Origin of the sequence: Methylotuvimicrobium alcaliphilum 20Z, assembly GCF_000968535.2 — a bacterium.
In the GTDB taxonomy this organism is placed as follows: Bacteria; Pseudomonadota; Gammaproteobacteria; order Methylococcales; family Methylomonadaceae; genus Methylotuvimicrobium; species Methylotuvimicrobium alcaliphilum.
The window spans coordinates 1-461,373 of sequence record NC_016112.1; the positions used below are offsets into that span (position 1 = coordinate 1).

A 461,373-nucleotide genomic window follows, 5' to 3' on the forward strand; every position below is an offset into this window, starting at 1 on the left:
TTCAGGTGATTGTTAACAAAAACGGATAAAAAAGATCCGGGATGATAGAATAAACGCCGGTTTATGTCAATTATGTCGGCACTGATTTGATTGCTGTATAGTGGCATATTTTTTTTATAATATCATCTATTTACTCTTCGCTATCTTCTTAAATAATGAGTGCACTCTGGAACAACTGTCTCGCTAAACTTGAAAATGAAATTTCTTCCTCGGAATTCAGCACCTGGATTAGACCCTTGCAGGCAATCGAAACCGACGGAAAACTCAAGTTATTAGCGCCGAACCGGTTTGTGCTGGATTGGGTAAAAGAACATCATTTCGCCAAACTGGAAGAGGCAATACAGCAATTTTCCAATGGTTCTTTAAGCTTGCAACTAGACATCGGCTCGAAAAAAGCCATTCCGGCTCCTACACCGCAGCCTACCAAAGCCCCCGATACCAAAAAATCACGTCCTAACTTTCTTAATAAAGCATTTATTTTCGATAACTTTGTCGAAGGTAAATCCAACCAATTGGCAAAAGCGGCTTCTATTCAGGTCTCCGAAAATATAGGCAAGGCATACAACCCGTTATTAATTTACGGAGCCTCCGGTTTAGGTAAAACGCATCTGATGCATGCAATCGGTAATGCGATTCTGCAACATAATCCGTCGGCGAAAATTGTTTATCTGCACTCCGAAAAATTCGTGCAAGATATGGTCAAGGCTTTACAACAAAATGCGATCGATACTTTCAAGGAATATTATCGAGGAGTCGATACCCTGCTAATTGACGATATTCAATTTTTTGCCGGCAAGGAACGCTCTCAAGAAGAGTTTTTTCATACCTTCAACACGTTGTTGGAAAAAAAGCACCAGGTCGTTTTAACCTGCGATAAATACCCGAAAGAAATCGTCGGTTTGGAAGACCGTTTGAAATCGCGCTTCGGCTGGGGATTACCGGTTGCAATCGAACCCCCGGACCTTGAAACTCGTGCCGCTATTTTAATGAAAAAAGCAATGATGGCGGGTGTCGATCTACCTCAGGAAGTCGCGTTTTTCATCGGTAAAAGAATTCCTTCGAATGTAAGAGATCTCGAAGGCGCATTACGACGAGTCATTGCCAATGCGCAATTTACCGGACGCGAAATCACCACCGAATTTACCAAAGAAGCATTGCACGATCTGATTTCCTTACAAGATAAGCTCGTCAATATCGATAACATCCAAAAAACCGTAGCCGAATATTTTAAGATTAGGGTTGCGGATTTATCGTCGAAAAATCGCCGGCAATCTATTACCCGACCACGGCAAATTGCTATGTGTCTAGCTCGTGAATTAACTTCGCACAGTTTTCCGGAAATCGGCGAAGCATTCGGTGGGCGCGATCACACCACGGTAATTAATGCTTGTAAACGCATTGCCTCCTTACGCGACTCGGATGTAAAGCTTGAGGAAGATTATTTAAACCTGTTGAGAACATTGTCGCATTAACGGTGTTTAACTTGTGGATAAGTACAGTCTTTAGCAGAAGAGAGTCGTTATCCCCTTTTTATCAAGCGCTTATCCACAGCTTTAAACTCCGGTTCTAAACAAGATAAGTTATTGATAAGTATGAAATTAAATGACTTATCACGCTTTTTTAATAGGCTAATAGTAAATATAAATAAATATCTTATATGAAATATATTATTAATAGAGAACAGCTATTGGTTCCATTGCAGCAAATTGTCAGTGTGATTGAAAAAAGGCAAACCATGCCGATTTTGTCGAATGTACTGATGGTTTTTCGTCAAAACAGCCTGTTAATGACCGGTACCGATCTTGAAGTACAAATCGTCACCGAAATTGCGATAGAAAATACGACTTTTGCCGAAATTACTTTACCCGCTCGAAAGTTTCTCGACATCTGTCGCTTGTTGCCGACCGGTGCCGATATCAAATTAGAAGTCGCCGACGATAAAGTTAAGGTGCTCTCCGGACGTAGCCGCTTTATTTTAAGTACACTGCCTGCCGAAAATTATCCGGAATTTTCAGAAACCGAGTTAGATCATCGGTTTACCATCAATGCAGGACTTTTTAAAAAAGCGCTCGAAAAAACCGTTTTTTGTATGGCGTCTCAGGATGTACGCTATTATCTCAACGGTTTATTGCTCAACATTTCCAATTCGCGTATTAAACTCGTTGCATCCGATGGCCATCGTTTATCGGTTTTTGAAGACAACTTAGAAAATCCAGCCGGATATGAAGCGCGTATCATCCTGCCCAGAAAAGGGGTCATGGAATTGGTGCGTTTATTGGATGATCCTGAAATTGAACTTGCCGTTGAATTTTCCAGTAATAACATAAGGGTTACGATCAATAATACGATCTTTTCAGCTAAATTGGTCGATGCCAAATACCCCGATTTTAACCGTGTCTTTCATCAAGATTTTCTAACGCCGATTCATATTCAACGTCAGTTATTAAAAGATGCATTGACTCGAGTGGCGATTTTATCGAATGAAAAATACAAAGGTGTGACTTTCGACCTTTCTTCGGATTCGCTGAAAATCAGTGCGCACAATCCTGAACACGAAGAAGCCGAAGAAGAAATTGTTACCGATTATGTCGGCGAACCGCTTTCGATTGCGTTTAATGTGCAATATGTGCTTGATGCCATTTCTAATATCGATTCGGAAATTTCAGAGTTGACGATTGCAAGTAATTCCAGTTGCTGCATTATTGACGAACCGGAAACTAGGTCTTATCGATTCATCGTGATGCCGATGCGTCTATGATCTTTGCTTTATGCAATTTTGGGGAGCTTTATCAATGGAAAAATGAAGCCTTTGAAGTCAACTGAATCAGTTATTGCCTCGACATGCTTTTTTTACTGTGAAAGTTCGTAGATTGAGACTCTTTATCTAATTTTTCGATATGAAAAACAATGCCGGTTCCGAAGAGGGGCGGTTGCTCGTCCGACAGGCGTCGGCGGCAAGGATAGCCGCCGTCGAGCCTACACTGACGTATTCACAGCGTCCTGTCGGGCGAGTGACCGCACCCTTAGCTAACCTAAGCTTTCATTTTCCGGGGCGATGACCTGGCTTTCATGAACGTTAAGGTCAACTTTTCACTAACTTCCTGAAATTTCTAAATCGCAGTCATTATTAAATGTGGAAGCAACAAAAAAACGAGCTTGTTGTTCATCTAACCGGTGTTAACCGCGTGCTTTTTTTGACTAGCAACTAATAAACGATGAGTTTACAAAAGCTCGACATTTTTAATGTTAGAAATATTCGGCAAGCCAGTCTGCAACCATCGCCCGGACTCAATTTAATTTACGGGGCTAATACCAGCGGTAAGAGTTCTGTCCTTGAAGCCATATTCATTCTTGGCCGGGCACGTTCTTTTAGAACCACACATATCAAACAAGTCGTAAATTTTGATCGAAACGACTTAATCGTATCGGGTAAAGTGTTGCAACAGGGCGGGCGCAGCAGTTGCCAACTAGGCGTACAATTCGATGGGAAGGTTTCTGAAATCAGAATTCAGCAATTACCTAATCAACCCCGGCATTTGCTTGCTTATGCCTTACCTATTCAATTGATTGAGCCTAAATCTTATCGTCTATTGGATACCGGGCCTCAAATCAGAAGAGAATTTATCGATTGGGGGACTTTCAATGAAAACGAACAATTCCTCTTGGCTTGGCGGCAGTACAAAACCGCATTGAACCAACGTAATGCCTTAATCAAACAAAAGCAAACGCATTCCATCCAAGTCTGGAATAATGAATTGGTTAATTACGGTACAATAGTCGATCAATATAGACGAGCCTATTTACAAAGGCTTGAGCCGGTTTTTCAAGAATTTGTCAGTCGATTTCTCGGTACTGAAACTGTTCAATTCGATTATTTATCGGGTTGGGATAGCGGTAAAGGCTTTCGCCAATCCTTGGATGATGACCTCGATCGTGATCTGCGCTATAAAGTGACGCATAGTGGACCGCATCGTGCCGACCTCATTGTTTCAGTTAACAATCGACTCGCCAAGGACTTTGTATCGCGCGGGCAATTAAAATTGTTAGTCTTATGTTTAAAGCTTGCGCAAGTACAATTATTGTCGACCCATCAGAGTAACAATGTCTGTGTTTTAATCGATGATTTTACTGCTGAATTGGATACAACTAAAAGAGCGCTGTTAATCGAATATTTACAAGCAATGGATGTTCAGGTTTTTATGACGGCCACTGAGCTGTCTGAATATGGCGATTTGAGTAAACTTAAAAACTATAAAATGTTCCACGTGGAACATGGTGAAATTAAACAAGCGTAATGTTTCACGTGAAACATTGGTACATTGAGAAGGTAGTAAACACACATGAGCGAAAATATTAAGCAGTACGATAGTACGAATATTCAGGTACTGAAAGGATTAGATGCGGTCAGAAAAAGGCCTGGCATGTATATCGGCGATACCGATGACGGAACCGGCTTACATCATATGGTTTTCGAAGTGGTGGATAACTCGATCGATGAAGCCTTAGCCGGGTACTGTAAAGAAGTTAAGGTTATTATTCATAATGATGGTTCAGTGACGGTATCTGACGACGGAAGAGGGATTCCAGTCGATATTCATAAAGAGGAAGGGCGATCAGCTGCGGAAGTCATCATGACAGTGCTGCATGCCGGCGGTAAATTCGATGACAACGCCTACAAGGTCTCGGGCGGATTACATGGCGTAGGTGTTTCTGTGGTAAACGCTTTGTCCGAGGAGTTGAATCTGGAAATCAGGAAAAACGGAAAGCTCTATAAACAAAAGTATCAAATGGGTGAACCGCAAGCACCATTGACGGAAATCGGTCCGACCGAGGGTAGCGGAACTAAAATTAATTTTAAACCGAGCGATCAGACCTTCGGCGATGTCGAGTTTCACTACGATATCTTGGCGAAAAGACTCAGAGAATTATCGTTTTTAAATTCCGGAGTCAGAATTTGCATGGAAGACGAACGCACCAATAAACAAGATGTCTATGAATTCGAAGGCGGCATTAGCGCTTTCGTGGAACATTTAAATAAAAATAAAACGCCGTTATTTCCCGAAGTATTTCACTTTAGCGCCGAAAAAGAAGGTGTGACTGTCGAAGTCGCGATGCAGTGGAACGACTCATACCAGGAAAATATTTTTTGTTATACCAATAATATTCCTCAACGAGACGGCGGCACGCATTTAGCCGGATTTAGAGGGGCGTTAACCCGTACCATCAATCAATACATCGAAAATAACGGTTTAGCGAAAAAAGAGAAAGTCTCGACGACCGGTGATGATGCAAGAGAAGGCTTGACGGCAGTGCTTTCAGTCAAAGTCCCTGACCCTAAGTTTTCCTCACAGACCAAAGACAAATTAGTTTCATCGGAGGTAAAACCTTTGGTCGAATCGACGATGAATGAGAAATTACAGGAATTTTTACTAGAAAAACCGCAAATCGCCAAAGCGATCGTCAATAAAATCATCGATGCGGCCCGAGCCAGAGAAGCGGCTCGAAAAGCCAGAGAAATGACGCGCCGTAAAACCACGCTAGATATCGCTGGGTTACCCGGAAAACTGGCTGATTGTCAGGAAAAAGATCCGGCCCTGTCCGAATTGTTCATTGTCGAGGGTGACTCGGCGGGCGGTTCGGCGAAACAAGGCCGCGATCGTCGCACGCAAGCGATATTGCCGCTTAAGGGTAAAATCTTGAATGTCGAAAAAGCCCGCTTCGACAAAATGATCTCGTCAGAAGAAGTAGGCACCTTGATTACCGCGCTTGGTTGCGGTATAGGTAAGGACGAATATAACCTTGCCAAACTCCGTTATCACCGCATCATCATCATGACCGACGCCGATGTCGACGGATCGCACATCCGCACCTTGCTGTTGACGTTCTTCTACCGGCAACTGCCGGAAATCATCGAAAAGGGCTATATCTATATTGCCCAACCGCCGTTGTATAAAGTCAAGAAGGGCAAGCAGGAGCATTATGTAAAAGACGATGCGCAATTGAACGATTACTTGATCCAACTGGCGCTCGACAAAGCGGTGCTGCACACCGACGAAACCGCACCGCCGATACAAGGCCAAGGTTTGGAGAAATTGGCGAAGGAATACACAGAGGTACTAACCATTATCAATCGCTTAACCAGCCGTTACGACGATGTGTTTCTCGAACAACTGGTCTATATGGAGCGTGTGACCGACGAAATTAAACAAGACAAGGAACGCTTGGCGGCATGGGTGAGCCAATTAGCTGAACGTCTGTACAATCCGCAAAGCAAAATGGTATTTACGCTGGAGCTCGATTATATGTCGGCTGGAGACTACACGCTAACGGTAAACAAGCGCCATCACGGCAACACCAAAACCTTCGTGCTCCAAGCGGGATTCTTCGACAGCAAAGATTATCAGAAAATCGCGCAATACGCCGAAGACACCGCCGGAATGTTCGGCGAACAGTCTAATATCCGGATGGGCGAACGCCAACAGCCGGTCGAAAGTTTCAAACAAGCTTTCGAGTGGATGATGAAAGAAGTTAAAAAAGGCCAGCACATCCAGCGTTACAAAGGACTAGGTGAAATGAACCCGGAACAGCTCTGGGAAACCACGCTCGACGCCAACAGCCGCCGCATGTTGCAAGTCCGCATCGAAGACGCAATCGCCGCCGACGAAATCTTCACAACGCTAATGGGCGACATAGTCGAACCGCGCCGCGACTTCATCGTCAAGAATGCGCTGGATGTGACGAATTTGGATGTGTAGGTTTTTGGTCTAAAAAGGGGATTGTATACCCTTTGTTAGTCAAATTTCGGCGTCGGGGTGCCCGTCAAAGGACGCCGTGAATACGTCCATGTAGGCTCTGTGACAGCATCCCTGCTGTCAAAGCCTTTGCCGAACACCCCGCACCTCCACGCGTCAACAACGAAATTTGAGGTGCGTGGGTATAGTTCAGCATAATCAAACATACAGAGCTGAAAAAGAAGAGCAGTGAAGACAACAAAATACTTCCTGACAACCCGTATGAGACCGGATCGAGAGATTATCAAGGACGAATGGATTCAATACGTTGTCCGGTTTCCTGAAAATGAGCACATACAGTTCGATGGCAGAATAAGGCGATGGGCAAGAATTGAAGAAATGGGAGGCCGGTATCTGCGGGTAATCCTGTTGCCGGATGGGGAAACCGTACATAACGTATTTTTCGATAGAGGGTATAAACCATGAAAGTCAGCTATTTCGAAGATACCGACACCCTATACATCGAGTTCCGCAGCAGCGGGATAGTGGAATCCAAGGATTTGGATAAAAACACCATCATTGACGTTGATGCACAAGGCAACGTCTGTGCAATGACCTTTGAGCATGCAAGCCAGCGCACTGACGTTAATCATCTGATTGTTGAGGGTATTGCAGCATAATCACGGTAGGACGCGGTTAGGAACGAACCGCATTGATTGATACACGCCTGTTTTTTATTGCCACCAATCACTATTTGGCATAGCATAAGCCCCATGTCGACGCCCTTCAAAACAGCCTTAGTCATTTTTCTCGTGATCCTGCAATCGATCGCGCCGTTGGTGCATGCGCATCCGATGGTCGACGAGTTGTCGGACGGCGTGCACATGCCCGGCTTTGAGCAATTCAACGCCGCGAACGACGACGATGCATTGGCATTGTTCGACGCGTCCGTGATCGATTTGGATCAAGGCATTGAAACCGAAACGACGCTGCTGTCCGATTGGCTCCCTTTTGCCGTAGTGTTCGTTGCTTTCGTGTTTCCCGAACCGGATGAATGTCTCGGTTTCGAAGTTGCGTTTTCTCCACCGCCGAATGTGCTTTCCGGCCGAACCTCTTCCTCACCTCAAGCGCCCCGCGCACCACCCGTGCAACTGTAAACAGTTTATAGACCGTCGGATTCGCTGAATATCCGACTCGTTGTTTCAGTTGCGGCCCTGCTGCCGCATATTGCGGAGCTCAATATGATTCCCCTCAAGCCTTTAAAAGGCGCTTTGCTGTGTTGCTGCCTGCTGTCGACATTCGTTGTATGGGCAGACAGCGAAATGATCGTCGATCATTTCGATCCAATAGAGATCGAGCCGACCATGACTTTGGCCGGTTTGATCGATACCACTGCCGAACATTATCCCGATGCCGCATGGCTCAAAGCATTGGAAGACGAAGCGAAAGCGCTTGCTGAGCGCGGGCAAAGTTGGATAGCAGGACCTGCTACTGCAGATTTGTTTTTTTTGGAAGCGACCAGCGGTACCTTGCATATTCTCGATGCAGTAGTAAGCGTGCCTTTGTGGAACTTCGGGCAACGCGATGCCGAACAAAATATTGCTCAACGTGCCGATGACAGCAGGCAATCGCAAAGCCGGGCGTTCAAATTGCGTGTCGCTGGATTAGTTAGGTCGGCCTTATGGGATATCGCATTGACCGAAGTGCGTCAAGACCAGGCAAAAACCGATTATGAATTAACCGAAAAATTGGTCGGCAAGGTCAAGCGGCTTTATGAATTGGGTGACTTGGCCCGGGCCGATTTATTGCTTGCGCAAAGCGAATTGTTGCAGAAACGGTCGGTGTTGACCCTGGCGGAATCGGAAGTCATGCATGCCCGAAAGCGCTATACGAATTTGACGCGGACCGAAAAAATTCCGGCCGAATTCCATGAACCCTTGGTTGCGCTGAAAACAATCGAACAGCAACATCCCGCCTTGGCCGCGCTCAACAGTCAAATAGCCCGTAAACAAGCCGAACTCGAAGCGATACGTTTGACCGGCTCGGGTCAAACTCAGGTTTCTGTCGGCATCAACAGCGATCGGGGCAACAACGACCCGCGCAGTAACTATACCGAAAGTTTCGGTGTCGGTATTTCGGTACCGTTCGGCGGCAGCGCGCATCAGGCGCCGAAAATTGCCGCAGTCAATGTCGAGTTAAATCGTCTGATCGCCGAACGTGAGCAACTGTTTAGAGATTTGAAACTCGCCTATCACGAAGCCGAGCATGCGTTGGAAGTCAACCGCGCCGAACAGGCAACCGCCGATGAAATGAAGAAACTGGCGGAAGAACATTTGGATATGACCGAATTAAGTTTCTCGGTCGGTGAAATCAATCTGATCGAATTATTAAGAATCCGTGCCAGAACTCAACAAGCCATCCTAAATGCCAAAGAGCGTTCGGTGATCTTGCAGAGGGATATCGCACTATACAATCAGGCTGTTGGAGTGTTGCCATGAAACGAATCGTTTATTTAGTGTTAGCCGGCTTGATTTCGATTCAGGCCCCGGTTGCTGTTTTTGCAAAAGACGGTTGCGGCGAAGCCGATCTAAATTCGGCTATCGATAGCGGCTGTAAATTGCAGATTTTATCACCGGATACCGTTGAACTCAGTGCGGATCAGATCGCCAATCTAGGTATTAAACTCGGAGCGATGACTAAGGTAGACGAAATACCGGTCTTGTCTGCGTCGGCTCGAGTGATTGTTCCGCCGGATCAGGAGCGTATTATTAGCACCGCTGTATCGGGTTTGGTAAGCCGTATTCTTGTCGCCGAAGGCGATACCGTTAAACAGGGCCAATTATTGGCGCAGCTCAATAGTCCGGAATTATTGGCCTTGCAGCGCGACTATCTAAAACAAGTCAGCGAATGGCACTTGGCCGAAGCGGTTTACCGGCGAGACCGGACCTTGCAGCAAGAAGGCATTATTCCACAGAGCCGCTGGGAAGAAACCCGTAGCCGCTATCAAGTTGCCAAATCGCAAGCTCAGGAAGCCAAGCAATTATTGTTAAGTGCCGGGATGAGTGAATCGGAATTAACGCAGTTATTAGCGACTAGGCGATTGAACAGTCAATTGGCTGTATCGGCGCCGATTGCCGGTATCGTGTTAGAACGAAGATCCGTACCTGGTGAGCGACTCGCGGCAAGCGAGCTGTTGTTTCGAATTGCCGACCTCAAACAATTATGGTTACAGCTGGCGATTCCTCAGGATCGTGTCGACGAAATAAAACAGGGCGATAAAGTAAAGGTGGACGATACCGGGTTGATGGCCGAAATTGTCTTGCTCGGTCAACAGGTTGATCAACAATCCCAAAGCGTAATGGTACGCGCGCTCATACAAGGACCGCAAAGCGAATTGCGCCCGGGGCAGACCGTGAATACACAGGTCGTCAAAACAGCTGGTGCAAACATATTCAAAGTACCGCAGCCGGCGGTGGTAAACAGCGAAGGCCATGATTTTATTTTTATCCGTGTCGAATCCGGCTTTAAGGTACAAACTATCGAAGTGCAGGGAAGGCAAGATGGAGTAGTCTACATCGGAGGCGATCATCTCAACGGCAGCGAAACGATTGCGTTACAAGGCGCCGCGGCATTGAAAGCGCTTTGGCTGGAGTCCGGGAGCGCTGAGTGATGGGTCACTTGATTCGATTTGCACTGGCTCAGCGGATATTGATTGTTTTGTTTGTGCTGTTGCTGGCAGGCGGCGGCTGGTATGCATGGCAACGGATACCGATCGATGCGTTTCCGGAAGTCTCGCCGACTCAAGTCAAGGTGATCGTCAAAGCGCCGGGTATGACGCCGGAAGAAGTCGAGACACGGATTACCGCACCGATCGAAGTCGAGCTGCTGGGTATTCCCAATCAAACGATGCTGCGCTCGATCGCTAAGTATGCGCTAACCGATATCACGATCGATTTCGAGGAAGGTACCGATATTTATTGGGCGCGCCAGCAAATCGCCGAACGCTTGAATACGTTGTGGGCAGACTTGCCGGAGGGCATTGAAGGGGGGATTGCGCCGATGACGACGCCTTTGGGCGAGATGTTCATGTTTACCGTATCGGGAGGAGGCTTGGATCAGATGGAGCTACGTACCCTATTGGATTGGGTGATTCGACCGGCACTACGAACCGTGCCGGGCGTCGCCGATGTCAATTCGCTGGGCGGTACGGTGCGGAGTTTCGAAGTCGTGCCCGATTCGCTCAAAATGGCTGCCCGAAATATTACGACCGACCGTTTGATCGATGCCTTGAAGACCAACAATCGCAACGACGGAGCGGGACGTCTGCAAGAAGGCGAGGAAACCTTGATCGTTCGCGCGGAAGGGCGCATTCAGAAATTATCGGATGTGCGGGCGATAGTGGTCGATACCGTTTCCGGCATGCCGATTACGATTGGGGATGTTGCAGAGGTTCGTATCGGCGCACTGACCCGGTACGGTGCAGTTAGCCGTAACGGAGAAGGCGAGGTGGTTACCGGTTTGGTATTAAGTCTACGCGGAGCGAATGCCCGGCAAACCATCGATCTGGTCGAACAAAAACTGAACGGCATCAAAAAAACCTTGCCTGACGGCGTGAAAATCGGCGTTTTTTATAACCGAGGGGTATTAGTTGGACAAGCTGTCGATACAGTGATTACTGCCTTGACTCAGGCAATCGTATTGGTGCTGTTGATGCTGGTGTTGTTTCTCGGTAACTGGCGCGCCGCGTTAACCGTGGCATTGGTGTTGCCTTTGGCGGCACTGTTTACATTCATCATGATGAAAACGATGAATATGTCCGCTAATTTGATGAGTCTCGGCGGATTGGTCATTGCGATCGGTATGTTGGTCGATGCGGCGGTGGTCGTCGTCGAAAATATCATCACACAATTGGCGCACAAAGAAAAAGCCGAGCGTCTCCCGCGATTGCATGTGATTTACCGGGCGACCTGTGAAGTGGCAGTGTCGGTTACCTCGGGCGCATTGATTATCATCATCGTCTTTGTGCCGCTGTTAACCTTACAAGGTTTAGAGGGGAAATTATTCGCGCCTGTCGCACTCACGATCGTATTTGCTTTGGCCGCTTCCTTGATATTATCGCTGACCGTGATTCCGGTACTGTCTTCATATTTGTTGAAACAGGTATCACAAGATGAGCCCTGGCTGCCTCGGCAAATGCTTAAAGCCTATCGGCCGGCATTGCTATGGTGCTTGGATAACGGTAAATCGGTGTTTCTTGGCGCGGGCGGATTATTGCTGCTGGCTTTATTGTTGTTTAACCGAATCGGCAGTACTTTCATGCCGAGTATGGATGAAGGCGATATTATCGTGCAGTTGGAAAAGCTGCCGTCAATCACGTTGGAACAATCGGTAACGCTCGACGGACGCGTGCAAAAAGCGTTGCTGGAAAAAGTACCGGAAATTGCCGAAGCGATATCGAGGGTCGGATCCGACGAACTCGGTCTCGATCCGATGGGCTTGAACGAGACCGATACGTTTCTGATTTTAAAACCCAAGGATCAATGGCGGATGGCAAGTAAGGAACTGTTGATCGACGAGATTCGCAAGGTGCTCGATCAACTTCCGGGCATTTCTTACGGCTTTACGCAGCCGATCGAGATGCGCGTGTCGGAAATGCTGACCGGGACCCGAGGCGATGTTGCGGTCAAATTATTCGGTCCGGATTCGACCGTTTTGAATCGAAAAGCGGAGGAAATCGCAGCGGTGTTGAGGGGGTTAAAAGGTTCTAGCGACGTCTTTCTGAAACAAAACGAAGGCATGCAGTTTTTACAATTAAAGCTAGATCGTGCGGCGATCGGACGCTTTGGGTTGGATATCGATGCGGTCGAGAATCTGTTGAGAGCGCAGATCGAAGGTTTGAAGCTGGGTATCGTTCAGGAAGGTCAAGTAAGGACGCCGCTACTGTTGCGCGGCGCCGGCAGTTCGGCGAATTTCGCTAGTTTACCGATTGCGTTGCCGGGAGGCGGCTATGTCGCGCTGTCGGCATTGGCAAAACTCGATCGCAGCGAAGGTCTGGTGTCGATAGAGCGTGAGAAAACTCAGCGCTTCGCAGTCATTCGCAGCAATGTCGAAAACAGAGATTTAGTCGGTTTCGTCGACGAAGCGCGAATACAGGTTGCGCAACAAGTCGAACTGCCGCCCGGTTATTCGGTCGAGTTCGGCGGACAATTTGAAAATCAGCAACGGGCCGCTGCAAGATTGGCGATTGTCGTACCGATTGCGTTGAGCCTAATTTTTTTGCTGTTATTCGCGACCTTCGGCTCGGTTCGTCAAGCGACTTTGGTATTGTCGAATATTCCGCTAGCGATGATCGGCGGCGTCATTGCGTTGTGGTTGTCCGGCGAATATTTATCGGTACCGGCTTCTGTGGGGTTTATTACATTGTTGGGTATCGCGGTCTTGAACGGCGTGGTGATGGTGACCCATTTCAATCAATTATGCATAGCCGGCATGCCGGTCGGGAAGGCTGTCGTAGTCGGGTCGATGCGACGTTTGCGGCCGGTCTTGATGACTGCAGCAACGACGGCATTCGGTTTGTTGCCGATGTTGTACGCAACTGGACCGGGTTCGGAAATTCAGCGGCCGTTGTCGATCGTTGTGATCGGCGGCTTGTTGTCATCGACCTTTTTGACGCTGTTTTTATTGCCGATATTGTTTCAACGTTTTGGTATGGCAAAGGAGCTTAGCGATGAGTAGCCCTGAGTTTTTAGTCACATTGAATGTCGCGCCGGATCTTGAGGAGGCAGTCGTCGATTGCTTGTTGACGCTGGAATCCGAACACGGTTTCAGCAGTCTGCCGGTCTATTCTCATGACCACCGAAACGTCGGTTTGTCTTTGGCCGAGCAGGTGACCGGCCGTCAACGCAAAATCCGTTTTCAAATGTATCTGCCTGAGCAGGGCTTGGCCGAGCTGCTCGATAAATTGCGCGGCGAATTTTCGGGTTCGGGCATCAGCTACCGGGTATCGCCGGTACTCGATAGCGGCGTGATTTGATTTCTCCCGGCGCCTCCATACGCGAATACAGAAATTTGAAGTGCGAGGGTATCGCATAAGTCGGGCTTAAACCCATATAGGGACATTTAATAACTATTTCGTACCGAAACTATTGTCTTATCTTTCCGGTATTCTTCGCTTAGAATGGCGTATTAATAAACCTTAATAACCGTAATAAAATAAATTGCCGATCATGTTGTTTCTAAGATTCGGTAAATCAATAAACGGATAGCCATTATGCAAGAACTGATGAAATTTTTATTCGGCAGCGCAGATTTAATGCCGCACGGTAATTGCTTCCTGTGGCAACCCGGCTTGCTTTGGTTAACTGTAACGGCGAACATCGTGATCGCCTTGGCGTATTTTTCAATTCCGGTAGCGTTGCTTTATTTCGTTTATAAGCGTAAGCAAGTCGAATTCAAAGGTATACTCTTGTTATTCAGCTTGTTCATTTTTTCCTGTGGCACGACGCATGTCATGCATGTCGTAACGATCTGGAGACCCGTTTACGGATTGTCAGGCATCATTGATGCACTGACTGCAGGTGTCTCGGTGGTAGCGGCCGTAATGCTTTGGCCTTTAATACCGAAAGCGCTATTGATTCCGAGCCCATCGGAATTATTGAAAGCTAATTCTCTGTTACAGGACGAAATTCGATATAACTTAAAAATACAAAATGAACTCAAGCGGCTCAATCAAGATTTAGATAAAACGGTTGAGTTGCTGCAACAGAGTAACCAAGCTTTTCAGGAAAGCGAACAACGTTTCAAGCATGTCGTCAACGTCACGCCGGCCGCGATATACACATTGCTATTTACCGGCCATGACCGATATCCCTATAGAACGACATTTATAAGCGATGCCTTTTTAAGCATTACCGGCTTCGCACCTTCCGATTGGTACAGCAATGATAGTTTATGGATCGATCGCCTGCATCCGGACGACCGTGAGCAGACTATCGAATTAATGGAACAGCTAAAAGAAACCGGACAGTTAAATCATCAATACCGGTTTCTGCATAAAGACGGCACCTATCGTTGGATACATGACAAATCGATTATGACCCGAACGTCGACCGGGCAAATCGATGAAGTGTTCGGCGCATGGATGGATGTGACCGAACATAAAGAAGCCGAAGAAGAACTGCACCTGGCTGCGATTACTTTCGAAAGCTTGCAAGGGATCATGATTACCGACCCTGACGCGACAATTTTACGTGTCAATCAAGCATTCACGACAGTGACCGGCTATGCTGCCGAAGAAGTGATCGGCAAAAATCCGAATATTCTGCACTCCGATCAACACGATCAATTATTTTATGAGGACTTATGGCGGCAATTGCAAATCGACGGTCGATTCGAAGGCGAGATTTGGGATCGCCGTAAGGATGGTTCGATTTTTCCGATTTGGCAATGCATTACCGCGGTTAAAAATAACCGGGGCGAAACCACGCATTATGTTGCGGTGTTTACCGATCTGAGTGAGAAGAAAAAATTCGAGGAATATATTTCGCAATTGGCTTTTTACGATCCGTTGACTGATTTACCGAATCGCAGACTGTTACTCGAAAGAATCGAACAGGTATTGATACAAGCCAAACGAAAAAATACTTATGCGGCGATTCTGTATATGGATTTGGATCGATTCAAGGTGTTGAATGACTCGATGGGGCATCAAACCGGCGACGAGTTGTTGGTCCAAGTAGCCAAACGTTTGAAACAATCGATACGACAAGAGGATACGCCGACTCGACTCGGCGGTGACGAGTTTGTTATCTTGGTGCATACCGATACCAATCATCAAGATGAGGCGACTCAAAAAATTTTAAATCTTGCCGAAAAAATTATGCGTAAGTTGAACGAGCCCTATTTAATCAAAGGTAACGAGCATTATTTCAGTTCCAGCATGGGCGTTACCTTATTTTCCGGGCAGTGCCAATTGGTAGCGACCGATTTACTGCAACAGGCCGACACTGCGATGTACCGGTCGAAAGAGAAAGGCCGTAATACCATCAGTTTTTTCGACCGAAGCATGCAAGAAGCTGCCGATAAACGTTTGCAGATCGAAAATGCGCTACGAATGGCGATAGAGCAACAGCAATTTATGCTTTATTTTCAACCTCAGGTCGATAGAACCGGCCGGATAATCAGCGCCGAAGCGTTAATTCGTTGGAATCATCCGGATAAGGGGTTGATTGCGCCGAACGAGTTTATTCCCATCGCCGAGGAAACGGGGATGATACAGCAAATAGGCGCTTGGGTTATCGAGGCGGCGTGTAGCCAGATTAAACTATGGCAACAAGCCGGTAGGGACTATGCATATCTTTCGATTAATGTGAGTTCGCAACAATTTCGACAAAAAGATTTCGTGACTAATGTGAGGCGAGCCATTGTGCAAGCCGATATCGAATCAAGTCGGTTAATGATTGAAATAACCGAAAGTGTGTTGATGCAGGATATCAACGACACTGTTGAAAAAATGCAGGCATTGACGAAATTGGGTATCGCGATTTCGATTGACGATTTCGGTACCGGCTATTCGTCTCTGGCCTACTTGACGCAATTTCCGCTCAGTCAATTAAAGATCGATCAGCGTTTTGTCAAAAATATTGATGCTGACAAGAACAGTGCCGTCATTGTCGAAACCATCATTGCCATGGCAGGCAACCTAGGTCTGAAAGTCGTAGCCGAAGGGGTTGAAACCGAACGGCAGTTGATGTTTTTGGTTGATAAAGGATGCGTGGTATTTCAAGGTTATTTTTTCGGTAAGCCGGTTCGGTATATGTCAATGATTTTGAGACACCCATAATAAAAAATTAGTGTAGATTGTGAGTTTAGTTTTCCTGGTCGAGAGCCTCATTTGCCGTCCGTGAAGGGGGCGGGTTAATCCAAGCGGCTTCAGGTACGGCTTGGGCATGGGGTTGGCGGTTTTTGAAGCGTTCCGGATTGCGCTCGAATGCGGCATGCAGGACTTGCGTGCGCTGCGTAACTATCTCGACGGCTTGGCCGCTGTGAACGCTGGCCGGGGTTAACAGTGCAATGCCGGAGTGATAGTGGTCATGGTTGTACCAGTCGAAGAACGTTCCGCAAAAGCTTCTGGCATCTTCGATAGCGCCGAATTGAGCCGGAAAGCCCGGTCGGTATTTCAAGGTCTTGAACTGCGCCTCGGAATACGGGTTGTCGTTGGAGACATGGGGCCGTGAATGGGTTTTGGTCACGCCCAGGTCAGCCAGCAGTTGCTCGACGCCTTTGGAGGTCATACTGCTGCCGCGGTCGGCGTGAATAGTCAATTGGCCTTCACGGATAGTTTGCCGAGTACAGCTTTCGCCAATCAGTCGCTTAGCCAGCTCGGTGGATTCGCGGTGCGCTACCATCCAGCCGACCACGCAGCGGCTGAAAATGTCGATAATGACGTAGAGGTAGAAATACGTCCATTTGGCCGGGCCTTTGAGTTTGGTGATATCCCATGACCATACTTGGTTGGGCGCAGTGGCGAGTAACTCGGGCTTGGTGTAGTTGGGACGACGAAGCTGGTTGCGGCGCTCGCGCACTTCCTGGTGGCGCACCAGGATGCGATAGAGGGTGCTGATGGAGCACAGGTAAACGCCCTCGTCGAGCAGCGCCGCATAGACCTGATAAGGCGAGCAATCCATGAAACGCTCGCTGTGCAGATGCGCCAGGACGTGTAGCTCTTCGTCCGTACTCAGTGCCAGCGGCGGGCGCGGACGTTCGACCGGCCACGAAGAGCGATCTTGTTGTGCGCGATAAAACGAGGCACGGTTGAAGTTGAGCGCCTCGCAGGCGGCCTTAACGCCAACCTCACGGCTGAGTTCAAGCGTGGCCTTCATGATGCTCTCCCGGTGTGGGCTGGAATCTCGCACAAGCCCAGCAGTTGCGAAAGTTTTTTTTGGACATCGATGATAGCCTCCGCCTGTGTTAGGCATGCCTGCAAACGCTGAATTTCGGCTTGCAGACGAGCATTTTCAGCGGCTAACGGATTCTTGTCCGAAGGTTTGCGGCCACGCGGCTTGGATAGACCGGCGCGGATGGCCTGCTCACGTTCGCTGCGCCATTTGCTGAGATGTGAGGAATATAATCCCTCTGTGCGCAGCAACTTGCCGATGCAGCCCGGTTCGCTACACGCATCAGCCTGGGTCAAGATGCGCTCTTTGTATTCGGCGGTAAACGTCCGGCGGGCGGCCGTTTTCAAGCACTTCGCTGGTGATGCGGGAAGGTTCCGCGGCGAACGCGGAGGACACTTCAGCCGCCCTACGGGCGTCTTGCGTGTCCTCCGCGTTCGCCGCGGCATGAGGAATAGCTTGTACGGTTGTGTCAGTCATGAGATTTTCTCCGAAAATGTTCCCTAATTAATGCATGGGGCGGTGTCTCAGGTATATTGACACAGAGGGGTTCCGGTCGATCAATTTGGGATGAACATTGAGTGAATGGGAATCAAAAGTAATAGCCTATTGAAAATGTATAAGTCTACTCCCTTTTGATCGAAAAACCGTCTAAGAATAAAAGGTATGGGATGTGTCTATCGAGGACCGCCGTAAACCCATCCACGGGGGCTTGACGGCAGCGATCCCTGCTGCCGACATCCTCGCTAGCCACACCCCATACCTTCATAAAGTTAGGCATTTTTTGAGTATAAAGGGAGTAATAGGAAAGTTCAATACAAAACAAAGTTAACCCTATGAGCCACTAAGTTAATTCATTGATCCTTGTCAATTATCGATTAAGTCTTGCATGGTAACGCTTTCGTCATTTTACAGTCACTAAATCTTCATCATTTTTTCACATGTCCTCACTATAGTGACCGCTCAACTTAACCTTGATTAAGCGAAGAGAGAGGCATTACATGAGCGATAATAAACAAACGATGATTGAGATCGATAATGGCGACGAGCCGATGAGCAATCATTCGGATAACCCGCATTTCGCAACGATTTTGGAAAAAAGACTGTCGCGCCGCCAAGTGCTGAGCGGCAGTTTAACTGCAGCAGTAGCCGGCGTTTTCGGCGCTTCCGGTATGGGTAATATGGCCGAAGCGGCTAACCCAAAAAAACTGCCACCAGCCGCATTGTCAAATGGCAAACCGCCGTTTGCATTGAAGCCGACATTGGGATTCGACGCGATTCCTATCACGCGTTCCGATACCGCAACCCTCCCGCACGGTTATAAAGCGCAAGCGCTGGTCCCTTGGGGTACGCCAATCACTGGCAGCTATCCGGAATTCAAATCGGTTGAAGGCAATACCGGCGAAGAGCAAGAACAACAAGTCGGCTCGCATCACGACGGCATGCATTATTTCCCGATGCAAGACGATCCAAACGGTCACGGCCTCTTGTGTGTAAACCATGAATATGTCGATCAACGCGTATTTCATGCAGCCGGCCCAACTTTCGTTGCCGGTCAACGGCCGACCGACGAAGTCAGAAAAGAGATCGCCGCGCACGGCGTCAGTGTGGTCGAGATCCAAAAAAATGCGCTCAGTGGCGAGTGGGGCGTGGTCAACGGTTCGTACAACCGCCGTGTCACGGCCGGCACGCCTGCCGAAATTCGCGGCCCGGTACGCGGCAGCGATTTGGTCAAAACCAAATACAGCCCGGATGGTACGATGGCGCGCGGCACGATCAATAACTGTGCGCACGGTTACACGCCTTGGGGTACTTATTTGACCTGCGAAGAAAACTGGGCGGGTTATTTTGTCAGCCGCGTACAGTTGGCGCGTGCCGAAGCCTTGTTGAACTGGTTTGAAGACACGCAACCTGCTCTTTATCCGGGCCGGAAAACGTCTTTCGTACAAGGCCGCTACTTTGCGCGTTTCTATCCGGAAACCGACCGTATCATCGGTATTTTCGACGAGTTCTTCGATCAAAAAGTTACCAACTTGGTCTACTCGCAAATCGGCGATACTTTTAACGATACGGATCGCGAGTTGGTAGGCGAGTTCGGCGCGTTATTGACACAAGCCGGTATTGCCGAAGACTTGTCGTTGAGTCGGCCGAGAGAACAAAGCCGTTATGGCGTGCGTACCGCCAGCAGCCGTTACGCTTGGGAAACCGCGCAAAGCGGCGAAGATCAATACATCCGCTTCGATGCCACGCCTAAAGGTGCAGATGCGACTGAAGATTACCGTAACGAGCCGAACACGCAAGGCTGGGTGCTGGAAATCGATCCGTTCGATCCGAACAGTACGCCGATCAAACGCACTACGATGGGCCGTTTCGCGCACGAAGGCGCGTGGTTGTCTCCGCCGCAGTTGGGTCAGCCGGTTACTTTCTATATGGGCGACGATGCACGTAACGAATATATCTATAAATTCGTGACAAAAGCGCGTTACAGCAAAAATGCCAACGGCGACATGCTGGACGAAGGCATTTTGTACACCGCACGCTTCAACGACGACGGAACCGGCGAATGGTTGGCCTTGGACATCAACGATCCGAAATTCCAAGCTGCGGCTGCCGCTGCCGGCGTGGAATTCGCGGATCAAGCCGATGTCTTGGTCAACACGCGTCTGGCCGCCGATGTAGTCGGCGCGACGAAAATGGATAGACCTGAGTGGGGTACGGTACATCCGCAAACACGCGAAGTCTATATGACGCTGACCAATAACAGTTCACGTACGGATGAGAATGGTAATAATCCCATCGACGCAGCCAATCCGCGCGGACCGAATCCCTACGGCCATATCATCCGCTGGCGCGAACAAGGCAACCGTTCTTGGGCGACCAAATTCGAATGGGATATCTTTGTCCTGGCGGGTATTGAAAGCGACAGCCAGGTATTGCCGGAACAAGGCGGCCCTGCATTGACGCAAGACAACATCTTCGCCAGCCCGGACGGTGTGTGGATCGACCAATTCGGAACGCTGTGGATTCAGACCGACATGAGCGGCTCGCAACAAGCGTCCGGCCCATTCGGCGCCAACGCGATGCTGGCTGCCAACCCGGTCACCGGCGAAATCAAGCGTTTCCTGCAGGGGCCGAACGAACAGGAGACCACCGGCGTGGTGTCGACACCGGACGGCAAAACCCTGTTCGTCAACTTCCAGCATCCGGGCGACCGTTCGCAGCCGGGCGTATTCAACAGTAACTGGCCTGACAGCGGCGCGGTTTTCAGACATCCTGGCGATGAGGTGGTAACCAACAATCCGGACGGTCCTCGTCCGCGCTCGGCGACATTGGTCGTTACGCGTGAAGACGGCGGCGTGGTCGGTTTATAAAGAGCTCGTGAGTTAGTCATTTTCTAAAGGAAAGACTCGTGGGCAAGGACGCCCATTTTTTTAAAATGCTTTTAGTCGAGAGATACAATGGGCATCAGCGTTACGCAATTAGTCATCATCATGGTTATCGTGATTCTTTTATTCGGCACCAAACGCGTTAGAAATTTGGGTTCCGATTTGGGCGTTGCGATCAAGAGTTTTCGCAATTCGGTCAAGGAAGGCGAAGACGATAAACAATTAAGCAAAGACGAGTCCGAAAAAGTGGAAGATTCGGTCGAATTGCAACATCAAAGCAAAGTCTAAATCCCATTATGTTCGATATCGGTTTTACCGAACTGTGCATGATCGGTTTGGTCGCATTGTTGGTCATAGGGCCTGAGAAACTGCCGAAAGTGGCCCGCGTTGCGGGCTTTTGGGTAGGCAAGGCGAAAAATACTGTGGCCAAAGTCAAGGCCGAAATCAAGGAAGAATTGGACGCAGAAGAACTGCGTCAAGCGGTTCGGGAGCAAAACGTCTTTGAGGAGATAGATCAATTCAAAGCAGAGGCCGATGAACTCAGGCAAAATATTAACAAGCCGATGCCTTCGATCGTCCCATCACCGAAGCGCGCCAAGAAACTTTGATCCTAAAAAAAGTTGGGCATTCTAAATTCCGTTCGCTCTGAGCCGAGTCGAAGGGTGGACGGAATTTAGAATGCTCAACTAGTGACCGGCATGTGGAATCCGCTCATGCTTCGCTTTGGATCAGCACGAACGGGTCTTCAACACATGTCAACTGCTTTTTAGTGTGAAAGTTCGTAGATTTGGACTCGTTATCTAATTTTTCGATATGAAAAACAATGCCGATTCCGAAGAGGGTGCGGTTGCTCGACCGACAGGTGTCGGCGGCAGGACAGATTTTTCTGCCCTGCATCGCCTAAAGCGCCTTCTGTTGGTGCCCTACTACACGCCATCCCATCCTTGGCGTTCGAGCCGCCGTCAAGCCTACAAGGACTTATTCACGGCGTACTGTCAAGCGAGTCACCGCACACTAACCCACTCCTCGCACTTTGATTTGCCGGGTTGATGACGGCTTCCTCATGATCGTTAGGTTAAACGATCAATCATGAAAGAAGTTTTGGAATTTGACAGATGCATGATTACCGTTACAATTTTCTAACCGCTAACCGCTAACCGCTAACCGCTAACCGCTAACCGCTAACCGCTAACCGCTAACCGCTAACCGCTAACCGCTAACCGCTAACCGCTAACATCATCCCCCCACATAAACGTCAACAATACATAACGTTTACCGGCAGTCACATCGGTAGCGGCATGTAATAAGGTGCCGGAAAAAACCAACGCGCCACCTGCCGGTGGGCGGTATCGTTTGGCACCGAATTCCGGAAACACGATTTCTCCACCTGAATAATCGTCGTTCAAATTTAATGACAATGCGAAACGACGATGTTGGGCATCCGGTGTCACGTTATCTCGATGCAGACGAAAATAACCGCCGGTTGCAGCATCGTAAGCCACCACTTTATAACCCTCCAGTCTGGACACTGAATAATGAAAGGCGCGGGCAATAACCGGTAATAATCGCTCGACTAATGCGTCGTTTACTGCCTGAGCCAAATCCGGATCGCTTAAGCGATGATCACGTCTAATTTTAGTTTTCGCATCGGGGATCAGTGTCGGTTCCCCTGCGACCATACGCACCATGCCGCTATCGAAGTTATCTGCTTCATGAGCAGCAATCAATTGTGTACACAACGAAGAGGGCAACACTTCGGGAACGATTAAGACCGGGGCGGTTTCATTGCAAACTATGGAGTTATGCGACGGTACCGCATCGAGGATGTGATCTATTTCGTTGAGAGTGGGATTTTCAAGACAGGCAAAAACGGTCAAGGTAGGGCGCAATATCAATACCAGCGGTTCGCTTACCTGTGAGGCGTTTAAAAAAGCCTGTGTCAAGCGCCCGTCATCCTGAAGTATTGGAAATGGGGAATCGATCTGATGATTTTGCTTTCTGGAAAATACTCCGAGTAGGTTGGTATGATCAGCTATTGGCGCATATCGTAAGAGTTCTACTTGAATGGCGGAAAATACGATAACAACCGGACCTTGTCCACAGTAGTGTTCATAAAAAGTTACCGGCATTCCGTCTATTTCCGGCAATAAAAAATCCGGAGCGATTTTACCGGGCCGGATTTTTTGACATAGTTCGTTTATGGTTGGCAATTTAATCTCCATTTAATGTCTTGAATTACCGTTGAAAGTCCATATTTCGGCTCACCCCAAACTTAAAAATGAGGTCGCGCGAATTTTCAGTATCAAAGGAGTTGTTTGAGCACAATTTGGCAAAATAACAGCGGAATATGACAAATCGGTGAAAGTTTATTGAATATTTAATGACAATAGAGAGTTACTTGTGCTTATCGGGATGCGGCGGAAGACATGTATAATGGAAGGCCGTTAATCATTACCTATCGAGAAAAATGCTGACTTATCCTAATATCGATCCTGTTGCGTTCAGTCTGGGTCCCGTAAAAGTCCATTGGTATGGCTTGATGTACTTGATCGGATTTGCCGCCGTTTGGGTGTTGGGCAAAAAAAGAGCCGAACAACCCTGGTCGCCGGTCAAACCGGAAGCGATCGAAGACCTCGTTACTTATGGCGCACTAGGGGTCATACTGGGTGGACGATTGGGTTATATTTTGTTTTATAACTTCAGCGAGTTTTTGAACGATCCGAGCATCATTTACAAAATTTGGCAGGGCGGCATGTCCTTTCATGGCGGTATGCTCGGCGTGTTTGTTGCGATGTGGATTTTCGGGCGGAAACATAATTGCACCATGTTGCAATTAACCGACATCATCGCACCACTGGCGCCGATCGGATTGGGTGCGGGTCGTATCGGCAATTTTATTAATGCCGAATTGTGGGGACGAACGACCGATGTGCCTTGGGGGATGGTGTTTCCGAATGCCGGGCCATTGCCGCGACATCCCTCGCAGCTTTACGAAGCGTTTCTCGAAGGGTTGGTGTTGTTTGTCGTGCTTTGGATTTATAGCAGTAAACCGAGGCCGACAATGGCCGCGACCGGCTTAGCGGTGATGCTTTATGGCTGCTTTAGGTTTTTTGTCGAATTTTATCGCATGCCCGATGCGCATCTGGGTTATTTGATGTTGGATTGGGTCACGATGGGGCAGATTCTATCGATGCCAATGATACTAATCGGCGGATTTATGTTCTACTGGGCTTACAGAAAAACCGCATGAAGCCATATCTGGATTTATTGGAAAAAATCTTAACCGAAGGGACGTTGAAAGGCGATAGAACCGGTAGCGGTACTTTATCGATTTTCGGTCATCAAATGCGATTTTCGTTGGCGGACGGATTTCCGTTGGTGACGACCAAAAAAGTTCATTTGAAATCGATCATTCATGAGCTACTTTGGTTTTTGCGCGGCGATACCCGTTTGGATTATTTGCATCGGCACGGGGTGTCGATTTGGGACGAATGGGCCGATGCCGACGGTGGTTTGGGGCCGGTGTACGGTTATCAATGGCGTTCATGGCCGTCTCCGGATAAAACGTATATCGATCAGATCGCTACAGTAATCGACCAAATAAAAAGCAACCCTAATAGCCGGCGCATGATCGTTTCGGCTTGGAATGTTGCCGATTTGCCCGATGAGAAACTCAGTCCGCAGCAAAACGTCGCCAACGGAAAAATGGCATTGGCGCCTTGTCATGCCTTGTTTCAGTTTTATGTTGCCGACGGCAAATTATCTTGTCAATTGTATCAGCGCAGCTGCGATACTTTTTTGGGGTTGCCGTTCAATATCGCCAGCTATGCGTTGTTGACGCATATGGCCGCGCAGCAGAGCGGTTTAGAGGTTGGCGATTTTATTTGGACCGGCGGCGATGTCCATCTGTATTTGAATCATCTGGAGCAGGCCAAATTACAATTGACACGCGAGCCTTATCCCTTGCCGCGCTTAGCGATCAAACGCAAGCCCGAATCGATATTCGATTATCGCTACGAAGACTTTGAGATGCTCGATTACCAGGCTCACGCGCATATCAAGGCGGCAATTTCGATTTAGGAATGAGCACGAAATAACGTAGGCCTTTTTGATTCCTTCTTTCCAGAAGGTAGGAACGTACCGCGTTCCCACCGCTCCAGCGTGGGAATGCTTAGCGATCTTGCCTCGGCAACTAAGGTATGGGTTCCCAGGAGGGCCGTCACTCCCATTAATTTAAGGATTTTTCCGTTCGCCCTGAGCCTGTCGAAGGGTGAATGGAAAAGCCTGGGTCGATAAGTTAAGCCGTCCATGGTTCGACAGGCTCACCACGAACGGCTTAACTTAATGGCAGTGAGGAGGACTGTGGGAACCAGAAAGCAGTTGTCGAAGTTTATTTCATGTTCGTTATTCGTACATGAATTCGCTCAAGTCCGGCGCTTTCGGTAATTGCAATTGAGTTAGCCTATCCGCGTTTTTTATCGCATTCAGTCTGGCCATGTTATTGGCGTGAACGCACTGGAAAGCGCCGTTAAAGTCGGCATTCAAAAAGGCTTTAGTTAGGTGAACACATAAGCAATAGAGTGCAGAATAGTTTTTCGGATCGCCGTCTTTACATCGATCGATTTCCTCCGACAGCAAGGTCATGACCGATAGCACGAAGCCGTCGTGCTGCCAATCCACCGGTTCATCGCTGACTTCATTCCCCGAAAGCGCAATAGCGCTCAACGAGTAATAGGCGAGATCGGTCAACCCGGCTAGGATAGCCGCCATTTCGCCGGATTTGATTGCCTTAAAGGTTTCACTGCCGCCGTCCATCAGTAAAGCTTGACGTAGAATGATATCCATATCGGAAATATCAACGGGCGCTCCGTGCTCGGCTTGCGGAATCGATAATGCGTCGTGGTAAGCTCTGATTGCTGCTAAATGCTGATTCATTGCTGCCCCCTTTTATGATGGATGTCGAAATGAGACTGAATGAGGCGAAAAAAGTTGCGTTAATTTTGTCCGCAGCAGCGTTTGAATTTTTTTCCGCTGCCGCAGGGGCAGGGGGCATTTTTGCCTTGGCCGCTTTCCGTTTTCGGTTGGCCGATCGATTTGACTAAGCCGTCCAGATAATACCAGCGTCCGCCGGATTTTTTGAAACGGCTGAGTTCGTGCATGATGCGTTCTTCGTTATCGAGGCTAAAAAAGGCTTTAAATTCCACTAAGCCTTTAGCGTCGTTTTTACCGCCTTTTTTGACGTTGACGATTTCGAGCTTGGTCCAAACCGTTTTATCTTTAGAAAAATCGATAGACTGAGGTTTTTTAGCATTGTCCCAGGTCGCTAAAAGATAAGCCGCGTTATGATAGGCATAGGCGGTAAACCGCGAACGCATTAAGATTTCCGCGGTTTCGGAAAATCGGCTACCGTCATGGTAAGTCCGGCAGCATTGTTCGTACGGTAACCCCGAACCGCATAGACAACTGTCGATCATAAATAATGATTAGGTCAACGTGTGCCGAAAACGACGATGGTTTTGCCGTGGGCGGTAATCAGGCCTTTATCTTCAAGCTCCTTGAGTACGCGTCCCGCCATTTCCCGAGAACAACCGACAATCCGGCCGATTTCTTGACGGGTGATGCGCAGTTGCATGCCGTCCGGGTGAGTAACGGCATCCGGTTCTTTTGCTAGGTCGAGAAGGGTACGAGCGATACGGCCTTCCACATCCATGAAGGCGAGGTCGCGGAATTTGCGGCTGGTGATTAAAAGGCGAGAGGCTAATTGTTCGCCGAGCATGGATAGGATTTCGGGAGCATATTCCAACAATTCTTTTTTTAATGCTTGTTTTAGCCTTTCATAACCGATTTCCGCCAATTTACAGGGCGTTCGTGTATTAACACTGACTTCTCGAGTGTCGGTCGGCTTAAATACACCGATTTCGCCGATAAAGTCGTGTTTGTTTAAATAAGCGAGGATCAATTCACGGCCGTCTTCGTCTTCGACACCGATACTGACAGAGCCTTCGATAATAAAATAGAGGCGGTCACCGGTATCGCCGGGACGAATGATAGTAGTTTTAGCCGGGTAGGACTTGGTATGGCACAAGTGTAAAAAAGGCTCCAATGCATCTCTATATGCCGGGTTTAGCTTACTAGGGGTCATAACAACTAATCATCCTCTAACTATGTTGTAAAAAAAATTCTGCTAACAGTGCCGCATTTTTATAAAAAAATCAACAATGATGATCTTTTAAATTTAGCCTGGTGTGGTAATCTATGCGACTTTTATTGAGTCGGTATAGACAGATGGAAGCGAAAGTTAAATGGGTTGACGGTGTTATGTTTGTTGGCGAAACCGGTAGCGGACATGCAGTCGTCATGGACGGTTCGCCAGACCATGGCGGACGTAACATGGGGGCGAGGCCGATGGAAATGATTTTACTCGGACTAGGCGGTTGCTCGTCTTTCGATGTCGTAGAAATTTTGCGCAAAGGCAGAAACGACATCGTCGATTGTCGTGTAGAAATAACGGCTGAACGAGCGGAATCCATACCCAGCGTATTCACCAAAATTCATTTACATTTTGTCGTAACCGGACGTGAACTTAAAGCGAATGCTGTAGAACGCGCGATAAAATTATCGGCGGAAAAATATTGTTCCGCATCCATCATGCTGGGTAAGACGGCAGAAGTTACCCACGACTTTGAAGTAATCGAGGTTTAATAAATTTTGAAAAAATTAAAATTACACGGCTTTAACAACTTAACAAAGTCGCTCAGCTTTAATATTTACGATGTTTGTTATACACCGGCCGATCAAAAACAGGCTTATATAGACTATATCGATGAGGCTTACAATGCCGACCGCCTCACACAAATATTAAAGGATGTCGCCGAAATTATCGGCGCCAATATTCTGAACATTGCGCATCAAGATTACGATCCGCAAGGTGCTAGTGTGACCATGTTAATTGCCGAGGGCATGGATACTGAAGTCGATGCCGAGCAACTCAACAGCGAGTCGCCGGGACCGCTGCCTGAAACTGTGCTCGCCCATTTGGACAAAAGCCATATCACCGTTCATACATACCCGGAAAGCCATCCCGATACCGAGATCAGCACATTCCGTGCGGATATCGATGTATCGACTTGCGGTCAGATATCGCCGTTAAAAGCATTAAATTATCTGATCCATAGTTTTGAATCCGATATTGTGATCATGGATTATAAAATACGTGGTTTTACACGAGATGTATCGGGGCAAAAGCATTATATCGATCATAATATTACGTCGATTCAAAAATATATCTCGGAAGATACGAGCGAAAAATATCAAATGATCGACGTTAATGTCTATCAAGAACACCTTTTCCATACCAAAATGCTGTTGAAAGAAACCGAGTTGGAAAATTATTTGTTCGAAAAAGAAAGCGCGTTTAGCGAAGAAGAAAAGAAAGCCATACAAGAACAACTACAACAGGAAATGGCGGAAATATTTTATGGTAGAAACTATGCTTAATTTTAGTTAGCAGTTAGCAGTTAGCAGTTAGCAGTTAGCAGTGAATAGTGAATAAATTTTTGCGCGGATAGGTTGTATTTGAGCTATCCATTCTCTTATTGCTTTTGAGATTATGACCAGGGAAGGTCTCAATTCCCTGTTTTCCCATTTCGACAACTTTAGGAAAAAACGCGTCATTCCCCGCCCGGGATTGGCGTAATCCAGTGCCAGGGATGGCCGTAGCTTCATATCCATGGACTAGAATATCGTCAATTCAGCCGAGATGACGAATAAAGCCGCATATACACCATAAAATAAGCGCTAATTTGGCGCTTATGTCTTTTTCCCTTCTCTCTCCAATAAGATTTCGGCATCGATTGCCGAATTTTCCCTAAAAAATTTCCCAAATTTTGAAACTTACCGCTTTGCCGTTTTAAGTCGAGCGTACTAATACCGTTGAGTGGACTGATTTTATATGAGGTTTGTCTGAACTGATCGGCTATTTTGTTTCTAGCATGATTTAAAAATTAGTACTAATATTATTTTTTGTGAAAATGCGCGCAAAATCCCAATATTTATAATGAATATTTGTCGGTAATGTGTTTTGTCTTAACATCGCTTTGTGGTTAGCCCGGTTTTCATAGTTCTCTGTAGGAACCCAAGCTGAACTTAATAGCCATGACTATTAGGTATGGCTAAAGATAATCTAAAGAACCCTGAGAAGATCTGAATTTTATGTTCACGTTATATTGATAATTTTGATTCGGCTTAAACTATGAAACCGTTTCCCTTATTAGCTTCAATGACAATCGTAGTGTTGGCCGCTTGTACGGCAGATTCCGCCGGGGTCAAGGAGCGCGCGGCGGATTTTGCGAAAGTGGAACAGATGCGCGATGCCGATAAACTTTATATCGTCGATTGTCTCCTGCCCGGGCAAATTAGAAGAATGGGCCGGATGATGACCTTTTTAACGGCCAAGATTCCGATCAAGACCACCGCGCTGGACTGCGAAATTCGGGGCGGCGATTATGTCGCATTCGATCGTTCGAATTATGCGACCGCTTTGAACTTATGGCTCCCTGCCGCTCAAGAGGGAGATGCCGAAGCTCAGGCCTATGTCGGGGAAATTTTTCAAAAAGGGCTTGGAACGCAGCCGGATTATCAAAGCGCGGCGTTATGGTTTAAAAGGGCGGCCGAGCAGAGCAACAAGCGAGCGCAATTAAGTCTCGGTTATCTCTATGAAAAGGGGCTTGGTGTCGAGCAGGACTCCGCCGCTGCTATGGAATGGTACCAGAAAGCCTCGGGACTCGACGATAAAGATCTTCCCTATGCGGCAACTCTACAGACCTCGCCGGATGAAGGCTTGTTGGAGGAAATCAAATGGCTCAAAGCCGAGCTCAACAACAGCCGCAATGAGGCAAGACGCTTATCGGGCGAACTCGCGAAAACGCAGCGCCAATTACAGGAAAGCCAACAAAAACTGCAACGCTACTTAGACGAGCGCAACAATACCCAGTCGAAATTAGATGCGGCTATCGGCCGAGGCGACAATGCGGCCATCGCCGATTTAAAAAGGAAATTGCAAGATGCGGAACGGGAATTATCGTCTTACGCGGCTCAGGTCGGCAATCTTGAAAAGCAGTATCGTCAAGAAGTCGACCAACTCAACAGTAAATTGCAGGAAACCGAAAACCGGGCCAATCAAATCTATAGCCAACTCAAAAGACAGAAGACCGAAGCCGGCGAAATCCAGCTTAAATTAGTTAACGCCGAGGCGCAATTAGCAAAAACCGAGCAAGAATTGTTGTCGGCCAAGAGTCCCGTGTCTGCCACTCCGACGGCCGGCGATACGCAGCAATTGGACACAATCGAACGAAAACACCAGGATGCCCTGAAGAAAATTCAAAAGGACTTACAAGAAAAAGAAAACCGTGAACGGCTCATGGCCGATCAGATTGCAAGCCTCGAAGCCGAAAAGAAAAGATACGAACAAGAAATCCAACAATTACAGAAGTTTTCGGTAACCGTGGCAGCGGCGCAAAAACCCGTGATCGAAATTATCGATCCGCCTTTCGTCCGGGTGCGCGGAGTGCCGACCGTAACGTTGCGCTCTGCAGTCAAAGAACGGGAAATCATCGGTAAGGCTAGTTCGCCGGCGGGTATGTTGTCGGTATTGATCAACGATGTAAAAAGCCGTCTCGACGAACGGGGCCTTTTTAACAGCAGCATCGCCATTACTGCTCAGGAAACGCCGGTTAGAATTGTCGCGGTCGATAACAACGGCGCACGCGAAAGCCTCGAATTCAAAATGACCTTGGAAGGCCCGATAAGCGATAGTCAACGCGGTAAAGAAGACATTACCCGCTTGCAGACTGTCAGCCCATGGAAGGATTTGGATTTCGGCCATTATCATGCACTAATCATCGGAAACAATCGTTATCAGAAAATTCCGTCTCTCGATACGCCGGTCAACGATGCGCGAGCGGTCGACCGGGTTCTTCGCGAAAAATACGGTTTCAAGACCAAGGTATTGATCGACGCAAACCGTTATCAAATTTTGTCGGCGATGAATGAAATGCGGGCCAAGCTGACCGAAAAAGATAATTTACTGATCTACTATGCCGGCCATGGCGAGTTGGATCAAGTCAACATGCGCGGGCATTGGTTGCCGGTCGATGCCGAAGCCGACAATAACGCAAATTGGATTTCGACCATTTCGATCACCGATATTTTAAATGCAATGTCCGCAAAACACGTTATGGTCGTTGCCGATTCTTGTTACTCCGGTGCGATGACTCGTTCTTCACTGGCGCGTTTAGATGTCGGCATGAGTCCCGAAAAGAAATCCGAATGGCTGAAAGCGATGCTCAAAGCCCGGTCCCGGACCGTAATGACTTCGGGCGGATTGAAACCGGTGATGGATGGCGGCGGAGGCGAGCATTCGGTATTCGCAGCCTCCTTCATCAAGGCATTGGATCGCAACGATTCTTTGCTCGAAGGCCAGGAATTGTACCGGAATGTATCGGCCAATATCGTAGCGATAGCAGCCCGTTACGGTATCGAGCAAGTTCCGCAATACGCGCCGGTTAATCATGCGGGGCATGAGTCAGGGGAGTTTTTCTTTGTGCCGAAATAGTTTTTGATTTTTTAGTAATCAAGGATTAAAAGTAGGTGTATTGCTTAATCGAAACGAGCCTTGATGCATGGCATAAGCATTAAATTTCCACTAAATAATAAAAAAATAACCTTAAATATAATAGTTAAGCCTCTGTTAAATAACATTAAAAATATAATAATTCAGGCTTTTTTAGCAATTAAATCGTAGGGGGAGTAATGAAAAAAAGTAAAAATCTAATACGAGACTCTAAAGGGTTGGCGTTATGTACGGCGCCTTTATTAGTTGGAATAATGAGTCACGATACATATGCGACCGAAGATAATCGGGATTTTGTCAGGAACACAATTATTGCAATTTGCCCTCCGAATGATGGTCGTCTCGGAAGCGAATTGCAGGTTCGGTGTAATAACGTCGCACAAGTGGGTTTTCCCAGCGGAATCATGACACGAGTAACGTCCGAGCAAACCGCGGCACAAAAGTCGATGTCGCTGGAAATGAACAGCACTCAGTTCGGTTTTCTCAGTAACCGCATCAGTGCGATACGAAGTGGGAGGCAAGGCGGCGGTTTGAACATTAGCGGCCTGATGCTCGACAGTAACGGCAATCCGGCGTCGTCCAACCAATTGGCCAATTGGGGAGATTATCAGAACAAAGGAGCAGCCGGCGGCGATAGCTATGAGCGGCTCGGAGTGTTCGTTAACGGCAATATCGGTTTTGGCGACCGTCGCACTACGGCGAACGAAGCCGGCTATAATCTCGATACGCATGGAGGAACCGTCGGTATGGACTACCGGTTTACCGATAACTTCCTGATGGGTATGGCGTTTGGTTATAACAATGCGACGTCGAGATATAGGAATAATCTTGGCGAAATGGAGGCCGATAACTATACCGGCGCGGTATACGCCTCGTTTTATACCGAAGACGGTTTTTTCATCGACGGCATATTCAGCGGTAGCCACATCGATTACGCGACCAGAAGGCGCATTCAATATTCGGTTCCCGCTGAGACTATTAATACCAATGCTCTAGGCGATAACTCCGGCCGCGAGTTTAACGTGTCGATGAATACCGGTTATAATTTCAACGTCAGCGGTCTAACGATTACTCCACAAGTTCGTGTCGACTACACGAGCAGCCAAGTGGATGCGCTGAATGAACGGGGCGGTGCTGGTTGGGCGTTGCATGTCGACGAACAGGATTTCGATTCAATGCAGACTGCAGCCGGTTTACAGCTCAATTATGCGATAAGCCTGCCTTGGGCCATAATCGTGCCGATGGCCAGAGCCGAATATATTCACGAATTCAAAAACGATCAACGAAATATTCAAGCATTTTTTATCCAAGACTCGACGCAAACACGGTTCAATATCCGCACCGATAGACCGGACCGAGACTACATTGTGATGAGTGCGGGAGTTTCCGCTCAGTTCATGCACGGTATTTCGGCATTCGTCAATTACGATACGGTACAAGCACATTCCTTCGTCAACAACCATAACTTTTCGGGGGGAGTGAGAGTACAAGTTCCGTTTTAATCAGACAGAGAAGATCGAAGCCACGTCTTTCCCGCATTCCAATTCCACTCTGCTGCATACGGGTTACGCGCTAGGCGACAATAAACGGTATCAAGGTCGCATTAGCTATATGCCCCCGTAGGGTACGCTATGCGTACCATGGTAACCATAAGCGCCAACTTAGTGCCTATTCTATGGTGTGTTTATGGCTTTATTCGTCATATCGGTATGGGTTGTCGATACCCATGTTGCATGGAAGTGGTGCTACGCATTGCCATCCGAAGCCCTGGATTCCGCCAATCCCTGGCGGAATGACGCGTTCCTTCCTTAAGTATGCCATGGTAACCCCGTCAATGCTAAGACAAGCCCTTATGGTTTGATCTGGGTAAGGATTATTCGGTGCTTAACGGTATCAAGATTCCAGTTTGAGAAAGTTCGCCTTTTATTCAGGGGCGGAGTATGCCTGTCGAGGAACGCCTAAACCCATCTATGGGGGCTTGACGGCGGTTCGAATGCCAAGGATGGTGTGAATGCAGATTTTGCATGGAGCAAAAATCTACCCTGCCGCCGATATCCTCGCCAAATATACCCTCGCACCTTTTTTATCTTCAAAGTGGGAGTTGCTGTTAACGGCATGAAGGTACGCGTAGCGAAGGAAAGTTGAATAATCGGGAAGTTTTTGTTACGAAATTCTTAGAGAGGTCGTAGGAAAAATTAAAGAATATCAATGCAAAATAAATGATTATACCCTTTGCTGGTCAAATTTCGGCGCCTGGGTGTCCGTCAAAGGATCCAGCCCCTAAATTAGTAAGACTATTAACCATGACCGATGGGCTATGGAATTTAGGGGCTGGGTGAATACGTCCATGTAGGCTCTGTGACAGCATCCCTGCTGTCAAAGCCTTTGCCGAACACCCCGGCGCCTCCATGCGTCAATGCCGAAATTTGAAGTGCGATGGGTATAAATCTAAGGATACAGAATAATATTCAACAGCTTGTTGGATTGATCGTACACCTGTAAATTTCGGTTGAACCATTCGCCGTAAATGTATTTTTTGTTGCCTTTGCCGTCGAATAAATAGCCGGTGACGTCTCTAGCTCCGGTTTTTTTCACTATCAAAAAAACATACCGGTTATTCAAACTACCGTGCAACTCATGCCATTGATCTTTTTTAGTCTTGAGTTCCGGCTTAGTCATCGCTTTTGGTTTGATTGTCGGCGATTCCGATTCGTTGAATGTGATCCCCGCCAATTGATTGGTTTGTGCAGAACCGTTCGCGAGTATCAGGAGGGAACCGGCAAGAATGATCCAAGCGCCGCGCCATGTGAGTTTCATTTAATCTCCCGGTTGCAGATCGCCGCTGCCGATTATGCGTTTTTCGATGAGTGCCGGACGTCCGTAGTAAGTAATGTCGCCGCTACCGATCAGATAGGCTTTTAATGTTTCCCGTGCAGTAACTGTAATATCGCCGGAACCCGATAATTTGATATCGGCCTGTTGACTGATCAGTTTTTGTGCATTGATATCGCCGGCGCCATTGACGGTCACGCTGAAACGGTCGATCTGTCCGTCGGCGATCACATTGCCGCTTCCGTTGAGAGTCAGAGCCAACGACTCTTGCCTGAGAGCGGTTAGACGAATATCGCCGGCGCCATGCAGAGCAAGGGTGTCCAGACGGGGGCTCGTAATTTCGACAGTCAGCGGTAAATGTTGTTGATAACTTTTACGTCCGGCGATCGTTAATAGGCCGCCGCTAACCGATGTTTCGATAATAGGAATCAAGTTTCGGTCGCCGATGATCTCGATACTTTGCGCCGGGCCGTTACGATAGTTAATATCGATCCCGGCGGCAACATGGATAGCCCGGAACGGACCGAGGTCGCGGCGTTCCTTGCCTAAAACTCCGGAGCCTTGTTCTATACGCGCATCGCTGCCGCCGTAAACGACACCGTCGATGATGATTTTGCCGGTCGTCGCTTGGCCTGCAATAGCATCGGTCGGTGAGGGTAATAAAACGGATAGGCTTAAGCTCAGACCGATAGTGAGAGATCGGCGGCCGGCCCGTTTTCCGGGCCGGAAATCGGGTGTTTGTATTCCTTGCGTTGTCATAGCGTGTTTCCTGATGACGAATCGTATAAAAAAGCCGCGTTGTTAATTCGCGCTATAAAACTGAACTCTGCGATTGACCGCATCGAAGGGGTCTCGGCCCGGCAGAGGTTTGGATTTTCCGAGCCCTTTAGTGGTCAGCCGGTTCGAGGAAACGCCGTAGTTACGCGCTAGATAATTTCTTACGGCTTGAGCTCTGCGTCTGGATAAATCCAGATTATAAGAGGCCGACCCGACCGCATCGGTATGGCCTTCGATGATCAAGCGCTTGTCGGCAAAATCGGACATCGTCATCATTTTTCCGACTTCTTCCAAGAATGGAAGCGATTCGGGCAAAATTTCATCCGAGTTATAGGCGAATTTAATCGGCAAACCGATACTGGTTTTTTCCGCTTCGACACGTTCGGCGGTGGCGAAATCGTCGGCCCGCTCATTCTTTTTGGGTTGGAAATTGATAGAACGCATTTTCATGGTTCCCGGAGTGTCGTTCGTTTGTCCTCCGAACAGAACTTTGCCCATTTCCTCGGCGCTTGGCGGAGCATCGTACATGCGTACTTGTTCGGCTTGAGCATTAAGGGTGTATAAAGCCAGCAAAAGGGCACCGCTGGCGGCGGTGATAGAGTGATGTAGTTTCATGTTAGTAACCTCATAAATTTCAATAGTCTTAGTTTCATCTCATTGAAACGGTTGGTTTATTTTTGTTCCCAACGGGTAACTTTGCCGTTTTTGTCGAAAAATACCACTTGCGTGGAATATTCCCAGGCTTCGCCCCAATCTCCGGAAGTGGTGCCTGTACAGCTCCAGCAAGGCCTTCCCCAAGCCGCTTTGACTTGGTCTTGATCCATGCCTTTAACCAAATAGCCGGCTTTGATGACTTCGACCATTTCCTTGTCCCACTCCGGATGTTCGGAAATCATTTCCTCGCGTCTGACCGGAGCATTTTCGCAGGCTTGTAAAATCAGGCCGGTAAGTAAGATTAATGTTAATTTTTTCATAATACTCACCTTATCGAATGACATAGTCGAGTGCGGCTTTAACCGAATTGGCCGCTATTCTGGATTCGTCGAATTGACCGTCGTTGGTGAAATACAATGCTTCGGCCGGAATCGGATTTTTAGAGGCTATAGCCCTGAGTTTATCGGTGCCGGTCGGGCCCGAGACATCGATAGTGAAATCAGCGCCGGGTGAGGGGATGCTGTAGGTTTTTCCCGGTAAGCAATAATTATCGGGTTGATAGATATTCGGGAAAACCGTGTCGATCTTGCCTTCCGAATTGATCAGAACGATGCGGACGTACATCGGTTCGCTGACCGTGAAATCGATTTGCATCGGTTCGCCGATACGGTATTCGGATTTGTTGGTTCTAAGCGATAACGAGCCGGGAGTAGGCGAAGCGTCGATAAAAGTTTGCGGAGCCGGGGCGGGCGCCGGCGGGCTATAAGTCATCGGCTCATGAGCGGCATAATGGAAGCTTCCCTGTCCTTTCAGATTTTTTCGCAGTTGCCGGGTGGCATGATTCAAAGGAACGTTTTCATACAAGGCAAGATAAAGCTCTTGATTCAAATCGGTTCCCGGTAGGTTGTGTTTTTGAACAAAATTTTGTAATGCACTTTGAGTCGCGCCGTCCATCTGACCGGTAGGTTGCACGCTGAAGCCATGCAGATAGAGTAATTCCTGAACCTTGGCTATTTGTTCCGAACGGGTAAACGAATAATAATCGGCTAGGACTTGATCTATCACGACATCGTCGGGTTCGACGCCGGGTATCAAACGCCAATAGGGTAATTTTTGATAGCGTCCGATCAATTGAATCATATTCAATTGAACCAGCAAACGGACGGCCGCGTGCCTGCCTTGTACTTTTTTGATTTCGCCTTTTGCGCCGAACGTGACGCTTTTGATCGTAAAACCGATGCTGTCCTCTTTGGTCGCCTTATGTAGTTTGATGCCGTTGATCGCCTGTATTCTGGGAATGCCGGTAAACGTTTTGAAATCGATCATATTGAAATCCAACGTGACGCTGGCCAGTGAGGACTTATTTTGATCGGTAAAATTGAGCCCGTATTCCTTCACCTCGATATCGACATCGAAGGAGTCGCCTTGGGTCACGAGGCCGCGGTCGAATTCGGTAATACCTCCCGACAAAATAACCTGGGGCAGGATCTTGTCTTCATAGCCGCTATAACCGGTTTGTGCGGTATTGAGCATGAATTCGGGTTCGTAAGGTATGTAAAGTACGTTTCCGCCAATTCCGTTCAAGGTACTCTTGACCATTTCAGTGATGTCACGCGGAATTTCACCGCTCGTTGCTACTGAAGTCCCGGTATTGTCGAACACTTCTTTGGCCATGATTTTGACGGGCTCGTTGCTGTAAATTTCGGTCATCAAGCCCAATTTATTGATTGCGCGTTGATAAATCGTGGTCTTGGCTTCAGGCAGTGTTTCATTGAGCCCAATATCGGCACTCTGCGGATTTAAACCGCAGCCGACGAGCAAGAGCGGCAAGCCAATGATTCGAAAACCGCTAGTGAGTTTATAGTTGTTCATAACACGACCTCGTTTCTAAAAATTTGGCATCCGGACGCTTATCGTCTTCGCTCGATGCAGACCGAATTGGCGCGTCTATTATCTGAAAGATTAATAATGGTGGCATTTTGCAAATTAGCGCCAGGACCGAAGGTTTGATTGCCTGCTCCGCCGCAACCGGAATTTTGATCGGTATTGCGTCGCGCTTTTGCCAAAGCATTGCGTTTTATAAAATCGATATTGGGATTGAGCTGTATGTTATCGTTGATGGGTTCATCGATGCCGATACCGTCGTCTAAATCGTTGGCTAGAAGCGGCGTTACGGGCAAGCCGATGAAGAGTAACAAAGTACACAATCGAATAAATGACATAGCCGTCTTCCTCGTAATGAGGGAAACCGGACGGATAGAATAATCGGACCGGTTTCCCGTAAGGGTTAAGGTTTACTTGATATCGATAGAACCGGTGTTGGCCGAGCTATCTCTGCCGATTGCCTGAGTATTGGTCAGAGTATTTTTCGATGCGTTGATTACTGTGGATTTTTCGACCTTAGAACCTTCGACGCTGATCGATCCGGTATTGGCTGAAGAATTGCGGCCGATAGCTTGGGTATTGGTCAGCGTGTTTTTAGACGCATTGATCAACGTGGATTTTTCGATTTTCGAACCTTCGGCGAATGCGGAAGATGAAACGGCGGCAGTCAAAGCCAATGCAAGCAGTGAAGTCGATAATGTTTTCATGTGGTTTCTCCTGGGTGGTTTTAAAGTTCGAGGTCAGTGTAACCGGGCCTCGGGTTTATCGGCGTGAAGCAATCACGGAATAAATGTGATCTATTCACATCCGAAGCTTGAATTCGTTACTTGATATCGACCGAACCGGTGTTGGCCGAGCTGTCTCTGCCGATCGCCTGAGTATTGGCCAGTGTATTTTTCGATGCATTGATCACAGTCGATTTTTCGACCTTAGAACCTTCGATACTGATTGAACCGGTATTGGCCGAAGAATTGCGGCCGATGGCTTGGGTATTGGTCAAGGTATTTTTAGACGCATTGATCAACGTGGATTTTTCGATTTTCGAACCTTCGGCGAATGCGGAAGACGAAGCGGCGGCAGTCAAAGCCAATGCAAGCAGTGAAATAGATAATGTTTTCATGGGGTTTCTCCGAGTGGTTTTAAAGTTCGAGGTCAGTGTAACCATCCCTGAGAAATTACGATGTGAAGCATGCACATTCGATTTGTGATTTAGTGACCAGCGGGAAATTGCCGGCAATCTCTCTTCTTTTTCCGTCTGGATACGGTACTGCCATTAAGTTAACGGAAACCCGTCATTCCGCCATGGACTGGCGGAATCCAGTGCCATGGATGGCAAGCTTTTGAGGCGCATAGAGCCTTAATGCAAGCGTTACTTATTTTTGTGACGTCTCATTACTGGTACAAAGACAGTATGACGTGTCGAGTTAAAAAATAAGGATGGCCACGATGATTTTCTCCCCCTTTGAAAAAGGGGGATTTATTTAAATAATCTCCCCTAACCCCTCGGCAACTGCTGAGTGACAAGGATGTCAAGAATGCAGAAAATGCAGGAGCTTTTTTCTGCCCAGCGTCGCCTAAAGCGCCTCCCTGTTGGTGCCCTACCTCCTGCATCCATTCAGTCGTCTTTTTCAAAGAGGGGGACTAAATATTTACGTATGGCCTTAAGAATAAAAAGAGAAGTATTAAAACCATCAAATTGCATGCAACAATAATTGAGCGGGTTTGTCAAGAATAGGCGTCATTTTTGTTGTTGTCACGATTTATTACTGTGAAAGTTCGTAGATTTGGACACTTTATCTAATTTTTCGATATACAAAACTCTGTTCTGGCAATACCGGTTCCAGAGAGGGGGCGGTTGCTCGATCGACAGGCGTCGGCGGCAGGGAGCCGCCGTCGAGCCTACATGGACGTATTCACGGCGTCCTGTCGGGCGAGTGACCGCACCCTCCGCCACCAGAGAACTTTCATTTGCCGGGGCGATGGCTAGGCCTTCATGAACGTTACGGTATAAACAAAAAGTTGCCGGTAAACGACGATTCCATCCAGGGTATTTGCTGGCCGCCGGTTTCTTGATTGACGCCTTGCAAGACGCGTTTGAAAACTTCTTCTATCGTGAGTCCGGGGACTTGCATAGTGTTGAGCAAATGCTTGGTGTAGATTCCGTTGTCGTCTTCGCCGTCGGCGGCAACCGAACCGGGACTGGTCGCAAAGCCGATAATGGTGCCTTTCGGACCGTCGATTTTGGCGAGGCCCCGGCCGGCACTCCGGAAACTGCGCGGCAACGGATTGTCCCGGCAGGCATCCAAAATCAGGATTTGTAAATTATCTTCGCCTTCCATGGCGCCCAATACTTGTCCGATATTGACCGCTTTATAACGGACATCGGACTGCCTTTTAATGACCGCATCGGTAGGAATCAAGTAATTCGATCCGTCGACCTGGACGCCGTGCCCGGCGAAATAGAATAAACCGACTAATTTACCCGCACTCATTAGCCGGCCGAATTTATCGATCGCCGCTTCCATTTGTTCCTGATTACCATCGAGCAATAACGTGACTTCAAACCCTAAACGGCTCAGGGAGTCGGCCATGGCTTTGGCATCGTTGACCGGGTTCTTTAACGGGCTGAAGGCATATTCGCTATTACCGATGACTAAAGCGGCTCGGCGCAGCGGTATCGTGCCGATAGCATCAATGGCGGCGTTCGACATGGGTTGCACTGTGGGCGATGACGCCGACAATTGTTGGGTGCCGGGGGGCAGGGTGATCATTGCGGGATTTGGTGATGCGATTGCAGGATTAGAATCGGCAAAGGCAATTTCGACATCGACATAACCTTCGTTGTCGTGGTTGCCGTTGATTACGTCGTTAGTTCTGAACATTAAGGGGCCGTTTTCGGATGCCGTAAACGTGACGTCCGAACCGACTACGAAAGGCTTTCCCTGTTCGCCGATTTTGGCGATTAGAGTCGAATGACTGTAACCATCGATAATCGGAGGGAATAGCGGCGAATTATCGCACCACGCCTTGTATAAACCGATGCCGTCGGGGCCGGTAAAATTGCAGGTCGGATAAGTCCGCCATTGTCCTTTGGCAGAAACCCGATAATTCTGTCCGGCGGAAACCTTGACGCCGCTATTTCGCCATTCCTCAACCGCTGCCGATACGCGGGTTTGGGTACTTGTTCCTGAAGCGAGGGGGCGGGTCGTTATGTTGTTGTCGGTATAGTGACGTTTCGGCGCGCATGCCGATAACGATAAGAACGACGCAATGACGATTGAGTTATAAATAATATTTTTCATAGTGTTACGTTATCAAGGTCGACTAGAAAAAGCTCATGTTCTTACAGGATTATAGCGGCGATTTTTATTTATGGTTCATGGGGTCATTTGAAAGGCCGCTTGACTTCAAGTGATAAATTCATGATGCGTTGTAAGTTTGCCGAAACAAGTTCGGATGACAAATTGTAATGACGCGATAGGCAAATCGACCGTGTTTATTACCCGAATACCCGGTGAATACCGCACAGAGTTCCTAAGTTAAACCACATACGATGGAGTTGCGCAAAATCGTAATTAAATCATTAACTTAGGGTGTGTGCCATGAAAACAAGAAAAAAACCGATGGTAAAGCTATTTATGACCGCTTTACTGCAAATTCCGTTGATGTCGACCGCGTTCGGTGCGGAAGGCGTCAGTTGCGATGCTTATCGTTGTTCGATCTCGATACATGAAAGTTTGGCGATCGAGTCCGGCGTTGCCGATTTTTACGGAGACGGCGACCGCTATGAAATGATCGGCGATCTGACAGTCAAAACCCCGGCCGGCAATGTGCCGTTACTGGATGCGCAGTTGTATTTTTCCAGAAACACCGACAATACCGATATCGGTTTCGAAGTCTACGGTGTTGCCGAGGCGCCCTTTCCGTCGGTACCTCTGTTGGCTGGTGCGAGCTTTACCGCCAAACCATTGGCTGCAGTCGGGCTGGCCGGCAGAAAAATGTTGAAATCGCTGCTTGAATCGGACGGTTACACCTTGCCGTTAGCGGAAAACCCGAAAGATCCGGAAAGCGATCCTAACGATATCAAGCAGCCTGCTTATTTGTTTTTTCATTTCCAAAGCGGATTGGCGTTCGATATGCCGCTCGATGCATTATTGGGAATGAATCAGGAGGGCGATAATCCGTTCAATTTTTCGGTGCCCGGCGATAAAAGCGTGACCTTTATTCTCGACCTCGAAGAGCCTTATTTTTTCATTTCGCAAAATGCACGCGAATTAGTTGTGGAAAAAGCGGAAGCCGCAATCGATTTGGCTAAGCAGGCCAACGAAGAAAGGAAAAAGGAACGGGAGCAGCAAAACGGCGGGGGTACTAAAGAAAACAACGATGCAGTCAAAGACGCCGCCTCCGAAACCGCCAAATCGGTTTTACCCGATTTAGGCGATCTGGCCTTTTCGTTCGAGGGCGGTATTCCGTTCAGACCGGAAACGATTTGGGGCATACCGGAAGGCGCGGGCGAATTCAAAGGACATCTTTATATCGAAACCGAATTACCGCTCTATAAATTCGTCAAACTCAACGGCGAAATCGTCACGTATATCGGCAAAGAAGGATATATGCAAGGCGGTAACGGTAAAGTCGAGGTTTCGTTTGATCTGATTCCGAATTTCCTGAACTTTTCGTTTCCGCTAGGCAATGCCACTGCAGGCGTTACGATAACCAAAGACGAACAGGCCACCTATTTCAGCGGCATCAACGATCCGAATTATTCGTTTCTACCGTCTTTCGTACCGTTCACTCCGGCCAACAAAACACTGGTTTCGGGTTATATCAGCAGCGCCAATCCAGTGCTGACGCAATTGCGGGCCAAGGGCCAGTTCGGCTACGATACCGCCGGACTGAGCAAACTGGTCGGCGTCAATCTGAATAATCTAGCGGTCAACAGCGCCGATTTGACGGTAACGGTCGAGGGTATCCGGTTGAGGGGACGGACATCTTCAAGCATCCATCCATCAATACAATTGGGCGGTTCGGTCGATGTCGACATTTTCTTTCCGTTTACCCGTCCCGAATTGAGCTATGTCCGGATGTCGGGACAAATGCAGGTTGCAGGCGTCGGATTGTCGCCGGTTGCTTTGGATATCAGCGCCAAAGGCTTTTTTATCAACGGAAAATTCGTCACGCCGCTGAGCGAGATCGGCATGGGCGGTCAAATTACCAACCAGGGGCCTTTATTGACCGGTAATGCAGGTATCTATTTACCGATTGGCGATATTACCGCCGCGTTGAACAAAGCGAGGGAAAGCGTTCTTAAGGCCGAGCAAAAAGTCCAAGAAGCCGGATATTTAGTCGATCAAGCGCGGAAACAAGTTCAGGCCGATCGGGAACGCGATGCGGCCAATCTGGAAAAAGCCCGGGCCGATGTCGCCAGTGCGCAAAACGGCGTTAATAAATTGCAATCGCAGATCGATTATCAAAACGGTTTGATCAAAAAATACAACGGCGAAATTGCAGCCAAATACCGATGGTATCAAAATCGGCCGTGGTACGAAAAACCGGCCGCTTGGATCGCCTATACCGGGTATCGTACTTATAAATTGGGTCAGATCGGGGTTGCCAAAACGGCGATTGCCGGACTGAATATTGCTATGGCGGCCGCCAAAGGGGTATTGTGGACTGCCGAACAGGTTCTGTACGGTATTCAACAAGGCATCTCGACACTGCCGATCGATTTGGATCCGCGCGTTTCCGGATTGATTATCAGCTTGGAAAGCGCTAAAGCCGCTTTGAAACTTGCGCAATTAGCCCTACCCGATTTACCGGTGATCGATCTCGATGTCGGCGGTAAAATCGATCTGACACTCGATATCAAAGGAATTAACGGTAATCTCAGCGCTCAAATGAACGGGAAATCGCTTGCCGACGGTAAAGTGGCTTTCGATCCGATACCTAAAGCCTGTGTGGTTATCAGTAAACTCGGCGAATTCTGTACGCCTTTCTGACAAAAAAGCATTGCTCGTGCTTGATAATTAGCCCTGCTCACGGATGTGGCGGGGCTTTTTTATGGCTCTGTATGTGGTAAAAGTTGAAAACTCCCACCAGTACCAGAAACAGTTAACAAATCAATGTGAATTGTAGGGTACGCTACGCGTACCAAATGTTGGCGCAAGGCAACAGATGAAGGCACATTAAGCAGCGGGTGGGTTTCCTGCGGTACGAACAGCGTACCCTTATGTTTCGACATTGGCATAGTATTATTTTCAACTATTAATGCGAACATGGTTTTTTTATTCGCTCTTTGCAGTATGGCCCGGCGCAAGGAAGTCCAAAAATCGAGAGGGAAGGGAAGCGCGCAGCTTAGCCAAGCTTGCGTCCGAATTGAATGTTAAGAACCGGCGATCTCAATGGGCAATCGAGCCGGCAACTCAGCGACCGACGGAATGATCAAATCCGGCATCACGCGGCTGGCGTTCGCATAGGCTTTGCGGTATTTGCCGGTCTTCACCAGAATACCGATTAGGCCGGTATTTTGACCGCCGCCGATGTCGGAATCGATGTCGTCGCCGACGATCGTCGCACGCTGACCGCTGGCGTATTCGAGCTGCCGCCAAGCCCCCATGGATGGGTTTACGGCGTTCCTCGACAGGCATACCCCACACCCAAAATCGGCGAAACGGCTCAAACTGGGAATTGCTGTGGTAACGTTTAACAAATCAAAACAGCCTACTGCTAACGCGTCGGTTGATTGAAGCGTTGAGTTTGGTAAGCAAGGTGGTGGTATCATTATGCAAACAACTTAATTGAGCAATTCGGAGTATCATTCATATTATGCAAGTTGCTACCGGAACCGTTGTCAACGGAAAAATCGTGCTGGAAGGGGTCTCTCTTACCGAGGGTGCCGTGGTAACCGTCGTTACGCGCGGTTCTGACGAAAGCTTTTTACTTACTGAGGCCCAAGAAAACGAACTACTTGCGGCCATGGCTGAAATTGAACGTGGTGAATATGTAAGCTTGGAAGAACTATTGCAGTCTCTTCCCGCGCATAATTGAGCATGGCGCTTCGGATAAGAATCGCCGCACGAGCAGCAAACCAGATTCGCAAGGCATCTGAGTGGTGGTCGGTAAACCGCCCCAGCGTTCCAAACGCTATCGCCACAGACTTTGGCGAGGCAGTGGCTTTGTTGGCCGAACAACCAGGCATCGGCGCTAAATATAAAGGTTCTCGCACCGTTGGCGTTCGCCGCCTTTTTCTCTGTCGCGTAGGGTACTTCAGTTACTACAAAGCTGAGGGCAGTTTCCTTCATGTACTTGCGTTTTGGCACGCAAGCCGAGAGCACCAGCCATCTCTATAATTTGGCCTAACACAACGGTCTAAGGGACACGCCGCCCGTTGGCGGCTTCTCTTGGCTTTCTTCAGCGGCACGCCCCTTACCTTTACTTTATATTTTCAGCACAGTCAGCAAGTAGGGGCAAAATGACACCAGAATATTGGATTGATGCTGAGCAGAGGATTGCATCTTACTTGGCGGGTAATGATGTCGAGGACATCAAATACATGCAGGTCGAGCAGACCTTTGATGATCTAAGAGGTGAAGTTCATGTATGGTATTTACTACACTCCTTGCCTAATGCTGCCACGAAGCCGCATCTTCTATCGGTTCCAGGTGTGTTTCTATATCGATATGGTCGAATTTAGCTTTGATCCGATGTTCTATGGTTTCCAGCAAATCATGGCCTTGCTGTACAGACCATTGCCCCGGCACTAACACATGCACCGACATGAAACGGCGCGCGCCGGCATATCGAGTGCGCAAAGCATGATAGGCAATTTGATCCGAAGCGATAAATTGTTCCAATACCTCTACAATTTCCGTTAGTTCTTCCTCCGGCAGCGTAGCATCCATCAATCCGGAAATAGTGCGGCGCAATAGATGCAATCCTGCCCATAGAATGTTGATTGCCACTAAAATCGCAATCACCGGATCGAGAATCTCCCAACCCGGCATCCCTATTTGCTCGGCAAAATCCAGCGTCAACTGAAACCGATTACCCAACGCGATCAAGCCAATACCTAGGACAATTCCGACTGTGGTCCACACGTCGGTCATCAAATGCTTACCGTCCGCTTCTAAAGTAATTGAATGCCGGCTACGACCGACCGTAATCAGAATTTTAGCCACAACCAGATTGATTAACGACGCAAACACGGAAATGGCGATACCGACATCCAGTTGCTGCAAAGGCTCCGGATGCAGCAGGCGTTCCCAAGCGGTGTATGCGATACTGACGGCCGCTAGCAAAATCATCATGCCCTCGGCGCCACTGGAAAAATACTCGATCTTATCGTGGCCGTATGAGTGGGATTCATCCGGTGGTCGAGCAGCAATGTTCAATGAAATCAACACAATCACCGCAGCGACCAGATTAATCAACGACTCTAGCGCATCGGACAACAAGCCCACCGAACCGGTTGGCCAATAAGCATAACTCTTCAGTACGATGGTCAATATAGCCGCAATGAATGACAACCACCCGTAGCGGGCCAATGATTTCTTTTCGGCAGCCATTCTCTCAATCCTGAAAAAATGCGCAGTTTAGCAACTCCAAATTACGACTTGTACTCAAAAAAACATTGGTTCAATTAAATCACAACCTGGGTCGAGTAACGGCGCACCTGAATTTGAAAGATCTGTGATCAGAATAAATTTACTTTTTCTATGATTCGTCAATCCGATCGATTAAACACAACGACCAATGATTCATTGGAATCCGGTTCGTGAATAAATCACAGAACCGGCGTTACTCGATCACCGCGTTTTCTTCTCCAAATCGGGATACTGTACCCAAGTTCAACAGCACGGTTGAACCCAACATCATCCATTAATAATCAGAGGAAAACGTCATGAAAAAATATACATTAGCAGCAGTCGCATTGGTCGCAGTCTTCAGCGGATCGGCAATGGCCGAAGGTTCCAAAATCGAAAAATCAACCTTGATCAACGCATCGAAAAACACACTGACCAATACGCAAGCCATCGGCCGCAATAGCGCCGCGAGCACCGGTTCGATCAACGTGGTCGGGTCGAAAGTCGAAAAATCGACCGTGATCAACGCGTCCAAAAACACGTTGACCAACACCCAAGCGATCGGCAGGGACAGCGTCGCGAACACCGGTTCGATCGACATTCGCTAAAGCAGAAGCGGTGAATAGTTCACAATTTTAGAGTGAACGGTTCACCGCAAAGCAAACAGTCAAACGGTACATTAAAACCGTGGCAAACAAATCCAATACTTAAAACTCAAGAGGAAAACGTCATGAAAAAATTCACATTAGCAGCAGTCGCATTGGTCGCAGTCTTCAGCGGATCGGCAATGGCCGAAGGTTCCAAAATCGAAAAATCAACCTTGATCAACGCATCGAAAAACACACTGACCAATACGCAAGCGATCGGCCGCAACAGTGCCGCGAGCACAGGCTCTATCAACGTAGTCGGGTCGAAAGTCGAAAAATCGACCGTAATCAACGCGTCTAAAAACACCTTGACCAATACCCAGGCGATCGGCAGGGATTCGGTAGCGAATACCGGTTCGATCGATATTCGCTAAAGGCTCGATTCTTAAGTGTTCAGGCTTCTTTCTATTACCTGTTTTCTCCTGGATTTTCCGGCAAGACAAGAGGTTTTAAGGAAGAGCCCTAAACAACAAGATCTGAATTAACGTCGCCAAAGACACATTTACTGTAAGGGAAAACCTAATGGATTACTGCATAACACAGGGACGTGTTTTTTTGGCTATTCGCGCCTCCATTCGTCAATCATCGCAGCCACTAAATTCGTCCAAGTTTGATGAGATGCACCCAGACCCTTACCGGTTTCGGCATGAAAATATTCGTGAAACAGCAACAGATTACGCCAATGCGGGTCGTCATGAAAACGGCTGTCTTTCCCGAACGCGGGAATGCGTCCATCGGAGTCCGGCTGAAAAAGTTTGATCATGCGGTCCGCCAATTCTTTGGCCAGTAGGCCTAGAGTCAGCGAAGCAGGTTTATCGTCCAACATGACACCGATCTTAAATTCGGGGCCCAAGGCTTTATCCAGTTTGCGTAGCGATTCGACCATTAAGAAACCGACCGGAAACCAGATCGGACCGCGCCAGTTCGAATTGCCGCCTTTCAATTTGGACTCGGCTTCTCCCGGCTCATACCGGACGCTGTTCGCCCCGAACTCGAAGGGGGTTTCGTCATGGAATTTCGATAGACTGCGCATACCGAACGGCGATAAGAATTCGTTACAGTCGAAGACGCGTTCCAGCATGCGTTTAATTTGTGCTTGATTCGGAATGCTCAATAAATAATTGGTTTGGCCGTTCCGTTCGACGGGATGACAACTGAACTGCGCGAATTGATTGCGGTTCGTCAGGAACCATTGCAAATTGGCCCGGAACGACGGAAATGGGGCGATCCAATCGGCTTCGAGGCGTTCGACGGCAAATAACGGGATCAGCCCGACCAAGGAGCGGACCCGGAACTGATCGAAATGCCCGTCGTGATGCCGGAGCACGTCATAAAAAAAGCCGTCGTCTTCGTCCCAAAGTTGGTAGTGGCGTCCGCCCATGTTTTTCATTGCAGCGCCGATGTAAATGTAATGCTCCAAAAATTTGGTCGCGAGGCTTTCGTAGGTGCGGTTGGTCAAAGCGAGTTCCAATGCGATGCGCATCATGTTCAAACAGAACATCGCCATCCACCCGGTTGCATCGGATTGTTCGAGGGTTTGGCCGCCGTTCAACGGTTGGCTGCGGTCGACGACCGAAATGTTGTCGAGGCCCAGGAATCCGCCTTCGAAGATATTATTGCCTTGGCTGTCGACTTTGTTGACCCACCAAGTGAAATTGAGCATTAATTTATGAAAGCAACGCTCCAGAAAGTCGCGGTCGGCATGGCCGTGCAAGCGCTTTTCCATGTTGTAAACGCGCCAGACCGCCAATGCGTGTACCGGCGGATTCAAATCGGAAAAGTCCCATTCGTAGGCCGGGATCTGACCGTTCGGATGCTGAAATTGTTCGAATAACATCAGCCATAGCTGTTCTTTGGCAAACTGAGGATCGATCAATGCCATCGGGATGCTGGCAAGCGCTAAATCCCAAGCGGCAAACCAGGGGTATTCCCATTTGTCAGGCATTAGCAGCACGCGCATCGAATTGAGATGCCGCCAGTGCCGGTTACGAATGGTTTGCCGCGATTCCGGCGGCGGTGCGCTCGGCAAATCGCCGTCGAGCCATTTGCGCACGTCGAATAAATAGGTCTGCTTGCTCCACAGCAAGCCGGCCAATGCTTGCCGCTGCACCAAGCGTTCTTGTTCGGTCGCAAGCTCGGGATGAAGCGTTCGATAAAATGCATCGGCTTCCGATTTGCGTTGTTCGATTAAGCTTTCCGCGTCCCGGAACGGCTCGTCGACGAGTTGCTCGCTTAGACGCAGATGAATTACGGCCGTTTTGCCCGCCTCGATATCGAACGCATAGTGCAAACAGGCTTTGGATCCGGAATTGTCGGGTTTAAGGCACGGTTCCCGATCGATAAGGTAGCGGTGAAACGCGTCTTTGGTGTAAAGCTGCGTATTGTCGGTACCGTAGACTCTAAGGGTATTGGTTTCGTTATCGGTAAACAGCGGCGTGCAGTCGCCTTCGGCATATAGATGGTAATTGGGTAAGCGGTATGGGAAAAGTAGGCCGGGTAGCGCACCTAGCTTGGCGGTATCGGCCAATAGGCAGCGATAGGGTGAATTCGGGGAATCGATTGATTTAATTTCCGGCGCCTGTTTGCGCGGTTCGCTCCAGGCCCAAGTATTTCTAAACCACAGATGAGGGAGTATGTGCAGCGGTGCGTTGTCGGGTCCCCGGTTGGTTGCGGTTATTTTGATGCAAATATCGCTGGGAGATGCCTTGGCGTATTCGATTTCGATATCGAAGTAGCGGTTTTCGTCGAATAGTCCGGTATCGAGCAGCTCGTATTCGGGGCCTTGTCCGCCCCGGGCTTGATTTTCCCGAACTAATGCTTCGTAGGGATAGGCGCGCTGCGGATATTTGTATAGATAACGCATGTAACTGTGTGTCGGCGTGTTGTCGAGATAGAAATAATATTCCTTGACGTCCTCGCCGTGATTGCCTTCCCACATGTTGAGGCCGAACGCGCGCTCTTTTAAAATCGGGTCTTGTCCGTTCCATAAGGCGACGGCGAAAACCAATAGTTGATAGCGGTCGCAGATGCCGGCCAAGCCGTCTTCGCCCCAGCGATAAGCTTTGCTACGCGCCAAATCGTGGGGCAAATAACGCCAGGCATCGCCATCCGGACTGTAATCTTCGCGGACGGTTCCCCAGGATCTTTCGCCGACATAGGGACCCCATAACCACCAGGGAGGCAGATCGCCTCGGTTTTCTTCGATTCGGTTGCGCTCGTTAGAATCAGCCATGATCGGCTCCTTGGAAGTGACCGGTAAGTGGTCTCGTTTGTGCGTTGATGTATAGCCTTCTCAGATCAAAATTTTGGCAGGACAAGGTTTGCAAACCCCGTTCGAAACGTTTAAACCGTGGCCGAAGCAAGCTCAAACACTTAGGCCAAACCGAAACGTTGGGGACGGGTTAAATAACCCGTCCCGCAAGAGTATCGGAGCCATTCTTGGCACTGGATTCCGCCAATTCCTGGCGGAATGACGCGTTTTTTAAATTATACTCATCGCAGATCAAAATTCGGCGCCGGGGTGCCCGTCAAAGGACGCCGTGAATACGTCCCTGTAGGCTCTATGCCAGCTCCATGCTGGCAAAGCCTTTGTCGAGCACCCGGTGCCTCCTTAGTCTCCCGCCGAATTTTGAAGTACGAAAGGTATATTCAATGTCTTATACCGTAGGTGCTACATTTGTTAAGGCTGGGTATCGGTAAGCCGTCACCAAGCCGACGGTAATTTTTTGTTGATTTTGATGTGTTTGTTTTCGCATGAGACGTATCCGCCTTTTTCCAATTCGCTCAGGATTCGGCTGATCATCTCCCGCGACGAGCCGACCCGCATTGCGATATCTTTGTGGGTCAACGGTATCGCGACGACTAATTGGCCCTCTTGATTCGGTTCGGCCAGGCTTTGTATCAGTTTAACGAGCCGTCCGTAGACGTCCAATAATGCCAAGCCATGGGCTAGGCTCGTCAAAAATCTTACCCGCTCGCATAGATAACGTATGATCGCCAATGCGATTGCAGAGTTTTGAGTCAGTAGTTGTACGAATTCGGCTTTGTGCAAAACGATCAATTCACATTTTTCGAGGGCGACGGCATTTGCGGACCGAGGGGCTTCGTCAAGTAGGGACAATTCTCCGAAATTATCTCCCGCTTGCAATGTGGAAAGAATCATTTCTTTTCCGTCTTCATTGGTTACGGTAATGTTGACTTTGCCTTTTTGTATGATGTACATGGCATTTGAAGTATCGCCTTCGCATAAGATCAACGAGTTTTTCAGAAATGTCCGGGTTTGGGTCAGTTTTGCCAGAGCGGTAAGCTCTTCGTCGTTCAATTCGCTGAATAAATCGTTGTTTCTTAAAATGTCAATATCGGTGGCCATGGCGACTCGGCTTTGATTGGTTATCAAGTAATGATTTCGGCGATTTATACCCGTCGTAGATCAAAATTCGGCGCCTGGGTGTCCGTTAAAGGACGCCGTGAATACGTCCATGTAGGCTCTATGCCAGCTCCATGCTGGCAAAGCCTTTATGAGCGCCATGGATGGCGTGAATGTCGATTTTGCAGGAGCAAAAATCGACCGAACACCCAGGCGCCTCCTCTGGCACTGCCGAAATTTGAAGTGCGAAAGGTATACATTGGCAAAAATCGCTTTTCCTTATATTGATTTACAAAGCTAGCACATTAAAGAATTAATTGCTTACCATAATAAATGAAAGCAGCAATTTCCAGTTTGAGCATTTTCGCCGATCTTAGGGTGTGGGGTATGCCTGTCGAGGAACGCCGTAAACCCATCCATGGGGGCTTGGCGGCAGCTCGAACGCCAAGGATGGCGTGAATGCAGATTTTGCAGGAGCAAAAATCTGCAAGCGCCAAGGATGGCGTGAATGCAGATTTTGCAGGAGCAAAAATCTGCAAGCGCCAAGGATGGCGTGAATGCAGATTTTGCAGGAGCAAAAATCTGCCCTGCTGCCGACATCCTCGCCAAGCACACCCCACACCCTTTTTGATCCCCAAATTGGGAATTGCTGGAATCGTTTAATGTAAGTTGACGAATATTGTTCTTTTATCAATAGAGTAGTCAAAATAAGTTGTAACTCAACAGAGTTTTGCCGGGGGGCATTTGTTATGAAAACCATAGTCGTTGCGTTTTTAGTACTGACGGGGCTCGAAGTGCCTGCCTCGGAGTGCAGTAACATCCAATATCTGGATGCCAAGAGTCAAGGCATCGAAGTCGTAAACGATCGTTGCGCCAAGGGAAACGAAGTCGGCCTGGGGACCGTCTTTAAATTAAGCCCGGACGCAAGATTATGGATCAAATCGTTACCTAAGCCCGAAACCGATGCGGATTTTCAACTCGTTTGTCAAAACGGTTCGTCCGCACCGCTCGAAGTCACTGTATCGAGCTTGTTTTTGCCGTGGATTACGCCGACCGATTTGAAAAACTGCACCGGATGGGTGGACCATAAACTCAAATGCGACGGCGTTCATGGCGGCAGTAATGCATTCTTTTGCGCTATCGCGGCGATCAAGCGTTCCGAGACCGCAGGCAGCGGGCAACTTGCGATGTCGACTTCGGTCAAGATGCGTAACTATTCGGATCATGAGCGGCAGGCCGGCATCGACGAAATCTTCGAGGCCATCGAGCCTGAAGTCGGACTGTGCCGGAATCTTTTTCAAGTCGACGGCAAAATTACGGTTCATTGGACCGTCGATTCGATGGGGCGCGCCGAGTCTGTAATGCTATCGTCCATAGAATCTGAAGACGGCCGGTTTTCGAATTGTGTCGAGGCAGTCATCAAGGACTACCGTTATCCGGCGACAAGAACCGGCCAAAAGTTTACCCGCACTTTTTGATGCTTGATTTACCGATCAACCGATGGATTGTGTTGATACCGCTAATCGCAGCGGCATTTTTGGCCGGCTTGATTTTGGACCGCTTGGCCGGTACCGCTATCGACGACTGGATACACGATTCCGCGTTGGTCTTTCAAGCCCGAGAAGAATGGCGATACACTGCGGTTGTGGTTTTGGATCACGGCGTCCCGATCGATGTCGGCCGTAAACAGGCTTTACCGCTTTTTGCCAAAGCTACGGAACGAATTATTGCCGCTGGCGGTAAGGGCGTTTTTCTCGACGCGGTCGTTTCGAAAGAAATGGAAGGCAGAATGCCTTATGCCGCTTGTATCGAACCTATCGGCGCCGTGCAATGGTCGCAGCCTCGATGTGCTGCTTCCCCTACCGGCGAATGCCGAATGAGTAATAGCGAATTAGGCAACGCGCCTTTGCAAATGCCGGCCTTTGCTATCGAACATTTCAAAATTGCTCCCTATTTTAGCGGTCAAGAAGCGCTTCCCGATTTCTTGCTGTATGGCTTGGAGGCCGCTTTCGCAGTACCCGAAAACGGTTTGGTAGCAAGCGACCGATTGGTCTCTAAAAAAAACAGCCCCATCGCACGATGGTTGGATTTGAGCCCGGATCATGCCGTCGTTGCACTGACTCGATTTATTCTTCCGCAAAATACCGGCGACGATTATTTGCACGGACCCGATGATGAGCTATGCGACGGCCGCCGTCCATGCCGCCGAATACGGTTGAGCAAGCCGCAGTTCGTCATATCCGAAGAAGGCAATAGGCCGATGATACCGGTCAGTCGCTTGGCGTCTTGCGATAGCGAAATTGCAGAGCGGACTGCCGCGTTATTGAGGGATAAAGTTGCCGTGTTTCAGTTGACTGCACCCGACGAAGCTACCGACGTGTTGGTAACGCCGATGACGACGGGTTTGTTAGGCCCTCATTTGCCGACTCACGGAGCGCAGTTTTTGGCCGATGCGGTCGAGACGCTATTGAATCGAGATCATCCGAGAGCGCCCGCGTTACCGGTAAAAGCGGCATTGTTTTTGATAGCGGCCTTGATCGGCGTCCTATCGGGCGCTTATTTGAAGCAGAGCTTTGTTTGGCTTATCGGCGGCTTGTTTATTACTGCTGTCGGATCCTTGTGCTATTTGAACGATTTGGTTCAACTTTGGCCGGTAACGACAAGTATGATCGTTTTTATCGCCGGTGTCGGCCAAACGATAGGGATGCATTTGATCATCGGTTCGCGGGAAGGCAAGCTGATTATCAATTATATGCCGAGGCAAATTCATAATTTATTGATAAGCTTGAAACCTAACGAAACCTTTCAAAACCGGCGTCGATTCGCGCTGGTATTGATGAGCGATTTGGCCGGGTATACGACCGTGACCGGTTTCATTAAGGATCCGGCCGAAGTGCTGAATCTAATGAACGATTATTTGAGCGAAACCTCATTGATTCTTCAGGATAAATACAATGGCTGGCTGGAAGATTATGTCGGCGATATGGTTTGTTATTATTGGCCCTATCAATGCAATGAAGGGGAAAATATAGCAGCATGCGCCAATGCATTGCAGGCCGCGTTGGAATTGGTCACATTGCAAAAACGTTTTTTTGCGACGCTCGAAGAGCGCTATGATCGAAAAATTGAAGCCGATGTGATCAAACGGATTCATGCGATTATCGACGCCGGTGTCGGCTTGACTGCCGGCTCGGTGGTGATGGGCGATCTGGGGCCGAAAAAAGGCGTCAGAAAATTCGGCATTTTGGGCGATCCAATGAATCTGGCCGCACGAGTGGAAAGCCTGACCCGCTTGTTCAATACCGAGATCATCGTCACCGAAGACTTTATCGGCGCGGCGCGGCAATTGAATTATCCGGTTCGGCGCTTAGGGCGCCTGCAAGTCAAGGGCAGGAACGAACCGGCAACCTTATATGCCGTGGGCCATGCCGGCGACTCGCGTTTTTCGCCGGATGCGATTGCCGCTTGGGAAAACTGGTTGGCAGGCATCGAAACGCACAGTTCGGCGACATCGGAATGCCCCGAAGTTTACCGAAAGGACCGAAGCACAATAACGAAATGGCTGGAAAGACGCTTATTGGGCGCCGACGGCGTCTGGCATTTGGACGAAAAATGATTCCGGCGCATTCCCCGACTCATTGACATCAAACACATACCGAACCATGGATCGAGATCCTAAAGAATCAGCCGTCAACCGAACTAAAGAGTCGGATGAAACCATCATTCAACAAAAGCCGCGCCGAGAAACGGGCAATTCGGATTTATATTCGGCTCGAACGCAGCACGAACTCTTCGGAACGACCGGCGGAATCGGTAAAACAGCGACCGGTTTTGACGATAGCAGTCCTTATGCCGACGGCTCAGTGACTCCGGGTTCGGGCTCGGTATTGAAAAATCGCTATGACCTTTTGGAGAAAATCGGAACGGGGGGCATGGGTAGTGTTTATAAAGCCTTGGACCGGCGCGATATCGAAGCCGGCAATTCAGCCTTTATTGCGGTCAAGGTGCTGAATGACGAGTTCAGGGCCAATCCCGAATTATTGAAGGCCATGCATAGCGAAGCCAGAAAAACCCAATCGCTGGCGCATCCGAATATTTTGACCGTTTACGATTTCGACAGAGACGGTCCGATCGTATTCATGACGATGGAATATCTGGAAGGCGTTACGCTGGACAAAATCGTCAAAAACCATCCGGCGGGACTCGAACAGTCCGAAGCATTGGCGATTATTAGGCAAATTTGCGCTGCATTGAGCCATGCGCATGCAAAAGGGATTATCCATTCGGATTTTAAGCCCTCCAACGTATTCATCGATATTCATAATCGAGTCAAGATATTGGATTTCGGTATCGCACGGCTACAGAATTTTTCCCGGGTGGGAAGTTTCGATGCCGGCGTGCTTGGCGGCATGACGCCGGCTTATGCAACGCTGGAAATGTTGCATGGGGAAAAGCCGGACCCTCGGGACGATATTTATGCGTTGGCTTGCGTGGCTTATGAATTGTTCGCCGGCTTTCATCCGTTCAACCGGCAGCGTGCCGACGATTGTTTGCAAAAAAAGGTCCGCCCCAAAGCGATACGATCGCTCAATGCCCGGCAATGGAATGCATTGAAGAAGGGGCTGCAGTTCAAGCGCGAAGATCGAATCGATAGTGTTGAAGCGTTTTTAAAAGGTTTGGAATCGCGGAACAAGCCTTACCAAGCTCTATATTATGTCTTGTCGGTAGCAATATTGCTGGGGGCGGCGATGATGATTCGGCCCTATTGGGAGCGGTATTCGATCGAAAAACCGGAAAACGAAGCTCTAACCGAAGCGCCGATCGATAAAACCGCTGCGCAGCTTGACGCAGAGGAGACGGTCGCCGATGGGCAAACTTCCGAAGTGTCAACACCGCCAAGCGGTCAAATAGAACAAAATTCATTACCCGAACATATTTTCACTATTTCGATCAACAAAACCGACTTTAAAATCGGAGAAAGTTTAATAGTCGATTTTCAGGTCGAGCAAGCCTTGTATGTCTACATCGCCGTAATCGATGCGGCGGGTGCCGTGGGTTGGGTATATCCCAATCCTTATCAGGAAGAGAATTACAGTCTTCCCGGCAAGCGCTACCGCATCCCGCCGGAAGAGGGCGATTTTACAATCGATATCGGAGAGCCGAAAGGTACCGATCAAGTGATCGCGATAGCAAGCCCCGATGCTTTGCCGATGGATCTCATTGACGTATTTAACCCGGAAAAACTCAAAGAAACCTACCAAGTCGTCATCAAAACACTGGAATTTACCATTCGCTGAGCGTATTAATCGTCATCGTCTTCCCTGCTTGCCAGCGCGACCATTATTTCCCGATATTCATCGGCTTTCGGGCGGTACAGGAACACGGCCAAAACCGACAACGCGGTAAAAATATAAAGGGTGTTGTAATCGTCTCCCAGCAGGAATATCACTAAGCCCATCAAAGCGACAGTTTCGGCCAGTCCCATCGATACGATCACGGTAAGCAAATAGCGCTGTTTGGCCGGCTTTGGCCCGGGCATGGTTTGGTTTAGACGCAATTGAATATGGCGGAGCAGATTGGTCACCGGAAAACCGATAATGGCCAACACATAAAAGAGGGTACGAATCAGGACGCGTTGATCTTCCGGAAGACTAATCCGCCATTGTTCGCCGGCTACATGGCAAAAAATCAAATAGGCCGCTACGGTGGTAAGAGTCAGCCCGGCGATGGTCCAATGAAGTTTAAGATCGTTATTGCTGTGTTGTAAAGAATGGTGACTCGACATGAGGCTTCCTGTAAGTTTGTGATAACCATGTAGATTACGAAAAATTCCGGTTGAGCGGGTAGCTATCTGTTTTAGGCTTGAGAGCTCTATGATACCAAAGTCGCAGCAATTCCCAGTTTGAGCGGTTTCGCCGATTTTAGGGTGTGGGGTATGCCTGTCGAGGAACGCCGTAAACCCATCCATGGGGGCTTGGCGGCAGCTCGAACGCCAAGGATGGCGTGTATTAGGGCAATGCAGGGCAGAAAAATGCTCCTGCATTTTCTGCATTCATTACATCCATGTAACTCAGCAATTGCCGAGGAGCAAAAATCTGCCCTGCTGCCGACATTCTCGCCAAGCATACCCCACACCCTTTTTGATCTCCAAATTGGGAATTGCTGCCAAAGTCGATAAAACCCTGACATTGTTCAGGAAAATGCTATAGTCGTTATGCCCTAGGTATTTTTTCTAACCCGCAATGATTCCCCTAATGGCATGACCCAAATTTTAAATCACAGTATCCTCGAAAAGCTCGGCGAAAGTATGCACGCAAATGTTTTTAAAGCGCAGCATGTAAGCACTTCGCAGTTAGTCGTTTTAAAGGATATCAAGCTACGTTTTTGCGTGAAGGGTATTGGCGATTATGTTCGGCAACAAATCGACTTGCTCAGTCAGTTGGCCTTGCCGCATAGCATAATTCCGGAAATCCTCAGCAGGGAAAACGGCAGGCTTGTTTTGCGTCAGCTTTATCTCGATGCTAAACCGTTATCCGAATGTTTGTCGGTAGGTTCGGAACCGGATATCGAACGTGTGCTGACGATCGCCGTAGCGCTGGCCGAACGGCTCGAAGAAATCCATAAAGCCGGGCATATTCACAAAAGTATCAAGCCGACTAATATTTTGATACGGTCGGATAATTTATCCGTCCAAATAATCGACGACATTCGTATCCTCGATATCAATCAGGTCAGTCATTTTATCTACGATCCGCATTTTCGGACACAGACCCTGCCTTATCTTTCGCCGGAACAGACCGGGCGCATCAAATACACGGTGAATTATGCAACCGATTTGTATTCTTTGGGCATGGTGCTTTATGCCTGTCTAACCGGTAAGGCACCGTTTTCATTTAACGATCCGATCGCAATCGTTCATTCGCATCTTGCCGAAACGCCGGAGCCCTTACATCAAATCGACCCGCTAATTCCGACAGCCTTAAGCAATATTATTGCATTGCTTTTGGAAAAAGCACCCGAAAAACGCTATCAAACCGCATCCGGGCTCGCCAACGATCTGCGCATTTGTTTGACGCAATGGCAGATGGAACGGCGTATCGACGATTTCGTATTAAAGCAGCGCGATTTCAGCAACCGGATTACGATCCCTTCGGTAATGGTTGGTCGAGACAAGGAAAAGAAGCAATTATTGGGCGAATTCAACAAAGTCTGCTCGGGCGTCTTTCGCGCTGCATTAATTTCCGGTTGGTCGGGTATCGGGAAGACCCGGCTGATTCAAGAACTGCAACTACCGATCGTCGCGCATTCCGGCTATTTCACATCGGGTAAGTTCGACCAGTTTAAAAAACACATACCTTACAGCACCTTGATACAAGCCTTCACGAGCTTGATCAAAACCTTTTTGTCCGAAGATAAGGATAGGATCGACTACTGGCGAAAACGTATTGGCGAGCAATTGGGCGATAACGGCCGCTTGATGATCGACTTGGTGCCGGAATTGGAATTGATCATTGGCCCGCAGCCGAACGTCGCCGATTTGCCGCCGGTCGAAGCGCGCAATCGTTTCAACGATACCATCGGACGTTTTATCGCTGCCTTGGCCAGCGCTGAAAATCCGTTGACCTTATTCATCGACGATTTGCAATGGTGCGACGGTGCAACCTTCGATGTCCTGGAAAGTCTATTCGACAATTCGGCGGAATATCCTTGGCTGTTTTGGGTGGGCGCATACCGGCATAACGAAGTCGATACCGGCCATCGATTGAATCGCTTGATCGAACGCATCAAGCGTGATGACCGGCCGTTGTTGGAGATTCGTCTAAATGCCTTGGGCTTGCATGAGGTCAATTTGATGACGGCCTACATTCTCAATACCTATCCGGTTCGGACCGAAGCATTGGCCGAGATCATATTTCAGACCTCTGCGGGTAATCCGTTGTTCGTCAATGAAAGTTTACGCTGGCTGCATAGTTACCGGCATTTGCATTTGGGCGATGACGGTATTTGGACTTGGGATGACCAACAATTGCGGCATACCGAAATTCCCGATACGGCATTGGATTTGTTTAAGGACAAAATCACGAAATTGACTCGTCAGACGCTTGACAAGTTGATGATCGGCGCCTGTTTGGGTGCGCGCTTTCAAGCCGAAGATTTAGCGCGCGCCGCCGGTATTGAAATGTCGGTGTTATATCAATTACTGTCGGAAGCCTTTGTCGATAACATTTTGCTGCGCGAAAAAAATCAACTCTATTTTTTTCACGACCAAGTTCAAGCGGCGGTCGAGAGTTTCATGGATGAAACGAAAAAGCGCGACGTTCATGAACGTATTGCACAAGCCTATATTGAAGCGATTCCCGAAAACGCCGACCTCGAAACACAGTCGAACTTATTCGCGATCGTCGAACATTTGGAGGGCGGTCGACCGCAAAACCCCAGCGAGGAGCGGCTCAAACAAGAGGCCATATTTAATTATCATGCCGGAATTGCCGCGATGAAGGCGCTGGCGATGGATAACGCCAATTTTTTCTTTGCGCAGGCCAAAGCCTTGTATCCCAATCCGGACTGGGACAGCGATTATGAATTTTTATTCGATTTGCATAAATATCTGGCACGAACCGAAATGGCGCTCGGCAATCAGCCTGCTTCGGAGGCGATACTCAATACCTTGATTGAAAAAGCGAAAAGCGATCTGGACCGGGTCGACTGTTTGTACGAGCAGACCACGGGACTGTCGTCGATGGGCAAGTTCAAAGAGGCGATTGAATTGGGTAATCGCGGTTTGAGCTATTTTGGGCGCGCGATTCCGGACGATGATAATGAGGCCTTGCGGCGTGCAGGAAGCATTCTGGAACAAATTCATCAAGGGCATGACGATGTTTGGCAGCAAATTCTCGATATTACGCCCAGCGGCGATCGCGCGACGCGGATCGAAACCGGCATCTATAGCGAATTGATTCCGGATTATTACTTGGCCGGCATGGTGCCGCAATTGTATCTTTCCGCGATTCAGTCGACGCAAAACTGTTTGGCCGGCGGTGTCGATGAAACGGTGATTTACGGCTTTTCGATGGTCGGCTTGTATTTGCAACGCCAGGATAAATACGACATGTCGTTTCGTTACGAAGATCTCGGTCTCGCGTTATCCGAGCGCTATCCCGATACCTTCGGCGCGACCAAGGGGATCAACGGCATATTATGGACCAATATGCATAATCGAAGGTCTTCCGAGCATATCATTCAGCAATGTCAGCAAAATATTCACCGCGGCAAAAATTGCGGCGATTTATACAACGCAGGCTTGTCCTACGGGCCTTATCTATGGCATTTGATCCATCGAGGCAATGATTTACACCAGGTGATAAGTGTGGCCGACGAGTGCCGGCGCTTTTCGAAAAAATTTAATCTGTCGCTATCGCTCGGGCTTGCCGAAAGCGTATTGGCCGGTTGGGTCGACGAAATGAATGCCGGCCGAAATAAGCTAACCGAGGCGAAAATCGATGCCAAGTTAAAACGTTGGGAGCAAGACAAGCATGTCGTGTCGATCGGCGGATATTACACTTTAAAAGGAATAAGCAGTCATTATCTCGGCGATTATCGGCAGGCGGCCGGTTATCTGGCAAAGGCCGAGCCGTATTTACGCGGCCTAAGCGACAATATTCTCAATCGACTCTGGTATGTTTTCCGCTACGTCAACGGTTTAAGACTGTATAGAACAGTGGACGGAGACGAACAAGATCTGCTGTCGAAATGCTTGGAACGGGTCGAGGTTTGGTCTTCGTTAGGGCCGATTCTCAAGCCCTATTTGCTGTTCATGATGATGGAACGGGCTTGTCACTCCGACGACTTCAGTCAGGCCAGGCGATATGGCTTGGATGCGATCGATTCGGCCAAGTCGCGGCAATTTCTATTTTTGGAGGCATTTTTACACGAGCGGCTGGGGCGGATGTTGCTCGATAGGCAACACGATCATGCTTCGTATCATTTGAATCGGGCCGTTAAAATTTATCGTCAATGCGGCGCCGAAATTAAAACGGCGCAATTGGCGAAGCAATATTCGTTCACGGTTACCGAAAGGCGTAAACAGACCGAGCAATCATTGGTGCAATTGCTCGATGTCGACTATTTGGTTCGAGCGACTCGAACGATCACGCAACAACTCGATTTCAAACCCTTACTGGTGACGATCATGGAATCGGTAATGGCGCGCTTGGGGGCTAAAACCGGTTATTTGCTGATTGCCGAAAATCAGCAATTAAAAATATTGGCGAAAGGCGTCAAGCATGATCGGGTCGAAGTCCAGATCCGCGACGGTAGCGAATTGCCGGCCGAGACCCTTAGCCTTGCGATTGTCAATTATGTTTACCGAACCGCCGAACTGGTGGTTTTGAACAATGCCGCGGCCGAAGGCGATTTTAAAACCGATGATACGGTACAGGGTAGGCAACTTAAATCGGTATTGTGTTTGCCGTTGCAAATGCAACAACAAGTCCTGGGCGTTTTGTATCTGGAAAACAGTTTGATCAAATCGGTTTTTTCGCTCGAAGATATTGAAATGACCCGGCTATTGACCGCACAAGCGGCGATTGCGCTGCAAAATACTTTGTTGATCGAAGAAATGAAACAAAGCCAGCTGCAAATCAATTTGCTCAATAAAGAGCTCGAGCAACGGGTTGCCGCGCGGACCTCGGCATTAAATAAAGCCAATGAAGAACTGAAAAGTTTTGCTTATGTCGTCTCGCATGATTTAAAAGCGCCTTTACGCGCGATCAATCAATTGTCCGGCTGGATTGCCGAAGATTACCGAGAGGTTTTCGACGATGACGGCAAGGAGCAAATGGCCTTATTGCAAAGCCGGGCAAAACGCATGCATGAGATGATCGACGGTATTTTGCAATACTCGCGGGTTGGGCGCATCAAAGAACCCGACGAACAAGTCGACATCAATGTGTTATTAATGGAAATGGTTAAGCATATCGCACCGCCGCCGCATATCGAAATCAAGCTACAAACCGGCTTACCGACGATCGTAGGAGAAAAGCTTAAAATATTTCAGGTTTTTCAAAATTTACTGGATAATGCGATCAAATATAACGATAAAAGCCATGGGGTTATTGAAATAAGTTGCCGCGAACACGAGTCCAGCTGGGAATTCAGCGTCAAAGACAACGGTCCGGGCATTCCAAGACACTATCAGGAGAAAATCTTCCAGCTGTTTCAAACACTCGCGCCAAAGGATCAATCCGATAGCACCGGTATCGGATTAAGCCTAATCGAAAAAATAGTCGACAACTGGGGCGGCCGCATCCGGATCGAGTCCGAACCGGGCTGCGGTTGCAATTTTTTGTTTACGATACCGAGAGCCGCATAACATGAATAACATACAACCCATTCTCTTGGTCGAGGATGATCAGGTCGATGTGATGACCGTTCAGCGGAGTTTCAAAAAACTTGGCGTACTCAATGAATTGTTGGTCGTGCACGACGGCGAACAAGCGCTCGAGTATTTACGCAATCCTAAACACGGCTTGCCGGCCATCATTTTGCTCGATATCAACATGCCTAAGATGAATGGCCACGAATGCCTGAAACATCTCAAAGAGCATCCGGTATTCAGAAATATTCCGGTCATGATGCTGACGTCATCAAAAGAAAGGCATGATGTCGACCGTTGTTTCGACTTAGGAATTTCCGGGTATATTCTCAAGCCGGTCGATTACGAACAGTTTTTAGACGCGATTCAGGTGCTTAAGCCTTATTGGACGCAACGTTCATGAACCGGAAAAAGCCGGTAAACTTGCTGTTAGTCGAAGACGATTTGGCCGATCAGATGAGTTTCAAGCGCTTTGTCAAGCAAGAGCAATTACCTTACGACTATACGATTGCAGGATCGGTGGCTGAAGCGGTTGATCTGTTGAAAAAACAGACTTTCGAGATCGTGTTGGCCGACCATGCGCTCGGCGACGGTACCGCATTCGATATCGTCGATTATATTCCGATGGCAACGCCGATTATTTTCGTGACCGGCAGCGGCAATGAAGCCGTCGCCGTGAAGGCTCTGAAGCTGGGTGCCGCCGATTATTTGACCAAGGATCTCAACGGCGAATATCTGCATCTCATCCCTATTACAATCGACAATGTTTTAAAAGCGAAAGCGGTCGAGGCGGAACTGGAATCTTACCGCCGGCATCTCGAAAAATTAGTTGAAGAACGTACCGCCGAATTGCGTTTGGAAATCGATTACCGCAAGCGGGCCGAGGAAAGGCTGATGCAGGAAAAAGAGCGCGCACAAGTAACCCTCAAATCGATCGGCGATGCGGTGATCGTCACCGGCGATACGGGCCTGATCGAGTTCATCAATCCCGCCGCCGAAAAACTGACCGAATGGCGGCATGCCGAAGCACTCGGCCGCCCTATCGATGAAGTTTTCCATATTATCGACGAAAAAACCCGAAAGCCATTGCCGAATCCGGTCGCGCAATGTTTATCCGAGGGTGAGGCGAAAATTCTGATGAGCGGCACAGTTTTAATCGATCGATTGGGCCGCGAATATGCGATACAGGATTCGGCGGCTCCGATTCGCGGGGAAGGTAACGAAATTCAAGGCGTAGTTTTGGTATTCAGCGATGTCAGTCATGCCCGACGTTTATCGAGAGAGCTGGCCTATCAAGCGTCGCACGATCCATTGACGGGCTTGGTCAATCGCCGCGAATTCGAGACGCGGCTGAACCGCGTATTGCAGACTCGTAAAGTATGCGAAGATCAATTTGCGTTTTGCTATCTCGATCTCGATCAATTCAAAGTGATTAACGATACTTGCGGACATACCGCCGGCGATGAATTACTCAAGCAGGTTACTTCATTGCTGCAGCGTAAGGTACGCAAACGGGATACGTTGGCGCGCTTGGGCGGCGACGAATTCGGGGTGCTGATGGAGCATTGCGGAATCGAGCAGGCTGAACGATTGGCCGATGAGCTGCGCGAAATCATTGCCGATTATCGATTCAACTGGAACAACCAAAGCTTTCATATCGGAGTCAGCATTGGCTTGATGGCGATCACCGAGGAGTTTAACTGCTTGAACGATTTGTTAATGGTTGCCGATGCCTCTTGTTATGCCGCGAAAGATGCCGGACGTAATCGAGTTTTTGTCTATCAAAAAAACGACGAGGAAATTCGCCGGCTATCCGGGCAAATGCAATGGGTCGCCAAACTCAACGACGCGCTCGACCATAAACGCTTTCAATTATACCGTCAACCTATCTGCACGACCGGAACGCAAAATGGCGAGCATTATGAAATTTTGGTCAGGATTTTGAGTGCCGACCGGGAGGTCATTTTGCCCGGCGCATTTATTCCGGCCGCCGAGCGCTACGGCCTAATGAGCCGAATCGACGAATATATCATCGAAAATACGCTGCTTTGGTTTGCCGAACATTCGGGCGCATTGGCCGATTTGTCGATGTGTTCGATCAATTTATCGGGACAAACGCTCGGTTCAGATTCCGCTCAGCATTGTATTCAGGCGGCGCTAAAAAAATTCAATTTACCGGCGGATCGCTTTTGTTTTGAAGTCACCGAAACCGCCGCGATTGCCAATTTGAACCAAGCGACTCGATTTATGGGGGCTTTGAAGACGCTCGGGTGCCGTTTTGCGTTGGACGATTTCGGCAGCGGCTTGTCGTCGTTCGCCTATCTGAAAAATCTGCCGGTGGATTTTCTAAAAATCGACGGAATGTTTGTCAAGGATATTTGTTGCGATCCGGTCGATTTGGCGATGGTCAAATCGATCAATGAAATTGGGCATTTGCTTGGCAAACAAACGATTGCCGAATTCGTCGAAACCGAAGAGATCTATTTGCATTTATTGGAATTAGGCGTCGACTATGCGCAAGGCTTTTGGTTGGGTCGTCCCGAGCCGTTGGGCGAATAAGAGAAATAAAGAAAAAGACACCACTATTCGCTACCGCGACGGAACGATTTCATAATCATCAAAAACGCCAGAAAATCGTAGAGTCCGTGAATGATCATCGGCGTCATCAGGTTTCTTTCGCCGCCGAAGTCCATTGCCAAGCCGAGATAAATACCGATTAAGGTTGCCAGTAGCGCATAAAGCGGTGTCACGGCATGGACCAATCCAAAAATGATATTACTGCCGATAAGCCCCGCCGCTATACCCCAAGACGCTTCGATCCACGGTTGAATCAATCCTCTAAATAATAACTCCTCTGAAAATCCGGCGATCGCGGCGAGAAAAAAAATATCGGTCCAATGGCACGTTTTCAGCCCGGAACCCAAAGTGTCGACCAGTAAGCTGCGAATTTTACGAATCGACGGGATATTGATTTGCTCTAGCGCGAAAAAAAATATAAATAACGGCACCGTGCCGACAATACCGTAAAAAAGCGCTTGTTCGGAAAAATAAAGATCGGCAAAAGGGTTAATACCGGCGAACCAGCCCAACAAAGCGGCGACTAGAATCAGCGAGCCTTCGAAATTGCAGGCGGTGGTAAAAAAGCGGGAAGAGTCGAATGAGGATTTGGCCATGAGGGAATCGTAAATTAATCGGCATAGGGATTCTAAACAAAAACAGCTAAAATGCTCAATCCGTTGTTGTTTAAAAGAATCCGATTATGCAGTGTTTTATTTATAAAAGTCTAAAAAAAGAAGAGCTTTATTTGTACATCGATAAAAAAGACGACTTTACCGAAGTGCCGGATACTTTGTTCAAGTCAATGAGTCCGATGCAATTCGTGATGGAACTCGAGTTGACGTCGGATAGAAAATTGGCCCGCGAAGATTCAGGGAAAGTGATCGAGAGCCTTAAAGCCAAGGGCTTTTTCGTGCAAATGCCGCCAATATTGCTTTCGGGAGGTGGTAAAATTCAATGAGGGAAAGGTTATTCGCATTGGGTATTTTTTGTAGTCGTACCTTTCTTGAGGCAAAAATCCAACGAACATTTCGGTAAATATTCAGCCCATCTCTTTGATATAGCGATCGTAGATCAAAATTCGGCACCGGAGTGTCTGTCAAAGGGTGCTGTGTGATACGTCTCTGTAGGCTCTATGCCGGTTCCATGCTGGCATAGAGCGTTTGCGAGCGCCATGGATAGTGTGTGTAGTTTTAGGGTTCCATCCATGGCTCTTTAGGCGACCCAGGGCAGATTTTTGGTCCATCCAAATCCGCATTCACCCAGTACCTAAATTCCATAACCCATTGGCTATGATTAACTATCTTAGATAATTTAGGTGCTGGATCTTCGATAGACACATCCCGCATTTGATAAAGTCGAACGATTTTTCACTATGAATAACGTAAATGTAATTATACCCATCGTAGATCAAAATTCGGCACCGGGATGTACGTCAAAGGACGCCGTGAATGGCTCTATACTGGCAAAGCCTTTGCCGAGCACCTCGGCGCCTCCTCAGGCACTGCCGAAATTTGAAGTGCGAAAGGTATATTCACTTCCCCTATCGTTTCCACGCAAAGCGTGGGAACGATAATTGCCAGGGAGCTGAATATTCACAAGTAAATTATTGATATGGGCAATTCTGGAATAGCATGATGTTAAAAAATAGGTATTATTGAATGTTGAATAATATCCCTAATAGGATTAGATCGATTATCAAAAAGCGAGGGTTTATACGTTATTTGAATAATATCCTATGGCTAATGAGCGAGAAGGTCTTACGCATAGTCGCCGGGTTGCTTGTTGGAATATGGGTGGCTCGATTTCTGGGGCCGGAACAATTTGGTGTGTTGAGTTATGTGCTTTCGTTTACCGCTATTTTTGGGTGTGTGGCAAAATTAGGTTTTGACGGGATATTGATAAGGGACTTAGTAAACGAGCCGAATGAACGTGACAAGTATTTGGGAACGGCATTTTGGTTGAAAATTATAGGCGCAATTCTAGCCTTGACATTCATCGCTATTATTCTTCCTTTCACATCAAACGATGCGACGACTAATCTATATATTTTTATTATAGGGGCGGGAATAATTTTCCAAGGTTTTGAGGTTATTGATTTTTATTTTCAATCTAAAGTACAAGGAAAAGTCGTTTCTATTTGCAAGACTATTCAGCTAGCATTGTCGTCGCTTATCAAAATATATTTGGTTTTGGTTAAAGCGGAGCTTTTATGGTTTGTACTCGTTGTGCTTGTCGATAGTCTTAGTCTTGCCATCAGTTATATTGTCGCCTATCGATTACAAAAAAAACCAACATTTTACCGAATATTCGATTTAGCTATTGCCAGAAAGCTACTTAAAGAATCCTGGCCGATGATAATATCCGGTGTTGCTATATCGGTTTATATGAAAATCGATCAAGTAATGATTAAGGAGATTATGGGGCCTGTATCGGTGGGTTATTATGCCGTTGCAGTAAGGTTAACAGAAGTATGGTTATTTATTACTGCTGCGGTGACTACCTCATTATTTCCAGCCGTATTGAATGCAAAAAAAGTCGACGAAAAGTTGTATTATCAAAGGCTCTTAAACTTATATAGGCTTCTGATACTTATTTCGGTTGTAATATCGATAGCAATTACTTTGTTTTCGGAAGAAATTGTCGAAACTGCTTTTGGTTCCGAATACTTGCCGTCAGTCGGTATTTTAATTATTTATATATGGTCTAATATATTTATTTTTATGAATAATGGTTCCAGGATGTGGTATACGGCTGAGAATAAGCAAAAGCTGATATCGTTTAATTTAGTTGTCGGAGCGGTGATTAATGTTGTGCTTAATTTAATACTCATTAACCATTATGGTCTTATTGGCGCTGCTTTTGCGACTTTAATTTCTTATTTTTTGGCTATATATTTAGGCAATGCCATTTTTAAAGGAACTAGAATAAACTTCAAGCTTCAAACTAAGGCGTTGTTGACATTTTATTGGATCAGTTGGGATAAAAATGGAAAATAAAAAAACAATATTTATTCATATTGGTTACCCAAAAACAGGGACGACTACCTTGCAAAACCATTTTTTTTCAAATATTGAAGATATACAATATTTAGGTAAATTTTATGATAAGGAAAATAAATTTGTATTCGAAGATGAACTGATAGCTAAAATCATTTTCAATGATGAAGTCAGATCGCAAATAAGCAGCACTCTTGATGATAGCGTAATAAAAAATAAAGCTATTCTTTCAGAAGAAGCATTTTTATTCGATTGCTTGCGGATATCAAGGGTAAAAGGGAAAGATTATTTACCTAGTTGTAATAATATTGCCATGGCTTTAAGAAGAGCATTTGATGAGAATCGATATGACGTAAAAATTCTAATTTCAATAAGAAAGCATGATGACATGATAGCATCTCTTTATGCGCAATCGTATACGCATTATTATTCTAAATATAATGAGACGGATACTTTTTTAAAATTTTTAAGTTTATTTTTAGAAGATAAAAGTGAGCATGCATTTAAAAAAGCTCTGGATTATAATGATGTTGTTTCTCAATATAAAAAAATATTCGGCGACAGAAATATCCATGTAATCGTATTCGAACAACTCCAACATGATCCTAAAGAATTTTATAATAATTTATGTGATTTTTTGGGTGTCGATGGCAATTGCATACAAAAAGAATTCATAGATAAGCAAGAGAATATTCGAAGCACTAGTCACGGTTATAAGAGAATAAGAAAAACGACGCTTTTGGATAAGTTATATTTTTTCAAAGAAAAATATTTGCCTATTGCTAAAATCAAGCTTACAAAAAGACAAAAAGAATGGTTGCGTTCGATTGTGCTTTCAAAAAATGATCATATTAGCAAGTCCATATCTATGAGTTTTGAGCAAAGGAAGGCGATTTTGGATATCTATGAAGACGCTAACAAAAAATTATCCCAGAGTTTTAAGCTAAGTCTGGGGAAGTATGGCTATTACAAGGACTGATAATATGATTGCTTTTGCAAAAGAAAAACTGATTGAATATAAATATTATAAATATTTGCCGCAAAAAACAAAGAATAGCGATATTTATATAGTCGAGTTTCCTAAAAGTGGAGTGACTTGGTTTTCCAGTATCATCGCCAATATTAATTTGATCGAGTCTGGGTCTATTCATAGAGCAACATATTATAATATTTCTCAGATTATTCCGGACGTTCAAGTTTCCCGATCAATCATTGACGAGCCAATGTGGGATATGCCAAAGTTTAGATTTATAAAAAGCCATTACGGATATTGCCCATTTTACAATCATGTTATTTACTTGGTTAGAAATCCTGTAAGTGTCATGAGTAGCTACTATGGGTTTATGGCACAAAGGCAACAATTCTCAGGTTCGCTCATAGATTTTGTTACAAATAAAAAATATGGTATTCAGGCTTGGAAAAGTCATGTCGAAGGATGGTTAAACAAGCCCAAGTCACAACGAATGCATGTGCTCAAGTTCGAAGATTTAAGAAAAAATACACTCGATGCAATCATTGAGTTATACACTAATTTGGGAGTCGGTATTTCTTCCGATACTGCAAATGAGGCGATTAAGCTTGTGAGTCTTGAAAGCATGAAACAGAATGAATCTCTCTATAATAAATACGATCCATTAAGAAAGTTACAATTTGTCGGTACGGGTAAAGCTGCTGCCGATATGGATGCAAGTGTTCGGCAATACATAATATCGGAAACAAAAGAACTTCTCGACATTCTTGGGTACTCGGTCGATGAAATATGAGTAGGCCTAACTTTTTGATTGTCGGTGCCGCAAAGTCCGGAACTACATCGCTAGATGGCTATTTAAAGCAACATCCTGACGTTTTTTTGCCAGAGATAAAAGAATGTAGATACTTTTCAAATATCTCGGACAAGAATATAAATCCATTCACAAAAAAGAAATGGACTAAGATAATATCGAATAATAAAGAATATTATAATTTATTCGTCGATAAGCATAATAAGGCGATTGGCGATATTTCTCCTGATTATCTATATTATTATGAAGAATCAATAAAAAAAATCAAATCGGAGTTAGGGGAATCGGTCAAAATTATTTTAATTCTTAGAAACCCGATAGATAGAGCTTATTCAAATTACTTACATATTGTAAGAGATGGATTCGACCAGCTCAGTATTGAGGATGTTTTGAGAAAAGAAGATGACTGGGTTAAGGAAAATATATGGTATGGTTTTTTTATCACAAAACCCGGCTTTTACTATCAGTCAGTCAAGTCTTATCTGGAAAACTTTGACGATGTAAAAATTATAATATTCGATGATTTTTTAAAAGATAAAGAAAAATGTTTAAAAGAATTATGCATTTTTCTTGGTATCGATGAAACTTTTCAATTTCGTGATCCGTCATTTAAAAATAAAACAGGGGTTCCAAAGTACAAGTGTCTCGATTCAATTATAAAAAGCAAATATCCATTTAAGCCAACCTTAAAAAAGCTTCTCACTTGGTTTTTTGGAACTGAAAAATTGAATCAAAAATTAGAGAAAATACAAGAGTCGAATTTAGTTAAGCCAACACTAGATAAAGCGACTAAAGAAAGGCTTTTCTATTTATATAAAAACGATATCGAAAGACTTGAAAAATTAATAGACAGAGACTTATCTCATTGGAAAATTATGTGATTGTTTTTCGAGCTCGGCTTGTCTAGATAGCTATCTTGGGCCGAGTCTTCACTTTATATGGTAAATATTATGAGTATGCTTGTTAATATCGGATGCGGAGATGTTTATGTCGAAGGCTGGAAGAATTATGATTATATGCCGCACTCTTCTCATGTCAGTCAAGCCGATTTATTAGGTCGGCTTCCATTATCGGACGCGCAAGCGGATGTTGTGTATTCCTCGCACTTTATTGAGCATATACCGTGTGAATTAGTTAGCGGCTTCATATCGGAATGTTTTCGTATCACCAAAAGCGGCGGCGTTTTACGTTTGGTCTTGCCGGATTGGGAGGAATTGTGCGATACCTATCTGTCTCTGCGGCGTTCAGGAGGTGAGCAACACGAAAAGGCCGATTTTTTGATGTTGGAAATGCTAGACCAATGTGTGCGTCGAGTTTCTGGCGGTGAATTGGCTGCCTATTATGCGAGGCTAAACTCCGAGCCTAGTGAACAACGAGAGATGATTGAGTTCGTCCGGCAGCGCACTGGGTATGATCTGCATGCGCCGGTTCGGACTTTGCCGGGGAATCGTTGGTCAAGACTCATCAAAAACCCCAAAAAGATTATTAATAAGCTGGAGCAATTTTATATAAAAGGAATTGTGTCGCTATTACCTTCAACCTTTCGGCAACAAAATGTCAGTTTAACCGGAGTTGGGGAAAAACATGCATGGATGTATGATTTTCATACGATTGAATGTTTACTTTTGCAAGCCGGCTTTAAGGATGTGCGGCGAATGTCCGCAACAACATCGGCTATTTCCGATTTTCCATTCGAGCCCTTGGATGTCAATGCGAATGGTCTTCCGCGAAAGGGCGCGGAATCGATGTACCTAGAGGCGATAAAACCTTGAAAGTTACCCATCTTAATTGTTCCGATATCAGCGGTGGTGCTGCCCGAGCGGCTTATCGCATCCATCATGCCTTACGACAGCAAGGTATTGATTCGCGTATGTGTGTTGCCAATGCGCAGGCGGGTGATTGGACGGTAATGGGACCCCAATCAAAATGGTCTAAAGCCCTTAGTAAATTGCGTCCATTATTGGGCGCTTTGTGCTCAAAGTCTTTGAGTTCGGGCAATTCGACATTCAATTCCCTCGCGATATTGCCTTCAAATCGCTCAAAAAATTTGAATGCATCGGATAGTGGTGTCATTCATCTGCATTGGGTCAATGATGAAATGATGTCGATCTCCGACATTGCTCGTCTCAACAAGCCTATCGTTTGGACATTGCACGACATGTGGGCATTTAGCGGCGCAGAACATTATCCTGAGCATCAACGATGGCAAGAGGGCTATACAAAAGAAAATAGGCCGGATTCCGAACGAGGACTGGATGTCAACCGCTGGGTTTGGCAGCGCAAGCGCAAACATTGGCAGCGGCCGTTCCATATTGTGACTCCAAGTCACTGGTTGGCCGACTGCGTTCGAAAAAGCGTATTGATGGGCGATTGGCCGTTAACGGTGATACCGAACGCAATCGATACCGAAAAATGGTCCCCGGTCGACAAAGCGTTGGCACGGCAATTATTGCATTTACCCGAAGATGTGCCTTTGTTGTTATTCGGTGCAATAGGGGGCGTAAGCGATTTTCGTAAAGGCTTCGATTTATTGCAAGCGTCTTTGTTGCATTTACAGGGTTTGATGCCGGATTTAGAGCTATTGGTACTTGGACAATTGGCTCCGAAACACCCCCAGGGATTCGGGTTTCCAATGCATTACACAGGTCATTTGCACGACGATGTGAGTTTGCGTCTTTTTTATAGTGCGGCGGACGCAATTGTCGTGCCGTCGCGCCAGGACAACTTACCTAATGCCGGTGTTGAGTCGCTCGCTTGCGGGACTCCGGTGATTGCCTTCGATACTTGCGGCTTGCCCGATATTGTTCGACATAAACACTCCGGTTATTTAGCCCGTGCCTTTGATATTGAAGATTTGGCATGGGGTATTCAATGGGTAATGCAAGACGAAAAGCGTAACGATGAGTTGAGTCAAAATGCACGGACGGATGCGGTCGCGCGTTTTTCCTATTCGATCGTGGCTGATCAATATAGCCGGCTTTATCAATCATTAGTCTCGTCAGTCTAATAATGATTCTATCTTTCGTACTTCCAATTTTGCCCATTAATTTAGGTAGGCTGCCCGGTTTCGAAATTTAGCCGGCAAAAGTTATATTTATCAAATAATCGAAAATTCCAGTGACAAGTGACATTAATCGAAATAAGCCAACGCTGAGTATTATAACGGCGACTTATAATGCCGCATCTGTATTGCCAAGATTAATAGAAAGTCTCAGGCTTCAGACCGATCAAGATTTTGAATGGGTCGTTGCCGATGGGGCTTCCTCTGATAATACATTAGAGCTATTGGCTCAAGTTAAAGACCTAAATTTAGCAGTGGATTCAAGACCGGATTTTGGGATTTATGATGCGTTGAATCGTGCTGTTACGATGGCAAGCGGAAAATACTATCTGGTTTTAGGTGCCGACGACAGACTGTTTCCGGAAGCAGTGGCGGCGTTTCGCTCGGCTGTAGACGATTCCGATGTCGATATAATCACCGCAAAGGTTTTCGCCGATGGTATTGTTCATAGTGTAAGGCGGCCTTGGCCCTGGTTGTACGGGCAGTTTGCCTATGTCAGTAGCCATGCCGTCGGAACCGCCATTCGTAAAGGCTTGCATGAAAAATTCGGTTTATATTCTCACCGATTTCCGATGGCGGCGGATCAATACTTTTTAAAGAAAGTGGGTGATAGCGGCGCTAATATTGTCAAAGCCGATTTTGTTGCCGGGGAGTTTTCTACCGAGGGAACCAGCGGCAACGACATCCTGGGTGCGTTAACCGAATGTTTTCGTGTGCAACTGGCGACAGGGGAGCATCGGTTCTTTCAACTAGTAATTTTTTTGGCAAGACTATTTAAGAATTATCGGAGACTTTAACGTGCTGCCAACGATATCCACAGTCATTCCGCTTTATAACAAAGCCCCGCATATCGCTCATACGTTAGCTAGTGTCCTTTCGCAAAAAGTGTTGCCGTTAGAAATTATCGTGGTCGATGATGGTTCGACAGACAACGGTGCGGATATCGTAGAAAGCCTTCAAAATCCTTTGATCAAATTAATACGACAAACGAACCAGGGGGAAAGTAGTGCGCGAAATGCTGGGCTTAGGGAGGCAAAAGGTTGTTATGTCGCCTTTCTAGATGCTGACGATTATTGGTATGACAATCATATTGAGAGATTGCAGCATTTGATCAAATCTTATCCTAACGCGGCTTTGTTTAGTACGATGCACGAAATCTTTCATGATGGAACAACGATAGTTCCGGGAATGCCATATCCGCAGAATTTTAATGGTTATGTCGATGATTTTTTTTGCCGCTTTGCGAATGGCCTGTCCTTAATTAATTCAACGACGGCATGTGTTAGAAAAGATGCGATGTTGTCTGTTGGTGGTTTTCCGGTCGGTGTAAAAAAGGGGCCCGATTTAATTGCTTGGACAAGATTAGCGCTAGATTATGAGGTAGCTCATGCTGCCGTCATCACCGCGGTGTACAATCGAGATGCGGTCAATCGAAGCGTGCGGATGCGCGAGAGCGAGGCCCCCGGGTCTTTGCTTTATCTCAGTCAGTTACTGTCGGAAGTAGAGGGCACGCATCGGCGGGAGTCAATTTCGTTACTTTTTTCACGGATTGCTTTTTATACATGCGCGGGAATGTGCGAGACAGGGGATTACGGTAGTGCCATAAGCATTCTAAAATTGGTAAAAGATTTAGGGTTGTGGGGTTTGTACATCAAAATCGCATTGCTGTTGTCAATACCGCCTAAGCTTCTGACTTTTGCGCGGCGCTGGAGGCATCGTTTTTAAGCGTATAATAGCGAAAATAACCTATTTAGGAATATGCACAAAATAACTTATACAAGTAGTAGGCTTTGCGGAGGTTCGGTGACTCGCTTGACAGGACGCCGTGAATACGTCCCTGTAGGCTTGACGGCGGAATCTGATTGCCATGGATGGCATGAATGCAGATTGTGCAGGAGCAAAAATCTGCAAACGCCATGGATGGCGTGAATGCAGATTTTGCAGGAGCAAAAATCTGCCCTGCCGCCGACACCTGTCAATCGAGCCACCGAACCCCCTTCCAACAGTTGTCTAAGTTATCTCATGCTCGTTCCTTAGGATTGCCGGGGCGGTTTTCATTCTCGAGGCTTTGAGGAATTATTTTGAAAATTGTTTATGTCATTACTCGTTCCGATGTCATGGGGGGAGCGAGTGTGCACTTGCTTGATCTGGTTCGAGGGGTTCAAGAGGCGGGGCATGAGGTCTATATTTTGGTTGGCGGACATGGTGTTTTTCAAGCGCGCGCGAAAGCCAATCACTTGTCTTGTATTTCATTGCGTCACATGGTCCGCCAAATTAGCCCCGCTAATGATTGGCGTGGATTCTTTGAACTTAAAGAGATCATTTCAAAAATTAAGCCGGATATACTGCATCTTCATTCGTCGAAAGCCGGTATTTTGGGGCGTTTGGTCGCAAAACGGTTGAATATTCCAGTTGTGTTCACGGTTCATGGTTGGTCTTTTACCGAGGGCGTTTCCAATAAGAGGCGTTTAGTTTATAAGCTTATCGAACGGTTCATGGCGAATTTTGCGGATAAAATCATTACGGTCTCGAATTATGATAGAAAATTGGCGCTTGATTTGGGTGTTGGAAATGAAAAACTTTTAACGACCATTCATAATGGCATACCCGATTCCCATCGAAAAATAAAAAGAGACCTGCCGTTCGGTCATGTTATCAAGCTGATTATGGTCGCGCGTTTCGAGGCGCCCAAAAACCATAACGCCCTATTAACGGCACTGGCTCGGCTTAAACATCTTCCATGGATCATTGAGTTCGTGGGCGATGGGCCGACCATGTGCAATATGACTGACTTAGCAAGGGATTATGGATTGGCGGAACGCGTTAAATTCTTAGGAGCCCGTAATGATGTGGATACTCTGTTGGAGAAGGCGGATATCTTTTGTCTAATTTCTAATTGGGAAGGTCTGCCGTTGACGATTTTAGAAGCCATGCGTGCCGGGCTACCGGTTATTGCGTCAAGGGTAGGCGGTGTGCCCGAGGCGGTTCAAGACGGTAAGACAGGAATATTGGTCGACCGTGATGATGAAGGCGCATTGGCTCAAGCCATTACAAGCCTTGTCGAGTCGGAATCTTTGCGGATACAGATGGGGCAAAATGGGAGGCAACGGTTTGAGAAAGAATTTACTTTCCAAACAATGCTCCAAAAAACCATGCAGATTTATGATGCAGTCGTTCAGGGTAATCGATGAAACTTCTTGTAACGGGGGTAAACGGGTTCATTGGGCAAGGTCTTGTCAAGCGACTAACGGATGCGGGAAAGTACGAGGTTACGGGTATCGTTAGAAATAAGAGCGCTTCTATTCATTCGAATATAGAGACGGTAACGGTTAGCGAAATTACCGCCGCTACGGATTGGCAAGTGGTTCTGAAGAATGTTGACGGTATCGTCCATTTGGCGGCAAGAGCACACGTTTTGAATGATTCTTCCGCCGATCCCTTGGCCGAATTTCGGAAAGTCAATGTTGAAGGAACCTTGAATTTAGCCAGGCAGGCGGCGAGAGCAGGCGTCAAACGCTTTGTCTTTATCAGTTCCATTGGCGTCAACGGCAACAGTAATGAACAACCTTTTACCGAAATGGATAGACCTAGCCCCGTTGAAGCTTATGCCGTGTCGAAGTATGAGGCGGAGTGCGGTCTACAAGCAATAGCGAGTGAAACGGGAATGGAAGTCGTAATTATTCGTCCGCCGCTGGTCTATGGGCCCAATGCTCCCGGTAATTTCAGAAGGCTTATGGATTTTGCGGCGAAAAGCATACCGCTTCCGTTCGGTGCGGTCGATAACAAACGCTCGCTGATAGCTCTGGACAATTTAGTGGAGTTTATCGTGATATGTATCGATCATCCCAATGCAGCCAATGAAATTTTTTTGATTGCCGATGGCGAAGATGTGTCGACGATAGACTTATTGAAAATGACCGCTAGGGCGTTCGGAAGAAAACTATTGTTGATTCCGGTGCCGGTAAGTTGGTTGTATTTTGCGGCTAAGCTTATCGGGAAACCAGGGGTTGCGAATAGCTTATTGGGTTCATTACGGGTTGACAGTACAAAGGCTAAAAGGCTATTGGGATGGAGCCCAGTCATTACGATGGAAGCACAATTGCAAAAAGCTGCCGAGGCGTATTTTAAGTAGCAAAAAGGGGTGTTATTCCCTTCTTAGGATTTGGTCGAAAATGACTTCCCTATTTTATGGAGGTTTCGGTAGCTCGATTGGCAGGTGTCGGCGGCAGGGCAGATTTTTGCTCCTGCAAAATCTGCATTCACGCTATCCATGGCGTTTGTAGATTTTTGCTCCTCGGCAATTGCTGAGTTACATGGATGTAATGAATGCAGAAAATGCAGGAGCATTTTTCTGCCCTGCATCGCCTAAAGCGCCTACTGTTGGTGCCCTAATACACGCCATCCATGGCAATCAGTCGCCGCCGTCAAGCCTACATGGACGTATTCGCCCAGCACCTAAATTCTATCCATTGGCTATGGTTAACTATCTTGAATAATTTAGGTGCTGGGTTCACTGCGTCCTGTCAAACGAGTTACCGAAACCTCAACAAAGCTCATAGTTTCAGGGCGTTATTTATCACGAAATTCTAAATGCAATGAGGCTGCGCTAGGGGAAACCCGTCGTTGTAGATTTAACTCATTGATGAGACTTATCAATCAAAATAAGTCGAATGCAGATTGTTGTTGCCGGTTTTTGGCAAACAGCTATTCATTAAGAGCTTGCCTCAATGATAGGCAGTCATAGGTTGATTATGGTTTTAACGATAGCATTATGTTTATATGTTTTTACGGCAAGTTATCTGTTAACTGGGCTAATTAGGCGATACGCACTAAAAAAAAGATTGATAGATATTCCAAATTTACGAAGTTCGCATGATGTTCCGACGCCTAGAGGAGGTGGTTTCGCTGTTGTTATTGTCTTTTTATCCACCATTATAGGGTTAACGGTTATTTATGAACTGGAGGTAGACCCTCATTCCATAGCTGTGTTGATTCTGTCAAGTGCTTTGATTGCCGGAATTGGTTTTTGGGATGATCATCAACCGTTGGCGGCTAAATGGCGTTTTTTGGTGCATTTTATCGCGGCAACCGGCGCATTGTTCTTGCTGCCGGAATTGCCGGGGATACAATTGTTTTCCTGGGTCTTGGATAGTTCGATAATTTTGTTTTTTTTCTATAGCTTGATGCTCGTTTGGTTATTGAACCTTTATAACTTCATGGATGGTATCGATGGGCTCGCGGGTGTTGAGGCAATGACGACGGCAGGTGCGGCCGTTTTGCTGCTGGGGCTGCAAGGTCAAATGTATTGGGCATTGATTTCATTATTATTGGCCGCTTGCGTAGGCGGTTTTTTAGTATGGAATTGGCCGCCGGCGAAGATTTTCATGGGTGATGCTTGTAGCGGATTTTTGGGATTTATCTTAGGTTTGATGGCCCTAATGACCTCAATAAGTGGGGGGCTGAATATGTGGTGTTGGTGGATTTTAATGTCGGTATTCATCGTCGATGCCACGACAACATTATGTCGACGAATAATGAGAGGGGAAATTTGGTATCAGGCTCACCGGAGTCATGCCTATCAGATATTATCGAGGCGCTTAAATTCGCATAAAAAGGTAACGCAAAGCGTGCTGGCGATAAATGTGTTTTGGTTACTGCCTTGGGCTTATGTGTCGGTGGTGTACGAAGCTTGGGCACCGTTGATCTGTATCGTTGCGATGGCGCCTTTGTGTGTTGCAGTTCTGAAGCTTGGCGCCGGCACGACTAATGATTGAATCATGTTTGCGTATGACGCCTTGCTAATCCGGTCTACCGTTTTATTAAATAGTGATTAACAAAATGACGCGAAAAAAGCTTCCGATCGGTATACAAACCTTCTGCGAAATACGCGAAGACGATTGTTACTATGTCGACAAGACAGCTTATGCGTTGAAGCTTGCGGTCGAGGGTAAATATTATTTTCTGTCGCGACCGAGGCGCTTTGGTAAATCTTTGTTTCTCGACACGCTGGCCGAATTATTTGCCGGCAACGAAGCATTGTTTCAAGGGCTTTATTGTCATGATAAATGGGATTGGGCTAAGCAGTATCCGGTGATTCGGATTAGTTTTGCCGAAGGTGTGCTGCAGAGCCGAGCCGATTTGGATGAGAAAATCGGAGAAGTTCTGGATTTCAATAGAAAACAATTGGGTATCGATCCTCAACAGCCGAGTATTTCCGGTAATTTTTCAGAAATGATCAGGTTGGCGCATCAAAAATATGGTCAACGCGCGGTTGTATTAATCGACGAATACGACAAACCGATACTCGACAACATTACTAACCCGGACATCGCCCGGCAGATGTGCGATGGCTTGCGCAATCTATACTCGGTGATCAAGGGGCAAGATGCGCATATCCGCTTTGCGTTTTTGACCGGCGTATCCAAATTCAGCAAGGTTAGCTTGTTTTCGGGCTTGAATAATCTACAGGATATCACCGTCGACAAACGCTATTCGGCGGTATGCGGTTATACCGAAGCCGATCTCGATAGGGTATTCGCGCCGGAATTGCAAGGCCTTGAACGGGGCAAAATCAGGGATTGGTACAATGGTTACAATTGGCTGGGCGAGGCGGTTTATAATCCTTTTGATCTATTGCTTCTGTTCGATACGCGTGAATTCAAACCTTACTGGTTCGAGACCGGCACGCCGACGTTTTTGGTGGATCTGCTGATGCAACGGGGTTTTTTCACGCCGGATTTCGAAAAACTGTTGGCGACCGAAACCTTACTGTCGACTTTCGATGTCGATCATATCGCCAGCGAAGCTTTATTGTTCCAAACCGGTTATTTGACAATCGTATCGTCGCGGAATTTACCCGGGATGACGCAAGTGACATTGGGGTATCCGAATCTGGAAGTGAAGGCGAGTCTGAACGGCGTTCTGCTGCAAGCCTTGACCGTCGATCCGGTACGTTACGGCAGGCAGGCCGGTCAATTATACGATTTATTGCTGGTTAACGATTTCGAAGGTCTTCAAAACTTATTCACGGCCTTTTACACCGGCATTCCGCACGATTGGTACCGCAACAACTCGATCGCGCAATACGAAGGATACTATGCGAGCGTGTTCTATAGCTACTTCGCGGCGTTGGGCTTGACCGTCACGCTCGAAGACGCGACCAATCATGGCCGTATCGACATGACAGTGCATTTCAACGGGCAAATCTATCTATTCGAATTCAAAGTCGTGGAACTGGTGCCGGAAGGCAAGGCTTTTAAGCAATTGAAGGATAAGAACTATGCCGAAAAATACAAAGCCGAATGCGTGCCGATCCATTTGATTGGCGTCGAATTCAGTAAGGAAAGTCGTTCGGTAGTCGGATTCGATTTCGAAGCGCTCGGAGCCGGTGTATGACAAAACTGCCGATCGGCATACAAGCCTTCCTATCGGAAATCCTTGATGTTAGCAGCTTCGATTCGGATCAGGTATAACCGGCACGTTGAGCAATACGGTGAGTTTCATTTTGGAAGGGTTAAAGAGCATGGAAAATTTAGCGGACTGGTTTTTAAGATTATCGCGGCCTAAAAAGGCGGCGATAACGATGAGTGCGGACGTGTTTTTTGCGGTTTTCGCACTGTGGCTGGCGTTTTCTTTGCGGTTTGGTGAGTTTTATGTTCCCGAAGACCGCGTTTGGATCTTGTTCGTATTGGCTCCTTGTATTGTCATTCCGATTTTTATCAGAATGGGTTTGTACCGGGCGATTATTCGTTATATCGGCGTCAGAGCGTTAGCCACGATTGTTCAAGCGGTCACTTTGTATGCGTTGATATTTGCCGCCTTAGTATTTCAATTGAGAGTAGGCTTGGTGCCGAGGACGGTTCCGCCGCTGAATTGGTTGATTATGTTGTTATTTGCCGGTGGAAGCCGGTATATGGCTCGGTGGTGGTTTGGCGAGCAGTATGCTCGCATGGCCCGTAGTGCCGATCCTGAGTTGTGTGGTCGTAAAAATGTCATAATTTATGGCGCAGGAAGCGCAGGTGTGCAGTTGTCTTCGGCATTGGCACAGGGTCATGATTTTCGGCCGATTGCATTTATCGACGACAATGCCTTGTTGCATGGGCAAAAAGTTAACGGCGTTAAGATTCATCCGTTTACCGCGCTAAGTTATTTGATCGATAAATTTGCCGTTACTGATATATTGTTGGCGATGCCGTCGGTAGCTAGAAGCAGGAGGAGCGAGATAATTCGCCTATTGGAGCCTTTTCCGGTCCATGTTCGGTCAATGCCGGGAATGTCCGATATCGCGCAAGGCAAAGTGACGTTCGATGAATTGCAAGAGGTGGATATCGCCGATTTGCTGGGTCGGGATGCCGTGGACCCGGATCAAGCATTATTGACCGCCAATACGGCCGGCAAAAAGGTAATGGTTACCGGTGCCGGCGGTTCGATCGGCTCGGAGTTGTGTCGGCAAATTATTCAATTGCAACCTAAGGTATTGATTTTATACGAGCAATGCGAGTTTGCGCTCTATGAGATCGAGAGGGAGTTAAATCTTTATTTGGCAAAATCAGATGTTGTCGATACGCAAATCATCGCTGTTCTCGGGTCGGTGGTTAACGGTAGCCGAGTAGAAAAAATTTGCCGGGCATTCGGCGTGCAAACGATTTATCACGCCGCTGCTTATAAGCATGTGCCGATGGTTGAGAAAAACCCGGGCGAAGCCGTTCGGAATAATATATTCGGCACTTTACATACCGCTCGCGCCGCTATCAACGCGAATGTAGAGACTTTCGTATTAATTTCGACCGATAAGGCGGTACGGCCAACTAACACGATGGGGGCGACCAAGCGCTTTGCCGAGCTGATTTTACAAGCCTTAAGCATTGAAAATCAAAACCCGCGAGCAACGCGGTTTACGATGGTGCGTTTCGGCAATGTGTTGGGCTCGTCGGGTTCTGTGGTGCCGTTATTCCGTGAACAAATTGCCAAGGGTGGGCCGGTGACTGTGACTGATCCGAAAATCATTCGTTATTTCATGACGATACCCGAAGCCGCTCAATTAGTGATACAGGCCGGTGCAATGGGTCAGGGCGGCGATGTTTTTGTTTTGGATATGGGCGAACCCGTCAAGATTTTGGACTTGGCGAAACGTATGATCAAGCTTAGCGGTTTAACGGTCAAGGGTGATGCGCGACCTGACGGCGATATCGAGATTGTATTTACCGGTTTGCGATCGGGAGAAAAGCTCTATGAAGAGTTGTTGATAGGCGATAATGTTTCCGTAACCGACCATCCGCGTATCATGCGGGCCGAAGAAGAGGTTATTGCTTTGAATGAGCTTGAAAAATTGTTGTCGGCAATGGAGCAGGCTGCCTTAGTTGACGATTATCGGCAAGTCCGGATGATTTTGAAACAAGCGGTATCGGGTTTTTCGCCCCAATGCGATATCGACGATTGGCTGTTCATCTGCTCGACGAATAGTTCTGCAGCGAATAATTCATTGCCGAATTATTTGAAAAAAGTAGTAGAGCATGATTAAAGAGACAAAAAAAACCTCCCAATGCTTGAAAGCAGAGGGAGGTGAAAAATCAAGCAGAGTTTTGAGGAGGAACTGCTTGTTGGTACTACACCAGGAGGGTTAGAACATGGTAAACGAATCTGCATAGGAATTTTCTATCAAGTCGATGGTATTCCGGCAAGTTGCAGTTAAATTCAACGAATAAGGGGTCTCCGATGCATAGCTATCGTTGACTATTAGTGGGTCAATGAAGTTTTGCAGCGGGCTTGGGAAATACTATACAGAGTTTATTTCAGCAGACAATAGGCTGATTTGTTGATAAATTGTTTCTTGATTGGAAACAAAAAGGCATGCAAACTAGCAATCTTTTTCTTGAGACTAAATTTATCGAGACGTTTGTTTGGAAGATGGAGTTTTGAAATTTCGCCTATGGCGCTAATACCACCGGGAATATTAAGTAAAAACGAAATAAATGACAAGCGATAGTTGCGTATTGTAGTGGCGGATAGATTCTAAAACAAAATTATCGTGAGCAACGGGTTAAGCTGTTGGCTCGAGCAACTGAAACTCAAAGAGAGATGAATGGACAAATTAACCAGTATGAATGTTTTCGTTCGGGTGGCTAAGGCCGGCAGTTTTGCCGGTGGTGCGCGCGATTTAGATATTTCGAGAGCCATGGCGACCAAGCATATCATGCAATTGGAGGAGCATTTAGGCACTCGGCTGTTTAATAGAACCACGCGAAGTCTGAGTCTGACAGAAATGGGTGCATCGTATCTGGAGCGTTGCCAGCAGGTATTGGATGATATCGAAGAAATGGAAGCTACGGTAACGCAACTGCAAACCGAGCCTCGAGGAACGCTGAAAATCAGTGCGCCGCAAGTCATCGGCGCCACTCAAATTGCGCCGGCGATATCGGAGTTTCTCAAGTTGTATCCCGATCTGGAGGTGACTATCATTTTGCAAGGCAATATGGGCGACCTGATCGATGAGGGCATTGATCTCGCGATAAATTTGGGCGGCGTCGAAGATTCCAGTATGATTGCGCGCAAACTCGCCAGTTCGCCTTTGGTGGTTTGCGGAGCTCCCGGTTATTTCCAACAATATGGAATTCCTAAAACGCCCGAGGACTTAACCGATCATAGCTGTTTGGTCAATTGGTCGATACCGCCGAGGGATCAATGGCGGTTCAAGGGCCCTTATGGTGATTTGATGATCAAGGTGAAAGGGCGCATCGTCGCTAACGTGGCCGATCCGATACGAGTCGGTGCGATAGAAGGTCTAGGAATGGTGATGTTGCCTAGATATATTGTCGGTAGAGATATTGAAAAAGGCAAATTGATGCCGGTTTTGGAAGACTATGAATTGGCGCCCCTGGAGATACACGCCGTTTATCCGCATCGAAAATATCTGTCTACCAAAGTCAGAAAGTTTTTGGATTTTTTGCAGGAGTGGTTGCCTAGGCGAGTCGGTATTGATGGAATCTAACGCAATTAATGAAATTGCGGCAAAATGGGATGCCGTTTATCGTCAAGCCAATATTTCGGAATACAGGCCTGCTGAAGTTTTATCGGAAAATGCATTTTTGTTGCCGCAAAAGGGTAAGGCTTTGGACCTGGCTTGCGGCTTAGGCGCTAATGCTCGATTACTTGCGGCGGCAGGCTTGGCTGTTTTTGCCTGGGATATATCGACCGTAGCGGTAGAAAAATTACAAGCTGATGCCAACAAGCAAGGCTTGGCTATTCAGGCGAAGCAATGGGCCATCGATAAAAAATCTTTCTCCGGCTATCGTTTCGATGTCATTGTTATCAGTCGATTTCTTGACCGGAGTCTGTGTGATGCGATAATAGACGCGTTGAATCCCGGCGGTTTGTTATTTTATCAGACGTATACCCGCGAGAAAGTCGTTGAAAGAGGGCCGAACAATCCCGATTTTTTATTGGCTGAAGGCGAATTATTGGAATTATTTGCCGAATTAAAGCCGATTTATTATCGGGAATACGGATCGATAGGCGACATAGAGTTAGGCCTCAGAAATGAAGCTCAATTCATTGGTAGAAAATAATATACCGTTCACACTTGAAATTTCTGCAGTGCCGAATTTTAATCTACGATAGGTATAATTTTATTCAAATTCTAACGGCTTTAAAAGCAAGAAATTGAATCCGTCGCGATCTGTTTGAAAAGCATCTCTCGAATACCATCCGTTAAATTTAGTCGATCGATTCCATTATGGTAGAAAACTTAGAACCGAAACAAGCATGGCAATTATTGCAAACCGATCCGAGCGCCGTACTAATCGATGTCAGGACTAAAATGGAACATAGCTACGTCGGGCACCCGATCGGCGCGGTTCATATTCCATGGAAAGAAAATCCGGATTGGCAAGTCAATCCTGCGTTTGTCGAGCAGGTAGCCGAAGCGGTTCCCGATAAAAATGCGCCGGTGTTGTTGTTGTGCCGAAGCGGACAGCGATCGTTGGATGCGGCGGCTGCCTTGGCGGCTGCTGGGTATTCTCGCCCTATCAATATATTGGAAGGCTTCGAAGGGCCTCTCGACGACGATAAACATCGCGGCAACCGGGGCGGTTGGCGTTTTCATGATTTACCTTGGGAACAAAGTTAAATATACTTCGCGCGGCCATGTTTGCGGATTTTATGGCAATGCTATTTTGTTCGGTAGCAAGGCGTGAAAACAGGCGCATAGCAAGCTATATAACTGTTTTCGCAACGCAGCTACCGGACAAAAGAGCGCGTCAGAAAGCCGCAAATGTGGCCGTGCGAAGTTATAACCATTCAAATCCTGTCTTTCTCAATGTTCGGTGTCTGGCTTCTCAATCAGAAGTTCAGGTTGCCACATAATTCATTAATCTTCAGAGTTTATTTAAGTGATCGAAAATTTAAGAAATATCGCAATTATTGCGCACGTAGACCACGGCAAAACCACCTTGGTCGATAAGTTGTTACAACAGTCCGGTACGTTCAAAAGCCATGAAAAGGTTTCTGAGCGGATCATGGATTCGAACGACATTGAAAAAGAACGGGGCATTACGATTTTGGCCAAAAATACCGCGTTGGATTGGAACGGTTATCATATCAACATCGTTGATACTCCAGGCCATGCCGATTTCGGCGGAGAAGTGGAGCGCGTACTGTCGATGGTCGATTCGGTGTTGTTGCTAGTCGACGCCGTTGACGGGCCGATGCCGCAAACGCGTTTCGTGACGCAAAAAGCGTTTGCGTTGGGTTTAAAGCCGATTGTCGTGATTAATAAAATCGATCGCCCCGGCGCTCGTCCGGATTGGGTGGTCGATCAAACCTTCGATCTGTTCGACCGTCTTGGCGCAACCGACGAGCAATTGGATTTTCCGATCGTCTATGCGTCGGCGCTAAACGGTTATGCCAGTTTAGATACCGATGCGACCGACGGCGATATGACGCCGTTGTTCGAAACGATCGTCGAAAAAGTCAGTCCGCCGGATGTCGACTTGGACGGGCCGTTCCAAATGCAGGTCAGTAGCCTGGATTACAACTCCTATGTCGGCGTGATCGGGATCGGGCGTATTCAGCGCGGCAAAGTGAAAACCAATATGCCGTTGACGTTGATCAATCGCGAAGGGGCGATCCGCAAAGGCCGTATCTTACAAATTTTCGGTTTCCATGGCTTAGAGCGCGTCGAAGTGCCGGAAGCGCAAGCTGGGGACATTATCGCGTTTACCGGCATCGATAAGCTGGAAATTTCCGAAACCTTATGTCATCCCGATACGGTCGAGGCCTTACCGGCCTTGTCGGTCGACGAACCGACCGTGACCATGACTTTCCAAGTCAATACCTCGCCGTTTGCCGGTCGGGAAGGTAAGTTTCTCACCTCGAGACAAATTCACGATCGCTTGCAAAAAGAATTGCAGCATAATGTCGCATTAAGAGTCGAGGATACCGACGACCCGGATAAGTTCAAGGTTTCCGGGCGCGGCGAACTGCATCTTTCGGTATTGATCGAAAACATGCGCCGCGAAGGCTTCGAATTGGGTGTGTCGCGGCCGGAAGTCATTATCAAAGAAATCGACGGCGAAAAATGCGAGCCTTTCGAATTCGTGACGATCGAAGTCGAGGAAGCGCATCAAGGTGCCATCATGGAAAAACTCGGCGAGCGCAAAGGCGATTTGTTGAACATGGTGCCGGACGGTAAAGGCCGTATTCGGCTGGAGTATATGATCCCGTCACGAGGTTTGATCGGATTCCAAACCGAGTTCATGACATCGACCTCCGGTTCGGGGTTGTTGTATCATGTTTTCGATCATTACGGACCCATTAAGAAGGGCGAATTGGGCGCGCGTAAACGCGGCGTGTTGGTCTCTATGGCTCAAGGCAAAGCATTGGCCTATGCTTTGTTTGCGTTACAGGAGCGCGGCGAGTTGTTTTTGGTACATGCCGATGAAGTTTACGAAGGCATGCTAGTCGGCATTCATTCGCGAAGCAACGATTTAGTAGTGAATCCGACTAAAGCGAAGCAGTTGACTAACATCAGGGCGGCGGGAACCGACGAGAATCTGATATTAACGCCGATTCAGAAAATGTCGCTGGAGCAAGCCTTGGAGTTTATCGATGAAGACGAACTGGTTGAAGTGACGCCGGTATCGATTCGCTTGCGTAAGAAATTGCTGCAGGAGCATGAGCGCAAAAAGGCATCGAGAACCGCGGCGGCCTAAGAAACATAAAAAAAGCCTCGAATCGACTAGCGATTCGAGGCGTTTATCGCCGAGTGGTTGGCTTATGCGATCGTCCCTGCGACACCCTGTCGAAAGCTATCCCTAACTCCCATGTTTTGGCGACGGCTTATTGTGCCGTAAAATGACTAAAAAAGAAGTCAGTCAAAGCTGAAATTTATGTACGTTTAGGCTTACAAAATAAGATTAGCCTTAATTTAGCAGCGAATCGCTGCATAATTGATTTTTTTCATAGTAGAATAAGTCCGCTAATTATTAACAATGCAGTCTTTATGACCTCACGAAGCGCGCGAATCGAGCGCAACACACTCGAAACACAAATAGCAGTCGCAATTAATCTGGATGGAACCGGAGCCGCGGTTTTTTCGACCGGCGTGCCTTTTCTCGAACACATGATGGATCAAATTGCGCGGCATGGTTTGATCGATCTCGATGTTACCGCTCAAGGCGATTTGCATATCGACGATCATCATACTGTCGAAGACATCGGTATTACACTCGGTCAAGCCTTTGCCCAAGCGGTCGGCGATAAAAAGGGTCTGTATCGCTACGGTCATGCTTATGTGCCGCTCGATGAAGCCTTATCTCGCGTCGTAATCGACTTTTCAGGTCGTCCGGGATTGGTGTACGATGTCAAATTTCCTAGAGGCGCAATAGGCCGCTTCGATGTCGATTTATTCCGCGAGTTTTTTCAAGGCTTTGTCAACCACGCTGGCGTAACCTTGCACATCGATAACCTTAAAGGTTCCAATGCGCATCATATTGCCGAAACCATATTCAAAGCGATGGGTCGCGCGCTACGCATGGCGGTCGCGCAAGATCCGCGAATGGCCGGAATGATGCCGTCAACCAAAGGAACTTTGTAACCCTACCCTCACTATGTCATCAGTCGCAGTTATCGATTATGGAATGGGCAATCTGCATTCCATTGCTAAAGCTTTGCAACATGCGGACCCTCGTACCGAAGTCAGGGTCGTATCCGATATCGAATCTGTTTTGCGGGCCGATCGAGTCGTTTTCCCCGGCGTTGGGGCGATCGGCGATTGCATGCAAGCGCTCAATGCTTCAGGTCTTGCTTCGGCGATCAAGACTGCCGCGCAAGAAAAACCGATGCTCGGTATTTGTCTAGGCATGCAGGCCTTATTAACCGATAGTGAGGAAAGCGATGCGACAATGTGTTTGAATATCATTCCGGGCCACGTGCAGCGCTTTTCGGATAATCTTCAGGATAAAAACGGCGAACGGCTGAAAATTCCCCACATGGGTTGGAATCGGGTTAAGCAACAGCCGCATCCGCTTTGGCAAAATATCGAGCCGGGCAGCCGATTTTATTTTGTGCATAGTTATTATGCCGTTCCCGAGGATGAATCAGTCGTATCCGGTACTTCGGATTATCCGAAGCCATTTGCCTGTGCATTGGCAAAGGCAAATATTTTTGCCGTGCAATTTCACCCTGAAAAAAGTCAATCAGCCGGCTTACAGCTGTTGAAAAACTTTTTGCAGTGGGATGGGCAATTTAACGTTAATTGATAGGGCGTCCGGTTAATCCGGCATTAAAATCTTGAGGATGTTGATCTTATGTTGTTGATACCTGCAATCGATTTGAAAGAAGGAAAATGTGTCCGTTTGCGGCAGGGCAATATGGATGATGATACGGTGTTTTCGGACGATCCGGTGAGTGTTGCCGGGAAATGGGTCGAAGCCGGTGCGAAGCGTATTCACTTGGTGGACTTGGATGGTGCGTTTGCAGGTAAACCGAAAAATGCTGCGATTATCCGGAGTATTGTCGAAGCCTATCCGGATATACCGGTACAAATCGGCGGCGGTATTCGCGACGAGGATACGATTCAAGCGTATCTCGAAGCCGGTGTGCAATATGTCATCATCGGGACTAAAGCGGTCAGCGAGCCGCACTTTATCAAAGATGTCGCAATCGAATTTCCGGGGCATATCATCGTCGGACTCGATGCCAAAAACGGTAAAGTGGCCATCGACGGTTGGTCAAAACTTTCCCATCATGATGTCATCGATATGGCGCAGAAATTTGAGGCAGACGGTGTCGAAGCGATCATTTACACCGATATTTCACGCGATGGCATGATGAGCGGCGTCAATGTCGAGGCGACCGCCGAATTGGCCCGTTCGATCCGAATTCCGGTGATCGCCTCGGGCGGTATAACCAACTTGGACGATATCAGAGCGCTCGGCAAGCATGTAGGCGATGGTATTGTCGGTGCGATCACAGGGCGTGCAATCTATGAAGGAACGTTGGATTTTGCCGAAGCTGCGAAATTGGCCGAGTCTTTCGGCGATTGATTTATGAGTCTGGCTAAACGCATCATTCCTTGCTTGGATGTCGATAACGGGCGCGTCGTCAAGGGTGTAAAATTCGTCGATATCCGCGATGCCGGCGATCCGGTCGAAATCGCCAGGCGCTATGACCGAGAAGGCGCGGACGAACTGACTTTTCTTGATATTACTGCGACGCATCATGATCGCGATACGATCGTGCATGTGGTCGAACAAGTGGCCGGTGAGGTTTTTATTCCGTTGACGGTCGGCGGAGGTATCAGAACGCTCGAAGATATCCGGCGCATGTTGAATGCCGGCGCCGATAAAGTCGGTATCAATAGTGCGGCGGTAAGTAACCCCGAGTTTGTTCGCGAAGCGGCTTTGCGATTCGGCTCGCAGTGTATCGTCGTCGCGATCGACGCCAAAAAAGTTAGTGAAGCGGGGCAACCCGATCGCTGGGAAATATTTACTCATGGCGGCCGCAAGCCGACCGGTATCGATGCGGTCGAGTGGGCAAAAAAAATGACCGATTACGGTGCCGGCGAAATATTATTGACCAGCATGGATAGGGACGGAACGCGCGAAGGTTTCGATTTGGCTTTGACTCGCGCGGTCAGCGAGGCTGTGGCCGTGCCGGTGATTGCTTCCGGCGGAGTCGGTAATTTGGATCACTTGGCTGACGGCATTCTCGAAGGCAAGGCCGATGCGGTCTTGGCCGCGAGTATTTTTCATTTTGCCGAATATACCGTGCAGCAGGCCAAGGAGCACATGGCCGGAAAAGGTATCGAGGTGCGCTTGTCATGAGTGAAAGATGGCTTGATGAAATTCGCTGGACCAGTGACGGCTTAGTTCCTGTTATTGCGCAGCAAGCCGATAGCGGCAAGGTGATGATGTTTGCCTGGATGAACCGCGAATCGCTGGCGTTGACGGTCAGCGAAGGCTATGCGGTGTATTGGTCGCGTTCCCGTAACCGATTATGGCGCAAAGGCGAGGAATCGGGTCATCGGCAAAAAGTGCTCGGGGTTTATCTGGATTGCGATGAAGATGTTATTTTGCTGAAAATTGAACAGCAGGGCGGAATCGCTTGTCATACCGGCCGTGAAAGCTGTTTTTATCGAACCTTGAAAGACGAACAATGGCAAGCAGTCGAACCGGTTTTGAAAGACCCTCAAACGATCTATAAAAAATGAATCAAGTATTGCAAGAACTGGCTACAATTCTGGAGCAACGTAAAGAGGAGTCGGCCGACAAGTCTTACGTCGCAAGCCTGTATGCGAAAGGTTTGGATAGTATTTTAAAGAAGATCGGCGAGGAAGCGACCGAGACGGTCATGGCCGCGAAGGATGGCAATAAAGAAAAAATCGTTTACGAAACGGCCGATCTTTGGTTTCACAGCATGGTGATGTTGGCGCATCAAGGATTAGGGCCTGACGATGTGTTGCGCGAACTGCAACGCCGTTTCGGGCTGTCCGGACTCGAGGAAAAAGCGAGCCGGGGGAAATAGAGAAGGGTCAATGGATGGCGGAAAGCCATGTCTATTAGCGGGTTCATTGTGTCCTTCGTTTAAGCTTATGCTGCTGAATAGCCCGATGTATAAACACAAAAGCTAAAGTACGAACTCAATTTACGATTTTCCATTTACTATTCACCATCTATCATTCGCTATTCACTAATACAACCGGAGTTAAAAATGGGCATGAGTGTCACGCAATTGTTGATTATTTTGGTGATCGTGATTGTTTTGTTCGGTACCAAGCGCTTGCGCAATATCGGTTCGGATTTGGGCGGGGCGATCAAAAGTTTTCGTTCGGCGGTAAAAGACGGCGAGGAAAGTAAGCAACTGGCCGAGGACGACACCGAAAAGTCAAAAGAAAAAGCGCCGTCGGAGCAGGACAAAGTTTAAATTATGTTCGATGTCGGTTTTTGGGAATTAATTCTGATCGGCTTGGTCAGCTTATTGGTCATCGGGCCGGAGAGGCTGCCGAAAGCCGCCCGGATTGCCGGGTTTTGGGTGGGTAAATTGCGTAATACCGTTGCCTCGGTGAAAGCAGAAATCAAGCAGGAATTACAAGCCGAGGAAATTCGTCAAGTGCTGAAAGAGCAATCGGCGTTCGATGAGATACATAAAACCTTGGATGAAACCAAGGAAGCGGCACACTCGATTCAATCCAGCATTGAATCGGCTTCGGAAGAACAAAGTAAACCTAAGTAAATCCTATGAGCCGCGATAACTTCGACGAAACGCAAGAACAGCCTTTTATTTCCCATCTAATTGAACTGAGAAATCGTCTATTAAAGGTCGTTTTATCGGTTTTAGTCGTATTCCTCGGTTTAGCTTCTTATGCTAATGAAATCTATAGTTTTCTGGCGGGGCCGTTACTTGCCCACTTGCCGGAAAACAGCACGATGATCGCGATTGATGTCGCATCGCCCTTTTTTACACCCTTCAAGTTAGCTTTGGTACTGTCGGTTTTTATTGCGGTACCGATCATTCTGTATCAATTTTGGGCTTTTGTCGCTCCGGGGCTCTATAGAAACGAGCGTCGCATGATTTTGCCGCTCTTGATTGCAAGTACGTTTCTGTTCTATCTGGGCGTAGTGTTTGCTTATTTCGTTGTGTTTCCTTTGATCTTCGGCTTCCTGACCGCAGCCGCGCCGACCGGCGTCGCGGTAATGACCGATATCGCCAAATATCTGGATTTTGTGTTGACCTTGTTTTTTGCCTTTGGCTTGGCGTTCGAGGTGCCGATTTTTACGATTGTTTTGGTCTGGACCGGCCTGATTACCCCGAAAGCCTTGGCTGAAAAACGCCCTTATGTGATTGTCGGTGCTTTTATCATCGGAATGTTTTTGACGCCCCCGGATGCAATATCTCAGACCTTGTTGGCTATTCCGATGTGGCTTTTGTTCGAACTCGGTTTGCTGTTTTCCCGATTATTTGTGCGTAAGCCCGCTGAGGCGTTATCGGGTCAATTGCAGAGTTTTAACGATAGCGACAAAGATTGATAATTTTCAATTGTTTCGTTCAGTTTTAGGCTGGCGCCAACGCGCCTGTTTTAATCAATAAATCTCGAATTTTTTCAGCGAGCTTTCTGTAGCCGGCAGGATTCAGATGAACCGGGTCCGATTTGAATTCGGTACTGCCGAGTAATTCAGGCAGCGTATTCAGGTCTGCCGGAATGGCATGTTGCTCGGCTATGGTGCGATAAAATTCCGCACTATCCAACAAAAATAAGGCGGGCTTAGGGACGCCCATCATAATCACGCTGATTTTGCGTCGCTGTGCTTCTGCGATCATCGAGTTGAGATGGTCAATGGTTTCCTGGGTAGGAATTTTCCTTAGCATGTCGTTGCCGCCGTGAATCAATATCAACAAATCCGGGCGATATTCGTCGAGTAAGGCCGGCAAGCGTTGTGCCCCCGATTGGCTGGTTTCTCCAGGGAGGCCTTCGTTGATGACTTCGCGGGCTATCAATTTGGATAATACGCGAGGATAGTCGGCACCGTCAGACGCGCCGGTGCCATAAGTCAAGCTATCGCCGAATGCGAGAATGACTGCATTTTCGGGCAGCTCGGGAAGAGTGGGTGGCGATTCGCTACAAGCGTTAATTAATAAGTAAAATCCGATGAGTAGTATGGTTTTATTCATAAGCGAGAAGGGGTGTTCGTGCGCAAAAATGTATTGATTACCGGTGGCGCCAAGCGTATTGGCGCGGCCTGCGCGAAGTTGTTGCATGAAAGCGGGTTTAATATCTTGTTGCATTATAGATCATCGGAGAGTAGTGCTCGGCAGTTGTGCGATTTGTTGAACGACATTCGACTCGACTCGGCACAGACAATTAAGGCGGATTTGGCGGTAAAGGCTGAATTGTTATTGTTGGCCGATTATGCGAAAACGGCCTGGGGCGGTATCGATGCCTTGGTCAATAATGCGTCTTCGTTTTATCCGACCGGAATCGGCCAAGTTTCCGAGCATGACTGGGATGAGTTGATCGGCAGTAATCTCAAAGCGCCGTTTTTTTTAACTCAAGCCTTAATCAAGGAGCTTTCGGCAAGGCGGGGTTGTGTCGTGAATATTACCGATATTCATGCGGAACGGGGACTCAAAGGTTATCCGGTATATAGTATAGCCAAGGCCGGCTTAGTGGCGATGACCCGCGTTATGGCCAAGGAGCTAGGCCCGGACATCAGGGTCAACGCAGTGTCGCCCGGTGCAATTTTATGGCCGGAGCAGGATATGTCGGAAGCGGTTAAACAAGAAATTGTCGAACGGATTGCGCTGAAACGCAACGGCGCGCCCGAGGATATTGCTCGTGCAGTACGGTTTTTAATCAAGGACGCAGATTACATTACTGGCCAAGTCATTGCGGTCGATGGAGGGAGAACATTGTTTTGCTAACCCTTCAGCGAACGCATTTGGGGAATCGTCTTTAGTTGCCGTAGTTTCTTAGGGTTTTGAGGGTTTGGTAAGCGTATTTTGCATCCTTTCCTAAATAACGGTGCAGCAAAGCAAGCAGTCCGTAAATCAGCCAAACTTGTCTTGCGAAGGAAAGGGTATTGCGCCAAGTCGAATTAGGCGCCAGCTGTCGGTAGGATTCGATTGCTTCTAGGATCATGGTTCGATCATCGGCTAGGTATCGATGTAAGCTATGGAAATAAAGCAAGGCATCGCGCATCATGCATTGATCCGGAGTCAGTATGCTGCTCGGATCTTCTTCGAAATCTAAAAAACCGAAGGATTGACCATCGTAAGCCATGTCTCTGAAAGCGGGGCGGCCGTGCCAGAGCCCTTGACTGTGAAGCAAGGCCAATTGTTCGGAGGCCTTTTTGACGATTGTGCATTTTTGTTCCCTAGAAACTTTGGAGTCTCTAATCCAGCCCGTCAATGGGCGGCCGATATCATTAAGCATGAACCAGCCCTTGCCTTCGGCAACGATTTGAGGAACGCTAATGCCTAAAGCAGCAAGCTTTCTCAAGCGGCTAGCCTCGGCTTTCAATGCCTCGGGCCCTCCTGTTGCGACGGTGGACTTTAGCAAGGGGTTGCGGCTCAGTATCGCGACAACGGTTCCTAGCCAATGCCAAATGCTACGGTGAGCAATCTGGCTCTGTTTAATCCAAAAAGCTTGTTGTTGATGATAAATCTTGAAGGTCCTTGCGCCTGCGTGTTCTTGCAATTGTTGTTTCGCCAATCGATGTAAATCTGCGCTAAACGACTCGAGAGATTTATCGAGTTCGCGGTTTGTGGGTGAAGGGGACGAGGACGAGGTCATCGTAAATTTATAGCGATTGATAATGAACTATATTGGGATATTAGGTAGGTATGAAAAAAACTAATCGATTCGATTTTTTATCGCGTAAATTTGAATAGCATATAGAAAAAAAGTATAGCCTAAATTTTAATAAAGAATAACGAAGTTAAAAATATAGGTCCTTAATTAAGGGGCGTGCTTTAATAGATTTGGCACCCCATAGGCCTTCTGCGTTGCACAAACAGTTATACCCATCGCAGATCAAAATTCGGCGCCAGAGAGTGTCCGTCAAAGGACGCCGTGAATACATCCCTGTAGGCTCTATGCCAGTTCTATGCTGGCAAAGCCTTTGCCGCACACCCCTGGCGGCGCCTCAGGCACTGCCGAAATTTGAAGTGCGAAAGGTATAGTACCTAAATTTCATAGTCTATTAGCCTATGGTTAATTGTCTTGGATAATTTAGGTGCTGGGTTCACGGCGTCCTGCCAAGCGAGTTACCGACCCCCAACAAAGCGCATAGATCCAGGACGTTACTTATCATGAAATCCTTAATTTATTCCATCTCTGTTTCTAAGAGGCCAATTAGGCAGAATGCGCGCTTGTTTGAGATTGCTTTTATCTAGATTTTTCCATAATTCTTTATAAGATAATCGGCTAATCGGATGTTTGCTGTCCGGAGCAATTTCTGCGAGCGGTTCAAGGACGAAGGCGTATTGTTCGATTTCCTTACGCGGTATTTGTAATCGACCATCTTCGATAATTAGATCATCGTATAGCAGTAAATCAAGATCTAGTGTTCGCGCGGAAAATTTTTTACTGTCGCGAACCCTGCCATGCTCTAGTTCGATTTGTTTGAGTATCTTGGCTACGTTTTTGACATCGATATCGGTGTCGAACCCCACAACGAGGTTATAAAAATTATCGCCGCTGAAGCCGACCGCTTCCGATTCGTAAGTGCTGGAAATGATCAGTTCGCCGAAATGATTTTTGAGCGCACGTAGGCTTGAAGGAATATTGGTTTCCCGGTCGATATTGCTGCCTATGCTGATGTAGCATCGCGCCATGATTTATTTTTCACCTCGTTCGATGATAATGCCGACATCGCTGGCTCCGCGAATGGCGCCTTTTTTGTTTAATACGATTTTTACCCATGGTACATGAAATTCGCTTTGTATCAGTTTAGCAATTTCTTCGATTAATTTTTCGACTAGAAAAAATTCGCTCGCTTCGACAAACGAGATAATGCGTTTGGAAACGGATTTATAGTCGAGGGCATGCTTGATATCGTCGGTCTCGGCTGCTTTGCTAATATCGAAGGCCATTTGGATATCTAGCACTACGGTTTGTTTTTGGGTTCTTTCCCAGTCATAGATGCCAATGATCGTTTCGATTTCCAGACCACCTAAAAAAATGATGTCCATTGAGTTTTCCGTTTATTATGTCGTTGAGTTATTATCGATATAAGAATGATATAAGGCAAATTTATAGCAATTAACCGTAAATATCATCAAATTTATTGAATATTGGGGGAAATATAGTTCTATGTTGATAGGTGAAATAATGCTTGAAGGGTTGTTTGTGCTGTTCGCGTATTTGGCAGGTTCGGTTTCGAGTGCGATTATTGTTTGTCGAATTATGGGCTTGCCTGATCCTCGTGAGCAGGGGTCCGGAAATCCCGGAGCGACGAATGTGATGAGAATCGGCGGAAAAAAAGCGGCCGGCATTACGTTGTTAGGCGATATGTTGAAGGGCTTATTGCCGGTGTATTTGGCAAAAATACTGGGCATGCCTGTCGATGCGTTGGCCTTGATCGGGTTGGCGGCATTTCTTGGGCATTTGTATCCGGTTTTTTTTGGATTCAAAGGCGGTAAAGGGGTCGCGACATCGGTTGGTGTATTGCTGGGTTTTTCATGGGCATTAGGCTTCGCGGTCATTGCAACTTGGCTATTAATTTATAAAATTTCCAAGATTTCGTCTTTATCGGCTTTGATTGCATCGAGCTTATCGTCCGCGTATGCATGGTATATTGTCGAGAGTCCAGGTCTGGTCGGGTCTTGTGTGTTGATGACCGTATTATTATTGTGGCGTCATAAAAGTAACATACAAAGGCTATTGGCCGGCGAGGAGAGCTAAATTAAGCGGGGATAGTTCGATGGCTTATAATTTTAGTTAGCAGTTAGCAGTTAGCAGTTAGCAGTTAGCAGTTAGCAGTTCGGGGGAGTTTTACGAGGATGTCGGCAGCGGCGGTCCTCGACAGATACGCCCCGCACCTTCAACAAAGTCGAACTATATTTTAAGTATAAAAAGTAGTCAGTTAAACCGGCGGCAGTTCTTCAATCGGCCAGCGTGCGCGTGCCAATATAACGCTTCCCTGGTGTTGATCGGCTATCAAGCGCTGGCAACCGGCATACGCAATCATTGCGCCGTTATCCGTGCAAAATTCAGGTCGTGGAAAATAAATTAGGGCTTGTTCTTTGTCGGCCATTTCCGTCAAAGATTGACGAATAACCGAATTAGCGCTGACGCCGCCGGCCACGACCAGTTTATCCAATCGGGTTTGTTGTAGTGCGCGTTTGCATTTGATGCTTAATGTTTCGGCAACGGCGGTCTGAAATGCCAAAGCGATGTCGGCTTTGTCCTGATCGGATTGCGCTGTGTCGTGCAATGCATTCATTGTGTAAGTTTTTAGGCCGCTGAAACTGAAATCGAGCCCGGGTCGGTCGGTCATCGGCCTTGGGAATTTAAAGCGTGGCGTACCGCGTTTGGCTAGTTCGGATAGTTTGGGGCCTCCGGGATAACCCAGGCCGAGCATTTTGGCGGTTTTGTCGAAGGCTTCGCCGGCAGCGTCGTCGAGCGATTCTCCTAATAAGTGATATCGGCCAATACCTTTAACTTCGACCAGCATCGTATGACCTCCCGAAATCAACAGGGCTAGAAATGGAAATGACGGCGGATTGTTTTCCAGCATTGGCGCGAGTAAGTGCCCTTCCATATGATGAACTGCGATCGCCGGTTTGCGCCAAGCCCAAGCTAAGCTGTTTGCCGTAGCCGCGCCGACTAGCAAGGCGCCCATTAGTCCCGGCCCCGCTGTATAGGCAATACCGCCGATATCTCGGCTCGTTAGTCCGGCTTCGTTCATGCATTGTTTGATCAGCGGGACGAGTTTGCGAATATGATCGCGCGAGGCCAGTTCGGGAACGACGCCGCCGTATTCGCTGTGCATGTCGATTTGACTGTAGAGCAAATGGTTGATGAGACCTTTTTCGGAATGATAAATGGCGACTCCGGTTTCATCGCAGGAAGTTTCTAAGCCTAAAACGTACATGGATTTTTGAAAAAATGCTAAGAGGGCGTATAATAACGAGTTCATTTTTATATAGGGACTATCGTCCCTCGATTTTTAAATATTAACACAGTTGGATCATTAATAATGCCGTCAGTAAAAGTTAAAGAAAACGAACCATTCGATATTGCTATTCGCCGTTTTAAGCGTGCTTGCGAGAAAGCCGGTGTTCTGTCCGAAGTCAGACGTCGTGAATTCTATGAAAAACCCACTGCCGAACGTAAAAGAAAAGGTGCGGCGGCGATCAAGCGTCATTTAAAAAAATTGGCTCGCGAACGTTATGCGTTGAAAAATCTGCGCCGCGGTCGTCCGCAATTATAATTCGACCGGAATTGATATTGGTATGGAATTATTAAAAGACCGTATCAAGGAAGATATGAAAGCCGCCATGAAGGGCGGCGATAAAGCGAGACTTGCCGTGATACGTTTAATCATGGCGGCCATCAAACAGCTCGAGGTCGATGAGCGTATCGAACTCGATAATGATCAGATCATTGCCGTGCTCGATAAAATGGTCAAGCAGCGACGAGAGTCGATTAGGCAGTACTCAGGGGCAAACCGCATGGATTTGGCCGAGGTCGAAGAAGCCGAGATTTTGGTGATTCAGGACTATCTGCCGCAGGCACTAACCGAGCAGGAAATCGATCAAATGGTTGCCGAAGCGGTTGAGCAATCCGGTGCCGAATCGGTTAAAGATATGGGTAAAGTGATGGGGTTGCTGAGGAATAAAATGCAAGGCCGCGCCGATATGTCGATCGTTAGTGCAAAAATTAAAGCCGTTTTAGCAGGGTGATAGTCCGATTCGTCTATTAAAGTTTGAGTTCCGGGTAATCTATGTCCGGTAGAATCCCTCGAGACTTTATTAATGATCTCCTACTGCGAGTTGACATCGTTGATTTAATCGACTCGCACGTTCCTTTAAAAAAAACGGGTAGCAACTTTGTAGCGCGCTGTCCGTTTCACACAGAAAAAACGCCTAGTTTTTCGGTTAATCGTAAAAAACAGTTCTTTTATTGTTTTGGTTGCGGCGCCAGCGGCAATGCCATCAGCTTCTTGATGGATTTTAGCCATTTGGATTTTGTCGAGGCGGTCGAAGATCTGGCTGCATTTGTCGGTGTTTCGGTGCCGCGCGAGTCAATTGTAGTGCCGGTAGGAAGCTCCCGGAGCGATGTCGGCCCGCTCTACGACTTGATGGATCAGGTGGCCGCATTTTATGCTGAACAATTAGTGAGCGGAGACGGCAAGAAGGCGATCGATTATTTAAAGCGTCGTGGTGTTAGCGGTGCAATCGCTAAGGCGTATCAATTGGGTTATGCGCCTGAAGGCTGGAATACATTGGCTTCTCGTTTCAATTTTGAGGCGCTTACTAAAGCCGGTTTGCTGGTTAGCAAGGAGGGCGGGGGCGGATATGATCGCTTCCGCGGTAGAGTCATGTTCCCTATCCGCGATAAGCGTGGGCGCGTCGTGGGTTTCGGTGCAAGAGTGCTGGATGATTCTTTGCCGAAATACTTGAATTCACCGGAAACGCCCATATTTTCTAAAGGTAATGAAGTTTACGGGCTTTATGAATTACTGCAAACCCATTCAAGGCCGGAGCGGATTCTGGTAGTCGAGGGCTATATGGATGTGGTGGCTTTGGCTCAGTTCGGTATTGGCTATGCCGTTGCGACTTTAGGTACGTCAACGTCCAAGGCGCATATGGAATTATTGTTCCGTTTCAGTTCGGAATTAGTGTTTTGTTTCGATGGCGACAAAGCCGGAAAAGAGGCGGCTTGGCGTGCGATGGAGGCAACTTTTCCCTGTCTGAAAGATGGTCGGCAGGTAAAAATTATGCTGTTGCCCGAAGGGCAGGATCCCGATTCGTTGATTAGGGAGGAAGGTGTTGCCGCATTCGAGCGAGGTATTGCTTCGGCTGCAACGCTATCCGAATATTTTTTCGGTCGAGTTCAAGACGAATTGTCGCTGGAGTCGATGGAGGGGCGTGCGCAGTTGATTAGCCGTTCGAAAAAGTATTTAGAGCAATTGCCGGTCGGCGTATTCAGGGAGATGATGTATCAAAGACTTCAGGGTTTATCGGGTTTCAATAAACTGGACGTTTTAGAAAATACGGCTACACTCTCAAGGGTGCCCAAGGCTGCTGTCCATAGGGATAAAAAGCGTTTATCTCCTGCAAGGGTGGCAATCTCATTGCTGTTGCAAAATCCCGAATTAATCGAGGTTGTCGAGCAAAAAGAGCTTGATTGGGAGAGTTTGAACTTTCCCGGCAAAGAGTTGTTTAAGGAGGTTGTCGATCTGATTTCGAGCGAATATCCGAAAAATCTTTCCATGCTTTTAGAATTGTTTCGCGGACGAAACAGCGAGAAAGTCGTGAAGCAACTGGTTTTTTTGGATGTGATGGTTCCCGAGGAAGGGGTTCGTGCCGAATTTTCAGACGCTTTGGAGCGATTGAATGCGCAAGCGAGAGAAAGTCGTATTGAGCAGTTATTAGAAAAAGAGTCGGCGGAAGGCTTAAGTCGAGAGGAGCGAGAAGTATTAGGGAGATTACTGGTAAGCCGATAAAAGGGAATTCGTATTAACATAAAAAAGAATATGTTGTATAATTTCCTGTTCAGCGTAATTGTGCTGATCGTATTCTGTGAGTGAGTGATGAATCAAGAACAACAGCAGTCCCAACTTAAACAATTGATAGCCAAAGGTAAAGCACAAGGTTACTTGACGTATGCCGAGGTTAACGATCATTTGCCCAGCGATATTGCCGATCCGGAACAGATAGAAGATATCATCGGTATGATCAACGACATGGGTATTCAAGTTTATGAGGATGCCCCCGATGAAGACTCGCTCATTACCGACGGCGCAGCGGTTACCGGCGATGAGGATGATGATGACGAAGTAGCGGCATTAGCCTCGGTTGATAGCGAGTTCGGCAGAACTACCGATCCGGTTCGCATGTATATGAGGGAAATGGGATCGGTTGAATTACTGAACCGGGAAGACGAATTAAAAATCGCCAAACGCATAGAAGAAGGGCAGCAACAGGTTGTCAGAGCGATTTCGCGATCCTGTAAAGTCGTTGATGAATTCATTAGAGACTTCGATTCCATATCGGATGAAGAGGGCGGTATTCGTTTGACGGACTTGGTTTCCGGCTTCGTTGATCTTAGTGAGCCGGAGACGGTTTTTAGTAGTCAAGCGGCTAATGACGACTCGGTCGATGAGGACGCCGACGAAGATGAGGTCAAAGGGCTTGACTATAATGATGTCAAGGAAAAAGTCGAAGTGCTGCGTAAGCTGCATAAATCGGCGGCTGCGGCAATCAAGAAACATGGTTATGGCGATCCTAAGGTCAATGAAAAGCTAGATGAGCTTGCAGAAAGTTTTATCGAGTTTAAATGGGCTCCGCAATATTTTAAAAGGTTGACGGCTACCGTTTCAGAGGCGGTCGCCCTTATCCGTGAAAAGGAAAGGTTAATAGCGGATCTGTGTGTCAATGAAGCCAAAATGACACGCAAAGAATTTATTATTGCAATGACCGGTCATGAGACTGATTACGAATGGTTGGTTCAATATCTGCGATCGACAGGTATTGATAATCAGGTCATCGCGGAGAATGAGCAGGAAGTCAAGAAGGCGCAATCGGTATTAGCCGATATCGCCAGTACTTATGGCTTGTCCGTTAGCGACATCAAGGATATTAATCGTCGTATGTCGATTGGCGAAGCAAAAGTCAGGCGCGCTAAGAAGGAGATGATCGAAGCGAACTTGCGCTTGGTGATTTCGATCGCAAAAAAATATACCAACCGCGGCTTGCAATTCCTAGATCTGATTCAAGAAGGCAATATCGGCTTAATGAAAGCGGTCGATAAATTCGAGTACCGACGCGGCTATAAGTTTTCGACTTATGCGACCTGGTGGATCAGGCAGGCGATCACGCGTTCGATTGCCGATCAGGCCAGAACGATTAGAATTCCGGTGCATATGATTGAAACGATCAATAAATTAAACCGGATTTCAAGGCAGATTCTGCAAGAATTGGGTCGCGAGGCGACCCCGGAAGAACTGGCCGAGCGCATGGAAATGCCTGAAGATAAAGTTCGTAAGGTATTGAAAATTGCGAAAGAACCGATTTCTATGGAAACACCGATCGGCGACGATGAAGATTCTCATTTGGGAGATTTCATAGAAGATGCTAAAGTATTGTCCCCCATTGAATCGGCGACGATTGCAGGGCTTAGAGAGTCGACCCAAAGTGTGTTGGCCGGCTTGACCGCTAGAGAAGCAAAAGTCTTGAGAATGCGATTTGGGATTAATATGAATACCGATCACACTTTGGAAGAGGTTGGTAAACAGTTTGATGTGACTCGCGAAAGGATACGGCAAATAGAAGCAAAAGCCTTAAGAAAATTGAGACATCCGTCGAGATCCGAACAATTGCGCTGCTTCTTGGATGGCGAATAAAAATTTAAGGGCCCTTAGCTCAGTTGGTTAGAGCGTCCGACTCATAATCGGCAGGTCGTAGGTTCAAGTCCTACAGGGCCCACCATCATTTGAAAGGCTGCTAATGCAGCCTTTTGTGTATTAGACATTAGATAGTAAAGGCGGTGTCGTGAGCAATAATTTTATTTTTACATCAGAATCGGTTTCGGAAGGTCATCCGGATAAAGTTGCGGATCAAATTTCCGATGCGGTATTGGATGCACTCCTAGAGCAAGATCCGCGCTCGCGGGTGGCCTGCGAAACGATGGTTAAAACCGGTATGGTTATTCTAGCCGGCGAAATCACGACCGATGCATGGGTGGATACCGAAGCGCTGGTCAGAAAAGTCGTCTGCGATATCGGCTACGATCATGGCGACATCGGTTTCGACGGACAAAGTTGCGCGGTCTTAAACGCAATCGGCAAGCAGTCGTCCGATATCGCGATGGGCGTCGACGAGTCCGACAATCATGAACAAGGTGCGGGCGACCAAGGCTTGATGTTCGGTTATGCGACTAATGAAACCGACGTGTTGATGCCGGCTCCGATCACTTATTCTCATTTGTTGGTCAAACGCCAATCCGAAGTTCGTAAAAATAAAACCCTGCCATGGCTTAGACCGGATGCGAAAAGTCAAATTACTTTCCGCTATGAGAACAATAAGCCGGTCGCGATCGACGCAGTCGTATTGTCGACCCAACATTCTCCGGAAATCGGTGCCAAACAAATTCATGAAGCAGTCATGGACGAGATTATTTTGCATGTTTTGCCCAAGGAATGGTTGCACAAAGACACCAAATATTACATCAATCCGACCGGTAATTTCGTGATCGGCGGGCCGGTCGGCGATTGCGGTTTGACCGGTCGTAAAATCATCGTCGATACCTACGGTGGGATGGCAAGACACGGCGGCGGCGCATTTTCCGGCAAGGACCCTTCGAAGGTGGATAGGTCTGCAGCTTACATGGCACGCTACGTCGCAAAAAACATTGTTGCAGCAGGACTTGCCGAGCGCTGTGAAATTCAAGTTTCCTATGCGATCGGTGTTGCCGAGCCGACTTCGATCAGCGTCGAGACTTTCGGGACCGGAAAAGTCGGCGAAGAAAGATTGGTACAGATTATTCGGGATCATTTCGATTTAAGGCCGAAAGGCTTGATTGCTGCGTTGGACTTATTGAGACCGATTTATCAAGCGACAGCGGCATACGGTCATTTCGGTAGAACCGAAGCGTCGTTCAGTTGGGAAAAAACCGATAAAGCCGATGCATTGCGAGATGCGGCCGGACTTTAAGTAAATTTAGGAGATAACAATGACTCAACCGGACTACAAAATCGCGGATATTAACCTGGCCGAGTGGGGCCGTAAGGAAATCAATATCGCCGAAACCGAAATGCCGGGCTTGATGGCTTTGCGCGAAGAATTCGGCGGTGAGCAGCCGCTGAAAGGCGCGCGCATTGCCGGCTGTTTGCATATGACGATTCAGACGGCAGTATTGATCGAAACCTTGATCGCACTGGGGGCCGAAGTTCGCTGGTCGTCCTGCAATATTTTTTCAACACAGGATCATGCGGCTGCGGCGATTGCCGCCAAAGGTATTCCGGTTTTCGCTTGGAAAGGCGAAACCGAGGAAGAAGCCGAATGGTGTATTGTGCAAACGATCGAAGGCCCGAACGGCTGGCGTCCGAATATGATTTTGGATGATGGGGGCGATTTGACGTTGATGATGCATCAACAATATCCTGAACTGATGGCCGATGTCAAAGGGCTTTCCGAGGAAACGACCACGGGCGTGTTGCGGCTAACCGAAATGGTTGCCAAAGGCAAGCTGATGGTCCCGGCCTTCAATGTCAATGATTCGGTCACCAAATCGAAATTCGATAATCTTTACGGCTGTCGCGAATCCTTGGTTGACGGTATCAAGCGCGCGACCGATGTCATGATTGCCGGTAAAATTGCAGTCGTCTGCGGTTATGGCGACGTCGGCAAAGGCTGTGCGCAATCGTTACGTGGCTTGGGTGCGACCGTATGGATTACCGAAATCGATCCGATTTGCGCCTTACAGGCGGCGATGGAAGGTTATCGTGTCGTCACATTGGAAGACGCCGCGCCGATCGCCAATATTTTTGTCACGGCGACCGGTAATTTCAATGTCATTACGCATGACCATATGGCGGCGATGCGGGATCAAGCCATTGTCTGCAATATCGGGCATTTCGATTCCGAGATCGAAATTTCTTCGTTGCGTCAATACCAATGGGAAAACATCAAGCCGCAAGTCGATCATGTTATCTTCCCGGATGGAAAGCGTTTAATCGTATTAGCCGAAGGGCGTTTAGTTAATTTAGGTTGTGCGACAGGTCATCCAAGCTTTGTCATGTCTAACTCGTTCTGCAATCAGGTTTTGGCGCAAATCGAACTATGGAACCATGCGGATAAATACGAGAATAAAGTTTATGTATTGCCTAAAAAATTGGATGAAAAAGTCGCCGCGTTGCATCTAAATCAATTGGGTGTGAAATTGACCCGGTTGACTGAGAAGCAAGCCGAGTACATCAATGTGCCGACGGATGGACCGTTCAAGCCCGAACATTACCGTTATTGATCGATGTAGACACGGACAAGCCATTGATTGGTTTGTCTGTTGTTTCAATACTCTGAAATCATGCAAACACAACAAAAATATCCCAAGCTGTTCAGTTTCGAATTTTATCCGCCCAAGACCGAAGCCGGCGAGGAAAGTTTGCAGGCGGTACATAAAAAATTGAGCCGATTGAATCCCGATTTCTTTTCGGTGACTTTCGGCGCCGGCGGGTCGACGCGGGATAAGACCTTCGATACGGTTGTCAAAATTCAAGAACGCGGCGTTGCTGCGGCGCCTCATCTGTCTTGCGTTGCATCGACGCATGAAAATATCAGAGAGATTTTGCACGGTTATCGTTCGAACGGGATAAAAAAAATCGTCGCGTTGAGAGGCGATTTGCCGTCCGGGATGATGTCGGCCGGGCAATTTCGTTATGCCAATGAATTGGTCGACTTTATTCGTAGCGAAACCGGCGATTATTTTCAGATTCATGTCGCAGCATACCCCGAGACCCATCCTCAGGCGCGAAGTGCTGCCGAAGATTTAAAGAATTTCAAACGCAAAGTCGATGCCGGTGCGAATGCTGCGATTACGCAGTATTTTTATAACGCCGAGTCTTATTTTTATTTTGTCGATGCCTGCGAAAAAATGGGTATCGATATTCCGATTGTTCCCGGCATCATGCCGATTACTAATTATTCGCAATTATTCCGTTTTTCCGATATGTGCGGCGCGGACATTCCACGCTGGTTGAGGAAAAAACTGGAAGGCTTTGGCGACGATAGGGAGCAAATCATCGCGTTCGGTTGCGATGTCGTAACCCGTTTATGTCAACAATTGTTGGATAATGGCGCCCCGGGATTGCATTTTTATACGATGAATCAATCCGCGCCAACGTTGGCGATTTGGAATAATTTGAATTTATCGGATTAATCAAAGAAGGATGGGCGGTTTATCGAGAAAAGGGCGAAAGCCCTTTTTTTGTGACCGCGCGAAGTATAACTCACAGGTCATGGGTGTTTGAGATGAGAGTTTCCCGTTTGTATGTGCAAGAAGACCTTGGTAAAAGTCGAACCGTAGAGCTTGACGACGATGCGGCTCATTATGTCAGAACGGTTTTACGACTAAAAAAAGATTCGGGACTTATCGTTTTCGATGGCAAGGGCGGCGAATATACAGCGGTTGTTGTAGAAGCGAGCAAAAAAAGAGTTGCCTTGGATCTGGGTCAATGGCGCGATCGGACGGTTGAATCTATTTTGACGATTAATCTAGGTCTTGCGATATCGCGAGGCGATAAGATGGATTGGGGCGTACAGAAAGCCGTAGAACTAGGCGTTAACAGGATCACTCCGTTGGTAACCGAGCGTTGTGTCGTGCAATTGAAAGCTGAAAAGCAACAGCAACGGTTGATGCATTGGCAAAAAATTGTGCAGCATGCGGCCGAACAATGCGGTAGAACCGTTTTACCGGCATTGAGTTCGATTGATGATTTGAACGATTGGGTCGATAAACAAGCAGGTTTGAGAATTTTCTTGGATCCTTATGCCGAAACGAGCTTGTCTCAGCTTAAGCCGTTAAATGATCGGGTTACCTTGTTATCCGGTCCGGAAGGCGGGTTTGCCGAACATGAGCGGGATATGGCCAAAGCTGCGGGTTTTATAGCGGTTCGTCTAGGTGCCAGAGTCTTGCGTACCGAAACGGCTGCGTTGGCCTCGATCGCCTCTCTACAGATGCTGTGGGGCGATTTCGGAGGTAGCACACAATCATGAAATATCTTGTTTATATTCTAATGCCACTGGTGGTCTTGTTGGTGGCGGCGTCGCTGGGTTGCGTGGTGGGTTATTTAATATGGCTGGGTTTCGGCGATCAATTTCCTCTGCATAAAATCATCAGCAAGGTCGGTAAGTTATTCTTGGTATTGAGTATTTTTCCGGTCATGGCGATGCTTCATCTCAAGGGCCGGGATCTGGGGTTTGCCGATAAGGCTGCGATGCTGCGGCAGTTCGGTTACGGATTAGGCTTAGGTGTTTTGACTTTGCTACCGGTTTTTATCGTGCTCTACCTCACGGGCGTTCATGTCATCGATGAGACGCGATCCTGGTCTTTTGCTTGGGTTTTGCAAAAATTCATTACTGGGTTTTTATTGGCTTTATTGATATCGCTGGCCGAAGAGCCGATTTTTAGAGGCATTTTGTTCGCCGGCCTCAAACAAAGAATGCCGGTGATCGGAGCGGTACTGATCAGTTCTTTTTATTACGGTATATTACATTTTCTCGATAGTCATAGCCGTTTTGCGAATGAAGAGGTTACCTTTTTTAGCGGATTCATTTTGTTGAAAGAGGCGCTGCTAAATGTCTTGAATCCCGATATTTTGTCCGCTTTTTTGGCGTTGTTCATGGTCGGAGTTTTTCTGGGAGTCGTTAGGTCGAGGGTGCCGAACAGTTTGGCTTTATGTATTGGCTGTCACACCGCTTGGGTTTGGCAGATAAAGTTTAACAAATCCTTATTCAACGTCGATGCTCAATCGCCTAATCTTTATTTGGTGAGCAGTTATGACGGTGTGGTCGGTCCGTTGGTGACAGTTTGGATGTTCCTAGTGCTATTCTGCTATATCGGTTATCGATATTTAAAATTACGTTGATTCGGTGTCATTCTTATTGCCAGTAATTGCCAGTAAAATTTCGGCGCTGGGGTGCTCGGCATAGAGCCTACATGTCACTGCCATTAAGTTAAGCCATCATAAAATAAGTAATTTTTGTATTCAGGCTCTTATGTACCTTAAAAGCTTGCCATTCATGGCACTGGATTTCGCCAGTCCATGGCGGAATGACGGGCTCCCGGTACCGAATTTTGATCTACGATGGGTGGTATGGTTATGATTCGGTTTAATCGCGAAAATTATTGAATTGTAGCGGCATTTCAAAATTTTCCGCCTTGAGCATTTGAATGACTTGTTGTAAGTCGTCTCTTTTATTACCGGTGACCCTCACTTTTTCGCCTTGTATAGCCGCTTGTACTTTAAGTTTCTTGTCTTTGACCAACTTGACGATTTTTTTGGCAAGTAGCGATTCAATGCCTTGTTTGAGTTCTATGATCTGTTGAGCCGTTCTGCCGGTAGTTTTGGGTTCGTTGATTTCCATGCAGCTGATGTCGATGCCGCGTTTGGTCAGTTTCATTTGCAAGATATCGAGCATCTGCTGCAATTGAAATTCCGAACCGGCGCTCATCGTGACTGTGTCGTCCTTGAGTTCGTATGTCGCGCCGGAGCCTTTAAAGTCGAAGCGTGTGGTAACTTCCCTATTAGCCTGGTCGACGGCGTTATTTGCTTCGTGCGAGTCGTATTCGGAAACTATGTCGAAAGATGGCATGGTGCAATGTATGGTTTAAAAGGGCAATATAAGGCGAATGTCTTTTTAATTCAAGACTGGTTTGCATTGGCATTTTTTTGTTGTTTTAGATTTTCGGTAATCGCATGTATCCTTAACCTGCGAATTGCGGCACCGATTTGCGCACCTTCCAGGCCGGATTTGAGTACGCCGGAAATATCGATGGCCGCCGCCGCTTTAGCGGCTTCTAAAATATAATCGGCCTGCGGATAGGCGGTGTTTTCTGTCCCGCCCCTGCCTCTCGCATCCGCCTCGCAAGCTAATAAGAAATCTTTTAGGGTTGAGGTATTTTTAAATGCCCCTAGGTCTAACAACAGGTCGGTTAAGGTAGCCGGGCGCAGTTCAAAAGCTCTATGCGCAAGTGTGTGGTAGCGCATGACACGTTTAGCGAGCATTCTATAATGATTCGGTACTCGTATTCGGTCGGCTAATTGCTCAAGTATAGGTAGGCCGGTTTTTTCATGACCGTAGTGATGGGGAAGTCGGTCTTTCGGAGATATCGCCTTACCGAGATCGTGTACTAAGACGGCAAAACGTATTTCGGGTTTCTCGGATAGGCGAGCCGCTTGTTCGAGACTCAGCATCGTATGAATACCGGTGTCGATTTCAGGGTGATGTTGTCGCGGTTGTGGAATGCCGAATAGGGCGTCTATTTCCGGGAAAATTTTAGCTAACGCTCCGCATTCTCTGAGGGCATAAAAAAATGCCGATGGCGTTCTTTCGATGAGCGCTTTATATAGCTCGGCCCAGACGCGTTCGGGAACGAGATAGTCGATTTCACCGCCGCGTACCATTTGTTGCATGAGTCTCAAGGTTTCATCGGCAATCTGAAAGCCTAAATGCGCATAACGGGCGGCAAAGCGTGCAACGCGCAACACTCTTACCGGGTCTTCGCTGAAAGCTGGGGAGACATGGCGTAAGATCCGATTTTCTAGATCGGCAATACCGTTGTACGGATCGATGACTTCGCCTTCCGAGCTCATTGCGATGGCATTAATAGTCAAGTCGCGGCGTAGAAGGTCTTGTTCCAGGCTGACGTCTGGTGTGCTGTGAATGCTGAATCCTTTGTAACCTGGGCCGGTCTTGCGTTCGGTGCGAGCCAGTGCGTATTCTTCGCTGCTTTCCGGGTGTAAAAATACCGGAAAATCTTTGCCTACGGGTCTAAATCCTTTTTTCAGCATCGATTCCGGCGTTTCCTCTAGCACGACCCAGTCTCTTTCCGTCACGGGGAGGTTGAGCAGCTGGTCGCGTACTGCGCCGCCGACTAAATAGGTTTTCATGATTATGATTTGTCTTCGTCTTTCTATGATAGGGTTAGTATAACGCTTGATTAGAGTCTTAAAAAAATACGCTGTTAACAAAAGGGGGTGGAGTGGTCGAAATTTTTATTTTAAGCATGATTGCCGGCACGGTTAGCGGATTATTTGCGGGATTATTCGGTATCGGCGGCGGACTAATATTGGTGCCGATACTTGTTTTTTTGTTTAAGGCGCAGGGTTTTGCAGCCGATTTTATCATGCATATGGCTGTCGCTACGTCATTGGCGACTATCGTGTTGACTTCAATTTCGGCGACTCTTGCACATCACAGGTTGAAGTCTGTCATATGGGGCAAGGTCTACAGCTTGGTTCCGGGCATCGTAATAGGGTCGGTTTTAGGTGCCGTAATTGCCGATACAATATCGGCGGACTCACTGCGCATTATCTTTGCTATTTTTCTGTTGTACATAGGGTTTCAGATGGCATTCCAAATCAAGCCGGAAGCCGGTGCGATGCAGCAATCGCCGTTCCTGGATGCAGTGGTGTCCATTGTCATCGGAATCCTTTCGTCAATGTTAGGTATCGGGGGAGGGACGATGACGGTGCCTTACTTGGTGCGCGGACAATTTCCGGTACGCAACGCGGTGGGTATTGCCAGTGCGTGCGGATTGCCGATTGCATTTGGCGGGACGCTTAGTTATATGTTGTTAGGCTTTGAAAAAACCGGTTTGCCTGCAGGCAGTTGGGGATATGTTTATTTGCCAGCGTTTGCAGGCATTGTGTTATTGAGTATGGTCACTGCTCCGTTGGGAGCAAAATTGGCTCATAAGCTTCCCGCGCAAACCATGAAGAGTTATTTTTCACTCTTAATTTTTATCATGGCGGCAAAGTTGCTTTCGGAATAATCAGGTTGTTAGCACGATTGTCTAGCGGTTCGGAAACTATATTGAACAAGCTGATTCTAATGTCAAATATTTCATAGTATAATTTTCGGTTATTTTTCTGACTGTAAGGAGTGAGTATGCGAGTTATTCAGGAAGCTCTCACGTTTGATGATGTATTACTGGTTCCGGCCCATTCGACGGTGTTGCCTCGCGATGTGGATTTGAAAACCCGTTTGACGCGCGATATTACGCTTAATATTCCTTTGATTTCCGCGGCGATGGATACGGTAACAGAATCGAGGCTCGCTATCGCAATTGCACAGGAGGGCGGGATTGGTATTATTCATAAAAACATGACTGCGGAGCAACAAGCGCGGGAAGTGTTGCGAGTCAAAAAATACGAAAGCGGGGTGATCAAGGATCCTATTACCGTGTCGCCCAATATTAGTATTCGTGAAGTATTGGCGCTGACACGGGCAAAAAACATTTCCGGCGTTCCGGTGGTTGATGGCGATAATTTAGTCGGTATAGTAACGAGTCGCGATTTGCGCTTTGAAACACGCTTCGATGAGCCGGTTTCGAAAGTGATGACGCCAAAAGAACGCTTGATTACGGTTAATGAAAACGCCGATCACAAGGAAGCTATCGAACTGCTGCACAAATATCGTATCGAGAAAGTATTAGTGGTCAATGATTCATTTCATTTGAAAGGGATGATCACGGTTAAGGATATACAAAAAGCGAAAGACTATCCGCAAGCATGCAAGGATGAGCAAGAACGTCTTCGCGTAGGCGCGGCGGTCGGGACCGGTCAAGGTACCGAAGAGCGCGTTGAGGCATTGGTGATGGCAGGCGTCGATGTGATTATTGTCGATACGGCTCACGGGCATTCTCAAGGCGTATTGGATCGGGTCGGTTGGGTTAAGCGAAATTATCCGGAAGTGCAGGTGGTCGGTGGAAATATCGCCACGGCAGCCGCCGCGAAAGCCTTGGTTGAGGCAGGAGCCGATGCGGTTAAAGTGGGTATCGGGCCGGGCTCGATCTGTACGACTCGTATCGTTGCCGGTGTGGGTGTGCCTCAAATAACTGCAGTCAGTAATGTTGCCGATGCGCTTAAAGGTACCGGAGTTCCGCTAATCGCGGATGGCGGAGTTCGGTATTCGGGGGATGTCGCCAAAGCGTTAGCGGCGGGAGCTCATGCGGTGATGTTAGGTGGTTTATTCGCCGGTACTGAAGAAGCGCCGGGCGAAGTCGAGCTTTATCAAGGGCGCTCTTATAAATCGTATCGAGGCATGGGGTCGCTGGGCGCGATGTCGCAGTCGCAAGGTTCCAGCGACCGATATTTCCAAGAGGAAACCGATAAAGTCGAAAAGCTGGTGCCTGAGGGTATTGAAGGCAGAGTGCCTTACAAAGGTAGCCTATATGCGATCATCCATCAATTATTGGGCGGCATTAGGGCGAGCATGGGCTATACCGGTAGCCGTACGATCGATGATATGCATCAGCGATCCGAATTTGTTCGGGTTACCAATGCCGGCATGCGTGAAAGCCATGTTCATGATGTTACGATTACCAAGGAAGCACCTAATTATCATATGGAATAACGGTTAATCCATCCGAAAAACTCATCAAGGGCTCGTTGGAGCCCTTTTAATTTTTGTCGTTACAATATTCGAGGTTCAACGTGAGCCAGCAAGCATCGACCAACATTCATCTGTATAAAATCCTGATACTGGATTTCGGGTCCCAATACACCCAATTAATCGCCCGGAGGATACGAGAAATCGGTGTGTATTGCGAAATACTTTCTTGTGATTGCGAGATCGATGACATCATCGGATTTGCACCGAATGGCATTATATTGTCGGGTGGTCCGGAAACGGTCACTAGCGATGATACGCCGCGTGCGCCGCAACGGGTTTTTGCATTGGGTGTTCCGGTATTGGGTATTTGCTACGGTATGCAGACCATGACCGAGCAATTAGGCGGTAGAGTCGAGTCGTCCAGTCATCGGGAATTCGGTTATGCGCAAATTCGCGCGCATGCGCATTCTAAGTTATTGAAAGGTATTGAAGATCATACATCGCCGGAAGGCTTCGGTTTGCTGGATGTGTGGATGAGTCATGGCGATAGGGTTGTCGAATTGCCGGAAGGTTTTATTCGTATTGCCAGTTCCGACGGAGCGCCTATTGCCGGTATCGCGCATGAAGAAAAGTTGTTTTATGGTTTGCAATTTCATCCAGAAGTGACGCATACCCGGCAGGGTTCAAGAATACTGTCGCGTTTTGTGCTCGACATTTGCGGTTGCGAGGCGCTGTGGACGGCCGATAATATCATCGAAGACAGTGTACATGCGGTTCGTCGTAAAGTCGGCTCCGATCGAGTGATTTTAGGGCTTTCAGGCGGGGTGGATTCGTCGGTTGTGGCGGCTTTATTGCATGAGGCAATCGGCGATCAATTGACATGTGTGTTTGTCGATACCGGCTTGTTGCGCTTGCACGAAGGCGATCAGGTCATGGCTACATTTGCCGAGCACATGGGCGTTCGGGTAATTAGGGTCGATGCCGAGCAACGTTACCTAGAGGCATTGCAAGGAGTGGCGGATCCGGAGCAGAAACGAAAAATTATCGGTAACTTGTTCGTTGAGATCTTCGATGAGGAAGCCGCTAAACTGGCCGATGCGAAATGGTTGGCGCAAGGCACGATTTATCCGGATGTGATCGAGTCGGCGGGCGCGAAAAGCGGTAAGGCTCATTTAATCAAGTCTCACCATAACGTCGGTGGCTTGCCGGAAAATATGACGCTTAAGTTGCTGGAACCCTTGCGTGAATTGTTCAAGGATGAGGTTAGAAAGCTTGGTTTGGAGCTTGGCTTGCCTTACGAAATGGTATTTCGTCATCCCTTTCCTGGGCCGGGCTTGGGTGTGCGGATTTTAGGTGAAGTCAAAAAAGACTATGCCGATTTGTTGCGACAGGCCGATGCGATATTTATCGAAGAATTATATCGGCACCAACTGTATGAAAAGGTCAGTCAGGCATTTGCGGTGTTTTTGCCGGTCAAGTCGGTCGGCGTAATGGGCGACGGGCGGCGTTACGATTATGTGATTGCCTTGCGCGCGGTTGAAACCATCGATTTCATGACGGCGCGTTGGGCGCATTTACCTTACGATTTTTTGGATTTGGTTTCGCGTCGGATCATTAACGAAGTCTCGGGTATTTCTCGGGTGACTTACGATATTTCCGGCAAACCGCCGGCTACGATTGAGTGGGAATAGCCGATAATCATAATGACGAAGCGTGGATGCGGCATGCCTTTAGATTGGCGCAACGTGCCGAGTCTATGGGTGAGGTGCCGGTCGGGGCGGTTATCGTCAAAGATGATGTCTGCATTGCCGAAGGATGGAATCGGCCGATTGCGAGTCACGATCCGTCGGCACATGCGGAAATGCTTGCGATTCGTGAGGCCGGCAATGTATTGAAAAACTATCGACTGACCGGTACGACGCTCTACGTTACGCTTGAGCCTTGTGTGATGTGTATGGGAGCGATCGTTCACGCAAGAATCGAACGCCTGGTATTTGCCACCGAAGATCCTAAGCGTGGCGCAGTATGCAGTGCAATGAATCTATCCGAATCGCCATTTTTAAATCATCGAGTCGCATGGCGATGCGGTGTTTTAAAAGACGAGTGTTCCGAAATGCTTAAAGGCTTCTTTCGGGCCCGTCGTTAGTTTAGTACTGATTAATCGTCTGCTTTACGTAATTTTTTATAGGCATTAATCAGACCGTTCGTGGAACAGTCATGACTGCCGATGGTTTCGTCATTTAGCAGTTCGGGCAAAATGACTTTGGCCAGTACTTTGCCCAGTTCAACGCCCATTTGGTCGAAAGAATTGATATTCCAAATAGCGCCTTGCACGAAGATTTTATGCTCGTAAAATGCGATCAACGAGCCTAATGTTTTAGGCGTAAGCTTATCGAAAAGAAAAGAATTAGACGGCTTGTTGCCCACAAAGACTTTAGATGCGACTAATATGGCGTTATTTTTGTCTTGTTCGGGTAGCTCGGCAATGACCTCTTCGGCACTTCTGCCATGCATCAAAGCTTCCGGTTGGGCAAGAAAGTTTGAAATTAAAATATCGTGATGTTTCGGTAGGTGATAATGTGAGTTAGCCGCTGCCAGGAAGTCACAAGGTATTAGTTTAGTGCCTTGATGGATCAATTGGTAAAATGCATGCTGTCCATTCGTTCCCGGCTGGCCCCAGATGATCGGGCCGGTACTATAATCTACCGGTTGCCCCTTTCTATCGATGCTTTTACCGTTACTTTCCATGTCGCTTTGTTGTAGGAACTCGCAAAAATAACGCAGTGATTGGTCGTAGGGCAATATTGCATGAGATTCTGCGCCATAAAAATTGTTATACCAAATGCCTAGTAAACCCATGATGACCGGAATATTGCGGTCGAATGGCGTATCTCTAAAATGTAAATCGGCCTCATGGGCGCCTTGCAACAATTGTTCGAAATTATCCATCCCTACTTGTAGCGCAATGGACAGGCCAATTGATGACCATAATGAATAGCGTCCGCCAACCCAGTCCCAAAATTCGAAAATGTTTTCCGGGTCGATGCCAAATTCAATGACATTTTCAGGGTGTGTGGAAATCGCGACAAAATGCTTACCGATGGCTTTTTCGTCATTAATTTGCTCGAGAAACCAATTTCTTGCGGAGTGCGCATTAGTCATGGTTTCCTGAGTGTTGAACATTTTTGATGCAACGATAAACAGAGTCGTTTCGGCGTTGAGCGGTTTGAGTGTTTCGACGAGATCGGTTTGATCGACGTTTGAAACAAAATGAACATTTAATTTATCGGAAGCATAAGGGGTTAGCGCTGTAGCAACCATCTTCGGGCCAAGGTTCGAGCCGCCTATGCCGATATTGACAATGTCCTTAACGGGTTTTCCAGTCTGTCCTAGCCATTGTTCGTTTCTTACCTTATCCGTAAAGACGCGCATTTTGGCCAGAACCTGATTGATGTTTGACATTACATCGACTCCGTCAACCATGACCGGGTGGTTGCTTCTGTTGCGTAATGCGGTATGCAAAACAGCTCTTTGTTCGGTGTGGTTGATCTTTTCGCCGGTAAACATGGCTTCGATTTTTGAACTAAGTGCCGAATGAGTTGCCAAATCGACCAACAATGAACGCGTGTCTTCTGTGATTAAGTTTTTCGAGTAGTCGAATAGAATGTCGTTGAATTGAAGCGAGAATTGTTCAAAACGACGAGGATTTAGATTGAACGCTTCTCTCAGGTCGAAGTCTTGAAGGGCGGCGCAATGACTAACTAAGGATTTCCAGGTGGGGGTCCGGGTCAAAGATGGCATGTGATTAGTTTCCTGTATGGGTCGGTCAGGTTTGCAAAAGTCTACGAAAACACGGCTAATTGCGGATACAAATTAAATAAGCATTATATTACTATGTGCCTTTTTGGGGCAATTTACCCCGCGCCTAAATTCAAAGTGCATTGTTTTATGATGGATTAGGTGGTGTAGTAGCAAAGAAATCTAGTTGTAGTATTACAATATCTGAACGAAATATACCTTTCGCACTTCAAATTTCGGCAGTGCCTGAGGAGGCGCCAGGGTGTGCGACAAAGGCTATGCCAGCATGGAGCTGGCATAGAGCCTACAGGGATGTATTTACCCAGAACCTAAATTCCATAGCCCATTGGCCATGGTTAATTGTCTTGGATAATTTAGGTGCTGGGTTCACGGCGTCCTTTGACGGACACCCTGGTGCCGAATTTTGATCTGCGATGGGTATAACGACTAATAAGCAAAAAGGTGTGCTGTATATTCGGAGAGATGTCGACAGATGGTTAAAGCCGCCAAGCTACAGTGAATGGGTTTATAGCGCTTCTCGACGGACATGCTTCAACCTGAATCGGTTCTTGACTAAGAAGGGAGTGGCTTTATTTGTATTGGGTGATATGTTAGAGTTCATAAGCGCATCAGTGATAATAAAAAAATTAATGCAGTTTTTTGCTTATTCGAAACTTTGGTTTATCGCTGGTTTTAATCTTTAAAAGAGCAACAAGCAATTATAAAAATTATAATTAACCGACAAAACTGGAAGGTATTATGAACAGAAAGAACATCGTAAGAAATAGTCTCCTAGCGCTTATGGGCTTGGTTTTTTCCGCTTCAGTTTGGGCTCATGGCGGTGCGGCTGGTACCGATACCGATCAATGTAAGTTTGAGCTGGAGCCTGGTCACTGGGTTCATTACACGGCTTATCAGCCCACTGCTTTTCCAGCCGAAGAGTTTTGTGCAAATATTCCTAACACTAACACTTTGACTCAATTAGTTTTCGATTATCAAGATCCACGATATAGAAAAATGTCGGTTGAGTTTGAAGTGACAAAAGAGCCTGAAGGCACTCGTGTTTTTCATATGCCTGCGCAAAAACATAAATCCGGGACAGTCACTTTAACTTTGGATAAAGGGGTTCCAGAAGTCGGAAATTATCTTATTCATATCACACTAGTTCCGGACGAAGGCGAAAGGCTTGATGTTCATATGGGTTTTGTCGCGGGTAAAGGACAAGAGACTAGTACAGGTTTAATGGCGCTATATGCCTTTTTTGTATTCGCGGCTCTTTATATCCTCTATCTGTCGCATGCCGGATTTAAGAAAAAAGTCGACGAGTTGTTAGGAAAAGTCAAAGAAGTCTGAGATTTATAGTATGGCGGCAAATACGCTCGAAAGTCGCCAATTTTATCTCCTCGTATACCAGGCTTAGTGCATATATAGAAATGGGCTATGCCTGGTTATGACAGAGGTGCATTATTCCTAAGTTCTGTTTTTCAAAAATTATTTCACATACTTGTTGCCCGGTTACGGAAATGATAGGGGCGTTATCCCGATCTAAAAGCCGCTTTGGACCGCTGCATAGGCAGATTAACGGTACGGAGAAGAGCAAAAGAAAACCGCAGATTTAAATGAGTGGAATATCTCAAACGAACGACTTAAGGATTTGGTCGTAATAAATATACCCGTCGTAGATGAAAATTCGGTACCAGGGTACCCAAAGGACGCCGTAAACCCAGCGCCTAAATTCCAGAGGTCATTGGTAATGATTCAAAATCATGGTTTATTAGGTGCTGAGTGAATACGTCCATGTAGGCCTCTAGCCAGCTCCATGCTGGTCCTTCACCTAGCGTTAGGTGAGGGAGCGAGAGCACCTTGGTGCCTCTTTGGGCACTGTCGGAATTTGAAATGCGAAAGGTATAACTCCCTATTTTGAAAATAGGGTAGTCTGGTTCGGTTGTATAATTGACAGGTGTCGGCGACAGCCGTACTATCCTGTCAAGAGAGTAACAGAGCCCGCTACAAAGCTCATGGTTATAGGATGTTATTTGTCACTAAATCCTAAACGCTCAGCTCAATTAAGAATGTCGACGAAAGTTGTTAAAGAAGACGAATTTTAAAGTTAAGGTGAAAATATGAGGTTTGGATTTTTCTCAATTGTTGCTACAAGTTTTATGTTGGCATCAACGGTGCTTCAGGCAAAGGAGTATGAAGAGCACAACAATATGATGGATCACGGTGGCGGCCATCTGATGGATATGGGCGGTGGAATGGTAATGGGGCAAAATACGGATACCTTGCCCGGTGGCTGCGATAAAATTGTTGCAACTAAGGAGATTACAGTTCGCGCGGGACATCAATATGCCGAAAAATTTCCGGGACGAATGTTTGCATTCGATACGCAGGAGTTTCAGTTCGAGCCCTGCACCAAATTGACGGTTAATTTCATTAACGATGACAATGTTCGACATCAATGGATGATGCATGGCTTGCCCAAATATTTGTATCCGAAAGGCATGTTTCATTTGGAGGTAACCGGTCCCGGAAAAATATCGGGTACATTAATTTTACCGCCTGGAGACAAGACCTATTTAGTACACTGCGATATCGCCCAGCACATGGAGAAAGGAATGAAGGCGCAGTTGAAAGTAGGTAAGGGCGCTGGGGATTTGCCTAGTATCCCAGGCGTGACTCCCTATGTGATTCAGGATAGTTACGAAGTTTCTCCAATTCTTGATAATCCGATTCAGTCCCAAGACGCTGCCTCGGCAACATCAAGCAACACAGCTTCGCAAGAGAGTAGCTCATGGTTTTCCGGGGTTATGGTGATCGGTTTGGCGATTGGTTTGTTGGTTTCGCCTTTATTAGCAAAAAAATTCAAAGGGATGAGTTTTTCCGAAGGTGTTTCTTATGTATTTGAGTTGATCGGCAGTATATTAGGTTTTATATACAGACTTTTTTCCAAGGTGCTACAGTCCGTCCTTTCAGGAAAAAATAAAGTATTGCCTGAGAAATAAATGTAAAAAATGGGTCAAGCCCCTGTAACCTTTGGGTTTCAGGGGCTTTTTTGTGGGTTAAGTATGCTCATCGTAGATGAAAATGCGGCCTCGGGGTGCCCGTTAAAGGACGCCGTAAACCCAGCACCTAAATTCCATAGGTCTTTGGCAATGATTCAAAATCATGGCTTATTTAGGTGCTGGATGAATTATCCAAGACAATTAATCATGACCAATGGGCTGTGGAATTTAGGTGCTGGGTAAATACGTCCATGTAGGCTCTATGCCAGCTCCATGCTGGCATAGCCTTTATCGAGCACCCCGAGGCCTCCTCCGGCACTGCCGAAATTTGAAGTGCGAAAGGTATAAATGCAGGAAGATTTTCTAGGGTTGGCGGGCTTATTTTTTAGTGCCTTTATATCGTCGACGATTGCTCCAGGCGGCTCTGAAGCCGTACTGGCTCTAATGGTGTCGGAACACCAAGATCAAGTGGTACTATTAGTCGGAATTGCGACGATCGGCAATACTTTAGGTGCTTTAACAACGTGGTTTTTAGGATATTTAGCGGCAAAGAAATATCCTATCGAGTCATTGTTAGAGACTAAAAAACAAAAAGCGATAATGTGGGTTAGAAAATGGGGGCAATGGTCGCTTTTATTTTCATGGTTGCCGGTTATCGGAGATGGGTTTTGTTTTGCCGGAGGATGGTTAAAATTATCTTTGTATTCATCTATAGTATTCATTTTTGTTGGAAAATTAGTTCGATATGCGGCGATTTCCTGGATGTTCGCGGGAAATTAACGAGGATTGCTGCTTTTGTTTAAATATGTGATCAACGAGGAAGTTTGATGTTAAGACATTTTCCGGAACCGGGTATTGCTTACGAGCATAGACCGCGCGACTATTTTATTGCAGGATTTACATTTTTTTGTGTAGCGGTTTGTTTGGTCGTAGATGCTAACGCTACCATAGAAAAACAAAATGCACTGGGAGTTTGCGGATGGGTTTTTCTCATAGGTTTGTTGTTAGGCGAGTCGAGTGAAGTAAGGATGCAAGTTATTATTGCCGTAGCTTTTGCGACAGTCGGAGAGCATTTTGCGTCTCCTTATATGGGGGGGTATACCTATCGCTTTGAAAATGTGCCGGCTTATGTTCCCCCGGGTCATGGTATGGTTTACTTGACCGCCGTTGCATTGGCGCGTTCCGGATTTTTTATGCGGTATGCACGAATGATTGCGCTATTCGTCGTGACGGCTTGTGGTCTTTGGTCTATTTGGGGCATCAGTGGCCTAGCTGCGCAGGGCGACTCTGTAGGGGCACTGTTGTTTTGCATATTTTTAGGCTATTTATTTAAAGGGCGTTCTCCGCTGGTGTATCTGGCTGCATTTTTTATAACAACTTGGTTGGAGTTAATTGGGACGGCTGCCGGAACGTGGACGTGGGCGTCCATTGACCCTGTATTGAGTCTTCCCCAAGGAAACCCGCCGAGCGGAGTGGCTGCTTGGTATTGTTTGGTTGATGCGGTTGCAATGGGTGGGGCTGCGCCGGTTATGAAAGGGTTAACAAATATATCCGGTTGGCTGCCTATAGGGCGAAGTCGAGTCGCCGCTTATCAAACGGCGGATGAATAGATAGATTTTCTATGAGTAAATATTTTTCATCGTGAATGTTGCTATATCTTTGATCAAATTTAGGCGCCAAAATTTGGTTGGTAATGGGTAAGCAATAAAATGCTTCATGTCACTTGAGTTAAAGAGCCGGTAGTTAAAAAGCTATATAAATTTCACTTCAGCTAAGGCTAGCAAGGTGCTGCCAAATTCTAATTAACTAAGGGTTCTATGTTTACTCACGGTTCAGTCGCGTGATTTTTTCTATTGTTTGGATTTTAAATCGAGGTTGAAAATGAAAAAGCTAGCATTAATTGTGTTGGTATTGTTTGCGCCAACGGCGTTTGCCGATTGGGTATTAAATCAAAAATTATCGTCATTAAGTTTTCTCACTACCAAAAATGCAAGCGTTACCGAGAAACATACGTTCAATAAAATGTCTGGATCGTTAAGCGATGAAGGTGTGGCGAGACTAGTTATTCAGTTAAATAGTGTCGAAACCGGTGTGCCGATCAGAAATGAACGCATGAAGGAGTTTTTATTTCAAATTGATCGTTTTCCGGAAGCGTTAGTTGAGCTGAAATTTGATAAGACTAAGTTGAATTCGTTAAAGGCCGGACAAATGATGGACCTGCCCGTAACCGCGAATCTTAAATTGCATGGTGTTGAGCGTTCAATGGATGCTAATTTAAGAATTATTAAGTTAACTAATGATCAAGTCTCGGTGACAACTGTCGAGCCGATTATCATGAATACCGAATGGTTCGGTCTGCAGGCGGGAGTTGAAAAGTTACGCGAAATCGTTAATTTGCAGAGCATTACCGGAGCGGTGCCCGTCACCTTGAGTCTTGTTTACAATTTACAATAAAGAAATTTCCCAATAGATTTGTTTGCAGGGCTCTTTTCTTGGTTATTCAGGTTGCCGTAAGTTCCCATGAATGGGTTCGCCCAGCACCTAAATCCATAGCCCATTGGTATGGTTAACGATCTTGGATAATTTAGGTGCTGGGTTAACGGCGTCCTTTGATGGACATCCTGGTGCCGAATTTTGAACGACGATGAGTCTATGAAACCGGGCGGTTTTTAGTGCTCTGATAAACATAAAGGATTGTATGGGGGGGGGCGATATTGTAATGGAAAGGGTGATTTCCTTGGATTTCGGCTTTTCCGATGTGGGGAAGATGTCAATTTTTGAGCGAAAGGGCGACAAAATCAAAACCTAGAGCCTGCTTTCAGTTAAATAATAAAGTAGTGAGCAGGGCTAAATATAAATTAATCAGTTAAGCGGGCGGATCGTTTCGTTACGAATTTGGCTGTGGGATCATGAAAATTTTTAAGTCAAAAAAACAGAACAAAACAAAGACCGGTTATCTAGTTTATAAAAGATTGCTGAGCTATGTTCGCCCCTATAAAAGCTGGTTTTTTTTCAGCATAATCGGTTTCTTGATATATGCGGCGACACAACCTTTATTTGCGGCAATCTTAAAACACATCATCGATTCGTTACAGAGCGGCTCGAGAGAAGATGTCGGTTTAATGCCCTTGCTTTTTATCGGCTTGATATTATTAAGAGGAACCGGATCTTATCTTGGTAATTATTTCATTGCCAAAGTGTCTACTAGTATCGTTCATGCATTGAGGTGTGAAATATTCAATCATTATACGGGGTTGCCTACGAATTATTTTGATTCAAACAACAGCGGTTACATGATGTCTAGGATCACGCATAATGTTGGAGAGGTGACGCAGGCAACGACAGACTCGGTACAAATCGTAATTAAGGAAGGATTGACTGCGCTTGGTCTGGTGCTGTACTTGTTTTATATGAATTGGTTGTTGACACTGGCATTTTTATCAGTCACGCCATTTATTGTGTGGCTTGTTAAATATGTGAGTAAAAGATTACGCTCATTGAGTAAAGATATTCAAAATTCGATTGGTAATTTGACGCACATAACGTCTGAGTTGGTCAGTGGACATCGAATTGTTAGAAGTTATGGGGGCGAAGAATATGAAAAAAATAGATTTAAGGATAGTAGTCAATTTCATCGTCGGCAATCATTAAAGCTTGCGGCAACATCAGCGTTGCATGGGCCATTACTGCAATTAATTATTTCTATTGCCTTGGCTGGTTTAATGTATTTGTCTTTGACTTTAATGCAGGAGGCGACTGCGGGTGAATTTGTAGCGTTTTTAACAGCGGCCTTTCTTTTACCGCGACCCATTAGGCAGTTGAGTGATGCCAATTCAAAAATACAAAAAGGAGTGGTCGCGGCCGAGTCCTTGTTTGCCATATTAGATGAGCCAGTCGAGAATGATTCTGGTGAATATGAGCCAAAAAATTGTAGAGGTAGAATTGAATTTAAAAATGTACGATTTAAATACCAGGGAGCAGAAAGCGAAGCATTAAAAGGAATTAGTTTTACGGTTGAGCCAGGGCAGACTGTAGCTTTAGTTGGTGCCTCGGGAGGAGGCAAGAGTACACTGATTAATTTATTGCCGAGATTTTACGAATATTCTTCGGGTCAAATTCTTCTGGATGGCGTAGACATAACTGCTTATAAGTTGGAAAACTTAAGGCGGCAAATTGCAGTAGTAACCCAACAAATCACATTGTTTAACGATACGGTAGCGAACAATATTGCCTATGGCGCTTTGCAAGGAGTGTCTTTGGAAAGCGTGGAGCAAGCGGCAAAAGATGCTTATGCGATGAAATTCATCCAAAAAATGCCGAAAGGATTGCAAACAGAAATAGGGGAAAATGGCGTCAAGTTGTCTGGAGGACAAAAGCAGCGATTAGCGCTAGCGAGAGCTTTATTGAAAAATGCACCGGTTTTAATCCTAGATGAGGCCACTTCTGCTCTCGATACCGAATCAGAGCGGTATATTCAAAAGGCCTTGCAGAACATTCTTACAAATAGGACCACAATAGTAGTGGCACACCGTTTATCTACTATAGAGAATGCTGATGTAATTCTTGTAATGGATAATGGCCAAATAGTAGAACAGGGCAGCCACAAGGAATTGCTTGCAAAGAATGGGCACTATGCCAGGTTGTATGACATGCAGTTTAATGGCGAGACCAATATGGCTGTATAAAATATACCCATCGTAGATCAAAATTCGGCACCAGGGTGTCCGTCAAAGGACGCCGTGAATACATCCCTGTAGGCTCTATGCCAACTCCATGCTGGCAAAGCCTTTGCCGCACACCCTGGCGCCTCCTCAGGCACTGCCGAAATTTGAAGTGCGAAAGGTATAAATCGATAAAATGAAAAAGGGAAAGAAAAACTGTTGACAGCCGGAAGTTAGGCTGTATAATAGCCGTCTTTCCCGCCGCGAAACAGCGGAACGACGGGAAAAGAGATTGAAAATAAAGTTTGACATTGAGTTTCGCTTCTGTATAATAGGCGGGCTCAACGGGAGAGAAAGTCTTCCAGCTCTTTAACAAGCAGATCAAAATAATTTGTGTGGGTGCTTGTGGCGAATAGCTTAGCGGTTAAAACTATTCGGCGCAAGAACAACACGTTAATTCAAAGCGATTACGTTTAATTCTTAGTCGAGCCAAGATTGGTGACTCATCTTATTGAGTCACAAACCATATTAAACTGAAGAGTTTGATCATGGCTCAGATTGAACGCTGGCGGTATGCTTAACACATGCAAGTCGAACGGTAACGGTCCTTCGGGAGCCGACGAGTGGCGGACGGGTGAGTAACGCGTAGGAATCTGCCTGGTAGTGGGGGACAACTCGGAGAAATCCGAGCTAATACCGCATACGCCCTGAGGGGGAAAGCGGGGGATCTTCGGACCTCGCGCTATCAGATGAGCCTGCGTTGGATTAGCTAGTTGGTGGGGTAAAGGCCTACCAAGGCGACGATCCATAGCTGGTCTGAGAGGACGATCAGCCACACTGGGACTGAGACACGGCCCAGACTCCTACGGGAGGCAGCAGTGGGGAATATTGGACAATGGGCGCAAGCCTGATCCAGCAATACCGCGTGTGTGAAGAAGGCCTGAGGGTTGTAAAGCACTTTCAATAGGGAGGAAAAAGCGTTGGTTAATAGCCGATGCCTTGACATTACCTATAGAAGAAGCACCGGCTAACTCCGTGCCAGCAGCCGCGGTAATACGGAGGGTGCGAGCGTTAATCGGAATTACTGGGCGTAAAGCGTGCGTAGGCGGTTATTTAAGTCAGATGTGAAAGCCCCGGGCTTAACCTGGGAACGGCATTTGATACTGGGTAACTTGAGTTTAGGAGAGGAGAGTGGAATTTCCGGTGTAGCGGTGAAATGCGTAGAGATCGGAAGGAACACCAGTGGCGAAGGCGGCTCTCTGGCCTAAAACTGACGCTGAGGTACGAAAGCGTGGGTAGCAAACAGGATTAGATACCCTGGTAGTCCACGCCGTAAACGATGTCAACTAGCCGTTGGGTCTTTATTAAGACTTAGTGGTGCAGCTAACGCATTAAGTTGACCGCCTGGGGAGTACGGCCGCAAGGTTAAAACTCAAATGAATTGACGGGGGCCCGCACAAGCGGTGGAGCATGTGGTTTAATTCGATGCAACGCGAAGAACCTTACCTACCCTTGACATCCAGAGAATCTGTGAGAGATCGTAGAGTGCCTTCGGGAACTCTGAGACAGGTGCTGCATGGCTGTCGTCAGCTCGTGTCGTGAGATGTTGGGTTAAGTCCCGTAACGAGCGCAACCCTTATCCTTTGTTGCCAACAGGTCAAGCTGGGAACTCTAGGGAGACTGCCGGTGATAAACCGGAGGAAGGTGGGGACGACGTCAAGTCATCATGGCCCTTATGGGTAGGGCTACACACGTGCTACAATGGCCGGTACAGAGGGCAGCGAACTTGCGAAAGTCAGCAAATCCCAGAAAGCCGGTCCTAGTCCGGATTGCAGTCTGCAACTCGACTGCATGAAGTCGGAATCGCTAGTAATCGCGAATCAGAATGTCGCGGTGAATACGTTCCCGGGCCTTGTACACACCGCCCGTCACACCATGGGAGTGGGTTGCAAAAGAAGTAGGTAGTTTAACCTTCGGGAGGGCGCTTACCACTTTGTGATTCATGACTGGGGTGAAGTCGTAACAAGGTAGCCCTAGGGGAACCTGGGGCTGGATCACCTCCTTACAAAGACAGCAAGCGTTCGTCATAAGTACCCACAACAAATTATTTTGATCGAAGACGTCACGAGCCTGGGCCTGTAGCTCAGTTGGTTAGAGCGCACCCCTGATAAGGGTGAGGTCGGAGGTTCAAATCCTCCCAGGCCCACCAACGCGGCGCAAGCCTGGAAGCGGAAGGACCACCCGTCAAACTAGCAGTGTTTAGTTTGCACGAACCCCAAAGGGGCCATAGCTCAGCTGGGAGAGCGCCTGCCTTGCACGCAGGAGGTCGGGAGTTCGATCCTCCCTGGCTCCACCAATGCTATACCGTTTGAATGGCGAAAGCCCTCACAGACGGTATAGCATTGGTGACGGAAACAACGTCACGAATAGCTCTTTAACAATTTGGAAATCTGTACACTGTAACTTCAACGTTTAAAGCGATTTAAACCAAGAAGATACATAAAACAAGTTCACCGAAGCAGACGGTAAAGCAAAGCTTGTTACTGTCCGCGCCGCAAGGCGAAGACAGCGGCAAAGCCAAGACCAACCGAAAGCGACGTGAATGAGTTCTCAAGCAGAAAGCGAAAATGTCAGCTGACAGATAACGCCACAGACCTGAACCGAAACCACGCTACCGAAAGGGAGTGCGAGAGCGGTCAGACTGATTGGGGTTATATGGTCAAGTGAATAAGCGCATACGGTGGATGCCTAGGCGATAAGAGGCGACGAAGGACGTAGTAGCATGCGATAAGCCGCGGGGAGTTTGCAAACTAACTTTGATCCGCGGATTTCCGAATGGGGCAACCCAGTCAGGACAACCTGATTATCCTTAAGTGAATACATAGCTTAAGGAGGCGAACCCGGGGAACTGAAACATCTAAGTACCCGGAGGAAAAGAAATCAACCGAGATTCCCTTAGTAGCGGCGAGCGAACGGGGACCAGCCCTTAAGTCCAGCCCCAGTTAGTGGAATGCCCTGGAAAGAGCAGCCATAGATGGTGATAGCCCAGTACATGAAAACTGGAGCTGGATGAAAACGAGTAGGACGGGGCACGTGAAACCTTGTCTGAACATGGGGGGACCATCCTCCAAGGCTAAATACTCCTTATCGACCGATAGTGAACCAGTACCGTGAGGGAAAGGCGAAAAGAACCGAGGAGATCGGAGTGAAATAGAACCTGAAACCGTATGCGTACAAGCAGTAGGAGTCCCGCCCCTAAATTACTTTAGGAAAAAAATGCATTACTTTTATGTCTTACAAGCAATTGAAGATAAAGAAAAGTTTTACTTTGGCTGTACGAGTAACCTGAAAGAGCGAATCAGCTCGCATAATGCAGGTAAAAATATAGCAACTAAAAGCAATCAGTGGCGAGTGGTTTATTACGAAGCGTTTTTAACATTAAGTGGAGCGAGACAGCGAGAATATCGTATCAAGCATCACGGCAGTGCAAAGCGTAAATTAATGGACCGAATCAAACCCACCTTAGAGTAATTTAGGGGCGGGATGACTGCGTACCTTTTGTATAATGGGTCAGCGACTTAATCTCAGTGGCAAGCTTAACCGAATAGGGGAGGCGTAGCGAAAGCGAGTCTGAATAGGGCGTCATAGTCGCTGGGATTAGACCCGAAACCGGGCGATCTATCCATGACCAGGTTGAAGGTTGGGTAATACCAACTGGAGGACCGAACCGGGATCCGTTGAAAAGGATTCGGATGAGTTGTGGATCGGAGTGAAAGGCTAATCAAGCCCGGAGATAGCTGGTTCTCCTCGAAAGCTATTTAGGTAGCGCCTCGTGTATCACTGTTGGGGGTAGAGCACTGTTTCGGCTAGGGGGTCATCTCGACTTACCAACCCGATGCAAACTCCGAATACCAACAAGTGCGAGCACGGGAGACACACGGCGGGTGATAAGGTCCGTCGTGAAAAGGGAAACAGCCCAGACCGTCAGCTAAGGTCCCCAAATCTATGCTCAGTGGGAAACGATGTGAGAAGGCCCAGACAGCCAGGAGGTTGGCTTAGAAGCAGCCATCCTTAAAGAAAGCGTAATAGCTCACTGGTCGAGTCGGCTTGCGCGGAAGATTCACCGGGGCTAAGCATAGTACCGAAGCTACGGATCATACTTTAGAGTATGGTGGTAGAGGAGCGTTCTGTACGCCTGCGAAGGTCGATTGAGAAGTCGGCTGGAGGTATCAGAAGTGCGAATGCTGACATGAGTAACGATAATGGGGGTGAAAAACCCCCACGCCGAAAACCCAAGGTTTCCTGCGCAACGCTAATCGACGCAGGGTTAGTCGGCACCTAAGGCGAGGCCGAAAGGCGTAGTCGATGGAAAACAGGTTAATATTCCTGTACCGGAGGTAACTGCGATGGGGTGACGGAGAAGGCTAGGTCAGCTGTCTGTTGGAATAGGCAGTTTAAGCGAGTAGGGAGTGGAATTAGGCAAATCCGGTTCCATAATTCTGAGACGTGATGACGAGTATCCCCTAGGGGAGACGAAGTGATTGATGCCCTGCTTCCAAGAAAAACCTCTAAGCATCAGGTTATCTGCGGCCGTACCCTAAACCGACACAGGTGGGTGGGATGAGAATTCTAAGGCGCTTGAGAGAACTCGGGTGAAGGAACTAGGCAAAATGGTACCGTAACTTCGGGAGAAGGTACGCCCTTGGTAGGTGAAGTCCCTTGCGGATGGAGCTGAAGAGGGTAGCATTAAACTGGTGGCTGCGACTGTTTAGCAAAAACATAGCACTCTGCAAACTCGAAAGAGGACGTATAGGGTGTGACGCCTGCCCGGTGCCGGAAGGTTAATTGATGGGGTTATCTTCGGAGAAGCTCTTGATCGAAGCCCCGGTAAACGGCGGCCGTAACTATAACGGTCCTAAGGTAGCGAAATTCCTTGTCGGGTAAGTTCCGACCTGCACGAATGGCGTAACGATGGCCACACTGTCTCCACCCGAGACTCAGTGAAATTGAAATCGCTGTGAAGATGCAGTGTACCCGCGGCTAGACGGAAAGACCCCGTGAACCTTTACTATAGCTTGACACTGGACTTTGAACCTATTTGTGTAGGATAGGTGGGAGGCTGTGAAGCATCAACGCCAGTTGGTGTGGAGCCGACCTTGAAATACCACCCTGGTATGTTTGAAGTTCTAACCTAGGTCCCTTATCGGGATTGGGGACAGTGTCTGGTGGGTAGTTTGACTGGGGCGGTCTCCTCCCAAAGAGTAACGGAGGAGCACGAAGGTGTGCTCAGCATGGTCGGAAATCATGCGATGAGTGTAAAGGCAAAAGCACGCTTGACTGCGAGACGGACAAGTCGAGCAGGTACGAAAGTAGGTCTTAGTGATCCGGTGGTTCTGAATGGAAGGGCCATCGCTCAACGGATAAAAGGTACTCCGGGGATAACAGGCTGATACCGCCCAAGAGTTCATATCGACGGCGGTGTTTGGCACCTCGATGTCGGCTCATCACATCCTAGGGCTGAAGCAGGTCCTAAGGGTATGGCTGTTCGCCATTTAAAGTGGTACGCGAGCTGGGTTCAGAACGTCGTGAGACAGTTCGGTCCCTATCTGCCGTGGGCGTTTGAGATTTGAGGGAAGCTGCTCCTAGTACGAGAGGACCGGAGTGGACGAACCTCTGGTGTTCCGGTTGTCATGCCAATGGCATTGCCGGGTAGCTATGTTCGGACGGGATAACCGCTGAAAGCATCTAAGCGGGAAGCCTCTCCCAAGATGAGATCTCACTGGGACCGTGAGTCCCCTGAAGGGCCCTGAGAGACGATCAGGTTGATAGGTCAGGTGTGGAAGTGCAGTAATGTATGAAGCTAACTGATACTAATTGCCCGTGAGGCTTGACCATATAACACCCAATCGGTTTGAAAACCAAGGTGTTATCCAACAGCCGACAATCGCTAAAGCGAGAGAACGAAAAACGTGTACAGATTTCCAAAAAAACAGGTGAAAGGCAAAAGGTTAAGGTTAAAGGCGCAAGGCTAAAGGCTAAGCGACTGTGATTAAAGACCGAAATAACAAGCGAAAGCACCTGTTAGTAAAGAGTTTTGAGTAGGCGCAAAGCACACAGCCGAATGAGCATTGACGAATACCATCGTTAACCTTACGGCTTAACTTTGAACCTACTGTAACCGGTTTGCCTGGTGACCATAGCGAGCGTGTCCCACCCGATCCCATCCCGAACTCGGAAGTGAAACCGCTTAGCGCCGATGATAGTGTGGCAGTTTGCCATGTGAAAGTAGGGAATTGCCAGGCTCTTATCCCAAAAGCCCGTGTTGATCACTCAACACGGGCTTTTTTTTGCCTTAAGGTTTTGCAAAAGTGAAGGCATCCATTAGGTACGCGCAGCGTACCCTCACAGTCAGGTTTGTAATTGGATGGGCTAGTCAATAAAGCTAATTGATTCATGGGAGAAAACCAAATTACTATAGAATGGTCGAATAATTGTATTTACTTGTAACAATGGAAAAATACGTTGATGGCCTCGTTAAATAATAAGCTTATTGCTAAACCGGTGTTGCAAATAGAGCAGAAAAATAATTTATCCTCTATTAATCTCAAAGGTTCATGGAACTTATTAGCAATCAACGGAAGCTCTTCTATTACTCGAGAGCTTAAAGCACTGCAATATAATTCGGATTGCATATGGCGCCTTGATGAGGTTGAGGCGCTCGATACTGCAGGGGCTTGGCTGATATGGCAAGCTTGGGGAGAGGAATTTCCAAATCAAGTAGAAATGAGGCCGGAGCATAAGCGCTTATTCGATCGATGGAAAACCTTTAACTATGCACGGCCGGAGGAAACACAGAAAAGTTTGGCACAAATTTTCAATGATGGAAATAAAGTCATTTTGGCTTTCTATAGGCATGTTTTTAATGGCATTATTTTACTTGGTCAATTATTGCTCGACACAGTATATCTATTAAGATCACCGAACAAAATACCTTGGCCGGAGATATCAATGACGATATATAGTTCCGGTGTAAAGGCACTTGGCATCACAGCGTTAGTTGGCTTTTTGATTGGTATTGTTCTTAGTTATTTGTCGGCACTTCAGTTGCAAGCCTTCGGTGCGGAAATCTACATTATCAATATTTTGGGGATGAGTGTTATTCGAGAGTTGGGGCCTTTGTTAGCGGCTATTTTAGTGGCAGGCCGATCAGGGTCTGCATTAACCGCCCAAATAGGAATCATGCGCGTTGCAGAAGAGTTAGATGCATTGTCCTCGATGGGAATTTCGCATTCGCTACGAATCATTTTTCCGATAGTAGTGGCGTTAACAGTAACGTTACCGTTATTGACGGTATGGACAAATGCGGCCGCTCTGTTAGGTGGTATGGTGTCGGCTTGGCACACGCTCGATATAAGTATGCAACAGTTTGTGCAGAGACTGCCTGATTCCGTACCTTTGGTTAATGTATTTATTGGAGTGGGCAAGGCCGCAGTATTCGGAATGTTAATAGGATTGATAGCCTGTCACTATGGATTTCATATTAAACCCAATTCGGAAAGTTTGGGGAATGAAACGACCAATTCCGTTGTCGCTTCAATTACTGTAGTGATCATGGTGGATGCGATATTTGCAATTTTATTTATGGGAACGGGAATGCCATGAATGATGTCAATGCAATCCACATGGAAAACATTTGGACCCAATTTGGCGACAACGTAATTCATGAAAATATTAGTTTCAGTTTGTCAAAAACGGAAATTCTCGGCCTGGTCGGGGCATCCGGAAGCGGAAAAACGACATTGATGCGTGAAATGATCGGATTGCAGGCGCCGACCAAAGGACGTGTTATGGTAATGGGGCAGACCTTAGATTATGAGTCCGGGAATATTTCAGGGCAGATGTTAAGTCAGTGTGGTGTATTGTTTCAAAAAGGTGCTTTATTTAGTTCGTTAAATGTTTTCGATAATATTGCGTTTCCGTTGCGGGAAATTGGTGTCAAGGATTTCGAATGGATATCTCATTTGGTTGCTTTAAAATTAGCGATGGTTGGCTTATCTGCGAAGGACGAGATGCTCATGCCAGCGGAGCTTTCTGGGGGTATGATCAAAAGAGTGGCTCTTGCCAGGGCCTTGATTTTAGAGCCCGCGTTATTATTTCTTGATGAGCCGACATCCGGTCTTGACCCCATTGCCAGTCAAGGATTTGTAGATCTATTGTGCGAGCTTCATCATGACTTGGGCTTTACGGTTGTTATGGTCACCCATGATTTAAACGTTTTGAATGATTTGTGTTCAAAAGTGGCTGTGCTGGCGGAAAAAAAATTAATTGCATACGGTCCGTTGGAAGTCGCGCTAAAGTGCAGCCATACTTTTGCGAGACAATTTTTTCATAATAAGCACGCTGAGAAAGTTTTTATGAATAGAGAGCATTGTTTTGGGTAGAGATACGCACGCTTTAGCTACCGGTCTTTTTTTACTAACACTGATAATAGGACTAGTCGGCATAGTGTATTGGATCGGTAGCTTTGAAAAAGCACGTGATCTTTATGTTATCTCGACTAGAGACTCAGTAACCGGTTTAAATCCCGAATCTACCGTGTATTACCGGGGGATTGCGGTCGGTAAGGTTTTGACGGTAAATTTCGATCCGAGCGATCCACTGACGATTTTGGTCGAAATTGAGGTGGATAACAATATACGATTTACACGGGGGGTTTTTGCGACATTACGTTTAAAAGGGGTGACAGGGTTAACGCAAATCGATTTACAAGATACGGGAGACAGCGATGAATGGTTGTTACCTGGTGATAGGCCGGAGCAAAGAATTCCGTTGTTGCCATCGTTGACGGATCGTTTATTGAGTTCAGGTGAAGAAATATTAATGAAAGCCGAACAATTGATGATACGCCTAGACCGTGTGTTGAGCGATGAAAATGAAGAGCATGGACGTGAAATTTTGCGTAATCTAAATGTCGTCACTGCGAAAATGCCAAAACTTGAGGATCAGCTGGGTAAGGTATTGGAAAAAATGCCGAATTTAATAGATAGTACGGAGACTACGCTCGGTCAAATCGGTGATTTGACGGTTGATTTAAAAGCGGCGGCAAATAGCGTAAAAATACTTGGTGACCGAGGAGATGCATTGGTAACATCGGGAGCAAATGTTGGCGATGTGCTGACAGGGACAACTTTACCAAAAGTACATCAAACAATGAATGAATTACAGTCCACAATGGATCAATTAAAACGAGTTGCTAATATGCTAGAAGCTAATCCTCAAGCATTAATATTAGGGCCGGTTAAAACCGAGCCTGCTCCGGGCGAACCGGGATATGAGGAGCCAAAGTGAATGTATCACTGACGAGTTTGTGTTTAATCATGCTGATGCAGATAAGTGGCTGCGGCTATAAAACTAGGCCTGAGGGAGCGTCTTTGCACGACCTTGGGCTTATTGTTCAGCGTAATGCCGAGCAGGCACCATTACATGTCGAAGTAACAGCTCCGGAGTGGTTAAGGGATACGAGAATTCACTACAGACAGCTTTATTTAACCCCCACCATTGTAAAATTTTATAACCTAGACCGATGGATTGCGCAACCGGCCGCTTTATTGGCCAAGCACTTCGCAGCAATTCCAGTAAGCGAGCCGTTAACTGTAAAAGTGCGTTTATTGGATTTTGAACAACGTTTCGATACTCCACAGCAAGCGCGTTCGGTCGTTGCTTTTGAAGTTGAAGTGTATAAGGTGAACGAAAATGCACCAATAGCTCGAAAAGCGTTTCAATTTGAACAGGTCAATATATCGGCCAATGCATTGGGTGCGGTCAATAGCTTTTCTGACTTAATTAGGAAAGCGATTATTGAAATGACTGCTTGGCTTAATTCTTTGCTAGTCTGATTTCGGGGCGAGACAGAGGGCGTCGTAAAAACAGTCTTACTCCCTTTATACTCAAAAATTAGCTAAGGAATATGCACAAAAAACTTCTATAAGTAGTAGGCTTTGCGGCGGTTCGGTGACTCGCTTGACAGGACGCCGTGAATACGTCCCTGTAGGCTTGACGGCGGCTTTCCCTGCCGCCGACACCTGTCAATCGAGCCACCGAACCCCCTTCCAAAGTCGTCGACGTTATTTCATGTTCGTTCCTAACTTTATGAAGGTATGGGGTGTGGCTAGCGAGGATGTCGGCAGCAGGGCAGATTTTTGCTCCACGCAAAATCTGCATTCACGCCATCCTTGGCGTTCGATCGCTGCCGTCAAGCCCCCATGGGTGGGTTTACCCAGCACCTAAATTCCATGAGCCATTAGCTATGATTAACTATCTGGGATAATTTAGGTGCTGGGTTCACGGCGTTCCTCGATAGACACATCCCATACCTTTTATTCTTAGACGGTTTTTCAATCAAAAGAGAGTAGTAACAAACCTTCCGGCGCCTTAACGGGTTAAGTCGAAATAGTAAACGCGTTAGTCGATGTCAAAGCGTGTCTGTGGATAATCGGTCATTTCACCTAATTTAGTTAAATAACATAGTTATTACAGCAATTCCGATGGGTATGTAACCAAATCTTTAGTAGCTGAACGCGACTGATCATGCGGTTTTGTTTGTATATACCTTTCGCACTTCAAATTTCAGCAATGTCCGAGGAGGCGTCGGGGTGTTCGACAAAGGCTTTGCCTAGCATGGAGCTGGCATAGAGCCTACAGGGACGTATTCACCCAGCACCTAAATTCCATAGCCCATTGGCTATGGTTAACTATCTTGGATAATTTAGGTGCTGGGTTCACGGCGTCCTTTGACGGACACCCCGGCGCCGAATTTTGATATACGATGAAGTTTAGAAAGGGCTTATCTGAAGCCCAAACTAATAATACATGGCAAATTAAATGCCAAAGTTAGCGGCCAATTGTCGCGCGGCAAAATGCCACATTTTCCTGATCGCCTTTAGTGGATACACTTTATCCGACTCTTGTATGCACTCTTCACGAGACTAGAGTTGAATCCTTCCTCTTTAATGCGGCCTCCCGGCCGCATCTTTTTTTCGACATCCCGGTTTCAAAAAAGGTAAGTTATGTCAATTTTCAAAAACCCCGATTTTTTCGATCTCAAACCGCTAGATCTCGAACACAAAGTGTTTTTGCCGACGCGAGAGCTTTATAGTAGTTTGAGCCTGCAATTAAACGAGCTGTATCGACAAATCAAAACAGTTTTGCTCGATTGGCACGCTGAAGTAGCGGTTTCCGCGAAACAATTTTATGCGCATCCGGTCGAGACTGGCTCGCAGTGGTATGCTCAAGCCATTGATTACGGGACGCAGATGTATGCTCAGGTTAATGAGGTTTATTTTCCGAAAGTCGAGTCTATGTATGAACAAACAATAGTCGCAGCGACGCAATTGGGTCGGCAAGCCGGCGAACATTGGCAAGCGTTTTACGATCATCCTCAAGCAACGGTTGCGGCAATGGTCGAACCGGTGACGAATTATACGAATCAAGCAATTGACGTCGCGGAAGTCTATTTTGTGAGCGTTTATTCAGCGATTCTGGACTTATTCGATTTAATGCTTGAACAACCGACTGAAACCTTAGAAGCCGTATATCAAAATGCGTTAGCCGCATTGTTGGACATTTATTTTCAAATGATTTCATCGTTATTGGCGATACTGTAAAAGTATCGCGCATGTGATCAGTTTTCTTGATGATCGCCGACTGGAGCCGCAAATGCATCGGCAACCAATTCATCGATATTGTCACCGGTCAAAGACTCCAGAAAAGCAGTCAAATCGTCTATTTCAGCATTGTTTAAATTCAAAGGATTGATCAGCGGGTCTAAGTTTTCATTGCTAATGCCGCCCTGGTTATAGAAGTCGACGACTTCCTTTAGTGTCGAAATCGAACCGTTGTGCATGTATGGTGCGGTCAGCGCAACATTACGCAATGATGGGGTTCTATAATGCCAACGGTCGTCAGGATTCTGGGTAACTTCATAGCGGCCGAGATCGTTGCTCTTGGTTTCCGAAACCGAATCGATTAATTGCGAATCGATATCGACAAAGACGCCGGGAGCGACCTGGACTCGTTGTGTCTTAGCAGTACTGCGCATTGCTTCGCGATAACCGATGCCGGTGTTATGAAACGCATTGTCGGTGAACAGCGCATGCTTCTTACTGATGCTGTGACAAGACGAGCATTGCGCCTTGCCGGAAAATAGCTTGAAACCGCGTTGTGCGGAAATATTCAAGGCTCGTTTGTCGTTGCTGTAATACCAACGGTCGAATGCCGAATTGCCCGAGTTAAGGGTGCGCTCGTAACTTGCGATCGCCATGCCGATTGTTTCGATTGTCGGCCCTTTGCCGAAAGCCTTTTTGAAAAGAGCATTGTATTCGCTATCGTTATGCAATTTTTCGATGACGCTACCGATCGACGGGTTGGCCATTTCATTGTGCGCCAATAGAGGACCCCAAACCTGGTGTTCGAGACTATTTTCGCGTCCATCGTGAAACAATTTGGTGTAATAAGCGACATTGTAAAGTGTCGGACTGTTGCGCTTGACGGTCCGGCCTTCGACGCCGACCGCAGTTTTCATCTCGTTACTGGTAAAGCCTTGTTCGGGAATATGACACATGGCGCATGAAAAGGTATTATTCAGCGACAAGCGGCGGTCGTAAAACAGTTTCCGGCCCAATTGCACTTTCTCCGTCGTCACAGGATTGTTCGCCGGAACCGGCACGGGAGGCAGTCCTTTCGGTGGGTGGTAGACTGTTTTCATCAAGTCAGTCGTTTGACCGGTTCGGTCGTCCAAAGCAATGCTACGAGTCGCATAGTCGCTGCTTTCGTAATTCGATTTATCATCGCCGGGTCGAAAACGTTTGGCGACTTGTTCCGACGTTTTGCCATTGGCGACGACTACCGGTTGCAGTAAGGTCTTCACATCATTGATCAAAGTGTCCGTATGCAAGAACGAAACGCTGTAGATGTTGCGGATTTTTTTGTTTCGGTCGATCAAATAGACGCGCAAAATATGCGAAAAAGTGCCGGTGAAACGTCCGTTTTCGTCGTAGATTTTCTGGATGCTTTGCCGGTAATTATCGAGAATGGGTCGCAGCTCGGTTTCCGAAGTCGTCGTTAGAAAGCGCCACTCGATATTTTCATCCTGCAGGTGCTCGCCATACTGTTTCATTTTGTCTGGCGTGTCTTGTTCCGGGTTAAAGCTTAACGTCAATAAACGCAGTTGTCGGCTCAATTCGGGTTCTTTTTTAAGGCGGTTTTTGATCTTATGAAATACACCGGTTGCTAAAGGGCAGCCGTTGACGTCGCTGCACGTCGAATAAATAAAACTGAGTAGCACGATCTTATCGCCCATCAGTTGATGCAAGGTAATAGTTTGGCCTTGTTCGTCGAGAATTGTACCGTCTGCGGCTTTTCCGAGCGCCGGTAACAGATAGCTGCCGACGGCCGGGAGTTCGTATTGCAGCGCGCCATAACCTGGCGCAAGCGTTTCGTTGCCGGCCTTGACCGAAAAGACCGCTACGCTCGACAGCAAAATGACGATGGTAAACAAATGTTTCATGGCGTCGCTCCGGCGAATCGATGGGAACAGAGGGCGGCGGAAGCCGCTGTCAATAGAAAAAGCGGCCGAAGCCGCTCATTGAGGTTATTGATATTTCGTGAGCAGGTTGGGCTGCTGGCTGTTGCTGCTATAAAGAGAATATGCACCGAACCGCATTTGATGCGCACGGCCTAACTTTTCCTTGATGAAATCGATCGCGAACTGTTCTTTTAGTTGCTTTCCATCCCAGTGATAAAGCTTGAAGAATTGCTCGTTATCGTCGCCTTTTTTATCCCAGTTGGCCAATAGAGAAGACGTATAATAGAGACGTTTGCCGTCCCAGCTTGACGACACCATATTGACTTGGGCGCCGATTTTTTGTTCGTAAACTTGTTTCGGGTTGAACGGATCGCTAATGTCGAAACCTCGAGTCTTCCCGTCCATAAAGGTATTGACCCATAATGTTTTGTCGTCGCTCGAAATAGAGATGTCGACCGGCAACGGGATTTTTGAAGGATCGCCGATATCGGCAACGGCTTTCGCTTGCCATTCGCCTGCTTGGTCTTCGTAAATCAACCAGATTTTCGATGTTAGTGCTGTGCTGGTAAAACAGTAATTATTATTGGCCCCCCATGCGCAACGAAGTTCCAGAGGCGCACCGGGAACGTCGAAGACTTTTTTCGGTTTGCGCGCATGCAGGTCCCATTGCACGACGGTATTGCCGAAGCGTTTCATCGCCTCGGGGTCGTTCAGCATCTTGCCGAAATCCATCATGTAATTGGACCAGCCGGTGAACGACGAGGTGAACATCGCATTGCGTCTAGGCAACACGCGCACGTCGTAGCCATAACCGTCGGCATAGTTTCCAGTCTTGACCGCGCCGCGCAGGTCGCTGTCGGTCGGATGCCAATGAGTCGCGAGATATTCTCCTTCGTTGGTGTATTCGACTAAGGCGGTTCTGCCGCCGTGATCCTTGTTATTCGACAGACCGGTGATCAGCATGCGACCGGGCAAGGCATAGGTCGTATGCGGGCCGACTACGCCACCGCTTTTCGCGACGAAATCGCTGATGACCTTCGTTAATTTGGGTTTAGCCGGGTCGCTGTGAACATCGAAAATAAAAACCTTATTGGTATCGAGGCCGCCAGCCCACAAGTACTGTCGATCATCGGTAAAACCGGAATGATGTGCCTCATTGCGACCGCCGACCGACAGCGAGTTGATGACTTTGCCGTAGTTCTTGGACTTAGGATTTACATCGACCGTGACCAGTTTGTCCTGTTCGTCACCGACACCTTCCATGCCGAGCGTCCAGATATAGACAAAGTCCTCCTGTCCGACGATTTTGGCCATATAAGGCGACATGCAGGTTTCATCGGCTTGAGCAGACTGAATGCCAAGGCTGCTGATCATGATTGTTGAAGCGGTAAACAGGGCTGATTGAGTTAGTTTGCCAAGAAGATTTCGGTTTTTGCTTTGTGATTTCATAGTATGCACTCTCTTATAATTATCTGAGTAATATTGAGCTTTCGTGAAATTGACTGATTGCCTCCTTTGGTTGATGGGTATTTCTGAGATCGGTATTGCGCTTATGTTTCGGCAGTAGTTGGATCAATAATCGTCTTGATTCGACTGACACGATTAGCAGGAAATGATCCTTGTTGGGCATGTTCACGAATAGCTTTTTCGTCCGGTGCGATATAAACACAATAGACTTTATTATCGGTTACATAACTCTCAATCCATTGGATTTTCGGCCCCATATCCTGAAGAATGGAGCATGACTTTTGAGCGATGCCTTGAAGGTCTTCGCTTGTCAACGATCCTGCATTGGGGATTTCTCGTTCGATAATGAATTTAGGCATGTTTTTCTCCAATTAAAAAATGACTGGTCGTCTTTATAGGGATTGAAAAAATTAGGCTTTGAAATAGCCCTCCAACAAACTCCGGCAGCATTGCTTTAAAGGTTCCGAGGATTGTTCGATTTTCATTCGAAGTAACGCGCCTTGCCAGGTGTTTAGTAATAAATCGGCCATTTCCTCTGCCGTTAGATCGGATCGAACGGTTCCTTGTTGCTGCGCTTGGGCAAGTGCAGAGCGTATAATGTTGCGATAACGAGTTACCGCGGATTGCAATGCTTTTTGGCATATTTCGCTGGTGTCGCCGATTTCACCCATTAGATTGCCGAGCAGGCAGCCGCCTTTGAAGTTTTGTTTTTCGGTTTCGGTAATCAACTCTCGGTAATAGCGCGCTAACGCAGATAGGGCATCGCCGTTCGAATGTTCCAAATAGGTGTCAAGTTGTTTAATGAATGGTTCGATGTAGTGTTGAATGACTTCCGCGCCGAAATTTTCTTTACTGCCGAAATAATTGTAAAAAGAACCTTTGGGTATTTTAACGGCATCTAAGATTTCTTTAAGTCCGGTACCATGATACCCCTGCTCCATCAATAGCTTGACGCCTTGATTGAGTAGATTATCTCGGTTGATTTGTTTTTGCGATATTTCGATCATGCAAAAATAATACGACCGGTTGTCTTGATAGTCAATGATAAAAATAAATTTTTTCTTTTGGGATTTTTAGGGGGCTTGTTAATATTTTGCCGAGTACAGACGAAGGACAGAAAATGTACCTTTTGCGCAGCCCAATTTTCGGTTTTTAACTCTATCCCATGTTGGTGGGGAATGTATGATGGCGAAATTTGATGTGCGAAAGATGTGCTTCGTCGTGAAGGTTTCAATTCAAAATAATAGGAAAAATCAATGAGCGAACAGGAGTCAAATGGAGGGTCTGGCAACATAGAGCAGGACGGAAAGAGTATGCATCCATTAATCAAGTTGGGCATACTCTCGGTCGGCTCTAAGGTTGGTGCGGAAATTATTCTCAAGCTCGCGAAGCACCCTGTGTTGTTAATGGCGATGGGTATCGGTAGCGGGCTATATATTAACAAGCACCGCAAAGATATTCTCGAAGCCGCACAGCAGCTAAAAGATCAGGGGTTGGCGATCGTTAAGAAAAAAGATTGATCCTAAAAAGAGCAGTTGACATGTGTTGTAGACCGTTCGTGCTGAGCCGAGTCGAAGCATGAAGGGTCTACAACACTTTCACCGACCTGGTGAAGTCTCAAACTGCTCTTTTTAGGTTGATGCATCTGTGGTGCCGGATTAACTGTATTGCCGGGTTCCGAACAAGGACGTGCCGATTCTGACCATTGTGGATCCTTCGGCAATCGCCGCGTTTAAGTCGTTACTCATCCCGAATGAAAACGTATCGAGATTAGGATGCCTGAGTTCGGAAACCGCTTTATAGAGCAATCGGTAGGGCTCTCGTTGCAAAGAAAAGTCACTTTGCGGTGCAGGTACCGCCATAACCCCTCTTAGACGGAGATTCGGAAGGGCATTAACTGCGTCGATCAATTCCGGAAGATCATTCAGTGCAATGCCTGATTTGCTACTTTCATGGCTGATGTTGACTTGCAAACAAATATTCAATGCCGGTAAATTGGCAGGGCGTTGTTCACTAAGCCGCTGGGCAATTTTGAACCGGTCTACGCTATGAACCCAGGCAAAATGGCGGGCGATGAGCTTGGTTTTATTGGATTGAATCGGGCCGATGAAATGCCAGGTGATATTGTAAGCCCCGAGCTCTTGTTGCTTGGATCGCGCTTCTTGCGCATAGCTTTCCGCGAAATGGCGTTGGCCGGAAAGATAGGCGAGGATAATGTCCGAAGAAGGTTTAGTTTTACTGACGGCAAGTAAGCGAACACTTCCCGGTAAGCGTTCGAAGTCGATCTCGGCTTGTCTAATTTGAGTTCGAACGGATACGATTTGTTGAGCAATTGCGAACATAAGCACAATTTAGATGATAAAAAGCGCCTATTAAACAGCAGCCCTTTCAAAAAGCAAAGACTTAGGCTAAGGTTATTTAGTGTTTCTATTTTTATTAGCCGCTTGAGAATCGTATGGATATTGCTGAATTATTGACTTTTTCCGTTAAAAACAATGCATCGGATTTACATTTATCGGCCGGTTTGCCGCCGATGATTCGAGTGGACGGCGATATCCGGCGTATCAATATTCCTGCCTTGGAGCATAAAGAAGTTCATGCTTTGATTTACGACATCATGAACGATAAACAGCGCCGTGATTATGAAGAATTTCTTGAAACCGACTTTTCTTTTGCATTGCCGGGCGTTGCAAGGTTTCGTGTCAATGCGTTTAATCAGGAACGCGGTGCTGGTGCAGTTTTTAGAACGATTCCTTCGAAGGTGTTGAGTTTAGAGGATCTGAATGCGCCAAAGTTTTTCGAAGAAGTCACGCGCAAACCGAGAGGTTTGATACTGGTAACAGGACCTACCGGGTCGGGTAAATCGACGACGCTCGCGGCGATGATCAACCATATCAACACCAATGATTATGCACATATTTTAACCGTTGAGGACCCGATCGAGTTCGTACATGAAAGCCAAAAATGCTTGATCAACCAACGCGAAGTCCATCGCGATACTTTAGGGTTCACCGAAGCGTTGCGTTCCGCATTGCGGGAAGACCCCGATGTTATTCTAGTGGGCGAAATGCGCGACTTGGAAACGATACGATTGGCACTGACCGCGGCAGAAACCGGTCACTTGGTTTTCGGCACGTTGCACACCACGTCGGCCGCGAAAACGATCGACCGCATTATCGATGTGTTTCCGGCGGCTGAAAAAGACATGATCCGCTCGATGTTGTCGGAATCGTTGCAAGCGGTTATTTCGCAAACCTTGCTGAAAAAAGTCGGAGGAGGACGTATCGCGGCGCATGAAATCATGGTCGGGACTGCTGCCATTAGAAATTTGATTCGCGAAGCGAAAGTTGCGCAAATGTATTCGGCGATACAAACCGGGCGCAAGGAAGGCATGCAGACCTTGGATCAAAATTTGAAAGAGATGGTTGAAAAAGGGTTAGTGGCTTCAAAAGTCGCCATGATGAAAGCCGTTAACAAAGACATGTTCAGATAAAGGTGGCGATATGGATGAATTTAAGCGATTACTTGAGTTAATGGTCCAGCAAAAGGCCTCCGATTTATTTATCACAGCGGGACGCCCGCCCACGATAAAAGTCGACGGTAAGTTGATCGAAGTGTCCAAAACAATACTAAATAGCGATCAATCACGAGCGATTGTCATGAGCGTGATGACGCAACGGCAAATAGACGAATTCGATAATACCAAAGAATGCCAGTTTGCGATTGCCTTTCCTAAGCTCGGCCGATTCCGGGTGAGTGCGTTTACCCAACGAGATGCGGCGGGAATGGTGTTGAGACGTATTGAGACCCATATTCCTGATGCCGAAGATCTGCATTTGCCGCCGGTTTTAAAAGATTTGGTCATGAACAAGCGCGGCCTGGTGTTGTTTGTCGGCGGGACGGGAACCGGTAAGTCGACTTCACTGGCGTCGTTGATCAAATACCGAAACCAAAACAGCAGCGGTCATATCATTACCATTGAAGATCCGCTCGAGTTTTTGCATCCGCACTTGGGGTGTATCGTTACGCAGCGTGAAGTCGGCATGGATACCGAGTCCTATGAAGTCGCGCTTAAGAATACCTTGCGCCAAGCGCCCGATGTCATCCTGATCGGAGAGGTTAGAACCCGTGAAACGATGCAAAATGCGATTACGTTCGCCGAAACCGGACATTTGTGTATAACGACCTTGCATGCGAACAATGCCAATCAGGCATTGGATCGGATTTTGCATTTTTTCCCGGACGAAATGCATAATCAATTATTTATGGACTTGTCGTTGAACTTGCGAGGCATTGTCGCGCAGCAGTTGATTGCCCGTGCCGATGGCAAAGGGCGCTATCCCGCGGTTGAAATTTTGTTGAACACACCCTTGGTTTCCGACTTGATTCGTAAAGGCGAGGTTCACAAACTTAAGGAATTAATGAAGAACTCGCGGGAACATGGGATGCAGACCTTCGATCAAGCGCTTTACGATCTTTATACCGCCGGAAAAATTAGCTATGAGGATGCCTTGAACTCTGCTGATTCAAGAAACGAAGTACGCTTGATGATTAAGCTGGGTGCTGAAGATTTAGGGACTTTAGTCAATGAAAATATGCATTTAAAAGAAGACGAAGACGAACATTCTCGTTTTTGATTCAATCATCTTTTACGCGCTTCACTTATCGTTTCATAAGCCTTGGTAATTTTTTGCGTTTTTTCCTTGGCTAAGGTCATCATTTCTTCGGGGAGACCTTTCGCAACTAGTTTATCCGGATGATGTCGGCTGATTAGGCGGCGATAAGCTTTTTTAATATCGCTATCGCTGGCATTGGGGCGAACGCCGAGGACCTCATAGGCGGTGGCTAAGTTATCCTCTTTTTTAATCGATTGATATTGCTGTCGATGTTGACTGCCATAGAGCCGATATTGCGCTAGAATTTGCAATTTGATGCGCTCGTAATCAAACCGCGATAAACCGAGTATTCCGCAGATCTTGATCAACAGCTTATCCTTGGCCTCGTCCAAATGGCCGTCGGCCATCGCGGCTTGAAGTTGAATCTCTAAAAACATGCGGATTAAGTCGGTTCGTCTCTGGCACTCGTGACGAAATTGACGAAGCGCATCGTCAAGGGGAAAGTCTTTGCTTTTGCCTTGTTGAAACAGTTTGATGGCGGTCGAGCGCAAGTTGGCCGATAAACCCATTTCGTCCATTACGCGTTTAGCCAGATCGATTTCCGCTTGAGAAACGCGCCCGTCCGCTTTGGCGATGTGGCCCATTACCGAAAAAGTCGCGGTAAAAAAAGCGGTTTGTATGCGGTGTTTATCGCCGGGGCTCAAGCTCTCGTCGAAATCGAATGCCTCCAAGCCGGAATCGAAATGATGGCCGACCGATGCCCCTAGTATAGCCCCAAGCGGACCGCCCAATAGAAATCCGAAGGCGCCGCCCAAGAATTTTCCCAACCAACTCATTGCCAGACATCCCGTAATTCGAAAATAAATGCTATTGTATGCGATTTGATATTAACTTCTTAGAACGAGGTATTATGAACGCTCCGGCTGTTCTTTACGAATCATCTTTGTCGCAATTGACGCTGCGTGCTCGCGGAAAAGTCCGTGATATTTACGACATAGACGATAAACACATGTTGATCGTCACGACCGATCGCCTATCGGCTTTCGATGTGATATTGCCGGACCCGATTCCGGAAAAAGGGCGGGTTTTGACATCGGTTTCGAATTTTTGGTTTAGCAAATTGAAACACATCTTGCCGAATCATTTAGCCGGCGTTTCTTTGCCTGAAGTGCTTACCGATCCGCAAGAGCTCGCCCAGCTGGAAGGAAGGGCGGTTGTAGTCAGAAAATTGAAACCGCTACCGGTCGAAGCGATTGTACGTGGATATATCATTGGCTCGGGTTGGAAAGATTATCAACAAACCGGTCATATTTGCGGCATTCGTCTTCCCGAAGGTTTACAGCAGGCACAGCAATTGCCCGAACCGATCTATACCCCGTCCAGCAAAGCCGCTGTCGGCGATCATGATGAAAATATAACGTTTGCGAAAACGGTTGAATTGATGGGGCCAGAACTCGCCGAAAAAGTGCGTGAGGCCAGTTTGGCCCTCTACCAAGAAGCGGCGAATTATGCCAAGGAAAGAGGCATAATTATTGCCGATACCAAATTCGAATTCGGCACCGACGACGCCGGCGTCTTATATTTGATCGATGAAGCGCTAACGCCCGACTCGTCGCGCTTTTGGCCCGCCGATCAATACCAAGTCGGTATTAGCCCGCCCAGTTTCGATAAGCAGTATGTGCGCGACTATTTAGAAACCTTGGACTGGAATAAAAAGCCGCCGGCACCATCATTGCCCGAGGAAGTTATTCGGAAGACGACCGAAAAATACCTGGAAGCGGAGACAAAGTTAATCGGTTCAAAGAGTTAATGCGCAGCCTTAGATGTTTAGCGTTTATGACCGGGGAGACTCTTTCTGGACGATTGATACATCCGTGTATTATAACTCTCTTTGCGAGTCGCCTTTTTTAGTCTACTTTTTAAAAAGTATATAGATAAAAATTATTTGTCATATCAACCCATGCTCAGCAAACGAGTAGGGTAAGCCGTCGCCGATGATAAAATGATCAAGAACCCGAATGTCGAATAAAGCCAAGGCTTGCTTGAGTTTGTCGGTTATGTGGCGGTCGGCTTGGCTGGGTTCGCTGATTCCGGAGGGGTGATTGTGTGCGAATATAACGGCGGCGGCGTTGTGCTGTAAAGCGGCTTTGGCTACTTCTCTAGGATACACAGAGGCGCTGTCTATAGTGCCTCGGAACAATTCTTCGAGCTTTAAAACACGATGTTGGTTATCGAGAAACAAGCAAGCGAATACCTCATAACTGTATCCTCTTAATTGCGCGCTGAGATAAGCTCGGGTAATGTCGGGGCTGGTCAAGGCGTCACCGCGTTGTAGAATTTCACAAAAATGCCTTCTAGCCATTTCTAAAACGGCTTGCAGTTGCGCGTATTTAGCGGGCCCTAAGCCGACACTTTGACAAAAACGTTCCAGGTCGGCATCGAGCAGCGCCTTTAAAGAACCGAAGTCGTTCAGTAAGTCTCTGGCTAAATCGACAGCCGATTTTCCAGGCGTTCCGGTGCGCAGAAATATTGCGAGCAATTCCGCGTCGGTAAGCGCGTTTGAGCCTTTTTGTAATAATTTTTCCCGAGGTCGTTCATCCGCCGGCCAATCTTTGATTGCCATTGATTACCCAAGTTAGGTCAAAAATATCAAGCATAGAAGAAATTTACTATACTTGCCATAATATCCAATTTAATTTTCTATCGGTACAACTATTAATAAGAAGCGAATATTACTAGCAGTTTGCGGCGGAATCGCGGCCTACAAGTCTGCAGAGCTCATCCGGCTCTTGAGAAAACACGGGTGTGAAGTTAGAGTGGTGATGACTCGGTCGGCGATGGCCTTTATCACTCCGTTGACTTTGCAAGCCTTATCCGGAAACCCTGTGCATATTGATTTGTTGGACTGTGATCAAGAACACGCAATGGGGCACATCAGCTTGGCGCGCTGGGCGGATTGCATCGTGATTGCTCCGGCGACCGCAAATATGATCGCTAAATTGAGTCATGGCTTGGCCGACGATTTAGTCTCCACGTTGGTGTTGGCCGCCGGGTGTCCTCTTTATTTGGCGCCGGCAATGAATCGTGTCATGTGGCATAAAGCCGTTACTCAGGAAAATATAGAGCGCTTAGTCGGCCAAGGAGCGCAATTCATCGGGCCGGAAGTCGGCAGTCAAGCTTGCGGCGAAACAGGTTTAGGGCGTATGTCCGAGCCGGAAGCGATCATGCAGTGTTTAATGGCAAATACTGCGCAAGCGGTTTTACAGAGTAAAAAGATTTTGATTACAGCCGGCCCTACACGGGAACCTCTCGACCCGGTTCGCTATATTACCAATCGCAGTTCCGGAAAAATGGCTTATGCGCTTGCCCATGCGGCCTTGGCAATAGGAGCTGAAGTCACTTTGGTTAGTGGGCCAGTCGCATTGTCAGCACCCGATGGCGCGCGTCTGATACAGGTTGAAACTGCCGCGCAAATGCATGAAGCGGTCATGACGAGTGTTCAATCGGCCGATATTTTTATCGCGGCGGCGGCAGTCGCCGATTACAGTCCGGTTAGTGTTAATGATAAAAAAATAAAAAAACAAAATGACGAGGTCGTCATTTTATTACGTAAAACCCGTGATATTTTAGCCGATGTTTCGAAGTTGACGCATAACAGACCTTACACGGTTGGTTTTGCCGCCGAAACGCACGATTTAGAGCGATATGCTCAAGACAAGTTAATTCGAAAGAATTTGGATATGGTTGCGGCCAATTGGGTTGGTAAAGATAAGGGCGGGTTCGAAAGCGATCTAAATGCCCTGTCTGTCTTCTGGCATGGTGGCGGCGTAGATTTGGCCATGACCGATAAAAAACAACTCGCACGGCAGCTAATGAGCTTAATCGCTGAGAAAATCAATGAAAAAAATACAATTAAAAATTCTGGATGAACGATTGGGTAAGGATATTCCTCTGCCTGAATACGCCACTACCGGTTCGGCCGGTTTGGATTTGAGGGCCTGTTTGAGCGAATCGGTCGAATTGAAGCCTGGCGACAGTATCTTGATCCCCACCGGCATTGCGATTCATATTGCCGATAATACTATGGCGGCAGTCATCCTGCCTCGCTCGGGATTAGGGCATAAACACGGAATCGTTTTGGGTAATCTCGTGGGATTGATCGATTCGGATTATCAGGGACAGATTTTCGTATCTTGTTGGAATCGTGGACAGACCGCATTTATCGTTAATGTCGGGGAAAGAATCGCACAATTGATTTTCGTGCCTGTCGTACAGGCGCAATTCGAGTTGGTCGACGCGTTTGATGAAAGTGCTCGAGGTGAAGGTGGTTTCGGACATACCGGGCGACATTAAATTGATAGGGGACATTTGATGGAGCGTATATTCTTACCGCTGTCGATCATTGCGGCATTTGTGGTGCTATTGACAGGAGGAGCGATTTATTGGGCTAATGACTCCAGCATCAAGGAAGCTAAGCATGATTCAGCAATGGCTCTGGCTGCCGGTACCGCATTAGGTATTTCAAAACAAATCGAACAATTGGCTAGCGCAATTGACAAAATGGCTCGAGATCCGACTGTAATAGAGGCAATGGAAAACAGAGACAGGGGCCGGATTCGAGCGTTAGAAGCACAATTGGAAAAATATTTGCCGGGCGCATTAAAGATCAGATTATTGCTGCCAGGCATAAACGATTTGGATACCGAACATGTTCCGCACATGGGCTTTGCCGATTTGGACATGGTTAAGGAAACCTTTAGCGGGAATCCTCAACCCTTGATTCAAGGGGAGGGTGCTAACCGGCATCTTGCGATAACGGCTAGAATTGAAGAAAGCGGCCGCGTGGCGGGTGTCATATTGGCCAGTTTGAGTTATGACTTTATTAATAACAGCATTAAGCCTAGCTCTATCGGCAATCAGTTGATTCAATTGAGGCAGGGTGACTTCGAGTTGGCAGCGGTTGGAAACCGAGCGCTTATCGGCGATGCTGCTAGTGTGCAGATGCCTATTGCTCACACGGCATGGCAAGTTCAGGTTTGGTATCAGATAGGGGGGAGCTCTTCGGATGTAGGGTTGATTGCGGCAATTATGTTAATAGCGGTGCTGTTGGTTTGTCTTGCGTTTTTTGTAGGCTATCGGAAAAGTGCCAATATTTTAAGCCACGACCAAAGTATTGTTTTAAAAGCCGTCAAGGATCTAATGACCGGAAATGCGTATGGTAATTATCCGGTAAATTTGAGTGAGATGAGTGTCATTATTTCCACGCTGGTACAATTCAAGCGAGTATTGGATCATCAAGGAGACGACGTCGTTGCGATTGCTAATGAAAGCGAAGCCGATTTTGACGGATTTTTTGAAGAATCCGATTTTGCGATTGAAGAAATTGTTGAAAACGCTAAAGCAGGCGATGCCGAAACAAGTCCGGTCTCAATGCCGGATGTCGATTGGGATATGCCGATACCAGAAGCGAAACCAACTCCGGTTCCCGAGCAGCCAAAACCCTCCCCTATTTCAAAAGCGACGGCACCGTTGCACGAGGGGAGCGGAGAAGTATTTAGAGCCTATGATATACGGGGCGTGGTCGGCAAAACGCTGACAACCGAACTGGCTTATGATATTGGCCGCGCGTTTGGTACGGAAGTGAGAAAAGCGGATTGTAACATTGTCGTGGTCGGACGTGATGGGCGCCATTCCAGTCCCGAATTGGCGGATGCCGTGATCAATGGCATTGTTTCGACAGGGCGGGATGTCCTCGATTTGGGCATGGTGCCGACACCTATTCTGTATTTCGTTACGCAACATACCGAAGGACGGACCGGGTTAATGATTACCGGGAGTCATAATCCGGCAGAATACAACGGCATGAAAATGGTGATTAAGGGTGAAACCTTGGCAGGGCAGCGTGTCGCGAAGCTTAAAAACATCATCGATAAACAAGATTATGCCGTTGAGGTAGGCGGTACGGTCGACCAGAACAGCATGTTTGTTAATGAATACATCGGTATTGTCGCCGAAGATGTACATTTGGTCAGGCCGATGAAAATCGTGTTGGATTGCGGGAACGGCGTGGCCGGTGATATTGCACCGATACTATTTAAGACGCTGGGTTGCGAAGTCGTCGAATTGTTTTGCGATGTCGATGGCAGTTTTCCTAATCACCATCCGGATCCAAGCGTTCCGGAAAATTTGGAAGACTTAATTGCTGCGGTGCAACATTATGAGGCGGACATCGGCATCGCTTTCGACGGTGATGGCGACCGCCTTGGGGTGGTCGATTCAAACGGTAAAATTATATGGCCGGATCGGCTGATGATGTTGTTTGCTAAGGATGTCTTGGCAAGAAAGCCCGGTGCGCAGATTGTTTACGATGTCAAATGCTCTAGGCATTTGGCCGAGCAGATCGCCAAATACGGCGGTCGAGCCTTAATGTGGAAAACCGGCCACTCTTATATGAAGGCAAAAGTCAAAGAAACCGGTGCTAAATTAGCTGGAGAGATGAGCGGGCATATCTTTTTTAATGACCGATGGTACGGGTTTGATGACGCTTTATATTCAGCGGCGCGTCTAATTGAGATTTTGTCCTCGGATGCCAGAACCAGTGCCGAAATTTTTGCCGAGTTTCCGGAAAGCCTTAATACACCGGAATTGCTCGTTTCAATGAAAGAGGGCGAAAATTTTGACTTTATTGAACGGTTATTTGCCAAGGCCGATTTCAAAGATGGGAAAATCACCAACATCGATGGATTACGGGTCGATTTTTCCGATGGTTGGGGGCTAGTTAGAGCATCGAATACCACGCCTTCATTAGTGGTCCGTTTCGAAGCCGATAGCGAGCAAGCGATGCGCCGAATTCAAAAGGAGTTCAAGACATTGATCGCGAGTATCGAGCCACAGCTAGTTTTACCTTTTTAATCAATGGATAAAGAATACATGAAAAACAAAGCCGCGCATCAGATTGCGCACGTTCTGATCGAAGCCTTACCTTATATTCGCCGTTTTAAAGATAAAACGGTCGTCGTCAAATACGGCGGCAATGCGATGATCGATGAATCGCTAAAAAACAGTTTTGCGCAAGATATTGTCATGATGAAACTGGTCGGTTTAAACCCCATCGTCGTACATGGCGGCGGCCCTCAAATAGGGGACTTACTGAAACGGCTCGGAAAAACCTCAGAGTTTATTGACGGCATGCGTGTGACCGACAGCGAAACGATGGATGTTGTTGAAATGGTATTGGGCGGCTTGGTGAACAAAGAGATCGTTAATCTGATAAACCGGCATGGCGGCAAAGCGGTGGGCTTGACCGGTAAGGACGGCGACTTTATTCGCGCCAACAAGATCAAAATGAAAAAAAATGCGATCGAAGTGCAAGAGCCTGAAATCATCGATTTAGGTCATGTGGGAGAGGTCAGTAGTATCGATCCGGCGGTACTGTCGATGTTGAATCACAGTGATTTTATTCCAGTGATTGCTCCGATCGGCGTGGGCGACGATGGGCATTCCTATAATATCAATGCCGATTTGGTCGCCGGCAAGGTTGCAGAAGTCTTGAAAGCCGAAAAATTGATTTTGTTGACCAATACCGCAGGCATTCTCGATAAGCAACAAAATTTGCTGACCGGTCTCTCGTTAAAGGATGTAGACGACTTGATTGAGGACGGTACGATTTCCGGCGGTATGATACCGAAAACCCGCTGCGCAACCGATGCGCTGAAAGGAGGGGTCTCTAGCGTCCATATCATCGACGGGCGCGTCGAGCATGCAGTATTGTTGGAGCTGTTTACCGACCAGGGAGTGGGGACCTTATTATTCAGTCGACCGAGATAAGGCGTCGTTAATATAAGGTCTAAACGCGGACCGGATATCGCTGACTCGCTGACTCGCGCATAACTCGCGGCCTAATGAAGAGTCTCGGCAACGAATATCGAGAAAAAGTTGATAGTCGACATCGCTAATCGCGATTTTTGATAATGATAAGCTTAAGTCGGAATCTTTAGATGGCGAGCGGGTCATGATCAACTTGTCGGTGTCGATATCCGGGCCGGTCGTTGAATGAAAAGTGACGAAAGTTCGAGCAATTTCCCACGCCTGGTTACATTGATGATCGTTCTCGCAATAAAACAATCCTAATTCGTTGGCTTCCTTAATGCTAGGAATTTTATGTTGTTTCGGTTGCGTATCGGTCCTGGATTGAGTCAAAAATAAATAGCGCTCGACGTCGGCATCGTCTTCTTTTTTTACTTGGTTCAACGTTTCCATTTGTCGACTGATCGCTATTTCGGTTTGTTGAATTTGCTCTTGGGTCGACCGGATATCCTTCAGTAACGACTCGGGGACGCGTTGAGCATTTCTTTCGAATGCTGCGGCTTTTCTTTGTTGTCCGGATAGCTGACTCTTGAGCCGGTTTAAGTTGCCTTCCGTCGCCCTGATTTGTGCTTCCATAGTGCGAGTCTTATTTTTGATCGACAACAATAAATCGTCTATGTTGCGGAAAGTGCTTAGTAAAACCCTATCATAGGTTTGTTGTTTTTGAATGATTTTTTCCTGCGCCTCACGAAGCTCGTTAAGTCTTTGATCCAATTCTAGCTCTTCTTTTGTTTTGGCTTTTTCAATGACATCGATTACCCTGCCTCGCTGATTTAACGCTTCGCGGCGATGCTTTGCGTGTTCCGGCGGGACTTGGTCTGAAAAATAAGTATTGCCTTGGTCGTCAACCCAGCGGTACATTTTTTTTGCATGGATCGAGGGCACATGACATAGAAGTAGTGTGACTGCGGCAATGTTAAGGTATTTTCGTAGTAAGGCAATCGGCATAGGCGGCTACAGCAACAGCTGATCAAAAGGAAAATAAGACAATTTTTATTATATACTCATCGTAGATGAAAATTCGGCCTCGGGGTGCCCATTAAAGGACGCCGTGAACCCAGCACCTAAATTATCCAACGCAATTAATCATGGCCATTGAGTTATGGAATTTAGGTGCTGGGTGAATACGTCCATGTAGGCTCTATGCCAGCTCCATGCTGGCAAAGCCTTTATCGAGCACCCCGAGGCCTCCTCCGGTACTGCCGAAATTTGAAGTGCGAAAGGTATATTTACGACCAAATCCATAACCGTTTGCATTACGATTTATTAATTCCGAACTCGTTGGCCGGAAATTTTCGATCAAAAGGGAGCAGGATCGTCTGTCATGTTGCCAACAAAACCATCTCAACCAATCAGGCCGGCTAATTGATGCAAAGGCGGCAAAATGACCATTTTAGCCAGTTGCAATAACACCAGTGCGGCCAGGGGCGATAAATCGACGCCGCCGATATCGGGGATGAATTTACGGCAAGTATCGAGCAGCGGCTCGGTCAAGCTATGTAATATCGACGAGGCGGCATCGAAAGCGCCGGGGTTGACCCAACTTAGAATCGCCCGGGCAAATATCGCAAAAATGAAGATATTGAACAGCAACGAAACCAGTTGCGTAAACGATAAAACAATCAATGCGCCAACGCTGATCATGATACCTTTCAAAATCAAGATCGAAAAATCGGCCAGCATCTGCAAAACCATGACCAAAACCAACGACGACGTATCGATTTGACCGATCGGCGGAATAAAGCGGCGCATGACTCGAAGCGGCGGATGCGTGATTTTGATCAAAAACTGCGAGATCGGATTATAGTATTCGGCATCACACCACTGCAGTAGGAAGCGCAGCATGACGGCAAGGATATATAACGAAAATACCGTATCGATCAAAAAAATGACAGGATTGGACATATAGTTCGAATCCATTATTGTTCTCCCAATTGTTTGGACATCTCGATCGAGCGGTCATGCGCGGCTTGAATGGCCTTGGCGACCAACTCTCGGAATCCTCCTTGTTCGAAAGCTTTGATTGCTTGTTCGGTGGTGCCGCCCGGCGAAGAGACCCGTTTGCGCAATTGTTCGGGGGACTCGTTCGATTCGAGCGCGATTTTAGCGGCGCCGAGCGCGGTTTGTTGAATCAGCAAGCGTGCCGTATGTTCCTGCATGCCCATTGACAATGCGGCTTGTTCCATCGCTTCCATCAGCAAAAAGTAATAGGCCGGGCCGCTGCCCGATACCGCAGTAACCGCATCGAGTTCCGATTCTTTATCGACCCATAACGCAACGCCGACCGAGCGTAGAATATTTTCAGCCAAGTCGCGCTGTTCGTCGTCGACATTCGCATTGGCATGTAAACCGGTTGCGCCGGTCAACACCAAGGACGGGGTATTTGGCATGCAGCGCACGACAGCGACTTCGGCGCCCAGCCAGCGGCTCAGACTCTCTTGAGCGATGCCGGCGGCGATCGAAACGACCAACGGGCGCTTTTTCCGTATGCTGGCCGCGCAGTTTTCCGCGACTTCACGTAGTACCTGTGGCTTGATTGCCAGCACGACGACGTCGACTTCCTCGATGACGGCTTCATTGGCAACGGAAATATTAATATTTAAATTGTTTGCCAGCGTTTTAAGGACGTCTTGATTGATATCCGAGACCCATATTTGAGATGGCGAGTGACCGCTGGCAATCAAACCCGTGATGAGACTGGAGGCCATATTGCCGCCTCCGATAAATCCGATTTTTTTCGTTTTCATAATGTTGAGATATGGTTTAAAAGGTTACGTTATTTTAATCCGATATGGGGATTGTGTCAGAAATCGCAAGGCCTGGGTAGAGTTTGTTCATATCTTAAGGAGTTGGGTATTTTCATAGAAAAGGGGGGGCGTGTATCGAAGCGCTGACATGACTTTATGGTTTGCGTTAAACTTTATAAATGATACAAACCCTCTATATCGAAGAAGCGATTCGTAATCACCCACGTGTCGAACAAATATGCGCTAGGTTTCCAAAAGCGCAAATAATCGGCTGCGGACGATTCGGCGAAGTATTTAATCCGAAGGCGCAAAACTTCCGCTTACAAAAACAGCAGCCGGCACTGATTTTGGCTGAAAAGTATCGGCGGTTTGTATTAGAGGCTCCGGCCGGCTACGGCATAGGCGCCGGAAAAAATTATTATTTTTCGCACATGCTCAACTGCCTGTATGATTGCCGCTATTGTTTTTTACAGGGCATGTACCAGTCGGCTCACTATGTCTTGTTTGTCAATTACGAGGATTTCCAGAGTGATATCAAGCAAATTTGCGCGGAAAATCCCAATGAGCGGCTCTATTTTTTTTCGGGTTACGATTGCGACAGCTTGGCATTGGAACCGGTTACCGGTTTTGTCGAAGAGTTCCTGCCTGTCTTTGCCGGCCTAGACAATGCCTGGTTAGAGTTGAGAACAAAAAGTACACAGGTTAGGGGCCTATTAGACCGAGAACCTTTAGCGCGCTGCATCGTTGCCTTCAGTTTATCGCCGGAAGCGATTGCGGCCAAGGTTGAGGCAGGCGCTCCGTCCGTGGCAAAACGGATAGAAGCAATGGCCAAACTACAAGCGCAAGGTTGGCCTTTGGGCTTACGTTTCGATCCGTTGATCTATACCGACGATTTTCGGCGGCATTACCGGCAATTGTTCGAACAGGTTTTCAAGCGCATCGATCCGGAGAACTTGCATTCGGTTAGCTTAGGCGTTTTTCGATTGCCGGAGAACAATTACAAAAAAATGCATAAACTGTATCCGGAAGAAAAACTTTTCGCGGGACCATTGAGCAATCAGCAGGGCATGGTGTCTTATCACCAGGATTTAGAGCAGGAGATGATGGACTTTTGTAGCGAGCAGTTGTTGACCTACATATCCGAGGATAAGTTTTTTCCATGCCGTTTGTGAACAGAACGATCCTGGTGACTGGTGCCAGTTCCGGAATCGGACGAGCGGTGGCTAGAAAATTATTAAGCGAAGGTCATCATGTGCTTGGCGTATCGCGCGATGCCGATCGTTTTCAAACGTCGATGCCGAATTTTACGGCGGTGCAAATGGATTTGAGTCATTTGACGGGTTTGGCAGATCAAGCGACCCAGTTGAGCAAGGATCATCCTGAAATCGATGCCGCGGTTTTTTGTGCCGGTGCGGGCCGCTTCGGTTCGTTGGAAGAGTTTTCGTTTGCCGCGATCGAAGCATTGATGACGGTTAATTTTACCGGGCAGGCGTTTGTAACGCGCGCATTATTGCCGGGATTGAAAAAACAAGCGCGGGGCGATTTGATTTTCATCGGCTCGGAAGCGGCGCTCAAGGGGAGCCGCAAAGGCGCGGTATACTGCGCGAGTAAATTCGCCGTGCGCGGATTTACTCAGGCGCTACGCGAAGAATGTTCGAAAAGCCGAGTTAGGATTGCGCTGATCAATCCGGGCATGGTCAATACGCCGTTTTTCGAGACCTTGTCCTTCGAGCCCGGCGGCGAGGCCGGACAAGCTATCGAGCCCGAAGATGTTGCCGATGCGGTGCTGTATATTCTGCATTCGAATGCTAACATCGTCGTCGATGAAATTAACTTAAGCCCGCTGAATAAAGTGGTTAAATTCAAAAAAACGTGAATGATTTGCTATTCAAATAAAAAGCATTTTGACTACGAAGCACACGAAAATTTAGTAATAAACGTAATTATTCAGCATAAGTCATGTATGAGAAGGTGTCTGGGATTGATTTATAAGGCTGTCTGCAACAGGACGTTGCAGTCAGAGCTTACAGGGATGTATTCACGCGTCCTTAGAAATCAATGCCTGACACCAACCTACCGCATGCGCTGAATAGTTACCAATAAACAAGGCATCAAGGCTATGATTCATGACTTATTCTTGCAAGCCGCATCGCGGCCGCGCATTTGGTTTTTTCTCGGCGCTGCCGGCTGTGCGTTTTTATTGGCGATGGGTGTGTATTTTCAGTTCGTCGATGGCCTCGAGCCTTGTCCGTTGTGTATCTCTCAACGCATCGCGATTGCGGCGACCGGCGTTGTGTTCTTGATTGCGGCGACACATAACCCGACCGGAGTCGGCAGAAAAGCTTATGCAGTCATTGGTGCTATTGTGGCATTGGCAGGCGCGTCGATTTCGATGCGTCATGTCTGGATACAAAATTTGCCGCCCGACCAAGTGCCTGAATGCGGGCCTGGCTTGGAGTATGTCTTCGAAAATTTTCCATTGACTGATACTATCAAACTGATGCTCAGCGGAACCGGAGAATGTGCCGAAATCGATTGGAGTCTGTTCGGCATTAGCATGCCAGGCTGGACGTTGGTTGCCTTTTTGATGTTGGCTGCCTGGAGTCTCGTGCAGTTTTGGGAATGGCGGATAATTTCAGTGAGCCGTGAGCGGTAAACGAATGGGCTTCGATTATAGTGATTTTGCGGGCCGACAAGCCTGTGGTGTTGATTTAGATGGGGATAGTGTAATGAAAAAAGTGATTGTATTACTCAGTTTGGTTTTGTGCGCGGCTACGGCGACCGCCGAAACGTCGGCGTTGAGGCAAGCGATCGACGGGGCGCATCGTTCGGCCGAAAACAAAGCCCGTGATGCTTACCGTCATCCCGAACAGACCTTGTCGTTTTTTGATGTCGGCGAGTCGATGACGGTTGTCGAAATCTGGCCGGGCGCAGGTTGGTATACCGAAATTTTGGCGCCTTATCTGAAAAATAAAGGCAAGCTCTATGCCGCACATTTCTCAAAAGATGCAAAAGTTCCCTATTTTCAAATGACATTACAGGCTTTTGTCGAGAAAATGAAGCAACAGCCCGAGGTCTACGGTAAGGTTGAATTGACTGTTTTGCAACCGCCCGAATCTGTCGAGATAGCGCCTGAAGGTTCTGCCGATCGCGTGCTGACCTTCCGGAACGTGCATAACTGGATCAAGGCCGGTCAAGCCGATACGGTATTCGCTGCGATGTTCAAAGCGCTGAAACCGGGGGGAGTTCTCGGTGTGGTGGAACATAGAAGCTTGCCTGGTGCCGCGATCGAAACACAGGTGCAATCGGGCTATGTCGACGAGAGCCATGTTATCGAACTGGCCGAAAAAGCCGGATTCAAGTTGCGGGACCGCTCCGAAATCAATGCCAATCCAAAAGACGCTAAAGATCATCCGGCCGGTGTCTGGACTTTGCCGCCTACACTACGTTTGAATGAGAAGGACAGAGCCAAGTATTTAGCGATCGGCGAAAGCGACCGTATGACGTTGAAGTTTGTCAAGCCATGAAATTAACGGATTTTAATGTTTATACACAATCCAGAAATTTAATTGATCGAGTTCTCGGCGGTATTGCTAATGCTATGCTTTATTAGCAAGCCATTGATATTTTGAGAATTAACAAGCCGATTAATGATTGGTCAAATCTAAAAAATCGAATAAAAATCGTTATTCAGGACAAGTATCAACGGGATATGCACAGAGTTATCCACAGCTTATGTGGATATCTTTAATAAACTCTTAAATCATATTTGTTCTCATCCCCCCTATCATTCCCAGGCTCTGCGTGGGAGCGATAATTGCCGAAAGACTGAATAGTTACCTTAAATCACATGGCAATAACAAACGAAATGGTTCGGTGAGTGCGAAGCCATTTGTACATCCTCAAAGTTGCGATTCCGGTACCGGTTTATCGTTTGTTCGATTATTTGCCGCCGCTGGATCTCGATCCGAAAACCCTAAAACCGGGTATTAGACTAACAGTACCGTTCGGCAAGGGCCAAAAAACCGCTTTTTTGATTGGAATCGATTCAAACAGCGAAGTACTTAGCGCTAAACTCAAGCGGATTGAGGCCGTCTTGGATGAACGGCCTTTGTTGTCGGATCGTGACTTGAGTCTGTTGCATTGGGCCGCGCGTTATTATCATCATCCGTTGGGCGAGGTATTTAGCGCCGCTTTTCCCGTTGCGCTCAGGCAAGGTAAGCCGGCTACGATTAAAGCAGAAAAATTTTATGTATTGACCGAAAAAGGCCGCTTATTAAATCCTGAGCAACTCAGGCGTGCACCGAAACAACAACAGTTGTTATACCAATTGCAAACGGAGCGAGACGCGGTGCCGGCATCGCGCTTGAATGCGATTCTCGAAAATTGGCGACCGGCAGCCAAAGCGCTGCAAGATAAGCAGCTACTCAGGTTAGAAGGGGCCGCCGCCAACGCCACGACTCATTTGACATTTAATTCGCAGCTGCACCCGAATCCATTGCAGCAGGAAGCCATCGAACAAGTCGTTTGTGCTTTGAGCCGCTTCGAAGTCTTTTTATTGGAAGGCGTGACCGGCAGCGGCAAGACCGAAGTCTATATGCAGGTGATCCGCTCGGTACTCGAGCGTGGGCTGCAAGTGTTGGTTTTGTTGCCCGAAATTACGCTGACTCCGCAGTTAGAGCAGCGCTTCCGGCAGCGTTTTGCCGTGCCGATTACGGTGTCGCATTCCAAGTTGACCGATATACAGCGTCAACAAGCCTGGCTCGGTATGCAACGCGGCGATTATGCTATCATGCTCGGTACGCGCTCGGCATTATTCACGCCGCTGGCAAGACCGGGGTTGATCATTCTCGATGAGGAACATGACGCGTCGTTCAAACAGCAGGAGGGGTTCCGGTTTTCGGCGCGCGATGTCGCAGTGGTGCGCGGCAAACTGCTTAATGTTCCCGTCTTGTTAGGTACGGCGACGCCGTCGTTGGAAAGCGTTTATAATGTCGAGCAAGGCCGTTATCGGTTATTACATTTGACCGAAAGGGCCGGGAATGCCGCCCCGCCTAAAATGTTGCTTTTGGATATTCGCAATAAACGCATGCAGGAAGGTTTGTCGGAGTCGTTGATCGCCGAAATGCACAAGACGCTGGCTAAAAATGAGCAGGTATTATTGTTCCTTAATCGGCGAGGGTTTGCCCCAACTTTGATCTGTCACGGTTGCGGTTGGGTGGCGCGTTGCCGGCGCTGCGAAGCGAATATGGTCGTGCATTACGACGAGTCTCTGTTGCGCTGCCACCATTGCGGTAGCGAACAGCGCTTGTTGCCACAATGTCCCGAGTGTGAGACCGGTCAGTTGACACCGCTTGGCCTCGGTACCGAGCGGGTCGAAAAAGCCCTAGCGCAATTGTTCCCGGGACGAAGCGTCATTCGTCTGGATCGTGATACCACTCAACGTAAAGGCGTGTTGGAAGACGCTCTCGATCGTATTAACCGGGGGGAGGTCGATATCGTTCTCGGTACACAGATGCTGGCGAAAGGTCATCATTTTCCGAATGTAACTCTGGTCGTGATGCTCGAGGTCGACAGCGGTTTGTTCAGCATCGATTTCCATGCCTCGGAAAAACTGGCGCAAATGATCGTACAGGTATCGGGCCGCGCCGGACGTGCGGAAAAACCCGGGCGGGTGATATTGCAGACTCGAAAGCCCGATCATCCGTTGTTGACCACATTGATCAAGGAAGGTTATGGCCGCTTCGCCCGTTCCGCACTAGCCGAACGACGATTGGCTGAGTTGCCGCCCTACAGTTTTCAAGCATTGTTGCGTGTCGAAGCCACAGATTCCGCCGCTCCTCTGCAATTTTTCGAGCAACTAATGCAAGCCGTCGAGCCGAATCGAACGGTACGAATGTTGGGCCCGGTGCCGGCGCCAATGTCCCGGCGCGCCGGTCGGTATCGCTATCAATTGTTGCTACAAAGCGCGACTAGGCCCGAATTGCATCGCTTCCTGGATAAACTAATGCCGCTTATAGCGGGACTTAAATTAACCCGAAAAGTGCGTTGGTCGCTCGATGTCGATCCGGTGGATTTGTATTAACGTCGCGGGCATGTCCAAATACAGCGAAAACGCCCAAACCGGGGATTGCTGCAACATAAATCTGCATTGTATAAGCGGTTAACTTTCATGGATAATATCCAGTTGTTTTTCACCTAAATTCGCGGAAGTCATGAAACAAAAATTAGAGGCCCTAATCCTGCAAGCCATTGATGTCTTAAAAAAAGACGGAATCCTGGATGGGGGCGTAAGCCCTAAATTTACGATAGAACATGCCCGTGATGCACAGCATGGCGATTTTGCGACCAACATTGCAATGATGCTGGCAAAGCCCGCCAAGTCTAACCCCAGAGCGTTGGCCGAAAAAATCGTCGCGGCATTACCGGTCGATAGCGCCGTTGCTCGGGTTGAAATCGCAGGCCCCGGTTTCATCAATTTTTTCATTGACCCGAATGCGCAATATAAAATCATTCAAAAAATTCATGATGATGGGTCGCAATTCGGCTTGAGCCGCGCCGGTGCCGGACAAAAGGTTCAAGTCGAATTCGTTTCGGCTAATCCGACCGGGCCCTTGCATGTCGGTCACGGACGCGGGGCGGCCTATGGTTCGGTGGTTGCCGATCTATTAGAAGCGGCCGGTTTTGAAGTACATCGCGAATATTATGTCAACGATGCCGGTCGGCAGATGGATATTTTGGCGACTAGTATCTGGTTGCGATATCTCGAAGAATGCGGCGAAATTATCCCGTTCCCGGTCAATGGTTATCGCGGCGAATATATTCGCGAAATCGCGGCCGAGATTCATAAAGCCTCAGGCAATGAATATCGAAGACCGGCCGAATTGCTGATCGAGAATATTCCGGTCGACGAGCCGCAGGGCGGTGACAAGGAGGCGCATATCGATGCGTTGATCGAAAGATCCAAGACCCTGTTGGGTTCGGGACTTTATCAGGACATCTTTCAAGCCGGGCTGAAAACGATCTTGCAGGATATTAAGGACGATCTCGCCGAGTTCGGCGTGAGTTATCAAGAATGGTTTTCCGAGCGCAAGCTGATGGAGAGCGGGGCGGTCGACGAAGCGTTAAACCGTTTGCAACAAGCCGGTTACCTTTACGAAAAAGACGGGGCGACCTGGTTCGCATCTAGTCGTTTGGGCGATGAAAAAGACCGCGTCGTCGTGCGCGAAAACGGTCAAGGCACTTATTTTGCCTCCGATATCGCTTATCATATGAACAAATGGCACCGGGGTTACGACCGCATTATCAACATTTGGGGGGCCGACCATCACGGTTACATTCCAAGGGTCAAGGCCGCGATGCAGGCGCTCGGCGCCGACGAATCGAAATTGACGGTATTGTTGGTGCAATTTGCGGTGTTGTACCGTGGCGAAGAAAAAGTGCAAATGTCGACCCGTTCCGGCGAATTCGTGACCTTAAGACAGTTGCGTAACGAAGTCGGTAAAGATGCTGCGCGCTTTTTCTATGTCATGCGCCGTTCGGAGCAGCACATGGATTTCGATTTGAAGCTCGCGACATCGCGAACCAACGAAAACCCGGTCTATTATGTGCAATACGCCTATGCGCGAATATGCAGTGTGTTTCGCCAGCTAGATGAAAAAAACTGGGCGCGCGACTTGCTCGACGGCATGAAGCATTTGGCGCTGCTGAGAGAGGAGCACGAGCAAAATCTGATCGGCACCTTGGCGCGTTACCCCGAAGTGCTGGAGCGCTCCGCCCTAAACTACGAGCCGCACCAGTTGATTCATTATCTGCGCGACTTGGCGACCGATTTTCATACTTATTACAATGCCCATCAGTTTCTGGTTGAGGACTCGGCATTGAGGAACGCGCGGCTAAACTTGATCTCCGCCGCAAAACAAGTCATGGCCAATGGCTTGGAGTTGTTGAAGGTCAATGCGCCTGAAGTGATGTAAGATGGCAAGAGACTATAAAAACAGGGGGCAACACCGGACCAAGCCGAAACCGAAAGCCGGTGTACCAGCTACCTGGTGGAATTGGTTGGTGCTCGTTCTCGTGATCGTGGTATTTCCGGTGTTATTGCTTAAATGGTGCGGGCCTACGCCGGAAAACAAGAGCTCGACAAAACAACAAACGCCTCCTAAACAAGTTGCCGGTCAAGTCAAAACATCAACAAAGACGAAATCGCCAAAGCCGGAAGCGATCGACGAGCCGCGCTTCGATTTTTATACGATATTACCGGAAAAAGAAGTCGTCGTGCCCGATTACGAGATCAAAACCCGGGTGCGCGAAGAACGGGTCGGCAAGGCTAAGGCAACTCAATATTTGCTGCAGGCAGGCTCGTTCAGAGAGTTTGCCGATGCTGACCGACTACGTGCTAAGTTAGCGCTAATGGGTATTGAGTCCCGCGTCGAGAAAGCCCAAGTCGGCGATGTGATTTGGAACCGCGTAAAAATGGGGCCGTACGAGCAGATGTCGAGCGTCACGACCATTAAGAACCGGCTTAAGGAAAACGGCATCGATGTGATGGTGACCGAAGTCAGTCATTGATTGGTGTGGGAGTAAATCGGGGATTGTCAGCTCAGTTGGTTTGTTCCCAAAAAATCCGGCATATCTAACAAGCATGCCCTGGGTCATTAGTTTATACCCATCGCAGATCAAAATTCGGCACCAGGGTGTCTGTCAAAGGACCCAGCCCCTAAATTAGTAAGACTATTAACCATGACCGATGGGCTATGGAATTTAGGGGCTGGGTGAATACATCCCTGTAGGCTCTATGCCAGCTCCATGCTGGCAAAGCCTTTGCCGCACACCCTGGCGCCTCCTCAGGCACTGCCGAAATTTGAAGTGCGAAAGGTATATTATAAAACCGACTGGGTTGAAGAAGTGGATTTAGGCCGAACATCTTATTTGATTTAATTTATGGTACCACTCGGCAAAGTGCGTACACTGTTCGCACAAATTATCAATGCCGATATTTTTAATCGCTAAGGAGCCATGCCGTATTTTACGGTATGAAGGTTTTTGCAAAATTCCATTAATCCGAGCCGATGGTTTAGTTTCATAACCGTCATTGATATGCTCAGGGGAACTAAACGAGTCACGGATGGCATTTAATTCTTTGAAGGCTTTTTCCCAAGACGTTTCTAATTCAATTAGCTTTGCTATGTCGGTAAACAGCAACCCTTCAAATTCATAAGGCTGTATATAGGGGGAAAAAACGCTCTGCATAGAGTTCGTTTTCCTTAACGACATCGGCTTTAAAAGCATCCTCAAGCCGGGCGACTCTTTGATGCACATCGCTAATTTTCCGGCCTTCCTCGTAAGATGGAAAGCCGTTATCCAGCGCATATAAATCGAAAAAAGTGGTAATAATGGTATCGGCTTCTTCTTTCAGGCAATTCAAGATAAATTTCTTGACGCGTTGATAATTTAACCCGCCGCCTTTATGGCCTTTTGATGTTGAAATCAAGCGCGCAGTTATATAGATTTGCCTGTGAGCAAAAATCGGGGCGATCACATCGCGAACGAAGGTTTCTTCGGTTTGGCCTTCACAAACTACATACATTCGTTTCATCGCGACGGTCTCCCGCCGATAATGTTTTGTTTCCATAATTCGCCAAGACTATAATCTTCCAGCCAGTCTTTTAGATTCTCTTCGTTTAGGCGTTTGAATGTAGATGCGTCCTTTACTCGGTCTACAACGATGATGTCGTTAGCCGAAAAATGCTCAATCAGCTCGACGGATTGTGTTGAAATGATTAGTTGCTTTTGCTCGGACGCCCTTTTGATTAAATCGGCGAGAATTGCAAGGGCATAGGGGTGTAAACCTAGCTCCGGCTCGTCGATCAATACGGTATCGCTCATCAACCGAAATGGCTGTAGTAACAGCGTGGCTAAACAGATGAACCTCAACGTGCCGTCCGATAAAACATGCGCTTTAAACGGCGTATCGGGATTGCCTAGCTCGAACCATTCAAGTTGAACATTATCGGCATCTTCTCGGTGTACGAAATCGGCGAAAAATGGCGCAACCAACCGAATCGTACTGACAATTTGCTGATAATTTTCAGGATAGACGCGTTTTAAGCGCATTAAAAAAGCGGCCAAGTTTGCGGCATCGGTTTTAAGTTTCAGATTGTCCGTTGCAGAATGAATCTGTTTAACCGTTGCGGTATCGCTGGTATCGTGAAAATGATAAACGCGCCAGCTTGCGATGGCAGGTTTGATATATTGCGCATACTTATCTGAGGAATTTTTAAGCGCTGCCTCGCTCTCTCCGAATTGAATGATTGAATCTGACGGAAAACGGGGAGAGCCGTCATAAGCTAAATAACCAGTGAATCAAAGTTTTTCGAAAGCAAAAATCAATCGATTGTCCAAAGTAGGCTTTAAGCTGAATTCATAGCCGTTTTGCGCAAAATAAAACTCCATATGAATAGACTTGGTTTTTTTTCGCCCGTAATGTAATAACGTATCCGGGCCACCGTTAGTTTGCACATAATCCTGCAAATTCCGGTCATACATATTTGCCAGAAATTTGAATACGGAAATAAAGTTACTTTTCCCCGCGCCATTTGCACCCAATAAAATGTTGAGGTTAGTCAGTTTAAAATTATCTAAATTTTTGATCGACTTGTAACCATTAATGGAAATGCTGTCTAACCTAGGCATGTTTAGGGTCTAATATTTCCAGAATTCGTATGGCCTCGAGCTTGAAAAACAAATCTACGGCAATTCAAACAATTCGCGCATTTTTTGTCCGGGGCTTGGCGCGCGCATGAAGGCTTCGCCGACCAGGAAGGCATAGATAGCGTTGTCGGTCATCAGCTTGACGTCTTCAGGCGTGTGAATGCCGCTTTCGGTAATGATAATGCGGTTCTCAGGGATTTGATCTTTCAAGTCCAGCGTCGTTTGCAGAGAGGTTTCGAAGGTTCTCAAGTTACGGTTGTTGATGCCGATCAGCGGCGTGTCGAGTGTTAGCGCGCGTTGCAATTCATCTGCGTCATGCACTTCGACTAGAACGTCCATGCCCAATTCCTTCGCGGTGTTCGCTAATTCGTGCATTTGTGCATCGTCGAGCGCGGCGACTATCAGCAAAATACAATCGGCGCCTAAGGCGCGCGCTTCGAAGACCTGGTAAGGGTCGATCATGAAATCCTTGCGCAGCACCGGCAGCGGGCAGCGTTCCCTGACCATTTGCAGATACACTTCGCTGCCTTGGAAATATTCCTTATCGGTCAGGACCGACAGGCAGGCGGCGCCGTTCATCGCATAATCTTGGCCGATTGCGACCGGATCGAAGTTTTCGCGGATCACGCCTTTGCTCGGCGAGGCTTTTTTGACTTCGGCGATGATCGCAGTTTTTTTTCCGGCAACCTTGCTCTGTAGCGCGGCGGCGAATCCGCGCGGGCTTTCGACGCCGCCTGCGATTTCACGCAGCATGTCGACCGTCGTGTTCAGCTTGCGGCGTGCGATTTCGTCGGCTTTGGTATCAAGGATTTTTTTTAGAATATCGGGAGTATCGGTCATGATGATTCGCTTGAAGTTAGCGCGTTGGAAAATTCGATGAATGTATTCAATTTCGCTTTTGCCATGCCACTTTCAATGGCTATTTGAGCTTTATGCACGCCGGAATGTAAGTTGTCGGTCAGGCCTGCCGCATAAATTGCCGCGCCGGCATTGAGCGCGACGATGTCTCGGGCAGGTCCCGGTTGATTGTCGAGTGCCGAATAAATCATAGCTAGGCTCTCTGCGGCACTATCGACCGCAAGCTCTTCCAGGTTGCCTCGTTTGAGACCGAATTGGACCGGTGTGATCGTGTAGCAATTGATGTTGCCGTTTTTCAATTCCGCCACCGAAGTCGATGAGGCAATGCTGATTTCATCGAGTCCGTCTTCTGCGCTGACCACGATGACATGCTGGCTGCCGAGTTTTTTTAGTACTTCGGTCATCGGCCGAACCCATTCCTTTGCATAGACGCCGATCAATTGATTCGGTGCCTTAGCCGGATTGGATAATGGACCTAATAGGTTGAATAGTGTCCGTACGCCCATTTCTTGGCGAGGTCCGACCGAATATTTCATTGCGCCGTGATGTTTCGGTGCGAACAAAAAACCGACGCCGACTTCATTGACGCAGCGGATGACTTGTTCGTGGCTTAAGTCCAGGTTGACACCGGCCGCTTCCAGCACGTCGGCACTGCCGGTGCGGCTGGAAACTGAACGATTGCCGTGTTTGGCGACTTTGCCTCCGGCTGCCGCAACGACGAAAGCGCTGGCCGTTGAAATATTGAATGTGTTTGCGCCATCACCGCCTGTGCCGCAGGTGTCCACGACATGCTCGCCGCAGATTTCGATGGTGTCGGCTAATTCTCGCATCACTTCGACAGCAGCGGCGATTTCCTCAATGGTTTCTCCTTTGCAGCGTAACGCAATCAAGAATGCGGCAATTTGTGCATCGGTCGCACCGCCGGTCATAATAATGCGCATCACGTCGCGCATTTGCTCGTGATTGAGATTATGCTTGGTCAGGAGAGCTTGCAGAGCTTGTTTGAGATCCATAGTGTTTGGCTAATATTCTCGTCGGTAGTTGGAAGTCGGATCAATGAATCGCGTATTTTGCGAATTTCACCGTAGGATGGGCTTTGTTTTATCTGTCCAAAAAGTTTCGCAGCAGATCGTGGCCGTGTTCAGTCAAGATCGATTCCGGATGAAACTGCACGCCTTCGATATCAAATATTTTATGGCGGACGCCCATGATTTCTTCGATATTGCCGGTTTCGTCCTGAGTCCACGCCGTGATTTCAAGACACTCCGGCAGCGTGGCTTGATCGATGACCAGAGAATGATAGCGCGTTGCGGTAAACGGGTTGTTCAGTCCTTTGAATACCCCAATATCGTTGTGATAAACCGGCGAGGTTTTGCCATGCATAATGCTTTTGGCATGGATGATGTTGCCTCCGAAAGCATGTCCAATACTTTGATGGCCGAGACACACGCCTAGAATCGGAAAACGGCCTGCGAATTTCAAGATCGCTTCGACCGAAACTCCGGCCTCGTTAGGTGTGCAAGGCCCCGGTGAAATGACGATTTTATCGGGCGCCAGACGTTCGATATCGGTCACGGTGACTTCGTCGTTGCGTACGACCGTTACATCGGCGCCGAGTTCGCCGAAATATTGCACCAGGTTATAAGTGAACGAGTCGTAATTATCGATCATAACCAGTTTGACGGCGCTCATGATTGTTCTCCTTCCAAGCCTGCCTCGGCCATGCTGACGGCTCGGAATACGGCCCGGCCTTTGTTCATCGTCTCTTCCCATTCGTTAATCGGCACCGAATCGTAAACGATGCCGGCACCCGCTTGAATGTGCAAGGTTTTATCCTTGATCACGGCGGTGCGGATCGCAATCGCGGTATCGAGATTGCCCGACCACGCGATATAACCGACCGCGCCCGAATAGACGCCGCGCTTGACCGGTTCCAGTTCATCGATGATTTCCATCGCGCGGATTTTTGGCGCGCCGCTAACCGTGCCGGCCGGGAATGTCGCAGCCAAGACATCGAAGGCGTTTTTGCCTTCTTGTAATTCTCCGGTGACGTTAGAGACGATATGCATGACATGCGAATAACGTTCGACGATCATTTTGTCGGTAAGTTGCACGGTGCCGGTACGCGAGACGCGACCGGCGTCGTTGCGGCCGAGATCGATCAACATCAAATGTTCGGCCAGTTCTTTCGGGTCGGCAAGCAGTTCCCTTTCCAGGTCAAGGTCTTGCTCGTGCGTCGCGCCGCGCGGGCGGGTTCCGGCGATCGGGCGAACCGTAACCGTGCCGTCTTCGAGGCGTACCAGGATCTCGGGCGACGAACCGACGATATGAAAATTCTCGAGATTTAGAAAATACATGTACGGCGAAGGATTCAGACAACGCAACGCGCGGTATAAATTAAGCGGCGAGGCGCTATACGGGATCGACAAGCGTTGCGACAGCACGACTTGCATGATATCGCCGTCGACAATATATTCTTTCGCTTTCAACACGGCCTGCTCGAAACCTTGCTGCGTGAAGCCGGAAACGAAATGCGATTCCTCGACTTGTTTCGGCGCTTTGTGAGTCTCGGAACGTGCTTTTTGTTCGCGTAGCCGGACTGCCAAATCGTCCAGGCGATTTACGGCGTCTTGGTAGGCATTGTCTTGCTCGGGGTCGGCATGAGTCAAGAGCAGCAGTTTTCCGGATAAATTATCGAAGACCAGTATTTCTTCGGACACCATTAGTAATATGTCGGGCGTGCCGAGCGGGTCCGGTTTGTTTGTCGACTTGAGTCGAGGTTCGATATAGCCGATGGTTTCATAGCCGAAATAACCGACTAGTCCGCCGTTAAAGCGTGGCGACCCTTCGATATCGGGGACTTTGTAACGATCTTTGAATGCTTCGATCCAGGCCAGCGGGTTTTCATGAATCAATATTTCAATGGCTTCGCCGTCTCGCTCAACTCGGATTTCATTGCCGATAACTTTAACGACAGTTCGACAAGGCAGGCCGATAATCGAATAGCGGCCCCACTGCTCGCCGCCGTGCACGGATTCGAATAAATACGAATAGGGACCGTCGGCCAGTTTTAGGTAAGCGCTGAGCGGCGTGTCCAAATCTGCGAGAATTTCCCGGCTGATCGGAATTCGGTTAAAGCCTTGCAGGGCATGCTGTTTAAATTGTTCGGGTGTCATTGTGGTTGTCAGCATAAGTTGATGACGCACGGACGGGTCTTAAAACGAAACCGTCCTTTCGCCGGTCGGCACATTATATATAAGAATAGGCGGCGCTTCTAAGGTAAAAGTGACGGTTTAGGATTTCGTGAAAAATAACTTCCTGAAGCTATAAGTTTTGTAGCAGGTTCGGTAACTCGCTTGACAGGACACCGTTAATACGTCCGTGTAGGCTTGACGGCGGCTTTCCCTGCCGCCGACACCTGCCAATCGAGTTACCGAACCTGCTTACCTTGCATTAAAAATAGGGAAGTTATTTATAACAAAATCCTTAGAGAATGCCGGGTTGAATTATGGTATCCGACTCATTTGTGGTTCATTGAATAGCCAAAACTAATGAAACGTATTTTCCTTATACCGGATCATTATAAAATTAATGTTTCATTACATAGTAGGATGAAGCAAGCGATGAAATTAATTACTTTTACGCATAATCGGCAAACGCGAATTGGCGCTGTCGTCGGCGATGAAATTGTCGACGGTTTCGGGGATAGTGCGCTTCCTTCCTTGATGATCGACTTTCTGAGTGCTGGAGAGTCGGCATTGGAGGCGTTGCAAAAACTCATCGATGCAGGCACGCACCGCCTGCCGGTTGCAGAGGTGAAAGTGCATGCACCGGTGCCGAGACCAGGGAAATATTTGGCGATCAGCCTCAATTATGCCGAACACATTGAAGAAACCGGCAAGGAAAAACCCGAATACCCGACATTTTTCAATAAGCAAACAACTTGTGTAATCGGTAGCGGTGAACCGATTCATCGGCCTAAGGTATCGGAAAAACTGGATTATGAGGGCGAGTTGGCTTTTGTAATAGGCCAGCGTTGCCGTCATGTGCCTCTGGAGCAAGCGCATCAAGTCATCGCAGGCTTCACGATTGCCAACGATGTGTCGGTTAGGGATTGGCAGGCCCGTTCGCCGACGATGACGCTGGGTAAGTCGTTCGATACACATGGCCCGCTCGGGCCATGGCTAGTCACGCCGGATGAAATCATCGATCCGCATAATTTGACGATCAAGACCTGGGTTAATGATGAATTACGGCAAAATTCCAATACTCGGCACATGATTTTTAATTGCTATCAAATGATTGCTTATTTGAGTCAAGTTATGACGCTCGAGCCTGGCGATGTCATTGCAACCGGCACGCCGTCAGGCGTCGGCGTTAAAATGAAACCGCGAGGTTATCTGAAGCCCGGGCAAACGGTTCGTATTGAAATCGAAGGTATTGGCGAGTTATGCAATTCAGTCGTCGAAGAGCCTAATGCTATCGAATGTCGATAAGCGATGCCTTATTTTTTTAGTTGGTGCCAAGCATAAGGCGGTTTGTTAAAAAAATCCGGATTGATGTTTGGGGCAACCGGGTATTCGGTTCGTGGGGTTGGAAAGAGTAACGCGATACTCAGGCCGCCAAAGCGGGATTTATTCATCTGTAATTCGGCATGATGCAAGACAGCGATTCTTTTTACCATCGATAAGCCGAGGCCGCTGCCTTGGGTATGGTTGGCGGTTTCAACGCAACGGTAAAAACGTTGATACGCATTTTCGAGTTGTTCGACCGGAATGCCCGGCCCCGAATCTTCGACACATAAACAAGGGCGGTTTCCTTGTGCGGTCAGGCTAATCAATATTTTGCCGCCTCTTGGCGTGTATTTGATTGCGTTATCGACGATATTTCTTATTAAGATATTGATGAGTAAGGAATTGACCATGACTAAACTGTCGGTGTCGTTATCAAAGCCCATGGTAATTTGTTTTTTATGGGCTTCCGGTTCCATTTCGGCAATGATTTGAATAATTTCATTGCTCAATTTGATCGGTTGTTTAGTCAAGTAACTGGGGTCCGATTCGATGCGCGAAAAAGTCAATAGCTGTTGTACTAGGCCGGTCATGCGTTTCACTGCTTGTTCAATACGGCTTAATGCTTGTTGTCTGACGCCATCGTCGGTTGTTTTTATCGCGACTTGGGCTTGAGTCAACAAACCTGCGAGTGGGGTTTTAAGTTCATGCGAAGCGTCGGCCGTAAAGCGCCGTTCGTTTTCGAAAGCCTTCTCAAGCTGAATGAATAAAGTGTTCAAGGCCTCGACTACCGGTATGATTTCAGTTGGAAGCCAGCGGGTCGATAGGGGTTTTAAGTAATTAGCCTCACGCTTCGCTAGTTGCCGTGCCAGGCGATTGACCGGTTTGAGCGAGCGGCCGACAATGATCCAAATGACCAGACCGAATAAAGGCAAGCTAATCAATAACGGTTTGATCAAATGATTGGCGATTTCGTCTTTCAATTCCTGACGGATATCGTCACGTTGACCGACATGAACGATATATTCGTCTTCATCATTGGAAACGCTGAAAACATGCCAGGTATGTCCCGCTACCTCGGTTTTGGTGTAGCCGTTTGTCGAATGCGACATCGGTTGCTTGGGTGCGGTTTGCGACCTTAAAATCAAGCCTTCGGTTTTATCGATCAATTGAAACGATATTTTTTTACGTAATTGCGTGAGTTGCTGGTCGGGTGGCGGCGTTTTTTCAGGGCTGTCCAAATCCCACAATTCATTCAGAGAGCCTTTATAGAGCAATTGTCCGACAAACGAATATAACGCTTGAGCCGATTGTTCGAGTTCGGCATTGAATAGTTTTACTACTTCGTCGCGTGTGACTTTATAACTAATATAAGCCGTAACGGCCCAGATGACTATCGTTGCCGAAAGCAATGCAAACAGCAGCACGCCTTTAAGTGAGTAACGCATTAATTCTCATCGAGTATGTAGCCGACGCCTCTGACTGTGCGGATGTAATCCGAGCCTAGCTTTTTGCGTAGATGGTGGATATGCACTTCGACAGTATTGCTTTCTATTTCAGAACCCCAGGAATATAAGGCTTCCTCGATACGCGCCTTGGAAACGACCTTACCGATATTATTCATTAAAAAATTTAAAATGCCGAATTCCTTTTGCGATAAATTAACCGGGGTGTTATGGATCGTGACGGTATGCGCGGCGGGATCTAGCACGATGCCTTTATGTTCGATTTGAGAGACGCTTCTTCCCGCTTGTCTTCTGGCTAGTGCTCGAAGGCGGGCGCAGACTTCCGATAAATCGAACGGTTTAACGACAAAGTCGTCGGCGCCGCTATCGAGTAAAGTAACTCGATCGTCGATACCGTCCCTTGCTGTTAAGATCAAGACCGGGGTTTCATCTTTTCGTTTTCTGATTTCGGAAAGTAGGTTTAAGCCGTCCATGCCCGGCAGATTAAGATCCATTACAATCAGTTCATAACTGTTGGATTTCAGTGCTTCATCTGCCTGCGTGCCGTTCCTAAGCCAATCGACCGCATAGCCTTCCATCGTTAGGCCGGCTTGTATGCCGTCGCCCAGAATTTCATCGTCTTCGACCAATAATAGCCGCATAGTGTTACCAATAATAATACGTTGATGTTCAATAAATAGTTTTAAATGCCTGAAAAAAAATCAATTCTTTGCCAGGCACCCCGGTGCCTCCTTAAACGCTGCCGAAATTTGAAGTGCGAAAGGTCTATTCTCAGACGATTTTGCGATTAAAAGAGAGTAAGACGTCAACTTTCCAAGCGTTTACCGTATTGCATAACATACTCTTTAAATTTAGCCGCATCAATTCGGAACGCAGTGTCTGTGAACGGTCTTGTTTTTCGCTTAATTATTGCTGCAGAACGTCGGAGTGTTAAACAAGACATGCTTCTCGTCAGGAAAAGGGAAAGCGAGCGTTTACAATGATTTCGGTGTTAAAATACCTCATCTTCAATCATGTGCAAAAAAATCTTGCCGCCGATAAGCTTATACATTCACATACCTTGGTGCATCAAAAAGTGCCCCTATTGCGATTTCAATTCTCATGCGGTCAAGGGCGAGTTACCCGAAATTCGCTATATCGATGCTTTGTTGCAAGATTTGAGCCTAGATTTGGAGCGCTTTGCCGTTCGGCAGCCCACCATTGGGACGATATTCATTGGCGGCGGAACGCCCAGTTTGTTCTCACCCGAAGCGATCGATCGATTGCTTTGCGGTATTAGGTGTCAAACGAAGTTAGCCGATAACGCCGAAATCACGCTCGAAGCCAATCCGGGTACCTTTGAAAGCGGTAAATTCGCTGAATTTCGAGCTATCGGGATTAATCGATTATCGATCGGCGTGCAAAGTTTTAATGATGAGCAATTGAAAAAATTGGGACGGGTTCATTCGTCGGCAGAGGCGATTCACGCGGCGGAAATTGCGCAACGGGTCGGCTTTTCCAATTTTAATTTGGACTTAATGTTCGGTTTGCCGGAAATTTCCGGATATAGCGGCTTGTCCGATATTCGTACCGCCGTCGATATGAACCCGACCCATATCTCTTTTTATCAGTTGACGTTGGAGCCGAATACTTATTTTCATAAGTTTCCGCCGCAATTGCCGGGAGAGGAAAGTATTTTTGCCGGGCAAATGCAATGCCAAGCACTATTGGAAAGCGCGGGCTATTGGCAGTACGAAATTTCCGCCTACAGCAAGCCGGGTGCTCAGTGCCGACATAACCGCAATTATTGGCAATTCGGCGATTATCTGGGGATCGGCGCAGGCGCGCACGGTAAAATAAGTTTGGAGCTACCCTTCGAGGTTTATCGTAGCGTTAAACCTAAAAGCCCCGAGTTATATATGCAAACCCTTGGCGAGGAAAAACCCGTCTTGTGCGAAGCCGATAATCTTCCTATTGAATTCGCGATGAATCATTTCCGGCTTAAAGAGGGTTTTACCGAAGCGCACTATCGCGCCGTTACGGGGTTGAGTCTCGACAGTCTGCAGCCGGGCCTTGAGCAATGTATCGCGCAAGGCTTGGTCGATTTTACGGATGATCATTACCGCTGCTCGGAGCACGGTTGGAATTTTCTCGATACTATCCTTGAAAAATTCATTCGTTGAATGAGGGTTTGGTCATATACCCATCGTAGATCAAAATTCGGCACCGGGGTGTCCTCAGACACTACCGAAATTTGAAGTGTGAAAAAGTATAAATAATTGCCCTATTCCTCGTTTCCACTGCCCCAGCCTGGGAATGCATAGCGATTTAGTTTCGGCAGCCAAGGTGAGAATCCCTCGGAGGAACGTAAGAGATCGTCATAACAGGTATCGAGGGCAAATTAGCCTACTTCCTTTTGATTGAAAAACCGCCTAAGAATAAAAGGTATGGGATATGTCTATCGAGGACCCCGTGATCCCCATACTTAAAGCAATTTATACCTTATCTTTCAAACTATTACATAAAGAAACGCAATGCTTGATTACCAAAAAGATTTTATTCGGTATGCCCTGGACTGCGGCGTACTCAAATTCGGTGAATTTCAATTAAAATCGGGACGCATAAGTCCTTATTTTTTCAATACCGGATTGTTCGATACCGGTGCGAAATTGGGCAAATTGGGCGAGTTTTACGCGCGGGCCTTGCTGGAGTCCAAATTAGATATCGATATGTTGTTTGGCCCGGCATATAAAGGCATTCCGCTGGTTAGTGCGACTTCGATTGCTTATGCTCGAATAACCGGAAGAGATATGCCGTTTGCATTCAATCGCAAGGAAGCCAAGGGTCACGGCGAGGGCGGAGTGATCGTCGGTACGCCTTTGTTCGGGAAGGTTCTGATTTTGGATGATGTGATTACGGCCGGGACGTCGGTGCGCGAGTCCGTCGCCATTATTAACGGAGAGGGTGCTTATCCTGCGGGAGTGCTTATCGCGCTGGATCGGCAGGAAAAAGGCCCAGATGGGCAATCCGCTACACAGGAAGTCAGGAAAACGTATGATATGCCGGTCCAAAGTATCGTTTCACTCGAACAAATTATTGAATATTTGGAAACTGTTCAGGATCTAGGTTATCCAGTTGATGCAATTATCGAATACCGCAAACAATACGGTATTTAAAAATAATTGTGCGTGACTAACAGATTCAACGATATGGTCTACACTTACCCGCATTACATCGTTATACTTCGTTCGCTACGGTTGCGTGAAAGACTCAAGCGACCTTATCATCTTGCAGACTAATGACCGAAAAAAAGGCCAGCCATGAGGAACCCGGAATTTAAAGAACAGCTGCATGAATATTCGCAGTGGCGCAGTCAGTTGATACAAGCGATTGAAATGTATCAAGAATGGCGTATCCGTTATGGGATGAACGATGTTCATAGCACCGGGACAATTTTGAATATCCTTAATGGCTTGGAATCGGACCGCGTTACGCTGGCTTTTGTTGCGGAGTTTTCGCGCGGCAAAACGGAGCTGATCAATGCTTTGTTTTTTGCCGAAACCGGTGTTCGATTGTTGCCTTCAGCTCCTGGTCGGACAACGATGTCGCCTACCGAAGTATTTTATGACGAGGAGGGGGGCAGTTATATTCGTCTGCTGAATATAGAAAGTCGCTTAGAAGATATTTCGCTGGCCGAGTATAAAAACAATCCCGCTCGCTGGACACAAATCGATCTAAATTTCGATTCTCCGACGCAAATGCAAGAAGCATTTAAAGAGTTGATCGCCACAAAGAGCGTGCCAAGGGATGTAGCGGATAAATTGGGATTATGGAACGAACGTGAAGCGGCCGAGCAAGGGGTCGTTAATCCTGAAACCGTTGAAATTCCATGTTGGCGCCATGCATTAATCAGTTTTCCGCATCCGTTATTGAAGGAAGGACTTTGTATTCTCGACACGCCGGGCTTGAATGCATTAGGTACCGAGCCTGAGCTGACGTTGAACATGCTTCCAAGCGCTCAGGCAATCATATTCGTTCTAGCTGCCGATACCGGAGTGACGAAAAGCGACTTGGAAATGTGGCGTAATCATGTTTGTAGCGCTAGGGGCGGGAGAAAGCATGGATTAGCTGTCGTCATGAACAAAATCGATTCGATGTGGGACGATCTAGCCGGTGAGACGGGTTATGACGCAGCCATAGAATCGCAAATTAGCACGTCGGCCGGAATTTTAAATATCGACGAATCATCCATCTTTCCGGTATCGGCAAAGCAGGCGCTGCTGGCGAAGGTAAAATCGGATAATGTCTTGCTCGAAAAAAGTCGGTTATATTCCTTGGAAAAATATTTGTCCGACGACATCCTGAAGCAACGGCGGCAAATATTACTCAATACGATTAAAAAAGATATCGGTTTTTTGGTGGGTGAATCGTCTAATCTTACCGACGGTAAGTTGACCAATGCTACCAAGCAATTGGAGGAGTTCAAGAAGCTGGATTTTGAAAATCATGAAATGACCGAAAAGCTGATGGCCGAAACCCGTGACAGGCAACAGCATTACATGGTTAATGTCGAAAACTTTCAAGCTAGCCGTAAGGTTTTTAGTGTGCAGGCAAAAATCCTGATTGACTCGTTTGCCAAGGAAAAAGTCGATGAGATCATCCGGCAGACTCGGGAAGATATGACCAAGAGTTTAACGACATACGGCATGAAGCAGCAAATCCGTAAGTTGTTCGACGATTTACGGGACTTATTGCAGGATGCAGTCGATACGACTAATGAAACACGCCGTTTGGTTAAAGCGATTCATAAAAAGTTTCAGGACGAATACGGTTTCAAGGAAATCGAACCGCAGCTTTTCTCGATTAAGCAATACCAGTTCGAATTAGAACAGATCTTCGAAGAAGGCGAAGCATTCCGGACCAGCGCAAAAACCACATTGACCGAACAAAGCATTGTAGTTAACAGGCTTTATAGTACGTTAATTAGTAAGGCGCGAAATATTATGAAACATGCCCAAAAAGATGCTGCCGCCTGGAGTAACAGCGTTTTGACACCGTTGATGCATCAAATCAAGGATCATAAAAAACAGATTGAAGGGCGTTTGCAAATGCTGAGGAAGATTAATGAATCCAAAGGTAGCGTTGCCGAAAATATAGCGATTCTGGAACAAGAGCTAGAGCCGTTAAAAAGACAGCGAAGCGAATTGGCAACGATCATCAAGGCGATGCAATTGGATATGTCGGCTGATAGTGAGCAGTAAACAGTGAGAAGTAAATAGTGAACAGAGCACTTCGGTTGTGAGCTCTATTGTATGATTTTCTCGGATACGCCTACACAATGCTTAATGTGTTCTCTTCTTGGTGTTGTCGAATGACGCAATTGTCTTTCGCGCCTATTTTTATTGACACAGATATTTAGTACTCAGTCATTTTTACAATGTCGGGTAAAAATCGTTTAGCTCAGCGTAAATCCGCTCATCCTTCGACAGGCTCAAGACGATGAGCGGATTTACTTTTACCCGGCAAAACAAGACTGACTGAGGACTAGTTTTTTCTAAAAATCAAATCCCAAACACCGTGGCCGAGGCGAAGCCCACGGTTTTCGAATTTAGTTAATGGCCGATAAGAGGGCCGTTCGCTAAATCCTCCGCCGGCTTCGGCATTATCAAGATCCGGTGCATTTGATAATACAGCCAGCATATGCTCGGCATAGTTTTCCCAATCCGTCGCGCAATGAAAATAACCTCCCTGTGCCAATTTTGTCGTGATCAAATTAATGAATGCCGGTTTGACGATGCGCCGTTTATGGTGACGCTTTTTCGGCCACGGGTCGGGAAAAAATAGATGGACACCCGCTAGGCTTTGATCGGGGATGCTTCGGGCCAGAATCTCGACTGCATCATGGCAAAAAATTCGGACATTGCTCAGTTCGCGCGCTTCCAGTTGCATAATCAAATGACCGACGCCCGGTCTGTGTACTTCAATGCCGATGTAATCGCAATCGGGATTCGCCTCGGCCATGTCTGCTAGGCTATCGCCGTTTCCGAAACCGATTTCGACAATAACCGGCGCTTCGCGTCCGAAAATTTCGCTGAAACGGCATTCGATACCGGGCTCCAGGCCGTACTTATCCCAGAAATCGGTGAGTGCTTGCTGCTGGCCAGCGGTGATACGGCCTTGACGCCGCGAAAAGCTTCGGATTTTGCCGGCGTTGGATAAATCAGGGGAATTCATGCTGACGGAGTGCGGTATTTATATTGCAATATTAATGAATACGGCTGAATCGGTTGGGTTAGCGAAGCGTAACCCAATAGTTCAGTGCGAATGCATGTGCTTAGAGTTGAAAAACACAGCCAAGCGAATCCTATTTGGCAGTTTAATCATGAAGCACATGAAGTATTTCAAGAGATTACCTAAAGTTCATGAAAGTCTGGTAATCACCCCAGTAAATGAAAGTGCTAGGCGTTGGGGAGGGTGCGGTCACTCGCCCGACAGGACGCCGTGAACCCAGCACCTAAATTATCCAAGATAGTTAACCATAGCTAATGGGCTATGGAATTTAGGTGCTGGGTGAATACGTCCATGTAGGCTCGACGGCGGCTATTCCTGCCGCCGACGCCTGTCGGTCGAGCAACCGCACTCTCTTCGGAATCAACATTTTTACAGTAGATTTTTGCATATTGAAAAATTAGATAATGCTTTTGAATCTGCGAGCTTTCACAGTAATATTTCCGCTAATCTTTTGGGTGAACGAAAGTTCTATGCAAACGCATAACAAGTTATTGAATTAACTTATACTTCATGATGAAAGTCTTTTCTAGGTTTAAAGAAACAAACCGTCGATCGGCGACGAAGCCGAAGCGAAACGTTTTCTTGGCATGCGGCCGGCTAAAAATGCCAGGCGACCGGCTTCGATCGCTTTTCTCATCGCTTCAGCCATCATGACCGGATGTTGGGCGGCGGCGATCGCGGTATTCATTAGCACGCCATCGCAGCCGAGTTCCATCGCGATAGCGGCATCGGAAGCTGTGCCGACACCGGCGTCGACTAGAATCGGTACGTTGGCGTTCTCGACGATGGTCAAAATGTTGTACGGATTACGAATGCCCAATCCCGAGCCGATCGGCGCAGCCAATGGCATCACCGCAACACAGCCGATATCCTCCAGCCTTTTCGCGGCAATCGGGTCATCATTGGTATAAACCATCACATCGAAGCCGTCCTTGACCAATAATTCTGCCGCGACATACGTTTCGGCAACATCGGGGAATAAAGTTTTTTGGTCGGCTAATACTTCCAGTTTGACCAGCTTATGACCACCCAATAACTCCCTGGCCAAACGGCAGGTCCGCACGGCATCGTCGGCGGTGAAGCAGCCGGCGGTATTCGGCAAGATCGTGTATTTATCAGGCGAAATCACATCGAGTAGGTTAGGCTCGCCTGGGTTTTGGCCGATATTAGTCCGTCGGATCGCGACCGTAACGATTTCAGCACCGCTAGCTTCGATAGCCAGGCGGGTTTCCTCCAAGTCTTTATACTTGCCGGTGCCAACCAATAAGCGCGAATGAAAGCGGGTGCCGGCTACGGTGAAGGTATCGTCTTGGCCGCCGCCGATGGCATGAACGATTTCGAGACGATCATTGTCCTGTAGCGTTTGCTGCTCGTAGCGGTCGAATGGCAGGATTTCTTTATTCAATTCAACCGCGATGCGTTTGTCGCTTAGCCCCATATCGGCCACAATCCGTGCGACTGTCGTCGCTTCCGGATATTCGCGGGGTTCGCCATTTAGCAATATGTTCACGTTTACGCTCCGTATCAATTTTCAGTCTTTCTGCGTGCAACGACTGCCGCGGCAAGATCTTTCAACAACTGTGCCGAGTCTTCCCAGCCCAGGCAGGCATCGGTAATACTTTGTCCAAAAGTCAATGGTTTGCCGGGAATTACGTCCTGGCGTCCGGCTTTTAAATGGCTTTCGATCATGACGCCGATGATGCGTTTGTCGCCACCGGCAATTTGTCCGCCGACATCCTCGCCGACGATCAACTGACGTTGATATTGTTTCAAACTGTTCGCATGGCTGAAATCGATCATAATGCGCGGTCTTAGCCCTGAATTTTCCAGCCCTTCCGCGACTTTTTCAACGTTTACTGCATCGTAGTTGGGCTGGCCGTTGCCGCCGCGCAAAATAATGTGAGCATCTTCATTGCCGCGCGTCGAAAATATCGCTGAACGGCCTTCCTTCGTTAACGAAAGGAAGTGATGGGGGCTCATTGCCGCGCCGATTGCGTCGATTGCGATTTTGATCGAGCCATCGGTCGCGTTTTTGAAACCGACCGCGCAGGATAGGCCGGAAGCCAATTCGCGATGCACCTGACTCTCGGTAGTTCTTGCGCCGATGGCCCCCCACGAAATCAAGTCGGAAACATACTGCGGTGTGATTAAATCGAGATATTCGGTTGCGGCCGGCATGCCCAGTGTGTTTAGATCCAGCAATAGGCGCCGGGCAATACGCAGGCCTTTGTTGATATCGAAGCTGGAATCCAGATCGGGATCGTTGATCAGACCTTTCCAGCCGACCGTCGTTCTGGGCTTTTCGAAATAAACCCGCATTACGATCAGAAGATCTTTGTTCAATTCGTCTTTGATCGTTTTGAGTCTTTTTCCATACTCGATCGCCGCTTCCGGATTATGAATCGAACACGGGCCGATCACGACTAACAAGCGGTCGTCATCTCCGGTTAATATGTCATGAATTTCGGCGCGCGTTTGCAGCACCGTAGTCGCCGCGAGTTCATTCATCGGCAGTTCTTCGTGTACTGCAACAGGCGCGATGACTTCTTTCGTTTCACTGATTCTTAAGTCATCGGTGTTATATTTGCTTAACATAATCGGTTATCCAGCTTGAAAGTGCGCGGAAAGTTAAAAACTGTTTATTTTAACTTTTTTCACGATTGTTTTGTTAGTTTTTGCTTACATAGTCAGTAAAGCGATCAATCACATACCAAATTGATCGGACCGTTGTTTAGTTAAGCAATGATTGTCAGAACAATTTTCTCCTCTTGTTCAACGACAAAGGCGGTTTATACTATTCCGCTAACCGCTAACCGCTAACCGCTAACCGCTAACCGCTAACCGCTAACCGCTAACCGCCTCTTCCGGCAAAAAACCACCTGCCTGCATTGACCAAAGCCGATGATAAAATCCTTTTCGATCCAGTAATTCATTATGGCTGCCGTCCTCGACGATGCGACCGTTGTCGAAGACCAAAATGCGGTCGAGATGGGCGATCGTCGATAAACGATGCGCAACGGCGATGACGGTCTTACGGCCCATGGCTCGGTCGAGATTTTCCTGAATGGTTTTTTCAGTGACCGAATCCAAACTGGATGTGGCTTCGTCAAGAATAAGAATCGGCGCATCCTTCAGCATGACGCGAGCGATGGCGATGCGCTGACGCTGTCCGCCGGACAGCTTAACGCCGCGTTCTCCTACCAGGGCATCGTAACCTTCTTTCATGTCTTTGATAAACTCGTCGGCGTGAGCGAGATCAGCTGCGCCAATGATTTCCGCATCCTCCGCATCCAGTTTGCCGTAACCGATATTTTCTTTGAGGCTGCGGTGGAACAAGCTCGGATCCTGAGGAATCAGGCTGACCTGCTCATGCAAAGAATCTTGAAATACGCCGGCAATATCGACATCATCGATTAGAATCGCTCCGTCTTGAGGCTCGTAATTGCGCAGCATTAGCGCGACAAAGGTCGATTTTCCTGACCCGGAAAAACCAACCAGTCCAACCCGTTGCCCCGGTTCGATGATGACGTTCAAGTCTTCGAAAACCGGTTGCGAGGGATCGTAACCGAAACGAACATGACGGAACTCGATCCGGCCATGTGTCACGATTAGAGGTGTAGCTTCAGGTTTGTCGACAATTTCGTGAGGGCGAACGATGGTATCGATGCCGTTGGCAACGTTGCCGACATATTCGAAAAACTCTAAAAAACGTCGTGTTAGATTACGGGCATCGCTGATAATCAATAACGCCAAGGCAATACTCATTGTAAAATCGCCGACACTGATTATGCCGCCTTCCCAAAGTGTGAGTGCATAGTAGACTGTGCCGATCTTGAGTGCGGCGGCTGCAATGAATTGAAACCAACGGACCCGTTCCATATACCAAAATGTGCGGCGTCCGGCCCGAACTTCGGTTTCCAAATATTCATTCAAATAACGGCGTTCGTAATCGAGCCGGGCAAACAACTTTGCGTTAAGCATGTTGCTGACCGCGTCGACGATTTTGCCGTTGACCTGACTGCGGGTTGCGGCGTAACTTTTTGCGTAATGCTGACAGCGGGTGGCAAGCCAATAAGAAATGGCAATATAGGCCAGTACCCAGCTTGCAACGTATTGCCCCAAACCCTGATGAACCCCTAGCAATAAAAAAATCGACACGCTAAAGGTTATTGTAATTGGCCAAAATTCGCACAAAACTGACCACGTTGTATGATTGACACTGATCGCGGTTTCGCTAATGCGATGCGCCAGTGCTCCGGCAAAGTGGTGGCCGAAGTAGCTAACCGAGTGATACTGCAAATAAGCAAAAAGTTTTTGTGTTGTTCTTTGCCGCAAACGAGGTCCGATAATAATCAGCAATGCACCGCTGGTTCGACTGAAGATAATCTCGGCCAAAGCCAAGCCTGCCAGCAATAGTAATGGTTGTTGCAATGTCTTCAGTACCGGGCCGGTGTCCCCGGTCAATGAAGCGACGCCATCCATAATGGCCTTGACTGCATAAGGTACCAGAATATTACATGCAGCCTGTCCGGTCTCGAGAATTAACATTAACGTCAATAGACCCGGGAAACTGCTAATACAGTACAGGATAAATTTGACCGTACCGGTAGGAAGGTTCGGAGCTTCTCTAGTGCGTTGGAAGGGAGAGAAGTTAGGCATGATAACTGATAATTTAAAAAATTACGGGTGATTATATGCCGAACTAATAATTTTCAATGTGACTTCAATCTTAACCGGTTGATCAAGGAGTTTTTCGATATCGATTCGAAGCGCTTCAACGTCTTCGGCGCTAATGTTTTCGGAGCTGCCCAATACGGCTGAAAGGCAAATGGTGTCGCCGGCCGAAATGACCCTGACGCCATCAAGCTGAATAGTTTTGCCATTGACCATATAAGTCTGGCTTCCGACGGCTGAGGTAATTCGGCCATGGTTAATATCGGTCATTAACGAATCGTAGAGTGGAATGCTCACCAACGCGATTAATAGCAGCGAGAACCCAAGGCCCCAATTAATGCGAATTACGGTGGAAAAGCCCAAAAACAGAAACGTTAGCGCGCCGGTCATGGCGATTCCGGCAAAGTTGGTCAGAAATAATAAACCGGCTCCGCTGACAATTACCCAATCGTGCCAAGCTAAGCCGATACCGATTACGCAAAGTGGTGGAACTAGCGCAACGGCAATCGCCACGCCGGGAAGGCTTTTCAGTATGTTTTCTTTGGCGTGAGCATAGGCGGCGGCCATACCCGATACGATTGCGACACCGAGGTCCAATAAACTCGGTTGCAATCGGGCGTGGATTTCTTCAGTGATCTTTTCGTAAGGCAATATTAGCGTTGTTAAAGCCGATACCGCAATGGCGGCTATAAGGCCAATTAAAAACACCCAAATCGCATTATTAAACAGTTTGCGGTCATTACGCAAAATAGCCATCGATAGCGACACGATCGGCGCCATTAGTGGTGCTAGGATCATTGCACCAATCACGACCGGTGCACTGTTTAAAAATAAACCGAATGTCGCCAGCATGCTGCTCAGCACCATCAATACCAAAAACGGCCCGGAGAGTTGGGCATTTTCCTTGAGCATTAGGAACAGGTCCTTAAAGTCGTCTTCCTGCGCAACCGAAAAAAATGGGACTTTTTTCCGCAAACGCTGCAAACGCACTTCGTTTTGAGGTAGGTTATTGATTTTTAGGGTTTCCTTTTCTGCCTCATGGGTATCATGGACGAATTTGAATTGTTCGCCGACAATGATCTTAATGCTGTCCGGTATGCATTTGAAAAACAATGTTTCTGCTTTACAGGGGCGCCCGTCTATCCAATAATCCAATTTCTTCGAAGTGCTCAGTGTGAGTTCGCGGGTTTTGATATAGCTAACCGCTTTAGGAAGTCTACCGGCCGTCCGGTTTTTATAATAAAAACAATCCAGCAAAAAAAACAGATAATCGACAGTTGAACAAGGCGCGACCAGCATGGCCGATAGCTTATTGTCTTGAGATGATATCGATTCGTTGATCAAGTTAGCCGCAAACGCTTCGATATCGTTTTCAATGATTAATACACCGGTGACCGCAGTTTTGATTTGATCGCGTTTTTCGGTGGCAATGCTCAAATCGAATGGTTTCAGGCGGGTAAGGCTAGCGGCATTTTTGATGAGATGAATTAATCTTCTTAACAAGGATTGCCGTTCGTAATATTGTTGGCGAAAATTAAAAAAAGGTACATAGCCGACCATCACCGATAACAAAACGGCCTCGTCATTACACAGTAACAAGTCGAGATCGATAGCCTTATTTGGCGAGATGGCAAGCGGTAACGCTTTCTCGATTTGGGTCGGAATGTTGAAAAGGCGGCAGACGATTGACGATTTATGTGCGGGCAGCAGTCCTATACTGAAGTGGTATCGATGCGCCTGGTTGAGTAACAAAGAAAGATCTGCGCTTTCCAGCAGGCTCACTAGATGGTGTCTTCCATTAAGTTGTTTTTTGGGATTAAGCAAAAAATCGTTCAATAAAAGAGGTTCGAGTTCGATGCCGTATTGTTGCGCCGATTCTTGTACGGCATGCAGTTGTCTAGGCTTAATATGATGATGGATCAATAAAATTTTTTGCAATGAGTTCATAATAATGCCTCTCTAGAAGTAAAAACGTTTCGGCTAAAACTCCACTGCTTTCATTAGCTAATACCGTAGTTTCATGGGCGAAAGATAAACGCCTCGTTTGCTAAGCCAATAAAATTCGGATAGATTGCACCGATTGTTAGGTCGTATTAGAGGAATCACTCGATCTTTACACTAATACTCAATTTTAGGGTCGACCGATGCAAGTTGAAGTGCTTCTGATTTTTTTATTGATTGTAGTTCTTTTCTGTTGGTCGGATGCTTTGTCGATTAGAGAATATGCTTATCTGGCCGCAAGAAAACACTGTGCGGATATGGATGTGCAAATGTTGGACGATTGTGTCGCATTAAGTCGGATGACGTTTAAAAGAGATGACTTCGGTAAGTTAAGGTTGATGCGTTCTTTCGAATTTGAATTCTCGGCGTCGGGCGATGATCGTTATATCGGGTTGATAACGATGACCGGTCGGTGCATCGAGTCGATTCAGATGCCGCCTTACCGGATGGTATAAAATCAACGGCGGCATGCTGATCTAGTTTTATGCCCGTTTGTAAGCGGCGGGCTTAGGCTTTATATTTAAAAAGGAAAATTAACAATGATATTTACAACAACACCGGATGTGCCGGGACGAGAGATTACTGAAAACTTGGGCGTGGTAGTGGGCAATATTGTGCAATCCAAGCATGTAGGACGCGATTTCATGGCAGCTTTAAAAGGATTGGTTGGCGGTGAAATTAAAGGCTACACTGAAATGTTAGCCGATGCCAGGGATCTTGCCATTGAAAGAATGGTGGCCGAAGCGCAGCGTCGCGGTGCCGATGCTGTCGTTAATATTCGATTTACGACCAGTGCGATCATGGCGAATGCGTCCGAAATCATGGCTTATGGAACTGCGGTAAAACTCAAATGATTCAGCATCAACGCGTCGATTCCCCTTGTGTCGGTAATTGCTGTCTCGACGACGCCGATGTTTGCTTAGGTTGCTATCGCACGCTCGAAGAAATCAAATCTTGGGGGATGGTAGATGATGAGGCGCGTATCAATATTCTTAAAAATGTTTCGCAAAGGGCCAAGCTAAAAGTGTATTCCGATCGGGTAAGTTGTTGACCTAGGAACGGAGCTAGGCGTCGAGTTAAAAGTAGTCGTTTTTGCAAAGCTTGTTCGCGGTTTTTGGCAGTTGATGATTGAGTAGCCTTTTATGCGCAACGCCATGGAATACGTCTAATGGAAGGGTGCCGGGCAGAATCACACCGAAAATATATGTTTTAGCCTTATTAAAACGGTGTTATTTAACACAATTTTAATAAGGTATCTTGCCATAGCCTCTGCCAGGGATCGGCGAGATCCTGTGCAGGGATGGTAGGTTTTAGCTTCACATTCATGTTTCGAGGCGAATGCCCGAATGGCCGCTTAAGGCATTGTAAAGCCGAATTCGAAAATCAGCTTTACAGATGCATAAAGTACCAATGCGATAGCGGCAAGATAAACCAGCAAGCGTATAGAATTATGCTTAAGATTGCCTAAAAGTGTTGGCGCTTTGCCTTCTTTTTTAAGTTGTTCGTATAATGCTCGTTGGGTCAGCGCCCGCTGCTTTTGATATTGATGCAACAGGATTTGTGCTTGTTGGAGTTGAGTTTGATCATTAAGCCATAAAGCCGGCATCGAAATTCCCCAGTTACCTGCCGACGTTTCATAAAAGTCGATCGAATGTTCGCTTAGAAGTTCGCGTACTTCCTCAGCCTCGTCTTCTGGTACCCCTCTGAGGGAAAATAGTAAATGCGGCATAGTTTATGGAAAAAATAATAGATTTATTTCTATTGTATGCGAAAACTGTGCGCTCTTTCATTGCTATGATTCTAATCTTATATAATTCAATGATTTAGTTCATAGGCAGTACATTTTATTAGGCTCTGCATACGGTAAAAAATGCAAGCTCCCATCAATACCGGAAACACTTAAAAATACAAAGTGATTTGTAGGCTACGCTGCGTGTACCTGATGTCGGCGCAGAGTGCTTCTATACCCGTCGTAGATCAAAATTCGGCGCCTGGGTGTCCGCTAAAGGACGCCGTGAACCCAGCACCTAAATTATCCAAGATAGTTAACCATAGCCAATGGACTATGGAATTTAGGTGCTGGGTGAATACGTCCATGTAGATACTCTGTTTAAAATCAAGTTAAAAATAGGCATTTTTCTGCTATTCAGCGATTGACGGAATTGCATAAAAACGCGTGTTATCGAATGGTTTATCATGCTTGAGCATGCCGTGAATCGCATGTAACAATTTACGCATGACCGCACAACAGGCTTGCAACGGTAATTTACCCATATCCAGGAGATGTTGGTAATACGCCTTAATATGGCGATCATGCTGCACAGCGCTCCAGACAGGCATATACAGGGCGGCGCGAATCTGGCTGTTACCGGCCTTGGATATACGCGTTTTTTTGTGGACACTCGTGCCGGAATCAAAAGCTCTTGGATCGAGCCCCGCAAACTTGACCCACTCACGGTGCGACATATCCGCAGGCAAAATCAGTAGTTCTCCCATGAGGGCAATCGCACTGGTATTGGCAATACCCTTAATGCTCGTGAACAAAACTAATGCTCGACTGAGTTCCGGATGTTTTTCGATCAATGCCAAGGCGCCAGCCGTTAACTGATCGATACGCTTATCTAATTGATCGATGGCTGCTTGTGCATCTTTTAGCACGGCTTTGGGTGTTTCAACTGTTGCGCTTAAGGCATGCAATTGATTCTTTGCTGCTGTTTTTTGATCGGTTAGTGCATTAATACGGCGTGAGAAACAACGTAAAGCGATCTTTTCATTCGAAGGACGGGACCAAGGCGCAAAATCCATCCGTTCGGCATACACCGCCAGAGTATTCGCGTCCACATCATCTGTTTTACTATTGTTCATCAACACTTTAGCAAAGTTATGAGAGACCTTGGGATTGATGACCATTACCTTGACGCCGGCATCATGGAGCGCAACGGCTAAATCGAAATGATAACTGCCGGTGGCTTCCATACACACGATAATGCCGGACAATTTGTTCAGTTTCTTGGCCATCCGGGCATGATCAGCTGGGGTATTGGAGAACTTCTGCGGATTGAAAGGTTTGCCATTTTTGCGCACCACCAAAACCAGTTCTTTAGATCCTACATCGACGCCAGCGAAGATACGGGTTTGTGTGTCAAGTGAAGCGCTGTTAATTTGTTGATCTGCCATGTTTAATTGTTATTCTGTGATAAGGAAAGTAAACTAGTCATTGGTTCCCGACCCTGCGTATGCACCTACCATCCTTGTGAATGCAGGCTCTAAGCCTCAGATACTCCGCGGTATAGGTGAATAGGGCGGGGGCCAATCTACATGACAGGCTCTGGTTTAATCCAGTCCTCAGGCTCAAGCGGCCTCCCAATGAACTCGGTAAAGCTTAAAGTATTTCCTGGCTAAAATTCATTTAAATTAATCATACAAGGCTCTATGCCAGCTCCAGCTGGCAAAGCCTTTATGAACGCCATGGATGGCGTGAATGTCGATTTTGCATTACGCCACGGATGGCGTGTATTAGGGCAATGCAGGAGCAATTGCCGAGGAGCGAAAATCGACCGGACACCCAGGCGCCTCCTCTGGCGCTGCCGAAATTTGAAGTGCGAAAGGTATATATCCGCAATACAAAGAGTGGCTTGCCTCGATCGACACATCCCATACCTTTTATTCTTGAACGTTTTTAATCAAAAGAGAGTAGGCCGGAAATGAAACACTCTGTTTCTAAAAATAGGTCAAATGACACAATAAAACAGTGTTATTTAACCTGTTTTTTTATGGCCCCTTTTATGATTGTTTTCTTTATTCTGTAAAATCATGTGGTTATAAGTTGGCATTTATTCTGCATATATTCATAGTACTGAGTTAATTGCCTAATTGTTTACAGAGGTGAAAAAAATGAGTCAAGATTTAACGCGTGTGGAAACTGAAGTCAATGTTGATAACAATGGCGCTCTGTTAGTGGGGGCGGGTTTAGCTGTAGCATCCATGATTGTGTTGCCGGCTTTGGCAATGCGGTTAGGTTTGGGTGCAAGCTTAACCGGGGCATTAAGAATCGCGTTAATGAAAGCATCAAATCGTGCCGCGAGCGGCGCTTATCGATCATCGACAAAAGCGGCCGCTTCGTAATTATTCCCTTTGCTAGTCAAATTTCGGTGCCGGAGCGTTCTTTAACGGACACTCCGGCGCCGAATTTTGTTCTACGATGGGTATTTTATGATTGGTTCTCAGCCCGTTCTATACTTTTCCTATCAAACAACTTTCTTTGTTAAATTAAATTGTCATTAATTCTCATGAGCTTGCTTTAGCTCTTAGAGTAGGCGCTTGTTGTGTAAAATTTATTTTGCTAATATCCGCCGTTAGGAAATGAAATCAAATCAAGAATTCAGAATGAACGATACCAAAAAAGCTTGTGATTTATGTGGTTTAACGGTGGAGACGCCGGGGTTCAAGTTGAAAACCAAAGAAGGTGATAAAGATTTTTGTTGTGAAGGATGTAAAGGAATTTATCAGATGCTGCACGAGGATCAAATTCTACCTGAATCCGAAAAATCCGAGTAAGCCTAACTTCTATCATTAAATTGAATAATTAAGGAAAAGACTATATGAAACATGTGCACGGCAAAACCGCACAACAGGGGATGAATTCCATGTCTAAAGAAATTGTTAAAGGTTCGATGGCTTCTGCAACGGTTCAAGGCGGAAGCAAATTGCTCGGTAAAGCGGCCAAGCATCCGTTATTGGTTTTCGGCTTAGGTGTAGCCGCCGGTTACGTGATCTATAAATATCGTAAGGAAATTATTTCGGGAACCACGAAAGTGGTCGATGCCGGAAAAGATTTTGTTTTGCAACAAAAAGAGAATTTAGAAGATATCGTTGCCGAAACAAAAGAATAATAGCTTATAGGTCGAAGCTGAAGTCGATTCATCCTGGATAGATGAATTATTGTTATACTTCGGTCATATTTTGTTATGGCATGATTATTTTATTCGACGCTGATAAGGATATAAGAGATAGTGACTGCACTAATCAATAAAAGGGTCGAATAGAAATCCGCGAATTTGTTTATGCGGAGTATTTAACGGGTGTTCTGTACTGATTTGTCGGAACGCCCGTTTTTGTTTCTACTAAGGCAATGTTTGAATTATGGCTATCCAAAGAAGTTTTGTGTTGCGTTATCGGGAGAACGGACATGTCAGGTTTCAAATTCCCTCGGAAGCCTGCGATTCCGCTGCGGCTAAAGCGTTGACCGAAAAATTGCTTGAACTCGACGGAGTTTATCGGGTCGTGCTATATCGGCGACAACAAAAATTATCGATACGTTTTCAAGAAACGATTTGCGAGTTCGAATCGCTGGTCAAGCAGTTGTATCAAATCCTAGCCGAGATTAAGAAAACTGGGCTTTTTAATCCGAAGCCTATAGCCAAATCGAGGCTATGGAAAGTACGAGCCATTAGTAATAAAGCTAAACCGGGTCCTCTCGATTGGTTTAAACGAAAATACACCGATGCCAAAGATACGGTACATGCCGCTAAAGTCGTCGGAAAAATCGGTTTAAAAAAACCCAAAGCTTTTTTAAACGATCCTGAAAAAGCCGTTATCGACTTTTTAAACGATATTTTAGTGCTGTTTCTGATCAAGTTGCATTGGCAGCACATTACCCAGCAATGGATCGTGAAGCCATTCAAATATCGTTATGAATGGATGGCGATCTTCTATATGTTTTATTTATTGATACGGTCACGTAAAAAATAAATTCTTTATTTCTATGCCGCCTTGTGCGGCATAATTTTCAAATCGCAGTATTTGTTGTTATTCACTGGCCTGATATTACCGTCTAAATCGATATGGATTCCCAAAGCGTGACTTTTAAAAACTTTCGGCTTGTTCATCAATTATCCCGGCGCATTCGGATCGAATCTCCAATACTAAAAAAAGACCAAGAACGGGGTTACATTTTTGAAATCCTACTAAAAAAGCGACCGGAAATTAAAGCGGTACGTTCAGTTTTCTCGCTAGGTTCGGTCGTGATCGAATTTGACCCGGCTAGCCTTCCGAAAAAGAATTTACTGATTTTGATCGATGCGGTGCTGAGCAACATTGCCCATAAACAAAGCATCGATCAACAAGCAAGAAAGAAAGACTTTGACGGTCCGCTGCAAGAAGTCGATCTTGCCGTCGAAGGCATGACGTGCGCGTCGTGCGCTTTGCTAATCGAAATGGTGCTGAAGCGCGATCCGGCGATCAAACATGCCAGCGTCAATTTCGGCACCGAAACTTTAACCGTCCATGGGCAGCTCGATAAGGACGAAGTCGGTGCAAGAGTGGCGTCGCTCGGTTACAAAACCTATGCGATGGATACCTTATCGCAACGCAAAATTCTGATTGAAAAAGAACAGCAACGTATCGTGGAGGCGCGTCGTCGTTTCGTCTGGTCGGGTATTTTGAGCCTGCCCGTCGTCGCAGTCGGCATGAGCATGCCGTCGTCGCGCTGGCTGCATTGGCTGCAATTCGGTTTGACGACGCCCGTCGTATTTTGGTCCGGCCGGCAGTTTTTCAGTAAGGCTTTTCGTTTGGCGAAACACCGAGCCGCCAACATGGATTCATTGATCGCGTTGGGCGTCGGTTCCGCATACGGTTATAGTTTGCCGGCATTATTTCGAAACAGAGGTCATATTTATTTCGAAGCGGCCGCCGCGATCATTACCTTTGTCTTGTTGGGGCGCTATCTCGAAGAAAATGCAAAGGGCAAGGCCGGAGAGGCGATCCGAAAACTAGTCGATTTGCAGCCACAAACCGCAACGTTGTTGCGCGATGGTGAAGAAATCACGATCGATGTCGACGATATCGCAATCGACGATATTTTGTTGGTGCGTCCGGGGGAAAAAATACCGACCGACGGCCAAGTGATTCATGGCGTTTCGACCGTCGACGAAGCGATGGTGACAGGGGAAAGTTTACCGGTCGTCAAGGAAGTCGGTCAAAAAGTGATAGGCGGCTGCGTCAACGGCAGCGGCGTATTGAAGATACGTGCGACTGCGGTCGGTATGGACACCGTGCTGGCCGGTATCGTACACATGGTCGATCAGGCTCAGGCCGCCAAATTGCCGATTCAGAAACAGGTCGATAAAATCTCGGCGGTGTTCGTGCCGTCGGTCATAGTTTTTTCAGGCTTGACGATGGGCGGCTGGTTGCTGGTTGGTGCGCCGTTCGCTCATGCATTCGGTAATGCGATTACCGTGCTATTGATTGCTTGCCCTTGTGCATTAGGCTTGGCGACTCCGGCAGCAATCATGGTGGGCACAGGGCGTGCTGCGCGCGAAGGTGTTTATATCCGCAATGGCGAAAGTCTGGAACTGGCGGCCAAGCTCAATGCGATCGTGTTCGATAAGACAGGCACGATTACCGAAGGTAAACCGAAAGTCAGCGAGTGGCTCAATATTTCCGGAGTAGACGATGAGGAAGTTCTGATATTGGCTGCGTCGGCAGAAAACAATTCGGAGCATTTTCTCGGTAAAGCGATTGTCGACTATGCCAAAGAACGTTCGATGGTCCTACAGGAATGCAGTCATTTCAAGAGCGAAACCGGACGAGGCATTCTAGCCGAAGTCGGGGGGCAAAATTTATTATTGGGCAATAGAGGGTGGTTGATTGACCAAGGTGTTTCGATCGATGCCTTATCGAAAGCGGCCGGCGAATATGCCGGACAAGGTAAGACGCCCGTTTTTATGGCGATCAACGGAAAGGCATCGGCGGTTTTCGGTATTGCCGATAAGCCTCGACCACAAGCGGCCAAAGCAATCGTGCGCTTGAATAAAATGGGCGTGCATACGCTGATGGTGACCGGCGATACCGAAAAAACGGCTAACTATATAGCTGCAAAAGTCGGTATCGAAACGGTTGTCGCGAACGCCAAGCCCGAAGACAAGCTCGCGATTATTCACGAATTCCAACAACAAGGTCGCCATGTCGGTATGATCGGCGACGGTATCAATGATGCGCCGGCACTGGCGGCGGCCGATGTCGGTTTTGCGATCGGCAGCGGCACCGATATCGCGATCGAGTCGGCCGATATGACGCTGGTCAGCGGCGATATTACCAAAGTGACCGATGCAATCGAGCTGAGCACCGATACGATTCGCATTATCAAGGAAAATTTGTTTTGGGCGTTCGGTTATAACACGATCGCGATTCCGGTCGCGGCCTTGGGTAAGCTTAATCCGATGATCGCCTCGGCGGCGATGGCGCTGAGTTCGGTGTCCGTGATCGTCAATTCGTTGCGCTTGGGTAAAAAATAGGATTTCAAATGGATCATTCGACAATGGATCACGGCATGCATCATATTGCTGCGGCCGGAGGTTTCGACTACAGCCTGGCGTTCATGGCCGGATTGTTGGGCAGCGGACATTGTTTGGGAATGTGCGGCGCATTGGTTTCCGGTTACTTCATGAAATCAGGACCGTCCAGAAGCTATCTCCCATATTTCGCCTATCAAATCGCGCGCATTTTCGTTTATACGATGGTCGGCTTTGCCGCCGCCTCGCTCGGCGTCGTGTTGGTTTCGAGCGGTCTGTTCGGCAAATTGCAAAGCTTGTTGCAAATGGTGATCGGCGCCGTGGTGATTATTTTGGCTTTGGGCATTCTCGGATGGATACCGTTTCAAGGCTCGATTCGATTGATTCCGATGAATGTGTTACGCAAGGGCTATGCATCTGCCAGCACCAAAGGTCCGGTCGTCGGCGCGCTGATTGCCGGGCTGTTGAACGGTTTGATGCCGTGCCCATTGACGTTTGCAATGGCCGTTAAGGCTACATCCGCGACAAGCATTGCCGAGGGCGGATTGTTGATGCTGACTTTCGGTGCCGGAACGCTACCGATGATGTTGTTCATCAGTGTCGCATTCGGTAAGATGAGTGCGCATTTCAGAGGCTTGATGTTGAAAACGGCGGCCTTGATCATGATCGTAATGGGTTCGAATACGATCTATATGGGGCTGTCGTTCTACGTCGAGGAACATCATCATCACCGCGATTTCTTGCATGATTTGAAAGATAGAATCGATGAATTGATTGTGTTTTTAACCGAATTCGTCGACTATCTCGGCACCATGGTTAATAATGTGCCGGGGACATAAGGCCGACTCGCATAAAAAATACCCCACGTATCGTTCTCTCAAGAGGGCCGGATGCCTTGTGGGAGTGATCCCCTGATCGCGATGTCGAAGCGGGGAGCGCCTGGTGACAATTAATTAATGGTATCGGGGCACATTGGCTAAGATGGCAAGATGCTATACCCATCGCAGATCAAAATTCGGCGCCAGGGTGTCCGTCAAAGGACGCCGTGAATACATCCCTGTAGGCTCTAGCCAGCTCCATGCTGGCAAAGCCTTTGCCGCACACCCTGGCGCCTCCTCAGGCACTGCCGAAATTTGAAGTGCGAAAGGTATATCTACGGTTTATGTATAACGATGAGTGCTCCGGCGCGGAAGACAGTAGTGCGTATAAACGGAGAGTGCAATGCATACCTTGCCGGAAACAATTTCTTGCGGATTATACCTAAATCGCCAAATATCACCTCGGACGATGGCTTGTTTCGAAATACGTCTTAACCGAGCCGCCTCTTAGAAGTAGCCTAAACCTCAGGCGCTTCGGCCCTGAACTTTCGGACACAATAAACCCGTTTGATAATGATTCAAAGCGTCAGCCGAACATTAAACCGAATAACGAAAAGCCATCAGCCTCAGATAAAGCGGCTGAATTATTATTGGCGCTTGTTTGGTACCGGGTTCAGTTTTTTTACCTTCGGCGCCGGCGGATTCTTGTTATGGGTGTTGGTTTTTCCGGTGTTGTCGATCATTCCAGGAACCCACGAGAGTAAGATCCGCCGAGGTCAAAAAGTCGTTCACTACAGCTTTTCCCTATTCATTGGTCTCATGCATCGAATCGGCGTGATGACCTACGAGATCGAAGGGCTGGAAAAACTTAATAGGCCCGGACAATTGATCGTCGCCAATCATCCGACATTGGTCGATATCGTCTTTCTGATCAGTCGAATCAGTCAGGCTAGCTGCATCGTCAAGGCCAGTCTGTGGCGCAACCCGTTCATGCGGGGGCCGATCCTCAATGCCGGCTATATCAGCAACGGCGACCCTGAAATCATGATAGACGAATGCGTGCAACGCCTGCAGTCGGGCGGCACGATGATCATCTTTCCGGAAGGCACCCGCTCGGTGCCCGGCAAACCTTACCGGTTTCAACGCGGCGCGGCCAGCATCGCAATACAAGCGCATGCGATCGTGACGCCGGTTACGATGTCCTGTTATCCCAGTACGCTGACCAAGGCCGAAAAATGGTATCAAATTCCCCACCGGCGCTTTCATCTTGCAATGCGCGTCGGCGAGGATATCCCGATGCAAGAGTTTACTTCGTTGCAGCCACGGTCGATTGCAGTGCGTCGCTTCAATAGTTATTTGCAGGAATACTTCACGCGTCAACGAGCGCTCTACGAGCAGCATGGAAAATGATGGTTGATGTTGCAGGCATGAAATGATTCCTTTCGCAGTATTCGCCAGTCGCTCATCCAAATCGGTAACCATGAAAAAGCTATTGATCATCATTTCATTATTGACAAGTGCGACAATTGCCGCAGCCAATCCCGCCCTACAAAAATGGGCCAAGGTCAGCGAACCTGCGCCGGTCCGCGATATTGCGCAAAGCATTGGCGACTATACGGCCGGGTGTATTCGTGGGGCGATATCGTTGCCGTTCAGGGGGGAAGGGTATCAAGTGATGCGTTTGTCGCGCAAACGTTATTACGGCCATCCCGATTTGATTCAATTCATCGAAAACATGGGGAGCGAAGCGATGGCGCAAGGTTGGGGAACTCTATTGATAGGCGATTTGGGGCAGCCTCGCGGCGGCCCGACTTTGACTGGACACCGTAGTCATCAAACCGGTCTCGATGTCGATATCTGGTATTTAATATCGCACAAGGCTACCTTGCGTTCATTGACGATGGAAGAGCGGGAAAAATGGAGCGCTCCGTCAGTGGTAAGGACTGCCATCGACCGCATCGATGATACTCAGTGGACGCAACGCCATGACCGTATACTCGAAACGGCGGCGCGCATGCCGGAAGTCGAACGGATTTTCGTCAATGCCGCGATCAAACGGCATCTGTGCGAAAATTCGGCAGAACGTGATTGGCTCGGAAAGATTCGCCCGTGGTGGGGGCATCACGATCATTTCCATGTGCGCTTGAAATGCCCGGAAAGCAACCCCGATTGCCGAAGCCAAGAGCCAATATCTAAAGGCGACGGCTGCGATGCAACGCTCGACTGGTGGTTTACCGCCGAAGCGAAAACGCCCGCAGCACCGGCGGCTCCGGCCAAAGCGCCGGAGTTGCCCGCCTTATGCGAAGCTGTGTTGAATGATTGAAACCAATGAACGGTTACTCCCATTGTACTCAAAAAATAGCTAACTTTATGAAGGTATGGGGTGTGGTTCACGGCGGTCCTCGATAGACACATCCCATACCTTATATTTCTTCGACGGTTTTTCGATCAAAAGGGAATAAATAGCGTGAGAAACTATGCATCAAGAATTCTGGCTTGAACGCTGGCAACAAAATCAGATCGGTTTTCATAGTGAAAGCATCAATCCGCATTTAGAACAATATTGGCCGGCATTGCATATCGAAGCGGGAAGCCGGGTCTTCGTGCCGTTGTGCGGAAAGAGTAACGATATACTATGGCTGCTCGCGCAAAACTATCGAGTCATCGGCGTCGAATTGAGTCCCTTGGCGGTCAACGCATTTTTCACCGAGAACAAAGTACCGGCAACCGCAGGGCGTAAAGACAAATTCGAAGTGTGGGAAAACGATGATCTGTGCATTTATTGCGGCGATTTTTTTCACCTGAGAGAGGAGGATTTAACAGGTGTTGATGCCGTTTATGATCGGGCCTCGCTCGTTGCGTTGCCGCCGGAGATGCGCGCGAATTATGCGGCGCATATGAAACGCTTGCTTAAAACCGGAACGAAAATATTATTAGTAGCATTCGATTATTCGCAGCAAGAAATGGACGGCCCGCCATTCAGCGTGCAATGCCAAGAAGTAGAAATGCTATATCGAGATTGGTGCCGAATCGATTTACTGCTCACCGAGGACATATTGTCTAAAGAACCTCGTTTTCGGGAAAGAGGCTTAAGTCGTTTACAAGAACAGGTTTATGTCTTGACGGTTTTATAATCCACCGTCAAATGCAAAAGCGCCGATATCGATCGGGTCTCGTTCCCGACGCGCTTCTCGGCTCAGCGGATGGCGATATTGAAATTCCGGACGAAGCGAAACGCCGCTAGAACTCATGCCCGGAGCGGTGCCTCTTCCTATCGCGGGAGAGCCGGGCAAAAGGCGATAATTGAAAGCGTCACGATCGACAAAATCGCCACCCTCAGTCCTCAGGTTATGGCGTTGCCGCCCGGATCCTTGCAGCGGAATAACGTTACCGACCAGTAAATTATTGATCGATACCACTTCGGCGTTTCCGTGATTGTGAATGAACACGCCTCTGCTGCGATCGTTGACGAAAGTATTGTTCACCGCATAGAGGTTTTGATCCGGATTGCTCCGGTTATATTCGCCGGCATAGGCAATGGCCGTCCAATTATCAGAGCCGGGGCTTTGCCGCAGCACATTGCCGATAATGAAAGCATCGCCGCCGTTCGGTAGATCGATCAAATAACTCGACGCGCCGTGCTCGTCGGTAATGCGGTTGTAAAGCAGATAATTTTCCTGCGCCCGCGATTTAACATTATGTCCGGTTTGGGCGTCGTGAACGTAACAATTGCGCAGTGTAAAGCGGCGAATAGCGCCGATATAAATATTGTGTTCCAAGCTTGCCGTGCCGGTGGTAATCGACCGTATTGTCATTGAACTCGGATCCTTCGATCAAGATATCGCTATGCGGATTCGAGCCGGTTAAAATCCCCATTTGATTATCATGAAAATGCGCATTGCGAACCGTCAAATGCGTGCCTTCAAAGCGTATGCCGGCTCCATTTAAACTTGCGACAGCCGCGCCGGAAAATTCGATATTCTCGACAACGACATTATTACCCTTGATGACCCAAATGGCTTTGCCTTCGGCGAATTTGCCAAAGGCCTGGAGATGAGCGCGTCCGCCGAAGCCACGTAATGTTAGCCGATGTTGCCGCCAAACTGCGACATCGCCCGAATAGTCGCCGGCATCAATGACCACCGTGTCTCCGCTCTTGGCGATTCTTGCCGCATCGCTGGGCCGTTTCAAGATTCGTTCGGGGCCGACCGACAACGTGGCGCTTAGGGCGGGGCAACTGAGCAGCAAGGACAAAATGGCCGGAATAGATAAATTCATGAAGCTTCCTGTTTGGTTATGGCTGCTCGGTATGCCTCGTGCTTAGGGAGTTGATTTTACATTTCTCGATTTTACCCAATCACTATAAGAGCTTATCTGTAAAGACAGAGGTATTTGTCATTATGAGGCAAAACAAACGAAATTTGTTATTCCATTATCATAAAATTTCCTATATTTCTTTGATATCGTTCACATAGGGGAACTAATCCGCGCCAAGTATCGTTTAGCATTAGGACTTTAACAATATCAACAAAAAGCTTATTAAGCAGTCCAGGGCGACTAAATTATGACACTATCAAAAAAATTAGGCGCCGAATTCATCGGTACATTTTGGCTGGTTCTCGGCGGTAGAGCATAGGTATCTACACAAGTACTTGCCGCTGCTTTTCCCGAAGTAGGCATCGGCCTTACCGGTGTTTCCTTTCCTTTGCTTTCGGTTTCACAATATTGACCATGGCCTATGCCATCGGTCATATTTCAGGCTGTCACCTAAATCCCGCCGTTTCGATCGGCCTGTGGTCCGGCGGACGCTTCTCGGCCGGAGAACTCGGGCCGTATATCGCCGCGCAAGTGTTAGGCGGAATTTTCGGGGTGGTCGTGCTCTATATTATCGCGACAGGTAAAGCGGGATTCGATGTAAGCGGTGGGTTCGCTTCGAACGGTTATGGGGAGCATTCGCCCGGCGGCTATAGTTTGGCGTCAGCATTGACTACCGAAATAGTCATGACTTTCATGTTTCTGATCATCATTCTCGGCTAAACCGATAGACGGGCGCCGGCCGGCTTTGCTCTAATTGCAATTGGGTTGGGTCTCACGCTCATCCATCTAATCAGCATCCAGGTTACGAATACCTCGGTCAACCCGACTCGCAGCCCAGCAGTCGCAATTTTTGTTGGCGATTGGGCGGTCGCGCAACTATGGTTGTTCTGGGTTGCGCCCATCATTGGCGCGGGCCTTGCCGGATTGGTCTACCGCTGGCTTGGTTGTGAAAAAACCGCCGAATCGGAAGATAATTCATGAGTTGAGTTACTGTAAACAGTGGGCTATCAATGAATAGTACCGAAAACTCCGGTCTTTCTTGCTAAAAACCTAGAATGCCAAGGACGGCAATATTTCTATTGAGAATTTAATGATAAATCAAGAGTTCATAAAAAAGGAAAAAGGGGGTCGGTAAAGGGGGAGGGCAGATCATAAGCGCTAACTTAGTGCCTATTCTATGGTGCGTTTATGGCTTTATTCGTCATATTGGTATGGGTTGTCGATATCCATGTTGCATGGATGCGGTGCTACGCATTGCCATCCTTGGCCCTGGATTCCGCCAATCCCTGGCGGAATGACGCATTCCTTCCTTAAGTTGGCGCTTATGGGGGGCAGATGAATCTAAAATTCAACCTGACCCCTTTTTTCGCGGACCCCTTTTTTCCTTTTTTGCTTTTTTGGGTTTTGCAAAGTTTGCTGGTTAGAAAATTTATGCCAGGACTAAACGTTTTGTGATACGGTTCGCTTAGAGCCTGATGTGATGGCGGTGTTTCAAAATGCGGAAGCGGTGAATGAAGCATTAGGTTATTCAATTGAAGTGGACAAGCGCACTAACAGTCTAACCCAGCGTTCCAGCGGAGAACGCCAATTTCCCGCAGCTGATATCGATGCGACAGATAAACAACAACGATTTTTAGGGTTCAAGCAATGAATAATCAGTTTTTTGGCGCGGCCTTGGTCGCGTTTTCGTTATCAGTGACTGCGTCTGATGATCCAATCGATTGTGATCAGGCGATGACCACTATCGAAGTTAGTTATTGCGCGATGATCGATCTTGAACGTGCTGAAATCGAATTGGCTAAGTACCTAAACGCAAGCAACCAGCATTATGCCGATGACTTCGAACTCATTGATGCGATAGCTTCGTCTCAAGAGCAATGGAAAGCCTACCGGGAAGCGCACTGCAACGCGGTTTTTACGAAATGGCGTGATGGCAGTATTCGGAGCAATATGGCGATTTTGTGTAAAGCCAGGCTTACGCAACAAAGAACCCACGAGCTATGGGAAAGCTTCTTAACCTACATTGATATTACGCCGCCTGTATTGCCGGAACCTCCAAAATGACGAAACAACATTTATAATGCATGACGACGGCTCTGTTTCCTGCGAGCCTCTAGGCTTGAGTGGTTAAGGTTTAATGAATAACGCCGAATGCAGAACATACTTATCAAGAGCCCCTTTAACCGAATTGCGGCTTACTGCGTTGACAGCTTCTATCTTCATTCGACAAGTCGGTTAACCCCCTTTCGGTCCCGCAAACCACCAAAGTATCAGACCGACAACGGGCAGCAGTAAAATCAAAATCACCCATAAAACTTGCGATCCAGTTGAAGCACCACTTTTTACAATGCTAATTATGGCCCAGATGTTCAGTACAAGCACAATAAGACCCAGAAAACCGCCTACTTCAATATCCATAAGTCCCCTAACAGGTTTGTGTTTAATGAATAAACTATTTTGCCTCATCAGCTTCAAACTCTACGCTTAAAAAATGGATGAGTTCTGTACGGTAACGTACATTGCTCAGTTTGCATCAAATTGGATCATGGAAATGTCGGTCACACACGAGATCGGGGTCAGGCCTTACCCCGGTTTTCAGGATGAGTGAAGCTCTAGCTTCGCTGTACAAGCAAAAAGAAGCTAATGTTCCTTCGCTTGTAGCGGTTACAGCTAAGTCAAGTTTAATCAGTCGGGCAGGCAGGTCTCGGGAAGCCAGCGCTTGGGAAGGAGCGAAAAGTTATTTGCCACGAAATCCTTGTTCGTAATCGAGATCACCCGCCTGTCTGACGAAGGTGTATTTTGCCGGCTTAACGATTAAGAACTTCGCCATTTTCGAAAATGCATCATGCGGTTTCGGTATTGTGGCAATGGCCGTAAAAGGACTGGTCGCTATAAAAGATACGGTTCCCGCGATTAAGCCGACAAAGCCGATTGGGCGCAACAAGATAACGTCGAGCAAAACATCATGACCGTCGGGTTCGTCGATACGCTTTTGTGCGAAGCTCGGTGACGCCAAAGACAACATCATAATGATGGTTAATGTTTTAAATGTTCTCATAAAGCAGTCTTTTCCTTGAGCCTATTGATTTTAAAGATAATCTCGGATTATAGACTATAGACTCGGGTATTTACAGGGACGGCTTAGTCAGCAGCAATTCCCAATTTGGAAGCCAACAAGGGTGTGGAGTGTGCTTGGCGTGGTGTCGGCAGCAGGGCAGATTTTTGCTCCATGCAAAATCTGCATTCACGCCTTTCATGGCGATCAGATTGTCGCCAATCCCCTATGGGTTCACGGCGTTCCTCGACAGGCATACTTCACACCCTACATACGCAGCAATTCTCATTTTAAAACTGTACCCGGAACCAGGAATTGTGCCGTTGAGTCCTTTAAGCATAAACCGCTTCAAATGATCCCAGTCGCCGAAAGGAAAATAATGCATTAGAGCGCGAAGATCTTCAAAAAAGTCCGGTGGCGCGAGGGCAGAAAGCCGTGCACGGTCTGGTAATTGATATCCTACAACCTAGAAAAAGCATTTCACCATAAAGATCATGAAGAATAAAAAGTTAATCCATTGGCTTTTTTACCTATGTAAATCATTATTTCTCCCCTAAAAGGATATTCAAAATTTTAGGACAAGCCTTTGAAAAACTTCATGCGCTTCATGGTTAAACTGCCGAATTTAGGTTACAACAACTCCTTATCTTGCGGACCCTCGATGGCTTGTGTTTCCAATCCGGGATAATAATTGGGCGCGATACTGAATAACAAGGTCAGAAGTGTCGCTATATAGGGTACCGTTTGCACCGAGAGTACGGCAACCCAGAGGCGGCCGCTCAAATTATCGAAGTGATCGATTGATGACATCGAATAAATCGCCAAACCGAGTAAGGTCAGCAGAGCTCTTGCCAGATCGTCGCGAGGCCCGCGATGAAAGGGCCTTGCTTTTCGAGTTTCGGCGTACGCATGAACGGTTTGCCGGAGGTAAACAAGCCCTGAAGCGTGCCTTTAGCGACGGTATGCGTCAGGGATAAGCCGGACAGCGCGGCTCCGAGCGATTGCAGAGTCGAACAGTTAACGCGGGCCTTGTATAACCATAGCGTACGGAAAATTTTGAAGCAGAACAAACCGATGGTCGGCAGCAACAAGGCGTTGACCGGTAATTCGCTGCGTAGCGGATCGGCGACCAGCAATGTCGTCATGATTAAGCTGGCAACCGTCAAAAGTAACGCCAACGCATCAGAAAACCAAGGCAGCCAACCGGCGATGAAATAATAGCGTTGCGCGGTGGTCAGTGTGGATTGTTTGCCGGGCAAAAATTGTCGCCAATGATGTTTGATGATTTGCATCACTCCGTACACCCAGCGGAATCGCTGTGTCATGTAACCCGAAAACGTATCCGGCATGAGCCCCTGTCCGAACGAGTCCTTGCAATAGACCGAATCGTACCCGGCTTCGTAAAGGCGTAAGCCTAATTCGCTGTCCTCGCAAATACACCACTCTCCCCAACGGCCCACTTCGAGCAACGCAGATTTGCGAATCATTGTCATGGTGCCGTGCTGTATGATTGCGTTGTATTCGTTGCGTTGTACCATGCCGATATTGAAAAATCCGGCATATTATTCCCAGTAACACATCGACTTGAATGTGCTGAGACCTCGATCGCGATAATCTTGGGGTGACTGGACGAAACCGACTTTTTCGTCCTCGAAATAAGGCACCATCGATTTCAGCCAATCGGGCGAGATGATGTAATCGCTATCGATCACGGCGATAATCTCGGCATCGGAGGCGGTTTGTTCCAGTCCGAAGTTGATCGCGCCTGCCTTGAAGCCGGGCCAGTTTTCTAGATGGAAAAATTTGAATACGCCGCCAAGCCGTTCGCAATCTTTTTGTACCGGCTCCCAAACGGCCGGGTCTTTGGTATTGTTGTCGAGTACCAACACCTCAAGATTCGGATAAGCGACACGCGCCAATGCCTCGAGCGTTTCGCGTACCATTTCCGGCGGTTCGTTGTGAATCGGCAGATGTACCGACACTTTGGGAAATGTGAAGTCGGCCGGTGGTTGTAGCGGTTTAAACGTGCGCTTGCCTTTACGGTGCCACAGGACTTCGGCGATTTCCATGCTTTCGGTCAACAGAATAACGACAGCCATTGCCTGCATTAGCAACAGCAGTGTCCAGAATACCAATGAGACCCCGGTTTGGTATTGCTGGGCCGCTACTGCCGCGGACCATAGAATGACCGAGGCGGCCAGATTTGCGACGATGCCGAAGAAAATCTTGCCGGGCAATTTCAATCTTCGGTGCCGACTGAATAGAAACAAAGCCATCAAAAAGATGCTTAAAACAGCGGCGCCGGTCGCCCAGGCTTGCCAATCCGGCATCGGCGTGACATCGCCTTTCATCGGAAATTTTAATTCTCGATCGGCGTTGAATATTCCCCAATAGGCCCCGGCCGAGCCTTCTAGTTCCACTTTCCAGGGTTGGTCGAAGGCTTCAATGACGTAGTAGGTGATTTTTTGCTCGGTCGCGCGGTTGAGAAATTGTCTTAGGAATTGGGCTTGATTCGCCAGCGATGCGGTGGCGTTTTTAAAAGGTTGTCCGTCGGAAGGCCAGCCGACTTCGGTTATGATAATGGGTTTATTCGGAAATGCTTCGCGCATCGCATTGAAGCGATAGAACACGTAATTGACAGCCGCATCGATCGACAAGCCTTCCCAGTACGGCAATATATGCAGAGCGATGAAATCGACTTCTTCGGCCAGTTCGGGATGCGCCAACCACATGTCCCACGTTTCCGATGTGCTGACCGGGCGCCAAGTACGTGTTTTCACTTCGCGTATATAGTCAATCAATTGATCGGGTATGATGTCTTTACGCAACAACACCTCATTACCGACCAATAAGCGTACGATCGTCGGCGAATTTTGGTTGCTGAGCTCGATCAAGCTTTCAATTTCGCGCCGGTTTTTGTCGAGATCGGCGTCGATCCATGCGCCCATCGTTACGTTCAGGTCGTATTTTTCCGCCAGTTCGGGAACGAATTCCAACCCTTCCAGAGCGCTTATAGGTTCTTACCGCATGAACTTTGCCGGCAAGCAGCTTTAGGTCGTCCTCGATTTGATCTTGAGTGGATAATTCAGATAGTTCCAGATGCTTAAATTGACCCAAACCAATAAAGGTAAAATCAATAAAGTGAGGATTTTAGTTTTCATTCAGTGATAAGCTCCGGGACAAGCAAGAATTGGAAAGTATTGGATAGATACATCGGAATAAAAAAGGGCCCGGTCAAAGACGACCAAACTAGCCTGTCGAAAGACTGATCTAGTCCGTTATTATTTTCCCCGATTTTTGGCTTTTATGTTTAAAAAATTCTTGGCGCTTTTTTCTTACCGTATAAGGGATATTCTTCTCCTCCCAGTGTGCTAGATCTACTTGAAATGCTTTATTTAATGCCTGGTCAATCACCGCTTCTTTTCGACTGCCACATAAAGCAGGAATCAATAGCACGGAGCGATTCATGTCGGCTTGCGGACTGCGTTCAAGCATGTATTTATAATTTCCAAACAGCGTTTCAATAATATCGCTACTGCTTAACAACGGCAGTTCGGTCAGCTCTGCTTGAATCTGCACATGCTTTTTTAACCAAGCTTGTAGGTGTGTTTTGACTTTAGAATTTCGCGGCAATGTTTTTGATAATTGGTAACATTGTTGGTAGGTGACTTTGTTAAGCCCTTTGTTTTTAATGATTTCCATCACCTCTGAGACTATTTTAGTCGTCAACGCGAAGCGCTCAATAAAGGGTTTCATCCGTAAAAAGCCCGGAAACACCGTCCGTAATTTAGCTAACACGCTGCCTTTCTTCGCGCCGCCTTTAACGGCAAAGACATCCAGCATTTTAGCCCCCCATTCACCGAGTTTACTGATGCTTTGAAAACGCCCTTTAGTCCGTAATTTAGGGGGTGTCAAACAGGCAAATTCTGTCTGTCTCAGGCATTTCGCACCTTGACCCAGTGCCGCAGTAAAGGCTTTATAATCCGCTGTTTTTTCAAATTGACTTTTCAGCGCGCTGGCCATGCAGTGACCGATGTCATCAATGACGGGCACCGGTTTTTCTTGTTTGGCCGACCACTGTCGCACACCTTTTGCTAGCGTGTAGTCGCAGTCTTTAACAATCGCTTGAGGTACGCCGGCGATAGCAAAAATGTCCTCTAAGTCCTGGCAAACCGTCTGATGATTAACCGTTTCACGCACCTTAAGACCGATACATTCACAATCTTGCAATTGAATGGCGCTGCCGCGTTGGCATAGAGACTGTGTTTTTACGCGGAGCACGACCAGTGCTTTTTTAGTCCCTATATCAATGGAGTAATCAATAATCGCAATCCAAGGCTCGCACGTTGGGCACACTTGGCGCAGTAACCCTAAACCAACGCGCAAACTCCAGTTAATCACCGAAGTAAAATGTGGCGTCCACGGTAATTCAAGCGATGTTTGTGAATGAAATAATTCAAGAATGCGCGGAACGCTACGAAAAGAAACCACCGCATCAAGCACGATAAGCACGCATAAAAGTCGCGTTTGCTGAGCTTGTGTTATGTCAATAACCGTTGAAGTATTCGCGGGTACAACAGCAATATCCTGGGTTGCTAGGGTTGACTGATGCTCGAAGGTAATGTTTTTTTTGCTTCGACAAGCTGTTCTAACTGGCAATTATTCCGTTTCAGTTCCGCTATTTTTTTCAAATGACGTTTTTGTGTTTTTCTAAGCTCACGAAGCTCAGCTGCGCGCTCAGTCGCTTTGTTTTTCCATTCATCGCGGCTGTTTAGTAGTTTTGACATTTGAAGCATAGTATTTGGGGGATGGGTTAAAATAAGACCTATTTATACCGCATACAGCGATAATTTTAAATCCACAAGCTGAGGAAATAAAATCACTGTAAAGTGAACAATTATAAGCCATTCAGGTGTGCTTCTTTTAGCTAAGTCATTGATTAGTCGCTTTATGAGCAAAATAAAAGCGGCTTAAGCTGTCGTTTTGGTCAAACGATTGCGTCCAGAATGATTTTAAGTTATTGAATATTAATAAGGTATGTGATTTGATGCATGCGTTTCGACAGCCTACGACCAAACCCTTTTTTTAATTGGAGCCAATGGCGGGATTCGAACCCGCGACCTACTGATTACGAATCAGCCCAATAAGGTTTTAATTAGCGTTTTAAAATCCGGTACTTGCAGATATAAGCCTTAAAAATAAATAACTTGCGTCATTTCTTTGGTTTGCGCTAATATTCGTTGATATTCCATAAATCGCGTTTTCAGGTTGACCCGGGGTTTTTGGCCAAACAGTAATCAGGCGTTCCAACATGGAAAAGAGATTTAAATTTACGCAGCAGCGCATCGAAAAATTACCGGTACCGGATAAAGGCCGTTTTGAATATTATGACACCGAAATTTCGAAACTGATATGCCGCGTATCGAGTACAGGAAATAAGTCTTTTGCCGTTTTGAAGAAAACCGACGAAGGCACGACTAAGCGCGTTACTTTGGGCAGGTTTCCTTCCATGCCGGTTGCACTGGCGAAGGAATTGGCACAATCGGCTTTAACCGAAATAGCCAAGGGGGTTAATCCGACAGAAGAAAAACGAAAGCGTCGTTACCGGGCTATATCACTTGAGGGCTTACTTAACCAATATCTAGCCGATAAAAAAACTTACGTCCGAAAACAGTTATCGATTACCGCGAGAAGATCAGAACCGGCTTTAGTGACTGGCTCAAGATGCCGGTCAATAAAATCACTCGCGACATGGTAAAAGCGCGCCGAAATGCGTTAGAGCATGGCGTAGATAACAAAATGCGTGTGTTGCGCCTGCTTATGAAATACGCACACAAAACACTGAAAGCAATCGATGATAACCCGGTTGACGTATTGACCGACGGCAAGTTATGGCAAAAGCCAAAACGCAAAACGCGCACGATACCAAGCGACAAATTGAAGTCTTGGTACGATGCCGTACTGGGACTCGAACACGAAAAAGCCAAGGTTTATTTGCTGCTTTTGCTGCACACAGGGTTAAGGGATAAAGACGTTCGCTCACTCGAATGGCGGGACGTGGATTTTAAGAACGATTGCTTCCTCGTTCGCGACACTAAAAACCATACCGACTTCACCGCCTTCATTGCGCCGCAGATCAAACCGTACTTACGAGGTTTGCAGGCGTCTACCGGCCGTAATCGTTTCGTATTCCCCGGCGACGACCGCGAAGGCATGATGAACCAGCCGCGTAAGCAGATCAAAAAGGTAATCGATCAATCCGGCGTCGAGTTCTCACCGCATGACCTGAAACGAACCTTTCTAACGATTGGCGAAGCGGCCATGATTCCATTCAGCCTACTCAAAGCGCTGGCGAACCACAAAACTGACAACGACGTGACCGGCGGTTATATCCACACCGAAGCCAAGACCCGCAAAGAGGCCACCTTTAAAATTGCCGACTACATTCACGAGATCGTGACACCGGCAGACCACAACATCGTTTCACTACGAGGTGCAAAAAATGACAACGTTAAATCTAAATGACGAGCTAATTAATGCCGTGAGGGTTATAGCCGACCGGCAGCACACCACACCCGAAAAGCTCATTCATGAGGCCCTACAAGGACTCATTGAAGACTATCACGACATACAGTCCGCTGAAGCTGCATTGAAGCGAATCGAAAGCGGAGAAGATCGCACTTACACACTGGATGAGGCTAGGGCGTATCTCAATGAATTGGACAGTTGAATTATCCAAACCGGCGCTTAAGCAGCTTGGCAAGATCAACAAGACCGAGCGTGAATCTATTTGGCGGTTTATCAAGGAAACCTTGCCGAATCAACATAACCCACGGCAAACCGGACGCGCCCTGCAAGGCAGTTTAAAGGGATTGTGGCGTTACCGTGTCGGCAATTATCGATTGGTTTGTCAGATCAAAGACAACGAGGTCTTGATTCTGGTTTTGGAAATAGGACACCGCAAAAACATCTATCAATAACCCAGTTTGCCAAGCCTAGGTCCGTACACCCGAAAGCCGGATTCGTCACCCGGTTAGGCTTGGCTCCCTTCTGACGGCACACTTTGACGAGGTGCAAACAATGGGCATTCCACCCATAGCGGCAGCGATTCTAAGCGATTCAAGCCGCTGGCTAATCCGCGATAGAGCAATTGTTTATCGCTTAAACAGTCCGAAATACAATAAAGACGCTTTATGTTTGGCGTTGTCAAAAGTAGATCAGGCGATTGCTAAAAACACCCTAGCGCCTTGCGAGCGGCAATGGGGGTTATTGCTTGATTACTTGGTGTTTTCGGTTGCAACATACCATGAAGCAAAAAAAGGCTCAGAAGATACCCCACCCACCAAAAGAAGGAGCGACTATCAGACCTTGACCAATCAAATGCGCGACGTTGCAGAGATGGCGGGTAAGCTAGCCGAGAAGATTAAATCTATTGGTGAATTGGCCGAACAATTCGACCCCGCCGATATTGCCGATATCGATGTTCCAGTAAACCCGCTGCAATGGCTAAACGATACCGTTTATCTTAAAACGGTCGATTCAGAAGCCCGTGAGAGGTATAAGGGGTGGATACAAGCCGATGTTGAACGATTGGCTTATTTAGGTTGTAAATACGTGCCGACGATCAGCGACATGCTAACAGAGCTATCTAATCGGTATCAGCACTCTTGGGAAGCGTCCCAAAGCAGCAATACCCCGATCAAATCCCCCAAAAGCCGTTACAACGATTTCCTTTCCCATTTCTTTTCAGAGCTTCACCGCGAAGCGAAACGAAATCAATTACCCGAACAATTGCTATTGAACGGCAAAGGGTTAAGTCTCCCGGAATGGGCCGATATCTTAGGGTGTGCGCTGGATGAGCAGGATTTTAAAGATCAAAATCTCAAGGATTTTATGCGCCGAAAATCGCAATAGTGGAAATTGCCCTTCATTTTTCTTTTAACTTTCCACTGAATTGTGAAACCGTTTTCTTCAAAATCTGCCCATCATCAATAAATACAGGGTTATAGAGATGGGCGCACACACAATTCAAAACATTTCTTTGCTGGACGATGTCCTTATAGACACAGAAACGACATCAAAATTAATCGGAATTCCCGCATCCACAGAAAAGTGATAAACGAACTTGAGGCGTTAGAGTTTTTCAAAAGAATTTCGGAGTTAGGGAAGCGAAATCGATATGTTTTGAACCTGGAAAAGCTACAAGAGTTATCCACAACACAGGGCATTATTTCACCCCTGGCCGAAAACAAGACCCCTGTCATTGAAGGTCAAACCCCTGTCATTGAGGGTCAAAACCCCTGTCATGAGGACACCCAAACAGAAAAACAAAAAGAACAAAAACGCGCACGCGCGAGAAAACACCCCGTCACAAGCTCAGGGGTGAACCCCATAAGCGCCAACTTAAGACGCAAGGCATTGATTCACAGTTGAAAAATCAAGATGTGGCCACAACATAGAGTATTTTTACCGACGAAAGTGAAAATCCCTATGAAGCAGCCACAGCTAACAGATACCCTTTTTGATGACTTTTTGCAAGAGCTTCCAGCAGATTTCCAGGAGCAGGCCTATGAATTACAGGCGTTTGCACGGGCACGGAAAATCCGATCACCGTTGCAATTATTACAGTTAGTCCTGTTGTATTGCGGACTGGACTTGTCGTTGCGCAGCTGTGCCGGCGAAGTTGCCAAGCTTCAAGGCTATTTGAGCGACACGGCGGTGACCAAGCGACTGGCGGCCTGCGTGGCGTGGATCAAGTCGTTACTGAAGCGTGTGTTCGGATTGGATAAACAGATTAACAATGGCTCCTTGAATTTCATTGTGATTGACGGTTCGACCGTGCAAGAACCCGGCGCGAAAGAAACAACGTATCGCTTGCATGTGGCGATCGACTTGATGAGCTTGACACTTCGCGAGGTCAACGTCACGACCGATAAAGTCGGCGAGAGCTTGGATCACTATCAGTTGACTGCAGGTGATGTCGCGTTGCTTGATCGAGGCTACAACCAACCGAAGTCTTTAGTCCCGGTCATTGATCGCGGCGGCCACGTCGTGCTGCGCTACAATCCACACAGCATGACCCTTTACGAACGGTGCAACGAACCGAAAGGTGTTAAAATCGATTGGGAACAGCGCATACGCGATTTGAATGGTCAGCCGGGTGCGATACCCGTTTATCTGTGCCATCAAGACAAACGTATTGAAGGCGTGGTGCATGCGATGCCGTTACCGCCGGAACAGGCGGCGCAAGCACGCCGCAAAGCGAAACAACGCGCGCGTGATAAAGGTCGCACGGCGAGCCAAAAGACCTTGATGCTGAGCGGCTGGGTGTTGATTTTTACTTCGCTCCCCGAAGCGCTGCTCGACACGAAATCAATCGCTGAGCTCTACCGGGTTCGCTGGCAAGTGGAGCTGGTCATAAAGCGGCTAAAGAGCTTGCTTGATATCGACCGGCTACGCGCCCGAAAAGACAGCAAGCTGGCGGATTTATATTTGCATGGCAAGTTACTGTTTGCTGCAGTGACTCAAAAAATAGCGCAGCGCCGATTCGGCCGGGCGGCCACCACAATGGACGGTGATCGTTCGATTACCCATTGGCGTTTATGGCGCACGATCGCCAATGAGATCAAGGCAGGACTTACGGCTTGTTTTCCAATAAATAAGCGATTTATCGATGACTGCACAAAAAGCCTCTATGAGCGTCCGCGCAAGAGAAAGCTTCAGGGTTTGCCGGGGCGTGTTTTGGAGCTCATTATTGAAGGTCGGGGAGGTGGCGTTAGTCTTACTTAATCAAATACTTAGATTCTTAAGTTGGCGCTTATGGGGGTGAACCCTGGACAGTGGAACGACAACGCAAGCTTTCGGCCGTACACACCGGCAGCAATGCCCAAAGCCGAACGCAAAACCGTTACCGGAGAATTGCGGTCGATCAAGTCAATTTTGGGGGCAAGACCATGATTGCTAAAACCATCGGCATTGCAGGAAAACAACCGAAGCTTTCACCTGAGCAATACCAAGACTTCGCCAGTCGATTGAAAAAGGCGGCTGAAGCATTGGACCCGACCGAACGAGAATCGATCATGAGAACGGCGTTATTGTGCGACTTGATCGCATTGGTTGTTCGACTGAACCCAAAGCATAAGCCACCACTGTTCGAATTACTGAAAAACGGCAAGGTAATAGCCTATTGCAATGTTTCGGCGCTGAGCGGCGATGATTTGGGCGTATTCATGGAAGCGGGGTATTCGTTCCGGTCCGGCAAGCTGGAAATCTGAACGATACGGATGTTGGCAAATACGTCACGCGTGACGTATTTGATAAAAACGGATGCAGCAATCGAATCAAGGCCGGGCATTGCCCCGGCTTTTTTTTGCGTTCGCTAGTATTTAATAACTTTCTGTAAACACCGTTTCGAGGTTGACCCGTAAATTACAGGCAATAAAAAAGGGCTTAGATTTTAGTCTAAGCCCTTGATTTATCTGGAGCCAATGGCGGGATTCGAACCCGCGACCTACTGATTACGAATCAGTTGCTCTACCAACTGAGCTACATCGGCAATTCTGCGGCGGATTTTAATCAATTTCATGATCTTCTGACAAGGAACTGAATTTATTTAAAAAATATTCGAATAGATCGACTAAGCATTTGCTTGGAATGCAAACAGATCTTTGAAACTAACGGATAAAAATTTCGGCGTTGTCGCAGTCATCGAATGCAGTTAAGACCTCATCGAGAACCAATTGTTCAGATTTGAAATGCTGACTTCTATCTGATCGAAAAGACGTTTAATAACGGCCTCGACAGACATACTTCGCACCTAGGCTGTCGAAATTAACCGATTTTCAGGTCAGAAAAAATGACATATACCGAGGTGCGTATCGCGCACCTTTCCACTGTGCCGAATCGACGAGATAAAAAAGGGGTGTCGCCAATGCGGTCGAACGATCGACAAATTTCACGGTTACGGCAAAGTCATTACGTTACGGCATTTGCCCATCTTTGATCGTCCGGTTTGGATTCGCATCAGACCGAAGCGTTTTCAATGCTCCTACTGTGACAAAGGGCCGACCACGTCCCAGCGCTGCGAGTGGTATGAGCCCCATACTAAGGCCTATGAAAATTGGATTCCACGCGAGTTGGTTAATAGCACGCTCAGTGACGTCAGCCTGAAACAGAACCTGAGTGTCGAGTGTATTGAGGGCATCCTGGATCGTCATATTCGTCGGCAAGTGGACTGGTCAGCGGTACCCCGCTTGGAATTGCTCGGCATTGACGAAATCGCCTTGAAGAAAGGGCATAAGGATTTTATCGTCATCGTGTCGGGACTGACGGCGCAGCGTGAGAAATATATCTTAGCAGTGTTACCGGATCGCAAAAAAGAGACGGTCAAGACCTTTTTAAAGACGCTGCCGCCTTGTCAATGCCAAAGCATTCGCCAAGTCTGCATCGACATGAACGAAGGCTATGGCAATGCGGTTCTAGAAACCCTGCCCAAGGCTCAGGTCGTGGTCGATCGCTTCCATGTTGCCAAACATTATCGTGACTGCGCCGATAAAGCGCGCAAAACCGAAATGAAGCGTCTGAAAAAGACACTGCCGGAGTGTTAATGGTCAATTAAACTGAGCCAGAAATGGCCAACAATTTTGAGCCACTTTTTCAGACTTTATTTATACCAATAAATCTGACAGAGTCCCTGAATTTTTTCCAGGGAGCGTCATGAAGGAGTGGATTGTGATCCATCAGATTAAAGCGTTATACAACGATGGCAACGGCTTATCCGAGCGTCAGATTGCCAGTCAATTGGGTATTTCCCGTAACACCGTGAGCAAATACCTGAAGCTGTCGGCTGCGGACATTAGTGCCCTGCAGGAAGAGATATCCCGTGGTAAGAAGCTGGACGATTACCGCGACTACATTATTCAGTTGCTGCAAACCTATCCGGGCTTGTCAGCGGTCAAAGTGCTGCGCAAACTGAAGGCCAAAGTGGACGATTTGGCCGTTTCCGACCGTTCGGTACGGCGTTATATACAGGCTCTCAAGCAAGAGATTAGCTTTAAGCAGGCGCGTTATTATGAGCCGGTATTGGACATGGTGCCGGGCGAACAATGCCAGGTCGATGGCGGCGAACTCCGCGATGTGATGATTGGCGGCGTGGCGACGACGGTATATTTCATGGTGTTTGTGCTATCGTATTCGCGTCTGATGCATGTTTCGATCTGTGCCAAGCCGATTGATACCGAGATGCTGATTCGCCAGCACGATGCGGCATTTCGCTATTTCGGCGGCATGCCGCAAGAGTGCGTGTACGATCAGACCAAGCTGGTGGTCATTAGCGAAGTGTTTCGCGAGTTGCGCTTGAACCAGCGCTTCCATCAGTACGCCACGGCAGCGGGCTTCACGATTCGGGCTTGTGAAGGTTATGATCCGGAAAGCAAAGGCAAGGTCGAGGCCGGGGTCAAATACGTCAAACAAAATGCCTTGTATGGCGAGACTTTTACCGACTGGGATGCTTTGAAGGCCCATATGACCGACTGGCTCGACGGGATAGCCAATCAACGGCGACACGGCACCACCGGCCAACAACCGGCGATACATTACGCGGCCAACGAGCAAGGCCATATGCGGGCTTACCTGACGCCGTCTTGTGTTGACGCTACCGCCAGCCAGGCCCGCATCACCCGCAAGGCGGATAAAACCGGCTTGATCGCCTGGCAATCCAATAAATACTCGGTACCGATGGCGTATCAATGCGCCCGTGTCGCCGTGCATGAAGCTAACGGCGTCATCCAGATCAGCGATCTCAGTACTCACAAAGTGATCGCCGAACATGCTGTGTGTCTGGAAAAGGGGCAAATTATCAAGAACCGGCATCATTACCGAGATATGTCGCTACGCATCGAAACGCTTGAAAAGGACTTGCATGAACTGCTGCCGTCTCCGGCGGTCGTGACTCAGCTATGTGCCTTGTTGAAAGCCAGCTCGCCGAAAATCTACAAAGACCAGCTGGCCGGTGCCAAGCAGGTGCTGACCGAGCAGATCAAACAGCAGGGTGCGATTCCCGAAGCGGTGCTGACGCGACTGATCGACACGCCTCGGTTAACGGCCAGCGGCCTGAAAGAACGACTGGAGGCCTGGCGGCAGTCTGTGGGACGCTCGGACGACAGCGATGCCCTATCGATGCCGCCATCAGAGCAGGCCACTGCCGCCATCAAGCAAGAATGTCCGCTGGCCCGTTATCGTGCCCTGAATGGCCACTCGGCTGGCCAAGGAGAGAGCCATGCCATCCATTGATCAGATTGCCAGGCAATACCGCAGCTTGTGCCTGACGGCCATTGCCGAGCACTTGCCGACCTTGCTTGGCCAAGCCGAGACCCATGAAAGTTCCTACCTGCAGTTTGCCGAAAGCTTGGTTGAACATGAACAGCGCCAGCGCAACGCCAAGCGCATCGAGCAAAACCGCAAACGCGCTGGCTTTCCTTTGCTCAAAAGCCTGGAAGAGTTCGATTATCGCTTTCAGACCACCATCAGTAAACGGGAAGTCAACAGTCTGCTCGACTTCGGCTTTATCGACAATCGGGACAATGTGGTCTTCATCGGACCGCCCGGGGTCGGCAAGACCCACCTGGCCATCGGCATCGGCCTGAAAGCCATTGATGCCGGTTATAAGGTCAGCTTCAACACCGCACTAGGCTTGATGGAGGTATTGGAACTGGCCGAACTCAAAGGCGAGTTGAAAAAGAAAATCAACCAACTGCTCAAATTCGATGTGCTGATCATCGACGAACTAGGATACCTGCCGATGAACAAACAAGGCATGCACAACCTGTTTCAGCTCATCAATGCGCTGTACGAATACCGCTCGGTGATCCTGACCACCAACAAGGAATTCACCAACTGGGGCGAGTTTTTTATCGATGACAACGTCGCCGTACCCATCGTCGACCGCATCATCCATCATTCACACATTTTTATGCTGGGAGGGGAAAGTTATCGACTCAAATCAAAGCTAAATCAAGCATCGTAACCCTGGAAAAGTGGCTCAATTTAAATGGCCAAAACTGGCTCAATTCTGTTGGCCATTGACACGGAGTCAGATTATGCGCAATTGAAAGGGGTGATGTGGGCTTTCCGAAAACCTTGGGCAGCACTAACAGAAGAACAACAAGTCATGTTACTGCGGCTGTTTCAGCATGCACCGATCTTGAAAGACGTGTATGTGCAACGGGAAGTGCTGACGGTATTTTTGAGCGGCGGCAGAGTAAAACGCAGGCCGAACAAGCTTTAACGCAATGGCTGGGGCGAATCAAAGCATTAGGCTTAGACTGTTTTGCGCCTTTTATCACCACGTTGGATAACTGGCGAGATAAGATCACAAACTATTTTATTGGACGCGAAACCAGCGGCTTTATCGAAGGACTGAACAATAAAATCAAAGTGATCAAGCGCCGCTGCTATGGCATTTATAACCTGGGTCGATTATTCCAGCATATTTGGCTAGATGTCCAGGGACGCCAAATCTTGTTTGCGAAACACTAGATATTGGGTGCCACCACGGGAAATCCGGAAGAGCCAAAAATATTTCAAAAAAGGCAAAAAAGGCAAAAAAGGCAAAAAATGGGTCAGCTTAAGTTATTAATTCAACCTGACCACTTTTTTCGGAAAGACACTCAGTTAAGCCGATTTGCGAGTCGGGTTAACAGATCCATTCTTTCATGCAAGACCGCGATAATCCGGGGCGGTTTGCTTTCCGGATGAACATAAAAAATATAGTGATGCTCACAGCGGCTTACCTGAATTTGTGGAAAGCGCTCTGAGAGGGGGCGGGAATGGACGGCTCTTTCAGCGATTGCGCAGAATTTCTTTTGCAACGCGTTCTTATAGCAAAGGGCTTGCTTTTCGCCATGCCGCTCTAAGGTATAACGGATAATGTCGCGGATATCGGATTCCGCCTGTAATGTAAGCTCGTAAATCGGCATTCCTTTACCGTGCTTCCTGCAAAACTTCTTCGTAAATTTGATCTATCGATTTATTCGAGAATACCCCATTTTCTGCTTCCGCGAGACGAGGTAGCAAGAACGCCTCTAGTTGACGCAGCGCTTCGTTATCTTCAGCCGGCAATACCCGTTCCAAGACATAATCCTTGATGCTCTGGCCATGCAAGGCGGCGACGGCTTTTAACCGTTGATGTTGTTCGGGGGTGACTTCAATGGACAAACGCATGACCGTATCCTCCAAGTAATGATTTTCAAACTCATCCTAGCACCAAAAACAACATGAGTACAAATGTACATTTGTTGTTTTTATTCATCTCTCAAAAACGGTCATTTTTTAGGTGCACAGGAAAGTACCATTATATTCAGCCCTTCTTATTATCCGCTAAAATCCGGTAAACACTGGCCTCACCGATGTTAAGCTGCTGGGCAATCTGCGTTTTTGTTACGCCATTGGCGACGCCTTCCCGCTGACTCTCCAACATTATTTCCCGCTCGAATTGAGCGACACCGCCCAAGACGGTGAGCATTAGCTTGCCGGTGGGCGTTTTCTTATCCATGCCCAGGTTAAGAATGCGCAGGCCGGCCTGCTTTTTTTCCAGCGCCTGAATAATGGCCATGAGACCCGCAACCGATCGGGCTAAACGGTCCAACTTTGTCACGAACAAGGCCGCTTCTAACTGAGCCCGGACGGAAACCGAGGAAGCCTGTTCCCGGAAGATTTTTTTGCACTGAGCCGCTTCGAGTTCTCGAAGTTGCGCTTCAAGCCCGGCAATTTGTTCAGTCGTCGTTCTGGCGTAACCGATAATCATGTTTCTCTCAATAGAATTTCCAATGCTGTGATAGGGTGTCTTTCATAATGCAAATTAAGGTCTATTGATAGGGTTTTAAGCGGGGGTTCCGACCCTTTTTTCCTCAGAAGCGAGTAGTTTCGCGTCCTTCAGATCGATAAATTGCTCGGTATGATTACAGGAAAATTCAGAGTTCTTGCGGAAATGCGAGCAGCCCCAGAACTGCCCGTAAGGGCCTTTTCTCAAGCTGAGTTTGCCGCCGCACTCAGGACAAACCGGTTCGACATGATCGCAGCGCCGGTTTTCGCAGATCCGAAACCGGCCTTCTTGGCGTAAACCGCCGCCGCATTCGGGGCAGGCCGGTTCGGTATGCGTGCATAGCGGATATTGGTTGCATCCGAAAAAGCTGCCATGCCGGCTATCTTTCGGCACTAGGTAACCGGTTTCGCATTCGCGGCAGGAAATATCGGCCACTTTCTCCTGAAAACCCTCGCCGGTAAATTCGTCAATGCGAATTTCATAGCGTTGATCAACCAGTTCGCGGATAAAATCGGAAGCCTTGTCGGCATCTCCGATCAGGTAAACATGATGCCGAGCGCGGGTCATCGCGACATAAAACAAACGTCTTTCCTCCGCATGGTCGAATGCTTCGGCTTTCGGTAGTAATAGCTCCACTAACGGATGGGTCTTTTTTTCCGACGGAAAACCGTTTTTGCCTTTTTCCAGCCCTAGCACGATCACATAATCGGCTTCCTTGCCTTTCGAGGCATGGACCGTCATGAATTGAATGGCAAGTTTGGGATACTGCCGTTTTAAGCTCGACAAATCCGGTTTTCTAAAATTGAACCGGGCCAAGATCAATACACTAGCCTGAACGGCGGTCTTGGCATTAATTGCCGATAATGCCGCATTCAGGCCGACCGGATCGAGCCGAGTCCGGATGAGCGAGACGGCTGCTTGTGCGATGACGGTATGGCTTTCGATTCGTTTGGCGATTTGCGTTGGGTTTTGCATGACAAACCGGGACGCTACCGCACCGATTTGGTTATTGAAACGAAAGGTTTGATTCAGAATGCTCAAGGCCGTATCGCCGAAATGTTCCTCGAATTCCTGGGTGATCGTGACATCGCTGCCGGTAAAACGGTAAATCGATTGCCAGTCGTCGCCGACGCAAAACAGGCTGTGGTTCGGGTTATGAGTTAGCAAAGCCTTGATCAGTCGGGCGCGGCTGGCCGATATGTCTTGAAATTCATCGACCAGAATATGCGTGTACGGCGACCGGAAGCGTCCGGCTTCGACATAGTCGATCGCTCGCCCGATCATGTCTTCGAAATCAATCGTATCGGTGTCGAGCAAACACTGTTGATAGGCTTCGTAAATGGGCTCAAACAAAAAAGCCGCCGCGTGCATGCGTTCATGATCTTCATGTTGCTGAGTCAGCGCGACCAGGCTTTTGATATTCAAATAGGCGGCTTTAAACAGTGCCAGCATCTGAGCCAGCAATTGACCCAGTTGCGAAATATGGCCGAATTGACGCAATTGCTGAAGTAATTCATTGTTGGGTAGCGGATCGAAAACCACACCGGCTTGTTTCAGTTGCAGTTCCAGCGATTGCGTCAAAACGCCTTGTTGCTTCTGATAACTGTAGGTTTCGATCAGGGTGGTCCGATGTTTTCGATGCAAGGCCCGTTTCCACGCCATTGCCTCCAAATAGCTTTGCCGGTCGATAAACGGCGGCGTTTGCTGATGTTCGTCGACGGCGAAATGTTCGATATAAATACCGTAATCGGGCAAGTAAAAATCGGGCTGATAAACGCGATAATCCGGTCCCGAGGTGTTGATCTGATAATTAGCCTCATAGCGGTAGGCGATACGCTGCCGATAAAGAAAGTTGGCGATTTCGCATTCTTCGTAGCTTTTGACCAATTCGCCCTGCAGCGTGCGGATGTCGTTTTCGAGAATATAACGGTTATATTCGCCGAGACTTTTGAATTTGAAGGCGCTTCGATAGGGATGGCTGAAGTGCAAGAAATAAGTTACCAGTCGAGACTTGTATTGATCGTCTTGCAGCAACCTTTGGATTTGTTCGTCGACAAACCGGGTGCGAAGATGCTCGTCCTCGGCCATTTTGTCGATGGTCGGCGCAACGCCTTCAACCTGGGCGATGATATGTTTGCCCAGGCTGTGAAAGGTTTTTACGGTCAGCGTATCGATGCGAAGTTTTGCTTGTATTCGCTGTTCCATTTCCTCGGCTGCTTTGCGGGCGAATGCCAACATCAGGATTTGTTCCGGCCTTGCTAGTCTTGCGTTGATTAAATATCCGGCACGGCCGATCATCGTACTGGTTTTACCGGTACCGGCACCGGCCAATACTAGATTGTGCTGTTCGTCGATCACGCAGGCGCGGCGCTGATGGGTCGTTAACGGATTGCTCTCCACGTCGTCGAAAAAGGATTTAAATGCCTCGATTTGACGTTCGATATAAGTTTCATTCAAGCGCTCGACCGCGTCGTATCCGTGGTTTAACAAAGGGCGGATGAATTGCAGGGCATGTGCCGTATCGGCCGGTAAAAAGCGTTGTATATTTTTGCGCTGAATGCCTTTGACCAAGTCTCGATGCGTCTTCAGCCATTGCCGTACGGCAATTCGGCAGATATAGCGATCTCCGGAAAACCATGGGCGCGCCTGTTGATAAGCGCTTTCTATTTCCGGAACCAGGCGTTGATAAAAATCGTGGAGATATTGGCGGTTGGCTTGCTGCAAGTCGGTTTGCAAGCGTTTCGATCGTTTTTTAGCGATGCCGCCCATGCGCACGGTCTCGCTGTACTCCAGATGAAATGCCAGTACATCCCAGAAGTAGCCCGGCTCCAAGACGATGCCGCTGCCGATCGCCAGATGAGCAATTCGGAGCTGTATTTCGCCTTTATGCAAGATTATGCCGTCTTCGGCTAAAGACAACTGGTCATGATTGGCATGCGAGGCGAATAATGCGGCCAAGCGGCTGATTCGGTAGAGGAATGATGTTTTCAACGAAGTATTCAAGGACAATCCTTTGCCTGTGCCTTCGTGCTCTTATGCGACGATATGCAAGGCAATATAAGGCACGAGATTAAACAGAATGATGCCGATTTTGTAAAGCGCCATGCCTGCGTAATGTATGGCGTCGAATTGTTCGACCGGCAAGCGAAACCAGTGCCCGTGTAATCGATACATCCAATCGTGAGCGGAGATAAAGAGCAGTCCCCACAAAAGCAGCACGCTGAAGTTGATTATGGAGCACCATAAAAGGACGTCACGTATTAGTTCAATGTTCATGAGCGGGTCTCTTGTGATGGTTAAGGGGAAAATAATATACCTATCGTAGATCAAAATTCGGCACCGGGGTGCCCGTCAAAGGGCGCCGTGAATACGTCCATGCTGGCAAAGCCTTTGAAGAGCACCCCGGCGCCTCCTAGGGTACTGCCGAAATTTGAAGTGCGAAAGGTATAACTAATTAAATATTTTCGTGATTTTCGTGGACAAAATGCTTCCTGATTAGCAAGTTTCTTCAGCTAAAGCCCAAAGATCAGCATATCCCCTAGCAGGACGGGGTTTGCAAGCCATGCGCGTCAAGCTAAAAACGGCCAACCCACATCACGCTATTTCCCAAGCTCCAGCTTGGGAAAGACACCCCGGAAGCTCCAGCTTCCTGAGACCGACACAACCTCCGCACATTCTGAATCAAACCCGACTCGCTCGCTCGTTCAATCTTTCTTGATTTTCGGGAAGCTAGAGCTTCCTGAACAGGTTACCCAAGCTGGAGCTTGGGTAACAGCATATTTTAGTTTTTGCGACTACGACTGGTCCTTGCTCGGATACTTGGCCTCGGCAAGCTGAAGCATCTTGCTAATCAGGAAATGCTTTGTCTAGGATAATCGATGAAAGCATGAAGATGCCCGAATCTTGAGATGATTTTAGAGCTCCATAACTAGCATCGGTATGCCGTAACTGGCAATAAAGTAGGCAATCGCTGAAATAACGCTTGGCGTTGCCGTGTACAAAAAGACTTGACGGAAAATATAACTGATAACTGCAATATACCAAATGACTAAAAACACGCTGATCCCGATTGATATTTCTTCTTGATATTCAACATGCCTCATTACCATAACAACATCCAGCACTTCAGCGGCAATCGCCAGGGTGATGATAAAGTTTTCGCAGACAAAAATGGCAGTGAAGACTTGTTTAAAAAATTGCCATTTCTTCATCGTCAGCAAAAAAACAGTGATAAATGAGAAAGCCATTATGGTCCTCATCAATACTTCCAATGTACCGCTGACCGGATCGGAAATAAGCCCCTCGACGATCATGCCCGAAACAAGATAGAACGCCAAGTTCTTCATTACGAATGATGGTCCGGGGATTAAATTTATAGGGTTTTGTCGGAACAAACAAAGCGAAAGATAGTTGAGTAATAAGTTCATCGAGGGTTTATTAAGGTTAAAAAATAGGGCAGGCCAGCTAAAAATAACCGATTTTTTTTATTTTTGACGTTTTGCTTTTTGTAAGTATTCAGATCCTCCCTGCTGTTTCCGAAATTACGGAGACTGTGAGAATATTCAATATTGCGAAATAACCATGAAGAACATGAATTCATAGTCATATGAATAATTAGATTGTTGATTTTATCGTCTTTTTCTTCATTGTTTTCATGTTCTTCATGGTGAATAAATTGTTTTATGATGTATTCGCCGATAATTTTCACAGTCTCTACGGTTTGGGAACCTCTTTATGTAAGCTCTTGCTTACCGAGCGAAAAAAAAGGTATTTTCCCACGGATTACAGTAAATAAATATGGGTTATGCTTAGCGCGTAAATATTCAGCCCCCTTTTTTCAAAGGGGGCAAAGTTCCATCTTGTTTTAGATGCAAGGCGTGTGAACAATTTGTTTCAGAAAACCGAAAATGTGGCCGCGCGAAGGATATGGATAAGATATAAGCCTAAAAAAGCAGATGAGTACCTCAAGCTACCGTTCGCCCTGAGCCCTTCGGTGCGCTCAGGGGAGCCCAGTCGAAGGGTGTGAGGGGTAATTTGGGCTTCACCAAGCCGGTGAAAGTGTTGTAGACCCTTCATGCTTCGACTTGGCTCAGCACGAACGGTCTACAACACATGCCAACTGCTCTTTTTGGAATGAGCGACAAATGGTTTATTTTAACGATGCGACTTGATTATGGTCATTAAACGAATGCTTTCGATACTGTTGCCTTATTTGTTGTTTCTTCTGGCTTTATTTATATGGCAACGAAACCTGATTTATTTTCCCGTAAAGCAGACATTAGTGAGGCAACAAGAGTTGGTTGAACGGCTAAATCTGGAACTTTGGCCGGCAAAGGAAAACTATCTTGGCTTGATGTCTAAATCGACCAAGAGAGGCGATAAAGGTACGGTTATCGTTTTTCATGGTAATGCGGGAAGCGCGATCAATCGGGTTTATTACTTCAATGCATTGGAAAGGCTGGGATACCGGGTTATTGTTGCGGAATATCCGGGTTACGGCGCAAGATCGGGATCGCCATCGGAATCGGGATTGATCAGCGACGGTATTGCCATCGCAACACAAGCGAGGGACGATTTCGGCGAGCCCATTTTTCTTTGGGGCGAGTCGCTGGGTAGCGGTGTGGTCGGGGGAATCGTGCATTCCGGAAAAGTCCCGATTAAAGGCATTGTAATGATGACGCCGTTCGATAGCATGGCTAATGTTGCGCAACACCATTACTGGTTGTTTTTGGCCAAATGGCTGATTCGCGACCGGTTCGATAATCTCAAATACCTGAACGGCTACAGCGGCAATACTGCCATGGTGACTGCCGAAGAAGATCAAACCATTCCGAATCGCTATAGCCTAAATTTATATGAATCGCTTCAATGTCATAAACGGCTGTGGTCTTTTAAAAATGCCGATCACAACAGTTTGCCGCTGGCTCCGGAATTACCGTGGTGGCAGGAAGTGATGCACTTTATCGATGAAACTGAGCCAGTTATTGGCGAATAAAATTAATAAGGTTTTAAAATAATTTGATTGCTCGCATCATCGAACGTCATTTGGAAACGTCCTAAAAAGCTCATACCCAGCAAGCCGCTCGATTGTAATTTATCGTCCGCAATGAAACTCACATCCACGTTATCGGCTTGAGCTTTGCCGATAACGACCGATTTAAGCTTGCCTTGCATAATTTCGACTCTGCCGTTCGCGGTTTCGCTGAATCCAGGTTGTAAATTTCTGTCGGTAAAACCCAATGCGGATTGAAGCGAGGCGGGTAACACCAGAGTGGTCGCGCCGGTATCGATCAGCATATTGGCTTTCAGTTTGATGCCGTAAGGCCCCGATAATTCGGCTTGGACCAAATGATGCGAACCGCTGCGGGTGGTTTTGATGGCATAACTGGCGTCGGTCTTAGGCTTTTCAACAACTGCAGGAGGCGGCGTGTTGTCATAGCGCTTGATGCTGGTGATGATGATTTTTTCGATATTTCCTTCCTTGTTGGATAATTGAACAAAGTTATAATCGCTTAGCAATCGTTTTAATTGTTGATCCGGTGTGCCGCTAAGACGAAGGGGAGGGCCGTCTTGGACTAAGTGTAAATTCTTTATTGTTATGCTCTGCGCATGAATGATTTGTTCGAGTTGAGTTTTAAGGCTATCGGCTTGTGCGATGCCGAGCGTTAACATCAACGCTAACAGGGTGGCAATGATCGAGTTTTTTCCGGACATAGCGTGCCGCCAGTAAGGTGCTAAAAAAATTTGAGCCTAAAATCCGCGTCCGGGTTTCACAAATAACCAATTTTAATAAGACAAGTGTTGACAGGCGCGGCAAAACAACGTTGGATTGTAAGGGTTCGTCTCAAAAAAATCATTAAGTCGCTTTTTATGCCCTATCAAAAAGCGTCGATGTCATAATCCATTAATAACTAAAACAAGGCAAACATCGATGAATACAGGACAGTTGATTACATATTTCACCCCGGTTTTCGGGTTATTAGCGCTATTTTTTATCATTAAACGTTCGGCATGGGTTAACAAGCAGGATGCCGGGAATGAACGGATGACGCGGATCGCAGGCTTCATCGAAGATGGCGCCATGGCCTTTCTCAAGGCGGAATACCGGGTTTTATCTATTTTTGTCGTTCTAGTCGCTATTTTGTTGGGTTGGATGGGCTCTTTGTCTGACGATTCATCTTGGATGATTGCATTATCATTCATATTAGGCGCGTTTTGTTCCGGATTTGCCGGTTTTTTAGGCATGCGTATTGCCACTAAGGCCAATGTCAGAACGACGCAAGCGGCCAGAACGAATATCGGTAGCGCACTGCGGGTGGCCTTTGCCGGCGGTTCGGTGATGGGCATGTGCGTGGTCGGCCTCGGCGTGTTGGGACTCAGTTTGCTGCTAATCGTGTTTTCTTCGATGGGATGGGAAATTGGCCGCATCGTCACGGTGATTACCGGCTTTTCGTTCGGCGCGTCTTCGATTGCTTTGTTTGCCAGGGTCGGCGGCGGCATATACACCAAAGCGGCCGATGTCGGCGCCGACTTGGTCGGAAAGGTAGAAGCCGGTATTCCCGAGGACCATCCGCTGAATCCGGCGACGATCGCCGATAATGTCGGCGATAATGTCGGCGATGTTGCCGGAATGGGTGCCGACCTTTTCGAATCCTATGTCGGCTCCATTATCGGCACTATGGTGCTGGGCGCGGTATTGATCGGGACAGTCGGATTTGAAGCAGACAACGAATTCGGCGGATTGAATGCCGTGTTGTTGCCTTTGGTGCTAGCCGCTGTAGGTATCGTGACATCGATTATCGGTACATGGTTCGTGCGTATCAAAGAGGGCGGAAATCCGCAAAAAGCTTTGAATCGCGGCGAACTGGTGTCGGCATTATTCATGCTTTTAGCAACTTATGGGATCACTCAATGGATGTTGCCGGAATCCTGGCTAACCGGCTCGGGTGTTTACACGTCAATGGGCGTGTTCATCGCTATTATTATTGGTTTGGCATCAGGGCTGGCAATAGGCGCGATTACCGAATTTTATACCGGAACCGGAACCCGCCCGGTAAGAGGCATCGTCGAGCAATCGCTGACCGGGTCCGCGACCAATATTATTGCCGGGGTCGGAGTAGGCATGCAGTCGACCGCAGTACCGATTATTATTATTGCCGCCGCCATTATCGGAGCTTATGAATTCGCCGGTTTATACGGCATTGCCATAGCGGCGGTGGGGATGTTGTCCAATACCGGCATTCAATTGGCTGTCGATGCTTATGGGCCCATCTCCGATAATGCCGGAGGCATCGCCGAAATGGCGGCCTTACCGAAAGACGTGAGAGAGCGGACCGATAAGCTTGATGCAGTCGGCAATACGACCGCGGCAATCGGTAAGGGATTTGCGATCGGTTCGGCCGCATTGACCGCGCTGGCATTGTTTGCCGCTTTCATGACCACCGCCAACATTTCCAGTATCGATATTTCTAAGCCCTATGTCATGGGCGGTTTATTTTTGGGCGGCATGTTGCCGTTTCTATTTTCATCATTAGCGATGGCGGCTGTCGGAAGAGCGGCGATGGATATGATTCAAGAAGTGAGACGACAGTTTGCCTCTATCCCCGAGTTGAAAGCGGCGCTCGAAGTCATGCGTCGCAACGAAGGGAAGGAATTGGATCAATGGAGCGAGGCCGACCAGCTGGTTTTCAATAATGCGGACGGCAAAGCGGAATACAGTCAATGCGTCGCGATTTCAACACGAGCCTCGCTTCGGGAAATGGTGTTTCCCGGATTACTGGCCGTCGTTTCGCCGGTTGTCGTGGGATTCGGCGGCGGCGCTGAAATGTTGGGCGGCTTACTAGCCGGGGTTACGGTAAGCGGGGTGTTAATGGCGATTTTTCAATCCAATGCCGGCGGCGCTTGGGACAATGCCAAGAAAATGATCGAAGCTGGTGTGGAAATTCAAGGACGCACCTATCGTAAAGGCTCGGAGCCCCATAAAGCGGCGGTAGTCGGCGACACGGTCGGCGATCCGTTCAAAGATACTTCGGGGCCTTCGCTGAATATTCTGTTGAAATTGATGTCCGTGGTGGCATTGGTAATTGCGCCGATGTTGTGATGGGCCTAAGACGATTTCAAGCAAAAAATATTCCGTTCTATACCCATCGCACTTCAAATTTCGGCATTGACACATGGAGGCGCCGGGGTGTTCGGCGAAGGCTTTGACAGCAGGGATGCTGTCACAGAGCCTACATGGACGTATTCACGGCGTCCTTTGACGGACACCCCAGCGCCGAAATTTGACCAGCAAAGGGTATAAGTGTCTTGTTGATGCCGTAAAAGACCGTTCAGCCTACAACAGATCTTAGGCGAACGCGGTCTATTACCACAGCAATTCCCAGTTTGAGCAGTTTCGCCGATTTTAGGGTGTGGGGTATGCCTGTCGAGGAACGCCGTAAACCCATCCATGGCAATTAGTCGCCGCCGTCAAGCCTACAAGGACGTATTCACGGCGTCCTGTCAAGCGAGTTACCGAACCCTCAACAACGCTCATAGTTCCTGGACATTATTTATCACGAAATCCTTAGAGTTAGACTTCTAATTTCAGAACGGCCTGCTTGACCGGCTCGGCTAGGCCGTTTCCGTCTTTTCGGCAATAATCGATGATTTCGCGGCGCATCCGGGGTTCCCAGGCGCGTAGTAGATGATTTTTGATGCTCTCGACGGCGGCCTCCTTATCAGGGTCCGCATTGAAGAATTCGCCGATTGCATTGGCCATTTTGATGAGTTTTTCTATCTGCATGATTGTCTGCCTCTGTACGCGACAAAATTTTCTTAAAGGATATGATTCATAGGATTTATCGGCTACCCGTTTCAACCATGGTGGAGTAAAAAAGCTTTAGCTTTTTTAGGCAAAAGCTGAAGCTTTTGCACTCCTTTCCTCACTGCCATTAAGTTAAGCCGGCATGGATTGCCGACATCCAGACTATACCTTTCGCACTTCAAATTTCGGCAGTGCCTGAGGAGGCGCCGGGGTGCTCGGCAAAGGCTTTGCCAGCATGGAGCTGGCATAGAGCCTACAGGGACGTATTCACGGCGTCCTTTGACTGGCACCCCGGTGCCGAATTTTGATCTACGATGGGTATGGATGTATTCAATACTTGCCATCCGTGGCCTGGATTCATGCCGGGCGCCCTGCCCGGCACCCTAACGGGTCAATGCAAATCTGCTCCCGGCAGATTTGTCCGCCGATCCTTGGCGGAATGACGCGGGTTTTCGTTATCTTAATGGTCATGATTCCTCCTGATTAGCAAGTTTCTTCAGCTAAAGCCCAAAAACCAGCATATCCCTAGCAGGACGGGGTTTGCAACCCCGTTCTAAACGTTTTGACTTTGGCCGAAGTCAGCCGAAATGTTTAGGGCAAACCGAAACGTTGGGGACGGGTTAAATAACCCGTCCCGCAGAAGTGGCTACGACTGGCCACTGCTCGGACAGTTGGCTTCAGCAAGCTGAAGCATCTTGCTAATCAGGTGATTCCTTGCCTACGTTCGATTTTTTCGTGAAACCATTGCAAGGTTAATTTCAAACCAAATCGGCTTCTCGGTGGATCAGCCGATGCGAATGACTGTAAACGACATGCCGGTCTTCTCGGGCGAAGCCGACCAGCGTCAGGCCGGTCTCCTCGGCCAACCGTATCGCAAGTCCGGTCGGCGCGGAAATCGCGGCCAACAAGCCAATGCCGGCGACGGCGGTTTTTTGGACCATTTCGTAACTGGCCCGGCTCGTGACGATCACAAAACCGTCGGCCGGATTTCGTCCTGTCCTCAATAATGCCCCGACCAGCTTATCCAAGGCATTGTGGCGCCCGACATCCTCGCGTATGGTTTGAATGCCCCGGCTAGGCAAGACCCATGCGGCCGCATGCACGGCGCCGGTCAATCGGTTGAGTTGCTGATGCTGCGTCAACTCGTCCAATGCCGATAACAATTCGGCAGACGTTACCGAAGCACCGCCCGATACCGGCGCGGGATGACGAACGGCTTGTTGCAAGGTGCTAGCCCCGCACAAGCCGCAACCGGTCCGCCCGGTCAAATTGCGGCCTTTATCGGCCATACCTTGCCTGCGCTGTTCGGGGATTTTAAGACGTACTTCGATGCCGTCCTTGCGGTTGTAAACCCGCGTGCTCAGAATCTCGGCCGGATGACGGACAATATCTTCGGTGATGCTGAAGCCGAGCGCGAACTCTTCCAAATTAGTCGGCGTCGCCAGCATCACGACATGCGGCACGCCGTTATAGACCAGCGACACCGGCACTTCCTCGGCGATGTAATCCTGTTGCACGCTATGCCGTCCGCCCTGCCAGCGCTCTACCGGGCATTGCCGATAACTCGGCCAGCCCAGTTCCCACGCAGATGATTCGGGCGCCGCAAGATCAAGCATAATGCGTGCCTTGCTCCAACAATTCCAATTGCTGCTTCGAAAAGTCGCTGTACTGTTTTTGCCATTCGGAAGGCTGCGTGACTTTCGATACTTGCACCGCGGTGACTTTGTATTCCGGACAATTGGTCGCCCAGTCGGAATTGTCGGTCGTGATTACGTTCGCGCCCGATTCCGGGAAATGAAAAGTCGTATAGACGACGCCCGGCTGTACGCGTTCGCTGATCAATGCGCGTAATACCGTTTCTCCGGAACGGCTCTTGATGCCCACCCAATCGCCGTCGATGATGCCGCGATCCTCCGCATCGTGCGGATGAATTTCCAGCCTGTCCTCGGCATGCCACGCGACATTTTCGGTTCGGCGTGTTTGCGCGCCGACATTGTATTGAGACAGGATGCGGCCGGTCGTCAAAATCAGCGGGAACATCCGCGTCGTGCGTTCTTCGGTCGCGACATATTCGGTCAGCATGAACAGACCTTTGCCGTTCGGGCGCATGAACTCATGGGCATGCATCGTAGGAGTACCCGCAGGATTTTCTTCGTTGCACGGCCATTGGATGCTGCCGAGGCGATCGATTTTTTCGTAGCTGACGCCGGCGAATGTCGGCGTCAGCCTAGCGATCTCGTCCATGATTTGGGACGGATGGCTGTAATTCATCGGATAGCCCATCGCATTCACGAGCAACTGCGTGACCTGCCAGTCTTCGTAACCGGCCAATGGCTTCATGACCTTGCGCACCGGCGAGATACGTCGTTCGGCGTTCGTGAACGTGCCGTTTTTCTCGAGGAACGACGACCCGGGCAGGAAAACATGCGCGAACTTGGCCGTTTCGTTCAGGAATAGATCCTGTACGATCACGCATTCCATCGATCTCAAAGCATGATGGACGTGTTGGATGTCGGGGTCCGATTGCGCAATATCCTCGCCTTCGACGTAGAGCCCCATGAAAGTGCCGTCGGATGCGGCATCGAACATGTTCGGAATGCGCAGGCCAGGCTCGGATTCGAGAATCACGTTCCAATCTTTTTCGAACAGCTGGCGCGTCTCGGCATCGGAGACATGGCGGTAGCCCGGGAATTCGTGTGGGAACGAGCCCATGTCGCACGAACCTTGCACGTTGTTCTGTCCGCGCAACGGATTGACGCCGACGCCTTCACGTCCGAGGTTGCCGGTCGCCATCGCTAGGTTGGCGATGCCGATGACGGTCGTCGAGCCTTGACTGTGCTCGGTCACGCCCAAGCCGTAATAGATTGCGCCATTGCCGCCGGTCGCGTAAAGGCGCGCCGCAGCGCGAATATCGGCGGCCGGCACGCCGGTGATCCCTTCGGTCTGCTCGGGGGCATGACGCGGATCGGCGATGAAGGTTTTCCATTTTGCGAACGCGGCGGTGTCGCAGCGCTCTTGAATAAAGGCTTCATCGAGCAGATTTTCGGTCACGATGACATGGCCGAGCGCGTTGATCAACGCGACGTTCGTTCCCGGACGCAGCTTCAGATGGTAATCGGCTTTGACATGCGGCGAGTTTCTGACCAGATCGATCTCGCGTGGGTCGACGACGATCAGTTTCGCGCCTTGGCGCAGCCGTTTTTTCATCAACGAACCGAACACCGGATGGCCGTCGGTCGGATTCGCGCCGATGACCATGATCACGTCGGCCTGACGATCTCGAACGGCAAGGCCGATGTCGGCATCGCAGTCGAGTCGGTCGCCCGGCAACTACGCCTCGATTTCATTCCGCTGACGAAAGAACGATTCGATCTGGTGATGCGCCGCTTCGACTATTTCGAGCCGCCGATCCAGAATCTACTGGAACTGACCCGCACGCCCGCGTTCATCGAAAAAGCCGAAGAACTGGGCGGTTACGATTTGTCCGGTGCCGGGCGGGTGGTATTGAATCTCAGGTAAATCCTTACGTCCGAGGTTATGCCGACACTACTCCATCTGCCACAGCCACCCCGTAACAAAGCGATTGTGTTCACTCTTTGCGTGGCTACACTCTAGTTTTTTTGCCGAGCGGGTCGACCATGTACGCAACCAATGTCAGGAATTTAAAACGCAATCCTTCGGAGGCCCTTAGACATGCCGAAAAAGAACCGGTATTGATCTTAAAAGGCAATCAACCGAATGCCCTGCTGTTAAATTTAAAAAGCTCACTAGGGGAGTTGAATGATCAACTCAAGCCCGCTTTGGCAGCCAGTTTATTTAAAGACTGAGTGTTGTCATTGGGAGCAGTCGCGCAAATCAGCGGTTTGAGCCTATCCGAATTTATCGACCATTTGACCCAGTTGGATATCGATGTTGTCGTAGCCGACAAGCAAACCGCCAAGGAACTGGAAACATTGAATTCATGGCTATCGTCATAGCCGATGCCGGATCGCTCATAGCGCTGGCTAAAATAAATCAACTTCAATTGTTGCCCGCACTTTTTGGCAAGGTAGTGATAACTCAAGCCGTTGCCGATGAATGTTTACGGGGGCAATCCGCCGATATCCTCTTGATCGAACAGGCTTTGACTTCGGAGTGGTTGCAATGTGTGGACAATCCGGACTTTAAACACCCTTTATCGAGAAGTTTGGGATTGGGCGAGCAATCCAGCATTAAGTATGCCTTGCAAACAAACGGTAACGCCTTGTTGATCTTGGATGATCCATTGGCGCGAAAACAAGCTTTGCGCAAGCAATTACTGGTAGTCGGTACGGCAGCAGTATTGTTTGCCGCTCAACGAAAAACCTTGATTCCCGATGCCGAGGCTTTAATCGCCGAACTCAGACAGATGGGGTATCGAATTTCAGATGCTGTGATTGCCCAATTGAAGAAGGGTTGAGCTGCCAGGTCCAGCAACTAGAAAATCGATCTCGCCGGTATCTTGCCGGGTTGCGTCGACGCTAAGCCGACTTATTCCGCTTTGCAAGACCCCCGCTTCATCAATTCGGCAATTAGTCCACGAAACACATGAAAGGCATAATCTGCAAAAACTACGATATGACTGCTTCTGATGGAAGTTTTTAGGACGCCATTTGTTATTTCGAAAGTGCACGATTTTAAGCGGTCGCGGTTGCTCGATTGACAAGTGTCTGCGGCGGGTTCTTTCCGGTGATGGCCGGGGGTGGTATCAGCAATTCCCAATTTGGGGATCAAAAAGGTTTTGGGGTGTGCTTGGCGAGGATGTCGGTAGCAGGGCAGATTTTTGCTGCATGCAAAATCTGCATTCACGCCATCCTTGGCGTTCGAGCTGTCGCCAAGCCCCCATGGATGGGTTTACGGCGTTCCTCGACAGGCATACCCCATACCCTAAGATCGTCGAAAATGCTCAAACTGGGAATTGCTGGGGGTATGAGATTTCCTGATTAGCAAGATGCTTCAGCTTGCTGAAGCCAATTGTCCGAGCAGTGGCCAGTCGCAGCCACTTCTGCGGGACGGGTTATTTAACCCGTCCCCAACGTTTCGGTTTGCCCTAAACATTTCGGCTAACTTCGGCCAAAGTTAAAACGTTTAGGACGGGGTTGCAAACCCCGTCCTGCTAGGGTTATGCTGGTTTTTGGGCTTTAGCTGAAGAAACTTGCTAATCAGGTGAGATTTTAGGTTTCGGAGGCATCGCGCACGCTTTCGAACAAATCGATATCCCAAGCAACCAAATCGCGGCGAATCGCATCGGCTCGCGGTCGCGGCAGTATGCGCGCGAGATCCTCTCCGGTTATCACGCCGGATAGTGTCTGCGCTGACTTTGTGCGGAGATAATCCAAGGCATGCCAAGCCAGAATCGCAGCACTAGCCGCGGTTGGATAGGCGATGTAGGTCGCGCCGGCATAGGGCGAGTTCAATAATTCCGGGTAGCGTAAATAGCTCAGACCAACCGTTTCGATGGCGGTTTGACGTTCGTTACGCACCGTTTCGGATACGCGAATTTCAGCCGCCGCAGCAAAATGCGCTCGCCGAATCGTACCGTTGCGCAAATATTCCTCGATACGCCGAGGCTTGTTCATGCCCGGCAGAATTGCGCGGACCATCGCCTCGATCGTCATTTCCGGTCGGTCCGGCAGACTGCGTTTCGACAATAGATTGAGTTGAAACAGCGCTTTGACCAACTCAACTTCCGAGCCGCCAGTGTAGACGCCGATCGATTCGATCTCGGGGAACGAACGGTGCAGGGACAACAACTCTTCCTGATATAGCGGATACTGCCGGCTCGGACTGGCTTCGTGAGGAAAATGATATTCGCGCGCCTCGCTGAACGGATCGAGCACCAACATGCGGCCGTCACGTAAGATTCGCGGGTGTTGCGCCAACTCTTCCAGAGCCACGACCGGCGACCAGGAAAAGACGATCGAATCCGAATCGATATCTTCGAGCAAATAAAGATCGATACTCTCCACTTCGAGATCTTTCCGGTCGGTCGCCAACAGGTCGTGCATCCGGCGGCCGATGAGAAAATTGGTGACGCCCGGCGACACGCCCATGTTGATCAGCGCGGCGATTCCGCGCTCGCGAAGTGCCGTATCGTAAGCATATTGCGCGAAAGTCAGCGTGCGCTCGGTTTTCGCGCCATAAATATCCGAAGCCAGATCCACGGTGTGTGCGCCGATTCGAAGCGCGAGTTCAAGCATGGCCCCGTTGAACTCCGGCAGCGCCGCGTTTACCAACAATGTGGCGCCGGTCAGTTCTTGCTCGTGTGCAGGCTCCAACGCGAAGACCGAGCTGAAATCCGAAAGTTTGATGAAATCGATATATTCAAACAATTGCTCGGCATGAAACAGCGCATCCCGGGCCTCATCCGGATTGCGAACATAAACGACAAAACGGATGGCTACGCCGTCCCGCTCGGCCAATTCCGAAAAACAAATCAGCATTGCCGAACCCACTGCACCGAGTCCGAAGAACACAATTTTAATCGGTATCATAGTATTCTCGTCCGTTATCACGAGCGGGTGATTGATTTCCATGTTTGAAATCCTGTCGACTAGGCGATTTTGGAGAGCTGAAAGTACTGAAAGCGCAGGCGCTTGTCAAATACGAGTGAGGACTTCACGAATTTAATTCAAACGGTGCGCCTTATATGTCAGGGCAGGAAACTAACACGTAGAAGGAGGTAGCGTGTAGGCTGCGCATCGCGCACCCTACGGCGCTCATGATATCCTGGAAACTGTTGATAATCATAGGTTATAAAGCGCCAGGTATTCTCTCAAAATCCATAAACCTAAAAAGAGCAGTTGAGAGCCTCAAACTACCGTTCGCCCTTCGACAGGGCTCTCCTGAGCGCAGCCGAAGGGCTCAGGATGAACGGTAGTTTGAGGCTTCACCAAGCCGGTGAAAGTGTTGTAAATCCTTCATGTATTGACTCGGCTTTCAAGAAAAATCTTTTTTATATTTAAAATCAATAACTTGACAATATGCAAAAATACAAAAAAATACGTAAAACAGCGACTGTTTTATAGTAACGCCATGCGACCGAAGGGTGCTTACTTTGCTCAGCACGAACGGCCTACAACACATGTCAACTGCTCTTTTTAGGATAAAACAGTCATTGGTAAATGTTCGGACATCGTTGGCAAAAAACGGTAATTCAGGCGTAATTGTTGGCTATGTGAATGTGCCTTGTGTTCTATTGTCTTTCTCGTTGATTGACTTTTTGAGACACAGGTTGGAATACATGCAGGCTTGTTGTAGGATTCCATCCATAACTCAAATGCCTCGGGCTTTTTCAATCGCATTGCGGCTACGACTAATAGAAAGTAAGGAATATGCACAAAATAACTGCTACAAGTAGTAGGCTTTGCGGCGATTCGGTGACTCGCTTGACAGGACGCCGTGAATACTTCCATGTAGGCTTGACGGCGGAATCTGATTGCCATGGATGGCATGAATGCAGATTTTGCAGGAGCAAAAATCTGCCCTGCCGCCGACACCTGTCAATCGAGCCACCGAGCCCCCTCCCAGAAGTTGTCGAAGTTATTTCATGCTCGTTCCTAAACGGAAAAATTTTCATTTTATCGTTAGTGAGTCCTCATTCATTGGTAAGCTTTCTCTCTAGCACTATTATGCAAACTGACAATCGTCCAAAATCCAGAAAAACACTACTCATCGGCTTGATCGCTACGTTAGCGGGGATTGGCTTAGCCGTCTATTTTTCGATGGATCGGGAAGCTGTCGGCCCGGAACAAGAAACCGCAACCGAAACGATTCGCCGTTTTTCGAAGCCGGATGCTTACGCTGCATTGCAAGAATTATACGGTAGCGAATTCTCCGGCGAATCGATTAAAACCGAATCTGGGGAATTAGCCGGTTTTTGGTTCGAGCAAGGTTTTTCGATCGGCGATCGCGATTATTATGTGATATTCGGTAAGGCTCAGAAAATCGACCCGGAAACGGGAGCTCCGTTGGATAGTCATGTGCAGGGCGTTAAGGTCGGTGCGGCGACTTACCGGTTGGATTCGGACGGCTGGCGCGCAATCGGCATGCAAACCGGAATCGGCGAAATCGGTTCCTGGGGCGAAGCGCCCGATATTAAGCAGGCGGAAATTTTGACTTTATCGTCCAAGCGGATCGCGTTCATGCTCGACTTCGGCTACGGCATGGGCGGTTATTTCGATGACGGCAAAGTGCTGTTCGGTTTCGACGGCGCGACTTGGGCCGATTTGGGTTTTGTGCAGACCGGCGGCAATAATGCGGGGGGCTGCGATGATGAGCCGCTGCCTTCCGGGATTACGATTCCTTGTTGGTCTTATACCGGCACAATTTCGGTATTAAGCGATATTCATCACGGCTATCCGGATTTATTGGTCGCGCGAACCGGCACCCAAAGCGGGGATGAGCAGCACCCGATTAACTCGGCAGAAAACGCCGTGTATCGTTTCGACGGCGATAAGTATGCGGATACGGGCAGTGACTGATCCGAGATTGGCCGGGCAATTTTCATAAACACGCATTATTTCGTATGCGTTTAACCTAGAAAAAGCATTCCTCCATGAAGATCATGAAGAAGAATAAGAAGTTAATTCAATAACTTGCCCTTCCTTAACAAATGAAGCACCACCCATGACCTGAAGACCGAAAAATGTTAAAGCTGGGCTTGTCATTTGTTTTTGTACAACTTTCGCTCACCCGAAAGATTAGTTGGAATGCTGGGATGTTTAGGTAATTTCTTGAAATACTTTACTAACTTCATGTGCTTCATGATTGAACTGCCGAATTTGGGTTTCAAGCTCCGTCATTTCGAAATCAATCCCGCCAGATCGACTTTGCTGTAACCGAGAAGGGTGCCGGTTGCATAGGCCAGGTCGATCAACCCGACTTGATAATCAGCAATAGCCCTGACTTCCTTCATTTGTGCATCGCCGAGTTTGGTGAGCATTTCCAATACTTCGGTCATCGTCCGCAAGCCTTCTTCAAATTGCTTGAGTTCCGCGTCGTAGTTGGCTCCAACCAGTACGACGTTTTGCCGGGCTGCGATGATGCGCTGCCAATTCTGCGAAACGGTGTCCAGGGCATCATATATTTCTCGGCGCACGGTTAGTTCTTTTAAATCGCGCGTCGTCAAGCGTTGCAATCTTTGCTGCACGGCGCGCGACAGGCGCGATTTGCGCAGTTCGTTGGTCAACGGAATTTCCAGTCTCAAACCGACCGACCAGTCGTCGTAGCGTCCGGTAAATGTATCGCCGTAGGCCCCCCCGAAATCGTTGGTGTCGCGGCCTTGCGTTCCGTAGCTGTAGTCCAACATGAACATCGGCAAGGTTTGATTTTCCAAATAGTCGATCTTGGTCGCGTCGGCAGCGAGTTTTAATTCCAATTCCAACAGTTCCAAGCGGCCGTCTAATGCTTTTCGGGCCAGCGCTTCGCGGTCGAAATCGAAACTGACCAGCATCGGCGAGGTTTCGGGAATCATAATCGTGGATGTATCGATGCCGTAACGCTTGTCGTTGAGAAACTGCAATAATTGGCGTTGGCTAAGTTTGAGGCGGGTATTCGCGACGATCAAAGACTCCATGCGTTCGGCCACGCCGATTTCGGCTCGGTTGATTTCGATCGCGGCGGTCAAGCCTTCTTCGACGCGGCGTTTGACCATCGTTAGATTTTGCTGTGCGATTTCGTATTGTTGACGGCGGATGTCCAATTCCCCCCAGGCGGCATAAAGCGCCCAATAGGCCTTGTCGACTGTGGCCAATACGCGGATCGATTGCAGTCGAGTTTTGAGGTCGACGATTTGTTGTTCGTAGCGTGCGATCCGAATGCCGGCGACATTGGTCGATATACCGGCATCGCGCAATAACGGTTGGCTCATCGAGAAACGCAGCGCGCTTCGGTATTGGTCGGAGGCCACGAAGCGGCTTTTGCTTTTGTTTTCGAGCGGGGTACTGAGTATCACTGTTCCGCCGGTTCGTAGCGGAATCATGATGCCGGCCTCGACATCCCATTGTTCGGCGCTTTGCGGCATGTAGCCTAGTTTGGCGATTTCGTCATTCAACGGCGAGTTTTTGTCGACAGCCTTGAAGTTTACGACATCGCCGTCGAGAAAAGGCGTGTCTTTATTCGAATACTTGGCGCGCGCGAAAATCAGATCGTCAAACCGGGCCTCTTCTTCGCTGACGACCGTGGCGGCGATGCTCGGGTCGATCAGCGCGATTTTTAAGTCGAGATTGTTGGTCAACGCCATTGCGCGCGCATCGGCGATCGTCAGTGCATGGCTTTCTTCCACGGCTTCGGTTGTGCCTTTTTCTTCGAGCACAATGGGAGGTGCTGTCAAATCCAGCTTTTTCGGATCGGCTCTGAATTCGGCAATCGCGGAGTCGAGTGTCTTCGGCTCGGCTCTCGACAGATCCGGCAGGGCAAGGTCTTCGTCACGTTGCATACGCTCTTCGACTTTTTGCACCAGCTCGGGCTTCGGCCCGGTATCGAAATAGAAAGAACAACCCGACAATAAAGCGAATGCACCGGAAACCGTCAAATTCCGGTGAAGGCGTGCAATCGGGAAATGAGTTTTCAACATAAATCGTCTATTCTCGTTAAAACGCGCTATTTATCGGATTTTCTGTGTGTTTGAATACGGTCCAGATCGCGATATGGATGCTCCGGCGTCAACATCGGCGGGAAGCCGTTCAACTGCCGCCATATTTCGAAGCCGATACTGACTTGTTCCAGCAGAATCCAAGCCTTGACAGCGCCGCCTTGGCGTAAAAAGCGCTCGGAAGGCCACAAATGATCGCTTTCGTCGGGTACGATCATTACGCGAAATTTACCTTGGCCATTGTCGCTCGCATCGACGAAGGCGACGGTGCCGCCGAACGTACCGACCGCGACTTCAGGCCAACCGACGAATTGAATCGCGGGCCATCCTTCGAACATCAATCGAGCATGATGCCCAGGTAAAATTAATGGCGCATCGTTGCCGGATACCCAAACTTCGACCGCGCGAGCATCGATATCCGGTATCAGAATCAACAGCGGATCGCCTTGCTTAACCATTTGACCTTGCGGGTTTAACAACAAGCGCAATACGGTGCCGCTCCGTGGAGCGGTAATGCTTTGCGATTGTTGTCGGGCAATACTGACTTCATTACTGACGAGGCTATTGCGGATATCCTCGATCTCGCCGAGAATTTTGTTCTTTGAGGCGGTCGTCGAATCGATTCTAGCTTGCGCATCGGCACGAATTTGATTGATATCGGCCTCTGCGGCATTTTGTTCGGCCTTTGCCGATTGCAGCGCGGCTTTCGCACTGTTTAGCGAGCGAATTCCGACGATTGCATCGCGTTCGGCGACTTCGAAATCGCGCCTTGACACCAGTCCGTCACCTAGGAGGCGCGAAAATCTATTTTGCTGTAAAAGCGCGGTATCGTAAGATGCCTGAGCCGAAACCAACGCTTCGGAAGCCGCTGCCACTTTTTGCTGCGCCATGTTCAGTTTATACTGCGCGGCGGCGACTCTCATGTCGCGCACGGTCAGCAAGCTGTCGATTTGGATTTCGTAAGAGTCGAGCTCTCGTTGCTTGGCGTCCAGTTTGGCGATATTGGCTTCCTGTTGACGTTTCAAGCGTTCCGGCAATAACGGGTCGATATCGACGACTTCAACTAATAAATCGCCTTCTTTCACCTTCGCGCCTTCCTTGGCATGCCATTGCAAGATTCGACCGGAAACCGGCGAATCGACGGTTTGTTGTCGCTCAAGGGGTGCAAAGGCCGAGACATATCCAGTACCGTTGACGTTTTGCTGCCAGGGCAAAAACAGTGCGAATATCGGTATCAGAATGAACAACCAGGCGAATATCGTCACGATCTGTCCCACAAAACGAGGGGTCTGTGAGGCACTCAATACCGATAATAATGGATGATGATCTTGTGTCTGCATAAGGCCAATGAATCTATAAATCGATGGTTCGTTGACAAATTTGTGCGATCGTTTTCGACCCGGTCAGCACCAACAAGGTCCATGGCGCATCGTCCGCGAATAATACATCGCGGGCCGGGCTGTCGGCGAAATGTTTCCAGTCGTCAAGCAGTTCATCGAGAATCAATACGCGTGGGTTCCCAATGATTGCGCGGGCGAGTAACAATTTTCGGGTTTGGCTGGAGGATAACGGAGAACCGGCCGAATTAAGTACGGTATAAAGACCTTCCGGTAATTGTTTTTGCTCGGGAAAGATGCCTAAACGATTCACTACATCCCTAACTTGATGCACACTGATGTCGGGTCGTCCCAGTCGGACATTTTCGATGATCGTATCCTCAATGATTTCAGTGCGCCCGGCCACCGCGACCGATTGCCGGAGACTTTCCAAGCGAATTTCGCGCATATCGATGTGATTGATTTCGACATGGCCGTGACTAGGTAAGCGCAGTCCGGTCAACAATTCGGCGAGCGATGATTTGCCCGTTCCTGGGCCTCCGAATAGCGCAACCTTTTCGCCGGGCATGATTTCGAAGGTCATATTTTTAAACGCTGTATAGCGATTATGATAGGTCAACGTCAAATCATAAACGCCGACATGCGCCGGTTCCGACAGTTTTAACACGTCTCCGGTTTCTCGTTCGACCGTCAGGTCGAGTAAATGTCCCAGTTTGTCGACCCCCGCCATTAAATCGTAATAACTTTCCAATTTCTTTTTTAATTGGGCAAACGAAGCCAGTACGCCGGAAACGATCAGCTCGGCCGCGACCAACTGCCCGAGACTAAGCTGTCCTTCCATGACTAATATCCCTCCAACGGCCAATAATGTCGTACTGGCCACGGCATATAAGGCGTAAAGACTGTATTGTTGGTTCAATAGAATGCGGTAATGGCGTTTACGGGTATTTAAGTATTCATAAGCCAGTTCATCGGTGCGCTCTCGCGCCAGTTCCGGGCCGCCTGAAAACTTAAAAGTTTGGCCGTTGCGCGCCAAAGTTTCCAGCCAGGCGACCACTGCGTATTTGGCATAGGATTCATCTATCGAGGTTTCAACGCCTTTGCGGCCCTGTACAAAAATGACGAATGCAATCCATAAGACAACAATCAAACCGAACAGTAACAACAACGGATGATAGGCGGCCAATACCAGTAAGCCGATCACGCCCTGCATAGCGATGGCAAAGCCGTCCAGCAACAAAAAGGCGCCGGCTTTTTGTACCGTGAGGATATCGAAAAAACGGTTAACCAATTCCTGACCGTTTTTATCGTCGTATTTCGACCATTCGACATTCGGTAGCCGATTGCCGAGATCGGCTGCCATGCGGACAAAGACGCGGCGCTGAATCAATTCGACCAAGTAAGACTGGATTATCGAAATTGCGCCGTAAAACACCAAAAAGATGAACAATAGCGTCGATAATACCGTCAACGGCTGCATCATTCCGCCCAAGGCCACAGTGTTGACGAGCGACTGAACCGCGGCGGGTGTTGCAAGGCTCAACAATCCGGATGCGATGGCCAGCACAATGACATGCCACAGGTCTTTTTTCTCGACTTTAATCATTTCAAACAGCCGTTGCAGGGGCGGCATATGCTCATGGTCGTGCTCATGATGGGACGAAGCATCCATCGGTGCTTTTAACTCGACTAAATACCATTCGAGTAACCGGTCGCAGGGACAGTTGAGCAATTCCATGAGTTCATTGAGTTTGAAAACATGCGCCGTGACTAGGTGACCATCGATCAATGTGCCTTTGATCCGGCCTCGGCTAAAGCCCGACAATACCAACCAGCGTCCGTCATCAAGGGGTTTGAGTAGCTGCGTTAAATGCCCGGAGGCGATCGCGGCTTGATCGATCGTCAGCATCAGCTCATGGCTGATCAATCCAAGCTTGTTGGCTGTTAAATGAAAGTTATCCGAAACGGCGCTGGACGGAACTTCATGTTGATGCAGGCCTTTATCATGTGCCGAACTGCCCATTTCCGACAGCAGGTAATCAAACAATGTCCTGAGTACGGTTTGACTGAATGCTTTTTGCGTCATTACGAAGAGAGTTGAATAAGTAAGCTGAAAATGGAAAGTGTAACGCTAAAACTTCAATAGCTTATTAAAATCTGCTTACAAAATTCTTACTTGATTGATTCGGTTAAGATTCGGGTATGAATTGCATGCACCATTTTAAAGACTCCGGCTGGTCCCCTTATTAAAGTGAAGCCGAATTTTTACAAGTATACCTTTCGCACTTTGAATTTCGGCATTGCTTAAAGAGGGACCGAACACCCCGGTGACGAATTTTGGTCTACGAAGTATATGGACCCGTCTCTAAAATTTTAGCTAAGCTGTACGAGTATGTTGTTAAATAAATAAGGCTTATGCGGGTAGAATTCAATACTGACGACAAAAAACTGGATATCGGCCGGGTTATCGATTGGCTCGATCGGGACGGTATGCTGTCGGCCAAGGACCTCGAAAAATGCCGGCAATACGCTAATGCCTCGGTCAATAAGCACAAACACCCGCTAAAAATACTGACCGAATGCGAAATCGGCGACAAGACCCGGCTCGGCAAATTGTTGACACAGGAAGAACTAACGCAATGGCTTGCCGACAAATTAGGGATGACTTATTACTATTTCGATCCCTTGCGAATCGACGTGCCGAGCGTCACTGCTATCTTTAGTAAGGCCTACGCCACTCATTACAACATACTGCCGATCAAAGTCGCTGATGACGAAGTCTTGATTGCAACGGCTGAACCCGATATCGGTTCTTGGCAAATCGATCTTGCCAAGATGCATAGCGGCAATATTAGCTTGGTATTCGCTAATCCCGATGAAATCAAGCGTTATACCGAAGAATTTTATAATTTCTCGCGCTCGCTCAAAGGCGCCGGGGTCCAAACCAATAGCGATGGCCGTGCCGGAGGCCAAAATTTCGAGCAATTAGTCGAGCTAAGCAAGCAATCCGATTTCGATGTCAATAATCAGCATATCGTCAATTTGGTCAATTGGCTGTTCCAATACGCCTTCGACCAACGCGCCAGCGATATCCACATCGAACCGCGCCGCCTCCAAGGCAACGTCCGCTTTCGCATCGACGGCATTTTGCACCATGTTTATCAGTTGCCGATGCCGATTATGAATGCGGTTTTGAGTCGACTCAAGATTTTGGGGCGAATGAATATAGCCGAAAAGCGACTGCCTCAAGACGGTAGAGTCAAAACTCAAAATGTCAACGGTAAGGAAATTGAACTCAGATTATCGACAATGCCGACTGCGTTCGGCGAAAAGCTGGTGATGCGTATTTTCGATCCCGAAGTCTTGTTGCGCGACTACCGGCAACTGGGTTTCAACAAGCAGGAGTTGGCGATATGGAACCGGATGACCTCGCAAACCCACGGCATCATTTTGGTCACAGGGCCGACCGGTTCCGGAAAAACGACCACTTTGTATTCAACCCTAAAGCGGCTTGCGACACCTGAAATCAATTTATGCACAGTCGAAGACCCGATCGAGCAAATCGAGCCGTTATTCAATCAGATGCAAGTTCAACACAATATCGGACTCGATTTTGCGAGCGGCATACGCACGTTGATGCGACAAGATCCCGATATCATCATGGTCGGCGAGATTCGCGATCTGGAAACCGCCGAAATGGCCGTGCAGGCCGCATTAACCGGGCATTTGGTCATTTCGACGCTGCACACGAACAATGCGCCGGCTGCGGTCATTCGTTTGCTCAACTTAGGTGTGCCGAGCTATCTGATACAACAGACGGTATTGGGTATCATGGCGCAGCGATTGATTCGAGTGTTATGTCGGCATTGCAAAGCGGTCGCGCCGGTCGATAGTCGGCAATGGCAAAACTTGGTCTCACCGTTTAAGGTCGCACCCCCTAAGCAAATCTATCAGGCCGTCGGTTGTAAGGAATGCCACAACACCGGCTATGCCGGGCGCATCGGAATTTATGAGATTTTCGAAAACAGTCTCGGTATCCAGCCGCTCATTACCGAAGGCTGCGATTTAACCGCATTGCAACATCAAGCGATTAAGGAAGGCATGAAGCCGCTTCGGCTTAGCGGTGCGGAAAAAGTCGCGTCGGGCCTGACGACAATAGAGGAAGTGCTGCGTGTGGCGCCGGAGAGAATCGACTATTAAACTCAGGTCGAAGGCGGTTGCATAGTCATTGAGCCCCAAATTAGTGCCTATTCTATGGTGCGTTTATGGCTTTATTCGTCATATCGGTATAGGTTGTCGATATCCATGTTGCATGAATGTGGTGCTGCGCATTGCCATCCGTGGCTCTGGATTCCGCCAATCCCTGGCGGAATGACGAGCCCCTTTTAAGTTGGCGCTTATGGGTTGCATAGTACCCGTAGATCAAAATTCGGCACCGGGTTGTCCGCCAAAGGACGCCGTGAATACGTCCATGTAGGCGCTACGCCAGCATTCATGCTGGCATAGCCTTTGCCGATCACCCCAATGCCTCCTTAGACACTGCCGAAATTTGAAGTGTGAAAGGTATAAAACTCATATTGAAAAACGATTAGGAAAAGCGTTTTTTCCTCGTTTTAGTCGTTCTAAGCAAATTTCAAAGTCATCAAAATGTAACCTTGCTTATTTAGGATTAAAAAGGTCTGGCATCGACTCATTAACCTTATGCGAACTTCCTTTCAACCCGCCAGGCTAGGAGAAAAAGTGAAAAATACTATCCTTGCAAGCAGTGTCTTCGGATTGTGTCTTGTCCTCAATGGTCAGGCTGAAGCCGGTAAACCGTTTAAACTTGAGTTAAGCCCTCTCGGCACTTATGCGACGGGAACTTTCGACAAGTCCTCTGCTGAGATCGTCGCACACGATCCGGAATCGCAACGCCTGTTTGTCGTCAATGCCGAAAGCGGTCAGATCGATGTATTAGATATTAAAGATCCGTCTAAACCGACCTTACTATTCAATATCGATTTATCCGGTTACGGCGCGGTAGTAAATAGTGTTGCCGTTCATAAAGGTTTGGTTGCAGCAGCCGTTGAAGCGGCAGTCAAGACCGATCCGGGCAAGGCCGTTTTCCTCGATATCGAGGGTAATGTTTTGGCTAGCGTGCAAATCGGCGCGTTGCCTGATGCTATAACCTTTACTCCGGACGGCAAACGTGTATTGGTCGCCAACGAAGGCGAACCGAACGACGATTATACAATCGATCCGGAAGGTTCGGTCAGCATCATCGATTTACCCAAGCAAATCGCTAAATTGACGCAAAGCCATGTTCGTACGGCGGGCTTCGAAAGTTTTAAAGAGAGCGATCTCGATGCCTCCGTTCGAATTTTCGGACCTGATGTCAATCCTGGCGACGGCAAACGTGTCGCAAGAAACATGGAGCCCGAATGGATAACCGTTTCCAAAGATTCGAAAACCGCATGGGTGTCGTTACAAGAAAACAACGCGATCGGGACGCTAGACATCAAAGCCGGCAAGTTCACTGCAGTCAATGGCTTGGGATTCAAAGATCACATGCTGCCCGGTAACGAGCTCGACGTCAGCGATCGGGATAACAAGATCAATATCACTAATTGGCCTATCTGGGGCATCTACATGCCGGACACAATCGCCAATTACGAATACCGGGGAAAATCGTTCATCGTAACGGCCAACGAAGGGGATGCGCGTGAATGGTTGGGCAATCCGGGTTATGTCGAAGCCTCCCGGTTTCGCACTCTGTCGGGTAACATTCCCGTGTGTGAAGATTCTCAGCGTTTTCTGGATTTTTACGCCAACAACGAAATGGGCATTACCAATTTGTCGCAATTACGGGATAATGCCAACCTCGGCCGGCTGACCGTGACGACTGCAAACGGTTTACGTGCGGATGGTTCGTGTTACGAAGATATCTATGCCTTCGGTGCCCGCTCGTTTTCGATTTATGCCGCCGACAGTATGAAGCAAGTCTACGACAGTGGTTCGGATTTCGAACGCATCACCGCCAAAGCTTACCCTGAAAATTTCAATTCGAATCATCGCGAAAACAGTTTCGAGACACGGAGTGACGACAAAGGGCCTGAACCTGAAGGCGTCGTAGTCGCTAAATTGTGGGGCAGCACTTACGCCTTTATCGGTTTGGAGCGTATTGGCGGCGTAATGGTTTACGATATCAGCAATCCTTATCGCCCGACATTCGTGCAATACATCAATAACCGCGATTTTGGATTCGAACCAGGAATACCTGAAGCCGGCGATCTGGGGGCGGAAGGCTTAATCGTAATCGAAGCTTCGAAAAGTCCGATTCCGGGCGTACCATTACTGGTCGTTGCAAACGAAGTCAGCGGGACGACGACGGTTTTCCGCATCGATCGGGAGCGTTTGGTCGGTTCGAAGGCAATCAAAGGATTCCGTAAATAATTTAATCGCCTTCTGTTTTAACACGTTGCAAAAATAACTAAACGATTCGTTATACTGTAAATCCAAGCTGCCTCTTTTTTTTACGGCAAAGAGGCAGCTTGTCTATTTGGGCCGAGGCGATTAACCTACATAGAATTTCGACCACGGAATACACGGAAATATTCGATCATAGTCTTCGTTCTTCAAATTTCGGTTTTGATTCCCCTCATCCAACGCAGAGTCTAATTATCATTATGTTAACGAAAACACGTCATTGCGCAATGGATGACAGGCTTTTGAGTTACATGAAAGCCTCAAGTCAGCATTACATATTTGGGTGATGGTCTCTTAATGACAATAACTTAGAGCGTTGTAATCATTTATACTCATCGTAGATCAAAATTCGGCACCGAGGTGTCCGTCAAAAGACGCCGTGAATAAATCCCCGTAGGCTCTATGCCAGCTCCATGCTGGCAAAGCCTTTGCCGCACACCCCGGTGCCTCCTCAGGCACTGCCGAAATTTGAAGTGAGAAAGGTATAAGAAGTTATTTTGCGCTCTTTCTTTAGTGAATTTCGTGTGTTCCGTGGTCAAAATGTTTTTTATAGTGTTATAGAAACAAACCGTTTAAGAAAATTTATAAACAATTCCTCGACGTACTCGACAAGTTCTATTAGATTGATACATTAATAGAAATGGAGCACACAAGCCCTCCCGCAGCGCAGCCTTTTCGTTTTTAATTTTAACTTCAGAACATATTTGTAAATGAATACCAAACATAGAGCACACCCCTGGCACGGCATACACCCGGGCGACGAAGCACCGAATATCGTTACCGCCTTTATCGAAATCGTCCCTTCGGACACAGTCAAGTACGAGATCGATAAAGTGAGCGGATTCCTTAAAATCGATAGGCCGCAAAAATTTTCTAATATGATTCCGACGCTTTACGGATTCATACCACAAACCTTTTGTGCGGAACAAGTAGCCGAATTTGCCGAACAGAAATCGGGTAGAGAGGTAATCGGAGGTGATGGCGACCCACTGGATATTTGTGTGTTGAGTGAGCGCAACGTATCGCATGGCGACATTCTTTTACAAGCGATACCCATCGGAGGATTTCGTATGTTAGACGGCGGAGAAGCTGACGATAAAATTATTGCCGTCATGAAAGGAGACACGTTTTACCGGCAGTGGAATGACGTGTCGGATTGTCCGGTATCCTATATTGATCGCTTGAAGCATTATTTTCTGACCTATAAACATCTCCCTGACGAAGCCAGTATTTGCGAAATCACACAAGTCTACGGTCGAGAGGAAGCTCACGAAGTAATCAGAAGATCATTAGCGGATTATCAAAGCCATTTCGGTTGCGATTCATAAATTTTCCTGATTAGCAAGTTTCTTCAGCTAAAGCCCAAAGATCAGCATATCCCTAGCAGGACGGGGTTCGTAAGCCAGCGAGTCGAGCGAAAAACGGCCAACCCACATCACGCTCTTTCCCAAGCTCCAGCTTGGGAAAGACACTCCGGAAGCTCTAGCTTCCTGAGACCGGCGCAACATTCGCTTATTCATAATCAGCCCCGATTCGCTCGTTCAATCGTCCTTGATTGTCGGGAAGTTATAGCTCACTGTCATTAAGTTAAGGGAAACCCGTCATTCCGCCATGGATTGGCGGAATCCAGTGCCATGGATGGCAGGCTTTTGAGGCACATTCGAGCCTGAATGCCAACATTACTTATTCTGTGACGGCTTAACTTAATGGCAGTGGAAACTAGAGCTTCCTGAACAGGTTACACCCAAGCTGGAGCTCTCATCGTTATACATAAGTCAAAAATTACCCTTTTGCAACCTTAACCAATGAGACCTCGATACCATTTATTGTTACTTAACACTTTCGATTTCGAGATCGCGATCTGGGGATCGCTCCCAGTGCGCCCAGGAGGGCACAAAATCAGCAGGGTGTAAGTCCCTGTCGGCGTAAGCCATAACGTCGTAGCTGAAAGTAACTGCGTCACCGCGAGGTGGGGTGGAGAGCAACTGGAGGCAAAAGAGCAGTCCGCAGTAAAGCGAATCCGATTCGGCGGGGTAAGGCGGCGAGTCCCCTGGGAGTCGACGAAGCCTGAAAACCATCATTTACGTTGTTGTGGCAGATAAAACGATAAATGGGCCTACCTTGTGGTTGGGAGTGGAATGTTCAGAAGGTATTGTGAAGAAACTGGGGAGACCTGTTACGGAGGTGACCGTGGCAGGAGTCAGAACCCTTATATTACCGTAAGTCGAGGAAGCTCAAGGCAAGGCGAGGACAGTGTGGCACCGCTGGGAAACCAGGCGGAAACAGAGAAAACAAACACGAGCCTAAACCGAGAGGGGAAAAGATGGTAAAAGCCGGCTAGCAAAACCGGCCATAGGAAAGAAGGGTAGGAAGGTGGAAACGAGGTAGCGTTCGGTGTCACGGCCATTAAGCCAACCTCAGGTAAAAGGCTTAAAGAGGCTCAGCCGTTGAAGGGAGCCGAAGGTAACGAATCAAACCGAGTTTGCGGGCTGACGTGGTAACGCGGAGTAATGGGGTTCACCAATTAATAACACCATTGCTCACCAGCTTGTCCCGATGAGGAAACCACCGACTGGAGAGCCGTGTGCGGGAGAACCGCATGCACGGTTCGGAGGGAGGGGAGAGAAATCTTCCCTACCCCTATCAGAGCGTCCGCCGCTCTCTGTGGGAGCGACGCCTTCGTCGCGACTATCGAAGCCAGTAACGCTCAAACACCAATAGCCTTTTCGGACAACACAACAAGTTAGCGCTCGGTCGCTACTTTTTGCACAATTAGATATATTTATACTTATGTATAAAGACGAGAGCTGGAGCTTGGGTAACAGCATAATGAAGTTTTTGCGACTACGACCGGCCCCTGCGCGGACACTTGGCTTCCGCAAGCGGAAGCATCTTGTTAATCAGGTAAGTTTTTGCTACCTAATTTGGGCATCGGGTGCCCCGTTCGTTATTAGCGACTGGTAGAACTTTTGATGAATCCGCTTGAATTGGCCAAGGCTCCAATGGTTTCTTACATCGAACCGAGTATCTAAATTATGGCAAAGCGGGAGATTGAGCGTTTGAATCGGGACGGCCCCATTTCTGATTATCCGTTGAGAAGTACAGTCATCAGCAACTATGAACGCATCGAGCTCAACGCAGAGCTTTTGGTTTCGGACGATGCTTAATTTACGATTGTTAGAATGACGTTAGTAATGCCATTACACCCAGGACGACGGGCTTTATGCATTCATCTTTCTCGTCCTGCATTTTTTACGAGCTTTTGTAACGGTATTTCTTGACGATCACCGGAAACAGCGAAATCGCGGCCACTACAGTCAATGACAGGATGATGTCGAATCGGAATATTTCCTGTAGTGAAGTAATCTGTTCGAGCTTGTCGCCGCCGTTCGCATAAATGAACGAAGCCGGCGTAATGCCGGCTAGCGTGCTCGTCGCATATTTCCTGAAGGAAATTCGGGACAGGCCGGCCAAAATATTGATCAGAAAATAGGGTACGACCATAACTAACCGCAACGACAAGAAATAATAAAATCCGTTTGTCTCAATTTCACTCTCAATCGTTTGCAATTTATCGTAATAACGTTTTTCAAATAGATCCTTGAATGTGTAACGGCTGATTCCGAAGCCGACCAGGCAGGCCAAAAGGGTTGCTCCGATGTTGTAAAACGCCCCCCAATAGAATCCGAAAAAGAAGCCGCCCAACACTTTCAGCGGGGCGGCCAGCGGAATCGGCGAGTTGATGAAAAGCGTGCAGGCGACAAAAAACAACAGCACCGACAAACCATAATGGTCTTCGATGAAAACGCGCAGGTAGGCTTCATTGGTCTTGATATTGTCGAGCGTCAGGATACCGGCCATGTAAAAAGACATCAGGATGATCAGGCATATAATGGCCAACCATAACTTAACGTTTTTCATAGGCGAGCCTCAAAAGATTCGCGATATTTTTAGTGTCGAAACCATCAGCAAGCCTTGTATGACAATAATGAACGGCCATATATTCAGGCTTGCCGGAAAATTGTTGTAGATCAAAAAAAGAACCGGAAACAGTACGCCATTGACCGTAATCGGTACGCCTTCGAAACCTTGCGCTTCCGAAATATTGTATCGGGCCAGTCTGAACATGCCGCAGGTGATGAAAAATAACAACAAAACCGATACCCAGGGTGCCGGCGTTTGCAAGGCGTAAAAGAGAAACATCGGCGCGACGCCGAACGATATTAAATCGGACATTGAATCGATTTGTTTACCGAACGAATTCTTCTGATGCATCAAGCCGGCAACTTTGCCGTCCAAGATGTCGAAAATCACCGCGATGAATAACAAAGTCGCACCGAGCACTAAATTTCCTTCGATCGACATGATGATCGAAAGAATGCCGCAGGACAGATTCGCTACCGTGAAAATGTCCGCTAGTTTCAGATATTTGATTAGATACATGACCGCCCCGCTGAAATTAACCCCGATACGCGATCGTAAAAAGATATTGTGACAGGATGATGAAGCGATAACCATTTAGTCATCGCCGGCCGATCCCAGTTAAATCGAGAACAGTCATCGATTTGTCATATTATCGAGCCAATATAAGATTTCGGAATCGCAACACCGATACGAATTTTCCAACTTTAAAATTTGTGCTATGACCAACAATAATCTCGAGCATCATCTAAATTCCCGTCCGCTGGACACAATATTCAAAGAACATCTCGATAATTCCCTCGACTGTGCACAGGCATTGGGCCTGCTGTTTTCGAATTTGGACGAACGCGGTCTCCACATCGCTCAAGCAAAGATTCTGGAGGAAAAGGGAGACAAATTGACCGAGGAAGCGTTTCGCGCGCTCGAGCATTTGACCTACTCGGAGTACATTCGCATCACCGAGGAATTGATCAAACGCCTCGATGATATCGTCGATGGCCTCAACAATACCGCACGCCTGATTGATATCTGTCACCCCAAACAAATCGAAGACGCCGCGCATGTCATGCTCAAGGTAATACTATCGATGATCGACCGGCTCAGAATCGAAATCGGCGAGTATCCTAACAATGAATTGGCTAACGTCAGAGCGTGCTCCAAGGAACTCAAACACCATGAATCTAGCGCCGATGGCATCTATCACGACTGGCGTAAGAAACAACGCAGTCTTCTCGTAATGTCTTTGATCGACGAGAGCAATTGGACCGAAATTCTAGGTGTGCTCGAGGAAACGACTGATGCTGCCTATCATGCAGCGCTGTTATTCGAGCGCATTATCCGTTATCGCCAGAGAGCTTGAGCCGGGTTGGATCGTTGTTCATGAGGAGTTTTACTGACGATATAGAGCTATTCACTATTCGCAGAGAAAAAGATGATTTGATAATAAAACAAGACAAAAAGCCGGAAACCGATCATTCCGGGTTTTGCAAGCCTTCTGCAGTCGAAATTATTGGCTTGTCCCTCAAGTGTGTAAAGTAATTATCGGTATTAGTCTCTCGACGAGTTAGCTTATCTCGAAGTGCCGATCAGACCGAATTAGCAAGCGTTCAAGCGCTTTTTCAAGCACAGCAATCCCATCAGGCCGCTGCCTATCAGCCACACTGGGCTCGGTACAGGCACCTCGGCTACTTGCCCGGGACTGACTGCCCCCAGCGAAGTACTGAGAAGACTTGATGAAGTGGAGCTGAAGGCCGCTGAGGGTATCGAAGTGCCATGCGTTACCAGGAGAGGGTGCGCATTCAGTATCCGACCACTACGTTAAGGCTTGCTCGTTAATGAAGGTATTGGTGTCAAGGATAGGGCTAGATTTTAATCCACCCAGTTCGCTGTAGAACAATTGACCCAGTTCACTGTCGGTTTGGTTAAATCCAGTTTGCGGATTGTTTCCAGTCGAAGGTAAGCGCCATTGGTTGCTGCCGCCGTATGTGATGTTGTTCAAGTAATTGACGAAGGCTTTGGCACCCCGGCAAGTCATTGATGCCGAATTTTGATCTACGATGGGTATACTCCGTGTGACGATGTACGAAAAAGGCGCATCGGCATCAGCGCGATGCGCCTTGTCTTAAGATCGCTGATCTAGCGACCGAAACCGGCGCCTTTGACGATATCGACGCGGATTCGCTGGCCGGTGATACCGAAATCGTCGTCATTGATCAGCATCAATTCTTTTTGGTTGGTCAAGCCCAGTCCTTCCAGCTTCTCGGCGAATTGCGGCTCGGCGCCGTCAAGCGAAGAAGCAATGAAGCGGAGTTTTTTTTCGACCGGTTTAACGCCTACCGCCGACAAATCCGGATATTGTTCAAGCGTTGGAATGGTCAGAGGGTCGTCCCATTCGGAACCCGCAATGTTGGTCGCGTCTTTCAGATCGATCTCGTACAACGCGGTTGCTTGGTCGGTACGCTCGATGATCAAAAACTTTTCTTTATCGAGCCACATCATTTCGCTGATGCGCAGATCGCGTACCCGGTTGGCATCAGTCACACCGACATTTTGTAAGATACTGACCGGATCGAGCTGATAGACCCATTCGCCGATGACCTCGATCTTCGAACCTTTAGGATGTGCTTTCAGGCGCGCTTTATAGAGGCGAATGTTCGGCGTATCACGCACTGATGTATTCGGGTTGTCGAGCGGGCTTTGTACGATGAAATACAGAAACCGGAAATCCGGCGAGACCGCCATTGATTCGATGCCGCGATTGATGCGGCGCTTGGCCAACAACTCCGGCAACGAGCCTTCGACCGGGTAGCCGGCAGGCAAGCCTTCAATCGGATGTGTGTACTCGTTCTCGGTACCGGCCGGCACGAAACGTTTCAGAATGCGTCCGTCCGAGGCGACTTCGACAAAACCGGTAGCGTTCTCTTCGCCGATGAAAAACCGCCCGCCGAAATGAGGCAAGCGAACCAAGCCTTCGGCATCGATTGCGCCTGCATCTTGATCGAGCACGTTACCGGCGCCGTCGCGCGGTATCTCGGTCGTGCCGGTGATTTGCGGGTTCAGCAAACCGCTGATCGGCGTGCCGTCAATATTGCGTAATGGAATGACTTTAAGCACTTTCAACAACCCGCTTTTTTCCATGCGCAGTTGATAGATACTGGGGGCGTAATCCGGACGTGGGTAGATACGCCCGACGCCGGCAGCGACTCCCCGCTGCGGATCGGCTGGACATGCAACTGCTGCGGTCAATCCCAATACCGAAGGCGCGGCATCGCAGGTAAAATTCGGTCCACGGTCCCCGACCGTCCAAATGATGTTGGGTGCATCGCCCGGTCCACGATAACTGCCGCTGCCGGCACCGCCGAACAACGAAAGCGTGTTTCCACCCGCCGGATGGGTGTAGTAACCCAAATCGAGCGATGGATCGTCGATTGCGGGCTCGAAAGAGGCCTTAATTTCAAGGGCCGATACGCCGGCAACCTGAACCAGGAGGCCCGCACCGATTAGTGATCGAATCATTTTTTTCATTTTGTCCTCAATTGTTATGGTTGATTTGATCGGGCTGACTGCAGTCAAACTCAACCGCTCGATTGCAGCCAGACGGACGCTTTCTTTTACTGCAACTGGTTATGTAAGTGCGAAAGTGTTTATACCACTGACGATAATCCGCCAGCGTTACGCAACCGTCATTGTTGTCGATGCTAACGCAAGCAGAGTCTGCTCTCGAATCGTTATAAAATGATGACGGTTCAAAGGCATTTTGATGAAAAGTAATACGCAATAGATACAAGCCATGAAGCATGCCGAAGGTTTTCGAAAAATGTATGGGGATTGCGCGGTTCTGAAGAAGCAGGCTACGATCACGAAAAAAATATACATCCCTGGACATAGGATTCCGGCAGTGAGGATAGAGTGGTTTGCTTGCTTATGGTAATGGTGTGGTGATCGACTGCGTTGAAAATTCGGATGGCGCTGGAAGTTTAACCGGTTCACCGTCTAGCGTTTGTTGTAAGTAGTCGATCAAACCTTGCACGTAATTAATGAAGGTATCGGGGGGGCATTTTAAGGCGGGTAAAAAAACATGAAAAACAGTATAAACGGTATATACTGTTAATGAACTTGTCTTAAGGAGGCATCATGAATACAACCAAGCCAAAATCAAAAAATTCGGCAATAGAATCAATTGAAACCGAAACCCCGCTTCCGGCAAAAAAAGCGCCTAAAAAACAGGCTGCTGCTAAATCAGCCGAATTTGCCGAGCCGGAAATTAACGTTAAAAAAGCTGAAAGCGAAGCTAAAAAGCCGCTCAAAAAGAAAAAAGCCGCCAAGTCCAAAGTGATCCGCGACAGTTTTTCGTTTCCTGAAGAGGATTACCAGAAAATTTCGGAGTTGAAGAAAACCTGCCTAACGGCCGGCGTTCATGTCAAAAAAGGTGAAATTCTTCGTGCCGGACTACATTTATTAACGAAATTGGACATTGATGGTCTAAAACAGGCTGTGGAGCAAGTCGAAAAAGTCAAAACCGGCCGGCCAAACGCTTCTGAATCTTAGCCGATAAGATCTATCGGATGGTTTTGGGCGTCTTCGTTAGCCATACCCCTCATCTTCATATACCTTTCACACTTCAAATTTCGGCAGTGCCAGAGGAGGCGCCTGGGTGCCCGGTCGATTTTCGCTCCTGCAAAATCGACATTCACGCCATCCATGGCGCTGGCATAGAGACTACATGGACGTATTCACGGCGTCCTTTAGCGGACACCCAGGCGCCGAATTTTGATCTACGACGGGTATAAAGTTAGACAATTTTTGAGTATAGAGGGAGTAATTGGTTTTAACTCAATTGTCTTTTTTTCATGCTAGAGTTTTGGGATGCTGAATAAAAAACAATGCCATTGGCTGTCATGACCGGAGTTAAATTTCCTGAACTTGACCAATTAGAACGCATTATCGATCAACTCGGTACACGGGCTCAAACCGAGGTGATTTCGCGGATTCAATGCCGGGAGCTTGAATTTCCGATACATTGCATCAGCATCGGAGCGGCAGGGCCCGATGTGCCCGTTCTGGGTTTTTTCGGCGGTGTGCATGGACTCGAAAAAATCGGTTCCGAGGTGATCTTGTCCTACCTTCAAACCGTCGTTCAATTGCTGGATTGGGATCGTGAGTTGCTGACCCGCCTCGAGCAATTGCGATTGGTATTCGTGCCCATCGTAAATCCGGTCGGAGTTTATCTCGGTACTCGTTGTAATGGCAACGGCGTCGATTTAATGCGCAACTCACCCGTCGAGGGTCCGGGCAAACGCCGATTATATAGCGGGCATCGAATCTCGGCCCGACTGCCTTGGTATCGAGGTAATAAAGTGAAAATGGAGCTGGAAGCGCAAGCTTTGTGTAACGTCGTTGAGCGCCACCTTTTCAACTCGCCCTTATCGATTGCGCTTGATTTGCACTCGGGTTTCGGTGTTCGGGATCGCTTGTGGTTTCCGTACGCATCAAAAAAAACGCCTTTTACTTTTATTGCGGAAACCGTGGCCTTAAAGGAACGCTATGACCGTTGTTATCCGCATCATATCTACACGATTGAGCCGACTTGCAAAGAATACGTTATCAATGGCGATTTGTGGGATTACTTATTCGATGAGTTCATTGAAAGGTTTGGTACCGAGCGGCTATTTCTTCCGTTTACGTTGGAGATGGGGTCTTGGATTTGGTTACGCAAAAACCCGATGCATCTCTTTCAGAAACACGGTTTGTTTCATCCGATCTTACCGCATCGCCGGGAGAGAATTCTAAGGCGGCACTTTATGCTGTTCGACTTTCTACAACGGAGTTTATTGTATCCGGAACATTGGGCAAAGCTCGATCAGCAACAAAAACAACATAATCAAAATAAGGCATTAGGTCTTTGGTATGGATGAGGCGCTCGGAAAACATTGGATTCTGCTTAGAGGCTTGGCTAGGGAGTCCGCGCATTGGGGCGATTTTGTACCGCTATTGCAAGATGCATTTCCGGCATCCCGGATCAGCTTGATCGATTTGCCGGGCACAGGTTGCTATTATCGAAAGGCCAGTCCATGTTCGATACGAGCGATAGTAGAAAGTGTTCGTGGTGATGCACTCGCGAAAGGCTGGCTGGAAAAGCCTGTCTCAATTCTGGGACTTTCATTCGGCGCGATGGTTGCCTGGGAATGGTTGAGTCGTCATCCTGAAGACATTGCGGGCGAGGTTTTGATGAATACCAGCTTTGCCGATCTAAGTCCCTTTTATATGCGCTTACGTCGGCAAAGTTATCGCGATTTTGCAGAATTGGCGATGACGCGCGATATTTTTCGACGAGAATCCCGCATTGTTCGTTTGGTTAGTAATCGTAAAGATCGGTATGAGGCGACAATCGAGGAATGGTCGCGGATACAAAAAGCACGGCCTATATCTACTAAAAATGCTTTACGGCAGATTGTTGCGGCAGCCACTTATAAGCCGAGTCATAGCAAGCCGCAACAGCCGGTTTTGTTATTGAACGGGCAGGGCGATCGTCTGGTATCGCCCGTATGTTCTGAGGCTATTCATAAAAAATGGCGTATTGAACTGCGTGCCCATCCCTGGGCAGGCCATGATTTGACTCTCGATGACGGCGGATGGGTGGCGACGCAAATACAGGATTGGGTGTTTCAAAGAACGTCGTGCATCGACAGAGAGCCCGAGCAACTATAACCCATCGTAGATCAAAATTCGTCACCGGGGTGTTCGTCAAAGGACGCCGTGAATACATTCATGTAGGCTCTATGCCAGCTCCTTGCTGGCAAAGCCTTTGCCGCACACCCCAGTGCCTCCTCAGGCGCTGCCGAAATTTGAAGTACGAAAGGCATAGTTCAATAACTTGCTATGAGCATGTATAGAGCATTCACTCACCCAAGAGGTTAGCGAGAACGCTTAGCTAATGTCTTGAAATTCTTCAGGAACCTTGTTTTCTTCATGGTTAAGCTGCCAAATTTAGGATCATGAGCAATGACTAGGCATAGACATCAATGCCGCCCTTGGCTGCGGACGTCGACTCGATCAACTTTACTACGGCTTCGCCTTCCGCTTCTTGTTGATCTTGAATTTTATTGAGTACCGCGACATTGGCATCGAGTGCGGTTTGCTGTACGGACATTCGGGTGGCTAGACTGGCTAAGCCCGAGACGGAATCTACCATGACATACTCCTCTTTTTTATTTAATCGCAAACGGGTTATCGGCAAGACCTCACGTTACTTGAGATGCGGCGTGTTTCGATTTTATGAGAAGGACTAATTATGGTTATGGCTCTCAGGTATGTATTGAAAACCGGAATGGTAGCGCCGCATTTCTATCGCAAGGAGCATTAAAAGGGGCCCCTATCAAGCGGCGCTGAAAAGGGAGAGAAACGTTGGAATTGTTATCCGATATAACGATGCTACTTAGTTAAAAAGCTATTTTTTTTGGAAATAATAAATGTCGCCGTATTTACCTTTGAGAGTCATGCTTTTTTCATCTTTTTCGATCAGGGAAAAAGTATCGAAGCGATCGGAGCGGCCTAATAGGGCAATTTTGAGTTTGCCGTCCTCTATTTCATACTTTACCGGCAATTGGTCATAGTATGAGCCCTCTCGAGGGATATTCGTTATAGTGACTTTTCCGTCATTAAAAGCCCAAGTATCTTCGCGTTTTATCGTTTCTTTGGTATCGAGTGACTTTTTAGTGTATTCCAATCTCCATTTTCCTTGAACGTCTTGTATCGATTCGAAGGCGGCTTCAGCCCACGCATGGCCTGTAATAGCCATTAAACCTAATAAAGCTGCAAATTTTATAATTTTCATAATTTTACCTCTGTGTTAAATAAGCGGATTCATTGTACGCGCGTGCAGAAGGAAAGTATCTCGAAATATTTCGAATGCGATTTGCTTTCGAATAGGCCTGCCAAAAAAGCAATGGGTGGTTAAATCCGCTAATTCATTTGCAAGCTACCATTTTGAATAAATTTAACTACAATCAATTCCACGCGTGCCTCCTTTTCGATTAAAGAGGCGAAGATGGGGTTTAATGTAAATAGTCTCACGCGCTTTTTTTTCTTATCAGGAGTCGGCATATCTGTGCTCCGATACCGATATAAACCGTTTTAGGAATATGCACAAATTTACTTCTACAAGTTTTAGGCATTGTGATGGTTCGGCGACTCGTTTGACAGGACGCCGTGAATACATCCATGTAAGCTCGGCGGCTATTTCTGCCGCCGACGCCCTTCAATCGAGCCACCGAACCCCCGCTCAGCATTTGTCGAAGTTATTTCATGCTCGTTCCTTATTTTGGATAATCAATGCAGGGATATGAAATTGTAAATATCTGGCTTATCGGCGGCATTATTCTCATGCTGCTGGAAATTTTGTTGCCCGGCGGGATAGTATTTTTTCTAGGTCTCGGCGCCGTTCTGGTTTCCGCTTTGCTATACGCCGGTTTGATAGAAGGCTGGTTACAAGCTTTTACCGTTTGGTTTATCGGCTCCCTAACGTTGGTCTTCGGATTGCGTGGGGTCGCCCAAAAATTCATTCCCGCACAAGTCGAACAGGGCAAGACCGATGAAGATCTGGATGCCTACGATGCAATTGCTAAAGTCTGCGAGGCTATACCCGCAGGCGGCGAGGGGCGCATTGCGTTTCGCGGAAGTACTTGGAAAGCAAGAAGCTATCGTAATGACCAAAATTTGGACGTTGGGGCCGAGGTGCGCATTATTTTTCGCGAAAATCTGGTGTGGGTGGTTGATGCCATCGAAACCAATAAAACCATGAACGAAACCGACTCGAATAATAACTCAATAAAATAGGAGTACGTTATGCTTACTACCCTTACGATATTCGTCATATTGGCCGGTATCATTTTTTGGAAGCTGTTGATTATCGTTCCGATGCGGCAATCTTGTGTCTTGGAGCGATTAGGCAATTTTCGATGCGTTCTGGAGCCCGGTTATCATGTTGTCGTGCCCTTTTTGGACAAGGTAGCCTATCGTCATGAGATTCGCGAGCAAGTGTTCGATATTCCGGCGCAAAGCTGCATCACCCGAGACAATATCCAGGTTGCGGTCGACGGTATCGTCTATTTGAAAGTGATGGATGCCAAACGGGCCAGTTACGGAATCGGCGATTATCAGATGGCCAGCGTTAATTTGGCGCAAACGACGATGCGTTCCGAAATCGGTAAGCTGACGCTCGGCGATACTTTTTATGAGCGCGATAAATTGAATGAAGCGATTGTACGAGAAATCGACAAAGCCTCGGACCCTTGGGGAATCAAGGTTATGCGTTACGAAATCAAAAATATTTCACCTTCTGCACAAGTGGTGCATACCTTGGAAAAGCAAATGGAGGCCGAACGCGAAAAGCGTGCGGAAATCACTTTGGCCATGGCGGAAAAAGAATCGAAAATTCTGATATCGGAAGGTCATCGTCAGGAGGCGATCAATATTTCCGAAGGCCAGAAACAAAAACGCATCAATGAGGCCTTAGGGCGCGCGAGTGAAATTGGGATACTAGCTGAAGCCTCCGCGGAGGGCTTGCAGAAAGTCGCGGCAGCCATCAAGAAGCCGGGCGGCGATATGGCGGTAAAAATGCGTTTGGTCGAGGATTTTATCGATCGAACAGGCGAGGTCATGAAAGGGGCCAACGTATCTGTGTTGCCTACCGATCTTGCTCACATCAAAGGTCTGCTGTCGGCGCTTAATCAAAACCTGCCGGTCGCTAAAATGGGAGCAAACAAATGAATAACGAAGTTAGTCCAATCGATTTGTTTAATTTTGCCGTATGGGGCATCATTTTTCTTGTCATCATTACACAGCTATTTCGCTCCATACGCATTGTTTCCACGCGCACCGCTCTGATTGTAGAGCGTTTAGGCAAGTATAAGGCTACATTGGGGCCCGGTTTTCATGTGTTGATCCCGTTTATCGATGTCGTGACCGCGATACAGGACTTGCGTGAAGAAACCATCGATGTTCCGCCGCAAGAATGTTTTTCCAAGGACGAGGTGCAGGTCGAAGTCGACGGCGTTATCTATATGTCGGTTTCCGACCCTATCAAAGCGACTTATGGCGTGACCGATTATCGGTTTGCCGCGATGCAGTTGGCGCAGACCACAACCCGTTCGGTGATCGGTACGTTGGAGTTGGACAAAACTTTCGAAGAGCGCGACATGATCAGTCAAGCGGTGGTGGATACGCTCAATGCCGCGGGTGAAACCTGGGGCGTGCATGTGCATCGTTACGAAATTAAGAATATCAAACCGCCGAGCACGGTTCAGTGTGCGATGGAAAAACAAGTGACCGCCGAGCGGGAAAAGCGGGCTATTTTGGCCAGAGCCGAAGGCGACAAGCAAAGCCGAATCAACACGTCCGAAGGTACGATGCGCGAACTGATCAATTTGTCGGAAGGCGAACGCCAACGCTTGGTCAACGAAGCCGAAGGTAGGGCGTCCGAAATTTTGGCCTTGGCGACCGCGACGGCCGAATCCATCGAGAAAATCGGTAATGCAGTCGTCCAGCCCGGCGGCGAGGAAGCCATTAAACTCAATTTATCGGAAAAGTTTATCAATAATATCGCGCATTTGGCCGATGCTGAGACTTCGGTGATCTTTCCTGCCGATTTGACTAATTTGAACCAACTGTTGGAAGCGCTCGATTTACATATTGCGCGCAAGGCAAATGCATGATCCTAACGTTCATGAAGGCTTGGCAATCACCCCTGGTGATGAAAGTTCTCGGGGAGGTGAGGATGCGGCCATTCGTCCGACAGGACGCCGTGAATACGTCCATGTAGGCTCGGCGGCGGCGACTGATTGCCATGGATGGTATGAATGCAGATTTTGCAGGAGCAAAAATCTGCCCTGCCGCCGACGCCTGTCGGTCGAGCAACCGCACCCTCTCCGGAACCGGCATTTGCTCTGCCGAGCGCCGTATATCGAAAAATTAGATAACGAGTCTAAATCTACGAACTTTCACAGTAAAGTTCACGAGAGCCTGGCAATCGCCTCAATAAATGAAGGTGCTAGGCGTTTGCACTTTTTAGGATGATGGGTTGACTTCTTTGATGAACTTGTTTCGTGTACTCCCCTCAATCAAGTCGTTGCGAATGCTCGTCGGCGCTTGCCTGTTGTTATCGCTGTTTGTCGGTATAGGCGGCTTGGCGCACGGAAAAAAACCGAATGACTCAGCGGCTCCCGTATACCTGGTAAACATAGATGCCGTAATCAATCCGGGTACGGCCGCCCTGCTCGAGCATGCAATCGAAACAGCAGAAGCTTATTCCGCAGCTGCGTTGATCCTACGAATCAATACTCCGGGAGGCTTACTGAGTAGCACGCGAGACATGGTTCGCGCAATTTCGGAGTCTAAGGTGCCGGTCATCGGTTACGTGGGTCCTGCCGGCGCCAGCGCGACATCGGCCGGTGCATTTATTTTGCTGTCCACGCACCTTGCGGTGATGAATTCCGGTACGAATGTCGGGGCCGCATCGCCGGTTGCGGGCGATGGCGGCGAGATACAAGGTACCATGGCAAAGAAAATCATGAGCGATACCCGGGCTTTCATGCGGGGTATCGCCAAGCATCGCAATCGCAATGCGGATATTGCCGAACGTTTCGTTTCCGAAGCCGAAAGCCTATCCGCCGACGAAGCCTTGGAAGCCAATGTGGTCGATCTGGTGGTGCCGGGATTTTCTGATCTGATAAAAGCCGTTGACGGACGTGAAATTCAATTTCAAGGCCAATTGCTTAAACTGGCTCTCTCGGATAAAGAAATTCGCCAGATTACGCCGCGGTTTATCGATCATATTTTGGGGCTAGTCGCGCATCCGCAGATCGCGCACATGTTGATTTCTGTGGGCCTACTCGCGATTTTTATCGAAATGCTCGCTCCGGGCCTAACTCTTCCCGGTATCCTTGGCACGATCGCGCTAGTTCTGGGCTTGGTCGGCATGCAAGCCTTACCCGTTAATCTTGGTTTTCTAGTGCTGTTATTGTTCGGTATTGCGTTGATGATCGCCGAATATTTCGTTGCCGGCTTCGGCGTGCTGGGTATCGGCGGAGCGATCGCCTTCGTGCTGGGTAGTTTGAATCTATTCGACGGCCCCATCCCGGCCGATCAGAGCAACACGATATTGTCGGTGAGTATCGCTGTGAGTGCAGCAATGCTGCTCGCTACGTTGCTTATTACCGGCAGCTTTATTTTCGGTTCGCGCCAAAAGGGCTTGAAAGGCAAAATCGGGGAAGCAATGGTCGATTTCGATAGCAACGGCTATGTGCTGATCGATCAACAACGATTCTCTGCCGATACGCTCGAACCGCTGCGTCACGGCGATCGGATCGAGGTTGTTAAAATTGATCGGAACGACCGCTTGCTGGTTAAAAAAGCACAGCAAAATTTGCCCCGCACGACAGACGAATCAAACAATGAAGTCAAGCAGACGGTCGCCGAGTCCCGTAGCATGATTCGGCGAATCGAACAGGCCGGCAATCGAATTCATAATCACGAATTCAAAAATCGGATAGAGCGTATCTGTATGATTGCCGACAGTATTTTGAGCGAAATCGAAGCCGACCCGCGAGATATTCGCAAAGCTCGAAAATTTCTTAATGTTTATCTCGATGGAGCGATGCAAGTCACCGAAGGCTATGCCAAAACGCACAGTCATATCCAATCCGGGCAATTGACACAGAATTTTCGTAATGTACTCGAAACAATTGAAGCGACCTTTCTGGAACAGCAACAAAAATTGTTTGAAGATGACCTATTCGATCTTGATGTCAAAATTGAAGTATTAAACGCGCAACTTAAGCGGGAAGGTATTCGTTGATGCCGATCCTATCGTTTCCGCGCTCCAGCGTGGGAACAACAATTGCCGGGGGACTGAATAGTAACAATTTCGACAGCATTCGTTACCCACTGGTTTTCTCTCTAACAGAGTACGTAAAAAGGTTTTCATCATTAATTCCTCTCATCGCCATCCAAGAAAAATATCTTGGTCCTCTCCATCCCAAGCTTGATGGGATAATTGAACGACAACATGTTTCGGTTTATTCTGAAACCAGTAAGAGACCTTGTCGCTATATGTCAAGTATAATAATCCGTCAAGTATAATAATTCCACTGGATACCGCAACGGACGCTCGGCTGGTTATACCTATCGTAATTCAAATTACGGCATTAACGGATGGACCTGCCATAGAGCCGACACGGATATATCATTGTCTTTTGACTATGATGACAACCCTTTCGAACCTTATAAAAAGCACGTAGGAGCAGGCGCACGATGACTGTTGAACTTATGATTAACTTTGCGGTGCAGTTTCTTGGAACCGTGGCAGTAGTATTCCTGGCCTATCGTTCCTTCCAAAAACGTCGGATTCAATTAGGCGCAGAACCGACGCTTCCGCAATATTTTATCCGCAGAAGCACCTATTGGTTAGGGGTTGCGTCGTACTGCGCGTTCATGGCGGCTCTATATTTATTACTGACTTTCCAGTGGTTGCCATTGGAGCCTTTGGTAACACTTATCGTTAAGAACCTTCGTTCTCGAGAATTAGTGGATCTTCTGAATGGCTTGGACGGTACTACGATCGTACCGTTGATTGCCGCTGGGCTATTTCTATTTTTTATCGCTTGGGAAAGCAAAATTAATCCTTTGCTGATTTTGAGAGATAGCATACATGATGCTTTTGCCATCCCAACTAAGGCGGTAGAAGTTTATAACGCTCTAGTCACCTCAAGATTGTCGGCGGTTGACGAGAAACTGAAAGAGCAAATTGCCAATCGATTGTTAGTGTCGAGCATCGACCCCGGGGACTTTGACATGTCCAGTGCCACGGTCGAATATAAATGGGCTCATAATTGCCTGCTGTTTGATCGGATACAATATTATGCGAATCAGTCGTCTTTTCGTCGACTGTTCAACGAACCGTCTCTGAAATGGGGGGAAATTTGTATCTCCTATAACGCCATGTCGGAAAAAGTGGCAGTTTGGAAGGAAGCGGAGCCGCATTACACCAAGACAGTCAATTTGATCAAAGAGTTGGATCAACTCACCGGTTTATTGTGCCGCATGCTTGCCTCCTTGATTGTGTTCGGTAGCGCTAGCGAAAACGATATTTGGACAACCGTGAAGCAACTCGGTGGAAATGTTCACGAAGCCCGCTTGAAACACACCTATAAGTATATTCTGATTTTCATGGCGGCCTCCGCTATCGGAGTCATATTAGGCCGAGAAATTTCGGTTTCGTTACATAATGCTTTCCTGTTTCCGGATAAGCCTTTGGCCCATTTTAGCTATACAACGCTTCGTTGGATGGCTTATGTCATGCCGATGTATGTCCTTCCTTTAGCGTTGATCTTCGTTTTGCGGACGCTTGTCTTCAGCCGCCAGCGAGAGCAATACGATCGCTATTACGGGTTTTATATGACGATGATGATCATGGGCTTCGTTGTTAGTACCACGGTCTCGACACTGGTACTCGAGTTAACCTTCTACCGCAGAGAGTATTTCTTTTTTTGGGAAAGCTTTTTTGATCATATGCGTTGGGGAATCCTGCCGGCGCTGATATGCGGCTTTGTGGCTTATCGCATGGACACTCCGGTGACCGAATCGGAAACGCTAGGTAAATGCCTACTAGACGCGACGTTGCGATTTCTAGGATGGGGGGCGGTCGCCGTTATAATCATGCTTTATGCGACCGACGACTTGGGCATGCAAGAGTCGAATCTGCGTTTTACTGTGGTCGGTACGGCTTTCTTCGTAGTTGGTCTGCTTGGAGCCACGGCCCGTTTTAAAACCGCGCGTATCGACGATTAGGCGATTACCGTAAATAGACCGATAGTACTCAAATTTCAGTATTAGTGAATGGGGTGTCGGGGTGTTAGGCGGATTTTTGCTCCTGCAAAATCTGCCCTGCTGCCGACATCCTCGCTAGCCACTCCCCATACCTTCATAAAGTTATACATTATTTGAGTATAAAGGGAGGGACTGGTTGTCTCAGGCGTTCATTTCTTGGGCGGCATCCAATAGTTCTTCAATAAAATGCCGGCTGTAGGCGGGTAAATAATTCTGCCGCAAGTAAGCAATTTTGGTCATCGAGCTGGGTATGAGTCCGGGCAAATTTCGGACGACCAAATCAGTATCGGCTATCGGATCATAGGCCATACTGGCGATTAAGCCGACACCCAAGCCCAAACGCACATAAGTTTTGATGATATCGGTATCGGCTGCCGCCAGCACCACATCCATTTGCAATTCCCGGTCGTTAAAGGCCTTTTCGATATTGGAACGGCCGGTAAAGCCGAGCGAGTAAGTGAGAATCGGAAAAGAGGCCAAGCGTTCCAAGGTCAAGTCCCCGCTAGCCAGCGGATGTTCTTTCGGGATGACGACGGCATGGTGCCATTCGTAACAGGGATTGATGATCAAGGTTTCATCTTCGGCGACCTTTTCGGTGCAAATGGCCAGATCGGCCTGATCGTTATGCAGAAAGTCGATCAGGTGGTCGGGCGAGGACTGCACGATATAAACCTTGACGCCGGGATATTTGGCGCGGAAGCGTTGTATCGGCTTCGGTAAAAAGTATTTTGCCTGGGTATGCGTCGTCGCGACATGCAAAATTCCGCTGTCGCCATTGCGGTATTCCGAGGCGAGCGATTTGATATTTTTTTTGGCTTGTTGAATGGTTGATGCCTGCGCCAATACCTTTTGTCCCAGTTCGGTCAGACCGGTCAGTTTTTTGCCGTTTCTTGTCAATAAAGGCGAGCCCAATTCCTCCTCGAATAAATGTAATTGCCGGCTAACAGCCGATTGCACGATATGCATGCTGTCGGCGGCCTTGGAGAGGTTGAAACCGTTTTCATGCAAGGTGCGAAGTAATTCAAGCTGGCTGAGATTCATGAGATGCGATGGCCGGAAGCGTTTTTAATATCTAATTTTTAGAAGTATAAATCGAATTATATCGTTTTAATAAGCAATGAAATACCGTTATTCTGAGCCCAACAAATGGCCGGAGCCGTTTCGTTAGCGCGATTGAACGGATTCGTATTGAACTCCTCCTTAAATCATAGGGATATTTGTCAGGCGAAAAACATCTCCGCCTGTTTTTTTCGCTACCTGAACAGAGCAAAGCCTAAGTACAACAAGGAGCAGGATAATGCCATTAGAACAACTCGTCGAACACTTCAATGACCGCCTTGAATGGGAGCATCATACCAATTTCCGTCCCTTCTTTTTAAAAGAAGGAGTCGTGCATGGTTTATTCGGTCCCATTCATATCACTACTGAACTGGCGCCTCTGCGCGAAACGCGGAAACCCTCAACGATAGCAGGCTATATTGCCAAGCTTAATGTCAGCACTTCCGAAATTCCGCATCTGCAAAGCCATGAATTGGATTTGATTATATCGCTGCCTGCACGGCAATCAATTTGTCCCGATTCCATAGTCGATTTTGATCGTTTAGCTCGTACCGTTCATATGCTCAATTTTTTGCCGATTTCCCATGAGCCGTTTTTTTTGCAACTAGAGGTCGATCCTAGGCATATTCTCGGCGTCAAGAAAGATCATGGAGCGTATTTTCAAGAAGTTATCGGGAAATGCGGTTTGGAGCCCAATAACATCGTAATTACTTTGAGTGTAAGCAGCGTCTATGCCAATTATTACGAAGCCTTGCTGAAGGGGCTTGAAAACTACCGGCAGCGCGGTTATCGAGTGGCCCTTAAATTTGATTACAACGGTTTGAGTGGTTCGGCTTTAGAGCTGATTACGGCCTTATCGCCAGATAATGTCGGTCTGTCGGCCAAGGATCTTGGCAGGATTCAAGACAATCAATTACCGCACAAACTGCATCGCTTGCACAAACTGACGGATTCGGTCGGTGGGCAAACAGCGTTGCTTGATATCGAGGATGCCAATATCAAGGCTTTGGCTCGTACGATTGGATTCAATTGGGTGCAAGGCGCTTATTACGAACAATCGGTTGCTTCGATCGAAGACACCGCTTTACATCTGTCGAGGGCTGTCTAATGAAAACGAAAATAATCACCGTACCGGGTTTTCACGGCAGTGATGTCAAACATTGGCAAACCTGGCTGGAGCGGCAATTGCCGGGCAGCGAGCGCGTTACCGGCATCGACTGGGAGAGTCCGCAAATTTTTAGCTGGGCCAACGCGATCGAAAAGCATATCGATGCGACGCCCAACCGAGTGATTCTGGTCGCGCACAGTTTCGGCTGTCTGGCTAGCGCTTTGGTAGCATCACGTCTTCCTGAAAAAGTAGCCGGTTTGATCTTGGTCGCGCCGGCGTCGCCGCAGCGCTTTTCTATGACGGGGCCGATAGCTGTCGACTCGAGACCTCAAAACGATATTTCCGGTTTTTTGCCGAATCGACGACTCGATACATTGGGCTTGTTGGTAGCCAGTCAAAACGATCCCTGGATGCAATTCAGTCAGGCCGAACAATTCAGTCGTCAATGGGGTTTGACGCTTTATGACGCTGGCAATGCGGGCCACATCAACAGCGAGGCCGGCTATGGCGAGTGGCCGTTGATAGTGGAATGGGTCACGTCACTGCAAGTTTTGCTTGAAAGCGCTATGGTCAATTTATCGATTCAACTACCGAAAAAACTGATGTTTTCATCATCGCCCTATTCCGCCTAAGGAAAGGCTGCTTCTTTCTCAATAAAGCTTCCAACCGGAGCAATCCTTTGACAAAGGATTGCGATGCAAACCCTGCCATGCTTACTATCTTAGCCATGTTTCCTCAATGGCGTTTATTCTAAATTCGGCAGTTTAACCATGAAGCGCATGAAGTCTTTCAACGGCTTGTCCTAAAATTTCGAATAACCTTTTAGGGGGCAAAAATGATTTGCATAGGCAGAATAAGCTATTGAGTTAACTTCATATTCTTCATGATCTTCATGGTGAAATGCTTTTTCTAGGATCGAATAGTTGAACTCGCCATCCATTCGTTCAGTTAAACCAATGCGCATGTTTGATATGCAACGACACCCGGTCGCCTTTTTGCAAAGCCAGTTCGCGAAATTGCTCGTTCGGCATTTCCGCAAAGATCGTTGTTGCCTTGCCGTTAGTGCCGTCCTTGTGTAATTCCAGCCGGATGATAGCGCCCAGATGTTGCCAATCTTTTAGGTAAACGGGGGCATTGGCGGGATCTTGCGGTTTTTCGACTTGGATGTTGTGCGGACGCACATGAGCGATGATACCTTTGGGATCGTCGATACTGATTCCGGTGCCGGCAAGCCAGGCGCTGTCACCCTGTTCCAGCTGAAAGACATTGGTATGGCCAATGAAACGCGATACGAAATCGTTGTTTGGACTGTCGTAAATCTCGCTGGGCGAGCCTTTTTGCTCGATCTTGCCGTGATTGAGTACGACGATCTGGCTGGCGACTTCCATCGCTTCTTCCTGATCGTGCGTCACGAAAATGCTGGTGACGTTCAGCTCATGATGCAAATGCCGCAGCCACAGCCGCAAGTCCTTGCGCACACTGGCGTCGAGCGCGCCGAACGGCTCGTCGAGCAACAACACCGACGGCTCGACCGCCAAGGCGCGGGCCAATGCGATGCGTTGGCGTTGGCCGCCGGAAAGTTGATCGGGGAAACGGTCGGCCAACCAGTCCAATTGCACCAGATTGAGAAGCGCATGCACTTTTTCCTGGATTTTGGTTTCGCTAGGACGTTCCTTTCTCGGTTTGACCCTGAGACCGAAGGCGATATTGTCGAATACCGTCATGTGCCGGAATAGCGCGTAATGTTGAAAAACAAAGCCGATTTGCCGGTTTTTTACCGGTTGGTCGGTGACATCGCTGCCATTCAATAAAACCTGTCCTCGATCCGCTTGTTCCAGTCCGGCGATGATGCGTAGTAAGGTGGTCTTGCCACAGCCGGACGGCCCCAGTAAAGCGACCAATTCGCCTTCGGGGATTTCCAGGTTGATGTTTTTCAGGGCAGCGAAATTACCGAAGCGTTTGCTGATATTGTTTAAAGTAATGCTCATAGTGATGCTCTCGTTCAATTTGTTTATGTAGGTGGGGTTGAACAACGTGAAACCCAGCTTAATGGTTTTTCAAATGGTTCCCACGCTCTGCGTCACTGCCATTAAGTTAAGGTAAGTCCGTCATTCCGCCATGGACTGGCGGAATCCAGTGCCATGGATGGCAAGCTTTTGAGGCACAGTAGAGCCTGAATGCAAGCATTACTTCTCTCTGTGACGGCTTCACTTAATGGCAGTGACGCGGAGCTTGGGAATGATGAAAGCAGTTTATACCGCCTTCCTATCCTGCTTTTGCCGCCATTCCAAATAGGTTTTCACAATCAAGGTAACCACCGCCAAGCCTGCCAGCAGCGAGGCGCTGGCGAACGAGCCGACGAAGTCGTATTCGTTGTAGGTAATTTCGACATGCAGCGGCAGAGTATTGGTCAGCCCTCGAATATGGCCGGAAACCACCGACACCGCGCCGAACTCGCCCATCGCCCGGGCATTACAAAGTAGTACGCCGTACAGCAGCCCCCATTTGATATTGGGAAGGGTAACTTTAAAAAAAGTTTGCCAACCGCTGGCGCCCAGCGATAAAGCGGCTTCTTCCTCTTCATGCCCCATTTCCTGCATCAATGGGATCAACTCGCGGGCGACGAACGGAAAGGTCACGAACAAAGTCGCTAGAATGATGCCGGGCACCGCGAAGATGACCTTGATATCGTATTCGGACAGCCATGGGCCTAGCCAGCCTTGAGCGCCGAATACCAGCACGAAGATCAAACCGGCGATGACCGGCGACACCGAGAACGGCAGGTCGATCAGCGTGATCAATAAACTTTTACCGCGAAACTCGAAACGGGCGATGGCCCACGCCGCGCAAATGCCGAAAAAAGTTGTTAGCGGCACGGTCACTGCGGCGGTCAACAGCGTCAGCCGTATTGCCGCTAGGGTGTCGGGGTGAGACAGGCTGTCGCTGTATGCCGTCCAGCCTTTGCTGAAGGCTTCGATCAGTACGGTCGCCAGCGGCAGGATCAAGAACAGCCCGATAATCGCCAAGGTTACGCCTATCAGTCCAAAGCGAACCCAGCCCGGATCGTTTAGCGCGATCGGTTTAGGTTGGTATGCATGAGTTGCAGTCACTGTATTCATTTGAGCGTCTCTCAGAGTTGGCCGCTGCGGCGGCGTACCCACCATTGCAGCGCATTGACCAGTAATAACAATAAAAACGAAATGACCAGCATGGTCAGTCCGATCGCGGTCGCGCCGGCATAGTCGTATTGCTCCAGCTTCGTGATGATCAGCAGCGGCACGATTTCGGACACATAAGGCATGTTGCCGGCGATGAAAATGACCGAGCCGTACTCGCCGACTCCGCGCGCGAAGGCCAGTGCGAAACCGGTCAGTGTTGCCGGCAGGATATTGGGCAGAATGATTCGGATAAAAGTCTGCAGACGATTGGCGCCGAGGCTCGCGGCCGCTTCCTCCATTGCCGTGTCGAATTCCTGCAGCACCGGTTCGACTGTACGCACGACAAACGGTAGTCCGATAAAAATCAGCGCAAACACGATACCAAGGGGCTTATAGGCGATTTGCACGCCCAGCGTGTCCATGACGATACGACCGATCCAGCCATTAGGCTCGTAGATCGCCGCCAACACGATGCCGGCAACGGCGGTGGGCAGCGCGAACGGCAGATCGATCAGCGCGTCGAATAGTTTTTTGCCGGGAAACGGATAGCGCACCAGGGTCCAGGCGATGATAAAGCCGAACAGCGCGGCGATACCGGCCGCGATCAACGCTGAAACAAAACTGACGCGGAACGAAGCTTGAACCCGGGCATTGGTCAGTATGTCCCAGTATTGATCCAGGCTGAGCTGCATACTTTTGAACACCAGTGCACTCAAGGGAATCAGCACGATCAACGCCAGATAAAACAGCGTAAAACCCAGTGTGGGACGAAACCCCGGCATAATATGGCTTTGTGGCATTTCGGTAGCCTTTAATAAATTGCAAAAAACAGCGGTTTGATAGCTCTCATCCGTTCTTTGTGACGATAAAGCGGCCGGGTATTCCTGTTACCCAAACTCCGGTTTGGGTAACCATTCCCGCAAGCTCTAGCATTCCCACGCAGAACACTCATCGTTAGACATAAATCGTGTATTACCGTCATGCCATCATAGCTAATGTGGGCTCGATACCATTTATAGTCTCCTAACTTTCCCGGCTTCGAAATCGCGATCAGGGGATCGCTCCCACAGAACATTCGGAACCCTTGTGGGAGCGACGCCTTCGTCGCGATTATCGAAGCCACTGACTTTCAATATCCGCAGATTTATCAAACAGCACTATCCCCAGATATTCGATAATCTTTGTTCAGCACGTTTGTTTCTGGTTCCCACGGTCTCCCCGTGGGAATCCATAATTTGGTTGTCGAGGTAATAGCGGTATGCATTCCCAGGCTGGAGCGGAGGGGATGAGGAAAAACTCTGCGCCTCCGTGCGAGAACTTTCTGGTCTCCAAGGTCCTCCGTGTGAGCGATGCGGATATTACGGTGCATAGATTTGATCGAAGGTGCCGCCGTCATCGAAGTGCTCGGCCTGTGCCTTATGCCAGCTGCCGAAGAATTCATCCACGGAAAGCCGTTCCAATTTCGGGAAGCGCTCCAAATCTTTTGGGTCGGCGTGTTCCGGTTGGAATGGGCGGTAATAATATCGGGCCGCCAGTTTTTGCCCGACCGGCGAGTACAAATATTTCAAATAAGCTTCAGCCAAGTCACGGGTACCGCGTTTCTCGACGGTCTTGTCCACGACCGTGACCGGTGTTTCAGCCAAAATGCTGATCGGCGGCACGACGATTTCGAATTGATCGGTGCCGTATTGATCGATAGCCAGAAAGGCTTCGTTTTCCCAGGCCAGCAAGACATCGCCGATGCGGCGTTGGACGAAGGTGGTTGTTGAGCCGCGCGCGCCGGAATCCAGAATCGGTACGTTTTTAAACAGTTTGTTGACGAAATCCTTGGCGGCTTCGGGACTGCCGTATTTTTTCTCGGCGAAGGCCCAGGCGGCCAGATAATTGTAACGGGCGCCGCCGGAGGTTTTCGGGTTCGGCGTGATGACCGCCACGCCGTCCTTGATCAGATCGTCCCAATCCTTGATGCCTTTCGGGTTGCCCTTACGCACCAGAAACACGATGGTCGAAGTATAGGGGGCACTGTTGTTCGGCAGGCGCTTTTGCCAGTCTTTATCGAGCTTCCCGGAAATTTCGGCAATCTGGTCGATGTCATACGACAAGGCCAGCGTCAACACATCGCCTTCCAAACCGTCGATGACCGCGCGCGCCTGCTTGCCGGCGCCGCCGTGCGATTGTTGTATCGTGACCGTCTCGCCGGTCTTGGTTTTCCAATCGGCGATGAATGCTTTATTGAACGCCTGATACAGCTCTCGGGTCGGGTCGTAGGAGATGTTCAGCAACGTTCGGTCGGCAAACGCGCCGGTAGCGCTTAATAATCCTGCCGCGAGCAGGGCGGTTTTGAGCCATTTTTGAGGTTTCATAAGTGTTCCTGGTTTCGAGGGTTATTTGAAAATATCGAGTGCGTTGAACGACAATTCCACATAGATAAAGTCCGATTGGTTCGATTTCGTGCCATTGGCGGCCACTTGTCGGTTGTTGGTAAATTCGCCATTGGTGAAATGGGTATAACCGACATTGGCGGCAATATAAGGCGTTATGTTGTAGCGGGCGCGAAAATCGAGACCGTGACCCAAAAAGTCGCCGCTATTGCCGGTCGGGTCGCGATTGAAACTACTCCCGTCTAACAGGTTGTTAAAACGGTCGGTATTACTCTCCAGCCAGAAGGCGCTGTAACCGCCGTCGAGTTTTAGCCCCTTGATCGGTTCGAATTCGATTTTGACCTTGGGCGCGATCACGTTTTCAGGGATCATGTAATCATCCGATGACCAAGGCCTGGCGAAGCCGAAGAAGCGTTCGAAGCGATTGTTTTTGTAGTCGTTGGGGTCTTTATCCCCGGTGACATGACCGTAAAATGCGCTGATCCGAGGTTTCCATGGGTGCTCCAAGAAGGTGTAACCGACTTCGGCGGTGACCATATAGGCATCATGTTGCCGTCCGTCGTCGCGGCCGAATTGATAGGTGCCGGTCAGATCGTAATTGATGCCGGTATCGCTTACCCAGCCGGACAAGCGCAACCCTGTGGCGTGAATATCCCTCGCTCGGTTGCGATTGCCGGGACTCGCATCTTGTCTAAGCGCCATGTAATAAGGCTCGATAGTCACGATATCGGACCATTTGCGCCAGTGACCGATGATCGATGAAAACCATTGGTCTTGATTCGGTTTGTCGAAATCGGTCATCAGTCGGGTCAACGGTTGCAGGGCCAGTAAATCGAGTGCCCAATCGTTGGCGTCTTCTCCCAGACTGGCGCGAAAACCTTGAAAAGTATTGGTGGTGTTGCGCCATTTGTTCAAGCCGATCAAGCGCCTGTCCAAAAATTCGAACGCCATGCGCCCCGCACGAATGAAGGCAGGCCGGGCATTGCCGCGATCGTCGTAACCCAGTGCATCCTTGAAATGCAGCTCCATATAGCCTTGAATCAGTTCGAATTCGTTGATGTCGCGGTTATCGCGGTCAAACTGGCTGTTATAGCGGCGCGCATCTTCGAATTCGGCGACGGCGCGCAACGGGTCCAGAATTTCTTTGATCCCGAGATAGGCGCGGGTTCGGAGTAAAATAGGCTCGTCCAAACTGCGGCTAGGACGGCGGCGCACGTCGTTTTCACGGCGTTCATAGCGCATCCGGTAATCGAGACCGACATCCAGCCACGTGATATCTTCCGTACCTTTTATTCCAGTTTTACTGAGATTGCGGACATAGTCGGGCGGGTCGGTTTCGCGTTTGGTTCCGTAGCTCCCCGGTTCTATATAATAGCTGCTTGGCTGCTCGTCCGTTTTGGCCACAGCATGCTGAGCCGGATGAATCAATAAACTGCCGGCCACGAGCCATCCGGCAGTCTTTCTATAAATCGACATGGTTTATTCCCCCTTGAAAATACAGCCACTTCCGGTGTTCCGGTCAGGCAACCGCTAAATTTTATGATCTATCGCCGATGGCTCGGTGGATTAAGCGTTTATTTTATCTAGTTTTGATCCGAAATTTTTCGTGCCGGTCGATTTGCACGATGCGGCCGTCGTGCACCACAATCTCAATCGAGCCGAAACGAATCGTCTGCAAAATCGATATGATGTGTGCAGCGATTTCCTGATGGTTATCCAGTTTTAATAAATCAAGATCTAATGGTTTATTCATACAATTTCCGCGCTTCACTTAATTCTGTGTTGATGTGCTGAATTGGTGTTGTGCGAATGTTAATGAAATAGCAGAAACAAATGAAACGATATAATTAGATTTTTATATCTAATTATTAGATATTTGAATATAGAGGCGACGCCATTATTCGGCAAGTTGATACAAGGCTAACGAAGGAGGAGAGATAGTTGGAAATGAGTCATCGATAAACCTAAATTCGGTAGTTTAACCATGAAGCATATGAAGTTCCTGAAGATTTTCAAGATATTACCTAGGCGTTCTCGTTAACCTCTTGGGCGAGTGAAAGTTCTATGCAAACACATAACAAGTTGTTGAATTAACTATATATTCTTCATAGTGAAATGTTTTTTTGGATAAATGGAGTTCATAGGCTTCCCACTTAAGGTGGGGCAAAAGCACTACTCCCTTTATATTCAAAAGTTAGCAAATTTTAATGAAGGCATGGGGTGTGGCTAGCGAGGATGTCGGCAGCAGGGGGCGCTGCCGAAGGGCTCAACACGAACGGATTAACCTTAAACTGTCCCGCGTTAATGAGTAGCCGAGCTAACATATGACCCTTGGGATCTGCGGAATGACAGATTTATTGATAACCGTCGCCCGTACCTAATAAAGCAGCGATGATGTTTTTCTGAATTTCGGACGAGCCGGAGAATAGCCGGCTAGCAAGGGCATCCTGGATTCGTTCGAGCTGTTGACCGCCTTCGAGCAAGCCGCTTGCGCCGAAAATATGCGCCGCGTCCAGGCTCGATTGCAGAAAGGCTTCGGCGGCGAATAACTTGGTCTGCGCGCTGGCCAGCGTGATGCGTTGCTTTCGATCTTTCAGGCGCGCGCACTCGTTTACCCAAAGCCGAATCGTATCCAGTCGGGTTTTCATATCTGCGATTTTATGACCGATCGCCTGGTTTTTGCCTAGATGCGCGCCGTTGACTCTGCGTTCCCGGCTGAACCGAATCACGCCTTCCAATTGCCGCTCCATCACGCCGCGGATGCCGGCAAAAATGAAGGCCCGTTCCAACTCCAGCGCTTGCTGAATCATCATGTTGCCGGCACCGGTCTTGCCCAGTTGCCGGTCGAGAGGAATCCGGCAATCGTCAAGACGAACATCGCCCATCGTGGCGTTTTTGCAGCCGGAGACTTGCGGCGTGTCGAGAAAGGCGGCGCCGGGGTCGTCGGCGTGCACGATGAAGGCGGACAATCGCGTGCCGGATCTCGCATAAACGACCAGTAAGTCTGCGATCGGCGTATTGGTGATGAAGCGTTTATGTCCGTTCAATGTGAATCCGGCATCGGTCTGCTCCGCAGTCATTGTCAACGCAGTGAGGTCGGAGCCGGCCTGGGGTTCTGTAATCGCATGACCGCCGATGCGTTTGCCTTCGAGCAGGTCATTTAGATAAGTCGCCTGTTGCTCGGCATTGCCGTAGTTCAACAGCGGAAAAACCGTGCCCCACAGATGGGCGTTGATCGATAACAACAAGCCAGGGTCCTGGCAGGCTTTGCCGAGTTGTTCATGGGCCTGCACGAGATCGGCGAAATGGTTGCCGTGACCGCCGCGGTTTTGCGGCACGGCATGTTTCAATAGGCCGAAACCGGCGCAATGACGAAAACGCGCCCGTGCGGCTTGGCTTCCGCCGGCGGCGGGTAGATTGCCGATATCCATTCAGTTTCGCTCCAGTTGGCGTTGCAAGGTTTGATAATCGGTCTTGCCGTTGTCCAGTAGAGGCAAGGCATCCATCACGCTGAACCGGCACGGCTGCATGTAGGCCGGCAGCGCCTGCTTGACTGTTTTGACAATACCGTTCAATTGGCCGCCGGGATGCAGTACCAGCGCGGCGGCGGGGCGTTGGCCGCTAGTGCTGTCTTCGATGCCGACTACGGCGCAACCGGCGACTTCCGGACATTGCAGGATCAGCGCTTCGATTTCGGCAGGTTCCACCCGGTAACCGGAACATTTGAGCATGCGGTCGAGGCGGCCGTGATAGCAGTATTCGCCGCGCTCGTTCAACGAGACTTTGTCGCCGGTCCGGTAATAGCCGCCGTCTTCCATGGCTTCGGTCAGGCGCCCTTGGCGCCAATATCCGGACAGATTGTTCGCGCTATTTACCAGCAATTCGCAGGTTTCCGTGTCGATCTTCAATTCCGAAGCGCAAGCAGGATGGCCGATCGGTATTGGTTGATCGCCGTCGAGCCGAGCCCGATCGACCGGCCAATAACAACAGACATTGGTTTCGGTCGGGCCGTAGAGATTGTAAAAATCGGTTTCGGGCAAAAGTTCGCAGAGTTTTTTCAATTGCGGCGTCGGAAATACTTCTCCGGCGAACAGTAGTGTAGTTAAATCCGGCAACGGCTGTTCGGTCAATCCGCCCTTTAGCGCGATGAAGCCGAGCAAAGAGGGCACCGTGTAAAACACGGTGATGCGCTGCTCAAGCAGCCAGGCCGTCAGGCGGCTGGGCGACAAGGTCAGGCCGGCCGGCACGAAATTAACGCTAGCGCCGGCGCTCAGACTGCTGAATATATCGAATACGGACAAATCGAAATAAAAAGGCGCCAGCGAAGCGATACGGTCGTCGGCTTTGAGCTTGAACGTGCGCGCCGCCCAATCGGCGAAATTGTGCAATGCGCGATGACTCAACGCGACGCCCTTCGGCGTGCCGGTCGAACCCGAAGTGTACAGAATTGCCGCCAAGGCTTCGGGGTCGATGGCAACGGGAGGCTTGACCAATTTGGCAGGCTTGGGCAGTTGCTCGATATCGAGCCAAAGCGCCGGTGTGTCGAGCCAATCGGGACAGCTTCCTTGGCCGATGATGCAGTGAACGTTGGCGTCGTTGACGATGAAGCGCAAGCGTTGAGCCGGATTTTTGATATCCAGCGGGATGTAACACGCGCCGCAACGCAGGATCGACAGAATCGCTATGACCGCATCGATACCGCGGTCCAATGCCAGCGCGATGCGAGCGCCGGGCTCGATCCGTGTGGCCAAATGGGCGGCAAGGTGTTCAGTGTTAACCCTGACTTCGCGGTAACTCAGTCGACGTTCGCTTTCAATCAGCGCCGGGCGGTCCGGTGCGTTTCGGCATTGCCGGTCGAATGCTGTCAGTAAGGGCATGATCGAGAATTAGGATTTCGTAATAAATAACGTCCTGGAACTATGAGCTTTGTTGAGGGTACGCTAACTCGCATGGTAGGACGCCGTGAATACGTCCGTGTAGGCTTGACGGCGGCGACTAATTGCCATGGATGGCATGAATGCAGATTTTGCATTACGCCATGGATGGCGTGTATTAGGGCAATGCAGGAGCAATTGCCGAGGAGCAAAAATCTGCCCTGCCGCCGACACCTGCCAATCGAGCAACCGAACCCTCCGTAAAATAGGGGAGTTATTTACGACCAAATCCTTAAAACGATTCAATCCGTCTCTCCCAGCAGTTCCGCCAGCATCAGCCGGTGCAATGCATCAATGGCTTCGGCATCGGCTATCGGTTCGATATAGTTATAGCTCAAGGTCAAACGATTGCGGAAAATACAGTTCAGAAAAGCCAGCGACGGCGGTGACGTGACTTGGCAGGCATGGAACACGTCGGTGATTTCGGCGCCGGGGAAACTGTCCGCTGGAAGATCCAGACGGCCGATATCGGAAAACCAGAATGAACTGCGCTCCCGACCGGAACCGTAAGAAAGGCGCAAGACCTTGCCGTATTCGGCCAGCGACAGCCAACTGCCGGCCCACATCAGCGGCAGAAAGGCATAGTCTTCTTGTTGACGAATCACTTGGGCGTTTTGTTGTTTCAGATGTTCGAACAGTTTTTGCCGGTCCTTGACGACTTCCCGAGGCGCCTGTGCGAACAACGCGCTGAGATGATTACCGTTGACCGGCGATAAGGCGCGCTGTTTGCGCAAATTGAATGCATAAGGCACGCAATAAGCCTCGCCCGGACTGTCGGGACGCCATTTTTCGAGGGCGCGCATCAGACAGCCGATGTAATAAAGACTGGTGCCGGTTAAGCCGACCTGTTGCCTGGCCAGTTTGACGATCCGTTCGGTTTGTTCCTCGCTGAGCCTGCGAACCGCGAACTCGAGGCGTTGCGGCGGTTGTTCGTGGCGCAACGGTTGAATGCTGCTCAGTCTATCCAGCCTGTCGATATAGCGTTTGCCTTTCAGCAATAGCGAAATTTTTTGCCACCAGCGGTATTTACGTAACTGTTCGAATACAAGCGGACCGGTTTCGGGATGGCCGAAGCGTTGACGTTGTTCGGCATCGGCGGTACACAGATATTTGATGATCAGATCCGCGCCGCGCGCATCGCAAAAAGGATGCAGCCAACGCATCAGAAAAACGTTTTCGGACGGGCCGGTCAGCAGATGAAACTCGAGCGGAGCGACGCTCTCCCGAGGCTGCTTTTCGTTCATGATCCGGTCGAGCGTGGCGTGCCGGAATTCTGCTTCATCCGCGCCGGTCGGGCAATGATGCTGAAAAAACAAGTCGGGCGGATCGGAGCGCTTGCACCAATAGAAACGTTTGCCGATTTGACTCAGGCTGGCGCGGGCTACCGGAAAACGCCGACCGAATTCGTCGATTCGCTGTTGTAATGCGTCGATATCCGGAATATTGGCGAGTTCCAATCCGTAACACGCCAAACTGCCGGCCAAGCCGTCTCGGCGGATTTCCTCGTCCATTGCCAGCGTGAAACTGTCGGCCGGGTTCAGCCTTTCCAAAATGGCGGACTTATCGGTGCTCATCCGTTTTTATACCTTAATATCCAACGTTCCAATGCGTTAAAGGATTGCACATTGTCCGGTTCGATTTCGGTATCGGGCAGGGTGACGCCGAATTCGTTTTCGATGTACATAATCAAGCGCATGATGCCCATGCTGTCCAGGCCCGCTTCGAGCAAATCGTCGTCGTCGCCGAATTGATTCGGCTCGGCGACGAAAACGAGCTCTTGAAAGATAAAGTCGCGCAGTTTCTTTTTCATGACTCAGGTAAGGTATAATTTGTCGGTTAAATGATAGCCGATTAAGGCAAGTAGAGTCACGGAAAAGGGCGATTCCCTTTGGGATTAGGTACTGAACATCACGCAGGGCGGGTTATTTAACCATGCGCATCAAGCCAGGGATGTCGCTAAAATTATCTTCCTGATTCGCTTCGAGTTTCGTGTAGAGTCAAATTCATTGAATTCAGGACGCTGAGGACTTCGAAATAAACCGTGGAAGTTGAGCGTCGGTGGCTTTCCCTCACCTAGCGTTAGGTGAGGGACGACGAAGGCGTCGCTCCCACAGCGGGTGATTCATGCACCGTGGCAGCGATCCCCTGATCGCGATTTCGATGCCGAAAATGTCAAGCTACAATAAATGGCATCGATGTCACAAAGACTAAAATATGCGGTTACCCAAGCTGGGGCTTGGGAAAGAGCGGGGTACGGATTGGCCGTTTTTAGCTTGACGCGTATGGATTACAACCTTCGTCCTGCTTAGGCACAAATTATTTATAAACATCCACATAGGTTAGCAATGGCAAAACAGGCGGGTTCGCATGAGAGCTGAAAAAGGCAATATCGTTATTATCGGAGCGGGGCCTGCGGGCAGTATTGCCGCGGCATTGCTCAATAACAAAGGATACCGGGCCGTGATCTTGGAGCGGGATGCTTTTCCGCGCTTCAGCATCGGCGAAAGCCTACTGCCGCAATGCATGGAGTTCATCGAACAGGCCGGCATGCTCGATGCCGTGCGCAATGCCGGTTTTCAATTGAAGGACGGTGCGGCGTTTTTATTTCAAGGCAAGCACTGCGAATTCTGGTTCGCCGACAAATTCACGGCCGGCTTCGATTCGACCTATCAAGTTCAGCGCGACCGCTTCGATGCGCTGCTAGCCGCCGAGGCGCAACGTATGGGCGTGGACATCCGCTGGCGTCAGGAAGTCGTCGAGGCCGACTTCAGCGGCGAGCAGCCGGTGTTGACGGTCAAGGATAGGGACAGCGAAGACCGCTACCGCATGACCGCCGATTTCGTGCTCGATGCCAGCGGTTTCGGGCGGGTGTTGCCGCGTTTGTTGGATTTGGAAAAACCGTCCGGTTTTCCGGTGCGACAGGCCGTGTTCACGCATATCGAAGACAGAATCGACGATCCGCGCTACGATCGCAACAAAATTCGCATCATCGTGCATCCCGAATTGACCGATGTCTGGTATTGGCTGATTCCGTTCAGCAATGGGCGTTGCAGTCTCGGCGTGGTCGGCGAAGCGAAGATTCTTAAGGTTTCGGAGCGCGACCCGCAAGCGGTGCTGAAGCAATTCGTCGACGCCGAGCCGGGCTTGTCGGCGCTGCTGCATAATGCCGTGTTCGATACGCCGGTCAATAGCATCGGCGGTTACAGTGCCAACGTCAAGCGGCTGCACGGCAAAGGCTACGCGCTATTGGGTAATGCCGGCGAGTTTCTCGATCCGGTCTTTTCCTCGGGCGTCACGATCGCGATGAAATCGGCAAGCCTCGCCGCCGAGGTAGTGGACCGGCAGCTCCGCGGCATGGCAGTCGATTGGCAAAAGGAATTTGCCGAACCCTTGCAAAAAGGCGTCGATACCTTCCGCACTTTCGTCAGCTCATGGTATGACGGCGGCTTGCAGGATGTGGTGCTTTATCAACAGCAGCAGCCCAATATCAAAGCGATGATTTGTTCGATTCTGGCCGGCTATGTTTGGGATGAAAACAATCCGTATGTCAAAAACTCCGAACCTCGGTTGAAGACCCTGGTCGAATTGTGTCGCGAGCCTTGAGAAAATGACGCTGTATCTCAATGATCTCGGCATCCTATCGGTGGCCGGCGGCAATGGCGTCGAAATGTTGTCGAGACTGCTGGCGGGAAACCGTTCCGGCTTGATCGAGACCGATGAATATTCGCCGGGCAAGCCGTTTTATGTTGGCGAGATTCGTGCCGAACTACCTGAAATCGAAAAACGATACAGCGTTTACGATTGCAAAAACAATCGATTGTTACTCGCGGCCTTGAATCAAATTCAAGCGGGCGTCGACCGCATTAAACGGAAATACCGCACGGATCGAATCGGCGTGGTGATCGGCACCAGCACTTCCGGCGTCAGAAATACCGAGCTGGCGATTGCCGCGGTTGCAGGCGGTCTCGAAAAGCCGTCCGGATTTCATTACAAGCAACAACAATTGGCCGGCGGAGCCGATTTTTTGGCGCATCGGCTCGATTTGAAAGGCCCGGCCTATTCGGTATCGACGGCCTGTTCCTCGAGTGGCCGGGCTTTTGTTTCGGCCCGAAGGTTGATCGAGCTGGATATTTGCGATGCCGTCATCGTCGGCGGCGCGGATAGTCTGTGCCGCTTCACCGTGAACGGTTTCGCTGCATTGGAGTCGGTATCGGCGGGTTTGTGCAAGCCTTTCGGACGGCACCGGGACGGCATCAATTTATCGGAAGCCGCAGCCTTGTTCATCTTGAGCCGGGACGAAGGCCCCGTGCGACTCGGCGGAATCGGTGCCAGCAGCGATGCGTATCATTTTTCCGCGCCCGACCCCGGCGGCGCGGCCGTGGTTAAGGCGATGCAAACGGCATTGATCGAAGCCCGGATGACCGCCGAGCAAATAGACTATATTAATCTACATGGCACGGCCACGCCGTTGAACGATGCGATGGAAAGCGCGGCGGTCGTCGAAGTTTTCGACCGTTCGGTCGCGGCCAGTTCGACCAAAGGCATGACCGGGCACGCCTTAGGCGCGGCCGGCGCACTCGAGCTGGGTCTGTGTTGGCTGCTGCTGAATAGCGATGATGAAGAGGGCGCATTGCCGCCGAACGTCAACGGCGATGCGTTGGACGACTCGTTGCCGTCCTTGAATTTAGTGCAGGCGGGGCAAGTTTTAGGCAGGCGTATCGAACATTGCCAGAGCAATTCTTTCGCTTTCGGCGGCAATAATATTTCGATTGTCGTGTCGCGTGTATGATCGCTTATTCGATAGAGCAATTATTGCCGCATGCCGGCAAGTTGATGTTGTTGGATCATGTGTTGACCTACGACGACGAGTCGATGAGTGCGCAAGTAACCGTGCGCGGCGACGGTCTGTTCGGCGACAACACCGGCGTTCCGGCTTGGTTGGGTATCGAATACATGGCGCAAACGGTGGCGGCGCATGGCGGCTTGATGTGCCGTTTGGCCGGAAAACCGCTCAATCCCGGCTTTTTATTGGGTACGCGGCGTTATCATTGCAATGTGAGCCGGCTTAACGCCGGGGCGGTGCTGGTCGTGACGGTCAAGCGCCTTATACAGGATCAAGGCTTGGGCGTGTTCGATTGCCGAGTGACCGGCGATAGCGTGGAAATTTCGGCTAAACTGAGTGTTTATCAACCCGATACGGCAATCAATCGGGTCATCACAAACTAAGTAATTGTTTCAAAATAATTACCCGGTTTTATCGGCCAGTATCAGGTAACGCTTCCAGAAGACGCCGTGAATATATCCCTATAGGCTTGGGCGCGGCGTCCATGCCGCGCACACTTCTTCCAGCGTTACCTGATACTAGCCAAATCGGGAAATAAATTTTGGACCCTAGCAGGACGGGGTTTGCAACCCCGTCCTAAACGTTTTGACTTTGGCCGAAGTCAGCCGAAATGTTTAGGGCAAACCGAAACGTTGGGGACGGGTTAAATAACCCGTCCCGCAGAAGGTGTTCGATTGCCGAGTGACCGGCGACGGCGTGGAAATTTCGGCCAAACTGAGTGTTTATCAACCCGATACGGCAATCAATCGGGTCATCACGAAATAAAGAAACAGCATGAATGAAACAGTATTAGTGACGGGCTCCAGCCGGGGCATCGGCAAGGCGATCGCTTTGTATCTGGCGCGCAAGGGTTACGATGTAGTCGTGCATTGCCGCAGCCGCCGAAGCGAGGCCGAGCAAGTTGCGCAGGAAATTAAGGCCATCGGCCGGGCAGCCCGCATTTTGCAATTCGATTTGGCGGACCGCAAGCAATGCAGTGCGGCGATCGAGCAAGATATCGACGAATACGGCGCTTATTACGGCGTGGTCTGTAATGCCGGCGTGACTTGCGACAATGCCTTTCCGGCTTTGACCGGCGAGGAATGGGACAGCGTCATACATACTAATCTGGACGGTTTTTATAACGTACTGAATCCTCTGATTATGCCGATGATCCGGCGGCGCAAACCCGGCCGTATCGTCACGCTGTCGTCGGTTTCGGGCCTGATCGGCAATCGCGGCCAGGTCAACTACAGCGCCGCGAAGGCCGGCATCATCGGCGCGACCAAGGCGTTGGCGTTGGAACTGGCTAAACGCAATATCACGGTCAATTGCGTCGCGCCGGGCTTGATCGATACCGAAATGCTCGACGAGTTGCCGCTTGAGGAAATCAAAAAAATGATTCCGATGCGTCGGGTCGGTTCGGCCGATGAAGTCGCGGCCACGGTCGGTTTTTTAATGTCAGAGGAAGCCGCATATATCACCAGGCAGGTGATTTCGGTCAACGGAGGGTTGTGCTGATGAAACGCGTCGTGGTAACGGGCATGGCCGCGATCACGCCTATCGGCAACGATTGGGCGACGGTCGCGGATAATCTGAAAGCGCAAAACACCGGCATTCGCCGGATGGACGATTGGGATAAATACAACGGCTTGAATACCCGGCTCGGCGGGCCGGTCGATTTCACGCGGCCCGCGCATTATTCGCGCAAGCAAGTACGGGGCATGGGCCGGGTCGCGATGCTGGCGACCTATGCCACCGAATTGGCCTTGCAGGATGCCGGATTGCTGAATGACCCGGTTTTGAAAAGCGGCCGTACCGGGGTCTCTTACGGCAGTTCGTCCGGTAGTTTCGACGGCTTGATCGACTTTACCAAGATGCTGCTGAATTTCGACAAGGGCGGCTTGAACGCGACATCCTATATCCGCATGATGGGGCATACCTGCCCGGTCAATATCAGTCTGCATTTCGGCGTCAACGGCCGCATTATTCCGACCTCGAGCGCTTGTACATCGAGCAGTCAGGGCATCGGTTATGCCTACGAAGCGATCAAACACGGCCAACAAACCGTGATGATCGCAGGCGGCAGCGACGAATTGTCCGCCTCGCAAGCGGCGGTGTTCGACACCTTGTTCGCGACCAGTCTGCGCAACGACGAACCGGATAAATCGCCGCGTCCGTTCGACCGGGACCGCGACGGCCTGGTCATCGGCGAAGGCGGCGGCACCTTCATTCTGGAAGAGCGCGAACATGCCTTGAGCCGCGGGGCGACGATTCATGCCGAGATCGTCGGTTTCGGCACCAATTGCGACGGTCTGCATGTCACGCAACCGGACAGCACGAGCATGCAGGTCGCAATGCAATTGGCGCTGCAAGACTCGGGTCTGGATCCTGCGGCAATCGGTTATGTCAGCGCACACGGCACCGCGACCGAGTTGGGTGACATCGCCGAAAGTCATGCTACGGCAGCCGTATTGGGCAGCAAGATTCCGATCAGCTCAATGAAAAGTTATACCGGCCATACGCTCGGCGCTTGCGGCTCGATCGAAGCCTGGGCGGCGGTCCGGATGATGAACGAAGGTTGGTTCCATCCGACCGCGAATCTGGATGCTGTCGACCCCAAATGCGCGGAGCTCGATTATATTCAAGGAGCTGTGCGTAAGCTGGAATGCGATTATTTGATGAGTAATAATTTCGCCTTCGGCGGCATCAATACCTCATTAATTTTCAAGCGGGTTTGAGTGGCAGGCCATGGCGAAACTCATGACCGTGACCGCCAATACGGCGATCGATTTATTGCTCGAAGTCGAAAGTTTTGCGTTTGGCGAAACGCTGTCGGCCAGTCGTAGCGCCGAATTCGCCTGCGGAAAAGGCATCAATGTCGCGAAGGCTATCGAGTCGCAGGGTAGTGAGGTTTTATGTCTGGGCTTTGCGGGAGCCCGGTCGGTCGACGCGTTTCATGCCTTGCAAACCGAGCGGCTCACAACCGATTTGACAGTGGTCTCCGGCAAGACGCGCACCAACATTACGCTGCATGATTCGGCGAGCGGCCGGGAAACCCATATACGAACCGCAGGGTTTAGCGTTACGGAAGACGATTGCCGCCGCTTATGCGAAAGCGTCGAATCTCATGCCGAGCCCGGCGCTATCGTGATCATTTCCGGCAGTCTGCCGCCCGGAGCGCCAAACGATTTCTATCGTAGCCTCATCAAGGTCTGTCGCGAGCGCGGGGTGACGACGTTTTTGGATGCCAGCGACTCCGGCTTGAGTCTCGGCATCGAAGCCAAGCCTGATGCGATCAAACCGAATCAACAAGAGCTCGAAGCCTTGCTCGGTAAGTCCTTGCCGGACGAACGCAGTATCGCCGAAGCTGCCAAGGAACTGGTCGGTCAAGGCATTCAACGGGTCTATGTCTCAAGGGGCGAGCACGGCTGCATTGCCGCCTACGAGAACATGGCGGTATCGGCTTATCTGAATACAGCGCCGGAACGAATCGTCAGTCGCGTCGGCTGCGGCGATGCGCTGGTGGCAGGTCTAGCGGTCGCGGCGCGGCAAGGTCTGGATGCTAAGACCGCGTTGAGACTGGGCGTGGCTTGCGGTTCGGCGAATCTGTTTTCGCCGGAGCCGGGCCGGTTTGAACCGACCCGTGTCAATGAGATTATTTCACGTATCGTGGTTGAGGATATCCTGACTTCTGTCTGATCGAAAAAGGGTCTAATTTCCCGTACATTCCAAGCTTGAACGACTTTTCAGTATGAAAAGTATCCATAATCACCTCACTGAAGGCGAGGCTAACAGAGAATCGATATGAGCAACAAAAACCAACATTTATCGCCCGAAGATGCCGAGATCATAAAAAATCAGGCGTTCAGTGATACCCTGCCGGGTACTTTGCTGAAAGATTTTCAGGCGCTGCTGGATTTCATTGGGAGCGATGGCATCGAAGTGACCAAAACAACCCAGCATATCGGCATGAAATACTTGTTTGAACTCAATGAGCGGATGACTCGGCCTGTTGAAACCGAACTGAAGCGGCCTCAACAAAAGGCGTTTCCCAATCTTCACGGGCTTTATTTGTTGCTGCGAGTGTCCGGTCTGGCGCGTTTGGTCAAGGATAAGAACAAAACACTGTTAAAACTCGATCCGGATGTATTGGCTTCCTGGCAGCAGCTCAATGCCGTGGAGCGTTATTTTTCGTTGTTGTTTTGTTGGATCGTACGCGGCGATGAGGAAATTCTTGGTGAGTCAAGAAGCTGGAACAATCAGAGTTTTCGCCGATGTTTGGAGGTTTATCAAAGCACGAAGCCTTCCGGCTCCAAGGAGCATGGCAGCCGGGGGTATATGATGGCTTTGTATTTCGTCAGCTTGCATAATGTCGCGCTGATGGCGTTATTCGGTTTCTTGATCCGCACGAAATTCAATCCCGGCGGATCGCTCGAGGGTGTCGAGTTATCGGATTTCGGCCGCGCCTTGCTAGCCTATTTTGACACGGCTACTGAGCTGTATATGGATGAAAACGATTATGAGTTGTCGGATGGTTTCTACGATTTTTGCGCGAAGGATTTGATGCCGCTGTTTCCGGATTGGCAAAACCGTTTATTGATAAAGGAGAGAGAGGTTTTGACGGAAGGTTATTCGGTGATCGCCGTTAAAGTGCGTGACGCGGTGCGAAAACTGGCGGTCCCTCACGATGCGGTTCTCCACGATTTTGCGATGAGCATTCTGGATGCATTCAACTTCGATGACGATCATTTGTACGAGTTCGTTTATAAAAACGAACTTGGGAAAAACGAGACGGTGATGCATCCTTTTTCCGATGACGGCGATTATTGGGCCGATGATATGACACTCGGAGAAATGCCGATACACGAAGGCATGACCTTTGTTTTTCATTACGACTTCGGCGACGACTGGCGGTTTGAGTGTCAAATCGAGTCGCTTATCAAGGAGGCAGGAAAATATAAGGAACCGAAAGTCATCGAAAAAAAGGGTAGAGCGCCGAAGCAGTATTACTATTAAAAAATTTGGCTGAATCAGCCAGTTACTCCAGCCGAAATTTTATCCTAGAAAAAGCATTCACCATGAAGATCATGAAGAATAAGAAGTTAACTCAATAGCTTCTTATGTGTTTTCCTGATTATCAAGATACTTCAGCTTGCCGAAGCCAAGTGTCCGAGCAGGGGCCAGTCGTAGTCGCAAAAACTAAAATATGCTGTTACCCAAGCTCCATGTTCAGGAAGCTCTAGCTTCCCGACAATCAAGAAAGATTAAACGAGCGAGTCGGGGTTGATTGAGAATGTGCGGAGGTTGTGTCGGTCTCAGGAAGCTGGAGCTTCCGGGGTGTCTTTCCCAAGCTGGAGCTTGGGAAAGAGCGTGATGTGGGTTGGCCGTTTCCCGCTTTAGCCTAGATTTCGGCAATCGTTGCCATTTCCGCATCGTCGATTTGTTTCTGATCGAATTGTTCAACGCGATTTCTGCCGTTTTGTTTAGCTAGATATAACGCCTTGTCGGCAAAATCGAGCAAACGGGCTGCGCTTAGAGTGTTGTTTGGAACGACCGTGGCAACTCCCAGACTCAATGTCACATAATGAGACACGGGCGAATTCGGGTGCCTTAATCGTCTTTTTTCGACGGCGTCTCTCAGCTTCTCGGCCAACGATTGGCTTTGCTCTGCATTACAAGCCGTAACCACGCAAAACTCTTCACCTCCGTAACGGCAAACGAAATCGTCCGAGCGCTTTGAAAATAATTTAAGTACTTTGGCTAACTCAATCAGACATTGGTCGCCGGCAGGATGGCCCTCGGCATCGTTGTAATTCTTGAAATAATCGATATCGAGCATGATTATCGATAAGGGATATTGATGACGCAATGCGCGTTGCCATTCTTTTTGCACATACTGATCGTAATAACGCCGGTTCGGCAAGCGGGTCAACGAATCGATGTAAGCCAGGTGTAATTTGGACTTTGCTCGACTAAGTTGTTTTTGGGTGAGTCGCTCGGTGTAGTGAAAAACGATTAACAACATCACGCCGAGTGAAGCGATTACGGTATGTAGCAAATAGATATGGCTTAACTGGTTTTCGACATAAGGGATAATCTTGGTCTTGGGGATGCTAACGCTGATGCCGCCCCGGATGTCGCCGATTTGATAATTTTGATGGCAACGCAGACAGTCTTCGGTAATTTTAAGAGGTTCCATGTAGCGGTAAAACGGTTCGTCATGCAAGGTTGCGATATCCATAAAAACGGAGTCGCCTTCTTCAAATGCCAATAGCGCATTCGTTTCCCAGTCGTCTGCTTTATTTTCCGGGCGTTTCGGATGAAGGCTGGTTATATGGAATTGAATCCCGGATTTGTCGTGTTCCAGTTCAGCCAGTTGACGCGTCATATAAGCCGGGTTGATCAACGTTAGCCGACGCCCGTCGAGAGTAACGATATCGCGTCCGGGAATATCCAAGTAAGGATTGGGTGGAGTATCTTCGGTAACCGTTACGTAGACGCCGCCGTGTCGGGCATTCCAATGCCGCATCGTGACGATGTGTTGAAAAAACAGCTTGCCTTGCGAGAAAGCGATTTTTTTGGCGGTATCTTGAGCATTATAGACTTGAAGCAATAGCGAAATACCGTTAAGTCCCAACCACAGCAACACAAAAAAAATAAAAAACCTCGTTTTCATGCAAAACCAACATCAACAACAATGGCGGAATATGATAACCGAGCGAACAGTTTTCGGTTGAAAAAATAGAGCGCGGAGTTATTGAATTGAGTTATACCCCGTAGATCAAAATTCGGCGCCGAGGTGACCGTCAAAGGACGCCGTGAACCCAGCACCTAAATTATCCAAGATAGTTAACCATAACCAATGGGCTATGGAATTTAGGTGCTGGGTGAATACGTCCATGTAGACTCTATGCCAGCAACCGTGCTGGCAAAGCCATTGTCGATCACCCCGGTGCCTCTTTAAGCATCGCCGAAATTTTAAGTGCGAAAGGTATAAATCCAGGACCGATGCTGCAATAGAGCTTGCAGAGTCAATGCATTGAATGGCGCGGCGCACTCGGCATCATTGTTGAAACAAACGTGTACGGTTCGGCCTTGTTGTAAGTATTCGGCAATCGTTTTCGCCGATTGTTTCGATGCCTCAACAAAACCGTACAATTGGTCGAGGTCTTTTTTAACGGCTGAGGCAATTGCCAAAGTATGGCCGACAGTTTTTCGGCCAGCGGCAAGGCATACCATTTTTCGAATGTCGACGTTTTTTGCAGCCGATAGAAGGTGCCGTTGATTTCGATGGCGTTGAATCGTTCGGAATAAAACTTGAGCCAAGCTTTTTGTGTTGTCTTTTGATAGAAACAGTCGCGCCAGTGTCTGTAGCACCAATCGCTGGTGCCGATATAAAGCTTGGTCAGCCCTTGATGCAAATGACAGGCTCGAGGCGCGCGACTTTTTTCGCAAGACCAGCCTTATCGGCGGAGTCGACGACCGCACTGACGTCTTTGTAAGCGGCCGGCGCCTCTTCGGCGACGCCTCGTAATGATGGGCTGCGAATCAGAATGCCTTGTTCGGCCAATTGATCGACCAACGCCCGTCCGTGCCACTGTTTTGTGGCCTGGCGTCGACTCATTGCCCGCCCCGCGCCGTGGCAAGCAGAACTGAACGAGCGTTGCTCTGCCTGTTTGGTGCCGCACAAAATATAGGAACTCGTGCCCATCGAGCCGCCTATCAAGACCGGTTGGCCGACAGATTGGTATTCGGTAGGCAAGTCGGCATGGCCGGGGCCGAAGGCTCGCGTCGCGCCTTTGCGATGGACGAAGACTGTCTGTGCCGAACCGGCAACGATATGGCGTTCTTCTTTGCAGGTATTATGCGAGACGTCGTAGAGCAGGTCGATTGAAATGCCCGGAAAAATTTCGTTCATCGCTTGGCGCGTCAAATGCGTGATGATTTGTCGGTTCGCGAGCGCGCAATTGATGCCGGCACGCATCGCGCCGAGATAGCGCTTGCCCAGCGGCGAATTCAGCGGCGCGCAGGCCAGTTCGCGGTCGGGCAGGGTAATATGATATTGAGACGCCGCGAGCGCCATATCTTTCAAGAACTCGGTGCCGATTTGATGCCCCAGTCCCCGGGAACCGCAATGAATGCTGATCACGATCGCATCAAGCTTGAGCCGGTAGGCTTCGGCGACCTCCTGATCGAAAATTTCGACGACACGCTGTACTTCAAGATAATGATTGCCGGAGCCGAGTGTGCCCATTTCGTCTTTTTGCCGCTCGCGAGCGCGCGGCGATACATCGCGCGGTTCGGCGCCGTCGACGCGGCCGCGTTCCTCGGTGAATTCGAGATCGCGTGCTTCGCCGAAGCCCTGATCGACGGCCCATTGCGCGCCGCCGGTCAGCATCGCGCGCATTTCGTCGTGATTCAAATGAATGAGGCCTCGGCTGCCGACCCCGGCCGGCACGGAGCGGTAGAGTTCGTCGGCTAGGTCTTTTTTGACGCCTTGCAAGTCGTTCATCGTCAGGCCTGTATGCAATGTGCGAACGCCGCAGGAGATGTCGAAGCCGACGCCGCCGGCAGAAATCACGCCGCCTTGGTCCGCATCGAACGCCCCGACGCCGCCGATAGGAAAACCGTAGCCCCAATGCGCGTCGGGCATCGCATAGGCCGCCTCGACGATGCCCGGTAGCGCCGCGACATTGCAAATCTGTTCATGGACTTTCTGGTCCATCGCTTGCAACAGCGAGGCATCGGCATAAATAATTGCCGGCACTCGCATCGCGCCTTTCGCCGGGATTTTCCAGCAAGTTTCATCGCGTTGAATGAATTGTTTGAGGTCCATCGATTTTACCCTTTATGCAGAATGTGGAAGTATATTGCCGTATTCATACATCCACCACGCACTGAGCCAGCCAAAGCCCGTCTTCGGTTTGGCGCACGGCAAGTTCGGTCAAGGTCGCGCCCTTGATTTCGACGGCGGGTTGGTGTTTGGCGGGATCGGCCGGTTCGCCGGAAGCCGTCGCAATTAAAAAGTTGCCATTGATCTCGACCTGAAACCGCTTGAACAAAAAGCCTTTGACAGCCATCAGATAAATCAATTCATTGATCCAATCCAGAAATAAGAATTCGATATCGTCCGCTTGACAGGATACTTCGACCGATTGATGTTCTAGAATCAAGTCGGGATCGCAGATGACCGAGGTCATCGCCAGCGCGGCCTGCTCGAAAGCTGCGGCGAGCGTAGGCGCAATACCGCGAATACCGATATCGGCTTTATGTTCGAAGTGTTCCCAATGAGGAATCTGAGCGTTATCGTTCACGATAAGTCTCCCGGGTGAGGATTACTTTGTGAGCAATGTCGCAAAATTATGGACATTACGTCAAGATAGTATTCAAATTAAGTTGCCGAATAAATTTATATGCTTGTTACGATGCTAAAGTGAAGTATTTTTTGGGAAGGGAGCTGAGAAGTATACCTTTCGCACTTCAAATTTTGGCAGTGCCAGAGGAGGTGCCTGGGTGTCCGACAAAGGCTTTGCCAGCATGGAGCTGGCATAGAGCCTACATGGACGTATTCACGGCGTCCTTTGGCGGACACCAGGCGCCGAATTTTGATCTACGACGGGTATATGTAAAATATATTAGACTTCTCTAATATACGAATCTATAATCCGAATCCAACAGGATCGGAAATTCAGGATGGTGACCGATCCGTCGGCTAATCATGCAAGTTAATCAAAGGCTTGCGCTATTTTACTCGCTGCAGTCATGTTTTGTCGGGAGCGACGCGGACATCTTGCGATTTTTTACAGCAGGTGAGGGCTTATGAGCACAACAACGCAACATCACCGTATTGTCGTTGCCGGAAGCGGCCCCGGCGGATTGTCGATCGCGGCGCGGGTGGCTGCGCAAGGCCTTGAGGTCGCATTGATCGAGCCGTCCTCTAGGCACGTTTATCAACCCTTCTGGACCTTAGCAGGGGCCGGCATCGTCGATCACGAATTATCGGTTAGGCCAATGGCGGATATGATTCCATCCGCGGTCAAATGGCTAAAGACCTCTGTCACGGGATTTCAGCCGGAACTTAATCAATTACAAACCGAAGACGGGCAGACGCTCTCTTACGATTTCCTGGTTGTCGCGCTGGGACTTCAGATCGATTGGCATAAAATTCCGGGGTTGCCCGAACGCCTGGGGCAACAGGGCGTCTGCAGCATCTACGATTTTTCAGGCTCCGAGCAGACCTGGGAGTTGATCCGAAATTTCAAGGGCGGCCACGCCATATTCACGTTTCCACCGCCGCCGATCAAATGCGCCGGCGCACCTCAGAAGATCCTGTATTTGGCCGAGGAATATTTCCGCAAGGCCAATGTTCGAGATAAAACCCGAGTCAGTTATTTTTGCGCGACACCGACGATCTTCAGCGTCAAAAAATATGCCGATGCGTTGATTCGTCAATGCGTCAAGCCCCGTGATATCGCCACCCATTTCAATATGCGCCTGAAATCGGTCGATGCCGAAAATCGCCAGGCGCTGTTCGAAAATAGCGAAAGCGGCGAGGAACAGCGGATCGATTACGATTTGTTGCATGTCGTACCGCCGATGAGCGCACCCGATGTGATCGAGAACAGCTCGTTGGCGAATGCCGAGGGCTGGGTCGACGTCGATAAAGCCACGTTGCGGCACAAGCATTTCGATAATGTATTTGCGATCGGCGATTGCGCGGGGCTGCCGACTTCAAAAACCGCCGCGGCGATTCGCGCGCAATCGCCGGTGCTGGCCGCGAACTTGCTGGCAGCCGTTAACGGACAAGCGCCGGTGGCGACTTACGACGGCTACACGGCTTGTCCGTTGGTGACCGGCTACGGCAAGGCAATTCTGGCCGAATTCGATTATGAATTACAACCTCAGGAAACCTTTCCGTTCGATCAAAGTAAGGAAAGCCTACTGCTGTATTTGTTGAAACGCTTCGTGTTGCCGCAGTTGTATTGGCGGGCTTTGATCAAGGGGCGCAAGTGGCCCTGGTCGAAAGTCGGCACTTAGGAGGTCCTTATGAAAGTCTCGTTGACGCGTCAATTGGCGGGCGTGCTTGCCGTCAAGTTTTTGTTACTGTGGGGACTGTGGTTCGCATTTTTCCGCCCCGAACCCCGCCCGCAAGACCGCTCCGATTTGGCGGCTCGTCTGTATGGCGAGCGCCCATCGTCCGATTTTTCTAGTTCCGTAGGGGAGAAATGAACCATGTTTACCGGTGAAGAGGTTGTCAATCTGTCGCGGCTGCAATTCGGATTGACGGCCATGTATCATTTTCTGTTCGTGCCGCTGACCTTGGGTTTGAGTTTCATCATCGCGATCATGGAGTCGGTCTATGTGATGACGCACAAGGAAGTCTACAAGGACATGGCGAAATTTTGGGGCAAGTTGTTCGGCATCAATTTCGCGATGGGTGTGACGACGGGGCTGACGCTGGAGTTCCAGTTCGGCACCAACTGGGCCTATTACTCGCACTATGTAGGCGATATCTTCGGCGCGATTCTTGCGAGCGAAGGGCTGATGGCATTTTTCCTCGAATCGACGCTGGTCGGCCTGTTCTTCTTCGGCTGGAACCGCCTGACCAAAGTTCAGCATTTGACCGTGACTTGGCTAATGGCGTTCGGCACCAACTTGTCGGCGCTGTGGATCTTGATAGCGAACGGCTGGATGCAATACCCAGTGGGGGCCGAATTCAATTATGAAACTCTGCGCATGGAGCTGACCAGTTTCGCCGACGTGTTTTTTAACCCGGTTGCGCAGGTCAAATTCGTGCATACCGTGGCGGCGGGCTATGTGACCGGCTCGATGTTCGTGCTCGGCATCAGCGCCTGGTACATGCGCAAACGCCAGGATCTGGGATTTGCACGGCGCTCGTTCGCGGTTGCGACTTCGTTTGGTTTGGCATCGATTTTGTCGGTGATCGTGCTAGGCGATGAAAGCGGCTACAGCGCCGGCGAGACGCAAAAAGTCAAGTTGGCCGCGATCGAGTCGGAATGGGAAACGCACGAGGCGCCGGCCGGATTTACCGTGATCGGTTTTCCGGATCAGGAAGCGGAAACCACGCATTTCGCGGTCAAAATCCCTTACGTGCTCGGATTGATCGCGACGCGTTCGGTCGATGAAGAAGTGAAGGGCCTGACCGAGCTGCGTACCGAAAACATCGATAAGATTCGCAACGGCATGATTGCCTATCGCGAATTGGAAAAAATGCGCGGCGGCGATCAACGCCCGGAAACGCGAGCATTGTTTGAAGAGCACAAAAACAATCTCGGCCATGCATTATTGCTGAAACGCTATATCGACGACGTCAGTCAGGCCGACGAGGCGATGATTCAACAGGCCTCGAAAGACAGTCTACCGAGAGTCGCGCCGTTGTTTTGGGCGTTCCGCGTGATGGTCGCGAGCGGCTTTTTGATGTTGTTCATTTTTGCCGCATCCTTTTATTACTGTGCGACGCGCCGTGCGGGGCAGCAGCAGTGGTTGATGCGCCTTGCGACCTGGAGCATTCCGCTGCCGTGGATCGCCTCGGAAATGGGATGGTTCGTAGCCGAAAACGGCCGTCAACCTTGGACGATCAGCGGCGTGTTGCCGACATTTCTGAGCGTTTCGGAAATCAGTCCTAGCGATGTTTATTTAAGTTTGATCGGGTTCGCGGTGTTCTATACTGCGTTGCTCGTCGTCGAATTGTTTTTGATGTTCAAATTCATTCGACTGGGACCGAGCAGCCTGCATACAGGTAAATATCATTTCGAAACGGCCGAAACCCCGGCAATCGCGCACTGAGGAGACGACGATGTTCGATTATGAAACTTTACGCGTGATTTGGTGGCTGTTCATGGGAGTGCTTATCTCGGGATTCATCCTCAGCAGCGGCTTCGACCTTGGGGTTGGTATCTTGCTGCCCTTTTTCGGCCGCGACGACATGCAGCGCCGCGTACTGCTCAATTCGATCGGCCCGACCTGGGAGGGCAATCAGGTTTGGCTGGTCACGCTGGGTGGTGCGATGTTCGCGGTTTGGCCGTTGGTCTACGCGACGCTGTTCTCGGGGTTGTATCTGGCGATGATTCTGGTGTTGTTCACGCTGTTTCTGAGGCCGCCGGCATTCGATTACCGCGGCAAGCTGGAGTCGCCCAAATGGCGATCGACCTGGGATTGGGTGTTGTTCACCGGCAGCGCGGTGCCGACCCTGTTGCTCGGCGTGCTGGTCGGCAACCTGATACGCGGCGTGCCGTTTCATCTGAACCATGAATTACGCTCTTTTTACGACGGCAGCTTTTTCGATTTGCTCAATCCGTTCTCGCTGCTGTGCGGCGTGATGGCGGTGTTGCTGCTGATGCTGCATGGCGCGATTTATCTGCAATGGCGCACCGAAGGCGAGTTGTATTTCCGTGCCCGAGCGTTCGTGTCCAGATTCGGCCTGATCATCTTAGGCCTGTTGACGCTGCTGGCCGTTTGGGTGTTGCTGAGCATGGACGTCTACCGCCTGCCGGATGACGCGCTCTTCAACGCCGCTTCGAACCCGCTCGCGAAAACGGTCGAAAAACAAAGCGGCGGTTGGCTCGCGCATTTCTTCCTACATCCGTGGATGCTGTTCGCGCCGATTACCGCCTATGCAGGCTTGTGGGCAGCCTATTTGCTTGCGCGCGAGCATACCTGCAAGGCGGCGTTTATCGCGAGTTGTTTCGGCTTGCTCGGCGTATTGTTCACGGTCGGTTTCGGCCTGTTTCCGTTCTTGCTGATTTCGAGCACCGATCCCGGCAGCAGTCTGACTATCTGGGACGGCAGCGCGAGTCATTTGACGCTCAGCATCACGTTCTGGATTACCGTCGTGTTTTTGCCGATCGTGCTCATGTACACGCGCTGGGCTTACAAAGTGATGTGGGGGCCGGTGACTGAGAAAATGATCAGCGAAGATAAGCATGGGTGGTATTAAAAAGGGGCAAGGTGAAAGATGAAAGCTTAGTAGGGTACGCTGCGCGTACCATGGCAACCCCATCTATGTTACGTGTAAGTAGGTGCGCTTAGATACCTACAACTGACAAACTCCCTCAGGCTCAAAGTCATGGGAAGCCCGAGGATCGATAAAATGATCTACGAAGATAAGCGCGATGGGTATTGAAAGATACAAGGTGCAAGGTGCAAGATGCAAGATGCAAGATGAAAGCCTTGTAGGGTATGTATTGCGTACCTTTTGCGGGGCGCATCGGATGTGACAGACAAACGGTGCTTGCTTTAAAACCGAATCGAGGAATTTATTATGTGGTATTTCAGTTGGATATTGGGCGTTGGCTTTGCCTGCGCGTTCGGCATCATCAACGCAATGTGGCTTGAGGCCGAATGCGATTTCGATCACTGCGACATGGATAAAGCGATGCCGGGCGAAAAGTGTGACGAGAGTTAGGCGTAGGTCGGGTTAGGCAATAGATATAATGCGACACAACCACGCAAAAATCGGGTGATGCTATCCTGAAAAAGGGGGATATGGGGGCACGCAAGTGGCTCATGAAGGGATCAATGAAAATATCGCAGAAGAACAAGCAAATTAAGCTTTCCATCAAGATCACTGTTGTCAGCCTGTTTTTATTGATTACGTCGCTGACTGTGATTGTCGCCATTAGTTTGCAATTTTATTTTACGAGCTCATTGGCGGTCGAATCGACTCTGATTACCTATCGCCAATCCGCTGCGAGTACCAGTGACTATTTGACGGCCATGGATCGAAGCGCGGTTGATGCCACGCGCATTCTGGCCGGTAATCCCGATATTTTGAGCGAAGGCCGAGTGACAGAGCGAACACGCGACATCTTTGCCGAAGTGCTCGATGAAAACCCTTTGTTCTATGCCGCTTATATCGGTTTTGGCGATGGCGACTTTTACGAGCTGATCAATCTGAATACGAGCGAAGCCGTGCGCATGCAATTACGGGCATTGCCGCAGGACAGGTGGGTCGTTATCACGGTCTTGGGCAAAGGCGATCGGCGAATTCGGGCATTTCACTATTATGACGAACAATTTAATCTCCGAACCAGCCGAACAGAGCGGAGCGACTATTTAGCCAGCAAGCGACCGTGGTATATACAAGCCAAATTGGGCAAAGTCCATAAAACCGCTCCCTATCAATTTCAACATCTTCAAGCGCCAGGCCAGACTTATTCGATGCGGATTGCCGGTCAGGATGCGGTTCTGGCGGTCGATATTGCGTTGTCTGCTATGTCCGATAAGCTCAATGAACAAATGTTGAGCAAAGATAGCCGCATTTATCTCTATCAAGGCAGTGGCGAAATCATTGCCTCTAGTGAAAGTCGAATGCCGCCGACTGTGATGCCGAAAGTCGAGCCCCTCGTACTTAACGATGAACAGCGGCAATTGGTAGAGAAAAATCCCATATTGACGGTATCGAACGAGCTCGATTGGCCGCCGTTCGATTTTGTCATCGCCGGCGAACCATTCGGCTATGCTATCGACGTATTATCGATGATCGAGCAAATGACCGGCTTGCAGTTCGACTATGTCAACGGTTATAGCTGGCCTCAGCTGGTCGCGATGTATCGTACCGGTCAGATCGATATTTTGCAGCCGGTGGTCGGTACCGAACAAAACGCCGCTTTAGGTATATTGAGCAAGGCCTTTGCCGAGCCATCGGATGGTATTCTGATGCGCAAGGATCAAACGCCTGTTACATCAATCCGACAATTGCAGGGAAAACGGCTTGCAATACCGGCCGGGTGGTCCATCATCGCTTCTTTCAAGCAAATGTTTCCGGACATCGACATTGTCGAAGTCGATGGCGTTCGGGGATTATTCGATGCGGTGCGGCGAGGCGAGGTCGATGCCGGGCTCGATACTGCCGCAATCCTGCATTATACGACACGGCAATTTTTCTTCGATGATGTCGCGATCTATGAGGAGTTGGATTGGGGGGAATCAAGCATTCCCAACAGTCTGCACTTTGTAGTGCGGCCGCAACTAAAAGAAGTTATCGAGTTGATTAACTTGGCTCTGGATAATTTAGGCGAACAGCAGCACAGTTGGTTAAATGCGCGCTGGCTGGTCGATGCGGAAAGGGACATTGCTCAGGATGCCATGGTCCCATTCCAAGAACTCATCAGTTTGGCTTCGGAATCGGCCGAACATAATCGGCTGCATAAAATGGAGTTTGATGGCGAGCCGCACTTCGTCTATGTGCAGGCCATTGGCCAAAATCATCGGGCGGCCGACTTTTTTGCCGTGATTACGCCGGAATCCGCCGTGCTAGCCCCTGCCGTTGCTCAAGTCAATGCCGTGTTATTGATTACCGGCGGCTGCCTTTTGTTATTGTTGCCGCTTGCATTTTGGCTGGCCTCGTTGATTGTTAAGCCGATCAAGCATCTCGCTCTGGAAAACGAAAAGATTCAACGGCGCCGATATGGCGAACTCGATCCGATGGACAGCCATATTATCGAAATCGATGAGCTATCGGGTTCGATGATGACTATGGCGCATTCGATACAGCGGCATGCCAAAGAACGGGAAGAATTGATGGAATCATTCATCCAGTTGATCGCCCAAGCCATCGATGACAAATCAGCCTATACGGCTGAGCACTGTGCGAGGGTTCCGGAGCTGGCCATCTTGTTGGCGCAAAAAGCCGAAGAGAGTCGTCGACCGCCATTCGATACATTCGGTTTCGGTAACGAAGATGCCTGGCGCGAATTCCGTATCGGGGCTTGGCTGCACGACTGCGGCAAGATTACGACGCCTGAGCACATCATCGATAAAAGCACCAAGCTTGAGACGATTTATAACCGCATTCACGAAATCCGAATGCGCTTCGAAGTGTTGTGGCGCGATGCCGAAATCGACTATTGGAAGCAGTACTTGACCGCGCCGAGTGATGAGGAACGAAATCGTCATGAATTAGAGCAACGCCAACGACAATTACAAGAGGATTTTGCCTTCGTTGCCAACTGCAATTTGGGCGGTGAAAGCATGAGCGAGGCCGATATCGATAGGCTGAATCAATTGGCTCGCATTACTTGGCGGCGGCATTTCGACGACCGATTAGGTTTATCTCCGATCGAACTTGCACGCTATCCCGAGGAGCAAACACCGCTGCCGGCCACGGAGCCACTGTTGGCGGATAAGTCTTGGCATATCATCAAGCGCCTGCGAAACAACATTCATGATGAGCGCTTGGGCATCAAAATGGCGATACCGGAACATCTTTACAATCTGGGCGAATTGCACAATCTCACTGTATCACGAGGTACCTTGACCGAAGAAGATCGCTTCAAGATTAACGAGCACATGATCAGCACGATCAAAATGCTCGATAAATTGCCGTTGCCCGAAGATTTGCTCCAGGTGCCGCGCTATGCTTCTACTCATCATGAAACGCTAGATGGGCGCGGTTATCCGCGCATGCTGACCGCCAAAGACCTTTCGATTCCGGAACGCATCATGGTGTTGGCCGACATTTTCGAAGCATTGACAGCGGCCGATCGACCGTATAAAGATGCAAAGCCGATCAGCGCCGCGCTCGATATACTACATCGAATGGTGCAAGAACAGCATGTGGACTGTGATGTCTTCGAGCTTTTCTTGCGTAGCGGCGCCTATTTGGAGTACGCAAAACGTTACCTGCGCACTGATCAGATCGATGCAGTGGATATTCGGCGCTATCTCGGCCAATGAGCGAGTTGACATTCCGGCCATTGCCCGCTTATGGCTGATTCAGCGCGTGTGGTAGCATGACCGCAACTTGAGTCGGTTAAGGAGTTTACAATGAAAACAGTGTTGATCGGAGGAACGGCCAACGGCCAACTCTTGATGGATGCCGCGATGGCGAATCGTCACGGCGTCATTTCCGGGGCAACTGGGACGGGCAAGACCGTAACCCTGCAAGTTTTGGCGGAAGGTTTTTCGAGATTGGGCGTTCCGGTATTCTTGGCCGATATCAAAGGAGACTTGTCGGGAATCGCGACGGCAGGGCAATCGCACGAAAAAATTTCCGAACGCGTGACGGGAATCGGTATCGCCGACTTCCAATTTCGTGGAAATCCTTCGGTCTTTTGGGATTTGTTCGGCCGAAACGGGCATCCGGTGCGCACGACGATGTCCGATTTAGGCCCTTTGCTGCTCAGTAATCTGTTGGAATTGAACGACACGCAAACCGGCGTGATTTATAGCGGCTTTAAAATCGCCGACGACGAAGGGTTGTTATTGCTGGACCTTAAAGATTTGCGCGCGATGTTGAATTGGATGGGCGAAAACTCAGCGGCACTGTCCAAACAATACGGGAACATCACATCGGCAAGCATCGGTGCGATACAGCGACGGCTGTTGGTGCTCGAGGAACAAGGCGCAGAACATTTCTTTGCCGAACCTGCGGTCGAGCTCGATGATTTTCGCAGGACCGATTTTTCCGGCAACGGTGTGATTAGCATTCTCGACGCGACCGAGTTGACGGCGAAATCGCCGCGGCTGTATGCGACCTTTCTGCTGTGGATGTTGTCGGAATTGTTCGAAACCTTGCCCGAAGTGGGCGATAGCGATAGGCCGAAGCTGGTGCTCTTTTTCGACGAAGCGCATCTGTTGTTCAATCAGGCACCGAAGGTCTTGCTCGACAAGATCGAACAAATCGTTCGCTTAATCCGTTCGAAAGGCGTCGGCGTCTATTTCATTAGTCAAAGTCCCTTGGATGTTCCTGCGCCGATACTCGGTCAGATGGGGCTGAAAATCCAGCATGCGCTACGAGCATTTACGCCGGCCGATCGCAAGGTACTGAAAAGCGTCGCGCAAACGTTCAGAGCCAATCCTGGCTTCGATACCGAAACCGTGTTGCAAGAGCTGAAGACCGGCGAAGCGCTGGTTTCGGTGCTGAACAAGGACGGCAGCCCGACTCCGGTCGAGCGTACGTTGATCCGGCCGCCCGAGTCGAAAATAGGACCGCTGTCTCAGGAACAGCGCGATGAATTGATCGGCCGTTCCCCTTTCAAGGGGCGCTATGATCAGATGGTCGACCGCGAATCGGCCTACGAAATGCTGAAGCACAAAGCCGAACAGCAGGCATTTCAGGCGCAGGCCGCGCGCGATCTCAAGGCGTCGGCAACGAGACGGACCGGCACATCGAATCGGCAAAGCGTCGGCGAGGCGCTGATCAAGAGCACCGCGAGAACCATCGGCTCGCAGCTCGGCCGCCAGATCGTGCGCGGCATCATGGGCTCGTTGCTCGGCGGGAAGCGCTGAACGCGGACGCACAAGGCGTCGCTCTCACAAGGGAACTGGATGCTCCTTGGGAGAGCGCGATACCCAGATCCCGATTTCGAAGCCACTGATGTGCAATATTCGCAGATTTATCAAACAGTACCGTTTCCAGGTATACGACGACCTCTGTTTAGCAAGTTTGCCGATATTTGTGGATAACGATGAGCGCAGAGCGTAGGAACGAAGATTCATGGCGGTCCTCGATGGACACATCCCATACCTTTTATTCTTAGACGGTTTTTCGATCAAAAGGGAGTAGAATCTGCGAACTTTCACAGTAACGTCCATGAAGGTCTAGCCATCGCCCCGGCAAATGAAAGTTCTCTGGTGGGGAGGGTACGGTCACTCGCCCGACAGGACGCCGTGAATACATCCATGTAGGCTCGACGGCGGCTTTCCCTGCCGCCGACGCCTGTCGGTCGAGCAACCGCACCCTCTCCGGAACCGGCATTTGCTCTGTCGAGCGCCGTATATCGAAAAATTAGATAAAGGGTCTATATCTACGAACTTTCACAGTAATTACGGATTAATCGATCTCGTCGATCGCTATTTTTAATTTCACGGCATGTATCGGCCGCATTCTTCGTCTGCATCGTGTACCTTTATCAAAAATTACCGGCAACAGATGCGCGCTCTTTCGGGATTCTTTATCAATACTCTCATTTACGAACTGTTAGCAAGCTTTTCGAATCGAGGTAACCATTCGGCAAACTTCATCACAGAGTCATAGCTGCAGACCGTTTCTAACTTTCTGGTTTCGACGACTTCAAAAATACGGCGCGCGCGCTTTAGAGTTTCCTGCTCGGGCCCGAACGGATTGAAACGCATCCCCGCATCTGTCAAAAAGACATAGTCGCAGATGAACAGTACGTCACGGTAAATATAAAAAGTGAATCCGGGCGTGTGTCCGCCGGTATGGAAGGCTTCGATGCCGTAGGCGATAGAGTCGCCGGTAAAGCGCAGATCGACATCGAACGAGGCCGCCAACGGATGCCGCGCGTCCAAGTCGTGCATGCGCACTTCGGCATTCCAGAGCTTTCGGTATTGATTCGACGCGCCCATGAAATGATGATGCGTGAACAAGATGGCGCGCACCGGCGACAAATCCCGGTTGAAAGCCGAGGGTGCGTCGATCCAGACCGCGCCTTGGTCGGTTTCGATTCGATAGGCCGCATGTTCCAATCCCAATTTCGGCACCGAAAGTAGTTGACCGACATATTCGTTGACCGGTCGTGCGGTCACGCGATAAGTTTTTTCGGCCTCAACCCATGATAAAAAGCGATCATGCCGGGCTCCGCAGAACGGACAAACCTCGGGCATTTCGCCGATCATGTTATAACCGCATTCGAGGCAAACCCATTGCGGCGTGTCGTCGAAGAGTTTGGGTTCGTTAGGCATGGAATTGTCTGCCTTTACTTTTTTATAATTGATGCGTTTCAGGTTCGCCAGGGATGCGACGGTAAATCGGCGAGGCCGATCACATCGACGCCGGCTTTGGCAACTTGATGATCGTTCTCCACCGAACTGCCGCTGACGCCGATCGCGCCGATCAAAACACCATCTTCATCGACAATCGGGACGCCGCCGGGAAAGGTGATTAAGCCGTCGTTGGAGTGTTCGATTCCGTAAAGCGGTCCGCCCGGTTGCGATAGCTGACCGATTTGTCCGGTGTTCATGCCGAAGAAACAGGCGGTCTTGGCTTTTTTGAGGGCAATGTCGATGCTGCCGACCCACGCGCCGTTCATTCTGGTGAACGCTTTCAAATCGGCGCCTGAATCGACCACGGCGATACACATTTGCGTGCCGATTTTGTTGGCCTCTGCGATGGCTGCCGCAATCGCTTTCTCTGCTTGTTCATAGCTTACGTGCATGGTTTTTCTCCCGCTTGTTGTCGTTATTAAACCGGATGGCTCATTTCGGCATGATCATCCGTTCCGGCCGGACGATCGCATCGAACTGTTCGGCGCTCACCAGGCCGACGGCAATGGCCTCTTCGCGAAGCGTCGTGCCGTTTTGCATGGCCGTTTTGGCAATTTGTGCGGCCTTGTCGTAGCCGATCTGCGGAACCAGAGCGGTGACCAGCATCAGCGATTGCTCCATTAACTCCGCTATCCGCTCGGCATTCGGTTGTATGCCTGCCACACAATGTTCGGTAAAACTATGCGCCGCGTCGCCGAGAAGGCGTATCGATTGCAACACGTTATAAATCATCACCGGCTTGAAGGTATTGAGTTCCAGATGACCTTGCGCGCCGGCCAGGGTCACCGTCGTATGATTGCCGATGACTTGTGTGCAAACCATCGTTAATGCCTCGCATTGGGTCGGATTGATTTTGCCCGGCATGATCGATGAGCCGGGTTCGTTTGCCGGCAAAATCAGTTCACCGAGTCCCGAGCGCGGACCGGAACTCAAGAGGCGAATGTCGTTAGCGATTTTATTAAGGCTGACCGCGCTGCAGTTCAACACGCCGGATAGTTCCACCAGTGCGTCGTGCGCGGCCATCGCTTCGAATTTGTTGGCGGCGGATGTGAAAGGATGCCCGGTGAATTTAGCGACTTCGTCGGCGAATAGTTCGGCAAAACCCTGGCTCGAATTCAAGCCCGTTCCGACTGCGGTACCGCCTTGCGCGAGAGGATACAGGCGTTTGAGACTGTCCTGTAGCCGTTCGATGCTGAGTTGAACTTGGGTCGCGTAACCGGAAAACTCCTGGCCCAATGACAGTGGCGTCGCATCTTGCAGATGCGTGCGTCCGATCTTAATGATGTCGGCCCATGCCTGAGATTTATCGGACAGCGTTTTTTGCAAGCGCTGCAATGACGGGATCAGTAGACATTGGAGTTGTTCGACCGCTGCGATATGCATCGCGCTTGGAAACACATCGTTCGAAGACTGGCTGAGGTTGCAGTGATCGTTGGGGTGAACCGGCGATTTCGAACCGAGCGCGCCGCCCAGGCGTTCGTTGACCCGGTTGGCGATCACTTCGTTGGCATTCATATTGGATTGCGTGCCGGAGCCGGTTTGCCAGATCACCAGCGGAAAGTGTTCATCCAGTGCGCCGTCGATGACTTCCTGCGCCGCATCGACGATTGCGCGGCCGAGTTTTTCATCGAGCTTGTTTTGGGCGATATTGCTTAAGGCCGCACAGCGTTTGACGATCCCGAGCGCGCGGATCAGCGGGCGAGGTAGGCGTTCGTCGCCGATCGCGAAATAGTGCAGGGAACGCTGCGTTTGAGCGCCCCAATATTTGTCGGCGGGGACTTCAATGGAGCCCAGTGCGTCGCTTTCAATTCGCCCGGCCGAACTTCCGATTGTCATGGTTATTATGCAAATGCGCTAACAGCGATGGATTATTCGCTTGGTTTACTCAGCATTTTTCGCACCTCGCCCACATGAATTTCTTCCTGGGCGATCATTCGGCGCGCATATTCCTCGAGCAGAACGCTACGGCCGTCGACCAACTCCAATAAACGATGATATTCGGCCAGTGCCGATGCTTCATGATCCAACGATTCCCGGAGAATGGCGCCGATATCGTGGCGATGCGTTTCCAGTAACGGGCCGATTCCCAAAGAGGGATGACCGTCCAAATGGGTAATCATTTCTCCGGCTTCGTTGGCATGGAGTAACGATTCATTCGCTTGGCCGCGCATCCAGGAAACGATGGGGATTCGATTGTAGCCGACAACCATCAAGGCATAATGCGTATAACGAACCACGCCCGCCAGTTCCGCTTCCAGAATGTTATTCAGCACTTTGATCACGGCGTCGTTATCGATTTCGGTGTTTGTCATGAGTGTCTCCTGAAGTCAGAATGGGGAGAGTCTGACTATAGCGCTTTTTTGATCGTTGAGATAGTAAACTTTAACCTGATTAGCAAGATGCTTCAGCTTGCTGAGGCCAACTGTCCAAGCAGTGGCCAGTCTTAGCCACTTCTGCGGGACGGGTTATTTAACCCGTCCCCAACTTTTCGGTTTGCCCTAAACATTTCGGCTGACTTCGGCCAAAGTCAAAACGTTTAGGACGGGGTTGCAAACCCCGTCCTGCTAGGGATATGCTGGTTTTTGGGCTTTAGCTGAAGAAACTTGCTAATCAGGAACTTTAATCCTAGAAAAAGCATTTCACCATGAAGGTCGTGAAGGATAAGAAGTTAATTCAATAACTTGTTAAGCGCTTGTATAGAGCTTTCGTCCACTTCGGCGCCTAATTTTGATCTATACCTTTCGCACTTCAATTTTCGGCAGTTTCTTAGGAGGCGCCGGGGTGCTCGGCTAAGGCTTTGCCAGCATGGAGCTGGCATAGAGCCTACATGGATGTATTCACGGCGTCCTTTGACGGGCACCCCGGTGCCGAATTTTGATCTACGATAGGTATACGATGGGTTTATTGATGCCCAAATCCTTAATAGCGTGACGGTAAACGAGCGACCGAATTTAATTTCCAGGGTTTCGGATTAATGGCTGCCTCTAACTTATCTTCCAATGGGTCGTCTAACTCATGAAAAAAGTCCAAGCCGGTTAATTCTTCGATAGTGTCCACGGAGACGATAAAGTCGGTCAGAGGCTCATTGCCTCGCACCGTTTGCGGGACCAGGAACGCCAACATTTTGATTCCGGAACTTGTTTCCGCGGCATAAATTTTATAAAAAGCATCCGGTATTTCCACTTTCCAGCTGCTCTTCAATCGATTCAGCGGATTCGAAAATACGGGGCCGGTTATTACCCAGACGCGTCGATGCAATTTGGTAAAGTAGTCGACTTCAACGGCTTCCAATCGCTGCCACACTTTTTGATTTAGATTCGATTTTTGAGGGGTAATGTTGGTCATTAAAAACGTATCCAATTGCGCTTGTTTGCCATAGAGTCGGCTGATGGCATAGTTAGGCGCCATATGGCCTCGGTCGAAACCGCTGCGGGTATAGTCTTGATGGCTGATACGCGTCAGGCTGCGCCAATCTGTGCTGAATGTTTGCGGCCGTTTATGAGGCGTCGCATTGTCCTTAATCGCTGTGACTTGATAGATTACCCAAAGTGGATTGCCACGAATGTCTGAGTATCCGACCATGAATCCATCATTGCGAAATACTCTCGACCAGGTCAGCGGCTGATACCAGACTTGAGTTTGCGGGACGCCTTGAAATGCCATGTCGGGCCTAGCCAGCATGACTTCATAACTGTAGCCGCCAATTAGAGGGAGTAGGGTCAGTACGCTAATGCGCGGATATTTTTTACCAACTCTAAAAAACGTGATGAATGTAGCGAGTAAAAAGCGATGTTTTTTCTGTCTTCTTCTTGCCATGTCGATTAGCTAACGATGTTCAAAAATGCCGCATCAAATAGGGTGCTGCGGATTTTTATTAAGTGACTTAAGTGATTATTGTAACTGTATGATTATACGGTAATTAATCGGGTATTGTTGGCCGGAGTGGATTAAAAGCCGATGGGTAACTATAGCTTTTAGATTATTAGACGCTTTTTCGCTCGCAAATAGGAGTAAGAGCGTGCTCCCAATAGTTGAAACCAAGGTTGAATTGAAGGCTGAGGTGAGTGCTTTATAATCGAACCTCAATGATGACGTATTTTTTCGAAATGATAACTTTTTCCGGCTCAAGATTTTACTATGCGCAAGATTGACGAATTGATTACCAAATTAAGCTTCGGCTTTTCCATACCCGGCTTATTGTTGGCGACACTTTTTTTCGCATTTTCGCTTACACCAAGTCTAGTGCCTCGTTCTTTTTTGTTTCAAGGGGTGATTTCCGGTTTGTCTTTTACGGCGGGATACGCGCTTGGTGTTTTCGGTCGATGGTTTTGGGATTATGTCGAGTTGCCGTTGCCTGGTCGCGATGCAATCAGAATTTTTAGGATCGTTGCATCGGGCGTCTGTTCGATCGTTGCAATCGCCTTTCTTTGGCAGGCTTCGCAATGGCAAGACGATTTGCGCTCCATGATGGGGATGATGCCGGAGGGTGCGATGCCTTCTTATGGTATTGCCTTGATGACCTTATTCGTTTTTGGCGTATTAATACAGTTTGCTCGATTGTTTCGGAGGACGTTTCAATTTTTGTCTCTAAGGCTAGCGCGCTACATATCCGATCATGTCGCGCATGCGATAAGCATACTGGCAGCTGGGATGTTGTTTTGGTCGGTTATCGATGGCGTGGTTGTTTCTTTGTTTTTACGCGCGACGAACAATTCTTATCAACAATTAGACGCGCTGATTCAGGATGATTTGGAGCGTCCCGACGATCCGATGAAGACCGGTAGCGAAGCCTCTTTGATCGCTTGGTCGGACTTGGGAAGGCAAGGGCGTAACTTTATGTCTTCAGGCCCGACAGCTCAAGCGTTGAGCGATTTTTTCGGTGAGCCGGTGCCTGAGCCCGTGCGCATCTATGTCGGGTTGAATGCGGCGAATACGCCGGAAGAAAGAGCCGAATTGGCTTTGCAAGAGCTGAAACGCGTCAATGCTTTCGACTGTTCGGTTTTGTTGTTGGTGACGCCCACGGGTACCGGTTGGATAGACCCGGCCGCACTGGATACCGTCGAATATTTACATCGAGGCGACATCGCGACGGTCACCGCGCAATATTCGTATTTGCCCAGCGCCTTGTCGTTGATAACCGAAGGGGAGTACGGTGCGGAAATGGCTAGAGCGCTGTTCGAAAAAGTTTATGTCTATTGGACGAACTTGCCTAGCGACCATCGACCGAAATTGTATTTACACGGACTGAGCTTGGGCGCGCTGAATTCCGATCGTTCTTTCGATGTGTACGACATCATTCAAGACCCATTCGACGGAGCATTATGGAGCGGTCCGCCATTTCGTAGCGAAACCTGGCGCAAAGTGACGCAAGAAAGGGAACCCGGCTCTCCGGTATGGCTCCCTCGTTTTCGCGATGGCGCGGTGGTTAGATTCATGAATCAATATACGGGATTAAATGACGATAGTACGCCGTGGGGACCTTTTAGAATCGCTTATCTGCAATATGCCAGCGACCCGATAACGTTTTTCGATAGCCATGCGTTCTTTCGTGAGCCGGAATGGATGCAAGCTCCCAGAGGGCCGGACGTCTCGCCGCATCTAAGGTGGTATCCGGTTGTCACGATGCTGCAATTGGCGGCCGACATGGCGGTCGGGTCTACTCCGCCGGGGTTCGGTCATGTTTTTGCCGCTAAACATTACATCGATGCATGGCTGGCCTTGACCGAACCTAAAGGTTGGAGCGAAGAGCAATTGAATCGTCTGCGGGCCTTGTTCGAAGGACGATAAGGCATCGAATAATTTTACAAATGTGAAAGCCTATCGATTTTTCATTCAATGGTTCGAGTTATGACTATCGCATTGCCAGTTTCGGTAGTACCCGAGGAGGGATTAGGCCAGCATGGATTTGGCATAGAGCCTACATGGACGTATTCCCGGCATCTTTTAGCGGACACCCAGGCGCCGAATTTTGATCTACGATGATAGGTATACATGGAGGGGCGGGTTTTTGAGGAAAAATCCGCCAAATACTTCGCGACTTTTATTTGTTGCTGAAAGATGGGGCGTGATAGGTAGATGGTCAAGAGAAATAATTCGCATCCGAGTTGACAGTTCCACGTTATTAGCTAGTTTTTATTTGATAACAGTAGATTGATTTTTCTTTTCTGGGCGTCATCGGAAGTCATGGGGCATTAAAGGACTCACATAACATCGTAGGCGCGAGCCTATTTGATTGTCGAAGGTGTAAATTTATGAGCATATATTTGAGAAATGATAGCGATAACATTGTTCATCAGGTCATGGCGCAACAGCAAGCGAGTTCATGCGCCGTTGCCAGTATTTGGATGGCGCGAAATCAAACCAAACAGATGACGATCGATGAATCGGAATGGGCGTTGGCATGGAATATGTATCACCGAGTGGTTCAGGATGCGGATTTTATCCCGGAAGCGCCTGCACCTATGTCTTTAGATCCAAGCGCGCATAGCAACGACCAAGATACTTTTGGAAACATGTTTTCAAGAATGGGGACATTCATGGATCAAGTCGCCCAGGCGCTTAGAAATGATGGCCTGAAGGTGACCTTCAAAACTAGGTTTTCACCCGGAATAACTGTTGATGCTTGGCGGCTTTCGGATACTACTCCCGCGATTATTTTACTCGGTTGGTACAATGGAGCACGCCGAAATGGCGGTCATTTCATTGTCGCATCGCGCAGAACATCACGTGGTCGCGTCGTATATCTCGACCCTTGGGAAGGGCAATTGCGCGAATTAGGTATCGGTCCTCAATATCTGTCTACAGGCCGATTTGAGCAGGTTATTTATATTTCGACTTGAGCTAATAGAAAGCAGCATAATCGAACGATATAGGTATAGTGTGTGGAGTCTGTTAAATTCGATGAACATGCTCAGGCTTGTATTAGGCAATCAGTTTAGCCGTTCAATCAGCGCACTGATCGATTGTTTTCGAATGGGTCGAATTGCCTAAGGATTTCGTGATAAATAACGTCCTGGAGCTATGGGCTTTGTTGAGGGTTCGGTAAAATAGGGAAGTTATTTACGACCAAGCCCTTAGAAAGGTTGTGCTTCTGCGATAAAAGTAACTTGCCCCTCCTTTTTTTCGATCGCGACTAAAGCATACTTGATTGTTGGGCCTAACAATGCTTTCCTACCCCCAGGGATAACACATTAAAATAATTAATATATCAATATGTTATCCTGTCGCTTAGAACGCTTAATCAATTTGATTTAACTTATGGTACCCTCCCTGGGCCCCGTCAGCGCGCAGGATGCAGCGGCCAATGCAGATTTTGCATGGAGCAAAAATCTGCCCTGTTGCCGACATCCTCGCTAGCCACACCCCATACCTTCATAAAGTTAGCTAATTTTTGAGTATAAAGGGAGTAGATAATTGATTGACTTTTTATCCCTTGCTTTGTAGTATCGATTCGCTATTAGGATGGCGCTTAAGTTTTCCCATAAAAGGTGAATCGCTTAATTGCGTTATAGAAGCGGATGTTTAGTAATCAAATATAACGACAAATACGAGGCAATCAACAATGAACGGAACTCCTGTAAAAGATAGATTTTGGTTATATACCGGTTTTATTTCTTTGGCATTAGTTGCAACTTTGATACTAGTGAAGTTCAATGATGACGGCTTGTGCGGGACATGCCAGTACTTTACGATTTTAGTCGATGATCTTTTTTATCAAGCAGAAGAATGATGATGAGAAAACTGTTCGGAAACTTCTATACAATTTGAAGGGTTGAGAGCTGATGTCATACTCATCGTATATCAAAATTCGGCGCCGAGGTGTCCGTCGGCGGACGCCGTGAATCCAGCCCTAAATTATCCAAGATAGTTAAACATAGCCAATCAACTAAGGAATTAGGTGCTGGATGAATAAGTCTCTGTAGGCTCCATGCCGATCCCTCACCTAGCGTTAGGTGAGGGATCGAGCACCCCAACGCCTCCTCGGACATTGCCGAAATTTGAAGTGCGAAAGGTATAGTAGTAAGCGAAAATTTAACTATAGATGCTTGATTGGAAGACTTTATACTGTTTTTCCTCTCGCTCGGGTTATGTCTTTCGCTGATCTTTGGGGGTGGGAGTTGCCAGTCTCATAACCCTTGGCAGGAAAAGCGAGGCCGGCTCGTCATAGTCGTCTTTCCAGCATCACTGCCTGAAGAAGAAGGTTCAGAAGCCTTCTGCAGACTCATGCGGGTACCTCGAAGTCGGACGCGATCTCCGCCAGGCCGCGAGGCGCGGCGGTATCGGGCTGAAAGCAGGGCCGTGGAGCACGATAAAGAATCCCGGTACCGATGCCGTCGTCGTCAAGTAACCTGAGGTAGGCCTCGCGCTTGTCGGCGGTCGGCGTAAAAGCCTCGTGTACCTGTTTCTTCCAGTTGAGCTGCTCCGGACGGAAAGTAACGCACGGACTCAATATCTGCACAAAAGCGAAACCGGGAAACTTGATGGCCTCGCTGATGATCTGCGCCAGTTCGTTGGGGGCATTCGAGAAGGCCCTCGCGATGAACGGCGCTCCCGCAGCCAGCGCCATTTCCAGCGGCTGGAAGGGGGGTTGATGCGTGCCTTGTGGCGCCAGTTTCGAACCGGTCCAGTCACTCTCAGTGGTCGGCGAAGCCTGTCCCTTCGTCATACCGTAGACCGCGTTGTCCATCACCAGGTAACTGAAATTGGCGTTGCGCCGGCAGGCATGGATGAAGTGGTTGCCGCCGATCGAGAAACCGTCTCCGTCGCCGCCTACGGCGATGACCGTGAGCTCCGGCCGGCTTATGGCTAACCCTGCGGCCACCGGCAATGCACGGCCGTGTACGCCGTGGAAACCGTAGGCCCGGGTGTAGGCCGGAAGCCGCGATGAGCAACCGATGCCGGCAATCAGGGCAACCTGTTCAGTGGGAATTTCCAGTGCTGCGAGCGACTTCGTGAGCGCGTTGAGCACGCCGTAATCACCGCAGCCTGCGCACCACACGGGCTTGTAGCTCGACTTGTAGTCCTTGTGCGCGTGGGTACGGATCTTGACTTGAGGTTCGCTGCTCATTTGACCTCCTCCATTTCTAGTACGCGAAGCGCGGCGGCGATCCGACCCGGCCGGAACAGCAGGGGGCCGGGCTCGGCAAGGCTACGAGTGTGCGGCGGCAGCTCGCAGCTGGCCCGCAGATACTGAAAGAACTGAGCTCCGTGGCTTTGTTCGACCACCAACAGTCGCTTGATCCCGTCTAAAGCTGTAGTTAGTCGCACAGGATCAAGCGGTGCGATAAGCCTTAGCGACACGAGGCGTACCGCCAATCCATCGGCACGAACCCGCGCAACGGCCTCGCGAGCCGCTTGGGTGGAGGAACCCCAGGTCAGTAACCCAAGAGATCCATCGCCCTCGATATCGGCCCAGTCATCACCGTAATCGAATTGCTCGAGCTTGCGGCGGCGCTTGTCCAACTGTAGGCGATGGTCGGCGGGCATGGCCGAGGGACGCGCCGACGGCTTGTGGCTTAACCCCGTGGCTGTGTATTCGCTGCCCGGCGTGCCGGGAATGCCCATCATCGAGATGCCGTCGCTGCAATCCCTGAAACGTTGAAAATCCGCGATGTTCGCCGGCGCCCTGCGCCGCTTGGCGCGCCACTCGCGATCTTTCGGCGGCATAATGGCAGCGCGTGACTGGCCCAGAAACTGGTCGCTTAACACCACTGCCGGACATTGCAACGCCTCGGCCAGATATACGGCCCACTGGGTGGTCGTCATGCAGTCGCCAATGCCGTTGGGCGCCAACACCAACCGAGGCGCATCGCCGTGGGCGCCATAAACGGCAATGGCGAGATCAGCCTGCTCGGACTTGGTGGGAATGCCAGTAGCCGGCCCGCCACGCATAACATCAACCACAACCAGTGGCGTCTCGGTCGCCACCGCAAGCCCAAGCGCTTCGACCATCAGGGAAAAACCGGGGCCCGAAGTGGCAGTCATGGCCGGCACCCCGCCAAACGAGGCGCCAATGCACATGTTTATCGAGGCGAGTTCGTCTTCGGCCTGCACCAGGCAGCCGCCTACCTCGGGGAGCCGTTCTGCCAACCACTCCTGAATCTCGGTAGAGGGCGTGATCGGATAGGTAGCACAGAACCGCACCCCGCCGCGCAGCGCCCCCATGCCGACGGCTTCGTTGCCGGTCAACAGCCAACGCGGTTGCGCTTGAGGCGGCGCGAGCTTGCAGGCACATTGAAGCGACTCGGCCGCGGAAATACCCGCCTGTAGTCCAGCCTGTATGACATCGGCAAACAGGTTTTCTTTTCCGATTAGCCGGCGTTTAATAGTATTCTTCATGCTGTCGAAATCGAGACCGACGAGTGCCCCGACGATGCCCACGGCAATGATATTGGCGCGTAAGCCGGAATGTTCGCGCGCAAGTTCGCTAAGCCTTACCGCGTAGTGGCGAGCACCCGAATCCGTCACCCAGACGGGCGGCTCGCCTTCAGCAGAGTCAGCAATAACCACGCTATCGGCATCCAGCACCAGTTCGTCGGAAAAGTGCTCGGCTTTGCCCCAGTCCAGCGCGACTAAGAGATCGATGCGATCATCCTGGCAGCCGATAGACGTCACGCCGAGCCGAAGCACCGCTGCGGCTTCGCCTCCCCGGATCTGTGGACCGGTGGAACGCGTCATCAAGCCGAAATAACCTGCCTCGGCAGCAACATCCAGAAGAATCTGCCCGGCGGTCATTACGCCGGCACCGCCGCTGCCGAGCAGAGTCAACGAGCAACTGTCCACGGGCGGTTTTTCTTGTGCCTCGTTCATCGCCGGTTGGCCCCGTCAGGCTTATCCATTCTTAAAATGTTCATGATTTATTCTCTGCACGGCGCGTCCCGACAGCTTGCAGGGGGGGCCGGCACTGCTGTGTGGGATTAAGCATAAGAAGTCCAATGGGCTGAATCGCGCATTTCAACCGGATTATGATCCGGGGAGGAAATGCCGTCAAGCGGGAGAAGAAGGCTAGAAAAATGGGTTGGGTTGAATTACAAAATAAACCCGGCGTCATTTATTTCACATTTTCAAAAAAGGCTATGAATCTCGATCTGACCCCGTCCATGTGCGCAAACGAAACGTTGCGTAAATTTGTCCGAGTGAATGTGCATTGTTAGCTACATCTAATACTCGAACATTTCTTTTAAGCACGAACACAGTTCTTTTTGTGTCTTTGCGCTCACCGCCCCAAGTTTTGTAACAAGCCTTGATTTATCAACTGCCCTAATTTTATCCAGCAGGATCAGACCGCTTTTTCCTTTTAACTTACATGGAACACGACAAGGAAACTCAAAACCCTTAGTCGTCATTGGAGCCATAAGAAACGTAGACAGAGCCGACACTTCATTGGGAGAAATGACAACGCAAGGGCGTTTTTTATTGATCTCTCTTTCTTTTGTGGGATTGAGGTCAACGAGCCAAACTTCAAATCGCTTTATCATTACCAGTCAAGCCCATCATCCGAGTCGAGAGGGAAATCCAACCATTCATCATCTAGCGACTCTTGCCCCTGAGCCGAAATTGTTTGTTCTATAGCTTCTTTCCATCCTTCTCTAACTCCATTCTCCGGAATTATGAGGGGACCACCGTTAACCAATTGTAATTTAAGCTCTTTTACTTCCAAATGAGCCTGTTCAATCAAAGGCTTAGGTATTCTTATGCCTTGCGAATTCCCTATTCGTACTAGCTGAGTCATTTGACTGCACTCCCATTATTTACCGAATTTAGCGTAACCATAATGTAATTAAAACTTGAGAGAATGATTGTTTTTGAGCAGCTAACGCCAAGCTTCAAGCTGAACGCGCCAAAGGCGCGTCGGCTGAAAAGAAGTCGGAAGAATTTATATGGAGAATGGAAGTCGGTAATATCAATTGTAAGACCTGACCTCAAGAACCAAGCAAAAAATTTAGGGTTATGTATTATTCGTAGTGGCTCCAGAGCCGAAGAACTTTAACTACTCGTTCATCTTCAAGTACTTGGTACACTAGGCGATGCTGAATATTGATCCGGCGGGAATAGGCTCCCGTAAGATCGCCGATGAGCTTCTCAAACGGAGGCGGCTTACGATACGGATCTTTTGCTATCAGCTCCACCAATTTCTGTGCTTTTAGCTTCAGGCCGCTGGAGGCCAACTTCTTTGCATTCCTCTGAGCTTGCTTGGTGTAAACCAACTTCCATGCGGTAAATGTCACCAGTCGAGCTCTTCATTGCATTCATCCACAGGAGTATCCATACCCTTCCGAATAGACTCACGCATGCCTGGTACGGATAGCAGGTAAAGCGTTTCCTGAATTGCAGACCAATCTTCTTCGGAAACCAGAACAGCTTTATTCCGTTTACCCGTGATGACGATTGGTTGGTGAGATTCGGCGGTTTCATCAATCAACCGATAAAGGTTGCTGCGCGCCTCAGTTGCAGTTATTCCGGTCATGACATACCTCTGCTGTGTTCAAATTATCTTAAGTGTACGCCTTTTAGTACGTACGTCAAGACGAACGCTATGTAGAAAAAAGGGAGAAGGTTAAATTATTAATTAAACCTGACCCCTTTTTTGGACAGTGAAACAGACGGAAAAGAGGGATAATGTCAAATGTAAGGCCTGACTCCGTCTTTTTGGGTCGATTATTCCAGCATATTTGGCTGGATGTCCAGGGTTGCCGGACCTTGTTGGCGAATCACTAGATATTGGGGGCTACCACGGGAAATCCGGAAGAGCCAAAAGGTGACTAAAAAAAGGGTCGGGTTAAAACATTAATTTAACCCGCCCCCTTTTTTACCGAATATATTTTCTTGGATTCTCTTCAAAAAGATCTCCTAGAATTGTGGAGTCATACAAGCCCTCTTCTGGATCGCTTTGTGAAATCGCCGGACCGAAGTACAGTCCTCTATCAGCCACAAGCCACTCCAGCTTTTCTTTTGTTAAGTAGCGCCAAACTTTACTCATAGGATAATTCCGGTACCTTGTGGGCACACATGGCTAACGCCTTAATAACCGGCGCGCTTTTGTGTGTCCGGCGCCGAAGGCGCGTAGTTCATTGAACTGTTATATGGTTTCTTGGCTAAGCTACGCATGGGAGGAGCGACCCCAGACATCGACGGAAGAAGAGTCATAAAACTCGAAAACCTTACCACGATAAGACTTCCTCCATTTCTCGACCTTACTAATAATCACTTGATTGTGCGGCTCTCCTATATCCCCGAAGAGCCCAATGAAGACTCTAAGGCTTTTGTTATTCTGATTGATAAAGTCAAATACATGATCATCCTCGTCACGAATAGAATGACCAAATATAAATAGATTTCCAGTGATGCTTTTTAATGAAGAAAATGTTCTCGATAAATAACCATTTTTTTTGATTCGTGCCAATTTATGATCGGTAGATCCCTCTGATATAAATACAGGAAATCTATCCTCATCTATCGCCTGCCTGACCTGTTCGGCTAGAGGGACACCTAGGTTCGTATAAGACAACTTTTCTATATCAGAGCCATCGCTAAATATGTGCATTGCGCCATGTATGTAGTAGATACTTTGCCCCCTTTCTCGACCGATCTCCCAGTGCAGTGACAAGTCCCTTTCTTCTTCAGGAACATATTCGTCCGAATACGGATAACGAAAACCATCATCACAAGGTAACTTAAGCTCGGGATGGTCATGAAAGTGCATCAAAACCCAGTAAAGAATAAGATCATAGTTGAAGGTATAGGTGTTTCCCTTTTCAAAATTCAATAGAAATTTACGACAGCTAGAGTATTGATGCTCAGTTATTTCGGATGGTTTATGTGGGTGACACTTTGATATAACATGGATAAGCGTACGCTTTAGCTCTTCAATATCATTATGGATATGATTTGTAATTCCATCAGATGAATCATAATGTTTTACGATTTCTTCAGCTTCCAGCAATCGACGCATGACGAATTCAAAGTCAGGGGTGTCTATAGCTTCGAATAGCAGCTTTATCCGATCAGATTCGATATTTTCAGCAAGCCTTTTATAGTTAAATATCTGTGGAAATAAAGCGATGCTGAAACCATTTCCAAGCATCAAATGCTTTTTCCCATTTCCGGCCATATCTATACAGTCATCGAATGATTTGATCTGAGTCAACTTTCTATCCTTATGAAACTGATTCGGGTTAAGCTTGCCACTATGGAGACATATAACGTCCGGCTCACGCGCCGGTTTGGAGCCGCGGAGCGGCGGAAAATCGGTCGCTGTGCAGCCGATTGTTAAGCACTACTCCCCGTCATCCCAAGAATTGAGGAAGTCTGCCAACACATCACCGTGACAAGCCTCTGGCTTGCAATAGCAACCTAGTCTTTTTCCAGCCAGCTTGTATGCTTCAGACTTATCTTTATTAGGAAATTTCTCAAAATCAAAATCGTACTTGAACTTCCTTATAACCTCGTCCCTATCATCACCATCTTCATACATTGAGTAAGGGTTGCCCCAATATGAGCCCCTCCCAATATACTCGTACTTTTCATTCGAAGTGAGTCCTTTATACTCCGTATCTTTTTTGATATTTATAACTCTAGTGATCTTAATTTTTATCCTTCTAACTACCACGCCCCTGAGCTTAAGGTCAGCTAATTCTTCTACGAATTCTTCTCCGTCATCAAATATAACAGCATGAGTAACCTGCTCAAAGCCAAACTCGGAAATGCCTTCTTTAGTCACACCCAGAAAAGGGGTCAGGTTACTTTTTATGGATAATGGAAGACGATACTAAAAGCAACCCGCCGTCTTTTTGAAGCAGTCGCCGAGCGGGTTGAAAATCGATAGCATCAAGCCGCATCCAATTCTCTCAACGGCAAATGCAGCAACGACAGATTCTGAATATCCGCCTTTTGACTCGCATGCTGGACATCGATACCTACCAAAGCGCCGGTTTCATCGAAGTCCAAAACAACGCCGTCGGCCACTTCGTCTGAATCGACCGATGGCCGGTCGGCTAAATGTATGTAAAGAGAGTCCGTGTTTTGGTCGTAACTCAGTTTCATGGTTTTAATCTTCGATCAGAAAAAGCGTTATGGACTGTTTTACCATCTTCCTGTGTGACGACCCGTAAGGGCATGAGGTTATCTTTGTGGGTTGTACCGTTTAGTCTCGTCGGATGAGCCGCTTAATCGGCGATATTCGAGTCAATCTTGATCGTAATTGGAACGAAATCCAAATATAGAGCCCCCCAGGGGCCGCGTGCTGTCATTTCAGCTAATCGTTCCCTGATAACGCCGATAAGCAGTTGAGCGCCGGATGTTTCTATATGGGGTTCGGCCACTACGGGATCAACTCCATCTTTTATAACGAGAATGCCGAAGGCGGTAATCGTTATAAAGTAAGGTGCATTGCCGCTCTTTTCCTGATTAAGCTCAACTTTAGCGCTAATGCCATACTTACCGGGCTGTCCTTCAATGCGGTTTGCGCTGGCATCCACCAAAAAGTCGATATGTTTAACATCGGCTACTTGGTGCTCCGGGTTGGCGATAACTTGTTGCTCTGTAAAAAAATAGCGTTCAAGCCGCAGTGGAAATTCTGTCATTTGTTTTCTTTCCGGCTATTTTCCATTCATTGCCAATTTCTTCCGGCTGTTCTTGTGTTTGTAAAACATCGAACCAGTGACTTTTCAGCTGCTTTGGCGCGATATGTATATGCAATTGCCCGTCTACTGCCCGTGTCAATTTGGTCATCGTTTCGATAGTAAAATTAACATCGCCGCGAAATACTTTGGTGATATAGGCTGGACTGGTACCCAGTTTTTCGGCAAGCGCTTTTTGGGACATGCCGCTTTTTTCAAATAGTCGATTCAATGCAACGGAAAAATCCAGCTTTGCTTTTTCCACCCAATAGCTATCGCGTTGTTTGGCATCGGCCAACAATTTTTTAAAGGATTTTAGCGCCATTTATTCCTCCCGATCTTCTATTAGATCGATGTTTTCTGCATCATGTGCTTGTTGATATTGTTTCTTATATCGAACCGCCTTGTTTTTTTCGTTATCCGGTGTTTTCTGCGACTTTTTTAAAAAACCATGCGAGGTAATGATTAAGATGTCGCAATGTCCTTTAAAAAACAACAGGCGCAGATCGCCTTTTATCAGCTCGTAGATTTTATTTTCTTTATCGACCAGGTGGCATAGCTTGGTCGATAAGCCATCCAAACCATGTTCAGCAATGCGTTCGATCAAATGTATCAGACCTTCGGCACTGGCTTGGTATTTCGTCGAAATGTCATTCAAGAAAGTTTCCGTTTCACACTCATCGCCGTTCATTGCGGCAGCGATTGTATAACGAGTGCGGTGTAGTACTTTCAATTTCATATATTAACTTATAGGTTAATTTTTGCAATACAGGCAACAAACTTTCCTAAACATTTATCGATAGCAACGTGCTCTTTGGTAATGAGCTGTCCCACAAAAAATTCCTCTCACAACCTCCATCACCCACACTTCGACTCCCCACAATTCAAGCAAGTCATACACCCGTCCATCAGCACCATAGCTTTGGTGCTGCATTTGGTGCAGAGTACGGCTTGTTCCGGGAAGGCGTCGCCGTTATTTGCCGCGCCGTGGTGGGCTTCGAATTCGCGGCGTTTTTCGGCGAGAAACTGTTTCTGGTGATCGCTCATTTCTTCGGGCTGGATCATGCCGATGTGTTTTAAATGCGATTCGATCGCGTGGCCGATTTCGGCGACCAGCGAGGGCATGAAGACGCCGCCTTTTTTGAAGTAGCCGCCGCGCGGGTCGAATACCGCTTTCAGCTCTTCGACCAGGAAGCAGGCGTCGCCGCCTTTGCGGAATACCGCCGAGATGACGCGCGTCAGCGCCAGCACCCATTGGAAATGCTCCATGTTCTTTGAGTTGATGAAGACTTCGTAAGGTCGGCGTTCTTCGTGCTCGGAGCCTTGGTTTAGGATGATGTCGTTGACCGTGATGTACAGCGCATGTTCGGATTGCGGCGTTTTGATCTTGTAGGTCGAGCCGACCAGAACTTCGGGCCGTTCGATGTTTTCGTGCATCGATTCCGGGGACGGTTTTTCCGCTTCCGGTTGTGCCGTTTCGGCGCTGTCTTTGGTCAGCACTTTGTAGCTGACGATTTTTTTATTGATTTTGTGCAAGGTCATGATGATTACCTTAAAAAGTTTGGGATTCGCCGGTTTAACGAATCGTCGATGTTTTTAACTATCCTGGTTTTTACGCCCCGGCTGATGAATGCGGCTTCAGTGTGGGAGTGACGCTCTTGTCGCGACGTAGGCGTCGCTCCCACAGATCGCATTAACTACGTTGCGTTTTCCAGTTTTACGGAGTCCAGATATAAAGTATCCGGGCAAATATCTTGTTCGTGAGGCCACACCACCGTGCCGTGTTCGACCGCCGCGCGCTTGAAATAGGGCTTATCGCGCAGCTCTTTGAAAACGCCGAAGTCCAATAGCGGCTTGCAGTCGTATACGCCTCGGCTGCCGTCGGTAAATTGCAGTATCAACGAATAATCGTCGGTAACCTGAACTGTTTTGACGCATGGGTTCATAGAACTGTCTCCGGATTAATTCCGTAGGTTGAGTTTACTCTGCAGGACATAAGAGCGAAGCCTAACCCAGCCTAAGATTACTTTCCCGGAAATCAAAACTTTCCGTAATATCCTTCCTTCAGCGCATCGAACAAATTCGCGGCGGAATGGATTTCGCCGTCGTACTCGACTTCTTCGTTGCCTTTCAATTCGATGACATGGCCGTCTTCGAGCGTGAACTGGTAGGTCGTGTTTTCAAGGTCTTTTTCCTTGACCAACACGCCCTGGAACACTTCCGGATTAAAGCGGAATGTCGTGCAGCCTTTTAAACCTTGGTCGTAGGCGTATTCGTAGATCGACTTGAAGTCTTCGTACGGATAGTCGGTCGGCACGTTTGCGGTTTTCGAGATCGACGAATCGATCCATTTTTGCGCGGCGGCCTGGATATCGACATGTTGTATCGGCGTGACATCGTCGGCGGCGATGAAGTAATTCGGCAATTGCGCGTTCGGGTCGTCGCTGTACGGCATCGCGTTTGGGTTGACCATGTGGCGATAGGCCAGCAGTTCGAACGAGAACACGTCGATCTTTTCCTTGGACTTTTTGCCTTCGCGGATCACGTTGCGCGAATAATGGTGGGCAAAGCTCGGTTCGATGCCGTTGCTGGCGTTGTTCGCGAGCGACAAAGAAATCGTGCCGGTCGGCGCGATCGAGCTGTGATGCGTGAAGCGGCAGCCGACTTTGGCCAGTTCGTCGACCAGTTTGGGCTCTTCTTGGGCCAGTTGCTGCATGTAGCGGCTGTATTTCGCGTGCAACACTTTGCCTGGCACTTTGTCGCCGATTTTATAGCCGTCTTGCTGCATTTCCGGGCGTTTGTACAGCATTTCGCCGGTGACCGTGAACACTTGCTCCATTATCGGTGCCGGACCTTTTTCTTTCGCGAGTTCCAGTCCGACCTTCCAGCCTTCAATAGCCAGCGCTTTGGTGACTTCTTCGGTAAAGGCCAAAGACTCTTCCTCGCCGTATTTCAAACCAAGCATCGTCAAGGTCGAGCCCAAGCCGAGATAGCCCATGCCGTGGCGGCGCTTGCCGAAGATTTCGTCGCGCTGTTGTTGTAGCGGCAGTCCGTTGATTTCGACGACATTGTCGAGCATGCGTGTAAAGATGCGCACGGTCTTGCGGAAACCTTCCCAATCGAAACCGGCCTCTTTACTGAACGGTTTTTCGACGAATCGGGTCAGGTTGATCGAGCCGAGCAGACACGAACCGTAAGGTGGCAATGGTTGTTCGCCACATGGGTTAGTCGCCCGAATATTTTCACAGAACCAGTTGTTGTTCATCTCGTTGACCTTGTCGATCAGGATGAAGCCCGGTTCGGCGTAGTCGTAGGTCGACGACATGATGATGTCCCACAGGCGGCGGGCCGGCATGGTTTTGGTTATGCGGCACGCGACTAGGCCGGCTTCGTTGACGACATAGCTTTTTTTGTTCGGCAGATCGCGCCAGACGATTTTGTCGGAATCGGTCAAATCGATAGCATCGGCCTTGACTTCGCGCTCGGTGACAGGAAACGACAACGGCCATTGCGCATCGTTTTTGACCGCTTCGACGAACTCGCGGGTGATCAGCAGCGACAGATTGAACTGACGCAAACGGCCGTCTTCGCGTTTGGCGCGGATGAAATCGACGACGTCCGGGTGCGCGACGTCGAAGGTCGCCATTTGCGCACCGCGGCGGCCGCCGGCAGACGAAACCGTAAAACACATCTTGTCATAGATATCCATGAACGACAGCGGTCCGGAGGTGTAGGCGCCGGCGCCGGACACGTAGGCATTTTTCGGACGTAGCGTCGAAAATTCATAGCCGATGCCGCAGTTATGGATCACCATTAAGCCATTGTTGCCGGCCAAATAGTTGTTGTGCCGATCGACGTTAAAATCATAAAACGTTTCGCCGAGAGGTAGATTTCGTCGAATACTTTTCACCGGGCGCAACTGACGGACGGCGTCGATCATCGTTTTCAACTGAGGAAAAAGACACTGCCAGCGGTCGAGATAGATTCTGCTCACAGTCGGCTGCAAATGTTTACCGTGATAGATACCCAAATGCTGCTTTTCAACATGCGTCAAATCGGCGGAGACTTCTTTCAAAGCGTTTTTCAATGCCGAAGTCATCGCATAATGATCGTATTGGCCCGATTGGCTTCGGTGCTCAATAATTCTACGTTTTTTGCCGCTGTCCGCCATATAGGCGGACACTTCGGCTAAAAAGTCGGAATCCGAAATCTTGACCGAACAACCGCCCGAATCCTTGATCAGATTACCGTTATAAACATGCTCGCGCGGCTTACGTTCGGTTACCGAGGCATGAATGCCGAATAAAGCTAGCAAAGATTGAATCTCCCGTGCGAATTCAGCATTCCGGCAGCTTAAGCTGGCGCTGCCGTGTTCAGTATTAACCGTACCGTCGGTATCCAATAGGCCGGCTAAAAAAGGCAGAAAATAGTTTTCCGGTGCTTGCTTGATCCATTGCGGTACGGAAAGATGGTGTGATTTTTTACCGATTTGATCGTCGATGATTTCGCTCGCCAAGCTAGCTCTGAAACTGGCAACGGTAAAATCCCAAGCCGGCGTGTCATTCGCAGTAATTGCCGCAACGACTTTGGCGTTGCATTGGCAAAACTCTCTGAAAAACAGCGCATAACGCTCCACGACTTCGCGTTCTGCCGCGCGAATCTTGAAAATCAGGCGCGATCCGACCGCGTCGGCCTTTTCGCGCCATTTTTGCCGTAGCGGGGAATATGTCATTTTTTTCGGATAAGCGGAACCGTCGCCTAAGTGTGCACCGGCGAACCAGGCTTTCAATGCGGCGGAATCATCCGCTTGCCAAGGCAATTGATGATGAATGAGCGCATCGCTTGGCTGAACCTCATCGGCGCGGACATACTGCATTTTTTCGTCACGATAAATCAGCACAGGATGCTTGATTGACGTCGTCAATGTGCCCAAATGCGATGAAATCTCGATGTTTTCATCGATAGGCACCGATGTGGTCATGTGCTTTAAAATCGGTTGCATTTCAAAAAGCCGCGATTTTTTGTCGTAGCTCAGAATGAATCGATGCTTTTCTTCGACCGCACACTTGGCGGTGACATAACCTTGTTCGGTATAAACCAAAGTATTGGGAGCGACACATCCGGCTTTTAGCGTAAGCCCCGCCTCATGCACTTTCGCCAGAATATCGTCCATCGAATCTTCGATGATGCCCGAGACGGTGCAGTTGATCGTCGAGGTTGCCGGCTTGTGTTCCAGCGCGCCGGCGTTCGATGTGATACGGCCTGCGGGAATCGCGCCTTTACGCAATGCCCAAAGAAATTCCTTGTGCCAATGCTCCTGCAAAGACTTGTTGGTCTCGACCTCGGCCAAGGCTTTTGCGACGCGTTTGTATGTGTCGTCTATCGTGCCGTCGACGGCCTTGCCGTCTTTGGTTTTCAGGCGGTATTTGCTGTCCCAGATGTCCAGCGATGCGCTTTGCAGTGGAATTTCGGTCGCGTGTTGCGTAACGACTTGGAGTTTTGCGGTCATTCTTTGATTCCCTTGTCTGGTTGAACGTTTTGGCTTTATCGCATCCGGGAAAGGTCCGGATCATTGATGTTTCGTGCGCTTGAGCGAGAAAATCCGCAAGCAACGCGAATCCCTCATATAGTGTTTATGGATATATCTTAAATCAATATGTTGTGTTTTTCGCGGTTTTTTTGCGCGCCAAAAGGAGCGATTGAGAGGTAGTTTTTTAAGTTCAATGAGTTAGCTTTAAAAAAAATTTTAGGCGACTCGAACATGGGAAAATCTTATTTTTTCAGCAAATCGATAGGCAAATTCGAAATTTGTGACATCGCGCGGCCAATGGCTTAACGATTGCAATGATATAGACCGATCATGTCTATCAGTGTTGTATAATCACCATTTTTTCAACGCTCCTCGTCATGTTCAACGAACAACGCTCCCTGTTACTCGAGAAATATCAAAATCTGACTGATAGCGACAAAGCTGTCATGCAGTTTTTAGCCGTTTGCCATAATTACGAAACGGCCTCGTTTATCGCTCAAAATCTTTCGAAGCTTGGCATTCGCAGCGATCAAGGAAAGCCGTTTACCGCCGTTTCGATAAAGCCGGTTTTGGTAGCTTTAAAAAACAATCGATTGCTGGAAGTCCAAGCCGGTAAAAGCGGCTACCGATGCAATCGCTTGCTTGCCGAACCGATCGCCCGGCAATTAGTCGAGGATAAGCAATTCGAGCGTTATGCATCGTTATTCGACCAACCGACTCCGATCGCTAAGAAAACCTCCTATGTCAATCAGCATCAATGCCTGCGCGATGCGCGTATTTCATTTCATCGCGGCGATTATGCTTTGGTTAATCAATGTCTTAGTATCGGTAACCGCTATTATTACCAATACCAATTGCCCGACCAAATCGATGTGTATTTATCGTGGATACTGAATCCGCTGGATATCGCATGGCTCAAGCGGCGGCACCCGCAGATGATCGACGACTTGACCGGCTTTATCGGGCTGCATCAACTCGTTTATCTCTATCACGACCCCGATATCTTCAATTTTTTAGCGAAATACGCTTCGGGAGACCCGGACGCTTTACTTTTAAAAATGGCGCCCCGAATTTATGCCGAATTATTGCTGTTACGAGGCGATTGGGACATTCTGTCGCTAGGAATTGCCGGCAGTGAAGATCCGGAGTTACAGGCGTTAAACGCCGCATTGGCGTTTTTAAAAGGCGATTTTGCCGGAGCCATCGCGCAATATGAAACTGCGCTAAAGTTAATCAGAAAAATAACCGGAAAAAAGACTGTTTATTTTTACGGATTGGCCGGCATATTTTATCCTTTGGCGATTCTGAAATGCCGCGATGCGCATGATAAAAAATTGACGACGCTGTTGGGTCAGGCCATCAAGCTCAACGGCTTCTGGGTCAATTGCTATCGTTATTTGGAAATTTTCCAGAAGTTTTTGCAAGGCGACTTGAGCCAGCGCGACAATGCGGTTTTCTATAACAATATCGACCCGATTTCGAAGGGTTATGACGACAATGGCGAACCGCATTCCGCAATTGAATTTCCGAAGTTGATTCTATTATTTCGCTTACTGGTGCGCTCCTGGATGACCGATGCGCCATTATCGGGATATCCGGTAGTCTCATTGGAGATCGTTAAAAATTTGTACCGGCGTTTAGCCGATAACGGTTACCGCTGGCCCGCCGCCGAACTGGCGAAATTATCAGGGCGCGCCGAAACCCTGTCGTCCAAATCCTGGGATGACGGCTTTTTGGATAGCCGGCCGATTAGTCTGGCCGATTTGTTCGCGAGCCGACCCGACTGGGATTTAGCGCTCGATGCTTTGCTGGGCCTCGGCAATAGCGGATTCCAGAGCGGTGCTGTACAAACGGAGAAGCCGACCCGCATGGCCTGGTTGGTCAGCTTTCAGGAAATATATAACATGGTATTGATCGAACCGCGCGAGCAAAAACAGCAAGCCAAGGGCGGCTGGAGTAAAGGGCGTGCGGTGTCGCTGAAAAGGCTGCATACCGAGCGCGACAGTTTCGATTATTTGAGCGAGCATGACTCAAGGATTTGTTCTACGATCAAACCCTATACTGAAACTAGCGGTTGGTATGGCAGCAGCATTTATTATGAATTCAGCGAAAAAATGCCGCTTGCTCTGGTCGGGCATCCGCTGCTGTTTTGGTCCGACTCGCCGAATGTGCGGGTCGAAGTGGTCAAAGGCGAGCCGGAACTTCGCGTCAGCAAGGCCAAAGGCGGCAAAATCAAAATTACATTTACACCTGCGCCTAGTCATCAGCAAAACATAATCATCAGTAAGGAAACGCCGACCCGATTGAAAATGATCGAATTGACCGCCGATCATCATAAAATCTATCAACTTCTGGGCCCGAAAGGCCTGGAAGTACCGGTAACGGCTCAAGATCGCGTGCTGCAAACACTAACAGGCATCTCCGGTTTGTTGACCGTGCAATCGGATATCGGCGGCAGTTCCAGCACGGCCGAACAGGTCGAATCCGATGCCACGCCTCGCCTTCATTTATTGCCGCTCGGCGAAGGGCTCAAGGCCGCGCTGCTGATTCGCCCTTTTTCGACAAGCGGCGCTTATTATCAGCCAGGCCAAGGCGGCGCGAGCGTTTTTACCGAAATCGACGGCAAACCGCTGCAAGCGCAACGCGATCTCAAACTGGAAAAAATACGTTGCGAAGAGGTCTTCTCCGCATGCCCTGCAATAGCCGAAGCCGATCGCGACGACGGCGGCGAATATCTGCTCGAAGATCCGGAACAATGTCTCGAATTGTTGTTACAACTACAATCCTTGCCGCCGGATCGCGTGTTATTGGAATGGCCTGAAGGCGTCAAATTCCGTTTGCTCGGGCACAGTACCGGCAGCGGTTTCAATATGCAGATCAAACGCGATAACGATTGGTTCGCGCTGCAAGGCGAGCTGCAGGTTAACGAAGATACCGTCATCGATATCCGCCAATTGCTGGGCTTATTGGGTAACCGCCAAGGCCGATTTTTACAATTGCAGGACGGCCAGTTTATTGCGTTGACCGACGAATTTCGCCGCCGTCTCGACGATTTGAAAGCCTATGCCGATTTGACCGGCAAAAAAGTCCGCATCAATCCGCTCGCGGCATTGACGCTCGAAGACTGGCAGGACGAAGCCGGCTTCAAGGCCGACAAACATTGGCAAGCGCATATGCAGCGGCTTAAGGCGGCGCGCGAATTTCAACCGGTCGTGCCGTCTACTTTTCAAGCGGAACTGCGCGATTATCAAACGGACGGTTACAACTGGCTGGCGCGCTTGGCGCAATGGGGCGTCGGCGCCTGTTTGGCCGACGACATGGGTCTCGGCAAAACCATACAAGCGCTGGCGCTGCTGGTCGACAAAGCGCCGAACGGCCCGAGCTTGATCATCGCGCCGACTTCGGTGTGCATGAACTGGGAAAGCGAAGCGCGCCGTTTCGCGCCGACGCTTAATCCCATTCTGTTCGGTAGCGGAGATCGTCAGCGTAAGCTCGACAGCCTGGGGTCTTTCGACTTGTTGATTTGCAGTTACGGATTGCTGCAACAAGAACAAGCCGCCGAGATGCTCTCGAAAATCCCTTTTCAAATCGCGATACTCGACGAGGCGCAGGCGATCAAAAACATCGCAACGCGGCGCTCGCAAGGCGCGATGAATTTACAGGCTGAATTCCGGGTGATCATGACCGGCACACCGCTGGAAAATCATCTCGGCGAATTATGGAATCTGTTTCGCTTTATCAATCCGGGGCTACTCGGTTCGCTGGAACAATTCAATAAACGCTTCGCGGGACCTATCGAGCGCGACCGCAGTCAAGAGGCGCGTCAGCAATTAAAGAAATTGATTCAGCCGTTCATTCTGCGCCGCACTAAAACCCAAGTTCTACAGGAGCTTCCGCCAAAGACCGAAATTCCGGTCTACGTTGAAATGAGCGGCGAGGAAATGGCGTTTTATGAGGCCTTGCGCCGCGAAAGTCTCGAAATTTTGAACAGCACCGGCAGTCAGGCCGGCGCCAAGCATTTGCAGATACTCGCCGCGATCACCAAATTGCGCCGCAGTTGTTGCAACACGCGGCTAGCCAATGCGGATATCGCACTGCCCAGTAGCAAATTGGCGGCATTCGGCGAAATCGTCGATGAATTGCTCGACAACAAACACAAAGCTCTGGTGTTCAGTCAATTCGTCGACCATTTGCAATTGATCAAGGACTATATTGAACAGCGCGGTATCGGCTATCAATATCTGGACGGCAGCACGCAGGCCAAGGAGCGTAAAAAATGCGTCGATGCATTTCAGCGCGGCGATGGCGAATTGTTCTTAATCAGTCTAAAAGCCGGTGGCGTCGGTTTAAATCTGACCGCGGCCGATTATGTGATTCACATGGACCCGTGGTGGAACCCGGCGGTCGAGGATCAAGCCTCGGACCGCGCGCACCGCATGGGCCAACAGCGGCCCGTAACGATTTACCGAATGATCGCGAAGAACACGATCGAGGAAAAAATCGTTGCACTGCACAGCCACAAGCGCGACTTGGCAGACAGTCTATTGGAAGGCGCGGACATCAGCGGAAAAATGTCGGCCGACGATTTGCTTGATTTGATGCGCGGGGAGGAGTAGGGATTGCCGGAATCCGGTTGCCATTTTGCAAAAACGAATCATCAACTCTTTACCTCTTTCGCTTGTTCGGTTTCAACTTCGTGCCCGCAGGCGTGGCAGAATTTTTGATCTTCCTGTAATGCTTCGCCGCAGGCCGAACAGCTGAACTCCTTGTGCTTAGGATGACCGCAGTGACAGCAAAATTTGGCGCTTCGTGACGATAACTGCCCGCATTCGGGGCAAGCGCTGGTGCGCAGGCTCGGCAGCGCCGGCAAGGTTTCTTTTGCTTCCTCGATCGAGTCGATCAAATAGGGGGCATTCTGAAAGGCAACCCATACCAACCAAATGCCTATCAGTACGATCAATAGAATCGCGATGCCGAAATAGAACGATTTACCTGATGCGCCGACGAAAAGCCCCAAGACCTTCCAAATGACGCCTTGTCCGATAATGACGATGACCAACAAAGCCGCCGGGACGCTGATCGCTTTGACAAAAAATAGCGCGCCGCCGGTTTTCGGGAGTGCCGCGATCGCATTCACGGCAAAAAGATAAAACAAAATCAGTGCAGTCATTTGCGTGACGAACAGCACCAAATCCGTCGCCGCCAATCGATCAGCGATGACCAACCGTGACATGATCGGCAATAGGCTTATTAAATAACCGACTAGCAGCACGATCAGAGTCGTTATCAGATATTGCGCGGCACGATAACCGCCGCTGCTTTTGAATGAGGGCATGATTTCCACGGTAAACCTCCCGGTCGATTGAAAACTCAAAGTATTAACCTATAAAAGCGTTTTGTCCACGAAACACACGAAAATTACGTAAATATTCAATTAGTTATACTTTCCAAGTTGCTTACCCAATGGGTGGGTCAGGGGAGTTTCTGTAACCGTATGATTACTTTCGTGTCTTCCATGATTTTCTGGACTAACTGCCGAATTTAGGATAATCGAAAATTAACCCGCCGGCGCCCGCTTTTCGCGAATGCACATAAGAATGTTATAATACTGTTCATATATGACTAATTTAGGAGAATTTCTATGAGTTTTTTAATTCGCTCTCTTTTTCCTATTGCTTTTGCTTCTGCAATTGCCCTTTCGGGTTGCGCTAGCGAACCGACGGTTGCCGATTTGATGCGGGAGCATGCCGAGACAGCTAAGTCCGAATCCGAATTAAAAACGCGTTTATCCGGCGAATGGGAAAGAGGGTCGAAATTGTTGTCTTCAGGGGAAAAGAAAGTGTCTAAGGGCAACGAAGTGATCGAAGATGCCCAAAAAGACCTGAAAAAAGGGCAAGACATGGTTAGCGAAGGCTATAAAGAAATCGAAGAAGGCCGTTCGCTGATGCGCATGAGCGAACAGCTATTTCGCGAGAAATACCCTACGCTAAAGCTTGAAACAGGCAAGTAATGTCATCAGTCAATAGCCAAATAAGGTGCGCGTCGCGCACCTTTTCACAGCGTCAAGCCCAGTAAGTCGTCTTCCCGGTGCACTTGCGCACCCTACATTAAAGCCGCATCAGTCGGTTTTCCTATCCAATCTGCGGTAACCGATCGCCTCGCTCAAATGAACAATTTCTATCGTGTCGGAACCGGCTAGGTCGGCAATCGTTCTTGCGACCTTGAGAATACGGTGATAGGCGCGATGCGACAACCCAAACTTATCCATGGCTTGTTCGAGCAGTTCATGGCCTTGATCGGATAATCGGCAATGCTGTTTGACTTCGCGTGCGCTGAGTGCCGCATTGGTTTTTCCTTGACGCGACAACGCGATATTTCGTGCCGTAACTACACGTGCTCTGATTTGCGCGCTGTTTTCTTCGCCTTCCTCCGAACCTTTTCGCAGCACCTCGCGAGACACTCTCGGCACCTCCAGGTGCATATCGATACGATCGAGCAACGGCCCTGAAATGCGGGCACGGTATCGTGCAACTTGTTCTATCGAACAATGGCAACGTCCGGACGGATCTCCCAGATAACCGCATGGACATGGATTCATCGCGGCAATCAATTGAAATCGTGCCGGAAATTCGGCTTGCCGAGCTGCACGCGAAATACTGATATGACCGGTTTCGAGCGGTTCACGTAAGACTTCCAGAACCCTACGGTCGAATTCGGGCAATTCGTCCAAAAACAAAGTGCCGTTATGAGCCAACGAAATTTCTCCCGGCTTCGGATTGCCGCCGCCACCGACCAACGCCGCAGCCGATGCGGTATGATGCGGCGCTCGAAACGGCGGTTTCAACCAATTGGCAACATCGAGACCTTTGTCGCTAATCGATGCAATCGCGGCGGTTTCTTGAGCCTGCTGTTCGGTCAGCGGCGGCAGAATCGTCGGCAAGCGCGCGGCCAGCATCGATTTACCGGTGCCGGGCGGTCCGAGCATGATCAAATTATGCGCACCGGATGCGGCGATTTCGAAGGCACGCTTGACATGATATTGACCGTGTACATCGGAAAAGTCGACCGATTCCGTTTCCGCCGGTAATACGAGGGTTTCTTCGTCGATGACGATCGATTTCTGTCCGTTCAGGTGCGCGCACACTTCAAGCAAATGATTGGCCGGCAACAGATCGATGTCTTTGATCAAGGCCGCTTCGGCGCAATTTTCTTTAGGCAGAATTAGCGGTTTTCCGCTGTTCCGGGTTTGTATCGCTATCGGTAAAACTCCGCTGACCGGACGCAACTCGCCGCCAAGCGACAGTTCGCCGACACATTCGACTTCCGCTAGGCGGCCGACTGGAATTTGCCCTGATGCCGCAAGAATTCCCAAAGCGATTGCCAAATCGAAACGCCCGCCTTCCTTCGGTAAATCGGCCGGAGCCAGATTGATCGTGACGCGCTGCATCGGAAATTCGAAATATGAATTGATGATCGCGCCGCGCACACGATCCCGGCTTTCCTTGACCGCCGTTTCGGGTAAACCGACGATATTGAGCGCGGGTAGTCCGCTCGTAACATGGACTTCCACCGTCACCAACGGCGCATCGATTCCGGAACGGCCGCGGCTATAGGCTACGGCTAATGTCATAAATAATTTGAAGAAAAAAGCCGAATTTTTAGCGAAAAACCGGCTTGAAAGGATCGCTGTTAATTATCCTAGAAAAAGCATTCACCATGAAGATCGCGAAGAATAAGAAGTTTTAAGGCAAGCCCTTGAAAGACTTAATTAACTTTATATTCCTCATGGTTAAGCTGCGGAATTTTGTATTATGAATTAACTTGATCGGATGGATTTTGATTAAGCTGTTTTTCCAGCGCGGCAACACGAATCTCCAAATCTTCGAGTTTCGTTCGTGTTTTAGTTAATACGGCTTTTTGAACTTCAAACTCTTCGCGGGTGACTAGGTCCAGTTTGCCGAGAGTGCCTTGTAAAACAGCATGGAAGTTTTTTTCCATATCTTCTTTCAAATGGGACAAACCGGGCGGCATGGCATTCGCCAGGCGGTTAGCGATATCGTCAATGGCTTTGGGATCGAACATAGTAATACCTCATAAATAATTAAGTGATAACTACTCAGCAAGAGCGTTATCATAGATTTGACCATAAATTAAGCAGGATGCAAATTCTTTCACCGATACTATCGTAAAAAATGGTAATAAATATACCCATCGTAAATCAAAATTTGGCGCCGGGGTGCCCGTCAAAGGACGCTGTGAACCCAGCACCTAAATTCCATAGGTCTTTGGCAATAATTCAAAATCATGGCTTATTTAGGTGCTGGGTGAATACGTCCATATAGGCTCTATGCCTGCCCTCTACCCGGATCGAATTATTCGGCATGTAGTTAAGATCGGAGTGGTTACCAGGGCATACGCATCAAGCTAAAAACGGCCAACCCACATCCACTCTTTCTCAAGTTGCTATAAAGCATGTAGCCCGTATGCAGCGTAGCGCAACGGGAATGGCGTGGCTCCGAGCTTCCCAAGCAAAGAATGGCTGTGAAAATATCGGTGAATACACCATAAAAAATTTATTCACCATGAAAAACATGAATGCAATGAATAAAAAGACTATAAAATCAACAATCTAATTCTTCATGTGACTTCATGCTCTTCATGGTTATTTAGCAATATTGAATACTTTCACAGTCTCAAAGAGCTTAGGAAACAGCGGACTCTTACTCAATCACCTATTATTACCTTCAAACAGAACATGCTCACGGCAAATCTTCAAGGCTTCCTGCTGATTCAGCGGCTGTTGCATTAAATCGCAGTGATAATGTTGGTCGAGCTCTGAAAAATAATAGCATGTGTAACAGACGCCAAAACTTTTTAAATTGTTGCTTTTTTGCAATGCCAACAGTGTCGACAGCAATGCCTGGTTTAGCGCATCAAACTGTTCCTTAGGAATCGCTTGCTCGGCAGCAGGATAAATGTCATAAGATTGCATTTCCTTTAAAACAGACTCACCGGCTGCTGAAAGACGCAAATGCAAGATACGCCGGTCTTGATCGTTCGGTTTTTTTTCGATATAACCTTTTCGCTCGAGCACTTGTAACGATTGCGAAACCGTGCCTTTGGTCAGGCCGAAATATTCGGCGACAGCGGCAGGCGTGTCGCTCATGTTATTGCATTGAGCTAAATAATCAATAATTTGTCCTTGTATCGGTTGCAAACCCAGCGAGGTGTATTTTTTTCGTTCTTCCGAACGCACCAGCGTGCTGATCCTGTCGATCAATTTAAACGTGTTTAATTCCTGCATGGTTAGTATTTGGTAAGTTGCCGCGAGAGCGATTTTATTTGTTTACGGCATTATATACTTCGCGCGGTCACATTTGCTGTTAAGTTGACGCGCTCTGTTGCCCGATGGTTGTGTTGCCTACATGGATGTAGGTACGGGGCGTGAGCAGGAGCAGATGCTTTGCGAAAAAAATTACATATACCCGTCGTAGATCAAAATTCGGCGCAAACATGACCGAACGAATTATACCGATTACAAAGGGGGTTTCGGTATTCGCTCTACGATGAGGGCAGGAGGGGCGAGGTGAAACCTGCTTATTTCATGTTTCACTCACCTAGTGAGATGTCATTCACATAGCTGAACAATAAGCCTTCCTTGCCTCGTCATTTGAATTATCATGTTCGATAAAGAAACGAAATCACCGGTATATACCTTTCGCACTTCAAATTTCGGCAGTGCCAGAGGAGGCGCCTGGGTGTCCGATAAAGGCTTTGCCAGCATGGATCTGGCATAGAGCCTACATGGAGGTATTCACGGCGTCCTTTAGCGGATACCCAGGCGCCGAATTTTGAGCTACGACGGATAAAGACATGCGTCGAGTTAAGGATCCGAAACGGTCTCATTACTGGGCAAAATCTTCATGGAGAACAGACTATGCGCCTTATACTAGTCAGAATACCTGCCGAGACAAATCAGCAGGATATCAAGCGTTTTTTTGAACCTCTACTTAAACGAAGTTTTTTTGTCAAAAAAAAGAGCCTCAGAAATATTGAAATATTGAAACTGCATGATTCCAGCACTAATTCCACCGAATATCACGCACTAGTGACTATAGAGCCCGATTCGTTTGCTAAACGGGCGATATTGAAATTGAATCGAAAACCGATCAACGGTAAGCATATTGCTGTCAGGGAATATCACAATCGCTATTGGCATAACGACCTACGGCAACAAAATAACACTTTAAATCCTAATACGCCCAATAGACGCATTATGGATAGGCGGCGCAAAAATTTACGCGTATTAGAGAGCGATGATATTCGTATTACCGGACATAAAAATTTTCACCGTACTTTTTAATGTAAAAAAATTTCGGCATAAGCCATGTCCCCTTAGAAATCAATGTCTGACACTATACCTTTCGCACTTCAAATTTCGGCAATGTCCGAGGAGGCGTCGGGGGTTTTCGATCCCTCACCTAACGCTAGGTGAGGGATCGGCATGGAGCTGGCATAGAGCCTACAGGATGTATTCACCCAGCGCCTAAATTCCATAGCCCATTGGCCATGGTTAATAGCCTTAGATAATTTATCCAGCACCTAAATAAGCCATGATTTTGAATCATTGCCAAAGACCTATGGAATTTAGGTGCTGGGTTCACGGCGTCCTTTGACGGGCACACCAAGGCCGAATTTTAATATACGATGGGTATATAACGATAAAGCGGTGTCATATCCGATAGAAGTGTGGTATACAAAAAATTAAATTCCCGACTTCGAAGGAGGGTATCCGCCATGAATTCAAAAGATCCTTTCGGCGCACGGCAGTTATTAAATCCTGATCGTGCTAGTCCGTTGTCCTACTATCGTCTTGCGTGTTTAGAGTCCGCCGGCGCTGCCGACCTTGCCCGTTTGCCGCATACGATAAAAATTCTGCTCGAAAGCTTGCTGCGCAACTGCGACGGCTATTCGATCACCGAAGACCATGTGCTCGGCCTCGCCGCTTGGCAGGCGCAAGGTTCCAGGCGGGAAATTCCCTACAAACCGGCTAGGGTCATCCTGCAGGACTTTACCGGCGTGCCGGCCTTGGTCGATCTGGCCGCGATGCGTGATGCGATGAACGAATTGGGCGGCGATCCGAAAAAAATCAATCCGTTTATCCCTTGCGATCTGGTGATAGACCATTCGGTGCAGGTCGATTATTTCGGCAAAGCCAATGCCTTGCCGATGAACGAAGCGGTCGAGTTTCAACGCAATCAAGAACGCTATGAATTCCTGAAATGGGGTCAATCGGCCTTTCAGAATCTGCGAGTGGTGCCGCCGTCTACCGGAATCGTTCATCAAGTCAATCTCGAATATTTGGCTCAAGTCGTCTTTCACAACAAGAACAGCGACCTGTGCTATCCCGACAGTTGCGTCGGCACCGATTCGCATACGCCGATGGTCAACGGCCTGGGCGTGTTGGCCTGGGGCGTCGGCGGCATCGAAGCCGAGGCGGTCATTCTGGATCAGCCCATTTACATGCTGGAACCGGATGTGGTCGGCATTAAATTGACCGGAAAGCTGCCGCCTGGCGTGACCGCGACCGATCTGGTGCTGCGTATCACCGAGTTGTGCAGGCAGTTCGGCGTTGTCGGTCAATTCGTCGAGTTTTACGGCTCCGGTTTGTCCCAACTCAGTATTCCGGATCGTGCGACCATCAGCAACATGGCCCCGGAGCAAGGTTCGACCGTGAGTTTTTTCCCGGTCGATAAGGCGGCTTTGAACTATATGCGCCTCACCGGGCGCAGTCCCGAACAAATCGAGCTCACCGAGCGCTATGCCAAGCTACAAGGATTATTCCGCACCGACGATGCGCCGGAGCCCGAATTTACCCGCACGCTGGAAGTCGATCTCGGCGAAATCGAGCCGGCGCTGGCCGGCCCAAAACGTCCGCAGGACCGAATTCCGCTGAGTCAAGTCGGACCGACTTATCGGCAGACACTGATCGCGCCGGTCGGCATTCGCGGCATGGGCCTTGCCGAAAGCGATCTCGATCGCTGCGGCGTGGTATCGAACAAAGGCGCCTGCGAAACGATCACGCACGGCGCCGTCGTAATCGCCGCGATTACGTCCTGCACGAACACCAGCAATCCCTCCGTGATGCTCGGCGCCGGCCTGGTCGCGAAGAAAGCCGTCGAGAAAGGGCTCAAGGTCAAAAATTATGTCAAAACCTCGCTGGCGCCCGGCTCGCAGGTGGTGACCGAATATTTGAAGCAATCCGGGCTGCTGCCCTATCTGGAAGCGCTGGGTTTTTATCTGGTCGGCTACGGCTGCACGACCTGCATCGGCAATTCCGGCCCGCTCGATGTGGCGGTGGAAGAGGCCATCGTCGACAATGACTTGGTCGTTTCTGCGGTGTTGTCCGGCAACCGGAATTTCGAAGGCCGCGTGCATCCGCTCACCAAAACCAATTATCTCGCCTCGCCGCCGCTGGTGGTGGCCTATGCGTTGGCGGGCTCGACCGTTGTCGATATGACCAGGGAAGCTATCGGTCAAGGTTCCGACGGCGATCCGGTGTTCCTGAGAGATATTTGGCCGACGACCGAGGAAATCGATGATGTCGTCCAAAAATTTGTCACGCCGGAAATGTTCCGGGAGCGTTATGCCGATGTCTTTACCGGTACCCAGGCCTGGCAGGCGATTGCAGTCGCCGGCTCAGAGCGCTATCAATGGAACGAACAGTCCACTTATATCAGAAAGCCGCCGTTCTTCGAAGGGCTGGGCGGCGGACCGGAAACCATCGGCCGTCTCGCCGACATGCGGGTGTTGGCGCTGTTCGGCGATTCGGTCACGACCGATCATATTTCGCCGGCCGGTCAAATAGCGCCTGATTCGCCGGCGGCATTATATCTGCTCGAAAAAGGCGTCGAGCGCAAGGACTGGAATAGTTATGGTTCGCGCCGGGGTAACGATCAGGTGATGTGCAGAGGCACATTTGCGAATGTGCGTATTCATAACCTGTTGGTTCCGGGGGCCGAAGGCAATGTTACGATTCATCATCCCAGCGGCGAACGAATGACCTTTTTCGATGCCGCGATGAAGTACAAAGAATCCGGTATGCCGCTCTGTATTCTGGCGGGCAAGGAATACGGTTCAGGATCGTCACGCGATTGGGCGGCGAAAGGGCCGTTCATGCAGGGTGTCAAGGCCGTCATTGCGGAAAGTTACGAAAGAATCCATCGCAGCAATTTGATCGGCATGGGGATTTTGCCGTTGCAGTTTATGTCCGGCGAATCGGCGCAAAGTCTCGGGCTGAAGGGCGACGAAACTGTTACGGTGGACATTGCCGACGACACGGTTCCGCAACAAGTCGTCGACGTGACCGCCAGCGCTCCGGACGGGAGCGTTACGGCCTTCAAGGCCGTCAGCCGCATCGATACGCCGATCGAAATTCAATATTACAGGGACGGCGGTATTTTGCGCACGGTTCTAAAGAAGTTGAGGGCAGGTTAACGAAAAGAAAAGCGGAGCTCGCGCAGAGGGGCAGGGGCGCGGAGATCAAGGGTCGAAAAGCCGGTGCTACGCTCGTCAAGTCGTTCGCGCTGAATACTTCGACTGACTCGGAGCGAAGAATCCGTATCTAACACTTTTATAACAAAGACACTCTGCGCCCCTGCGCGATAATAAAAATCATCCAATTAAGCGATGCTTAGCTGGACCGATGACTCATAAACAAAAACGGAGAAGGGGCCCAATCATGAAACATCCGCACGAGCATAGTAAACATCAGTCGCCTCATGCCGAGGCCTCGAAGTCCGATAAAACCGACGACCATTCGCATTCGGCCCACAAAAACCATGCCGGCCATGACAAGCACGCAGGCCATAGCGTGGAGATGTTTCGGGATAAATTTTGGCTGACGTTGGTGCTGGCCGTCCCAACGCTGATTTGGAGCGAGGAACTGCAACGCTGGTTGTCGTATACGGCGCCGGCATTTCCAGGGTCGAGCTACATCTCGGCCGTTTTCGGCACGCTGGTTTATTTTTACGGCGGTTGGGTATTTTTGCAAGGCGGTTGGCGCGAATTGCAAAGCCGCCTGCCTGGCATGATGACCTTGATCTCGCTGGCGATCAGCGTCGCTTTTCTGTACAGCCTGGCCGTCACGTTCGGTTTCAAAGGTCATGCGCTGTGGTGGGAGCTGGCATCTTTGGTGGCGATCATGCTGCTGGGACATTGGATAGAGATGCGTTCGATCTTCCAGGCCCAGGGTGCTTTGAAGGAATTGGCGAAGTTGCTGCCGGATACGGCACTAAGGCTGGTCGATGAAGATAAAACCGAAGAGGTCACGGTCGACCGCTTGCAAGACGGCGATTTGTTGTTGATCCGCCCCGGCGCGGCGGTTCCGGCCGACGGCATCGTCAAGAGGGGTAAAAGTTCGGTGAATGAGGCATTGATTACCGGCGAATCGAAGCCTGTGCCGAAAGGCGAGGGCGATGAAGTAATTGCCGGCACGGTCAACGGCGAAGGCTCCTTGCGCATCGAAGTCACCGGCACCGGAGACAAGACCGCTTTGGCCGGTATAATGCGCTTGGTCGATCAGGCCCAGACTTCACGCTCCCGTGCTCAGGCCTTGGCGGACCGCGCGGCGTTTTATCTGACGCTGGTCGCGATCGTTTCGGGCGCTTTGACTTTTATTGCGTGGTCTCTGGCCGGCGCGACGATGGATTTCACCGTGACGCGGGTTGTGACGGTGCTGGTCATTGCCTGTCCTCATGCCTTGGGGCTTGCCGTGCCGCTCGTGATTGCGATTTCGACGACGTTGGGTGCGCGCGGCGGATTGTTGGTGCGCGATCGCCGGGGATTGGAAGAGGCGCGTAATCTGGATATCGTGGTGTTCGACAAGACCGGGACGCTGACCTTGGGCGAGCACCGCGTCGTCGAAACGATGACGGCCGAAGGCGTCGAGTCCAACGAAGCGCTCCGGCTTGCGGCGGCAGTCGAACGCGATTCGGAGCATCCGATTGCGAGAGCCTTGCTCAAGAGCGCCGAAGAAGTCGAAATTGAATGGCCCTCGGCCCAGGATTTTCAAGCAATCCCCGGCCGAGGCGTAGCGGCTGTTGTCGAAGGGCGCAAACTCCAGGTGGGCGGGCCGGCCTTGCTAAACACGTTCGACAGTGAAATTCCGCAAGCCCTGGCGGACGCCGCCGACCGCTTCGGCGAATCCGGCCGGGCGGCGATTTATCTCGCCGAGGACGACAGGGTTTTGGCGGTCTTTGCGATCGCCGATGCGATTCGTCCCGTTTCCGGCGAAGCGGTGCGCCTGTTGCATGATGCCGGCATCGAAGTCGCGATGCTGACTGGCGATTCGCAAGCGGTTGCTAGAGCCGTGGCTAAGGAATTGAACATCGACACGGTGTTTGCTCAAGTGTTGCCCGAAGACAAGGTAAAGCGTATCGAAGAGTTGCAGGCTCAAGGCAAACGTGTTGCGATGGTCGGCGACGGCGTCAACGATGCGCCGGCCTTGTTGACCGCCGATGTCGGTATTGCGATCGGCGCCGGCACCGATGTCGCGGTCGAGGCCGGCGATGTGGTTTTAGTGCGTTCGGATCCGCGTGACGTGTCGAGGATCGTCAACCTGAGCAAGGCGACCTATCGTAAGATGGTGCAGAATTTGTGGTGGGCCGCGGGCTACAACATCGTCGCAATTCCGCTCGCGGCGGGCGTACTGGCATGGGCCGGAATCTTACTCGCGCCGGCGGTCGGCGCGGTGCTGATGTCGGCCAGCACGGTGATTGTGGGGCTGAATGCCCAATTACTGCGTCGGGTGGAATTATAAGCATAGGCGCAAACTTAAGGAAATAACGCGTCATTCCGCCAGGGATTGGCGGAATTCAGTGCCATGGACGGCAATGCGTAGCTTCACCCCCATGTAACTTGAATATCCGCAATCCATGCTGCTATGACGAATAATGCAGTAAATGCGCCATAGAATGAACGCTAAATTGGCGCCTATGCGGGGCAGACCCGGAATAAAGAACTCTTATTCTTGTGAACAATAACCCCAAACGGCGTTTTTTTTGATTTGCGACTTATCCCCGTCTGTGCGGGGCCCGAATTGACCTAATTATTTTGTCCGCCTACAATGCATGTACTTATTAATGTACAGGTAACGTCATTTAGAGGTTTTTATGGATGCCATCAGTTATACAGCAGCCCGCGCTAATCTTGCGAAAACAATGGAAAAGGTTTGCAATGATCATGAGCCGGTGATTATTACTCGAAAAAGAGAATCTCCCGTCGTTATGATTTCCTTGGAAGACTTTCAGTCCATGGAAGAGACGGCATATTTGCTACGCTCGCCTGCAAACGCTCGTCACCTCCTTGAATCGATAGCGGAACTCGAAGCAGGAAAAGGTACCGAGCGAGAATTGTTGGAATGAAACTCACTTTCTCAAGCAACGCGTGGGAAAACTACTTATATTGGCAAAAAACCGATAAAGCCATGCTTAAACGAGTCAATATGCTGATTAAAGATATTCAGCGTTCGCCATTTGAAGGAATAGGGAAGCCGGAGCCTTTGAAGCATGGCCTGTCCGGTTACTGGTCCAGGCGAATCAACGATGAGCATAGGCTGGTATACAAAGTAGTCGAAGTTGACATTTTTATTGCCCAGCTTCGCTACCACTACGAATATTGACGTATTACGTAGGTCAGGAAACGCTTTTTTGCCTGGCATTACTGGTGCCGGATGCGTAGAAACGTCGGGCACGAAACAGCGCGTGCCCGACCTATTCAGCTACTTCATTAATGACCGCTGTGTATTATTCATATGCCTATTGATTCTCAAGCACGTAGGGCGCAAAAGCTTTATCGTATTGCGCCGTACGAAAACAAAAAAAGCAAAAAAGGGGCGGGTTAATTTTATAATTCAACCAGCCCCCTTTCCCAGCCTGTCTCCCCTATTGCTCGGGTTCAGTCCGATTCTTCCGGATGCAGGCATTTACTCCCGCCAAGGCATGATCGGCACGGTGGACACGCTGTTGGCCGGAGCACCGTCGATCAATTTGCGGCTGACGGCTACATACACAAGCGTGTTACGTTTGGCGTCGAACAGCCGCGTGACGCGCGTTTCCTTGAACAAGATTGACGTATCCTCACTGAATGCGGTTTCTTGATCCGGTAATGTGCCTTTGATCACGATCGGCCCGACTTGACGGCAGGCGATCGAAAACTGGGACGGGTCTTCGGCCAAGCCAAATGCGCCAGCCACTCCGCCGGTCTTCGCTTGGCTGATATGACAGCTAACGCCCTGGACCTTGGGGTCGTCGAACGCCTGGACGCAGACCTTATGGTTGGCGCCGATTAGTTTCCAAGCGGTGGTGACGCAGCCGACTTCTTCGGCGGCGGCGTTGAGGGCGAACAAAGCGGCAGGTAGTACGGCCAGTAATAACGGGTATTTCATAAGATTCCGAACAAATGAGCGAAAAAATTGAGATTCTATAGGAGAAGCTTAGCAAAGGAGTTGGGTGAGATTGAAAAAAGCTCTCTAGGATTTCCCGTGGTAATACATAATGATAATTATTCGCAAAATTAGAATAGACTTAAGTTGCTGATAAAAAAGTTATTTTTCATTGCCGTTGTCATGTCAAAACACTTTTATGCCTTCTACCAAGGGGGATCCGGAAGAGCCTGAAAAAAAGGGGAGAGTTTATTTTATAATTAAACTCTCCCTCTTTTTCTTTACTGTCAGGTATATAACGTAGAGTTTTTTTAGATTCCATTGGTTTCGGATTCACGATCTACGAGTATAAAGCACGCTAAGGCTAAATTATTTGGTTCTATATTCGCCGGCATCGATTCGATATTTTTTAAGTTTTTGATGGATGGCGCGTGGGGTAATCCCCATTTCTCTTGCAACTGCGCTCACATTTCCAGAGCATCTTGCCAAAGCGTCATGTAGCAGTTTTATTTCAACTTCGCTAGCAATTTCCCCCTTTTTCGCCTTGAGAAGGCTGTAGTGTCCTTTGCCTGTCTCTGAGTCAGAAACTTCTACAGTGACGTTCTCAATGACTTCCGTTTTAGCAAACAGAAAGGCGCTCTCCAGGACGTTTTCCAATTCCCGAATATTTCCCGGCCAATCGTAACGCATTATTTTGAGCAACACCTGTTCGCCAAGTTTTTTGGGCGGTTTTTGGTATTTGACCGACAATTGTTTTAGGAAATGATCGACTAACACGCAAATATCATCACGCCGTTCTCGTAACGACGGGACAGCTATAGTAACGATATTTAACCTATAAAACAGATCCTTACGAAACTCGCCTGCAGATACGAGGTCTTTTAGATTGCGATTGGACGCGACGATAATACGGACGTCGGTTTTAATGAGTTGCCTGCCGCCAACTCTTTCAACTTCACCTTCTTGGAGCACCCGCAACAATTTCGCCTGGCTAGATAGGCTTAAACCGTCAATTTCATCCAAAAACAGCGTTCCCGTGCAGGCCCTTTCGAAAAAACCCTTGTGAACATTGTAGGCGCCAGTAAATGCCCCCTTTTCATGGCCGAAAAAAGCGCTTTCTATCAAAGGCTCCGCGATTGCTGCACAATTTACCGCGATAAATTTTTCTGGGTTTCGTTCGCTTTGGGCATGGATGGCTCGCGCGATGATTTCTTTTCCTACCCCGGTTTCACCGCCTAATAACACGTTAGCCATGGTCGGGGCGACGATCTCGATTGCTTCTGTGACATCGCGTATCGCTTTAGAATGCCCGATGACTAGAGGTTGTTTTTTTTGCACGACAGCCGATTCAGTAGTTCTACAACTGCACCAGTCCTGTTTTGTTTTGTCGGAAACTTGGACTATTGCATCGGTATCATCCAATTTGGAGATGAGCTCACCATCCTGGAAAAAATATTCGTCCCCATGTCTATGTTGATGGTTTTCCCTGTTTAGATAAATTACCACGTCGCAGGCCGAATCGCCGACAGCGATTCGCTTTCGTAATTCGACTTGGGCGTAACCGAAGTTTCGGGCTGCGATTCCGCCAAAAACCGACGAGGTCATCTGGCACAACTCAGGTGTTTCTTTTACCAAAGCCCCAAAAGGGCAGCGTGAGTTTTCAACGCGAATGACACCTTTACCGCCCGATGCCCTGGTGAATTCTCCTCCAATCTGGTTCTTAATTTCGATGATTACATCCGCATATTGATCATGCGTCAAAGCATCTTGAAACTCCAGTTGTTTTCTGACGGTATCCTCAAAACAACTGCTCGCAGACAAGCCGAGATATTGAATTGAGTTATCTTGGTTCGAGAGTTTCAAATTTTGCTTTTTCCACAAATTAACACTGTGGATTACAAAAGCCTGTAGAAAGGATACGGGCGTCAAACGAGACATTAGCCGGTTATTCATTATTCATCTGGATATGTCATGACGGTCGTTTGTTTCTTGCGAAGTTTACAGAAGACTTTAATGATGGCAACAGCTACAATTCGGTCCATGACGATACGCATCATTCTTCGGTTGCGGTTGTAACGAACGTATCGCCTGTTCGCGGCCTACGGCCATAGCGCCATGCGCTGCCGGGGCGGTCAGTATCAGTTTGGTGCAGGTTCCTCCGCATGTAGGGCAGCACGGTTGAGGGTCGTTGATGCGATGCTTGGTTTCGAACGTATGCTGGCATTGCCTGCATTGATAATCGTATGTTGGCATAGTGTTCGCCTGCTCTGGTTAAGTTGATAGGGAAGGAGAGCGCCTCCATGACGGAATGGCACTCTCGATATTTGGATTGACCGTGCAGTCGTTAACTCCAGCGATCAGGCTGTTTGTTGGTCACGCCGAATGCTGACGAAACAACATCGGTGCGTAGCCGTTTTTCCGGATCGAGTGTCGGTGCCCTTAAGCGTCGTGTTTCGACCTCCCAAATCCAGCCGCTTACGATGACATCTTTCGGAATTAGCGGATGGTTTCTAAATGCTTCGACGGTTTTCATGCAAGTGACATCGACATCGTCCATCATGCCAATCCATTTCGCAAAGGAACCATTATTCAGTTTCAATTCGGGTAAGGTTGGATCGAGGGCAATGTTATCAGTGTCGATACCTTTTTCTCTAAGAACCTTTTCCAGATCGTTAGCATTTGCTGAGAGCATGCCGCACTGGGTGTGTTGAACAATGACAATTTCCTTGGTACCAAAAAAGTTACAGGTTAACATCGCAGAACGGATTGCATCGTCCGTCACGATGCCGCCTGCATTGCGGAAGCAGTGTGCATCTCCTCCTCCGACAGGGGTGTCAACATGGATGCCAAGTGCTTCGTCCACCGGCAAACGCTCGTCCATACAGGCAAGTACCCATAAGTTGGCGTTGTTATGTCCTTCAGCGCCGTAACGTCGACGTGTCGCCCAGAAATCGTAATCACTGATCCGCTGTTCAAGCTTGTTTTTCAATGTAGTCATGTTTTTCTCCATCATAAAATGAATGTTTAGGTAAAACCTAATGTGATTGAGTGGCGCCACTGCATTTGAATATTAAGCTAAATACATGCCAAATAAATAATCACTATAATTCAATGTCTTATGGTTTGTTTCAGTGATAACGTTAGTATTGCTATTTGTCAAATAACATCAAAATGAGAAAGTTTTATTATAATATCAATAATTTATAGCTATTGATATAAAATATTCGCACTGCGAAGTTTTTGTTCGTAGTGTGCCCGTCGTAGATCAAAATCCAGCACCTGGGGGGGCGGTCAAAGGGCGCCGTGAACCCAGCACCTAAATTATCCATGATAGTTAACTTAGCCAACAGGCTATGGAATTTAGGTTCTGGGTGAATCCGTTCATGTAGGCTCTATGTCAGCATCCATGCTGGAAAAGCCTTTGCCGAAAACTCCGGCACCACTTAAGCAATGCCGAAATTTGAAGTGCGAAAGGTATAAGAAAGGGTGGGTTAATTTTAGAATTAAACTTGCCTCCCGTTTTTGTATGCTAAGGAATACGCACAAAATAACTTATACAAGTAGTAGGCTTTGTGGCGGTTTGGTGACTCGCTTGACAGGACGCCGTGAATATATCCATGTAGGCTTGGCGGCGGCTATCCCTGCCGCCGACACCTGTCAATCGAGCCACCACCCCCCCTTCCAACAGTTGTCTAAGTTATTTCATGCTCGTTCCTAAGTGTGACCAAACCAATCAAGCCTTTCAAAAAAAACAATGCCGGGTGATAAATGCAGCGAGAGATGCAGCTTAAGCGGTCTTATCTTCATATTCCGAGCGCCCGAAATTCGGTGCAGGGGCGGCAGCGTTGCCAGATGCGGTCGAATTCTTCGTAGAGTTGTCTTTTTCGGGCGGGATGGTTGGGGCTCCATTCGCCTTGGTAACGTTCTGCACTTAGTCGAAACAAGTAACCGTCTCGGTCGTTTAATAGAAATGTCGACGAGTATTGCAGGTCTTCCCGTTCGACCGGTGTTCGGAATTGAAACGTTGAAGGCAGTCTTTGTGCCAAGTCGATTAACGGATGGGGTTTGCCGCGCGCGGCAAAGGTATCTTGTACGATGATTTGCACGCAACTGTCTCGGCTGTTGATCGCGAATTGTCTAAACGCTTCGACGATGTCGTTGTGTCCGTATAAAGCATGTTCCAGATCGCGGGTATAAATGCAGATTTGGCGTCGCGCTTCGGCTATGAGTCGAATGGCCGACTCGAGGTGGGCTTCCAGGGTGTCGAGTTTTTCTGTCGGTACCGATGGCTCGCGCGGCTTGGCGGACGGCCGCGTTTTCACGGCAAGCGGCGTAAGCGTTATGCTCATGCGTTGAAATTCGTTGCCGGCTACGGTAAATACTTTACCTTCGCCGACAAATCCGAACTTTTGAAAGAATCCGCTAGCGCTTGTCGGCGTTTCTAGGGTTATTTGATCGAGTCCTTGTTTTTTCGCTCTTTCGATGAGAGCTCTCAATAGCGATTGTCCAACGCCTTGATTACGCCACTGATGTAACACGGCGATTCGGCCGATTTGCCCTTCCTGCGTCAGTCTACCTGTGCCGACCGGATCATGGCGATTGTCGCGGGCGATGACATGATGGCTATGCGGGTCTTTGTCGTCTTGTTCGAGGTCGGCGGGGATGTGTTGTTCGATGATAAAAACCGAGTCGCGCACGGCGCGAAGATCCTTGAAATCGGCTTTATAGTCGGCGGGTTCGATGCGGTAGTCGGACAGTTTCATAAATCACCGGAGCTTGTTGGGTCATTTAATTGTTGAGTCATTTAAACAGATGATCTGCTTGAATGGGCTATGCTGCCAAAATCGGTGGCTTTGGGCTATTGTTTTTTTCCAAACGGGCTAAATCGATTAAGCTGTTAAAGATAAGAACCCGATGAATCGCTTTTGTTTCAGGAGAGAACGGTATGAGATATGTTTATATTGGCTTGATTGTGTTGGTGAGTTTGACTGTTTTGTTGTTCAAGATACAAAACCTGGAAGTCGTGACGGTTTCATTGTTGTCGGTAAGCGTTACGATGCCGGTGTCATTGATGGTTATCGTGATCTATTTTCTGGGCATGGTGACGGGTGGGTCTTTGTTATCGTTGTTGCGGGTATTGATTCAGGGAGCTAAATCGGAGAACGAAGAGGAGAATAGGAAGGGAGATAAAAAAGATGAAAAAGCTGCTCTGGAAGCCGGCGAAAACTAGAGGATTTCGTAATATATACCTTTCGCACTTCAAATTTCGGCAGTGTCCGAGAAGGCACCCGGGTGTTCGCCCCCTCACCTAACGCTAGGTGAGGGGGCTGCGGCTATTGCAGCCGGAATAACGAATTTACATTAAGGAATATGCACAAAATAACTGCTACAAGTAGTAGACTTTGTGGCGATTCGGTAACTCGCTTGACAGGACGTCGTGAACCCAGCACCTAATTATCCAAGGCAATTAATCATGGCCATTGAGTTATGGAATTTAGGTGCTGGGTGAATACGTCCCTGTAGGCTTGACGGCGGCTATCAGATTGCCATGGATGGCATGAATGCAGATTTTGCATTACGCCATGGATGGCGTGTATTAGGGCACCAACAGTAGGCGCTTTAGGCGATGCAGGGCAGAAAAATGCTCCTGCATTTTCTGCATTCGTTACATCCTTGTAACTTAGCAATTGCCGAGGAGCAAAAATCTGCCCTGCCGCCGACACCTGTCAATCGAGCCCCCCCTCCAGAAGTTGTCGAAGTTATTTCATGCTCGTTCCTAACTTAATGGCAGGGGCTATACGATCATTGTTTTTCTTCAAAGGCCTTGATGGCATCTTGCACTGAATCAAACTGAGGAATTTCGTCCTCTGGAGCAACCTGTTTTTTCGGCTTGGTTTTTTTGGGTTTGACTTCCGATGGGCTCGGCGTTTCGGGTTCTTGGCTCGTTCCTACCATCTTAAATCGTTCAAGCCTTTCTTGTTCCGCACGAATCTTGCGGTTGCCTTCTCCGTACATGGTCAGGACAACCATGATCATGACGGTGGTAATGGCAGCTACTAAAAACCGAGTCGGTTCGTTCATAAAAAACAGCGGCCATTTCGGTTTGATCATACCGGCGATAAAAAAAACGAGCGTAAAAATTCCTAAATTAAAGGAATAAAATATCAACATGTCTAGCGTGTCCATCGTGTACTCTTCCCGCTTAACTAACTATTTAATAAAAATGCATTAATATCATCTTCGTGACTTATTGCAATACTGGCGATGCATTTTAATCGTTTCAAAGCGTTATGGAAATTGTCATGTCGACAACGGAAAAAATTTTATCTTCATCGTGAATCAAAATTCGGCACCGGGGTGCCCGTAAAAGGCCCAGCACCTAAATTCCATAGTGCATTGGCTATGGTTAACTATCTTGGATAATTTAGGTGCCGGGTGAATACATCCCTGTAGGCTCTATGCCAGCACCCCGATTCCTCCTTAGGCGCTGCCGAAATGTGAAGTACGAAAGGCATATTTTCCGGTTATCTTCGGCGAATCTTAAGTCGGTCGACTCGTTCGCTTAGCCGACTCAAGTCTTCTGGCGACGATTCTTTTTGATAGCGCAATTTGATGAACAAGCCGGTGATGTCGTCTATCGCCTCGGCTTGATCCGGATACGCTTTCTTGCTCCGATTAGCGAAATCGATAGGTCCTTCGCCAGCGTTTCTTTTTAGGCCGGCCTTGCCTAGCCGGGCGCAGAACCGGCGATAGCAGCGCAATACTTTGTCGGCGGTTTTTTCCTTATGCGATAACAATAGCCAGCTGAGTATCGCGGTGAATACGGCGCCAAGTCCGACTAACCAATAGAGCATTTGTTTTAACGATTCGATGCCGAGCGAGGCTAAAAATTGGGTCTGATTGGCGGAATGATAATTAATGACCCAGCGTTGCCAGTTATAATCGACGCTGCTCCATAATTGCCGGGCTTGTTTAAGCCAGTCGAGCTGCCGAGCCAAATCGCTGTCGGCAAAAAAGCTGATGTTGCGGCTGGCAATTTGTTGTTCGATATCGACGTTTTGTTCGATTCTTTCCGGCGCTACTGCGGCCGTCGGGTCGATGCGCACCCAGCCTCGGTTTTCCAACCAGACTTCGGTCCAGGCATGAGCGTCGGCTTGTCTTATTTCCAAAAAATTGCCGACCGGATTCAAGACCCCTCCGTGATAGCCCGTGACGACGCGTGCAGGAATGTTCGCAACACGCATCAGGTAGGTGAAGGCGGCTGCATAATGGCTGCAAAACCCGCTTCGGGTTTCGAATAAAAACGTTTCGATCGGGTTGTCTTCCATTAGTGGCGGCGTCAGCGTGTAGCTGAAATTTTCTCGGTTGAAATGTTGTAGGACACGGTCGACGAATTGTTCGGGTCGTTTATCGAAACCGCCGAGTCGTTTGACTAGCGAGGTTATTTTTTGAGATGTCGGTCCCGGTAGTTGTGTATTGGTGCGTAACTTATGGGCTTCGAGCGTTCCGGTGCGGTAGCTGGGATAAGATGTGATGGGGTATTCGGCGCGCTTGTCGGGGTTGCCGCTTCGCGTCAGCAGATATTCCGAATTCATGCGCAGTTGCGGCGGGTAGTCTCCGGCCATTTCCAGCGCGAAGACCCAGTTGTTATTTTGAGGTTCGAGTAATAACGTATAGCGATAAGCCGGTTCGCTGAAATCCGGTTCGGCGACGGCCGTATAGGTATAGTGTTTCGCTGCGGTCCAGCGTTTGCCGTCGGTGACGGAAAACACCGGGCCGCGCCAATAGCGCAGTCTATTCGGCGGTATCTGACCTTGAAAACGGACGCGGAACACCAGTTCGTCCGAAAAGCCGAGGTCGCTGATCGAGCCGGGTTCCATGCTGTCGCTAAGGCCTGTTTTGGCTCGGCTTTTGTCTTCGAACAGCATCCAGCGAGGCGCTTCGACTCTCGGAAAAAAAACGAACAGCACGATCGCCAAAGGCAGGGCTTGAGTCAGGATGACGGTCGCTGTTTTCAGTGCATTTAAGGTATTTTGCCGGCGGCTGTTGATTGCGACCAGCGTGCCCAGCAGCACGCAGCAAACGAACAGAATATAGCCTGCCATTGCAATGCTCTGTTCGTATAAAAATTGCGAAGCGGCGACGATGAAGGCCAGAAAAACAATCAAGTACAAGTCGCGTTCTTGTTTGATTTCGAGAAGCTTCAATGCCAGTGCGGTCATGAACAGCCGGGTTCCGGCATCGCGGCCGAAGAGGCCTTGATGCTGTGAATAAAGCAGGACGAGGCCGCCTACGGTCAACAAAAACAGCAAGAATTTGCCGGGCAAGCAGCTTGGCTTCCAAATGCCGATGAAGCGCCAGACCAACAATAATGCGAAGAATCCGAAAGTCGAAGCCGGAATGTGGTAGATATGCGGTAGCGCAATCAATCCGACTGAAATCAGTAGAAACAATAAGATATTTTTTTCGATATCGACGGGCATAATCTAAAACAGCGCGAGAGCTTCCAGACATTGAGTCAGGTGAGCGGGACCGATGCCGATGTCGATTTTTTGGCCGGGTAGTTTAAGGCCGTAACGAAGCCCGGCTTTTTCCGCATCGAGAACCCAGCGGCACAGCCGGCTCAGGCGTTCCTCGTTGCCGTAACCTGCGCTGGCTTCGTAATGGAGCCACAGTTCATCGCCTTGCTCGCCGCTGTATTGCTTGCTGAAAAGCCCCTGGCCTTTGGCGTAAGCTTTCCAGTGGATGCGTTTGATCGAATCGCCGCGTTGATATTCTTGGAGGCCGTAAAAGTCGTCGGTTCCTTTTTCGGTTTTACCTTGATCCGATGAGTCGCCGCCGGTTTCGGGAAAGGGAATTTCTTGCGGCCAGGGTTTCGGGTAAACCAACACCGATAGATTAAAACGCAATGGCGACCAGGCGCGGAAGAGGCCGAGCGGATAACCGCTCGATAGGGTAATCGTTCCGCAGGTTTGATGGCCTCGATGTTCGGTCGGAGCATACAGTCTGGCGGTTTTTTTCTCGTAGGGCTCAAGGGTCGTTTGGGTTTTGTCATACAAATCGATTTCGAGGCTTGGCCGTGGAACAGGGGTCGGATTGTCGATATGAATTTCGAATACGGCGCGTTCGCCAGCGAATACCGGCTTGCATTGTCCTTTTCGAATGAGGAGGCCGGCTAAGGCTTTGTAACTATGTAGGATGCCGATAAAAAATACGCTGGCCAATAAGAAAGTCAGAAAATAGGCGAGGTTGTTGTTATAGACGAATGCGATCAGCAGCAACAGTAGGATCAATACGACAAAGCTTAGGCCGCGCTTGGACGGCAAAATAAAGATTCGGCGTTGGTTCAGTCGGATGGCTTCGTCGGACGGTTTTTCGCCGGCAAAAAAACGGCTTAACCGGAAGCGGTCCTTGATCGACAAGGTATTCAAAGCACGTTCACTCGTTCGAGTATCGGTGCGACGACCGCGCCGGAATCTTGGCTGGCGGAACGCAGACGGTGGCCTGCGACAGCGGGGAGCACCGCTTGTACATCCTCGGGCAACACTGCATCGCGACTGTCCATGAACGCCCATGCCTTGGCCGCGTTGAGCAGGGATAAGCCCGCGCGCGGCGACAGACCGCAAGGGTAGTCGGGGAATTCGCGGGTAAATGTGATGATATTCTGCATATAATCCAGTAATGCACTTGAAACATGAACAGTGTTGACGAGTTTTTGGATGTTTTTGAGCTGTTCGGGCGGTAATTCGGTTTGAAGATTTTCAATCAAATGAAAACGCGACTGTCCGCTCAATAATTCCCGCTCCGCGTTGCGGTCCGGATAACCCAGTTCGATGCGCATCAAAAAGCGGTCCAGTTGCGACTCGGGTAGCGGAAACGTCCCGATTTGGTGCGCCGGGTTTTGCGTCGCGATCACGAAAAATGGCGAGGGTAGGCGGTAGGTTTTACCTTCGACCGTGACTTGTTGCTCCTCCATAGCTTCCAGTAAGGCGCTTTGCGCTTTGGGTGTCGAGCGGTTGATTTCATCGGCCAGGATCATTTGATTGAAAATCGGTCCCGGATGAAACTTGAAGCTGCGATCTTCAGGGTCGAATATCGAGGCGCCGATAATATCGGCCGGCAGGATATCGCTGGTAAATTGAATGCGTTGATAGTTCAATCCCAGCAATTTAGCCAGCGTATGCGCCAGTGTGGTTTTCCCGACGCCGGGTATGTCTTCGATCAATAGATGGCCTCGAGCCAAAACGCAGCATAAGGCTAGACGGATTTGATGTTGTTTTCCGAGAATGATTCGATTGGCGGAGTCCAGTAGAGGAGTGATTGGGTTTTGCATTAGGGGATGATTATTGTGCGAAATGGATTATTAATTTTTTCGGCGTTCCTCAACAGGTATACCCCGCACCCTAAGATCGGTGAAACTGCTCAAACGGGGAATTGTTGATAAGATAAAGTCTCATGAGAATGAATGCCGAAGTTAATGGTACTATGCTATCTATAACTATAGTTTAAAATTAATGTCAGGGTAGAACTGTGAGTGAATACGAGGAAGTCCGCGAAAATTTGATCGAAATGCTTGAGGAGCTTGACGAGCGGCTGAGTAAAATTACCGAGGACGTCAAGCATACCGATGAACCGTTATCGCAAGATTTCGGCGAACAGGCCGTGCAAACCGAGAATGATGAAGTATTGGATTATATAGGCAATACGACCCGGGCGGAGATGATTAAAGTCAGGCACGCTATTGACCGGATAGACGATGGCGGATACGGTTTTTGCGAAAATTGCGGCGCGAACATTAACAAGGAGCGGCTTAAGGTTTTACCTTTTGCCAATTTGTGCATTCAATGCGCGGAAAAAGCGGAAAAACGATAGCTAAATCCTTTTGATTGAAAAAACCGTCTACGGATTTGGTCGTAAATAACTTCTCTACATCCATGTAACTCAGTAATTACCGAGGAGCAAAAATCTGCCTTGCTGCCGACATCCTCGCTAGCCACACCCCATACCTTCATAAATTTAACCAATTTTTGAGTATAAAGGGGTATTTTCGATGGAGAAGCCTTTACCGATAGCGTCCATGGACATTATCGGTAAAGGCTCCCTGCCTTGGTGCTTGGCTTTGCGGCGATATTGTGTTTTGTCGCGGAATATTTGGGCTTTGTTAAACTGATGTGCGTGCTTGGCAACCAAGTTGTTTTGCGCGTTGGGTGCCGGTTTTTTAGGCTTTTTCATAAATAAACTCCTGAATAATTTTGGACAACGCCTCTTTACTATTTAAAATAGCGCTTTATTTGAGCATTAAAAGCCTGTGAAATTCAAAAAAATTTTTGATGTCATCGTGATCGGCGGCGGTCATGCCGGAACCGAGGCCGCATTGGCGGCCGCCCGAAGCGGCGCGCAAACCTTGTTACTTACCCAAAATATCGATACCTTGGGGCAGATGAGCTGCAATCCGGCGATCGGAGGCATAGGTAAAGGGCATCTCGTCAAGGAAATCGATGCGCTCGGCGGCGTCATGGCCGAGGCGATCGATCATGCCGGCATTCAGTTTCGTATTTTAAACGCCAGTAAAGGTCCTGCGGTCAGAGCGACTCGCGCGCAAGCCGATCGTAGTCTTTATAAGCAATACGTGCGTAGTGCATTGGAAAATCAAGCGAATTTGGCCTTGTTTCAGCAAACGGTTGCCGATTTGATCGTCGAAGGCGGTCGGGTTGCCGGCGTTAAAACCCAAATGGGGCTCGAGTTTCGCGCGCGCGCCGTAGTCTTGACCGCGGGTACCTTTTTAGCCGGGCGTATTCATATCGGACTGGAAAATTATACCGGCGGGCGTGCCGGCGACCCGGCTTCGGTCGAGTTGGCCCAGCGTTTGCGCGAGTTGCCATTCCGAGTGGACCGATTGAAAACCGGCACGCCGCCGCGCATCGACGGTCGCACGATCGATTACAGTCGATTGGAAAAACAATTCGGCGACGATCCGGTTCCGGTTTTTTCGTTTTTGGGCAAACGCGAGCAGCACCCGCGTCAAATCCCTTGCTTTATCACGCGAACCAATAGCAGAACGCATGACATCATTCGGTCCGGTCTGGACCGTTCGCCGATGTACACCGGTGTGATCGAAGGCATCGGGCCGCGCTATTGTCCCTCTATCGAAGATAAGATCGTACGTTTCGCCGATCGCGATTCGCATCAGATTTTCATCGAGCCGGAAGGCTTGAACACGAACGAGATTTATCCGAACGGTATTTCAACCAGCTTGCCGTTCGATGTGCAATACGAATTCGTAAGATCGATGCTCGGTTTCGAAAACGCCGAAATCATTCGTCCGGGCTATGCGATCGAATACGACTTTTTCGACCCTCGGGATCTTAAGTCGTCATTGGAAACCAAGCATATGCCGGGTTTGTTTTTTGCCGGGCAAATCAACGGCACGACCGGCTATGAAGAAGCTGCCGCGCAGGGCTTGATCGCAGGGCTCAATGCTGCGCGCTCGACTCGCGATCAGGAAAGTTGGTGTCCGGCTCGCGACGAGGCATACATCGGCGTGATGATCGATGATTTGATCACGCGCGGTACGCAAGAGCCTTATCGGATGTTTACGAGCCGTGCCGAATACCGGCTGTTGCTGCGCGAAGATAACGCCGATCTACGCTTGACCGAAATCGGCCGCGAGTTAGGCTTGGTCGGCGACGAGCGTTGGCGCACTTTCGAACATAAGCGTGAACAAATCGGTGCTTTGCAAACGGAACTGTCGAAAAAATGGCTTCGGGCCGAAACGGCAGAAGCCAAACAAGCCGAAGCGTTTTGGGGCAAGCCGTTGCAGCGCGAAGTCAACTTGATGGATTTGCTGCGCCGCCCCGAAGTGGATATCGAGCGGCTGTTGACCTTTATCGCGCGGGATGAAATTCCGGGACAGGTGTCCGAGCAAGTCGCGATACAGGCCAAATATTCGGGGTACATCGACAGGCAACAGACTGAAATCGACAAGACCAAGCGTTACGATCATTTACGTTTGCCGGAAACGATCGATTACCGGAACGTCTCGGGGCTTTCAAATGAAGTTTGTGAAAAACTCAGAAAACAACAGCCGGAAACGCTGGGACAAGCTTCGCGAATTCCCGGCGTGACGCCGGCGGCGATATCCTTGTTGCTGGTCCATTTAAAGAAGAAAAGCGCCTGATGGATACTTGCCGGAAACGACTTCAGGCCGGTCTCGATGAATTAAACTTAACGCTTAGCGACGAACAGACCGACCGCTTGTTGAGGTTCATCGGACTGATCGATAAATGGAATAAAGCATTCAATTTAACCTCGATCCGTGACCAGGAAGCGATGGTAAGTCTGCATCTGCTCGATAGTCTTGCGGTTTTACCTTATGTTACCGGGCAAAGGGTCATCGATATCGGGACCGGCGCCGGATTGCCGGGTATTCCTTTGGCCGTTTGCCGGCCGGACAAAACTTTCACGTTATTGGATAGCAATAGCAAAAAAACCCGTTTCGTGCAGCAGGCCGTTTTAGAGTTGAAATTGGCCAATGTTCAGGTTTGTCATGGCCGAGTTGAGGGTTTTACGTCTGAACATTTGTTCGATACGGTCATTACGCGAGCGTTTACTAATTTGCCCGACATGCTGAAAATGACCGGGCATTTGATCGCGCCGGGCGGCGTGTTATTGGCGATGAAAGGTCAGTATCCCGAGCAGGAGTTGCTGCAAATCGGAGGTGACGCGACAGTGATACCGATACGGGTTCCGGGAATAGAAGCGCAGCGATGCCTGATTCAAATTAACAAGCCTACGCAGCGGGAGTGAACGAGTGGGAAAGGTGATAGCAGTTACCAATCAAAAAGGCGGGGTCGGTAAAACGACGACCAGTGTTAATCTGTCCGCGGCTTTGGCGGGCGCAAAACGAAAAGTGTTGTTAGTGGATCTCGATCCGCAAGGTAATGCGGCGATGGGTTGCGGCGTCGATAAAGACGCGGTGCAATATTCCAGTTACGATTTATTATTAGAAGATGTGCCGGCAGCCGAGACTGTTGTAAAGCAAGAGTCGTGCGGCTTTTCGATCATTCCGGCCAATTCCGACTTGACGGCAGCCGAAGTCAATATGCTGCAGATCGATCGAAAGGAGCGGCGTCTGGCCGAAGCCTTGCAGGCGATTAAGGATCAGTACGACTATATACTGATCGATTGCCCTCCTACCTTGAATATGTTGACATTAAATGCCATGGTCGCAGCCGATAGCGTGCTGATACCGATGCAGTGCGAATACTATGCGCTAGAAGGTTTATCGGCGCTGATGTCGACATTGAGAAACATCCAAGGTTCGGTGAATCCCGGCTTGCATCTCGAAGGTATTTTAAGAACGATGTTCGATAATAGAAGTCGCTTGACCAAAGACGTATCCGATCAGTTGACTGAATATTTCGGCGATAAAGTGTTTCGCACCACGATTCCGCGTAATATTCGCTTGGCCGAGGCGCCGAGTCATGGTTTGCCGGTGATTCAATACGATAAGTCGTCGCGCGGTGCCTTGGCTTATATTGCATTGGCCGGTGAAATGATTAGAAAAGAGAAGAAATAAGATAATTATGGCGGTACAAAAACGAGGTTTGGGTCGGGGGCTGGATGCATTACTGGGCGATGCGCCACCTGCAACAGAGAAAAAAAACGAACTGCAAAAACTGCCGATCGAATGGTTGCAGCGTGGAAAGTTTCAACCAAGAAAGGATATCGATCCGGAAAGGATCAAAGAGCTAGCCGATTCGATCAAGGCACAAGGTATCATTCAGCCGATTGTGTTGCGTAAAATCGGCGATGAACGATATGAAATCGTTGCTGGGGAAAGGCGTTGGCGCGCTGCGCAGCTTGCCGGGTTGCAAGAAGTGCCGGTGGTTGTGCGCGATATCGACGATAAGGGTGCGATGGCGATCGCATTGATTGAAAATATTCAGCGCGAAGATTTGAATCCGCTTGAAGAGGCCGACGCATTGAGAAGGCTTCTTGAAGAGTTTGAGTTGACGCATCAGCAAATCGCCGATGCGATCGGTAAATCCCGCGCGACGGTGACCAACTTATTGCGATTGATGGAGTTGCAGCCGGAAGTCAAGCAGTTGCTGGTCGATAAGCAAATCGAGATGGGGCATGCCCGGGCTTTGTTGCCGTTGGGGCGCGATCTGCAAATTCAGGCCGCGCAGAAAATCGCTAAGCAAAGTCTTTCGGTCAGGGCGGTGGAAAAACTGATCAGGGATTTGCAGACCGAGCCGCTAAAAAACGAACCGGCGGAAGTCGACCGCGATACCCTTCGATTGCAGGAGGAGCTAACGTCGAAACTCGGCGCGAAAGTCTCGATCAATCATAAACAAAACGGTTCCGGCAAACTGGTGCTGGCTTATTCGAGTTTGGAGCAATTGGACGGCATCATCGAGCAGCTCAGTTATTCGGAAAATAGGATTACCGATTGATTTCGTTTGTCCGGGATATGAGTGAAACCGGAAAATCAAGCTGATTGAGTGGCTGATTTTTATATGAATCGTTGCAAAGAAGGAAATGCTCTGTTCCTTTTTCGTCCTTGATTAAATGAAGCCTCATCGCTATAATCCACAAGTTGTTGTATCCGGAGTCGGTGTGGCGGACGAAAAGATTTCTACAGTCGGAAAAATCTTGATTTTACAAGCGTTCGTTATTATCGCGATATCTTCCGGATTTGCAGTTTTTTCGGGGCTGCAGAGTGCTAAGTCGCCGTTTCTAGGCGCATTAGCAGCATTTATACCGAATCTATACTTTGCTTTGCGCATCTTTAGAGCGAGCGGGCAAGGCGCCAAAAAAATCGTGAATTCGTTTTATGCCGGCGAATCGGGAAAGCTCATATTGACAGCTGTGCTGTTTTTTTTGATTTTTCAAATTCCGAATATCAATATTTTAACGCTGCTATTGGGGTATATAGCAGTATTGTCCGTATTTTGGTTTGCGCTAATTATGCGCTGACGATTTCAATTCGAGAGAGGAAAGATGGCTACTGAAGCCCATGCAGCCGAAGGGGCAACCGGATATATCGTTCATCATTTGACACCATTGAGTGTCGGTGAGGGTTTCTGGACTTTGCATTTGGATACTCTGTTTTTTTCCGCCGTGTTGGGTGGATTGTTCATTTGGTTTTTTAAAATGGCGGCCGAAAGAGCCACTTCCGATGTCCCGGGATTGGTGCAAAATTTTGCCGAAATGATGATAGAGTTCGTCGATTCACAGGTTAAAGACAGCTTTCACGGCAAAAGCGAATTGATCGCGCCTTTGGCGTTGACGATTTTCTGCTGGGTCTTCCTGTTTAATTTTATGGATTTGTTCCCGGTTGATTTGTTGCCGATGATCGGTTCCATGATGGGTATCGAGTATCTGAGAGTCGTGCCCAGTACCGATTTGAATGCGACCTTCGCCATGTCGATTTCGGTATTCTTCCTGATTATTTTTTACAGCATTAAGGTCAAAGGCCCTTGGGGTTTCGCCAAAGAGTTGATGTTTCAACCGTTCGGACCTTGGTTGCTACCGTTTAATCTGTTGCTGAAACTGGTCGAGGAGCTAGCCAAACCGATCTCATTGGCGCTTCGTTTATTCGGTAATCTATATGCCGGCGAACTGATATTTATTCTGATTGCGCTGTTGCCGTGGGCAATACAGCCAGCGCTGAGCTTTCCGTGGGCAATTTTTCACATTCTGATTATCACGCTACAAGCTTTCATATTCATGGTATTGACGATCGTCTACCTGAGTATGGCTCACGAAGATCACTAATTATTTTGTTACTTTAATTTTAATCATACGTTTGGAGGTATCATGGAAAATTTAGCGTCTTTAATTGCTGATGTTCAAGGCATGACAGCGATCGCTGTCGGACTGGTTTTAGGAATGGGTGCGCTTGGAACCGCTATCGGTTTCGGTTTGTTGGGAGGTAAATTTTTGGAAGGCGCGGCGCGTCAACCGGAAATGGTGCCTATGTTGCAGGTTAAAATGTTCATTGTTGCAGGCTTGTTGGACGCGGTAACCATGATCGGCGTTGGTTTGGCATTATTTTTCACATTTGCGAATCCGTTTTTATCCGCTGTTCAAGCCGCTGCCGGTAATTAATAGATCCGGTTTTTTAACTAACAGCAACAAGAGGAACGCATCGTGAGTATCAATGCTACTCTGATTGGTCAAATGATTACATTCGCACTTCTGGTATGGTTTACCATGAAGTTCGTTTGGCCCCCACTGTATCAATCCCTGGAAGAGCGGAAGAAGAGAATAGCCGACGGATTGGCGGCGGCCGAAAAAGGCCAGGAAGAAATGGAATTGGCCGAGAAAAGGGCCGTCAATGTCCTCAAAGAAGCCAAAGAGCAGTCTTCAGATATCGTCAATCTGGCGCAAAAACGGGCCAATGAAATTGTCGAGGAGTCGAAAGACGCCGCTAAGAAAGAAGGCGAACGCTTACTTGTCGCCGCTCAAGCGCAGATCGATCAAGAATTGCAGCAAGTCAAAGAAAGTTTGCGTAAGGAAGTCTCTTCCTTGGCACTGAATGCGGCAGAACAAATTTTAAGCGCGGAAATCGATCAAGCCAAACACCAAGAAATCTTGAATAAAGTTTCCAATCAAATAGGTTAAGCACCATGAGCGAACTGGCAACATTGGCGCGCCCTTATGCGGAGGCGGCTTTCAAACGAGCGAAGGAAATCGGCGCGACAGCACAATGGTCCGATAATTTGGCGTTTTTGTCTGCGGTCTTGAGCGACTCTAATATTGCGCTGGCAGCCGATAATCCGAAAATCGCTAAAGAAAGTTTTTTAAACTTGATGTTGGACATCTGCGGCGAACATCTCGATCAGGAAGGTAAAAACTTTCTAAAACTGCTCATCCAAAATAATCGGCTGAAATTGGCCGCGCAAATTGCAAAAATTTACGAGCAATTCAGAGCGGACGATGAAGGATACTCCGAAGTTCAGGTCATATCCGCTTACCCTTTGACGGAAGACGAGCAAGGCAACTTAGTATCCAGATTGGAGCGTTGGCTGAATAAGCAAGTTCGTTTGGATATCTGGAACGACCGGTCGCTGATCGGTGGTGTACTAATCCGTGCCGGAGATAAGGTGATCGACGGAACCGTCAAAGGCCAGCTTCTTCACATGCAGAAAGCTCTACAGTGAGTGAGAGAAAAAGAACATGCAATTAAACCCATCAGAAATCAGTGATCTTATCAAGCAAAAGATCGAAAATTTCGACCTGAGCGTCGAAAGCCATACCGAAGGGACCGTAGTTAGTGTAACCGACGGTATCGTCAGAGTGCATGGGCTTTCCGAAGCCATGCAGGGCGAGATGTTGGAGTTTCCCGGAAATACCTACGGCATGGCGCTTAACTTAGAGCGCGATTCGGTCGGGGCTGTGGTTCTGGGTTCTTACGAACACATTACCGAAGGCGATACCGTCAAATGTACCGGTAGAATTTTGGAAGTACCGGTTGGCGAAGCGTTGCTGGGACGCGTTGTCGACGCATTGGGCAATCCGATCGACGGCAAAGGCGCGATTAACACAAGCGAAACTTCTCCGATCGAAAAAATCGCTCCGGGCGTTATCGCACGCCAATCGGTCGATCAGCCGGTGCAAATCGGGCTGAAATCGATCGACTCGATGATTCCGGTCGGTCGTGGCCAACGCGAATTGATCATCGGCGACCGCCAAACCGGTAAAACCGCCATTGCCGTCGATGCGATCATTAATCAAAAAGGCACCGGCATCAAATGTATTTATGTCGCGATCGGCCAAAAGCGCTCTTCGATCGCGAACGTCGTACGCAAGCTTGAAGAGCACGGCGCGATGGAGCATACCATTGTCGTAGCGGCTTCCGCATCCGAATCCGCAGCTCTGCAATTCATCGCGCCGTATACCGGTTGCTCGATGGGTGAATATTTCAGAGACCGCGGCGAAGACGCATTGATTATTTACGACGATTTGACCAAGCAAGCTTGGGCCTATCGCCAAGTATCGTTATTACTTCGTAGACCGCCGGGTCGTGAAGCTTATCCGGGCGACGTTTTCTATTTGCATTCACGGTTGCTCGAAAGAGCGGCAAGAATCAATGCCGACGAAGTCGAAAAATTGACCAACGGTCAAGTGAAAGGCAAAACCGGTTCGTTGACAGCACTTCCGATCATCGAAACGCAAGCAGGCGACGTATCGGCCTTCGTTCCGACCAACGTGATTTCGATCACCGACGGACAGATCTTCCTCGAAACCGACCTGTTCAATGCCGGTATTCGTCCTGCAGTCAACGCGGGTCTGTCGGTATCGCGGGTTGGCGGTGCGGCGCAAACCAAAATCATCAAGAAATTGGGCGGCGGTATTCGTTTGGACTTGGCTCAGTACCGTGAGTTGGCGGCTTTTGCTCAGTTCGCGTCCGATCTTGACGAAAGCACGCGTAAGCAAATCGAACGCGGTCAACGCGTGACCGAGTTGATGAAGCAAAATCAATATTCGCCGATGTCGGTTGCACAAATGGCGGTGTCGTTGTTCGCTGCAAACGAAGGCTATCTGGATTCGGTCGAAGTCAATAAAGTACGCGATTTCGAAGACGCTCTGCAACTGTACATGAAATCCGAAAAGTCGGAATTGATGGCTCAGATCAATGCAACCGGCGACTTCTCCGATGAAATCAAAGAAGGCATTAAATCCGCCATCGAAACGTTCATTAACACGCATAGCTGGTAAAAGGGTCGTCAAATGGCTGTCGGTAAAGAAATACGCACCAAGATCGGAAGTATTAAAAATACTCAAAAGATCACGCGAGCGATGGAAATGGTCGCCGCGAGTAAAATGCGTAAAACGCAAAATAGAATGCAGGCAACGCGGCCTTACTCAAAAAAAATGGGTCAGATCATCAAACATCTGGCTCATGCCAATGCCGAGTACAAACATCCTTATTTGATTCCGCGAGAAGTCAAAAGGGTTGGTGTGATCGTCGTCAGTTCGGATCGCGGCTTATGCGGCGGTTTGAATTCTAATCTATTCCGTAAAACCCTAGTGCAGTTACGCCAATGGGAAAAAGACGGCGTCGATGTCGATATTTGCACAATCGGAACCAAGGCGGCCGGGTTTTTCGGTAACTTACAAAAAATCAATATGGTTGGGCAAGTCGGCAAGCTTGGCGACACGCCGCATCTAAACGATATCATCGGTATCATAAAAATCATGCTCGACGCTTATGAAGAAGGCCGGGTCGATGAGTTATATGTGATCAGTAATGAGTTTGTTAACACGATGACGCAACGGCCGAATGTCGAAAAACTACTGCCGGTCATTGCCGATGAGATCGAGGACGAATTGAAAGGGCATTGGGATTATATTTACGAACCCGATGCGAAGGAAGTTCTGGATAATCTGCTGATTCGCTATATCGAATCGATCGTGTATCAGGGACTGGTCGAGAACAATGCTTGCGAACAGGCCGCCCGGATGGTTGCGATGAAAAGCGCTTCGGATAATGCCGGCAAGCTTATCGGTGAACTGCAACTGGTTTACAACAAAGCCCGACAAGCCGCGATTACACAGGAAATTTCCGAAATCGTTGCCGGCGCCGCTGCTGTGTAATGCACAGACGAATTAACAGATTTAAGTATTGAAGAGGACGACAAAATGAGTTTGGGTAAAATCGTTCAGATTATCGGAGCGGTCGTGGATGTCGAATTTCCACGCGAAAGCCTTCCGAAAGTCTATGATGCGCTGAAAGTTGAAGACAAGAATCTTGTTTTGGAAGTGCAGCAGCAATTAGGCGACGGCGTGGTCAGATCCATTGCAATGGGTTCGACCGACGGATTGAGCAGAGGATTGCAAGTGAGCAATTCCGGTGCGCCTATTGCAGTACCGGTCGGTCAAAAAACGTTGGGCCGTATCATGAACGTGCTTGGCGAGCCGATCGACGAGAAAGGCGCGATCGGCGAAGACGAAAGATGGGCGATTCACCGCGAAGCACCGTCTTACGATGAGCAAGCCGCCAGTAATGAATTGCTAGAAACCGGCATCAAGGTTATCGACTTGGTTTGTCCATTCGCGAAAGGCGGTAAAGTCGGTTTATTCGGCGGTGCCGGCGTCGGCAAGACCGTCAACATGATGGAATTGATTCGTAACATCGCGATCGAACACAGCGGTTTCTCGGTTTTCGCCGGCGTTGGCGAGCGTACCCGTGAAGGTAACGATTTTTATCACGAGATGACCGACTCCAAAGTTATCGACAAGGTATCGTTAGTTTACGGTCAGATGAACGAGCCGCCAGGCAACAGACTGCGTGTAGCTTTGACCGGTTTGACGATGGCCGAATTTTTCCGTGAAGAAGGTCGTGACGTATTGTTCTTCGTAGATAATATTTATCGTTACACATTGGCCGGTACCGAAGTGTCGGCGTTGTTGGGTCGTATGCCGTCGGCGGTAGGCTATCAGCCTAACTTGGCGGAAGAAATGGGCGTATTGCAAGAACGTATTACGTCAACCAAAACCGGATCCATTACGTCGATCCAGGCCGTTTATGTTCCTGCCGACGACTTGACCGACCCGTCACCGGCTACGACATTTGCGCATTTGGACGCGACCGTGGTATTGTCCCGTCAAATCGCCGAGTTGGGTATTTATCCGGCGATCGATCCGCTTGACTCGACTAGCCGCCAGTTGGATCCTTTGGTTATTGGTCATGAGCATTACAATGTCGCTCGTGCGGTGCAAGGCACTTTGCAACGGTACAAAGAGTTACGCGACATTATCGCGATTTTAGGCATGGACGAGTTGTCGGAAGAAGACAAGTTGATTGTTTCGAGAGCGCGCAAGATTCAAAGATTCTTGTCGCAACCGTTCTTCGTGGCAGAGGTTTTCACCGGTTCTCCGGGAAAATATGTTTCATTAAAAGACACAATCGCCGGTTTCAAAGGCATTATCGATGGCGAGTACGATCATGTTCCGGAGCAAGCATTCTACATGGTCGGCACGATCGACGAGGCTTTGGAAAAAGCCAAGGGCATGAAAAAGTAACCGGACGATGGGAACCGAGAAATGACAATGACCGTACATGTAGACATCGTCAGCGCGGAGCAAGAAATTTATTCCGGCTTGGCCGAAATGGTTTTTGCGCCCGCCGAACTAGGCGAAGTCGGTATCTCGCCGCGCCATGCGCCGATGATTACCAAACTCAAACCCGGTGAAGTCAGGGTCAAGGTCAGCGACAGCGAAAGCTATCCATTCTTTGTTTCTGGCGGCATTTTGGAAGTCCAGCCGCATTTGGTGACGATATTGGCCGATAGCGCGATTCGAGCGAAAGACATCGATGAAGCAGCAGCACTAGAAGCCAAATCCCGAGCCGAGGAAGCATTATCCGATAAAACTAGCAAGATCGATTATGCGACCGCTCAGGCACAATTGATGGAAGCGGTCATGCAATTGAGGACTTTGGACAGACTCAGAAAACGCGGCGGATAACACCGTGGCTTAAGCCATATAAAAGCCCGATAACGATAAAGCGTTGTCGGGCTTTTTTTGTTTAAAGGAAATGAAAAAATGACATTAACGACTATAATTTTAGCAGCAGGCAAAGGGACGCGCATGCGTTCCGAAATGCCGAAGATTTTACATCAAGTGGCTGGAAGACCTTTGCTGGAGCATGTCTACGATACCAGTAAACAATTGGCCGATAATCGGGTAAATATTGTTTACGGACACGGCGCGGAGCAAGTTCGAAATCGTTTAAGTCACCTCGATGCTCAGTGGATAGAGCAAATTCAGCAATTAGGCACGGGACATGCCGTGCAGCAAGCCATCGATTATGTCGATGATGACGATACCGTACTGATATTATATGGAGATGTGCCTTTATTGAAGTTGTCGACGATCGAAACGTTGATTGCCGATGCAGGTAGTAATGCCTTGGCATTATTAACGGTCGTGTTATCCAACCCCACGGGTTATGGCCGCATCGTGCGGGGCAGCGACAATAGAGTTTTGAAAATCGTCGAAGAAAAAGACGCATCTCCCGAAGAAAAAGCGATACAAGAAGGCAATACCGGTATCATGGCATTGAACGGCGAACAATTGAAAAAATGGTTAAGTCGCTTGCAGAATAATAATGCACAAAACGAGTATTATCTAACCGACATCATCGAAATGGCTGTCAATGATGGAATTGGCATCGTAACTTCCCAGGCCGAGACCGAGGACGAGGTGTTGGGCGTCAACAATCGAATGCAATTGGCACATCTGGAGCGTGTTTATCAAATGGAGCAGGCGAATAGCTTAATGGAGCGCGGAGTTACATTGAGAGATCCTGCGCGTTTCGACATCAGGGGAAGCATCGAGCATTTGGGTTCCGATATCGAAATCGACGTCAATGTCATTCTCGAAGGCAGCATTAACATAGGCAGCAATGTAACGATCGGCGCAAATACGCTTATAAAAAACTCGATCATTCACGATAATGTCGAAATATTGCCGAATTGCGTGATCGAAAATGCCGAAGTCGGTAAAGCTAGCCGCATCGGACCTTTTGCACGGCTAAGACCCGACGCCAAATTAGCCGATAATGTTCATGTCGGCAATTTCGTCGAAATCAAAAAGTCCACAGTCGCGGTCGGTAGTAAAATCAACCATTTGAGTTATATTGGCGATAGCGTCATCGGTAGCGGCGTCAATGTCGGTGCCGGCACGATCACCTGTAACTACGACGGTGTCAATAAGTTCAAGACCGTGATCGAAGATGGTGCGTTTATCGGCTCGAATTCGCAATTGGTTGCGCCGGTTACAATCGGTAAGAATGCGACGATAGGCGCTGGATCGACGATTACGAAAGACACCCCCCCTGAAAAATTGACCTTGGCGCGGGCCAAACAAACCACTATCCCAACCTGGCAAAGGCCGGTAAAAAAGGAGAAATAGTATGTGCGGAATCGTCGGCGCAATTGCGCAACGTAACGTAGTGCCGATATTGATCGAAGGCCTCAAGCGCCTTGAATATCGCGGTTACGATTCGGCCGGATTGGCCATTGTCGAAGATGGTCAGCTTTATCGCAAGCGCGAGGTCGGCAAGGTTAGAGGCTTAGAAGCCTTGATTGCTCAGGATGCGATACAAGGTAATATCGGTATCGCTCATACGCGGTGGGCGACGCATGGCAAACCGAGTACCGCGAATGCTCATCCTCATGTATGCCGCGACAAGGTTGCAGTCGTGCATAACGGCATCATCGAAAATCATGAGCAATTGAGGAATAATCAGAAAGCAGTCGGTTATGAATTTACCTCCGAAACCGATACCGAAGTGATCGTCAACGAAATATATGGCGCACTGGAAAACACTGATAATCTGCTCGGCGCGGTCAAGGAATCGATCAAAAAGCTCGAAGGCGCTTATGCGTTAGGCGTCGTTGCAAAGGATCACCCGAATACCTTGATCGCTTGTAGAAAAGGTAGTCCGCTCGTGATTGGAGTCGGCATCGGCGAATATTTTATCGCCTCCGATGTCGCCGCGTTGCTGCCGGTTACGCAACGTTTTATGTTTCTCGAAGACGGCGATGTTGCCGAAATTACGATCGATAAAGTCGTCATTTACGACAAGGACGACAACCTAGTCGACCGGTCGATCAAAGAAAGCCAGCTCAAGGCCGATTCGGTCGAAAAAGGCCTCTATCGCCATTACATGCTCAAGGAAATCTACGACCAACCTTGGGCGATTTCCGAGGCGCTCGAAGGACGCTTTATCGATAATCGCCTTCAAGAAAGCGCGTTCGGCCATAATGCCGGCGAGGTATTCGATCAGATCGAATCGATACAGATACTTGCTTGCGGGACGAGCTATCATGCCGGTTTGGTTGCCCGCTATTGGTTCGAGAAATTAGCCAAAGTGCCTTGTAATATCGAAGTAGCCAGCGAATATCGCTACCGTAAACCGATCGTCCCCCCCGGCACCTTGGTTGTGACGATTTCGCAATCCGGCGAAACCGCCGATACTTTGGCCGCATTGCAAGAAGCCAAAAAGCTCGGTGCAAAATATTCCCTCGCGATCTGTAATGTTCCGGAAAGCTCGCTAGTCAGAGAATCCGACTTAGTGATGATGACTCGTGCAGGCCCTGAAATCGGCGTCGCATCGACGAAAGCCTTCACGACGCAATTGGCGACCTTGTTGCTTTTAGTCATTGCGATAGGGAGGCGCTTCGGACTGACGAAAGAGTTGGAAAACAAAATATCTTCGGAGCTTTTCAGTTTGCCCGGAAAAATCGAAGCGGTTCTGCAATTGGACGACAAGATCAAACAATTGTCCGAGCAGTTCGCCGAAAAACAGCATGCTTTATTTTTAGGTCGCGGGACTCATTATCCGATCGCGATGGAAGGTGCATTGAAGCTTAAGGAGATTTCCTATATTCACGCCGAAGCTTATCCTGCGGGCGAATTGAAACATGGGCCGTTGGCCCTGATCGATGCCGAAATGCCGGTCATCACTGTCGCGCCGAACAATAGCCTGCTTGAAAAACTCAAATCGAACATACAGGAAGTCAGCGCCCGAGGCGGTCAATTGATCGTGTTTATGGACGAAACATTGGCGGCCGAAAACGATGTCAACGTTCAAATTATTAAAATGCCGCCGGTTGAAAACGAAATATCGCCGATTATCTATACCATTCCGTTGCAATTGCTGTCCTATCATGTCGCGGTCCTAAAAGGGACCGATGTCGATCAGCCGAGAAATCTGGCTAAGTCGGTAACGGTCGAATAAATAGCGGAGAATGAGCACGAATGGCTTGCGCTTGACAATAAAGTCGTAATTTTTTAGAAAGCATGGATGCACCTGTATGAGCTATGCAAAGCTCGTAAAGGGTTTTGCCGTCTACTCCCTTTTGATCGAAAAACCATCTAATAACATACTCATCGTAGCTGAAAATTCGGCCTCGGGGTGCCCGTCAAAGGACGCTGTAAACAATTATCCAAGACAATTAACCATGGCTGGGCTATGGAGTTTAGGTGCTGGGTAAGCCCTTCCGTGGTGGCTTGACGGCGGCTTTCCCTGCCGCCGACATCATCGCTAAGCATGCTCTACGCCCTAACTTGACAAAACTTGACGTTCGCCTATACTTTGCGCATGCAAAAGAGATTGAATACCGATAAAGCGCAACAAGCAATTGAAAAAGCGGGGCTGACTCAAACCGCTGTTGCTGATGCTTTGAGCGTATCCAAAGAAGCCGTTTCTCAATGGCTAAATGCCAAATCTTTTCCTCGTCCAAATAAGCTTCTTCAGTTAGGCAAGCTGCTAAATCTTGCTTTCGATGAGTTGGTCATCAAAGAAGATCCCTTTACGCCAAAGGTTGCCTTTCGAAAGATGAAAGGTACCAAAACAAAAGACCATCATATAGAGAATGCCCAGGAAATTGGCCGCTTTTTGCGTCACTTGGTACCCTACCTGCCGTTTGACACTCTGGAAATGCCCCCGGTACTTAAATCGCCCAGCTGTGATTATGACTATCTTCGCAAAGTAACGGCCAAGGTCAGGGAAGATATCAACCTGGGGCTAACTGATTGTGTGGACTTTACCCATCTCATAAGACGTTTTGGTGAACTACAAGCTGTAGTGGTGCCGGTGATGTGGGGTTCAAAAAAGCGCCATGAGAATGCGGTGCATATTTACTTGCTTGATTCCCAAAGCACTTGGGTCTACTTAAATCTCGATACTAACATTCATGACTTTAAATTTTGGATGGCTCACGAGCTTGGTCACTGTTTGTCGCCTAGCTTGGAAGGTGACGAGGCTGAAGACTTTGCAGATGCTTTTGCAGCGAGCTTGCTATATCCTCATGAGTTGGCAGAAAAAGCATATATCTCTATCTGGTCAAAGCCCACGCCAGCTGCAAAAATCGCTCATGTAGTAGATCTTGCCGATCAGCTTACGATTTCACCCTATACCGTATTTGAGCAGGTTAATAAATATGCTGTAGCAGTAGGAAAACCAGAGATTAAGCTGAGTAAAGCATTTCATGGAGCGGTAACCAACTTCAACAAGCGTTACAAAAACGTAAGCGAAGCTCTCTTTGGTGATGCCGAACTGGACGATCATGGTAAGCCAAGTGCCCGTGAGTATATCGCTAAAGCCGAGGATACCTTCGAAACGCCGTTTTTTGAACTCCTTAGAAAGTACCTGAAGGAGCACAACAAGGGATCAGGTTTTGTTCAGACTGTGCTGGATATGCCACTACTTGATGCATGGAGTATCCACGCAGAGTTGACCTAATGCCCCAATCGAAAATTCTCGTTGATACCAATGCCTATTTAAGGCTGGCAAGAACCATTCGCCCTTTATTATTCGTGCCTTTTGGTGACAATAAGTACTGCCTGTATGTCCTACCAGAGCTGAATAAAGAGCTGGAAAATCGCAAGCTGCAAAGCAAGTTCCACTGGGTAGACGAAGAAGAATTTGCAGATAATCGCAAGCACTTTCCCAAAATCAGCAAAAAGCAAAAGAGTTCCATTCAACAAACCTTCGAATACCTTTGGAATCATGTACAAACGGATCTGCCTGGCCCTTCCAGAGTAGATGTGATGTATATCGCCTATGCCTTGGAGTTGAATGTGCCGGTGGTCACCGATGATCAGGATATGACTGAATTGGCGAATGAATTCGATACCCAGGTGATGTCTACTCTGGAGTTATTGAAAATCATGCTTGACTGCGGTCATATCGACATGAAAACCATCGATGGTCTTTGTGACTATTGGCGCTATATCGCCGATCTTCCTGCCAACTTTAAATTTGATTACGATCGCTTGTTTTCTGATCCGCAAGATTGAAGAATCACCCTTGGATTTCTATTGGCTTGACCTACAACCATGATCCACTATAGTGACTACTTTGTACTTTTTCGACATATGTAAAATTTCTCGTCATGAGTGATGTCATATTGACCATTAAAGACGTGGCCGAATACCTCAAGGTCAACGAACGCACTATCTACCGGTTGGTGGCAAGCGGCGAACTGCCGGGATTTAAGGTGGGTAACTCGTGGCGATTTAAACAAAGCGAACTGGAGCAATACATCGCATCCCAACACAACCGTACAAAATTCACAGATCAGGAATAACGGCCCCCATGGCACAACTTGAAAATATTGAAGCAATTGAAAAACGTTTGTGGAAGGCGGCCGATACTTTGCGCGGTAATTCCGAGCTGGCCGACAAGATTGCCTGTAACTTTGAGGAGTTGGGGGTATGAGCTCCCCCGATACTTCAATCCCATAAAGCTTGATACAGACGATTGCCCAGACCATAGAGCAGGCTAGAGGCCAGGTTCGTAACGCGGTAAATCAAGCCATGGTCGCGAGTTATTGGCAGGTTGGGCGATTGATTGTAGAACACGAGCAACAAGGCGGAAGTCGGGCGGCCTATGGCAAGCGTCAGTTAGAAACGCTTTCTCAGCATCTGACGGAGCGTTTGGGTAAAGGCTTTGATGTCAGAAACTTGCGTAATATGCGTGCATTTTATCAAGCGTATCCAAATCGGAACGCAGTGCGTACCGAATTGAGTTGGACCCATTACCGCTGTTTGTTACGCATTGAAAATCCGGCAGCCAGACAATGGTATCAGCAAGAAGCCATCCAACAACATTGGAGCGCCCGCGCCCTGGAGCGGCAAATCAGCAAACTCTATTACGAGCGGCTACTGGCTAGTAAAGACAAAGCCTTGCTTGAAACAGAAGCAGCCAATAAAACTGCGCCGTTGGCTGAAAGCGCCAAAGATTATCTACGCGATCCATACATCCTGGATTTTTTGAATCTGCAAGATAAGAGCTATCAGGAAGCCGAGCTGGAACAGGCTATCATCACCAACCTGCAATAGTTTTTGTTGGAGCTGGGCAAAGGCTTTGCCTTTGTCGAGCGCCAGCAGCGCATTCGTTTCGACGATGAAGATTTTTATCTCGATCTGGTGTTTTACAACTTCAAACTCAAATGTTTTTTACTGGTGGATTTAAAACTCGGCAAACTGAAACATCAGGATGTAGGGCAAATGGATACTTATGTGCGTTTGTATGACGAGCAACGTAAAGGCGATGACGATAATCCCACCATTGGCTTGGTGCTGTGCAGCGAAAAAGGCGAAGCCGTCGTCAAGTATTCGGTACTGACCGACCAGCAGCAATTATTTGCCGCTAAATATCTGCCGTATCTGCCCAGCGAGGAAGAGCTCCGCACAGAACTGCAAAGAGAACGCGAACAGATTACCGCGCAGCTTGCATTGAAACAGGAGACCGGTGATGAGTAAGGCTGGATGGGAACGATTGTGCCGCAAGGTTATAGCAGTGAAATTGGCTGAGAAAATCATTCGTAACTTCGAGGAGTTGGAGGGATGAGTTGGGTGAAAAAAAATGTGGATGAAATTGCTGATTTCACACTAGGAAAAATGCTTGATGAGAAAAAGAATCGGGGGGAGCTTCTACCCTATTTGGCTAACGTGAATGTCCGTTGGGGTGAGTTTGATTTGACTGAACTCAGAGAAATGCGTTTTGAGCCGCATGAGCTAGATAAATATTCAGTATCAAACGGTGATATCGTAATGTGTGAGGGCGGTGAACCGGGACGTTGTGCAATTTGGACGGATGAGAAATCTTCAATAATGTTGCAGAAAGCTCTCCATCGAATTCGACCAAAGCAAGGAATAAATAGCCAATTTTTATATTACGCCTTTTTAAATTTACGAAAAACGAATGGCTTTGCGCCGTATTTTACAGGTTCTACGATTAAGCACTTACCCAAGCAACAGTTAGCAAAAGTCGAAATATATACCTTTCGCACTTCAAATTTCGGCAGTGCCTGAGGTGGCGCCGGGGTGTTCGGCAAAGGCTTTGCCGGCATAGAGCCTACATAAACGTCTTTACGGCGTCCTTTGACGGGCACCCGGTGCCGAATTTTGATCTGCGATGGGTATATATACCCAATATTGAACTACAGAAGAGAATTTCTTCATTCTTGGTGCTTTACGACAACCTAATCGAAAACAACCGCCGCCGTATTCAGTTGCTGGAAGAATCCGCTCGCCTGCTATATCAGGAATGGTTTGTTCATCTGCGCTTCCCCGGCCATGAGCAAGTGAAAATTGTCGATGGTGTGCCGGACGGGTGGGAGATAAAGTCGGTTAGAGAGTTATTAGGAAAGGTTTTGAAAAAGAAAAAAGTAAAGAAAGAAGAATATCTATCCGAAGATGCAGTGCCCTGTGTCGACCAGTCACAAAACTTTATTGGGGGATATATCGATGATGAAGAAGTGGCAATTACGGAAAACTTACCTGTTGTTGTTTTTGGAGATCACACCCGAATAGTTAAGTACATTGATTTTCCGTTTGCTCAGGGCGCAGATGGTACTCAGTTATTAGTTCCTAGTGACGACCGAATCCCGAGGGATTTTTTCTATTTCATGATGTCTTCAATAAATGTCGCGAATGCCTTTTATGCTAGGCATTTTAAGTTTTTAAAAGCGAAAGAGGTTTTACTGCCGGATATTAAATTGATGACTGAGTTTAGTGCGATTGTAAGCGACAGCATGAGCCAGATTAAGCTCCTGAGAAATCAAAATAGAAGCCTTGCCCAAGCCCGCGACCTGTTATTACCTAAACTCATGAGTGGCGAGCTCACCGTATAAATCAAAGGAAATATTATTATGGCCATGACAGAACAAACGCAGGTTCAAGAAGTAACCGCCGAGTACCTGCTGAACGAATTAAAGTGGGACGATTCTGTTATGGGGTTGCACGAACGTCTGGGTCGTGAAGGCGACTTGGGGCGTTTATCCGAGCAGGAGGTTATTCTGACTCGCTACCTTGGCGAGAAACTGATTGAACTGAATCCTGGCTTGCCTGAGGCCGTTTACCAAGAGGCGCTGCGCATCGTGACGGCCTTGCCCACCTCGACCAACATCGTTGCGATCAATAAAGAAAACTATGCCCTGCATAAAAATGGTGTAGAGGTTAGCTTCCTGAATGACAAAGGTGATCGGGTAAAAAAGCGCCTGCGTCTTTTCGACTTTGAAACTTACGAAAACAATCACTTTTTGTTAGTGCGTGAGTTTTGGATTAAGGGCGATATTTACCGCCGCAGGGCGGATTTGGTCGGTTTCGTTAATGGCATTCCGTTGCTGTTTATGGAGGTAAAAAACGTTCATAAAGACATTCGAGCTGCCTATGAACAAAACCTCGCCGATAAACATGTAGTCGAGCAAAAGCTTGCGAAATTGATGATGCAGAATCCGTTGCGCACGGACTATCAGGAGCATTACGAGCGGTTGGTTAAGGAATACAATCAAGAGAAGGATCGTGTCGTTATAGAAAAAACTTTTGAAGCCCTGTTGAAACTAAATGATGAGTTATCTCATGAAGAAAAGCGGGCTGTGCGCGAAGGGCTGAATGAAGAATCTTTGGTGCTTTTTGATTTGCTCAGTAAGCCAAACCTCCAACCCATAGAGATTGCTAAAATTAAAAAGGTCGCAGCAGCGCTGTTGTCAACCCTTAAAACTGAGCGTCTGCGGGTTGCCAATTGGCAGCAAAAAGAATCGACCCGGGATGCGGTGAAGCAACAGATTTTCGACTTCCTTTATGATGAAAAGACCGGCTTACCTGTAGAGCAGTATGCCGATGATGAAATTGGGGTAATTACTGAAAAGGTATTTATGCATGTGTTTAGGGCGTATACACAGTTACCATCGCCTTACTATATTTAAGCGGTGCCTATCTTGTTCCCAATTTGGTAAGTTGTTGTAAAGTAACTGGCAAAAAATATCACCCAGTTTTTTTTAGAAATCCGCCAATCAATGTATTCCGCAGGCATTATTTCAATGGATAGCCTAGAATTCATTAGGCAAAGTATGCCCAAGCTTCATGACATCTGTAAGAAAAGGCACCCGGAGGCCGCTGTATCCTGCGTGGCCTAACGGGGTCCAGGGAGGGGTGTCATAAGTTAAACCAAATTGACTAAGCGTTCTAAGAAATAGGATAACATATTGATTATTCTAATGCGTTTGCCCTGGCCCGGGGGATATTTACTTTCAGTTTTGTAAAACCATGAATCAAGTTGGTCGCGCCCTTGAGCTTTTTCGACCGTTTCTAGTGGGCGTTGTCATGATACCATTTCGGCATCATGACAATACTGTTTGGATTTAGGCCTTGATTTTTAAATGTATCAATCGTCATTTTTACGGTCGATTTTTGCAAATCAACTACCGTAATAGAACCATCGCTCATATTTGGTAAATTTAAAAGGTTATTTTGCACAAAGGCATATCGTTCATCAGGAGAAAAGACAACATGATGCGAGCCCTCCGCAGTTGCAACCGATTTTTCAAGTACCGGTTTGGCTGGATTTTTAATATTGAAAATATTTAAATAACCTGGGCTTGCTGTCGTAATATACATTTTGTCAAGCTTATGGTTAAAGTAAATTTCTAAAGGGACTCCTTGTTTTAAAGAGTTAAAATCAAAAACTTGTGAAAAGCTAAAGTTTTGACTCATGCTATTCCAAACGCCTGTCCACAAGGTATTGCCAAACATGGTATTGATATAAAGCCGCACTGGATTTGATTTAGGTAAAAATACCGCCTCAACAGGGGCTGAACCTGAAGGTGATGCTTTTTCCGACATTTTATGTGTAGAGAGTATTTTGCCACTGCGGGCTGTGATGATCGTTACTGTTTCATCTGCATCGCTGAAATCAGTCGGGTGCACCGTGTTAGCAATTACAATTCGATTAATTTCATCGTTTATTCCAATACCGTGCGGATGGCTAATAAATTTTTTGCTTGTCGCCGTTTTGGCTGCGGCAATGACTTTAATCTGCTTATCTGTTTGTGCATCGCCCATAATGACATTGCTAGAACCCATACAGGTGACATACCATCTTTTTTTATCGCCTGAAAAGACCAAGTCTTCCGCAACCTGACACTCAGGAACAGAAATGGTCTTAAGCTCATAAGGTTGTTTTGTCATATCGATTACTTGCAAGGGGTTACTGCCTAAGGATGCGACATAGGCCTTAGTGACATCTTTATTATAAAAAATATGATGCGCCACTAAATCTGTGGGTAATGGAATATCCTTTACAATCTTTCCAAAGTTCTCAGAGTTGAAATCAAGATCAATAATCGCTAATCCTTCCCGCTTTAGCGTTTGATCTGGTTTACTTTGATAATTAACTAACGCTAGAATTTCAGCTTGTGCCAGCATTGGATAAAGGAAGGTTAAAATAATAAGTGACTTTTTTAATAGGTACGTTATTTTCATAATATTTTTAAAATAGAGTGGATGTTGAGTTAATAATTTATTATCAATGGGCTAAATATCTACCTAACAGCGTAACATTGTGAGGCGTGAGGGGAAACTTAGTCTGCATAACGTTGATAATAGTTGTCACCTATTTAAGTAAGCAGGCCACCTAAAATTGACTGATTAATCATTTTTCATCTGCCTGCCAATAATACGCATGGTGCCGATAAAAAAATGTAATGAACGACGAACATCCGGGTCGTTCAGCGAGCCGATTAATTGAAACAAACCGGGTGGCTTTTCTAATGCTTCTGTTTGAGCATGCGCCATACGCACGGCATTACCGGCTGTCCAACCCAAGGCTAAAATTTCTTCGCCTACTTTAGTGGTTTTTTCCAGCGCCGCTTCATCAAGAAATTCGATATTGTCCGATATGATTGACAATAAATCGATGATGTTATTGAAGCGTCCGGCTTGTACTAAGGGAGTTGCTTTATCGATTAAATTCTTAATACCATCAATGGTTGCCGGGTCATTAAGAACCGTATCCGATATAAGTTTTTCTACGTTTGTATTTAACTGTATTTCTTCAGACATAAGTAATTCCTCTGTAATCAAACCATTCCACGCGCAACAGCCCAATAAATGCCGCGATTAAACGTTTTACGCATTAAGCCCCCGAGCTTGGTAGGTGGGGCGACCTGTACATCATGTTTATAGTCGTACCAGAGTGGCATGCCGGCTTCCAATCCCATTTGAGCGATTGCCTGTACTTTCCCATCATAGATAGCAGAGGTATAACCGCGACGAATTTCCGAAGCGATATTTTCCACGACAACAGGTGATTGGTTATGGCAAGTGCCACCGGCTTTGCTAACTGGCAAATCAACGGTATCTCCCATCACATAAACATTATCGGTGCCGTACATTTTCAAGGTCTCAAAGTCGGTAGGTAACCAGCCTTCATTATTTTGGGCTTGTGACTTTCCTGAATTAATGACGGCATCTACCGCACGAATAGGTGGAGTGGCCATTAAAATATCGAATTCTTGAGATTTACCTTCTTCCGAATAAGCTATTTTTGCTTCGGGATCGACTTTATCTAAAGTAAAACCGCGTTGATATTTAATGTTTTTACTATCGAAAATGGTAGGCAACACATCGCAGGTTGGTTTCTGCAAAAATAAACAATTACGCAATAATTGAGAGACGGTGGGGTAGCTGTAAATAATTTCTACACGGTCACGCACGCCGCGTTTACGTAAATATTCATCAAGCATTAACGTGGTTTCGATAGGGGCAATGCCGCATTGATGAGGTACGTTCGGGGTCTTGGGAAAATTGACAGTGATAAATATACGGCCCTCTTCGATGGTGCGTAATTTATGAGCGAGTTGTTGTGCCGCTTTAGTCTGATAAAAATGATCGCCTGCCTCTTTCAATCCTTCAATACGTTCCGGTGCCGGAATACAGCCGGTAGAAATAACCAGATACTCATAATCGTAGCGCTTGCCGCTTTCGCAGAGGACACGATTTTGCTCAAATTCGAAACTTTCAACGCCATCGACATAAAAAATAATTTCCGGGCGTAATAATGAACGTTGTTTACGCACCAATTCATGGGGATGATAGGCATTAAAGGCCACATACATATTGGCGGGTTTATAAATATGGTTAGGGGAATTTGAGAGCATCATAATCTCAATTTCACCTTTTAGAATCTCCGGATAAAATTTAGCGACTAAATTATTGGCGGTCATCGTACCGCCAATTCCGCCGCCTACGACGATAATGCGTTTTGTCGAGCTAGTCATAATGACTCCTTTACTTGATTATTCAGTTAAGGGGCAACGTGTTAGGCGCATCAATAATGAATATTTTGCGCCATGTACAAGAAACCCCGTTTTTTTAGTCAGTCGACGCGTTTGAGCGCGCCGGAAGGGCATTGATTGATAACTTTAACGACTTCAGCATCAGTCGCTTTGTCCGGTTCGATCACAAATTGTCCGTCGACTACTTTGAATACTTCGGGCAGTGATTTGACACAGTTGCCGGAATGAGAGCATGTTTGTTTATCCCATTGTATTTTCATGATGCTTAGCCTCTACTATTTTCAGCTGTTGTTGGATTTATCATGGTTTTTACTTCGGCAATGGAATTTGCCGGAAACTCGCCACGTTCCGCATGTGTTTTAATGCTTTGTTTATCGGGGGCGATGTAAATGCAATAGATTTTGTTATCTGTCACATAACTTTCCACCCACTGAATTTGCGGCCCCATGTCGTTCAGGATACAACAGGACTTTTGTGAAATTTGTTGCAGCTCTACCGCGGTTAATTGGCCTGCATTAGGGATTTCTCGTTCAATAATATATTTAGGCATATTGTCTCCTATACTGTTATATGACCAGTCGTCTGATGTTGGTTGTTTAAAAAACGATATAAGCCATAATGGCGATATCGTTTAAAAGTTTGTTAGTTAAACAGTCCTTTCAAATGATTCATTCTTAAGTTTGTGGTGGAATGTTCACGGCTAATTCGGCCGCCTTCCAGGCTGCAATGCCGCCATTAATATTTCTAATATGTTTAAAGCCCATTTGTTGCATCACAGCCGCCGCCATGGCAGAGCGCCCCGAACTGGCACAAAGTAGTAGCCATTTTTTATCGCGATCCATTAATTCTTCACGACGACCTGCGTATTGGCGGTCTGCCGCCGCTTCCAGTATCCCGCGTGGAATATTTAACGCGCCCTCAATAGTACCTGACATAAATTCGGCAGGTTCGCGAACATCCAGTATCTGATAGCCTTCATCCAATAGAGATTTAACATTTAATACCTCTATTTCGTGTATTTGTGATTTTGCTTGTTTAACAAAATCCATTAAGGTTTTTTCTTCGCTCATATCAAATTCCCATGGTTGTATAATTGACCGGTCGTCTTGTTGTTGGGCAAAAAAAGACCAAACAACCGGCGGTTGTGTCGACTTGCCTTGTTCCTAATCTAAATTGGACTAGGCAACAAAATAATCATTCAGTAAGGTATCGCAAAACTCTTGCAAAGGTTGCACGGATTGTTCGATTTTCATCCGTAACAACGCACCTTGCCAATTATTTACCAACAAGTTAGCCATAATTTCGGCGCTTCGATCAGTACGTACCGTGCCTTCTTTTTGTGCTTGCAGTAATGCTTTATATTGCAGCGCTTTGTAGCGTTCAATGGCAGATTTTAGTGCCTGATTGCACCGTTCACTGGTATCGCCAATTTCACCCATCAGGTTACCCAATAAACATCCGCCTTTGTATCCATTCTTTTCCACTGCAACAATAAGCTCTGCATAGTAGTTTTTTAAAGCAGAGAGCGGGTCAACCTGTGAGTGTTGTAGGTGCTTCGTTAATAGCTGTATAAATGGCTCCATATAATGGGTAATGGCTTGAGCAGCAAATTCTTCTTTGCTATCAAAGTAGCTATAAAATGAACCCTTGGGCACCTGTACGGCATTTACGATTTCGTTAATACCGGTTGCATGATAGCCCTGGTTCATCAGCAGATAAACACCCTGATCTAATAATTTTGTGCGTTTGGAGAGTTTGCTGTTCATAGTGGATGCCAATATACGACTGGTCGTATATTTTGTCAATAATTTGTTTCCGACAAGGGGTAGTCGCAGAGGAAGTTCAGTACTGATTAATGGTATATAAATAATGCTGTGTTTTACCTTATTGCTCATGGCTTAGCCATTGTTGCGTAAACTGCGCTCCTTCCGCTCAACTTGGAGTTGAATGACAGCTAATTTAAACCCTTCCCGCATTGAACGCGAAGCTTCGAATGGCAACTTTGGGTCGGTTGCAACCAGTGACGAATGGCCGATTTCAGGAATCAGAATTTCATTGACCGCTCTCCGGCGATGAATCTGAAGAGCAGACGGTCGCCTGGCGCCCCGAACCTGACAATCAATATGTCTGCGTTTTAACGACAGGTATGTTTTACCAAACAGACGCTCAGAGTTATTTTACCCTGACGCTAAAGAAGCGCACAGCCTGACATCACGATAGGGTATAGTCTTAACTGGAACTTCCGCCCATTGCTTGGTACAGAGCCGCGCTATCGACGAGGCGCTGCGCCTGAGCCGCGATCAAGTCGATTTTGGTCTGTTGCGCCGCTTGTTGTGCGATCAGTTGCTGAACGTAGCTTGCTGCGCCCAGTGCATATTGTCTCTGCACGGATTGCAAAGAACCCTGTGCCGCAGCATCGGCGGCGGCCAGTGCCGCCAATGCCTGGGCATCGTTCTCCAGTGCCCGCAGGACATCGGCCACATTGCGCAGGGATTCGAGCACGACGCTTTGGTAATTGGCCGCTGCGGCATCGAACGCGGCCAATGCCGCGCGCTTTTCGGCGGGCAGTGCGGGATTAAAGAGCGGCTGGGTCAGTTGTCCAAGGACGTTCCATATTGCCGAACCGGGGCCGAACAATGCGCCTGCAACCAAGGTCTGCGTAGCGAGATCGGCGCTGAGATTCAGTTGAGGATACAACTTGGCGATTGCGCTGCCGTATTCCGCGTTGGCAGCGTGCAACAGCGCTTCTGCGCCCAGGATGTCGGGGCGGCGGCGCACCAACTCGGAAGGTACGATTAAGGGTAAATCGGACGGCAATGTGAATTCTTCCAGCTTGAAAGAAGGTAATCGCCCATCTCCCGGGGCACGGCCGCTGAGTGCGGCCAACAAATGTTCATTCTGCTGACTCTGTTTGCGCAACACAGGAAGTCCGGCGCGAGTCTGTTCTACTTGGGTTTGCAGCGCCAACACTTCATCCGGTGCGCCCTGGCCAAGACGCACGCGTTCTTGGGTAAGGTGCAATTGTTCATCTTGAGTGCGAAGAATAGCCTCCGTAGATTGTATTTGTGCCGCAAGCCTGGCTTGGGCGATCGCAGCGGTAACGATATTGCCCGCCAAAGTCAGCTGCGCACCGTCCAATTCGTGACGACGATACTCGGTTTGCGCGGCTAAAGCCTCCAAGGCGCGGCGGTTACCGCCGGCAAGATCGAGTTGGTAATTGACGTTAACACCGGCGTTAAACAAACTGAATTCCCTCGCCTGGCCATCTTGCCCCAATACGATGGGATTAAAGCGTTGTCGTTGCGCGCTGAAACCGGCATCGACTTGAGGATACATCATCGCTCCCTCCTGCGCTGCATGGATTTCCTGCGCCTGACGTAATGTGGCTCTTGCAGAAGCCAGCGTTGGACTGGCCTGAAAAGCCTGCTCTATCAGCGCGTCGAGTTTGGAAGATCCCAGATCACGCCACCACTGTGCGCTCACGTCTGCGCCGACCCTAAAGTGCTGTGCCTCCCCCAAAGCCGTGGCTGCGGATGCCGTTTGAGTCGATAAAGGGGTTGCGGTGTAGGCTGGCGTATCGGGGGCGGCCGGTGGTTTGAAATCGGGCCCTACGGTACAACCCGTCATTAATCCGGCAAAAATGATGGCTGTATATGTCCGAACCGTCATGTGATCGGTCTTCGATCGATCAATACCGTGACGGTGTATTCTTTCAACGTTGCCCATAAAAATGTTCCACGAACGATTGACGGAAACTCTGATGGCAAGCCAGGCAACTGCTTTGTAGATTCGCAAAGGCTGTGATTACGCCTTGTCCGTCGTTCCGAGCGGCAACTTGTTTCAGCGCCCGCGCAGCTCGATGCGTTAATTCATCCTGACTTTCGAACGTGCCCATATCGGCGCCAATAAACGTCAGGATACGCATCTTCTCGATAACTGGCGGCTCTGGATGCTCGGCGATCTGTGGTGCAACTTTGGCGACCAAAGCCCAATCTTCACGAGAAATGGCGTCAGTGATGGTCTGCATGTTCTTACCGAGTTCTTGCATGATCCTGTGTAGTTCTAACGGCTTAACTTCGGTATCTCCATCGGCCCAAGCATGCGAATAGATGCCGACTATAAATACGCTGGCTGCAATCGCTTTAAAGAGGTTTCTAACGAAGTTTTGGTATGTCATAAAGCGCCTTGAATTAAATTGTTTACTCACTCGAATCCTCGTCCTTCGCCGACTTCCTCATGGGTCACGCCGTCGCGGATATGGTAGATGCGTTTGAAGGTGGGAATAATTTTTTCGTCGTGGGTCACAACGATGATGGCGGTCTCGAACTGGCGTGCCATGTCGTTGAGTATACGGATAACGGCCATGGCCCGTTCACTGTCGAGCGGCGCGGTGGGTTCGTCTGCAAGAATCACAGGCGGGCGATTGACCAGCCCGCGGGCGATGGCCACGCGCTGCTGTTCGCCGCCGGAAAGCTGCGACGGCATGGCACGGGCGCGGTGTTGTATATCCAGCGCGGTGAGAAGCTGCAGCGCTTTCGCACGCGCTTTACTATTGGGAATGCCTGCCAACATCGGCAGCAGTGCAACGTTGTCGGTCACATCGAGAAACGGAATCAGGTAGGGCGCCTGGAATACAAAGCCGATCTTGTCGCGCCGTAAGGCTTGCAAGTCACGTACTTTCCAGTCGTTGTCAAAGATCACCTCATCACCGAGAACCATGCGGCCGGCAGTCGGATCGATCACCGCCCCCAGACACTTTAGCAGGGTGCTCTTGCCGGAACCGGACGGCCCGATAAGCCCTACCACCTCACCCGGAGCAACCTGCATGTCCACGCCCCTCAAGGCATGGACAGCGGTATCGCCCTCGCCGTAGCGTTTCTTTAAGCCTTCAATGTGAATGCCTTTGCCGCTCACCTTAGCCTCCTATGGCTTCGGCCGGATCGACCTTGAGCGCCATACGGATAGCGACAAGGCTAGCCAGTGCGCAGATTGCCAGCACAGCGAAAAAACCTGCGACGGAGTCTAGCGGCATTAATAATACGTACTTAGGAAAGATCGGCACCCAGAAGGTAGCGGTGATTTTTCCCACCACAAAACCTATAGTGCCAAGCGCAAGCGACTGCTGCATGATCATGCCGGCAATGGTGCGGTTCTTCGTGCCGATCAGTTTAAGTACCGCGATTTCCCGGATTTTTCCCAAGGTCAAGGTATAGATTATGAAGGCGACAATGGCCGCGCTGACGATGCTCAGAATCACCAAAAACAAGGCGATTTGCCTGGCTGATTTATCGATTACCTTGTCCATCAAAATCGATTCCATCTGGGTACGGGTATAAACTTGCAGGCGCATCCAGCGACGTATCGGCTCGGCTGCATCCTCAGGTAGCGTGCCGGGTTTGAGCTTTACAAGTATCGCGTTAACGTAGGTGTTGGAACTTTGCGATGCGTTCACCACAGCGAGCAGATCGGGAATGCCTGGGCGATTGAAGGCCGGGTTCTCGGCATTGCGGCGGCGCTGCTGAACCAGAGCATCGTTGTCTTTCAGAAATTGCGCTTCTTGTGCGTCTTTGAGCGGAATGAAAACCATCGGGTCACCGTTATAAGATACCGTGCGCTTAGACAATCCGACGACAGTGTAAAAATTGCGGCGGATTCGGATGCGCTCGCCGAGCTGAAATCCGCTGGAAATATCGGCAATGGCTTCATAGTGACTACGCGTGATATGTCGCCCGGCGACGAGATAACGGGGCTGTCCCGGAGTGCCCGGCTTGCCGGCCGTGACGCCAACCACCATGGAGCTAACATCCTGCTCGCCGTGACCTACCTGCATAATCAGATAGGTGACATTGGCTGCGTATTCCACGCCCGGCATATTCAGCAGACTGCGATAAAGATCGTCGTACAGACTGGATGACTCGGCATAAGGCCCCTGTGTGCCCTGCTGCACTACCCACAGATCCGCGCCTGTGTTGTCCAGCATCACCTGTGCGTCGTCGACCATGCCCCGATAAATGCCGGCCATGCTCAGCGTCACGCCGATCAACAATCCCAGACCGACGCCGGTGAACACGAACTTACCCCAAGAATGGAGAATATCGCGGCCCGCCAAGCTGATCATCGTACAGCACCGGGAATGTGTTCAACCACATGAATTCGGCTGCGTGCGGTCAGCGCCTTTTCGCTGTAAACCACTACCCGGTCGCCGTTCTTGAGTCCATCGCGTATTTGCACTTGGCCATCGAGATCAGCAACGCCTAATTTAACAGGGGTAAAGTGCAGGTCGCCGTCCATAGCTTGCCAGAATCCCACTTGGCCATTCTCGCGATGGATGGCGGCATTGGGAATCACTGGGGCGGCAGGTAGCGCCGGCAAGTCGACCGTGACTTCGGCCAGTTCACCCAGCGGCGGCAATGGATCGGGGGGCAGATCGAAACTCACCTTGGCAAGCATTTCCTCGGTCACGGCGTCAGCTTTGGGTTCCACCCGCAGTAAGCGGCCGGCCAACACATGGCCACTGCGCGAACGCAACACAATGCGGGCCGGCAGTCCAGCGGCAAGCCCTGCTGCACTGATCTGGTCGAAGCGTACGTTCAACCATAAACTTTCGGGATCGATCACTTCCACCACAGCTTGACCAGCAACGACAGTTGTGCCGGGATCGGCATCGCGGGAGCTGACCAAGCCGTCAGCCGGCGCGATCAAACGCAGGTTATCCCCCTGCGTAATCAGTGCTTCCCGGTCAGACCGGGCACGGGCGACGTCTTCACGGGCGACTGTAAGTACGGCATCCGCAATCTGCAATTCCTGTCGCTTGGTGGCGACTATTTCTTCGCTGGTCGAGCGTACCGCAAACAATTGTTCATATCGATGCAACTGGGCCTTCGCATACGTTTGCCGTGCCTTCGCTTCGCGCAATGCCGCTTCGGCACGCTTGAAGGTCGATTCCTGCGAGCGGACGCGATCATCGAGGTCGACCGGGTCCATCTCGCCTAACACTTGACCGCCCTTCACCCGATCCCCCACATGCACCTCCAGGCGTTGTACGCGACCGGCAACCGTGGGACCAATTTTGTAGGTGTAGCGCGCCTCCACCGTGCCGATACCGAATAGCGCCGGGGCAATTGACTTGGCCTCCACCTCCGCGACCGTCACGGTTACCGGTGCCAGCGGACCGGATCGCAAGGCGACGTAGACGAAAAGCACAAGCAACGGCACAATAACTGCCAGAAGCGCCAAGGTTCGTTTTTGTAGAGGCATGCGATTCATTGCGCACTCCGGATGCCACGCTGATAAATTGCAAAGACGCGTGGCGCATCGTGGCGGATACGCTCCACATTGCCGGCCAGCAGCGATTGCATGACCAGGCCTTGGATCGTGCCGATAAACAGGTTAGCCGCGGCTTCGGTATCGAGTTCGATGGACAGCTCGCCGCACTCCTTGCCCGCCTCGATCAGTCGGTGCAGTCGTTCTCCATAACGCAGGATCAGAGTTTGCACTATGCGCTTGGGCGCTGTCTGCTTGGTACGTTGCAATTCTCCAAACATCATTCGGGGAACTCCTGGATGCTCGGCCACGAACTCGACGTGGCTCATGAATATCGCCTGCATCGCGGCTAGAGGCGATTCAATACCTTGCGCGGCACCATCAATCCGGGCCATGAGGCGCTCCGCCACCCACTCCATGACGGCCTGCCAAATGGCATCCTTGGTCGGAAAATGACGAAACAACGCACCCTGGGTCAGGTTCATATGTTTGGCGATAGCCGCAGTTGTGATTTCGCTGGGGTTTTGCAAACCCGCCAACTCAACCACAGCCTCGACTGTTACGGCCCGACGTTCATCCGCAGGAAGATGTTTTACATGGCTATTCACGATTGCTCTCAAAAAGATAGTAACTAATTACTATCTTAGTGTAATAAACAAATTATGCAAGCGGTAAATTATTCAGCGGGAGGTTACGATGGCTCAATTGTTGACCTAAGCGTACGCATTTTTCTAAAGACTATGTGCGCTTCAGCGATGCCGATTACCCCTTTTCGGCATAACACATCAATATATGTTTGGATGGACTAGGTGCTAACACATGGTCTTATTCACTTAGTGAATTAATTGCTTCTACAATGCTTAAACTCTCCTACCATAAAAGCTTAGCGTACTATTTTTTCCGAATTCTGTGGCTGCTCCTTATTAGTTGTTCGGCAGGTCTCGAAGTTTGGCGGTCGCTCAGATGGCGGCTTTATGGAAGTGCCGTACGACAGCAATTCGACGTTGAGTAATATCACCAATGACTGCTTTCTGGTCATCAAGTTCGCAGAATCTGGATTTGGCTAACTGGCAGCTACGGAGAAACGCGACCGGCAAGAATGGGTCGGTCCGAGCCCTCTATTCATTAACAATCGATGTTTCCACATGAGAGCCGGCGTCACTGGTTTTGATGCGCTGGTGCATATAGGCCTTCAATTCATTAACGTCAGTAATATTACAAAACCTTTTCGATTAATGTTCACAAGAATGAAAAGTTGCGGGAATTAGTGGTTTCGATATAACCCGGAAGGCTTGATTCCGGCAATTCGCTTGCTAAACTCAAAAGGTCAACCTACCTCGACATCGATCTTCAAACCGGCCGCTCTGTAATCTGGGCGGAAATTACGATCTGCTACCGGTCACTGCCATTAAGTTAAGCCGTTCGTGGTGAGCCTGTCGAACCATGGACGGCTTAACTTATCGACCCAGGATTTTTCCATTCACCCTTCGACAGGCTCAGGGCGAACGGAAAAGTCCTTAACTTAATGGCAGTGTCTGCTACCGGTGCAGAATCATAAGTATCGGTTTTAAAATTGAAACCGGTTGTCCCAATTGATCTTTTTTCCTAGACACAACTCTTTTTTCGGAAATTTGCCATGCGAACAGTAAAAAAACAATTAAAACCCCGACGCTTAGTGTTGCTAATCGGATGCCTTATTACCGCGATGCCGGTAATTGCGGCGACAGATTTTGAAGCTCGAGAAAATCTTGCAAAAGCCCGAGTAAAACATTTGCAAAAGGATAACGATCATGCGCTCCATGAAAATCATGTCGATGAAAGTCAAATTTTTCGCGGAGTATTTTACGGTTATCTCCCGTGCAATGATTGCAATGGCATCAAGGTCACGTTGTCTTTAAAACAAAAAAATAATTATTTGATGGTAACTCAACCGGCAAGGGAGTCCTCAAGGGAGTATTATGAAAAAGGGAAATATAGCTGGAATAAGGATAGTCAAACCGTTGTATTAACGCCACGTAAAGGTGGGGGAAACATACGGCGGTATTTTATAGAGAATGATGGAACGTTGGTTCAATTAGATGACGATGGCACAAGGTTGGACAATAAGTCGGATCGTTATGTTTTGCGAAGAAGTGATAAGGTAAAGTCTCGAGAAGTGCATATACATTAACTTAGATTCGGCAGTTTAACCATGAAGCTCATGAAGTTTTTCAACGGCTTGCTCTAAAATTTTGAATAACCTTCTAGGGGAGCAAAAAGGGTGTGCATAGGCTAATAAGCTATTGAATTAAATTCTTATTCTTCATGGTGAAATGATTTTTATAGGAATAAGGAACGTGCAAAACACTTTTTTACTACTCAAAATTGGGGCGAAATAATTGGAGAGCGCGTTTTGAAAGAAAACATTCAGCAGATGCTCGATGATATCGAAGCCGAAGTACGCTTGACGCGGCATTATATCGGTAAGAATGCCTTGGAAGAGCGGGTTATCGATGCGATGCGTGAAGTCCCGAGGCATTTGTTCGTGCCCGAGGAGTCTCGGCATTACGCCTATGCCAACGGTCCGGTATCGATCGGTTTAGGACAGACGATATCGCAGCCTTACATTGTCGCGCTGATGACCGATTTATTGGCTCCCAAGCCGAGCGACACGATATTGGAAATCGGTACCGGCTCCGGCTACCAAGCGGCTATCTTATCTCGGCTGGTCAAACAGGTATATACGGTTGAAATCGTCGAAACCTTGGCCGATAAAGCGAGGGAAAGACTAGCGGTATACGGTTATCATAATATCGAAGTCCGTAGCGGCGACGGATATATGGGATGGCCCGAACACGGCCCCTATGAAGGCATCGTTGTTACCGCAGCCGCGCCGCATGTCCCTCAGCCTTTGATCGATCAATTACGGAATGGCGCGCGCTTGGTGATTCCAGTCGGTCTTCCCTTTAGCTATCAGGAATTGCTGGTCATAGAAAAAGACTCGCAAGGCCAAATCGATTCGCGTACGGTATTGGGCGTCAGTTTTGTGCCCTTTACAGGTAAACATATGGAATCGGCCCATCATCAATGGAGTCCGTAAGCGATGCATCAAGCCGATTCTTCTCCAATACGACTCAAGCAAGGCGATGCGTTGATTGTGGTCGATGTTCAGAAAGATTTCTTGCCGGGCGGGGCGTTGGCGGTCGCTGGCGGTGATAAAATCATTCCGGTCGTCAATGCCTATATCGAGCGATTCATACGCAGTCACTTGCCGGTTTTCGCGACACGCGACTGGCATCCTAGCCATCATTGTTCATTCGCCGCGCAAAGCGGTCCTTGGCCGGTCCATTGCGTCGCCGGTTCGAAAGGCGCAGAGTTTGCCCCCAGCTTGTTACTCCCGGATACTGTCGTCCTTGTCTCCACAGGAGATACGGCTGAGGCGGAAGGCTACTCGGCATTTGAAAATCCGAAACTCGAAAGTCGATTAAATAACGCTTCGATACAGCGGTTGTTTGTGTGCGGTATCGCAACCGATTATTGCGTGTTGCAGACGGTTCGCGATGCGCTTAGACTCGATTACCAGGTGTTTTTATTACACGATGCGCTGGCGGCAGTAAATATCCATCCTCAGGACGGGCTTGAAGCCGAACGAATAATGGCGGACGAAGGCGCCCGTCTTATTACATTGGACGACTTGTCATGATTGCTAGCGACGCTTTATTGACAGACCTTTACCAATTGACGATGCTGCAAGGCTATTATCGGCACGCGATGACAGAGACCGCGGTGTTCGAGTTTTTTGTACGCAAGCTGCCGAAGAATCGAAGCTTTTTGGTTGCGGCAGGCCTGGAGCAAGTCCTCGATTTTCTCGAAAATCTGCGTTTTAGCGAAGCCGAAATCGATTGGCTCAGCACAACAGGACATTTCAAATCGGATTTTCTGGATTATCTGGCCGGCTTGACGTTTACCGGGGATGTCGACGCGATGCCGGAAGGTACCGTGTTTTTTCCGAATGAACCGATTCTGAGAATTATTGCGCCGTTTCCCGAAGCACAATTGGTTGAGAGTCGTGTTATCAACTTGTTGCATTTTCAAACACTGATTGCATCGAAGGCCGCGCGTTCGGTTTTAATAGCGGGAGACAAGCTATTGGTCGATTTCGGTTTTCGGCGCGCGCATGGCGCCGAGGCCGGCGTTTTGGCGGCAAGAGCGAGTTATTTGGCCGGATTTAGCGGTACGGCAACGGTTTGCGCCGGCCGCGAATTCGGCATACCCCTTTACGGTACGATGGCGCATTCGTTCGTGCAGGCACACGACGACGAAAGCGAAGCCTTTCTCCGCTTTGCCGAAGCCAATCCTGATAATGTCGTATTATTGATCGATACCTACGATACCGAGGCCGGCGCGCAAAAAGTCGTTGCTCTCGCGCCCAAATTACAAGCGGCCGGCATAAGGATCAAGGGTGTGCGCTTAGATAGCGGCGATCTTGCCGAGCATGCGCATAACGTCAGGAGAATACTCGATGAAGGCGGTTTGCGAAAAGTCACGATTTTTGCAAGCGGCGGCATCGACGAATACCAACTCGAAGCTTTTCGTTCGCGGCAAGCGCCGATCGACGGATACGGCATCGGCACGTATCTGGATACCTCGGCGGATGCCCCTTACATGGATTGTGCGTATAAATTGCAGGAATATGCCGGCGTGCCGAGACGCAAACGCTCTGAAGGCAAGGCGACTTGGCCGGGGAGAAAACAAGTGTATCGCCGCTTCGATCTTGACGGAATCATGATCGGCGATACAATCGCTGTAGACGATGAAATTTGCGACGGTAAACCGTTATTGCAGCCAGTAATGCAAAACGGTCGCCAGATTACCGGAATGCAGCGGCCGCTTGAGCGTATTCGCCTCGAAACGCAAGACCAACTGCATACGCTGCCCGGTAAATTGAAGCTATTGACGCGCGAAGAAAATTATCCGGTCGTTATTTCAGATGCTCTCAAGCATCTTGCGCAACGTGTCGACGAAGGTTATTCATAAAGGTTATTTTTAACAATGAGCTCGCATGGTCAATCGCCTAATCCGCAAGGCAAAGGATTGCTCCCTGTGCTTGACGCTTTATATAGCGTTACCAGAGGTCTTAATGTCCCGGCCAAGCCTTTAAACCGGATTGCCGATGAGCTATTTACCTCGTTATTCGTGTTGAGTAGCGCCATTAAATTCAAACCGGTGCTTGGTCAATGTTATTGGCTTTATCGTAAGCCGGACGGCTACCGCTTATCATTGATCGCGCCGGAGCAATGGCCGGAGGCACAATCAGGGCTCTATGTCGGGCAATGCGAATTACAAAACGACCTGACTTGGTCGCTGGAGTTATCGGAGGGTTGTCTCGGTAATTCGGTTTTGATGGTCGAAATAGCAAGGCAACGCGAAGATTTCGACCGGCAATTGCAAGTAGTTGACTGCATTGAGGATGCCTTGCCCACCTATAGCGAAACCTTGCCGTTTTATGCCCGGGTATTGGCTTCGGGGTTGGCCTGTTCGCTCGGGCAATCGATGTATAAACGTGGAATCACCGGCTTAAGTTACAATCAAATACAACGGCGCGAGATAGCAAATCTTTAAGTACTAAAAGGCGTTTTGGGCAGGTTAATAATGAATCCATTTCAACAGTTTATTAATTGTTTTCGTTGTTTGTAGGATATTGCAAGGCGGAGAGATTAAAGCCAAGGCCGCGTTGGCTTTGTTTTTTCGCGGCCTCGGCAAACAATGGAGTCGAGTTTCATAAGCGATAATGGCCAGGCCGGTTCAATTAACAACGGAAATTAGCGCTTAACCTGTCATAGGTTAAGGACGGCAATAGAGCGTTGTCTATTACTTCGATTATCTCTTCGCAGCCGATGATTTCATTGTCGTTTTCGAGAATATGATGGGCTAGTCGATTGATGGCATACCAATGGCTAGGGTCCTCGACAAAGCGGAATGCGGCCAAAAAAAGCTCGTTTAATTTTTTGCTACGTTTATCTTGAGTTGCTATTAAAGCTTCCAAATATTCGTCAACTTTTTCGAGATCGGAAGTGCCGCCATAATATCTCAGAGCTTCGACATTGACTAGGCGAGGATTGAAGGTTTCATTATCGCGTTCCGCGACATATTTCGCTTCAGCCAGTGGGCCGGCCAACAGATTGATGATGTCGGCTTCATAAGCTAGCTGATAGGCGTGACTTTCGTGATCGGAAAAATAGCCGCTGCTTTCGATTACCGAGAGAGGCAGGCTGTGAATCAGATTTCCACCCTCGACGGTAGCAACCCAATTAGAATGCGGTAGCTTTTTTAGACGGTCGGTTTCGGGTGTTGAGGCGCACAGGCCGCCGAATGTTATTTGGAAGTAAACAGGCGGTAGATTTTTTTGTCGGTTACACAAATAAATTGCCGCGGCATGCCCGGCTTCATGAAATGCGGTTTGTTGGACAAGTTGTCGGTGTTTTAATGGTATCGGTTCGTCTATTTGGTAATTTCGTTTCATGGTAATCCCCGAGTGGAAAGAATGCGATAACGCTATCGCATCATTGAGGAGTATCTTGAATAAGCTGAGGCGTTAAGAAGCGTATTTCAAGAGCCGGGGTCATTGTATTAGTACTAAGGTGCTAATTGAATGTGTCATATTGCCGCGCGACAATATGTCGCAGTTTTTGGCAAGGCTTTTGCTGATTTTTATTAGTTTGTCTAGCGTTTAGTCAAACTATCGTTCGCTGAGGTGTGATATTTTACGATGTTAATTTGTCTACAGGCATTGTAAATAAAGGAAGTTCACATAGCGAAGGATTGCAACAGCGTTGCTCTAGATCATTTGTTGACTGCAAACGATTGGGTGAGGGGTGTGTGGCATTTCACGCAAAATGCGGCAAATGCCCTAGTTTTTCAACTCGGCTGACTGCTGTTTGCTTGGGTCTCGGCACTAAATATACCTATCGCACTTCAAATTTCGGCATTAGCGTATGGAGGCGTCGGGGTGTTCGGTAAAGGCTTTGGCAGCATGGATTCTGTCATAGAGCCTACATGGACATATTCACGGCGTCCTTTGATGGGCACCCCGACGCCGAAATTTGACTAGCAAAGGTTATATGTGGCAATTAATCGGATACAATTTGAATTGCCGTGCTTCGGCATGTGTAAGGTTAAAGTAAAAACTTTCCAAACGTCTATAAATCAAGTATCTATCTATATCTATCGATGCGGTCATTTCAAATGAGTTACTGTGCATTTGCGGGTCTATTTTCGCTAAACCCTAGTCGATATCAGTGACCGACTCTTTGTCTGCCTTTCATCCGGTCGTGGCCGACTGGTTCATTGAGCGCTTCGGACGGCCGTCGGAAGCCCAAGTTCGTGCTTGGCCGGCGATTCAAAGCGGGGCGTCTACATTAATCGCCGCGCCGACAGGCTCCGGTAAAACCTTGGCCGCTTTTTTGGCCGTGATCGATCAATTGGTTAAGCAGGGCATCGAAGCGCCGTTGCCCGATGAAACGCGAATTTTATATATATCGCCGCTCAAGGCCTTATCGAACGACATTCATAAAAATCTGGAAGAACCGTTGACCGGTATCGGTATGGCACTGCTCGAAGCGGCTTTGCCGGATATCGTGATCCGTGCCCAGGTCCGCACCGGCGATACCTCGCAAGCCGAACGCGCGGCGATGAAACGTTTCCCGCCTCATATCCTGGTCACGACTCCGGAATCGTTATATTTGTTGCTGACTTCGGAATCTGGCCGCGAGATGCTGAAATCGGTGCGTAGCGTCATCGTCGACGAGATACATGCCTTGGCTGGCAACAAACGCGGCGCACATCTCATGCTGTCACTGGAAAGGTTGACGCAGTTGACCGAAACAGAACCGGTCCGCATCGGTTTATCGGCAACGCAAAAACCGCTCGACGGCATCGCCCGTTATTTAATCGGCAACCGGGCCGAGGCTTGTACGATTATCGATACCGGCCATGTCCGTCGCCGCGATCTCCAAATCGAAGTGACCGGCTCGCCGCTCGAAGCAGTCATGGCCGGCGAAGTGTGGACCGAAATCTACGACCGGCTCGAACAATTGATCGCCGAACATAGCACCACGTTGATTTTCGTCAACACGCGGCGCCAGGCGGAACGCGTGGCAGCCGCGCTAGCCGAGCGGCTCGGCGAAGAAGCCGTCACCTCGCATCACGGCAGTCTCGCGAAAGAACATCGCCTGAATGCCGAACAGCGTTTGAAACAAGGCCGGTTGAAAGCACTGGTCGCGACCGCCTCACTTGAACTCGGTATCGATATCGGCGATGTCGATCTGGTTTGTCAGTTGGGCTCGCCGCATTCGATATCGGCGTTTCTACAGCGGGTCGGCCGTTCGGGTCACCGATTGGGGGCTACGCCGAAAGGCCGATTGTTTCCGTTGTCGCGGGACGATTTGCTCGAATGCAGCGCGTTACTCTATGCGGTCGGGCAGGATTTGCTCGATACGATACTGATCCCCAAGCATCCCTTGGATGTTTTGGCCCAACAAATCGTCGCCGAAGTCGCTTGCCGCGAATGGCGCGAAACTGAACTGTATCAGGCTTTTTGCAAGGCCTGGCCGTACCGGGAATTGACCGAGATGCAATTTAGCGCAGTGGTTAAAATGCTCGCCGACGGATTTCATACCCGGCGCGGTCGGCGGGGCGCCTATCTGCACAGGGATGCCGTACACGGCATGCTACGGCCCCGCAAAGGCGCGCGTTTGACCGCGTTGCTGAACGGCGGGGCGATACCGGATCTGTTCGATTACGACGTTATATTGCAGCCGGAAGGCCTTTTCGTCGGAACACTCAACGAAGACTTTGCATTCGAAAGCCTCCCAGGCGATATTTTTCAACTCGGCAATAATTCCTACCGATTGCTCAAGGTCGAGCAAGGCAAGGTCCATGTTGAGGACGCACATGGCCAGCCTCCGAATATTCCGTTTTGGTTCGGCGAAGCGCCGGGCCGCAGTAACGAATTATCCGAAGCGGTCTCAAGATTATCCGCAATGATCGACAGTCTTCTCGAACAAGGCGAGGGCGCGGCCTATCGTTATCTGATCGATTTAGCCTTGCCGCATGTCGCCGCCGAGCAGTTATCACAATATTTAGCTGCAGCTAAGGCTGCCTTGACGGTGTTACCGACACTCGAAACGATCGTGTTCGAACGCTTCTTCGACGAAACGCAAGACATGCATTTCGTGATTCATTCGCCTTACGGATCGAGGATCAATCGGGCTTGGGGACTGGCTCTCCGCAAACGCTTCTGCCGCAAATTCAATTTCGAATTACAAGCCGCTGCCAGCGAAGACAATATCGTTTTATCGCTCGGGCCGACGCACAGCTTTCCGTTGAACGAACCAGCCGGCTATTTGAAAGCTTCGACCGTAAAAAACGTATTGATTCAGGCCCTGTTGGCCGCACCGATGTTTCCGACCCGTTGGCGCTGGGTGACCAATACCGCTCTCGCGGTGCCGCGTAACCGGGCCGGCAAAAGAGTTCCCGCACAATTTCAACGCAACAATGCCGAGGATTTGATCGCGGTGATTTTTCCCGATCAATTGGCTTGTTTCGAAAACATCGCCGGCGACCGCGAAATTCCCGATCACCCTCTGGTCAATCAAGCCTTGTGGGATTGTCTGCACGAATTGATGGACATCGACGGGCTCGAAGCGCTGTTGGATGGTATAGAAAGCGGGCGGATCAAAGTTGTCGCGCGGGATTTGAGCGCGCCGTCGCCGATGGCGCAGGAAATTCTGAATGCACGGCCTTACGCTTTTTTGGACGACGCGCCGGCCGAGGAAAGAAGGACCTTGGCGATTCAACAACGCCGCTTTGCTAACGCCGAAGAAGCCGCCGAAATCGGCAGGCTCGATCCGGCCGCGATCGAGCGCGTCCGGCTTGAAGCCTGGCCCGAAGCAAACACCGCCGACGAATTGCACGATGCGATGGTCGTGTTGAGTTTTATCGCTGAAAAAGAATGCACGCGCGAACAATACACTTTGTTCGAGCAACTGCAGCAGACCGGACGAGCGGCATTACTGGTGCTGCCGAACGGAAACCGCATTCTAACGGCCGCCGAACGCTTGCATGAGTTGCAGTTGCTGTTTCCGGGAATAGCGGTGCAGCCGACGATAGAAGCCGTGGACGCCGATCCCGAATTGACGGAGGATGCCGCGTTGCAAAACATCCTGCGTAGCCGATTGGAAGGTTTGGGCCCGGTTACGGCGAACAGTTTGGCCGATTCGCTGGGGCTATCGGCGCCACAGGTCGAACAGGCGCTTGCCGTATTGGAACAGCAAGGTTTTGCGATACAAGGCCGGTTCAGTCCCGATGCCGCGCAGACCGAATGGTGCGAGCGCGGACTGTTGGCTCGGATTCATCGCTACACGCTCAAACAATTACGCAACGAGATACAGCCGGTCGCGCAAGCCGACTTCATGCGTTTTCTGTTTCACTGGCACGGCCTGGACGAACCGCGAGAGGGCGAGGCGGCCTTGGAAAAGGTCTTGCTGCAATTGGAAGGCTGCAATTTGCCCGCCGCAGCATGGGAAGGCGATGTGCTGCCGAAACGCTTGAAACCCTATTTCGCATCGCAATTGGATACTTGCTGCAGCACCGGACGTTTCGTATGGCTGCGACTGAAATTTAAAAGTGCCGCCAAAACGCCGAGGCCGGCCGGTAAAAGTACATCGATCGCGCTGCTCCCGAGAGCTCGTCTTTCCTCTTGGCGCGTCTATGCGCCCTTGCCGGATCATGACGCGATTGAGCTATCGAGCGGCGCGCAAAAAGTTTACGCGGTTTTGAAAAACTGGGGCGCCAGTTTTTTTCAGGAAATCAGCGATGAAACCGGTTTGTTGAATGCGCAACTATTTGAGGCGCTTGGCGAATTGGTCGCCGCAGGATTGATTACCGCCGACAGCTTTCAAGGCCTTCGAACGTTGATTCAAAGTAGCGCGATTCGGCAGCGCCGCAGCCGGCGTTATCCCGCGCACGATATCTCGGCGACAGCCGGCAGGTGGTCTTTGTTGCGGCCGGTGCAAGCCGGCGCGGATGCTTACGAGCCGGTCGAACATATTGCGCGCGTTTTATTGAACCGCTACGGCGTGGTATTCCGCAAATTACTCGATAACGAAGAAGGCATTCCTTCGTGGCGCGATTTGCTCTATGTCTATCGTCGTCTAGAAGCGCGCGGCGAAGTGCGCGGCGGCCGTTTCGTGCAAGGCCTGGCCGGCGAACACTTCGCTTTGCCGCAAGCGGTTTCGATGCTCCGAGATAGCCGCAAACAAGCGAAAACCGGCGAATTGATAGCGATTAGTACCGTCGATCCGCTCAATCTGACCGGCATTATCGGAAGCGGCGACCGGGTCGGTCCGCAGACGGCCAATCGTTTGCTTTACCGAGACGGCGTATTGCTGGCGTCGTCAAAAAAAAACGACGTGGTTTTTGTCGAGACGGTTGAACCCGAGCAAGAATGGCAGTATAAAACAGCCTTACTGCGAAAATAAAAGATAGAACGAAAATTCAGAGTAAGTGTCTCTTTGGCTTCAGGCCCTTTTTTGCCTGTGCCCAGTCGATATTTATCTATATCTTTCGCACTTCAAATTTCGGCAGTGCCGGAGGAGGCCTCGGGGTGCTCGATAAAGGCTTTGCCAGCATGGAGCTGGCATAGAGCCTACATGGACGTATTTACGGCGTCCTTTAACGGGCACCCCGAGGCCGAATTTTCATCTACGATGAGTATAACCGTTCAGGAGGTTGCGATGTCCGAGCAAGAAATCGATCTCTTTTTTCAGGAAATGGCCGATGTGGTTCCGCTGAAAGCACCCGTCAAAACCATTGTGAAAACCGTCCAGTCGGCAACGCCCGGTCAGCAATACCGCAGGCAACAAGCGCAATATTCGAAAGAAGACATCAACGGCCCCCTATCGCTGGTACTCAGAAAACCACTGCCTGCCGATGCGTGGATTACCTACAAGCGCGATGGCATACAAGACGGCGTCTATAAAAATCTTAGACTCGGCAAATATCCGCTGGAAGCGACCTTGAATCTGTTCCGCAAAACGCCCTCCGAAGCCCGGGACGAATTACTGCAATTCGTGCACGAATGCCAAGACTGCAACATCCGTAGCGTTTTGCTCGTTTTCGGGCGAGGACGAAACACCGACGCCACATTGAAAAGTTATTTGGCGCAATGGTTGCCCGAAATGGAACAAGTACAAGCCAGCCATACCGCACTGAAACAACATGGCGGCGTCGCGGCCGTCTATTTACTGTTGCGCAAGAGCGAACAGCGCCGAAGCGAAAACCGCGAACGCCACGCCGCGCGTTTAGGCGGGTAGTTTCGTAAGTTCAACCGTGAAGCACATGAAGTATTTTATGAGATTACCTAAATATGCCAGCTAATTTTTCGGGTGAGTGAAAATTCTACACAAACGAATGACAAGCTATTGAATTAAAGTCTTATTTTTCCAAACGCGCCAAAATTTTTCGCGAAAGCTGAAATGGGGTCCGTCCGATTTCAGCAGCGAAAAATGACTTGGCGATTATTGCCTTCGGCGGCCCCGATTCGCCCTGCGTCCGTGCCAATACGCCGCATCATCGTATACTCGATGCGGATCCGTAGCACTCCCACAAATGGCTTTACACCGTGTCGCGATGCCTTGTGTTTTGCCTCCGCCTGCGCTATTCGCGCAGACTCCGGCAAAACACCCGGCGCTACGGCTATCGGGGACTAAAAATCTTCACTTCGCTAACGCTCCGTTTCCAAGATTTTCAGCGATGGTCAATGCTTTTTATGGATTGAAACCTTTTTCCTTGACTCTAACCCAGGCGCCGGATTCCAGATGCAGTAGAAAGAGCTTGCCGATGTAATAGACGAGCAGGCCGGAAACGGCAGGGCGTAGTAACAGCGAGCCGGTCGATACGGAAATGGGGGTGTAACCTTTGACGTATTTGATTAGATAATGGCTAATCCAGTCGTAATGAGCTCCGCCGAGTATCGCCGTGACGGTTATTTTGATTTGATGATCGGAAAATGACAGGCCGTAAATTTTGCAGAGGTCGTTCATTAGTTTTGCCAGTAAGCCGCCGACTGCAATTTGGCCGGCTAGGGGGCCGGGAATAAAGCCTATGCCGCTTGCGATCAAGGTATATTTATTGAGTACCCGTTGCGCCTTTGCTTTTTTTGCAGAGCGTTTTTTTCGGCGGGGGAGTTGGTTAGGTTTGTAGAGTGGAATTTTTTCGTTATCGGGAGTGTTTTTTGCAGCCATTGTTTGTTCCTTCCGGGCTCGTTTTTCAGAGGCTCTTAAACAGTAAAGAGTCTTTTGAGGTCCTTTTTAGCAGTTAACGTTAATGCTCTGCAACTTTGTAGATAAACGGAATCGGATTTGCCCGCCAAAAATGACGGCGTGTTGGGATCTGAATTGTCTGCGCCGAGCTTCGGCAAATTGTGGGAGCGCCTCTATGATCGCGACGGTCTAAGCGTTCGCAATAAGAAGCGGCATCCCCCAATTTTTAACGAATGGCGTTAAGCACTAAGCGCTAAGGCGCCTTTGTCCTGAGCGTCCTTGTTGCGGGCGGCCAGAGCCGGAATTTGCTCCGTTACCGCGCCGCGGTTTGCTACGAGCGGGCTTCGCTGCTTGGCGCTCATTCGGCTTGCCGTTGTTGCGTTGACCGTTATTTCGGGCATCATTCCCGGCGCGAGGCGAGCGTTGCTGGCGTTGTTTGAAGACCGGTTCGGGTTTGATGGTCGGGTCAGGTTGGAAGCCTTCGATTTCGATTTTGTTAATGTCGCGTTTGATCAATCGTTCGATGTCTCGCAGGAAATCGTGTTCGTCGACGCAGACTAGCGATATGGCTTCTCCGGCATTGCCCGCTCGACCGGTGCGGCCGATGCGATGAACATAATCTTCCGGTATATTGGGAAGTTCGTAATTGACGACATGCGGTAATTGGTCGATATCCAATCCGCGCGCTGCGATGTCTGTTGCAACCAAGGCGCGAACCGCGCCGCTTTTGAAATCGGCCAATGCTTTTGTGCGTGCGGCTTGACTCTTATTGCCGTGAATCGCGGCCGAGCCGATCCCGTCGCGTTCTAGTTTTTCAGCGAGTTTGTTGGCACCGTGTTTGGTTCGTGTGAAAACCAACACCTGACGCCAGTCTTGGCTGCCGATTAAATGCGACAAAAGTTCTTGTTTACGGTTGCGGTCGACCGGATGAACCGTCTGAGCTACGATTTCGACGGTCGTATTACGACGCGCGACTTCGATTTGCTCCGGCTTATGCAACAAGCCGTTAGCTAGTTGACGGATTTCATCGGAGAACGTTGCTGAAAAGAGTAGATTTTGTCGGCCATCGTGACCGTTTGGCGGTAGCAACGCAAGAATTTTACGGATGTCGCGAATAAAGCCCATGTCGAGCATGCGGTCGGCTTCGTCGAGCACCAGTATTTCCAATTGCGATAAATCAACGGTTTTCTGTGCGATATGATCGAGCAGACGGCCCGGCGTTGCGATTAGAATATCCACGCCACGACGCAATTGCGCGATTTGCGGGTTGATACTGAGACCGCCGAAGACTACCGCTGATTTTAACGGTAAATATTTTCCGTAAGTATCGACGCTTTCGCCGACTTGAGCGGCGAGTTCGCGCGTAGGCGTTAGGATCAGTGCTCTTACCGCACGTCGATTACTTTTGGGTTTTTGGGTGTGCAGCAGGTGCAGCAAAGGTAATGTGAACCCCGCGGTTTTGCCGGTACCGGTTTGTGCACCGGCCAGAACGTCACGACCGTTGAGAATTGCGGGTATCGCTTGACGTTGAACAGGTGTTGGCGTGCTGTAGCCTTGTTCTGAGACAGCACGGACTAATTCGGCTGCTAGGCCGAGTTCGGAAAATAACATATTGGAAAATGCTCCTGGAATGGCCTACCCGGGAATGCCCTGGGTCAGTCTAGGCGGGATTCGCATAAAGTGAAGAAAATCGAAGTGTACCGGGGAGGTGACCGCGAGGTGCGGCGCAGACTGAAGTGCGCCGGAATTGGTGGCATTGTAACAGACCTGCTGTTATTAGGCCGTTTTTTTTAAGGTTATCTTTTGCTTGGGCGCTTTTTGTATGGTGTCGGTTGAAATTATTGAGTGTCCGGTTTATCAGAAACTCTACTCATCGTAGATGAAAATTCGGCCTCGGGGTGCCCGTCAAAGGACGCCGTAAACCCAGCACCTAAATTATCCAAGACAATTAACCATGGCCAATGGGCTATGGAATTTAGGTGCTGGGTAAATACGTCCATGTAGGCTCTATGCCAGCTCCATGCTGGCAAAGTCTTTACCGAGCACCCCGAGGCCTCCTCCGGCACTGTCGAAATTTGAAGTGCGAAAGGTATCTAATTTAAACGTCGGAGGGAGTTGCCATGAGTTTTTGCAGCAATTCCCAGTTTGAGCATTTTCGCCGATCTTAGAGTGTGGGGTATGCCTGTCGAGGAACGCCGTAAACCCATCCATGGGGGCTTGGCGGCAGCTCAAACGCCAAGGATGGCGTGTAGTAGGGCAATGCAGGAGCAATTGCCGAGGAGCAAAAATCTGCCCTGCTGCCGACATCCTCGCCAAGCACACCCCACACCTTTTTTGATCCCCAAATTGGGAATTGCTGGAGTTTTTTCCTAAGTTTCCCTAGAAAGGGTGAACAACATATAATGCTCAGCTGAATGCATCCATTTTATTTTATACCCTTTGAGTCATGACAACCGGCAATCTCTATATCATTTCCGCACCTTCAGGGGCTGGTAAAACCAGTTTGGTTAAACAGTTAACGGAGGAGCTCGACAAACTGACTGTTTCGATTTCCCATACGACGAGGCAACAACGTCCCGGAGAAGTCGACGGGCAGGATTATTTTTTTGTTTCGGTCGACGAGTTTAAGACAATGCTTTCCGAGCAGGCATTTCTTGAACATGCTCAGGTGTTCGATAACTATTATGGAACCGCTCGGCGGACCGTTGAGGAAAGTCTTAATCAAGGGATCGATGTGATACTCGAAATCGATTGGCAAGGGGCGCAACAAATTAAAAAAATACTGCCGGATTGTATTGCTATTTTTATTTTACCTCCTTCGGTTAGCGTACTGGAGCAGCGCTTGCGTAATCGAGGACAGGATAGCGAGGAAACAATTGCTCGGCGCATGCGCGATGCGGTGACGGAAATGAGCCATTACGGCGAATACGATTATTTGATTGTCAATGATGTATTCGAACGCGCACTGAATTCGTTAATAAGTATCGTCGTTTCGCATCGTTTTCATATCGATAAACAAAGGGAAGCATTGCAGAGTCTGTTACAGGAGCTATTGAGCCGGGAGTAAAAAATAAACGGTTCAAATGGCATTTCTGCGACTTCCAGTGTTTTGCGGCGCCTATCGCCTTTTCTTCGGTCTGCAAATGTAATATCGGAATGGTTTTTTCTGATCCGAGGATCGTTTTGCCAGCAGCGGTGAAAATATTCGCGCACGATAATCATTTTGCCGTTAATCGGTTGTTTGTTGTGCTTTTTTATCACTCTTGCTCCGGCCGAATCGGGTTCGTTTCCTTTGTTTTGCTCTTTCAGAGCGTCGAATATTTATTTTTTAGGATTTCGAGATAAAAAACGCCCTGGAACTATGCGCTTTGTTGAGGGTTCGGTAACTCGCTTGACAGGACGCTGTGAATACGTCCTTGTAGGCTTGACGGCGGCGACTGATTGCCAAGGATGGCATGAATGCAGATTTTGCAGGAGCAAAAATCTGCCCTGCCGCCGACACCTGCCAATCGAGCAACCGAACCCTCCATAAAATAGGGAAGTTATTTACAACCAAATCCTTACAGAGTAAAGACTCATGCATGAGATAGCGTCTCGGTTTACGCAATCGGTTATCACCCAAATTAGCGATTTGGGTAACGGTCTAATCAACGATACTTTTTTAATCGATACGGTATCCGGGCGTTTTGTTTTGCAACGGATCAATCGCCGGGTTTTTGCCGAGCCTAAGTTGATCATGGCCAACTTGAGCGAACTGAATGACTATATAACGCAAGAAGCTGAATCCGACCTTAAGCTGCGTATTCCTGCCATCGTCAAAACAATTTCCGGAGAATCTTATTATCAAGATGAACGAGGCGAGATCTGGCGAGCGCTGCAATATCTCGAAAATACAATTAGTTTCGAAACGGTCGACGATATCAAGCAAGCCGAGCAAGCAGGATTTGCGTTAGGCTATTTTCATCGTTTAGCCGGTGGATTGAGTGTCGAACGTTTGCACGATACCTTGCCCGGTTTTCATATCGCGCCGGATTATTTACGGCAATATCGACAAGTTCGTCAGAAGGCGGCAATTCAAGATTCATCAGAGGTTCGGTATTGCGCTGATTTTATCGATCGACTACAAGCGTTGCCGGAAGTGTTGGAAGATGCAAAACAAAGGGGAATATTGGCCGTGCGCGTGATTCATGGCGACCCTAAGTTGAATAATTTTTTGTTCGACCGCAATACGCATCGGGTTGTCAGTCTAATCGATTTGGATACCGTCAAGCCCGGCCTGGTTCATTACGACATCGGCGATTGCATCCGCTCGTTATGTCATATCGAAAGCTCCGACGAATTCGATACGGCGATTTGCGAAGCGGTGTTAACGCATTACTTGGCCGAAACGCATGCGTTTTTTACCGAACACGACTATCGCTATCTTTATCCGGCGATACGGCTGATTCCATTCGAATTGGGTTTGCGGTTTTTTACCGACTATTTGTCTGGCGATGTTTATTTTAAAGTTTCCGAGCCGAAACAAAATCTATGGCGGGCTGTAGCTCAATTCAGATTTTGCGAGAGCATTGAACGGCGGAAGACATCTATCGAACAAATCATAGAAAAACTAGCTCCGACCGCTTTGAAATTTCAAGTGCGAAAATGATATTTATGAAATAATTCGCGGCTTTAAATCATCTTACCGAAGTAGCATGCTGCGACTGACCGAACTCAAACTGCCGCTCGATCATCAACCGGACCAACTGAAAACCGCGATTCTCGAAAAATTAGTCATTGAACCTTCCGAGCTACTGAAATTTACGATATTCAAACGCAGTTATGATGCCCGCAAGCGCGGCGCGATCATGCTGATTTATTCGGTGGATGTCGAAACCACGAAAGAAGCGGAAATTATGCAACGTTTAGCCAAGGATCCGCAGGTTCGTCCGACGCCGGATATGGCTTATCGCTTTGTTGCGAAGGCGCCCGAAAGTCTTATCAAACAGCCGGTTGTCATCGGTACCGGGCCTTGCGGCTTGTTTGCCGGTTTGGTTTTGGCGCAAATGGGATTTCGTCCGATTATTTTGGAGAGAGGCAAAGCGGTGCGTGAACGGACTGTCGATACTTTCGGGTTGTGGCGTAAGCGAGATTTTAACCCGGAGTCGAATGTGCAGTTCGGTGAAGGCGGTGCCGGTACATTTTCGGACGGTAAGCTCTATAGCCAAATCAAGGATCCGGGTTATCGCGGTCGTAAAGTTTTGACCGAGTTCGTCAAGGCCGGTGCGCCGTCTGAAATACTCTATGTCAATAAACCGCATATCGGTACGTTTCGGTTGGTTTCAATGGTTGAATCGATGCGCACCGAGATCGAATCCTTGGGCGGTCAAATTCGCTTTCAAAGCCGGGTCGAGGATATTGAAATTGATAATGGACAGGTCAAGGGCGTAGTGCTTGCCGGAGGTGAGCGTATCGATACCGAGCATGTCGTGTTGGCGGTCGGTCACAGTGCGCGGGATACTTTTAGCATGCTGTATCGACGGGGTGTCTATATTGAAGCCAAGCCGTTTTCGATCGGTTTTCGTATCGAACATCCTCAATCGATGATCGATCAATGCCGGTTCGGGCCGCAGGCTGGACATCCGCTCTTGGGTGCGGCCGATTACAAGTTAGTGCATCATTGCCGTAACGGTCGCGCAGTGTATAGTTTTTGTATGTGCCCGGGCGGCACGGTGGTCGCGGCGACTTCGGAACCCGGTCATGTCGTGACCAACGGCATGAGCCAATATTCGCGCAACGAACGTAATGCCAATAGCGCGATCGTCGTCGATGTTGATCCGGCCGATTTTCCCGGGGGGCCTTTGGCCGGGATTGAGTTTCAACGACGATGGGAGCGAAAAGCTTTTGAATTAGGCGGCGGTAATTACGATGCACCGGGGCAATTAGTCGGCGATTTTTTGGTGGGTCGGCCTTCCACCCGTTTAGGTTCGGTATTGCCGTCCTATACGCCGGGGTTGCATTTATGCGATTTAGCCTTGGCGTTGCCGGATTTTGCGATCGAGGCGATCAGAGAAGCATTGCCGGCATTCGACAAACAAATCAAAGGTTTTGCAATGCATGATGCGGTATTGACCGGTGTCGAAACAAGAACGTCTTCGCCGATCCGTATCAAGCGTGATGTCGACTTCCAAAGCCTAAATACCAAAGGCTTGTTTCCTGCCGGAGAAGGTGCCGGCTATGCCGGCGGCATTCTTTCCGCGGCTGTCGACGGTATCAAGGTGGCGGAAGCGGTCGCTTTGGCAATGGTTAATCCTTAACGGCTTCTGTTTTGCTGGCGGTAGTTTTTTTGTTGTTCCTGACGATGCCTCGGATGACAAACAATGCTAATAGAATGAAACCGTAAAACAAAGGTCGGGTAAGGTCGGCTTTTACGGTCAAGGCGAAATGCAAAATAGCGAGTAAGCCGATTACATAGACAGCGCTGTGCAGTTTTTTCCAGTTTTTCCCGAGCTTTCTCATCATGTTATTGGTTGATGTAACAGCCAACGGGACGAGCAGTAGATAAGCCAATAAACCCACCATTACAATGGGGCTGTTGTAGAGGTCTTCAATAATGAGAGCAAAGCTGAACGAATGTTCGAAACCGATAAAGATGAGAAAATGCACCGAGCAATAGAAAAAAGTGAACAAAGCGACGACGCGCCTGTATTTTTGCAGGCCGGGTCGTTTGAAAATCATCTTAGCCGGCGTAAACGCCAGCGTAATCAGCAGAAACCTTAACGACCAGATGCCGCTTTCTTTCGCCAGCGCTTCGACCGGGTTAGGCCCGAGCGAGTCGGTCAAGGCATTCCATAGCATCAGCAGAAAAGGAAGCAGAGCGATTATAAAAATGACGCATTTTATTTCGAAGGTCGATAACTTGTTCATCCGACCGCCGATTTCGGATATCCGTGATTATTCATGGGGGCAATCACCGGTTGGTTTTTGTTTTATTTTTAAGCCAATCTTAACCGTGGCTTAAAAATTAACTTACCACTTTATCGAGATAAGACAACAGCTATCCCGCTCATTTAACCGATATAGCTATCCACGCCGGAAAGCAATAGGTCGTATTGCATCTCGGTCGTTTCCTTGATCAAGTAAGCCGGCACGCCTTTGACGATGTTGCCGGGGTTACCGACCCAGCCGACCGCATCCGAAGGGCCAAGACTTAAGACATAGCCGATATCGCGGTGCATATAAGGCAAACAAAAACGGGTCAATCCGGCTTCCAGCAGAATGTTTTTAGCGGCGGCGCGGCCTTTGCGTAAAGCCGATTGAGCCGTCATCGAGTTCGACCCCATCATGTCGTAATGCGAACAATCGCCGGCGGTAAAAATCCGCGTCAATGTTTGCTTGCCTAAGCGAAGTTGTCCAGAACTGTTAGCATGCCATAGCGTTTGCGGTTTTTTTCCGGTGAGCCGCAAGGTTAGCTGCGAATCCGAAATATCACGACGTTCGCCCTGTTCATGCACCAGACACGCCATTTGTTCGGCGCTACTTTCAAATCGCCACTCCGGCATGAACGCGATACGCTTTTCAATCATACGTTGTTCGACATAATCGCCGAATGCATGCGGAAATCGGTCCAGCAATTTTGCATGTGCATCGTACACATTCAGCCGAAAATCGGCATGCATCGCTTTTAAGACATGGTCTATTTCAAAAGCGAACTGGATGCCGGTCGGGCCGCCTCCAATAAGGTTGATCGTTTTTTCCGGTCCGCCATTGCTAACAAAGCGTTCAAGAATTTCGGCCCCTGAATTCAGTGTCAATGCGGTCAAATTATAAAAATTGGGCAGGTTCAACTCGGTATCGGATGAGGCTCCGGTTGCGATCAATAAAAAATCGAAAGACAGTTGGTTATCGCCGAGATCAATTGTCCGTTCAGCTTGCCAGTCTTGCACCCGGCCTTCATCGATATCGACGGCGTATTGCCTATGGTCGAATTGAAAACGTTCGGCCAATGTCTTATAGGAAATGCGAATGCTTTCCAGAGGTCTATGTATGGTTTCGTGTAGTCTCGTGATGATCAAGTGCCAAGGTTTCGGGTCGATCAACGTGATGCGTGCATCGGGGGACGCTTTTCTCAGCGTTATCAAGGCCGACAATCCTGCATAGCCACCGCCGACGATGACGACATGTAACGGTTGGCCGCCTTGGGTTTCGGAGCTATCAATGGTGTCGTGCGTGGATGTCGTATTCATGGTTTCGCTGGCTTAAGAGGTTCGGGTTACTGAGTTCGAAGTATATATTATCGTCCGAGACTGGCATTCGAAAAATTTAAGGATAGACTGATAAGTAGAAAATGATATTGCCAACTGATGACCTGCTATAAAAAATCACTTTATATCGTTCGCCGCGACATGCGTATCGATGACAACACGGCTCTCAATGAAGCATTGCGCTTGTCGGAACAAGTGCAGGCTTGTTTTATCTTCGATCCGTATCAGATTGATGAGCATCCTTACCAAAGTAGGCCGGCGCTGCAATTCATGCTACAAAGCCTGGACGATTTACGGGAGCAGTTTAGAGAGCGCGGCGCATGTTTGACTATTGTGCGAGGCGAACCCGAGAAAATAGTAAAAGATTGGGTGCTTGCTTGCGGTATCGAGGCCGTATTTGTCAACCGTGACTACACGCCGTTCAGTCGGCATCGCGATTATCGCTTGCAGCAAGTTTGTATCGAGCTCGACATCGCATGGCATTCATGCGCGGATGTGCTATTGAACGAGCCGGAACAGGCCCTCAAAAGCGATGGCTCGGTTTATAAAGTGTTTACCGCTTTCTACAATAATGCGCGAAGGATTCCTGTCGGCTTGCCGCAAACTTTGGCGGAAGGCCGTTTTTGCGTGCCGCCGGAATGCCCGTTGTACGACTACGAACCACTCAAAACGAATGCCGGTCCGAACTTGCGGGGCGGGCGTCGACAGGCGTTGGCAATTTTCGATGCCCTGGAAAACCTTAAAGAGTATCAAAACCGGCGGGATTACCCGGCTTTGGCCTCGACCAGCCTGTTATCGGCGCATTTGAAATTCGGTACCGTTTCGATACGCGAAGCTTTCTATGTCGTACAATGCGTGCTGGGTGACGGCCATCCCTTGCTGCGTCAATTTTACTGGCGCGATTTTTTTACGCATATCGCCTACCATTTTCCCGAGGTATTCGGGCATGCATTCGTGCGCAAATATGACGCATTGCCGTGGCGAAATGATCAGGCACAGTTTTATGCCTGGGCCGAGGGAAGAACCGGTTTTCCGATCGTCGATGCCGGGATGCGCGAATTGAATCGAACCGGTTATATGCATAACCGGGTGCGGATGATTACCGCGTCTTTTTTAGTCAAGGATTTACATATTAGTTGGCGCTGGGGCGAACGTTATTTCGCGCAGCACTTGGTCGATTACGATCCCTGTGTGAATAACGGTAACTGGCAGTGGGCCGCGTCGACCGGTTGCGACGCCCAGCCTTATTTCAGAATTTTCAATCCTTGGCTGCAACAACAGAAGTTCGATGGGGATTGTGAGTATATTTACCGGTGGATACCCGAATTACGCCCGTTCGCGCCGAGTATTATTCACACTTGGGATAAAAAGTTTGCGGCCTGCGATTATCCGAAACCGATCGTCGATCACCGGCTCGAAAGCGAAAAAGCCAAGGAAATGTTTCGCATGTGCACAAACTAAGAAACCTAGAAAAACATCTCGCCATGAAGAATAAGAGCTTAATTCAATAACTTGTCATTAGGTTGTGTAAAATTTTCGCTCACCCGAAAGGTTAGCTGCAATGTTTAGGTAATCTCTTGAAATACCTCATCAACCTCATGTGCTTCATGGTTGAACTGCCGAATTTAGGTGAAAGGGTAAACTTTGTGGAGTCGAAACCATAGTAGACGCATCGCAATCTTTTTTAAGCTTGGTGGCTCCGGAATGCTTGCGAAATGGACGGCAAAACGGTATCTACACTATTCAAATTTCAATGTTCGAACACAGGAAAACCATGAAACGTATCATATTAATCGGATTGTTATTTTTAACGGGGTGCGTTGATTTGCCGGAAGGTATTACGCCGGTCGGCAATTTCGAAGTCGAGCGCTATCTAGGTAAATGGTATGAGATAGCTCGACTCGATCACCGTTTCGAAAGAGGTTTGACCCATATTTCCGCAGAATACAGTTTGAGAGACGATGGCGGCCTTAAGGTAGTCAACAAGGGTTACAATACCGAATACCAGGAATGGGATAGCGCCGAAGGGAAGGCTTATTTCGTTGGCAGGCCCGATATCGGCCGCTTGAAAGTTTCTTTTTTCGGGCCGTTTTACGGCGGTTACAACATCATTGCGTTGGATAAGGAAAACTATAATTATGCGATGATCGCGGGTCCCGATCGCGATTATTTATGGATTTTATCGCGGACGCCGACGCTAGCCCCAGAGATTGTCGAGCGATTGGTTGCTGAAGCGAAGGAGTTAGATTTTGCGGTCGATCAGTTGATTTATACCGAACAAACACAAACACCGTGAAGCTATATCGCCTTTATCGACGCCAATCATTGAGGCTTTCTTTGTCGGAAGCGTGGGATTTTTTTTCGTCGCCCCATCATCTGAATGACATTACGCCGGAATTTTTCAACGTGAGGATTACGTCCGACGTTCCGGATCGAATTTATGCCGGTTTATTGATCGCTTATCGCATGAAGGCGGTATTCGGCTTTCCGATGACATGGCTTTCGGAAATTAGCCATTGCGATGAACCTAATTATTTTATTTATCAACAGCGAATCGGGCCTTTCAAATTTTGGAGCCATGAAGTGCGTCTGACAGAACAAGACCAAGGCGTTGTTTTAGAAGATGTCATGTTTTATGCGATGCCTTTGGGTTGGCTAGGCGTTATACTCAATCAATTATTGATTGCCGACAGACTCGACCGGATTTTTGCGGTCCGGCGGGACTATATCGAGGCAAAATGGGGGAGTGATGATTAAACGGGAGATATTGATAATGCTATGTTTTGCGTGGTTCATTAAAAATGCTCAGGCAGAAAGCGCGCCTGGCTTGGTAGACGGTCACTTGAAAAATTGCCCGGGTTCGCCTAACTGTGTGAACAGTGAACAGGACGATATTGAACCGATAGCCTTCGGCGACCTTTCGGCGGATGAGGCCTGGCAAAAGCTGCAGCAGGCAATTAGCGGTGAAGGGGGCGAGTTGAAAAGTGTTTCCGGCGACTATCTCTGGGCGATTTTCAAAACGCCGATGCTGCGTTTTACCGATGACGTCGAAGCTAGACTCGATTCCGGTAATCGGCAAATTCATTTGCGTTCCGCATCGCGTGTCGGTTATTCCGACTTTGGAGTCAACCGTAGGCGTCTGGAATCGATTAAAAACCGTTATCAGCGGTTGTCGAAAACAGCAGATCGATAGCGCATGGATATAGCGCCATGGAGAGACTATGATGAAAGAACACGCACATAAAATCAGGGTTGGCATCAGCAGTTGCCTGCTTGGCGAGGAAGTCCGTTTTGACGGCGGTCATAAAAGCAATGCCTATATTCGTAAGACCTTGAGCCACTATTTCGAGTTTGTGCCTTTTTGTCCGGAGGTTGAGAGCGGCATGAGTATTCCACGCCCGACGATTCAGCTCAGATATACCGACCGAGGCGTCCGTTGCGTCGGCGTCAAGGACCACAGTATCGATGTGACCGATCAATTGCTTGGTTGTGCTGAGCAGCAGCGGCACTGGCTTTCCGGATTATGCGGGTATATCTTGAAGAAGGATTCGCCGAGTTGTGGAATGACGCGAGTCAAAATATATCGAGAGGATCATGCCGATCGGGTCGGCACGGGCATTTTCGCGCAATTCGTCAAAGACAATTTTCCGCTGATGCCGATGGAAGAGGAGGGGCGTTTAGGCGACCCGAGGTTGCGCGAGAATTTTATTCAACGGGTTTATGTGATGTATCGCTGGAAATTGTTGTGCGCTGAGCCGATTACACCGAGTCGGCTCACTATTTTTCACAGCCAACATAAACTGATTGCGATGAGCCACGATCAGAACGAGGCTAGGGAACTCGGGCGCTTAGCCGCCAGTGCCGTTAAAGGCAACGCCCAGGAAATTGCAGGGCAATATGGTACTGACTTAATGCGCTGTCTCAAGAAAACGGCAAGTCGGGGTAATCATGTCAATGTGTTACAGCATATTCAGGGTTATTTGAAAAAATCGCTCGATGCGGACGACAAAGCCGAATTGACTGAAACGATAGAGCGTTATCGCTTGGGGCTGTTGCCGTTGATCGTGCCGATCACGTTGCTTCGTCATCATTTTCGCAGGCAGCCGGACCCGTTTATCGGGCAATCCTATTATATGTCGCCTTATCCTGAAGAATTGACGGTATTGAATGAGATTTAGGATTGGGCTCTATATTATTTTTCTTTTTCATTCTTGCGATAATGGATGAAAGGTGAAAGGTGAAAGGTGAAATGTGTTTTCTGCGGGAGCGATCACCAGATTCATCTATTGGCAAACCTCGTAGCTTCAAGGTGTTATTTGTCACTAAATTGCAAGTTTAGCCAGTGTTCTTTTAGATGCGCATTTTTCTGGCTTTTTGTTTAATCATCGTACTGTGGTCGACAACGCCTTTAGCGATTAAATGGAGTGGCGAAGGTCCGGGGTTTTTATTCGGCGTTGCCGCGCGTATGGTCATTGGACTGGCTTGTTTGTTGCCTTTTGTCTTGTTTGCCCGGCGCAAATTTCCTGTCGATCGAAAGGCATGGTTGACTTATTTTGCGGTTGCGTTGCAAATTTACGGAGCGATGCTGTCGGTTTACTGGGCCGCACAATTTATTCCGTCCGGTTGGATCTCGGTCATTTTCGGGTTGACGCCTATGTTGACCGCGTTCATGTCGGCATTATGGCTCAATGAACGCAGTCTTGGCTTATTGCAATTAATTGCTTATGGTTTGGGGCTTGCCGGCTTATTGGTGATGTTCGGCACGGCTATGGATATTAGCCGGGATGCCGCAATGGGTATTGGCGGCGTGACGCTTGCGTCATTTTTGCAATCGGCCAGCTCGGTTTTAGTCAAACGCATTGGTGCGGCCTTGCCGTCGGTAACGCAAGTGACCGGCGGTTTGTTAGTAGCAGTGCCGTTGTATTTGATTACCTGGTACCGAGGCGACGGCGTTTGGCCCGATATCATTCCGGTGCAGAGTCTGTTATCGATTGTATATTTAGGAGCCGTTGCCACGACAATTGGATTCGCTCTGTATTATTATGTGCTGATCCATGTTCCGGCGACAAAGGTTGCCTTGATCACCTTAGTGACGCCGGTTATGTCGCTATTGATCGGCAATGCGGTCAACCGCGAACCGCTTAATGAAAAGGTTATGATTGGCGCCGGATTAATCATGGGCGCCTTGCTGCTTCATCAATATAGCGGGTTATTCAGGAAAGAAAAAAACAAAACAGCGATCAGAAGGGCTTGATGAAGGCTATGTTTGCATTAACAATTGAAAGCACGAAATACAACGGTAATGCCGACTTTTGATTTACTATGGTCATACTTTAAATCACAGCGATCGTTCCGGAGGGCTAATGCTGGACTTTTTAAAACCGAAAAACGTTAAAATTGCCGAGTCAGTCGCACGACTATTCCATCCGATTCTTCACGACATAAGGTCTAGTAATGACGGGGCTTTGCCTGTATCGGTATTGCAGGATGATTATTTGATCGGCTATTTAGCGGGGTCGGTAGCAGTGGCCGCGACTTTTGCGGGCATAACGAATCCCAAGATAAACGGGCTTACCAACCTACACTTTTTTGAACGCTTGTTTCCGAAGCATGGCATGACTATTTGTCGGCAGCACCCGGAAAAAATGTCTTCTTCTGAAGAATATTTATCAGCCTACCAAGAAGGAGTTGAAAGTTTTAATAAAGTAATTGGTAGCTTAGAAGAAAAGGGGTTAAAAAACATAACTGCTAATGAAGTGGATTTAGGATCATTAAGCGAGCATATAGCGCATGTTTACCCTTTAACAAGCTAGAAAGCCAAAAATATAGCCGGTGGAAGTCTGGGGCTGTTATGAATTAATCTAGAAAAAGCTTTTTACCATGATGCTCGTAAAAAATAATTATTTAATTCAATGACTTGTTGTAGGTTTGTGTCGGTTGTATAGAGGGTTCGTGCCGCACAATATGCCGAGTGTGGAGCGAATCGGCGGCTAATTTTGATTAGCGAACAATATAAAACAGCCGGTTGGTTTAATTGCCAACCGGCTGTTTCGTTTAACGAAGCGGGTTATTTTTTAGCGGGATCGCTAAGTAAAATATCGGCCTTATTGCTTTCAACTGTTTTTTCTCCGATTCCGGAAACATTGGCCAATTCCTCGGCGGATTTAAAGTCACCGTTTTCGGTTCTGTATTGCACGATCGCTTCTGCTTTTTTCAGACCAATGCCTTTCAGTGCTTCGGAAATCGTTTGAGCATCGGCATTGTTGATGTTGACCGGTGCCGCAAACGCGTTAAACGAAAGTAAAGCTAATAAAACTATTATTTTGTTCATATTTTCTCTCTTATTAAGATTGCTTAAGTGGAATTAAATATTTGAACAGTCTAAGTTTATAGCCAACCACGGTCCACGATCGCCTTAATCTATTCGCTAGTAATGATAGTTGTCCGGTTTAAAAATTCAAGAATATTTTGCGAAAAACCTAGCAAAAACCGACTGTGTCCGTTAACGCCCGATCGCGTAATAAGCCAAACCGCTTTGTTTGACAAAAGCGGGTTCGAACATATTACGGCCATCGAAAATAACTTTGTCGCGCAAGATTTGACTCAAATGATCGAAATCCGGACTACGGAATTGTTTCCATTCGGTTACAATCGCTAACGCATCGGCATCTTCCAGCGCTTCGTTTTGGTCTTCGGTATAAACCAAGCCTTTTTTATTGCCGTAAATACGCTTAGCTTCTTCCAGCGCTTCAGGGTCGTAAGCTCGAACGGTGGCGCCGGCATCGATCAAAGCTTCCAACAACACTCGGCTAGGCGCTTCGCGCATGTCGTCGGTATTGGGTTTGAACGACAAACCCCATATAGCGAAAACCTTACCTTTCAGGTTGCCGTCGTAATAATGCTGGATTTTTTCGAATAGACGTTTTTTCTGTCGGTCGTTGACATTCTCGACGGCATTTAATAACTCGGCTTGATATCCGACTTGCTTTGCGGTCCGTTCCAATGCTTTGACGTCCTTAGGAAAGCATGAGCCTCCGTAGCCGCAGCCCGGGTAGATAAAGCTGTAACCGATGCGACTGTCCGAACCGATGCCTTGTCGGACATGTTCGATATCGGCGCCTAATTTTTCGGCTAAGTTAGCCAGCTCGTTCATGAAGCTGATTTTGGTCGCCAGCATTGCGTTTGCGGCATATTTAGTCAATTCGGCAGACCGAATATCCATCGTGATAACCCGTTCGCGGCTGCGGTTGAACGGAGCGTAGAGTGCTTTGAGTAATTCGGCGGTTCTTGGGTTGTCGGTTCCGACAACGATACGGTCCGGCTTCATGAAATCGTCGAGCGCGGCGCCTTCCTTCAAAAATTCGGGATTCGACACGACGTCGAATTCCAAGTCATTCTTGCCTCGTTCTTGAAGTACTTGGTTCATGGCTACTTTGACTTTATCGGCAGTGCCGACCGGTACCGTGGATTTATCGATTACGACTCGATAACCTTCCATGTGTTGGGCAATGCTTTTAGCGACCGCAAGAACATATTGCAAATCGGCTGAACCGTCTTCGTCAGGCGGCGTTCCGACCGCGATGAATTGAAATAAACCATGACCGACCGCTTCTTTGACATCGGCGGTAAACCGCAAACGACCGGCTTCCTGATTTTCTTTAACCATGGCTTCCAGCCCAGGCTCATAGATCGGGATGATGCCTTGCTTGAGTTTTTCGATCTTGGTTTCATCGATATCCATGCAGATCACATCGTTGCCCACTTCCGCCAAGCAAGTTCCCGTCACCAGGCCGACATAACCGCTTCCAAATACAGTGATTTTCATAATCTTTGAGTTACCCTTACAATATAAATAAAGAATATTCGAGATTCTAGCGAATGAGCCTCAACACTAACGCGCGATAGCCTATCATGATTGCCAACTTTTTCGAATCAGTTACAATCGCCTCATGAAAAAACAACTACCGCAAATCGAAAAGCTACTTTCGGGATTTTCCGCCGAAGATGCCGTACAAATTGAGAAGGCTTTGGCTCTTGTCGATGAGGCCGATAGCAATCCGCTTAATATTAGACCAAAAGGGATTGCGGTCGCGATGATTTTGGGTAGTGTTTATAGCGATTTGGCCAGCATATTGGCTGCGTTATTAAGCGATTCGCGATTAGCCGGTCGTTTAGCCGCAGCCGAAATTAAGCAACAATTCGGCGAAACGGTTGCGGGTTTAGTCAAGGATGTCAATTGGCTCAATAATTTGCGCGTCTATAGTCCGGAGTTGACACACGAGCCCAATCAAAATGAAACGCTCAGACGAATGCTATTGGCGATGACGCACGATGTGCGCTCGGTGCTGATCAAGCTAGCCTATCGTATTGAGCGTCTGCGGGGAATATCGGCGGAAGAACCGGGTGTTCGGCGGTTTATCGCGCAAGAGACCCTGGATGTCTATGCGCCGTTGGCGAACAGGCTCGGGGTGAGTCAATTCAAATGGGAGCTTGAGGATCTAGCGTTTCGCTATCTCGAGCCGGATAATTATAAGCGCATTGCCGAATCGCTTGCCGATAAGCGCATTCATCGCGAAGATTGTATTCAAACATTTATAGAAGACCTCCGTCGAATTCTTAAGGAAGAAGGTATTACGGCAAAGGTTTATGGAAGGCCCAAGCATATTTACAGCATTTGGAACAAAATGCGCCGCAAGCAGTTAGCTATCGACGATCTTTACGATTTACTTGCAGTGCGCGTGATCGTCGATAGCTTGACGGCTTGTTATAGCGTATTGGGTTTGGCGCATAGTTATTGGAAATACATTCCTAAAGAATTCGACGATTATATTGCCAACCCGAAGGAAAACGGTTATCAATCCTTGCATACCGTGATCGTCGACCACAAAGGCAATCGTATCGAAATTCAGATTCGCACTCGTTCGATGCATGAATTTGCCGAATTAGGGGTTGCCGCGCATTGGCGTTACAAGGAAGGCAGTAAGCACAATGCCGCGACCGAAAAGAATATCGCTTCGTTGCGCCAATTGCTGGAATATAAGGATAGCGGCGACAATTTGGTCGAAAATTTTCGAACCGAACTTTTTTCGGATCGGGTCTTTGTGTTGACGCCGGCCGGAAAATTGATCGATCTGATCAAGGGTTCGACGCCTCTCGATTTTGCTTACACGATACATACCGAAATTGGGCACGGTTGTCGCGGGGCGAAAGTCAACGGACGTATCAAGCCCTTAACATATAAGCTTAGGTCGGGCGATCAGGTTGAGATCATCACGGTTAAAAACGGCGAGCCGAATCATAACTGGCTCGACCCGAACTTGGGTTATTTAAAAACGCCGCGGGCGGTCGGGAAGGTCAGAAGTTGGTTTAGACAACAGCAGCAAGCCGAAAATGTTGTTTTCGGCAAACAAATTCTGGATAAAGAAAGTAAACGATTAGGATTGAAGTCGATTGAGATGGGTGAATTGCTCAGCCATTTCAAATTTAACGACGCCGAGCTTTTTTATGAAGCAATAGGTCGTGGCGATATTACTAATCGGCAGTTGGTTGCCGCGCTGAAAATCCCCGAATTTGCCGAGCCCGCCTATCCTTCCGCCAGAGGGAGCGAGAGCAAAACGGCGGCAAAATCGGTCATCACCGTTGCCGGTATCGATAATGTGGTAACCAGTTTGGCGCAATGTTGTTGTCCGGTCAAAGGCGACGATATCATCGGTTTCATTTCGCATAAGCGAGGCATCACAATCCATCGGCGCGACTGCGAAAATATTTTGACGCTCAGTCCCGAACAGCAGCCGCAATTGATCGATGCGGAATGGAGTTCGGAGCAGCCATCTCGCCATAATGTGCCGATTATTATCCATGCTTTCAATGCGCAAAACCTGCTCAGCGACGTGACTCGTATCATGATGTATGCTAAGGCGCATATTATCGATGCCTCGTTAAAAACCCATCCGGATTTATCGGCGATACTGACGATGACGATCAATATCGAAAGCACCGCCCAGTTGAGTTCGGTGCTCGGCAGAATCAGCCAATTACCGAATATATTGGAAGTTAAGCGTAAAACTTAGGGTTTCGGAAAAGCTCATAACTCCAGTAAGTTATACTCATCGCAGATCAAAATTCGGCGCCAGGGTGCCCGTCAAAGGACGCCGTGAATACGTCCATGTAGGCTCTATGCCAGCTCCATGCTGGCAAAGCCTTTGTCGAGCACCCCGGTGCCTCCTTAGTCACCTGCCGAATTTTGAAGTACGAAAGGTATATTTATCGCGAAATCCTTAATTTAAATCACAAACACATCGGCATGACCCAAAACAAACAAAAATATTTGGTATTAATCGACGGCTCGTCTTTTTTATTTCGCGCCTACCATGCGGTACCGCCATTGACGAGCCCGGATGGCTCGCCGACCAATGCGATTTACGGGGTGGCCAATATGCTGCGTAAATTGATGGCCGACCATCCGACCGATTATATCGGCGTTATTTTCGATGCGCCTGGAAAGACCTTTAGACATGATCTATACGATCAATACAAGGCGCATCGACCGCCGATGCCGGACGATTTGCGTGTACAGATCGAGCCCTTGCACCGCTTGATTCGCGCGATGGGCCTGCCCTTGATCATGCAGCCCGATGTCGAGGCGGACGATGTCATCGGCGCATTTGCAAAGCAAGCCGAGCGAGACGGATTTCAGGTCGTCATTTCAACCGGCGACAAGGATATGGCGCAATTGGTTACCGAGCATATCACGCTCGAAAACACGATGTCCGGAAGCCGTACCGACCGCCAAGGCGTGATCGAAAAGTTCGGCGTGACGCCTGAACAAATCATCGACTATTTGGCCTTGATGGGCGACACGGTCGACAATATTCCCGGCGTGCCCAAGGTAGGGCCGAAAACGGCGGCTAAATGGCTAAACGAATATCAAACGCTGGAAAGATTGATCGAATGCGCCGATCAAATCAAGGGTAAGGTCGGCGAAAATCTACGCAACGCGCTCGATCAACTGCCGTTGTCGAAGCAATTGACCACGATTGATTGCGATGTTCCGTTGCCATGCTCGGCGGAGGAATTAAAAATGAATCCGGTCGATCAAAGCGAACTCAAGTCGATGCTTGTCGAATTGGGTTTTACGTCTTGGTTGAAAATACTGGAGCAGTCCGCCGGTGTCGGCTCCGGCCGGGACGCTAAAGCTGTCGAAAGTCCGCAAGCGATTGATGCGCGCTATGAAACGATCTTGACCGAACACGATTTTGAACGTTGGCTCGAGCGGCTCGACAAGGCCGATCTGTTTGCGTTCGATACCGAAACGACCAGTCTTGATTACTGCCGCGCCGAAGTCGTCGGGATATCGTTTGCGGTCGAAGCCGGGCATGCCGCTTATTTGCCGGTCGCGCACGATTATTCGGATGCACCGGAGCAATTGGATCGATCCGCCGTATTGGAAAAAATGCGGCCGCTGCTGGAAAATCCGAATAAAGCCAAACTGGGACAGAATCTTAAATACGACGCCAACGTGCTGGCCAATCACGGTATAGAACTGCGAGGTATTGCTCACGATACCATGCTCGAATCCTATGTGTTGAACAGTAACGCGACTAAGCACAACATGGATGATTTGGCGAAGACGTATCTTAACTATACGACGATACATTACGAAGATGTTGCGGGGAAGGGCGCGAAACAGATTCCGTTTCAGGAAGTCGCTATCGAACAGGCGACGCCTTATGCCGCCGAAGATGCCGACATCACCTTGCGTTTACATGAAGTTCTGAGTAAAAAACTCGACCAAAATCCGTCGTTGGTGCAATTGTATCGAGAAATCGAAATTCCTCTGGTCGAAGTGTTGTCGCGTATCGAAAGGAACGGGGTGCTGCTCGATACCGAAATGCTGGCGCGGCAGAGCCAGGAGTTGGCCGCCCAGATTGCCTCGATCGAGCAGCATGCGCACGACCTGGCCGGGCAGGCATTCAATTTGGGTTCGCCGAAGCAAATTCAAAGCATTATTTACGATAAGCTGAATTTGCCGGTACTGAAAAAAACCCCGACCGGGCAGCCGTCGACCGACGAATCGGTGCTGCAGGAATTGGCCGCCGATTATCCGTTGCCCCGTTTGATTCTCGAGCATCGCACGACCAGCAAGCTGAAATCGACTTATACCGATAAATTGCCGCAACAGGTCAATCCGAAAACCGGGCGTGTGCATACCTCCTATCATCAGGCGGTCGCGGCGACCGGCCGTTTGTCTTCGTCCGATCCCAATCTACAGAATATTCCGATTCGCAGTCCCGAAGGCAGAAGGATTCGGCAGGCTTTCATCGCGCCGCCGGGCTATGTACTGGTCGCGGCCGATTATTCACAAATCGAGTTGCGCATCATGGCGCATTTGTCCGGCGATGCCGGTCTTTTGGCAGCTTTCAAACAAGGGCAGGATATTCATAGCGCGACCGCGGCCGAGGTCTTCGGGGTCGAGCCTGAGCAAGTTACCGCCGATTTACGGCGTTCGGCCAAGGCGATCAATTTTGGCTTGATTTACGGCATGTCGTCGTTCGGCTTGGCGCAGCAATTAGGCTTGACCAGAGGGCAGGCGCAATCTTATATCGACATGTATTTCGCGCGGTATCCCGGTGTCAAAGCATTTATGGATAACATCCGAGAGTTGGCGAAAAACCAGGGGTATGTCGAAACTTTATTCGGCCGTAGGCTTTATTTGCCGGAAATCAATTCGCGCAACCCCGCGCGCCGTCAATACGCCGAACGAACCGCAATCAATGCGCCGATGCAAGGCACCGCCGCCGATATCATAAAGCGCGCGATGATCGCTTGCGATCGTTGGCTTCAAACAGATTCGCCCGATGCCCGAATGATCATGCAGGTGCATGACGAATTAGTTTTTGAAATCGCCGAATCGGCCGTGTCTAATTGTATCGAAAGATTGAGAGATTTGATGAGTTCTGCGGCAACGCTCGATGTGCCGTTGATCGTCGATATCGGTACCGGTTTGAATTGGGATGAGGCGCATTAGTCTTTTTTAGGCGCATTACCTTTTTTATAAGGATTGAACTTTTCCAATATTATTAAATCGTAATGTTATACGTCAGTTATGACGTTGGATCAGTCCATTCCCCTCCCCCTCTTTAATGGACTGATTCTTTTCCTCAAGCCCCATTGAATGCATTCTTATCTTTGGGGCTCTCTTTCCGATAGCGTTTCTCTGCTATGCTTATTGTAACGATACCCTTTATCAGTCAAATTTCGGCGTTCTTTTAAGGAAGTAACTGAACCTGCTACAAAGCGGATAGTTATACCTTTCGCACTTGAAATTTCGGCATTGCCTAAGGAGGCGCCAGGGTGTGCGGCAAAGGCTTTGCCGGCATGGAGCTGGCATAGAGCCTACAGGGATGTATTCACGGCGTCCTTTGACGGACACCCCGGCGCCGAATTTTGATCTGCGATGGGTATATAGGAAGTTATTTGTCACGAAATCCTAAGTTCTGCCCCATATATAGCAAGCTTTTCGGTATTTCGTGTCCTTGTGACAAGACTTCGGTAGTCTATGCCGGAATGACACGGCCTTAAAAAGTTGTGTTGATACTCACATCATGACATTTATCTAAAGAGAGCATTTCCAATGGTTGCGGCTGTCGACAACAAGTTATTCATGTTTGTGGAGAGTATGCCGGCTTTTCCGAAAAGCGTGCAAAGTATTTTAAAGTTAGCCGATGACAATCAATCTTCCGCCAAGGATTTTGTACAAATTATCGAATGCGATCCGGTGATGACGGTCAAGATTTTGAAAGTTGTTAATTCTCCTTATTACGGTTTGCCTCAAAAAATTAGTTCAATAACGCGCGCTGTCGTCCATCTTGGAATCAATACGGTCAAGAATATGGCGTTGGGCATTGCGGCAATCGGTGTTCTTAAGCCCGATAAAAAAGCGGGCTTAAATGCCAATGGTTTTTTAATGCACTCTTTGACTACCGCATTGATCACAAAATTACTCGCCGAGCGACAAGGTTTATCGCCAAATAAATGCAGCGATTATTTCGTTACCGGTTTATTGCATGACTTTGGAAAGTTGGTTTTTGCGCAGTGTTTGCCCGAATCCTTTAGTAATGCGTTGATGGAAAGCCGTAAGCGGAGTGTTTCTTTACATTTGATGGAGCGGGAGTATTTAGGTATCGATCACGCTCGTTTGGGTAAGCTACTAATTGATAAGTGGTGCTTTTCTGAAGGCATCGGTGCTGCGATCGAGCATCATCACGATGAGGACGGCTCCGACGTCTTGCGCGATAGTGTTGCTGTAGCTAATCAAATCAGTAAAATCTTGCGTTTTGGTGACGGCGGTAATCCGGTAATCGATAAGTATTCGGAAGCGCAGTTCTCGTTGTTCGGTTTGTCTTCGGAGGAACTGATCGTTTCGTTAGGTGATTTGAGCACGATTAGAACAGAGGCTTTAATGATGATTAGTTGCAAGTGATCGCTCAATTGTAATTTAGGTTCGGGAGTGTACATAATTTTTGCATTACGCTCTGTATGGCAGCGTGTATATCCATCGTAGATCAAACCCTAAGGAACGAGCATGAAATAACTTAGACAACTGTTGGAAGGGGGGGGCGGTGGCTCGATTGACAGGTGTCGGCGGCAGGGATAGCCGCCGTCAAGCCTACACGGACGTATTCACGGCGTCCTGTCAAAGCGAGTCACCGAACCTCCGCAAAGCCTACTACTTGTAGAAGTTATTTTGTGCATATTCCTAAGCACTCCCGACATTTGAAGTGCGAAACATATATTTTCAACGCTGAATCGAGGGATTGCATGCAATTGAAATTCAGAGGCGTTCGTGGCTCCATTCCGACACCGGGGCCTAATACTGTCAAATATGGCGGGAATACTACTTGCATAGAAATTCGTACCGATAGCGGGGAGTTAATAATTCTCGATGCGGGTACCGGTATTTATTCGTTATCGCAACAATTGGATAAGGGCAAGCCGGTCGATGCGCATATTTTCATTACCCATACGCACTGGGATCATATTCAAGGTCTGCCTTTTTTTACGCCGGCGTTTATGCGGGGCAATCAGATTACGATATACGGCGGGTTGGATCCAGTCACTCAACAAAGTATACAAAGGGCGCTGGCTGTTCAATTGCAATACAGTTTTTTTCCGATTCGGGAGGCCGAGTTAAAAGCTACTGTTCGTTATGTGACTTTGACACCAGGTAAAAGCGTTATGGTGGGCGATGCTCGAATTACACCGTTATTGTTGAATCATCCTGTCCTAAATTTCGGGTATCGCATAGAGTGCGACGACCGGTCTGTTTTTTTTACCGGGGATTACGAGCCGTTATTTAATATTTACCGGCCCGAAGATCAGGAATACGAGCCTTTTCAATCCATGGTCGATGAAAGATTCGTCGAAGTGTGCGCCTTTCTACATGGTGTCGATGCATTGATTGTCGATGCGTCCTATACCGAGGAAGAGTATGTGTTTAAAAGGGGGTGGGGGCATGGAACCTATCAATCAGGGCTAAACTTGGCGGTCCGTTCCGATGCTAAACGCTTGTTTTTTACCCATCACGAACCCAATCGCACCGATATGGATTTGGATAACATCTATCGTCAATTGCTCGAACAGTACCAAAATTTAGATATAGAGTTAAATATGGCGCGCGAAGGTATTGAATATAATATCTAAAGGCGATGTCGTCCGGATTTTAGGATTGGGTTAGAAATATACCCATCATCGTAGATCATAATTTGGCACCGGGGACCTGTCAAAGGACGCCGTTTACCCAGCACCTAAATCCAGCACCTAAATTCCATAGGTCTTTGGCAATGATTCAAAATCATGGCTTATTTAGGTGCTGGATGAATTATCCAAGACAATTAACCATGGCCAATGGACTATGGAATTTAGGTGCTGGGTAAACCCATTCATGGGGGCTTAATGGCAGCTTTCCCTGCTGCCGACTCCTCGCTAGCCACACCCCATGCCTTCATAAAGTTAGCCATTTTTTGACTATAAAGGGAGTATATGTTGAAAAAGCGTAAGGAGCATCGAAATTATTTCGAGATTATGATGACGATTCAAAGTTCAGCCATTGGTCGAGTAATTGATGGATTTCGTCGACGCCTTGTCTCTTTAATGCCGAAAATAATTGAACCGTGACTGGAACTTGAGCTCCGGAAATTTCTTTTTGCACGGCTAGTAAGGTGTTTTTTGCCGCGCCGAATTTCAATTTATCGGCTTTAGTTAGCAAAATATGTAAAGGCAACCGGGTTTGTTTGCACCAGTCCACCATTTGTCGATCGAATTCGGTCAGTGGATGGCGAATATCCATCACCAACACAATGCCACATAACGTTTTACGATTATTTAGATAGGTTTCGATCATGCGGTGCCATTGTTTTTTGATTTCCAAGGGAACTTTGGCATAGCCATAGCCCGGTAAATCGACAAAGCGCGTGGTTTCCGTTATCGAGAAAAAATTCAATAATTGCGTTCTTCCAGGGGTTTTACTGATACGCGCCAACGATTTTTGACCGGTTAACGTATTGATTGCACTGGATTTACCCGCGTTGGAGCGGCCCGCAAATGCGACTTCGAGTCCTATATCCTCAGGGGCGTCTTTAACATGAGGGGCGCTGTTTATGAATTTTGCTTGATGATACACTGGATTCATCGTTATCTCGCTTAGCTAGAGTATTTAGAGTAAAATTTCCGGATAGACCCGATAGGCGTGTGCCGTTTGAGGGGCTTCCGTGCTGGACTTTTGGGTTCGCAAATCGGCGCGGTTCATTGAAAAACCGTTAGGAACGGCTTTTTTGATTTATACTTCGAGCGCACATGTTTTTGGCTTTTGTGACGAAGCTATTGTGCTTGGCAATAATGCTATTGGCTCTCTTTTTCGATCCTTAATTAGCTATGAATTTGAATGATAGACAATTGAGGTGGTGAGTCTTTTGCAAGCGTCCCGGTGCCGAATTTTGATTTAACCATGGGTATAACTGTTTTTTTGCAATGCCGCTATCGGACAAAAGAGCCGGCTAGATAATTAAAATGTAATCGCTAGAAGTATACTATTCCGGAAGGGGAATCTAATGAAAAATAAACTATTGGCACTTTCAATTGCTCTGTTGTTCATGAGTCAGCCGGTCATTCTACATGCAGAAGGCAATAGTAAGGCAGGAAAAGAAAAAGCGACCGCCTGCGCGGGGTGTCACGGCGAAAACGGCAATAGTGCAGTCACTAATTTTCCGAAGTTAGCTCAACAGCATGCCTCTTATCTGATCAAGACGCTTAATGCCTTTAAAAGCGGCGAGCGAAATAATCCGATGATGAGTCCGATCGCGATGGGCTTGAGCGATAAAGATATGGCTGATATTGCCGCCTATTATGCCGAGCAAAAGATTTCGACGAATAGTCTACCGGTCTTGCAAAAAGACGAAGATGATAGTGAGGATTCTGCAGATGCCAGTGAAGACATCAAAGAGCTATTGGCCTTAGGCAGCGATCTTTACCGGAATGGGGTGTTGGCGAGTGAAGTGTCTGCTTGCATCGCTTGTCATGGCCCGTTTGGCGAAGGGAACAGGCCGGCGGCATTTCCTGCGCTTAAGTCGCAGCATGCCGATTATTTGATCAAGACGCTCATGGATTTCAAAAGCGGCGAGCGGAGTAATAACTCCGAAAATATGATGCATATGATTGCCAAAAAAATGACTGAACGCGAAATCAAAGCGGTTTCTTATCATATTTCGGTCATGAAGTAAGCAATGCGCGATTGCTTTTATAAAGCGACTTATACTCATCGTAGATGAAATTCAGCTTCGGGGTGCTCGTCAAAGGACGCCGTAAACCAGCCCCCCAAGGCCTCCTCCGGCACTGCCGAAATTTGAAGTGCGAAAGGTGACCGCTATTGTAATCCTCCGATTAAGAGCATTTCTCACGATCCGTGTGCTTGTTTAACGACCGAACCAGCTACAAAACTCATAGCTCCAGGAAGTTATTTTTCACGAAATCCTTAGCGGATCGGTAAAATCAAATTTCCCGCTATGTCATTTTTGCCCGGCTTTAATATTTTATATACCCGTCGTAGATCAAAATTCGGCGCCTGGGTGTCCGCAAAGGACGTCGTAAATACGTCCATGTAGGCAAAGCCTTTATGAGCGCCATGGATGGCGTGAATGTCGATTTTGCAGGAGCGAAAATCGACCGGACACCCAGGCGCCTCCTCAGGCGCTGCCGGAATTTGAAGTGCGAAAGGTATATTTGTCTTTATTGGCGTCAATATGTTTTTATCGAGCCTGTATTTTTAAGGAGAACTTGAATCATGTTAAATAATAAAATTGTTGCTAGTGCTTTTTTTGTGTTATTTGGTTTAGCCGGCCTGGTAAATGCAAAATCTCCGGGTTACGAAGTCTTGTCTACGCCGCAACCGACTCAAAACCCCGATAAGGTCGAAGTGATCGAGTTCTTTTGGTACGGCTGCCCGCATTGCTATCATTTGGAACCCGATTTGAACAAATGGCTAAAAACTAAGCCCGATAATGTTGATTTTATCCGGCAGCCGGCTATCTTTAATAGCTTATGGGAAAAGCATGCCAAGGCGTATTTCACCGCAGAAGCGCTAGGTGTCGTCGATAAGGTGCATGCCGATTTCTTCGATGCGATTCAGAACAAAAAACAAAAATTGGAAAGCGAGGATCAGCTGCTTAAGTTCTTTAGCGAACATGGCGTTAGTGAGGTCGATTTCCGCAATGCCTATAACTCTTTTCCTGTCGATTACAAAGTGCGCCAAGCTAAAACCATGGCGGCTCGTTATGGTGTCAATGGCGTTCCCGCTCTGATTATTAACGGTAAGTACCGTACAAGCGGGTCGCTGGCCAAGACTCAGCAAAACATGATTGAAGTCATGAATCGTCTAATAGAAAAGGAAAGTTCTAGTCAATAATATTAACCGCCCGATGGCTCCGGGTTGAATCAGAGGTTTGCTCTATGGCTGCTTGGTCTAGGAAAGATTTTGATAGCGAATGGAAAGGTAAGTATTTCAAGTTGCTTGAAGAGCAGGAAACTGCCGACAAGCAAACGCAAGAAAACGAAGTACTGTTATGTAAAACAATAACCCGCCTGACTCTAGCGGCGAAAGGGTTGAATCATCAACTCGACCCTTTTTTGATGCGGATTCATAAAACGGTTAAATCCGGGTTGAAGAGTGCGCAATTAAAAATAGAACTCGAAGGCTTGACCAAGTTTTCATTCAATATTGATGATTCCGGGATAAGCGCTTTTGATGCCGCGCTTTTGTTTGATTATTTGCTCAAATTGTATTCCGATGACAAGACCGTCAAGCTTTTAAAGGTATTGCAGCAAAAATTCGAAAGCGGTGAATTTAAAACCAACGATGAGTTGTTTTTGGCCTTGGTTAATGCAACTGAGCCTCAATCTATAGCGTCTTCCTTCGCTCCATCGGGTCACGCCGATAAAATCAAAACCGAGATTCTCAGTCAGCAGCTTCTATTATTGTTAGAGGATATTGAAATTCCATTCGAGTTCGAGGAATCGACCGAGCGGTTAAAAGCGCGACTGCAAAATCAATCTTCGGCTTCTTCGTTCAAGCAATTATTAAACGATTATGTTTCTCTGTTAGTTAAAATTAAAAATCATATTCAATCCGAACAAAAAGATATTAAGGATTTTTTGTCCGAGTTAACCGAGCAATTAACCGAGTTAGGCTTGCAAGCGATCGGTGCGAATGACGCGAATCGACAATCTCAGATCAACCGTAACGAACTCGATCGCTTTGTTTCGACGCAAATGCAGGAATTACAAGACAGCTCTGCTAAAGCAACCACATTGGAACCGCTTAAGCAGTTGATCGGTACCCGTATTGCTCTAATCAATAAGGAGATTTTGCACCATCGGGAAAATGAGGAAAGAGCAAGGCAAAAAACCGAGCGACAGCTGAATGAATTGACCGATAAAATTAAACGCATGGAAAGCGAATCGAGCGATCTGAAATTAAAATTATCGATAGCCCTTGATAGGGCATTACGCGACCCTTTGACAGGGCTCGGTAATCGGATGGCTTACGATAATCGTCTCGAGCTCGAAATAACTCGTTGGAATAGGCATAAAAGCCCATTGACGCTGATCATCTGGGATATCGATCATTTTAAAAATATTAACGATACATTGGGCCATAAAGCCGGCGACAAAACGTTGAAAATCATTGCTAAATTATTGAGTGAAAATTGCCGACACTTGGATTTTTTGTCGCGCTTCGGGGGGGAGGAGTTTACAATGTTGCTTCCTGAAACCGATCAGGAGTCGGCATTGACGCTGGCCAATAAGTTACGAAAAATTATCGAAAAAACACGTTTCAACTCAGGTAGCGGGTTTCTTACTATTACCTTGTCCTGCGGTATTAGTCAATTCCGAGAAGGCGACACGGCCGAATCGATTTTCGATCGGGCTGACAAGGCGCTTTATAAAGCCAAGCAAATGGGCAGAAATCGTTGCATGGCTGGATGAGTCTTGGGGCATAAGCGCGAATCGTAGAATGCGCTTCGTGCATCTTTTACTACCTTTATACTCATGCGGGGCGGGTTATTTAACCCATCCCCAACTTTCCGGTTTAGCCTAAGGATTTCGTGAAAAATAACTTCCTGGAGCTATGAGTTTTGTATCGGTTTCGGCAGGGCAAACGCATTAAAACACTATAGAAAATCAAATAGTTAAAATATTCCTTTTTTTCTTTGGTTAACTATAAGATTTAGTTTATTTGAAACCTAAATAAGACTATGTTGATTATTTTAATGCGGTTGCCCTGGCGGGTTCGGTAACTCGCTTGGCAGAGGCCCAGCACCTAAATTCCATAGGTCTTTGGCAATTATTCAAAATAATGGCTTATTTAGGTGCTGGGTGAATACGTCCGTGTAGGTCCCTCACCTAGCGTTAGATGAGGACCGAACGAACACCCCGGTGACTCTTTAGGCAATGCCGAAATTTCAAGTGCGAAAGTATAGAATTGCCGGAAGAAGTCGGTAGCGATTTGGCAGCGGGGTGCTTCGCTTAGCTTGATGCGCATGGATAGCAAACTCCGTCCCGCCGAACAATTCGGTCTGCAACAATATTTTTAAGTCATTTAATTATCGTATAGCCGTCAATTTATTTCGAGGTTGCTTGCCAATGTTCATCAATACTTTAGCGTTGATTGTCGCGCAAGGCAGCCTGATCGGGCTTGTCGAGCTGTGTATCGTAGCTGTTTGTCTCTATGCGGTATTGTATATTAGCGCGCCGTTTCCGGAGCGGGATGCGATGGAAACCGCGCTTTCGACAGACGGGCCTTACCAGTATTTATTGGCAGGGTGGTTAGGCGAATTTCAATTGTGGCGGATTTTTTGGCCTTTTTTTGTGGTCCTGAATGGCGCTTTATATGGTGCGGATTATTGGGTTTGGACCGGGGGTATCAGTGTCTCGAGTTGGTGGAATATTCATTTTATTCTGGCGGCGCCTGTGCTTTGGTGGGCTGTCGGGATATGGCGAAGTTCGCCAAAAAGCAGTTCCCGCTTGTGGATCGCAATGTCCAGATTAGCTGTATTCGGTGTTTTATCTGAATTCGTTATGAGACTCTATATCTATTTCAAATTGCCCAGACAGTTTTTCAATTGCGAAGAGTTGATGTTGGATTACTTTAGTTGTTTTTAGGCTGAATAATCGTGAAAAGATTATTTTTTGCGTTGTGGCCGGATGAGGCGGTCCGAAGGCAATGTACAGAGTTGGCGCATCGTTTGTTAAAGGCTGAAGATAGGTCAGTTAATCCGGGTAACCTTCATGTGACATTGGTATTTTTAGGGGCTGTTGGCGACGTGCTCGAGTCGGCGATGGTTCAGGCCGCCGGCGAAATGAAAAAGCTACAGCCGGTCGCGATCCATTTCGATGAGCTTAGTTTTTGGCGAAAACCGGGCATAATATGCTTAACCAGCAGTAATCCGGACGATAAGGCGATGATTTTGGCTGAGCATTTGTCAGCATTGGTTTCATCGTTCGGTCATTCGATTGATGAGCGATCGTATCGGCCTCATGTAACACTAATAAGAAAAGCCAAGCAATCGGTTCAAACGGAATTCGAACCGATTATTTGGCATTCCAATACTTTTTGTTTAGTCGAATCCTGTTCCGCGCCTGGGGGCGTTGATTATCGGGTTATTCGGCAGTGGCCGCTGCTGGGCTAATATACCCATCGTAGATCAAAATTCGGCACCGGGGTGTCCTCGGGCACTGCCGAAATTTGAAGTGCGAAAGGTATAAAGTATCGATGATTCGTTTCGCGGATTGATTTTGGTGCGGAGTTTTTTACTCCTCGGTAATCGTTTCTACGCGACTGGTAAATCGTCCATTGGCCAAACGAGTCAATACAACAGCGTCTTTTTCGATTTGCCGGGTCGAGCGAATTACTGCGCCGGTTTCCGTGTCGGTGACGAGTGCATAGCCTCGATTTAGCGTTGCCAAAGGACTGACCGCATGAAGCGTTTGGCCGGCTTGGTTGAGCCGCTGATGTAAGTGTTCGAATTTTCGTTGCCAGGCGTTATTGAGACGTTGCTGAAGATAATGTTGTTGTAGGGCAAGGCTGTTGATTATGTGCGCAGGCGATTGGTTATGTAGCTTTGCCGATTGAGTGTCTAGAGTCGAGCAACATTGCAGCAGTTTACGCCGAGTCGCACGGGTGAGTCTTAATTCCAGTTCGTCAAGGCGTTGGGCGTTAGCAGCTAGTTTTTGGCCGGGGTGTTGTTGTTTTAGCCGCTTATCGAGCCAGGCTAAAGTTTGTGCTTTTTGCGTAAGTTGTCTGCCGAGATGTTGCGAAAGTTTGGTTTCCAGCGCAATAAAACGACTTTGCCATTCTCGCTGATCGGGAACCGCATGCTCGGCGGCGGCGGAAGGTGTTGGGGCGCGAAGATCGGCAACAAAATCGGCGATCGTCACGTCAATCTCATGGCCGACGCCGGCGATAACCGGGATGGCGCTTGCCGCGATTGCGCGCGCGACGGTTTCTTCGTTGAAGGCTTGCAAGTCTTCCAGAGAGCCGCCGCCTCGGCCGAGGATCAATACGTCGCATTGGTCGAGTGTGTTGGCCAGATTCAATGCCCGGACAATATCGTGTTTGGCGTTATCTCCTTGCACCGAAACCGGGTACAAAACGACCGGAGTAGCCGGAAAACGCCGTTTTAGCACGGTCAGTATGTCTCTGATTGCGGCGCCGCTAGGAGAGGTGATGATGCCGATGCGATGAGGCAGTGCTGGTAGAGGTTTTTTGCGAGAGGCGTCGAAGAGTCCTTCCTTCGATAGTTGATGCTTAAGCGCTTCAAAGGCCATGCGCAGTGCGCCGTCTCCGGTTTCCTCAAGGTTTTCGACCACTAGCTGATAGTCGCCGCGAGGCTCGTATAAGGTGACTTGTGCGGTTGCAATCACTTGCAGTCCGTTCGCCGGCTTAAACTTGAGGCGGCGCAGTTGGGTCTTGAACATCGCGCAACGGATTTGCGCGGCATTATCTTTCAAGGAAAAATAAATGTGGCCGGAAGAGGGAGTGCTTAAATTAGAGATTTCCCCTTCTACTCGCACCGAGAAAAAATGCTCGTTAAGCACTCGTTTGCTTTCCCGGTTGAGTTGTGAAACCGTATAGAGTTTACTGTCGAGTGTTAAGGGCATGTTCGTTTAGGTTTTTTGTTTAAGTTCTCGTTCGATCTGCTGCATATAGCGTTGTATACAGGATTCGAAGGCGGATGATATCGAGGTGAGCCGGCAACCTATTTTCATGGTTTTATCCGGCTTGTTCGGGTTTAACGGTATGCGGTAGAGCACTATAAAATCGACCGTGTCTTCTCCTAGATCGGCCAAGGTCAATCGACAATTTTTAAAGGTTTGAGCGGGCGTTAATATTTGGTTAAGCGGTTCCGAATCGTTTAACAAGGAAAAGCCGGGGATGCTAATATCGTAGAGACGAAGTGGAATGACTTGGTCTGCAATGCTTAGTTTAAGATGGCTGGCTTTCGAAATCGGCGATTTAATGCGGTAAAATTGACGGCGTTGCAGCCACAGCATGCTTTCAGGTATCGGCATTGCAAACACGGTGTCGCCTTGATAGCGGGTTTTGACGATGTCTTTGCCCTCGAATTTTATTTTAATGCCCGACAATACGGTGCGGAAGACGGTACGCAACGTGTTCGGTAATTGTCTGTTTTGGTATTCCTTGGGGCTGAGATCGAACAGAAGACTATGTGTGTCCGTATCGATGGCTATCAATGTGGTGATGAACGATTCGTTATTGCCGATGTTTAGATTGATTAGGGCCTTCTCGTTAATCAGTAGTGCCAGATGATTGATGATCTGACGTTGGTTGCGTACGATGTGATCCGATTGCTTGTTCATAATGGGGTGTAAATAAGTTATAAATGTACAGCCTTTATGGCGAAGCATGGTTCTGCGCCGATGTGCTGTTTGAGTCGCTGCAAGCATCGAGAGCCTGAGATGGCGGTTTTTTGTCGGAGCAGAAACCCGTCAAAACATTCTGAGTATTAATGTAGTAGACTGAAAATTAATGTGCGGTCGGTCTATCAAACGAGTTGATATTGTAGAATATTTAATTAATAAGTCTATGAAGGATTGAAACGCGTGGCGTGGTTTTTGTTGTTATGTGCTGGTTTGGCGGAAATTTTTTTTGCATTGAGCTTAAAGTATAACCAAAGCTTTACTCGTCTTTGGCCAAGTTTAATGACAATCGTTTTTGGTGCAGCAAGTTTTTATTTGCTGATGCTGTCAATTAGAACGTTACCGCTGGGTACTGCATACGCGGTATGGACCGGTATAGGTGCGGTCGGGGTTGCCGTTATCGGTATCGTGCTTTTTAAGGAGTCCGCCGAAATTTTGCGTTTGTGTTCCATTGTTCTGGTCGTTGTCGGATTGGTGGGTCTGAAGTTAACACATATCGAATAATTACTTCCTTTTGATCGAAAAACCGTCGAAGAATAAAAGGTATGGGATGTGTCTATCGAGGATCCAGCCCCTAAATTATCGAAATTCGATCCAGCAACTAAAGCGTTTGGAATTTAGGGGCTGGATGAACTCATTCATGGGGGCTTGACGGCAGCTCGAACGCCAGGGATGGCGTGAATGCAGATTTTGCAGGAGCAAAAATCTGCAAACGCCAAGGATGGCGTGAATGCAGATTTTGCAGGAGCAAAAATCTGCCCTGCTGCCGACATCCTCGCTAGCCACACCCCATACCTTCATAAAGTTAGGAACGAGCATGAAATAACTTAGACAACTGTAGGAAGGGGGGGGCGATTGACAGGTGTCGGCGGCAGGGATAGCCGCCGTCAAGCCTACATGGACGTATTCACGGCGTTCTGTCAAGCGAGTCACCAAACCTCCGCAAAGCCTACTACTTGTAGAAGTTATTTTGTGCATATTCCTTAGCTATTTTTTGAGTATAAAGGGAGTAGTATGTTGCATTTGATTTTTCAGTCATCCGAAGTGGATGTCGTTTTGGAGCGTATTGAGGCCGGCGATGCGGTGGTTTTTATAGGCTCATCAATACTTCGTCTGATCAAGAGAGGGAGTATGACGAAGGTTTTAAAGCAATCGGCTAAGTCTTGTTATTTGTGTGCATTATCCGATGATTTGGCCTTATTCGGTATCGACCGAGGCGATTTGATTGACGGAGTCAGGGTTATCGAATATACCGAGTGGGTCGAATTAGCCGTTACGCATCAGCAGTCGTTGTCATGGTGCTGAATGCCGAAGGAGGATTTCCCGCCCTAACGGAGCAAGGGTTTTTGGTTGATATGAATGACTGGGACGAGGCTGTGGCGAGCAATCTTGCTAAGGCTAATTCGATTACATTAACCGATGCTCATTGGGAAATTATTTATTTTATTAGGGGCTATTATCTTCAGTTTAAACATTTGCCAAACGCCAGGGTTTTTACTAAGGCAGTAGCTAAGCATTTAGGTTCGGAAAAGGGCAATAGCCGTTATTTGCAACGATTGTTTCCGGATGGGCCGTTGAAGTTTGCGTGTAAACTGGCCGGGCTGCCCAAGCCTCCAACTTGTTTGTGATTGAGGCGCCCACAGGGATCAGCCTCGTTTGAAGCGGTGAATCAATCGACGGTCTTTTTTGTTCGGTTTGGAGGGTCTTTCGAAGTGTTCGGAATTGGCCTGTTCTTCGCGTTGACGAATAATTAATTGTTGCCGTTTTTCACGGCTTTCCGCGGTTTCTTCGTAAAGTAGCGCCGCTTCGGAAGCGGGACGGCGTTGGCTGTTTAGGCCGGTGACGGTAATGTCCCAGCTATATTGATCCTTATGGATGGAAAGCGTGGCGCCGATGGAAATTTCCTTGCCTGGTTTGGTTCTTTGATTATTCAAGTGAACCTTGCCTCCGGACACAGCCTCGGCGGCGAGCTTGCGCGTTTTGAAGAAGCGCGCAGCCCATAGCCATTTATCCAATCTTAACGATTCAACAGCGGGCATTTACTCGTCGGTTGCGTCGCTTTTTTGCCAAGCTTGATATCCGCCCTCTAGGCTGACGGCTTTGCTGTAGCCCATTTTATTGAGCACTTCGGTAGCCAGTGCAGAGCGCCCGCCGGTTTGGCAGTAAACTAAAATATCGGCATCTTGTTTATTTTCAAAATCCGGGTGGTTAGCAATTTTAAATTCTAAAACACCCCTCGAAATATTGATAGCCCCGGGCAAAGAGCCTGCAACAAACTCGCCGGGCGCTCGGACGTCGAGTACTAAATATTTGGATAAATCTGATTTTGCCGATGCAACATCCACTTCTTTGATGTTTTTCTTAGCGGCGGCAACAAGGTCCATTGCGGTCAGTGACATTGTAGTTCTCCGGTTTGTAATTCAAAGCTTACAATTTTAACAATAAATATCAGTCAGCGTTGTGATTTTTTATCGATTGTTAATATCTTTCTAATTCTAATACAGATTAGGATAACATTTACAGTTTGATTTATATTCCGGAGCATTATTTAGATGAATTTTGAGAAAGTCGTTTTCGGTTTTTTTATCGTATTGTCATTAACCTTGAATTTCGGGTTCTTTTTAGGAGAGATGGATAATCCCGAGCATCATAATGTTTTTGAGTTGTTTGCGATTATCGTCGTTAATTTTATTGCGACCGGCTTAAAGTTGGGCGATCGCTCGCAAATTGGCGCTGTGCTACTGGCGACTAGTCTGGTTGCCGACCTGCACTTGGTGGCGGCCGCCACATATTGGACCGTTGTCGTGCATGTGACTGAAACCGGATTGACGTCCGATGTAATGGTGAGCATTATTTCGCTGAGCGGCGGGGCTTTGCTGGCTAATTTTATATCCGTCATTATTTTGGTATCCGATACGCTGATGTCTCGGTTGTAATGAACGATTTAACAGAGGGGTAAGGCATGGCGGAAAGTATCGATTTAAGCCGAGTCAGTTTTATTGTCATGCGCGAAATGCGCAGGCCCGTGATGGCTTTAATTACGGTTTACGCAGTGTCAATTTTGGGAATGGTCTTTATTCCCGGTCATGAAGTCGACGGTAAGCCCCAATACTTAAGTGTATTTCACGCGTTTTATTTTATGACCTATACCGCGACGACGACCGGTTTTGGAGAAATTCCTTTTGAGTTTAACGATGCTCAAAGGCTTTGGGCGATGGCTTGTCTATATGTGAGCGTGATTACCTGGTTTTATGCGATAGGAAGTATCGTAAGACTTTTCCAGAACCCTTTCTTTGTGCGAGCGGTCGAGGAGCGAAAGTTTTCTCGGCAGGTGCTTAGAATTTCCGAGCCTTATTTTATTATCTGCGGTTTCGGCGACACCGGTAGCGTACTGGCTCGCGGTTTAAGCGATTATGGTGTGCCGGCAGTCTTCATCGATGGCGATGAGGATCGGATTAGGGCGTTGACGTTGAGGGATTACCGGGTGCCGATGCCGGGTTTATGCGCAGATGCAAGCGTACCTAAGCATCTACTTGAAGCAGGCATCAGAAGACGCAATTGCCAAGCGATTGTTGCAATAACCAATAACGAAGAGATTAATCTAAAAATTTCTGCATTGGCGCGTTTGTTGAATCCGAGTATCAGAATCATTACGTTGTCAAAGGTTGATGTTTTCGAAGAAACGCTCGCAAATTTGGGGGGAGAGGTTCATATCGTCGATCCGTTCAAAATGTTCGCGAAGGTGTTGGTGACAACGATGACGCATCCTAGCTTTTATCCGTTGAATAACTGGTTGGTTAGAGCGCCGCGGGTTCGCCTCAGTGATGCTATTAAGCCGCCGTTCGGAAAATGGATCGTTTGCGGTTACGGTCGGATGGGGCATGAAATCAATCATGCCTTGGTCAAGCAAGGCATGAAGACCGTGGTCATTGATCCGCATGACTGTAGCGAAGAAGAGGGGATCGATAGTTATATCGTAGGGCGGAGCACGGCTAAAACCTTGGCGCAGGCCGGAATAGAAAATGCCGTAGGGATTTTGGCGGGAACCGACGATGACGGGCATAATCTAGGAATATTGCTGAATGCGCGAAAACTGAATGGCAACTTGTTTACCTTGGTTCGGCAAAATCGCCATGAAAATCGAATTGCTTTCGAGGCGTCGCAAATCGATATGATTATGCAGCCGACGTTGGTAACTGCGCGGAGAGTTTTATTTTTGTTGGTCGCCCCGCTATTAAAGCCTTTTTTTCAGCATTTGTTGAAAGACGAGCCGGGTAGGAAAGAAGACATGGAGAAGGTGGTTCAGCAACTCGAGAAAAAAATCGGACGTAGGCAGCCTCATTTAATCACTGTGGATGTTGTGAAGGAGCGCTGTAGCGCTGTCACTGCATGCCTGGAGGAGGGGGAGCAGGTGCTGTTGGGAGATCTTTTAAAGCATCCCGATAATTTTAATCGAAAACTTGATTTGATTGCATTTGTCGTTAAGTCGGGAGAAGTGATAAGTGTGCTTCCCCCAGACGACTATCGGATTAAAATCGGCGATCAAATTTTGTTTTGCGGTACCGGGGCGTCGCGACGCTTGCTGAATGCAACGCTGAATAATGAATATAATTTATTCTATGTGCGCAACGGTGTGCATTTGCCTAAAGGTTATTTCATGCGTTGGTATGCTCAACGGCAGAACCGGCCGGTTGCATGAGTGGATAAGGTGAAAGGTGAAAGGTGAAAGATGAAAGGTGAAAGGTGAAAGGTGAAAGATGAAAGGTGAAAGGTGAAAGGTGAAAGATGAAAGGTGAAAGATGAAAGGTGAAAGATGAAAGGTGAAAGATGAAAGGTGAAAGATGAAAGGTGAAAGGTGAATGGTGAATGGTGAATGGTGAATGGTGAATGGTGAATGGTGAATGGTGAATGGTGAATGGTGAATGGTGAATGGTGAATGGTGAATGGTGAATGGTCGGATTATGGGAGGAGTTAGTGCTTGATTCGTGTTTCGGGCGTCCTTGCCCGGTTTTTTTCTGAAAAACCTAAGCTACTATGCGGTTTTTTTTAGGCCTCTGGGCAGGGAAAAGACGACTTTTTCTTCAATGCCTTTGTTTTCGGTAATCGATTGGCCGCCCCAGGTTTTCAATTGGTTGATAACTTCTTGTACCAGAACTTCCGGTGCCGATGCTCCTGCAGTAACACCTACGGCAGTGATGCCGTCGAACCACTCTCGGCTCATGTCGTTAGCAGTATCGATTAAATAAGCCGGTTTGCCCAGTTGTTCGGCGATTTCCCGTAAGCGATTAGAGTTGGAGCTATTGGGAGAACCGACCACGAGAATCAAGTCGGTTTTGTTGGCAAGATCATAAACGGCATCCTGCCGGTTTTGCGTGGCATAACAAATATCGTCTTTTTTCTGTTCCTGAATTGAGGAGAAACGTGCTCGGAGAGCGTCGACCATCACTTTGGTGTCGGTCATGGACAGCGTCGTTTGCGTTACGTAGGCCAGATTATTAGGATTATTGACCTTCAGTTTGGCGACATCTTCCGGTGTTTCGACCAGGTAAATGCCGCCGTTTTCGGTGCATTTTTCATATTGGCCCATCGTGCCTTCGACTTCCGGGTGCCCGGCGTGACCGATTAGTATGACCTCTCGATCTTGTTTGGCGTGCTTGGCAACCTGCAAATGAACTTTGGTGACTAGTGGGCAGGTTGCGTCGAAAACGGTTAAATTACGTTCCTCGGCTTCTTCTTGGACTCTTTTCGAAACGCCGTGTGCGCTGAAAATCAAATAAGAGCCGACAGGGACGTCGCTCAAGTCTTCGATGAAAATCGCGCCTTTATCTTTAAGGCCGTCGACGACGGTGCGGTTATGGACGACTTCATGGCGGACGTATATCGGGGCGCCGAAAGCTTCGAGAGCTTGATCGACGATTTCAATGGCTCTATCCACTCCGGCACAAAATCCACGGGGGTTGGCGAGTATTATTTGCATATCTTGACTAAAATAGTAGGTTAAGGTGAGGTTATTTTAACCCAGCTTTAACATTTGCCAATCATAAAATATTGAATAATGAATAAAAGCAAATAGTATGACGCTACATTGTCGCCTGAATCTTTTGAAAAGTTGCGTAAAAGCGGGCATGATTTTTTAACTTGTATAATTCAATAGATTAGGCAGTATGCGCTATATTTAGTAAGGGCTGTGTTAACTTAGTTCAGTCTCCGAGACGATAATTCCATCGCTATCGGCATATAAAAAATAATCTTTTCTAAATTGTACGCCCGCGAAAGTCACAATGCCATCCTGTTCTCCATGGCCTTTCGTCGTACTTTTAAGCGGATGCGGATGGAGCGCGCGAATCCCGATCGGAATCGTATCGATTGCGGCCGCATTGCGAATACAGCCATAGACCGCGATTCCTTGCCAGCCGTTATCGTAGGCCAATTGAGCAAGCTCCCGGTCGATCAGGGCGCAGCGGTGCGATCCTCCGCCGTCGACGACTAAGACGCGTCTCGAAACTTTGGTCGATAAGGTTGATTCGACTAATCCATTGTCTTCAAAGGCTTTAATCGTCGTAATTTGCCCGCAAAAAGCCGGTGTTGCTCCGAATATTCTGAAAATGGGGTCGGCGATTTGAAAGCCGTTAATTCCGGAGTATTTGTCACAGAGATCGGCAGTGGTAAACGTCATTGGCATTACCTTGATTAAGGCTGTTGAGGTCATATCATAACAGAATTGCGGTAAAAATAGTTTGGTATGGTTGCAGTCGATGAGTCGAATTGGTGCTTCATTGTGCCAAAGTGGTGCATTGCTCAAGAATAGACAGAGGCGGGTATTTTATTTCTGCTTTAAAATATATTTTTGGCATGATTAGTGTTTAATTTTAGGAATGGAGATACAGATGACGGATAAATTAAACAATTTATGAATACGATAATTGAAACAAATAAAACTAAGTTGCTGGCTGCCATGCCGGCCGTAAAGAGTTACGAGGCTCGTCTTGCCTCGCTAAACGATTGGTGGGGGAAAATTGCGTTGATCGGTAAGATCAATAGCCATAATGTGGCGTCGACCATTCTTGACGACATGAATTTGACGAAAAGTAAATTCGGCGAGTTGCAGCAGAAGCTGACTTATAATTTGCTGGTCGAGAATTTGAAAAAATTGGTGCTTGATAATTCATCGAAGGCGCAAGTCGCGATCGATTTACTGATTCGTAATTTGTTCGAGCGCACTGCGGATGTGGGTTTTTTAGCCACAGACGACGATATTCGCTCTTTCCTTATTTCCGGAAACTCAGATCGGGAAGGAATTGATTTTATCGAAAATCGACTGCGCGAATATGTAAAGAAGTATAGCGTATATGACGAGATCATTATTTTCGATACCGAGGGGCGGGTTAAAGCGCATTTGGACAACGAGAACCCGATCAGTCATTCAACGGATCCTCTTATTGCCGAAACTCTAAAATCGAGTGCGGAATATACCGAAACGTTTCGATATTCGGAATTACAGCCGAATAAACGGCATTCGCTGATTTATTCCTGCAAAATAACCGAAAGTAACCAGCAAGGATCGAAAGCAGTAGGCGTTTTATGTTTATGTTTTCGGTTTGACGATGAAATGGCTGGCATTTTCGGCGATCTACTAGCGGCGGATGACGATGGCACGCTAATGATATTGGGTACCGACGGAAAAATAATCGCCAGTAGCGATGAGCAATTAATGCCGCTACAAGCGGCTTTTGCTAATGCTAATCCGGTAAATATCGCATCGTATAAGCTGCGCGAATATATTGTTAACACTCGACAAACCAAAGGGTATCAGGGTTTTTTCGGATTAGGTTGGACCGGGCGCATGATGACGCCGTTGGAAACGGCTTTTAAACGTAATGAAGCAGTCGATAGAGGAAGCGCTTACACCGATATTATCGATCAAGCCAGTACCTTCCCTCAAGAGTTGAAAGATATTCGCAAGGCCTCCTCCGATATCAATGCCGACCTCGGCTTGTTGGTGCTTAACGGCCAGATTGCATCGGCTCGGAAAAATGCGGCCGAATTTATGCCGGTTTTGGAGGCCATCAAAGAAATCGGTTCCGATATTGCGAATATATTCGCCGATTCGGTCAATAGCCTTCAGGAAGTCACTGTCATGTCTTCGCATTTGAACAATGCAGGGTTTTTGGCGTCGTTGGCGGTCGATATCATGGATCGTAATTTATACGAACGGGCTAACGATTGCCGGTGGTGGGCGTTGACATCGACTTTTAGGCACTGTTTGGCTCAACCGGAAATCTCGTCAAAGGATGAGCAGCGGATGACGGACATATTGCAATACATCAACGCTTTATACACGGTCTATACCAATCTTTATCTTTACGATAAAAACGGTCGTATCTTGGCGGTGTCGAACTCTTACGAGCGCTCGTTATTGGGCATGCAAGTCGACGAGCGAAGCGGAGCGCCGGCTGCGTTGAGGAATAGCGATTCACAGAGCTACAGCGTTTCGCCCTTTATCCGGACGCCATTTTACGGTAATCGCTATACCTATATCTATAATGCCTCGATCACGCATTTGGCAAGGCAGGATCAAGTGCTCGGCGGGATCGGCATCGTTTTTGACAGTGAGCCGCAGTTTTCGAGCATGCTCGATGAAGTTTTACCGCGCGACGAAGCGGGAAAGCTGCTCGAAGGATGTTTTGCGTTTTTTACCGACCGCAATAAGATGATCGTTGCTTCGGCTAATCACCCATCGCTCGGCGCCGGAGATTCGCTGGCGATCGACGACCGTTTTTTTGCCATGCGGACCGGACAAAGAGGTTCCGAAGTCATTCAATACAATGGCGTACAATATGTTTTAGGGATGGCTGTGTCGAAAGGCTACCGCGAATACAAAGCCGTCGACGGCTATAGCAACGATGTATTTGCATTCGTGTTCATTCCATTTTAGAAGTTTGTGTTTGCGTTATATCATCATCGTAGATCAAAATTCGGTGCCTGGGTGAATACATCCATGTAGGTCTCTCACCTAGCGTTAGGTGAGAGACCGGACACCCCGGCGCCTCCTCGGGCACTGCCGAAATTTGAAGTGCGAAAGGTATATTTCGCCGCTAAAAATAACGCGCTAACAGTCCGTGTTGCGGGCTTATTTCCGGTAGCGGTATTTTTACCTCGTAGCCGCCGCCTAGAGCTTCTTGCATCGGATGTCCGTGCAGGTCTTCCATATGTTCGACGATAATGTCGCGGTTGCCTTCGGGTAAAATCAATTCAATTTTATCGCCAACCGAAAACTTGTTTTTGACATCAATTTCGGCCATGCCGGTCGCAGAATCGAAGCGTCTGATTTCACCGCAAAATTGTTGCTGATGGCTTTTCGAATAACCGGTAATGTAGTTTTGCTGTTCATGCGTGTGGTGGCGTTGATAAAAGCCGTCCGTATAACCCCGGTTGGCTAGGTTTTCCAAGACGCCGAGCAATTGCGGATTAAACGGACGTTCGGCCAGTGCGTCGTCGATTGCTTGGCGATAGGTTTGCGCGGTCCGGGCTACATAATAATGAGATTTGGTTCGACCTTCTATCTTAAGGCTGTCGACGCCGATTTCGACCAAGCGTTGAATATGTTCGATCGCGCGCAGGTCTTTCGAATTCATGATGTAGGTGCCGTTTTCATCTTCCATGACCGGCAGCAGTTCGCCTTTACGCCCTTCCTCCTCTAAAAAATAAACCTTATCGGCCAAGGGGTGGCGCTCGGCGCCGCCGCAACTGGCATTACTGATTTCGGACATCGACAAGGCGCCGCCGTCCAAGACATAATCGCCTTCGGCATTTTCATGTGCGGGCAGTGTGTCGTATTTCCAGCGGCAGGAATTGGTGCAAGTACCCTGATTTGGGTCGCGGTGGTTAAAATATCCGGACAGCAAGCAGCGGCCCGAATAGGCAATGCATAGGGCGCCATGCACGAAGACTTCCAGTTCCATGTCCGGGCATTCCTGACGGATTTCGGCAATTTCATCGAGCGACAACTCCCGGGACAGAATAATGCGTTTTACCCCGATGGTTTGCCAAAATTTGACCGTGGCATAGTTGACGGTATTGGCTTGCACGGATAAATGCACCGGCATTTCCGGCCAATTTTCCCGAACCATCATGATCAAACCGGGATCGGCCATGATCAATGCGTCCGGTTTCATCGCGATGATCGGGGCGATGTCGGCTAGGAACGTCTTGATTTTGCTATTATGCGGAATGACATTGGTCGCCAGAAAAAACTTTTTTCCGAGCCGGTGCGCTTCGTCGATGCCTTTGGCTAAGTTGTCGGCAAGAAAGTCGTTATTGCGCACGCGCAGGCTGTATCGCGGTTGGCCGGCATAAACTGCGTCCGCGCCGTAAGCGAAAGCGTAACGCATGTTTTTAAGGGTTCCGGCAGGAGAAAGTAATTCAACGGATTTCATTATTAGGTTGGAGTCGTATAATCAGCGATTGGAAAGGATTCGGTACGGAGCGAATTTGAAAAACGGCGCCGTCGAGTCATGATTCATAATTGACGATATTTTATCACTTAAGTTCTATCCGTCCGCAAATCGTTGTATACCTATCGCACTTCAAACTTCGGCATTAGCGTATGGAGGCGTCGGGGTGTTCGGCAAAGGCTTTGGCAGCATGGATGCTGTCATAGAGCCTACATGGACGTATTCACGGCGTCCTTTGACGGGCACCCCGATGCCGAAATTTGACTAGCAAAGGGTATAATTTACTCGTTAAATCCCGGAAGCGGGGCTTTTTCGATTCCATTGAAGCGGCGAGGAATTTAATGATGGCTTGGTTTTTTGTATTTTTGGCGGCAGTTCTGATTATCGGTAGTGCTTTGATTTTGTTGCGAACCGCCAATATTCCAAGGTTGCCCAAACACGCGAAAGAGGCTTCCCACTTAAGGCGGGACAAAAGCACTAAGGATTAACTGTTCGCCCTGAGCCTTTCGGCTGAGCTCAGGAGAGCCTTGTCGAAGGGTGGATGGTTAATCCGCCCATGGTTCGACAGGCTCACCATGAACGGATTAACCTTAAGCTGTCCCGCGGTAAGTGAGTAGCCGCGACAGATCGTGCTGAGCGGCAAGATGAAGACGGCGGTTAGACATTGCGCCTAGGTGCGCAAATATTCAGCGCGGGGAGACTCTTAAGCTAAAGGTTACCGGCCCGTCATTAACCAACGAGACTTGCATGTCGGCACCGAATTGACCGAATTGAACCTGTGTATGTAGGTCAGCGGCTTTTTTTTGCAAATAATTAAAGAGCGCCAAGCCGTGTTCGGGGGAAGCGCCTCGGCTGAAACTGGGGCGATTGCCGCTGTCGGTGTCTGCCGCCAGCGTGAATTGCGGGACCAATAACAAGCCACCATTAATGTTACGCAGACTTAGATTCATCTTGTCTTCGGCGTCGGCGAAAATGCGGTAGTTAAGGATTCGCTCCAATAAGCGTTCAGCTTCTTTTTCGGTGTCGTTTTTTTCGACCGCGACGAGAGCCAGTATGCCTCGTTCGATCACGCCGATGTCTTGTTGCCGGACAGTCACCTTTGCGCGGGTTACGCGTTGAATAACGGATATCATAGGATGTTTCTGTACAATAGCGTTTTTGGGCACGGAATTATAGCGTTCCGGCTCGATAACGGCTAATCGTTAAATCTTATCAAATCCATGCTTTACGCCTTACTTAAATCGCTCGTTCTAATGCTGGCTATCTCGGCCGTCTACGCCGAGGAAATTTATCGCTGGCAAGATGAAAACGGCAAATTTTATTTTTCGGACAAACGACGAGAAGGCGCCGAGCGTCTTACGATAAAGCCAGGTTATTCTTATCACCGCATTCAGTATGTTTATGACGGCGATACGGTAAAGCTGGTAGACGGCAGAAAAATCCGCTTACTCGGCATCAACACGCCGGAGGTCGAAGGGCGCAATAAAAACGCGGAGGCCGGAGGCGAAGAAGCTAAACGTTGGTTAACTCACGCATTGAAAGGCAAGCGCGTGCGTTTAGTACACGATAGCGAACAAAAGGACAAATACGGACGGACGCTCGCACATTTATTTACCGAGGATGGTCTGCACCTCAATTTAGAGCTGGTTAGATTAGGCTTGGCTGCGCTCAGTATTTTTCCGCCGAATTTGCGTTATAGCGACGAACTGCTCCGCGCCCAAACTGAAGCCGAAAAAAACTCTCGCGGCATCTGGAGACGGCCTGAATACCGAATCAAGCCGGCACCGAGTCTTCGAGCGGGTAATCATAGAGGCTGGCAGCGAATTTCCGGGCGCGTCAAAAAAATCAGAACGACGCGTAAATATGTGTATTTGACGCTTGGCGAGCGCGTCGATTTTCGGATCGAACGGGCCAATCTAGCTTTGTTTCCAAACCCGAGCAGCTATGTCGGCAAAGAAGTTGAAATTCGCGGTTGGCTCAATCGATCCAAGAAACATTTTTCGATGCTGATCCGTCATCCTAGTTCGGTCAAGATGCTCTGAGGAGCAGTACCCCTTAGCTAGGGAATTCAGGATATGGACTTTCGAATTGCCGACACCTTCACCGACAGCCTTGCCAAACTGACCGGTGACGAACAAAAAGCCATTAAAACCACCGTGTTCGATCTACTACTGAATCCGGCAAATCCCGTATACCAAATCAACAAAGGTAAAGATTATGCGCAAACAAACCATCCAATATTCGTCACCGCTCGATGCTTTGATCGAAATTGCCAAACGGCTCAGTATTCTTGAAAGCCAACATCACATGGAATCGGAAGAGTTTTTTTATCGATACAGCCGGGGAGAAATGCCCGACGATGCGGAATTTGTCGAATGGGCCAACGACTATCGGCACTACCTGTATTTGCATCAGGAGCTGGATGTGAAGCTGAAACATGTTGCATGATGCGCTGAAGACTTATCTGGATGTCGTTGAACAGGCGATTCTGTGTTGCGACGGTGTTTATGTCGAACGCTACACGGAGGAAATTTTGACGCCGGAACGCGTCAATTTGCGGATTCGTATGCGATTTGCCAATGGATATTTATTGGAAATTCATGAGGCGGTCATTATTGTCGGTCAACGCCTTACCCATCTGGATTATCGCTATCATTGCCAGGATGCGGAAAACCGTTTGCTGTTTCGTTATGACTGCACGCCGCACTTCCCCGATTTATCCAGTTTTCCGCATCACAAACACTTGCCGGATAGTGTGATCGTTTCCGAGAGAACTGAAATTCCATCTATTTTGCAAGAAATCGTACAGTTACAAGAATAACGAAGCGCGTATGGATTTTCTTAAGGCGCTCAATCGCTGTAAATAATCGATTTGTCCGCTAATTCGCGCAAGGTTTTCAAGCCTTGATCGATAAACAGCCGCGTATCGCTTGCCTGGAATTCGCCGGCGAGTTGCTTTAAGCATGATTCGGCGGTGATTCCCGAGCTATTTTGTACGATCTCCAAAAGCCGATAGGTCGATGGCGTTATTTGCATGAACTTCACGTTATCGTCCGGGGTCCGATAAACGATCAAAAAACTGGGTTGCTCGGGCGCTTCATAAGGAATGAAGTCCGTTGAGATTTGATGAACCGGAAAACGATAGGCTAAAAGCCAAGCCAGTGGCGATAGATATAACGGCGCGGGCCTTAAATCTATCGCCGGCGCAATGATTGCGGGCGCTTCTTCCTTTGCGATTGCCAGCGCCATTTCCACCCATTCGTAATGTGCGAGTTCGAGCAGGAAAGAAAAATCGTCCGGGCACTTGCGTTCGTTTTGCAAATAATCCAAAAATTCTTCGGGGATTTCAGAAAAATAGGGCGTGCTGCTGCGGTGTTCCGAATAAAAATCCCGCGCGAGCCCAAGCCAGCTTTCCTGCGAGAGCAGCGATTTCATTACCGGAAAGTTGCTCGATAAAAAGCTTTCGACATTATTAAAAAACAACTCACGGTACATCGACATACGTTCCGGCGCCACATCGTCCGGAGCCGGGTTTCGGTCGGGATTTCGAATGAAAGCGGCAAATTCTTGCTGTTTGGCTTTGAAGTCGATTTTGGCTTTATGCTGTCCTACGCTCATGTTGAATTTTCCAGGCGTGTTGAATGGCGGCGATCGTTTCGGTTTCCTTGATTAACTCCGGCAGTGGCGGAATATTGAAATCTCGCTCCAGCAAGGTCGGGAATATGCCGTAGAGTTCGTAAGCTTTGCCAAGCAGTTTCCAAACCGGGTCGATGACCGGGGCGCCGTGCGTGTCGACCAAAAAGTCGTCGGCTTCGACATAATGGCCGGCAATATGTGCATAGGCGATTCGCTGCGCAGGTATCGCCTTTAAAAACGTTTCGGCATCGTAGCCGTGATTGACGCTGTTGACATAGATATTGTTGATATCGAGCAAGATGTCGCAATCGGCTTCGTTGACCACGGCAGTGAAAAAATCGATTTCATCCATTTCCCGGCCCGGCGCAGCATAATAGGAAACATTTTCGATCGCGATTTTTTGTTCGAGAATGTCTTGAACGCGGCGAATGCGCGCTGCGGTATGAGTAATCGCTTCTTCGGTAAAAGGAATCGGCATTAGATCGTACAGGTGGCCGTCTTTGCTGCAATAGCTAAGGTGTTCGCTATACAGTTTGATGCCGTGTTCGGTCATGAAGGATTTGACAGCCTTGATAAAGGTTTCATCCAACGGGTCGGTGCTGCCGATCGATAAGGAAAGTCCGTGACAAACGAAGTCGAAACGCTCGGTCATATTGCGTAGTTGCCGCCCGAATTTGCCGCCGATCGTTATCCAGTTTTCGGGAGCGATTTCGTAAAAATCGACTGATGCGGGAGGCGTGTCGACGATGCTATTCAGAAAAGTTCGGCGTAAACCGAGGCCTACGCCACTGACTAGATGTTGAGTCGTGTTCATCGGAACACCTGTTGTTTTTTGCTGGATAGAGGGTGATTGGATCACCCTCTATTAGGACGCAATTGCTTTGTTTGAAGTAAAGCAAAATTTTAATGAAAGCCGTTTTGCTTCATTTTATTTGGTTTTATCGGCATCGCCTTCCGGTTTTGTCATGCCGCCGCATTTGCCTTCTCCGCAAGTCATTTCCTTGCTTGACTTGTCGGCAGCCGGTTTTTCGTCTTTTTTGCCGGCGCATTTGCCTTCTTCCATTTTCGGCGTACTGGTCATGCCGCCGCATTTGCCTTCGCCGCAGGTCATTTCAGCCTCGGCGACCTGCATGTAACCGGAAGAGAGTTCGGTCATGCCGAATGGATTAGCCTCGGCGTGTGCAGTAGATAAAGCGAGAGTAGAAACCATAGCGGTGCCCATTGCTGCAGCGAATGGTGATTTGTTCATTTTTTTCATAATAAATCCCAGTGTGTTTTGGTTGTGGAAAAATCAGATTGATTAATACCTTGTAAGGCTAGCAAAAAAATCTGAATCGTTTATGAATTGCGTTATACCTTTCGCACTTCAAATTTCGGCAGCGCCAGAGGAGGGGGCCTGGGTGTTCGGCAAAGGCTTTGCCAGCATGGAGCTGTGGCATAGAGCCTACATGGACGTATTTACCCAGCACCTAAATTCCATAGCCCATTGGCCATGGTTAATTATCTTGGATAATTTAGATGCTGGGTTCACGGCGTCCTTTGGCGGACACCCAGGCGCCGAATTTTGATCTACGACGGGTATAAGTACAGTATTGCAACATTGCTGCGACAGCGCAGCAACTAGATCAGTTCCTCTTTTTACAATGTTTTGGTGAGGGATGCAAACAACGTAAAAGTTTATTCTAAGAGTGCGATGGATGCTTAGCTATTTTTGATAAGGATACAACGGCTTTTTGCAGGGTCAATAGTTAGCAGTTAGCAGTTAGCAGTTAGCAGTTAGCAGTTAGCAGTTAGCAGTGTGTCACTTTTGTGACTTAATTGAACCCAATAATTTTATTAAACACTCTTCTCCTTGAATTCGCAGAGGTCGGCGATGATGCAATCCTGGCATTTCGGTTTTCTTGCCGTGCAAGTATATCGGCCGTGAAGGATCAGCAGATGATGTGCATCTTTTTTGTGGGCTTTCGGGACGTATTTGTCCAGTTTTCGTTCGACTTCGAGCACGTTTTTTCCAGGGGCGATACGTGTTCTGTTCGCGACTCGGAAGATATGGGTGTCGACTGCAATCGTCGGGTAGCCGAACGCGGTATTCAAAATGACGTTTGCCGTTTTACGGCCGACGCCGGGTAACGCTTCGAGCTCGTCGCGGGTTTGCGGAACCTGGCCATTGTGTTTTTCGAGAACTTGCCGGCACAGTTGAATGATGTTCGCAGCCTTGCTGTTGAACAGCCCGATAGTCTTGATATGTTCTTTTAATCCGGCTTCGCCAAGGTTTAAAATCGATTCGGGCGTATTGGCGATGGGGAATAACTGCGCCGTGGCTTTATTGACACCCTTGTCGGTGGCTTGGGCCGACAATACGACAGCGATAAGCAGTTCGAAGGGCGACGAGTAAGTTAGTTCGGTAGTCGGTTCCGGTATCGCTGCTGCCAGTCTGTCGAAAATTGCCTGACGTTTGGTTTGGTTCACTGTTCCTGGGCGGCTTGAATCGGGATCTGAATATGGGCCGGTTTACGCTGTTCGACCTTGGTATCGATAATATTTTTTAATGCGATCAGCAAGCCGAGGCCGATAAACGCGCCTGGCGGTAAAATTGCCAGCAACATACCGGAATAATCGGTTATCACATCGATTTGCCAGGTTTTAGCCGCTTCGCCGAACATCAATTCGGCCTTCGCGAATAAAGTTCCAGAGCCGATGATTTCACGCAAACTGCCAAGCGTTACTAGAGCAAAGGTAAAGCCAAGGCCCATCGATAGGCCGTCTAAAAAAGCCTTGTCGGCACGTTGCTTTGAAGCATACGCTTCGGCCCGGCCGATGATAGAGCAGTTGGTGACGATCAACGGAATGAAAATGCCGAGGATTTTATAAAGTCCGAAGAACCACGCGTTCATCGCGAGTTCGATCATCGTGACCACGCTGGCGATGACTAGTACGAAAACCGGTAAACGAATTTCGTCGGGAACGAAGTTACGGATCAGTGAGACGACCGTATTCGAAACGACTAAGGTCATCGTCGTGGCAAGGCCAAGTCCGAGGCCGTTAATGATCGTGTTGCTTACGGCAAGTAGTGGGCACAGTCCAAGTAATGCGACGAAGGCTTGGTTATTGAGCCATAAGCCGTCTTTGACAATTTTACTGTATTCGGAGAACATTAATTTCCTCCTTCGGGAGTCGATTCTGTCGTTGAAAAAATCCGGGCCTGGTTATGCTTGAAATAAAGCAGTGCTTTTTTAACTGCTCCTACCACCGCACGCGGCGTGATCGTTGCGCCTGTCAATTGGTCGAAGTGGCCGCCATCGCGCTTAACGTCCCATTGCGATTGGTGAGGCTCGTCGAGCGATTTTTCGTCGAACGCTAAGATCCAGTCGCTACGCTCGATTTCAATGCGGTCGCCAAGGCCTGGTGTTTCGCGATGCGACAGGGTACGGACGCCGCTAATCGTGCCATCGGTTTTTACGGCTACCAACAGGCTGATATTGCCGCTATAACCGTTAGGTGTTATTACCGTCATGACCGCTGCGACCGGCTCGTCTTTTTTTCGGGCGCGATAAATGATTGTCGGTTTTGTGGTGTCCGGGGTGAGGTCGGTCACTTCGAGCGTATCATTGACGATGTCGTTGTCGTAAAGCGACTCGGGAATCACGGCTTTCAAGTTAGCCAGTAAGGCTTGCCGTTCATTTTCCTGTATTTTGGCTTCGGTTTTATGAAAAGTGAGTGAGGTTAAGCCCAGGCCCAGTAACGAAAATCCGCCCAATATCGCGGCTGCCGATAAAGTTTTTTTAATAATAGCGTTCATGCTTTTTGACCGAAGACGCGAGGCCGCGTGAAATAATCGATTGCCGGTGCCGTTAAGTTACCCAATAAAACCGCGAAAGCCATTGCATCCGGGTAGCCGCCCCAAACACGAATAATATAAACCAACGAGCCGATTAGTAGTCCGTAAATAATTCTGCCATTAACCGATGTGGCTGCGGTCACCGGATCAGTTGCGATAAAAAATGCGCCCAGCATCGTCGCGCCGGCGACTAAATGAAAACTTGGCGCGGCAAACTGATTGTTGTCGATCGCATAACAGATACTCGCGAATAGGCCGAGTCCAAGCAGCAATCCGACCGGAATTTGCCAGCCGATGATTTTACGCCACATGAGCCAGAGCCCGCCAAGCAAATAGCCTCCGGCCACCCATTCCCAGCCTTTTCCTGCGATAAAACCGAAAACGGAATCGGTTTTTATTTCCGGTACCGATCTGCCTAGCCCTAATTGAGTCCTGACGCTATCCAGCGGTGTAGCCATCGTGACTGCATCGAAATTGACGTTATCAGGTAGTTGTTCGAGAAAAATCAATTTAAGCCAGTCGACTTCGTTCAATGCGACCGAGCCGAGTTCGATAGGCGCGAGCCAAGCGGTCATCTGCATTGGAAACGAGACCAATAGTAAGACATAGCCTGCCATCGCCGGATTGAACGGGTTGTAACCTAGTCCTCCATATAAATGTTTGGCGATTACGATCGCGAACAAGATACCTACGACGGTAATCCACCATGGTGCAATAACCGGCAGCGAAATTGCCAGTAGCACGGCGGTTACGACGGCGCTCAAGTCTTTGAGCGTCGAGCCGATCGGTCGGCCGCGTAAGCCCAGAATCGACGCTTCGGCAAGCAGCGCAACGACAACTGCTAGGGCAATGTTGATTAAAACGCCGATGCCGAAAAACCAAGCCATCGCGGCAATTCCGGGAATCAAGGCTAACAAAACTTGCAGCATGACCCGGTCAACACTGTTGATAGGTTGAAGGTGCGGCGACATGACGGTTGAGAATTTCATTTATTCCGCTCCTTCGGTGGCGGTTTCGGCGGCTTTTAATTTGGCCAGGGCTTCTTTTTTGCGGCGAGAACGTTCGGCTCTTTCGGCCTGTTCACGAGCCTTGCGTTCAAGAAGGAAGTCGTGCCGGCGTTTTGCGATTGCCGCTTTTTCAGCCTCTTTGGCCTTGGCGATGGTCTTACTTTTCGCGGCTCGGTAATATTGCACCAAGGGTATCTGGCTCGGACAAACAACCTCGCAACAGCCGCATTCGATACAATCGAATAGGCTAAATTCTTTGCATTTCTCCAAATTGTCGGCACGGCTATGCCAGTAAAGCTGTTGCGGCAGCAAGTCTACCGGGCAGGCTTTCGCGCAATCGCCGCAGCGAATACAAGGTCGGGTTTCTTTACTTGTGGCGACTTCGGATCCGGCAGCGGCCAGAATACAGTTGGTGGCCTTGACGATTGGTATGTCATCCTCGGGTAACGCGAAACCCATCATGGGTCCGCCCATGATCAAACGCTCCACAGAGTCTTGATAGCCGCCGCATTGTTTAATCAAATCGCTGATCGGCGTGCCGATGCGCGCACGCATGTTTTGTTGTTGTTTTACGCCTTGGCCGGTGACGGTCACGACACGCTCGGTTAAAGGTAGGCCGTGGCAAATGGCGTTATACACGGCCGCGGCCGTGCCGACGTTTTGACAAATCACGCCCACATCGGCCGGAATGCCGCCTGACGGCGTTTCTTTGCCGGTGACGACGCGGATTAATTGTTTTTCGCCGCCGGTCGGGTACAGGGCAGGGATTTTCACTGCGGTCAGCCGAAGGTCCCTCGATTGTTCAATGGCGGCCGATAATGCCTCGAATGCTTCGGTCATGTGATCTTCGACGGCGATAATACCATCGCCGACTTGTAGCGCATGCATCAAAATCAGCGCGCCTTGAACGATAGCATCCGGTTCGGTCTGCATCAGGACATTGTCGCAGGTGATATAGGGTTCGCATTCGGCGCCGTTCAATATGAGCGTGTCGATATGGCGTTGCGGTCCCGGGTTTAGTTTGATCGAGGTAGGGAAGGCCGCGCCACCGAGACCGACAATGCCGGCTTGGCGGATTTTAGCGCGCAACGTAGCAGCGGGCTCTAAGCGGTAATCTTCAACGGGCTCCGGCGGCAGTGCTTCATCGCGTCCGTCGGTGTCGATGATGATGCATGGGTCCGATAAGCCGGAGGGGTGAGGTATGATGCGATCCTCAATTGCTTTAACGGTACCCGAGCTTGCTGCATGAAGCGGGGTTGCCAGGAAATGATCGGAATCGGCGATGATTTGGCCGCGTAGCACAATATCGCCAGGAGTGACGGTCACTTTGAGTTGTACGCCGGGCCTTTGTTGCAAAGGATAGATTAGTTGTTTCGGCAACTCAGCATTAACGATCGGTCGGTGTGCCGACAGGTGTTTATGAGCGGGCAGGCGCAAGCCGCCATGAAAGCGCCAGGTTTTAAGCATATTTCTTTACCGGTTCCGGCCATTGCCAGTTGTTAAGGTCTTCGGGTATCGGTTCCATCACGATGCAATCGACCGGGCAGGGGTCGACGCAAAGCTCGCAGCCGGTGCATTCGTCGGCTATCACGGTATGCATCATCTTCGCGGAACCAAGTATCGCATCGACCGGGCAAGCTTGAATACATTTGGTGCAGCCGATGCACAAGTCTTCAATGATGACCGCGACGCTCTTGGGTTTTTCTTCGCCGAATTCGGCGTTGAGCGGTTTCGCTTCGACGCCCAGTAAGTCGGCCAATGCTTCGACGCCGTCTTGTCCGCCCGGCGGGCATTGGTTGATATCGGCATCGCCGGCAGCGATCGCTTCGGCATAAGGACGGCAGCCGGGAAAACTGCATTGCCCGCATTGCGTTTGCGGAAGGATAGCTTCGATTTTATCGACAATCGGATCGCCTTCGACCTTAAAATAGATGGCCGAAAATCCGAGTATTACGCCAAATACGGCAAATGTGATGCAAATGATTAGTATCATCGGATTTATCTGGTCGAATTAGAATAATTGGTATTTGAGTAACAATTCTCGCTCATCGTTCCATCGCTTTGCATTGATGTCATGAGGTTTGTTGCATTTTTCATTCGCCCTGAGTGTGTCGAGGGTAAATGTAAAATTAGAACGGATTCGCGAGAGCGATTACTTGAAATTGATTGGCTGAAACTTTAGCCTTTAACTAAGCCGCTGAATCCCATGAAGGCCATGGACATTAACCCGGCCGTTACTAGCGCTATCGAGTTGCCTTTGAACGGCAAGGGGACGTCGGCAACGTCGATTCTTTCGCGCAGCGTCGAGAAAAGGGTCAGTACCAGCGAAAAACCGACCGCGGCACCGAAACCGTATAAAGCCGATTCCAAAAAGCCGTGTTGGGTTTGTACGTTCAGCAGGGCGACGCCTAGAACCGCGCAATTAGTGGTAATCAGCGGCAAAAATATGCCCAGCACCTGGTAAAGGAGCGGGCTGGTTTTGTGAACGACCATTTCGGTAAATTGCACGACAAAGGCAATCACGACGATGAAGGTGATCGTGCGTAAATATTCCAGTTCTAATGGGATTAATAGATAACGATTCGCCAAATAACTGCAAACGGCGGATAAGGTCAGTACAAAAGTCGTCGCGAAACCCATCCCTAAGGCCGTTTCCAGTTTTCGGGAAACGCCCATAAAAGGGCATAATCCTAAAAACCTTACCAGTACAAAATTATTGACCAGTATCGTACTTATCAGAATGATTAGATATTCTTTCATCGGCTGAACTAAATCCGGATATACCGGAAAAGGTTATTGGGGATGTTGCTTTTACAAGACAACGCATGTCAAGCGATAATAACCAACTATAACACTAAAGAATTATTCTGCAAACCAACGCCTGTCGATATATAACGAACAAGACCATGCATTATAGCGATATTCGCCAAAAAACAAAAACTAAGCGGATTTGTTGCGGTTGATTTAATAAGCTAGGGTCGTTGCTATTGCTTTGTTGTTCGGCTGCGACAATGTATATCCCGCGTAGATCAAAATTCGGCGCCTGGGTGTCCGCTAAAGGACGCCGTGAACCCAGCACCTAAATTATCCAAGACAATTAACCATGGCCAATGGGTTATGGAATTTAGGTGCTGGGTAAATACGTCCATGTAGGCTCTATGCTGGCAAAGCCTTTATCGGACACCCTGGCGCCTCCTCTGGTACTGCCGAAATTTCAAGTGCGAAAGGTATAGAAGTAGGCTATTCAAAAAAACTGACTTTACCGTTTTCAATATTATACATGGCGCCGATTATCCCGATTTCGCCGCTATTCGTCATGGCATTCAGAAGAGGGCTTTGTTGTTTGATTTGCTCGACCATGATTTCGACGTTGCGTTCGGCAACTTGTTCAACGAGAGAGCCGTCAGGTTTGCTGATTCGAGCTAGCCGGCCGTTTTTAACCGAATCGACCGCAGGGCGAATCTTATCGAGCAAGCCGGTTAGGTGGTCGAGTTTGGCGTCCGCGCAGGCGCCCTTGATTGCACCGCAGTGACTATGACCAAGTACGACAATCAGTTTGGATCCTGCCAATTTACAGGCAAATTCCATACTGCCTAGAATGTCGTCATTAACAATATTGCCGGCAACGCGAACGCTGAATATGTCGCCTAAACCTTGGTCGAAAATTAATTCGGCTGAGGTGCGAGAATCGATGCAGCTAAGAATGATCGCAAACGGAAATTGGCCTTCGACGGTTTCATTGACTTGTTCCAACAGGTTACGGTTGGCTTTAAGATTGTAGACAAAGCGTTGGTTGCCTGCTTTTAAGATTTCTAAAACGTTTTCAGGCGTTAGCGACTGTTGCGATTCTTTGTCGAGCGGATGTATTCTTTGTAACGGCTCGAGAACGCCATAACCCCTAAGGTTTTCGATAACTAAATGAATATTCTTACGTTCGGCTTCGATTTTAAAGTTCTGAATGATTTCATAGACGTCGAAGTCGATGTATTTGGAACCGGTTGCATCGATAACGACCTCCGAATTTTCGGGAAGTTGGTCAAGTAATTGCAGGATATTGGCTTTATTAAGAAAAGAAACATGTTCCGATAAAGTAATGAAGTTTTTATTGGCTTTTTGTTCCTGATGCAGATAAAAACCGACTTTCAAATTTTCCAGCAAAATAAAAAACAGCGCGATGCTCATGCCGATCGCAATGCCGGTTAGCATGTCGGTAAAAATAAGTCCAAACACAGTCGCGGCAAAGGGGATGAAGTGATATATCCCCGTTCGGTACATCGTTATGAAGCGACGCAAGTCTGCCATCTGGTAACCGATGACTAACAAAACCGCCGCAAGACTAGCCAGCGGAATAGTATTCAAAAGGCCGGGAATCGATATTACCGCTGTTAGTAATAATGCGCCATGAATGAAAGCCGAGGCCTTGGTTCTACCGCCCGATAAGATATTGGCAGAGCTGCGCACGATGACTTGGGCGATCGGAATGCCGCCTAACAAACCGGAGCAAATGTTGCCGATGCCTTGTGCTTTTAGTTCCCTATTATTTGGTGTCACTCTTTTATACGGGTCTAGCTTATCGACGGCCTTGACGCACAATAGGGTTTCGAGACTGGCAACCATGGCTAGGGTGAATCCGGTCGTGTAAACCGACGGGTTGGTGATTTGCGAAAAATCCGGCAGCGTTAGGTAAGCAATCAGTTCGACGGCTCGATCGACCTCGGGTAATGAAACCAAATGATTGCCGCTCAAAGCCAACTCGGGAAACCATCGGAGGAATAGTTGATTAAATGCTACGCCGGTTAATATGGCCGCCAATGCGCCGTGAATCCATTGCGTAAAACGGTATCGTTTAATGAATGGCGACTCCCAAAGCAGTAGAATAGCCAGCGAGGCCAACGAAATAATGACCGCGCCGGGAGAAATAAAATCGAGCATATGGATCAATTCGGATGTCGTTGTGAATTGGTCGCTTTGTGTAAAGAAGATATCGCCTTCGTAATCTACGTCGTAGCCGAATGCATGCGGTATCTGTTTCAGAAAAATGATAATGCCGATTCCTGTCAACATGCCGGATATGACCGCGGATGGAAAATAATAGCCGACGATGCCGGCGCCGACTCGTCCCATGATCACCTGAATAAAACCTGCTATAACGACGCTTAGCAGAAAGGCTTCAAAACCAAGGCTTTGTATCGCGGCATGGGCGATAATCGCAATACCGGCAGCGGGCCCGCTTATACCCAGAGATGATCCGCTTAAACCGGAAACGACCAGTCCGCCGATGATTCCGGCAATCAATCCTGAAAACAGCGGTGCGCCGGATGCCAGTGCGATACCTAGCGATAACGGCACGGCGACCAAAAAAACCACGACGCCGGCGGGAAAATCGTACCTAAGACTGGCATTAAAGCCGAAACGGTGCTTGCGTTCGCTCATCAAAGGTTGATCTTCTAACATGATTTTATCCGGTTAACGCTGGGTTTCTTAAATTAAGCCGCTGAATTATTATACTCCGCCTAGAAGAATATAACGCACACAACGGGTTTACTACAGCAATTCCCGCTTGACGAGGATGCCGGCAGCATACCTAATATTTTTTCTTGAGCAATCTTTTGAATATTTCGGTGCGTCGATAAACCCGTGCCGAAATTTGACCGGTAAAGGATGTGTCTTGGTATTACAAAATTTATTTGACAACGTAAATATGATTTGCGAATGAGTAACTAAAATGAGCATTTTATGACAAAAAAAGCATTAATTACCGGCATCACCGGGCAGGACGGATCTTATTTAGCCGAGTTTTTACTCGAGAAAGGCTATGAAGTTCACGGTATCAAACGCCGTGCTTCATCGTTTAATACGCAACGGGTCGATCATATTTACCAAGACCCGCATGTCGAAAATCAAAAGTTCGTATTGCATTATGGCGATTTGACCGATTCTTCCAATTTGACCCGCATTTTGCAAGAAGTACAGCCGGATGAAGTGTATAACCTGGGCGCGCAGTCTCATGTCGCGGTGAGTTTCGAATCGCCGGAGTACACGGCCGATGTCGATGCGATGGGAACGCTGCGTTTATTGGAAGCGATTCGTTTGTTGGGCTTGGAGCAAAAAACCCGCTTTTATCAGGCATCCACTTCGGAATTATACGGCTTGGTTCAAGAAACTCCGCAGAAGGAGACTACGCCGTTTTATCCCCGTTCGCCTTATGCGGCGGCCAAACTTTATGCCTATTGGATTACCGTGAATTACCGAGAAGCCTACGGCATGTATGCCTGCAACGGTATTTTGTTCAATCACGAATCGCCGCGCAGGGGCGAAACCTTCGTAACCCGGAAGATTACCCGAGGCTTGGCCAATATTGCGCAAGGTGTTGAAAATTGCCTTTTCATGGGCAACATGAATGCGCTTCGTGATTGGGGGCACGCCAAGGACTACGTACGCATGCAATGGATGATGCTGCAGCAGGACGAACCCGACGACTTCGTCATCGCCACCGGCGTTCAATTCAGCGTTCGCGAGTTTATTGAGTGGTCTGCGGGCGAACTAGGAATAGCTCTCCGTTTTGAAGGCAGCGGCGTTGAAGAGATCGGCGTGGTCGAAGCGATTGAAGGCGATTCGGCGCCGGCGTTGTCGGCGGGCGATGTCATTGTTCGCGTCGACCCGCGTTATTTCCGTCCGGCAGAGGTCGAAACGCTATTGGGCGATCCTACTAAGGCCAAAGAGAAGCTCGGCTGGGTGCCCGAAATTACGGTGCGCGAGATGTGCGCCGAAATGGTGCGCGAAGACCTTAAAGCCGCCAAACGCCATGCCTTGTTGAAGTCGCACGGGCTTGATTTACCGGTTTCGGTGGAGAGTTAATAATGAGCCGCGATCTTAATCAGACTGTTTTCGTGGCCGGCCATCGAGGCATGGTCGGTTCCGCGATCGTTCGCCGCTTACAAAGTTTAGGTTACCGGTCAATTTTGAGGGCAGGTCGTGATGAGCTTGACCTATTGGATCAGGCGGCGGTACAAGCCTATTTTTCGGCGCACCGGATCGATCAGGTTTACTTGGCGGCGGCCAAGGTCGGCGGCATTCATGCCAATAACACCTTGCCGGCCGAATTTATCTACCAAAACCTGATGATCGAGGCGAATATTATCTATGCGGCCCATCTTAACGGCGTTCAGCGATTGCTGTTTTTGGGCTCGTCTTGCATCTACCCAAAGCTTGCCGAGCAGCCGATGCAAGAGCAGGCGCTGTTGACGGGACTACTCGAGCCGACCAATGAACCGTATGCGATCGCCAAAATTGCCGGCATCAAATTATGCGAGAGTTATAACCGCCAATATGGGCGCGATTATCGTAGCGTGATGCCGACCAATCTCTACGGGCCGAACGATAACTTTCATCCCGAAAACAGTCATGTGATACCGGCCTTGATTCGGCGCTTTCATGAAGCGGTTCAAGCCGGCGATGACGAAGTCGTGATTTGGGGCAGCGGGACGCCGATGCGTGAATTTCTGCATGTCGACGACATGGCCGCCGCCAGCGTGCATGTGATGGAGCTGGATGCCGGTATTTACCAAGTGAATACGCAGCCGATGCTGTCCCACATCAATGTCGGAACCGGGGTGGATTGTACAATTCGGGAGCTGGCCGAAACGCTCGCGAAGGTGGCCGGGTTCAAAGGCCAGTTGAGCTTCGATGCGACCAAACCGGACGGGGCGCCCCGTAAGCTGATGGATGTGTCGCGGCTCAGGTCGTTGGGCTGGAAATATCGTATCGGTTTAGAGGAAGGTTTAACAGATACTTACCGATGGTTTATCGATCATATCGGGCGGGCTAGGATATAGTGATGAAAGCCTCTTCATGGTCGTTAAGGTTTAACAATCCGTCGTTTGATATACGACAATATCTGAAGTCGATGCGTAGAAACTATAAGAGCTTTTAACTGTAACTAATGGGGTAGAAGGTATATAATCCGAAACTTTTAAATAGTTATTACTCAATTCTCACCGGAAAAAAGCATGGTTGGTAAGCTGGTTAAATTTGTTGTAGGTAGTCGGAATGACCGACTGGTCAAAAAGAAAAGGAAGCAGGTCAAAAAAATTAATGCGCTCGCTTCCGATTATGAAAAACTATCCGATGGCGAATTAAAAGCCAAGACCCAAGAGTTTCGTGCTCGTCTCGAGCAGGGCGAAAAGTTGGATGATTTGATCCCGGAAGCCTTTGCAACGGTAAGAGAAGCCTCCGATCGGGTATTCGGCATGCGTCATTACGATGTGCAATTGATCGGCGGTATGGTTCTTAATGACGGCAAGATTGCCGAAATGAAGACCGGCGAGGGAAAAACCTTGATGGCGACCTTGGCGGCTTATCTTAATGCCTTGCCGGGACGCGGAGTGCATATCGTCACGGTTAACGATTATCTGGCGGCTCGCGACGCGCAATGGATGGGGCGCGTATACGAGTTTTTGGGCTTGACGACCGGCGTTATCGTTAGTCGCATGGATAGCGAGGAGAGACGAACCGCTTACGCCGCCGATATCACCTACGGCACCAACAACGAGTTCGGTTTCGACTATTTGCGCGACAACATGGCTTTCAGCTTAGCGCAAAAAGTTCAGAGAGATTTAGCATTTGCGATCGTCGACGAGGTGGATTCGATTTTAATCGACGAGGCGCGCACGCCATTGATTATTTCCGGACCGACCGAGGAAAGCACTGATATTTATATCAAAGCCAACGAGATCGTGCCTTTTTTGACCAAGCAAGAAAAAGAAGACAGTCCGGGCGATTTCTTTGTGGACGAGAAAACCCGGCAGATTTATTTGACCGAGGAAGGTCACGAGCACGTCGAACAATTGATGACCGAACATGGCTTGATGGTCGATGGGGGTAGTCTTTACGATGCGTCTAATATTCGGCTAATGCATTATCTCAATGCGTCGTTGCGTGCCCATCATTTATTTCAAAAAGACGTCGATTATATTGTCGCGAACAATGAAGTCATGATCGTCGATGAATTTACCGGGCGCATTATGCAGGGACGGCGTTGGTCTGAAGGCCTGCATCAGGCCATCGAAGCCAAAGAACGCGTGACGATACAAAATGAAAATCAAACGCTGGCCTCGATTACATTCCAAAATTATTTCCGCCTCTATGAAAAGCTGTCCGGGATGACCGGTACGGCCGATACCGAAGCGTTCGAATTAAACAAGATTTACGGTCTTGAAGTGGTCGTCATTCCGACCCATCGGCCGATGATTCGTAAAGACATGGGCGACTTAGTCTATTTAACGGCTCGTGAAAAATACCAGGCCATTGCTCAAGACATCAAAAGTTGCGTCGAACGCGGTCAGCCGGTTTTGGTCGGAACGACATCGATCGAAAACTCCGAGATTATTTCCGCATTACTTACCAAGGAAAATATTAAGCACGAAGTGTTGAATGCCAAGCAGCATGAACGCGAAGCGCATATTATCGAACAGGCCGGTATGCCGGGCGCGGTAACGATTGCAACCAATATGGCCGGGCGAGGTACCGATATCGTGTTGGGCGGTAATCTTGATGCTGAACTGTCGGCGCTAGGCGAGGAAGCCTCAGAAGAAGATCGGGAAAAAGTTCGCGGAGCATGGCTCGATCGTCATCAGCAAGTCATTGCCAGCGGCGGCTTGCATGTAATCGGTTCCGAGCGCCACGAATCGCGGCGTATCGACAATCAGTTAAGGGGACGCTCGGGGCGGCAAGGCGACCCGGGGTCGACACGGTTCTACTTATCGCTCGAAGATCCGTTAATGCGTATTTTTGCCTCCGACCGCGTTGCAGGCTTGATGCAAAAATTGGGCATGGGCGATGGCGAGGCGATTGAGCACCCTTGGGTCACTCGTTCGATTGAAAACGCTCAACGAAAAGTCGAAAGCCGGAATTTCGACATACGTAAACAAATCTTGGCTTACGATGATGTCGCTAACGATCAGCGCAAAGTGGTCTATGCGCAACGCAACGAGCTTATGGCCGCGGAAGATATTTCCGATATCATGAGCGAAATCCGCAAGGATGTGGTTAATAATGTTATTACGCAATACATTCCGCCGAAAACAATGGAAGAGCAGTGGGATACTAAAGGCCTGGAAGATCATCTCTTGCAAGAATTTAATGCCGAAATACCGGTAAGGCAAATGCTGGAGGATGACAAAAGACTTAACGAAGCCTCGTTGCGTGAGCGCATTGTGGAGTTGGTCGAGGAAAGATATAAGGAAAAAGAACTCAAGATTGAGCCCAAAATATTACGGCATTTCGAAAAGTCCGTAATGTTGCAAGTCTTGGATAATAGTTGGAAAGAACATTTGGCGGCGATGGATCATTTGCGCCAGGGCATTCATTTTAGAGGTTATGCGCAAAAAGATCCGAAGCAAGAATATAAGCGTGAAGCTTTCGAAATGTTTACCAGTTTGCTGGATCACATTAAGTACGAAGTGATTGGTATCCTTGCGAAGGTTCAAGTGACTCAAGAAGAGGATGTTCAAGCGATAGATGAAATGAGACAAGCGCCCAAGGAAATGCATTACGAGCATGCCGAGGCGGAGCCGATAGCAGCGCCGGTCGAGGATGCGCCGCCTCCGATGGAGCCGGAAAAATCTGTCGATCAGCCGTTTGTTAGAAATGAGCGTAAGGTAGGTCGTAACGACCCTTGTCCATGCGGGTCGGGAAAAAAATATAAGCAATGCCATGGGCGTATCAGTTAGATGCTCCCTTCGAGTGTTTCTAGTTGGTGACCGGCGAGTCAATGCATAGTCGTGCATTTGTGAACTGGTGCTACTGAGATGTCTTCGGCTTGCCGTCCATCGCATTTGATACCCGTTTGTCTGAATATTTATTCAAGTAATATGAACGCCTGTTTCTCAAGCGGATTAAGGCTTAATTTAATAGCCTTAAATCACTTGTTTAATGAAAATAAACCGATATGATTGATATGTACGAACAATCCGAAGAGCCATCAAAAATGCCTAGCACCATTTTCAAAAAAAGTAAGCCGGCCCCAACGATAACCAAGCTCCCAAGTTTGTCGTTGGATAAGGATCATTTGATTACCGATTTCAAGCGTTATTACGCTTATCGCTTAGGGCGCGACGAAAACTGTCGGTCTCCGTATTATGCATACGAAGCCTTGTCTTTAGTTATCAGTGACAGGCTCATCGAACGTTGGAAAAATACTTACAACGCCTATAGGGATACCGATTGCAGAAAGGCTTATTACCTGTCGATGGAATTTTTGATGGGGCGAACCTTGAGCAATGCGATGCTCAATCTAGGCGTGACTGACGAAGCCACTCGCGCGATGTATGATCTCGGATTGGAAATCGAGGAATTGGTCGATAGCGAACCGGATGCAGGGCTTGGCAATGGCGGTTTGGGGCGATTGGCGGCCTGTTTTATCGATAGTTGCGCCACCTTGCAGCTTCCGGTCATCGGTTATGGGTTGCGCTACGAATACGGCATGTTTAGTCAAGTCCTACAGAATGGCGAGCAAGTGGAAAGGCCCGATCATTGGTTGAGAAACGGCAATGTTTGGGAAATTGAAAGGCCGGAGTACGCGCATCGGATCAAATTCGGCGGGCGTACCGAATCGCATAGCGATGAAAACGGCAACAAAAGGATTTGTTGGGTCGATACGCAAGATATTCTCGCGGTTCCCTACGACACACCGATTCCCGGGTACAACAACGGTACCGTCAATACGTTGAGGTTATGGAAATCGACTGCGACCGAGGAATTCAATCTGCAAGAATTCAATGCCGGTGATTATGCCGAGTCGGTAGCCGCTAAGAATACTGCGGAAAATATCACGATGGTGCTTTATCCGAACGATGCCAATGAGAACGGCAAAGCATTGCGCTTAAAACAGCAATATTTGTTGGCTTCAGCCAGTTTACAGGACGTTATCGCTAACTGGGTTGGACGACATGGCAACAACTTTAGCGATTTCGCCGAGAAAAACTGTTTTCAATTGAACGATACGCATCCTAGTATAGCCGTGGCCGAATTGATGCGCTTATTGATCGACATTCATGGTTTGTCTTGGAATGAGGCATGGGGTATTACGACTAAAACCATGGCATATACCAACCATACCTTGCTGCCGGAAGCCTTGGAACGCTGGTCAGTGAGTTTGTTTGAGCAGCTTTTGCCGAGATTGTTGGAAATTATTTACGATATCAATGCAAGATTTATGGCCGAAGTCTCGACGCATTGGCCGGGCGATCTCGATAGAATGCGACGCATGTCGATCATCGAGGAAGGCACGGAGAAGCAAGTGCGCATGGCTTATTTGGCCATCGTCGGCAGCTATTCGATTAACGGTGTCGCCGAATTGCACTCGAAGTTGTTACAAGAAGGGCTATTCAAGGATTTTTATGAATTATGGCCATCAAAGTTTAATAACAAGACGAATGGTGTGACTCCACGCCGTTGGTTGGCCGGTTGTAATCCTGCTTTGGCGGAGCTGATCACGGAAACCATAGGCGACGCTTGGATAACCGATTTGTCGGAGTTGCAAAAACTGAAGCCTTATGCCGAGGATGCCGCGTTTCGTGGTAAGTGGCTGGCTATTCAACGCCAAAATAAGCAACGCTTAATCGACTATAAGAAGAGCGAACTCGGCCTCGAGTTGTCTGCCGATGCCTTGTTCGATGTGCAGGTCAAGCGGATTCATGAGTATAAACGGCAGTTGCTCAATGTTTTGCATGTCATACATTTGTACGACAAGATAAAGCGCGGCGATACGCAAGATTGGGTTAATCGTTGCGTTTTAATCGGAGGTAAAGCGGCGCCCGGTTATGTGATGGCTAAAAATATCATTAAATTCATTAATAATGTTTCCGACGTCATTAATTTCGATCCGGAGGTCGGCGATAAATTGAAATTGGTTTTTTTGCCGAATTATCGGGTTTCCGCGATGGAAATCATTTGTACCGGAGCCGATTTGTCCGAACAAATTTCGACGGCCGGCAAGGAGGCTTCCGGTACAGGCAATATGAAATTCATGATGAACGGAGCGATTACGATCGGCACGTTGGATGGTGCTAATATTGAAATTCTCGAAGAAGTCGGTGAGGATAATTTCTTTTTATTCGGCTTAACAGAGGATCAAGTCGAGGCAATGAAAGGGCATTACGATCCTAACGCAATTATTGAGCAGGATAATGACCTAAAAAGGGTCGTGAATCTGATCGAGTGCGGGCATTTCAATCTGATGG

General features: G+C 48.5%; 416 protein-coding genes, 4 tRNA genes, 3 rRNA genes and 3 pseudogenes (1 of these 426 only partly in view). 250 read left to right on the forward strand and 176 right to left on the reverse strand.

Annotation, left to right across the window (positions count from 1 at the left end; translation table 11 throughout):
• Positions 1–155: 155 nt before the first annotated feature.
• The 11 genes from dnaA (at position 156) to MEALZ_RS00060 (ending at position 16,572) form a co-directional block, all read left to right on the forward strand.
• Positions 156–1,472 carry a chromosomal replication initiator protein DnaA gene (gene dnaA / locus MEALZ_RS00005; protein ID WP_014146523.1) on the forward strand — a complete coding sequence of 439 codons (1,317 nt, stop codon included), beginning with the start codon at positions 156–158 and terminating at the stop codon, positions 1,470–1,472.
• A gap of 185 nt (positions 1,473–1,657) precedes the next feature.
• Positions 1,658–2,758 (forward strand): DNA polymerase III subunit beta, encoded by a 1,101-nt coding sequence (gene dnaN, locus MEALZ_RS00010; protein ID WP_014146524.1) that lies wholly within the window; start codon positions 1,658–1,660, stop codon positions 2,756–2,758.
• Positions 2,759–3,215: 457 nt separating this feature from the next.
• A complete protein-coding gene (recF, locus tag MEALZ_RS00015) occupies positions 3,216–4,295 on the forward strand; it encodes a DNA replication/repair protein RecF (RefSeq protein ID WP_014146525.1) in 1,080 nt (359 codons plus the stop codon).
• A 45-nt stretch (positions 4,296–4,340) separates the two neighbouring features.
• Positions 4,341–6,755, forward strand: coding sequence for a DNA topoisomerase (ATP-hydrolyzing) subunit B (gyrB, locus tag MEALZ_RS00020; RefSeq protein WP_014146526.1), 2,415 nt, complete (start codon positions 4,341–4,343; stop codon positions 6,753–6,755).
• A 458-nt stretch (positions 6,756–7,213) separates the two neighbouring features.
• On the forward strand, positions 7,214–7,411 hold the full coding sequence (locus tag MEALZ_RS00030; RefSeq protein WP_014146527.1) for a DUF2283 domain-containing protein: 198 nt from the start codon (positions 7,214–7,216) through the stop codon (positions 7,409–7,411).
• 93 nt (positions 7,412–7,504) lie between these two features.
• A complete protein-coding gene (locus MEALZ_RS00035) occupies positions 7,505–7,888 on the forward strand; it encodes a hypothetical protein (protein WP_014146528.1) in 384 nt (127 codons plus the stop codon).
• Between the two features lie 84 nt (positions 7,889–7,972).
• The gene (locus MEALZ_RS00040) at positions 7,973–9,229 is read left to right on the forward strand and encodes a TolC family protein (RefSeq protein ID WP_014146529.1); all 1,257 of its coding nucleotides are present in this window, start codon (positions 7,973–7,975) and stop codon (positions 9,227–9,229) included.
• Entirely contained in the window at positions 9,226–10,401 is a 1,176-nt protein-coding gene (locus MEALZ_RS00045) for an efflux RND transporter periplasmic adaptor subunit (protein WP_014146530.1), read from the forward strand. The genes MEALZ_RS00040 and MEALZ_RS00045 overlap by 4 nt, the downstream gene beginning before the upstream one ends.
• Positions 10,401–13,466, forward strand: a complete 3,066-nt coding sequence (locus MEALZ_RS00050) for an efflux RND transporter permease subunit (protein WP_014146531.1) — start codon at positions 10,401–10,403, stop codon at positions 13,464–13,466. Before MEALZ_RS00045 ends, MEALZ_RS00050 begins: the two co-directional genes overlap by 1 nt.
• Positions 13,459–13,764, forward strand: coding sequence for a DUF3240 family protein (locus tag MEALZ_RS00055; RefSeq protein ID WP_014146532.1), 306 nt, complete (start codon positions 13,459–13,461; stop codon positions 13,762–13,764). Before MEALZ_RS00050 ends, MEALZ_RS00055 begins: the two co-directional genes overlap by 8 nt.
• A 237-nt stretch (positions 13,765–14,001) precedes the next feature.
• Positions 14,002–16,572: a sensor domain-containing protein gene (locus MEALZ_RS00060; protein ID WP_014146533.1), complete on the forward strand. Its 2,571-nt coding sequence runs from the start codon at positions 14,002–14,004 to the stop codon at positions 16,570–16,572.
• 25 nt (positions 16,573–16,597) lie between these two features.
• Here MEALZ_RS00060 and MEALZ_RS00065 read toward each other — a convergent pair.
• Both MEALZ_RS00065 and MEALZ_RS22475 read right to left on the reverse strand, forming a co-directional pair.
• Positions 16,598–17,973 (reverse strand): IS3 family transposase gene (locus tag MEALZ_RS00065; RefSeq protein ID WP_408607034.1). Its coding sequence is split into 2 segments (ribosomal slippage): positions 16,598–17,664 and positions 17,664–17,973, totalling 1,377 coding nucleotides; the frame shifts between segments, so codons are not numbered across the junction.
• Positions 17,909–18,103 carry a hypothetical protein gene (locus MEALZ_RS22475; RefSeq protein WP_162472895.1) on the reverse strand — a complete coding sequence of 65 codons (195 nt, stop codon included), beginning with the start codon at positions 18,101–18,103 and terminating at the stop codon, positions 17,909–17,911. The genes MEALZ_RS00065 and MEALZ_RS22475 overlap by 65 nt, the downstream gene beginning before the upstream one ends.
• Positions 18,104–18,624: 521 nt before the next feature.
• Between MEALZ_RS22475 and MEALZ_RS00075 the strand changes: the two genes are divergently transcribed.
• From MEALZ_RS00075 to tatB (MEALZ_RS00085), 3 genes are all read left to right on the forward strand, one after another.
• Positions 18,625–20,994: a PhoX family protein gene (locus tag MEALZ_RS00075; protein WP_014146536.1), complete on the forward strand. Its 2,370-nt coding sequence runs from the start codon at positions 18,625–18,627 to the stop codon at positions 20,992–20,994.
• A gap of 87 nt (positions 20,995–21,081) precedes the next feature.
• A complete protein-coding gene (gene tatA, locus MEALZ_RS00080) occupies positions 21,082–21,297 on the forward strand; it encodes a twin-arginine translocase TatA/TatE family subunit (RefSeq protein WP_014146537.1) in 216 nt (71 codons plus the stop codon).
• Between the two features lie 8 nt (positions 21,298–21,305).
• Positions 21,306–21,617: a Sec-independent protein translocase protein TatB gene (gene tatB / locus MEALZ_RS00085; protein WP_014146538.1), complete on the forward strand. Its 312-nt coding sequence runs from the start codon at positions 21,306–21,308 to the stop codon at positions 21,615–21,617.
• A 615-nt stretch (positions 21,618–22,232) separates the two neighbouring features.
• Here the strand turns inward: tatB (MEALZ_RS00085) and MEALZ_RS00095 are convergent.
• On the reverse strand, positions 22,233–23,219 hold the full coding sequence (locus MEALZ_RS00095; RefSeq protein ID WP_223842332.1) for a 2OG-Fe(II) oxygenase: 987 nt from the start codon (positions 23,217–23,219) through the stop codon (positions 22,233–22,235).
• Positions 23,220–23,476: 257 nt separating this feature from the next.
• Between MEALZ_RS00095 and lgt the strand changes: the two genes are divergently transcribed.
• Entirely contained in the window at positions 23,477–24,259 is a 783-nt protein-coding gene (gene lgt, locus MEALZ_RS00100; RefSeq protein WP_014146540.1) for a prolipoprotein diacylglyceryl transferase, read from the forward strand.
• A complete protein-coding gene (gene thyA / locus MEALZ_RS00105) occupies positions 24,256–25,089 on the forward strand; it encodes a thymidylate synthase (protein ID WP_014146541.1) in 834 nt (277 codons plus the stop codon). The genes lgt and thyA overlap by 4 nt, the downstream gene beginning before the upstream one ends.
• A 324-nt stretch (positions 25,090–25,413) precedes the next feature.
• On the opposite strand, the gene MEALZ_RS00110 is transcribed toward thyA, so the two are convergent.
• Genes MEALZ_RS00110 through crp form a run of 3 tightly spaced genes read right to left on the reverse strand, consistent with a single transcriptional unit; the run spans position 25,414 to position 27,151 of the window.
• Positions 25,414–25,944, reverse strand: coding sequence for a nucleoside triphosphate pyrophosphohydrolase family protein (locus tag MEALZ_RS00110; protein WP_014146543.1), 531 nt, complete (start codon positions 25,942–25,944; stop codon positions 25,414–25,416).
• Between the two features lie 59 nt (positions 25,945–26,003).
• Positions 26,004–26,483 (reverse strand): YchJ family protein, encoded by a 480-nt coding sequence (locus MEALZ_RS00115; RefSeq protein WP_014146544.1) that lies wholly within the window; start codon positions 26,481–26,483, stop codon positions 26,004–26,006.
• Positions 26,484–26,497: 14 nt separating this feature from the next.
• Positions 26,498–27,151, reverse strand: a complete 654-nt coding sequence (crp, locus tag MEALZ_RS00120; RefSeq protein ID WP_014146545.1) for a cAMP-activated global transcriptional regulator CRP — start codon at positions 27,149–27,151, stop codon at positions 26,498–26,500.
• 143 nt (positions 27,152–27,294) lie between these two features.
• On the opposite strand from crp, the gene MEALZ_RS00125 reads away from it, so the two are divergent.
• The 4 genes from MEALZ_RS00125 to MEALZ_RS00140 all read left to right on the forward strand — a co-directional run bounded on the left by MEALZ_RS00125 (position 27,295) and on the right by MEALZ_RS00140 (position 33,141).
• Positions 27,295–27,711, forward strand: a complete 417-nt coding sequence (locus MEALZ_RS00125) for an OsmC family protein (protein WP_046060902.1) — start codon at positions 27,295–27,297, stop codon at positions 27,709–27,711.
• A 6-nt stretch (positions 27,712–27,717) separates the two neighbouring features.
• The gene (gene speD / locus MEALZ_RS00130; protein ID WP_014146547.1) at positions 27,718–28,506 is read left to right on the forward strand and encodes an adenosylmethionine decarboxylase; all 789 of its coding nucleotides are present in this window, start codon (positions 27,718–27,720) and stop codon (positions 28,504–28,506) included.
• A 754-nt stretch (positions 28,507–29,260) separates the two neighbouring features.
• On the forward strand, positions 29,261–31,621 hold the full coding sequence (locus MEALZ_RS00135) for a caspase family protein (RefSeq protein ID WP_046060903.1): 2,361 nt from the start codon (positions 29,261–29,263) through the stop codon (positions 31,619–31,621).
• Positions 31,622–31,893: 272 nt separating this feature from the next.
• On the forward strand, positions 31,894–33,141 hold the full coding sequence (locus tag MEALZ_RS00140) for an autotransporter outer membrane beta-barrel domain-containing protein (protein WP_046060904.1): 1,248 nt from the start codon (positions 31,894–31,896) through the stop codon (positions 33,139–33,141).
• A 946-nt stretch (positions 33,142–34,087) separates the two neighbouring features.
• Here the strand turns inward: MEALZ_RS00140 and MEALZ_RS00145 are convergent.
• The 9 genes from MEALZ_RS00145 to MEALZ_RS22480 all read right to left on the reverse strand — a co-directional run bounded on the left by MEALZ_RS00145 (position 34,088) and on the right by MEALZ_RS22480 (position 41,088).
• Complete coding sequence (locus tag MEALZ_RS00145; RefSeq protein ID WP_014146550.1) at positions 34,088–34,456, reverse strand: hypothetical protein; 369 nt, start codon at positions 34,454–34,456, stop codon at positions 34,088–34,090.
• Positions 34,457–35,230: a head GIN domain-containing protein gene (locus MEALZ_RS20495; protein ID WP_014146551.1), complete on the reverse strand. Its 774-nt coding sequence runs from the start codon at positions 35,228–35,230 to the stop codon at positions 34,457–34,459. It lies immediately after the preceding gene.
• A gap of 42 nt (positions 35,231–35,272) precedes the next feature.
• Complete coding sequence (locus MEALZ_RS20500; RefSeq protein ID WP_014146552.1) at positions 35,273–35,863, reverse strand: OmpA family protein; 591 nt, start codon at positions 35,861–35,863, stop codon at positions 35,273–35,275.
• Between the two features lie 56 nt (positions 35,864–35,919).
• Positions 35,920–36,222 (reverse strand): hypothetical protein, encoded by a 303-nt coding sequence (locus tag MEALZ_RS00160; protein ID WP_014146553.1) that lies wholly within the window; start codon positions 36,220–36,222, stop codon positions 35,920–35,922.
• A 10-nt stretch (positions 36,223–36,232) separates the two neighbouring features.
• Positions 36,233–37,774 (reverse strand): DUF4384 domain-containing protein, encoded by a 1,542-nt coding sequence (locus MEALZ_RS00165; RefSeq protein WP_014146554.1) that lies wholly within the window; start codon positions 37,772–37,774, stop codon positions 36,233–36,235.
• Positions 37,775–37,812: 38 nt separating this feature from the next.
• Positions 37,813–38,124 (reverse strand): hypothetical protein, encoded by a 312-nt coding sequence (locus MEALZ_RS00170; RefSeq protein WP_014146555.1) that lies wholly within the window; start codon positions 38,122–38,124, stop codon positions 37,813–37,815.
• 72 nt (positions 38,125–38,196) lie between these two features.
• Positions 38,197–38,493 (reverse strand): hypothetical protein, encoded by a 297-nt coding sequence (locus tag MEALZ_RS21255; protein ID WP_084685197.1) that lies wholly within the window; start codon positions 38,491–38,493, stop codon positions 38,197–38,199.
• A gap of 116 nt (positions 38,494–38,609) precedes the next feature.
• A complete protein-coding gene (locus MEALZ_RS00180) occupies positions 38,610–38,906 on the reverse strand; it encodes a hypothetical protein (protein ID WP_046060905.1) in 297 nt (98 codons plus the stop codon).
• Between the two features lie 880 nt (positions 38,907–39,786).
• Positions 39,787–41,088 (reverse strand): caspase family protein, encoded by a 1,302-nt coding sequence (locus tag MEALZ_RS22480; RefSeq protein WP_014146558.1) that lies wholly within the window; start codon positions 41,086–41,088, stop codon positions 39,787–39,789.
• 300 nt (positions 41,089–41,388) lie between these two features.
• Between MEALZ_RS22480 and MEALZ_RS00190 the strand changes: the two genes are divergently transcribed.
• Positions 41,389–43,785: a DUF4398 domain-containing protein gene (locus MEALZ_RS00190; RefSeq protein WP_014146559.1), complete on the forward strand. Its 2,397-nt coding sequence runs from the start codon at positions 41,389–41,391 to the stop codon at positions 43,783–43,785.
• A 383-nt stretch (positions 43,786–44,168) separates the two neighbouring features.
• On the opposite strand, the gene MEALZ_RS23265 is transcribed toward MEALZ_RS00190, so the two are convergent.
• Positions 44,169–44,402, reverse strand: coding sequence for an HAD hydrolase-like protein (locus MEALZ_RS23265; protein ID WP_014146561.1), 234 nt, complete (start codon positions 44,400–44,402; stop codon positions 44,169–44,171).
• A gap of 209 nt (positions 44,403–44,611) precedes the next feature.
• On the opposite strand from MEALZ_RS23265, the gene MEALZ_RS00200 reads away from it, so the two are divergent.
• Together MEALZ_RS00200 and MEALZ_RS00205 are read left to right on the forward strand one after the other, a co-directional pair.
• Complete coding sequence (locus MEALZ_RS00200; protein WP_014146562.1) at positions 44,612–44,833, forward strand: transcriptional regulator; 222 nt, start codon at positions 44,612–44,614, stop codon at positions 44,831–44,833.
• 2 nt (positions 44,834–44,835) lie between these two features.
• A complete protein-coding gene (locus MEALZ_RS00205) occupies positions 44,836–45,135 on the forward strand; it encodes a type II toxin-antitoxin system RelE/ParE family toxin (RefSeq protein WP_046060906.1) in 300 nt (99 codons plus the stop codon).
• A 273-nt stretch (positions 45,136–45,408) separates the two neighbouring features.
• On the opposite strand, the gene MEALZ_RS00210 is transcribed toward MEALZ_RS00205, so the two are convergent.
• A complete protein-coding gene (locus MEALZ_RS00210; protein WP_014146563.1) occupies positions 45,409–46,350 on the reverse strand; it encodes a cation diffusion facilitator family transporter in 942 nt (313 codons plus the stop codon).
• A gap of 335 nt (positions 46,351–46,685) precedes the next feature.
• Here MEALZ_RS00210 and MEALZ_RS00215 point away from each other — a divergent pair, with 335 nt between their 5' ends.
• Both MEALZ_RS00215 and MEALZ_RS00220 read left to right on the forward strand, forming a co-directional pair.
• Positions 46,686–46,976, forward strand: coding sequence for a hypothetical protein (locus MEALZ_RS00215; protein ID WP_017841431.1), 291 nt, complete (start codon positions 46,686–46,688; stop codon positions 46,974–46,976).
• A 122-nt stretch (positions 46,977–47,098) separates the two neighbouring features.
• A complete protein-coding gene (locus tag MEALZ_RS00220; protein WP_046060907.1) occupies positions 47,099–47,389 on the forward strand; it encodes a hypothetical protein in 291 nt (96 codons plus the stop codon).
• A gap of 185 nt (positions 47,390–47,574) precedes the next feature.
• Here MEALZ_RS00220 and MEALZ_RS00225 read toward each other — a convergent pair whose 3' ends face one another.
• Both MEALZ_RS00225 and MEALZ_RS00230 read right to left on the reverse strand, forming a co-directional pair.
• A complete protein-coding gene (locus tag MEALZ_RS00225; RefSeq protein WP_014146566.1) occupies positions 47,575–50,247 on the reverse strand; it encodes an MGH1-like glycoside hydrolase domain-containing protein in 2,673 nt (890 codons plus the stop codon).
• 471 nt (positions 50,248–50,718) lie between these two features.
• Complete coding sequence (locus tag MEALZ_RS00230; protein WP_014146567.1) at positions 50,719–51,384, reverse strand: Crp/Fnr family transcriptional regulator; 666 nt, start codon at positions 51,382–51,384, stop codon at positions 50,719–50,721.
• 505 nt (positions 51,385–51,889) lie between these two features.
• On the opposite strand from MEALZ_RS00230, the gene MEALZ_RS23670 reads away from it, so the two are divergent.
• From MEALZ_RS23670 to MEALZ_RS20505, 4 genes are all read left to right on the forward strand, one after another.
• Positions 51,890–52,012: a hypothetical protein gene (locus MEALZ_RS23670; protein WP_017839019.1), complete on the forward strand. Its 123-nt coding sequence runs from the start codon at positions 51,890–51,892 to the stop codon at positions 52,010–52,012.
• A gap of 118 nt (positions 52,013–52,130) precedes the next feature.
• Positions 52,131–52,859 (forward strand): hypothetical protein, encoded by a 729-nt coding sequence (locus MEALZ_RS00235; protein WP_014146568.1) that lies wholly within the window; start codon positions 52,131–52,133, stop codon positions 52,857–52,859.
• Positions 52,859–54,997, forward strand: a complete 2,139-nt coding sequence (locus MEALZ_RS00240) for an adenylate/guanylate cyclase domain-containing protein (protein WP_014146569.1) — start codon at positions 52,859–52,861, stop codon at positions 54,995–54,997. Before MEALZ_RS00235 ends, MEALZ_RS00240 begins: the two co-directional genes overlap by 1 nt.
• A 46-nt stretch (positions 54,998–55,043) precedes the next feature.
• Positions 55,044–56,678 carry a serine/threonine-protein kinase gene (locus MEALZ_RS20505; protein WP_014146570.1) on the forward strand — a complete coding sequence of 545 codons (1,635 nt, stop codon included), beginning with the start codon at positions 55,044–55,046 and terminating at the stop codon, positions 56,676–56,678.
• A gap of 5 nt (positions 56,679–56,683) precedes the next feature.
• On the opposite strand, the gene MEALZ_RS00250 is transcribed toward MEALZ_RS20505, so the two are convergent.
• Positions 56,684–57,166, reverse strand: a complete 483-nt coding sequence (locus MEALZ_RS00250; RefSeq protein ID WP_014146571.1) for a hypothetical protein — start codon at positions 57,164–57,166, stop codon at positions 56,684–56,686.
• Between the two features lie 474 nt (positions 57,167–57,640).
• Here MEALZ_RS00250 and MEALZ_RS00255 point away from each other — a divergent pair, with 474 nt between their 5' ends.
• Genes MEALZ_RS00255 through MEALZ_RS00265 form a run of 3 tightly spaced genes read left to right on the forward strand, consistent with a single transcriptional unit; the run spans position 57,641 to position 65,314 of the window.
• Complete coding sequence (locus MEALZ_RS00255; protein WP_014146572.1) at positions 57,641–62,752, forward strand: AAA family ATPase; 5,112 nt, start codon at positions 57,641–57,643, stop codon at positions 62,750–62,752.
• Position 62,753: 1 nt separating this feature from the next.
• A complete protein-coding gene (locus MEALZ_RS00260; protein WP_014146573.1) occupies positions 62,754–63,158 on the forward strand; it encodes a response regulator in 405 nt (134 codons plus the stop codon).
• Complete coding sequence (locus MEALZ_RS00265; RefSeq protein WP_014146574.1) at positions 63,155–65,314, forward strand: EAL domain-containing protein; 2,160 nt, start codon at positions 63,155–63,157, stop codon at positions 65,312–65,314. Before MEALZ_RS00260 ends, MEALZ_RS00265 begins: the two co-directional genes overlap by 4 nt.
• A gap of 23 nt (positions 65,315–65,337) precedes the next feature.
• On the opposite strand, the gene MEALZ_RS00270 is transcribed toward MEALZ_RS00265, so the two are convergent.
• Entirely contained in the window at positions 65,338–65,928 is a 591-nt protein-coding gene (locus MEALZ_RS00270; RefSeq protein WP_014146575.1) for a CPBP family intramembrane glutamic endopeptidase, read from the reverse strand.
• A gap of 86 nt (positions 65,929–66,014) precedes the next feature.
• On the opposite strand from MEALZ_RS00270, the gene MEALZ_RS00275 reads away from it, so the two are divergent.
• From MEALZ_RS00275 to tatC, 27 genes are all read left to right on the forward strand, one after another.
• Entirely contained in the window at positions 66,015–66,272 is a 258-nt protein-coding gene (locus tag MEALZ_RS00275; RefSeq protein ID WP_014146576.1) for a YcgL domain-containing protein, read from the forward strand.
• A 700-nt stretch (positions 66,273–66,972) separates the two neighbouring features.
• Positions 66,973–68,310, forward strand: coding sequence for a flippase (locus MEALZ_RS00280; RefSeq protein WP_014146577.1), 1,338 nt, complete (start codon positions 66,973–66,975; stop codon positions 68,308–68,310).
• Positions 68,300–69,289: a sulfotransferase domain-containing protein gene (locus MEALZ_RS00285; RefSeq protein WP_014146578.1), complete on the forward strand. Its 990-nt coding sequence runs from the start codon at positions 68,300–68,302 to the stop codon at positions 69,287–69,289. Before MEALZ_RS00280 ends, MEALZ_RS00285 begins: the two co-directional genes overlap by 11 nt.
• Positions 69,290–69,293: 4 nt before the next feature.
• The gene (locus MEALZ_RS00290; protein ID WP_014146579.1) at positions 69,294–70,073 is read left to right on the forward strand and encodes a sulfotransferase domain-containing protein; all 780 of its coding nucleotides are present in this window, start codon (positions 69,294–69,296) and stop codon (positions 70,071–70,073) included.
• Complete coding sequence (locus MEALZ_RS00295; RefSeq protein WP_014146580.1) at positions 70,070–70,972, forward strand: sulfotransferase family protein; 903 nt, start codon at positions 70,070–70,072, stop codon at positions 70,970–70,972. The genes MEALZ_RS00290 and MEALZ_RS00295 overlap by 4 nt, the downstream gene beginning before the upstream one ends.
• 69 nt (positions 70,973–71,041) lie before the next feature.
• A complete protein-coding gene (locus MEALZ_RS00300; protein WP_014146581.1) occupies positions 71,042–71,863 on the forward strand; it encodes a class I SAM-dependent methyltransferase in 822 nt (273 codons plus the stop codon).
• Positions 71,860–73,098: a glycosyltransferase family 4 protein gene (locus MEALZ_RS00305; protein WP_014146582.1), complete on the forward strand. Its 1,239-nt coding sequence runs from the start codon at positions 71,860–71,862 to the stop codon at positions 73,096–73,098. Before MEALZ_RS00300 ends, MEALZ_RS00305 begins: the two co-directional genes overlap by 4 nt.
• A 110-nt stretch (positions 73,099–73,208) precedes the next feature.
• Entirely contained in the window at positions 73,209–73,949 is a 741-nt protein-coding gene (locus tag MEALZ_RS00310) for a glycosyltransferase (RefSeq protein ID WP_014146583.1), read from the forward strand.
• A gap of 1 nt (position 73,950) precedes the next feature.
• On the forward strand, positions 73,951–74,877 hold the full coding sequence (locus MEALZ_RS00315) for a glycosyltransferase family 2 protein (RefSeq protein WP_014146584.1): 927 nt from the start codon (positions 73,951–73,953) through the stop codon (positions 74,875–74,877).
• Positions 74,878–75,233: 356 nt separating this feature from the next.
• Complete coding sequence (locus MEALZ_RS00320; protein WP_014146585.1) at positions 75,234–76,343, forward strand: glycosyltransferase family 4 protein; 1,110 nt, start codon at positions 75,234–75,236, stop codon at positions 76,341–76,343.
• A complete protein-coding gene (locus tag MEALZ_RS00325; RefSeq protein ID WP_014146586.1) occupies positions 76,340–77,284 on the forward strand; it encodes a UDP-glucose 4-epimerase family protein in 945 nt (314 codons plus the stop codon). The genes MEALZ_RS00320 and MEALZ_RS00325 overlap by 4 nt, the downstream gene beginning before the upstream one ends.
• A 619-nt stretch (positions 77,285–77,903) precedes the next feature.
• A complete protein-coding gene (locus tag MEALZ_RS00330) occupies positions 77,904–78,926 on the forward strand; it encodes an MraY family glycosyltransferase (RefSeq protein ID WP_046061293.1) in 1,023 nt (340 codons plus the stop codon).
• A gap of 64 nt (positions 78,927–78,990) precedes the next feature.
• Positions 78,991–80,547 (forward strand): ATP-binding protein, encoded by a 1,557-nt coding sequence (locus MEALZ_RS00335; RefSeq protein WP_014146588.1) that lies wholly within the window; start codon positions 78,991–78,993, stop codon positions 80,545–80,547.
• A 127-nt stretch (positions 80,548–80,674) separates the two neighbouring features.
• Positions 80,675–82,672 (forward strand): polysaccharide biosynthesis protein, encoded by a 1,998-nt coding sequence (locus MEALZ_RS00340; protein WP_046060910.1) that lies wholly within the window; start codon positions 80,675–80,677, stop codon positions 82,670–82,672.
• 561 nt (positions 82,673–83,233) lie between these two features.
• On the forward strand, positions 83,234–84,139 hold the full coding sequence (locus tag MEALZ_RS00350; RefSeq protein WP_014146591.1) for a LysR family transcriptional regulator: 906 nt from the start codon (positions 83,234–83,236) through the stop codon (positions 84,137–84,139).
• On the forward strand, positions 84,129–84,716 hold the full coding sequence (locus MEALZ_RS00355; protein ID WP_014146592.1) for a class I SAM-dependent methyltransferase: 588 nt from the start codon (positions 84,129–84,131) through the stop codon (positions 84,714–84,716). Before MEALZ_RS00350 ends, MEALZ_RS00355 begins: the two co-directional genes overlap by 11 nt.
• Before the next feature lie 167 nt (positions 84,717–84,883).
• Positions 84,884–85,276 carry a rhodanese-like domain-containing protein gene (locus MEALZ_RS00360; protein ID WP_014146593.1) on the forward strand — a complete coding sequence of 131 codons (393 nt, stop codon included), beginning with the start codon at positions 84,884–84,886 and terminating at the stop codon, positions 85,274–85,276.
• A gap of 262 nt (positions 85,277–85,538) precedes the next feature.
• The gene (typA, locus tag MEALZ_RS00365) at positions 85,539–87,359 is read left to right on the forward strand and encodes a translational GTPase TypA (protein ID WP_014146594.1); all 1,821 of its coding nucleotides are present in this window, start codon (positions 85,539–85,541) and stop codon (positions 87,357–87,359) included.
• A gap of 290 nt (positions 87,360–87,649) precedes the next feature.
• Positions 87,650–88,243, forward strand: coding sequence for an imidazoleglycerol-phosphate dehydratase HisB (hisB, locus tag MEALZ_RS00370; RefSeq protein ID WP_014146595.1), 594 nt, complete (start codon positions 87,650–87,652; stop codon positions 88,241–88,243).
• Between the two features lie 13 nt (positions 88,244–88,256).
• On the forward strand, positions 88,257–88,907 hold the full coding sequence (gene hisH / locus MEALZ_RS00375; protein ID WP_014146596.1) for an imidazole glycerol phosphate synthase subunit HisH: 651 nt from the start codon (positions 88,257–88,259) through the stop codon (positions 88,905–88,907).
• Positions 88,908–88,955: 48 nt separating this feature from the next.
• A complete protein-coding gene (gene hisA, locus MEALZ_RS00380) occupies positions 88,956–89,693 on the forward strand; it encodes a 1-(5-phosphoribosyl)-5-[(5-phosphoribosylamino)methylideneamino]imidazole-4-carboxamide isomerase (RefSeq protein WP_014146597.1) in 738 nt (245 codons plus the stop codon).
• Positions 89,694–89,696: 3 nt separating this feature from the next.
• Positions 89,697–90,473, forward strand: a complete 777-nt coding sequence (gene hisF / locus MEALZ_RS00385) for an imidazole glycerol phosphate synthase subunit HisF (protein WP_014146598.1) — start codon at positions 89,697–89,699, stop codon at positions 90,471–90,473.
• Positions 90,470–90,859, forward strand: a complete 390-nt coding sequence (hisI, locus tag MEALZ_RS00390) for a phosphoribosyl-AMP cyclohydrolase (RefSeq protein ID WP_014146599.1) — start codon at positions 90,470–90,472, stop codon at positions 90,857–90,859. The genes hisF and hisI overlap by 4 nt, the downstream gene beginning before the upstream one ends.
• Positions 90,856–91,173, forward strand: coding sequence for a phosphoribosyl-ATP diphosphatase (locus tag MEALZ_RS00395; protein WP_014146600.1), 318 nt, complete (start codon positions 90,856–90,858; stop codon positions 91,171–91,173). The genes hisI and MEALZ_RS00395 overlap by 4 nt, the downstream gene beginning before the upstream one ends.
• Before the next feature lie 186 nt (positions 91,174–91,359).
• Positions 91,360–91,572 (forward strand): twin-arginine translocase TatA/TatE family subunit, encoded by a 213-nt coding sequence (tatA, locus tag MEALZ_RS00400; RefSeq protein WP_014146601.1) that lies wholly within the window; start codon positions 91,360–91,362, stop codon positions 91,570–91,572.
• A gap of 3 nt (positions 91,573–91,575) precedes the next feature.
• Positions 91,576–91,881 carry a Sec-independent protein translocase protein TatB gene (tatB, locus tag MEALZ_RS00405; RefSeq protein ID WP_014146602.1) on the forward strand — a complete coding sequence of 102 codons (306 nt, stop codon included), beginning with the start codon at positions 91,576–91,578 and terminating at the stop codon, positions 91,879–91,881.
• A 5-nt stretch (positions 91,882–91,886) separates the two neighbouring features.
• Positions 91,887–92,675 carry a twin-arginine translocase subunit TatC gene (tatC, locus tag MEALZ_RS00410; protein ID WP_014146603.1) on the forward strand — a complete coding sequence of 263 codons (789 nt, stop codon included), beginning with the start codon at positions 91,887–91,889 and terminating at the stop codon, positions 92,673–92,675.
• A gap of 25 nt (positions 92,676–92,700) precedes the next feature.
• Here tatC and MEALZ_RS00415 read toward each other — a convergent pair whose 3' ends face one another.
• The gene (locus MEALZ_RS00415; protein WP_014146604.1) at positions 92,701–93,318 is read right to left on the reverse strand and encodes a GDSL-type esterase/lipase family protein; all 618 of its coding nucleotides are present in this window, start codon (positions 93,316–93,318) and stop codon (positions 92,701–92,703) included.
• 12 nt (positions 93,319–93,330) lie between these two features.
• Here MEALZ_RS00415 and MEALZ_RS00420 point away from each other — a divergent pair, with 12 nt between their 5' ends.
• The gene (locus tag MEALZ_RS00420) at positions 93,331–94,068 is read left to right on the forward strand and encodes a pteridine reductase (protein WP_084685210.1); all 738 of its coding nucleotides are present in this window, start codon (positions 93,331–93,333) and stop codon (positions 94,066–94,068) included.
• 31 nt (positions 94,069–94,099) lie between these two features.
• On the opposite strand, the gene MEALZ_RS00425 is transcribed toward MEALZ_RS00420, so the two are convergent.
• The 3 genes from MEALZ_RS00425 to folB all read right to left on the reverse strand — a co-directional run bounded on the left by MEALZ_RS00425 (position 94,100) and on the right by folB (position 96,339).
• Positions 94,100–94,939: a BUD32 family EKC/KEOPS complex subunit gene (locus MEALZ_RS00425; RefSeq protein WP_014146606.1), complete on the reverse strand. Its 840-nt coding sequence runs from the start codon at positions 94,937–94,939 to the stop codon at positions 94,100–94,102.
• Between the two features lie 527 nt (positions 94,940–95,466).
• The gene (folK, locus tag MEALZ_RS00430; RefSeq protein WP_014146607.1) at positions 95,467–95,982 is read right to left on the reverse strand and encodes a 2-amino-4-hydroxy-6-hydroxymethyldihydropteridine diphosphokinase; all 516 of its coding nucleotides are present in this window, start codon (positions 95,980–95,982) and stop codon (positions 95,467–95,469) included.
• Between the two features lie 3 nt (positions 95,983–95,985).
• A complete protein-coding gene (folB, locus tag MEALZ_RS00435; protein ID WP_014146608.1) occupies positions 95,986–96,339 on the reverse strand; it encodes a dihydroneopterin aldolase in 354 nt (117 codons plus the stop codon).
• 136 nt (positions 96,340–96,475) lie between these two features.
• On the opposite strand from folB, the gene plsY reads away from it, so the two are divergent.
• A complete protein-coding gene (gene plsY / locus MEALZ_RS00440) occupies positions 96,476–97,051 on the forward strand; it encodes a glycerol-3-phosphate 1-O-acyltransferase PlsY (RefSeq protein ID WP_198482337.1) in 576 nt (191 codons plus the stop codon).
• Positions 97,052–97,232: 181 nt separating this feature from the next.
• Here the strand turns inward: plsY and tsaD are convergent, their stop codons facing one another.
• Positions 97,233–98,243, reverse strand: a complete 1,011-nt coding sequence (gene tsaD / locus MEALZ_RS00445) for a tRNA (adenosine(37)-N6)-threonylcarbamoyltransferase complex transferase subunit TsaD (protein WP_046060912.1) — start codon at positions 98,241–98,243, stop codon at positions 97,233–97,235.
• Between the two features lie 105 nt (positions 98,244–98,348).
• Here tsaD and rpsU point away from each other — a divergent pair, with 105 nt between their 5' ends.
• The 10 genes from rpsU to MEALZ_RS00495 all read left to right on the forward strand — a co-directional run bounded on the left by rpsU (position 98,349) and on the right by MEALZ_RS00495 (position 107,960).
• On the forward strand, positions 98,349–98,582 hold the full coding sequence (rpsU, locus tag MEALZ_RS00450; protein WP_014146611.1) for a 30S ribosomal protein S21: 234 nt from the start codon (positions 98,349–98,351) through the stop codon (positions 98,580–98,582).
• Positions 98,583–98,604: 22 nt separating this feature from the next.
• A complete protein-coding gene (locus MEALZ_RS00455) occupies positions 98,605–99,054 on the forward strand; it encodes a GatB/YqeY domain-containing protein (protein WP_014146612.1) in 450 nt (149 codons plus the stop codon).
• A 41-nt stretch (positions 99,055–99,095) separates the two neighbouring features.
• Positions 99,096–100,820, forward strand: coding sequence for a DNA primase (gene dnaG, locus MEALZ_RS00460; protein WP_014146613.1), 1,725 nt, complete (start codon positions 99,096–99,098; stop codon positions 100,818–100,820).
• 87 nt (positions 100,821–100,907) lie between these two features.
• On the forward strand, positions 100,908–102,719 hold the full coding sequence (gene rpoD / locus MEALZ_RS00465; RefSeq protein ID WP_014146614.1) for an RNA polymerase sigma factor RpoD: 1,812 nt from the start codon (positions 100,908–100,910) through the stop codon (positions 102,717–102,719).
• A gap of 8 nt (positions 102,720–102,727) precedes the next feature.
• Positions 102,728–102,804 (forward strand) — tRNA-Ile (locus tag MEALZ_RS00470).
• A 63-nt stretch (positions 102,805–102,867) separates the two neighbouring features.
• Positions 102,868–104,028: a methionine adenosyltransferase gene (gene metK / locus MEALZ_RS00475; RefSeq protein ID WP_014146615.1), complete on the forward strand. Its 1,161-nt coding sequence runs from the start codon at positions 102,868–102,870 to the stop codon at positions 104,026–104,028.
• 19 nt (positions 104,029–104,047) lie between these two features.
• Positions 104,048–105,340, forward strand: a complete 1,293-nt coding sequence (gene ahcY / locus MEALZ_RS00480) for an adenosylhomocysteinase (RefSeq protein WP_014146616.1) — start codon at positions 104,048–104,050, stop codon at positions 105,338–105,340.
• A 60-nt stretch (positions 105,341–105,400) separates the two neighbouring features.
• Positions 105,401–106,252, forward strand: coding sequence for a methylenetetrahydrofolate reductase [NAD(P)H] (metF, locus tag MEALZ_RS00485; RefSeq protein WP_014146617.1), 852 nt, complete (start codon positions 105,401–105,403; stop codon positions 106,250–106,252).
• A gap of 92 nt (positions 106,253–106,344) precedes the next feature.
• Positions 106,345–107,088: a 16S rRNA (uracil(1498)-N(3))-methyltransferase gene (locus MEALZ_RS00490; protein ID WP_014146618.1), complete on the forward strand. Its 744-nt coding sequence runs from the start codon at positions 106,345–106,347 to the stop codon at positions 107,086–107,088.
• A complete protein-coding gene (locus MEALZ_RS00495) occupies positions 107,085–107,960 on the forward strand; it encodes a CPBP family intramembrane glutamic endopeptidase (protein WP_014146619.1) in 876 nt (291 codons plus the stop codon). The genes MEALZ_RS00490 and MEALZ_RS00495 overlap by 4 nt, the downstream gene beginning before the upstream one ends.
• A gap of 244 nt (positions 107,961–108,204) precedes the next feature.
• Here the strand turns inward: MEALZ_RS00495 and MEALZ_RS00500 are convergent, their stop codons facing one another.
• Together MEALZ_RS00500 and MEALZ_RS00505 are read right to left on the reverse strand one after the other, a co-directional pair.
• Positions 108,205–108,687 carry a YajQ family cyclic di-GMP-binding protein gene (locus MEALZ_RS00500; protein WP_014146620.1) on the reverse strand — a complete coding sequence of 161 codons (483 nt, stop codon included), beginning with the start codon at positions 108,685–108,687 and terminating at the stop codon, positions 108,205–108,207.
• Between the two features lie 50 nt (positions 108,688–108,737).
• Complete coding sequence (locus MEALZ_RS00505; RefSeq protein WP_014146621.1) at positions 108,738–109,985, reverse strand: multifunctional CCA addition/repair protein; 1,248 nt, start codon at positions 109,983–109,985, stop codon at positions 108,738–108,740.
• Between the two features lie 92 nt (positions 109,986–110,077).
• Between MEALZ_RS00505 and MEALZ_RS00510 the strand changes: the two genes are divergently transcribed.
• The 4 genes from MEALZ_RS00510 (at position 110,078) to tadA (ending at position 114,577) form a co-directional block, all read left to right on the forward strand.
• On the forward strand, positions 110,078–110,869 hold the full coding sequence (locus tag MEALZ_RS00510) for a sulfite exporter TauE/SafE family protein (protein ID WP_014146622.1): 792 nt from the start codon (positions 110,078–110,080) through the stop codon (positions 110,867–110,869).
• A 116-nt stretch (positions 110,870–110,985) separates the two neighbouring features.
• A complete protein-coding gene (guaB, locus tag MEALZ_RS00515) occupies positions 110,986–112,452 on the forward strand; it encodes an IMP dehydrogenase (RefSeq protein WP_014146623.1) in 1,467 nt (488 codons plus the stop codon).
• An 80-nt stretch (positions 112,453–112,532) separates the two neighbouring features.
• Positions 112,533–114,122, forward strand: a complete 1,590-nt coding sequence (gene guaA, locus MEALZ_RS00520) for a glutamine-hydrolyzing GMP synthase (RefSeq protein WP_014146624.1) — start codon at positions 112,533–112,535, stop codon at positions 114,120–114,122.
• Entirely contained in the window at positions 114,113–114,577 is a 465-nt protein-coding gene (gene tadA / locus MEALZ_RS00525; protein WP_084685212.1) for a tRNA adenosine(34) deaminase TadA, read from the forward strand. Before guaA ends, tadA begins: the two co-directional genes overlap by 10 nt.
• A gap of 11 nt (positions 114,578–114,588) precedes the next feature.
• Here tadA and pgi read toward each other — a convergent pair whose 3' ends face one another.
• The gene (gene pgi, locus MEALZ_RS00530) at positions 114,589–116,232 is read right to left on the reverse strand and encodes a glucose-6-phosphate isomerase (RefSeq protein WP_014146626.1); all 1,644 of its coding nucleotides are present in this window, start codon (positions 116,230–116,232) and stop codon (positions 114,589–114,591) included.
• Between the two features lie 756 nt (positions 116,233–116,988).
• Between pgi and MEALZ_RS00540 the strand changes: the two genes are divergently transcribed.
• The 16 genes from MEALZ_RS00540 (at position 116,989) to MEALZ_RS00620 (ending at position 135,558) form a co-directional block, all read left to right on the forward strand.
• On the forward strand, positions 116,989–117,582 hold the full coding sequence (locus MEALZ_RS00540; RefSeq protein WP_014146627.1) for a hypothetical protein: 594 nt from the start codon (positions 116,989–116,991) through the stop codon (positions 117,580–117,582).
• Positions 117,583–118,352: 770 nt separating this feature from the next.
• Complete coding sequence (locus MEALZ_RS00545; protein WP_014146628.1) at positions 118,353–119,234, forward strand: cupredoxin domain-containing protein; 882 nt, start codon at positions 118,353–118,355, stop codon at positions 119,232–119,234.
• Between the two features lie 348 nt (positions 119,235–119,582).
• On the forward strand, positions 119,583–120,014 hold the full coding sequence (locus MEALZ_RS00555) for a YqaA family protein (protein ID WP_014146629.1): 432 nt from the start codon (positions 119,583–119,585) through the stop codon (positions 120,012–120,014).
• Positions 120,015–120,061: 47 nt separating this feature from the next.
• Positions 120,062–120,844 carry a hypothetical protein gene (locus MEALZ_RS00560; RefSeq protein WP_014146630.1) on the forward strand — a complete coding sequence of 261 codons (783 nt, stop codon included), beginning with the start codon at positions 120,062–120,064 and terminating at the stop codon, positions 120,842–120,844.
• 271 nt (positions 120,845–121,115) lie between these two features.
• The gene (locus tag MEALZ_RS00565) at positions 121,116–121,688 is read left to right on the forward strand and encodes a YceI family protein (protein WP_014146631.1); all 573 of its coding nucleotides are present in this window, start codon (positions 121,116–121,118) and stop codon (positions 121,686–121,688) included.
• A gap of 455 nt (positions 121,689–122,143) precedes the next feature.
• Positions 122,144–123,919 (forward strand): lipid A export permease/ATP-binding protein MsbA, encoded by a 1,776-nt coding sequence (gene msbA / locus MEALZ_RS00570; protein WP_014146632.1) that lies wholly within the window; start codon positions 122,144–122,146, stop codon positions 123,917–123,919.
• Between the two features lie 506 nt (positions 123,920–124,425).
• Positions 124,426–125,960, forward strand: a 16S ribosomal RNA gene (locus tag MEALZ_RS00575).
• 67 nt (positions 125,961–126,027) lie between these two features.
• Positions 126,028–126,104 (forward strand) — tRNA-Ile (locus MEALZ_RS00580).
• Between the two features lie 71 nt (positions 126,105–126,175).
• Positions 126,176–126,251 (forward strand) — tRNA-Ala (locus MEALZ_RS00585).
• 361 nt (positions 126,252–126,612) lie between these two features.
• Positions 126,613–129,790 (forward strand): 23S ribosomal RNA (locus tag MEALZ_RS00590).
• A 291-nt stretch (positions 129,791–130,081) separates the two neighbouring features.
• A 5S ribosomal RNA gene (gene rrf / locus MEALZ_RS00595) occupies positions 130,082–130,197 on the forward strand.
• The 16S, 23S and 5S rRNA genes sit together here with 2 tRNA genes alongside, the layout of an rRNA operon.
• Positions 130,198–130,420: 223 nt before the next feature.
• Positions 130,421–131,557 (forward strand): MlaE family ABC transporter permease, encoded by a 1,137-nt coding sequence (locus MEALZ_RS00600; RefSeq protein ID WP_046060915.1) that lies wholly within the window; start codon positions 130,421–130,423, stop codon positions 131,555–131,557.
• Entirely contained in the window at positions 131,554–132,336 is a 783-nt protein-coding gene (locus MEALZ_RS00605) for an ABC transporter ATP-binding protein (protein ID WP_014146634.1), read from the forward strand. The genes MEALZ_RS00600 and MEALZ_RS00605 overlap by 4 nt, the downstream gene beginning before the upstream one ends.
• On the forward strand, positions 132,329–133,243 hold the full coding sequence (locus tag MEALZ_RS00610; RefSeq protein ID WP_014146635.1) for an MlaD family protein: 915 nt from the start codon (positions 132,329–132,331) through the stop codon (positions 133,241–133,243). Before MEALZ_RS00605 ends, MEALZ_RS00610 begins: the two co-directional genes overlap by 8 nt.
• Complete coding sequence (locus MEALZ_RS00615) at positions 133,240–133,791, forward strand: hypothetical protein (RefSeq protein WP_014146636.1); 552 nt, start codon at positions 133,240–133,242, stop codon at positions 133,789–133,791. Before MEALZ_RS00610 ends, MEALZ_RS00615 begins: the two co-directional genes overlap by 4 nt.
• A 1,170-nt stretch (positions 133,792–134,961) precedes the next feature.
• The gene (locus MEALZ_RS00620) at positions 134,962–135,558 is read left to right on the forward strand and encodes a hypothetical protein (RefSeq protein WP_014146637.1); all 597 of its coding nucleotides are present in this window, start codon (positions 134,962–134,964) and stop codon (positions 135,556–135,558) included.
• Between the two features lie 17 nt (positions 135,559–135,575).
• Here the strand turns inward: MEALZ_RS00620 and MEALZ_RS00625 are convergent, their stop codons facing one another.
• The 4 genes from MEALZ_RS00625 to MEALZ_RS00640 all read right to left on the reverse strand — a co-directional run bounded on the left by MEALZ_RS00625 (position 135,576) and on the right by MEALZ_RS00640 (position 139,951).
• Positions 135,576–137,459: a cytochrome c peroxidase gene (locus MEALZ_RS00625; RefSeq protein ID WP_014146638.1), complete on the reverse strand. Its 1,884-nt coding sequence runs from the start codon at positions 137,457–137,459 to the stop codon at positions 135,576–135,578.
• 84 nt (positions 137,460–137,543) lie between these two features.
• Entirely contained in the window at positions 137,544–138,926 is a 1,383-nt protein-coding gene (gene mtoX / locus MEALZ_RS00630) for a methanethiol oxidase (protein WP_014146639.1), read from the reverse strand.
• 101 nt (positions 138,927–139,027) lie between these two features.
• On the reverse strand, positions 139,028–139,303 hold the full coding sequence (locus MEALZ_RS00635; protein WP_014146640.1) for a DUF4242 domain-containing protein: 276 nt from the start codon (positions 139,301–139,303) through the stop codon (positions 139,028–139,030).
• 51 nt (positions 139,304–139,354) lie between these two features.
• Positions 139,355–139,951 (reverse strand): TetR/AcrR family transcriptional regulator, encoded by a 597-nt coding sequence (locus MEALZ_RS00640; RefSeq protein WP_014146641.1) that lies wholly within the window; start codon positions 139,949–139,951, stop codon positions 139,355–139,357.
• 249 nt (positions 139,952–140,200) lie between these two features.
• Here MEALZ_RS00640 and MEALZ_RS00645 point away from each other — a divergent pair, with 249 nt between their 5' ends.
• Positions 140,201–140,464, forward strand: coding sequence for a hypothetical protein (locus MEALZ_RS00645; RefSeq protein WP_014146642.1), 264 nt, complete (start codon positions 140,201–140,203; stop codon positions 140,462–140,464).
• A 138-nt stretch (positions 140,465–140,602) separates the two neighbouring features.
• Here the strand turns inward: MEALZ_RS00645 and MEALZ_RS00650 are convergent, their stop codons facing one another.
• The gene (locus MEALZ_RS00650; protein ID WP_014146643.1) at positions 140,603–141,286 is read right to left on the reverse strand and encodes a YggS family pyridoxal phosphate-dependent enzyme; all 684 of its coding nucleotides are present in this window, start codon (positions 141,284–141,286) and stop codon (positions 140,603–140,605) included.
• 113 nt (positions 141,287–141,399) lie between these two features.
• On the opposite strand from MEALZ_RS00650, the gene MEALZ_RS00655 reads away from it, so the two are divergent.
• Positions 141,400–142,437: a type IV pilus twitching motility protein PilT gene (locus tag MEALZ_RS00655; protein ID WP_014146644.1), complete on the forward strand. Its 1,038-nt coding sequence runs from the start codon at positions 141,400–141,402 to the stop codon at positions 142,435–142,437.
• Positions 142,438–142,447: 10 nt separating this feature from the next.
• On the forward strand, positions 142,448–143,581 hold the full coding sequence (locus MEALZ_RS00660; RefSeq protein ID WP_014146645.1) for a PilT/PilU family type 4a pilus ATPase: 1,134 nt from the start codon (positions 142,448–142,450) through the stop codon (positions 143,579–143,581).
• Between the two features lie 5 nt (positions 143,582–143,586).
• Here the strand turns inward: MEALZ_RS00660 and djlA are convergent, their stop codons facing one another.
• On the reverse strand, positions 143,587–144,396 hold the full coding sequence (gene djlA / locus MEALZ_RS00665; RefSeq protein WP_014146646.1) for a co-chaperone DjlA: 810 nt from the start codon (positions 144,394–144,396) through the stop codon (positions 143,587–143,589).
• 74 nt (positions 144,397–144,470) lie between these two features.
• On the opposite strand from djlA, the gene MEALZ_RS00670 reads away from it, so the two are divergent.
• A complete protein-coding gene (locus tag MEALZ_RS00670; protein WP_014146647.1) occupies positions 144,471–145,370 on the forward strand; it encodes a phosphoribosylaminoimidazolesuccinocarboxamide synthase in 900 nt (299 codons plus the stop codon).
• 138 nt (positions 145,371–145,508) lie between these two features.
• Here MEALZ_RS00670 and radC read toward each other — a convergent pair whose 3' ends face one another.
• Entirely contained in the window at positions 145,509–146,183 is a 675-nt protein-coding gene (gene radC / locus MEALZ_RS00675) for a RadC family protein (protein WP_014146648.1), read from the reverse strand.
• Positions 146,184–146,262: 79 nt separating this feature from the next.
• Here radC and coaBC point away from each other — a divergent pair, with 79 nt between their 5' ends.
• The 4 genes from coaBC to argB are packed head-to-tail and all read left to right on the forward strand — an operon-like array spanning position 146,263 to position 151,387.
• Complete coding sequence (gene coaBC, locus MEALZ_RS00680; protein ID WP_046060916.1) at positions 146,263–147,489, forward strand: bifunctional phosphopantothenoylcysteine decarboxylase/phosphopantothenate--cysteine ligase CoaBC; 1,227 nt, start codon at positions 146,263–146,265, stop codon at positions 147,487–147,489.
• On the forward strand, positions 147,458–147,913 hold the full coding sequence (gene dut, locus MEALZ_RS00685; protein WP_014146650.1) for a dUTP diphosphatase: 456 nt from the start codon (positions 147,458–147,460) through the stop codon (positions 147,911–147,913). Before coaBC ends, dut begins: the two co-directional genes overlap by 32 nt.
• A gap of 18 nt (positions 147,914–147,931) precedes the next feature.
• Positions 147,932–150,472, forward strand: coding sequence for a phosphomannomutase/phosphoglucomutase (locus MEALZ_RS23270; protein ID WP_014146651.1), 2,541 nt, complete (start codon positions 147,932–147,934; stop codon positions 150,470–150,472).
• Between the two features lie 3 nt (positions 150,473–150,475).
• On the forward strand, positions 150,476–151,387 hold the full coding sequence (gene argB, locus MEALZ_RS00695; protein WP_014146652.1) for an acetylglutamate kinase: 912 nt from the start codon (positions 150,476–150,478) through the stop codon (positions 151,385–151,387).
• On the opposite strand, the gene MEALZ_RS00700 is transcribed toward argB, so the two are convergent.
• The 3 genes from MEALZ_RS00700 to proC form a co-directional block, all read right to left on the reverse strand.
• A complete protein-coding gene (locus MEALZ_RS00700; protein ID WP_014146653.1) occupies positions 151,367–152,374 on the reverse strand; it encodes a DUF4124 domain-containing protein in 1,008 nt (335 codons plus the stop codon). The genes argB and MEALZ_RS00700 overlap by 21 nt on opposite strands.
• A 396-nt stretch (positions 152,375–152,770) precedes the next feature.
• Positions 152,771–153,346: a YggT family protein gene (locus MEALZ_RS00705; protein ID WP_014146654.1), complete on the reverse strand. Its 576-nt coding sequence runs from the start codon at positions 153,344–153,346 to the stop codon at positions 152,771–152,773.
• Complete coding sequence (gene proC / locus MEALZ_RS00710) at positions 153,346–154,173, reverse strand: pyrroline-5-carboxylate reductase (RefSeq protein WP_014146655.1); 828 nt, start codon at positions 154,171–154,173, stop codon at positions 153,346–153,348. Before proC ends, MEALZ_RS00705 begins: the two co-directional genes overlap by 1 nt.
• Positions 154,174–154,352: 179 nt before the next feature.
• Between proC and MEALZ_RS00715 the strand changes: the two genes are divergently transcribed.
• From MEALZ_RS00715 to MEALZ_RS00745, 7 genes are all read left to right on the forward strand, one after another.
• Positions 154,353–155,345, forward strand: coding sequence for a spore photoproduct lyase family protein (locus MEALZ_RS00715; RefSeq protein ID WP_014146656.1), 993 nt, complete (start codon positions 154,353–154,355; stop codon positions 155,343–155,345).
• Entirely contained in the window at positions 155,333–156,049 is a 717-nt protein-coding gene (locus MEALZ_RS00720; protein WP_014146657.1) for an SDR family oxidoreductase, read from the forward strand. The genes MEALZ_RS00715 and MEALZ_RS00720 overlap by 13 nt, the downstream gene beginning before the upstream one ends.
• A 243-nt stretch (positions 156,050–156,292) precedes the next feature.
• Positions 156,293–156,829 carry a disulfide bond formation protein B gene (locus MEALZ_RS00725; protein ID WP_014146658.1) on the forward strand — a complete coding sequence of 179 codons (537 nt, stop codon included), beginning with the start codon at positions 156,293–156,295 and terminating at the stop codon, positions 156,827–156,829.
• A gap of 73 nt (positions 156,830–156,902) precedes the next feature.
• The gene (locus MEALZ_RS00730; protein ID WP_046061295.1) at positions 156,903–157,700 is read left to right on the forward strand and encodes a class I SAM-dependent methyltransferase; all 798 of its coding nucleotides are present in this window, start codon (positions 156,903–156,905) and stop codon (positions 157,698–157,700) included.
• 365 nt (positions 157,701–158,065) lie between these two features.
• Positions 158,066–160,258 carry a primosomal protein N' gene (locus tag MEALZ_RS00735; protein WP_223842333.1) on the forward strand — a complete coding sequence of 731 codons (2,193 nt, stop codon included), beginning with the start codon at positions 158,066–158,068 and terminating at the stop codon, positions 160,256–160,258.
• A 130-nt stretch (positions 160,259–160,388) separates the two neighbouring features.
• A complete protein-coding gene (gene argS / locus MEALZ_RS00740) occupies positions 160,389–162,149 on the forward strand; it encodes an arginine--tRNA ligase (protein ID WP_014146661.1) in 1,761 nt (586 codons plus the stop codon).
• 1 nt (position 162,150) lies between these two features.
• On the forward strand, positions 162,151–162,744 hold the full coding sequence (locus tag MEALZ_RS00745; protein ID WP_014146662.1) for an SPOR domain-containing protein: 594 nt from the start codon (positions 162,151–162,153) through the stop codon (positions 162,742–162,744).
• A gap of 342 nt (positions 162,745–163,086) precedes the next feature.
• Here MEALZ_RS00745 and MEALZ_RS23600 read toward each other — a convergent pair whose 3' ends face one another.
• The 8 genes from MEALZ_RS23600 to trpE all read right to left on the reverse strand — a co-directional run bounded on the left by MEALZ_RS23600 (position 163,087) and on the right by trpE (position 168,920).
• On the reverse strand, positions 163,087–163,425 hold the full coding sequence (locus MEALZ_RS23600; protein WP_048481303.1) for a DUF4276 family protein: 339 nt from the start codon (positions 163,423–163,425) through the stop codon (positions 163,087–163,089).
• Entirely contained in the window at positions 163,388–163,771 is a 384-nt protein-coding gene (locus tag MEALZ_RS23605; RefSeq protein WP_048481304.1) for a DUF4276 family protein, read from the reverse strand. The genes MEALZ_RS23600 and MEALZ_RS23605 overlap by 38 nt, the downstream gene beginning before the upstream one ends.
• Positions 163,768–164,304 carry an AAA family ATPase gene (locus tag MEALZ_RS23280; RefSeq protein ID WP_223842334.1) on the reverse strand — a complete coding sequence of 179 codons (537 nt, stop codon included), beginning with the start codon at positions 164,302–164,304 and terminating at the stop codon, positions 163,768–163,770. Before MEALZ_RS23280 ends, MEALZ_RS23605 begins: the two co-directional genes overlap by 4 nt.
• A gap of 234 nt (positions 164,305–164,538) precedes the next feature.
• Positions 164,539–164,868, reverse strand: coding sequence for an AAA family ATPase (locus MEALZ_RS23285; RefSeq protein WP_223842335.1), 330 nt, complete (start codon positions 164,866–164,868; stop codon positions 164,539–164,541).
• 54 nt (positions 164,869–164,922) lie between these two features.
• Entirely contained in the window at positions 164,923–165,726 is an 804-nt protein-coding gene (gene trpC, locus MEALZ_RS00760) for an indole-3-glycerol phosphate synthase TrpC (protein WP_014146663.1), read from the reverse strand.
• Positions 165,723–166,757 carry an anthranilate phosphoribosyltransferase gene (gene trpD / locus MEALZ_RS00765; protein ID WP_014146664.1) on the reverse strand — a complete coding sequence of 345 codons (1,035 nt, stop codon included), beginning with the start codon at positions 166,755–166,757 and terminating at the stop codon, positions 165,723–165,725. The genes trpC and trpD overlap by 4 nt, the downstream gene beginning before the upstream one ends.
• 88 nt (positions 166,758–166,845) lie before the next feature.
• Positions 166,846–167,436 (reverse strand): anthranilate synthase component II, encoded by a 591-nt coding sequence (locus tag MEALZ_RS00770; RefSeq protein ID WP_014146665.1) that lies wholly within the window; start codon positions 167,434–167,436, stop codon positions 166,846–166,848.
• Positions 167,433–168,920 (reverse strand): anthranilate synthase component I, encoded by a 1,488-nt coding sequence (gene trpE, locus MEALZ_RS00775; RefSeq protein ID WP_046061296.1) that lies wholly within the window; start codon positions 168,918–168,920, stop codon positions 167,433–167,435. The genes MEALZ_RS00770 and trpE overlap by 4 nt, the downstream gene beginning before the upstream one ends.
• 447 nt (positions 168,921–169,367) lie before the next feature.
• On the opposite strand from trpE, the gene MEALZ_RS00780 reads away from it, so the two are divergent.
• Positions 169,368–170,240, forward strand: coding sequence for a fumarylacetoacetate hydrolase family protein (locus MEALZ_RS00780; RefSeq protein ID WP_014146667.1), 873 nt, complete (start codon positions 169,368–169,370; stop codon positions 170,238–170,240).
• A gap of 8 nt (positions 170,241–170,248) precedes the next feature.
• Here the strand turns inward: MEALZ_RS00780 and MEALZ_RS00785 are convergent, their stop codons facing one another.
• On the reverse strand, positions 170,249–171,703 hold the full coding sequence (locus MEALZ_RS00785; RefSeq protein WP_014146668.1) for an ATP-binding protein: 1,455 nt from the start codon (positions 171,701–171,703) through the stop codon (positions 170,249–170,251).
• Positions 171,703–172,362, reverse strand: a complete 660-nt coding sequence (locus MEALZ_RS00790; RefSeq protein WP_014146669.1) for a response regulator — start codon at positions 172,360–172,362, stop codon at positions 171,703–171,705. Before MEALZ_RS00790 ends, MEALZ_RS00785 begins: the two co-directional genes overlap by 1 nt.
• Before the next feature lie 372 nt (positions 172,363–172,734).
• Between MEALZ_RS00790 and hemW the strand changes: the two genes are divergently transcribed.
• The 3 genes from hemW to MEALZ_RS00805 all read left to right on the forward strand — a co-directional run bounded on the left by hemW (position 172,735) and on the right by MEALZ_RS00805 (position 176,961).
• Positions 172,735–173,883, forward strand: coding sequence for a radical SAM family heme chaperone HemW (hemW, locus tag MEALZ_RS00795; RefSeq protein WP_014146670.1), 1,149 nt, complete (start codon positions 172,735–172,737; stop codon positions 173,881–173,883).
• 351 nt (positions 173,884–174,234) lie between these two features.
• Complete coding sequence (gene pyrE / locus MEALZ_RS00800) at positions 174,235–174,876, forward strand: orotate phosphoribosyltransferase (RefSeq protein WP_014146671.1); 642 nt, start codon at positions 174,235–174,237, stop codon at positions 174,874–174,876.
• Between the two features lie 144 nt (positions 174,877–175,020).
• A complete protein-coding gene (locus MEALZ_RS00805) occupies positions 175,021–176,961 on the forward strand; it encodes a dynamin family protein (RefSeq protein ID WP_014146672.1) in 1,941 nt (646 codons plus the stop codon).
• A gap of 283 nt (positions 176,962–177,244) precedes the next feature.
• On the opposite strand, the gene trmB is transcribed toward MEALZ_RS00805, so the two are convergent.
• The 5 genes from trmB to MEALZ_RS00835 all read right to left on the reverse strand — a co-directional run bounded on the left by trmB (position 177,245) and on the right by MEALZ_RS00835 (position 184,612).
• On the reverse strand, positions 177,245–177,934 hold the full coding sequence (gene trmB, locus MEALZ_RS00810; RefSeq protein WP_014146673.1) for a tRNA (guanosine(46)-N7)-methyltransferase TrmB: 690 nt from the start codon (positions 177,932–177,934) through the stop codon (positions 177,245–177,247).
• Between the two features lie 589 nt (positions 177,935–178,523).
• Positions 178,524–179,501: a sulfur carrier protein ThiS gene (thiS, locus tag MEALZ_RS00820; protein ID WP_014146674.1), complete on the reverse strand. Its 978-nt coding sequence runs from the start codon at positions 179,499–179,501 to the stop codon at positions 178,524–178,526.
• Between the two features lie 14 nt (positions 179,502–179,515).
• Positions 179,516–180,586: a 3-deoxy-7-phosphoheptulonate synthase AroG gene (gene aroG / locus MEALZ_RS00825; protein ID WP_014146675.1), complete on the reverse strand. Its 1,071-nt coding sequence runs from the start codon at positions 180,584–180,586 to the stop codon at positions 179,516–179,518.
• Positions 180,587–180,835: 249 nt separating this feature from the next.
• A complete protein-coding gene (locus MEALZ_RS00830) occupies positions 180,836–182,539 on the reverse strand; it encodes an ABC transporter ATP-binding protein (protein ID WP_017841316.1) in 1,704 nt (567 codons plus the stop codon).
• 132 nt (positions 182,540–182,671) lie between these two features.
• The gene (locus MEALZ_RS00835; protein ID WP_014146677.1) at positions 182,672–184,612 is read right to left on the reverse strand and encodes a DUF389 domain-containing protein; all 1,941 of its coding nucleotides are present in this window, start codon (positions 184,610–184,612) and stop codon (positions 182,672–182,674) included.
• A 197-nt stretch (positions 184,613–184,809) separates the two neighbouring features.
• On the opposite strand from MEALZ_RS00835, the gene MEALZ_RS00840 reads away from it, so the two are divergent.
• From MEALZ_RS00840 to MEALZ_RS00850, 3 genes are all read left to right on the forward strand, one after another.
• Positions 184,810–185,121, forward strand: coding sequence for a DUF3301 domain-containing protein (locus tag MEALZ_RS00840; protein ID WP_014146678.1), 312 nt, complete (start codon positions 184,810–184,812; stop codon positions 185,119–185,121).
• 84 nt (positions 185,122–185,205) lie between these two features.
• Positions 185,206–185,520 (forward strand): YbjQ family protein, encoded by a 315-nt coding sequence (locus MEALZ_RS00845; protein ID WP_014146679.1) that lies wholly within the window; start codon positions 185,206–185,208, stop codon positions 185,518–185,520.
• Complete coding sequence (locus tag MEALZ_RS00850; RefSeq protein ID WP_014146680.1) at positions 185,517–185,717, forward strand: DUF1289 domain-containing protein; 201 nt, start codon at positions 185,517–185,519, stop codon at positions 185,715–185,717. The genes MEALZ_RS00845 and MEALZ_RS00850 overlap by 4 nt, the downstream gene beginning before the upstream one ends.
• Before the next feature lie 303 nt (positions 185,718–186,020).
• Here MEALZ_RS00850 and MEALZ_RS00855 read toward each other — a convergent pair whose 3' ends face one another.
• Positions 186,021–186,395: a DUF6164 family protein gene (locus MEALZ_RS00855; RefSeq protein ID WP_014146681.1), complete on the reverse strand. Its 375-nt coding sequence runs from the start codon at positions 186,393–186,395 to the stop codon at positions 186,021–186,023.
• Between the two features lie 413 nt (positions 186,396–186,808).
• Entirely contained in the window at positions 186,809–187,843 is a 1,035-nt protein-coding gene (locus MEALZ_RS00860) for an IS110 family RNA-guided transposase (protein WP_014146682.1), read from the reverse strand.
• Between the two features lie 717 nt (positions 187,844–188,560).
• Between MEALZ_RS00860 and MEALZ_RS00865 the strand changes: the two genes are divergently transcribed.
• The 9 genes from MEALZ_RS00865 to MEALZ_RS00905 all read left to right on the forward strand — a co-directional run bounded on the left by MEALZ_RS00865 (position 188,561) and on the right by MEALZ_RS00905 (position 196,909).
• Positions 188,561–188,791, forward strand: coding sequence for a hypothetical protein (locus tag MEALZ_RS00865; RefSeq protein WP_014146683.1), 231 nt, complete (start codon positions 188,561–188,563; stop codon positions 188,789–188,791).
• A gap of 261 nt (positions 188,792–189,052) precedes the next feature.
• Positions 189,053–189,223: a heavy metal translocating P-type ATPase metal-binding domain-containing protein gene (locus MEALZ_RS00870; RefSeq protein ID WP_017841309.1), complete on the forward strand. Its 171-nt coding sequence runs from the start codon at positions 189,053–189,055 to the stop codon at positions 189,221–189,223.
• Between the two features lie 89 nt (positions 189,224–189,312).
• Positions 189,313–189,558 (forward strand): hypothetical protein, encoded by a 246-nt coding sequence (locus MEALZ_RS00875; RefSeq protein WP_138767261.1) that lies wholly within the window; start codon positions 189,313–189,315, stop codon positions 189,556–189,558.
• Between the two features lie 250 nt (positions 189,559–189,808).
• The gene (locus MEALZ_RS00880; protein WP_014146686.1) at positions 189,809–190,417 is read left to right on the forward strand and encodes a hypothetical protein; all 609 of its coding nucleotides are present in this window, start codon (positions 189,809–189,811) and stop codon (positions 190,415–190,417) included.
• Positions 190,418–190,509: 92 nt separating this feature from the next.
• Positions 190,510–192,960 (forward strand): heavy metal translocating P-type ATPase, encoded by a 2,451-nt coding sequence (locus MEALZ_RS00885; protein ID WP_014146687.1) that lies wholly within the window; start codon positions 190,510–190,512, stop codon positions 192,958–192,960.
• Positions 192,961–192,968: 8 nt separating this feature from the next.
• The gene (locus MEALZ_RS00890; RefSeq protein WP_014146688.1) at positions 192,969–193,796 is read left to right on the forward strand and encodes a sulfite exporter TauE/SafE family protein; all 828 of its coding nucleotides are present in this window, start codon (positions 192,969–192,971) and stop codon (positions 193,794–193,796) included.
• Between the two features lie 552 nt (positions 193,797–194,348).
• Complete coding sequence (locus tag MEALZ_RS00895) at positions 194,349–195,185, forward strand: lysophospholipid acyltransferase family protein (protein ID WP_014146689.1); 837 nt, start codon at positions 194,349–194,351, stop codon at positions 195,183–195,185.
• A gap of 70 nt (positions 195,186–195,255) precedes the next feature.
• Positions 195,256–196,098, forward strand: coding sequence for a penicillin-insensitive murein endopeptidase (gene mepA / locus MEALZ_RS00900; protein ID WP_046060918.1), 843 nt, complete (start codon positions 195,256–195,258; stop codon positions 196,096–196,098).
• Between the two features lie 154 nt (positions 196,099–196,252).
• Positions 196,253–196,909, forward strand: a complete 657-nt coding sequence (locus tag MEALZ_RS00905; protein ID WP_014146691.1) for a thiopurine S-methyltransferase — start codon at positions 196,253–196,255, stop codon at positions 196,907–196,909.
• Here the strand turns inward: MEALZ_RS00905 and MEALZ_RS23295 are convergent.
• Positions 196,904–197,590 (reverse strand): hypothetical protein, encoded by a 687-nt coding sequence (locus tag MEALZ_RS23295; RefSeq protein ID WP_223842336.1) that lies wholly within the window; start codon positions 197,588–197,590, stop codon positions 196,904–196,906. The two genes, MEALZ_RS00905 and MEALZ_RS23295, sit on opposite strands and share 6 nt — an antisense overlap.
• A complete protein-coding gene (locus MEALZ_RS23300; RefSeq protein WP_014146692.1) occupies positions 197,472–198,053 on the reverse strand; it encodes a right-handed parallel beta-helix repeat-containing protein in 582 nt (193 codons plus the stop codon). Before MEALZ_RS23300 ends, MEALZ_RS23295 begins: the two co-directional genes overlap by 119 nt.
• Before the next feature lie 453 nt (positions 198,054–198,506).
• Between MEALZ_RS23300 and aqpZ the strand changes: the two are divergent.
• The 3 genes and pseudogenes from aqpZ to MEALZ_RS00920 all read left to right on the forward strand — a co-directional run bounded on the left by aqpZ (position 198,507) and on the right by MEALZ_RS00920 (position 200,156).
• Positions 198,507–199,073: pseudogene (aqpZ, locus tag MEALZ_RS00915) on the forward strand (aquaporin Z).
• 496 nt (positions 199,074–199,569) lie between these two features.
• The gene (locus MEALZ_RS22485; RefSeq protein ID WP_162472897.1) at positions 199,570–199,743 is read left to right on the forward strand and encodes a hypothetical protein; all 174 of its coding nucleotides are present in this window, start codon (positions 199,570–199,572) and stop codon (positions 199,741–199,743) included.
• Complete coding sequence (locus tag MEALZ_RS00920) at positions 199,740–200,156, forward strand: lysozyme inhibitor LprI family protein (protein ID WP_014146694.1); 417 nt, start codon at positions 199,740–199,742, stop codon at positions 200,154–200,156. The genes MEALZ_RS22485 and MEALZ_RS00920 overlap by 4 nt, the downstream gene beginning before the upstream one ends.
• 171 nt (positions 200,157–200,327) lie before the next feature.
• Here MEALZ_RS00920 and MEALZ_RS00925 read toward each other — a convergent pair whose 3' ends face one another.
• The 6 genes and pseudogenes from MEALZ_RS00925 to MEALZ_RS00945 all read right to left on the reverse strand — a co-directional run bounded on the left by MEALZ_RS00925 (position 200,328) and on the right by MEALZ_RS00945 (position 205,934).
• Positions 200,328–200,510 (reverse strand): PLDc N-terminal domain-containing protein, encoded by a 183-nt coding sequence (locus tag MEALZ_RS00925; protein WP_014146695.1) that lies wholly within the window; start codon positions 200,508–200,510, stop codon positions 200,328–200,330.
• Positions 200,511–200,829: 319 nt separating this feature from the next.
• On the reverse strand, positions 200,830–201,150 hold the full coding sequence (locus MEALZ_RS00930) for a hypothetical protein (protein WP_014146696.1): 321 nt from the start codon (positions 201,148–201,150) through the stop codon (positions 200,830–200,832).
• Between the two features lie 627 nt (positions 201,151–201,777).
• Positions 201,778–201,957 carry a hypothetical protein gene (locus MEALZ_RS23305; RefSeq protein WP_223842337.1) on the reverse strand — a complete coding sequence of 60 codons (180 nt, stop codon included), beginning with the start codon at positions 201,955–201,957 and terminating at the stop codon, positions 201,778–201,780.
• A 26-nt stretch (positions 201,958–201,983) separates the two neighbouring features.
• Positions 201,984–204,095 (reverse strand): annotated as a pseudogene (locus MEALZ_RS00935) (glycosyltransferase).
• A 322-nt stretch (positions 204,096–204,417) separates the two neighbouring features.
• The gene (locus MEALZ_RS00940) at positions 204,418–205,659 is read right to left on the reverse strand and encodes a hypothetical protein (protein WP_014146701.1); all 1,242 of its coding nucleotides are present in this window, start codon (positions 205,657–205,659) and stop codon (positions 204,418–204,420) included.
• An 83-nt stretch (positions 205,660–205,742) separates the two neighbouring features.
• A complete protein-coding gene (locus MEALZ_RS00945; protein ID WP_223842316.1) occupies positions 205,743–205,934 on the reverse strand; it encodes a hypothetical protein in 192 nt (63 codons plus the stop codon).
• 524 nt (positions 205,935–206,458) lie between these two features.
• Between MEALZ_RS00945 and MEALZ_RS00955 the strand changes: the two genes are divergently transcribed.
• From MEALZ_RS00955 to MEALZ_RS00990, 8 genes are all read left to right on the forward strand, one after another.
• Entirely contained in the window at positions 206,459–206,905 is a 447-nt protein-coding gene (locus MEALZ_RS00955; protein ID WP_014146703.1) for an Arm DNA-binding domain-containing protein, read from the forward strand.
• A complete protein-coding gene (locus MEALZ_RS00960; protein ID WP_014146704.1) occupies positions 206,872–207,672 on the forward strand; it encodes a tyrosine-type recombinase/integrase in 801 nt (266 codons plus the stop codon). Before MEALZ_RS00955 ends, MEALZ_RS00960 begins: the two co-directional genes overlap by 34 nt.
• Entirely contained in the window at positions 207,650–207,877 is a 228-nt protein-coding gene (locus tag MEALZ_RS00965; RefSeq protein WP_014146705.1) for a DUF6290 family protein, read from the forward strand. The genes MEALZ_RS00960 and MEALZ_RS00965 overlap by 23 nt, the downstream gene beginning before the upstream one ends.
• A complete protein-coding gene (locus MEALZ_RS00970; RefSeq protein ID WP_014146706.1) occupies positions 207,861–208,127 on the forward strand; it encodes a type II toxin-antitoxin system RelE family toxin in 267 nt (88 codons plus the stop codon). The genes MEALZ_RS00965 and MEALZ_RS00970 overlap by 17 nt, the downstream gene beginning before the upstream one ends.
• Before the next feature lie 100 nt (positions 208,128–208,227).
• Positions 208,228–209,061 carry a hypothetical protein gene (locus MEALZ_RS00975; protein ID WP_014146707.1) on the forward strand — a complete coding sequence of 278 codons (834 nt, stop codon included), beginning with the start codon at positions 208,228–208,230 and terminating at the stop codon, positions 209,059–209,061.
• Positions 209,062–209,331: 270 nt separating this feature from the next.
• Positions 209,332–209,580, forward strand: coding sequence for a hypothetical protein (locus MEALZ_RS00980; RefSeq protein WP_206742860.1), 249 nt, complete (start codon positions 209,332–209,334; stop codon positions 209,578–209,580).
• Positions 209,581–209,637: 57 nt separating this feature from the next.
• A complete protein-coding gene (locus MEALZ_RS00985; RefSeq protein ID WP_046060919.1) occupies positions 209,638–210,936 on the forward strand; it encodes a transposase in 1,299 nt (432 codons plus the stop codon).
• A 50-nt stretch (positions 210,937–210,986) separates the two neighbouring features.
• On the forward strand, positions 210,987–211,421 hold the full coding sequence (locus MEALZ_RS00990) for a hypothetical protein (RefSeq protein WP_014146710.1): 435 nt from the start codon (positions 210,987–210,989) through the stop codon (positions 211,419–211,421).
• Between the two features lie 205 nt (positions 211,422–211,626).
• On the opposite strand, the gene MEALZ_RS00995 is transcribed toward MEALZ_RS00990, so the two are convergent.
• Positions 211,627–211,702 (reverse strand) — tRNA-Thr (locus MEALZ_RS00995).
• A 355-nt stretch (positions 211,703–212,057) separates the two neighbouring features.
• Between MEALZ_RS00995 and MEALZ_RS21305 the strand changes: the two genes are divergently transcribed.
• From MEALZ_RS21305 to MEALZ_RS01015, 4 genes are all read left to right on the forward strand, one after another.
• Positions 212,058–212,753: an ISL3 family transposase gene (locus MEALZ_RS21305; protein ID WP_223842365.1), complete on the forward strand. Its 696-nt coding sequence runs from the start codon at positions 212,058–212,060 to the stop codon at positions 212,751–212,753.
• Positions 212,754–212,877: 124 nt separating this feature from the next.
• Entirely contained in the window at positions 212,878–214,437 is a 1,560-nt protein-coding gene (istA, locus tag MEALZ_RS01005; RefSeq protein WP_014146712.1) for an IS21 family transposase, read from the forward strand.
• Complete coding sequence (gene istB / locus MEALZ_RS01010; protein ID WP_014146713.1) at positions 214,424–215,170, forward strand: IS21-like element helper ATPase IstB; 747 nt, start codon at positions 214,424–214,426, stop codon at positions 215,168–215,170. Before istA ends, istB begins: the two co-directional genes overlap by 14 nt.
• Before the next feature lie 95 nt (positions 215,171–215,265).
• A complete protein-coding gene (locus MEALZ_RS01015; RefSeq protein ID WP_162472898.1) occupies positions 215,266–215,682 on the forward strand; it encodes a transposase in 417 nt (138 codons plus the stop codon).
• Positions 215,683–215,813: 131 nt separating this feature from the next.
• On the opposite strand, the gene MEALZ_RS01020 is transcribed toward MEALZ_RS01015, so the two are convergent.
• The 6 genes from MEALZ_RS01020 to MEALZ_RS01045 all read right to left on the reverse strand — a co-directional run bounded on the left by MEALZ_RS01020 (position 215,814) and on the right by MEALZ_RS01045 (position 221,313).
• A complete protein-coding gene (locus MEALZ_RS01020) occupies positions 215,814–216,122 on the reverse strand; it encodes a type II toxin-antitoxin system RelE/ParE family toxin (RefSeq protein ID WP_014146714.1) in 309 nt (102 codons plus the stop codon).
• A 4-nt stretch (positions 216,123–216,126) separates the two neighbouring features.
• Positions 216,127–216,366 carry a type II toxin -antitoxin system TacA 1-like antitoxin gene (locus MEALZ_RS01025; RefSeq protein ID WP_014146715.1) on the reverse strand — a complete coding sequence of 80 codons (240 nt, stop codon included), beginning with the start codon at positions 216,364–216,366 and terminating at the stop codon, positions 216,127–216,129.
• A gap of 136 nt (positions 216,367–216,502) precedes the next feature.
• Positions 216,503–216,949 (reverse strand): recombinase family protein, encoded by a 447-nt coding sequence (locus MEALZ_RS01030; RefSeq protein WP_014146716.1) that lies wholly within the window; start codon positions 216,947–216,949, stop codon positions 216,503–216,505.
• A gap of 75 nt (positions 216,950–217,024) precedes the next feature.
• On the reverse strand, positions 217,025–219,958 hold the full coding sequence (locus MEALZ_RS01035; RefSeq protein WP_223842338.1) for a UvrD-helicase domain-containing protein: 2,934 nt from the start codon (positions 219,956–219,958) through the stop codon (positions 217,025–217,027).
• A 42-nt stretch (positions 219,959–220,000) separates the two neighbouring features.
• Positions 220,001–220,243 (reverse strand): DUF6868 family protein, encoded by a 243-nt coding sequence (locus tag MEALZ_RS01040; RefSeq protein ID WP_014146718.1) that lies wholly within the window; start codon positions 220,241–220,243, stop codon positions 220,001–220,003.
• Positions 220,244–220,881: 638 nt separating this feature from the next.
• Entirely contained in the window at positions 220,882–221,313 is a 432-nt protein-coding gene (locus MEALZ_RS01045) for a hypothetical protein (protein WP_017841213.1), read from the reverse strand.
• Between the two features lie 827 nt (positions 221,314–222,140).
• Between MEALZ_RS01045 and MEALZ_RS01055 the strand changes: the two genes are divergently transcribed.
• On the forward strand, positions 222,141–222,962 hold the full coding sequence (locus MEALZ_RS01055; protein WP_014146721.1) for an alpha/beta hydrolase: 822 nt from the start codon (positions 222,141–222,143) through the stop codon (positions 222,960–222,962).
• A gap of 2 nt (positions 222,963–222,964) precedes the next feature.
• On the opposite strand, the gene MEALZ_RS01060 is transcribed toward MEALZ_RS01055, so the two are convergent.
• The gene (locus MEALZ_RS01060) at positions 222,965–223,681 is read right to left on the reverse strand and encodes a retropepsin-like aspartic protease family protein (RefSeq protein WP_014146722.1); all 717 of its coding nucleotides are present in this window, start codon (positions 223,679–223,681) and stop codon (positions 222,965–222,967) included.
• A 217-nt stretch (positions 223,682–223,898) separates the two neighbouring features.
• Between MEALZ_RS01060 and MEALZ_RS01065 the strand changes: the two genes are divergently transcribed.
• Positions 223,899–226,067 (forward strand): sodium-translocating pyrophosphatase, encoded by a 2,169-nt coding sequence (locus tag MEALZ_RS01065; protein ID WP_014146723.1) that lies wholly within the window; start codon positions 223,899–223,901, stop codon positions 226,065–226,067.
• A 471-nt stretch (positions 226,068–226,538) separates the two neighbouring features.
• Here the strand turns inward: MEALZ_RS01065 and MEALZ_RS01070 are convergent, their stop codons facing one another.
• The 3 genes from MEALZ_RS01070 to fdhF form a co-directional block, all read right to left on the reverse strand.
• A complete protein-coding gene (locus MEALZ_RS01070) occupies positions 226,539–226,751 on the reverse strand; it encodes a formate dehydrogenase subunit delta (RefSeq protein ID WP_014146724.1) in 213 nt (70 codons plus the stop codon).
• Positions 226,752–227,530: 779 nt separating this feature from the next.
• Positions 227,531–228,388 (reverse strand): formate dehydrogenase accessory sulfurtransferase FdhD, encoded by an 858-nt coding sequence (gene fdhD / locus MEALZ_RS01075; RefSeq protein ID WP_014146725.1) that lies wholly within the window; start codon positions 228,386–228,388, stop codon positions 227,531–227,533.
• Positions 228,381–230,036, reverse strand: coding sequence for a formate dehydrogenase subunit alpha (gene fdhF / locus MEALZ_RS01080; RefSeq protein ID WP_223842339.1), 1,656 nt, complete (start codon positions 230,034–230,036; stop codon positions 228,381–228,383). Before fdhF ends, fdhD begins: the two co-directional genes overlap by 8 nt.
• Here fdhF and MEALZ_RS21310 point away from each other — a divergent pair.
• From MEALZ_RS21310 to MEALZ_RS01090, 4 genes are all read left to right on the forward strand, one after another.
• Complete coding sequence (locus MEALZ_RS21310) at positions 229,998–230,291, forward strand: substrate-binding domain-containing protein (RefSeq protein ID WP_014146727.1); 294 nt, start codon at positions 229,998–230,000, stop codon at positions 230,289–230,291. The genes fdhF and MEALZ_RS21310 overlap by 39 nt on opposite strands.
• Positions 230,292–230,410: 119 nt before the next feature.
• Positions 230,411–230,599 (forward strand): hypothetical protein, encoded by a 189-nt coding sequence (locus MEALZ_RS01085; protein ID WP_014146728.1) that lies wholly within the window; start codon positions 230,411–230,413, stop codon positions 230,597–230,599.
• Between the two features lie 3 nt (positions 230,600–230,602).
• Positions 230,603–230,749: a hypothetical protein gene (locus MEALZ_RS22490; RefSeq protein WP_014146729.1), complete on the forward strand. Its 147-nt coding sequence runs from the start codon at positions 230,603–230,605 to the stop codon at positions 230,747–230,749.
• Entirely contained in the window at positions 230,734–231,210 is a 477-nt protein-coding gene (locus MEALZ_RS01090) for a DUF3368 domain-containing protein (RefSeq protein ID WP_046060921.1), read from the forward strand. Before MEALZ_RS22490 ends, MEALZ_RS01090 begins: the two co-directional genes overlap by 16 nt.
• Before the next feature lie 754 nt (positions 231,211–231,964).
• On the opposite strand, the gene MEALZ_RS01100 is transcribed toward MEALZ_RS01090, so the two are convergent.
• Positions 231,965–233,284, reverse strand: coding sequence for a saccharopine dehydrogenase NADP-binding domain-containing protein (locus MEALZ_RS01100; protein ID WP_223842340.1), 1,320 nt, complete (start codon positions 233,282–233,284; stop codon positions 231,965–231,967).
• Positions 233,285–234,421: 1,137 nt separating this feature from the next.
• Between MEALZ_RS01100 and MEALZ_RS01105 the strand changes: the two genes are divergently transcribed.
• Positions 234,422–235,273 carry a hypothetical protein gene (locus MEALZ_RS01105; protein WP_046060923.1) on the forward strand — a complete coding sequence of 284 codons (852 nt, stop codon included), beginning with the start codon at positions 234,422–234,424 and terminating at the stop codon, positions 235,271–235,273.
• Positions 235,274–235,590: 317 nt separating this feature from the next.
• Here MEALZ_RS01105 and MEALZ_RS01110 read toward each other — a convergent pair whose 3' ends face one another.
• The 3 genes from MEALZ_RS01110 to MEALZ_RS01120 are packed head-to-tail and all read right to left on the reverse strand — an operon-like array spanning position 235,591 to position 240,807.
• The gene (locus tag MEALZ_RS01110) at positions 235,591–237,366 is read right to left on the reverse strand and encodes a TolC family protein (RefSeq protein ID WP_014146733.1); all 1,776 of its coding nucleotides are present in this window, start codon (positions 237,364–237,366) and stop codon (positions 235,591–235,593) included.
• 26 nt (positions 237,367–237,392) lie between these two features.
• Complete coding sequence (locus MEALZ_RS01115) at positions 237,393–238,724, reverse strand: HlyD family secretion protein (protein WP_014146734.1); 1,332 nt, start codon at positions 238,722–238,724, stop codon at positions 237,393–237,395.
• Between the two features lie 13 nt (positions 238,725–238,737).
• Complete coding sequence (locus MEALZ_RS01120) at positions 238,738–240,807, reverse strand: peptidase domain-containing ABC transporter (RefSeq protein ID WP_014146735.1); 2,070 nt, start codon at positions 240,805–240,807, stop codon at positions 238,738–238,740.
• A 329-nt stretch (positions 240,808–241,136) separates the two neighbouring features.
• On the opposite strand from MEALZ_RS01120, the gene MEALZ_RS01125 reads away from it, so the two are divergent.
• From MEALZ_RS01125 to MEALZ_RS23675, 4 genes are all read left to right on the forward strand, one after another.
• Positions 241,137–242,921, forward strand: a complete 1,785-nt coding sequence (locus MEALZ_RS01125; RefSeq protein ID WP_014146736.1) for a GspE/PulE family protein — start codon at positions 241,137–241,139, stop codon at positions 242,919–242,921.
• 540 nt (positions 242,922–243,461) lie between these two features.
• Positions 243,462–245,153 (forward strand): choice-of-anchor I family protein, encoded by a 1,692-nt coding sequence (locus tag MEALZ_RS01130; RefSeq protein WP_014146737.1) that lies wholly within the window; start codon positions 243,462–243,464, stop codon positions 245,151–245,153.
• 743 nt (positions 245,154–245,896) lie between these two features.
• The gene (locus MEALZ_RS01135; protein WP_014146738.1) at positions 245,897–246,514 is read left to right on the forward strand and encodes an inorganic pyrophosphatase; all 618 of its coding nucleotides are present in this window, start codon (positions 245,897–245,899) and stop codon (positions 246,512–246,514) included.
• A gap of 1,707 nt (positions 246,515–248,221) precedes the next feature.
• Positions 248,222–248,353, forward strand: coding sequence for a hypothetical protein (locus MEALZ_RS23675; RefSeq protein ID WP_017841191.1), 132 nt, complete (start codon positions 248,222–248,224; stop codon positions 248,351–248,353).
• Between the two features lie 85 nt (positions 248,354–248,438).
• On the opposite strand, the gene MEALZ_RS01140 is transcribed toward MEALZ_RS23675, so the two are convergent.
• Positions 248,439–249,107: a TVP38/TMEM64 family protein gene (locus MEALZ_RS01140; RefSeq protein ID WP_014146740.1), complete on the reverse strand. Its 669-nt coding sequence runs from the start codon at positions 249,105–249,107 to the stop codon at positions 248,439–248,441.
• Positions 249,108–249,116: 9 nt separating this feature from the next.
• A complete protein-coding gene (gene pssA / locus MEALZ_RS01145; protein WP_014146741.1) occupies positions 249,117–249,629 on the reverse strand; it encodes a CDP-diacylglycerol--serine O-phosphatidyltransferase in 513 nt (170 codons plus the stop codon).
• Positions 249,630–249,828: 199 nt separating this feature from the next.
• Between pssA and MEALZ_RS01150 the strand changes: the two genes are divergently transcribed.
• A complete protein-coding gene (locus tag MEALZ_RS01150) occupies positions 249,829–250,467 on the forward strand; it encodes a DUF47 domain-containing protein (protein WP_014146742.1) in 639 nt (212 codons plus the stop codon).
• A gap of 453 nt (positions 250,468–250,920) precedes the next feature.
• Here MEALZ_RS01150 and MEALZ_RS01155 read toward each other — a convergent pair whose 3' ends face one another.
• Both MEALZ_RS01155 and MEALZ_RS01160 read right to left on the reverse strand, forming a co-directional pair.
• Positions 250,921–251,142: a hypothetical protein gene (locus MEALZ_RS01155; protein ID WP_014146744.1), complete on the reverse strand. Its 222-nt coding sequence runs from the start codon at positions 251,140–251,142 to the stop codon at positions 250,921–250,923.
• A 101-nt stretch (positions 251,143–251,243) separates the two neighbouring features.
• Positions 251,244–252,632: an esterase-like activity of phytase family protein gene (locus MEALZ_RS01160; protein WP_014146745.1), complete on the reverse strand. Its 1,389-nt coding sequence runs from the start codon at positions 252,630–252,632 to the stop codon at positions 251,244–251,246.
• A gap of 16 nt (positions 252,633–252,648) precedes the next feature.
• Between MEALZ_RS01160 and MEALZ_RS22495 the strand changes: the two genes are divergently transcribed.
• From MEALZ_RS22495 to MEALZ_RS01180, 4 genes are all read left to right on the forward strand, one after another.
• Entirely contained in the window at positions 252,649–252,846 is a 198-nt protein-coding gene (locus MEALZ_RS22495; RefSeq protein WP_138767059.1) for a hypothetical protein, read from the forward strand.
• Positions 252,847–253,241: 395 nt separating this feature from the next.
• Positions 253,242–253,655, forward strand: coding sequence for a hypothetical protein (locus tag MEALZ_RS01170; RefSeq protein ID WP_014146746.1), 414 nt, complete (start codon positions 253,242–253,244; stop codon positions 253,653–253,655).
• Positions 253,656–254,005: 350 nt separating this feature from the next.
• The gene (locus MEALZ_RS01175; protein ID WP_046061303.1) at positions 254,006–255,022 is read left to right on the forward strand and encodes a M14 family zinc carboxypeptidase; all 1,017 of its coding nucleotides are present in this window, start codon (positions 254,006–254,008) and stop codon (positions 255,020–255,022) included.
• Positions 255,015–255,815: an alpha/beta fold hydrolase gene (locus MEALZ_RS01180; protein ID WP_014146748.1), complete on the forward strand. Its 801-nt coding sequence runs from the start codon at positions 255,015–255,017 to the stop codon at positions 255,813–255,815. The genes MEALZ_RS01175 and MEALZ_RS01180 overlap by 8 nt, the downstream gene beginning before the upstream one ends.
• Before the next feature lie 298 nt (positions 255,816–256,113).
• Here the strand turns inward: MEALZ_RS01180 and MEALZ_RS01185 are convergent, their stop codons facing one another.
• Together MEALZ_RS01185 and MEALZ_RS01190 are read right to left on the reverse strand one after the other, a co-directional pair.
• Positions 256,114–256,299, reverse strand: a complete 186-nt coding sequence (locus MEALZ_RS01185) for a YjfB family protein (RefSeq protein ID WP_014146749.1) — start codon at positions 256,297–256,299, stop codon at positions 256,114–256,116.
• A 255-nt stretch (positions 256,300–256,554) separates the two neighbouring features.
• Positions 256,555–256,941, reverse strand: a complete 387-nt coding sequence (locus tag MEALZ_RS01190; protein ID WP_014146750.1) for a hypothetical protein — start codon at positions 256,939–256,941, stop codon at positions 256,555–256,557.
• Positions 256,942–257,438: 497 nt separating this feature from the next.
• On the opposite strand from MEALZ_RS01190, the gene MEALZ_RS01195 reads away from it, so the two are divergent.
• From MEALZ_RS01195 to MEALZ_RS01215, 5 genes are all read left to right on the forward strand, one after another.
• Positions 257,439–257,942 (forward strand): NfeD family protein, encoded by a 504-nt coding sequence (locus MEALZ_RS01195; RefSeq protein WP_014146751.1) that lies wholly within the window; start codon positions 257,439–257,441, stop codon positions 257,940–257,942.
• 9 nt (positions 257,943–257,951) lie between these two features.
• A complete protein-coding gene (locus tag MEALZ_RS01200; protein WP_014146752.1) occupies positions 257,952–258,875 on the forward strand; it encodes an SPFH domain-containing protein in 924 nt (307 codons plus the stop codon).
• A complete protein-coding gene (locus MEALZ_RS01205) occupies positions 258,872–259,819 on the forward strand; it encodes an SPFH domain-containing protein (protein ID WP_014146753.1) in 948 nt (315 codons plus the stop codon). The genes MEALZ_RS01200 and MEALZ_RS01205 overlap by 4 nt, the downstream gene beginning before the upstream one ends.
• Before the next feature lie 365 nt (positions 259,820–260,184).
• Positions 260,185–261,960, forward strand: a complete 1,776-nt coding sequence (locus MEALZ_RS20530) for a 5-bromo-4-chloroindolyl phosphate hydrolysis family protein (protein ID WP_162472899.1) — start codon at positions 260,185–260,187, stop codon at positions 261,958–261,960.
• Positions 261,961–262,415: 455 nt separating this feature from the next.
• Complete coding sequence (locus MEALZ_RS01215) at positions 262,416–263,951, forward strand: hypothetical protein (RefSeq protein ID WP_014146756.1); 1,536 nt, start codon at positions 262,416–262,418, stop codon at positions 263,949–263,951.
• A 180-nt stretch (positions 263,952–264,131) separates the two neighbouring features.
• Here MEALZ_RS01215 and MEALZ_RS01220 read toward each other — a convergent pair whose 3' ends face one another.
• Positions 264,132–265,031: a LysR substrate-binding domain-containing protein gene (locus tag MEALZ_RS01220; RefSeq protein WP_014146757.1), complete on the reverse strand. Its 900-nt coding sequence runs from the start codon at positions 265,029–265,031 to the stop codon at positions 264,132–264,134.
• A gap of 256 nt (positions 265,032–265,287) precedes the next feature.
• Here MEALZ_RS01220 and MEALZ_RS01225 point away from each other — a divergent pair, with 256 nt between their 5' ends.
• Both MEALZ_RS01225 and MEALZ_RS01230 read left to right on the forward strand, forming a co-directional pair.
• Positions 265,288–266,157: an EAL domain-containing protein gene (locus MEALZ_RS01225; protein ID WP_014146758.1), complete on the forward strand. Its 870-nt coding sequence runs from the start codon at positions 265,288–265,290 to the stop codon at positions 266,155–266,157.
• The gene (locus MEALZ_RS01230) at positions 266,157–266,789 is read left to right on the forward strand and encodes an RBBP9/YdeN family alpha/beta hydrolase (protein WP_014146759.1); all 633 of its coding nucleotides are present in this window, start codon (positions 266,157–266,159) and stop codon (positions 266,787–266,789) included. Before MEALZ_RS01225 ends, MEALZ_RS01230 begins: the two co-directional genes overlap by 1 nt.
• Positions 266,790–267,101: 312 nt before the next feature.
• Here the strand turns inward: MEALZ_RS01230 and MEALZ_RS01235 are convergent, their stop codons facing one another.
• The 10 genes from MEALZ_RS01235 to MEALZ_RS01275 all read right to left on the reverse strand — a co-directional run bounded on the left by MEALZ_RS01235 (position 267,102) and on the right by MEALZ_RS01275 (position 278,440).
• Positions 267,102–268,145, reverse strand: coding sequence for a sulfate/molybdate ABC transporter ATP-binding protein (locus MEALZ_RS01235; protein ID WP_014146760.1), 1,044 nt, complete (start codon positions 268,143–268,145; stop codon positions 267,102–267,104).
• Between the two features lie 264 nt (positions 268,146–268,409).
• Complete coding sequence (gene cysW, locus MEALZ_RS01240) at positions 268,410–269,276, reverse strand: sulfate ABC transporter permease subunit CysW (protein ID WP_046060926.1); 867 nt, start codon at positions 269,274–269,276, stop codon at positions 268,410–268,412.
• An 11-nt stretch (positions 269,277–269,287) separates the two neighbouring features.
• Positions 269,288–270,115, reverse strand: a complete 828-nt coding sequence (cysT, locus tag MEALZ_RS01245; protein ID WP_014146762.1) for a sulfate ABC transporter permease subunit CysT — start codon at positions 270,113–270,115, stop codon at positions 269,288–269,290.
• 558 nt (positions 270,116–270,673) lie between these two features.
• Entirely contained in the window at positions 270,674–271,678 is a 1,005-nt protein-coding gene (locus MEALZ_RS01250; RefSeq protein WP_014146763.1) for a sulfate ABC transporter substrate-binding protein, read from the reverse strand.
• 21 nt (positions 271,679–271,699) lie between these two features.
• Positions 271,700–273,172, reverse strand: coding sequence for an alginate export family protein (locus tag MEALZ_RS01255; protein WP_014146764.1), 1,473 nt, complete (start codon positions 273,170–273,172; stop codon positions 271,700–271,702).
• Positions 273,173–273,275: 103 nt separating this feature from the next.
• Positions 273,276–273,449 (reverse strand): YezD family protein, encoded by a 174-nt coding sequence (locus tag MEALZ_RS21125; RefSeq protein ID WP_014146765.1) that lies wholly within the window; start codon positions 273,447–273,449, stop codon positions 273,276–273,278.
• A gap of 601 nt (positions 273,450–274,050) precedes the next feature.
• Complete coding sequence (locus tag MEALZ_RS01260) at positions 274,051–275,127, reverse strand: acyl-CoA dehydrogenase family protein (protein ID WP_014146766.1); 1,077 nt, start codon at positions 275,125–275,127, stop codon at positions 274,051–274,053.
• Positions 275,128–276,573: an amino acid adenylation domain-containing protein gene (locus MEALZ_RS01265; RefSeq protein WP_014146767.1), complete on the reverse strand. Its 1,446-nt coding sequence runs from the start codon at positions 276,571–276,573 to the stop codon at positions 275,128–275,130. It abuts the gene before it with no gap.
• Between the two features lie 299 nt (positions 276,574–276,872).
• Entirely contained in the window at positions 276,873–278,204 is a 1,332-nt protein-coding gene (locus MEALZ_RS01270; RefSeq protein ID WP_014146768.1) for a hypothetical protein, read from the reverse strand.
• Complete coding sequence (locus MEALZ_RS01275) at positions 278,201–278,440, reverse strand: phosphopantetheine-binding protein (protein WP_014146769.1); 240 nt, start codon at positions 278,438–278,440, stop codon at positions 278,201–278,203. Before MEALZ_RS01275 ends, MEALZ_RS01270 begins: the two co-directional genes overlap by 4 nt.
• Positions 278,441–278,997: 557 nt before the next feature.
• On the opposite strand from MEALZ_RS01275, the gene MEALZ_RS01280 reads away from it, so the two are divergent.
• The 7 genes from MEALZ_RS01280 (at position 278,998) to MEALZ_RS01310 (ending at position 286,471) form a co-directional block, all read left to right on the forward strand.
• Positions 278,998–280,233 (forward strand): NAD(P)/FAD-dependent oxidoreductase, encoded by a 1,236-nt coding sequence (locus MEALZ_RS01280; RefSeq protein WP_014146770.1) that lies wholly within the window; start codon positions 278,998–279,000, stop codon positions 280,231–280,233.
• A gap of 4 nt (positions 280,234–280,237) precedes the next feature.
• Positions 280,238–281,419: a beta-ketoacyl-ACP synthase gene (locus MEALZ_RS01285; protein WP_014146771.1), complete on the forward strand. Its 1,182-nt coding sequence runs from the start codon at positions 280,238–280,240 to the stop codon at positions 281,417–281,419.
• Complete coding sequence (locus MEALZ_RS01290; RefSeq protein WP_014146772.1) at positions 281,416–281,856, forward strand: ApeP family dehydratase; 441 nt, start codon at positions 281,416–281,418, stop codon at positions 281,854–281,856. The genes MEALZ_RS01285 and MEALZ_RS01290 overlap by 4 nt, the downstream gene beginning before the upstream one ends.
• A gap of 391 nt (positions 281,857–282,247) precedes the next feature.
• A complete protein-coding gene (fabG, locus tag MEALZ_RS01295) occupies positions 282,248–282,973 on the forward strand; it encodes a 3-oxoacyl-ACP reductase FabG (protein WP_014146773.1) in 726 nt (241 codons plus the stop codon).
• On the forward strand, positions 282,973–284,193 hold the full coding sequence (locus MEALZ_RS01300) for a beta-ketoacyl-ACP synthase (protein ID WP_014146774.1): 1,221 nt from the start codon (positions 282,973–282,975) through the stop codon (positions 284,191–284,193). Before fabG ends, MEALZ_RS01300 begins: the two co-directional genes overlap by 1 nt.
• A 10-nt stretch (positions 284,194–284,203) precedes the next feature.
• Positions 284,204–285,154 carry a 1-phosphofructokinase family hexose kinase gene (locus MEALZ_RS01305; protein ID WP_014146775.1) on the forward strand — a complete coding sequence of 317 codons (951 nt, stop codon included), beginning with the start codon at positions 284,204–284,206 and terminating at the stop codon, positions 285,152–285,154.
• Positions 285,155–285,259: 105 nt separating this feature from the next.
• Positions 285,260–286,471: an IS1096 element passenger TnpR family protein gene (locus MEALZ_RS01310; RefSeq protein WP_014146776.1), complete on the forward strand. Its 1,212-nt coding sequence runs from the start codon at positions 285,260–285,262 to the stop codon at positions 286,469–286,471.
• A gap of 385 nt (positions 286,472–286,856) precedes the next feature.
• Here the strand turns inward: MEALZ_RS01310 and MEALZ_RS01315 are convergent, their stop codons facing one another.
• From MEALZ_RS01315 to MEALZ_RS01330, 5 genes and pseudogenes are all read right to left on the reverse strand, one after another.
• Positions 286,857–288,131, reverse strand: a complete 1,275-nt coding sequence (locus tag MEALZ_RS01315; RefSeq protein ID WP_014146777.1) for a diguanylate cyclase domain-containing protein — start codon at positions 288,129–288,131, stop codon at positions 286,857–286,859.
• 302 nt (positions 288,132–288,433) lie between these two features.
• Entirely contained in the window at positions 288,434–288,694 is a 261-nt protein-coding gene (locus tag MEALZ_RS23850; protein WP_162472900.1) for a DUF72 domain-containing protein, read from the reverse strand.
• Positions 288,695–288,741: 47 nt separating this feature from the next.
• Positions 288,742–288,876 (reverse strand): annotated as a pseudogene (locus MEALZ_RS23855) (DUF72 domain-containing protein); the annotation flags it as partial.
• A complete protein-coding gene (locus tag MEALZ_RS01325) occupies positions 288,861–290,291 on the reverse strand; it encodes an RtcB family protein (RefSeq protein ID WP_014146779.1) in 1,431 nt (476 codons plus the stop codon). The gene MEALZ_RS01325 and the pseudogene MEALZ_RS23855, both read right to left, overlap by 16 nt.
• Positions 290,292–290,334: 43 nt before the next feature.
• Positions 290,335–290,769 (reverse strand): archease, encoded by a 435-nt coding sequence (locus MEALZ_RS01330; protein ID WP_014146780.1) that lies wholly within the window; start codon positions 290,767–290,769, stop codon positions 290,335–290,337.
• A 505-nt stretch (positions 290,770–291,274) separates the two neighbouring features.
• On the opposite strand from MEALZ_RS01330, the gene MEALZ_RS01335 reads away from it, so the two are divergent.
• The 7 genes from MEALZ_RS01335 (at position 291,275) to MEALZ_RS01365 (ending at position 300,706) form a co-directional block, all read left to right on the forward strand.
• Positions 291,275–292,492, forward strand: a complete 1,218-nt coding sequence (locus tag MEALZ_RS01335; RefSeq protein ID WP_014146781.1) for an NAD(P)/FAD-dependent oxidoreductase — start codon at positions 291,275–291,277, stop codon at positions 292,490–292,492.
• 9 nt (positions 292,493–292,501) lie between these two features.
• The gene (gene cydP / locus MEALZ_RS01340; RefSeq protein ID WP_014146782.1) at positions 292,502–292,684 is read left to right on the forward strand and encodes a cytochrome oxidase putative small subunit CydP; all 183 of its coding nucleotides are present in this window, start codon (positions 292,502–292,504) and stop codon (positions 292,682–292,684) included.
• A 3-nt stretch (positions 292,685–292,687) separates the two neighbouring features.
• Positions 292,688–294,262, forward strand: a complete 1,575-nt coding sequence (locus tag MEALZ_RS01345) for a cytochrome ubiquinol oxidase subunit I (RefSeq protein ID WP_014146783.1) — start codon at positions 292,688–292,690, stop codon at positions 294,260–294,262.
• Positions 294,263–294,272: 10 nt separating this feature from the next.
• Positions 294,273–295,412 (forward strand): cytochrome d ubiquinol oxidase subunit II, encoded by a 1,140-nt coding sequence (cydB, locus tag MEALZ_RS01350; RefSeq protein ID WP_014146784.1) that lies wholly within the window; start codon positions 294,273–294,275, stop codon positions 295,410–295,412.
• 324 nt (positions 295,413–295,736) lie between these two features.
• On the forward strand, positions 295,737–295,880 hold the full coding sequence (cydX, locus tag MEALZ_RS21130; RefSeq protein ID WP_014146785.1) for a cytochrome bd-I oxidase subunit CydX: 144 nt from the start codon (positions 295,737–295,739) through the stop codon (positions 295,878–295,880).
• Positions 295,881–295,993: 113 nt separating this feature from the next.
• Positions 295,994–299,152: an HD domain-containing phosphohydrolase gene (locus MEALZ_RS01360; protein ID WP_046060927.1), complete on the forward strand. Its 3,159-nt coding sequence runs from the start codon at positions 295,994–295,996 to the stop codon at positions 299,150–299,152.
• A gap of 90 nt (positions 299,153–299,242) precedes the next feature.
• On the forward strand, positions 299,243–300,706 hold the full coding sequence (locus MEALZ_RS01365; protein WP_014146787.1) for a helicase HerA-like domain-containing protein: 1,464 nt from the start codon (positions 299,243–299,245) through the stop codon (positions 300,704–300,706).
• A 681-nt stretch (positions 300,707–301,387) separates the two neighbouring features.
• On the opposite strand, the gene MEALZ_RS01370 is transcribed toward MEALZ_RS01365, so the two are convergent.
• The 5 genes from MEALZ_RS01370 to MEALZ_RS01390 all read right to left on the reverse strand — a co-directional run bounded on the left by MEALZ_RS01370 (position 301,388) and on the right by MEALZ_RS01390 (position 306,019).
• Positions 301,388–302,122 (reverse strand): MBL fold metallo-hydrolase, encoded by a 735-nt coding sequence (locus tag MEALZ_RS01370; RefSeq protein ID WP_014146788.1) that lies wholly within the window; start codon positions 302,120–302,122, stop codon positions 301,388–301,390.
• 38 nt (positions 302,123–302,160) lie between these two features.
• Positions 302,161–302,595: a GlcG/HbpS family heme-binding protein gene (locus MEALZ_RS01375; protein WP_014146789.1), complete on the reverse strand. Its 435-nt coding sequence runs from the start codon at positions 302,593–302,595 to the stop codon at positions 302,161–302,163.
• A 40-nt stretch (positions 302,596–302,635) separates the two neighbouring features.
• Positions 302,636–304,039: a class II fumarate hydratase gene (gene fumC / locus MEALZ_RS01380; RefSeq protein ID WP_014146790.1), complete on the reverse strand. Its 1,404-nt coding sequence runs from the start codon at positions 304,037–304,039 to the stop codon at positions 302,636–302,638.
• 32 nt (positions 304,040–304,071) lie between these two features.
• Complete coding sequence (locus MEALZ_RS01385) at positions 304,072–304,515, reverse strand: ferritin-like domain-containing protein (RefSeq protein WP_014146791.1); 444 nt, start codon at positions 304,513–304,515, stop codon at positions 304,072–304,074.
• Positions 304,516–305,122: 607 nt separating this feature from the next.
• A complete protein-coding gene (locus MEALZ_RS01390; RefSeq protein WP_014146792.1) occupies positions 305,123–306,019 on the reverse strand; it encodes a DNA/RNA non-specific endonuclease in 897 nt (298 codons plus the stop codon).
• Between the two features lie 321 nt (positions 306,020–306,340).
• Between MEALZ_RS01390 and MEALZ_RS01395 the strand changes: the two genes are divergently transcribed.
• The 3 genes from MEALZ_RS01395 (at position 306,341) to MEALZ_RS22515 (ending at position 309,932) form a co-directional block, all read left to right on the forward strand.
• Positions 306,341–307,990 (forward strand): alpha/beta hydrolase, encoded by a 1,650-nt coding sequence (locus MEALZ_RS01395; RefSeq protein WP_014146793.1) that lies wholly within the window; start codon positions 306,341–306,343, stop codon positions 307,988–307,990.
• Between the two features lie 464 nt (positions 307,991–308,454).
• Positions 308,455–309,042, forward strand: coding sequence for a cysteine peptidase family C39 domain-containing protein (locus tag MEALZ_RS01400; protein ID WP_014146794.1), 588 nt, complete (start codon positions 308,455–308,457; stop codon positions 309,040–309,042).
• A gap of 722 nt (positions 309,043–309,764) precedes the next feature.
• Entirely contained in the window at positions 309,765–309,932 is a 168-nt protein-coding gene (locus MEALZ_RS22515; RefSeq protein WP_162472901.1) for a hypothetical protein, read from the forward strand.
• Between the two features lie 492 nt (positions 309,933–310,424).
• Here MEALZ_RS22515 and MEALZ_RS01405 read toward each other — a convergent pair whose 3' ends face one another.
• The 16 genes from MEALZ_RS01405 to MEALZ_RS21320 all read right to left on the reverse strand — a co-directional run bounded on the left by MEALZ_RS01405 (position 310,425) and on the right by MEALZ_RS21320 (position 323,329).
• Positions 310,425–311,270, reverse strand: a complete 846-nt coding sequence (locus tag MEALZ_RS01405) for a 2-oxoacid:ferredoxin oxidoreductase subunit beta (RefSeq protein WP_014146796.1) — start codon at positions 311,268–311,270, stop codon at positions 310,425–310,427.
• Positions 311,267–313,012: a 2-oxoacid:acceptor oxidoreductase subunit alpha gene (locus MEALZ_RS01410; RefSeq protein ID WP_014146797.1), complete on the reverse strand. Its 1,746-nt coding sequence runs from the start codon at positions 313,010–313,012 to the stop codon at positions 311,267–311,269. Before MEALZ_RS01410 ends, MEALZ_RS01405 begins: the two co-directional genes overlap by 4 nt.
• Positions 313,013–313,362: 350 nt before the next feature.
• Positions 313,363–313,680 (reverse strand): type II toxin-antitoxin system PemK/MazF family toxin, encoded by a 318-nt coding sequence (locus MEALZ_RS01420; protein WP_046060928.1) that lies wholly within the window; start codon positions 313,678–313,680, stop codon positions 313,363–313,365.
• On the reverse strand, positions 313,680–313,934 hold the full coding sequence (locus MEALZ_RS01425; RefSeq protein WP_014146799.1) for an AbrB/MazE/SpoVT family DNA-binding domain-containing protein: 255 nt from the start codon (positions 313,932–313,934) through the stop codon (positions 313,680–313,682). The genes MEALZ_RS01420 and MEALZ_RS01425 overlap by 1 nt, the downstream gene beginning before the upstream one ends.
• A gap of 223 nt (positions 313,935–314,157) precedes the next feature.
• The gene (locus tag MEALZ_RS01430) at positions 314,158–314,430 is read right to left on the reverse strand and encodes a Txe/YoeB family addiction module toxin (RefSeq protein ID WP_014146800.1); all 273 of its coding nucleotides are present in this window, start codon (positions 314,428–314,430) and stop codon (positions 314,158–314,160) included.
• Positions 314,427–314,669, reverse strand: a complete 243-nt coding sequence (locus MEALZ_RS01435; protein WP_014146801.1) for a type II toxin-antitoxin system Phd/YefM family antitoxin — start codon at positions 314,667–314,669, stop codon at positions 314,427–314,429. The genes MEALZ_RS01430 and MEALZ_RS01435 overlap by 4 nt, the downstream gene beginning before the upstream one ends.
• Before the next feature lie 342 nt (positions 314,670–315,011).
• A complete protein-coding gene (locus MEALZ_RS22520; RefSeq protein ID WP_014146802.1) occupies positions 315,012–315,182 on the reverse strand; it encodes a hypothetical protein in 171 nt (56 codons plus the stop codon).
• A 120-nt stretch (positions 315,183–315,302) separates the two neighbouring features.
• Entirely contained in the window at positions 315,303–316,349 is a 1,047-nt protein-coding gene (locus tag MEALZ_RS01440) for a DUF4917 family protein (protein WP_046060929.1), read from the reverse strand.
• Positions 316,350–316,478: 129 nt separating this feature from the next.
• Positions 316,479–316,922, reverse strand: coding sequence for a DUF4326 domain-containing protein (locus MEALZ_RS20535; RefSeq protein ID WP_014146804.1), 444 nt, complete (start codon positions 316,920–316,922; stop codon positions 316,479–316,481).
• A gap of 107 nt (positions 316,923–317,029) precedes the next feature.
• Positions 317,030–317,245, reverse strand: a complete 216-nt coding sequence (locus tag MEALZ_RS01450) for a DUF2283 domain-containing protein (protein ID WP_014146805.1) — start codon at positions 317,243–317,245, stop codon at positions 317,030–317,032.
• A 122-nt stretch (positions 317,246–317,367) separates the two neighbouring features.
• A complete protein-coding gene (locus MEALZ_RS01455; RefSeq protein ID WP_014146806.1) occupies positions 317,368–317,784 on the reverse strand; it encodes a hypothetical protein in 417 nt (138 codons plus the stop codon).
• Complete coding sequence (locus MEALZ_RS01460; protein ID WP_014146807.1) at positions 317,759–318,145, reverse strand: helix-turn-helix domain-containing protein; 387 nt, start codon at positions 318,143–318,145, stop codon at positions 317,759–317,761. The genes MEALZ_RS01455 and MEALZ_RS01460 overlap by 26 nt, the downstream gene beginning before the upstream one ends.
• Positions 318,146–318,559, reverse strand: a complete 414-nt coding sequence (locus MEALZ_RS01465) for a type II toxin-antitoxin system RelE/ParE family toxin (RefSeq protein WP_014146808.1) — start codon at positions 318,557–318,559, stop codon at positions 318,146–318,148.
• Between the two features lie 119 nt (positions 318,560–318,678).
• Entirely contained in the window at positions 318,679–319,362 is a 684-nt protein-coding gene (locus tag MEALZ_RS01470) for a TSCPD domain-containing protein (RefSeq protein ID WP_014146809.1), read from the reverse strand.
• 155 nt (positions 319,363–319,517) lie between these two features.
• Entirely contained in the window at positions 319,518–319,766 is a 249-nt protein-coding gene (locus MEALZ_RS01475) for a DUF2442 domain-containing protein (protein WP_014146810.1), read from the reverse strand.
• A 92-nt stretch (positions 319,767–319,858) separates the two neighbouring features.
• Positions 319,859–323,329 (reverse strand): adenosylcobalamin-dependent ribonucleoside-diphosphate reductase, encoded by a 3,471-nt coding sequence (locus MEALZ_RS21320; RefSeq protein WP_014146811.1) that lies wholly within the window; start codon positions 323,327–323,329, stop codon positions 319,859–319,861.
• Positions 323,330–323,727: 398 nt separating this feature from the next.
• Here MEALZ_RS21320 and MEALZ_RS01485 point away from each other — a divergent pair, with 398 nt between their 5' ends.
• Positions 323,728–327,966, forward strand: coding sequence for a DEAD/DEAH box helicase (locus MEALZ_RS01485; protein WP_014146812.1), 4,239 nt, complete (start codon positions 323,728–323,730; stop codon positions 327,964–327,966).
• Between the two features lie 41 nt (positions 327,967–328,007).
• Here MEALZ_RS01485 and MEALZ_RS01490 read toward each other — a convergent pair whose 3' ends face one another.
• Positions 328,008–328,685: a zinc ribbon domain-containing protein gene (locus MEALZ_RS01490; RefSeq protein WP_206742861.1), complete on the reverse strand. Its 678-nt coding sequence runs from the start codon at positions 328,683–328,685 to the stop codon at positions 328,008–328,010.
• A gap of 306 nt (positions 328,686–328,991) precedes the next feature.
• On the opposite strand from MEALZ_RS01490, the gene MEALZ_RS01495 reads away from it, so the two are divergent.
• Positions 328,992–329,360: a hypothetical protein gene (locus MEALZ_RS01495; RefSeq protein ID WP_014146814.1), complete on the forward strand. Its 369-nt coding sequence runs from the start codon at positions 328,992–328,994 to the stop codon at positions 329,358–329,360.
• Between the two features lie 108 nt (positions 329,361–329,468).
• Here MEALZ_RS01495 and MEALZ_RS01500 read toward each other — a convergent pair whose 3' ends face one another.
• The 3 genes from MEALZ_RS01500 to MEALZ_RS01510 all read right to left on the reverse strand — a co-directional run bounded on the left by MEALZ_RS01500 (position 329,469) and on the right by MEALZ_RS01510 (position 332,654).
• A complete protein-coding gene (locus MEALZ_RS01500; protein ID WP_014146815.1) occupies positions 329,469–330,980 on the reverse strand; it encodes a YifB family Mg chelatase-like AAA ATPase in 1,512 nt (503 codons plus the stop codon).
• A 179-nt stretch (positions 330,981–331,159) separates the two neighbouring features.
• Entirely contained in the window at positions 331,160–331,432 is a 273-nt protein-coding gene (ubiK, locus tag MEALZ_RS01505; RefSeq protein WP_014146816.1) for a ubiquinone biosynthesis accessory factor UbiK, read from the reverse strand.
• 646 nt (positions 331,433–332,078) lie between these two features.
• Entirely contained in the window at positions 332,079–332,654 is a 576-nt protein-coding gene (locus tag MEALZ_RS01510; RefSeq protein ID WP_014146817.1) for a MarR family winged helix-turn-helix transcriptional regulator, read from the reverse strand.
• Positions 332,655–333,287: 633 nt separating this feature from the next.
• On the opposite strand from MEALZ_RS01510, the gene MEALZ_RS01515 reads away from it, so the two are divergent.
• From MEALZ_RS01515 to MEALZ_RS01535, 5 genes are all read left to right on the forward strand, one after another.
• Positions 333,288–333,713: an RNA-binding protein gene (locus MEALZ_RS01515; protein ID WP_014146818.1), complete on the forward strand. Its 426-nt coding sequence runs from the start codon at positions 333,288–333,290 to the stop codon at positions 333,711–333,713.
• A gap of 434 nt (positions 333,714–334,147) precedes the next feature.
• On the forward strand, positions 334,148–336,847 hold the full coding sequence (gene acnA / locus MEALZ_RS01520; protein ID WP_014146819.1) for an aconitate hydratase AcnA: 2,700 nt from the start codon (positions 334,148–334,150) through the stop codon (positions 336,845–336,847).
• Between the two features lie 244 nt (positions 336,848–337,091).
• Positions 337,092–339,170 carry a heavy metal translocating P-type ATPase gene (locus MEALZ_RS01525; protein ID WP_014146820.1) on the forward strand — a complete coding sequence of 693 codons (2,079 nt, stop codon included), beginning with the start codon at positions 337,092–337,094 and terminating at the stop codon, positions 339,168–339,170.
• Positions 339,171–339,522: 352 nt separating this feature from the next.
• On the forward strand, positions 339,523–339,774 hold the full coding sequence (locus MEALZ_RS01530) for a type II toxin-antitoxin system Phd/YefM family antitoxin (RefSeq protein WP_014146821.1): 252 nt from the start codon (positions 339,523–339,525) through the stop codon (positions 339,772–339,774).
• A complete protein-coding gene (locus tag MEALZ_RS01535) occupies positions 339,771–340,031 on the forward strand; it encodes a Txe/YoeB family addiction module toxin (RefSeq protein ID WP_014146822.1) in 261 nt (86 codons plus the stop codon). The genes MEALZ_RS01530 and MEALZ_RS01535 overlap by 4 nt, the downstream gene beginning before the upstream one ends.
• A gap of 303 nt (positions 340,032–340,334) precedes the next feature.
• On the opposite strand, the gene MEALZ_RS01540 is transcribed toward MEALZ_RS01535, so the two are convergent.
• The 5 genes from MEALZ_RS01540 to MEALZ_RS01555 all read right to left on the reverse strand — a co-directional run bounded on the left by MEALZ_RS01540 (position 340,335) and on the right by MEALZ_RS01555 (position 345,556).
• Positions 340,335–340,796, reverse strand: a complete 462-nt coding sequence (locus MEALZ_RS01540; protein ID WP_014146823.1) for a CreA family protein — start codon at positions 340,794–340,796, stop codon at positions 340,335–340,337.
• Positions 340,797–341,162: 366 nt separating this feature from the next.
• Positions 341,163–342,731: a sigma 54-interacting transcriptional regulator gene (locus tag MEALZ_RS01545; RefSeq protein ID WP_084685238.1), complete on the reverse strand. Its 1,569-nt coding sequence runs from the start codon at positions 342,729–342,731 to the stop codon at positions 341,163–341,165.
• A gap of 72 nt (positions 342,732–342,803) precedes the next feature.
• Positions 342,804–343,046 (reverse strand): FmdB family zinc ribbon protein, encoded by a 243-nt coding sequence (locus tag MEALZ_RS21325; RefSeq protein WP_084685240.1) that lies wholly within the window; start codon positions 343,044–343,046, stop codon positions 342,804–342,806.
• Between the two features lie 91 nt (positions 343,047–343,137).
• A complete protein-coding gene (locus tag MEALZ_RS01550) occupies positions 343,138–343,791 on the reverse strand; it encodes a beta-class carbonic anhydrase (RefSeq protein WP_014146825.1) in 654 nt (217 codons plus the stop codon).
• A gap of 805 nt (positions 343,792–344,596) precedes the next feature.
• Positions 344,597–345,556 carry a GNAT family N-acetyltransferase gene (locus MEALZ_RS01555; RefSeq protein ID WP_014146826.1) on the reverse strand — a complete coding sequence of 320 codons (960 nt, stop codon included), beginning with the start codon at positions 345,554–345,556 and terminating at the stop codon, positions 344,597–344,599.
• A 182-nt stretch (positions 345,557–345,738) separates the two neighbouring features.
• On the opposite strand from MEALZ_RS01555, the gene MEALZ_RS01560 reads away from it, so the two are divergent.
• On the forward strand, positions 345,739–346,023 hold the full coding sequence (locus tag MEALZ_RS01560; RefSeq protein ID WP_014146827.1) for a LapA family protein: 285 nt from the start codon (positions 345,739–345,741) through the stop codon (positions 346,021–346,023).
• Positions 346,024–346,595: 572 nt separating this feature from the next.
• On the opposite strand, the gene MEALZ_RS23035 is transcribed toward MEALZ_RS01560, so the two are convergent.
• The 4 genes from MEALZ_RS23035 to MEALZ_RS01580 form a co-directional block, all read right to left on the reverse strand.
• On the reverse strand, positions 346,596–346,979 hold the full coding sequence (locus MEALZ_RS23035; RefSeq protein WP_014146828.1) for a hypothetical protein: 384 nt from the start codon (positions 346,977–346,979) through the stop codon (positions 346,596–346,598).
• Positions 346,980–347,317: 338 nt separating this feature from the next.
• Positions 347,318–349,276, reverse strand: coding sequence for a transglutaminase TgpA family protein (locus MEALZ_RS01570; protein WP_014146829.1), 1,959 nt, complete (start codon positions 349,274–349,276; stop codon positions 347,318–347,320).
• Between the two features lie 3 nt (positions 349,277–349,279).
• Entirely contained in the window at positions 349,280–350,224 is a 945-nt protein-coding gene (locus MEALZ_RS01575) for a DUF58 domain-containing protein (protein ID WP_014146830.1), read from the reverse strand.
• Positions 350,221–351,126 carry an AAA family ATPase gene (locus tag MEALZ_RS01580; RefSeq protein WP_014146831.1) on the reverse strand — a complete coding sequence of 302 codons (906 nt, stop codon included), beginning with the start codon at positions 351,124–351,126 and terminating at the stop codon, positions 350,221–350,223. Before MEALZ_RS01580 ends, MEALZ_RS01575 begins: the two co-directional genes overlap by 4 nt.
• A 197-nt stretch (positions 351,127–351,323) precedes the next feature.
• On the opposite strand from MEALZ_RS01580, the gene MEALZ_RS01585 reads away from it, so the two are divergent.
• Entirely contained in the window at positions 351,324–351,665 is a 342-nt protein-coding gene (locus MEALZ_RS01585; RefSeq protein WP_014146832.1) for a TraR/DksA family transcriptional regulator, read from the forward strand.
• Positions 351,666–351,809: 144 nt separating this feature from the next.
• On the opposite strand, the gene MEALZ_RS01590 is transcribed toward MEALZ_RS01585, so the two are convergent.
• The gene (locus MEALZ_RS01590; RefSeq protein WP_046060931.1) at positions 351,810–352,025 is read right to left on the reverse strand and encodes a DUF7230 family protein; all 216 of its coding nucleotides are present in this window, start codon (positions 352,023–352,025) and stop codon (positions 351,810–351,812) included.
• A 76-nt stretch (positions 352,026–352,101) separates the two neighbouring features.
• Here MEALZ_RS01590 and mnmG point away from each other — a divergent pair, with 76 nt between their 5' ends.
• The 24 genes from mnmG to MEALZ_RS01700 all read left to right on the forward strand — a co-directional run bounded on the left by mnmG (position 352,102) and on the right by MEALZ_RS01700 (position 372,529).
• Positions 352,102–353,970 (forward strand): tRNA uridine-5-carboxymethylaminomethyl(34) synthesis enzyme MnmG, encoded by a 1,869-nt coding sequence (mnmG, locus tag MEALZ_RS01595; RefSeq protein WP_014146833.1) that lies wholly within the window; start codon positions 352,102–352,104, stop codon positions 353,968–353,970.
• Positions 353,970–354,599: a 16S rRNA (guanine(527)-N(7))-methyltransferase RsmG gene (rsmG, locus tag MEALZ_RS01600; protein ID WP_014146834.1), complete on the forward strand. Its 630-nt coding sequence runs from the start codon at positions 353,970–353,972 to the stop codon at positions 354,597–354,599. The genes mnmG and rsmG overlap by 1 nt, the downstream gene beginning before the upstream one ends.
• Before the next feature lie 4 nt (positions 354,600–354,603).
• Complete coding sequence (locus tag MEALZ_RS01605) at positions 354,604–355,371, forward strand: ParA family protein (RefSeq protein WP_014146835.1); 768 nt, start codon at positions 354,604–354,606, stop codon at positions 355,369–355,371.
• Between the two features lie 7 nt (positions 355,372–355,378).
• Entirely contained in the window at positions 355,379–356,251 is an 873-nt protein-coding gene (locus MEALZ_RS01610; protein WP_014146836.1) for a ParB/RepB/Spo0J family partition protein, read from the forward strand.
• Between the two features lie 115 nt (positions 356,252–356,366).
• Positions 356,367–356,774, forward strand: a complete 408-nt coding sequence (locus MEALZ_RS01615) for an ATP synthase subunit I (protein WP_014146837.1) — start codon at positions 356,367–356,369, stop codon at positions 356,772–356,774.
• Between the two features lie 24 nt (positions 356,775–356,798).
• Positions 356,799–357,575 (forward strand): F0F1 ATP synthase subunit A, encoded by a 777-nt coding sequence (gene atpB, locus MEALZ_RS01620; RefSeq protein WP_014146838.1) that lies wholly within the window; start codon positions 356,799–356,801, stop codon positions 357,573–357,575.
• 42 nt (positions 357,576–357,617) lie between these two features.
• Positions 357,618–357,908 carry a F0F1 ATP synthase subunit C gene (gene atpE, locus MEALZ_RS01625; protein WP_014146839.1) on the forward strand — a complete coding sequence of 97 codons (291 nt, stop codon included), beginning with the start codon at positions 357,618–357,620 and terminating at the stop codon, positions 357,906–357,908.
• Positions 357,909–357,950: 42 nt separating this feature from the next.
• Positions 357,951–358,424 (forward strand): F0F1 ATP synthase subunit B, encoded by a 474-nt coding sequence (locus tag MEALZ_RS01630; RefSeq protein ID WP_014146840.1) that lies wholly within the window; start codon positions 357,951–357,953, stop codon positions 358,422–358,424.
• Between the two features lie 5 nt (positions 358,425–358,429).
• Entirely contained in the window at positions 358,430–358,963 is a 534-nt protein-coding gene (locus tag MEALZ_RS01635) for a F0F1 ATP synthase subunit delta (RefSeq protein ID WP_014146841.1), read from the forward strand.
• Positions 358,964–358,979: 16 nt separating this feature from the next.
• On the forward strand, positions 358,980–360,521 hold the full coding sequence (atpA, locus tag MEALZ_RS01640; protein ID WP_014146842.1) for a F0F1 ATP synthase subunit alpha: 1,542 nt from the start codon (positions 358,980–358,982) through the stop codon (positions 360,519–360,521).
• Positions 360,522–360,533: 12 nt separating this feature from the next.
• On the forward strand, positions 360,534–361,400 hold the full coding sequence (gene atpG / locus MEALZ_RS01645) for a F0F1 ATP synthase subunit gamma (protein WP_014146843.1): 867 nt from the start codon (positions 360,534–360,536) through the stop codon (positions 361,398–361,400).
• Positions 361,401–361,445: 45 nt separating this feature from the next.
• On the forward strand, positions 361,446–362,828 hold the full coding sequence (gene atpD, locus MEALZ_RS01650) for a F0F1 ATP synthase subunit beta (RefSeq protein ID WP_014146844.1): 1,383 nt from the start codon (positions 361,446–361,448) through the stop codon (positions 362,826–362,828).
• A 21-nt stretch (positions 362,829–362,849) separates the two neighbouring features.
• On the forward strand, positions 362,850–363,272 hold the full coding sequence (locus tag MEALZ_RS01655) for a F0F1 ATP synthase subunit epsilon (protein ID WP_046060932.1): 423 nt from the start codon (positions 362,850–362,852) through the stop codon (positions 363,270–363,272).
• 78 nt (positions 363,273–363,350) lie between these two features.
• Positions 363,351–364,721 (forward strand): bifunctional UDP-N-acetylglucosamine diphosphorylase/glucosamine-1-phosphate N-acetyltransferase GlmU, encoded by a 1,371-nt coding sequence (glmU, locus tag MEALZ_RS01660; RefSeq protein ID WP_014146846.1) that lies wholly within the window; start codon positions 363,351–363,353, stop codon positions 364,719–364,721.
• A 1-nt stretch (position 364,722) separates the two neighbouring features.
• On the forward strand, positions 364,723–366,552 hold the full coding sequence (glmS, locus tag MEALZ_RS01665) for a glutamine--fructose-6-phosphate transaminase (isomerizing) (protein WP_014146847.1): 1,830 nt from the start codon (positions 364,723–364,725) through the stop codon (positions 366,550–366,552).
• A gap of 375 nt (positions 366,553–366,927) precedes the next feature.
• Positions 366,928–368,058 carry a helix-turn-helix domain-containing protein gene (locus MEALZ_RS01670; protein ID WP_223842341.1) on the forward strand — a complete coding sequence of 377 codons (1,131 nt, stop codon included), beginning with the start codon at positions 366,928–366,930 and terminating at the stop codon, positions 368,056–368,058.
• Entirely contained in the window at positions 368,058–368,615 is a 558-nt protein-coding gene (locus tag MEALZ_RS01675; protein ID WP_014146849.1) for a hypothetical protein, read from the forward strand. The genes MEALZ_RS01670 and MEALZ_RS01675 overlap by 1 nt, the downstream gene beginning before the upstream one ends.
• Before the next feature lie 95 nt (positions 368,616–368,710).
• Entirely contained in the window at positions 368,711–368,905 is a 195-nt protein-coding gene (locus tag MEALZ_RS01680; protein ID WP_014146850.1) for a helix-turn-helix domain-containing protein, read from the forward strand.
• Positions 368,906–368,913: 8 nt separating this feature from the next.
• Positions 368,914–369,036: a hypothetical protein gene (locus tag MEALZ_RS23680; protein WP_269844356.1), complete on the forward strand. Its 123-nt coding sequence runs from the start codon at positions 368,914–368,916 to the stop codon at positions 369,034–369,036.
• A gap of 29 nt (positions 369,037–369,065) precedes the next feature.
• Complete coding sequence (locus tag MEALZ_RS23310; RefSeq protein WP_014146851.1) at positions 369,066–369,659, forward strand: DUF1016 N-terminal domain-containing protein; 594 nt, start codon at positions 369,066–369,068, stop codon at positions 369,657–369,659.
• A gap of 3 nt (positions 369,660–369,662) precedes the next feature.
• Positions 369,663–370,082 carry a PDDEXK nuclease domain-containing protein gene (locus MEALZ_RS23315; RefSeq protein ID WP_014146852.1) on the forward strand — a complete coding sequence of 140 codons (420 nt, stop codon included), beginning with the start codon at positions 369,663–369,665 and terminating at the stop codon, positions 370,080–370,082.
• A gap of 84 nt (positions 370,083–370,166) precedes the next feature.
• A complete protein-coding gene (locus MEALZ_RS01690; RefSeq protein ID WP_014146853.1) occupies positions 370,167–370,634 on the forward strand; it encodes a restriction endonuclease subunit S in 468 nt (155 codons plus the stop codon).
• 83 nt (positions 370,635–370,717) lie between these two features.
• Positions 370,718–371,455, forward strand: coding sequence for a restriction endonuclease subunit S domain-containing protein (locus MEALZ_RS01695; protein WP_162472903.1), 738 nt, complete (start codon positions 370,718–370,720; stop codon positions 371,453–371,455).
• Positions 371,456–371,473: 18 nt separating this feature from the next.
• The gene (locus MEALZ_RS01700; protein ID WP_014146855.1) at positions 371,474–372,529 is read left to right on the forward strand and encodes a type I restriction endonuclease; all 1,056 of its coding nucleotides are present in this window, start codon (positions 371,474–371,476) and stop codon (positions 372,527–372,529) included.
• A 382-nt stretch (positions 372,530–372,911) separates the two neighbouring features.
• Here MEALZ_RS01700 and MEALZ_RS01705 read toward each other — a convergent pair whose 3' ends face one another.
• From MEALZ_RS01705 to MEALZ_RS01765, 13 genes are all read right to left on the reverse strand, one after another.
• On the reverse strand, positions 372,912–374,084 hold the full coding sequence (locus MEALZ_RS01705; protein ID WP_046060935.1) for a YncE family protein: 1,173 nt from the start codon (positions 374,082–374,084) through the stop codon (positions 372,912–372,914).
• Positions 374,085–374,249: 165 nt separating this feature from the next.
• Positions 374,250–374,663, reverse strand: a complete 414-nt coding sequence (locus MEALZ_RS01710) for a DUF1641 domain-containing protein (protein ID WP_014146857.1) — start codon at positions 374,661–374,663, stop codon at positions 374,250–374,252.
• A gap of 17 nt (positions 374,664–374,680) precedes the next feature.
• Positions 374,681–375,880, reverse strand: coding sequence for an NAD(P)/FAD-dependent oxidoreductase (locus tag MEALZ_RS01715; RefSeq protein WP_014146858.1), 1,200 nt, complete (start codon positions 375,878–375,880; stop codon positions 374,681–374,683).
• Positions 375,881–375,978: 98 nt separating this feature from the next.
• Positions 375,979–376,158 carry a (4Fe-4S)-binding protein gene (locus MEALZ_RS01720; RefSeq protein ID WP_014146859.1) on the reverse strand — a complete coding sequence of 60 codons (180 nt, stop codon included), beginning with the start codon at positions 376,156–376,158 and terminating at the stop codon, positions 375,979–375,981.
• Between the two features lie 5 nt (positions 376,159–376,163).
• Positions 376,164–376,448: a DUF4242 domain-containing protein gene (locus MEALZ_RS01725; protein WP_014146860.1), complete on the reverse strand. Its 285-nt coding sequence runs from the start codon at positions 376,446–376,448 to the stop codon at positions 376,164–376,166.
• A 124-nt stretch (positions 376,449–376,572) separates the two neighbouring features.
• The gene (locus MEALZ_RS01730) at positions 376,573–376,968 is read right to left on the reverse strand and encodes a rhodanese-like domain-containing protein (protein WP_014146861.1); all 396 of its coding nucleotides are present in this window, start codon (positions 376,966–376,968) and stop codon (positions 376,573–376,575) included.
• Between the two features lie 108 nt (positions 376,969–377,076).
• Positions 377,077–377,664, reverse strand: a complete 588-nt coding sequence (locus tag MEALZ_RS01735) for a TetR/AcrR family transcriptional regulator (protein ID WP_046061312.1) — start codon at positions 377,662–377,664, stop codon at positions 377,077–377,079.
• A 463-nt stretch (positions 377,665–378,127) separates the two neighbouring features.
• Positions 378,128–379,624: an efflux transporter outer membrane subunit gene (locus tag MEALZ_RS01740; RefSeq protein ID WP_014146863.1), complete on the reverse strand. Its 1,497-nt coding sequence runs from the start codon at positions 379,622–379,624 to the stop codon at positions 378,128–378,130.
• Positions 379,611–380,105: a cytochrome c gene (locus MEALZ_RS01745; RefSeq protein ID WP_014146864.1), complete on the reverse strand. Its 495-nt coding sequence runs from the start codon at positions 380,103–380,105 to the stop codon at positions 379,611–379,613. The genes MEALZ_RS01740 and MEALZ_RS01745 overlap by 14 nt, the downstream gene beginning before the upstream one ends.
• Positions 380,102–380,812 (reverse strand): ABC transporter ATP-binding protein, encoded by a 711-nt coding sequence (locus tag MEALZ_RS01750; protein ID WP_014146865.1) that lies wholly within the window; start codon positions 380,810–380,812, stop codon positions 380,102–380,104. The genes MEALZ_RS01745 and MEALZ_RS01750 overlap by 4 nt, the downstream gene beginning before the upstream one ends.
• 1 nt (position 380,813) lies before the next feature.
• The gene (locus MEALZ_RS01755; RefSeq protein WP_014146866.1) at positions 380,814–382,016 is read right to left on the reverse strand and encodes an ABC transporter permease; all 1,203 of its coding nucleotides are present in this window, start codon (positions 382,014–382,016) and stop codon (positions 380,814–380,816) included.
• A complete protein-coding gene (locus MEALZ_RS01760) occupies positions 382,013–383,164 on the reverse strand; it encodes an efflux RND transporter periplasmic adaptor subunit (RefSeq protein WP_014146867.1) in 1,152 nt (383 codons plus the stop codon). The genes MEALZ_RS01755 and MEALZ_RS01760 overlap by 4 nt, the downstream gene beginning before the upstream one ends.
• A complete protein-coding gene (locus tag MEALZ_RS01765; protein WP_014146868.1) occupies positions 383,161–383,769 on the reverse strand; it encodes a TetR/AcrR family transcriptional regulator in 609 nt (202 codons plus the stop codon). The genes MEALZ_RS01760 and MEALZ_RS01765 overlap by 4 nt, the downstream gene beginning before the upstream one ends.
• Positions 383,770–384,797: 1,028 nt before the next feature.
• On the opposite strand from MEALZ_RS01765, the gene MEALZ_RS01770 reads away from it, so the two are divergent.
• From MEALZ_RS01770 to MEALZ_RS01790, 5 genes are all read left to right on the forward strand, one after another.
• Positions 384,798–385,331, forward strand: coding sequence for a copper resistance protein NlpE (locus MEALZ_RS01770; protein WP_014146869.1), 534 nt, complete (start codon positions 384,798–384,800; stop codon positions 385,329–385,331).
• 222 nt (positions 385,332–385,553) lie between these two features.
• Positions 385,554–386,240 (forward strand): protein-L-isoaspartate(D-aspartate) O-methyltransferase, encoded by a 687-nt coding sequence (locus MEALZ_RS01775; protein ID WP_014146870.1) that lies wholly within the window; start codon positions 385,554–385,556, stop codon positions 386,238–386,240.
• Between the two features lie 3 nt (positions 386,241–386,243).
• The gene (locus tag MEALZ_RS01780; protein WP_014146871.1) at positions 386,244–386,843 is read left to right on the forward strand and encodes an isochorismatase family protein; all 600 of its coding nucleotides are present in this window, start codon (positions 386,244–386,246) and stop codon (positions 386,841–386,843) included.
• A complete protein-coding gene (locus MEALZ_RS01785) occupies positions 386,840–388,177 on the forward strand; it encodes a nicotinate phosphoribosyltransferase (RefSeq protein WP_014146872.1) in 1,338 nt (445 codons plus the stop codon). The genes MEALZ_RS01780 and MEALZ_RS01785 overlap by 4 nt, the downstream gene beginning before the upstream one ends.
• A 15-nt stretch (positions 388,178–388,192) precedes the next feature.
• Positions 388,193–388,762: a DUF2452 domain-containing protein gene (locus MEALZ_RS01790; protein ID WP_014146873.1), complete on the forward strand. Its 570-nt coding sequence runs from the start codon at positions 388,193–388,195 to the stop codon at positions 388,760–388,762.
• A gap of 187 nt (positions 388,763–388,949) precedes the next feature.
• On the opposite strand, the gene MEALZ_RS01795 is transcribed toward MEALZ_RS01790, so the two are convergent.
• Complete coding sequence (locus tag MEALZ_RS01795) at positions 388,950–389,663, reverse strand: hypothetical protein (RefSeq protein WP_014146874.1); 714 nt, start codon at positions 389,661–389,663, stop codon at positions 388,950–388,952.
• 775 nt (positions 389,664–390,438) lie between these two features.
• Here MEALZ_RS01795 and MEALZ_RS01800 point away from each other — a divergent pair.
• Entirely contained in the window at positions 390,439–394,680 is a 4,242-nt protein-coding gene (locus tag MEALZ_RS01800) for a DEAD/DEAH box helicase (protein WP_014146876.1), read from the forward strand.
• Between the two features lie 228 nt (positions 394,681–394,908).
• Positions 394,909–395,514 (forward strand): DNA endonuclease SmrA, encoded by a 606-nt coding sequence (smrA, locus tag MEALZ_RS20875; RefSeq protein ID WP_162531678.1) that lies wholly within the window; start codon positions 394,909–394,911, stop codon positions 395,512–395,514.
• A 453-nt stretch (positions 395,515–395,967) separates the two neighbouring features.
• On the opposite strand, the gene MEALZ_RS01810 is transcribed toward smrA, so the two are convergent.
• Both MEALZ_RS01810 and MEALZ_RS01815 read right to left on the reverse strand, forming a co-directional pair.
• On the reverse strand, positions 395,968–396,444 hold the full coding sequence (locus MEALZ_RS01810) for a hypothetical protein (RefSeq protein WP_014146878.1): 477 nt from the start codon (positions 396,442–396,444) through the stop codon (positions 395,968–395,970).
• Positions 396,445–396,708: 264 nt separating this feature from the next.
• Positions 396,709–398,073, reverse strand: a complete 1,365-nt coding sequence (locus tag MEALZ_RS01815; RefSeq protein ID WP_014146879.1) for a DEAD/DEAH box helicase — start codon at positions 398,071–398,073, stop codon at positions 396,709–396,711.
• Positions 398,074–398,908: 835 nt separating this feature from the next.
• Between MEALZ_RS01815 and gmk the strand changes: the two genes are divergently transcribed.
• From gmk to MEALZ_RS01840, 3 genes are all read left to right on the forward strand, one after another.
• Positions 398,909–399,529 carry a guanylate kinase gene (gmk, locus tag MEALZ_RS01825; RefSeq protein WP_014146880.1) on the forward strand — a complete coding sequence of 207 codons (621 nt, stop codon included), beginning with the start codon at positions 398,909–398,911 and terminating at the stop codon, positions 399,527–399,529.
• 510 nt (positions 399,530–400,039) lie between these two features.
• Positions 400,040–401,110: a phosphotransferase enzyme family protein gene (locus MEALZ_RS01835; protein ID WP_014146881.1), complete on the forward strand. Its 1,071-nt coding sequence runs from the start codon at positions 400,040–400,042 to the stop codon at positions 401,108–401,110.
• 46 nt (positions 401,111–401,156) lie between these two features.
• Positions 401,157–402,758 carry an NAD(P)/FAD-dependent oxidoreductase gene (locus MEALZ_RS01840; RefSeq protein WP_014146882.1) on the forward strand — a complete coding sequence of 534 codons (1,602 nt, stop codon included), beginning with the start codon at positions 401,157–401,159 and terminating at the stop codon, positions 402,756–402,758.
• On the opposite strand, the gene MEALZ_RS01845 is transcribed toward MEALZ_RS01840, so the two are convergent.
• Both MEALZ_RS01845 and MEALZ_RS01850 read right to left on the reverse strand, forming a co-directional pair.
• On the reverse strand, positions 402,748–403,368 hold the full coding sequence (locus MEALZ_RS01845; RefSeq protein WP_014146883.1) for a protein-methionine-sulfoxide reductase heme-binding subunit MsrQ: 621 nt from the start codon (positions 403,366–403,368) through the stop codon (positions 402,748–402,750). The two genes, MEALZ_RS01840 and MEALZ_RS01845, sit on opposite strands and share 11 nt — an antisense overlap.
• A gap of 143 nt (positions 403,369–403,511) precedes the next feature.
• Positions 403,512–404,687, reverse strand: coding sequence for an NAD(P)/FAD-dependent oxidoreductase (locus tag MEALZ_RS01850; protein WP_014146884.1), 1,176 nt, complete (start codon positions 404,685–404,687; stop codon positions 403,512–403,514).
• Positions 404,688–404,804: 117 nt separating this feature from the next.
• Between MEALZ_RS01850 and MEALZ_RS01855 the strand changes: the two genes are divergently transcribed.
• From MEALZ_RS01855 to MEALZ_RS01885, 7 genes are all read left to right on the forward strand, one after another.
• On the forward strand, positions 404,805–406,166 hold the full coding sequence (locus MEALZ_RS01855; protein WP_014146885.1) for a cryptochrome/photolyase family protein: 1,362 nt from the start codon (positions 404,805–404,807) through the stop codon (positions 406,164–406,166).
• 313 nt (positions 406,167–406,479) lie between these two features.
• The gene (locus MEALZ_RS01860; RefSeq protein ID WP_014146886.1) at positions 406,480–407,001 is read left to right on the forward strand and encodes a lipocalin family protein; all 522 of its coding nucleotides are present in this window, start codon (positions 406,480–406,482) and stop codon (positions 406,999–407,001) included.
• Positions 406,998–407,462: an SRPBCC family protein gene (locus tag MEALZ_RS01865; protein ID WP_014146887.1), complete on the forward strand. Its 465-nt coding sequence runs from the start codon at positions 406,998–407,000 to the stop codon at positions 407,460–407,462. Before MEALZ_RS01860 ends, MEALZ_RS01865 begins: the two co-directional genes overlap by 4 nt.
• Positions 407,463–407,478: 16 nt before the next feature.
• Positions 407,479–407,898 (forward strand): DUF1499 domain-containing protein, encoded by a 420-nt coding sequence (locus tag MEALZ_RS01870; protein WP_046061316.1) that lies wholly within the window; start codon positions 407,479–407,481, stop codon positions 407,896–407,898.
• A 28-nt stretch (positions 407,899–407,926) separates the two neighbouring features.
• Positions 407,927–408,883 carry a YbgA family protein gene (locus MEALZ_RS01875; protein WP_014146889.1) on the forward strand — a complete coding sequence of 319 codons (957 nt, stop codon included), beginning with the start codon at positions 407,927–407,929 and terminating at the stop codon, positions 408,881–408,883.
• 176 nt (positions 408,884–409,059) lie between these two features.
• Positions 409,060–409,959 carry a DMT family transporter gene (locus MEALZ_RS01880; protein WP_014146890.1) on the forward strand — a complete coding sequence of 300 codons (900 nt, stop codon included), beginning with the start codon at positions 409,060–409,062 and terminating at the stop codon, positions 409,957–409,959.
• Positions 409,960–410,068: 109 nt separating this feature from the next.
• Positions 410,069–410,518, forward strand: a complete 450-nt coding sequence (locus MEALZ_RS01885) for a hypothetical protein (RefSeq protein ID WP_014146891.1) — start codon at positions 410,069–410,071, stop codon at positions 410,516–410,518.
• Positions 410,519–410,772: 254 nt separating this feature from the next.
• On the opposite strand, the gene MEALZ_RS01890 is transcribed toward MEALZ_RS01885, so the two are convergent.
• A complete protein-coding gene (locus MEALZ_RS01890) occupies positions 410,773–411,036 on the reverse strand; it encodes a ComEA family DNA-binding protein (protein WP_014146892.1) in 264 nt (87 codons plus the stop codon).
• A 171-nt stretch (positions 411,037–411,207) separates the two neighbouring features.
• Positions 411,208–412,530, reverse strand: a complete 1,323-nt coding sequence (locus tag MEALZ_RS01895; protein ID WP_014146893.1) for a UDP-glucose dehydrogenase family protein — start codon at positions 412,528–412,530, stop codon at positions 411,208–411,210.
• A 124-nt stretch (positions 412,531–412,654) separates the two neighbouring features.
• Between MEALZ_RS01895 and MEALZ_RS01900 the strand changes: the two genes are divergently transcribed.
• The 4 genes from MEALZ_RS01900 to MEALZ_RS01915 all read left to right on the forward strand — a co-directional run bounded on the left by MEALZ_RS01900 (position 412,655) and on the right by MEALZ_RS01915 (position 420,407).
• Positions 412,655–414,775 carry a RelA/SpoT family protein gene (locus MEALZ_RS01900; RefSeq protein ID WP_014146894.1) on the forward strand — a complete coding sequence of 707 codons (2,121 nt, stop codon included), beginning with the start codon at positions 412,655–412,657 and terminating at the stop codon, positions 414,773–414,775.
• Positions 414,776–415,008: 233 nt separating this feature from the next.
• The gene (polA, locus tag MEALZ_RS01905) at positions 415,009–417,732 is read left to right on the forward strand and encodes a DNA polymerase I (protein WP_014146895.1); all 2,724 of its coding nucleotides are present in this window, start codon (positions 415,009–415,011) and stop codon (positions 417,730–417,732) included.
• 606 nt (positions 417,733–418,338) lie between these two features.
• Positions 418,339–419,187 carry an HDOD domain-containing protein gene (locus MEALZ_RS01910; protein ID WP_014146896.1) on the forward strand — a complete coding sequence of 283 codons (849 nt, stop codon included), beginning with the start codon at positions 418,339–418,341 and terminating at the stop codon, positions 419,185–419,187.
• 338 nt (positions 419,188–419,525) lie between these two features.
• Positions 419,526–420,407, forward strand: coding sequence for an MBL fold metallo-hydrolase (locus tag MEALZ_RS01915; protein WP_014146897.1), 882 nt, complete (start codon positions 419,526–419,528; stop codon positions 420,405–420,407).
• 379 nt (positions 420,408–420,786) lie between these two features.
• On the opposite strand, the gene yihA is transcribed toward MEALZ_RS01915, so the two are convergent.
• Positions 420,787–421,395: a ribosome biogenesis GTP-binding protein YihA/YsxC gene (gene yihA / locus MEALZ_RS01920; protein ID WP_014146898.1), complete on the reverse strand. Its 609-nt coding sequence runs from the start codon at positions 421,393–421,395 to the stop codon at positions 420,787–420,789.
• A 418-nt stretch (positions 421,396–421,813) separates the two neighbouring features.
• Between yihA and MEALZ_RS01925 the strand changes: the two genes are divergently transcribed.
• The 5 genes from MEALZ_RS01925 to thpR all read left to right on the forward strand — a co-directional run bounded on the left by MEALZ_RS01925 (position 421,814) and on the right by thpR (position 426,946).
• Positions 421,814–422,482 (forward strand): c-type cytochrome, encoded by a 669-nt coding sequence (locus tag MEALZ_RS01925; protein ID WP_014146899.1) that lies wholly within the window; start codon positions 421,814–421,816, stop codon positions 422,480–422,482.
• A 560-nt stretch (positions 422,483–423,042) separates the two neighbouring features.
• Positions 423,043–423,663, forward strand: a complete 621-nt coding sequence (locus tag MEALZ_RS01935) for a thiol:disulfide interchange protein DsbA/DsbL (protein WP_014146900.1) — start codon at positions 423,043–423,045, stop codon at positions 423,661–423,663.
• Between the two features lie 44 nt (positions 423,664–423,707).
• The gene (locus MEALZ_RS01940) at positions 423,708–425,243 is read left to right on the forward strand and encodes a GGDEF domain-containing protein (RefSeq protein ID WP_014146901.1); all 1,536 of its coding nucleotides are present in this window, start codon (positions 423,708–423,710) and stop codon (positions 425,241–425,243) included.
• Positions 425,244–425,900: 657 nt separating this feature from the next.
• On the forward strand, positions 425,901–426,419 hold the full coding sequence (locus tag MEALZ_RS01945) for a hypothetical protein (RefSeq protein WP_014146902.1): 519 nt from the start codon (positions 425,901–425,903) through the stop codon (positions 426,417–426,419).
• A gap of 11 nt (positions 426,420–426,430) precedes the next feature.
• Positions 426,431–426,946 carry an RNA 2',3'-cyclic phosphodiesterase gene (gene thpR, locus MEALZ_RS01950; protein ID WP_014146903.1) on the forward strand — a complete coding sequence of 172 codons (516 nt, stop codon included), beginning with the start codon at positions 426,431–426,433 and terminating at the stop codon, positions 426,944–426,946.
• A 121-nt stretch (positions 426,947–427,067) separates the two neighbouring features.
• Here the strand turns inward: thpR and xseA are convergent, their stop codons facing one another.
• Together xseA and MEALZ_RS01960 are read right to left on the reverse strand one after the other, a co-directional pair.
• Positions 427,068–428,417, reverse strand: a complete 1,350-nt coding sequence (xseA, locus tag MEALZ_RS01955) for an exodeoxyribonuclease VII large subunit (protein WP_014146904.1) — start codon at positions 428,415–428,417, stop codon at positions 427,068–427,070.
• Positions 428,418–428,423: 6 nt separating this feature from the next.
• The gene (locus MEALZ_RS01960) at positions 428,424–429,137 is read right to left on the reverse strand and encodes a flagellar brake protein (protein ID WP_014146905.1); all 714 of its coding nucleotides are present in this window, start codon (positions 429,135–429,137) and stop codon (positions 428,424–428,426) included.
• A 243-nt stretch (positions 429,138–429,380) separates the two neighbouring features.
• Between MEALZ_RS01960 and MEALZ_RS01965 the strand changes: the two genes are divergently transcribed.
• The 4 genes from MEALZ_RS01965 (at position 429,381) to MEALZ_RS01975 (ending at position 430,825) form a co-directional block, all read left to right on the forward strand.
• Entirely contained in the window at positions 429,381–429,701 is a 321-nt protein-coding gene (locus MEALZ_RS01965; protein ID WP_014146906.1) for a DMT family transporter, read from the forward strand.
• 177 nt (positions 429,702–429,878) lie between these two features.
• Positions 429,879–430,028 carry a hypothetical protein gene (locus MEALZ_RS22945; protein ID WP_162836582.1) on the forward strand — a complete coding sequence of 50 codons (150 nt, stop codon included), beginning with the start codon at positions 429,879–429,881 and terminating at the stop codon, positions 430,026–430,028.
• Positions 430,029–430,211: 183 nt separating this feature from the next.
• A complete protein-coding gene (gene tusB, locus MEALZ_RS01970) occupies positions 430,212–430,502 on the forward strand; it encodes a sulfurtransferase complex subunit TusB (protein WP_014146907.1) in 291 nt (96 codons plus the stop codon).
• Entirely contained in the window at positions 430,493–430,825 is a 333-nt protein-coding gene (locus tag MEALZ_RS01975; protein ID WP_014146908.1) for a TusE/DsrC/DsvC family sulfur relay protein, read from the forward strand. The genes tusB and MEALZ_RS01975 overlap by 10 nt, the downstream gene beginning before the upstream one ends.
• Before the next feature lie 18 nt (positions 430,826–430,843).
• On the opposite strand, the gene MEALZ_RS01980 is transcribed toward MEALZ_RS01975, so the two are convergent.
• Both MEALZ_RS01980 and MEALZ_RS01985 read right to left on the reverse strand, forming a co-directional pair.
• Complete coding sequence (locus tag MEALZ_RS01980) at positions 430,844–431,236, reverse strand: RNA-binding S4 domain-containing protein (RefSeq protein WP_014146909.1); 393 nt, start codon at positions 431,234–431,236, stop codon at positions 430,844–430,846.
• Positions 431,237–431,596 carry a rhodanese-like domain-containing protein gene (locus MEALZ_RS01985; RefSeq protein ID WP_014146910.1) on the reverse strand — a complete coding sequence of 120 codons (360 nt, stop codon included), beginning with the start codon at positions 431,594–431,596 and terminating at the stop codon, positions 431,237–431,239.
• 153 nt (positions 431,597–431,749) lie between these two features.
• On the opposite strand from MEALZ_RS01985, the gene MEALZ_RS01990 reads away from it, so the two are divergent.
• The gene (locus tag MEALZ_RS01990) at positions 431,750–432,133 is read left to right on the forward strand and encodes a DUF6394 family protein (RefSeq protein WP_014146911.1); all 384 of its coding nucleotides are present in this window, start codon (positions 431,750–431,752) and stop codon (positions 432,131–432,133) included.
• 26 nt (positions 432,134–432,159) lie between these two features.
• Complete coding sequence (locus MEALZ_RS01995; protein WP_014146912.1) at positions 432,160–433,896, forward strand: potassium channel family protein; 1,737 nt, start codon at positions 432,160–432,162, stop codon at positions 433,894–433,896.
• Between the two features lie 333 nt (positions 433,897–434,229).
• Here MEALZ_RS01995 and ispH read toward each other — a convergent pair whose 3' ends face one another.
• Positions 434,230–435,174, reverse strand: coding sequence for a 4-hydroxy-3-methylbut-2-enyl diphosphate reductase (gene ispH / locus MEALZ_RS02000; protein ID WP_014146913.1), 945 nt, complete (start codon positions 435,172–435,174; stop codon positions 434,230–434,232).
• Positions 435,175–435,387: 213 nt separating this feature from the next.
• Positions 435,388–435,873 carry a ribonuclease E activity regulator RraA gene (gene rraA, locus MEALZ_RS02005; RefSeq protein WP_014146914.1) on the reverse strand — a complete coding sequence of 162 codons (486 nt, stop codon included), beginning with the start codon at positions 435,871–435,873 and terminating at the stop codon, positions 435,388–435,390.
• Between the two features lie 234 nt (positions 435,874–436,107).
• Here rraA and MEALZ_RS02010 point away from each other — a divergent pair, with 234 nt between their 5' ends.
• Complete coding sequence (locus tag MEALZ_RS02010; protein WP_014146915.1) at positions 436,108–438,132, forward strand: cache domain-containing protein; 2,025 nt, start codon at positions 436,108–436,110, stop codon at positions 438,130–438,132.
• A gap of 160 nt (positions 438,133–438,292) precedes the next feature.
• Here the strand turns inward: MEALZ_RS02010 and trhP are convergent, their stop codons facing one another.
• Together trhP and dtd are read right to left on the reverse strand one after the other, a co-directional pair.
• On the reverse strand, positions 438,293–439,633 hold the full coding sequence (gene trhP, locus MEALZ_RS02015) for a prephenate-dependent tRNA uridine(34) hydroxylase TrhP (RefSeq protein WP_014146916.1): 1,341 nt from the start codon (positions 439,631–439,633) through the stop codon (positions 438,293–438,295).
• Positions 439,634–440,337: 704 nt separating this feature from the next.
• Positions 440,338–440,784: a D-aminoacyl-tRNA deacylase gene (gene dtd / locus MEALZ_RS02020; RefSeq protein ID WP_014146919.1), complete on the reverse strand. Its 447-nt coding sequence runs from the start codon at positions 440,782–440,784 to the stop codon at positions 440,338–440,340.
• 87 nt (positions 440,785–440,871) lie between these two features.
• Here dtd and MEALZ_RS02025 point away from each other — a divergent pair, with 87 nt between their 5' ends.
• From MEALZ_RS02025 to tumE, 3 genes are all read left to right on the forward strand, one after another.
• The gene (locus tag MEALZ_RS02025; RefSeq protein ID WP_046060940.1) at positions 440,872–441,693 is read left to right on the forward strand and encodes a thermonuclease family protein; all 822 of its coding nucleotides are present in this window, start codon (positions 440,872–440,874) and stop codon (positions 441,691–441,693) included.
• A 175-nt stretch (positions 441,694–441,868) separates the two neighbouring features.
• Entirely contained in the window at positions 441,869–442,099 is a 231-nt protein-coding gene (tumA, locus tag MEALZ_RS02030) for an antitoxin TumA (RefSeq protein WP_014146921.1), read from the forward strand.
• Complete coding sequence (gene tumE / locus MEALZ_RS02035; protein ID WP_014146922.1) at positions 442,089–442,472, forward strand: toxin TumE; 384 nt, start codon at positions 442,089–442,091, stop codon at positions 442,470–442,472. Before tumA ends, tumE begins: the two co-directional genes overlap by 11 nt.
• Positions 442,473–442,501: 29 nt before the next feature.
• Here tumE and MEALZ_RS02040 read toward each other — a convergent pair whose 3' ends face one another.
• The 11 genes from MEALZ_RS02040 to MEALZ_RS02095 all read right to left on the reverse strand — a co-directional run bounded on the left by MEALZ_RS02040 (position 442,502) and on the right by MEALZ_RS02095 (position 453,586).
• Positions 442,502–443,269 carry an HvfC family RiPP maturation protein gene (locus tag MEALZ_RS02040; RefSeq protein ID WP_014146923.1) on the reverse strand — a complete coding sequence of 256 codons (768 nt, stop codon included), beginning with the start codon at positions 443,267–443,269 and terminating at the stop codon, positions 442,502–442,504.
• Positions 443,250–444,101 carry an HvfB family MNIO-type RiPP peptide maturase gene (locus MEALZ_RS02045; protein WP_014146924.1) on the reverse strand — a complete coding sequence of 284 codons (852 nt, stop codon included), beginning with the start codon at positions 444,099–444,101 and terminating at the stop codon, positions 443,250–443,252. The genes MEALZ_RS02040 and MEALZ_RS02045 overlap by 20 nt, the downstream gene beginning before the upstream one ends.
• A gap of 114 nt (positions 444,102–444,215) precedes the next feature.
• The gene (locus tag MEALZ_RS02050; protein ID WP_014146925.1) at positions 444,216–444,545 is read right to left on the reverse strand and encodes a hypothetical protein; all 330 of its coding nucleotides are present in this window, start codon (positions 444,543–444,545) and stop codon (positions 444,216–444,218) included.
• A gap of 578 nt (positions 444,546–445,123) precedes the next feature.
• Positions 445,124–445,756: an endonuclease III gene (nth, locus tag MEALZ_RS02060; RefSeq protein ID WP_014146927.1), complete on the reverse strand. Its 633-nt coding sequence runs from the start codon at positions 445,754–445,756 to the stop codon at positions 445,124–445,126.
• Positions 445,753–446,442, reverse strand: a complete 690-nt coding sequence (locus tag MEALZ_RS02065; RefSeq protein ID WP_014146928.1) for an electron transport complex subunit E — start codon at positions 446,440–446,442, stop codon at positions 445,753–445,755. The genes nth and MEALZ_RS02065 overlap by 4 nt, the downstream gene beginning before the upstream one ends.
• Entirely contained in the window at positions 446,442–447,086 is a 645-nt protein-coding gene (gene rsxG / locus MEALZ_RS02070) for an electron transport complex subunit RsxG (RefSeq protein WP_014146929.1), read from the reverse strand. Before rsxG ends, MEALZ_RS02065 begins: the two co-directional genes overlap by 1 nt.
• Positions 447,083–448,114: an electron transport complex subunit RsxD gene (gene rsxD / locus MEALZ_RS02075; protein ID WP_014146930.1), complete on the reverse strand. Its 1,032-nt coding sequence runs from the start codon at positions 448,112–448,114 to the stop codon at positions 447,083–447,085. Before rsxD ends, rsxG begins: the two co-directional genes overlap by 4 nt.
• Entirely contained in the window at positions 448,115–449,599 is a 1,485-nt protein-coding gene (rsxC, locus tag MEALZ_RS02080) for an electron transport complex subunit RsxC (RefSeq protein ID WP_014146931.1), read from the reverse strand.
• Positions 449,592–450,125 carry an electron transport complex subunit RsxB gene (gene rsxB / locus MEALZ_RS02085; RefSeq protein WP_014146932.1) on the reverse strand — a complete coding sequence of 178 codons (534 nt, stop codon included), beginning with the start codon at positions 450,123–450,125 and terminating at the stop codon, positions 449,592–449,594. The genes rsxC and rsxB overlap by 8 nt, the downstream gene beginning before the upstream one ends.
• A gap of 185 nt (positions 450,126–450,310) precedes the next feature.
• The gene (gene rsxA / locus MEALZ_RS02090; protein WP_014146933.1) at positions 450,311–450,892 is read right to left on the reverse strand and encodes an electron transport complex subunit RsxA; all 582 of its coding nucleotides are present in this window, start codon (positions 450,890–450,892) and stop codon (positions 450,311–450,313) included.
• Positions 450,893–451,372: 480 nt separating this feature from the next.
• Positions 451,373–453,586: a bifunctional SulP family inorganic anion transporter/carbonic anhydrase gene (locus MEALZ_RS02095; protein ID WP_014146935.1), complete on the reverse strand. Its 2,214-nt coding sequence runs from the start codon at positions 453,584–453,586 to the stop codon at positions 451,373–451,375.
• Positions 453,587–453,868: 282 nt separating this feature from the next.
• Here MEALZ_RS02095 and gmd point away from each other — a divergent pair, with 282 nt between their 5' ends.
• The 4 genes from gmd to MEALZ_RS02120 all read left to right on the forward strand — a co-directional run.
• Positions 453,869–454,990 (forward strand): GDP-mannose 4,6-dehydratase, encoded by a 1,122-nt coding sequence (gene gmd / locus MEALZ_RS02105; RefSeq protein ID WP_014146936.1) that lies wholly within the window; start codon positions 453,869–453,871, stop codon positions 454,988–454,990.
• Positions 454,991–454,992: 2 nt separating this feature from the next.
• On the forward strand, positions 454,993–455,967 hold the full coding sequence (gene fcl, locus MEALZ_RS02110) for a GDP-L-fucose synthase (protein ID WP_014146937.1): 975 nt from the start codon (positions 454,993–454,995) through the stop codon (positions 455,965–455,967).
• A gap of 174 nt (positions 455,968–456,141) precedes the next feature.
• Positions 456,142–458,862, forward strand: a complete 2,721-nt coding sequence (gene secA, locus MEALZ_RS02115; RefSeq protein WP_014146938.1) for a preprotein translocase subunit SecA — start codon at positions 456,142–456,144, stop codon at positions 458,860–458,862.
• Positions 458,863–459,119: 257 nt separating this feature from the next.
• Positions 459,120–461,373, forward strand: partial view of a glycogen/starch/alpha-glucan phosphorylase gene (locus MEALZ_RS02120; RefSeq protein WP_046061319.1) — the 5' portion only. The gene runs 251 nt beyond the window's last position; only the first 2,254 of its 2,505 coding nucleotides appear in the window; its start codon is at positions 459,120–459,122; its stop codon lies beyond the right edge, outside the window.

What these genes read in the sequence shown, in the direction of transcription:
- dnaA (WP_014146523.1), top strand. Translation starts at nt 156, where the DNA reads ATGAGTGCACTCTGGAACAACTGTCTCGCTAAACTTGAAAATGAAATT.
- dnaN (WP_014146524.1), top strand. Translation starts at nt 1,658, where the DNA reads ATGAAATATATTATTAATAGAGAACAGCTATTGGTTCCATTGCAGCAA.
- recF (WP_014146525.1), top strand. Translation starts at nt 3,216, where the DNA reads ATGAGTTTACAAAAGCTCGACATTTTTAATGTTAGAAATATTCGGCAA.
- gyrB (WP_014146526.1), top strand. Translation starts at nt 4,341, where the DNA reads ATGAGCGAAAATATTAAGCAGTACGATAGTACGAATATTCAGGTACTG.
- MEALZ_RS00030 (WP_014146527.1), top strand. Translation starts at nt 7,214, where the DNA reads ATGAAAGTCAGCTATTTCGAAGATACCGACACCCTATACATCGAGTTC.
- MEALZ_RS00035 (WP_014146528.1), top strand. Translation starts at nt 7,505, where the DNA reads ATGTCGACGCCCTTCAAAACAGCCTTAGTCATTTTTCTCGTGATCCTG.
- MEALZ_RS00040 (WP_014146529.1), top strand. Translation starts at nt 7,973, where the DNA reads ATGATTCCCCTCAAGCCTTTAAAAGGCGCTTTGCTGTGTTGCTGCCTG.
- MEALZ_RS00045 (WP_014146530.1), top strand. Translation starts at nt 9,226, where the DNA reads ATGAAACGAATCGTTTATTTAGTGTTAGCCGGCTTGATTTCGATTCAG.
- MEALZ_RS00050 (WP_014146531.1), top strand. Translation starts at nt 10,401, where the DNA reads ATGGGTCACTTGATTCGATTTGCACTGGCTCAGCGGATATTGATTGTT.
- MEALZ_RS00055 (WP_014146532.1), top strand. Translation starts at nt 13,459, where the DNA reads ATGAGTAGCCCTGAGTTTTTAGTCACATTGAATGTCGCGCCGGATCTT.
- MEALZ_RS00060 (WP_014146533.1), top strand. Translation starts at nt 14,002, where the DNA reads ATGCAAGAACTGATGAAATTTTTATTCGGCAGCGCAGATTTAATGCCG.
- MEALZ_RS22475 (WP_162472895.1), bottom strand. Translation starts at nt 18,103, where the DNA reads ATGACTGACACAACCGTACAAGCTATTCCTCATGCCGCGGCGAACGCG.
- MEALZ_RS00075 (WP_014146536.1), top strand. Translation starts at nt 18,625, where the DNA reads ATGAGCGATAATAAACAAACGATGATTGAGATCGATAATGGCGACGAG.
- tatA (WP_014146537.1), top strand. Translation starts at nt 21,082, where the DNA reads ATGGGCATCAGCGTTACGCAATTAGTCATCATCATGGTTATCGTGATT.
- tatB (WP_014146538.1), top strand. Translation starts at nt 21,306, where the DNA reads ATGTTCGATATCGGTTTTACCGAACTGTGCATGATCGGTTTGGTCGCA.
- lgt (WP_014146540.1), top strand. Translation starts at nt 23,477, where the DNA reads ATGCTGACTTATCCTAATATCGATCCTGTTGCGTTCAGTCTGGGTCCC.
- thyA (WP_014146541.1), top strand. Translation starts at nt 24,256, where the DNA reads ATGAAGCCATATCTGGATTTATTGGAAAAAATCTTAACCGAAGGGACG.
- MEALZ_RS00110 (WP_014146543.1), bottom strand. Translation starts at nt 25,944, where the DNA reads ATGAATCAGCATTTAGCAGCAATCAGAGCTTACCACGACGCATTATCG.
- MEALZ_RS00115 (WP_014146544.1), bottom strand. Translation starts at nt 26,483, where the DNA reads ATGATCGACAGTTGTCTATGCGGTTCGGGGTTACCGTACGAACAATGC.
- crp (WP_014146545.1), bottom strand. Translation starts at nt 27,151, where the DNA reads ATGACCCCTAGTAAGCTAAACCCGGCATATAGAGATGCATTGGAGCCT.
- MEALZ_RS00125 (WP_046060902.1), top strand. Translation starts at nt 27,295, where the DNA reads ATGGAAGCGAAAGTTAAATGGGTTGACGGTGTTATGTTTGTTGGCGAA.
- MEALZ_RS00135 (WP_046060903.1), top strand. Translation starts at nt 29,261, where the DNA reads ATGAAACCGTTTCCCTTATTAGCTTCAATGACAATCGTAGTGTTGGCC.
- MEALZ_RS00140 (WP_046060904.1), top strand. Translation starts at nt 31,894, where the DNA reads ATGAGTCACGATACATATGCGACCGAAGATAATCGGGATTTTGTCAGG.
- MEALZ_RS00145 (WP_014146550.1), bottom strand. Translation starts at nt 34,456, where the DNA reads ATGAAACTCACATGGCGCGGCGCTTGGATCATTCTTGCCGGTTCCCTC.
- MEALZ_RS20495 (WP_014146551.1), bottom strand. Translation starts at nt 35,230, where the DNA reads ATGACAACGCAAGGAATACAAACACCCGATTTCCGGCCCGGAAAACGG.
- MEALZ_RS20500 (WP_014146552.1), bottom strand. Translation starts at nt 35,863, where the DNA reads ATGAAACTACATCACTCTATCACCGCCGCCAGCGGTGCCCTTTTGCTG.
- MEALZ_RS00160 (WP_014146553.1), bottom strand. Translation starts at nt 36,222, where the DNA reads ATGAAAAAATTAACATTAATCTTACTTACCGGCCTGATTTTACAAGCC.
- MEALZ_RS00165 (WP_014146554.1), bottom strand. Translation starts at nt 37,774, where the DNA reads ATGAACAACTATAAACTCACTAGCGGTTTTCGAATCATTGGCTTGCCG.
- MEALZ_RS00170 (WP_014146555.1), bottom strand. Translation starts at nt 38,124, where the DNA reads ATGTCATTTATTCGATTGTGTACTTTGTTACTCTTCATCGGCTTGCCC.
- MEALZ_RS21255 (WP_084685197.1), bottom strand. Translation starts at nt 38,493, where the DNA reads ATGAAAACATTATCGACTTCACTGCTTGCATTGGCTTTGACTGCCGCC.
- MEALZ_RS00180 (WP_046060905.1), bottom strand. Translation starts at nt 38,906, where the DNA reads ATGAAAACATTATCTATTTCACTGCTTGCATTGGCTTTGACTGCCGCC.
- MEALZ_RS22480 (WP_014146558.1), bottom strand. Translation starts at nt 41,088, where the DNA reads ATGAAAAATATTATTTATAACTCAATCGTCATTGCGTCGTTCTTATCG.
- MEALZ_RS00190 (WP_014146559.1), top strand. Translation starts at nt 41,389, where the DNA reads ATGAAAACAAGAAAAAAACCGATGGTAAAGCTATTTATGACCGCTTTA.
- MEALZ_RS23265 (WP_014146561.1), bottom strand. Translation starts at nt 44,402, where the DNA reads ATGGGGGCTTGGCGGCAGCTCGAATACGCCAGCGGTCAGCGTGCGACG.
- MEALZ_RS00200 (WP_014146562.1), top strand. Translation starts at nt 44,612, where the DNA reads ATGCAAGTTGCTACCGGAACCGTTGTCAACGGAAAAATCGTGCTGGAA.
- MEALZ_RS00205 (WP_046060906.1), top strand. Translation starts at nt 44,836, where the DNA reads ATGGCGCTTCGGATAAGAATCGCCGCACGAGCAGCAAACCAGATTCGC.
- MEALZ_RS00210 (WP_014146563.1), bottom strand. Translation starts at nt 46,350, where the DNA reads ATGGCTGCCGAAAAGAAATCATTGGCCCGCTACGGGTGGTTGTCATTC.
- MEALZ_RS00215 (WP_017841431.1), top strand. Translation starts at nt 46,686, where the DNA reads ATGAAAAAATATACATTAGCAGCAGTCGCATTGGTCGCAGTCTTCAGC.
- MEALZ_RS00220 (WP_046060907.1), top strand. Translation starts at nt 47,099, where the DNA reads ATGAAAAAATTCACATTAGCAGCAGTCGCATTGGTCGCAGTCTTCAGC.
- MEALZ_RS00225 (WP_014146566.1), bottom strand. Translation starts at nt 50,247, where the DNA reads ATGGCTGATTCTAACGAGCGCAACCGAATCGAAGAAAACCGAGGCGAT.
- MEALZ_RS00230 (WP_014146567.1), bottom strand. Translation starts at nt 51,384, where the DNA reads ATGGCCACCGATATTGACATTTTAAGAAACAACGATTTATTCAGCGAA.
- MEALZ_RS23670 (WP_017839019.1), top strand. Translation starts at nt 51,890, where the DNA reads ATGCAGATTTTGCAGGAGCAAAAATCTGCAAGCGCCAAGGATGGCGTG.
- MEALZ_RS00235 (WP_014146568.1), top strand. Translation starts at nt 52,131, where the DNA reads ATGAAAACCATAGTCGTTGCGTTTTTAGTACTGACGGGGCTCGAAGTG.
- MEALZ_RS00240 (WP_014146569.1), top strand. Translation starts at nt 52,859, where the DNA reads ATGCTTGATTTACCGATCAACCGATGGATTGTGTTGATACCGCTAATC.
- MEALZ_RS20505 (WP_014146570.1), top strand. Translation starts at nt 55,044, where the DNA reads ATGGATCGAGATCCTAAAGAATCAGCCGTCAACCGAACTAAAGAGTCG.
- MEALZ_RS00250 (WP_014146571.1), bottom strand. Translation starts at nt 57,166, where the DNA reads ATGTCGAGTCACCATTCTTTACAACACAGCAATAACGATCTTAAACTT.
- MEALZ_RS00255 (WP_014146572.1), top strand. Translation starts at nt 57,641, where the DNA reads ATGACCCAAATTTTAAATCACAGTATCCTCGAAAAGCTCGGCGAAAGT.
- MEALZ_RS00260 (WP_014146573.1), top strand. Translation starts at nt 62,754, where the DNA reads ATGAATAACATACAACCCATTCTCTTGGTCGAGGATGATCAGGTCGAT.
- MEALZ_RS00265 (WP_014146574.1), top strand. Translation starts at nt 63,155, where the DNA reads ATGAACCGGAAAAAGCCGGTAAACTTGCTGTTAGTCGAAGACGATTTG.
- MEALZ_RS00270 (WP_014146575.1), bottom strand. Translation starts at nt 65,928, where the DNA reads ATGGCCAAATCCTCATTCGACTCTTCCCGCTTTTTTACCACCGCCTGC.
- MEALZ_RS00275 (WP_014146576.1), top strand. Translation starts at nt 66,015, where the DNA reads ATGCAGTGTTTTATTTATAAAAGTCTAAAAAAAGAAGAGCTTTATTTG.
- MEALZ_RS00280 (WP_014146577.1), top strand. Translation starts at nt 66,973, where the DNA reads ATGTTGAATAATATCCCTAATAGGATTAGATCGATTATCAAAAAGCGA.
- MEALZ_RS00285 (WP_014146578.1), top strand. Translation starts at nt 68,300, where the DNA reads ATGGAAAATAAAAAAACAATATTTATTCATATTGGTTACCCAAAAACA.
- MEALZ_RS00290 (WP_014146579.1), top strand. Translation starts at nt 69,294, where the DNA reads ATGATTGCTTTTGCAAAAGAAAAACTGATTGAATATAAATATTATAAA.
- MEALZ_RS00295 (WP_014146580.1), top strand. Translation starts at nt 70,070, where the DNA reads ATGAGTAGGCCTAACTTTTTGATTGTCGGTGCCGCAAAGTCCGGAACT.
- MEALZ_RS00300 (WP_014146581.1), top strand. Translation starts at nt 71,042, where the DNA reads ATGAGTATGCTTGTTAATATCGGATGCGGAGATGTTTATGTCGAAGGC.
- MEALZ_RS00325 (WP_014146586.1), top strand. Translation starts at nt 76,340, where the DNA reads ATGAAACTTCTTGTAACGGGGGTAAACGGGTTCATTGGGCAAGGTCTT.
- MEALZ_RS00330 (WP_046061293.1), top strand. Translation starts at nt 77,904, where the DNA reads ATGGTTTTAACGATAGCATTATGTTTATATGTTTTTACGGCAAGTTAT.
- MEALZ_RS00335 (WP_014146588.1), top strand. Translation starts at nt 78,991, where the DNA reads ATGACGCGAAAAAAGCTTCCGATCGGTATACAAACCTTCTGCGAAATA.
- MEALZ_RS00340 (WP_046060910.1), top strand. Translation starts at nt 80,675, where the DNA reads ATGGAAAATTTAGCGGACTGGTTTTTAAGATTATCGCGGCCTAAAAAG.
- MEALZ_RS00350 (WP_014146591.1), top strand. Translation starts at nt 83,234, where the DNA reads ATGGACAAATTAACCAGTATGAATGTTTTCGTTCGGGTGGCTAAGGCC.
- MEALZ_RS00355 (WP_014146592.1), top strand. Translation starts at nt 84,129, where the DNA reads ATGGAATCTAACGCAATTAATGAAATTGCGGCAAAATGGGATGCCGTT.
- MEALZ_RS00360 (WP_014146593.1), top strand. Translation starts at nt 84,884, where the DNA reads ATGGTAGAAAACTTAGAACCGAAACAAGCATGGCAATTATTGCAAACC.
- hisB (WP_014146595.1), top strand. Translation starts at nt 87,650, where the DNA reads ATGACCTCACGAAGCGCGCGAATCGAGCGCAACACACTCGAAACACAA.
- hisH (WP_014146596.1), top strand. Translation starts at nt 88,257, where the DNA reads ATGTCATCAGTCGCAGTTATCGATTATGGAATGGGCAATCTGCATTCC.
- hisA (WP_014146597.1), top strand. Translation starts at nt 88,956, where the DNA reads ATGTTGTTGATACCTGCAATCGATTTGAAAGAAGGAAAATGTGTCCGT.
- hisF (WP_014146598.1), top strand. Translation starts at nt 89,697, where the DNA reads ATGAGTCTGGCTAAACGCATCATTCCTTGCTTGGATGTCGATAACGGG.
- hisI (WP_014146599.1), top strand. Translation starts at nt 90,470, where the DNA reads ATGAGTGAAAGATGGCTTGATGAAATTCGCTGGACCAGTGACGGCTTA.
- MEALZ_RS00395 (WP_014146600.1), top strand. Translation starts at nt 90,856, where the DNA reads ATGAATCAAGTATTGCAAGAACTGGCTACAATTCTGGAGCAACGTAAA.
- tatA (WP_014146601.1), top strand. Translation starts at nt 91,360, where the DNA reads ATGGGCATGAGTGTCACGCAATTGTTGATTATTTTGGTGATCGTGATT.
- tatB (WP_014146602.1), top strand. Translation starts at nt 91,576, where the DNA reads ATGTTCGATGTCGGTTTTTGGGAATTAATTCTGATCGGCTTGGTCAGC.
- tatC (WP_014146603.1), top strand. Translation starts at nt 91,887, where the DNA reads ATGAGCCGCGATAACTTCGACGAAACGCAAGAACAGCCTTTTATTTCC.
- MEALZ_RS00415 (WP_014146604.1), bottom strand. Translation starts at nt 93,318, where the DNA reads ATGAATAAAACCATACTACTCATCGGATTTTACTTATTAATTAACGCT.
- MEALZ_RS00425 (WP_014146606.1), bottom strand. Translation starts at nt 94,939, where the DNA reads ATGACCTCGTCCTCGTCCCCTTCACCCACAAACCGCGAACTCGATAAA.
- folK (WP_014146607.1), bottom strand. Translation starts at nt 95,982, where the DNA reads ATGGCGCGATGCTACATCAGCATAGGCAGCAATATCGACCGGGAAACC.
- folB (WP_014146608.1), bottom strand. Translation starts at nt 96,339, where the DNA reads ATGGACATCATTTTTTTAGGTGGTCTGGAAATCGAAACGATCATTGGC.
- tsaD (WP_046060912.1), bottom strand. Translation starts at nt 98,243, where the DNA reads ATGTACGTTTTAGGCTTAGAAACTTCCTGCGATGAAACCGGAGTCGCC.
- rpsU (WP_014146611.1), top strand. Translation starts at nt 98,349, where the DNA reads ATGCCGTCAGTAAAAGTTAAAGAAAACGAACCATTCGATATTGCTATT.
- MEALZ_RS00455 (WP_014146612.1), top strand. Translation starts at nt 98,605, where the DNA reads ATGGAATTATTAAAAGACCGTATCAAGGAAGATATGAAAGCCGCCATG.
- dnaG (WP_014146613.1), top strand. Translation starts at nt 99,096, where the DNA reads ATGTCCGGTAGAATCCCTCGAGACTTTATTAATGATCTCCTACTGCGA.
- rpoD (WP_014146614.1), top strand. Translation starts at nt 100,908, where the DNA reads ATGAATCAAGAACAACAGCAGTCCCAACTTAAACAATTGATAGCCAAA.
- ahcY (WP_014146616.1), top strand. Translation starts at nt 104,048, where the DNA reads ATGACTCAACCGGACTACAAAATCGCGGATATTAACCTGGCCGAGTGG.
- metF (WP_014146617.1), top strand. Translation starts at nt 105,401, where the DNA reads ATGCAAACACAACAAAAATATCCCAAGCTGTTCAGTTTCGAATTTTAT.
- MEALZ_RS00490 (WP_014146618.1), top strand. Translation starts at nt 106,345, where the DNA reads ATGAGAGTTTCCCGTTTGTATGTGCAAGAAGACCTTGGTAAAAGTCGA.
- MEALZ_RS00495 (WP_014146619.1), top strand. Translation starts at nt 107,085, where the DNA reads ATGAAATATCTTGTTTATATTCTAATGCCACTGGTGGTCTTGTTGGTG.
- MEALZ_RS00500 (WP_014146620.1), bottom strand. Translation starts at nt 108,687, where the DNA reads ATGCCATCTTTCGACATAGTTTCCGAATACGACTCGCACGAAGCAAAT.
- MEALZ_RS00505 (WP_014146621.1), bottom strand. Translation starts at nt 109,985, where the DNA reads ATGAAAACCTATTTAGTCGGCGGCGCAGTACGCGACCAGCTGCTCAAC.
- guaB (WP_014146623.1), top strand. Translation starts at nt 110,986, where the DNA reads ATGCGAGTTATTCAGGAAGCTCTCACGTTTGATGATGTATTACTGGTT.
- pgi (WP_014146626.1), bottom strand. Translation starts at nt 116,232, where the DNA reads ATGCCATCTTTGACCCGGACCCCCACCTGGAAATCCTTAGTTAGTCAT.
- MEALZ_RS00540 (WP_014146627.1), top strand. Translation starts at nt 116,989, where the DNA reads ATGAACAGAAAGAACATCGTAAGAAATAGTCTCCTAGCGCTTATGGGC.
- MEALZ_RS00545 (WP_014146628.1), top strand. Translation starts at nt 118,353, where the DNA reads ATGAGGTTTGGATTTTTCTCAATTGTTGCTACAAGTTTTATGTTGGCA.
- MEALZ_RS00555 (WP_014146629.1), top strand. Translation starts at nt 119,583, where the DNA reads ATGCAGGAAGATTTTCTAGGGTTGGCGGGCTTATTTTTTAGTGCCTTT.
- MEALZ_RS00560 (WP_014146630.1), top strand. Translation starts at nt 120,062, where the DNA reads ATGTTAAGACATTTTCCGGAACCGGGTATTGCTTACGAGCATAGACCG.
- MEALZ_RS00565 (WP_014146631.1), top strand. Translation starts at nt 121,116, where the DNA reads ATGAAAAAGCTAGCATTAATTGTGTTGGTATTGTTTGCGCCAACGGCG.
- msbA (WP_014146632.1), top strand. Translation starts at nt 122,144, where the DNA reads ATGAAAATTTTTAAGTCAAAAAAACAGAACAAAACAAAGACCGGTTAT.
- MEALZ_RS00600 (WP_046060915.1), top strand. Translation starts at nt 130,421, where the DNA reads ATGGCCTCGTTAAATAATAAGCTTATTGCTAAACCGGTGTTGCAAATA.
- MEALZ_RS00605 (WP_014146634.1), top strand. Translation starts at nt 131,554, where the DNA reads ATGAATGATGTCAATGCAATCCACATGGAAAACATTTGGACCCAATTT.
- MEALZ_RS00620 (WP_014146637.1), top strand. Translation starts at nt 134,962, where the DNA reads ATGTCAATTTTCAAAAACCCCGATTTTTTCGATCTCAAACCGCTAGAT.
- MEALZ_RS00625 (WP_014146638.1), bottom strand. Translation starts at nt 137,459, where the DNA reads ATGAAACATTTGTTTACCATCGTCATTTTGCTGTCGAGCGTAGCGGTC.
- mtoX (WP_014146639.1), bottom strand. Translation starts at nt 138,926, where the DNA reads ATGAAATCACAAAGCAAAAACCGAAATCTTCTTGGCAAACTAACTCAA.
- MEALZ_RS00635 (WP_014146640.1), bottom strand. Translation starts at nt 139,303, where the DNA reads ATGCCTAAATTCATTATCGAACGAGAAATCCCCAATGCAGGATCGTTG.
- MEALZ_RS00640 (WP_014146641.1), bottom strand. Translation starts at nt 139,951, where the DNA reads ATGATCGAAATATCGCAAAAACAAATCAACCGAGATAATCTACTCAAT.
- MEALZ_RS00645 (WP_014146642.1), top strand. Translation starts at nt 140,201, where the DNA reads ATGAGCGAACAGGAGTCAAATGGAGGGTCTGGCAACATAGAGCAGGAC.
- MEALZ_RS00650 (WP_014146643.1), bottom strand. Translation starts at nt 141,286, where the DNA reads ATGTTCGCAATTGCTCAACAAATCGTATCCGTTCGAACTCAAATTAGA.
- MEALZ_RS00655 (WP_014146644.1), top strand. Translation starts at nt 141,400, where the DNA reads ATGGATATTGCTGAATTATTGACTTTTTCCGTTAAAAACAATGCATCG.
- MEALZ_RS00660 (WP_014146645.1), top strand. Translation starts at nt 142,448, where the DNA reads ATGGATGAATTTAAGCGATTACTTGAGTTAATGGTCCAGCAAAAGGCC.
- djlA (WP_014146646.1), bottom strand. Translation starts at nt 144,396, where the DNA reads ATGAGTTGGTTGGGAAAATTCTTGGGCGGCGCCTTCGGATTTCTATTG.
- MEALZ_RS00670 (WP_014146647.1), top strand. Translation starts at nt 144,471, where the DNA reads ATGAACGCTCCGGCTGTTCTTTACGAATCATCTTTGTCGCAATTGACG.
- radC (WP_014146648.1), bottom strand. Translation starts at nt 146,183, where the DNA reads ATGGCAATCAAAGATTGGCCGGCGGATGAACGACCTCGGGAAAAATTA.
- dut (WP_014146650.1), top strand. Translation starts at nt 147,458, where the DNA reads ATGAAAAAAATACAATTAAAAATTCTGGATGAACGATTGGGTAAGGAT.
- MEALZ_RS23270 (WP_014146651.1), top strand. Translation starts at nt 147,932, where the DNA reads ATGGAGCGTATATTCTTACCGCTGTCGATCATTGCGGCATTTGTGGTG.
- argB (WP_014146652.1), top strand. Translation starts at nt 150,476, where the DNA reads ATGGATAAAGAATACATGAAAAACAAAGCCGCGCATCAGATTGCGCAC.
- MEALZ_RS00700 (WP_014146653.1), bottom strand. Translation starts at nt 152,374, where the DNA reads ATGCCGATTGCCTTACTACGAAAATACCTTAACATTGCCGCAGTCACA.
- MEALZ_RS00705 (WP_014146654.1), bottom strand. Translation starts at nt 153,346, where the DNA reads ATGGATTCGAACTATATGTCCAATCCTGTCATTTTTTTGATCGATACG.
- proC (WP_014146655.1), bottom strand. Translation starts at nt 154,173, where the DNA reads ATGAAAACGAAAAAAATCGGATTTATCGGAGGCGGCAATATGGCCTCC.
- MEALZ_RS00715 (WP_014146656.1), top strand. Translation starts at nt 154,353, where the DNA reads ATGATACAAACCCTCTATATCGAAGAAGCGATTCGTAATCACCCACGT.
- MEALZ_RS00720 (WP_014146657.1), top strand. Translation starts at nt 155,333, where the DNA reads ATGCCGTTTGTGAACAGAACGATCCTGGTGACTGGTGCCAGTTCCGGA.
- MEALZ_RS00725 (WP_014146658.1), top strand. Translation starts at nt 156,293, where the DNA reads ATGATTCATGACTTATTCTTGCAAGCCGCATCGCGGCCGCGCATTTGG.
- MEALZ_RS00730 (WP_046061295.1), top strand. Translation starts at nt 156,903, where the DNA reads ATGAAAAAAGTGATTGTATTACTCAGTTTGGTTTTGTGCGCGGCTACG.
- argS (WP_014146661.1), top strand. Translation starts at nt 160,389, where the DNA reads ATGAAACAAAAATTAGAGGCCCTAATCCTGCAAGCCATTGATGTCTTA.
- MEALZ_RS00745 (WP_014146662.1), top strand. Translation starts at nt 162,151, where the DNA reads ATGGCAAGAGACTATAAAAACAGGGGGCAACACCGGACCAAGCCGAAA.
- MEALZ_RS23600 (WP_048481303.1), bottom strand. Translation starts at nt 163,425, where the DNA reads ATGCAGAGCGTTTTTTCCCCCTATATACAGCCTTATGAATTTGAAGGG.
- MEALZ_RS23605 (WP_048481304.1), bottom strand. Translation starts at nt 163,771, where the DNA reads ATGAAACGAATGTATGTAGTTTGTGAAGGCCAAACCGAAGAAACCTTC.
- MEALZ_RS23285 (WP_223842335.1), bottom strand. Translation starts at nt 164,868, where the DNA reads ATGCCTAGGTTAGACAGCATTTCCATTAATGGTTACAAGTCGATCAAA.
- trpC (WP_014146663.1), bottom strand. Translation starts at nt 165,726, where the DNA reads ATGACCGATACTCCCGATATTCTAAAAAAAATCCTTGATACCAAAGCC.
- trpD (WP_014146664.1), bottom strand. Translation starts at nt 166,757, where the DNA reads ATGGATCTCAAACAAGCTCTGCAAGCTCTCCTGACCAAGCATAATCTC.
- MEALZ_RS00770 (WP_014146665.1), bottom strand. Translation starts at nt 167,436, where the DNA reads ATGAGCGCCGTCAAACTGGTTATGATCGATAATTACGACTCGTTCACT.
- trpE (WP_046061296.1), bottom strand. Translation starts at nt 168,920, where the DNA reads ATGACACCCGAACAATTTAAACAGCATGCCCTGCAAGGCTTTAACCGA.
- MEALZ_RS00780 (WP_014146667.1), top strand. Translation starts at nt 169,368, where the DNA reads ATGAAATTAATTACTTTTACGCATAATCGGCAAACGCGAATTGGCGCT.
- MEALZ_RS00785 (WP_014146668.1), bottom strand. Translation starts at nt 171,703, where the DNA reads ATGCGTTACTCACTTAAAGGCGTGCTGCTGTTTGCATTGCTTTCGGCA.
- MEALZ_RS00790 (WP_014146669.1), bottom strand. Translation starts at nt 172,362, where the DNA reads ATGCGGCTATTATTGGTCGAAGACGATGAAATTCTGGGCGACGGCATA.
- hemW (WP_014146670.1), top strand. Translation starts at nt 172,735, where the DNA reads ATGTGCAAAAAAATCTTGCCGCCGATAAGCTTATACATTCACATACCT.
- pyrE (WP_014146671.1), top strand. Translation starts at nt 174,235, where the DNA reads ATGCTTGATTACCAAAAAGATTTTATTCGGTATGCCCTGGACTGCGGC.
- MEALZ_RS00805 (WP_014146672.1), top strand. Translation starts at nt 175,021, where the DNA reads ATGAGGAACCCGGAATTTAAAGAACAGCTGCATGAATATTCGCAGTGG.
- trmB (WP_014146673.1), bottom strand. Translation starts at nt 177,934, where the DNA reads ATGAATTCCCCTGATTTATCCAACGCCGGCAAAATCCGAAGCTTTTCG.
- aroG (WP_014146675.1), bottom strand. Translation starts at nt 180,586, where the DNA reads ATGTTAAGCAAATATAACACCGATGACTTAAGAATCAGTGAAACGAAA.
- MEALZ_RS00830 (WP_017841316.1), bottom strand. Translation starts at nt 182,539, where the DNA reads ATGTTAATTCTCGAGACCGGACAGGCTGCATGTAATATTCTGGTACCT.
- MEALZ_RS00835 (WP_014146677.1), bottom strand. Translation starts at nt 184,612, where the DNA reads ATGAACTCATTGCAAAAAATTTTATTGATCCATCATCATATTAAGCCT.
- MEALZ_RS00840 (WP_014146678.1), top strand. Translation starts at nt 184,810, where the DNA reads ATGCAAGTTGAAGTGCTTCTGATTTTTTTATTGATTGTAGTTCTTTTC.
- MEALZ_RS00845 (WP_014146679.1), top strand. Translation starts at nt 185,206, where the DNA reads ATGATATTTACAACAACACCGGATGTGCCGGGACGAGAGATTACTGAA.
- MEALZ_RS00850 (WP_014146680.1), top strand. Translation starts at nt 185,517, where the DNA reads ATGATTCAGCATCAACGCGTCGATTCCCCTTGTGTCGGTAATTGCTGT.
- MEALZ_RS00855 (WP_014146681.1), bottom strand. Translation starts at nt 186,395, where the DNA reads ATGCCGCATTTACTATTTTCCCTCAGAGGGGTACCAGAAGACGAGGCT.
- MEALZ_RS00860 (WP_014146682.1), bottom strand. Translation starts at nt 187,843, where the DNA reads ATGGCAGATCAACAAATTAACAGCGCTTCACTTGACACACAAACCCGT.
- MEALZ_RS00865 (WP_014146683.1), top strand. Translation starts at nt 188,561, where the DNA reads ATGAGTCAAGATTTAACGCGTGTGGAAACTGAAGTCAATGTTGATAAC.
- MEALZ_RS00870 (WP_017841309.1), top strand. Translation starts at nt 189,053, where the DNA reads ATGAACGATACCAAAAAAGCTTGTGATTTATGTGGTTTAACGGTGGAG.
- MEALZ_RS00875 (WP_138767261.1), top strand. Translation starts at nt 189,313, where the DNA reads ATGTCTAAAGAAATTGTTAAAGGTTCGATGGCTTCTGCAACGGTTCAA.
- MEALZ_RS00880 (WP_014146686.1), top strand. Translation starts at nt 189,809, where the DNA reads ATGGCTATCCAAAGAAGTTTTGTGTTGCGTTATCGGGAGAACGGACAT.
- MEALZ_RS00885 (WP_014146687.1), top strand. Translation starts at nt 190,510, where the DNA reads ATGGATTCCCAAAGCGTGACTTTTAAAAACTTTCGGCTTGTTCATCAA.
- MEALZ_RS00890 (WP_014146688.1), top strand. Translation starts at nt 192,969, where the DNA reads ATGGATCATTCGACAATGGATCACGGCATGCATCATATTGCTGCGGCC.
- MEALZ_RS00895 (WP_014146689.1), top strand. Translation starts at nt 194,349, where the DNA reads ATGATTCAAAGCGTCAGCCGAACATTAAACCGAATAACGAAAAGCCAT.
- mepA (WP_046060918.1), top strand. Translation starts at nt 195,256, where the DNA reads ATGAAAAAGCTATTGATCATCATTTCATTATTGACAAGTGCGACAATT.
- MEALZ_RS00905 (WP_014146691.1), top strand. Translation starts at nt 196,253, where the DNA reads ATGCATCAAGAATTCTGGCTTGAACGCTGGCAACAAAATCAGATCGGT.
- MEALZ_RS23295 (WP_223842336.1), bottom strand. Translation starts at nt 197,590, where the DNA reads ATGACAATACGGTCGATTACCACCGGCACGGCAAGCTTGGAACACAAT.
- MEALZ_RS23300 (WP_014146692.1), bottom strand. Translation starts at nt 198,053, where the DNA reads ATGAATTTATCTATTCCGGCCATTTTGTCCTTGCTGCTCAGTTGCCCC.
- MEALZ_RS00920 (WP_014146694.1), top strand. Translation starts at nt 199,740, where the DNA reads ATGAATAATCAGTTTTTTGGCGCGGCCTTGGTCGCGTTTTCGTTATCA.
- MEALZ_RS00925 (WP_014146695.1), bottom strand. Translation starts at nt 200,510, where the DNA reads ATGGATATTGAAGTAGGCGGTTTTCTGGGTCTTATTGTGCTTGTACTG.
- MEALZ_RS00930 (WP_014146696.1), bottom strand. Translation starts at nt 201,150, where the DNA reads ATGAGAACATTTAAAACATTAACCATCATTATGATGTTGTCTTTGGCG.
- MEALZ_RS23305 (WP_223842337.1), bottom strand. Translation starts at nt 201,957, where the DNA reads ATGTCATCAATCGATCACTTCGATAATTTGAGCGGCCGCCTCTGGGTT.
- MEALZ_RS00945 (WP_223842316.1), bottom strand. Translation starts at nt 205,934, where the DNA reads ATGTCAAAACTACTAAACAGCCGCGATGAATGGAAAAACAAAGCGACT.
- MEALZ_RS00955 (WP_014146703.1), top strand. Translation starts at nt 206,459, where the DNA reads ATGGAAAAGAGATTTAAATTTACGCAGCAGCGCATCGAAAAATTACCG.
- MEALZ_RS00960 (WP_014146704.1), top strand. Translation starts at nt 206,872, where the DNA reads ATGCCGGTCAATAAAATCACTCGCGACATGGTAAAAGCGCGCCGAAAT.
- MEALZ_RS00965 (WP_014146705.1), top strand. Translation starts at nt 207,650, where the DNA reads ATGACAACGTTAAATCTAAATGACGAGCTAATTAATGCCGTGAGGGTT.
- MEALZ_RS00970 (WP_014146706.1), top strand. Translation starts at nt 207,861, where the DNA reads ATGAATTGGACAGTTGAATTATCCAAACCGGCGCTTAAGCAGCTTGGC.
- MEALZ_RS00975 (WP_014146707.1), top strand. Translation starts at nt 208,228, where the DNA reads ATGGGCATTCCACCCATAGCGGCAGCGATTCTAAGCGATTCAAGCCGC.
- MEALZ_RS00985 (WP_046060919.1), top strand. Translation starts at nt 209,638, where the DNA reads ATGAAGCAGCCACAGCTAACAGATACCCTTTTTGATGACTTTTTGCAA.
- istB (WP_014146713.1), top strand. Translation starts at nt 214,424, where the DNA reads ATGCCATCCATTGATCAGATTGCCAGGCAATACCGCAGCTTGTGCCTG.
- MEALZ_RS01020 (WP_014146714.1), bottom strand. Translation starts at nt 216,122, where the DNA reads ATGCCGATTTACGAGCTTACATTACAGGCGGAATCCGATATCCGCGAC.
- MEALZ_RS01025 (WP_014146715.1), bottom strand. Translation starts at nt 216,366, where the DNA reads ATGCGTTTGTCCATTGAAGTCACCCCCGAACAACATCAACGGTTAAAA.
- MEALZ_RS01030 (WP_014146716.1), bottom strand. Translation starts at nt 216,949, where the DNA reads ATGATTATCGGTTACGCCAGAACGACGACTGAACAAATTGCCGGGCTT.
- MEALZ_RS01040 (WP_014146718.1), bottom strand. Translation starts at nt 220,243, where the DNA reads ATGAACATTGAACTAATACGTGACGTCCTTTTATGGTGCTCCATAATC.
- MEALZ_RS01045 (WP_017841213.1), bottom strand. Translation starts at nt 221,313, where the DNA reads ATGAAGAACTTGGCGTTCTATCTTGTTTCGGGCATGATCGTCGAGGGG.
- MEALZ_RS01055 (WP_014146721.1), top strand. Translation starts at nt 222,141, where the DNA reads ATGGTCATTAAACGAATGCTTTCGATACTGTTGCCTTATTTGTTGTTT.
- MEALZ_RS01060 (WP_014146722.1), bottom strand. Translation starts at nt 223,681, where the DNA reads ATGTCCGGAAAAAACTCGATCATTGCCACCCTGTTAGCGTTGATGTTA.
- MEALZ_RS01065 (WP_014146723.1), top strand. Translation starts at nt 223,899, where the DNA reads ATGAATACAGGACAGTTGATTACATATTTCACCCCGGTTTTCGGGTTA.
- MEALZ_RS01070 (WP_014146724.1), bottom strand. Translation starts at nt 226,751, where the DNA reads ATGCAGATAGAAAAACTCATCAAAATGGCCAATGCAATCGGCGAATTC.
- fdhD (WP_014146725.1), bottom strand. Translation starts at nt 228,388, where the DNA reads ATGCTTGATCTTGCGGCGCCCGAATCATCTGCGTGGGAACTGGGCTGG.
- MEALZ_RS21310 (WP_014146727.1), top strand. Translation starts at nt 229,998, where the DNA reads ATGGCCGTCGGTCGGATTCGCGCCGATGACCATGATCACGTCGGCCTG.
- MEALZ_RS01085 (WP_014146728.1), top strand. Translation starts at nt 230,411, where the DNA reads ATGTACGCAACCAATGTCAGGAATTTAAAACGCAATCCTTCGGAGGCC.
- MEALZ_RS01090 (WP_046060921.1), top strand. Translation starts at nt 230,734, where the DNA reads ATGGCTATCGTCATAGCCGATGCCGGATCGCTCATAGCGCTGGCTAAA.
- MEALZ_RS01100 (WP_223842340.1), bottom strand. Translation starts at nt 233,284, where the DNA reads ATGATACCGATTAAAATTGTGTTCTTCGGACTCGGTGCAGTGGGTTCG.
- MEALZ_RS01105 (WP_046060923.1), top strand. Translation starts at nt 234,422, where the DNA reads ATGCAAACTGACAATCGTCCAAAATCCAGAAAAACACTACTCATCGGC.
- MEALZ_RS01110 (WP_014146733.1), bottom strand. Translation starts at nt 237,366, where the DNA reads ATGTTGAAAACTCATTTCCCGATTGCACGCCTTCACCGGAATTTGACG.
- MEALZ_RS01115 (WP_014146734.1), bottom strand. Translation starts at nt 238,724, where the DNA reads ATGCAGACACAAGATCATCATCCATTATTATCGGTATTGAGTGCCTCA.
- MEALZ_RS01120 (WP_014146735.1), bottom strand. Translation starts at nt 240,807, where the DNA reads ATGACGCAAAAAGCATTCAGTCAAACCGTACTCAGGACATTGTTTGAT.
- MEALZ_RS01125 (WP_014146736.1), top strand. Translation starts at nt 241,137, where the DNA reads ATGCGGGTAGAATTCAATACTGACGACAAAAAACTGGATATCGGCCGG.
- MEALZ_RS01135 (WP_014146738.1), top strand. Translation starts at nt 245,897, where the DNA reads ATGAATACCAAACATAGAGCACACCCCTGGCACGGCATACACCCGGGC.
- MEALZ_RS23675 (WP_017841191.1), top strand. Translation starts at nt 248,222, where the DNA reads ATGGCAAAGCGGGAGATTGAGCGTTTGAATCGGGACGGCCCCATTTCT.
- MEALZ_RS01140 (WP_014146740.1), bottom strand. Translation starts at nt 249,107, where the DNA reads ATGAAAAACGTTAAGTTATGGTTGGCCATTATATGCCTGATCATCCTG.
- pssA (WP_014146741.1), bottom strand. Translation starts at nt 249,629, where the DNA reads ATGTATCTAATCAAATATCTGAAACTAGCGGACATTTTCACGGTAGCG.
- MEALZ_RS01150 (WP_014146742.1), top strand. Translation starts at nt 249,829, where the DNA reads ATGACCAACAATAATCTCGAGCATCATCTAAATTCCCGTCCGCTGGAC.
- MEALZ_RS01155 (WP_014146744.1), bottom strand. Translation starts at nt 251,142, where the DNA reads ATGACTTGCCGGGGTGCCAAAGCCTTCGTCAATTACTTGAACAACATC.
- MEALZ_RS01160 (WP_014146745.1), bottom strand. Translation starts at nt 252,632, where the DNA reads ATGAAAAAAATGATTCGATCACTAATCGGTGCGGGCCTCCTGGTTCAG.
- MEALZ_RS22495 (WP_138767059.1), top strand. Translation starts at nt 252,649, where the DNA reads ATGGTTGATTTGATCGGGCTGACTGCAGTCAAACTCAACCGCTCGATT.
- MEALZ_RS01170 (WP_014146746.1), top strand. Translation starts at nt 253,242, where the DNA reads ATGAATACAACCAAGCCAAAATCAAAAAATTCGGCAATAGAATCAATT.
- MEALZ_RS01175 (WP_046061303.1), top strand. Translation starts at nt 254,006, where the DNA reads ATGACCGGAGTTAAATTTCCTGAACTTGACCAATTAGAACGCATTATC.
- MEALZ_RS01180 (WP_014146748.1), top strand. Translation starts at nt 255,015, where the DNA reads ATGGATGAGGCGCTCGGAAAACATTGGATTCTGCTTAGAGGCTTGGCT.
- MEALZ_RS01185 (WP_014146749.1), bottom strand. Translation starts at nt 256,299, where the DNA reads ATGGTAGATTCCGTCTCGGGCTTAGCCAGTCTAGCCACCCGAATGTCC.
- MEALZ_RS01190 (WP_014146750.1), bottom strand. Translation starts at nt 256,941, where the DNA reads ATGAAAATTATAAAATTTGCAGCTTTATTAGGTTTAATGGCTATTACA.
- MEALZ_RS01195 (WP_014146751.1), top strand. Translation starts at nt 257,439, where the DNA reads ATGCAGGGATATGAAATTGTAAATATCTGGCTTATCGGCGGCATTATT.
- MEALZ_RS01200 (WP_014146752.1), top strand. Translation starts at nt 257,952, where the DNA reads ATGCTTACTACCCTTACGATATTCGTCATATTGGCCGGTATCATTTTT.
- MEALZ_RS01205 (WP_014146753.1), top strand. Translation starts at nt 258,872, where the DNA reads ATGAATAACGAAGTTAGTCCAATCGATTTGTTTAATTTTGCCGTATGG.
- MEALZ_RS01215 (WP_014146756.1), top strand. Translation starts at nt 262,416, where the DNA reads ATGACTGTTGAACTTATGATTAACTTTGCGGTGCAGTTTCTTGGAACC.
- MEALZ_RS01220 (WP_014146757.1), bottom strand. Translation starts at nt 265,031, where the DNA reads ATGAATCTCAGCCAGCTTGAATTACTTCGCACCTTGCATGAAAACGGT.
- MEALZ_RS01225 (WP_014146758.1), top strand. Translation starts at nt 265,288, where the DNA reads ATGCCATTAGAACAACTCGTCGAACACTTCAATGACCGCCTTGAATGG.
- MEALZ_RS01230 (WP_014146759.1), top strand. Translation starts at nt 266,157, where the DNA reads ATGAAAACGAAAATAATCACCGTACCGGGTTTTCACGGCAGTGATGTC.
- MEALZ_RS01235 (WP_014146760.1), bottom strand. Translation starts at nt 268,145, where the DNA reads ATGAGCATTACTTTAAACAATATCAGCAAACGCTTCGGTAATTTCGCT.
- cysW (WP_046060926.1), bottom strand. Translation starts at nt 269,276, where the DNA reads ATGAATACAGTGACTGCAACTCATGCATACCAACCTAAACCGATCGCG.
- cysT (WP_014146762.1), bottom strand. Translation starts at nt 270,115, where the DNA reads ATGCCACAAAGCCATATTATGCCGGGGTTTCGTCCCACACTGGGTTTT.
- MEALZ_RS01250 (WP_014146763.1), bottom strand. Translation starts at nt 271,678, where the DNA reads ATGAAACCTCAAAAATGGCTCAAAACCGCCCTGCTCGCGGCAGGATTA.
- MEALZ_RS01255 (WP_014146764.1), bottom strand. Translation starts at nt 273,172, where the DNA reads ATGTCGATTTATAGAAAGACTGCCGGATGGCTCGTGGCCGGCAGTTTA.
- MEALZ_RS21125 (WP_014146765.1), bottom strand. Translation starts at nt 273,449, where the DNA reads ATGAATAAACCATTAGATCTTGATTTATTAAAACTGGATAACCATCAG.
- MEALZ_RS01260 (WP_014146766.1), bottom strand. Translation starts at nt 275,127, where the DNA reads ATGGATATCGGCAATCTACCCGCCGCCGGCGGAAGCCAAGCCGCACGG.
- MEALZ_RS01265 (WP_014146767.1), bottom strand. Translation starts at nt 276,573, where the DNA reads ATGCCCTTACTGACAGCATTCGACCGGCAATGCCGAAACGCACCGGAC.
- MEALZ_RS01270 (WP_014146768.1), bottom strand. Translation starts at nt 278,204, where the DNA reads ATGAGCACCGATAAGTCCGCCATTTTGGAAAGGCTGAACCCGGCCGAC.
- MEALZ_RS01275 (WP_014146769.1), bottom strand. Translation starts at nt 278,440, where the DNA reads ATGAAAAAGAAACTGCGCGACTTTATCTTTCAAGAGCTCGTTTTCGTC.
- MEALZ_RS01280 (WP_014146770.1), top strand. Translation starts at nt 278,998, where the DNA reads ATGAGAGCTGAAAAAGGCAATATCGTTATTATCGGAGCGGGGCCTGCG.
- MEALZ_RS01285 (WP_014146771.1), top strand. Translation starts at nt 280,238, where the DNA reads ATGACGCTGTATCTCAATGATCTCGGCATCCTATCGGTGGCCGGCGGC.
- MEALZ_RS01290 (WP_014146772.1), top strand. Translation starts at nt 281,416, where the DNA reads ATGATCGCTTATTCGATAGAGCAATTATTGCCGCATGCCGGCAAGTTG.
- fabG (WP_014146773.1), top strand. Translation starts at nt 282,248, where the DNA reads ATGAATGAAACAGTATTAGTGACGGGCTCCAGCCGGGGCATCGGCAAG.
- MEALZ_RS01300 (WP_014146774.1), top strand. Translation starts at nt 282,973, where the DNA reads ATGAAACGCGTCGTGGTAACGGGCATGGCCGCGATCACGCCTATCGGC.
- MEALZ_RS01305 (WP_014146775.1), top strand. Translation starts at nt 284,204, where the DNA reads ATGGCGAAACTCATGACCGTGACCGCCAATACGGCGATCGATTTATTG.
- MEALZ_RS01310 (WP_014146776.1), top strand. Translation starts at nt 285,260, where the DNA reads ATGAGCAACAAAAACCAACATTTATCGCCCGAAGATGCCGAGATCATA.
- MEALZ_RS01315 (WP_014146777.1), bottom strand. Translation starts at nt 288,131, where the DNA reads ATGAAAACGAGGTTTTTTATTTTTTTTGTGTTGCTGTGGTTGGGACTT.
- MEALZ_RS23850 (WP_162472900.1), bottom strand. Translation starts at nt 288,694, where the DNA reads ATGGTATGCCTTGCCGCTGGCCGAAAAACTGTCGGCCATACTTTGGCA.
- MEALZ_RS01325 (WP_014146779.1), bottom strand. Translation starts at nt 290,291, where the DNA reads ATGGACCTCAAACAATTCATTCAACGCGATGAAACTTGCTGGAAAATC.
- MEALZ_RS01335 (WP_014146781.1), top strand. Translation starts at nt 291,275, where the DNA reads ATGAGCACAACAACGCAACATCACCGTATTGTCGTTGCCGGAAGCGGC.
- cydP (WP_014146782.1), top strand. Translation starts at nt 292,502, where the DNA reads ATGAAAGTCTCGTTGACGCGTCAATTGGCGGGCGTGCTTGCCGTCAAG.
- MEALZ_RS01345 (WP_014146783.1), top strand. Translation starts at nt 292,688, where the DNA reads ATGTTTACCGGTGAAGAGGTTGTCAATCTGTCGCGGCTGCAATTCGGA.
- cydB (WP_014146784.1), top strand. Translation starts at nt 294,273, where the DNA reads ATGTTCGATTATGAAACTTTACGCGTGATTTGGTGGCTGTTCATGGGA.
- cydX (WP_014146785.1), top strand. Translation starts at nt 295,737, where the DNA reads ATGTGGTATTTCAGTTGGATATTGGGCGTTGGCTTTGCCTGCGCGTTC.
- MEALZ_RS01360 (WP_046060927.1), top strand. Translation starts at nt 295,994, where the DNA reads ATGAAAATATCGCAGAAGAACAAGCAAATTAAGCTTTCCATCAAGATC.
- MEALZ_RS01365 (WP_014146787.1), top strand. Translation starts at nt 299,243, where the DNA reads ATGAAAACAGTGTTGATCGGAGGAACGGCCAACGGCCAACTCTTGATG.
- MEALZ_RS01370 (WP_014146788.1), bottom strand. Translation starts at nt 302,122, where the DNA reads ATGCCTAACGAACCCAAACTCTTCGACGACACGCCGCAATGGGTTTGC.
- MEALZ_RS01375 (WP_014146789.1), bottom strand. Translation starts at nt 302,595, where the DNA reads ATGCACGTAAGCTATGAACAAGCAGAGAAAGCGATTGCGGCAGCCATC.
- fumC (WP_014146790.1), bottom strand. Translation starts at nt 304,039, where the DNA reads ATGACAATCGGAAGTTCGGCCGGGCGAATTGAAAGCGACGCACTGGGC.
- MEALZ_RS01385 (WP_014146791.1), bottom strand. Translation starts at nt 304,515, where the DNA reads ATGACAAACACCGAAATCGATAACGACGCCGTGATCAAAGTGCTGAAT.
- MEALZ_RS01390 (WP_014146792.1), bottom strand. Translation starts at nt 306,019, where the DNA reads ATGGCAAGAAGAAGACAGAAAAAACATCGCTTTTTACTCGCTACATTC.
- MEALZ_RS01395 (WP_014146793.1), top strand. Translation starts at nt 306,341, where the DNA reads ATGCGCAAGATTGACGAATTGATTACCAAATTAAGCTTCGGCTTTTCC.
- MEALZ_RS01400 (WP_014146794.1), top strand. Translation starts at nt 308,455, where the DNA reads ATGAGCATATATTTGAGAAATGATAGCGATAACATTGTTCATCAGGTC.
- MEALZ_RS22515 (WP_162472901.1), top strand. Translation starts at nt 309,765, where the DNA reads ATGAACGGAACTCCTGTAAAAGATAGATTTTGGTTATATACCGGTTTT.
- MEALZ_RS01405 (WP_014146796.1), bottom strand. Translation starts at nt 311,270, where the DNA reads ATGAGCAGCGAACCTCAAGTCAAGATCCGTACCCACGCGCACAAGGAC.
- MEALZ_RS01410 (WP_014146797.1), bottom strand. Translation starts at nt 313,012, where the DNA reads ATGAACGAGGCACAAGAAAAACCGCCCGTGGACAGTTGCTCGTTGACT.
- MEALZ_RS01420 (WP_046060928.1), bottom strand. Translation starts at nt 313,680, where the DNA reads ATGATAAAGCGATTTGAAGTTTGGCTCGTTGACCTCAATCCCACAAAA.
- MEALZ_RS01425 (WP_014146799.1), bottom strand. Translation starts at nt 313,934, where the DNA reads ATGACTCAGCTAGTACGAATAGGGAATTCGCAAGGCATAAGAATACCT.
- MEALZ_RS01435 (WP_014146801.1), bottom strand. Translation starts at nt 314,669, where the DNA reads ATGACCGGAATAACTGCAACTGAGGCGCGCAGCAACCTTTATCGGTTG.
- MEALZ_RS22520 (WP_014146802.1), bottom strand. Translation starts at nt 315,182, where the DNA reads ATGAGTAAAGTTTGGCGCTACTTAACAAAAGAAAAGCTGGAGTGGCTT.
- MEALZ_RS01450 (WP_014146805.1), bottom strand. Translation starts at nt 317,245, where the DNA reads ATGAAACTGAGTTACGACCAAAACACGGACTCTCTTTACATACATTTA.
- MEALZ_RS01455 (WP_014146806.1), bottom strand. Translation starts at nt 317,784, where the DNA reads ATGACAGAATTTCCACTGCGGCTTGAACGCTATTTTTTTACAGAGCAA.
- MEALZ_RS01460 (WP_014146807.1), bottom strand. Translation starts at nt 318,145, where the DNA reads ATGGCGCTAAAATCCTTTAAAAAATTGTTGGCCGATGCCAAACAACGC.
- MEALZ_RS01465 (WP_014146808.1), bottom strand. Translation starts at nt 318,559, where the DNA reads ATGAAATTGAAAGTACTACACCGCACTCGTTATACAATCGCTGCCGCA.
- MEALZ_RS01470 (WP_014146809.1), bottom strand. Translation starts at nt 319,362, where the DNA reads ATGACCTTGCACAAAATCAATAAAAAAATCGTCAGCTACAAAGTGCTG.
- MEALZ_RS01475 (WP_014146810.1), bottom strand. Translation starts at nt 319,766, where the DNA reads ATGAACCCATGCGTCAAAACAGTTCAGGTTACCGACGATTATTCGTTG.
- MEALZ_RS21320 (WP_014146811.1), bottom strand. Translation starts at nt 323,329, where the DNA reads ATGACCGCAAAACTCCAAGTCGTTACGCAACACGCGACCGAAATTCCA.
- MEALZ_RS01485 (WP_014146812.1), top strand. Translation starts at nt 323,728, where the DNA reads ATGTTCAACGAACAACGCTCCCTGTTACTCGAGAAATATCAAAATCTG.
- MEALZ_RS01490 (WP_206742861.1), bottom strand. Translation starts at nt 328,685, where the DNA reads ATGCCCTCATTCAAAAGCAGCGGCGGTTATCGTGCCGCGCAATATCTG.
- MEALZ_RS01495 (WP_014146814.1), top strand. Translation starts at nt 328,992, where the DNA reads ATGAGTTTTTTAATTCGCTCTCTTTTTCCTATTGCTTTTGCTTCTGCA.
- MEALZ_RS01500 (WP_014146815.1), bottom strand. Translation starts at nt 330,980, where the DNA reads ATGACATTAGCCGTAGCCTATAGCCGCGGCCGTTCCGGAATCGATGCG.
- ubiK (WP_014146816.1), bottom strand. Translation starts at nt 331,432, where the DNA reads ATGTTCGATCCCAAAGCCATTGACGATATCGCTAACCGCCTGGCGAAT.
- MEALZ_RS01510 (WP_014146817.1), bottom strand. Translation starts at nt 332,654, where the DNA reads ATGCAGGAATTAAACACGTTTAAATTGATCGACAGGATCAGCACGCTG.
- MEALZ_RS01515 (WP_014146818.1), top strand. Translation starts at nt 333,288, where the DNA reads ATGCGCCTTATACTAGTCAGAATACCTGCCGAGACAAATCAGCAGGAT.
- acnA (WP_014146819.1), top strand. Translation starts at nt 334,148, where the DNA reads ATGAATTCAAAAGATCCTTTCGGCGCACGGCAGTTATTAAATCCTGAT.
- MEALZ_RS01525 (WP_014146820.1), top strand. Translation starts at nt 337,092, where the DNA reads ATGAAACATCCGCACGAGCATAGTAAACATCAGTCGCCTCATGCCGAG.
- MEALZ_RS01530 (WP_014146821.1), top strand. Translation starts at nt 339,523, where the DNA reads ATGGATGCCATCAGTTATACAGCAGCCCGCGCTAATCTTGCGAAAACA.
- MEALZ_RS01535 (WP_014146822.1), top strand. Translation starts at nt 339,771, where the DNA reads ATGAAACTCACTTTCTCAAGCAACGCGTGGGAAAACTACTTATATTGG.
- MEALZ_RS01540 (WP_014146823.1), bottom strand. Translation starts at nt 340,796, where the DNA reads ATGAAATACCCGTTATTACTGGCCGTACTACCTGCCGCTTTGTTCGCC.
- MEALZ_RS01545 (WP_084685238.1), bottom strand. Translation starts at nt 342,731, where the DNA reads ATGTCTCGTTTGACGCCCGTATCCTTTCTACAGGCTTTTGTAATCCAC.
- MEALZ_RS21325 (WP_084685240.1), bottom strand. Translation starts at nt 343,046, where the DNA reads ATGCCAACATACGATTATCAATGCAGGCAATGCCAGCATACGTTCGAA.
- MEALZ_RS01550 (WP_014146825.1), bottom strand. Translation starts at nt 343,791, where the DNA reads ATGACTACATTGAAAAACAAGCTTGAACAGCGGATCAGTGATTACGAT.
- MEALZ_RS01555 (WP_014146826.1), bottom strand. Translation starts at nt 345,556, where the DNA reads ATGAAACTGTCCGACTACCGCATCGAACCCGCCGACTATAAAGCCGAT.
- MEALZ_RS01560 (WP_014146827.1), top strand. Translation starts at nt 345,739, where the DNA reads ATGAGATATGTTTATATTGGCTTGATTGTGTTGGTGAGTTTGACTGTT.
- MEALZ_RS23035 (WP_014146828.1), bottom strand. Translation starts at nt 346,979, where the DNA reads ATGGACACGCTAGACATGTTGATATTTTATTCCTTTAATTTAGGAATT.
- MEALZ_RS01570 (WP_014146829.1), bottom strand. Translation starts at nt 349,276, where the DNA reads ATGCCCGTCGATATCGAAAAAAATATCTTATTGTTTCTACTGATTTCA.
- MEALZ_RS01580 (WP_014146831.1), bottom strand. Translation starts at nt 351,126, where the DNA reads ATGCAAAACCCAATCACTCCTCTACTGGACTCCGCCAATCGAATCATT.
- MEALZ_RS01590 (WP_046060931.1), bottom strand. Translation starts at nt 352,025, where the DNA reads ATGAAAAAGCCTAAAAAACCGGCACCCAACGCGCAAAACAACTTGGTT.
- rsmG (WP_014146834.1), top strand. Translation starts at nt 353,970, where the DNA reads ATGGATACTTGCCGGAAACGACTTCAGGCCGGTCTCGATGAATTAAAC.
- MEALZ_RS01610 (WP_014146836.1), top strand. Translation starts at nt 355,379, where the DNA reads ATGGCGGTACAAAAACGAGGTTTGGGTCGGGGGCTGGATGCATTACTG.
- MEALZ_RS01615 (WP_014146837.1), top strand. Translation starts at nt 356,367, where the DNA reads ATGAAGCCTCATCGCTATAATCCACAAGTTGTTGTATCCGGAGTCGGT.
- atpB (WP_014146838.1), top strand. Translation starts at nt 356,799, where the DNA reads ATGGCTACTGAAGCCCATGCAGCCGAAGGGGCAACCGGATATATCGTT.
- atpE (WP_014146839.1), top strand. Translation starts at nt 357,618, where the DNA reads ATGGAAAATTTAGCGTCTTTAATTGCTGATGTTCAAGGCATGACAGCG.
- MEALZ_RS01635 (WP_014146841.1), top strand. Translation starts at nt 358,430, where the DNA reads ATGAGCGAACTGGCAACATTGGCGCGCCCTTATGCGGAGGCGGCTTTC.
- atpA (WP_014146842.1), top strand. Translation starts at nt 358,980, where the DNA reads ATGCAATTAAACCCATCAGAAATCAGTGATCTTATCAAGCAAAAGATC.
- atpG (WP_014146843.1), top strand. Translation starts at nt 360,534, where the DNA reads ATGGCTGTCGGTAAAGAAATACGCACCAAGATCGGAAGTATTAAAAAT.
- atpD (WP_014146844.1), top strand. Translation starts at nt 361,446, where the DNA reads ATGAGTTTGGGTAAAATCGTTCAGATTATCGGAGCGGTCGTGGATGTC.
- MEALZ_RS01655 (WP_046060932.1), top strand. Translation starts at nt 362,850, where the DNA reads ATGACAATGACCGTACATGTAGACATCGTCAGCGCGGAGCAAGAAATT.
- glmU (WP_014146846.1), top strand. Translation starts at nt 363,351, where the DNA reads ATGACATTAACGACTATAATTTTAGCAGCAGGCAAAGGGACGCGCATG.
- glmS (WP_014146847.1), top strand. Translation starts at nt 364,723, where the DNA reads ATGTGCGGAATCGTCGGCGCAATTGCGCAACGTAACGTAGTGCCGATA.
- MEALZ_RS01675 (WP_014146849.1), top strand. Translation starts at nt 368,058, where the DNA reads ATGCCCCAATCGAAAATTCTCGTTGATACCAATGCCTATTTAAGGCTG.
- MEALZ_RS01680 (WP_014146850.1), top strand. Translation starts at nt 368,711, where the DNA reads ATGAGTGATGTCATATTGACCATTAAAGACGTGGCCGAATACCTCAAG.
- MEALZ_RS23680 (WP_269844356.1), top strand. Translation starts at nt 368,914, where the DNA reads ATGGCACAACTTGAAAATATTGAAGCAATTGAAAAACGTTTGTGGAAG.
- MEALZ_RS01690 (WP_014146853.1), top strand. Translation starts at nt 370,167, where the DNA reads ATGAGTTGGGTGAAAAAAAATGTGGATGAAATTGCTGATTTCACACTA.
- MEALZ_RS01700 (WP_014146855.1), top strand. Translation starts at nt 371,474, where the DNA reads ATGGCCATGACAGAACAAACGCAGGTTCAAGAAGTAACCGCCGAGTAC.
- MEALZ_RS01705 (WP_046060935.1), bottom strand. Translation starts at nt 374,084, where the DNA reads ATGAAAATAACGTACCTATTAAAAAAGTCACTTATTATTTTAACCTTC.
- MEALZ_RS01710 (WP_014146857.1), bottom strand. Translation starts at nt 374,663, where the DNA reads ATGTCTGAAGAAATACAGTTAAATACAAACGTAGAAAAACTTATATCG.
- MEALZ_RS01715 (WP_014146858.1), bottom strand. Translation starts at nt 375,880, where the DNA reads ATGACTAGCTCGACAAAACGCATTATCGTCGTAGGCGGCGGAATTGGC.
- MEALZ_RS01720 (WP_014146859.1), bottom strand. Translation starts at nt 376,158, where the DNA reads ATGAAAATACAATGGGATAAACAAACATGCTCTCATTCCGGCAACTGT.
- MEALZ_RS01725 (WP_014146860.1), bottom strand. Translation starts at nt 376,448, where the DNA reads ATGCCTAAATATATTATTGAACGAGAAATCCCTAATGCAGGCCAATTA.
- MEALZ_RS01730 (WP_014146861.1), bottom strand. Translation starts at nt 376,968, where the DNA reads ATGAGCGAAGAAAAAACCTTAATGGATTTTGTTAAACAAGCAAAATCA.
- MEALZ_RS01735 (WP_046061312.1), bottom strand. Translation starts at nt 377,664, where the DNA reads ATGAACAGCAAACTCTCCAAACGCACAAAATTATTAGATCAGGGTGTT.
- MEALZ_RS01740 (WP_014146863.1), bottom strand. Translation starts at nt 379,624, where the DNA reads ATGGGCAACGTTGAAAGAATACACCGTCACGGTATTGATCGATCGAAG.
- MEALZ_RS01755 (WP_014146866.1), bottom strand. Translation starts at nt 382,016, where the DNA reads ATGATCAGCTTGGCGGGCCGCGATATTCTCCATTCTTGGGGTAAGTTC.
- MEALZ_RS01760 (WP_014146867.1), bottom strand. Translation starts at nt 383,164, where the DNA reads ATGAATCGCATGCCTCTACAAAAACGAACCTTGGCGCTTCTGGCAGTT.
- MEALZ_RS01770 (WP_014146869.1), top strand. Translation starts at nt 384,798, where the DNA reads ATGCGAACAGTAAAAAAACAATTAAAACCCCGACGCTTAGTGTTGCTA.
- MEALZ_RS01780 (WP_014146871.1), top strand. Translation starts at nt 386,244, where the DNA reads ATGCATCAAGCCGATTCTTCTCCAATACGACTCAAGCAAGGCGATGCG.
- MEALZ_RS01785 (WP_014146872.1), top strand. Translation starts at nt 386,840, where the DNA reads ATGATTGCTAGCGACGCTTTATTGACAGACCTTTACCAATTGACGATG.
- MEALZ_RS01790 (WP_014146873.1), top strand. Translation starts at nt 388,193, where the DNA reads ATGAGCTCGCATGGTCAATCGCCTAATCCGCAAGGCAAAGGATTGCTC.
- MEALZ_RS01795 (WP_014146874.1), bottom strand. Translation starts at nt 389,663, where the DNA reads ATGAAACGAAATTACCAAATAGACGAACCGATACCATTAAAACACCGA.
- smrA (WP_162531678.1), top strand. Translation starts at nt 394,909, where the DNA reads ATGAGTATAACCGTTCAGGAGGTTGCGATGTCCGAGCAAGAAATCGAT.
- MEALZ_RS01810 (WP_014146878.1), bottom strand. Translation starts at nt 396,444, where the DNA reads ATGGCTGCAAAAAACACTCCCGATAACGAAAAAATTCCACTCTACAAA.
- MEALZ_RS01815 (WP_014146879.1), bottom strand. Translation starts at nt 398,073, where the DNA reads ATGTTATTTTCCGAACTCGGCCTAGCAGCCGAATTAGTCCGTGCTGTC.
- gmk (WP_014146880.1), top strand. Translation starts at nt 398,909, where the DNA reads ATGACAACCGGCAATCTCTATATCATTTCCGCACCTTCAGGGGCTGGT.
- MEALZ_RS01835 (WP_014146881.1), top strand. Translation starts at nt 400,040, where the DNA reads ATGCATGAGATAGCGTCTCGGTTTACGCAATCGGTTATCACCCAAATT.
- MEALZ_RS01840 (WP_014146882.1), top strand. Translation starts at nt 401,157, where the DNA reads ATGCTGCGACTGACCGAACTCAAACTGCCGCTCGATCATCAACCGGAC.
- MEALZ_RS01845 (WP_014146883.1), bottom strand. Translation starts at nt 403,368, where the DNA reads ATGAACAAGTTATCGACCTTCGAAATAAAATGCGTCATTTTTATAATC.
- MEALZ_RS01850 (WP_014146884.1), bottom strand. Translation starts at nt 404,687, where the DNA reads ATGAATACGACATCCACGCACGACACCATTGATAGCTCCGAAACCCAA.
- MEALZ_RS01855 (WP_014146885.1), top strand. Translation starts at nt 404,805, where the DNA reads ATGACCTGCTATAAAAAATCACTTTATATCGTTCGCCGCGACATGCGT.
- MEALZ_RS01860 (WP_014146886.1), top strand. Translation starts at nt 406,480, where the DNA reads ATGAAACGTATCATATTAATCGGATTGTTATTTTTAACGGGGTGCGTT.
- MEALZ_RS01870 (WP_046061316.1), top strand. Translation starts at nt 407,479, where the DNA reads ATGCTATGTTTTGCGTGGTTCATTAAAAATGCTCAGGCAGAAAGCGCG.
- MEALZ_RS01875 (WP_014146889.1), top strand. Translation starts at nt 407,927, where the DNA reads ATGATGAAAGAACACGCACATAAAATCAGGGTTGGCATCAGCAGTTGC.
- MEALZ_RS01880 (WP_014146890.1), top strand. Translation starts at nt 409,060, where the DNA reads ATGCGCATTTTTCTGGCTTTTTGTTTAATCATCGTACTGTGGTCGACA.
- MEALZ_RS01885 (WP_014146891.1), top strand. Translation starts at nt 410,069, where the DNA reads ATGCTGGACTTTTTAAAACCGAAAAACGTTAAAATTGCCGAGTCAGTC.
- MEALZ_RS01890 (WP_014146892.1), bottom strand. Translation starts at nt 411,036, where the DNA reads ATGAACAAAATAATAGTTTTATTAGCTTTACTTTCGTTTAACGCGTTT.
- MEALZ_RS01895 (WP_014146893.1), bottom strand. Translation starts at nt 412,530, where the DNA reads ATGAAAATCACTGTATTTGGAAGCGGTTATGTCGGCCTGGTGACGGGA.
- MEALZ_RS01900 (WP_014146894.1), top strand. Translation starts at nt 412,655, where the DNA reads ATGAAAAAACAACTACCGCAAATCGAAAAGCTACTTTCGGGATTTTCC.
- polA (WP_014146895.1), top strand. Translation starts at nt 415,009, where the DNA reads ATGACCCAAAACAAACAAAAATATTTGGTATTAATCGACGGCTCGTCT.
- MEALZ_RS01910 (WP_014146896.1), top strand. Translation starts at nt 418,339, where the DNA reads ATGGTTGCGGCTGTCGACAACAAGTTATTCATGTTTGTGGAGAGTATG.
- MEALZ_RS01915 (WP_014146897.1), top strand. Translation starts at nt 419,526, where the DNA reads ATGCAATTGAAATTCAGAGGCGTTCGTGGCTCCATTCCGACACCGGGG.
- yihA (WP_014146898.1), bottom strand. Translation starts at nt 421,395, where the DNA reads ATGAATCCAGTGTATCATCAAGCAAAATTCATAAACAGCGCCCCTCAT.
- MEALZ_RS01925 (WP_014146899.1), top strand. Translation starts at nt 421,814, where the DNA reads ATGAAAAATAAACTATTGGCACTTTCAATTGCTCTGTTGTTCATGAGT.
- MEALZ_RS01935 (WP_014146900.1), top strand. Translation starts at nt 423,043, where the DNA reads ATGTTAAATAATAAAATTGTTGCTAGTGCTTTTTTTGTGTTATTTGGT.
- MEALZ_RS01940 (WP_014146901.1), top strand. Translation starts at nt 423,708, where the DNA reads ATGGCTGCTTGGTCTAGGAAAGATTTTGATAGCGAATGGAAAGGTAAG.
- MEALZ_RS01945 (WP_014146902.1), top strand. Translation starts at nt 425,901, where the DNA reads ATGTTCATCAATACTTTAGCGTTGATTGTCGCGCAAGGCAGCCTGATC.
- xseA (WP_014146904.1), bottom strand. Translation starts at nt 428,417, where the DNA reads ATGCCCTTAACACTCGACAGTAAACTCTATACGGTTTCACAACTCAAC.
- MEALZ_RS01960 (WP_014146905.1), bottom strand. Translation starts at nt 429,137, where the DNA reads ATGAACAAGCAATCGGATCACATCGTACGCAACCAACGTCAGATCATC.
- MEALZ_RS22945 (WP_162836582.1), top strand. Translation starts at nt 429,879, where the DNA reads ATGCAGATTTTGCAGGAGCAAAAATCTGCAAACGCCAAGGATGGCGTG.
- tusB (WP_014146907.1), top strand. Translation starts at nt 430,212, where the DNA reads ATGTTGCATTTGATTTTTCAGTCATCCGAAGTGGATGTCGTTTTGGAG.
- MEALZ_RS01975 (WP_014146908.1), top strand. Translation starts at nt 430,493, where the DNA reads ATGGTGCTGAATGCCGAAGGAGGATTTCCCGCCCTAACGGAGCAAGGG.
- MEALZ_RS01980 (WP_014146909.1), bottom strand. Translation starts at nt 431,236, where the DNA reads ATGCCCGCTGTTGAATCGTTAAGATTGGATAAATGGCTATGGGCTGCG.
- MEALZ_RS01985 (WP_014146910.1), bottom strand. Translation starts at nt 431,596, where the DNA reads ATGTCACTGACCGCAATGGACCTTGTTGCCGCCGCTAAGAAAAACATC.
- MEALZ_RS01990 (WP_014146911.1), top strand. Translation starts at nt 431,750, where the DNA reads ATGAATTTTGAGAAAGTCGTTTTCGGTTTTTTTATCGTATTGTCATTA.
- MEALZ_RS01995 (WP_014146912.1), top strand. Translation starts at nt 432,160, where the DNA reads ATGGCGGAAAGTATCGATTTAAGCCGAGTCAGTTTTATTGTCATGCGC.
- ispH (WP_014146913.1), bottom strand. Translation starts at nt 435,174, where the DNA reads ATGCAAATAATACTCGCCAACCCCCGTGGATTTTGTGCCGGAGTGGAT.
- rraA (WP_014146914.1), bottom strand. Translation starts at nt 435,873, where the DNA reads ATGACGTTTACCACTGCCGATCTCTGTGACAAATACTCCGGAATTAAC.
- MEALZ_RS02010 (WP_014146915.1), top strand. Translation starts at nt 436,108, where the DNA reads ATGAATACGATAATTGAAACAAATAAAACTAAGTTGCTGGCTGCCATG.
- trhP (WP_014146916.1), bottom strand. Translation starts at nt 439,633, where the DNA reads ATGAAATCCGTTGAATTACTTTCTCCTGCCGGAACCCTTAAAAACATG.
- dtd (WP_014146919.1), bottom strand. Translation starts at nt 440,784, where the DNA reads ATGATATCCGTTATTCAACGCGTAACCCGCGCAAAGGTGACTGTCCGG.
- MEALZ_RS02025 (WP_046060940.1), top strand. Translation starts at nt 440,872, where the DNA reads ATGCTTTACGCCTTACTTAAATCGCTCGTTCTAATGCTGGCTATCTCG.
- tumA (WP_014146921.1), top strand. Translation starts at nt 441,869, where the DNA reads ATGCGCAAACAAACCATCCAATATTCGTCACCGCTCGATGCTTTGATC.
- tumE (WP_014146922.1), top strand. Translation starts at nt 442,089, where the DNA reads ATGTTGCATGATGCGCTGAAGACTTATCTGGATGTCGTTGAACAGGCG.
- MEALZ_RS02040 (WP_014146923.1), bottom strand. Translation starts at nt 443,269, where the DNA reads ATGAGCGTAGGACAGCATAAAGCCAAAATCGACTTCAAAGCCAAACAG.
- MEALZ_RS02045 (WP_014146924.1), bottom strand. Translation starts at nt 444,101, where the DNA reads ATGAACACGACTCAACATCTAGTCAGTGGCGTAGGCCTCGGTTTACGC.
- MEALZ_RS02050 (WP_014146925.1), bottom strand. Translation starts at nt 444,545, where the DNA reads ATGAAAAAAATGAACAAATCACCATTCGCTGCAGCAATGGGCACCGCT.
- MEALZ_RS02065 (WP_014146928.1), bottom strand. Translation starts at nt 446,442, where the DNA reads ATGTTCTCCGAATACAGTAAAATTGTCAAAGACGGCTTATGGCTCAAT.
- rsxG (WP_014146929.1), bottom strand. Translation starts at nt 447,086, where the DNA reads ATGAACGCTATTATTAAAAAAACTTTATCGGCAGCCGCGATATTGGGC.
- rsxD (WP_014146930.1), bottom strand. Translation starts at nt 448,114, where the DNA reads ATGAAATTCTCAACCGTCATGTCGCCGCACCTTCAACCTATCAACAGT.
- rsxC (WP_014146931.1), bottom strand. Translation starts at nt 449,599, where the DNA reads ATGCTTAAAACCTGGCGCTTTCATGGCGGCTTGCGCCTGCCCGCTCAT.
- rsxB (WP_014146932.1), bottom strand. Translation starts at nt 450,125, where the DNA reads ATGATACTAATCATTTGCATCACATTTGCCGTATTTGGCGTAATACTC.
- rsxA (WP_014146933.1), bottom strand. Translation starts at nt 450,892, where the DNA reads ATGAAAGAATATCTAATCATTCTGATAAGTACGATACTGGTCAATAAT.
- MEALZ_RS02095 (WP_014146935.1), bottom strand. Translation starts at nt 453,586, where the DNA reads ATGTTAGAAGATCAACCTTTGATGAGCGAACGCAAGCACCGTTTCGGC.
- gmd (WP_014146936.1), top strand. Translation starts at nt 453,869, where the DNA reads ATGACAAAAAAAGCATTAATTACCGGCATCACCGGGCAGGACGGATCT.
- fcl (WP_014146937.1), top strand. Translation starts at nt 454,993, where the DNA reads ATGAGCCGCGATCTTAATCAGACTGTTTTCGTGGCCGGCCATCGAGGC.
- secA (WP_014146938.1), top strand. Translation starts at nt 456,142, where the DNA reads ATGGTTGGTAAGCTGGTTAAATTTGTTGTAGGTAGTCGGAATGACCGA.